Annotated in this window: 438 protein-coding genes, 5 tRNA genes, 8 pseudogenes and 1 riboswitch (2 of these 452 running past the window's edge); of the genes and pseudogenes, 186 read left to right on the top strand and 265 right to left on the bottom strand. The window is 62.6% G+C overall.

From position 1 onward, the window contains the following. On the bottom strand, positions 1–513 hold the start of the coding sequence (hutI, locus tag FJW03_RS05925) for an imidazolonepropionase (protein WP_140762942.1). It extends 714 nt beyond the left edge of the window; 513 of the gene's 1,227 nt are visible here — the first part of the coding sequence; it begins with the start codon at positions 511–513; the stop codon falls past the left edge of the window. Positions 514–609: 96 nt separating this feature from the next. Between hutI and FJW03_RS05920 the strand changes: the two genes are divergently transcribed. Then, a complete protein-coding gene (locus tag FJW03_RS05920; protein WP_140762945.1) occupies positions 610–1,965 on the top strand; it encodes a formimidoylglutamate deiminase in 1,356 nt (451 codons plus the stop codon). 6 nt (positions 1,966–1,971) lie between these two features. Then, positions 1,972–2,718, top strand: coding sequence for a histidine utilization repressor (gene hutC, locus FJW03_RS05915; protein ID WP_181173225.1), 747 nt, complete (start codon positions 1,972–1,974; stop codon positions 2,716–2,718). Between the two features lie 181 nt (positions 2,719–2,899). Here the strand turns inward: hutC and FJW03_RS05910 are convergent, their stop codons facing one another. Then, the gene (locus FJW03_RS05910; RefSeq protein WP_056562755.1) at positions 2,900–3,244 is read right to left on the bottom strand and encodes a RidA family protein; all 345 of its coding nucleotides are present in this window, start codon (positions 3,242–3,244) and stop codon (positions 2,900–2,902) included. A 320-nt stretch (positions 3,245–3,564) separates the two neighbouring features. Between FJW03_RS05910 and FJW03_RS05905 the strand changes: the two genes are divergently transcribed. Continuing rightward, the gene (locus FJW03_RS05905; RefSeq protein ID WP_140609929.1) at positions 3,565–3,903 is read left to right on the top strand and encodes a TIGR01244 family sulfur transferase; all 339 of its coding nucleotides are present in this window, start codon (positions 3,565–3,567) and stop codon (positions 3,901–3,903) included. On the opposite strand, the gene FJW03_RS05900 is transcribed toward FJW03_RS05905, so the two are convergent. Next, entirely contained in the window at positions 3,900–4,367 is a 468-nt protein-coding gene (locus tag FJW03_RS05900; protein WP_140609928.1) for an Lrp/AsnC family transcriptional regulator, read from the bottom strand. The two genes, FJW03_RS05905 and FJW03_RS05900, sit on opposite strands and share 4 nt — an antisense overlap. Positions 4,368–4,508: 141 nt before the next feature. Here FJW03_RS05900 and hppD point away from each other — a divergent pair, with 141 nt between their 5' ends. The 3 genes from hppD to FJW03_RS05885 all read left to right on the top strand — a co-directional run bounded on the left by hppD (position 4,509) and on the right by FJW03_RS05885 (position 6,281). Further along, positions 4,509–5,621 (top strand): 4-hydroxyphenylpyruvate dioxygenase, encoded by a 1,113-nt coding sequence (gene hppD, locus FJW03_RS05895; protein ID WP_140762947.1) that lies wholly within the window; start codon positions 4,509–4,511, stop codon positions 5,619–5,621. A gap of 61 nt (positions 5,622–5,682) precedes the next feature. Beyond that, positions 5,683–5,907, top strand: a complete 225-nt coding sequence (locus tag FJW03_RS05890; protein WP_023813589.1) for a type II toxin-antitoxin system Phd/YefM family antitoxin — start codon at positions 5,683–5,685, stop codon at positions 5,905–5,907. Further along, positions 5,904–6,281, top strand: coding sequence for a type II toxin-antitoxin system VapC family toxin (locus tag FJW03_RS05885; RefSeq protein WP_140609926.1), 378 nt, complete (start codon positions 5,904–5,906; stop codon positions 6,279–6,281). Before FJW03_RS05890 ends, FJW03_RS05885 begins: the two co-directional genes overlap by 4 nt. Before the next feature lie 18 nt (positions 6,282–6,299). Here the strand turns inward: FJW03_RS05885 and FJW03_RS05880 are convergent, their stop codons facing one another. The 4 genes from FJW03_RS05880 to hmgA all read right to left on the bottom strand — a co-directional run bounded on the left by FJW03_RS05880 (position 6,300) and on the right by hmgA (position 10,148). Next, positions 6,300–6,836: a DinB family protein gene (locus tag FJW03_RS05880; RefSeq protein WP_140609925.1), complete on the bottom strand. Its 537-nt coding sequence runs from the start codon at positions 6,834–6,836 to the stop codon at positions 6,300–6,302. 10 nt (positions 6,837–6,846) lie between these two features. Beyond that, positions 6,847–7,878 (bottom strand): fumarylacetoacetate hydrolase family protein, encoded by a 1,032-nt coding sequence (locus FJW03_RS05875; protein ID WP_140609924.1) that lies wholly within the window; start codon positions 7,876–7,878, stop codon positions 6,847–6,849. Between the two features lie 91 nt (positions 7,879–7,969). Next, positions 7,970–8,824 carry an MBL fold metallo-hydrolase gene (locus FJW03_RS05870; RefSeq protein WP_140609923.1) on the bottom strand — a complete coding sequence of 285 codons (855 nt, stop codon included), beginning with the start codon at positions 8,822–8,824 and terminating at the stop codon, positions 7,970–7,972. A gap of 10 nt (positions 8,825–8,834) precedes the next feature. Next, positions 8,835–10,148, bottom strand: a complete 1,314-nt coding sequence (gene hmgA / locus FJW03_RS05865; protein ID WP_140609922.1) for a homogentisate 1,2-dioxygenase — start codon at positions 10,146–10,148, stop codon at positions 8,835–8,837. Positions 10,149–10,238: 90 nt separating this feature from the next. Between hmgA and FJW03_RS05860 the strand changes: the two genes are divergently transcribed. Beyond that, positions 10,239–10,682, top strand: a complete 444-nt coding sequence (locus FJW03_RS05860) for a MarR family winged helix-turn-helix transcriptional regulator (RefSeq protein ID WP_140609921.1) — start codon at positions 10,239–10,241, stop codon at positions 10,680–10,682. Positions 10,683–10,862: 180 nt separating this feature from the next. Here FJW03_RS05860 and tdh read toward each other — a convergent pair whose 3' ends face one another. Beyond that, positions 10,863–11,897: an L-threonine 3-dehydrogenase gene (tdh, locus tag FJW03_RS05855; protein WP_140762950.1), complete on the bottom strand. Its 1,035-nt coding sequence runs from the start codon at positions 11,895–11,897 to the stop codon at positions 10,863–10,865. A gap of 52 nt (positions 11,898–11,949) precedes the next feature. Further along, complete coding sequence (locus FJW03_RS05850; protein WP_140613231.1) at positions 11,950–13,137, bottom strand: glycine C-acetyltransferase; 1,188 nt, start codon at positions 13,135–13,137, stop codon at positions 11,950–11,952. Positions 13,138–13,445: 308 nt separating this feature from the next. On the opposite strand from FJW03_RS05850, the gene FJW03_RS05845 reads away from it, so the two are divergent. Next, the gene (locus FJW03_RS05845) at positions 13,446–15,518 is read left to right on the top strand and encodes a putative bifunctional diguanylate cyclase/phosphodiesterase (protein ID WP_140696088.1); all 2,073 of its coding nucleotides are present in this window, start codon (positions 13,446–13,448) and stop codon (positions 15,516–15,518) included. A 75-nt stretch (positions 15,519–15,593) separates the two neighbouring features. Beyond that, positions 15,594–15,836, top strand: a complete 243-nt coding sequence (locus FJW03_RS05840; protein WP_226890600.1) for a polysaccharide deacetylase family protein — start codon at positions 15,594–15,596, stop codon at positions 15,834–15,836. A 369-nt stretch (positions 15,837–16,205) separates the two neighbouring features. Here the strand turns inward: FJW03_RS05840 and FJW03_RS05830 are convergent, their stop codons facing one another. Further along, the gene (locus FJW03_RS05830; protein WP_140738355.1) at positions 16,206–16,637 is read right to left on the bottom strand and encodes a MarR family winged helix-turn-helix transcriptional regulator; all 432 of its coding nucleotides are present in this window, start codon (positions 16,635–16,637) and stop codon (positions 16,206–16,208) included. Positions 16,638–16,865: 228 nt separating this feature from the next. Between FJW03_RS05830 and FJW03_RS05825 the strand changes: the two genes are divergently transcribed. Then, positions 16,866–17,273, top strand: coding sequence for a hypothetical protein (locus tag FJW03_RS05825; protein WP_140613234.1), 408 nt, complete (start codon positions 16,866–16,868; stop codon positions 17,271–17,273). 281 nt (positions 17,274–17,554) lie between these two features. Here FJW03_RS05825 and FJW03_RS05820 read toward each other — a convergent pair whose 3' ends face one another. After that, on the bottom strand, positions 17,555–19,600 hold the full coding sequence (locus FJW03_RS05820) for an FAD-dependent oxidoreductase (RefSeq protein WP_140762953.1): 2,046 nt from the start codon (positions 19,598–19,600) through the stop codon (positions 17,555–17,557). A 134-nt stretch (positions 19,601–19,734) separates the two neighbouring features. Between FJW03_RS05820 and queF the strand changes: the two genes are divergently transcribed. Then, complete coding sequence (queF, locus tag FJW03_RS05815) at positions 19,735–20,196, top strand: preQ(1) synthase (RefSeq protein WP_140762956.1); 462 nt, start codon at positions 19,735–19,737, stop codon at positions 20,194–20,196. A gap of 8 nt (positions 20,197–20,204) precedes the next feature. Here the strand turns inward: queF and FJW03_RS05810 are convergent, their stop codons facing one another. The 6 genes from FJW03_RS05810 to FJW03_RS05785 all read right to left on the bottom strand — a co-directional run bounded on the left by FJW03_RS05810 (position 20,205) and on the right by FJW03_RS05785 (position 27,923). Further along, the gene (locus FJW03_RS05810) at positions 20,205–20,801 is read right to left on the bottom strand and encodes a hypothetical protein (protein WP_140762959.1); all 597 of its coding nucleotides are present in this window, start codon (positions 20,799–20,801) and stop codon (positions 20,205–20,207) included. Between the two features lie 4 nt (positions 20,802–20,805). After that, positions 20,806–21,282, bottom strand: coding sequence for a DUF3828 domain-containing protein (locus FJW03_RS05805; protein ID WP_140762962.1), 477 nt, complete (start codon positions 21,280–21,282; stop codon positions 20,806–20,808). 125 nt (positions 21,283–21,407) lie between these two features. Next, positions 21,408–22,517, bottom strand: a complete 1,110-nt coding sequence (locus FJW03_RS05800; RefSeq protein ID WP_140762965.1) for a mandelate racemase/muconate lactonizing enzyme family protein — start codon at positions 22,515–22,517, stop codon at positions 21,408–21,410. A 51-nt stretch (positions 22,518–22,568) separates the two neighbouring features. Then, complete coding sequence (locus FJW03_RS05795) at positions 22,569–24,551, bottom strand: FAD-dependent oxidoreductase (RefSeq protein WP_140762968.1); 1,983 nt, start codon at positions 24,549–24,551, stop codon at positions 22,569–22,571. 127 nt (positions 24,552–24,678) lie between these two features. Beyond that, complete coding sequence (locus FJW03_RS05790; RefSeq protein WP_140762971.1) at positions 24,679–26,328, bottom strand: ABC transporter substrate-binding protein; 1,650 nt, start codon at positions 26,326–26,328, stop codon at positions 24,679–24,681. A 44-nt stretch (positions 26,329–26,372) separates the two neighbouring features. Beyond that, positions 26,373–27,923, bottom strand: coding sequence for a trimethylamine methyltransferase family protein (locus tag FJW03_RS05785; RefSeq protein ID WP_140762974.1), 1,551 nt, complete (start codon positions 27,921–27,923; stop codon positions 26,373–26,375). A 92-nt stretch (positions 27,924–28,015) separates the two neighbouring features. Here FJW03_RS05785 and FJW03_RS05780 point away from each other — a divergent pair, with 92 nt between their 5' ends. Beyond that, positions 28,016–28,918 carry a LysR substrate-binding domain-containing protein gene (locus FJW03_RS05780; RefSeq protein WP_140613242.1) on the top strand — a complete coding sequence of 301 codons (903 nt, stop codon included), beginning with the start codon at positions 28,016–28,018 and terminating at the stop codon, positions 28,916–28,918. Positions 28,919–29,029: 111 nt separating this feature from the next. Here FJW03_RS05780 and FJW03_RS05775 read toward each other — a convergent pair whose 3' ends face one another. Beyond that, complete coding sequence (locus FJW03_RS05775) at positions 29,030–29,338, bottom strand: putative quinol monooxygenase (RefSeq protein ID WP_140762977.1); 309 nt, start codon at positions 29,336–29,338, stop codon at positions 29,030–29,032. A gap of 125 nt (positions 29,339–29,463) precedes the next feature. Between FJW03_RS05775 and FJW03_RS05770 the strand changes: the two genes are divergently transcribed. Both FJW03_RS05770 and mutL read left to right on the top strand, forming a co-directional pair. Continuing rightward, positions 29,464–30,414 carry a GlxA family transcriptional regulator gene (locus tag FJW03_RS05770; RefSeq protein WP_319022906.1) on the top strand — a complete coding sequence of 317 codons (951 nt, stop codon included), beginning with the start codon at positions 29,464–29,466 and terminating at the stop codon, positions 30,412–30,414. Positions 30,415–30,474: 60 nt separating this feature from the next. Next, positions 30,475–32,364, top strand: coding sequence for a DNA mismatch repair endonuclease MutL (gene mutL / locus FJW03_RS05765; RefSeq protein ID WP_140763068.1), 1,890 nt, complete (start codon positions 30,475–30,477; stop codon positions 32,362–32,364). A 124-nt stretch (positions 32,365–32,488) separates the two neighbouring features. Here mutL and FJW03_RS05760 read toward each other — a convergent pair whose 3' ends face one another. Continuing rightward, on the bottom strand, positions 32,489–33,382 hold the full coding sequence (locus FJW03_RS05760) for a DMT family transporter (RefSeq protein ID WP_140762983.1): 894 nt from the start codon (positions 33,380–33,382) through the stop codon (positions 32,489–32,491). Between the two features lie 90 nt (positions 33,383–33,472). On the opposite strand from FJW03_RS05760, the gene FJW03_RS05755 reads away from it, so the two are divergent. Further along, the gene (locus FJW03_RS05755) at positions 33,473–34,399 is read left to right on the top strand and encodes a LysR family transcriptional regulator (protein WP_140613505.1); all 927 of its coding nucleotides are present in this window, start codon (positions 33,473–33,475) and stop codon (positions 34,397–34,399) included. A 38-nt stretch (positions 34,400–34,437) separates the two neighbouring features. On the opposite strand, the gene FJW03_RS05750 is transcribed toward FJW03_RS05755, so the two are convergent. Further along, positions 34,438–35,028: a hypothetical protein gene (locus tag FJW03_RS05750; protein ID WP_140762986.1), complete on the bottom strand. Its 591-nt coding sequence runs from the start codon at positions 35,026–35,028 to the stop codon at positions 34,438–34,440. A gap of 124 nt (positions 35,029–35,152) precedes the next feature. Between FJW03_RS05750 and FJW03_RS05745 the strand changes: the two genes are divergently transcribed. Continuing rightward, positions 35,153–35,386: a DUF2093 domain-containing protein gene (locus FJW03_RS05745; RefSeq protein WP_140613504.1), complete on the top strand. Its 234-nt coding sequence runs from the start codon at positions 35,153–35,155 to the stop codon at positions 35,384–35,386. Here FJW03_RS05745 and lpxK read toward each other — a convergent pair. The 6 genes from lpxK to FJW03_RS05715 all read right to left on the bottom strand — a co-directional run bounded on the left by lpxK (position 35,383) and on the right by FJW03_RS05715 (position 40,987). Next, positions 35,383–36,408: a tetraacyldisaccharide 4'-kinase gene (gene lpxK, locus FJW03_RS05740; RefSeq protein ID WP_140762989.1), complete on the bottom strand. Its 1,026-nt coding sequence runs from the start codon at positions 36,406–36,408 to the stop codon at positions 35,383–35,385. The genes FJW03_RS05745 and lpxK overlap by 4 nt on opposite strands. A 1-nt stretch (position 36,409) precedes the next feature. Next, a complete protein-coding gene (gene waaA, locus FJW03_RS05735) occupies positions 36,410–37,726 on the bottom strand; it encodes a lipid IV(A) 3-deoxy-D-manno-octulosonic acid transferase (protein ID WP_140613502.1) in 1,317 nt (438 codons plus the stop codon). Next, complete coding sequence (locus FJW03_RS05730; RefSeq protein ID WP_140613501.1) at positions 37,723–38,514, bottom strand: lysophospholipid acyltransferase family protein; 792 nt, start codon at positions 38,512–38,514, stop codon at positions 37,723–37,725. Before FJW03_RS05730 ends, waaA begins: the two co-directional genes overlap by 4 nt. Positions 38,515–38,519: 5 nt before the next feature. After that, positions 38,520–38,765, bottom strand: coding sequence for a DUF4170 domain-containing protein (locus FJW03_RS05725; protein WP_140696113.1), 246 nt, complete (start codon positions 38,763–38,765; stop codon positions 38,520–38,522). Positions 38,766–38,841: 76 nt separating this feature from the next. Further along, complete coding sequence (locus tag FJW03_RS05720; protein WP_140762993.1) at positions 38,842–39,657, bottom strand: 3'(2'),5'-bisphosphate nucleotidase CysQ; 816 nt, start codon at positions 39,655–39,657, stop codon at positions 38,842–38,844. Then, a complete protein-coding gene (locus FJW03_RS05715) occupies positions 39,644–40,987 on the bottom strand; it encodes a TldD/PmbA family protein (RefSeq protein ID WP_140762996.1) in 1,344 nt (447 codons plus the stop codon). Before FJW03_RS05715 ends, FJW03_RS05720 begins: the two co-directional genes overlap by 14 nt. Positions 40,988–41,155: 168 nt before the next feature. Here FJW03_RS05715 and FJW03_RS05710 point away from each other — a divergent pair, with 168 nt between their 5' ends. Continuing rightward, positions 41,156–41,566: a VOC family protein gene (locus FJW03_RS05710; RefSeq protein WP_140762999.1), complete on the top strand. Its 411-nt coding sequence runs from the start codon at positions 41,156–41,158 to the stop codon at positions 41,564–41,566. On the opposite strand, the gene epmA is transcribed toward FJW03_RS05710, so the two are convergent. After that, the gene (epmA, locus tag FJW03_RS05705; protein WP_226890599.1) at positions 41,526–42,644 is read right to left on the bottom strand and encodes an EF-P lysine aminoacylase EpmA; all 1,119 of its coding nucleotides are present in this window, start codon (positions 42,642–42,644) and stop codon (positions 41,526–41,528) included. The genes FJW03_RS05710 and epmA overlap by 41 nt on opposite strands. A gap of 126 nt (positions 42,645–42,770) precedes the next feature. Between epmA and efp the strand changes: the two genes are divergently transcribed. The 3 genes and pseudogenes from efp to FJW03_RS05685 all read left to right on the top strand — a co-directional run bounded on the left by efp (position 42,771) and on the right by FJW03_RS05685 (position 44,824). Continuing rightward, the gene (efp, locus tag FJW03_RS05700) at positions 42,771–43,337 is read left to right on the top strand and encodes an elongation factor P (RefSeq protein ID WP_181165792.1); all 567 of its coding nucleotides are present in this window, start codon (positions 42,771–42,773) and stop codon (positions 43,335–43,337) included. A 122-nt stretch (positions 43,338–43,459) separates the two neighbouring features. Then, positions 43,460–44,648 (top strand): annotated as a pseudogene (locus FJW03_RS05695) (IS701 family transposase). Further along, positions 44,600–44,824, top strand: coding sequence for a hypothetical protein (locus tag FJW03_RS05685; protein WP_181173230.1), 225 nt, complete (start codon positions 44,600–44,602; stop codon positions 44,822–44,824). Before FJW03_RS05695 ends, FJW03_RS05685 begins: the two are co-directional and overlap by 49 nt. 208 nt (positions 44,825–45,032) lie before the next feature. Here the strand turns inward: FJW03_RS05685 and FJW03_RS05680 are convergent, their stop codons facing one another. The 5 genes from FJW03_RS05680 to FJW03_RS05660 form a co-directional block, all read right to left on the bottom strand. Further along, on the bottom strand, positions 45,033–45,896 hold the full coding sequence (locus tag FJW03_RS05680) for a patatin-like phospholipase family protein (RefSeq protein WP_140611260.1): 864 nt from the start codon (positions 45,894–45,896) through the stop codon (positions 45,033–45,035). Then, positions 45,893–47,254, bottom strand: coding sequence for a M16 family metallopeptidase (locus FJW03_RS05675; protein ID WP_140611262.1), 1,362 nt, complete (start codon positions 47,252–47,254; stop codon positions 45,893–45,895). Before FJW03_RS05675 ends, FJW03_RS05680 begins: the two co-directional genes overlap by 4 nt. 2 nt (positions 47,255–47,256) lie before the next feature. Beyond that, positions 47,257–48,645 (bottom strand): M16 family metallopeptidase, encoded by a 1,389-nt coding sequence (locus FJW03_RS05670; protein WP_140763002.1) that lies wholly within the window; start codon positions 48,643–48,645, stop codon positions 47,257–47,259. A gap of 120 nt (positions 48,646–48,765) precedes the next feature. Further along, positions 48,766–49,320: a 16S rRNA (guanine(966)-N(2))-methyltransferase RsmD gene (gene rsmD / locus FJW03_RS05665; RefSeq protein ID WP_140763005.1), complete on the bottom strand. Its 555-nt coding sequence runs from the start codon at positions 49,318–49,320 to the stop codon at positions 48,766–48,768. Beyond that, entirely contained in the window at positions 49,317–51,302 is a 1,986-nt protein-coding gene (locus FJW03_RS05660) for a pseudouridine synthase (RefSeq protein WP_140763008.1), read from the bottom strand. Before FJW03_RS05660 ends, rsmD begins: the two co-directional genes overlap by 4 nt. A gap of 180 nt (positions 51,303–51,482) precedes the next feature. Here FJW03_RS05660 and FJW03_RS05655 point away from each other — a divergent pair, with 180 nt between their 5' ends. Beyond that, positions 51,483–51,932 (top strand): nucleoside deaminase, encoded by a 450-nt coding sequence (locus FJW03_RS05655; protein WP_140763011.1) that lies wholly within the window; start codon positions 51,483–51,485, stop codon positions 51,930–51,932. Between the two features lie 41 nt (positions 51,933–51,973). On the opposite strand, the gene FJW03_RS05650 is transcribed toward FJW03_RS05655, so the two are convergent. The 3 genes from FJW03_RS05650 to FJW03_RS05640 form a co-directional block, all read right to left on the bottom strand. Further along, on the bottom strand, positions 51,974–52,654 hold the full coding sequence (locus tag FJW03_RS05650) for a hypothetical protein (protein WP_140763014.1): 681 nt from the start codon (positions 52,652–52,654) through the stop codon (positions 51,974–51,976). A 245-nt stretch (positions 52,655–52,899) separates the two neighbouring features. Then, positions 52,900–55,890, bottom strand: coding sequence for an isoleucine--tRNA ligase (ileS, locus tag FJW03_RS05645; RefSeq protein WP_140763017.1), 2,991 nt, complete (start codon positions 55,888–55,890; stop codon positions 52,900–52,902). 284 nt (positions 55,891–56,174) lie between these two features. Further along, a complete protein-coding gene (locus FJW03_RS05640) occupies positions 56,175–56,987 on the bottom strand; it encodes a MipA/OmpV family protein (protein WP_140763020.1) in 813 nt (270 codons plus the stop codon). A gap of 184 nt (positions 56,988–57,171) precedes the next feature. On the opposite strand from FJW03_RS05640, the gene FJW03_RS05635 reads away from it, so the two are divergent. Next, on the top strand, positions 57,172–57,726 hold the full coding sequence (locus tag FJW03_RS05635) for an HdeD family acid-resistance protein (protein ID WP_140696141.1): 555 nt from the start codon (positions 57,172–57,174) through the stop codon (positions 57,724–57,726). Between the two features lie 90 nt (positions 57,727–57,816). Here FJW03_RS05635 and FJW03_RS05630 read toward each other — a convergent pair whose 3' ends face one another. Together FJW03_RS05630 and FJW03_RS05625 are read right to left on the bottom strand one after the other, a co-directional pair. Then, positions 57,817–58,797, bottom strand: coding sequence for a bifunctional riboflavin kinase/FAD synthetase (locus tag FJW03_RS05630; protein ID WP_140763023.1), 981 nt, complete (start codon positions 58,795–58,797; stop codon positions 57,817–57,819). Positions 58,798–58,803: 6 nt separating this feature from the next. Continuing rightward, a complete protein-coding gene (locus FJW03_RS05625) occupies positions 58,804–59,664 on the bottom strand; it encodes a TIGR01459 family HAD-type hydrolase (protein WP_140763026.1) in 861 nt (286 codons plus the stop codon). 418 nt (positions 59,665–60,082) lie between these two features. Here FJW03_RS05625 and FJW03_RS05620 point away from each other — a divergent pair, with 418 nt between their 5' ends. Beyond that, positions 60,083–60,715: a LysE family translocator gene (locus FJW03_RS05620; RefSeq protein ID WP_140763029.1), complete on the top strand. Its 633-nt coding sequence runs from the start codon at positions 60,083–60,085 to the stop codon at positions 60,713–60,715. A 7-nt stretch (positions 60,716–60,722) separates the two neighbouring features. Here the strand turns inward: FJW03_RS05620 and FJW03_RS05615 are convergent, their stop codons facing one another. After that, positions 60,723–61,547 carry a DUF2189 domain-containing protein gene (locus FJW03_RS05615; protein WP_140696153.1) on the bottom strand — a complete coding sequence of 275 codons (825 nt, stop codon included), beginning with the start codon at positions 61,545–61,547 and terminating at the stop codon, positions 60,723–60,725. 191 nt (positions 61,548–61,738) lie between these two features. Here FJW03_RS05615 and FJW03_RS05610 point away from each other — a divergent pair, with 191 nt between their 5' ends. Continuing rightward, a complete protein-coding gene (locus FJW03_RS05610; protein ID WP_140696156.1) occupies positions 61,739–62,251 on the top strand; it encodes a CAP domain-containing protein in 513 nt (170 codons plus the stop codon). A gap of 259 nt (positions 62,252–62,510) precedes the next feature. Here the strand turns inward: FJW03_RS05610 and FJW03_RS05605 are convergent, their stop codons facing one another. From FJW03_RS05605 to FJW03_RS05565, 9 genes are all read right to left on the bottom strand, one after another. After that, positions 62,511–64,043, bottom strand: a complete 1,533-nt coding sequence (locus FJW03_RS05605) for a DHA2 family efflux MFS transporter permease subunit (protein ID WP_140696160.1) — start codon at positions 64,041–64,043, stop codon at positions 62,511–62,513. 306 nt (positions 64,044–64,349) lie between these two features. Beyond that, the gene (locus FJW03_RS05600; RefSeq protein WP_140763032.1) at positions 64,350–65,525 is read right to left on the bottom strand and encodes an HlyD family secretion protein; all 1,176 of its coding nucleotides are present in this window, start codon (positions 65,523–65,525) and stop codon (positions 64,350–64,352) included. After that, a complete protein-coding gene (locus FJW03_RS05595) occupies positions 65,522–66,001 on the bottom strand; it encodes a MarR family winged helix-turn-helix transcriptional regulator (RefSeq protein WP_140763035.1) in 480 nt (159 codons plus the stop codon). Before FJW03_RS05595 ends, FJW03_RS05600 begins: the two co-directional genes overlap by 4 nt. A 158-nt stretch (positions 66,002–66,159) precedes the next feature. Beyond that, positions 66,160–67,209: a FecCD family ABC transporter permease gene (locus FJW03_RS05590; protein ID WP_181173226.1), complete on the bottom strand. Its 1,050-nt coding sequence runs from the start codon at positions 67,207–67,209 to the stop codon at positions 66,160–66,162. Beyond that, positions 67,209–68,156 carry an ABC transporter substrate-binding protein gene (locus FJW03_RS05585; protein ID WP_140763038.1) on the bottom strand — a complete coding sequence of 316 codons (948 nt, stop codon included), beginning with the start codon at positions 68,154–68,156 and terminating at the stop codon, positions 67,209–67,211. The genes FJW03_RS05590 and FJW03_RS05585 overlap by 1 nt, the downstream gene beginning before the upstream one ends. Positions 68,157–68,203: 47 nt before the next feature. After that, positions 68,204–68,989 carry an ABC transporter ATP-binding protein gene (locus FJW03_RS05580; RefSeq protein ID WP_140763041.1) on the bottom strand — a complete coding sequence of 262 codons (786 nt, stop codon included), beginning with the start codon at positions 68,987–68,989 and terminating at the stop codon, positions 68,204–68,206. After that, positions 68,986–69,390: a DUF1636 family protein gene (locus FJW03_RS05575; protein WP_210240590.1), complete on the bottom strand. Its 405-nt coding sequence runs from the start codon at positions 69,388–69,390 to the stop codon at positions 68,986–68,988. Before FJW03_RS05575 ends, FJW03_RS05580 begins: the two co-directional genes overlap by 4 nt. An 85-nt stretch (positions 69,391–69,475) precedes the next feature. Continuing rightward, positions 69,476–69,683, bottom strand: a riboswitch (cobalamin riboswitch). 317 nt (positions 69,684–70,000) lie between these two features. Next, positions 70,001–70,951 (bottom strand): helix-turn-helix domain-containing GNAT family N-acetyltransferase, encoded by a 951-nt coding sequence (locus FJW03_RS05570; protein WP_140763047.1) that lies wholly within the window; start codon positions 70,949–70,951, stop codon positions 70,001–70,003. Positions 70,952–70,995: 44 nt separating this feature from the next. Continuing rightward, entirely contained in the window at positions 70,996–71,175 is a 180-nt protein-coding gene (locus FJW03_RS05565; RefSeq protein WP_226890597.1) for a hypothetical protein, read from the bottom strand. A 485-nt stretch (positions 71,176–71,660) separates the two neighbouring features. Here FJW03_RS05565 and groES point away from each other — a divergent pair, with 485 nt between their 5' ends. From groES to FJW03_RS05550, 3 genes are all read left to right on the top strand, one after another. Further along, positions 71,661–71,957 (top strand): co-chaperone GroES, encoded by a 297-nt coding sequence (gene groES, locus FJW03_RS05560; protein ID WP_010915433.1) that lies wholly within the window; start codon positions 71,661–71,663, stop codon positions 71,955–71,957. A gap of 69 nt (positions 71,958–72,026) precedes the next feature. After that, positions 72,027–73,679 (top strand): chaperonin GroEL, encoded by a 1,653-nt coding sequence (gene groL, locus FJW03_RS05555; protein ID WP_140763050.1) that lies wholly within the window; start codon positions 72,027–72,029, stop codon positions 73,677–73,679. 175 nt (positions 73,680–73,854) lie between these two features. Further along, positions 73,855–75,231, top strand: coding sequence for an IS1182 family transposase (locus FJW03_RS05550; protein WP_140767523.1), 1,377 nt, complete (start codon positions 73,855–73,857; stop codon positions 75,229–75,231). A gap of 187 nt (positions 75,232–75,418) precedes the next feature. Here the strand turns inward: FJW03_RS05550 and FJW03_RS05545 are convergent, their stop codons facing one another. Beyond that, the gene (locus tag FJW03_RS05545) at positions 75,419–76,027 is read right to left on the bottom strand and encodes a TetR/AcrR family transcriptional regulator (protein ID WP_140767406.1); all 609 of its coding nucleotides are present in this window, start codon (positions 76,025–76,027) and stop codon (positions 75,419–75,421) included. A 167-nt stretch (positions 76,028–76,194) separates the two neighbouring features. On the opposite strand from FJW03_RS05545, the gene FJW03_RS05540 reads away from it, so the two are divergent. Then, the gene (locus tag FJW03_RS05540) at positions 76,195–76,581 is read left to right on the top strand and encodes a nuclear transport factor 2 family protein (RefSeq protein ID WP_140611308.1); all 387 of its coding nucleotides are present in this window, start codon (positions 76,195–76,197) and stop codon (positions 76,579–76,581) included. Positions 76,582–76,687: 106 nt separating this feature from the next. Here the strand turns inward: FJW03_RS05540 and FJW03_RS05535 are convergent, their stop codons facing one another. The 8 genes from FJW03_RS05535 to FJW03_RS05500 all read right to left on the bottom strand — a co-directional run bounded on the left by FJW03_RS05535 (position 76,688) and on the right by FJW03_RS05500 (position 81,411). After that, complete coding sequence (locus FJW03_RS05535) at positions 76,688–77,299, bottom strand: LysE family translocator (RefSeq protein WP_140611310.1); 612 nt, start codon at positions 77,297–77,299, stop codon at positions 76,688–76,690. Between the two features lie 74 nt (positions 77,300–77,373). Next, positions 77,374–77,694: a YkgJ family cysteine cluster protein gene (locus tag FJW03_RS05530; RefSeq protein ID WP_226890681.1), complete on the bottom strand. Its 321-nt coding sequence runs from the start codon at positions 77,692–77,694 to the stop codon at positions 77,374–77,376. 34 nt (positions 77,695–77,728) lie between these two features. After that, a complete protein-coding gene (locus FJW03_RS05525) occupies positions 77,729–77,890 on the bottom strand; it encodes a hypothetical protein (protein ID WP_181165684.1) in 162 nt (53 codons plus the stop codon). A gap of 1 nt (position 77,891) precedes the next feature. Continuing rightward, on the bottom strand, positions 77,892–78,296 hold the full coding sequence (locus FJW03_RS05520) for a hypothetical protein (RefSeq protein WP_140611313.1): 405 nt from the start codon (positions 78,294–78,296) through the stop codon (positions 77,892–77,894). A 457-nt stretch (positions 78,297–78,753) separates the two neighbouring features. Then, positions 78,754–79,533 (bottom strand): SRPBCC domain-containing protein, encoded by a 780-nt coding sequence (locus FJW03_RS05515; protein WP_140767414.1) that lies wholly within the window; start codon positions 79,531–79,533, stop codon positions 78,754–78,756. Next, the gene (locus tag FJW03_RS05510; RefSeq protein WP_140767407.1) at positions 79,533–79,853 is read right to left on the bottom strand and encodes an ArsR/SmtB family transcription factor; all 321 of its coding nucleotides are present in this window, start codon (positions 79,851–79,853) and stop codon (positions 79,533–79,535) included. The genes FJW03_RS05515 and FJW03_RS05510 overlap by 1 nt, the downstream gene beginning before the upstream one ends. Before the next feature lie 69 nt (positions 79,854–79,922). Beyond that, the gene (locus tag FJW03_RS05505; protein WP_140767408.1) at positions 79,923–80,675 is read right to left on the bottom strand and encodes an SDR family NAD(P)-dependent oxidoreductase; all 753 of its coding nucleotides are present in this window, start codon (positions 80,673–80,675) and stop codon (positions 79,923–79,925) included. Positions 80,676–80,757: 82 nt separating this feature from the next. Then, a complete protein-coding gene (locus FJW03_RS05500) occupies positions 80,758–81,411 on the bottom strand; it encodes a glutathione S-transferase family protein (RefSeq protein WP_140767409.1) in 654 nt (217 codons plus the stop codon). Between the two features lie 189 nt (positions 81,412–81,600). Here FJW03_RS05500 and FJW03_RS05495 point away from each other — a divergent pair, with 189 nt between their 5' ends. After that, a complete protein-coding gene (locus FJW03_RS05495; RefSeq protein ID WP_181165685.1) occupies positions 81,601–81,789 on the top strand; it encodes a CsbD family protein in 189 nt (62 codons plus the stop codon). 57 nt (positions 81,790–81,846) lie between these two features. Here the strand turns inward: FJW03_RS05495 and FJW03_RS05490 are convergent, their stop codons facing one another. Both FJW03_RS05490 and FJW03_RS05485 read right to left on the bottom strand, forming a co-directional pair. After that, entirely contained in the window at positions 81,847–82,974 is a 1,128-nt protein-coding gene (locus FJW03_RS05490; protein ID WP_140767410.1) for a metallophosphoesterase, read from the bottom strand. 165 nt (positions 82,975–83,139) lie between these two features. Further along, complete coding sequence (locus FJW03_RS05485) at positions 83,140–83,694, bottom strand: TetR/AcrR family transcriptional regulator (protein WP_181173401.1); 555 nt, start codon at positions 83,692–83,694, stop codon at positions 83,140–83,142. A 148-nt stretch (positions 83,695–83,842) separates the two neighbouring features. Between FJW03_RS05485 and FJW03_RS05480 the strand changes: the two genes are divergently transcribed. From FJW03_RS05480 to FJW03_RS05470, 3 genes are all read left to right on the top strand, one after another. After that, positions 83,843–84,679, top strand: coding sequence for an NIPSNAP family protein (locus tag FJW03_RS05480; protein ID WP_140767412.1), 837 nt, complete (start codon positions 83,843–83,845; stop codon positions 84,677–84,679). A gap of 150 nt (positions 84,680–84,829) precedes the next feature. After that, positions 84,830–86,227, top strand: coding sequence for a class II fumarate hydratase (gene fumC, locus FJW03_RS05475; RefSeq protein WP_140611327.1), 1,398 nt, complete (start codon positions 84,830–84,832; stop codon positions 86,225–86,227). 177 nt (positions 86,228–86,404) lie between these two features. Next, the gene (locus tag FJW03_RS05470; protein ID WP_140767413.1) at positions 86,405–86,827 is read left to right on the top strand and encodes a DoxX family protein; all 423 of its coding nucleotides are present in this window, start codon (positions 86,405–86,407) and stop codon (positions 86,825–86,827) included. A 26-nt stretch (positions 86,828–86,853) separates the two neighbouring features. Here the strand turns inward: FJW03_RS05470 and FJW03_RS05465 are convergent, their stop codons facing one another. Both FJW03_RS05465 and FJW03_RS05460 read right to left on the bottom strand, forming a co-directional pair. Continuing rightward, complete coding sequence (locus tag FJW03_RS05465) at positions 86,854–86,991, bottom strand: hypothetical protein (RefSeq protein ID WP_226890596.1); 138 nt, start codon at positions 86,989–86,991, stop codon at positions 86,854–86,856. 6 nt (positions 86,992–86,997) lie between these two features. After that, on the bottom strand, positions 86,998–88,374 hold the full coding sequence (locus tag FJW03_RS05460; RefSeq protein WP_140767523.1) for an IS1182 family transposase: 1,377 nt from the start codon (positions 88,372–88,374) through the stop codon (positions 86,998–87,000). A gap of 183 nt (positions 88,375–88,557) precedes the next feature. Between FJW03_RS05460 and FJW03_RS05455 the strand changes: the two genes are divergently transcribed. Beyond that, positions 88,558–88,962: a DoxX family protein gene (locus FJW03_RS05455; protein WP_140611331.1), complete on the top strand. Its 405-nt coding sequence runs from the start codon at positions 88,558–88,560 to the stop codon at positions 88,960–88,962. A gap of 7 nt (positions 88,963–88,969) precedes the next feature. On the opposite strand, the gene ppx is transcribed toward FJW03_RS05455, so the two are convergent. Then, the gene (ppx, locus tag FJW03_RS05450) at positions 88,970–90,508 is read right to left on the bottom strand and encodes an exopolyphosphatase (RefSeq protein ID WP_140765651.1); all 1,539 of its coding nucleotides are present in this window, start codon (positions 90,506–90,508) and stop codon (positions 88,970–88,972) included. After that, positions 90,508–92,709 carry an RNA degradosome polyphosphate kinase gene (locus FJW03_RS05445; RefSeq protein ID WP_140765649.1) on the bottom strand — a complete coding sequence of 734 codons (2,202 nt, stop codon included), beginning with the start codon at positions 92,707–92,709 and terminating at the stop codon, positions 90,508–90,510. The genes ppx and FJW03_RS05445 overlap by 1 nt, the downstream gene beginning before the upstream one ends. Positions 92,710–92,930: 221 nt before the next feature. Here FJW03_RS05445 and FJW03_RS05440 point away from each other — a divergent pair, with 221 nt between their 5' ends. From FJW03_RS05440 to FJW03_RS05425, 4 genes are all read left to right on the top strand, one after another. Further along, a complete protein-coding gene (locus tag FJW03_RS05440; protein WP_140611337.1) occupies positions 92,931–93,176 on the top strand; it encodes a zinc-finger domain-containing protein in 246 nt (81 codons plus the stop codon). 18 nt (positions 93,177–93,194) lie between these two features. Continuing rightward, the gene (locus FJW03_RS05435; RefSeq protein WP_140765647.1) at positions 93,195–94,436 is read left to right on the top strand and encodes an FAD-dependent monooxygenase; all 1,242 of its coding nucleotides are present in this window, start codon (positions 93,195–93,197) and stop codon (positions 94,434–94,436) included. Between the two features lie 68 nt (positions 94,437–94,504). Beyond that, entirely contained in the window at positions 94,505–94,804 is a 300-nt protein-coding gene (locus FJW03_RS05430; protein WP_140765645.1) for a BrnT family toxin, read from the top strand. Continuing rightward, positions 94,782–95,105, top strand: coding sequence for a BrnA antitoxin family protein (locus FJW03_RS05425; protein WP_140611343.1), 324 nt, complete (start codon positions 94,782–94,784; stop codon positions 95,103–95,105). Before FJW03_RS05430 ends, FJW03_RS05425 begins: the two co-directional genes overlap by 23 nt. Before the next feature lie 17 nt (positions 95,106–95,122). Here the strand turns inward: FJW03_RS05425 and FJW03_RS05420 are convergent, their stop codons facing one another. The 6 genes from FJW03_RS05420 to FJW03_RS05395 all read right to left on the bottom strand — a co-directional run bounded on the left by FJW03_RS05420 (position 95,123) and on the right by FJW03_RS05395 (position 100,791). Further along, complete coding sequence (locus FJW03_RS05420; protein WP_140765643.1) at positions 95,123–95,788, bottom strand: TIGR02117 family protein; 666 nt, start codon at positions 95,786–95,788, stop codon at positions 95,123–95,125. Between the two features lie 115 nt (positions 95,789–95,903). Then, on the bottom strand, positions 95,904–96,653 hold the full coding sequence (locus FJW03_RS05415) for an amino acid ABC transporter ATP-binding protein (RefSeq protein WP_031240865.1): 750 nt from the start codon (positions 96,651–96,653) through the stop codon (positions 95,904–95,906). Between the two features lie 78 nt (positions 96,654–96,731). Then, a complete protein-coding gene (locus FJW03_RS05410) occupies positions 96,732–97,889 on the bottom strand; it encodes an amino acid ABC transporter permease (protein ID WP_140611347.1) in 1,158 nt (385 codons plus the stop codon). Between the two features lie 4 nt (positions 97,890–97,893). Further along, on the bottom strand, positions 97,894–99,081 hold the full coding sequence (locus FJW03_RS05405; RefSeq protein ID WP_140611349.1) for an amino acid ABC transporter permease: 1,188 nt from the start codon (positions 99,079–99,081) through the stop codon (positions 97,894–97,896). Positions 99,082–99,144: 63 nt separating this feature from the next. Then, positions 99,145–100,173 (bottom strand): amino acid ABC transporter substrate-binding protein, encoded by a 1,029-nt coding sequence (locus FJW03_RS05400; protein ID WP_140611351.1) that lies wholly within the window; start codon positions 100,171–100,173, stop codon positions 99,145–99,147. A 369-nt stretch (positions 100,174–100,542) separates the two neighbouring features. Continuing rightward, a complete protein-coding gene (locus tag FJW03_RS05395; protein WP_140765641.1) occupies positions 100,543–100,791 on the bottom strand; it encodes a hypothetical protein in 249 nt (82 codons plus the stop codon). Between the two features lie 89 nt (positions 100,792–100,880). On the opposite strand from FJW03_RS05395, the gene FJW03_RS05390 reads away from it, so the two are divergent. Further along, positions 100,881–102,062 (top strand): cystathionine beta-lyase, encoded by a 1,182-nt coding sequence (locus tag FJW03_RS05390; protein ID WP_140765639.1) that lies wholly within the window; start codon positions 100,881–100,883, stop codon positions 102,060–102,062. A 230-nt stretch (positions 102,063–102,292) separates the two neighbouring features. Continuing rightward, positions 102,293–103,372 (top strand): HPP family protein, encoded by a 1,080-nt coding sequence (locus FJW03_RS05385; RefSeq protein ID WP_140765637.1) that lies wholly within the window; start codon positions 102,293–102,295, stop codon positions 103,370–103,372. Positions 103,373–103,672: 300 nt separating this feature from the next. On the opposite strand, the gene FJW03_RS05380 is transcribed toward FJW03_RS05385, so the two are convergent. The 6 genes from FJW03_RS05380 to FJW03_RS05355 all read right to left on the bottom strand — a co-directional run bounded on the left by FJW03_RS05380 (position 103,673) and on the right by FJW03_RS05355 (position 107,343). Continuing rightward, on the bottom strand, positions 103,673–104,899 hold the full coding sequence (locus FJW03_RS05380) for an anion transporter (protein WP_140765635.1): 1,227 nt from the start codon (positions 104,897–104,899) through the stop codon (positions 103,673–103,675). A gap of 153 nt (positions 104,900–105,052) precedes the next feature. Beyond that, positions 105,053–106,015, bottom strand: coding sequence for a glycosyltransferase family 4 protein (locus FJW03_RS05375; protein ID WP_140765667.1), 963 nt, complete (start codon positions 106,013–106,015; stop codon positions 105,053–105,055). Between the two features lie 42 nt (positions 106,016–106,057). Next, a complete protein-coding gene (locus tag FJW03_RS05370) occupies positions 106,058–106,225 on the bottom strand; it encodes a hypothetical protein (protein WP_226890595.1) in 168 nt (55 codons plus the stop codon). A 180-nt stretch (positions 106,226–106,405) separates the two neighbouring features. Then, on the bottom strand, positions 106,406–106,627 hold the full coding sequence (locus tag FJW03_RS05365) for a hypothetical protein (protein WP_140611363.1): 222 nt from the start codon (positions 106,625–106,627) through the stop codon (positions 106,406–106,408). 279 nt (positions 106,628–106,906) lie between these two features. Continuing rightward, a tRNA-Arg gene (locus FJW03_RS05360) sits at positions 106,907–106,983 on the bottom strand. A gap of 54 nt (positions 106,984–107,037) precedes the next feature. After that, the gene (locus FJW03_RS05355; protein WP_140738129.1) at positions 107,038–107,343 is read right to left on the bottom strand and encodes an ETC complex I subunit; all 306 of its coding nucleotides are present in this window, start codon (positions 107,341–107,343) and stop codon (positions 107,038–107,040) included. 405 nt (positions 107,344–107,748) lie between these two features. On the opposite strand from FJW03_RS05355, the gene FJW03_RS05350 reads away from it, so the two are divergent. Beyond that, on the top strand, positions 107,749–108,420 hold the full coding sequence (locus FJW03_RS05350; protein ID WP_181173288.1) for a methyltransferase domain-containing protein: 672 nt from the start codon (positions 107,749–107,751) through the stop codon (positions 108,418–108,420). On the opposite strand, the gene FJW03_RS05345 is transcribed toward FJW03_RS05350, so the two are convergent. Continuing rightward, entirely contained in the window at positions 108,414–108,731 is a 318-nt protein-coding gene (locus FJW03_RS05345; protein ID WP_140765632.1) for a YMGG-like glycine zipper-containing protein, read from the bottom strand. The genes FJW03_RS05350 and FJW03_RS05345 overlap by 7 nt on opposite strands. Before the next feature lie 273 nt (positions 108,732–109,004). Between FJW03_RS05345 and FJW03_RS05340 the strand changes: the two genes are divergently transcribed. Beyond that, a complete protein-coding gene (locus tag FJW03_RS05340) occupies positions 109,005–110,585 on the top strand; it encodes a recombinase family protein (protein ID WP_140765630.1) in 1,581 nt (526 codons plus the stop codon). Beyond that, complete coding sequence (locus tag FJW03_RS05335; protein WP_140765628.1) at positions 110,582–111,415, top strand: plasmid partitioning protein RepB C-terminal domain-containing protein; 834 nt, start codon at positions 110,582–110,584, stop codon at positions 111,413–111,415. The genes FJW03_RS05340 and FJW03_RS05335 overlap by 4 nt, the downstream gene beginning before the upstream one ends. Before the next feature lie 30 nt (positions 111,416–111,445). Here FJW03_RS05335 and FJW03_RS05330 read toward each other — a convergent pair whose 3' ends face one another. Further along, the gene (locus FJW03_RS05330; protein ID WP_181173287.1) at positions 111,446–111,907 is read right to left on the bottom strand and encodes a hypothetical protein; all 462 of its coding nucleotides are present in this window, start codon (positions 111,905–111,907) and stop codon (positions 111,446–111,448) included. Positions 111,908–112,228: 321 nt separating this feature from the next. Here FJW03_RS05330 and FJW03_RS05325 point away from each other — a divergent pair, with 321 nt between their 5' ends. Genes FJW03_RS05325 through FJW03_RS05310 form a run of 4 tightly spaced genes read left to right on the top strand, consistent with a single transcriptional unit; the run spans position 112,229 to position 113,831 of the window. Further along, positions 112,229–112,519, top strand: a complete 291-nt coding sequence (locus tag FJW03_RS05325) for a hypothetical protein (RefSeq protein WP_140765626.1) — start codon at positions 112,229–112,231, stop codon at positions 112,517–112,519. After that, positions 112,462–112,902, top strand: coding sequence for a hypothetical protein (locus FJW03_RS05320; protein ID WP_140765624.1), 441 nt, complete (start codon positions 112,462–112,464; stop codon positions 112,900–112,902). The genes FJW03_RS05325 and FJW03_RS05320 overlap by 58 nt, the downstream gene beginning before the upstream one ends. Before the next feature lie 10 nt (positions 112,903–112,912). After that, on the top strand, positions 112,913–113,614 hold the full coding sequence (locus tag FJW03_RS05315) for an SOS response-associated peptidase (RefSeq protein ID WP_140765622.1): 702 nt from the start codon (positions 112,913–112,915) through the stop codon (positions 113,612–113,614). Between the two features lie 10 nt (positions 113,615–113,624). Further along, entirely contained in the window at positions 113,625–113,831 is a 207-nt protein-coding gene (locus FJW03_RS05310; RefSeq protein ID WP_181173286.1) for a hypothetical protein, read from the top strand. Between the two features lie 178 nt (positions 113,832–114,009). On the opposite strand, the gene FJW03_RS05305 is transcribed toward FJW03_RS05310, so the two are convergent. Next, entirely contained in the window at positions 114,010–114,249 is a 240-nt protein-coding gene (locus tag FJW03_RS05305) for a hypothetical protein (RefSeq protein WP_226890594.1), read from the bottom strand. A gap of 77 nt (positions 114,250–114,326) precedes the next feature. Between FJW03_RS05305 and FJW03_RS05300 the strand changes: the two genes are divergently transcribed. The 6 genes and pseudogenes from FJW03_RS05300 to FJW03_RS05275 all read left to right on the top strand — a co-directional run bounded on the left by FJW03_RS05300 (position 114,327) and on the right by FJW03_RS05275 (position 117,562). Next, the gene (locus FJW03_RS05300) at positions 114,327–114,719 is read left to right on the top strand and encodes a DUF968 domain-containing protein (RefSeq protein ID WP_140765620.1); all 393 of its coding nucleotides are present in this window, start codon (positions 114,327–114,329) and stop codon (positions 114,717–114,719) included. A 46-nt stretch (positions 114,720–114,765) separates the two neighbouring features. Further along, positions 114,766–115,554, top strand: a complete 789-nt coding sequence (locus FJW03_RS05295; RefSeq protein WP_181173285.1) for a hypothetical protein — start codon at positions 114,766–114,768, stop codon at positions 115,552–115,554. After that, positions 115,514–115,714, top strand: a pseudogene (locus tag FJW03_RS30320) (helix-turn-helix domain-containing protein); the annotation flags it as partial. The gene FJW03_RS05295 and the pseudogene FJW03_RS30320, both read left to right, overlap by 41 nt. A 14-nt stretch (positions 115,715–115,728) precedes the next feature. Next, entirely contained in the window at positions 115,729–116,811 is a 1,083-nt protein-coding gene (locus FJW03_RS05285; RefSeq protein ID WP_140765616.1) for a tyrosine-type recombinase/integrase, read from the top strand. Positions 116,812–116,933: 122 nt separating this feature from the next. Then, a tRNA-Pro gene (locus FJW03_RS05280) sits at positions 116,934–117,010 on the top strand. Positions 117,011–117,208: 198 nt separating this feature from the next. Continuing rightward, complete coding sequence (locus FJW03_RS05275; protein ID WP_226890593.1) at positions 117,209–117,562, top strand: cupin domain-containing protein; 354 nt, start codon at positions 117,209–117,211, stop codon at positions 117,560–117,562. 301 nt (positions 117,563–117,863) lie between these two features. Here the strand turns inward: FJW03_RS05275 and hdaA are convergent, their stop codons facing one another. The 3 genes from hdaA to FJW03_RS05260 are packed head-to-tail and all read right to left on the bottom strand — an operon-like array spanning position 117,864 to position 120,301. Continuing rightward, a complete protein-coding gene (hdaA, locus tag FJW03_RS05270; RefSeq protein WP_140765663.1) occupies positions 117,864–118,568 on the bottom strand; it encodes a DnaA regulatory inactivator HdaA in 705 nt (234 codons plus the stop codon). A gap of 1 nt (position 118,569) precedes the next feature. Next, on the bottom strand, positions 118,570–119,772 hold the full coding sequence (locus FJW03_RS05265) for an AI-2E family transporter (RefSeq protein WP_140611367.1): 1,203 nt from the start codon (positions 119,770–119,772) through the stop codon (positions 118,570–118,572). After that, positions 119,744–120,301 (bottom strand): CDP-alcohol phosphatidyltransferase family protein, encoded by a 558-nt coding sequence (locus tag FJW03_RS05260; protein WP_140765612.1) that lies wholly within the window; start codon positions 120,299–120,301, stop codon positions 119,744–119,746. Before FJW03_RS05260 ends, FJW03_RS05265 begins: the two co-directional genes overlap by 29 nt. Before the next feature lie 210 nt (positions 120,302–120,511). Between FJW03_RS05260 and purM the strand changes: the two genes are divergently transcribed. From purM to FJW03_RS05230, 6 genes are read left to right on the top strand one after another with little or no spacing between them, the layout of a single operon-like run. Beyond that, positions 120,512–121,621 (top strand): phosphoribosylformylglycinamidine cyclo-ligase, encoded by a 1,110-nt coding sequence (purM, locus tag FJW03_RS05255; protein ID WP_140765610.1) that lies wholly within the window; start codon positions 120,512–120,514, stop codon positions 121,619–121,621. Further along, complete coding sequence (purN, locus tag FJW03_RS05250) at positions 121,618–122,331, top strand: phosphoribosylglycinamide formyltransferase (protein WP_140765608.1); 714 nt, start codon at positions 121,618–121,620, stop codon at positions 122,329–122,331. Before purM ends, purN begins: the two co-directional genes overlap by 4 nt. Before the next feature lie 51 nt (positions 122,332–122,382). Then, positions 122,383–122,658 (top strand): type II toxin-antitoxin system ParD family antitoxin, encoded by a 276-nt coding sequence (locus FJW03_RS05245; RefSeq protein WP_140611375.1) that lies wholly within the window; start codon positions 122,383–122,385, stop codon positions 122,656–122,658. A gap of 3 nt (positions 122,659–122,661) precedes the next feature. After that, complete coding sequence (locus FJW03_RS05240) at positions 122,662–122,955, top strand: type II toxin-antitoxin system RelE/ParE family toxin (RefSeq protein ID WP_140765606.1); 294 nt, start codon at positions 122,662–122,664, stop codon at positions 122,953–122,955. A 10-nt stretch (positions 122,956–122,965) separates the two neighbouring features. Continuing rightward, on the top strand, positions 122,966–123,298 hold the full coding sequence (locus FJW03_RS05235) for a hypothetical protein (protein WP_140611379.1): 333 nt from the start codon (positions 122,966–122,968) through the stop codon (positions 123,296–123,298). A gap of 9 nt (positions 123,299–123,307) precedes the next feature. After that, positions 123,308–123,817 (top strand): SixA phosphatase family protein, encoded by a 510-nt coding sequence (locus tag FJW03_RS05230; RefSeq protein ID WP_140611381.1) that lies wholly within the window; start codon positions 123,308–123,310, stop codon positions 123,815–123,817. Between the two features lie 35 nt (positions 123,818–123,852). Here the strand turns inward: FJW03_RS05230 and FJW03_RS05225 are convergent, their stop codons facing one another. Next, positions 123,853–124,095, bottom strand: coding sequence for a DUF680 domain-containing protein (locus FJW03_RS05225; RefSeq protein ID WP_140610793.1), 243 nt, complete (start codon positions 124,093–124,095; stop codon positions 123,853–123,855). Between the two features lie 341 nt (positions 124,096–124,436). Here FJW03_RS05225 and FJW03_RS05220 point away from each other — a divergent pair, with 341 nt between their 5' ends. Both FJW03_RS05220 and FJW03_RS05215 read left to right on the top strand, forming a co-directional pair. Further along, positions 124,437–125,105: a response regulator gene (locus FJW03_RS05220; RefSeq protein WP_140765604.1), complete on the top strand. Its 669-nt coding sequence runs from the start codon at positions 124,437–124,439 to the stop codon at positions 125,103–125,105. A 36-nt stretch (positions 125,106–125,141) separates the two neighbouring features. Continuing rightward, complete coding sequence (locus FJW03_RS05215) at positions 125,142–126,497, top strand: sensor histidine kinase (RefSeq protein WP_140765602.1); 1,356 nt, start codon at positions 125,142–125,144, stop codon at positions 126,495–126,497. A 27-nt stretch (positions 126,498–126,524) separates the two neighbouring features. Here the strand turns inward: FJW03_RS05215 and FJW03_RS05210 are convergent, their stop codons facing one another. The 6 genes and pseudogenes from FJW03_RS05210 to FJW03_RS05185 form a co-directional block, all read right to left on the bottom strand. After that, positions 126,525–127,403, bottom strand: coding sequence for an ABC transporter permease (locus FJW03_RS05210; protein ID WP_140765600.1), 879 nt, complete (start codon positions 127,401–127,403; stop codon positions 126,525–126,527). Positions 127,404–127,414: 11 nt separating this feature from the next. After that, positions 127,415–128,239: an ABC transporter ATP-binding protein gene (locus FJW03_RS05205; protein ID WP_140765598.1), complete on the bottom strand. Its 825-nt coding sequence runs from the start codon at positions 128,237–128,239 to the stop codon at positions 127,415–127,417. A 105-nt stretch (positions 128,240–128,344) separates the two neighbouring features. Continuing rightward, positions 128,345–129,361, bottom strand: a complete 1,017-nt coding sequence (locus tag FJW03_RS05200) for an ABC transporter substrate-binding protein (RefSeq protein WP_140765596.1) — start codon at positions 129,359–129,361, stop codon at positions 128,345–128,347. 157 nt (positions 129,362–129,518) lie between these two features. Beyond that, positions 129,519–129,754: pseudogene (locus FJW03_RS05195) on the bottom strand (dihydrodipicolinate reductase C-terminal domain-containing protein); the annotation flags it as partial. 80 nt (positions 129,755–129,834) lie between these two features. Then, positions 129,835–131,928: an ATP-dependent helicase gene (locus FJW03_RS05190; protein WP_140765594.1), complete on the bottom strand. Its 2,094-nt coding sequence runs from the start codon at positions 131,926–131,928 to the stop codon at positions 129,835–129,837. 58 nt (positions 131,929–131,986) lie between these two features. Next, positions 131,987–132,160 (bottom strand): hypothetical protein, encoded by a 174-nt coding sequence (locus FJW03_RS05185; protein WP_181165651.1) that lies wholly within the window; start codon positions 132,158–132,160, stop codon positions 131,987–131,989. 17 nt (positions 132,161–132,177) lie between these two features. Between FJW03_RS05185 and FJW03_RS05180 the strand changes: the two genes are divergently transcribed. Further along, a complete protein-coding gene (locus tag FJW03_RS05180) occupies positions 132,178–132,432 on the top strand; it encodes a hypothetical protein (RefSeq protein ID WP_140765592.1) in 255 nt (84 codons plus the stop codon). A 36-nt stretch (positions 132,433–132,468) separates the two neighbouring features. Here FJW03_RS05180 and FJW03_RS05175 read toward each other — a convergent pair whose 3' ends face one another. The 4 genes from FJW03_RS05175 to FJW03_RS05160 form a co-directional block, all read right to left on the bottom strand. After that, on the bottom strand, positions 132,469–132,642 hold the full coding sequence (locus FJW03_RS05175; protein ID WP_226890592.1) for a hypothetical protein: 174 nt from the start codon (positions 132,640–132,642) through the stop codon (positions 132,469–132,471). Between the two features lie 323 nt (positions 132,643–132,965). Beyond that, positions 132,966–134,126, bottom strand: a complete 1,161-nt coding sequence (locus tag FJW03_RS05170; RefSeq protein ID WP_140765590.1) for a M20 aminoacylase family protein — start codon at positions 134,124–134,126, stop codon at positions 132,966–132,968. Positions 134,127–134,130: 4 nt separating this feature from the next. After that, positions 134,131–135,363: a Zn-dependent hydrolase gene (locus FJW03_RS05165; protein ID WP_140765588.1), complete on the bottom strand. Its 1,233-nt coding sequence runs from the start codon at positions 135,361–135,363 to the stop codon at positions 134,131–134,133. Then, positions 135,360–136,568, bottom strand: a complete 1,209-nt coding sequence (locus tag FJW03_RS05160; RefSeq protein WP_140765586.1) for a diaminopropionate ammonia-lyase — start codon at positions 136,566–136,568, stop codon at positions 135,360–135,362. Before FJW03_RS05160 ends, FJW03_RS05165 begins: the two co-directional genes overlap by 4 nt. A 94-nt stretch (positions 136,569–136,662) precedes the next feature. On the opposite strand from FJW03_RS05160, the gene FJW03_RS05155 reads away from it, so the two are divergent. Both FJW03_RS05155 and FJW03_RS05150 read left to right on the top strand, forming a co-directional pair. Beyond that, on the top strand, positions 136,663–137,151 hold the full coding sequence (locus FJW03_RS05155) for an Lrp/AsnC family transcriptional regulator (protein WP_140610803.1): 489 nt from the start codon (positions 136,663–136,665) through the stop codon (positions 137,149–137,151). 79 nt (positions 137,152–137,230) lie between these two features. Next, positions 137,231–138,373 (top strand): flavin-containing monooxygenase, encoded by a 1,143-nt coding sequence (locus tag FJW03_RS05150; RefSeq protein WP_140610804.1) that lies wholly within the window; start codon positions 137,231–137,233, stop codon positions 138,371–138,373. 99 nt (positions 138,374–138,472) lie between these two features. Here the strand turns inward: FJW03_RS05150 and FJW03_RS05145 are convergent, their stop codons facing one another. From FJW03_RS05145 to FJW03_RS05120, 6 genes are all read right to left on the bottom strand, one after another. Next, positions 138,473–140,596 (bottom strand): molybdopterin-dependent oxidoreductase, encoded by a 2,124-nt coding sequence (locus tag FJW03_RS05145; RefSeq protein WP_140765584.1) that lies wholly within the window; start codon positions 140,594–140,596, stop codon positions 138,473–138,475. Between the two features lie 90 nt (positions 140,597–140,686). Next, positions 140,687–142,564, bottom strand: coding sequence for an ABC-F family ATP-binding cassette domain-containing protein (locus FJW03_RS05140; RefSeq protein ID WP_140610806.1), 1,878 nt, complete (start codon positions 142,562–142,564; stop codon positions 140,687–140,689). 137 nt (positions 142,565–142,701) lie between these two features. Then, positions 142,702–143,163: a MucR family transcriptional regulator gene (locus FJW03_RS05135; RefSeq protein WP_181165652.1), complete on the bottom strand. Its 462-nt coding sequence runs from the start codon at positions 143,161–143,163 to the stop codon at positions 142,702–142,704. Positions 143,164–143,315: 152 nt separating this feature from the next. After that, a complete protein-coding gene (locus FJW03_RS05130; RefSeq protein WP_140610807.1) occupies positions 143,316–143,519 on the bottom strand; it encodes a hypothetical protein in 204 nt (67 codons plus the stop codon). Further along, the gene (locus tag FJW03_RS05125) at positions 143,512–144,450 is read right to left on the bottom strand and encodes a DMT family transporter (protein WP_226890591.1); all 939 of its coding nucleotides are present in this window, start codon (positions 144,448–144,450) and stop codon (positions 143,512–143,514) included. The genes FJW03_RS05130 and FJW03_RS05125 overlap by 8 nt, the downstream gene beginning before the upstream one ends. Before the next feature lie 59 nt (positions 144,451–144,509). Then, complete coding sequence (locus tag FJW03_RS05120; RefSeq protein WP_181165653.1) at positions 144,510–145,343, bottom strand: hypothetical protein; 834 nt, start codon at positions 145,341–145,343, stop codon at positions 144,510–144,512. A gap of 112 nt (positions 145,344–145,455) precedes the next feature. Between FJW03_RS05120 and FJW03_RS05115 the strand changes: the two genes are divergently transcribed. Further along, the gene (locus tag FJW03_RS05115) at positions 145,456–146,415 is read left to right on the top strand and encodes a LysR substrate-binding domain-containing protein (protein WP_140610809.1); all 960 of its coding nucleotides are present in this window, start codon (positions 145,456–145,458) and stop codon (positions 146,413–146,415) included. 55 nt (positions 146,416–146,470) lie between these two features. Here the strand turns inward: FJW03_RS05115 and FJW03_RS05110 are convergent, their stop codons facing one another. After that, the gene (locus tag FJW03_RS05110) at positions 146,471–146,983 is read right to left on the bottom strand and encodes a DinB family protein (protein WP_140765582.1); all 513 of its coding nucleotides are present in this window, start codon (positions 146,981–146,983) and stop codon (positions 146,471–146,473) included. A gap of 57 nt (positions 146,984–147,040) precedes the next feature. On the opposite strand from FJW03_RS05110, the gene FJW03_RS05105 reads away from it, so the two are divergent. Continuing rightward, the gene (locus FJW03_RS05105; protein WP_140765580.1) at positions 147,041–147,733 is read left to right on the top strand and encodes a glutathione S-transferase family protein; all 693 of its coding nucleotides are present in this window, start codon (positions 147,041–147,043) and stop codon (positions 147,731–147,733) included. A 69-nt stretch (positions 147,734–147,802) separates the two neighbouring features. Here the strand turns inward: FJW03_RS05105 and FJW03_RS05100 are convergent, their stop codons facing one another. Beyond that, positions 147,803–148,057, bottom strand: coding sequence for a DUF2934 domain-containing protein (locus FJW03_RS05100; protein WP_226890590.1), 255 nt, complete (start codon positions 148,055–148,057; stop codon positions 147,803–147,805). A 363-nt stretch (positions 148,058–148,420) separates the two neighbouring features. On the opposite strand from FJW03_RS05100, the gene ndk reads away from it, so the two are divergent. Beyond that, positions 148,421–148,843: a nucleoside-diphosphate kinase gene (ndk, locus tag FJW03_RS05095; protein ID WP_140765576.1), complete on the top strand. Its 423-nt coding sequence runs from the start codon at positions 148,421–148,423 to the stop codon at positions 148,841–148,843. 126 nt (positions 148,844–148,969) lie between these two features. Here the strand turns inward: ndk and FJW03_RS05090 are convergent, their stop codons facing one another. The 6 genes from FJW03_RS05090 to FJW03_RS05065 form a co-directional block, all read right to left on the bottom strand. Next, positions 148,970–149,734, bottom strand: coding sequence for a YbaY family lipoprotein (locus FJW03_RS05090; RefSeq protein ID WP_140765574.1), 765 nt, complete (start codon positions 149,732–149,734; stop codon positions 148,970–148,972). Between the two features lie 113 nt (positions 149,735–149,847). After that, positions 149,848–150,324, bottom strand: a complete 477-nt coding sequence (locus FJW03_RS05085; protein ID WP_140610814.1) for a molybdenum cofactor biosynthesis protein MoaE — start codon at positions 150,322–150,324, stop codon at positions 149,848–149,850. 3 nt (positions 150,325–150,327) lie between these two features. Further along, the gene (gene moaD, locus FJW03_RS05080) at positions 150,328–150,585 is read right to left on the bottom strand and encodes a molybdopterin converting factor subunit 1 (RefSeq protein WP_140610815.1); all 258 of its coding nucleotides are present in this window, start codon (positions 150,583–150,585) and stop codon (positions 150,328–150,330) included. Between the two features lies 1 nt (position 150,586). Further along, a complete protein-coding gene (gene pgsA / locus FJW03_RS05075) occupies positions 150,587–151,183 on the bottom strand; it encodes a CDP-diacylglycerol--glycerol-3-phosphate 3-phosphatidyltransferase (protein WP_027026303.1) in 597 nt (198 codons plus the stop codon). A gap of 204 nt (positions 151,184–151,387) precedes the next feature. Further along, positions 151,388–153,454: an excinuclease ABC subunit UvrC gene (gene uvrC / locus FJW03_RS05070; protein ID WP_140765572.1), complete on the bottom strand. Its 2,067-nt coding sequence runs from the start codon at positions 153,452–153,454 to the stop codon at positions 151,388–151,390. Beyond that, a complete protein-coding gene (locus FJW03_RS05065; protein WP_140765570.1) occupies positions 153,451–154,212 on the bottom strand; it encodes an SDR family oxidoreductase in 762 nt (253 codons plus the stop codon). The genes uvrC and FJW03_RS05065 overlap by 4 nt, the downstream gene beginning before the upstream one ends. Positions 154,213–154,625: 413 nt before the next feature. On the opposite strand from FJW03_RS05065, the gene FJW03_RS05060 reads away from it, so the two are divergent. Continuing rightward, a complete protein-coding gene (locus tag FJW03_RS05060) occupies positions 154,626–155,285 on the top strand; it encodes an outer membrane protein (protein ID WP_140765568.1) in 660 nt (219 codons plus the stop codon). A gap of 63 nt (positions 155,286–155,348) precedes the next feature. Here FJW03_RS05060 and FJW03_RS05055 read toward each other — a convergent pair whose 3' ends face one another. Further along, positions 155,349–155,945 (bottom strand): glutathione S-transferase family protein, encoded by a 597-nt coding sequence (locus FJW03_RS05055; protein WP_140765566.1) that lies wholly within the window; start codon positions 155,943–155,945, stop codon positions 155,349–155,351. 424 nt (positions 155,946–156,369) lie between these two features. After that, positions 156,370–156,849 (bottom strand): histone, encoded by a 480-nt coding sequence (locus FJW03_RS05050; RefSeq protein WP_140765564.1) that lies wholly within the window; start codon positions 156,847–156,849, stop codon positions 156,370–156,372. Positions 156,850–157,395: 546 nt separating this feature from the next. Here FJW03_RS05050 and FJW03_RS05045 point away from each other — a divergent pair. Then, complete coding sequence (locus FJW03_RS05045; protein ID WP_140765562.1) at positions 157,396–157,707, top strand: transcriptional regulator; 312 nt, start codon at positions 157,396–157,398, stop codon at positions 157,705–157,707. Positions 157,708–157,886: 179 nt separating this feature from the next. Here FJW03_RS05045 and FJW03_RS05040 read toward each other — a convergent pair whose 3' ends face one another. From FJW03_RS05040 to FJW03_RS05025, 4 genes are all read right to left on the bottom strand, one after another. After that, positions 157,887–158,342: a hypothetical protein gene (locus FJW03_RS05040; RefSeq protein WP_140765560.1), complete on the bottom strand. Its 456-nt coding sequence runs from the start codon at positions 158,340–158,342 to the stop codon at positions 157,887–157,889. Positions 158,343–158,496: 154 nt separating this feature from the next. Then, entirely contained in the window at positions 158,497–159,351 is an 855-nt protein-coding gene (locus FJW03_RS05035; RefSeq protein WP_140765558.1) for a 23S rRNA (adenine(2030)-N(6))-methyltransferase RlmJ, read from the bottom strand. Then, complete coding sequence (locus FJW03_RS05030; RefSeq protein ID WP_140765556.1) at positions 159,348–159,953, bottom strand: hypothetical protein; 606 nt, start codon at positions 159,951–159,953, stop codon at positions 159,348–159,350. Before FJW03_RS05030 ends, FJW03_RS05035 begins: the two co-directional genes overlap by 4 nt. Positions 159,954–159,969: 16 nt before the next feature. After that, positions 159,970–160,596, bottom strand: coding sequence for a TetR/AcrR family transcriptional regulator (locus FJW03_RS05025; RefSeq protein WP_226890589.1), 627 nt, complete (start codon positions 160,594–160,596; stop codon positions 159,970–159,972). A 135-nt stretch (positions 160,597–160,731) separates the two neighbouring features. Here FJW03_RS05025 and FJW03_RS05020 point away from each other — a divergent pair, with 135 nt between their 5' ends. Beyond that, positions 160,732–161,202, top strand: coding sequence for a carboxymuconolactone decarboxylase family protein (locus tag FJW03_RS05020; RefSeq protein WP_140610825.1), 471 nt, complete (start codon positions 160,732–160,734; stop codon positions 161,200–161,202). Between the two features lie 61 nt (positions 161,203–161,263). Here the strand turns inward: FJW03_RS05020 and FJW03_RS05015 are convergent, their stop codons facing one another. Beyond that, on the bottom strand, positions 161,264–161,713 hold the full coding sequence (locus FJW03_RS05015) for a DNA polymerase III subunit chi (RefSeq protein WP_140765552.1): 450 nt from the start codon (positions 161,711–161,713) through the stop codon (positions 161,264–161,266). Between the two features lie 9 nt (positions 161,714–161,722). After that, positions 161,723–163,234 (bottom strand): leucyl aminopeptidase, encoded by a 1,512-nt coding sequence (locus FJW03_RS05010; RefSeq protein WP_140765659.1) that lies wholly within the window; start codon positions 163,232–163,234, stop codon positions 161,723–161,725. Between the two features lie 364 nt (positions 163,235–163,598). On the opposite strand from FJW03_RS05010, the gene lptF reads away from it, so the two are divergent. The 6 genes and pseudogenes from lptF (at position 163,599) to rsmA (ending at position 171,224) form a co-directional block, all read left to right on the top strand. Continuing rightward, on the top strand, positions 163,599–164,801 hold the full coding sequence (lptF, locus tag FJW03_RS05005) for an LPS export ABC transporter permease LptF (RefSeq protein ID WP_140765550.1): 1,203 nt from the start codon (positions 163,599–163,601) through the stop codon (positions 164,799–164,801). After that, positions 164,798–165,883, top strand: coding sequence for an LPS export ABC transporter permease LptG (gene lptG / locus FJW03_RS05000; RefSeq protein WP_181165658.1), 1,086 nt, complete (start codon positions 164,798–164,800; stop codon positions 165,881–165,883). Before lptF ends, lptG begins: the two co-directional genes overlap by 4 nt. After that, positions 165,883–168,308, top strand: a pseudogene (locus FJW03_RS04995) (LPS-assembly protein LptD). The gene lptG and the pseudogene FJW03_RS04995 overlap by 1 nt, the downstream one beginning before the upstream one ends. A gap of 88 nt (positions 168,309–168,396) precedes the next feature. Next, positions 168,397–169,329 (top strand): peptidylprolyl isomerase, encoded by a 933-nt coding sequence (locus FJW03_RS04990; RefSeq protein ID WP_181173281.1) that lies wholly within the window; start codon positions 168,397–168,399, stop codon positions 169,327–169,329. Between the two features lie 13 nt (positions 169,330–169,342). Beyond that, positions 169,343–170,359: a 4-hydroxythreonine-4-phosphate dehydrogenase PdxA gene (gene pdxA, locus FJW03_RS04985; RefSeq protein WP_181169137.1), complete on the top strand. Its 1,017-nt coding sequence runs from the start codon at positions 169,343–169,345 to the stop codon at positions 170,357–170,359. A 25-nt stretch (positions 170,360–170,384) separates the two neighbouring features. Next, positions 170,385–171,224: a 16S rRNA (adenine(1518)-N(6)/adenine(1519)-N(6))-dimethyltransferase RsmA gene (rsmA, locus tag FJW03_RS04980; protein ID WP_140765544.1), complete on the top strand. Its 840-nt coding sequence runs from the start codon at positions 170,385–170,387 to the stop codon at positions 171,222–171,224. A 38-nt stretch (positions 171,225–171,262) separates the two neighbouring features. Here rsmA and gmk read toward each other — a convergent pair whose 3' ends face one another. The 3 genes from gmk to mltG all read right to left on the bottom strand — a co-directional run bounded on the left by gmk (position 171,263) and on the right by mltG (position 174,095). Beyond that, entirely contained in the window at positions 171,263–171,919 is a 657-nt protein-coding gene (gmk, locus tag FJW03_RS04975; RefSeq protein WP_140765657.1) for a guanylate kinase, read from the bottom strand. Between the two features lie 21 nt (positions 171,920–171,940). Next, positions 171,941–172,831: a YicC/YloC family endoribonuclease gene (locus FJW03_RS04970; protein WP_140696354.1), complete on the bottom strand. Its 891-nt coding sequence runs from the start codon at positions 172,829–172,831 to the stop codon at positions 171,941–171,943. Between the two features lie 157 nt (positions 172,832–172,988). Further along, the gene (gene mltG / locus FJW03_RS04965; RefSeq protein ID WP_226890588.1) at positions 172,989–174,095 is read right to left on the bottom strand and encodes an endolytic transglycosylase MltG; all 1,107 of its coding nucleotides are present in this window, start codon (positions 174,093–174,095) and stop codon (positions 172,989–172,991) included. Between mltG and FJW03_RS04960 the strand changes: the two genes are divergently transcribed. Next, complete coding sequence (locus tag FJW03_RS04960; protein ID WP_226890587.1) at positions 174,082–174,366, top strand: hypothetical protein; 285 nt, start codon at positions 174,082–174,084, stop codon at positions 174,364–174,366. The genes mltG and FJW03_RS04960 overlap by 14 nt on opposite strands. Here the strand turns inward: FJW03_RS04960 and fabF are convergent. The 4 genes from fabF to fabD all read right to left on the bottom strand — a co-directional run bounded on the left by fabF (position 174,354) and on the right by fabD (position 177,872). Further along, on the bottom strand, positions 174,354–175,616 hold the full coding sequence (fabF, locus tag FJW03_RS04955) for a beta-ketoacyl-ACP synthase II (RefSeq protein WP_140610836.1): 1,263 nt from the start codon (positions 175,614–175,616) through the stop codon (positions 174,354–174,356). The genes FJW03_RS04960 and fabF overlap by 13 nt on opposite strands. A gap of 34 nt (positions 175,617–175,650) precedes the next feature. Next, positions 175,651–175,887 (bottom strand): acyl carrier protein, encoded by a 237-nt coding sequence (locus FJW03_RS04950; protein ID WP_006203723.1) that lies wholly within the window; start codon positions 175,885–175,887, stop codon positions 175,651–175,653. A gap of 242 nt (positions 175,888–176,129) precedes the next feature. Continuing rightward, positions 176,130–176,867, bottom strand: coding sequence for a 3-oxoacyl-[acyl-carrier-protein] reductase (gene fabG, locus FJW03_RS04945; protein WP_140696360.1), 738 nt, complete (start codon positions 176,865–176,867; stop codon positions 176,130–176,132). Between the two features lie 57 nt (positions 176,868–176,924). Then, entirely contained in the window at positions 176,925–177,872 is a 948-nt protein-coding gene (fabD, locus tag FJW03_RS04940; RefSeq protein ID WP_140765540.1) for an ACP S-malonyltransferase, read from the bottom strand. A 254-nt stretch (positions 177,873–178,126) separates the two neighbouring features. On the opposite strand from fabD, the gene FJW03_RS04935 reads away from it, so the two are divergent. After that, entirely contained in the window at positions 178,127–180,079 is a 1,953-nt protein-coding gene (locus FJW03_RS04935) for an LTA synthase family protein (RefSeq protein ID WP_140765655.1), read from the top strand. Positions 180,080–180,113: 34 nt separating this feature from the next. Here the strand turns inward: FJW03_RS04935 and FJW03_RS04930 are convergent, their stop codons facing one another. Further along, positions 180,114–182,066 (bottom strand): pilus assembly protein, encoded by a 1,953-nt coding sequence (locus tag FJW03_RS04930; RefSeq protein ID WP_226890585.1) that lies wholly within the window; start codon positions 182,064–182,066, stop codon positions 180,114–180,116. A gap of 220 nt (positions 182,067–182,286) precedes the next feature. On the opposite strand from FJW03_RS04930, the gene rpsF reads away from it, so the two are divergent. The 14 genes from rpsF to FJW03_RS04860 all read left to right on the top strand — a co-directional run bounded on the left by rpsF (position 182,287) and on the right by FJW03_RS04860 (position 194,805). Continuing rightward, positions 182,287–182,787: a 30S ribosomal protein S6 gene (gene rpsF / locus FJW03_RS04925; RefSeq protein WP_140610839.1), complete on the top strand. Its 501-nt coding sequence runs from the start codon at positions 182,287–182,289 to the stop codon at positions 182,785–182,787. Continuing rightward, positions 182,787–183,035, top strand: coding sequence for a 30S ribosomal protein S18 (rpsR, locus tag FJW03_RS04920; RefSeq protein WP_006203718.1), 249 nt, complete (start codon positions 182,787–182,789; stop codon positions 183,033–183,035). The genes rpsF and rpsR overlap by 1 nt, the downstream gene beginning before the upstream one ends. A gap of 226 nt (positions 183,036–183,261) precedes the next feature. After that, on the top strand, positions 183,262–183,846 hold the full coding sequence (gene rplI / locus FJW03_RS04915; RefSeq protein WP_140765538.1) for a 50S ribosomal protein L9: 585 nt from the start codon (positions 183,262–183,264) through the stop codon (positions 183,844–183,846). A 175-nt stretch (positions 183,847–184,021) separates the two neighbouring features. Further along, positions 184,022–185,314, top strand: coding sequence for an SAM-dependent methyltransferase (locus FJW03_RS04910; protein WP_140765536.1), 1,293 nt, complete (start codon positions 184,022–184,024; stop codon positions 185,312–185,314). Between the two features lie 79 nt (positions 185,315–185,393). Next, on the top strand, positions 185,394–185,717 hold the full coding sequence (locus tag FJW03_RS04905) for a YnfA family protein (RefSeq protein WP_140765534.1): 324 nt from the start codon (positions 185,394–185,396) through the stop codon (positions 185,715–185,717). A gap of 1 nt (position 185,718) precedes the next feature. Then, complete coding sequence (locus tag FJW03_RS04900; RefSeq protein ID WP_140765532.1) at positions 185,719–186,696, top strand: small ribosomal subunit Rsm22 family protein; 978 nt, start codon at positions 185,719–185,721, stop codon at positions 186,694–186,696. A gap of 220 nt (positions 186,697–186,916) precedes the next feature. Beyond that, on the top strand, positions 186,917–188,407 hold the full coding sequence (locus tag FJW03_RS04895; protein ID WP_140765530.1) for a replicative DNA helicase: 1,491 nt from the start codon (positions 186,917–186,919) through the stop codon (positions 188,405–188,407). A gap of 231 nt (positions 188,408–188,638) precedes the next feature. Then, a complete protein-coding gene (radA, locus tag FJW03_RS04890) occupies positions 188,639–190,042 on the top strand; it encodes a DNA repair protein RadA (protein WP_140765528.1) in 1,404 nt (467 codons plus the stop codon). Positions 190,043–190,089: 47 nt separating this feature from the next. Further along, the gene (locus tag FJW03_RS04885; protein ID WP_140765526.1) at positions 190,090–190,764 is read left to right on the top strand and encodes a CvpA family protein; all 675 of its coding nucleotides are present in this window, start codon (positions 190,090–190,092) and stop codon (positions 190,762–190,764) included. A 105-nt stretch (positions 190,765–190,869) separates the two neighbouring features. Next, a complete protein-coding gene (purF, locus tag FJW03_RS04880; protein WP_140610846.1) occupies positions 190,870–192,339 on the top strand; it encodes an amidophosphoribosyltransferase in 1,470 nt (489 codons plus the stop codon). Positions 192,340–192,386: 47 nt separating this feature from the next. Then, on the top strand, positions 192,387–193,127 hold the full coding sequence (locus tag FJW03_RS04875; protein ID WP_140765524.1) for an SDR family NAD(P)-dependent oxidoreductase: 741 nt from the start codon (positions 192,387–192,389) through the stop codon (positions 193,125–193,127). A 169-nt stretch (positions 193,128–193,296) separates the two neighbouring features. After that, the gene (locus FJW03_RS04870; protein WP_140610848.1) at positions 193,297–193,515 is read left to right on the top strand and encodes a hypothetical protein; all 219 of its coding nucleotides are present in this window, start codon (positions 193,297–193,299) and stop codon (positions 193,513–193,515) included. A gap of 205 nt (positions 193,516–193,720) precedes the next feature. Continuing rightward, positions 193,721–194,446, top strand: coding sequence for a hypothetical protein (locus FJW03_RS04865; protein WP_226890584.1), 726 nt, complete (start codon positions 193,721–193,723; stop codon positions 194,444–194,446). Then, positions 194,407–194,805 (top strand): transposase, encoded by a 399-nt coding sequence (locus FJW03_RS04860; RefSeq protein WP_226890583.1) that lies wholly within the window; start codon positions 194,407–194,409, stop codon positions 194,803–194,805. Before FJW03_RS04865 ends, FJW03_RS04860 begins: the two co-directional genes overlap by 40 nt. A 202-nt stretch (positions 194,806–195,007) precedes the next feature. Here the strand turns inward: FJW03_RS04860 and FJW03_RS04855 are convergent, their stop codons facing one another. Continuing rightward, positions 195,008–195,514, bottom strand: a complete 507-nt coding sequence (locus tag FJW03_RS04855) for an OsmC family protein (protein ID WP_140610849.1) — start codon at positions 195,512–195,514, stop codon at positions 195,008–195,010. Between the two features lie 180 nt (positions 195,515–195,694). On the opposite strand from FJW03_RS04855, the gene FJW03_RS04850 reads away from it, so the two are divergent. From FJW03_RS04850 to FJW03_RS04835, 4 genes are all read left to right on the top strand, one after another. After that, positions 195,695–197,206, top strand: a complete 1,512-nt coding sequence (locus FJW03_RS04850; protein WP_140767498.1) for a S10 family peptidase — start codon at positions 195,695–195,697, stop codon at positions 197,204–197,206. Between the two features lie 127 nt (positions 197,207–197,333). Beyond that, the gene (locus FJW03_RS04845; RefSeq protein WP_140767497.1) at positions 197,334–198,221 is read left to right on the top strand and encodes a DMT family transporter; all 888 of its coding nucleotides are present in this window, start codon (positions 197,334–197,336) and stop codon (positions 198,219–198,221) included. 60 nt (positions 198,222–198,281) lie between these two features. After that, on the top strand, positions 198,282–199,187 hold the full coding sequence (locus FJW03_RS04840; RefSeq protein WP_140767496.1) for a DMT family transporter: 906 nt from the start codon (positions 198,282–198,284) through the stop codon (positions 199,185–199,187). A 302-nt stretch (positions 199,188–199,489) separates the two neighbouring features. After that, positions 199,490–201,712 (top strand): AMP-binding protein, encoded by a 2,223-nt coding sequence (locus tag FJW03_RS04835; RefSeq protein ID WP_140767405.1) that lies wholly within the window; start codon positions 199,490–199,492, stop codon positions 201,710–201,712. A 27-nt stretch (positions 201,713–201,739) separates the two neighbouring features. Here FJW03_RS04835 and pssA read toward each other — a convergent pair whose 3' ends face one another. From pssA to FJW03_RS04805, 6 genes are all read right to left on the bottom strand, one after another. After that, positions 201,740–202,558 carry a CDP-diacylglycerol--serine O-phosphatidyltransferase gene (gene pssA / locus FJW03_RS04830; RefSeq protein ID WP_140613392.1) on the bottom strand — a complete coding sequence of 273 codons (819 nt, stop codon included), beginning with the start codon at positions 202,556–202,558 and terminating at the stop codon, positions 201,740–201,742. Positions 202,559–202,561: 3 nt separating this feature from the next. Beyond that, entirely contained in the window at positions 202,562–203,260 is a 699-nt protein-coding gene (locus FJW03_RS04825; RefSeq protein WP_140613393.1) for a phosphatidylserine decarboxylase, read from the bottom strand. Positions 203,261–203,521: 261 nt separating this feature from the next. After that, positions 203,522–203,869, bottom strand: coding sequence for an antibiotic biosynthesis monooxygenase (locus FJW03_RS04820; RefSeq protein ID WP_140767404.1), 348 nt, complete (start codon positions 203,867–203,869; stop codon positions 203,522–203,524). A gap of 88 nt (positions 203,870–203,957) precedes the next feature. Next, positions 203,958–205,841, bottom strand: a complete 1,884-nt coding sequence (locus FJW03_RS04815) for an ABCB family ABC transporter ATP-binding protein/permease (protein WP_140767403.1) — start codon at positions 205,839–205,841, stop codon at positions 203,958–203,960. A 24-nt stretch (positions 205,842–205,865) separates the two neighbouring features. Next, positions 205,866–206,210, bottom strand: coding sequence for an ArsR/SmtB family transcription factor (locus FJW03_RS04810; protein WP_140613398.1), 345 nt, complete (start codon positions 206,208–206,210; stop codon positions 205,866–205,868). Between the two features lie 80 nt (positions 206,211–206,290). Then, positions 206,291–207,655: a LysM peptidoglycan-binding domain-containing protein gene (locus tag FJW03_RS04805; RefSeq protein ID WP_140767402.1), complete on the bottom strand. Its 1,365-nt coding sequence runs from the start codon at positions 207,653–207,655 to the stop codon at positions 206,291–206,293. 128 nt (positions 207,656–207,783) lie between these two features. Here FJW03_RS04805 and FJW03_RS04800 point away from each other — a divergent pair, with 128 nt between their 5' ends. Both FJW03_RS04800 and FJW03_RS04795 read left to right on the top strand, forming a co-directional pair. Then, positions 207,784–208,395: a TIGR00730 family Rossman fold protein gene (locus FJW03_RS04800; RefSeq protein ID WP_140613400.1), complete on the top strand. Its 612-nt coding sequence runs from the start codon at positions 207,784–207,786 to the stop codon at positions 208,393–208,395. A gap of 229 nt (positions 208,396–208,624) precedes the next feature. Beyond that, the gene (locus FJW03_RS04795; protein WP_140767401.1) at positions 208,625–209,623 is read left to right on the top strand and encodes a transporter; all 999 of its coding nucleotides are present in this window, start codon (positions 208,625–208,627) and stop codon (positions 209,621–209,623) included. 56 nt (positions 209,624–209,679) lie between these two features. Here the strand turns inward: FJW03_RS04795 and rarD are convergent, their stop codons facing one another. The 8 genes from rarD to cysS form a co-directional block, all read right to left on the bottom strand. Continuing rightward, positions 209,680–210,594, bottom strand: a complete 915-nt coding sequence (gene rarD / locus FJW03_RS04790) for an EamA family transporter RarD (protein WP_140767400.1) — start codon at positions 210,592–210,594, stop codon at positions 209,680–209,682. Positions 210,595–210,677: 83 nt separating this feature from the next. After that, complete coding sequence (gene cimA, locus FJW03_RS04785) at positions 210,678–212,294, bottom strand: citramalate synthase (RefSeq protein ID WP_140767399.1); 1,617 nt, start codon at positions 212,292–212,294, stop codon at positions 210,678–210,680. 211 nt (positions 212,295–212,505) lie between these two features. Further along, on the bottom strand, positions 212,506–213,471 hold the full coding sequence (pip, locus tag FJW03_RS04780) for a prolyl aminopeptidase (protein ID WP_140767510.1): 966 nt from the start codon (positions 213,469–213,471) through the stop codon (positions 212,506–212,508). After that, the gene (locus FJW03_RS04775) at positions 213,468–213,944 is read right to left on the bottom strand and encodes a GFA family protein (protein WP_140767511.1); all 477 of its coding nucleotides are present in this window, start codon (positions 213,942–213,944) and stop codon (positions 213,468–213,470) included. The genes pip and FJW03_RS04775 overlap by 4 nt, the downstream gene beginning before the upstream one ends. Next, on the bottom strand, positions 213,941–214,432 hold the full coding sequence (locus tag FJW03_RS04770) for a GFA family protein (protein ID WP_140698111.1): 492 nt from the start codon (positions 214,430–214,432) through the stop codon (positions 213,941–213,943). The genes FJW03_RS04775 and FJW03_RS04770 overlap by 4 nt, the downstream gene beginning before the upstream one ends. A 6-nt stretch (positions 214,433–214,438) precedes the next feature. Further along, positions 214,439–214,825, bottom strand: coding sequence for a VOC family protein (locus tag FJW03_RS04765; RefSeq protein WP_140767512.1), 387 nt, complete (start codon positions 214,823–214,825; stop codon positions 214,439–214,441). Further along, the gene (locus tag FJW03_RS04760) at positions 214,822–215,226 is read right to left on the bottom strand and encodes an endonuclease domain-containing protein (protein ID WP_140767513.1); all 405 of its coding nucleotides are present in this window, start codon (positions 215,224–215,226) and stop codon (positions 214,822–214,824) included. Before FJW03_RS04760 ends, FJW03_RS04765 begins: the two co-directional genes overlap by 4 nt. A gap of 274 nt (positions 215,227–215,500) precedes the next feature. Further along, complete coding sequence (cysS, locus tag FJW03_RS04755) at positions 215,501–216,949, bottom strand: cysteine--tRNA ligase (protein ID WP_140766953.1); 1,449 nt, start codon at positions 216,947–216,949, stop codon at positions 215,501–215,503. Between the two features lie 166 nt (positions 216,950–217,115). Between cysS and FJW03_RS04750 the strand changes: the two genes are divergently transcribed. Next, positions 217,116–217,256, top strand: a complete 141-nt coding sequence (locus FJW03_RS04750) for a hypothetical protein (RefSeq protein WP_181173354.1) — start codon at positions 217,116–217,118, stop codon at positions 217,254–217,256. 111 nt (positions 217,257–217,367) lie between these two features. Then, on the top strand, positions 217,368–217,523 hold the full coding sequence (locus tag FJW03_RS04745) for a hypothetical protein (RefSeq protein WP_140612825.1): 156 nt from the start codon (positions 217,368–217,370) through the stop codon (positions 217,521–217,523). Between the two features lie 82 nt (positions 217,524–217,605). Here FJW03_RS04745 and FJW03_RS04740 read toward each other — a convergent pair whose 3' ends face one another. Further along, positions 217,606–218,367 (bottom strand): SOS response-associated peptidase, encoded by a 762-nt coding sequence (locus FJW03_RS04740; RefSeq protein WP_140766952.1) that lies wholly within the window; start codon positions 218,365–218,367, stop codon positions 217,606–217,608. Between the two features lie 128 nt (positions 218,368–218,495). On the opposite strand from FJW03_RS04740, the gene FJW03_RS04735 reads away from it, so the two are divergent. The 4 genes from FJW03_RS04735 to FJW03_RS04720 all read left to right on the top strand — a co-directional run bounded on the left by FJW03_RS04735 (position 218,496) and on the right by FJW03_RS04720 (position 220,933). Beyond that, positions 218,496–218,930 (top strand): NUDIX hydrolase, encoded by a 435-nt coding sequence (locus tag FJW03_RS04735; RefSeq protein ID WP_140612823.1) that lies wholly within the window; start codon positions 218,496–218,498, stop codon positions 218,928–218,930. Between the two features lie 62 nt (positions 218,931–218,992). Continuing rightward, on the top strand, positions 218,993–219,370 hold the full coding sequence (locus FJW03_RS04730) for a TIGR02301 family protein (RefSeq protein ID WP_140612822.1): 378 nt from the start codon (positions 218,993–218,995) through the stop codon (positions 219,368–219,370). Positions 219,371–219,820: 450 nt separating this feature from the next. Further along, a complete protein-coding gene (locus FJW03_RS04725; protein WP_015318556.1) occupies positions 219,821–220,078 on the top strand; it encodes a hypothetical protein in 258 nt (85 codons plus the stop codon). A 69-nt stretch (positions 220,079–220,147) separates the two neighbouring features. After that, positions 220,148–220,933, top strand: a complete 786-nt coding sequence (locus FJW03_RS04720; RefSeq protein ID WP_181173353.1) for a hypothetical protein — start codon at positions 220,148–220,150, stop codon at positions 220,931–220,933. Between the two features lie 130 nt (positions 220,934–221,063). On the opposite strand, the pseudogene FJW03_RS30190 reads toward FJW03_RS04720, so the two are convergent. Both FJW03_RS30190 and FJW03_RS04715 read right to left on the bottom strand, forming a co-directional pair. Beyond that, positions 221,064–221,259, bottom strand: a pseudogene (locus FJW03_RS30190) (hypothetical protein). Between the two features lie 84 nt (positions 221,260–221,343). Continuing rightward, positions 221,344–222,675, bottom strand: coding sequence for a dihydroorotase (locus FJW03_RS04715; protein WP_140766951.1), 1,332 nt, complete (start codon positions 222,673–222,675; stop codon positions 221,344–221,346). An 82-nt stretch (positions 222,676–222,757) separates the two neighbouring features. On the opposite strand from FJW03_RS04715, the gene FJW03_RS04710 reads away from it, so the two are divergent. The 3 genes from FJW03_RS04710 to FJW03_RS04700 all read left to right on the top strand — a co-directional run bounded on the left by FJW03_RS04710 (position 222,758) and on the right by FJW03_RS04700 (position 226,460). Next, positions 222,758–223,618, top strand: coding sequence for a YgfZ/GcvT domain-containing protein (locus tag FJW03_RS04710; protein ID WP_140766950.1), 861 nt, complete (start codon positions 222,758–222,760; stop codon positions 223,616–223,618). Continuing rightward, the gene (locus tag FJW03_RS04705) at positions 223,618–224,253 is read left to right on the top strand and encodes a YfbR-like 5'-deoxynucleotidase (RefSeq protein ID WP_140612818.1); all 636 of its coding nucleotides are present in this window, start codon (positions 223,618–223,620) and stop codon (positions 224,251–224,253) included. Before FJW03_RS04710 ends, FJW03_RS04705 begins: the two co-directional genes overlap by 1 nt. Before the next feature lie 65 nt (positions 224,254–224,318). After that, positions 224,319–226,460: a putative bifunctional diguanylate cyclase/phosphodiesterase gene (locus FJW03_RS04700; RefSeq protein ID WP_140766949.1), complete on the top strand. Its 2,142-nt coding sequence runs from the start codon at positions 224,319–224,321 to the stop codon at positions 226,458–226,460. Between the two features lie 16 nt (positions 226,461–226,476). On the opposite strand, the gene FJW03_RS04695 is transcribed toward FJW03_RS04700, so the two are convergent. Continuing rightward, a complete protein-coding gene (locus FJW03_RS04695) occupies positions 226,477–227,367 on the bottom strand; it encodes a fatty acid desaturase family protein (RefSeq protein ID WP_140766948.1) in 891 nt (296 codons plus the stop codon). Positions 227,368–227,480: 113 nt separating this feature from the next. On the opposite strand from FJW03_RS04695, the gene FJW03_RS04690 reads away from it, so the two are divergent. Further along, positions 227,481–228,398: a LysR substrate-binding domain-containing protein gene (locus FJW03_RS04690; RefSeq protein ID WP_140766947.1), complete on the top strand. Its 918-nt coding sequence runs from the start codon at positions 227,481–227,483 to the stop codon at positions 228,396–228,398. Positions 228,399–228,416: 18 nt separating this feature from the next. Here FJW03_RS04690 and FJW03_RS04685 read toward each other — a convergent pair whose 3' ends face one another. The 18 genes from FJW03_RS04685 to rpoZ form a co-directional block, all read right to left on the bottom strand. Further along, positions 228,417–228,689 (bottom strand): DUF3303 domain-containing protein, encoded by a 273-nt coding sequence (locus FJW03_RS04685; RefSeq protein ID WP_140766946.1) that lies wholly within the window; start codon positions 228,687–228,689, stop codon positions 228,417–228,419. A gap of 18 nt (positions 228,690–228,707) precedes the next feature. Continuing rightward, entirely contained in the window at positions 228,708–230,171 is a 1,464-nt protein-coding gene (locus FJW03_RS04680; RefSeq protein WP_140612814.1) for a RimK family protein, read from the bottom strand. Further along, positions 230,168–231,274, bottom strand: coding sequence for a peptidase C39 family protein (locus FJW03_RS04675; protein WP_140612813.1), 1,107 nt, complete (start codon positions 231,272–231,274; stop codon positions 230,168–230,170). Before FJW03_RS04675 ends, FJW03_RS04680 begins: the two co-directional genes overlap by 4 nt. 208 nt (positions 231,275–231,482) lie before the next feature. Beyond that, entirely contained in the window at positions 231,483–232,274 is a 792-nt protein-coding gene (locus FJW03_RS04670) for an anti-sigma factor family protein (RefSeq protein ID WP_140766945.1), read from the bottom strand. After that, the gene (locus tag FJW03_RS04665; RefSeq protein ID WP_140698133.1) at positions 232,271–232,789 is read right to left on the bottom strand and encodes an RNA polymerase sigma factor; all 519 of its coding nucleotides are present in this window, start codon (positions 232,787–232,789) and stop codon (positions 232,271–232,273) included. The genes FJW03_RS04670 and FJW03_RS04665 overlap by 4 nt, the downstream gene beginning before the upstream one ends. Positions 232,790–232,949: 160 nt before the next feature. Continuing rightward, positions 232,950–235,712: a DUF2339 domain-containing protein gene (locus FJW03_RS04660; RefSeq protein WP_140766944.1), complete on the bottom strand. Its 2,763-nt coding sequence runs from the start codon at positions 235,710–235,712 to the stop codon at positions 232,950–232,952. Positions 235,713–235,796: 84 nt separating this feature from the next. Next, positions 235,797–236,315 carry a PaaI family thioesterase gene (locus FJW03_RS04655; protein WP_140766943.1) on the bottom strand — a complete coding sequence of 173 codons (519 nt, stop codon included), beginning with the start codon at positions 236,313–236,315 and terminating at the stop codon, positions 235,797–235,799. Continuing rightward, positions 236,312–237,073, bottom strand: a complete 762-nt coding sequence (gene recO, locus FJW03_RS04650) for a DNA repair protein RecO (protein WP_140766942.1) — start codon at positions 237,071–237,073, stop codon at positions 236,312–236,314. Before recO ends, FJW03_RS04655 begins: the two co-directional genes overlap by 4 nt. A 132-nt stretch (positions 237,074–237,205) precedes the next feature. Further along, positions 237,206–238,363 carry a porin gene (locus FJW03_RS04645; protein ID WP_140698145.1) on the bottom strand — a complete coding sequence of 386 codons (1,158 nt, stop codon included), beginning with the start codon at positions 238,361–238,363 and terminating at the stop codon, positions 237,206–237,208. A 681-nt stretch (positions 238,364–239,044) separates the two neighbouring features. Further along, positions 239,045–239,965, bottom strand: coding sequence for a GTPase Era (gene era, locus FJW03_RS04640; protein ID WP_140766941.1), 921 nt, complete (start codon positions 239,963–239,965; stop codon positions 239,045–239,047). Further along, positions 239,962–240,687 carry a ribonuclease III gene (rnc, locus tag FJW03_RS04635; RefSeq protein ID WP_140766940.1) on the bottom strand — a complete coding sequence of 242 codons (726 nt, stop codon included), beginning with the start codon at positions 240,685–240,687 and terminating at the stop codon, positions 239,962–239,964. The genes era and rnc overlap by 4 nt, the downstream gene beginning before the upstream one ends. Before the next feature lie 4 nt (positions 240,688–240,691). Beyond that, the gene (gene lepB / locus FJW03_RS04630) at positions 240,692–241,441 is read right to left on the bottom strand and encodes a signal peptidase I (protein WP_096456321.1); all 750 of its coding nucleotides are present in this window, start codon (positions 241,439–241,441) and stop codon (positions 240,692–240,694) included. Positions 241,442–241,518: 77 nt separating this feature from the next. Further along, positions 241,519–241,932, bottom strand: coding sequence for a holo-ACP synthase (acpS, locus tag FJW03_RS04625; RefSeq protein WP_140612804.1), 414 nt, complete (start codon positions 241,930–241,932; stop codon positions 241,519–241,521). After that, positions 241,929–242,528, bottom strand: a complete 600-nt coding sequence (locus tag FJW03_RS04620) for a DUF2062 domain-containing protein (RefSeq protein WP_140612803.1) — start codon at positions 242,526–242,528, stop codon at positions 241,929–241,931. Before FJW03_RS04620 ends, acpS begins: the two co-directional genes overlap by 4 nt. A gap of 263 nt (positions 242,529–242,791) precedes the next feature. Further along, on the bottom strand, positions 242,792–243,172 hold the full coding sequence (locus tag FJW03_RS04615; protein ID WP_140766939.1) for a VOC family protein: 381 nt from the start codon (positions 243,170–243,172) through the stop codon (positions 242,792–242,794). 12 nt (positions 243,173–243,184) lie between these two features. Further along, positions 243,185–243,763, bottom strand: a complete 579-nt coding sequence (gene pyrE, locus FJW03_RS04610) for an orotate phosphoribosyltransferase (protein ID WP_140766938.1) — start codon at positions 243,761–243,763, stop codon at positions 243,185–243,187. Between the two features lie 30 nt (positions 243,764–243,793). Then, positions 243,794–246,022 (bottom strand): RelA/SpoT family protein, encoded by a 2,229-nt coding sequence (locus tag FJW03_RS04605; RefSeq protein WP_140766937.1) that lies wholly within the window; start codon positions 246,020–246,022, stop codon positions 243,794–243,796. A gap of 128 nt (positions 246,023–246,150) precedes the next feature. Beyond that, a complete protein-coding gene (gene rpoZ, locus FJW03_RS04600) occupies positions 246,151–246,552 on the bottom strand; it encodes a DNA-directed RNA polymerase subunit omega (protein WP_140612799.1) in 402 nt (133 codons plus the stop codon). A gap of 322 nt (positions 246,553–246,874) precedes the next feature. On the opposite strand from rpoZ, the gene FJW03_RS04595 reads away from it, so the two are divergent. Then, on the top strand, positions 246,875–247,456 hold the full coding sequence (locus FJW03_RS04595; protein ID WP_140612798.1) for an NYN domain-containing protein: 582 nt from the start codon (positions 246,875–246,877) through the stop codon (positions 247,454–247,456). A gap of 11 nt (positions 247,457–247,467) precedes the next feature. Next, entirely contained in the window at positions 247,468–248,124 is a 657-nt protein-coding gene (locus FJW03_RS04590; protein WP_140766936.1) for a uracil-DNA glycosylase, read from the top strand. 133 nt (positions 248,125–248,257) lie between these two features. On the opposite strand, the gene FJW03_RS04585 is transcribed toward FJW03_RS04590, so the two are convergent. From FJW03_RS04585 to dapA, 3 genes are all read right to left on the bottom strand, one after another. Further along, positions 248,258–248,974: a GH25 family lysozyme gene (locus FJW03_RS04585; RefSeq protein WP_140766935.1), complete on the bottom strand. Its 717-nt coding sequence runs from the start codon at positions 248,972–248,974 to the stop codon at positions 248,258–248,260. An 83-nt stretch (positions 248,975–249,057) separates the two neighbouring features. After that, on the bottom strand, positions 249,058–249,537 hold the full coding sequence (smpB, locus tag FJW03_RS04580; protein WP_137932111.1) for an SsrA-binding protein SmpB: 480 nt from the start codon (positions 249,535–249,537) through the stop codon (positions 249,058–249,060). Between the two features lie 25 nt (positions 249,538–249,562). Then, positions 249,563–250,444 carry a 4-hydroxy-tetrahydrodipicolinate synthase gene (dapA, locus tag FJW03_RS04575; RefSeq protein ID WP_140766934.1) on the bottom strand — a complete coding sequence of 294 codons (882 nt, stop codon included), beginning with the start codon at positions 250,442–250,444 and terminating at the stop codon, positions 249,563–249,565. A 346-nt stretch (positions 250,445–250,790) separates the two neighbouring features. Here dapA and FJW03_RS04570 point away from each other — a divergent pair, with 346 nt between their 5' ends. Together FJW03_RS04570 and FJW03_RS04565 are read left to right on the top strand one after the other, a co-directional pair. Continuing rightward, positions 250,791–252,821 (top strand): lytic transglycosylase domain-containing protein, encoded by a 2,031-nt coding sequence (locus FJW03_RS04570; RefSeq protein ID WP_140766933.1) that lies wholly within the window; start codon positions 250,791–250,793, stop codon positions 252,819–252,821. A 130-nt stretch (positions 252,822–252,951) separates the two neighbouring features. Beyond that, positions 252,952–253,842 (top strand): alpha/beta fold hydrolase, encoded by an 891-nt coding sequence (locus tag FJW03_RS04565; protein ID WP_140766932.1) that lies wholly within the window; start codon positions 252,952–252,954, stop codon positions 253,840–253,842. Positions 253,843–253,896: 54 nt separating this feature from the next. Here FJW03_RS04565 and FJW03_RS04560 read toward each other — a convergent pair whose 3' ends face one another. The 3 genes from FJW03_RS04560 to FJW03_RS04550 form a co-directional block, all read right to left on the bottom strand. Then, positions 253,897–254,973, bottom strand: a complete 1,077-nt coding sequence (locus tag FJW03_RS04560; protein WP_181173352.1) for a tyrosine-type recombinase/integrase — start codon at positions 254,971–254,973, stop codon at positions 253,897–253,899. 241 nt (positions 254,974–255,214) lie between these two features. Then, positions 255,215–256,414: a porin gene (locus FJW03_RS04555; protein ID WP_226890581.1), complete on the bottom strand. Its 1,200-nt coding sequence runs from the start codon at positions 256,412–256,414 to the stop codon at positions 255,215–255,217. 139 nt (positions 256,415–256,553) lie between these two features. Then, positions 256,554–256,644: transfer RNA gene (locus FJW03_RS04550), tRNA-Ser, on the bottom strand. A gap of 450 nt (positions 256,645–257,094) precedes the next feature. On the opposite strand from FJW03_RS04550, the gene FJW03_RS04545 reads away from it, so the two are divergent. Further along, positions 257,095–258,282, top strand: coding sequence for a porin (locus tag FJW03_RS04545; RefSeq protein ID WP_140699745.1), 1,188 nt, complete (start codon positions 257,095–257,097; stop codon positions 258,280–258,282). 378 nt (positions 258,283–258,660) lie between these two features. Here FJW03_RS04545 and FJW03_RS04540 read toward each other — a convergent pair. Together FJW03_RS04540 and FJW03_RS04535 are read right to left on the bottom strand one after the other, a co-directional pair. After that, positions 258,661–259,166, bottom strand: a pseudogene (locus FJW03_RS04540) (transposase); the annotation flags it as partial. A gap of 109 nt (positions 259,167–259,275) precedes the next feature. Then, positions 259,276–260,949, bottom strand: a complete 1,674-nt coding sequence (locus FJW03_RS04535) for a tetratricopeptide repeat-containing sulfotransferase family protein (protein ID WP_140761140.1) — start codon at positions 260,947–260,949, stop codon at positions 259,276–259,278. A 278-nt stretch (positions 260,950–261,227) separates the two neighbouring features. Between FJW03_RS04535 and FJW03_RS04530 the strand changes: the two genes are divergently transcribed. The 8 genes from FJW03_RS04530 to FJW03_RS04495 all read left to right on the top strand — a co-directional run bounded on the left by FJW03_RS04530 (position 261,228) and on the right by FJW03_RS04495 (position 269,311). After that, positions 261,228–262,340 carry a pyridoxal phosphate-dependent aminotransferase gene (locus FJW03_RS04530; protein ID WP_140761143.1) on the top strand — a complete coding sequence of 371 codons (1,113 nt, stop codon included), beginning with the start codon at positions 261,228–261,230 and terminating at the stop codon, positions 262,338–262,340. A gap of 192 nt (positions 262,341–262,532) precedes the next feature. Continuing rightward, positions 262,533–262,817, top strand: coding sequence for an acylphosphatase (locus FJW03_RS04525; protein ID WP_140761145.1), 285 nt, complete (start codon positions 262,533–262,535; stop codon positions 262,815–262,817). 67 nt (positions 262,818–262,884) lie between these two features. Next, positions 262,885–263,529: a TetR/AcrR family transcriptional regulator gene (locus FJW03_RS04520; RefSeq protein ID WP_140699757.1), complete on the top strand. Its 645-nt coding sequence runs from the start codon at positions 262,885–262,887 to the stop codon at positions 263,527–263,529. Beyond that, positions 263,498–264,661, top strand: a complete 1,164-nt coding sequence (locus tag FJW03_RS04515; protein WP_140761148.1) for an isovaleryl-CoA dehydrogenase — start codon at positions 263,498–263,500, stop codon at positions 264,659–264,661. The genes FJW03_RS04520 and FJW03_RS04515 overlap by 32 nt, the downstream gene beginning before the upstream one ends. 1 nt (position 264,662) lies before the next feature. After that, complete coding sequence (locus FJW03_RS04510) at positions 264,663–266,270, top strand: carboxyl transferase domain-containing protein (protein WP_140761150.1); 1,608 nt, start codon at positions 264,663–264,665, stop codon at positions 266,268–266,270. A 1-nt stretch (position 266,271) separates the two neighbouring features. Next, positions 266,272–266,802: an O-acetyl-ADP-ribose deacetylase gene (locus tag FJW03_RS04505; RefSeq protein ID WP_140761153.1), complete on the top strand. Its 531-nt coding sequence runs from the start codon at positions 266,272–266,274 to the stop codon at positions 266,800–266,802. Positions 266,803–266,922: 120 nt separating this feature from the next. Further along, positions 266,923–267,297, top strand: coding sequence for a hypothetical protein (locus tag FJW03_RS04500; protein WP_181169207.1), 375 nt, complete (start codon positions 266,923–266,925; stop codon positions 267,295–267,297). Positions 267,298–267,346: 49 nt separating this feature from the next. Then, positions 267,347–269,311 carry an acetyl/propionyl/methylcrotonyl-CoA carboxylase subunit alpha gene (locus tag FJW03_RS04495; RefSeq protein WP_140761156.1) on the top strand — a complete coding sequence of 655 codons (1,965 nt, stop codon included), beginning with the start codon at positions 267,347–267,349 and terminating at the stop codon, positions 269,309–269,311. A gap of 68 nt (positions 269,312–269,379) precedes the next feature. Here FJW03_RS04495 and FJW03_RS04490 read toward each other — a convergent pair whose 3' ends face one another. Together FJW03_RS04490 and FJW03_RS04485 are read right to left on the bottom strand one after the other, a co-directional pair. After that, complete coding sequence (locus FJW03_RS04490) at positions 269,380–270,501, bottom strand: branched-chain amino acid ABC transporter substrate-binding protein (protein ID WP_140611154.1); 1,122 nt, start codon at positions 270,499–270,501, stop codon at positions 269,380–269,382. A gap of 428 nt (positions 270,502–270,929) precedes the next feature. Beyond that, on the bottom strand, positions 270,930–271,196 hold the full coding sequence (locus FJW03_RS04485) for a sel1 repeat family protein (RefSeq protein ID WP_140611157.1): 267 nt from the start codon (positions 271,194–271,196) through the stop codon (positions 270,930–270,932). Positions 271,197–271,635: 439 nt separating this feature from the next. On the opposite strand from FJW03_RS04485, the gene FJW03_RS04480 reads away from it, so the two are divergent. The 4 genes from FJW03_RS04480 to FJW03_RS04465 all read left to right on the top strand — a co-directional run bounded on the left by FJW03_RS04480 (position 271,636) and on the right by FJW03_RS04465 (position 275,307). Next, positions 271,636–271,977 (top strand): DUF2147 domain-containing protein, encoded by a 342-nt coding sequence (locus FJW03_RS04480; protein ID WP_140761159.1) that lies wholly within the window; start codon positions 271,636–271,638, stop codon positions 271,975–271,977. 219 nt (positions 271,978–272,196) lie between these two features. Next, positions 272,197–272,352 (top strand): hypothetical protein, encoded by a 156-nt coding sequence (locus FJW03_RS04475; protein ID WP_181173157.1) that lies wholly within the window; start codon positions 272,197–272,199, stop codon positions 272,350–272,352. A gap of 352 nt (positions 272,353–272,704) precedes the next feature. Beyond that, on the top strand, positions 272,705–274,165 hold the full coding sequence (locus FJW03_RS04470) for an AMP nucleosidase (RefSeq protein WP_226890580.1): 1,461 nt from the start codon (positions 272,705–272,707) through the stop codon (positions 274,163–274,165). Positions 274,166–274,272: 107 nt separating this feature from the next. Further along, a complete protein-coding gene (locus FJW03_RS04465) occupies positions 274,273–275,307 on the top strand; it encodes an endonuclease/exonuclease/phosphatase family protein (protein WP_140761165.1) in 1,035 nt (344 codons plus the stop codon). A 41-nt stretch (positions 275,308–275,348) separates the two neighbouring features. Here the strand turns inward: FJW03_RS04465 and FJW03_RS04460 are convergent, their stop codons facing one another. Both FJW03_RS04460 and FJW03_RS04455 read right to left on the bottom strand, forming a co-directional pair. Next, on the bottom strand, positions 275,349–275,945 hold the full coding sequence (locus FJW03_RS04460) for a DUF922 domain-containing protein (protein WP_140611165.1): 597 nt from the start codon (positions 275,943–275,945) through the stop codon (positions 275,349–275,351). Positions 275,946–276,052: 107 nt separating this feature from the next. Beyond that, positions 276,053–277,732 carry an electron transfer flavoprotein-ubiquinone oxidoreductase gene (locus tag FJW03_RS04455; RefSeq protein ID WP_140761169.1) on the bottom strand — a complete coding sequence of 560 codons (1,680 nt, stop codon included), beginning with the start codon at positions 277,730–277,732 and terminating at the stop codon, positions 276,053–276,055. A gap of 221 nt (positions 277,733–277,953) precedes the next feature. Between FJW03_RS04455 and FJW03_RS04450 the strand changes: the two genes are divergently transcribed. From FJW03_RS04450 to FJW03_RS04440, 3 genes are all read left to right on the top strand, one after another. After that, positions 277,954–278,598: a hypothetical protein gene (locus tag FJW03_RS04450; RefSeq protein WP_140761172.1), complete on the top strand. Its 645-nt coding sequence runs from the start codon at positions 277,954–277,956 to the stop codon at positions 278,596–278,598. 50 nt (positions 278,599–278,648) lie between these two features. Beyond that, on the top strand, positions 278,649–279,569 hold the full coding sequence (locus FJW03_RS04445; RefSeq protein WP_140761174.1) for a uracil-DNA glycosylase: 921 nt from the start codon (positions 278,649–278,651) through the stop codon (positions 279,567–279,569). Between the two features lie 118 nt (positions 279,570–279,687). Further along, on the top strand, positions 279,688–280,500 hold the full coding sequence (locus tag FJW03_RS04440) for a helix-turn-helix domain-containing protein (protein ID WP_140761177.1): 813 nt from the start codon (positions 279,688–279,690) through the stop codon (positions 280,498–280,500). On the opposite strand, the gene FJW03_RS04435 is transcribed toward FJW03_RS04440, so the two are convergent. Continuing rightward, entirely contained in the window at positions 280,501–281,466 is a 966-nt protein-coding gene (locus FJW03_RS04435) for a DMT family transporter (RefSeq protein ID WP_140761179.1), read from the bottom strand. It abuts the gene before it with no gap. A 181-nt stretch (positions 281,467–281,647) separates the two neighbouring features. Between FJW03_RS04435 and pepN the strand changes: the two genes are divergently transcribed. Both pepN and FJW03_RS04425 read left to right on the top strand, forming a co-directional pair. Beyond that, the gene (gene pepN, locus FJW03_RS04430; RefSeq protein WP_140761182.1) at positions 281,648–284,293 is read left to right on the top strand and encodes an aminopeptidase N; all 2,646 of its coding nucleotides are present in this window, start codon (positions 281,648–281,650) and stop codon (positions 284,291–284,293) included. Between the two features lie 207 nt (positions 284,294–284,500). Further along, positions 284,501–286,822, top strand: a complete 2,322-nt coding sequence (locus tag FJW03_RS04425; RefSeq protein WP_140761184.1) for a PAS domain-containing sensor histidine kinase — start codon at positions 284,501–284,503, stop codon at positions 286,820–286,822. 45 nt (positions 286,823–286,867) lie between these two features. Here FJW03_RS04425 and FJW03_RS04420 read toward each other — a convergent pair whose 3' ends face one another. The 19 genes from FJW03_RS04420 to FJW03_RS04330 all read right to left on the bottom strand — a co-directional run bounded on the left by FJW03_RS04420 (position 286,868) and on the right by FJW03_RS04330 (position 307,551). Next, complete coding sequence (locus FJW03_RS04420; RefSeq protein ID WP_140761187.1) at positions 286,868–287,341, bottom strand: hypothetical protein; 474 nt, start codon at positions 287,339–287,341, stop codon at positions 286,868–286,870. Positions 287,342–287,392: 51 nt separating this feature from the next. Further along, positions 287,393–290,353 (bottom strand): bifunctional [glutamine synthetase] adenylyltransferase/[glutamine synthetase]-adenylyl-L-tyrosine phosphorylase, encoded by a 2,961-nt coding sequence (locus FJW03_RS04415; RefSeq protein ID WP_140761190.1) that lies wholly within the window; start codon positions 290,351–290,353, stop codon positions 287,393–287,395. Then, positions 290,353–291,834, bottom strand: a complete 1,482-nt coding sequence (locus FJW03_RS04410; RefSeq protein WP_140761192.1) for a sensor histidine kinase — start codon at positions 291,832–291,834, stop codon at positions 290,353–290,355. The genes FJW03_RS04415 and FJW03_RS04410 overlap by 1 nt, the downstream gene beginning before the upstream one ends. 8 nt (positions 291,835–291,842) lie before the next feature. After that, positions 291,843–292,517 carry a response regulator transcription factor gene (locus tag FJW03_RS04405; RefSeq protein WP_027046649.1) on the bottom strand — a complete coding sequence of 225 codons (675 nt, stop codon included), beginning with the start codon at positions 292,515–292,517 and terminating at the stop codon, positions 291,843–291,845. A gap of 366 nt (positions 292,518–292,883) precedes the next feature. Beyond that, positions 292,884–294,428, bottom strand: a complete 1,545-nt coding sequence (locus FJW03_RS04400; protein ID WP_140761195.1) for a Do family serine endopeptidase — start codon at positions 294,426–294,428, stop codon at positions 292,884–292,886. A gap of 146 nt (positions 294,429–294,574) precedes the next feature. Continuing rightward, positions 294,575–295,042, bottom strand: a complete 468-nt coding sequence (locus FJW03_RS04395; RefSeq protein WP_140761198.1) for a cytochrome c-type biogenesis protein — start codon at positions 295,040–295,042, stop codon at positions 294,575–294,577. Then, positions 295,039–297,024: a heme lyase CcmF/NrfE family subunit gene (locus tag FJW03_RS04390; RefSeq protein ID WP_140761200.1), complete on the bottom strand. Its 1,986-nt coding sequence runs from the start codon at positions 297,022–297,024 to the stop codon at positions 295,039–295,041. Before FJW03_RS04390 ends, FJW03_RS04395 begins: the two co-directional genes overlap by 4 nt. A 32-nt stretch (positions 297,025–297,056) precedes the next feature. Further along, complete coding sequence (gene ccmE / locus FJW03_RS04385) at positions 297,057–297,500, bottom strand: cytochrome c maturation protein CcmE (protein WP_140761203.1); 444 nt, start codon at positions 297,498–297,500, stop codon at positions 297,057–297,059. A gap of 8 nt (positions 297,501–297,508) precedes the next feature. Beyond that, complete coding sequence (gene ccmI / locus FJW03_RS04380) at positions 297,509–298,648, bottom strand: c-type cytochrome biogenesis protein CcmI (protein ID WP_140761206.1); 1,140 nt, start codon at positions 298,646–298,648, stop codon at positions 297,509–297,511. 128 nt (positions 298,649–298,776) lie between these two features. Beyond that, positions 298,777–299,214, bottom strand: a complete 438-nt coding sequence (locus FJW03_RS04375) for a hypothetical protein (RefSeq protein ID WP_140761208.1) — start codon at positions 299,212–299,214, stop codon at positions 298,777–298,779. A 187-nt stretch (positions 299,215–299,401) separates the two neighbouring features. After that, entirely contained in the window at positions 299,402–300,829 is a 1,428-nt protein-coding gene (locus tag FJW03_RS04370; protein ID WP_140761211.1) for an ATP-binding protein, read from the bottom strand. Next, positions 300,813–301,478, bottom strand: a complete 666-nt coding sequence (locus FJW03_RS04365; protein WP_056563567.1) for a response regulator transcription factor — start codon at positions 301,476–301,478, stop codon at positions 300,813–300,815. The genes FJW03_RS04370 and FJW03_RS04365 overlap by 17 nt, the downstream gene beginning before the upstream one ends. 73 nt (positions 301,479–301,551) lie before the next feature. Further along, on the bottom strand, positions 301,552–301,851 hold the full coding sequence (locus tag FJW03_RS04360) for a hypothetical protein (RefSeq protein WP_140693585.1): 300 nt from the start codon (positions 301,849–301,851) through the stop codon (positions 301,552–301,554). A 172-nt stretch (positions 301,852–302,023) separates the two neighbouring features. Then, positions 302,024–302,431, bottom strand: a complete 408-nt coding sequence (locus FJW03_RS04355; protein ID WP_140742293.1) for a DUF3168 domain-containing protein — start codon at positions 302,429–302,431, stop codon at positions 302,024–302,026. A 164-nt stretch (positions 302,432–302,595) separates the two neighbouring features. Continuing rightward, positions 302,596–303,399 carry an ABC transporter permease gene (locus FJW03_RS04350; protein WP_140761214.1) on the bottom strand — a complete coding sequence of 268 codons (804 nt, stop codon included), beginning with the start codon at positions 303,397–303,399 and terminating at the stop codon, positions 302,596–302,598. Between the two features lie 5 nt (positions 303,400–303,404). Further along, positions 303,405–304,238: an ABC transporter permease gene (locus FJW03_RS04345; protein WP_140761217.1), complete on the bottom strand. Its 834-nt coding sequence runs from the start codon at positions 304,236–304,238 to the stop codon at positions 303,405–303,407. A gap of 12 nt (positions 304,239–304,250) precedes the next feature. Beyond that, positions 304,251–305,366, bottom strand: a complete 1,116-nt coding sequence (locus tag FJW03_RS04340) for an ABC transporter substrate-binding protein (RefSeq protein WP_140693579.1) — start codon at positions 305,364–305,366, stop codon at positions 304,251–304,253. Between the two features lie 66 nt (positions 305,367–305,432). After that, entirely contained in the window at positions 305,433–306,527 is a 1,095-nt protein-coding gene (locus FJW03_RS04335; RefSeq protein WP_140693576.1) for an ABC transporter ATP-binding protein, read from the bottom strand. Positions 306,528–306,654: 127 nt separating this feature from the next. Next, positions 306,655–307,551 carry a LysR substrate-binding domain-containing protein gene (locus FJW03_RS04330; RefSeq protein ID WP_140611217.1) on the bottom strand — a complete coding sequence of 299 codons (897 nt, stop codon included), beginning with the start codon at positions 307,549–307,551 and terminating at the stop codon, positions 306,655–306,657. Positions 307,552–307,634: 83 nt separating this feature from the next. Here FJW03_RS04330 and FJW03_RS04325 point away from each other — a divergent pair, with 83 nt between their 5' ends. From FJW03_RS04325 to FJW03_RS04305, 5 genes are all read left to right on the top strand, one after another. Then, complete coding sequence (locus FJW03_RS04325; RefSeq protein ID WP_181173159.1) at positions 307,635–309,224, top strand: amidohydrolase; 1,590 nt, start codon at positions 307,635–307,637, stop codon at positions 309,222–309,224. 36 nt (positions 309,225–309,260) lie between these two features. After that, on the top strand, positions 309,261–310,193 hold the full coding sequence (locus tag FJW03_RS04320; RefSeq protein ID WP_140761223.1) for a dimethylarginine dimethylaminohydrolase family protein: 933 nt from the start codon (positions 309,261–309,263) through the stop codon (positions 310,191–310,193). 225 nt (positions 310,194–310,418) lie between these two features. Continuing rightward, a complete protein-coding gene (locus tag FJW03_RS04315) occupies positions 310,419–312,572 on the top strand; it encodes a transglycosylase domain-containing protein (protein WP_140761226.1) in 2,154 nt (717 codons plus the stop codon). 111 nt (positions 312,573–312,683) lie between these two features. Beyond that, a complete protein-coding gene (locus FJW03_RS04310) occupies positions 312,684–313,268 on the top strand; it encodes a DUF1214 domain-containing protein (protein ID WP_140611225.1) in 585 nt (194 codons plus the stop codon). After that, positions 313,261–313,830, top strand: a complete 570-nt coding sequence (locus tag FJW03_RS04305; protein WP_140761229.1) for a DUF1254 domain-containing protein — start codon at positions 313,261–313,263, stop codon at positions 313,828–313,830. The genes FJW03_RS04310 and FJW03_RS04305 overlap by 8 nt, the downstream gene beginning before the upstream one ends. Before the next feature lie 49 nt (positions 313,831–313,879). Here the strand turns inward: FJW03_RS04305 and FJW03_RS04300 are convergent, their stop codons facing one another. Then, a complete protein-coding gene (locus FJW03_RS04300; RefSeq protein WP_140761232.1) occupies positions 313,880–314,065 on the bottom strand; it encodes a hypothetical protein in 186 nt (61 codons plus the stop codon). A 212-nt stretch (positions 314,066–314,277) separates the two neighbouring features. On the opposite strand from FJW03_RS04300, the gene FJW03_RS04295 reads away from it, so the two are divergent. Continuing rightward, a complete protein-coding gene (locus FJW03_RS04295; RefSeq protein ID WP_140761235.1) occupies positions 314,278–315,306 on the top strand; it encodes a hypothetical protein in 1,029 nt (342 codons plus the stop codon). Here the strand turns inward: FJW03_RS04295 and FJW03_RS04290 are convergent. From FJW03_RS04290 to FJW03_RS04280, 3 genes are all read right to left on the bottom strand, one after another. After that, on the bottom strand, positions 315,284–315,631 hold the full coding sequence (locus FJW03_RS04290; protein WP_140611233.1) for a DUF1491 family protein: 348 nt from the start codon (positions 315,629–315,631) through the stop codon (positions 315,284–315,286). The genes FJW03_RS04295 and FJW03_RS04290 overlap by 23 nt on opposite strands. Positions 315,632–315,716: 85 nt before the next feature. Next, positions 315,717–316,496 carry a peptidoglycan-binding protein gene (locus tag FJW03_RS04285; protein WP_140611234.1) on the bottom strand — a complete coding sequence of 260 codons (780 nt, stop codon included), beginning with the start codon at positions 316,494–316,496 and terminating at the stop codon, positions 315,717–315,719. Continuing rightward, entirely contained in the window at positions 316,471–318,219 is a 1,749-nt protein-coding gene (locus FJW03_RS04280; protein ID WP_140761498.1) for a sensor histidine kinase, read from the bottom strand. The genes FJW03_RS04285 and FJW03_RS04280 overlap by 26 nt, the downstream gene beginning before the upstream one ends. Positions 318,220–318,416: 197 nt before the next feature. Between FJW03_RS04280 and FJW03_RS04275 the strand changes: the two genes are divergently transcribed. The 3 genes from FJW03_RS04275 (at position 318,417) to FJW03_RS04265 (ending at position 319,632) form a co-directional block, all read left to right on the top strand. Further along, the gene (locus FJW03_RS04275; protein WP_140761238.1) at positions 318,417–318,632 is read left to right on the top strand and encodes a hypothetical protein; all 216 of its coding nucleotides are present in this window, start codon (positions 318,417–318,419) and stop codon (positions 318,630–318,632) included. 120 nt (positions 318,633–318,752) lie between these two features. Further along, positions 318,753–319,103 carry a DUF5330 domain-containing protein gene (locus tag FJW03_RS04270; RefSeq protein ID WP_140611240.1) on the top strand — a complete coding sequence of 117 codons (351 nt, stop codon included), beginning with the start codon at positions 318,753–318,755 and terminating at the stop codon, positions 319,101–319,103. Positions 319,104–319,203: 100 nt separating this feature from the next. Then, positions 319,204–319,632 carry a SufE family protein gene (locus FJW03_RS04265; protein ID WP_140611242.1) on the top strand — a complete coding sequence of 143 codons (429 nt, stop codon included), beginning with the start codon at positions 319,204–319,206 and terminating at the stop codon, positions 319,630–319,632. Between the two features lie 85 nt (positions 319,633–319,717). Here FJW03_RS04265 and FJW03_RS04260 read toward each other — a convergent pair whose 3' ends face one another. Continuing rightward, the gene (locus tag FJW03_RS04260) at positions 319,718–320,143 is read right to left on the bottom strand and encodes a MucR family transcriptional regulator (protein WP_010915014.1); all 426 of its coding nucleotides are present in this window, start codon (positions 320,141–320,143) and stop codon (positions 319,718–319,720) included. Between the two features lie 347 nt (positions 320,144–320,490). Next, positions 320,491–320,757 carry a hypothetical protein gene (locus FJW03_RS04255; protein WP_181173162.1) on the bottom strand — a complete coding sequence of 89 codons (267 nt, stop codon included), beginning with the start codon at positions 320,755–320,757 and terminating at the stop codon, positions 320,491–320,493. On the opposite strand from FJW03_RS04255, the gene FJW03_RS04250 reads away from it, so the two are divergent. Next, positions 320,757–322,880 carry a S9 family peptidase gene (locus tag FJW03_RS04250; protein ID WP_140761241.1) on the top strand — a complete coding sequence of 708 codons (2,124 nt, stop codon included), beginning with the start codon at positions 320,757–320,759 and terminating at the stop codon, positions 322,878–322,880. The genes FJW03_RS04255 and FJW03_RS04250 overlap by 1 nt on opposite strands. 216 nt (positions 322,881–323,096) lie before the next feature. Beyond that, positions 323,097–323,498, top strand: a complete 402-nt coding sequence (locus FJW03_RS04245) for an SET domain-containing protein (RefSeq protein WP_140611246.1) — start codon at positions 323,097–323,099, stop codon at positions 323,496–323,498. A 99-nt stretch (positions 323,499–323,597) separates the two neighbouring features. On the opposite strand, the gene FJW03_RS04240 is transcribed toward FJW03_RS04245, so the two are convergent. The 4 genes from FJW03_RS04240 to FJW03_RS04225 all read right to left on the bottom strand — a co-directional run bounded on the left by FJW03_RS04240 (position 323,598) and on the right by FJW03_RS04225 (position 327,012). Next, a complete protein-coding gene (locus tag FJW03_RS04240) occupies positions 323,598–324,548 on the bottom strand; it encodes a cytochrome c (protein ID WP_140761244.1) in 951 nt (316 codons plus the stop codon). A 9-nt stretch (positions 324,549–324,557) separates the two neighbouring features. Next, entirely contained in the window at positions 324,558–324,995 is a 438-nt protein-coding gene (locus tag FJW03_RS04235) for a c-type cytochrome (protein WP_140761247.1), read from the bottom strand. A gap of 248 nt (positions 324,996–325,243) precedes the next feature. After that, a complete protein-coding gene (locus tag FJW03_RS04230) occupies positions 325,244–325,846 on the bottom strand; it encodes a superoxide dismutase (RefSeq protein WP_140761250.1) in 603 nt (200 codons plus the stop codon). A 287-nt stretch (positions 325,847–326,133) separates the two neighbouring features. Then, positions 326,134–327,012, bottom strand: a complete 879-nt coding sequence (locus FJW03_RS04225; protein ID WP_140761252.1) for a branched-chain amino acid aminotransferase — start codon at positions 327,010–327,012, stop codon at positions 326,134–326,136. 155 nt (positions 327,013–327,167) lie between these two features. Here FJW03_RS04225 and FJW03_RS04220 point away from each other — a divergent pair, with 155 nt between their 5' ends. Both FJW03_RS04220 and FJW03_RS04215 read left to right on the top strand, forming a co-directional pair. Then, on the top strand, positions 327,168–327,827 hold the full coding sequence (locus FJW03_RS04220) for a haloacid dehalogenase type II (protein WP_140761255.1): 660 nt from the start codon (positions 327,168–327,170) through the stop codon (positions 327,825–327,827). Positions 327,828–328,001: 174 nt separating this feature from the next. Next, positions 328,002–328,826, top strand: coding sequence for a L,D-transpeptidase (locus FJW03_RS04215; RefSeq protein ID WP_140761258.1), 825 nt, complete (start codon positions 328,002–328,004; stop codon positions 328,824–328,826). A gap of 41 nt (positions 328,827–328,867) precedes the next feature. Here FJW03_RS04215 and FJW03_RS04210 read toward each other — a convergent pair whose 3' ends face one another. Further along, a complete protein-coding gene (locus tag FJW03_RS04210; RefSeq protein WP_140761261.1) occupies positions 328,868–330,409 on the bottom strand; it encodes a helicase HerA-like C-terminal domain-containing protein in 1,542 nt (513 codons plus the stop codon). A 270-nt stretch (positions 330,410–330,679) separates the two neighbouring features. Between FJW03_RS04210 and FJW03_RS04205 the strand changes: the two genes are divergently transcribed. The 4 genes from FJW03_RS04205 (at position 330,680) to FJW03_RS04190 (ending at position 334,920) form a co-directional block, all read left to right on the top strand. Beyond that, complete coding sequence (locus tag FJW03_RS04205; protein WP_140761264.1) at positions 330,680–332,122, top strand: methylmalonyl-CoA mutase subunit beta; 1,443 nt, start codon at positions 330,680–330,682, stop codon at positions 332,120–332,122. Continuing rightward, positions 332,119–334,242 (top strand): methylmalonyl-CoA mutase, encoded by a 2,124-nt coding sequence (gene scpA / locus FJW03_RS04200; protein ID WP_140761267.1) that lies wholly within the window; start codon positions 332,119–332,121, stop codon positions 334,240–334,242. The genes FJW03_RS04205 and scpA overlap by 4 nt, the downstream gene beginning before the upstream one ends. A gap of 70 nt (positions 334,243–334,312) precedes the next feature. Beyond that, positions 334,313–334,534 carry an AbrB/MazE/SpoVT family DNA-binding domain-containing protein gene (locus tag FJW03_RS04195; protein WP_140732770.1) on the top strand — a complete coding sequence of 74 codons (222 nt, stop codon included), beginning with the start codon at positions 334,313–334,315 and terminating at the stop codon, positions 334,532–334,534. After that, complete coding sequence (locus tag FJW03_RS04190; RefSeq protein ID WP_140761270.1) at positions 334,531–334,920, top strand: type II toxin-antitoxin system death-on-curing family toxin; 390 nt, start codon at positions 334,531–334,533, stop codon at positions 334,918–334,920. The genes FJW03_RS04195 and FJW03_RS04190 overlap by 4 nt, the downstream gene beginning before the upstream one ends. Here FJW03_RS04190 and greA read toward each other — a convergent pair. Then, a complete protein-coding gene (greA, locus tag FJW03_RS04185) occupies positions 334,917–335,399 on the bottom strand; it encodes a transcription elongation factor GreA (RefSeq protein WP_140761273.1) in 483 nt (160 codons plus the stop codon). The two genes, FJW03_RS04190 and greA, sit on opposite strands and share 4 nt — an antisense overlap. 116 nt (positions 335,400–335,515) lie before the next feature. On the opposite strand from greA, the gene FJW03_RS04180 reads away from it, so the two are divergent. After that, a complete protein-coding gene (locus FJW03_RS04180) occupies positions 335,516–336,892 on the top strand; it encodes a TIGR03808 family TAT-translocated repetitive protein (RefSeq protein ID WP_140761276.1) in 1,377 nt (458 codons plus the stop codon). Between the two features lie 9 nt (positions 336,893–336,901). On the opposite strand, the gene FJW03_RS04175 is transcribed toward FJW03_RS04180, so the two are convergent. Together FJW03_RS04175 and FJW03_RS04170 are read right to left on the bottom strand one after the other, a co-directional pair. After that, positions 336,902–337,906, bottom strand: coding sequence for an asparaginase (locus FJW03_RS04175; protein WP_140761279.1), 1,005 nt, complete (start codon positions 337,904–337,906; stop codon positions 336,902–336,904). A 28-nt stretch (positions 337,907–337,934) separates the two neighbouring features. Then, complete coding sequence (locus FJW03_RS04170) at positions 337,935–339,101, bottom strand: acetyl-CoA acetyltransferase (RefSeq protein WP_140761282.1); 1,167 nt, start codon at positions 339,099–339,101, stop codon at positions 337,935–337,937. Positions 339,102–339,301: 200 nt separating this feature from the next. Here FJW03_RS04170 and betI point away from each other — a divergent pair, with 200 nt between their 5' ends. The 5 genes from betI (at position 339,302) to betB (ending at position 345,697) form a co-directional block, all read left to right on the top strand. After that, positions 339,302–339,892: a choline-responsive transcriptional repressor BetI gene (gene betI, locus FJW03_RS04165; protein WP_140761501.1), complete on the top strand. Its 591-nt coding sequence runs from the start codon at positions 339,302–339,304 to the stop codon at positions 339,890–339,892. Beyond that, positions 339,889–341,418 (top strand): choline-sulfatase, encoded by a 1,530-nt coding sequence (gene betC / locus FJW03_RS04160; RefSeq protein WP_140761285.1) that lies wholly within the window; start codon positions 339,889–339,891, stop codon positions 341,416–341,418. Before betI ends, betC begins: the two co-directional genes overlap by 4 nt. Beyond that, positions 341,418–342,428 carry a threonine/serine dehydratase gene (locus FJW03_RS04155; RefSeq protein WP_140761504.1) on the top strand — a complete coding sequence of 337 codons (1,011 nt, stop codon included), beginning with the start codon at positions 341,418–341,420 and terminating at the stop codon, positions 342,426–342,428. The genes betC and FJW03_RS04155 overlap by 1 nt, the downstream gene beginning before the upstream one ends. A 3-nt stretch (positions 342,429–342,431) precedes the next feature. After that, positions 342,432–344,084, top strand: a complete 1,653-nt coding sequence (betA, locus tag FJW03_RS04150) for a choline dehydrogenase (protein WP_140610010.1) — start codon at positions 342,432–342,434, stop codon at positions 344,082–344,084. 149 nt (positions 344,085–344,233) lie between these two features. Beyond that, the gene (gene betB / locus FJW03_RS04145; protein ID WP_140610085.1) at positions 344,234–345,697 is read left to right on the top strand and encodes a betaine-aldehyde dehydrogenase; all 1,464 of its coding nucleotides are present in this window, start codon (positions 344,234–344,236) and stop codon (positions 345,695–345,697) included. A 373-nt stretch (positions 345,698–346,070) separates the two neighbouring features. Here betB and FJW03_RS04140 read toward each other — a convergent pair whose 3' ends face one another. From FJW03_RS04140 to FJW03_RS30315, 5 genes are all read right to left on the bottom strand, one after another. Further along, on the bottom strand, positions 346,071–346,520 hold the full coding sequence (locus FJW03_RS04140; RefSeq protein ID WP_140610011.1) for a DUF3237 domain-containing protein: 450 nt from the start codon (positions 346,518–346,520) through the stop codon (positions 346,071–346,073). 186 nt (positions 346,521–346,706) lie between these two features. After that, positions 346,707–347,555: an MBL fold metallo-hydrolase gene (locus tag FJW03_RS04135; protein WP_140761288.1), complete on the bottom strand. Its 849-nt coding sequence runs from the start codon at positions 347,553–347,555 to the stop codon at positions 346,707–346,709. A gap of 33 nt (positions 347,556–347,588) precedes the next feature. Then, a complete protein-coding gene (locus tag FJW03_RS04130; RefSeq protein ID WP_140761291.1) occupies positions 347,589–348,497 on the bottom strand; it encodes an alpha/beta hydrolase in 909 nt (302 codons plus the stop codon). A gap of 137 nt (positions 348,498–348,634) precedes the next feature. Continuing rightward, positions 348,635–349,606: an SDR family NAD(P)-dependent oxidoreductase gene (locus FJW03_RS04125; RefSeq protein WP_226890579.1), complete on the bottom strand. Its 972-nt coding sequence runs from the start codon at positions 349,604–349,606 to the stop codon at positions 348,635–348,637. Continuing rightward, positions 349,587–349,871 (bottom strand): Rieske (2Fe-2S) protein, encoded by a 285-nt coding sequence (locus FJW03_RS30315; protein ID WP_140761294.1) that lies wholly within the window; start codon positions 349,869–349,871, stop codon positions 349,587–349,589. The genes FJW03_RS04125 and FJW03_RS30315 overlap by 20 nt, the downstream gene beginning before the upstream one ends. Positions 349,872–350,076: 205 nt before the next feature. On the opposite strand from FJW03_RS30315, the gene FJW03_RS04115 reads away from it, so the two are divergent. Beyond that, complete coding sequence (locus tag FJW03_RS04115; RefSeq protein ID WP_140761296.1) at positions 350,077–350,340, top strand: hypothetical protein; 264 nt, start codon at positions 350,077–350,079, stop codon at positions 350,338–350,340. Positions 350,341–351,705: 1,365 nt separating this feature from the next. Here FJW03_RS04115 and FJW03_RS04110 read toward each other — a convergent pair. Further along, positions 351,706–351,782 (bottom strand) — tRNA-Pro (locus tag FJW03_RS04110). Positions 351,783–352,197: 415 nt separating this feature from the next. Between FJW03_RS04110 and FJW03_RS04105 the strand changes: the two genes are divergently transcribed. Continuing rightward, positions 352,198–352,413, top strand: coding sequence for a hypothetical protein (locus tag FJW03_RS04105; RefSeq protein ID WP_140693668.1), 216 nt, complete (start codon positions 352,198–352,200; stop codon positions 352,411–352,413). A gap of 4 nt (positions 352,414–352,417) precedes the next feature. Then, positions 352,418–352,858, top strand: coding sequence for a hypothetical protein (locus FJW03_RS04100; RefSeq protein WP_140693507.1), 441 nt, complete (start codon positions 352,418–352,420; stop codon positions 352,856–352,858). A gap of 5 nt (positions 352,859–352,863) precedes the next feature. On the opposite strand, the gene FJW03_RS30310 is transcribed toward FJW03_RS04100, so the two are convergent. The 5 genes from FJW03_RS30310 to FJW03_RS04075 all read right to left on the bottom strand — a co-directional run bounded on the left by FJW03_RS30310 (position 352,864) and on the right by FJW03_RS04075 (position 358,858). Further along, positions 352,864–353,235 carry a hypothetical protein gene (locus tag FJW03_RS30310; RefSeq protein WP_181169056.1) on the bottom strand — a complete coding sequence of 124 codons (372 nt, stop codon included), beginning with the start codon at positions 353,233–353,235 and terminating at the stop codon, positions 352,864–352,866. Positions 353,236–353,423: 188 nt separating this feature from the next. Continuing rightward, positions 353,424–355,043: an ABC transporter ATP-binding protein gene (locus FJW03_RS04090; RefSeq protein WP_140693504.1), complete on the bottom strand. Its 1,620-nt coding sequence runs from the start codon at positions 355,041–355,043 to the stop codon at positions 353,424–353,426. Between the two features lie 16 nt (positions 355,044–355,059). Then, the gene (locus FJW03_RS04085; protein ID WP_140761298.1) at positions 355,060–356,181 is read right to left on the bottom strand and encodes an ABC transporter permease; all 1,122 of its coding nucleotides are present in this window, start codon (positions 356,179–356,181) and stop codon (positions 355,060–355,062) included. After that, entirely contained in the window at positions 356,174–357,097 is a 924-nt protein-coding gene (locus FJW03_RS04080) for an ABC transporter permease subunit (RefSeq protein ID WP_140761301.1), read from the bottom strand. Before FJW03_RS04080 ends, FJW03_RS04085 begins: the two co-directional genes overlap by 8 nt. Before the next feature lie 168 nt (positions 357,098–357,265). Then, on the bottom strand, positions 357,266–358,858 hold the full coding sequence (locus tag FJW03_RS04075; RefSeq protein WP_140610020.1) for a peptide ABC transporter substrate-binding protein: 1,593 nt from the start codon (positions 358,856–358,858) through the stop codon (positions 357,266–357,268). Positions 358,859–359,143: 285 nt separating this feature from the next. Between FJW03_RS04075 and FJW03_RS04070 the strand changes: the two genes are divergently transcribed. Together FJW03_RS04070 and FJW03_RS04065 are read left to right on the top strand one after the other, a co-directional pair. Beyond that, complete coding sequence (locus FJW03_RS04070; RefSeq protein ID WP_140761509.1) at positions 359,144–359,590, top strand: TadE/TadG family type IV pilus assembly protein; 447 nt, start codon at positions 359,144–359,146, stop codon at positions 359,588–359,590. Continuing rightward, entirely contained in the window at positions 359,591–361,348 is a 1,758-nt protein-coding gene (locus FJW03_RS04065) for a TadG family pilus assembly protein (protein ID WP_140761303.1), read from the top strand. Positions 361,349–361,393: 45 nt separating this feature from the next. Here FJW03_RS04065 and FJW03_RS04060 read toward each other — a convergent pair whose 3' ends face one another. The 10 genes from FJW03_RS04060 to FJW03_RS04015 all read right to left on the bottom strand — a co-directional run bounded on the left by FJW03_RS04060 (position 361,394) and on the right by FJW03_RS04015 (position 377,614). Further along, on the bottom strand, positions 361,394–363,028 hold the full coding sequence (locus tag FJW03_RS04060; RefSeq protein ID WP_140761306.1) for an alpha-glucosidase family protein: 1,635 nt from the start codon (positions 363,026–363,028) through the stop codon (positions 361,394–361,396). Further along, positions 363,028–365,028: a glycogen debranching protein GlgX gene (gene glgX, locus FJW03_RS04055; RefSeq protein ID WP_140761309.1), complete on the bottom strand. Its 2,001-nt coding sequence runs from the start codon at positions 365,026–365,028 to the stop codon at positions 363,028–363,030. The genes FJW03_RS04060 and glgX overlap by 1 nt, the downstream gene beginning before the upstream one ends. A gap of 253 nt (positions 365,029–365,281) precedes the next feature. Next, a complete protein-coding gene (locus tag FJW03_RS04050; RefSeq protein ID WP_140761312.1) occupies positions 365,282–366,910 on the bottom strand; it encodes an alpha-D-glucose phosphate-specific phosphoglucomutase in 1,629 nt (542 codons plus the stop codon). 3 nt (positions 366,911–366,913) lie between these two features. Further along, the gene (gene glgA, locus FJW03_RS04045) at positions 366,914–368,359 is read right to left on the bottom strand and encodes a glycogen synthase GlgA (protein WP_140761315.1); all 1,446 of its coding nucleotides are present in this window, start codon (positions 368,357–368,359) and stop codon (positions 366,914–366,916) included. Between the two features lie 100 nt (positions 368,360–368,459). Then, a complete protein-coding gene (glgC, locus tag FJW03_RS04040; protein ID WP_140761318.1) occupies positions 368,460–369,725 on the bottom strand; it encodes a glucose-1-phosphate adenylyltransferase in 1,266 nt (421 codons plus the stop codon). Between the two features lie 34 nt (positions 369,726–369,759). Further along, positions 369,760–371,973 carry a 1,4-alpha-glucan branching protein GlgB gene (glgB, locus tag FJW03_RS04035; RefSeq protein ID WP_140761322.1) on the bottom strand — a complete coding sequence of 738 codons (2,214 nt, stop codon included), beginning with the start codon at positions 371,971–371,973 and terminating at the stop codon, positions 369,760–369,762. 107 nt (positions 371,974–372,080) lie between these two features. After that, entirely contained in the window at positions 372,081–374,543 is a 2,463-nt protein-coding gene (locus FJW03_RS04030; protein ID WP_140761324.1) for a glycogen/starch/alpha-glucan phosphorylase, read from the bottom strand. A gap of 133 nt (positions 374,544–374,676) precedes the next feature. Continuing rightward, positions 374,677–375,462 carry an ATP-binding cassette domain-containing protein gene (locus FJW03_RS04025; RefSeq protein WP_140761327.1) on the bottom strand — a complete coding sequence of 262 codons (786 nt, stop codon included), beginning with the start codon at positions 375,460–375,462 and terminating at the stop codon, positions 374,677–374,679. Continuing rightward, positions 375,459–376,541, bottom strand: coding sequence for an ABC transporter permease (locus tag FJW03_RS04020; protein ID WP_140761329.1), 1,083 nt, complete (start codon positions 376,539–376,541; stop codon positions 375,459–375,461). Before FJW03_RS04020 ends, FJW03_RS04025 begins: the two co-directional genes overlap by 4 nt. Before the next feature lie 95 nt (positions 376,542–376,636). After that, complete coding sequence (locus FJW03_RS04015) at positions 376,637–377,614, bottom strand: sugar ABC transporter substrate-binding protein (RefSeq protein ID WP_181165605.1); 978 nt, start codon at positions 377,612–377,614, stop codon at positions 376,637–376,639. A 269-nt stretch (positions 377,615–377,883) separates the two neighbouring features. On the opposite strand from FJW03_RS04015, the gene FJW03_RS04010 reads away from it, so the two are divergent. From FJW03_RS04010 to FJW03_RS03995, 4 genes are all read left to right on the top strand, one after another. Next, a complete protein-coding gene (locus FJW03_RS04010) occupies positions 377,884–379,110 on the top strand; it encodes an ROK family transcriptional regulator (RefSeq protein WP_140610031.1) in 1,227 nt (408 codons plus the stop codon). Further along, on the top strand, positions 379,111–379,557 hold the full coding sequence (locus FJW03_RS04005; protein WP_140610032.1) for an RbsD/FucU family protein: 447 nt from the start codon (positions 379,111–379,113) through the stop codon (positions 379,555–379,557). After that, positions 379,554–380,477 carry a carbohydrate kinase family protein gene (locus tag FJW03_RS04000; protein ID WP_140761332.1) on the top strand — a complete coding sequence of 308 codons (924 nt, stop codon included), beginning with the start codon at positions 379,554–379,556 and terminating at the stop codon, positions 380,475–380,477. The genes FJW03_RS04005 and FJW03_RS04000 overlap by 4 nt, the downstream gene beginning before the upstream one ends. Before the next feature lie 228 nt (positions 380,478–380,705). Beyond that, on the top strand, positions 380,706–381,848 hold the full coding sequence (locus tag FJW03_RS03995) for a DegT/DnrJ/EryC1/StrS family aminotransferase (protein WP_140761335.1): 1,143 nt from the start codon (positions 380,706–380,708) through the stop codon (positions 381,846–381,848). Between the two features lie 3 nt (positions 381,849–381,851). Here FJW03_RS03995 and cysQ read toward each other — a convergent pair whose 3' ends face one another. The 3 genes from cysQ to cysD are packed head-to-tail and all read right to left on the bottom strand — an operon-like array spanning position 381,852 to position 385,505. After that, positions 381,852–382,649, bottom strand: a complete 798-nt coding sequence (gene cysQ, locus FJW03_RS03990; RefSeq protein WP_181165606.1) for a 3'(2'),5'-bisphosphate nucleotidase CysQ — start codon at positions 382,647–382,649, stop codon at positions 381,852–381,854. A gap of 10 nt (positions 382,650–382,659) precedes the next feature. Continuing rightward, a complete protein-coding gene (gene cysN, locus FJW03_RS03985) occupies positions 382,660–384,597 on the bottom strand; it encodes a sulfate adenylyltransferase subunit CysN (RefSeq protein WP_181173165.1) in 1,938 nt (645 codons plus the stop codon). Between the two features lie 2 nt (positions 384,598–384,599). Beyond that, complete coding sequence (cysD, locus tag FJW03_RS03980; protein ID WP_140610036.1) at positions 384,600–385,505, bottom strand: sulfate adenylyltransferase subunit CysD; 906 nt, start codon at positions 385,503–385,505, stop codon at positions 384,600–384,602. A gap of 481 nt (positions 385,506–385,986) precedes the next feature. On the opposite strand from cysD, the pseudogene FJW03_RS03975 reads away from it, so the two are divergent. Continuing rightward, a pseudogene (locus FJW03_RS03975) lies at positions 385,987–386,190 on the top strand (O-antigen ligase family protein); the annotation flags it as partial. Between the two features lie 155 nt (positions 386,191–386,345). Next, a complete protein-coding gene (locus FJW03_RS03970; protein ID WP_140610037.1) occupies positions 386,346–387,290 on the top strand; it encodes an NAD-dependent epimerase/dehydratase family protein in 945 nt (314 codons plus the stop codon). A gap of 97 nt (positions 387,291–387,387) precedes the next feature. On the opposite strand, the gene FJW03_RS03965 is transcribed toward FJW03_RS03970, so the two are convergent. Further along, positions 387,388–387,927 (bottom strand): sugar transferase, encoded by a 540-nt coding sequence (locus FJW03_RS03965; protein ID WP_140610038.1) that lies wholly within the window; start codon positions 387,925–387,927, stop codon positions 387,388–387,390. A 666-nt stretch (positions 387,928–388,593) separates the two neighbouring features. On the opposite strand from FJW03_RS03965, the gene FJW03_RS03960 reads away from it, so the two are divergent. From FJW03_RS03960 to FJW03_RS03950, 3 genes are read left to right on the top strand one after another with little or no spacing between them, the layout of a single operon-like run. After that, entirely contained in the window at positions 388,594–390,063 is a 1,470-nt protein-coding gene (locus FJW03_RS03960; protein WP_140761340.1) for a phosphomannomutase, read from the top strand. After that, on the top strand, positions 390,060–391,475 hold the full coding sequence (locus FJW03_RS03955) for a mannose-1-phosphate guanylyltransferase/mannose-6-phosphate isomerase (RefSeq protein ID WP_140761343.1): 1,416 nt from the start codon (positions 390,060–390,062) through the stop codon (positions 391,473–391,475). Before FJW03_RS03960 ends, FJW03_RS03955 begins: the two co-directional genes overlap by 4 nt. Before the next feature lie 53 nt (positions 391,476–391,528). After that, entirely contained in the window at positions 391,529–391,876 is a 348-nt protein-coding gene (locus FJW03_RS03950; RefSeq protein WP_226890578.1) for a glycosyltransferase, read from the top strand. 34 nt (positions 391,877–391,910) lie between these two features. On the opposite strand, the gene rfbD is transcribed toward FJW03_RS03950, so the two are convergent. From rfbD to FJW03_RS03925, 5 genes are all read right to left on the bottom strand, one after another. After that, positions 391,911–392,843: a dTDP-4-dehydrorhamnose reductase gene (rfbD, locus tag FJW03_RS03945; protein WP_140761345.1), complete on the bottom strand. Its 933-nt coding sequence runs from the start codon at positions 392,841–392,843 to the stop codon at positions 391,911–391,913. After that, the gene (gene rfbB, locus FJW03_RS03940; RefSeq protein ID WP_140761348.1) at positions 392,840–393,910 is read right to left on the bottom strand and encodes a dTDP-glucose 4,6-dehydratase; all 1,071 of its coding nucleotides are present in this window, start codon (positions 393,908–393,910) and stop codon (positions 392,840–392,842) included. Before rfbB ends, rfbD begins: the two co-directional genes overlap by 4 nt. 70 nt (positions 393,911–393,980) lie before the next feature. Beyond that, on the bottom strand, positions 393,981–394,532 hold the full coding sequence (gene rfbC, locus FJW03_RS03935) for a dTDP-4-dehydrorhamnose 3,5-epimerase (protein WP_140610044.1): 552 nt from the start codon (positions 394,530–394,532) through the stop codon (positions 393,981–393,983). Between the two features lie 3 nt (positions 394,533–394,535). Beyond that, positions 394,536–395,417 (bottom strand): glucose-1-phosphate thymidylyltransferase RfbA, encoded by an 882-nt coding sequence (gene rfbA / locus FJW03_RS03930; RefSeq protein WP_140610091.1) that lies wholly within the window; start codon positions 395,415–395,417, stop codon positions 394,536–394,538. Positions 395,418–395,787: 370 nt separating this feature from the next. After that, entirely contained in the window at positions 395,788–396,378 is a 591-nt protein-coding gene (locus tag FJW03_RS03925; RefSeq protein ID WP_140610045.1) for a biotin transporter BioY, read from the bottom strand. Between the two features lie 116 nt (positions 396,379–396,494). On the opposite strand from FJW03_RS03925, the gene FJW03_RS03920 reads away from it, so the two are divergent. Beyond that, positions 396,495–397,403, top strand: coding sequence for an MBL fold metallo-hydrolase (locus FJW03_RS03920; RefSeq protein WP_140610046.1), 909 nt, complete (start codon positions 396,495–396,497; stop codon positions 397,401–397,403). A gap of 60 nt (positions 397,404–397,463) precedes the next feature. Here the strand turns inward: FJW03_RS03920 and FJW03_RS03915 are convergent, their stop codons facing one another. Both FJW03_RS03915 and FJW03_RS03910 read right to left on the bottom strand, forming a co-directional pair. Then, positions 397,464–398,249 carry a DUF1499 domain-containing protein gene (locus FJW03_RS03915; RefSeq protein ID WP_140610047.1) on the bottom strand — a complete coding sequence of 262 codons (786 nt, stop codon included), beginning with the start codon at positions 398,247–398,249 and terminating at the stop codon, positions 397,464–397,466. A gap of 80 nt (positions 398,250–398,329) precedes the next feature. Then, positions 398,330–399,958 (bottom strand): fatty-acid--CoA ligase, encoded by a 1,629-nt coding sequence (locus tag FJW03_RS03910; protein WP_140761351.1) that lies wholly within the window; start codon positions 399,956–399,958, stop codon positions 398,330–398,332. 321 nt (positions 399,959–400,279) lie between these two features. Here FJW03_RS03910 and FJW03_RS03905 point away from each other — a divergent pair, with 321 nt between their 5' ends. Together FJW03_RS03905 and FJW03_RS03900 are read left to right on the top strand one after the other, a co-directional pair. Next, positions 400,280–400,636: a hypothetical protein gene (locus FJW03_RS03905; RefSeq protein ID WP_140610049.1), complete on the top strand. Its 357-nt coding sequence runs from the start codon at positions 400,280–400,282 to the stop codon at positions 400,634–400,636. A gap of 123 nt (positions 400,637–400,759) precedes the next feature. Next, complete coding sequence (locus tag FJW03_RS03900; protein ID WP_140610050.1) at positions 400,760–401,149, top strand: DUF427 domain-containing protein; 390 nt, start codon at positions 400,760–400,762, stop codon at positions 401,147–401,149. A 53-nt stretch (positions 401,150–401,202) separates the two neighbouring features. On the opposite strand, the gene FJW03_RS03895 is transcribed toward FJW03_RS03900, so the two are convergent. The 3 genes from FJW03_RS03895 to ppdK all read right to left on the bottom strand — a co-directional run bounded on the left by FJW03_RS03895 (position 401,203) and on the right by ppdK (position 405,999). After that, on the bottom strand, positions 401,203–401,943 hold the full coding sequence (locus FJW03_RS03895; RefSeq protein ID WP_140761354.1) for a polysaccharide deacetylase family protein: 741 nt from the start codon (positions 401,941–401,943) through the stop codon (positions 401,203–401,205). A 144-nt stretch (positions 401,944–402,087) separates the two neighbouring features. Further along, positions 402,088–403,191, bottom strand: a complete 1,104-nt coding sequence (locus FJW03_RS03890) for a glycosyltransferase family 9 protein (protein ID WP_140610052.1) — start codon at positions 403,189–403,191, stop codon at positions 402,088–402,090. 129 nt (positions 403,192–403,320) lie between these two features. Next, positions 403,321–405,999: a pyruvate, phosphate dikinase gene (gene ppdK, locus FJW03_RS03885; protein ID WP_140761357.1), complete on the bottom strand. Its 2,679-nt coding sequence runs from the start codon at positions 405,997–405,999 to the stop codon at positions 403,321–403,323. Between the two features lie 223 nt (positions 406,000–406,222). Here ppdK and FJW03_RS03880 point away from each other — a divergent pair, with 223 nt between their 5' ends. The 3 genes from FJW03_RS03880 to FJW03_RS03870 all read left to right on the top strand — a co-directional run bounded on the left by FJW03_RS03880 (position 406,223) and on the right by FJW03_RS03870 (position 409,048). Then, positions 406,223–406,549: a VOC family protein gene (locus FJW03_RS03880; protein WP_140761360.1), complete on the top strand. Its 327-nt coding sequence runs from the start codon at positions 406,223–406,225 to the stop codon at positions 406,547–406,549. 129 nt (positions 406,550–406,678) lie between these two features. Beyond that, positions 406,679–406,753: transfer RNA gene (locus tag FJW03_RS03875), tRNA-Gln, on the top strand. Between the two features lie 204 nt (positions 406,754–406,957). Continuing rightward, positions 406,958–409,048 carry an O-antigen ligase family protein gene (locus FJW03_RS03870; protein ID WP_140761363.1) on the top strand — a complete coding sequence of 697 codons (2,091 nt, stop codon included), beginning with the start codon at positions 406,958–406,960 and terminating at the stop codon, positions 409,046–409,048. 59 nt (positions 409,049–409,107) lie between these two features. Here FJW03_RS03870 and smc read toward each other — a convergent pair whose 3' ends face one another. From smc to FJW03_RS03855, 3 genes are all read right to left on the bottom strand, one after another. Continuing rightward, positions 409,108–412,566, bottom strand: a complete 3,459-nt coding sequence (gene smc, locus FJW03_RS03865) for a chromosome segregation protein SMC (protein WP_140761366.1) — start codon at positions 412,564–412,566, stop codon at positions 409,108–409,110. 60 nt (positions 412,567–412,626) lie between these two features. Next, the gene (locus tag FJW03_RS03860; RefSeq protein ID WP_140693427.1) at positions 412,627–413,370 is read right to left on the bottom strand and encodes a DsbA family protein; all 744 of its coding nucleotides are present in this window, start codon (positions 413,368–413,370) and stop codon (positions 412,627–412,629) included. A 164-nt stretch (positions 413,371–413,534) separates the two neighbouring features. Beyond that, positions 413,535–414,035, bottom strand: a complete 501-nt coding sequence (locus FJW03_RS03855) for a DUF721 domain-containing protein (protein ID WP_140761369.1) — start codon at positions 414,033–414,035, stop codon at positions 413,535–413,537. 54 nt (positions 414,036–414,089) lie between these two features. On the opposite strand from FJW03_RS03855, the gene mutY reads away from it, so the two are divergent. The 3 genes from mutY to FJW03_RS03840 are packed head-to-tail and all read left to right on the top strand — an operon-like array spanning position 414,090 to position 416,228. Further along, positions 414,090–415,229, top strand: a complete 1,140-nt coding sequence (gene mutY / locus FJW03_RS03850) for an A/G-specific adenine glycosylase (protein WP_140761373.1) — start codon at positions 414,090–414,092, stop codon at positions 415,227–415,229. Further along, entirely contained in the window at positions 415,222–415,833 is a 612-nt protein-coding gene (locus FJW03_RS03845) for an HAD family hydrolase (protein WP_140761376.1), read from the top strand. The genes mutY and FJW03_RS03845 overlap by 8 nt, the downstream gene beginning before the upstream one ends. A gap of 11 nt (positions 415,834–415,844) precedes the next feature. Then, positions 415,845–416,228, top strand: coding sequence for a hypothetical protein (locus FJW03_RS03840; protein WP_140761380.1), 384 nt, complete (start codon positions 415,845–415,847; stop codon positions 416,226–416,228). Positions 416,229–416,236: 8 nt separating this feature from the next. Here FJW03_RS03840 and FJW03_RS03835 read toward each other — a convergent pair whose 3' ends face one another. Further along, complete coding sequence (locus tag FJW03_RS03835) at positions 416,237–417,370, bottom strand: site-specific DNA-methyltransferase (RefSeq protein ID WP_140761383.1); 1,134 nt, start codon at positions 417,368–417,370, stop codon at positions 416,237–416,239. 177 nt (positions 417,371–417,547) lie between these two features. On the opposite strand from FJW03_RS03835, the gene FJW03_RS03830 reads away from it, so the two are divergent. Further along, positions 417,548–418,237, top strand: a complete 690-nt coding sequence (locus FJW03_RS03830; RefSeq protein ID WP_140610062.1) for an HAD family hydrolase — start codon at positions 417,548–417,550, stop codon at positions 418,235–418,237. Positions 418,238–418,244: 7 nt separating this feature from the next. Here FJW03_RS03830 and FJW03_RS03825 read toward each other — a convergent pair whose 3' ends face one another. Further along, positions 418,245–418,973: a hypothetical protein gene (locus FJW03_RS03825; RefSeq protein ID WP_140610063.1), complete on the bottom strand. Its 729-nt coding sequence runs from the start codon at positions 418,971–418,973 to the stop codon at positions 418,245–418,247. Positions 418,974–419,101: 128 nt separating this feature from the next. On the opposite strand from FJW03_RS03825, the gene thrC reads away from it, so the two are divergent. From thrC to FJW03_RS03805, 4 genes are read left to right on the top strand one after another with little or no spacing between them, the layout of a single operon-like run. Further along, on the top strand, positions 419,102–420,499 hold the full coding sequence (gene thrC, locus FJW03_RS03820) for a threonine synthase (RefSeq protein WP_140761386.1): 1,398 nt from the start codon (positions 419,102–419,104) through the stop codon (positions 420,497–420,499). Positions 420,500–420,513: 14 nt separating this feature from the next. Beyond that, positions 420,514–421,806, top strand: coding sequence for a M16 family metallopeptidase (locus FJW03_RS03815; RefSeq protein ID WP_140761389.1), 1,293 nt, complete (start codon positions 420,514–420,516; stop codon positions 421,804–421,806). A 15-nt stretch (positions 421,807–421,821) separates the two neighbouring features. Further along, positions 421,822–422,418: a GNAT family N-acetyltransferase gene (locus tag FJW03_RS03810; RefSeq protein WP_140761391.1), complete on the top strand. Its 597-nt coding sequence runs from the start codon at positions 421,822–421,824 to the stop codon at positions 422,416–422,418. 3 nt (positions 422,419–422,421) lie between these two features. Further along, on the top strand, positions 422,422–425,310 hold the full coding sequence (locus tag FJW03_RS03805; RefSeq protein WP_140610067.1) for an EAL domain-containing protein: 2,889 nt from the start codon (positions 422,422–422,424) through the stop codon (positions 425,308–425,310). An 8-nt stretch (positions 425,311–425,318) separates the two neighbouring features. Here FJW03_RS03805 and FJW03_RS03800 read toward each other — a convergent pair whose 3' ends face one another. Then, entirely contained in the window at positions 425,319–425,927 is a 609-nt protein-coding gene (locus FJW03_RS03800) for a YqgE/AlgH family protein (protein ID WP_140610068.1), read from the bottom strand. A 172-nt stretch (positions 425,928–426,099) separates the two neighbouring features. Between FJW03_RS03800 and FJW03_RS03795 the strand changes: the two genes are divergently transcribed. From FJW03_RS03795 to FJW03_RS03785, 3 genes are all read left to right on the top strand, one after another. After that, a complete protein-coding gene (locus FJW03_RS03795) occupies positions 426,100–426,906 on the top strand; it encodes a protein-disulfide reductase DsbD domain-containing protein (protein ID WP_140761394.1) in 807 nt (268 codons plus the stop codon). A 73-nt stretch (positions 426,907–426,979) separates the two neighbouring features. Continuing rightward, positions 426,980–427,462, top strand: coding sequence for a peroxiredoxin (locus tag FJW03_RS03790; RefSeq protein WP_140761397.1), 483 nt, complete (start codon positions 426,980–426,982; stop codon positions 427,460–427,462). A gap of 94 nt (positions 427,463–427,556) precedes the next feature. After that, positions 427,557–428,033: a DUF2938 domain-containing protein gene (locus FJW03_RS03785; protein ID WP_140610071.1), complete on the top strand. Its 477-nt coding sequence runs from the start codon at positions 427,557–427,559 to the stop codon at positions 428,031–428,033. A 164-nt stretch (positions 428,034–428,197) separates the two neighbouring features. Here the strand turns inward: FJW03_RS03785 and rnhA are convergent, their stop codons facing one another. From rnhA to coxB, 12 genes and pseudogenes are all read right to left on the bottom strand, one after another. Then, a complete protein-coding gene (rnhA, locus tag FJW03_RS03780; protein WP_140693398.1) occupies positions 428,198–428,731 on the bottom strand; it encodes a ribonuclease HI in 534 nt (177 codons plus the stop codon). Beyond that, a complete protein-coding gene (locus FJW03_RS03775) occupies positions 428,728–429,690 on the bottom strand; it encodes a homoserine kinase (RefSeq protein ID WP_140761400.1) in 963 nt (320 codons plus the stop codon). Before FJW03_RS03775 ends, rnhA begins: the two co-directional genes overlap by 4 nt. A 5-nt stretch (positions 429,691–429,695) precedes the next feature. Beyond that, positions 429,696–430,706 (bottom strand): 4-hydroxy-3-methylbut-2-enyl diphosphate reductase, encoded by a 1,011-nt coding sequence (gene ispH, locus FJW03_RS03770; protein WP_140693393.1) that lies wholly within the window; start codon positions 430,704–430,706, stop codon positions 429,696–429,698. An 87-nt stretch (positions 430,707–430,793) separates the two neighbouring features. After that, positions 430,794–431,549, bottom strand: a complete 756-nt coding sequence (locus FJW03_RS03765) for an SURF1 family protein (protein WP_181173168.1) — start codon at positions 431,547–431,549, stop codon at positions 430,794–430,796. Next, positions 431,546–431,932: a DUF983 domain-containing protein gene (locus FJW03_RS03760; RefSeq protein WP_140761403.1), complete on the bottom strand. Its 387-nt coding sequence runs from the start codon at positions 431,930–431,932 to the stop codon at positions 431,546–431,548. The genes FJW03_RS03765 and FJW03_RS03760 overlap by 4 nt, the downstream gene beginning before the upstream one ends. 2 nt (positions 431,933–431,934) lie before the next feature. Further along, positions 431,935–432,063, bottom strand: a pseudogene (locus FJW03_RS03755) (L,D-transpeptidase family protein); the annotation flags it as partial. Between the two features lie 74 nt (positions 432,064–432,137). Then, complete coding sequence (locus FJW03_RS03750; RefSeq protein WP_140761406.1) at positions 432,138–433,019, bottom strand: cytochrome c oxidase subunit 3; 882 nt, start codon at positions 433,017–433,019, stop codon at positions 432,138–432,140. A 1-nt stretch (position 433,020) separates the two neighbouring features. After that, entirely contained in the window at positions 433,021–433,653 is a 633-nt protein-coding gene (locus tag FJW03_RS03745; protein WP_140761408.1) for a cytochrome c oxidase assembly protein, read from the bottom strand. Then, on the bottom strand, positions 433,653–433,814 hold the full coding sequence (locus tag FJW03_RS03740; protein ID WP_140761411.1) for a hypothetical protein: 162 nt from the start codon (positions 433,812–433,814) through the stop codon (positions 433,653–433,655). Before FJW03_RS03740 ends, FJW03_RS03745 begins: the two co-directional genes overlap by 1 nt. A 2-nt stretch (positions 433,815–433,816) precedes the next feature. Further along, a complete protein-coding gene (locus FJW03_RS03735; protein ID WP_140761414.1) occupies positions 433,817–434,761 on the bottom strand; it encodes a heme o synthase in 945 nt (314 codons plus the stop codon). Between the two features lie 70 nt (positions 434,762–434,831). Next, positions 434,832–436,484, bottom strand: a complete 1,653-nt coding sequence (gene ctaD, locus FJW03_RS03730) for a cytochrome c oxidase subunit I (RefSeq protein WP_140761418.1) — start codon at positions 436,482–436,484, stop codon at positions 434,832–434,834. Positions 436,485–436,521: 37 nt separating this feature from the next. Then, positions 436,522–437,388, bottom strand: a complete 867-nt coding sequence (gene coxB, locus FJW03_RS03725) for a cytochrome c oxidase subunit II (RefSeq protein WP_140610081.1) — start codon at positions 437,386–437,388, stop codon at positions 436,522–436,524. Positions 437,389–437,764: 376 nt separating this feature from the next. Here coxB and FJW03_RS03720 point away from each other — a divergent pair, with 376 nt between their 5' ends. Both FJW03_RS03720 and tldD read left to right on the top strand, forming a co-directional pair. Beyond that, positions 437,765–438,355, top strand: coding sequence for an invasion associated locus B family protein (locus tag FJW03_RS03720; RefSeq protein WP_140610082.1), 591 nt, complete (start codon positions 437,765–437,767; stop codon positions 438,353–438,355). A 166-nt stretch (positions 438,356–438,521) separates the two neighbouring features. Further along, the gene (gene tldD, locus FJW03_RS03715) at positions 438,522–439,934 is read left to right on the top strand and encodes a metalloprotease TldD (RefSeq protein ID WP_140761420.1); all 1,413 of its coding nucleotides are present in this window, start codon (positions 438,522–438,524) and stop codon (positions 439,932–439,934) included. Between the two features lie 157 nt (positions 439,935–440,091). Here the strand turns inward: tldD and FJW03_RS03710 are convergent, their stop codons facing one another. The 4 genes from FJW03_RS03710 to FJW03_RS03695 all read right to left on the bottom strand — a co-directional run bounded on the left by FJW03_RS03710 (position 440,092) and on the right by FJW03_RS03695 (position 445,369). Further along, positions 440,092–440,238 (bottom strand): hypothetical protein, encoded by a 147-nt coding sequence (locus FJW03_RS03710; RefSeq protein ID WP_226890577.1) that lies wholly within the window; start codon positions 440,236–440,238, stop codon positions 440,092–440,094. A gap of 364 nt (positions 440,239–440,602) precedes the next feature. Continuing rightward, on the bottom strand, positions 440,603–443,173 hold the full coding sequence (locus FJW03_RS03705; RefSeq protein WP_140761423.1) for a caspase family protein: 2,571 nt from the start codon (positions 443,171–443,173) through the stop codon (positions 440,603–440,605). Between the two features lie 193 nt (positions 443,174–443,366). Next, positions 443,367–444,608 (bottom strand): class I SAM-dependent RNA methyltransferase, encoded by a 1,242-nt coding sequence (locus FJW03_RS03700; RefSeq protein WP_140761426.1) that lies wholly within the window; start codon positions 444,606–444,608, stop codon positions 443,367–443,369. Next, positions 444,605–445,369: a TlyA family RNA methyltransferase gene (locus FJW03_RS03695; protein WP_140761429.1), complete on the bottom strand. Its 765-nt coding sequence runs from the start codon at positions 445,367–445,369 to the stop codon at positions 444,605–444,607. Before FJW03_RS03695 ends, FJW03_RS03700 begins: the two co-directional genes overlap by 4 nt. A gap of 152 nt (positions 445,370–445,521) precedes the next feature. Here FJW03_RS03695 and FJW03_RS03690 point away from each other — a divergent pair, with 152 nt between their 5' ends. Next, positions 445,522–445,923: a GFA family protein gene (locus tag FJW03_RS03690; protein WP_140761432.1), complete on the top strand. Its 402-nt coding sequence runs from the start codon at positions 445,522–445,524 to the stop codon at positions 445,921–445,923. 58 nt (positions 445,924–445,981) lie between these two features. Here FJW03_RS03690 and FJW03_RS03685 read toward each other — a convergent pair whose 3' ends face one another. The 4 genes from FJW03_RS03685 to FJW03_RS03670 form a co-directional block, all read right to left on the bottom strand. Further along, a complete protein-coding gene (locus FJW03_RS03685) occupies positions 445,982–446,269 on the bottom strand; it encodes a hypothetical protein (protein ID WP_140611116.1) in 288 nt (95 codons plus the stop codon). A 148-nt stretch (positions 446,270–446,417) separates the two neighbouring features. After that, positions 446,418–448,331: a 1-deoxy-D-xylulose-5-phosphate synthase gene (gene dxs / locus FJW03_RS03680; RefSeq protein WP_140761434.1), complete on the bottom strand. Its 1,914-nt coding sequence runs from the start codon at positions 448,329–448,331 to the stop codon at positions 446,418–446,420. Positions 448,332–448,418: 87 nt separating this feature from the next. After that, positions 448,419–449,339 (bottom strand): pirin family protein, encoded by a 921-nt coding sequence (locus tag FJW03_RS03675; protein ID WP_140761437.1) that lies wholly within the window; start codon positions 449,337–449,339, stop codon positions 448,419–448,421. Positions 449,340–449,378: 39 nt separating this feature from the next. Beyond that, positions 449,379–449,487, bottom strand: partial view of a DUF2277 domain-containing protein gene (locus FJW03_RS03670; protein WP_140761515.1) — the 3' end only. It continues 158 nt past the right edge of the window; the window shows 109 of its 267 coding nt (coding positions 159–267); the start codon falls outside the window, past its right edge — the gene reads right to left on this strand; its stop codon occupies positions 449,379–449,381.

Genomic DNA, 449,487 nt, shown 5'->3' with positions numbered 1-449,487 from the left:
CAGCCGCCGATCGCTCAGTTGGCGGGCCGCCCGCAGCGATTTTTGCTCGTTTTCGAGGTCGAGTCCGTAGCCCGATTTCACTTCCACGGTGGTTACGCCCTCGGCGATCAGCGCGTCGAGGCGTGGCAGGGACTGGGCGACCAGTTCGTTCTCGCTGGCGGCCCGCAAGGATTTGACCGATGACACGATGCCACCGCCGGCCCTGGCGACCTCTTCATAGGTGGCGCCGGCCAGCCGCATCTCGAACTCGTTGGCGCGATTGCCGGCATGGACCAGATGGGTGTGGCAGTCGATCAGGCCGGGCGTGATCCAGCGGCCCTCGCAGTCGACGGTTTCCCCTCCCGTGAACGCCGCCGGCATTTCGGCCTCGCCGCCCGCATAGACGATCAGGCCATCTCGCGCCGCGACCGCGCCCTTCTCGACGATGCCGAGCCCGGCCGCACTCTCGGCCATGGTCGCCAGGCGCGCATTGCGCCAAAGACGAAGTCCTCCTGCCCTGCTCTCTCCAGCCATCATCTTTTCCATTTGAAAGGATGGCGATTATGTATATACATATTAACATGCACTGCAAGTGCTATTGTTATCGGCGAACCGGATTCGGAGACGAGCGTGACGACAATCTTCGCGGAACAGGTGCTCCTGCCGGGAGGCTGGCAGAATAATGTACGGATCGCCACGAGCGGAGGGCTGATTTCCGCGATCGATGCCGGCGTGGCCGCGCATGCCGACGACGAGCGTCATGCCATAGTGCTGCCCGGCATGCCCAATCTGCACAGCCACGCTTTCCAGCGCGGCATGGCCGGGCTCGCCGAACTTCGCGGCCCCTCCGCCGACAGTTTCTGGAGCTGGCGCGAGGTGATGTACCGTTTCGCGCTATCGATGACACCGGATCAGGTCGAGGCGGTTGCCGCGCAACTCTATGTCGAGATGCTGGAAGCCGGCTTTTCCCGCGTCGGCGAATTTCACTATCTGCATCACGACCGCGATGGACAACCCTATGCCAACCTTGCCGAGATGGCGGAACGGATTGCCGCCGCGGCCGGCGAAACGGGCATCGGCCTGACGCTGCTGCCGGTGTTTTATGCGCATTCCTCCTTCGGCGGCGCCGCGCCGAATGAAGGCCAAAGGCGATTCATCAATGATGTGAATCGGTTTTCGCGGCTTGTTGAGAAAAGCCGCGAATCGGTTCGCGTGTTGAATCACGCTGTCGTCGGCGTCGCCCCGCACAGTCTGCGCGCCGCGACGCCGGAGGAACTGACAGAGGTCGCTGCTCTGGCGCCGAATGGGCCGATCCACATCCACGTCGCCGAACAGATGAAGGAAGTCGAGGACTGCCTTGCCTGGGCCGGTGCGCGCCCGGTCGAATTTCTGCTTGGGGCTGCCGATGTCGACCAGCGTTGGTGCCTGATCCACGCCACCCATATGACGGATGCCGAAACCATCGGCATGGCCAAGAGCGGCGCCATCGCCGGCCTCTGCCCGATCACCGAGGCCAATCTTGGCGACGGCACTTTTGCCGCGCCATTGTTCAGGGAGCATGGCGGCCGCTCCGGCATCGGCTCCGATTCCAACGTACTGATCGGCCTGCCCGACGAATTGCGCCAGCTCGAATATTCGCAGCGCCTCGCCCATCGCGCCCGCAATGTGCTCGCCGTGGCCGGCGGCTCGACCGGGCGTGCCTTGTTTGACGCCGCGCTTGACGGCGGCAGCACCGCGCTCGGTGCCGGCGCCTCGCAGATCGCCTTTGGCGCGGCCGCCAACCTCGTCTCGCTCGACGCCGACACCCCCTCGCTGGCCGGCAAGACCGGTGACGCGATCCTCGACGCCTGGATTTTCGCCAATGGCAGCAAGGTCGACTGCGTCTGGGTGCATGGGCGGAAACAGGTGAGCGGCGGCAAGCATCTGAAGCGTGAAGCGGTTGGCGAGCGGTTCCGCAAGGTGATGACGGCGCTTTCAGAAGGCTGATTCCGGATGAACATGGCCGAAACGACGGAGATGGAGGACAGCGAGACAGTCTCGCTGCATCAGCGCATTCTTTCCGATATCCGCGAAAAGATCCTGTCCGGCACCTGGGCGCCCGGCCACCGTATCCCGTTTGAACATGAGCTGACCGCCGAATATAAATGCTCGCGCATGACGGTGAACAAGGCGCTGTCGCAACTCGCCAAAGCCGGTTTGATCGAACGCCGCCGCCGCTCGGGCAGTTTTGTCCGCCGGCCGCAGTCGCAGGCGGCCGTGCTGGAACTCCACGACATCAGGATCGAAGTCGAAGCGCTCGGCCTGCCCTACCGCTACGAGCGGCTGGAGCGCCTGAAGCGGCGCAGCAACGCTGAAGACAGGGCGCTGCTCGGACCGTCCGCCGCAGGGTCGGTGCTATGGCTCGAAGGCCTGCATTTCGCAGGCGAACGGCCGTTCGCGCTCGAGCAGCGCCTGATCAACCTTTCGGCGGTTTCGGAAGCCGGGGACGAAGAGTTTCTGGAAATTGCCGCCGGACCTTGGCTGATCGGCCGCGTACCATGGAGCGAGGCGGAGCATCGGATACGCGCCATGGCGGCGGATGAGCCTATCGCCGATGCGCTCGACATCGATCCCGGCGCGCCTTGCCTTGTGGTCGAGCGCCGCACCTGGAGCGCGGAGCACCCGGTCACCCATGTACGCTTCGTCTATCCGGCGGAAAGCCACACACTGGTAGCGAGGTTCACGCCTTCGCAGGGATGAGGTGATCTGCCCCTGGTGGGGGAGATGGCCGGCCGGCCAGAGGGGGGCGCCGTAGAGCGCGAACTTCGAATGTGCCTGCCGGGAACTTATATGGAAGACGGAAAGGCTGGCGCGACAGCGCCCCCCTCTGCCTTGCCAGGCATCTCCTCCACAAGGGGAGATTGGCGGCTTCATCGTCGGCTTAAATCGCCGCCGTGATAATAATCTCGACCAGATATTCCGGGCCGGCGAGCTTGGCTTCGCCAGTAGCGCGGGCGGGCGTGTGGCCTTGCGGCACCCACTTGTCCCATTCCGAATTCATCTCGGCGAAGGTGCCCATGTCGGCCAGCCAGATGATTGCCTGGACGATCTTGGTCTTGTCGGTGCCGGCCTTGGCCAGCAATTCGTCGATGGTTGCCAGGATGTCGCGGGTCTGCGAGGCGACGTTGCCGCCGGGCTCGCCGACCTGGCCGGCCAGATAGACGGTGTTGCCGTGGATGACGATCTGGCTCATGCGCGGGCCAACATCGATGCGACGAATGCTCATGGGAAGTTCCTTCGTTTTGAGGGTCGCGCCTGTTTAGAGTCGCCATGGGCTTCGGGCAAGGCCGCCGGCGCCAAATCCCCTTGGACCAGAAAGGAAGCTGTTCGAGGCCGCAATTCCACCCGAGTGGCTTGTCGACCGATGTAATGACAACCTCATCGCACCCACTCATGTCGAATCAATCGGTTCCCGACCGGATCGGCTTGAGTTGGATTCTTCGCCGGAAACATCTATCTGCGTTGAACGATTTCTGTCGGCGCGGATTGCCGGCCACGTCGGGGAGTGGCAAGACTCTCCAACAACCAGATTGCGAGGATGCTGCCATGGAATACCGCGAAATCAGCGAGGATTATTCGGTCTCTGGGCAGATCCAGCCCGAAGACGTCGCGGCCATCAAGGCCGCCGGCTTCAGAAGCGTCATCTGCAACCGGCCTGACGATGAGCAGCCCGGCCAGCCTTCGGCGGACACGCTCAGGGCGGCGGTCGAAGGCGCCGGGCTCGCCTTCCGCTACATCCCTGTGATCAGCGGCCAGATCACCGCCGAGAATGTCGAGGATCAGGCCGAGGCGCTGGACGAGTTGGAAGGCCCGGTGTTCGCCTATTGCCGCTCCGGCGCCCGCTGCACCAATCTATACGGGCTGATCCAGCAATCGAAAGGTTAGATCGGCAGCGCGCCGGTTTCTTTAAGCGTCTCCAGCACGATCGCCGTCTTCACGTGCTGCACGGATTCGTGCGGCAGGAGCACGCCGTTGACGAATTCCGACAGCGACTTCAGGTCGGGCGTCACCACTTTCAAGATGTAATCCATCTCGCCGGTCAGCGCGTGCGCCTCCTGCACTTCCGGCAACCGCGCCACCAATTCGCCGAAGCGCCGGGCATTGTCGCGGTTGTGGGTGGCTAAGGTCACCGAAATGACGTTGACCAGCGAGAAGCCTAGCCTGTCGCGGTCGAGCACCGCCCGATAGCCCTTGATATAGCCGTCTTCCTCGAGGCGCTGGCGGCGGCGCGAGCATTGCGATGCCGACAGGTTTACCCGCTCCGATAGATCATTGTTGGTCAGCCGCGCATCGCCCTGCAAGAGCGCCATTATCTTGCGGTCAAACTGATCGATGCGCGCCTCATCCACGATTTTTTCTCCTATCGTGCATATTTCACGCACGACATGACCATTTCAAGCGTTTGAATGCAAGCACCGTGCAGCCTATTTGCATTATCCTCACGCTATGTGTGGTCCAACGCGGCCACCTCACATTTTTGGAGGATAGCCATGGGTCCCTTCCCGCACGACGCCCCGCCCGCAAAAATCAGTAAAGACAACCCCGCAGGCACCGACGGTTTCGAGTTCGTCGAGTTCGCGCATCCAGAACCGCAGAAGCTGGCCGAACTGTTCACCCGGATGGGTTATATGGCGGTGGCCAAGCACCGCACCAAAGACATTACCGTCTGGCGCCAGGGCGACATCAACTATGTCGTCAATGCCGAACCAGGCTCGCATGCGATGAGGTTCGTCGACAAGCATGGCCCCTGCGCCGCCTCGATGGCCTGGCGCGTGGTCGATGCCGGGCATGCTTTCGAGCATGCCGTCTCGAAGGGTGCGACGCCCTACGAAGGCGACGACAAGGCGCTCGACGTGCCCGCCATCGTCGGCATCGGCGGCTCGCTGCTCTATTTCATCGATGCCTATGGCAAGAAGGGCTCGGCTTATGATGCCGAATTCGAATGGCTCGGTGCGCGCGACCCGCGGCCGCAAGGGGTCGGCTTCTATTTCCTCGACCACCTCACCCACAATGTCTATCGCGGCCAGATGGACAAATGGTGGGATTTCTACCGCAATCTGTTCGGCTTCAAGCAGATCCATTTCTTCGACATCGACGGCAGGATCACCGGCCTTGTCAGCCGCGCCATTACCTCGCCCTGTGGCAAGATCCGCATTCCCCTCAACGAATCCAAGGACGAGACCAGCCAGATCGCCGAGTATCTGAAGAAGTACAATGGCGAAGGCATCCAGCACATCGCCGTCGGCACCGACGAAATCTACGAGGCCACCGACAAGCTCGCCGCCAACGGCCTGAAATTCATGCCAGGTCCGCCCGACACCTATTACGAGATGTCGCATGAACGCGTTAACGGCCATGACGAGCCGATCGAGCGCATGAAGAAGCACGGCATCCTGATCGACGGCGAGGGCGTGGTCGATGGCGGCATGACCAAGATCCTGCTGCAGATCTTTTCCAAAACCGTGATCGGGCCGATTTTCTTCGAGTTCATCCAGCGCAAGGGTGACGAGGGCTTTGGCGAAGGCAATTTCCGCGCCCTGTTCGAGTCAATCGAGCAGGACCAGATCAAACGCGGCGTGATCAAAGTGCAGGCCGCGGAATAGATGGGAGTTCTTGCGGCTCGACCGATTATGACCTAAATTCTAGTCATGAAGGGTCGAGCACATGAATGTTTCTATCGCCGAAGCCAAGGCCAAATTGTCCGAACTCGTCAGCCGCGCGGAAGCAGGTGAGGAGATCGTACTCACTCGGCACGGCAAGGTCGCAGCGCGCATTGTACCTCCGGCAGCGGCCGAACCTCTGCCCCGTATCGGCGCATTGAAGGGCAAAATCTGGATTGCGGACGATTTTGACGAACTCGGTCCCGAATGGGACGAGTACGTAAAATGACGGTCGGCCCCTTTCTCGCCGACACACATATCATCCTCTGGTCGATTTCGGACGATCGACGTCTCAGCGAGCATCACCGCGCCATCTTGGCTTCGGAAGCGGTGGTGTTTGCGAGCGCGGCAAGCATCTGGGAAATTGCCATCAAACGATCGATCGGAAAACTCAATGCGCCGGATGATCTGCCGACGTTGCTTCCAAAGATGCGATTTCAGCCGCTCGTTGTGACGTTACAGCATGCGAATGCCATCAGCGGCCTACCCCACCACCATGGCGATCCGTTCGACAGATTGCTGATCGCGCAGGCGCAAGTGGAAAACTTGACCATCCTTACTTCCGACCCGCATCTGGCCCGTTACGATGTCGCTGTAGCGTGATTAGCCAGGCGGTTGGTATCAGAGCCGAAGCCTCTCAACCTCCTCCTGCCTAACCTTGACGTCATAATCGAGCAGGAACTCGTCCAACTGCGGCGGTGCGACCGAGGTGCCGGACAGCATCGCATGGACCTGACCGCGATGATGGATGTCGTGCAGGAGGACATGGGCGAGGATGTCCCCAATCTTTTCCGGAATCATGCCATCCTCGCGCCGGTCGGTGTTGACGCGGCGGTCGAGGTCGAGCTCCGACAACCCATCACAGAAAGCAACGAGCCTGCGATCGAAATCGGCCTGCGCCGCCGCTAGGTCCACGGGGTCGTCGAACGGCACGAAATCGTCATAGACTGCTGCCCCGACGCCGCCCTCTTCCAGAAAATCGAGATAGAGACGGTCCACCGCCAGTATGTGGTTGAGCGTCTCCTTGATCGACGGAAAGAAGCTGGTGCGCTTGGCCTCGAATTCACCCGGCTGGAGCGACAGTACGGCACGATAGAGCCGGTCGTTCGACCAGAGATTGTTGCCGGCCATGCGGCGCATGTGATTCAGAAGGTTCATCAATGAAACCTCAACCTCTCGTAGCCCCTACCCCCTCGTACTTCTCGACCTTCTGCTCGATCGCGCCGAAGATCGAATGCCCGGCCTTGTCCTTCATCTCGATGCGCACCGTGTCGCCAAAGCGCAGGAACGACGTTTTCGGCTCACCGGTCTCGATTGTCTCGATCATGCGCAGTTCGGCAATGCAGGAATAGCCGGCGCCACCAGCCGAGATGGGCTTGCCGGGGCCGCCGTCGAGCTTGTTGGAGACCGTGCCCGAGCCGATGATGGTGCCGGCCACCAGCGGCCTTGTCCTGGCGGCATGCACGATCAGCGCCGGGAAATCGAAGGTCATGTCAACGCCGGCATTGGCGCGGCCGAATGGCTTGCCGTTGAGATCGGCAAGCAGCGGCAGGCTGACCTTGCCGCCGTCCCAGGCGTCGCCCAGCTCATCCGGCGTCACCGCGACCGGCGAAAAGGCCGAGGATGGTTTCGACTGGAAGAAGCCGAAGCCCTTGGCCAGCTCCGGCCCGGTGAGCGCGCGCAGCGTGACATCATTGACAAGCATGACCAACCGGATGGCGGCGCGCGCCTCATCGAGGCTGGCGCTCATCGGCACATCGTCGACGACGACGGCCACTTCCGCCTCCATGTCGATGCCGAAGGCTTCGTCGGCCATGCGGATCGGATCGCGGGGTGGAATGAAGGAATCGGACCCGCCCTGGTAGATCAGCGGGTCGGTCCAGAAGCTCGCCGGCATCTCAACGCCGCGCGCTTTGCGCACCAATTCGACGTGGTTCACATAGGCCGATCCATCAGCCCATTGATAGGCGCGTGGCAGCGGCGAATGCGCGTCGTGCTCGTGAAAGCGGGCAGACGGCATCGCATTGTTCTCCAGCGATTCCGCGATGGTCGCCAGATGCGGGGAAATCCTGCGCCAGTCGTCGAGGGCGGCCTGCAGCGTGCGCGCCAGGAACGAGGCATCGGTGAAGCGCGTCAGGTCGCGCGAGACGACAACGAGTTTTCCGTCGCGCGTCCCGTCCTTCAATGTGGCAAGCTTCATGCGATTTCCCCTCCTTGTGCAGCTTTGCTGCTGCTTTGGTCTTTTGCTTTACGCATGATCCTTTCCGAAAACCGGTTCCCACTTTTCGGGATCATGCGAGTTCCACAACAAGGCCGTCGCGTGCGATCGTCAAGTCGCCGGCCCATGTTTTCCTGACAGCGGCGATCCAATCGGCCTCGTTGATCCCGGGATCGTCGGCGGGAATGAGATGATTGAGCACCAGCCTCTTCACACCGGCATCGCTGGCGATGCGCCCGGCGTCCCCGGCAAAACTGTGGCTGGCGAGCAGATGCTCTTTCAACCGCGCGCCATTGCCGGTTCTGGCAACCACACGCTCGATGCCTTGCTCCAGCATGGCTTCATGGACGAGGATGTCGGCACCTGTGGCAAAATCGACGAGCGGCGGAAAGAAGGCCGTGTCGGCGGAGAACACCACGCATTTGGGGGCGTGCTCGAAGCGCAGGGCAAAGCAGTCCGTCACCGGCGGATGATCGACGCGAAGCGCGGTCACCTTCAGGCCATTCTGCTCGACCACCTGGCCTTCGCCGAATTCCTCAATCGAAACCAGTTCGCGGATGTCCGGCCGACCCTCATCGGCAATTCGGATCTCGATGTCGAATTCCATCGCCTGGCAGAAGCGCTGCCAGTAGTGGCCGGTGCCGGGCGGACCGAACACGGTGACCAGCGTCGCCAGTCCGGCCGTCCAGGCGGTATGGATCAGCGGCCCGAGTTCCAGCACATGGTCGGAATGCAGATGGGTGATGAAGATCAGGTCGAGCGCCTTCAGGCCGATGCCGGCATCGACCAGACCGCGCGTCACGCCAAGCCCGCAATCGACGACGATAGCTCGCCCGCCGATCTCAAGCAGAGATGAACTCGGCCACGGTCCGCCAGGCCTCAGCGCCGGACCGCCCTTGGAGCCCAGCAGCACCAGCCGGTCGCTCATCGGACGAACCTCAAGACCAATCGCCCTCCGGCGTGCCATTGAACCGCTTCTTCAGATCCGCCCAACAGTCGATGTAATTGTCCTGCCGGGTTTCCAGTTCGGCGCCGTAGCGGGTCAGCATCTGCGGAAAACGCGTCTCGAACATGAAGGCCATGGTGTTGTCGAGCTTGACCGGTTTCAGGTCCGCGCGCGAGGCCTTTTCGAAGCCAGGCGCATCCGGGCCATGGGCCAGCATCAGATTGTGCAGGCTGATGCCGCCGGGCACAAACCCTTCTTCCTTGGCATCATACTGGCCGTGGATCAGGCCCATGAACTCGCTCATGATGTTGCGGTGGTACCAGGGCGGCCGGAACGTATCTTCCGCCACCAGCCAGCGCGGCGGGAAAATGACGAAGTCGATATTGGCGGTGCCCTCCTCGCCGCTCGGCGCCGTCAGGACGGTGAAGATCGACGGATCGGGGTGGTCGAACAGGATCGCACCGACGGGCGAAAACGTCGCCAGATCATATTTGTAGGGTGCGTAGTTGCCGTGCCAGGCGACAACGTCGAGCGGTGAATGACCAAGGTCGGTGACGTGGAAATTGCCGCACCATTTCACGGTCAGCCGGCACGGTGTCTCCTTCTCCTCGAACCAGGCGCAAGGCGTCTTGAAGTCGCGCGGATTGGCAAGGCAATTGGCGCCGATCGGGCCACGGTCGGGCAAGGTCAGCTTGGCGCCGTAGTTCTCGCAGACATAGCCGCGTACTTCCTTGTCGACCAATTCGACCTTGAACACGAGGCCGCGCGGCAATACGGCGATCTCGCCTGGCCGCAGTTCGATGACGCCCATCTCGGTGACAAGGCGCAAGGCGCCGACCTGCGGCACGATCAGCAACTCACCGTCGGCGTTGAAGAAATGATCATCGATCATCGATGTGTTGGCGACATAGACATGGGCTGCCATGCCGGTCTGGCCGAGCACGTCGCCGGCCGTGGTGATGGTGCGCATGCCCTGGATGAAATCGGTCTGCTCCTTCGGCATCGGCACCGGGTTCCAGCGATACTGGCCGAGCGCCAGTTCATGATCGCCGACATTGGGGGCTGTCTTCCATAAGGGATAGTTAGCCGGCTTGAATCGGCCAGTGTGTTTTACGCTTGGCCTGATGCGATAAAGCCAGGAGCGCTCATTGGTGCCGCGCGGCGCGGTGAAGGGTGAGCCCGAGAGTTGCTCGGCATAGAGCCCGTAGGCTGGCCGCTGCGGCGAATTCCGCCCCTGCGGCAGCGCGCCGGGCAGCGCCTCGGTTTCGAAGTCGTTGCCGAAACCCGGCATATAGGAAAAGGCCATCGCTTCCTCCCCGATTGACCAAATTGGTTTCATTTGTAACCATTGAAAATGTAACTATCAACGGCGAACGCTGCATCCTCGGTGCGTATCATGGAACCCGAAATCCTAGAACTTGAAAGCTTCCTGCCCTATCGGCTCTACAGGCTTGCCGACGCAGTCAGCCGCGAATTCTCGCGCATCTACAAGGAGCGCCACGGCCTGACCCGGCCGGAATGGCGTACCCTTTCCGGGATCGGCCAGCGCGGCACGATGACGGCCACGGAGCTCGGCGAGCAGTCGGCCATGCACAAGACCAAGGTGTCGCGCGCGGTCGCCGAGCTCGAGCGGCGGCGGTGGTTGACGCGTGTGCCGGACGAGAATGATCGCCGTGTCGAGCATCTGGCGCTGACCAAAGCGGGTCTCGCGGCCTATCGGGAGATGGTGCCGCTGGCAAAGGCGTTTGAAAGGGAGTTGCTGGCGAGGCTGAGTGCGGAGGAACGGGCGGCGATCGTGAGAGGCGTGGCGGCGCTGGAGGTGGCGTTATCTGCAGCGTAGCGAAGAACGCCGCCCTATCCTTCGTCATTCTAGGGTCTGCGGGCGTCGCTTCGCTCCTTGCTCCGCCCTAGAATGACGAAGGATAGGATAGGGTGGCGCTCTTCGCCCACACAGGTCTTTCGGGGAGATGTCCGGCAGGACAGAGGGGGCGAAGGAACTCTACGTCTCTATCAACGCCCCTCACCAATCCATCACCACCTTGCCCGAGCTGCCGCTGCGCATCGCATCGAACCCAGCCTGATAATCGTCGATGCCGATCCGGTGCGTGATCAACCCCGACACATCCAGCGGCCCCTGCACCAGCGCGATCATCTTGTACCAGGTCTCGAACATTTCGCGCCCGTAAATGCCTTTCAGGTGCAGCATCTTGAAGATGACCTTGTTCCAGTCGATCTCGAAGCCGGTCGGCGCGATGCCGAGGATGGCGATCTTGCCGCCATTGTTCATGGTGTCGATCATGTCGCGGAAGGCGGGTGCGGCACCCGACATCTCAAGGCCGACGTCAAACCCCTCCGTCATGCCGAGCGCCGGCATGACGTCGCGCAGCTTTTCCTTGGAGGCATCGACGACGTGCTGGACGCCGAGCTTTTTCGCCAAGGCCAACCGCACCGGGTTGATGTCGGTGATGACGACTTTCCTGGCGCCCACGCATTGCGCCACCAACGCGCCCATGATGCCGATCGGCCCGGCGCCGGTGACCAGCACATCCTCGCCGACCAGATCGAAAGACAATGCGGTGTGGACGGCATTGCCGAGGGGATCAAAAATCGCCGCGACCTCGTCCGGCACGTCATCGGGGATCGGTACCACATTGTGCTGCGGGATCGCCAGATACTCGCCGAAAGCGCCCGGCCGGCTGACGCCAACGCCGAGCGTGTTGCGGCAGAGATGCCCTCGCCCGGCGCGACAGTTGCGGCAATGGCCGCAGACGATGTGCCCCTCGCCCGAAACGCGCTGGCCGACCTTGTATTCGGTGACCGCCGCACCGAAATCAGCGACGGTGCCAACGAATTCATGGCCGGTCACCATCGGTACCGGCACCGTTTTCTGCGCCCACTGGTCCCAATTGTAGATGTGGACGTCGGTGCCGCAGATCGCGGTCTTCTTCACCTTGATCAGCACATCGTTGGGGCCGATCTCCGGCACCGGCACCTCTTCCATCCAGATGCCCGGTTCGGCCTTGGCCTTCACCAGTGCCTTCATCATGTTCGACATGCTTTTGTCCCTTGAATCTCTTGATCCGGAATCGTTTTTCGGTACCGGCCGTTCAGGAAATCACGCCCAGTTCCTTGCCGACCGCGCCAAACGCCGCCACCGCGCGGTCAATATCCGCGGTGGAATGCGCCGCCGACATCTGGGTGCGGATGCGCGCCTGGCCCTTCGGTACCACCGGAAAGGAAAAGCCGATGACATAGATGCCGCGTTTCAGCATGCGTGCCGCCATCTCCTGCGCCAAGTTCGCATCGCCCAGCATCACCGGTATGATCGGATGATCCGCTCCCGCCAACGTGAAGCCGAGCTTGCCCATTTCGGACCTGAATCGCGCCGCATTGGCATATAGGCGCTCGCGCAAGGCATCGCCATGGCGGATCAGGTCGAACACCTTGATCGAGGCGCCGGCGATCGCCGGCATCAACGTGTTGGAAAAGAGATAGGGCCGCGAGCGCTGGCGCAGCCAGTCGACCACCTGGCTTTTGCCCGACGTGTAACCGCCGGACGCGCCGCCGAGCGCCTTGCCCAGCGTGCCGGTGATGATGTCCACCCTGCCCTCGACACCGCAATGTTCGGCCGAGCCACGGCCATTCCTGCCGACGAAGCCGACCGCATGGCTGTCGTCCACCATCACCATCGCATCATATTTGTCGGCGAGATCGCGGACCCCCTTGAGGTTGGCGATGATGCCATCCATCGAAAACACACCGTCGGTGGCAATCAGACGAAAGCGGCAGTCCTTCGCTTCCTTCAGCCGCGCTTCAAGGTCGGCCATGTCGTTGTTGGCGTAGCGAAAGCGCTTAGCCTTCGACAGCCTGACACCGTCGATGATCGAGGCATGGTTCAGCGCATCCGAGATAACAGCGTCTTCCTCACCAAGCAGCGTCTCGAACAGGCCGCCATTGGCGTCGAAGCAGGAGCCATAGAGAATGGTGTCTTCCAGGCCCAGGAAAGATGAAATCGTCGCCTCGAGCTGCTTGTGCTCCTCCTGCGTGCCGCAAATGAAGCGCACCGACGCCATGCCGTAGCCATAACGGTCGAGCGCCTGCTTGGCCGCCGTTCGCAAATCAGCGCTGTCGGCGAGGCCCAAATAATTGTTGGCGCAGAAATTCAGTACTCTCTCGCCGCCGACCTCGATCTGCGCCGACTGCATCGAGGAAATCACCCGCTCGGACTTGTAGAGGCCGGCGGATTTCAGTCCTGCAAGCTCGCTGTCGATATGGGAGAGAAATGCTGCGGTCATGATCAGGCCTCGTTTGACGTGGGCAGACTGTCGTCCCCCCAGCGCAAAAAATCCATCGTAAAAGCGACCGGATCGGGTGGCCGGGCAGCATCGGCTGAGACGCCACGGGTATCGCTCAAATGATCATGCGGGGACGTACGGGACGACGAATGTTCAAATGCGGGCCGACCGCGCAAGAACCCGATAACCATTTCGCGATCTTTACCCCTTTGCCCCTTGCCGGCCGACCGTCGATTTCCAGTCCTGTTAACGTTTACGCTTCAATGGTGCTCACACAGGAATCCGTTGGCGAGAGGCCGCCCCCGAAAATGTCGCAGCAGCCGGTGCAAACCGTTTCAGGCAAGCTCATCCTGCTGATCAAGGCCGGCTATTGGCTGGCGCTGCTGATCATTGCCGCCATGGTGGCGGCCTCCTTCGTCCTGCTGCAGCAGACGATGGCCACGCAGCAGCACAACCACACCTTGCTCGACATCGTCGGCACGCAGAAAACATTGTCGCAGCGCATCGTCTTTCTTGCCAGCGCAACGGGCGCCGCCTCTCGCGACAAGCAGCCGGCGCTGGTCAGCGCTCTGAAGCAGGCTACGGCAGAGTTCGAGACGAACTACGATCTGCTGCTCAAGCAGACGGGGGCGAAGCCGGAATCGCCGGCCAAGCTCAATTCAAAATCGATCGAGAGCGTGCTTTTCGCCAAGCCCTTCCATCTCGACTATTTTTCGGTTGGCCTGATCGCAAATGGCGACCGTCTGGTCTCCGCCTTCGAATCGCAACTCAACCATCCCGACAATGGCGGCTACAAAGGCGGCGCCGAACGCGTCAACCTGGATGCCTCGGTCGCCAATGCCACCCTGTCGGGCTATGCCGCGCTCGGACAGCGTATCAGCGCCGATGCCGACGAGCGCTCCGAAAAGCTGCTCGCCCTCCATCGCACGCTCTTCTTCGCCACCCTCGGCGTCATCCTGCTGGTCGCGCTGTTCATCTTCAGGCCGATGTCCAACGCGATCCTGCGCAAGACGCGTGAACTGGTCGATGCGCGCAATTCGATGGCCTTCATCGCGGTTCACGACGGCCTGACCGGCCTGCACAACCGCACCTTCCTGACCGACCATTTCGACACGCTGATCAAGGGCGCGCATCGCCGGCGCGAACGCTTGGCCGTAGTCCAGCTCGACCTTGACCGCTTCAAGCAGATTAACGATACGCTTGGCCACGCCGCCGGCGACTACGTCCTGGTGGTGACGGCGCAGCGCATGCGCGATTCCTGCCGGGCGTCGGATCTGTGCGCGCGGCTCGGTGGCGACGAATTCGTGATGATCCTCAATGGGGCCGGCAGCACCGAAGATATCAACATGCTGGCACGGCGTATCCTTGCGCACATCAATGAGCCCATCATTTTCCAGGGCACCACCATTCTTCCTGGCGCCAGCGGCGGCATCGCCGTCTATCCGATCGATGCCGACAATGCCCAGGACCTGCTCGTCCATGCCGATCTGGCGCTCTACTCAGCCAAGAAGATGGGCGGCGGCAACTTCTCGTTCTTCTCGGAGGAGCTGCGTCGCGAGCTCGACTACCGCAAGCAGCTCGAGCATGACATCAAGGTCGCCATTTCGGAAAAAGCGTTCCAGGTTTATTTCCAGCCGCAGGTTTCCCTGACAAACGGCACCATCAGCGGCATCGAGGCCCTCGTGCGCTGGAACCATCCCAAGCGCGGCATGATCTCGCCGGGCGAATTCATTCCGGTCGCCGAGAAATGCGGCTTCATGCCGGAGATCGGTCGCATCGTGATCAGCAAGGCGATCAGCGAGGCAGCCGAATGGAACCGTGCCGGGATTGCCTTCGGCCGGCTTGCCGTCAATGTCTCTGGTACCGAGTTGCGCGAGCACGATTTCGATACGTTCCTGTTCGAGACACTGGAGAAGGCCGGATTGCCGCCGCAGAAACTGTCGCTGGAAATCGTCGAGTCCGTCATCCTGGACGATGAGAAGACAGGCATCGCGGCCAAGCTTCGTCACATCAGGGCAGCCGGCGTCCATCTGGAGCTCGATGATTTCGGCACCGGCTATGCCTCGCTGAGCCACGTCAATCCCAACGAGATCGATCGGCTCAAGATCGATCGCCGCTTTGTCCAGAACATCCATGAGAATGGCGACAACTCCAAGATCGTGCGCGCCATCACAGAACTTGCCCGCGGCCTCGGCATCTCGATCGTCGCCGAGGGCGCCGAAACCGAGGCCGAGCTCGACTCGCTGATGGCGATCGGCTGCGATCAGGTGCAGGGCTATTCGATCGCCTTCCCCATGCCGCACGACAAGGCTTTGGAATGGCTGACGGCCCGCATGCCGAAGAAGGCCAGGCTGACAGTGCTGCAAGGCAGCCTGGCGTAGGTAGAACCCGGCCCGTCTTGACAACCAGCCACGAAAAGGGCGGCCTGCCGTGATCGTAAACGGATACGGCGGCTTATGACATTCGTTCGGTTTGTTCTGACGGCCATTTTTATGTCCGCGTTGCCGGCCCATGGGGCGGATCGCATCATTTATCTCACCTTCGACGATGGGCCACTGAACGGCACCAGCAACATCCTCGACGTGCTGGAGGTGGAGCAGGTTCCAGCAACGCTGTTCATGGTCGGCATGCATCCTGAGGCCGGTGCATCCAACAGCGCGCTGGTCCGGCGCGCCAATCGCTGGCTACGATTAAAGTGATGGATTGGCCGCGGGGAGCGGCGGAAGGACCTTCAGCGGATTCAGCATTGGCACCCCCAGAGGTGCAAAATGGCGCTCGTTTTCCGTCAATATCGTCAGCCCACGAACCTCAGCCATCGCGGCGATCGCTATATCCTCGTATCCTGGCCGATGTCCCCTTGCACGATCGAGAATGGCTCCGGCGGCATTTGCCGCGCAAATCAAAGGGAAGAATCCGCGCTCCATAAAGACACTCGATCGCCTGCCACCAGTCGCGGAGCAAAGCGGCTTTCGTGGTCGCTCCTTCGCGCTCGGCCTTTGGCTATTCCGGCTGAGATTTCCGATGCCGTGACAACGGACAGGAATAGATGTTCCGAAACAATGCGGTCGTCACATCCCGCCGACATTGGCACGCAACAACGCCAGCATGTCCGCGAACTCCTTCAGCCGCTCATCGGACAATCCTGCGCGAAGCCGCTTGTCGAAGACGAGCGCTGCTTGCCGCAACGTCTCGAACAGCGCTTCACCCGCCTCTGTCAGTTCGACCAGATGAACCCGACGGTTGACGGGATCGCGGCGGCGGGTCAGCAGGCCCTGTGTCTCCATCGCGTTGAGATGATGGGTCAGTGTCGCCCCCTGAATGCCGATCATGCCGGCGAGTTCGCGCTGGTTGGCCTGCTTGCTCGACTTGACAGACAGCAGCGTCAGCCAGACCGGCAAGGTCCCGCCCGCTTCAACCAAAGCGGCATCGAAGGCTTGTGCAACAAGCTTGGCTGTGCGGCCGAGATTCATGCCGACAGGCGGGCGTTCAAAGGGCGTCATTGCCGGACACTAGAGCATGATGCCAAAAAGTGTGAAGCGGTTTTCGGACGATGTCATGCTCTATCCCTTTGATCTAGAGGCGCATTCAGATTTCAGGTCGATCGACCTGAAATCATCCGGCTCTGGACGGTGTTTTCCATGGATGGAACAGGTTCGCGATTATACATTGACATCTAACAGTTAGATATCTAACTATCAGAGCGCAGCAAGCGAGAGAGGAGAGTCGGCATGCAATATGTCTACATCGTCGTCATCGGTCTTCACGTCATGGCGGGAGTGTTCTGGGCTGGCACCACCATCACGCTTGCCCGCGATCCAGAGATCAAGGCGGAACGCTTCATCCAGCCGCAGATGGGCGCGGCCGGCATGGTCTTCCTGACCGGGGCGCTGCTGTGGTATTTTTTCCACGGCGCCTATTTCGGCTCGATGGAAATGGTGTTGGCGCTCGGCATCCTGGCCGCATTCGCCGCCGCCGGCGTGCTCGGCGCCATGGTCAGAGCGCCCAGCAGGCAGCTTGCCGGCGCCAATGCGGAAATCGCAACTCGATTGCGCGCCAGAATGGCGATGGGCGAACGCATCGCCGCATGGCTGCTGGTGGTCACCGTGCTGTGCATGGCGACCGCCAGGATGATCTGAACATACGCTTACAAAGATCGCACGTTGCCCGGCGATGAGCCAATGACGTGCGGGCGCGCGGCCAGGCCGGCATAGATGGGCTCTCGTATGCAGGCCAGACCGCGCGCCACCAACGCCGACGCATCTCGGCCGTGCTGTATCACGATCTCCGGCAAGATATGCGCACGGCCTGCGTCCACATCATGCGGGCACAGGGCGCGTTGCCGAAATCGGTCGCGCCGGGCGCATCCAGCATCCAGATCATAAGGCCGTTCAACATGCCGATCTAGGCTAGCCGCGGATCAGATCCGCAGGCCGAACCTGATGCCGTCATAGATGGCGGCATGGATGTTGCGCGAGGCGACGGCGTCGCCGATTCGGAACAACACAAAGGTTCCTTGCTGATTGCGCGCGGGAAAGATGTCGCCGCCGTTGACCAGGCGTTCATAGTCGACCGCGCCGCCGTTCTTCGCGAGCGGCTTCAATGAGAGATAGAGGTCGTCGAGCGGCGCCGTGCCGTGCTCGACCACCACCTGGTCGACCCTGCGTTCCCCGCGCCAGCCATCGGCAAAATCCGAAGCGAGTTCCGCGACCAGTTGATTGCCCTCGCGCCGCACTGAACGCAGGCGCGTGTTGATGGTGACTGTGACACCCCTTTCCTGGAAGGCCCTGACATACGGCACGTGGTTCATGCCGCCCATTTCCGGCGCGAAGAAGCGTTCCGGCGAAACCAGTTCCAGCCTCGAGCCGCTGTTGGCGATCAGTTCGGCCGCGCCCATGCCCTGATGGCCGCCATTGTCGTCATAGAGCAGCACATTTTCGGCCGGCTTGACGCTGCCGGCCATGATGTCCCAGCTCGACGTCACGAGACTGTCGCCCGCCGTCAGCGGCGGATTCTGCGGCAGGCCGCCGGTGGCAATGACGATCACATCGGGCGCCAGCGCCAGAACGTCGTCCTTCTCCGCCCAGGTATCGTAGCGGATTTCGACGCCGAGCCGGTCGAGTTCAGCCAGCCGCCAGTCGATGATACCGATCAGCTCCTTGCGGCGCGGATTCTGCGTCGCCAGTCGCACCTGGCCGCCCGCTTGTGACGACGCCTCCAGGACCATGACTTGATGGCCGCGCTCGGCCGCTACGCGCGCCGCCTCCAGTCCGCCGGCACCGGCGCCGACGACAACGACTTTCTTGCTCGGCCCGTCCGTCTTGACGATGATGTGCGGGATATCGGCCTCGCGGCCGGTCGCCGCATTGTGGATGCACAGCGCCTCGCCGCCCTCATAGATGCGGTCGAGACAATAGGTGGCGCCCACACACGGGCGGATCTCATGTTCGCGGCCCTCCATCACCTTCCTGACGATGTGCGGGTCGGCGATATGTGCTCGGGTCATGCCGACCATGTCGAGCTTGCCGGTGGCAATCGCGTGGCGCGCCGTGGCGACATCGGAAATGCGCGCCGCGTGGAAGGTCGGGAACTTTGTCGCCGCTCTCACCTCACCGGCGAAATCGAGATGCGGCGAAGACCGCATGCCGGTCACCGGGATGACCTTCGTCAGGGCGGCATCGGTCTCGATCGAGCCGCGGATGATGTTGAGGAAATCGACCTTACCCGAACCGGCCAGTCGCCTGGCGATCTCGATGCCCTCCTCCTTGGACAGGCCTTTCTCGAAATCCTCGTCGGCGACCATGCGGATGCCGACGACAAATTTGTCGCCCACCGCCGCCCGTACCGCGTCCAGCACCATGTCGGTGAAGCGCAGCCGGTTGTCGAGCGAGCCGCCGAACTCATCGTCGCGATGGTTGGTGGCCGGCGACCAGAAACCATCCATAAGATGGCCGTAGGACTCGAACTCTATGCCGTCGAGGCCCGCGGCCTGGCAGCGCTGGGCGGCGGACGCATAGTCGGCGACGATGCGCTCGATGTCCCAGTCCTCGATGGTCTTGGGGAAGGCACGGTGTGCGGGCTCGCGCACCGGCGAGGCCGAGAGCACCGGCAGCCAGTCGGCCTTGTTCCAGCCGGTGCGGCGGCCGAGATGGGTGATCTGGATCATCACCTTGCAATCATGTTCGTGGCAGGCATCCGCGAGCTCGCTGAGCCACGGCACGATCCGGTCCTCATAGACATGCAGATTGCCAAAGGCGGCAGGGCTGTCGCGCGAGACGATGGCCGAGCCGGCGGTCATGGTCAGCGCCATGCCGCCCTTGGCCTTTTCGGCATGATAGAGCCGGTAGCGTTCTTTCGGCATGCCGTCCTCGGAATAGGCCGGCTCGTGGCTGGTCGACATCACCCGGTTCTTCAACGTCAGATGTTTGAGCTGGTAGGGTTGGAGAAGCGGGTCGTTGCTGGTCATCGTCTTCCTGCCGTTTGAAATTGTGCTAATGAGCGCCCAAATGCGCCGCAGCCAAATGGATGCGGGGCTTGTTCGACCTTTGTTTCGTGTTCGCTGCCGTGGAATTTCCAGCGGCCAACACCAAGGAGCCACTCATGATTGATACCAAAACCCTCACCCAGCTCGGGGCGCATGTCGAGACGCCACAGAGCCCCGAACAGGCGGTCCTGGAGACCGTGCCGTTTACGCGCGGTGACGGACCGCCCGCCATCGTGCGCTTTACCTGCCCGGAATTCACCTCGCTGTGCCCGGTCACCGGGCAGCCGGATTTCGCCCATATCGTCATCGACTACGCACCCGACGCAGCGCTGGTGGAATCGAAGTCGCTGAAGCTGTTCATGACCTCGTTTCGCAACCATGGCGCCTTCCATGAAGACTGCACCGTCATGATCGGCCGGCGCATCGTGGCGGCGACCAAGCCGCTGTGGCTGCGCATCGGCGGCTACTGGTTCCCGCGCGGCGGCATCCCGATCGACGTCTTCTGGCAAACCGGCGCTCCGCCGGAAGGCGCCTGGCTGCCGGACACCGGCGTGGCCCCCTATCGCGGGCGCGGCTAGTTCGACCGTCATTCGCATTGATATTGGCTGAGCGCCCATTCGCCGGTCACCGACAAAAGGTCCGATATCTTCCATTCGCCGCCGACCTTCTTGAGCTTCCATTCGAGGCGGTGCGGATTGCCGGCGACGACGAAGGCGACGATGACCTTGGCCTGATCGCCATTGATCGCCTCGAGTGTCTTCAGGCTCTTGTCGATCTCGTCCTTGTCGTAGTCGGCATTGTCGAGCGCCATGTTGGGGTCGAGGCACTCGCCCTGCCCGGATTTGCGCAACCCATCGCTCTTGTCGAGCACCGTTTTCGCCGGATCCACGAAGTGGCCGCGCTGCGAGGGATCGATCTCCAGGCCGACCTGATCGTAGAACGGCCTCACCACCGCCGTCGGCGACCCTGGCTGGATGGGAGCCGGAGGTCCGCCGGCAGTTGGTGGCGTTGCAGGCTCCACGGCTCCGCCGGGCGCATTCGCCGGCGGCGAACCGCTGTCGCCCGGCACGGTCCCGGCCGGAGCGTTTGCCGGCGGCGCGCCGAGCAACCCCTGGGCAGCGGCGCCGTTCAAACCCGCCAACAGGCACATGGCCGACAGCGCCAGGATCGGACGACGGGCCATCGCATCACTCCTGATCTTGGCCCGTCATGCATTCGAGTTGGCTCAGCGTCCAGTCGCTGGTCTTGGAAGCGATATCCGATACCTTCCACTTGCCATCGACCTTCTTCAGCGACCAGTGCATTTCGCGCGGTGAATCGTCACCTTCCGAAAAAAGGTTGAAGTTCGCCACCACCTGCGCCGTATCGCCATCCACCGTTTCGGACAGTTTCAGGGTCTTGGAAACGGTCTTCTGGTCGAAATCCTGCGCATCCAGACCAGGGTCGAAGTCGATGCAGGCGACCTGGTCCGGATTCTTCTTGGCTGCCTGGTCGTTGAGATCGAACAGTTTCGTCACCGGCTCGGTGAAGCGATCCCGGTATTGTGCGTCGGCTTCGAACTTGACCTGCGGAACATAGAAGAACTTCACGGCGTCGGACGCCGAACCAGCCCAAGCGGCGGCGGGTGCGGCAATCAACAGGATGGCAGCGAGCAGCAGTTTCATGGATTTCCCCGAATGTTTGGCTGCGGACGGCAATCAAATACCACGCATCGTGCATATCGGCTTTTTTGCGGCTCATGAAGCCTTCGGGCGGCTCGTCTGCTTGCACGGATCACATCATTCGATCTTCAGTCTCCGAAAGTCGCGATCGGCGCGTTGAGTTGGGAGCGCTCAGGCTTGACACCGAGCCCTGGCATCTGCGGGACGCGTATATGCCCGTTCTCGATCACGATCGGGTTTACGGGATCGGTATGTCCTTCGATGTACTCCTGCGCGATCCAGGCTCCCTCGAAACGTCTCGGCTCGACGGTAGCGGCAAGATGCACGCATGCCGCAGCGATGATATCCCCGCCCCAGGCGTCGTCGCAGCTGTGCGGAAGCGATCGAATCGCACAGAGGTCGCGAACCGTGACCATCTTGGTGAGACCGCCAAGGCGCGTGACTTTCAGTCCGAAACCATCCGCGATGCCTGAACTAACCGCCCGCAGCACGGCATTCAAATCCTCGGTGTTCTCATCGAGATAGATCGGATGGGTAACGCGTCCTTTGAGACCAGCGACTTCCTCCATGGTATTGCAAGGCTGTTCGAACACGAATGGAATTGCCTGGCAAAGCCGATCGATGTGCAGCGCCGCGGCAGCGGTCAGGCCACGATTGGCGTCGACGGCGATCCGTGCCTTGAAGCCGACCGCCTCCCATACTTTGTGCACCGTGGCGACGTCCTGTTCGAGATCCCGCCCGCTGATCTTGATCTGCAGCCGTGGGTAGCCGGCCTTGACCTTGTCGAGGGCAATACGCGCGGTCTCGTCGGGAGCACCGACAATTGTCGAATAGTAAGACGGCACACGATCGGTGAGAGCACCGCCTAGAAGTGTTGAAACCGGAACGCCCAACCGTTGGCCGGCGAGGTCGAGGAGAGCTATATCCAGGGCCGCCTTGGCATAGTTATGCCCGTTCAGCCGCTCGTCCATTCTTTTGGCGAGGCGGCGCATGGACGCTGTGTCCTCGCCCACGAGGCCAGGCGCCATTTCGGCAATTGCCGCTCTCGCGCCCAGAGCGTGTTGCGGCTGATAAACGGGGCCGATCGGGCAAGTCTCGCCCCAGCCCGATAGTCCGTCCTCGGTGGTCACTTCAACCAGCGTGCTGTCCAAATTCTGCACGGTATCGCTGGCCATCCGGTAGGCACCGCCTTTGACGGGCAGAAGCACCTGATAGACTTTGATTGACTGGATACGCATTCAGACATTAGCCCCGTTCATTCTTGCCTGGTCTGGCGCCTTTCGCGATCGTCAAAGACCAAGCGCCACCTTGCGCCCGTCATGGATGGCAAATGCGGCCTGTCTGGAAGCGGTACAATCGCCGATAGAGGTGTGCGCAATTCCGCGCTTTTCGAGCTCGACGGACAGGCCGTCCTGCGCCATGCTGGTGGCGGCGAAGACCAATGCGTCGGCCTCGACCTCATGCTCGGTCCCGTCGAGCAGCGAAGCGACCCTCGCCACCCTGCCATCCCAGTGCACGATGGCGCTCTCGGTCACAAACTTGACCTTCAGCCCGGCGAGTGCCCGACGCAGCGGCGCATCCGCGGCCATTCGCTGGAGTTCCTTACCGACCAAGGCGTCAGGGGTCACGATCGTCACATTGTGCCCATCCTCGGCGAGTTTCCAGGCGGTGCCACACCCTTTCCAGTTGCCGCCATCGTCCAGGACAACCACATTTTTCCCCGGTCTTGCTTCTCTGGCCATCACAGCTTCGGCAGAAAGGACCGAGCCGCCACCCGGAATCCCGTCCCACTGCGGCAATGCCCGCTGAAAAGCGCCGTCCTGAGGCATGGAGCCGGTCGCGACAATGACGTGATCCGCGCCTTCGCGTTCGATATCCTCGGCTTCGACATACTGACCGTACCGCACGTCCACCTGAAGCTGGCTGAGCTGACGCTGGTACCAGTCGATGAGGTCCAGGATCTGCGCCCGGCGCGGCTGCAGGCCGGCAAGCCGGAATTGGCCGCCCAGGCGATCCGATGCCTCGGCCAGCGTGACCCGGTGACCGCGCTCGGCTGCCACACGCGCCGCTTCGAGGCCGGCCGGGCCGCCGCCGACAACAAACACGCGTTTCGGCCGAACGGCTGCGGTGAAGCGGTCGCCGCCCCATTCCCACTCTCGCCCGGCCGAGGGATTGATCACGCAGCTGATCCAATAGTCGCGGCTGCGTCGACCCCAGCACATCTGGTTGCAGGACAGGCACCCGCGGATGTCCTCGTGCCGTCCGGCGGCAGCTTTTGCAGCAAGATGCGGATCGGCGATCTGCCCGCGCACGATGGAGACAAGGTCAGCGCGGCCTTCACTCAGCACGCTCTCGGCGTTCTCAGGAGTACGGATGTGGCTCTCGGCGGTGATCAACGCATGGCTCACGGTCGATTTGAGCACCGCTGCAAGATCAGCGCCGAGCTTTTCCGGATATAGGAAGGTCGGCATGATCCTGTAGAAATCGAAGTAGGAACCCGTCCCGCAGGTAACATAATCCATCAAGGTGTCACGGTCGTGGAGGTCGATTATCTCGGCCAATGCCTCGCGCTTCAGCGCCACTTCGACTTCCGGTTCGTCATTGATAGCAAGACCGACGATGAAGTCTTCGCCGCATTCCTTGCGAATGCGCGTCATCACCTCGCGGCTCATCCGGGTCCGATTTTGGAGGCTGCCGCCCCATCGGTCGTCCCGGCGGTTCGACCAGGGCGTCCAGAACTGGTCCAGCATCGAATGGTACGCGGCCCAGACCTCGACGCCGTCGAAGCCGGCGTCGCGGCAGCGGCGCGCAGCCTGTACGAAACCGTCGATCGTTTCTTCGATCTGGCGCTCGGACATCCGATGCGAACCGTCGGAGTCGTGATAGCTCGGTAAGCCGGAAGGCGACCAGCCTGCATGGAACGAGTTGTCGGCATCCGCGTGTTGACCGACGTGGTAGAGCTGCTGGATAGCGATGGCGCCATTGCCGCGGATTGCATCCGTCACTTTGCGAAAATGCGGAACGACGCTGTCGTCGGAGGGGCGAAAGTTGCCGCGCGTCAGCACCGCGGCCTGATGTACAGGCATCGGCTCGACCACGATCATACCGGCTCCGCCGATCGCGCGTTCGGCGTAGTAGCCGACATGGCGTTCTGTCGGCAGCCCCTCTTCGGCCATATTGGCGGTATGCGCTCCAAACACGATCCGATTGCGCAGCGTTTTGCCACGCAATTTTGCCGGCTCGAACAGACGCTTGAAGACCCCCTCAGACATACGCTCACTCTCCTGCAACGCGCGACCGCACACTTCCCCTGGTGCCGACGCTCGCGCGCGATGCTCCAGACGGGAAACGCCGGCACCTTGGAGGGTGCCGGCACAGCTTGTGGCCAAGCCTCGGGAATTACGCGTCCAGCCAGACGTTCTGGAGATCCATCTCGAAGGTCTGGTGAACGCCGTAGTTCTTCACTTTCTTGTTCATGTGGCTGTAGAGCTTCTGCCAGAAGGGCTGAATGATGACGCCGGAATCCTGCAGGATCTGCTCGACATCCTTCATCACCTCTTTGCGCTTGGCGACATCGATCACCGAGAGCGCCTGCTTGAGCTTGGCATCGAACTCAGGGTTGGAGTAGGCCGTCTCATTCCAGGCCTCACCGGTGCGATAGCCGAGCGCCAGCACCTGGACGCCGAGCGGACGCATGTACCAGATCGTCATCGAGTACGGGTATTTCGTCCAGTCGTTCCAGAAGGTCGAGCCGGGCAGCACCGTGCGCTTCACCTTGATGCCGGCCTCACGCAATTGGCCGGCGATCGCGTCGCCCGTGGCCTTTTGCCAGTCGTCCTCAACGGTGATCAGTTCATGCTCGAAATCAGCCTGCCCGGCTTCGGCCATCAGCTTCTTGGCGCCGGCGGCGTCGCGGGTCTTCTTGGGCAGCGGATAGTATTCCGGGTGGATCGGGCTGACATGGTGGTTCTCACCGACCGTGCCTCGCCCGTTATAGCCGAGCTCGAGCACGGCATTGTTGTCGACGGCCATCTGCAGCGCGTTGCGCACCTTTTGGTCGTCATACGGCTTGTGCGTGATGTTGGTCCGGGCAACCAGCGTGGTCGCCGTCGCGACCTCCGATTTCACCAGCCCCATCTTGTCGAGGATGTCGATGAAATCGGAGGGCGTCTCGAAATTGAGGTCGATCTCGCCGGAGTCGAAGGCGTTCACCGAAGCGTTAAAGTCGGTGCCGTAGTCGATGAATTCGACACCGTCGAGCGGCGCCTCGCCGCCCCACCACTTGCCATTCTCGCGGCGCTTGACGACCGCCTTCGTGCCAACCGCGTAGGACACCAGCTCAAAAGGTCCAGTGCCGATCGGCTTCTTGATCGGATCGGCCCCGTCGGCATCGAAATTGCGGTGGACCACAAGCGCCGGATAGTCGGTGAAGTTTGGAATGATCGCGATGTCGGGTTCGCTGAGCTTCAGCTTGACGGTGTTGTCGTCGACCTTGGTGATGGCGCCGTCCCTGGCCTTGCCGGTTTTGGCATCGATCAGCGCGCCGACGCGTGCGGCCATGGAATTACCGGCAGCACCCTTCTCGCACCAGCGCGTCAGGTTGAAGACCACGTCATCGGCGTTGAAGGTATCGCCATTGTTCCAGGTGATGCCCTTGCGCAGATGCAGCGTGTATTCGGTGGCGTCGTCATTGATGTCCCAGCTTTCGAGCAGGACCGGTTCGAAGGTGAATTGTCTGGTATAGCGGACAAGCGGTTCCAGCCAGCTGCGGGTGATGTTTGCCATTTCCACCCAGTCGTAAGTGCGGGGATCCTTCTGCGCCTTCACCGACATCGAGACATGCAGCGTTCCGCCGTTCTTCGGTTCCTCGGCCAGAGCCTGCCGGGGCGCCGCAAGGCCGATCATCCCGTAGGCCACGGCCGTCGATGCGCCGAAGGCGCTCGCCAGCGCCAGGAACTCGCGCCGGTCCATACGACCCGCGCGCGTCTCTTCAGCCATCGCCTCGATAGCGGCTGGAACGCGATCACCATTGCTTCTGTAGAGTGTCATTTTTTCTTCTCCCATTGGTTCCGTCGGGTCTTTCGCCCGTTCCGTCAACTAACGCTGTCCGGCAGTTTCTCCTCGCGCCGCGCGATCAAGTCTGCGAGACCCTCGGCGATACCCTCATCGAGCTTCGGCTCCTCGTAGTCGGCCAGCATGTTGCGCGCTTTCTCACGGCCGCGTGCATCGTGGTCTTTTGCCCCTTCGGCATTCCATTGTTCGTACGAATTGAAGTCCATGATGCTGGGCATGAAGAAAGCCCGCTCGAAATGGTCAAGCGTGTGCTGGGTGCCGAGGAAATGACCCTGCGGCCCCACCTCGCGGATCGCCGCCATCGCGTCCTTGAAGTCGTCGAAAGACAGCCCGCCGGCATATTTGTACCAGCCGACGAGTTGCTCGCAGTCTGTGGCGAATTTCGAATAGCCGCAGGCGAGACCAGCCTCGAGCCATCCGGCCGAGTGCCAGATGTAGTTGGCGCCGGCAAGGATGGCGGCATGCATGAGCATGTTCGCCTCGTAGCCCGCCTGGGCATCGTTCAGCTTCGACCCGACATGGAAGCCGGACGTGCGCCACGGCAGCCGGTACTTCCGTGCCAGGGCTCCCATCAGATACATCATCTGCGCCGCCTCCGGCGTGCCGCCCATCGGAGCGCCGGTCTTCATGTCCACCGTCACCATGAACTGCCCATAGATCTGCGGCGAACCCGGACGCAGCAACTGGGTGAAGGCGACACCGGCCAGTGCTTCCGCATTGACCTGCGCCACCGCGCCGACGGCGGAAGCCGAGGTCGAGGCGCCGCAAAGGGCGAAGGGCGCGAGAATCAGCGGCTGGTTGTGACGTGCATAGACCTTCATGGCGTCCAGCATGGTGGCGTCCCACACCAGCGGCGAGTTGCAGTTTGTGATCGATACCAGCACCGGGTTATCGCGGACAAAGTCCTCGCCGAACACGATGCCGGCCATCGCCATCGTGTCTTCGGCGCGATCCTTTGACGTCACGATGCCCATGAAAGGCTTGTCGGAGTGCTTCAGCGCCGAATGGATGATATGAAGGTGGCGCTTCGGCACCGGAATTTCCATCGGCTCGCAGATGATCGAGCTCGAAGAGTGCAGCGCCGGCGCCATGTAGGCGAGCTTGTGGAAGTTGTTAAGGTCGGCCAGCGTGCCGTAGCGCCTGACGTTGTCGAGGTCCCGCACATAGGGCGCGCCGTACATCGGCACGAAGATCGAGTTGTTGCCGCCGACGCGCACCGTGCGCTCCGGATTGCGCGCATTGAGCGTGAACTCCGACGGCACCTTCGAAACGAGTTCCATCAGGAGGGCGCGGTCGATGCGGACGCGCGTCTCGGAAACGTCCGCTCCGGCCGCCTTCCACATTGCGATCGCCTCGTCGTCGCGGAATTCGCATCCCACCTCTTCGAGGATGGAGAGCGACGCTTCGTGGATCAGCTCCACCGCCTCGTCCGGGACCATTTGGTAGACGGGAATCTGCCGCACCAGGGTCGGAAAAGAGGCAATCGGCGCGCTGCGGAGCGCCTTGCGCCCGAGACGGCCGCCGCCACGGCGGTGTGTCGATTCGGTCAATTCAGCAGCCGGCGCGTCCATGGCAACTCCATTCCTCTTTTGGCCGCCAGCCTAATCAGACAAAAAGGGGCTGTGACGCTGGAAAATCCTGATCTCTTGTATAAGCTGCGCTTATGCGAAGCCTGCGCCACCTCTTGCCCTCCGCCGGCAGCCTGATCGTCTTCGAGGCTGCGGGCCGGTTGTCGAGTTTCACCGCCGCCGGGCGCGAGCTCGGCATGACCCAGGCTGCCGTTTCCTATGCCGTGCGCGGCCTGGAGGAACAGCTTGGCGCCCAGCTCTTCCAGCGCCGCCATCGCCAGGTCAGCCTGACCGAGGCAGGCGAGCGCTTTCATGCCGATGTCTCGCTTGGCCTTTCCCACATCCGCAAGTCGGCGGAGGACCTGCGCCTGCAGGCGACTGGCGGCCATGTGACGCTTGCCGCCTCGACGGCCTTCGGTTCGTTCTGGATGATGCCGCGCCTGCAGCGGTTTCGCGACGAATTGCCGGGGATCGACCTTCGCATCCAGACCGGCGACCGCGATCTCGACATCATCGCCGAAGGCATTCCGCTCGCCGTGCGTGGAGGCGTGCCACGCGACTGGCCGGACTATCATTCGCTATCGCTCTCCGACGAAGAGATTTTTCCGGTCGCGGGCCCCAGCTACCTCGCCAAATTCGGCAGGCCTGAGACTGTGGAGCAGTTGGCGACACATCGCCTTATCCATCTGGAGGAGCCCTATCGCGAGGCCCCGAACTGGGACGAATGGTTCCAGTCGGCCGGAGCCAGCCTGCGTAATGCCGAGCGTGGCTTGCGCATCAATGATTACGCGATCGTGATCCAGGCCGTCATGGAAGGACAAGGCATCGCGCTCGGCTGGCGCCACCTTGTCGAGCGGCTGCTGTCGACCGGGCTGCTGGTGCCGGTGACGGACCACGTGATGAAGACGGGCACGGCGTTCTACGTCATCTGGCCGAAGAACCGCGAGCTCAGCGACAATGCGCGCAAGGTAAGGGATTGGCTGTTGGCGCAGGCGTGAGGCGGCCTAATGCTGCAACCTGGCAACCGGATTGCGGTGCTTGAACTCTTTGTTTTTTGGTGCATGTCGCCCAAAAGCCCGGGCCACTGTTGGGCGACATGCCTTAGCAGTTCAGACAGAACCGTCATTCTTCAGGCCAAGGACGTCAATTTTATCAATGGTCGGCGGACCGACGAACAGCGCTTCGGCATTGGCCATCAGCGCCTTGGCGATCTCGCCGGTGAGATGCGCCTGCCGCCCAGTCTCGTCATGGAAGGCATCGAAGACGCCAAAAACCGTTGGCGAGAGCTGCAAGGCAAACCAGATCGGCGTCTTGGCTTCCTGGTTGGCCATCTGCAATCCCGCGCTCAGGAATGCGGCGACGTCCTTCTCCTTGCCGGGCTTGGCCTCAAAACGTGCGAACAAAGCGAGCTTGATCATCTGACTTCTCCAGTTGCTGTTTCGTGCGGCCGAGCTGGCCGTCGACAGCAGCGTCGCAGGAATGCCGCGAAAACCGTATTGGCAAAAATGACTTCTTTGATATCATTCTTGCCATGAATATTTCCGTGCTTGTTCTCGATGGTGCCTTTGATACTGGTCTCGCTACGGTGCTCGACGTTTTCGGCACCGCCAACGAATTGGCCGGGCTGTTGCCGACGCCGCCCGCCCACCTCAGCACGACCATTGTCGGCGTCAGGGACACGGTGTTTACCGGTCAAGGCCTGCAAGTGCCGGTGACCAGGATCGGCTCTGAGCCGGCGCCGGACTGGCTGCTCATTCCAGCACTCGGCCAGAAGATGCCTGAGCCGCTCGGGCTAGCGCTGCTCAGGCCAGATATCGCGGACGCGGTAGCAGCCTTGCGCGGTGCTGCCGAAACCGGCGCTCGCATTGGTGCGGCCTGTATCGGCACCTTTGTGCTGGCGGAGACCGGCCTGCTCGACCGGCGGCCATCAACCACGACATGGTGGCTGGCACCGATGTTCCGGCAGCGCTACCCGCAAGTGCGGCTCGACGCGGCGCGCATGCTGGTCAATGACGGGCAGTTCGTCACCGCCGGGGCAGCACTTGGCCATATCGACCTCGCTCTGATGGTGGTCCGGCAGACGAGCCCGGAACTGGCGGCGCTGACGGCGAAATACCTGATCGTCGACAGCCGGCCGTTGCAATCAGCCTATGCCATCTCAGACCACCTCGCCCATTCGAACCCGCTGGTCGAGCGCTTCGAGCGCTGGGCGCGCGAGCATCTTGCGGGTGGCTTCAGTCTCGATGACGCAGCCGCAGCCCTTGGCGCCAGCAAGCGTACGCTGTCGCGGCGCGTCAACGAGGTGCTCGGCAAGACACCGCTGTCCTATTTCCAGGATCTCCGTGTCGAGCAAGCGGTGCATCTCTTGAAGACGACGTCCGACAGCGTCGACCATATTGCTGCCAAGGTCGGCTACGGCGACGGGGTAACGCTGCGCAATCTGCTCCGGCGACGGCTGCACAAAGGCGTGCGCGAAATCCGCGCCACGAACTGATCCATCGTCCGCAAGATTCTGCCCTCTCGCATGGGTGCCGAATCCGCCTATAATCGCCGCATGCCTATCCGCCAGCTTTCCGAAACAATGATCAACCAGATCGCCGCCGGCGAAGTCATCGAGCGTCCGGCGAGCGTGGTCAAAGAGCTGGTCGAGAATGCGCTCGATGCCGGCGCATCACGCGTCGAGGTCGTCACCGCCGGCGGCGGGCTGAGCCTGATCCGCGTCACCGATGACGGCTCCGGCATCCCCGAACAAGAGCTTTCATTGGCGATCGCGCGTCACTGCACCTCCAAGCTCGCCGAGGACATTCATGACATCCGCTCGCTCGGCTTTCGCGGCGAAGCGCTGCCATCGATCGGCTCAGTGTCGCGGCTGTCGATCCGGTCGCGCACGGCTTTCGGCGACAGCGCCGCGGAAATCGGCATCGAGGGCGGCCGCGTCCTGCCCATCAGGCCGGCGGCCGCCAATCGCGGCACGACGGTCGAGGTGCGCGACCTGTTTTTCGCGACGCCGGCAAGGCTCAAGTTCATGAAGGGCGAGCGTGCCGAAAGTTCGGCAACCAGCGACGTGGTCAAGCGCATCGCCATCGCCTTCCCCGCCGTTCGGTTCACGCTGGCCGGTTCCGACCGCTCGACGCTGGAATTGCCAGTGGCCGACGACAGTCCGGAAGGCAGCCTGCGCCGCGTCGCCCAGGTGATGGGAGCTGACTTTCCCGACAATTCCATTGCCATCGATGCGATGCGCGAAGGCGTGCATCTGACCGGCCATGTCTCGATCCCGTCCTTCACCCGCGCCAACGCGCTGCAGCAATATGCCTATGTCAACGGCAGGCCGGTGCGTGACAAGCTGATTGCCGGTGCCATCCGCGGCGCCTTCGCCGATGTCCTGCCGCGCGACCGCCACGCGGTGACGGTGCTGTTTCTGTCGCTCGATCCGGCCATTGTCGACGTCAATGTGCACCCGGCCAAGGCCGATGTGCGCTTCCGGGATCCGGGCCTGGTGCGCGGGCTGATCGTCGGCGCCATCCGCCAGGCCCTGGCCGAGGCGGGTATCCGCTCAGCCACCACCGGTGCCGCGGGCATGATGGCGGCGTTCCGGCCAGGTGCCGCATCCTATGATCACGGCGGCCCGGCCAACGGCCATTGCAGCTACGAAGCGGCTTACCGAGCCTCCGGTCCGGCCGGCTTCGACCCTTCGCGCTCGCCGCTGCGGCCGCTCGACATGCAACTCGAAGGCTCGGGCTTTGAACGCGCCAGCGCAAGGCACGGCGGCTTTGGTGAACCCGACCAGGCGGCGTTCGATACCGGCACACTTGCAAGCGCCGATACACGCGCAGGGCAGAGTGAAGCGACAGAGACGCTGCTTGGCACGGTGCTCGGTGCGGCACGAGCCCAGGTGCATGAAAACTACATCGTTGCCCAGACAAGGGATTCACTCGTCATCGTCGACCAGCACGCCGCACACGAGCGACTGGTCTATGAAGCGCTGAAGAATGCCCTGCACTCGCGGCCGGTGCCCTCGCAGATCCTGCTTCTGCCGGAGATCATCGACCTGCCGGAGGAGGACGCCGAGCGGCTGGCCATGCACTCCGAAACGCTCGCCCGCTTCGGCTTCGGCATCGAGCGCTTCGGCCCGGGCGCCGTTGCCGTACGTGAGACGCCGTCGATGCTGGGCGAAACCAACGTCCAGCAACTGGTGCGGGATCTCGCCGACGAGATCGCCGACAACGACACGGTCGACACGCTCAAGGAACGGCTGGACAGAATAGCCGCGACCATGGCCTGCCACGGCTCGGTGCGCTCCGGCCGGCTGCTCAAGGCCGAGGAAATGAACGCGCTGCTGCGCCAGATGGAGGCGACGCCGGGTTCCGGCACCTGTAACCATGGCCGTCCGACCTATATCGAGCTCAAGCTGGCCGATATCGAGAGGCTGTTCGGGCGGCGGTGATTTTGCCCAGCGGCGGCCGACGGCTGCCGGCTCAGCATAGCCATCCGGCTGGCGGGTGTCTGCATCAACCAGTGATCGTGGCGGCTTGCGATCTTGAGTCCGCAAACGGCTCCAACTCTTTGTCTTACCTCTTCAAATTTACCACGATGACGCCGCCGAGCGCCAGCGCGGCGCCGAGGATGCCGAGCAGCGTCGGCACTTCGCCCAGCCAGAAGAAGCCGATCAGGGCGGACATCGGCGAGACAAGGTAGAGAAAATTCGAAGCACGCGCCGCCGGCAGACGCGACAGGGCCGTCGCCCAGGCCGCGTAGGCAATCAGGCTTGGCACGATGCCAAGGAAGATGACGGCGCCCAGCCCGGCCGTGTTGGCGACCCTCGCCTGCGAAAGAGCCGTGGGTAGGAAGGGCGACAGGCAGAGCGCGCCGAGCACCATGTTGGAGGCCGAGATGGTCAGCGGATGATGGCGCGCAAAAAGCGGCTTCTGGACGATGGTGTTGACGGACGAGCAGAGCGCGGAGCCGAGTACCAGCAGCGCGCCGACGTTGAAGTGCAGGCCATGGCCGTCGGCCACGGCAATGATGCCAATGCCGGCGAAGGAAATGGCCGTGCCGACCCATGCCATGCCGGAGAAACGCTCACCCAGGAGCGCCATCGCCATGATCGCGGTGAAGATCGGGCTGACATTGATGATGAAGCCGGCCGCACCCGCGGAGACGGTCAGTTCGCCGAAATTGAGCATCGCCGTATAGAGCGCCACGAAGACGGCGCCACCAAAGCCGAAGCGCCACAACTCGCCCATTCGGGGCAGCGCCGGGCGCTTGACGGCAAGGAAGATCGCCGCAGGCACGGCGGCTATGGCAAAGCGCAGCGCGCCAAGCTCCAGCGGCTGGAAGGACGCAAGGCCGGTACGGATAGCCGGAAAGGCGGATGCCCAGCCGACCACGGTCAGCACAACGGCGATGGCTGCGGTGCTGTCCATCCGCTGTGTCGAATTCAACGTGCCTGTCGTCGCACTCATCTCACGATCCCCTGCTCTTCCATTCTGAAAGCCACAAAACGCCTTTTCTCGCTTGTTGACAAACGACCAAATCGAGGATCACCTGTGAGCATGGATCACAGCTCAGAGGCGATGGTGCCGCTCGAAACGCTGCGTGCCTTCGATGCGGCGGCGCGGACCGGCAGTTTTTCGGCAGCCGCCGAAAGGCTCAACATCACCCATGGCGCCGTCAGCCGGCAGATCGCCAAGCTCGAGGGCTGGCTGGGGCTGAAAGTGTTCGATCGCGGCGCGCGCGGCGTGACGCTGACGATCGAAGGCAACCGGCTGCATCTGCGGACATCGGAAGCCTTCGCCCTGATATCGAGCCATTCGGACCGCTGGACCGAGCCGCGCGGAACGGCGGTGGTGCGGCTGACCTCGATCCCCTCGGTCAGCGGGCTGTGGCTGATGCCGCGCATGGCGGCACTGGAAAACAATCCCACCAGGCTGCGCATCGTTCTCGATGTAGACGTCCGCCAGGCCGATCTTGCCGATGAAGGCATCGACCTGTCGATCCGCTGCGGCCGCGGCGGCATCCCAGGCCGCGTCTCGGTAGAACTTTTCGAGGAGCATGTCTTCCCCGTCGCCTCGCCCGAGCTGGCACGAGAGATTGGCAGCGGCGACCCCGCCCGGCTGCTCGGATTTCCGCTGATCAATGATTCCGACGCCTCCGGCTGGCGCGCCTGGTTCGCCGCGCAAGGGATGGACTATCGGCCGCGCCCGCAGGACCGACGTTTCGAGGACTATAATCTTGTGCTCGACGCCGCCGCCTATGGGCTCGGCATCGCGCTGGCGCGTCCGCCGCTGAGCGGGCATCAGCTGATGTCGGGTCGCATCACCGCGGTCGACGAGCGCACCGCGCTCAATCCGGTGTCCTACTGGCTCGACCGGCCGATCGGGCGGCCACGTACCGCAGCGGCGGACCTTGCCCGCCGCATCGCGCAGCAGGCCGGACTGGCGCCAGAAAAGATCGAAGCGTTCATCGAGGCGGAGCGATAGGCTTGGCCGCCTTTCCCGAGCACCCGCCGATTCGCGGTTCAGCGAAGCAGCAGCAGGATGAACCCGACGATCACGGTTCCCAGCAAAGCGGCCATTATCGAAACAAAGCCAATCTTCACCAGCAGCCGGTCAGGGTTCGGCGCCGCTCCATAGGATTGATTGGCAGGCTGTCGCCGGCTTGCCGATGTATCCAGGGCGGCGGCGTTGCGCGGGACGGGACTCTGCGGCGGGATAAACGACAGCAGTGACAAGCTTACAGCTCGGGCCGGAGTGTTGTCGTTGGCCGTTGCCGAAGACGGCGAGAAGCCTCGCTGCTGCGACTCGGCTTCAGGCGCCGCTTTCCTTGCCACGACCGTTGTCAGCGCCGCTTCGTCCCTCGCGTCGAGTTGCGCCATATAGGCTTCGACGATGCCAGCCGAAGCAATCTGCTGCGACTTGGCGGCCGCCGGCGCCGCGGGCATCGCCAACAGCGCCGGTGCCGTCCGCTGCGCGAACAGGGAGGCCACCGGAGGCTGGACCAATTCCCGGACCAATGCCGTCCTGACCGGATCGGCCTTCGCCAAAGGCACGGGTGGCGGCGTCATTGCCTCCTTGAGCAGGGAAGCCAGGCGGGCGGTAGAAATATCCATCGTGCCCCACAAAAGCGCTTTTCCAGCATCTCGTAACGGATCAGCATTGTCCGAGGCTTGTCGGATGCTTGACCTGGACGGCGATTTGTGGCGATGAAATCTGCATGAACCTCGGCACCACCGCATGATGAACCGTTTCGAAGGCCCGGGCGGCAAGGAAGCCCGCATCCGCTACCTCGATGGCGATTTCCAGGTCACCAGTCCCGGCTCGTTCGTGCGCTGCGCCGTGACGGGAGAAAGCATCCCCCTGGACGAGCTGAAATACTGGAGCGTCGCCAGGCAGGAGCCCTACGCCAACGCCGCCGCCTCGCTGCGCCGCGAAATCGAGGTGCACCCAGAGATGCGCAAGCGCGGCTAGGCTCTCAACCTGCGCTGCCGCCAGGCATCGAGCGTTTCCTCGATGATGCGCTCGGGCACATGGTCGAGTTCGAACACCGTGTCGATTTCCAGCACCTCGAGACGCCCGAGAAATTCCTGCGAGGCGCCGTGGCGCAGCCGGGCGGCGTCCTTAGCGGTGGTGATGAGGCCGAGGCCTTCGGCGTGCGCCGTCGCCGCCAGTTCGGCGAGTTCGTCCTCGGCGTAAAAATGATGATCCGGAAATGGCCTGGAGAGAACCACCTCGCCGCCGGCCTGGCGCACCGTGTCGAAGAATTTGTCGGGATGGCCGATGCCGGCGAAGGCGAGGAACCGCTTTCCGCCAAGGCCAGCCTTGCTGCTTGGCTTCGTGTGAGCCTCGAAGATCGGGCGGCCGGCGCGGGCCGCCTGGCGCACCACCATGTCGGCCGCGGTGCCCTCCCCCATCTTCAACAGCCCGCTGGTGTAGACCAGCTGGTCGACGATCTTGGCCCGAAGCGGTCCGCCCGGAATGACGCGGCCATTGCCGATCCCATAGCGGGCATCGACCACGACCAGCGCATAGTCGATGTGGATGCGCGCGCTCTGAAAGCCATCATCCATGATCAGGAAATCGCAGCCATGCCTTTCCAGCAGCAGCCGGGCGCCGGCCGCGCGGTTCGGCGTTACCGCGACGGGGGCGTGTTTGGCCAGGAGCAACGGCTCGTCGCCGACATGCTTGGCGCTGTCGTGACTGGCATCGACGACGTGCGGCTCGGCAAAGGAGCCGCCATGGCCGCGCGACAGGAAACCAGGCTTCAGATGCATGCGCTTGGCCTGTTCGGCGAGCGCGATGGCGACCGGCGTCTTGCCGGTGCCGCCGACGGTGAAATTGCCGATACACAGAACCGGCGCGTCGATCTTCTCGCGCCGGGCCCGCCGCATGCCGCGGCTGGCAACCAGCGCATAGACGGCCGACAGCGGCGACAGTGCCAGGACTTTCCAGTCCGGCTTTTCCCACCAGAATGGCGGTGCTTCGGAGACCACGTTAACGACCGTTCGCGCCCTTCAGGCGCGACTTGATGACCAGCGGCTGGATATAGGGTTCAAGCGATTTCAGCGTGCGCGCCAGCGCGCCGCGCATCTCGTCGACGGTCGCCACTCCAGCGGCCATCATCTCGTGGCGTGCGACTTCATTGGTCAGCAGGAAATTGACGGCCCCGGCCAGCATATCGCGATCGCGCACCAGCTTCGCGCCGCCGCTGTCGATCAGACGCTGGTAGGCTTCGCGAAAATTCTGCACATTGCGCCCAGCGAGAACCGCGGTGTCGAGCATGGCCGGCTCGAGAGGATTCTGGCCGCCCTCGGAGGTCAGCGAGCGGCCGACGAAGGCGATCTCGGTCAATCGGAGATAAAGCCCCATCTCGCCGATCGTATCGCCGAGAAGGATATCGATGTCGGGCCCGATGCGGTCGCCCTTGCTGCGCCGCGCGACCTTCAGGCCCATGCCTGAAATCTGCGCGGCAAGCGTGTCGGCGCGATCGGGATGGCGCGGAACGACGATCGTCAGCAGGCCTTGGTGGCGCTTGTGCAGCGTCGCGTGGACTTCCGCCGCGACCACTTCCTCGCCGTCATGGGTCGAGATCGCCGCCCAGGTCGGGCGGCCGCCGATCTGCCGCTGCAACGAGGCCAGCGCCCGTCCGTCGGCCGGCGGGGGATTGGTGTCGACCTTAAGGTTGCCCGACACCGTAACCGGCCGGGCGCCAAGCGCGCGAAAACGCTCGCCGTCAACATCGGACTGGGCAACGACATGGGCAAGATTCTCGAACAGCGCCTCGGCGATATTGGCCCGCTTCTTCCACGAGATGAACGAGCGGTCGGAAAGCCTGCCATTGACCAGCACCTGCGGAACATGGCGCGCGCCAAGCTCGAGGATGGTCATCGGCCAGATCTCGGATTCGGCGATGATCGCCAGATCCGGCCGCCAGTGATCGAGGAATCGGCTGACCGCCGGCTTCAGATCGAGCGGCACATATTGGTGGATGATGCGGTCGCCGAGCCGCTCGTCGGCAACCTGCGCCGATGTCACGGTGCCGGTCGTCAGCACGATGTTGACGCCATAATCGAGAATGCTTTCGACCAGCGGCACGACGGCTATGGTCTCGCCGACGCTGGCGGCATGGATCCAGATAACGGGCCCTTCGGGGCGCGGGCGGCCGGCGACTCCATAGCGCTCGCGGCGGCGGTTGCGGTCCTCCTTGCCGCGCGAGATGCGCCAGGCGACATAGGGCCCGATCAGCGGATAGGCGGCGGCACCCGCGAAACGGTATGCCGTCAGCATGGCACGCGCCCAGCGGCCGCTCATCGCGGACCGTCCACGAGACGGTAGGCCTCGTCTGTCGCGGCATTGAGGGCGGTGGTGATTTCCTGGCGCTTGCGCTCCATTTCGGCGTCGTCGGCGTCCGCGGCCACAAAGATCGGCGCCCCGATGGTTACCGCGGAACGGCCGAATGGCAGGTTTATGGTGGTCTTGTCCCAGCTCTTCTCCAGCACCTTGCGGCGACTGGTGGCGATGGCGACCGGCAGGAGCGGCCGGCCCGAGAGGCGCGCCAGGAGAACAATACCAAGCCCCGCGTCGCGCGGTGTGCCGTGGGGAATGTCTGCGATCATGGCGACGTTCTTGCCGGCGGTGAGCGACTTTTTGAGGGCGATCAGTGCCTTGGCCCCACCCTTGTCGAGATGCCTGGCGTTGTCACGCCCGCCCGAACCGCGCACCGCCTCGATGCCGAATTTCTCCAGCATTAGTGCATTGAGCTCGGCATCGGCGCTGCGTGACACCATGGCGACCAGTGGTTTGCGCTTGGGATAGTAGGCCGGCGTCAAAAGATGCTGGCCATGCCACAAAGCGATGATGCCGGGTTCGAACTCGGCGTAGGCCCCTCCCGAAAACCGCGCCGACCCGGCGACCAGGGGACTGGTCAGGCGAACCAGCCGCACGAACTGCGCGAGCAGGCTGGCAATGGCATTCTTGACGAATCGCGACTGTGCGAGCGGTTCGCGGATCTTGCGCCAGAAGGCCTTGGTCGTGCGGCTGCGGCCCCTGCTCGCGGACTCGGCCTCGCCGGCTGGCTCTTTCGCCAGATCATGCTCCATCGAAATCAACCGACGACCTTGTTGTCGGGGTCCAGCAGACGGTGCAGATGAACGACGAAATAACGCATATGGGCATTGTCCACGCTGGCTTGCGCCTTGGCTTTCCACGCCGTATGCGCGGATTGATAGTCCGGATAGATGCCGACGATGTCGAGCGCCTCGAGATCGCGGAACTCCGTGCCGCCAAGCTTCTTCAGTTCTCCGCCGAACACCAGATGCAAAAGCTGTTTCTTTCCGTCTTCCGCGGCCATGTCGGTCCTTCACATATCGTGAGTTTGTGACAGGTCTAGACCAAAGCCGTTGACTTTGGAACCTTCGAAAATGCTTTCAGGTATCCAGCCCAGCGATGACATCGACGAGCACCGCCAGCAAATCACCGCTGCCGGCGGCAAGCGCGCCGTGGCGGGTCACCTCGCCGGCGTAGAGCGGGGCGCGGCCATGCGGGTCGAGCAACTGGCCGCCCGCCTCGCGCAGGATAAGATCGGCGGCGGCGATGTCCCAGTCATGCGCGTTCGGCTTGACGAAGGTGGCGTCGAGCGTGCCGTTGGCGATCATCGCCAGACGGTAGGCAAGCGAAGGGCTGTAGGGCGCCCGTATCAACCGCTTCTGCCAGCCGGGCGGCACCAGGTCGATCAACTGCTTCAACCCGGATATCTCGGCCATATCCCCAAGCGTGCGCACCGCAATGCGCTTGCCGTTGCGGAACGCGCCCTGGCCGGGCAACGCCCAATAGATCTCGTTCATCGCCGGGCATTCGAGCACGCCGGCCAGCGTGCGTCCGTTTTCGACGACGGCAACGCTGACGCACCAGGTGCGCTGACCTTCCAGGAAGCCACGCGTACCGTCGATCGGGTCGACGACGAAGGTGCGGCGCGCCGAAAGCCGCACCGGATCGTCGACCGTCTCTTCCGACAGCCAGCCATAGTCCGGCCGCGCCGCCAGCAGCGTACGGCGCAGATAGGCATCCGCCGCATGATCGGCTTCGCTGACCGGCGAAGTGCCGCCCTTCATCCAGACTTGCGGGCTGTTGCCGAAGTAGCGCATGGCGATGAGGCCCGCCTCGCGGGCGGCATCGCGCAGCAGCGGCAGATCCCCGATAGCGCCAGAAGGGGCACCGGCAGTGGTCAGTTCATGCGCCGGCAAGGGTCATGCCTTCGATCAGGAGCGTTGGGGCCGCCGTGCCGAAATTGCGGTCGAGGTCATCAGCCGGCACCATGTTCAGGAACATGGTCTTCAGGTTCGAGGCGATGGTGACTTCGGCAACCGGATAGGCCAGCGCGCCATTCTCGATCCAGAAACCGGAAGCGCCGCGGCTGTATTCGCCGGTGACCATGTCGACGCCCTGCCCGAACACTTCGGTGACATAGAAACCGGTCTTGAGCGACTTGATCAGATCCTCCGGTGACCGCTCCCCCGGCTCGATGGCGAGATTGGTGGAGGATGGCGACACGGAAGAGCCGCTGCGCGATCCGCGCCCATTGGTGACGAGGCCAAGCTCCCGCGCCGCCGAGGTCGACAGGAACCAGTGGTTGAGCACGCCCTTTTCGACCATCAGAAGCTTCTTGCCCTCGACGCCTTCGCCATCGAATGGGCGCGAGGCCTGGCCACGCGGCCTGAGCGGCTCGTCGGTGACCGTGATCGCGGACGCGGCCACTTGCTTGCCCATCATGTCGCGCAGGAACGAGGTCTTGCGCGCAACGGAGGCGCCATTGATGGCGCCGGCAAGGTGGCCGGCAATGCCGCGCGCGACGCGCGGATCGAATACTACATCGACCGGGCCGGTCGCGGCCTTGCGCGCGCCGATGCGGCGCACGGCGCGTTCGCCAGCCTTGCGGCCGATGTCTTCAGGCGCATCGAGATCGGCGAAATGCTGGCGCGAGGAGAATTCATAGTCGCGCTCCATGCCGGTGCCTTCGCCGGCGATGACGCTTGCAGAACGCGAAAACCGCGAGGCGACATAGTGGCCGAGAAAGCCGTGCGACGTGGCCAGCACCAGCCCGCCGAGCCCGGCACTGGCATTGCTGCCTGAGGAATTGGTCACGCCCTTGACCGCAAGGGCCGCCGCTTCTGCGGCAAGGGCGGCCTCCTTCAATTGATCGGCGGAGACTTCGGTGGCATCGAACAGGTCGAGATCGCGCATTTGCTTCGCAAGCAGCGCCGGATCGGCAAGGCCCTGATAAGGATCCTGCGGCGACACTTTCGCCATCGCCACGGCCCGCTCTGCGAGTGAAACCGGATCGGATGCGGCGGTGGCCGAGACGCTTGCCACTCTCTGGCCGACGAAGACGCGCAGCGAGACGTCCTCGGCCTCCGATGATTCGGTGGCCTCGACCTTGCCGAGCCGAACCGACACGCCGGTGGAGCGGCCGCGCACGGCCACCGCGTCGGCGGCATCGGCGCCGGCCTTCTTGGCGGCCTCGACCAGGGCCGCGACGCGGTCGGTCAATTTTGCTGCGTCTGATATGTCGGCCATGACTGTGATCCTGCTGTTGCGGCCAAAGCCTGGCCGCTGCCCACCCATCTATTGTTCCGGTCCGGCTTGTGCAATGGCATGGGCTTCAATCAAAATGCAGGGTTCGCAGTTCCCATCTCGAACCCAGTGACGCAAAATCAGTCCGCCAGCCTGTACGGAGCATCTTCGATGACGCCTTTCCATCTCGCCTTTCCGGTCCGCGATCTCGATGAAACCCGCACTTTCTACGGCGAGGTGCTGGGCTGCGCGATCGGCCGTTCATCGGCGACCTGGATTGATTTCGACCTTTACGGCCACCAGATGTCGGCGCATCTGCGGCCGGCGCAAGCCGCCAGCGACGGCAAGGTCGACGGCATCACCGTGCCGATCCCGCATTTCGGCGCCGTGCTGTTGATGGACGACTGGCAGCGCCTGGCGACCCGGCTGGAAGCGCGCGACGACATCGACTGGCTGGAACGGCCGATGGTCCGCTTCAAGGGCGAGCCGGGCGAACAGGCGACGCTGTTCATCCGCGACCCTTCTGGCAACGCCCTGGAATTCAAGGGCTTTCGCTCGCTGGAGCAGGTTTTCGCACACTAAGGACGAGAGGGCTCGCAGCGGGCGCTGTCGTTCTGGACGCCGTGACCGGCGTCCAGATCACATCCTCGATCTTTTGCGCGCCCGTCGCCAGCATCGCCAGCCGGTCGAAGCCGAGCGCGATGCCGCTGGCCTGCGGCATGATGGCAAGGGCGGCGAGAAAATCCTCGTCCAGCGGATAGCGCTCGCCATAGATGCGCTCTTTCTCGTCCATCTCGATGATGAAGCGACGTCGCTGCTCGGCCGCGTCAGTCAGCTCGCCAAAGCCGTTGGCGAGCTCGACACCGCAGCAGTAGAGCTCGAAGCGCTCGGCGACGCGCGCATCCCTGGGGCTTGGCCGGGCAAGGGCCGCCTCGGCGACAGGGTATTCGCACAGGATGGTCGCCTGGCCGATGCCGAGATGGGGCTCGATTTTTTCCACCATCACGCGGCTGAACAGGTCGGCCCAGCTGTCGTCGGGCGCCGTGCGCATGCCGGCCTTGGTCAAGGCGGTGTACAGCGCGTCGCGGTCGGTGCCGCCATCGGCGGCGACCGTGGCCAGCAGATCGATGCCGGCATGGCGCATGAAGGCATCCGCCACCGTCAGCCGTTCCGGATCGGCAAACGGATCGCAATCGCGGCCACGGAAGGAAAAGAGCGTGGCCCCTGCCCTTGTCGCGGCCAGCGCCAGCAGATCAGCGCAATCACGCATCAGGCTCTCATAGGTCTCGCCCACCCGGTACCATTCGAGCATAGTGAATTCGGGATGGTGCAAAGGGCCGCGCTCGCGGTTGCGATAGACCGCACCCAGGCTGAAAATCCGGAGCTCACCAGCGGCGAGCAGCTTCTTGCAAGCGAATTCCGGCGAGGTATGGAGATAAAGCGGCGAGCGAGCGCCATCCGGCCCGACCGCTTCCGTGGCGAAAGCGGCCAGATGCGCCTCGTTGCCGGGCGAGACCTGCAGGGCCGCCGTTCCTACTTCGACGAAATCGTTGCGGGTGAACCAGTCGCGCAGGGCGGCCGTGAGGCCGTTTCGCAGCATCAGGCGGGGGCGGCGGTCGGCATGGACATGCGGCGTCCACCAGGGCGAAGCGGTGGTCATGGGCGGATTGAACGCATGCCGATTCGCCTGGGGGGCTGGCGGTTCGCGCCAAGATGCGCTAGGGCCCCATCCAGCGCCGCACAAGCCGGCAAACGCCAGTCAACTCTCGCAGGATTTAAAACCGTGGTGAAAGTCATCGCCAGTTCGCTCCGCAAAGGCAATGTCGTCGACAAGGACGGCAAGCTTTATGTGATCCTCTTTGCCGAAAACATCCACCCAGGCAAGGGCACCCCTGTGACGCAGCTCGACATGCGCCGCATCGGCGACGGGGTGAAGGTTTCCGAGCGCTACCGCACCACCGAACAGGTGGAGCGCGCCTATGTCGAGGAGCGCGAGCACACCTTCCTTTACGCCGACGGCGAAGGCTATCACTTCATGAACCCGGAAACCTACGACCAGGTGGCGGTATCGGAAGCCGTGGTCGGCGACGCGGCACCCTACCTGCAGGAAGGCATGCCGGTGCAGGTGTCTCAGTTCAACGGCATCGCGATCGCGCTGGTGCTGCCGCAGCGCGCCACCTTTGAAGTGGTCGAAACCGAGCCGACGACCAAGGGCCAGACGGCATCGTCCTCCTACAAGCCTGCCTTGCTCTCCAATGGTGTGCGCACCACCGTGCCCCCGCACATCGCCCCCGGCACCCGCGTGGTGGTGATGACGGCGGACGGCTCGTATGTGGAGCGGGCGAAGGACTGAGGCCGGTGTTCGATTTAGCCGGCATTCGACGCCGGCCCGAAGCGGTCCTCGCTGCTAGACTAGTACTACAGTTGCGGATCATTTGATTTTCTGATTCACTTCGGCAGGTTATGGAGAGAACCATGTCTGTCGCTTCGTGGTCAGGGTCGTTGTTGGCTTGGGAGCAGGAACTCACAGCGCTGAAGGCACGGGTTGGACGAGTGCTCCCTCGGCGCGAGCTGCGGGAGACCGGCGCAGATTTCCTTGACGGACTTCTTTCCGGCATTGAGCGCAAGACAGGCTGGCTGATGGCTGAGCAGTCCGGAGCGGAGCGGCCTTATCGGATGCAGTCGCTGTTGGGGCGCAGCCACTGGGACGCAGATCGGCTCCGAGACGAGGTTCGCGATTATGCGGTGGAGGCGCTGGGCGATGAGGATGGCGTTCTTATCGTCGACGAGACGGGATTTGTGAAGAAGGGTGATCGTTCCGCCGGTGTGGCGCGTCAGTACTCGGGAACGGCGGGGCGGATCGAGAACAGCCAGGTCGGCGTGTTCTTGGCTTACGCGAGCCGCTACGGCCAAGCGCTGGTCGATCGTCGCCTTTATCTGCCGGAGAGCTGGACAAAGGATCGGGCGCGATGTGCCAGGGCGTCGATCCCGGAGACGATCGAGTTTGCGACCAAACCAAAGATGGCGCGCGCCATGATCGAGGCGGCGCTCGATGCCGGCGTCCCGTGCGCTTACGTTCTGGGCGACGCTGTCTACGGGGCGGACAGTAGCCTTCGCCGGATGTTGGAAGCTCGCGAGCAGCCCTATGTCTTGGCGGTTCGAGGCGCTCACTTCCTGCGTCGGGGAGGGGATCGTCGGTTTGAGGAAACCTCGCCCGAGGACCTGGCCAACGAGCTCGCGCCCGAGGACTGGGTCTGTCATGCGGCAGGTGAAGGCGCCAAAGGGCTCGGGGCTCTACGACTGGGCACGCATCCGCCGCCCTTGGACGTCGAAAGGGGGCTTCGAGCATTGGCTTCTCGTCCGCCGCAAGCGATCTCCATCCGGAGAAAAAGCCTACTACCTGGTCTTCGCGCCGCCCGGATCCTCCTTGGCCGAATTGGCGGCAGTGGCCGGCCTGCGCTGGGCAGTCGAGGAATGCTTTGAGCGCGCCAAGAATGATCTCGGACTTGATCATTGCGAGGTTCGGTCCTGGCACGGATGGCATCGCCACATGAGCCTGTGCATGGCCGCCCTGGCGTTCCTCTCCAAGCTATCGGCTGATCTTCGCCGCAGCGCATGGAGCAAACCGAACGAAACGAGTCCAAAGGAGCCAATCGCCGCCTGATCCGGATGGCGGCCCTCGTCCCGAGCGTCCCCGAGATCCGCTATCTCCTCGCCCGCATCCTCATCTTCCCACCGACACAAAAGCCCTTCATCATCGCCTGGTCGCTATGGCGACGACGACATCAGGCCGCCGCCATGATCTGTCATTATAAACGCCGAGGATATACGCAACTGTAGTACTAGTCTGGCGGATGGTATCGCGGACTTCGGATAAAGCGGCCGAGGATGGATCTAGCCCTTACCGGCCATGATCGACTGACGTTCGCCTTGCGGTCGCCGCAAGAATAACCGGCACAACATGGCGCACATCCGCCCCAATTCGCTCGATTGTCGATCGCATCGAGCGTCGTTTCGCCCGGTAAGTATCGGCCTGAAAACCTGACGATTACCCAGCCACCCGATTCCCGCGCTCGCTCTTGCCAGCCCGCGCGTCCACAACCCTCTCCACCTCCCGCTTCAATCGATCCTTGATTTCGGCCGTTTCGTTCATCAGGGCATCGATCTTCAGGAAGTCGAGCACGCGGTATTTTGACACTGCCGGGCGGACCAATATATCGGGGCGGCACTGTTTCAGCTTGTTGGCGATGATCGACTGCATCATCAGCTGCGTGGCGCCGAACATCAGGTCGACGGAGGTCGGCTGTTTGCGGTCGGCTTCTTCCGGCGCGCCGACCACGTCGACGCCAATGATGATGTCGGCGTCGTCCTCGATCAGGTCGAACGGCACAGGATTGTAGATGCCGCCGTCGATCAGCAGCCTGCCGTCGCGGGTCACCGGCCGAAAGACGGCGGGAATGGCGGCAGAGGCGGCGAGTGCGGAGTGCAGGTCACCGTCGTCGAACACGGCGAGCTTGTGGCCGAAATAGTCCGTCGCCGTCACCTTCAGCGGGATCTTCAGCTCGGCGAAGGTTTCGGGAATGGCCTCGGGCAAAAAGGCCTTCAGAATGCGCTCGACATTGAACTGGCTGACCCGGATGCCGCCTTGCATGGCTTCCGCGATCGTGCCCGGCCGGGCGCGCCACATGCGGCTCGCCACTTCGGCGCGCCGGCCGAGGATCGAGCGGGCATAGTCGTGGATGTCCTTGCCGGTCATGCCCGATGCCATGCCGGCGCCCATAATGGCGCCGATCGACGAGCCGGCGATCGCCACGGGCCGGATGCCAAGCTCGTCCAGCGCCTCGATGACATGGATATGCGCCAGACCGCGCGCCCCGCCGCCGCCGAACGCTATCCCGAAAGTCGGACTCATCCCTTGCCGGCCCCGGCCAGCGGAGGCCCGACCACCATGATGGTCGGCTCGGCCGAGAGCAGCTTCCGCGCCGCCGCCTTGACCTGATCCAGCGTCACCGCATTGATGTAGCCGGCGCGACGCTGCATGTAGTCGATGCCGAGATCGTCCAGCTGCAGCTCGACCAGCGTCGCGGCGATAGAACTGGAAGAGTCCAGATTGTTGATGGCATAGGCGCCAATCAGATATTTCTTGGTCGCCGCAAGTTCGGCCTCGGTCGGGCCCTCCTCCGCCAGTCGCTTGACGACGTCGCGCACGATGCCGAGCGTCTCGGCCGCACGGTCGGAGCGCGTTCCGGTGCTGACGATCAGCGCATTGGCATGGTCCTGATTGACCAAAGAGGAATTGACGCTGTAGGCCAGCCCACGCTTTTCACGCACTTCCTGGAACAGGCGCGAGGTGAAGGTACCGCCGCCGAGGATTTCGTTCATCAGGACGGTGGGGAAGAAATCCGCCGCCTTGCGCTTCACGCCGGGCCAGGCGAGCTGGAGCGAGGTCTGCGGCAGGTCGTAATTGACCTCCACACGCTGCGCCAGCTTGGGTTCGATATCCGCAACAGGGGCGAGCGCCTGGTTCTGCGGCAGGTCGCCGAACACCATGTCCAGCTTCTTCTTCAGCGTTTCGGCATCGATGGCGCCGACGACGGCGACATGCAGACCGCCGCGCGCGAACACCGCCTTGTGCAAGGCTTTGAGATCGTCCTGCGTGATGGCAGCGATGCTCTGCCTCGTGCCCTGGTCGGAGCGCGAATAGGGATGGTCGCCATAGATGGCGCGTGTCCAGCGGTTCTGCGCCACCGTGTCGGGGTCATTCTCGTTGGCGATGATGCCGGACAGGATTTGGGCGCGGATGCGGTCGATCGGTGCCTGATCGAAGCGCGGCTCGTCGACCGCTAGCCGCAACAGGTCGAAGGCCTCGTCTCGCTGTTCAGCCAGCATGCGCATCGAACCATAGACGCCGTCGCGGGTCTCTTCGAAGCTCATCTCGGCGCCGGCATCGTCCAACCTGATCTGGAAGGCTTCCGAGTCGAGAGAGCCGGCGCCTTCGTCGAACAGGCCGGTCATCAGGTTGGCCAGGCCTTCCTTCCCTGGCGGATCCTGCGTCGAACCGCCGCCGAAGACGAAGCGGATGGCGACGACCGGCACGGAATAGTCCTCCACCAGCCAGGCAGTGATACCCTTCGGAGAAGTGACGGACTGGATCTCCATGGCGCGGGCAGCAAGCGCCGGCAAGATCAGGAAGAAGATGGAGAGGAAGAGGGTTGCCAGTGCGGCACGCGCCTTACCTTCGCCGCTTGTAGGATGGTGGTGCTGGCTCATCGTCAATTCCCCGCCTGTTGCTGCGGCAAGAGATAGCCGGTCGTCGAGCGAGCCAGCACCAGATAGCGCGCGGCGACGGCCTTGACTTCGTCCGCCGTGACCTTGCGGATGCGGTCCGGCCATTGCTGGACATCCTGCACGTTGCCGCCGGTAGCCAGGGTCGAGCCATAGATGTTGGCCATGGAATCCTGCTTGTCGCGGGCAAAGATCATCGACCGGACATAGCGGTCCTTGGCCTTTTCGAGCTCATCCGCTGTGACGCCGTCGGTCGCGATGCGCGCCACCTCGGCATCGACCGCGGCCTCGACATCGGCCAGCTTGGCGTCGCCGCGCGGCGCGCCGTAGACGGTGAAATTGGTGTCGTCGAGCATGGTGCCCTGGAAATAGGCGCCAGCGCTGGAAGCGATGCCTTGCTGGACCACCAGCGCCTGGTAGAGCCGGCTGCGGTTGCCGCCGCCGAGGATCTCGGCCAGCAGGTCGAGCGCTTCGCCTTCGCCCGGCTTGGCGGTGTGGTAGGACGGCACCACCCATTGCGTCGAAAAACTCGGTACGCTGACGCGGGCATCGGAGAGTGTGACGGTGCGCTTGGTGTTCTGTTCCGGCTCTACCGGGCGTACGCGCGGCGGCAGGTCCGGCCCGCGGGCCACCTTGCCATAGGTCTTCTCGGCGAGCGCCTTCACGGTGTCGGGTTCGACATCACCGGCCACGATCAGCACGGCGTTGTTGGGCCGGTAGTATTTGTTGTAGAAGGCCACCGCGTCGGTGCGGTTCAACTGCTCCATCTCCTGCATCCAGCCGATGACCGGAATGCGATAGCGTTGATTCTGCCACAGCGTGGCATCGACTTCCTCGTCGAGCACCGCCTGCGGATTGTTGTCGATGCGCGAGCGGCGCTCCTCGAGAATAACATCGCGCTCGGTCTTGATGACGTCATCGGTCAGGACGAGGTTGCGCATGCGGTCGGCTTCGAAGCTCATCATCAACTCGAGCGCCGATGGCGCCACCGTCTCGTGGAAAGCGGTGTAATCGTAGGAGGTGAAAGCGTTGTTGGAGCCGCCAATATCGGAGACGGCGCGGTCAAACTCGCCGGCCGCGTGATTGGTCGTCGCCTTGAACATCAGATGCTCGAAGAAATGAGCGATGCCGGATTTGCCAGGCGGCTCGTCGGCACTGCCGATCTTGTACCACACCATATGGGTGACGATCGGCGCGCGGTGGTCGGGAATGACGACGACTTCCATGCCGTTGTCGAGCAGGAAATCCGTCACCTTGAGCTCGGCCGGCACCGTATTGGGCAATACCGGGCCGTCGGCCAGCACCGGGCCGGTCATGGTAAAGGCCAGCGACGTCGTCAGCAGTGCCATCCGCAGCCATTCGGCCCTTTGTGTCATCAATGGCTCCGGTCTCCTCGGCAAGACGATAGGCAAGCTGTCTGTGACAAGCAAAGTGAATTGTTGGCTATGTTGCCGGCAAAGGCGGCGGCAAAGAGGCCGCCGCTGGGCGCAGGCGTGTCACGCAGCCTCGATGAAGCGGATGACGGTCTCGCCGTAGCCGCGCTCATCAAGCACCGAAAAGCCGGGGCCGGGTTCAAATGGAACCGCCGCCGTCTCCTCAACCACGCACAGTGCACCGGGGCGCAGCCAGCCGCCGGCACTGGCCGACCGCAGGGCACGTTCGCCAAGACCCTTGCCATAGGGCGGATCGGCGAAGACGAGACCGAACGGCGCCAGTGTGCCCGCTTCGCCAAGGGCGGTTGCGTCGCGGCGGAAGATCTTGGTGCGGCCGGTCAGGCCGAAGGCCTCGACATTATCGCGGATCAGGCCACGGCCTTCGGCCGACTCCTCGATGAAGACTCCGTAGGACGCGCCGCGCGACAGAGCCTCCAGACCAAGGGCGCCGGTCCCGGCAAACAGATCGAGCACGCGGGCTCCGTCCAGTTGACCGGCGAAGCGATGCGCCAGCACGTTGAACACAGCCTCGCGGGTGCGGTCGGTCGTCGGACGGATGGCGCTGCTGCGGGGCGTCGCCAACGGACGCCCGCGAAACTCACCGCCAACGATCCTCATCTCGTCCTGGGGCCCTTGGGACCGCCGCGCGGACGCTCACCGCCACCCGCGCCGCCCGGACGCTCGCCACGCGGCTTGCCGAACGGCTTTGCACCGACCGGTTTGCCGCCGGGCTTGCCATAGGCCGGCTTGAACGAGGCCTTGCGCGCCTTGGCCTCGGCGGCCTTGGCCGCTTCGGCCTCAGCCCTGCCCTTGCCGATCGGCCGGGCACCCGGCGCCATCCAGACATTGGCCTTGCGCTGGCCGGGCGGCTCAATCGGCCGCTGCTCGCGCTCGGGTTTCTTACCACCGCCACGAGGCTTGTCACCGAAGCGCGGCTTGTCACCAAAGCTGCCACGCGGCTTATCGCCGAAGCCGCCGCGTTCGGGCCTCGGACCGCGTTCGCCAGGGCTCTTTTCCGATAAACTTCTGTCAGGACTTGTCGACAATTTGCCGAGCGCCTCGTCGCGGCTGCCTTCCCGGCGCTTGCGGTTCTTGATCAACCCGCCCTCGCCGATCGGCCGGCGCTCGCCGTCACGCGTGAATTTCGGCCGCTCGGGCTCGGCTTCACGGGCCTCGGTGCGCCGCACCGGCTTGTTCGAAAATGGTTTTGTTATCTCGGCATCGAAGTTCGCGCCGGATTCCTCCACCAGCCGCTCGCCAAGCTGGTCGCGCAGCACCCGGCCCTTGATCTCCAGCACATGGCCCTCCGGAAGATCCTCGAGCTGGAAGGGTCCGTAGGAAATGCGGATCAGCCGCGTCACGTCGAGGCCGAGCGCGCCGAGGATGTTCTTGACCTCACGGTTCTTGCCCTCGCGCAAGCCGATCGTCAGCCAGGCGTTGGAGCCCTGCTCGCGGTCGAGGCTGGCCTCGATGGCGCCATAGAAGACACCGTCGACGGCAATGCCTTCGCGCAGGCCGGCCAGCGCGCTTTCCTCGACCTTGCCGTGGACGCGCACGCGGTAGCGGCGCAGCCAGCCGGTGGCCGGCAGTTCGAGCGCGCGCGACAGACCGCCATCGTTGGTAAGCAGCAGCAAGCCTTCCGTGTTGATGTCGAGCCGGCCGATGGTCATCAGCCGCGGCAATTCGGCGGGCAGCACGTCGAAGACGGTCTTGCGGCCTTCGGGATCGCGGTTGGTGGTGACGACGCCGGCCGGCTTGTGAAACAGGAACAGACGCGTGCGTTCGATCGGCGGAATTTCCATGCCGTCGAGATGAATAATGTCGTCGGGCATGACATTGAAAGCCGGCGAAGCCAGCACTCGGCCATTGACCTTGACGCGGCCGGCAGCGATCAGGTCCTCGGCATCGCGGCGCGAGGCGAGACCGGCACGCGCCAGCCGCTTGGCGATGCGCTCGCCAGCTTCTTCCGTTGCTTCCGCCGGCCGCGGGCGCGGCTTGAAACCGCCGCCCGATGCACCTTGGGATCGATCACTGAAATCACGCTTGGGTCTGTCGCTCCCGAAGTCGCGCTTGGGACGGTCAGCGAAGTCACGCTTCGGACGATCTGCGAAATCACGCTTGGGACGGTCGAAGCGCTTTTCGTCGCCCTCCGCCGAAGCAGCAACCGGACGATCACCACGTGGGGCGTAGGGCTTACGCGGCCCCTCGCGCTTCTCATACGGCTTGCGCTCGCCTTCGGCCGCCATTGGGCGGTTGCCGCGTGGGGCGTAGGGCTTGCGCGGCCCCTCGCGCTTCTCGTACGGCTTGCGCTCGCCTTCGGGCGCCATCGGACGGTCGCCGCGAGGCGCATAGGGCTTGCGCGGGCCTTCGCGCTTCTCATAAGGCTTGCCCGCGGGGCGTGGCCCCTTGCTGAATGGCTTGTCGCCGCCCTTGAAGTCGCGCTTCGGGCGCTCGCCCTCAGCGGCCATCGGCCGAGCGCCACGCGGCGCATAGGGCTTCTTGGCACCGAACGATGGCTTGCCGCCCCTGTCGCCGCGCGGAGCCGCGGGTTTCTTGCCCGGGCCTTTTTGGCGCGGAGATTTCTTGTCGTTGTCGTCCATGTGGCCTTTGTCCGTTTGCGCTGCTACAGCGTGGCGCATCCTTTCGGGCGCGCAACGAACGCTGTAGCACTTTGATTTGGCGCATGATCATTTCTGAAAATCGAGTCCGATTTTCAGGTTGATGCGCTCAATAACAGGATCACCGCCGGGAGGCGAGGAGATAATGGGAATGGAAACCGCGTGAAGCGGCCGGATTTCATGGCCGTGGCGTTGCAGGAGGCCAAAGCGGCAGCCCTGCGCGGCGAAGTGCCGGTCGGCGCCGTCATTGCGAATGGCAGTACGATTGTGGCCAGCGCCGGCAACCGCACCCGCGAGCTTGCCGATCCAACGGCGCACGCCGAGATGCTGGTCATCCGCGAAGCCTGTGGCAAACTCTCCAGCGAGCGGCTCACAGGCTACGATCTCTATGTGACGCTGGAACCCTGCGCCATGTGCGCCGGCGCCATTTCCTTCGCCAGGTTGCGCCGTCTTTACTTCGGCGCGCCCGACGAGAAGGGCGGCGCCGTGGTCAATGGCGTACGCTTCTTCGCCTCGCCAACCTGCCACCACATACCGGACGTCTATCCCGGAATGGGTGAAACGGAAGCAGCCTTGCTCCTGAAGGGTTTCTTTCGGGACCGTCGCGATTGAGGGGCGCAAACGCCCTTCAGCATTGAAAGAGCTTGCAAGTCTTACAGGGACGGCAGCCAGTCGAACCAGCCACCGCTCTTCTTGCCTTCGGCTTCTTTCCTTAGGCGGCGTTCCTTCTTGTACTCGTCTTCACCAAGCTCGTTTTGCGGCGCGGTATCGGACGCGACGCGATAGGCGACCGGCGGCTCGCTGAGATATTTGCGGGTGTTCGGGTCGCCCTGCTTGCTTTCGGCAAGACGGCGCTGGATTTCGGCAGCGCGGCCCTTGTCGGAATCAGCGGGCGTCCAGCGCGGCGGATGGCTCGAGCCAGAATCTTCCATCGCCTTTTTCACAGATGCGGGATCCGTCTGCACGTCATCAACGATCTGCGACTGGTAAGATGGATCATCCTGATGAGCGGTGGCGTCGGCACGCAGACGTGCACGGCGCTGCTCGGGCGATTCGGGCCATTGAGCATTTGCCGTTTCGATGCTGTCCTGCGGAGCCGGCAGCGCGCCTTTCTGGCCAGGCGCCGGCTTCACCAATGTGGGACGCGGCTTGTAATCGATCTGGTCCTTGTGCTTCGGCGCGATGGAAAAGGCGCTCGATAGATCGCCAGCCAATTGTTCGCCGGCGGTCTTGTCGGTGCCGTAGGTCGGGGAGCCGACGCAGCCGGCCAGAGCAAAGCCCGATGCGACAAGCGGCGCCAGCAGCGCGAGGCGCGCATTGTATCTCACGGTCATGCCAAAAAGTCCCACTCTAGACAGCCTCTCGATCGTCACCGGCCCGGGTCCGGTCCCCATCGTCCACGCACTTGCGACGGAAATCCGGCGACAATTTGTCTTCCGGAGTTTCGCGTGTTTACCTCAACCGCTCGTTAAGGGCAACGCGCGGGCGGATTTGCATCGCCCGGCGTGGCATTTGTGCACCTTTTTGACTGCATGCGTGTCGTTGTCCCAAACCGCTACATACTCTTGGGCGACATGCATCAGAGCCTACCGAGCGCTTTCAGCTCATGCAGCACCGCGGCGTCGCGCGCCGAGACGCCAGGAAAGGCGGGATCCTGCCCGACATCGGCCGTGTAGCGCCAGGAACGCGCGCATTTGACCAGGCCGCGGTCCTCGGCCTTCTCGACGACCACGGCGACGCCCTTGACGTCGTCGAGCGTGAAAGCGCCTTCCGGCGCCTGGCCATGGGCAATCACGAGATCACTGGTGATCGCCATCTCGGCCATATCGATGTCCGATATCGCCGCCTCGAGCCCAGCGTCATTGATCGTCACGACAGGCACGGCCTCAAGCGAGGAGCCGATCACCTTCCGGGCACGCGCGATCTCGAGCGCTCCGGTGACGACGCGGCGCACTTGCCGCACCTTGCGCCATTTCTCCGCCAGCGCCTCATTCTTCCAATCCGCCGGAACCTCCGGGAACTGATCGAGATGCACCGACACCGCATCGGGATGACGGTCGAGCCAGGCCTCTTCCATGGTGAAGGGCAGCATCGGCGCCAGCCATTTCACCAGGCAATCGAAGAGATGACGCACCACCTGCACCGAGGCCTGGCGCTTCACGCTCGACGGCGCCTCGCAGTAGAGCGCGTCCTTGCGGATGTCGAAATAGAAGGCCGACAGCTCGACCACCATGAAATCGAGCAGCGCGCGGGTGATACGCTTGAACTCGAAGGCGTCGTAGCCCTGACGCACCACCTCGTCGAGCTCGGCCAGCCGATGCAGCATCAGCCGTTCCAGCTCCGGCATCTCTTCCAGCGGCACGGTCTCGCCATCGTCATGGGCGAGCGTGCCCAGCATCCAGCGAATGGTGTTGCGCAGCTTGCGGTAGGCGTCGATGTTGGTCTGCAGCACGTTCTTGCCGAGCCGCTGGTCTTCCCAATAATCCGTAGTCACCACCCAGAGCCGCAGGATGTCGGCGCCGGACTGCTTGATGACGTCCTGCGGCACGACGGTGTTGCCGAGCGATTTCGACATCTTGCGGCCGTCCTCGTCCATGGTGAAGCCATGGGTGACGACAGTGTCGTAAGGCGCCCTGCCCCTTGTGCCGCAGCTTTCGAGCAGCGAGGAGTGGAACCAGCCGCGATGCTGGTCGGAGCCTTCGAGATAGACGTCGGCAGGCCATTTGAGATCAGGACGGTCCTCCAGCGTGAAGACGTGCGTCGAGCCCGAATCGAACCAGACGTCGAGGATGTCCATCACCTGCTTCCATTTGGAGGCGTCGTGATTGCCGAGGAAACGCTCCTTGGCGCCGGCGGCGAACCAGGCGTCGGCGCCCTCGTTCTCGAAGGCATCCATGATGCGCTGGTTGACGGCGTCATCCCTGAGCACATTGCCGTCCGCGTCGGCGAAGACGGCGATCGGAACGCCCCAGGCACGCTGGCGCGAGAGCACCCAATCCGGGCGTTCCTCGACCATGGCGCGGATGCGGTTCTGGCCGGCGGGCGGCACGAAGCGGGTGTCGTCGATGGCCTTCAGCGCGCGGCTGCGCAGCGTCGTGCCGTCGCCGAGATCCTTGTCCATGTAGACGAACCATTGCGGCGTGTTGCGGAAGATCACCGGCTTTTTCGAGCGCCAGGAATGCGGATAGCTGTGCTTCAGGCGGCCGCGCGCAAACAGCACGTTGCGCTTGATCAGCTCGTCAATGACCGCCTGGTTGGCGTTGCCCTTCTTGCCATTGTCGTCAATGACGCGCGCGGGTCCGCCCTCGCGGTCGGGGCCGAAGCCCGGCGCATCCTTGGTGAAGAAGCCGGCATCATCGACAGTGAAGGGGATGACCGTGTCGATACCGCGCTGGCGAAGGTCCGGCGCCGCATCCATCCAGGCGTCAAAATCCTCACGTCCGTGGCCGGGCGCCGTGTGCACGAAGCCGGTGCCGGCATCGTCGGTGACATGGTCGCCGGCAACCAGCGGCACCTGGAATTCGTAGCCGCCGCCGAGACCCTTGAAGGGATGCGAAAGCACAAGACTTCCAAGCTGTTCGGCCGAAACGCTGTGAAGGCGATTCAGGGTGATCTTGGCCTTGGCCTGGCTTTCCTCGGCCAGCGCATCGGCAAAGATCAGCTTCTCGCCCGGCTGCGGGCCAAAGGCGTTTTCGGCGGCCGTCACTTCGTAGAGGCCGTAGGCGACGCGCGGCGAATAGCTGACGGCGCGATTGCCCGGGATGGTCCATGGCGTCGTCGTCCAGATGACGACATGAGCATCCAGCAGGTCCAGCGACCGACCGCTCAGGTCGGGATCGAATTCGGCCGGCTGGCCGTCGACGACGCTGGCGACGACAAGATTGGCCACCGGAAATTTCACCCAGATCGTGTCGGACTCATAGTCCTGGTATTCGATCTCCGCCTCGGCGAGTGCCGTGCGCTCGACAACGCTCCACATCACCGGCTTGGAGCCGCGATAGAGCTGGCCCGACATGGCGAATTTCAGCAGCTCGCCGGCGATGCGCGCCTCGGCGTGGAAAGCCATGGTCGTATAGGGGTTCTTGAAATCACCGACGACGCCAAGCCGCTGGAATTCCGCCCCCTGAACATTGATCCAGTGCGCGGCGAAATCCCGGCATTCCTTGCGGAACTCGTTGATCGGCACCTCGTCCTTGTTCTTGCCCTTGGCGCGATACTGCTCCTCGATCTTCCATTCGATCGGCAGGCCGTGGCAGTCCCAGCCCGGCACGTAGTTCGAGTCGTAGCCGCGCATCTGGAACGAGCGGGTGACGACGTCCTTGAGGATCTTGTTCAGCGCGTGGCCGATATGGATGTTGCCGTTGGCGTAGGGCGGGCCGTCATGAAGCACGTACTTCTCGCGGCCGGCAGAGCTGTCGCGCAGCTTGCGGTAGAGGTCCATATCCTGCCAGCGCTTGACCAGCACCGGCTCCTTCTCGGGTAAGCCGGCGCGCATCGGGAAATCCGTCTGCGGCAGGTAAAGCGTTTTGGAATAGTCGATCGTCGCGGTGTCCAGTGTTTCGTCGGTCATTGGTCTGCCATGTGCGTGCCGGGCCATGCGGCCTGCGGCGTTGATTTTACTTCCGCGCCTGTCGTTTTCCCAAAACCGGGGCCACTTTTGGGCGACATGCCTTGATGATCTGGAAAAGCGCGACGGGTCGCGCGCAAGATTCCCGGCGGCTCCGACAGCCTTCAGGCCGCCAGGAACACCGGGCTGGTAATTCGTATCCTCGGCGCGTGAAGGCGCGAAAAGCTCGTCATTGGTCGGCTTTTAGCGGAGATAGGCGCAGGAATAAAGCGTCTCGTTCGATTCGCTTACATCTTGAAGTCGAAGCGATAGGTCGTCGACACGCCGACCATGAACTGGTTGCGGTCGCCGCGCTCCCTGACCAGGCTGGAATCGGCCGCCGGACCTTTCAAGCGCGAATATTCGCCGAACAGGCTGGCCGTCATCGGATCGGTCACCTTCCAGGTCACCGCGCCGCCGAGGCCGACGGATTTAAGGCCGCCGCCAGGATTATATTGGCTCAGGCCCGAGGCCACGGTTTCCTGCGCGTCGACGCCGTAATAGGCGTCGAAATATTTGGCCGAGGCAAAGGACACCCGCGGCCCGCCCGAAATCCTGACCGTTGGCGTCACATCGTAGAAGGCGTCGGCTGCGATATCGGCGACAAAGCCGTTGTGAGCACGGATGCCATGCCGCAATTCGGCGCGCGCGCGCATCCAGTCCGTCGGATAAAATTCGAAGAAGCCGCCGACTTCGCCGCCCCAGCGGACCGGATCGAGGCCTTTGAGCTCGTCGGCATCGCTGTCATCGCGTGAGAACAGGAACTTGCCGGTCAGGCCGGCGCGAACGCCGCCATCATCGATAAGCGCCAGCGAAATGTTGTCGTTACGCGACGTGAAGCGTACCGCGGGACCCGCCTTGCCCAAGGAGATGATGGGCTGGGCGCTGAGCATGTATTTCTTGCCGCCCTCGAAATTCGGCGCGACCAGGCCCGTGGCGCCGACCGTGAGATACCAGTCGCCGGACAGCCAGCCAAAAGCGCCGTCGCCGGCCTCGGCCGCGCCTGACGTCGCCAGCATGATGGTGGCCAAAGCTACCGAAATCTTCCCGACCGGACTCATGACCACTCCACTACACGATACAACTATCCTGCGGCGACAGCTTTGACGAGGCTTTGGTAAAATTTGATTTAAGGGCGAGACATCCGGCCGCATTGCCCTGCACCATCGGCGCCACCGGTTGGCGGTGGACTGGCACCGAAGCTAACTTCGTCGCATACTGGCAGACCTCAACGGAGGTGGCGACATGACTTTGCACGGCGATACACTGAAGAACGCGATCGGCCAGACGCGAGACAAGTGGGGATGGTTTGTCGGTCTGGGCGTGGTGCTGCTGATCCTCGGCGGCATCGCCTTCGGCAATCTGTTCATCGCCACGGTGGCTTCCGTCTATGTCGTGGGATGGCTGATGCTGGTGGCCGGCATCATCGAGATCATGCATGCCTTCGGTGTGAAGACCTGGGGCCGCTTCTTCTACTGGCTGCTCAGCGGACTGCTTTATGCGGTGGCCGGATTTTTCGCTTTCGACAACCCGTTGCTGGCCTCTGCGGTGCTGACCTTCCTGCTGGCCGTTGCGCTTGTCGCTTCCGGCGCGCTGCGCGCCTGGGTCGGCTACAGCCACCGCCCGGAAAGCGGCTGGGGCTGGATCGTCGCGGCCGGTGTCATCAGCGTGCTTGCGGGCCTGATCATCGCCATGGGCTGGCCGGTCAACAGCCTGTGGGTGCTCGGCATGTTCCTGGCGATCGACCTGATCTTCCAGGGCTGGACCTTCATCGCGGTCGGCCTTGCGCTGAAAAAGTAAGGTCTCGTCTGCGCAGTCCTTCAAGCGAAGCCCGATGCCGAAAGACGGTGATCCCGGCCGAAAGCCGGCACCGGGTTTCGGGATCATGCCTTAAAACGCCACTGCCGCGTCCAGACTGGACAGCGGCTTGACGCCGGCAAGCAGCGCGCGAGCCTCGACTTCGTCCCGCCTCATCTGTACGACCAGTGCATCCAGCCCGTCGAACTTGATCTCGCTGCGCAGGAAGCCGAAGAACGACACCTGGCAGGTCTCGCCATAGAGATCGCCGGAAAAATCGAAGACGAAGGTTTCCAGAAGCGGTGCGCCATTATCGTCGACGGTCGGGCGGCGGCCGAAGCTCGCGACACCATCGTGCAGCGTGCCGTCAGCGCGGCGAAAGCGGACGGCATAGATTCCTTCCTTGAGAGTGGCCTCCGTGGCAAGCCTCATATTCGCGGTCGGAAAGCCTAGCGTTCGCCCGAGCTGTTGGCCACCCACGATCTCGCTTTCCACCGTGAAGCGATAGCCGAGCAGACTGGCGGCTTCGGCTACCTCGCCATCGCACAGCAAGCCCCGGATTCGGCTTGACGAAATCACCTCGGCACCCTCGTCTCGAAAGGCGTCGACAAGCGTGACGCCGAAACCATGGCGCTCGCCGGCCGCCATGAGATAGGCCGGCCCGCCCTGCCGGTCCTTGCCGAAATGGAAATCGAAGCCGGTCACGGCATGAGTGATGCCGAGCGTCCTCTCCAAGACATCGGTGATGAAAGCTTCCGCTGACAGCGAAGCGAAATCCCGCGTGAAGGGCTGCTCGACGAGCGCGGCAAAGCCCAGCAACGACAGGAGGCGCGCTTTCATTGGCGGCGGCGTCAGCACGAACAGCGGCATGTCCGGCCTGAAAACCTTTCGGGGATGCGGCTCGAAAGTCAGCACCAAGGCAGGCACGTCACGCCGCGTGGCCTCGGCCAACGCCCGTTCGAGCACCGCCTGATGGCCGCGGTGGACGCCGTCGAAATTGCCGATCGCGACGACACCACCACGCAGATCGGCGGGCAGCGGCGCGGTTGCTGAAAGATGCTGGAAAGCCACCATTGTCACCTACTGCAGTCTGGCTATGACGGACACCGGACGATAGCCGTGCCGTTCCAGGAAGAGCCCGAGTTTTGCTGGATCCGGCCGCAAGGCGTCGCCATAGTCGCGGGCGTGAATGCCGCCAGAGACATAGAGAACGTCGAAGCCATTGTCGGCCGCGCCCTTGACGTCGGTCATGATGCCATCGCCGATGGCCAACACCCGCGAACGCTCGACTGGCCGTCCGAGAACCTCGGCCACCTCCTTCATCGCGACTTCATAGATCGGCGCGTAGGGCTTCCCGGCGATCAACGTGCGACCGCCGAGTTGGGCATAGTCGCGTGCCAGGGCGCCGGCGCACCAGATGATCCGTTCGCCGCGCTCCACCATGATATCGGGGTTGGCGCAGATGAACGGCAGGTTCCTGGCGCGCAATCGCCGCAACAGCTCCGCATAGTCCTCGGGCTTTTCGACCTCGTCGTCGAACAGCCCGGTGCACACGACGCCGGCGGCCTCGAATTCCTCGACCAGCTCGACATCCAGGCCGTCATAGAGGGTCAAATCGCGGTCGGCGCCGATGTGGAAGACTTTGCGTGGGCCATCCGCGATCAGGTCGCGGGTCACGTCGCCCGACGTCACCACACGGTCGTAGGCCGACAGGGGAACGCCGATCACGCTCATCTGAGCCACGACATCGGCGCTGCGGCGGGGCGAGTTGGTGATCAGGACGACCGGAATACCGGCCGCCCTCGCCCTAGCCAACGCGGCGGCGGCTGCCGGAAAATGCCATTCGCCGTTGTGAACGACGCCCCAGACATCGCAGAGAACCGCCGAATAGGCTTTCGACGCATCTTCGAGCGAGCCGACGATCTCAGGCGAATCCGCCATGCCGTTTCCTTCAATGTGATTGTTGCAAGTGCCAAGGCCGACGGTTCGCCGCAGCCGGTCCGAATTATCCGAACCGGCCCATGCTGTCACCAGCTTTCGCCTGGAGATCGACGCGAACCGCCGCCTGTCCGCCCGATCGGCGCCTTCGATTGACGGTAAAATCCGCGACCCGGGCGATGTTTGGTTAACGAGCCTTGAAGGGGAGGCTTGATTCTGGACTCGACCGGTCAACGTTGAACGCGGCCGACAAGGAGGCGATCGATGCGCCGAAGTCCTGCTCGTCGGATTCGCGCTTCTCAGCCACACGGCCTTTTTGGCGCAACGTCTGTCGCCGTCAAGCTCTTGCGTGCGCGTGCCGTGACAGGCACATATCGCTCGGAAAAATCGCGCATCCAGCGCGGCCCGCTGGGGACGAACAATGCCCGAAACCGCCAATCACCTCGCCTTCGCGCTGGTCTGCCTCGGCATGGTGCTGACGCCAGGCCCGAACATGATTTACCTGATCTCGCGCTCGCTGTCGCAAGGGCCAAAAGCAGGGCTGATCTCGCTTGGCGGGGTCGCTGTCGGCTTTCTGTTCTATGTGCTGTCGGCCGCGTTCGGCATCACGGCGCTGCTGCTTGCCGTGCCCTATGCCTACGACGCCCTGCGCTTTGCCGGCGTGCTCTATCTCTTGTGGTTGGCCTGGCAGGCCGTGAAGCCCGGCGGACGCTCGCCATTCCAGGTGCGCGAACTGCCGAAGGACAGGCCACGCAAGCTCTTCGCCATGGGATTGATGACCAATCTGCTCAACCCCAAGGTGGCCGTCCTTTACCTGTCGCTGCTGCCGCAGTTCATCAACCCCGGCAAGGGTCATGTCCTGTCGCAGCTTCTGGTGCTCGGCGCGACGCAGATATCGATCAGCCTCAGCGTCAATGCCATCATCGCGGTCACCGCTGGCTCGATCGCCGCCTTCCTGGCCGGACGGCCATTATGGCTGGTGATTCAGCGCTGGATGATGGGAACCGTGCTGACGGCGCTGGCGCTGAAGATGGCGACCGACGCGCAACGCTGAAGGCGTCCTACATTGGCCGACGGATCGGCCGGATCTGCGCCGGCTCGACCACCTTGCGGTACAGATGCCAGGTAGCATGGCCCAGGATCGGCATGACGACGGCCAGCCCGGCAAACAGCGGGATAGAACCGATCACCAGCAGCACGGCGACCGTCAGGCCCCACAGCGCCATCTGCAGCGGGTTCGCCATCACCGCGCGGGCCGATGTCTCGATTGCCGAGACGGCGCCGACATCACGGTCGAGCAACAGCGGGAAGGCGATCACGGTGGTGGCCAGCACGACCACGGCGAAGACAAACCCCACGGCATTGCCGGCGATGATCAGCGTCCAGCCCTTGCTGGTCGTCAGAACGTCACGCAGGAAGGCGCCGACGGAAGCTGGTGGCTGGTCACCAAACTGGCTGGTGTAGATCGACTGTGCCGTGAACAGCCACAAAAGGAACAGGGCGAACAGCATGATGCCGATGGCGGCGATCGAGGGCAGCGCCGGGGAGCGACGGACATCGAGGGCATGCCGCCAGCTGGTGTTCATGCCGAGCTCGCGGCGGCGGCTGATCTCGTAGAGCCCGATGGCGGCGAACGGGCCGACCAGCGCAAAGCCCGACATCAAGGGATAGACGAGCTGGATGGCATTGGAGCCCGACGACCACCGGGTGAGGATCAGGCCGACGATCGGGTAAATCAGGCACAGGAACACGTAGTGGGATGGTTTTGCCCAGAAATCTTCTGCGCCGAGCCGCAGCGCGTCCCAGAGGTCGGAGGTCGTGATGTGGCGCACCGTGGGCTGCACATGCATTCCGCGCGCGTCCGCCATGACATGAAAGCCGGCCATAACCTTCCTCCGTTTTTCTCGGGGGGCGATCACCGCCTAGGGTGGCCGCCCGTAGCTGCCACTTCAAGAACGCCGGTATCATAGCCGATCTTCCCGGGATTGTCGCCGCATGGACGGCATTTCGCCTCTCCTCACGCGATTTTCATTGCCCAGCCCGGTAAAAGCCATGATCGCGACTATGTCAGGCAAGCATGACCGCTGAAAAAATCGAAATCCGTCAAGCAGGCCTGAACAGGCGCATGTGGCTCAAGGCAGCCGGCCTCGTGGCCTTGGCCGGGCTGGCCGCCTGCGGCACCGTTTCTGTGCCGACCGGTCAAGGTGCGGGGGTCTCCTCCTCCGCTACCGGCACGCTGGCGAGCCTGCGCGCGACCGCGGGACTGGGGCCACTGGTTCCCGATGCACAGCTGGAACAAGCAGCACTCCAGCAGGCCGGCTACATGGCGTCGCGGGAGCGCATGAGCCATACCACAGGTTGGGGCAAGGATTTCGCCTCGCGCATGAAGGACAACGGAGTGCGGGGTGCCGCGGCCGAGAACATCGCCGAGGGCCGCTTCGACCAGCAAAAACTGTTCGACATTTGGATGCATTCGCAGGGCCACCGGCGCAACATGCTCGACCCGGATTTCAGCCGCTTCGGGCTTGCCTATGTCCGGGACGGACGTGATCCTAATCTGCGCTATTGGGCGCTGGTTCTCGGCAGGTAGGCCCCTATTTTGGTCGTCGCCTTGAATTTCCCCATCAGGTAGGGACCGGAGCGCACCGGCTCGTATTTCGGCGCTTCGTGCCTTTGACCACGCCGCGTCGATCACCGCCTGTGGAATTCCGTGGTTGGTTACAGCCAGAACCCAGTGTCGCGGCAGATGCGATCGACTTCGACGGCGAGCGCCTTCTTCTCGTCAGTGCTGGCGTTTCGAACCGCCCGGGATCGAATACCGGAAAGTGTCGGTCCGCCTGCCGCCGGGCCTAGTCCATATGCGCTGCAGGCGCGCCGCCGGCCGGACCGGCCGTCGGCTTGCGCAGCAGGAAGACAAACGGGATGGCGAGCAGCGTCATCACCATCAATATTTTGAAGTCGTTGACGTAGGAGATCATCATGGCCTGGAGATTGACCATGCGGTCCACCTCCGACAGCGCCATTGGATCGCCACCCGCCGCAGCCGGCGAGACTGCCCAGAGATTGGGGTTGAACGGGCTGATGAAGGCGGAAAGTTCGGCGTGATTGACCTGCGTGTTGCGCACCAGCAGCACGGTCACGACCGAGACGCCGATCGACGAGCCAAGATTGCGCACCAGGCTGAACAACGAGGTTGCGTCGGTGCGGTAGCGTGCGTCGAGCGTGGCGAAGGCAACCGTCGACAGCGGCACGAATACCATTCCCATGCCCAGGCCCTGGATCACCCCGGAGCTGATGATCAGCCAGTTGTCCATCTGCGGCGTGAAGCTGGCCATGGTGTAGAGCGACTGGGCGGTCAGGAGAAAACCGATGACGACGAGAATTCTGGCGTCGATCTTGCCCATGATCCGTCCAACGGCGAGCATCGAAATCATCGTGCCGACGCCGCGTGGTCCCATGACGATGCCGATGGTGACGGTCGGATAGCCGAAGATGGTGGACAGCATCGGCGGCAGCAGCGACATGGAAGCTAAAATCAGCACACCCATGACGAAGATGAACGCCAGCCCGGTCACGAAATTGCGGTCGAGGAAAATCTTCGGATCGATGAAGGGATGTTCCGATGTGACCGTGTGAATGATGAACACCCAGAAGCCGGTGATCGAAAGCCCCAGCTCGATCCAGATCTCGACCGAGGAAAACCAGTCGACCTCGCCACCGCGGTCGAGCAGCAGCTGCAGCGCGCCGACGCCGAGCGATATCATGGCAAAGCCGAAGAAATCGAAGCTGCGCACGCGCCGGGCAACGACCGGCAAATAGGCGGCCATGCCAAGGAAGGCGACGATCCCGACCGGCAGGTTGATGAAGAACACCCAGCGCCAGTTGAAGTTCTCGGTCAGCCAGCCGCCCAGCGTCGGGCCCAGGATCGGTCCCAGCATGATGCCGGCGCCCCAGATGGCCATTGCCTGGCCGTGACGCTCCTTTGGGTTGATGTCGAGCAGGAAGGTCTGCGACAGCGGCACGATCGCGGCGCCGAACACCCCTTGCATCAGCCGGAAAAGCACCATGGTTTCCAGGCTCCACGCCAGGCCGCACAGCATGGAGAAGATGGTGAAGCCGACCACGGCCGTCAGGAACAATTCCTTGCGGCCGAAGCGGTCGGCGAGCCAGCCGGTGACCGGCGTCATGATGGCGGCGGCCACGATGTAGGAGGTCAGCACCCAGTTGATATTGTCCGGGGAGGCGCCGAGATCGCCGGTCATGGTCGGCAGCGCGACATTGGCGATGGTCGTGTCGAGCGCCTGCATGATCGTCGCCAGCATGAGCGCGACCGTGATCAGGCCGCGATGCGGCACTTCTTTGAAGGGTTCGGGCGTGCTCATGCGCGCAACTTCCAGCAAGTAACAAAAACGTGTACACAGGGTTCCCGGGCGGCAAGGCCTTCCCTGAGAGACCTTCATCGCGGTGGGACGCGATTATCGATGTGGGGGTTACATCGACCGAAAGTCTCGAGTGAGCGGATGCCTGCCGCCCGGAAACATGAGGACCGACGGGGCGGTCTCGAAGATTTCAGATGTCGGCCAAACCACAACGCGGCTCGAACCAGGCACTGATCCTTCCCGCTCCTCCCATCAGACCAATCCTGCTATTCGCTTCCACCCGCCTGGTCCCCGCGGGCTTCCGCCGACTTACCGCGCGTGCTCGCCAGCCGTTGCGTGACCGAATATGGCCGGAAAACCGCGGGCAACCCCGGTATCGACCGTGACGGAGACGCTCATGCCGGTACGCAGAGCCATCTTGGCGTCGGGATCGGTCAGTTCCAGCCGCACCGGGATGCGCTGCGTGACCTTGACCCAGTTGCCGGTGGCATTTTGCGCGGGCAGCAGCGAGAATTCCGCACCGGTTCCAGCACCGATCGCCTTGACGGTCGCCTCGAAGGTCCTGCCCGGATAGGTGTCGACGACGATCTCGGCCTTCTGGCCCGGCTTCACGTTGGTGAGCTGGGTTTCCTTGAAATTGGCATCGATCCAGGTGTCGCCGGTCTCGACCAGAGAAAACAATGGCGTGCCGGAGCCGACAAACTGGCCGACCTTGAAGGACGAAGCCTGGGAGATGACGCCATCGGCGGGCGCCTTCACCGTGGTCTGCGCCAGGTCGTATGCGGCCTTGTCGCGGGCGGCGAGCGCCGACATCACGGTCGGATGCTTGTCGGTTTCGATGTCGGGGTTGCCGCCGAGGGCGGCCTTGGCGCTGATGATGCCCTGCTGGGCAACGGCAAGCTGCTGCTTTGCCTTGTCGAGATCGTTCCTGGCCTGGTCGAGTGAAGACTTGGCGTTGATGCCCTTCTGGGCAAGATCGGCGGCACGGCCATACTGCGACTGGGCGTAGTCGACCTCGCTGCTGGCGGACTTCTCCTGCGCCATTGCCTGGCTGTAAGCGGCGCGCAGCTGCTCGACATTGAGGCGCGCGGCAGCAACAGCCGCGTCGGCCTGGGCAAGCGCGATCCGGTAAGGCTCGGGATCGATGGCGAACAGGAGATCGCCCTGCTTAACCATCTGATTGTCCGATATGGCGACCTGAACGATGCGTCCCGCAGTGTCCGAGGCGATCGACACCTTGGCCTGCTGCAGGTTGGCGTTCTCCGTCTCCTGATAGCGTCCGCCGGTCACCCAGACATAGCCGCCGCCGATGACCAGGGCCGCCGGCAAGGCGAACATCAGAAAAAAACGGCCCATGCGGCGCTTCTTCGGCGCTGGCACTGGCTGCACGGGAGGAGCGACGGCAACAGGAGCAGCAGCCGGCTGGGCCGGTGCTTCCATCTCCACCTTGGGGGCGCTCTCGTCTATCTTGGCTACCGCGTTCATGCTGCTGCGCCTTCTGTATTCTTGACCTTTTCGTCCGACGATGAATCGCCATCCGCGAGATTCTGCGCCATCGCATCGAGCGACCTGATCAGGACGCGACGGTCCTCCGGCGAAACGCCGACAAGCGATTCCTCATAGACCTCGCCGGCGAGGCTCTTGACCTCGGCATAGGCCGCGCTCGCCTTGGCGGTCGGAAAAATCATCCGCACCCGGCGGTCGGCGGCGTCGGCGCGGCGTTCGATCCAGCCGCCCTCCTCCATCCGGTCGACAAGGCGCGAGACGCTGATGGGCTCGATTTCGAGCAATTCCGCGAGCCGGGCCTGGGAGACCCCCGCCTCCTTGGCGACACGCACCATAAGGCGCCACTGCGCCGACGACAGGCCAAGCCCGCTGGCGCGCATCTCGAAGCGCTTGCGCAGCAGACGCTGTACGTCGTGGATCAAAAATCCCAATCTATCGATGCCATCAGAAACCATGAGCGATACTTATAATAAGCGTGCTTACTATTCAAGGTGCCAAATCGCATGGAAGCCGGCAAATGTGCAGGACAGCCATGCGACACGGTCATGGTTGGCAAGAAGTAAGCGTCGTGAGCTTTTTAGAAGGAACCTGACAAGGGCAGAACCGAACGTTCTCACAGGCGATTTCGAACGACCATCGTGACGACGAAGAACGCGCCGAGCGAACTGGTGATAATGCCGATCGGCAATTCCTGTGGCGGCAGAAGCGTGCGGGCCAGAAGCTCGCTTGCCAGCAAAAGCACCGCCCCAAACAGCGCGCAGCTTGCGATCAGACGCAAATGCAAGGGGCCGGCCAGCGGCCGCGACAAATGCGGGATCATCAATCCGACAAAGCCGATGACGCCGGCGACCGAGACCAGAATTGCCGTCGAGAAGGCGGCGACGAGAAATGTCGCCCTGCGCATCCTTGCCACGGGCACGCCAAGGCTTTCGGCGGCACTTTCACCAGCCAGGAAGGCGTCCAGCCTGCGATGGTTCCACAGCCCGTAAATCGCAATCGTGCCGGCCCCCAACGCGCCCAGCCACACATTGTCCCAGCGCGCCAGCCCAAGCCCGCCCATCGTCCAGAACAGCACCGAATGGGCCGCGCGCTGGTCTCCGGCAAAGACCAGGTAGTTGGTCAACGCAGTGAACATGAAGGAGACGGCAAGCCCGGCAAGGATCAAGCGTTCCGGGCCCTGCCCCCTTACCCGCGCGACCAGCAGCAGCACGATGCCCGCTGCCAGTATGCCGCCGGTGAAAGCCGCGATCGGCAAGGTCCAGATGCCGAAACTGTCACCAAAGACGGTGATGACGGAAACCGCGCCCGCGGCGGCCCCCGAAGACAGGCCGAACAGGAAGGGATCGGCGAGATCGTTACGCGTCACCGTCTGCAGCAACGCGCCGACCATGCCGAGGCCCGCGCCGACACAGACCGCCAGGATCGTGCGCGGCAGCCGCAGATCGACGACGATCTTGCCGACCGGGCCAGACACCTCATGTTCGCTCAACCCGACGGCATGGCCAAGTGCGGCAACGACGTCGCTCAGCGGTATCAGCGTCGAACCATAGGCGATCGACAGCAGCACGAGAGCGGCGGTCGCCACCGCGCCCGCCGCCATGGCCAGCGGGAATGCCTTGTGCCCTGAGAGCGCGCCGGATTTGTGCTTCAGGGCGAGATGCATCAGAACGCTTCCGGATGCATCGCCCTGGCGATCTTGCCGATCGCGTCGATGTTTGCCGGTCCGGGCGTCAGCTCGGCATAACGCAGGGCCACGAAACGCTCGTTCTTGACCGCGTCCGTCTCTTTCATCGCCGGGTGCGCCTTCAGGAAATCAAGGAGTTTCGTGTAACCGCCGCCATCCTGATAGTCGAGCAGGATGAGGAATTGCGGATTGCGCGACGCCACGGTTTCCCAATCCGTGTTGCCCCAGCTCGTCTCCATGTCGGCCATGATGTTTTCGCCGCCGGCCGCCGTGATCATGGCACTCGGGATGGCGAATTTTCCTGCGGTGAACGGCTTGTCCTCGCCGGAATCGTAGAGGAACACCCGTGTTCCCTTGCGATCGCCGACCTTGGCGGTGATGTCAGCGAGTTGCGCCTTCCAACCGGCAACGAGCTTCTCCGCCTCGGCCTCCTTGCCGAAGATCTTGCCCAGTTTTTCGACATCGCCGTAGAGAAGGTCCATCGAGGCGGCGGGCCGGTTCTTGTCGAGATGGACGCAGCTTTCCGTCAGCACCAGCGTCTTGATGCCGTGCGGCGCGAGCGTGTCGGGCGTCACATCGCCGCCCGGCTTCATGCCATAGTACCAGCCGGCGAAGAAGAAATCAGGCTCGACCGCGACGAGGTTTTCGAGTGTCGGGTATTTCGGCGCCAGTTCCGGGATCGAACCCTGCTCGGCCTTGAAATCGGGCCCGACCTTGTACCATCCGGTGATGCCGGTCAGGCCGACGATCGACGGCTGCAGCTTCAGCGCGAAGGCCATCTCTGCCATGTTGAGATCGTGGATGACGGCGCGCTTGGGAGGCGCATCGAAGGTCAGCGGCTTGCCGCAACTGTCGACGGTGACCGGGAAGGCGAAGGCTGCCGACGCCAGCAGCGAGAAGGCGAGCGACAGGGCGAGGCGTTTCACGATTTTTGCTCCTTGGTTGAACTGTGTCGGATGAAAGTCGGTTTCGGTCAGGAAGGCGCCGCACGGTTCGGAACATCGAACACGGTCAGTTCGCGGTCCTCGGTGGGATGGCGCAGGCGAAACACGTCGACGCCGAAAATCTCGCGGATCAGTTGTTGCGTCAGCGCTTCGCGCGGCGCCGCCAGCGCATGGAGCCGGGCTTCGTTCATCACCGCTACCCTTGTGGCGAACGGCGCCACCAGGGCCAGATCGTGCAGCACCGCGATCACCGTCATGCCGAAGCCAGCCACGAGTTCGAGCAGTTCCGCGCGGGCGCGGGGATCGAGATGGTTGGTCGGTTCGTCGAGGAACAATACTTTAGGTTCCTGCGCGATGGCGCGCGCAAGCTGGGCGCGTTGGCGTTCCCCGCCCGACAGTGAGCCAATGGTGCGGCCAAGCAGGGGCAGCAAACCGGTCCGGCGCAGCGCGTCCACGACAATGTCGCGTTCCTCGCTCCTGCGTTTCAAGCCGGCATGCGGGACGCGGCCAAGCTCGACATAGTCGATCACCGCCAGCCGCGGATCCGGCTGGTCGGTCTGCCCGACGACGGCGATGTGCAGGGCCCGCTCGGCCGGCGAAATCCTGTCGAGGCGGCGCCCGCCGAGTTTCACCTCTCCGGAACTTGGCTTGAGCATGCCGGACAACATGCGCAGCAGCGTGGTCTTGCCGGCGCCGTTGGGGCCGATAATGGCGAGGCGATCGCCGATGGCCATGGACAGGCTGACCGCGTGGACCAGATTCCGCCCATTCGCCACCGCGCCGAGATCGCGCGCCTCGAGAAGCGGCACCGTCATCGGCTGTCTCCTGCCGGCTCGCCCGCTACCGGGATGCGGGCCAGCGTCTTGCCGGCCAGTCGCGGCGGACGTTGTCCGGCATTGCACCAGCCGTCGGGGAGCGAGGCGTAGAGCCTGGCAAACCGCACGAGATCGCCGGCGTCGGCCTCGGCATCGATGGAGCCGAAGAGATAGGCGGCCTTGTCCGGGGCCTGGAACGCCACCGCCAGCGGCCGCGCACAGCCTGCCATGCACGCCACCCCCTCGACCGTGAAGCCCTGCGCCACCGCGAGTTCGGCGTGGGTCGACAACCGCGAGCGCAAATCGGTGCACAAAGCTTCGCCCGACCTGGTCCCTGTCGGGATGTCGCGGCAAAGCGTGCACACGATGATACGGTGAATGCGATCTATGGCGGCGCCCAACTTTCCGTCTTTCTCGATTGGCGACGGAAGGATGTTGGCGGTCGGTCGTCAGACCGACGTCCACGTCTCCTCCCGGCACACCCCGTCCGGTCAACTCCGTGATGGCAGGTCTCCTGGCTCGCGGGTCTCGGCGCAATCCTGCCTTCCCAGCCTCGCCGGCCAGTGGCATTTCGGATCTCGCTCACCGCTTACAGTTGCGGGGGCAGCCACGGCCTCGATCCCAGGCGGATCTCACCGTGTTCCCTTTTCACCCCTCGCCTTTCGACTCGGGGACCATCACCATTCCACCCTAGTTTTCCCCGGATTGCATCGCAACGGATTTCTCAGTCGCGACGATCGGAGCCGAAGCCGCGCGCGACCACGCATCTTTATGTAATAACATAACGCAATAACGCATGAGGCGCGGCGCTGTCAAGCGAGGGGCTGTCAGCCATCTGTCGAGCGAATTGCGCGGAGTGCGCAATTTCGATCAAATTGGCCAAACGCGGAAAGCCGGATGATTTCAGGTCGAATCGACCTGAAATCTGAATCCGCTTCTAATCAAAGAGATAGGGCATGACGTCGTCTGAAAACCGCTTCACACTTTTCGGCATCATGCTCTGGCGGAAGATCACAAATCAAGATTCCAGTTCTGACCAACCAGATCCTTGCCGAAGGAATGATGAGGTTCTTCCTCGATCAGTTTGAAGCCGGCGGCCTGATAGATATGCCGGGCAGCGGCGAGAATGTCGTTTGTCCACAAGGTCAGGGTCTTGTATCCCCTGGCGCGGGCAAAGCCGATGACTTCCTCCACCAGTCGCTTGCCGATGCCGAGGCCACGCGCCGAAGGCTCGACATAGAGCAAACGCAGCTTCGCCACCTGATCCGACTTGCGTACGACGAAGACCGAGCCGACGACCTCGCCTTCCCGCTCGGCGATCCAGCTGCGCTCCCATTTCGGATCGTAGGATTTCACGAACGCCGCGAGGATTTCGGCGACCAGCGCCTCGTAGGTTTCGTCCCAGCCAAAGTCCTGGGCATAGAGCAGCCCTTGCCGGTGGGTGATCCAGCCGATGTCGCCGATCTGCAGCGGCCTCAACAGATAGGGGATCGTTGGCTCGGCATTTTCGGCGAGCAGACGCTGCACCGTCTGCATGGATTTGACCAGCCGGTCTTGTTCCGATGCCGGCAGCCGATCGAGCAGGGCCCGGACCTGATCGTGCGATTCCTTGTTCAGCGGTGCGAAGGCATTCCTGCCCGCCTGTGTCAACGCAATCGACGATTGCCTTGCGTCCGAAACCAGCGTCGCTCTGGAGATGAGGTGAAGGCGTTCGAACTTTTTCAGCAAACGGCTGATATAGCCAGCGTCGAGACCGAGATCGCGTCCGAGGTCGGTCGCAGTCAGGCCATCGCGATGCGCCAACTCGTAGAGCACACGCGCCTCGGTCAGGGAAAAGGCGCTTTTCAGCAACCCTTCGTCGAGCAGCCCGATCTGGCGGGTGTAGAAGCGGTTGAATGCCCGCACGGCATCGATCCGCTCCTTGTTGGGCGCATCATTGCGGGGCTGGTGGTGAACCGTCATGGACATCTCCTGTCTTTACAGGATCAATCATTTACTTGACTGAGTCAAGTATCTTGAGCATCCGACGTGTTCACATCGTCGGCAACACCGGCCAACGATCCGCAAATCCTGCCGCCGGATAGCACCGCGATCGACCCGAACTGCTGCAGCACGGCCGCGCTCTGTGTCGGCCGCAGGAACGCGTAATCGCCTGGCCTGATGACTGTATAGACAGGCAGGCCCATGAATTGCTGCAACCCACGTCAACAGGCGGGAGCGGCGTGAGGGCGATCCTGGCCGGTCGCTGGTCTATCTCGCCCGACGAATGAGGCCTTCAAAGCCGTCGGCCAGATCGGAGGCGCCGGCCGTGAATATCTTCACGAGGTTCTGGGGACGGCCGGGAGTTTTGTTGGCATCAAGGAGGATGGCCCTGCCCTCATGCAGGACGAAATCGAATTTTCCGTAGTCAAAGCCGAGTTCACGTCGCCGCGGCGGAACGTTGCCCGCTTCTGGTCCTCGGTTCGGCCAAGCTTCGGTAAGTTCACCATCATGATGGAAAGAGGCACTCGGCGCGCCTTGACTCTGGCAGGCCAGCAGCCTATCTCATCGCCACGTTAGCACTCGCCATTGGTGAGTGCTAACTACAGGTCCGGCGCCGCCGGACTTTGTTGTTGTCCGGCTTCGCCGGATGGAGGAACTGTTTCTCACCGTTCTCATCGAGGAAGAAAAAATGGCAAAGTCGAAGTTCCGCCCGCTTCATGACCGCGTGGTCGTTCGCCGGGTCGAATCCGAATCCAAGACCGCCGGCGGGATCATCATCCCGGATACGGCGAAGGAAAAGCCGCAGGAAGGCGAGATCATCGCCGTCGGCTCCGGCGCCCGCGACGAAAGCGGCAAGCTCGTTCCGCTGGACGTCAAGGCTGGCGATCGCATCCTGTTCGGCAAGTGGTCGGGCACGGAAGTCAAGCTCAATGGCGAAGACCTTCTGATCATGAAGGAATCCGACATCATGGGCATCATCGGCTGATTATCGGCCTTTCCGTCAACTGAATCTTGAATCTTCGGGCTCGCTGCGAGCCCCTGCCAGGAGTTAAACATGGCTGCCAAAGACGTAAAATTCTCCCGTGACGCCCGCGAGCGCATGCTGCGCGGTGTCAACATCCTCGCCGACGCGGTGAAGGTCACGCTCGGCCCCAAGGGCCGCAACGTCGTCATCGACAAGTCGTTCGGCGCCCCGCGCATCACCAAGGACGGCGTCACCGTCGCCAAGGAAATCGAGCTTGAGGACAAGTTCGAGAACATGGGCGCGCAGATGGTCCGCGAAGTTGCTTCGAAGACCAACGACATCGCCGGCGACGGCACCACGACCGCGACCGTTCTGGCTCAGTCGATCGTCCAGGAAGGCCACAAGGCGGTTGCCGCCGGCATGAACCCGATGGATCTGAAGCGCGGCATCGATCTCGCCGTGGCCGACGTGGTCGGCACGCTGATCAAGAACGCCAAGAAGATCAAGACCTCGGAAGAGGTTGCCCAGGTCGGCACCATCGCCGGCAATGGCGACTCCTCGGTCGGCTCGATGATCGCGGAAGCGATGCAGAAGGTCGGCAATGAAGGCGTCATCACGGTCGAGGAAGCCAAGACCGCCGATACCGAACTGGAAGTCGTCGAAGGCATGCAGTTCGACCGCGGCTATCTCTCGCCTTACTTCGTCACCAACGCCGACAAGATGGTCGCCGATCTGGAAGACGCCTACATCCTGCTGCATGAGAAGAAGCTCTCCAACCTGCAGGCCATGCTGCCGGTGCTCGAGGCTGTGGTGCAGACCTCCAAGCCGCTGCTCATCATCTCGGAAGACGTCGAAGGCGAGGCTCTGGCCACGCTGGTCGTCAACAAGCTGCGTGGCGGCCTGAAGATCGCCGCCGTCAAGGCGCCGGGCTTCGGCGACCGCCGCAAGGCCATGCTGGAAGACATCGCCATCCTGACCGGTGGCCAGGTCATCTCGGAAGACCTCGGCATCAAGCTCGAGAATGTCGGCCTCAACATGCTCGGCCGCGCCAAGAAGGTGTCGATCTCCAAGGAGAACACCACCATCGTCGACGGCGCCGGCAAGAAGCCGGAGATCCAGGGCCGCGTCGCGCAGATCAAGCAGCAGATCGAGGAGACCACCTCGGACTACGACAAGGAGAAGCTGCAGGAACGCCTGGCCAAGCTCGCCGGCGGCGTTGCGGTGATCCGCGTCGGCGGTGCGACCGAAGTGGAAGTCAAGGAAAAGAAGGACCGCGTCGATGATGCCCTCAACGCGACCCGCGCGGCCGTGGAAGAAGGCATCGTTCCCGGCGGCGGCGTCGCGCTGCTGCGCGCCTCGCTCAACATCAAGGCGATCGGCGCCAACTCCGACCAGACCGCCGGCATCAACATCGTGCGTCGCGCGCTGCAGGCTCCGGCCCGCCAGATCGCGGCCAACGCCGGTGCGGAAGCCTCGATCGTCGCCGGCAAGATCCTTGAGAACAAGGGCGCGACCTTCGGCTACAACGCCCAGACCGGCGAGTATGGCGACATGATCGCCATGGGTATCGTCGACCCGGTCAAGGTCGTGCGCACGGCTCTGCAGGACGCGGCCTCGGTCGCCGGCCTGCTGGTCACCACCGAAGCCATGATCGCCGAGGCTCCGAAGAAGGAGTCGGCTGGCGGTATGCCGGGCGGCATGCCTGGCGGCGGCATGGGCGGCATGGGCGGCATGGACTTCTAAGAAGTCCATAAGTACGCCCATCAACTCACTTTGCTCAAGCCCGCAAGCGGGCTTGAGTGGCGGCATGGACTTCTAATCCAGCCAATCAGCTATTTTGCAAAGGGCGGCAGCGATGCCGCCCTCAGACTGCTGACAAACCCCTGGCATTTGCCGGGGGTTTTTGATTCACTGGGTCATGTTGAAGCGACCCGCCCCTGAACAGACCGCGCTCGAGATGGTGACGTTGGATCAGCTGGTTCCGGCTGACCACCTGTTGCGCAAGATCGATCGCGCGATCGACTTTTTCTTCATCCACGATCTGACAGCGCCGCTCTACTGCGCCGACAATGGCCGACCGCCGCTCGATCCGACCTTGATGTTCAAGGCGCTGTTCATCGGCTACCTGTTCGGCGTGCGCTCGGAGCGGCAGCTGGTGCGCGAGATCGAGGTCAATGTCGCCTACCGCTGGTTTTTGCGGCTGAAGCTGACGGACAAGGTGTTCGACGCCTCGACGCTGTCGCAGAACCGGCGCCGGCGCTACCAGGACGAGACGATCGCGCAGGCGATCTTCGACCGCATCGTCGAGCAGGCGATCCGGGCGGGGCTGGTGGACGGGACGGTGCTCTACACCGACAGCACGCATCTGAAGGCCAACGCCAACAAGGGCAAATACGACCTTGCCCTGGTCGCCAAGTCGCGGGCCGACTACTGGAGCGAACTCGACCGCGCCATCGAGGTGGAGCGGGCGCTGCATGGCCAAAAGCCGCTGAAGCAGAAGCAGAAGCAGCGCAAGCCGCCCGAGAAGCAGACCAAGGTCAGCCGTGCCGATCCGGAGGCCGGCTACATGGTGCGCGAGGGCAAGCCGAAGGGCTTCTTCTATCTCGATCACCGCACGGTGGATGGCCGTTGCGGCATCATCACCGACACGTTCGCCACGCCGGCCAACGTGCATGACTCGATCGTCTATCTCGGCCGGCTCGACCGCCAGGTGGAGCGCTTCGGCTTCAATGTGGCGGCTGCGGGGCTGGATGCCGGCTACGCCACGCCGGGCATCGCCAAGGGGCTGGAGGACAGGACGATCAGGGGCGTCACCGGCTATCGCAACCCGACCCCGCCCAAGCCCGGCATGATGAGGAAGAGCGCCTTCGTCTATGAGCCGGATGCGGACGGCTATCGTTGCCCGCAGGGCCAGTTGCTTGCCTATGCCACAACCGACCGCAGCGGCTACCGGCATTACAGGAGCGATCCGGCGATCTGCCGCGACTGTCCGCTGTTGGCCTCCTGCACCTCAAACGCCAAGGCCGAACGCACCATCACGCGCCATGTCTGGCAGGACGCCCGCGAGCGGGTCGACGCCAATCGCTCGACCGCATGGGGCAAGGCCATCTACCGGCGCCGCAAGGAGACGGTCGAGCGGTCTTTCGCCGACGCCAAGCAGCTCTTCGGCCACCGCTATGCCCGCTTCCGAGGGCGAACCCGCGTCGCCTGCCAGTGCCTGATCGCCGCCGCCGCCCAGAACATGAAAAAGATCGCAATCAGCCTCTGGCCAAGCCCAAAACCAGCACCCGCCTGAGGCCAGATGCGCAGCGCCAGCCTCCTGACATCTTCTCCTGACACCAATTTACAAAGCTCAATCAACGCGCAAAACAAAACCCCGCCGAAAATCGACGGGGTTCGTCAGCAGTCTGAGGGCGGCAGCGATGCCGCCCTTTTTCTTTGGAACCAGCAGTTGCCGGCAGCCGATCAAATGAAGAGCAGCGTCACACGGCAGCGTCGGCGCGTTGGGCAACTTTACCTGCAAGCACCGCCTGCTCGATTAGCGCAGCCACCTCATCGGCTACCGTAATGACCGGCGTGCGGTCGCGAGTGGCGCGGGCAATCACCATCAGGCCTTCCAGCGACGACTCGACCAGCAGCGCCAGCACCTGCGCGCGGCGCTCGGCCACCCCTGCCCGCAGGAACGCCTCCCGCAGCAGCCCAATCCACTGCTCGAAGGCGGAGCGGCAGATTTCCGCCAGGTCCGGCACGTCGTTGGGCGCGTCGAGCACGATCGGCGCGATCGGACAGCCGAGCGAAAACTCATTCTCCTCCAGCATGCGGGCCACAGACTGGTAGATGTGGTGGACGGCAACCGCCGGATCTTTTTCCGCCGCCAAGGCCGCGCCCAGCCGCTCGGTCACCTCGGCCACACTGGCCCGCGTCACCTCGATAACCAGTTGATCCTTCCCGCCCGGAAAATAGAAGTAGAGCGAGCCGCGCGGCGCGGCACTGGCACTCAAAATGTCGTTCAGCGAGGTCCCGTGATAGCCACGCCGCCGCAAAAGCAGGGCCGTCGCCTCGATCATCCGGGTGCGTGTGTCAGTCGCCATGTCAACCTCTGTCAGGAGAGCGCATTATAGGTCTTGCCTCAAATATGACAATCGGTCTACATGATATGTAAATCGGTCTACATATTTCGGAGACGATAATGCGGAGCTATCGGCTGGAGGCACAGGGCGACGCATCGACGGGTTGCTGAACGGAAGGAGCAGATCAAATGACTACTGAAAACATCATCGACACTGCCGCTGCCTCGCGCTCTGATGCGACGACGGAAATCATGCGGCGCTTCAACGACGTCTTCCAGCGTCATGACCCATCGGCGCTGAGCGAGCTGGTCGACGAAGGCTGCGTGATCGAGAACACCACGCCGGCGCCGGACGGCGCCCGCCGCGACGGCAAGGCCGCCTGCGTCGAGCTGTGGTCGGCGATCGCCACCGGACCCGGCACACGCTTCGATCTCGAGGAGACGTTCGTGGCCGGCGACCGCGCGACGATCCGCTGGCGCTACTGGATGGCCGACGGCAACTCGCTGCGCGGCGTCAACCTGATGCGTGTCGCAAACGGGCGGATCGTCGAGGCGATGGGCTACGTGAAGGGATAGCGTCTCGCGCAATTCCCGGCAAAGTCCATGGCGATTTTCGTCCGGAGTTGCGCAAGAGCCAGTGCATGGAGGGGATCTACGAAGCGGAACCGCTTCCCGTGTGGCGCTAGCGGTCCGCCAGCGCCAGCTTGGCGCCGAGCATCACAAAGGCACCGGCGAAGGTGCGACGCATCCAGGTCAGCACCATCGGTCGCGACACGACATGGCTGCGGATCGAAGCGGCAAAGATGCCGTAGCCGACAAAAACCACGAAGGTCAAAAGCATGAAGACAAAGCTGAGTTCCAGCATCTTCGACAGCGCACTGGGTTCTGTAGCGCTGACGAATTGCGGCAGGAAGGCAAAGAAGAAGATCGACAGTTTCGGGTTGAGCACGTTGACGAGGATACCGGTGGCAATCACCTTGCCGGCCGAGCGCGGCGCGACATTCTCATCGACGCTGAGGCCTCCCTTCTCCTTCAGCGTGTTCCAGGCCATGTAGAGCAGATAGGCGACGCCGAGATATTTCAGCGTCTCGAAGGCGATCGCGCTGGTGTGCAGCAGCGCTGCAAGACCGGTGATGGCGGCGGCCATGTGCGGGATGATGCCGAGCGTGCAGCCGAAGGCGGCAATGACCGAGGCCCGCGCGCCGCGCGAAAGCCCGGCGCTCAGCGTGTAGAGAACGCCGGTACCGGGCGAAGCCACGACGATCAGCGACGTCAACAGGAATTCGATGCTCACGATTGATCCTCCGCAGCCCTGCTCCGATGCAGCCTAGCCAGCAAGGTAGATCAGCACAAGCCGCCGGAACGCGGCTACGACGTCGTCGGCAATCCGTGCGCCCGGCGCGCCATCAGGCAGTCGTCGTCGCCCGGCATGCAGGCGCGACAGACATCCGGGCGGACGTCGTAAATGCCGCAAGCCGTCGCCTTGCCCACCTCGCCGGTCAGGGCCGAGCAGCGCACGCCCTCGCAACGCATGCCGGATTCGTTGGTCGCGACATATTTTGCCGGGATACGGTCGAGCTGCGCGTCATCTTCGGTGGAAAAGCGCGGCCATTCGGCCGAGTAGGAACAGCAAGCGCCACAGCTCTGGCAGTCGAAGGCGGGCGCCGCGAGGCCGCGCGGCGCAAGCACGACAAGGCTGCGATCGGCGTCCTGCGGCAAGGCGTTATTTTTTCCTGCCCGCCTTGCGCGGTGGCGTCTCGACCGGTGACTTGAACAGGTCGGTCGCTGCCTCAACGGGCGCGGCCTTCGGCGCCGCGGCCGGCTTCGCCGGCTTTGCAACGGCCGACGCTGCCGGCTGGTCCTTGGCGGAGAATTTTATGGCCATGTCAGTCCTCGTTGCCGGAGCGCGATGGCGCGCGCGGATTGCGCAAGCGGCCGATCAGCGCCGAAACCGCCGTGATGTTCATTTCCTCCGGCGACCAGATCGCCGTTGCCTCGATGTGATGCGGCCCAAGTTCGCGATGCGTGCTGCCGCTGTAGGCGGCGTCCTGATAGGTGACCAGCTGCCGTGTCTTGGGATCTTCGCGGACATATTCGATCAGGTAGTTCGGGCACTCGGCACGGCCACGCACGCCAATCCGCACCTGCGCATCGCCATGGGCCCGCTTGCAGCGCTCGAGCTTTTCCAGCACACGCCGGACATATTCGACCGGCTTGTCCAGCCCTTCGACCATATCGGCGATGGTCGCATTGGCAGCGATCGGCGTTGGCGGCACGCGTTTGGTGGCCATCAGCGTGCGTCCGTGTGGTTCGGCAAGGCTGGCTTGCGCGGTTTGTGCAAAGTGGCGGTCAAAATCTTCTCCTGTCCGGAGCGCCGAAAATGGCGAGGCCGGTCTTTCGGCCATGGCTGCGTACAAAGCAATACGGCGTCTGGTTCAAATTTGTCGGGTGCTGCCTCGCCGCCATGGCTGCCCACAAATACGCATAGCACACCCTGACGGCCAGCGGCCTGGAATTCGATCGCCCTGCACGGGAAAGATGATGCCCGCCCTGCTGCGCCGCAACGCTCTGGCCACTTGCCACGGCCGCTTGAAGAAAAACTTGTGTTCGTAGGGAACCGATGTTCCGATCGGGCGTTTTGGATATGCCGTCAGCAATTCATGAGAGCAATCGAAGAAGGTTGACGGCAAAAGAACGCCTCCCGCGCAATAAAACGCACGAGGGGCGTTCTTGTATGGCGCGCGTGGCCTACATCACGGCGGTCATCATCGGCAGGATTTCATAGCGAAAACCCAACCCGGAACGAACCGCCGGATCCGCCTCGGTCAGTTCCCGCACGGCGGCCTCATCATCGGCGCGCACGATGCCGAGTCCCCAGGGGCCGACAGGATCGGCGACCGGTCCGAACAGGATGACACCGCCCTCGCCCAGCTTGCCGCGCAGATAATCCGAATGCTGTTTCATCAGCGCCTTTTCCGCATCGGTCAGGGTGAAGGCAAAGTCGGGCCGTGGCGGGATCAGCCGGCAGTGGAACACGCCCTGCGGTTTGCCGCCGGCCCCATCCGTGAGGAAGGCGGCCAGCCAACCCAGCACGCGTTCCCAGCCGAGGCCGTGATCGCGGCAAGCACCCTCGCGAGTGCCGAACCCCTCATGACGCAAAATCAGCCGCGTTCCGGTGTCGATCGCTTCGAGCATGTAGGTCACGGTGGTGACGTTGTCGCCGTCCCACGGGGCCTTCCATGTCATGACCAGAAGGTGCGGCGGCTCGACCTTGAGATATTCGCCCTGGACATGAAATTTCTGGCCATCGGCGCCCTTGCCTTCCGATCGCCACGTGCCGCCCGGCCGCACGTCTGCCGTATGTCTCGTTGTCCGGTAGAGCTCGTCCGATCCCCACCAGAGCGGAATCTGATCATCCGCCGTCAGGGCGCGAAACACCCTCTCGGGAGGCGCGGCTATCGTCACGGTGGCGAGAATTGTGCCCGCCGACACATCGGCGATGGCGCGAGGTCCGTCGTGGCTGGCCATCATTCATTCTCCAGATAAGACTTCAGATTGCCGAGGCTTGCCTGCCAGAAATCGCGATAGGGCAAGATCCAGTCGGCCACGTCCTTCAGTTCAGCCGGTTCCAACCGGTAGAGCCGCTCGCGGCCGTGCTTCTGCTCGGAGACGACGCGCAGCTCGCGCAGAACCCTCAGATGCTTGGAAATCGCTGGCCGGCTCTGCGAAAAGGTCGAGGCGAGTTCGTTGACCGGCGCCGGCCCATGCCGCAACCGGTCGAGAATGGCACGGCGCGTCGGGTCGGCAATGGCCCGAAAGACGGAACGGTCAGGATCAGTCTGCAGCATAATGCGTATCCATTTGGTTACGTATTATGCTGATTGGAGACTTCCGTTAATCTTGCTCCAAAAGACTGCTCAGCGCTCCTGGTCGGTCGGCCTGATGACGATCTCGTTGACGTTGACGCGTGCCGGTTGAGTGACCGCATAGAGGATGGCGGCGGCGACATCCTCGGCGGTCAGCGCTTCCATCGTGGCGAGGCGCTGGTCCAGTCCCGCCTTCGAGGCGGCGTTGGTGATGTGGTCGCCGAGTTCGGTGCGCACCAGTCCGGGCTCGATGACGGTAACGCGGACCTTGTCGGCGTAGACCTCACGCCGCAACGATTCCGAAAAACCGACGACGCCGAATTTGGTCGCCGCATAGCCGCTGGCGCCGGGATTGGCGACGCGGCCGGCGACCGACGAGACATTGACGATATGACCTTTGGCAGCCCGGAGATGCGGGAGCGCTGCCTTGGTCACGCTCATCAGGGCCAGCAGGTTGAGTTCCACCATCTGGCGCCAGTCCTCGAGCGTCGCCTCCGCGGCCGGCGAGAGCAGCATCACCCCGGCATTGTTGACGAGGATATCGAGCCGGCCCCATTCGGCCACCACCTTTCCGACCATAGCAGTGATGTCATCGTTGCGGGTGACATCAGCCTCGATGCGCAACGCCGCTCCGCCGGCCTTTTCGATGCGCGCGGCCAGCGCTTCGAGCCGATCGGCACGGCGGGCGGCGACCGCCACCTTTGCCCCAGCGGCGGCCAGCGCCGTGGCTGTTGCCTCACCAATAACCGATGAGGCGCCGGTGACGAGAGCGACCTTGTCGGCGAGCATGGAAGAAACGGTCATTGCAACATCTCCAAAAAGCCCCTGCCCAACGCTCCTAGATAGGCTGGCCCGATCCTTCTGAAAGGCCGCTTCCAGACAGACGCTATTCGTCAGGCCCGGGCTCGGGCCAAGGTTCCCTCGCCGCCTCCGCGTACCATTGCCGCATCGCCGGCGTCGCGAGCACGGCATCGACGTAGGCCCTGGTGTCAGGCGCCAGCATGCCGCCATAAGTGTCGAAGCGTGTGACAACGGGCGCATACATGGCGTCGGCCGCGGTGAATTGGCCGAACAGGAAGGGACCACCCTTGCCGTGTTTCTCGCGGCACTCGCGCCATAGCGCCTCGATGCGCGCTCGCTGCGTTTCGCCTTCGGCGTCGAGCGGCTTGTGCGCTTTCAGCCGCCGCAGATTCATCGGCCAGCCATAACGGACCTCGCGAAAACCGGAATGCATCTCGGTCGCCGCCGAGCGCGCCAGCGCGCGAGCGCCGATATCGGCAGGCCAGAGGTTCTTGTCCGGAAAAAGGTCGGCAAGATATTCAAGGATGGCAAGGGTTTCCCAGACGACCCTGCCCTCGTGATTCAGCACCGGCACCTGACCGGTCGGCGACACTTTGGCGAGGTTGGCGGCAGTTTCGGGCGTGCGCAGCCGCACAAGACCTTCCTCGAACGGGATCTCCAGATGCTTCATCGCCAGCCATGGCCGCAGAGACCACGATGAGAAGCACTTGTTGCCGATGTAGAGCGTGAAGTTCGCCATTTCTCTCCCCATGCGCACGACCGTCCTGGAAACCTTTGGCGCGTGCGTCTCGGCAACCTACCCGGTCAGCTTTGCCGCCGGAAGCGGCTGCTCGCACTCATTTGCTTGCGGGACAATGCTTGGAACTTAACAGACACTGGCCCGTTTGTTCCGCGCGGACGAATTCCTCCGAATTCGCACTTCCAGGAGATGCGGAAAATGGTGAACAAGGATCAGGTCGCGGGCATGGCCAAGCAGATCAAGGGCTCGGTCAAACAGGCTGCCGGCAAGGCGACCGGCAACAGGCGGACCCAAGCCGAGGGCATGGCGGACAAGGCCGCGGGCAAGGTGCAGAAGACCTATGGCGACTTGAAGGACAAGGTTAGGAAGGCCCTCTGACCCCCAGCCAGACCTGATTCTGTTCATCAGGAAAGGCGGCTGCCAAAGCCGCGTTTTTTATGTGCTCCAGCCCTTGCTGAAAGCACTGGTGAAGGCGACCTCGCCATGATCATCGCGCGCCTCAACCAATACCAGGTCCATGCCGTCGCTGGTCACCCTGGCCAGCGCGAAGCCGCCCATAAAGGCAGCCTTCGGCTTGAACAGGTCGAGCCCGTCACGATGGTAGACCAGCGACGTTTCGTGCTGATGGCCATGGAAGATTCCAACGACATTGTACCCCTTCAGCATCGCCACCAGCGCCTGCCTGTCGGCATCGCCCCACCAGTGCGGCGCACCGGCGCCGTCATCGTCGTAGGTCCGCTTGGCAGGATCCCAACGCTCCGTCGAGAAAGTATCCCAGCCATAGTGCTGGAACAGGATGACGGGGCGGCCATCGGCCGCGTAGGTCGCCAGATCCTGCTTGAGCCATGGCAGGCTGCTGTCAGCACCGTGGCCGGTATCGCCGGCGAAACGATGCGTCTGGACGAGATGCAGACCGCCCCAATCCCATGAATAGCAGTCGGTCTCGACATCGTAGCTCGTGGCCGGCACGGGCGGCTTGAAAAACACTCCGGCGCGGTGGTTGACCTCGACATAGTCGCGCATTTCGCGCCGGTACCAATCGACATGGTTCGGCGGGCCGTTCTGGTCGAGATCATGGTTGCCGAGCCCGGCATAGACCGGCATGTGGACGCGGTCCAGGCCGACGCCTTGCTGGTAACGCTGGCTGAACTGGAGAAGCTGCGTGCCCTCGCTCGGCTGGGTGATCTGGCCACCGCCATCGTCGGTCATGTCGCCGCCGACGACGAGGCCGAGCGGCATGCCGATCCGGTTGCCTGCCGAACGCAAGCCGGTGGCGACACCGTTGATCTCAGCCGGCCAATCCTTGTCAGCGATGGCGTTCAGTGCCGCGACATTGCGCAGCAGTGCGGCGTCGGTCTTGCCTTCCTGCAGGCAGTTGGGGCTCAAGCCGTTCGCCATGCGGCAGGCATGGACATCGGCGATGAACAGGAACGTGGCGTCGATGGGCTGGATGCGCTGCCCGGTCTGGCTGAACGCCGGACGTGAAACCGCCACGGCAAAACCCGCGGCCTGCGCCAGAAAGCTGCGTCGTGAAAACAACGTTGGCTGCCGGTGATTCATCATCGGCGGAATTTCAGCACAAACGGCGTCTGTCCGTCCAGTTTTACGACTTCCCTGGCCATCGCCATCGCGACGAACGGCTATGAGACGATCAAGCCGCTGGCCGAGTAGCAATACCGTTGCGGAATCAGCCTTCCCAATGCCGGATTCCGGCTTCGAAGCCAGGTTCTAGGCTTTATCCAGGGCCGCCAGACAGTCGCGCAGCACGGCGGTGTCCTGCATCGCCTTGGCCATCGACATGGCGCCGGAATAGGTGGCCACGGCCAGTGCCGCAAAACGCTGAGGATCGGTGCCTTGCTCCCTGCCCTCCTGCTGGTCGGCCCTGATCTTATCGGCGAGCGCCTGACGCCACGCGGCAAAGATGCCGGCAAGGGCAGCGCGGAAATCGGGATCGGCGAGCGACAGTTCATGCGCGAGATTGTTGAGCGGACAGCCGCGCACGAAACCCTGCCGCTCCAGTTCCGCCGCCACGGCCTCGAACACAGCCCGCACGCCATCGCGGGCCGAAGCCGCCGCCCGCACCGGCGCGATCCATGTCTCCTCGACCGCCGCCGCGACGCGCTCATCGATTACCGCCAGCGCCAGCGCCTTCTTGGTCGGGAAATGATGATGCAGAGCCCCGCCACTGACACCCGCCGCCGCCATCAGGTCGGCCAGGCTGGAAGCGTGATAGCCGCGCACCTGAAATGATTCCTCGGCCACGTCGAGCATTTTCCTGCGCATGCCCTCGGGGTCGTTGACGCGTTTTCGCGGCCGGGGCGCTGATCGACTGGTCGTCTCTGCTGACATTGGCCAACAATAGCATGTTGACAAAACAGGACAACCGGTCTGTTTATAAACAGGACGATCAATCTGTTTAGGAGACTGCCCGATGAACCTGCCTCTGAACATTACGCCGGAGGCGGCGTTCGCCTCGCCCGTCGTCGAGCTCAGGCAGTACACATTGAAGCCCGGGCAGCGTGAAACCCTGATTGCCCTTTTCGACCGGCAGTTCGTCGAGAGCCAGGAGGCGAGCGGGATGACCGTCATCGGCCAATTCCGCGATCTGGACCGGCCGGACATGTTCGTCTGGCTGCGCGGTTTCGACAGCATGGACGCACGCAAGGATGCGCTGACCGCGTTCTACGGCGGACCGATCTGGGCTGCGCACCGTGATGCAGCCAATGCGACAATGATCGATTCCGACGATGTGCTGCTACTGAAGCCGGCTTGGGCAGGCGCTGGCCTTGACCTCTCGGGCGCGGAGCGGGCCGGCTTGGGCGCTGGCGAAAAACCGATACCAAACAAGCCACTCGCTGGCATTGTTGTCATCCGGATTCATCATTTGCGACCCGAGGCGGAGGCCAGTTTCACCAGCCGGTTCGTGGCCGAGGCGGCGCAGCTCATCACAGCGTCCAATGCACGCTTGCTCGCTGCTTTTGTTACCGAACAATCCGAAAACAGCTTTCCGCGCCTCCCCGTACGGGCAAGTGAAAACGTTTTTGTCAGCGTCATGAGCTTTGAGAACGTGGACGCGCACGCACGTCACGAGGCCGTGCTTTCAGCCTCGTCGGGTTGGCAGGCCTTCTGGCAAGCCGTCCGGCAGGATCTGAGGCGCCCAACGGAGACATTGCGTCTGGCGCCGACCTCGCGCTCGCTGCTTGGCTATCCCGTTGACGTGGCGGGGGGCAAGGGGCTGGCAACTGGCGAAGTTCATACCGTGGGATAGCCTAGCGCCTAACCACGGTTCGGCTGCCTGCGAAGCGTATTACCGGAGCACCTTCTTCAACCGATTTGCATCCTCAACGCGCACAATCTCTGCTTGAAGCCATTTGGGCAACGCGATACGCCGTTGCCGACTTCGAGAAGGAGAAACCTTGTGAGCACGCCAAAGACCAGAACCGAAACCGATACGTTCGGGCCTATCGAAGTCGCCGCCGACCGTTATTGGGGTGCGCAGGCGCAGCGTTCCCTGGGCAATTTCAAGATCGGTTGGGAAAAGCAGCCGGCTTCGATCGTGCGCGCGCTCGGCATCGTCAAGCGGGCCGCGGCGGAAGCCAACATGGACCTGAAGCGGCTCGATCCCACGATCGGCAAGGTGATCGTCGAGGCCGCGCAAGAGGTCATCGACGGCAAGCTCAACGAACATTTCCCGCTGGTGGTCTGGCAGACCGGCTCAGGCACGCAGTCCAACATGAACGCCAATGAAGTGATCTCCAACCGGGCGATCGAAATGCTGGGCGGCGCCATGGGCTCGAAGAAGCCGGTGCATCCCAACGACCATGTCAATATGAGCCAGTCGTCGAACGACACCTATCCGACGGCCATGCACATTGCCTGTGCCGAGCAGATCGTGCATCACCTGATCCCCGCGTTGCACCACCTGCACAAGGCGCTCGCCGCCAAGAGCCGGGACTTCAATCATATCATTAAGATCGGCCGCACGCACACGCAGGATGCCACCCCCCTCACCCTCGGCCAGGAGTTTTCCGGCTATGCGGCACAGGTCGCCTCCTCGATCAAGCGCATCGAGATGACGTTGCCCGGCCTGCAGGAACTGGCGCAGGGCGGCACCGCCGTCGGCACCGGCCTCAACGCGCCGGTCGGCTTCGCCGAAAGGGTTGCGGACCGGATCGCCGCCATCACCGGCATCGCCTTCGTCACCGCGCCGAACAAATTCGAGGCGCTGGCGGCCCACGATTCCATGGTGTTCTCGCACGGCGCCATCAATGCGGCCGCCGCGGCACTCTTCAAGATCGCCAATGACATCCGCTTCCTCGGTTCGGGCCCGCGCTCGGGCCTTGGCGAGCTGTCGCTGCCGGAGAACGAGCCCGGCTCCTCCATCATGCCGGGCAAGGTCAATCCGACGCAGTGCGAAGCGATGACGCAGGTCTGCGTGCAGGTGTTCGGCAACAATGCAGCGCTGACCTTCGCCGGCAGCCAAGGCCATTTCGAGCTCAATGTCTACAACCCGCTGATGGCCTACAACTTCCTGCAGTCGGTGCAGTTGCTCGCCGACGCTTCGGTTTCCTTCACCGACAATTGCGTGGTCGGCATCGAGGCGCGGGAAGACAACATCAAGGCGGCGCTCGACCGCTCGCTGATGCTGGTGACGGCGCTGGCGCCCACCATCGGCTACGACAACGCCGCCAAGATCGCCAAGACCGCGCACAAGAACGGCACCACGCTGCGCGAGGAAGCGCTGGCCACCGGCCTGGTCAGCGAAGCCGATTATGACCGGCTGGTGCGACCGGAGGACATGACGCATCCGGGGTAAGGTATTTTTCGGCGGGAGAATTTTACCCCGTCGTCGCACAGCCCGGCACGAATTTTGCGCGTCTTGCCGGGCCGCGAGAATGTACAACCTGTGAACAATGTGTCGCCACACAGGCGTCTTTGGTGAACAGTTGGCATGGTCTATTTGATTGGCATTCAACCCATTCGGAGAGCCACCATGTCCACCAACACTTCTGTCGCCGGCACCGGCACCACATCCAACGCCTCGGGCGCGATCCTCGCTGGCCGCATCCTTCTCTCAATCCTGTTCATCCTTTCGGGCTTCGCCAAGCTGACCGCGATTTCCGCCACCGCGCAATGGTTCGGCGGTATCGGCATGCCGCTGCCGACGGTCGCCGCGATCGGTTCGGGCCTGCTGGAATTCTTCGGCGGCCTCGCCATTCTGGTCGGCTTCCAGACCCGCATTGTGGCGATCGTGCTCGCCATCTTCACGCTCGCCGCCACCGCCATCGCGCATCTCAACTTCTCGGACCAGATCCAGATGCTGATGCTGGAGAAGAATCTTGGCCTTACCGGCGGCTTCATCCTGCTTGCGGTGATGGGCGCCGGCGCCTACTCGATCGACGCCAAGCGCGGCTGAAATTCCATCCTCCCAACGATCTGAATTCAGGCGGCGCGGAATTTTCCGCGCCGCTCAGACTGCTGACGAACCCCGTCGATTTTCGGCGGGGTTTTGTTTTGCGCGTTGATTGAGCTTTGTAAATTGGTGTCAGGAGAAGATGTCAGGAGGCTGGCGCTGCGCATCTGGCCTCAGGCGGGTGCTGGTTTTGGGCTTGGCCAGAGGCTGATTGCGATCTTTTTCATGTTCTGGGCGGCGGCGGCGATCAGGCACTGGCAGGCGACGCGGGTTCGCCCTCGGAAGCGGGCATAGCGGTGGCCGAAGAGCTGCTTGGCGTCGGCGAAAGACCGCTCGACCGTCTCCTTGCGGCGCCGGTAGATGGCCTTGCCCCATGCGGTCGAGCGATTGGCGTCGACCCGCTCGCGGGCGTCCTGCCAGACATGGCGCGTGATGGTGCGTTCGGCCTTGGCGTTTGAGGTGCAGGAGGCCAACAGCGGACAGTCGCGGCAGATCGCCGGATCGCTCCTGTAATGCCGGTAGCCGCTGCGGTCGGTTGTGGCATAGGCAAGCAACTGGCCCTGCGGGCAACGATAGCCGTCCGCATCCGGCTCATAGACGAAGGCGCTCTTCCTCATCATGCCGGGCTTGGGCGGGGTCGGGTTGCGATAGCCGGTGACGCCCCTGATCGTCCTGTCCTCCAGCCCCTTGGCGATGCCCGGCGTGGCGTAGCCGGCATCCAGCCCCGCAGCCGCCACATTGAAGCCGAAGCGCTCCACCTGGCGGTCGAGCCGGCCGAGATAGACGATCGAGTCATGCACGTTGGCCGGCGTGGCGAACGTGTCGGTGATGATGCCGCAACGGCCATCCACCGTGCGGTGATCGAGATAGAAGAAGCCCTTCGGCTTGCCCTCGCGCACCATGTAGCCGGCCTCCGGATCGGCACGGCTGACCTTGGTCTGCTTCTCGGGCGGCTTGCGCTGCTTCTGCTTCTGCTTCAGCGGCTTTTGGCCATGCAGCGCCCGCTCCACCTCGATGGCGCGGTCGAGTTCGCTCCAGTAGTCGGCCCGCGACTTGGCGACCAGGGCAAGGTCGTATTTGCCCTTGTTGGCGTTGGCCTTCAGATGCGTGCTGTCGGTGTAGAGCACCGTCCCGTCCACCAGCCCCGCCCGGATCGCCTGCTCGACGATGCGGTCGAAGATCGCCTGCGCGATCGTCTCGTCCTGGTAGCGCCGGCGCCGGTTCTGCGACAGCGTCGAGGCGTCGAACACCTTGTCCGTCAGCTTCAGCCGCAAAAACCAGCGGTAGGCGACATTGACCTCGATCTCGCGCACCAGCTGCCGCTCCGAGCGCACGCCGAACAGGTAGCCGATGAACAGCGCCTTGAACATCAAGGTCGGATCGAGCGGCGGTCGGCCATTGTCGGCGCAGTAGAGCGGCGCTGTCAGATCGTGGATGAAGAAAAAGTCGATCGCGCGATCGATCTTGCGCAACAGGTGGTCAGCCGGAACCAGCTGATCCAACGTCACCATCTCGAGCGCGGTCTGTTCAGGGGCGGGTCGCTTCAACATGACCCAGTGAATCAAAAACCCCCGGCAAATGCCAGGGGTTTGTCAGCAGTCTGGGCGGCGCGGAATTTTCCGCGCCGCTTTTTCGTTGTCCAAGCGCCGCGGTGGTTTCGGCCGCAGTCCCGCAGGCGTAAGGTGGACGATAGCCGGCGTGGGCCTGACCGGGGCGCCGGCAAGGGAGTAGCCATGAACCGCAATGCATTGCTCCTGGTTTCGCGGCTGCTGTTTGCCGTGCTGTTCGTGCCGTCTGGCTTCCAGGCACTCAGCAGCATCGCCGGCACAATCAATTATTTCGCCGGCCTCGGCCTGCCGCTGCCAACGCTCGCCGCCTGGGGCACGGGCCTGTTCGAGTTGATCGCCGGATTGCTGATCCTCATCGGGTTCCAGACCCGTATCGTGGCACTGCTGCTGGCGGCCTTCTGCGTCGCGGCCGGGTTCATCGGCCATTACGGCCAAGGCGCCGGCGATGCGACGCTCGCCTTCCTGCACCAGCAGATGCTGATGAAGGACATTGCTATTGCGGGCGGTTTCCTGGCGCTGGCCATGGCCGGTGCGGGAGCATGGTCGGCTGACGGACGCGGGTCCGTCTGAGGCCTGCCTACTTCATCGTCATGCTCGGGCCGCCTTCGACCGACAGCACCAGCCGGCGGTTGGTGATCTTGGCCAGCTGCGCCAGGCGCCCGGCCGGCCGCTCGCCGTAGAGATCGGCAAGCGAGGACGGCAATACCAGCGCCAGGGTGCCATTGGCACGGCTTTCCCATTCCAGTCTCGGCATGATGCCAGGCATCGCGGCGGTCAGCAGATAGACGACACGCATCATCGCCGCCAGCACGCGGGCGCGCTCCAACAGGCGCGGTGGCGCTAGTGCCTTGATCTCTGGCGCGATGCCATCATTGAAGATGCCATCATGGCGATAGGCGCTGGCGAGCGCGAGATAGGCGCGGCCAGGATGGTCGACACCGATGAAAGAAGCATGCGCGATGATGTTCAGCGACTGCCTGCCGCGATATTCGGGATGCGCACGCCAGCCGATATCGGCAAGCAGGCAGGCGGCGTGCCGATAGCGCGCCTCGTCCTCCGTTTCGTCGATGCCGAAAGCCTTGAAGGCCTTGCCGGTCCATTCGACGAGATCATGCGCGTGATGGACCGAACGCGAGCGCAGCAGAGCCAGTTCCTCAGCGGCCGAGATGAGCGGATCGGCGTTCTGCTCCTCCTCATCGAGCAGCGAATAGAGAAAGCCCTCGCGTACGCCCTGCGCCGAGACGACGATCTTCGACGGCTGCATCGCCGACATGATCTCCTGCAGCACGACGGCACCGTAGGGCAGCAGCGAGCGGCGGTTCTTGGAGACGCCCTCGATGCCCTTGACTTTCTCGACCTCGCCCTTGGCCACCTGCTTCAGGAAGTTCTGGGCTGCACCGTCGGCCGAAATCTCGTAGTGATGCATGACGCCGAGCGGGTAGTTGGTCATCTCCATGTGCAGGCGGGCGAGGTTTCGCCAGGTGCCGCCGACTGCGTAGAAGGCCCTGCCCTGTCCGCCCTTGAGTAGTTTCGCCCGCGCCAGTTCCTGGCGCGCGATTTTCTGCGCCTGAACGAGCGAATTCTTCGCCATGTCCTGCAGACGCAGGCCGCCGAGCGGCAGCGTTATGCCTTCGCCCATCGCCTCGCCCTTGATGTCGATCAATTCCAGGCTGCCACCGCCCAGATCGCCGACGATACCGTTGGCGGGGTGAAAGCCGGAGATAACGCCGAGCGCCGAGTAGTAGGCCTCCTGGCGGCCGGAAAGCACCCGGATTTCGGTCTTCAGCACTTCCTCGGCGCGATGGATGAAATCCGGGCCGTTGACCGCCTCGCGGGCGGCGGCGGTCGCCAGCACATACATATGCTCGGCGCCGGCTTGATCGGAGAGTGCCCGAAAACGGCGGAATTCCTCCATCGAGCGCGTCACCGCATCCGGGTCGAGCTTTCCCGTCGATACGATGCCACGGCCGAGACCCGCCAGCATCTTTTCGTTGAACAGCATGGTCGGCGAACGCGCCAATCCCTCATAGACGACGAGACGGATCGAGTTCGAGCCGATGTCGATGATGGACAGCGGACGGCGGTCCTGCAGCCGGCCCTGGGAAATCGACAACATCAGTTGGACGCTGCGGCGTTCTTCTTGCGGCGCTTGAACTGGGCGATCCGCTGGGGCGCATGCGACTTCAGCGCGTCACCCCGTCCCGACAGGCTCGGATTGGTCATGAAATATTCCTGCGCGTTGAACGGTTCCTCGCCCTCCTCCAGCACGACACGCCGGGAAGTTCCATCAGCCAATACGTCGAAACTTTGCTGATTGTCCATGATGTTGCCCAGCATGATCTGACCCAGAACCTGTTCATGCACAGTTGGATTGGTGATCGGCACCATGGTCTCGACGCGGCGGTCGAGATTGCGCGGCATGAGGTCGGCGGAGGAGATGTAGACGATCGCCTCGTCCGCCGGCAGGCCGTGGCCATTGCCGAAGCAGTAGATGCGGCTGTGTTCGAGGAAGCGGCCGACGATCGACTTGACCCTTATGTTCTCCGACAGGCCCGGCACTTGCGGCCTGAGGCAGCATATGCCGCGCACGACGAGGTCGATTTCCACCCCGGCACGGCTGGCATCATAGAGCGCATCGATGATGATCGGGTCGACAAGCGAGTTCATCTTCATCCAGATGCGCGCCGGCCTGCCCTCCAGCGCGTGGGCGACTTCGTCCGATATGTGTTGGAGAATGCGGTTTCTGAGCGTGAACGGCGAGATCGCGATACGCATCTCGGCGGTCGGCTCGGCATAGCCGGTGATGAAGTTGAACAGCTGGGCGACATCGCGCGCGATCGTCGCATCGGTGGTGAAGAAGGACAGGTCGGTGTAGATGCGCGCTGTGACCGGGTGGTAGTTGCCGGTGCCGAGATGCACGTAGTTGCGCAGCTTGCCGTCCTCGCGCCGCACCACCAGGGACATCTTGGCGTGGGTCTTGAGTTCGAGGAAACCGAACACAACCTGCACGCCGGCGCGTTCGAGATCGCGGGCCCAGCGGATGTTGGCTTCCTCGTCGAAACGGGCCTTGAGCTCGACCAGCGCCGTCACCGATTTGCCGGCCTCGGCCGCGTCGACCAGCGCACGCACGATAGGGCTGTCGTTGGAGGTGCGGTAGAGCGTCTGCTTGATCGCCACCACCTCGGGGTCGGCCATCGCCTGGCGCAGGAACTGCACCACCACATCGAAGGATTCGTAGGGATGGTGGACAATGATGTCCTTCTCGCGGATGGCGGCGAAACAGTCGCCGCCATGCTCGCGGATACGTTCGGGGAAGCGGGGATTGTAAGGCGTGAATTTCAGGTCGTCGCGGGCCACGGCGACAATTTCGGAGATCTGGCTGAGCGCCAGCGGGCCGGTGAGCACGCTGATACGGCTCGACGAAACACCGAGCTCGCCGGCGACGAAATCGCGCAGTTCGGCCGGCATCAGCCTGTCGAACTCGATGCGGATCACCGAACCGCGGCGGCGGCGCTTCAGCGCCGTCTCGAACAGTCGCACGAGATCTTCCGATTCCTCCTCGACCTCGATATCGCTGTCGCGGATGATCCGGAAGGTGCCGGAGCCCTTGACCTCATATCCCGGGAACAGCTTGCCGATATAGAGGCCGACCGCCTCCTCCAGCGGGATGAAGCGGACATGATTCCTGCGGTCCGGCAGGCGGATGAAGCGCTTCAGCGCCACCGGCAGGCGCAGCAGCGCGCTCATCTCCTCGCCATTCTTGCGATGGCGAAGCTGCAGCGCCATCGAGAAGCCGAGATTGGGAATGAACGGGAACGGATGCGCCGGGTCGATCGACAGTGGGGTAAGCACCGGAAACACCTGGTCCTGGAAATGCTCTTCCAGCCAGACCTTCTCGTCCTTGGTCAGGGCGTCGCGGGTGATGCTCTCGATGCCTTCCTTGTTGAGCAGTATCGTCAGCGCCGAAAGGCTCTTCTGCTGATCTTCCTGCAGCCGCTCGACCTCGCGCAGCAGCTGTTCGAGCTGCTGTTCGGGCGTGCGGCCGTCAGGGCTCTTCAGCACGATGCCCTCGCGGACCTGACCGGCGAGGCCGGCGACGCGCACCATGAAGAACTCGTCGAGGTTGGCGGCCGAGATCGACAGGAAGCGCACGCGTTCGAGGAGCGGGTGGTGCTCGTTCAGCGATTCTTCGAGAACGCGGCGATTGAACTGCAGCCAGGAAAACTCCCGATTGACGAAACGGTCCGGATTGCCGCCCTGCGGGCTCGCCGCCTCGACATTGATGAATTCGCTCTGCACCGGCTTCAGTTCGTTCATGATTCCTGCTCTTCCCAGCCGCTGTCGTCCGAACGCCGCGCCCGCGAGGGTCGTCCGACGAATCGACACATACCCTCCCGTAACCGATTCCGGTTGCGGGGGTCAGGCATGACCGAGCTTAACTTATCCTCTGACAGGCTTTTGCAACAGTTTGATTTCATCGATCTTGCAAAGAGACGGGTTATGATCCAGATGCAATTGCAAGAGATCAGGAGACGACGATGGCAGGCGGTTCCATTCCCCATTTCCAGAACGATGCGGGCTACCCGGCGATCGACATCGGGGTCAAGGAATTCATGTGCACGGGCGCCAACCCGCCTTTCGACCACCCGCATGTGTTTCTCGATATGGGCGACGACAATGAGAAGGTCTGCCCCTATTGCTCGACGCTCTACCGCTATTCGCCAAAGCTGAAGGCGACGGAAACGGTGCCGGCCGGCTGTCTCTACATCGACCGGGCCGCCTGATTTCCAGCGGCTGAAATCATGCCCGATGCACAGCCCCGGCAGATCGTGATCGCCGGAGCTGGCGTCGCCGGGCTGACCGCGGCCCTGGCTTTCGGCGAACGCGGCTACCCCGCACAGCTGTTCGAACAGGCGGAGCGGCTGGACGCGGTGGGCGCCGGCATCCAGCTTTCTCCAAACGCGACACATATCCTACGCCAGCTCGGCGTGCTCGACCGGCTGCTGCCGGCAGCGGTGCGTCCGGAAGCAGTGGTGCTGAAGGACGCCGCGACGTTGCGCGAACTGGCGCGCGTGCCGCTGGGGCAAGCCGCCGAAAAACGTTGGGGGGCGCCTTATCTCGTCGCTCACCGGGCCGATCTGCAGAGCGCACTGACCGAACGCGTCGCCGAAAACCCGAATATTGCGCTCGTCACAGGCGCGCGCTTGAGCGATGTTGTCACAGGTGGCGATGGTGTGACGGCCACAGTCGAGAAGGACGGCAAGACCGTCCAGTCACAGGGCTTCCTTTTGGTCGGGGCCGATGGCGTATGGTCGTCGGTGCGCGCGGTTGTCGATCGGGCCCGGGGAGCGGCATCGCCGAGAAGCCGTTTTTCCGGCGAACTGGCCTGGCGCACCACTGTCGCTGCCGGCAGCGCCGCCGGACAAGCATTTGCCGCGATCGGCGCTACCGACAGCGTCACGACCTTCCTGCATCCGGGATTCCACATGGTCGCCTACCCCGTCAGCAAGAGTGACGCTTTCAACCTTGTCGCCTTCACCAGAGGCGAGCGCATTGCCGAGGGCTGGTCCGGGCATGCCGATCCCGGCATCCTCGCCGGCGCCATGCGCGGCACGGCCGCGGGCCTTGCAAGGCTGGTAGAAATGGCTGGCCCTTGGCTGACTTGGCCGCTCCATACAGTCGAACAGAAGCAGCCCTGGACGACGCCAGCCGGCATCGCTCTGATCGGTGACGCCGCACATGCGATGACCCCGTTCGCTGCACAAGGCGCGGCAATGGCCATCGAAGACGCGGCAACGCTTGCCAGCCTGGTGGCTGACTTCCCTGCCGATCTGCGTCAGAGCCTCACCATCTGGGAAAATCTCCGGCGGCCGCGCATCGTCAAGGTCATCCGGCGCGGTGCGCTTAACCGCCTCGCCTGGCATGCCTCGGGTCCGGTGGCATTCGCCCGCAACCTGGTTCTGGCGAAGCGGCCACCGGAAAAGCTCGTTGCGGATCTGGACTGGCTCTACGGATGGAGGCAGCGGAGGATCATCAGGCGTTAGCCCGCCAGGAAGTCCCATCTGTCTTGACGCAATGGTGAATTGTAGTTACATTTTTGTGGTTACTGCGCATGAACGAATTGCGGTTTGAATGGGATCCAGAAAAGGCAGCATCAAATCTGCGCAAGCATGGCGTGAGTTTCGAGACTGCCGTTCGTGTTTTCTCCGACCCTTCCGCGCTGGCGGTACAGGACAGAGTCGAAAACGGCGAATACCGTTGGCAGACCATCGGTAGGATTGACGGCACGCTCGTATTGCTTATTGCCCATGCCGATCGAGAAGAAGATGGAACCGAGGTTATACGGATCATTTCAGCGCGCAGAGCCACGACGAAAGAAAGAAGATATTATGCGCAAAATCGTTCGATTTGAATTCGACCCGACAAATCCCTCTCCGTTGACAGAAGCACAGAAGGCGGAAATCGCAGCGTTGAAAGCGCGCTCGCAAGATGACGTCGATACGAGCGACACTCCCGAATTGGCCGAAGAATTCTGGCAAAATGCTGCTCGAAATCCGCATTTCAGACCTATAAAGCAGCAACTGACCCTTCGCCTCGATTCCGACCTTGTCGCCTGGTTCAAGAGACGCACCCCCGATGGTCGGGGCTATCAGAGCGCGATCAACAAGGCACTACGCGACTATATGATGAGGCAGGATCGCAAAACGGGCTGACCGCTGCTGTCCAAATTTCAATTGTAAAGCCGCAGCGACAGCCCAAGCGAAGCCGGGAGCGGATTCCACCAGCCAGTGCGAAGCCCGGCCGTGCGCAGTGCCGCCGCCGTCCAGGTGTTGCAGCCGATCAGCGCGTTGAAACGGCCATTCGCCTCGTAGAAGCGGTCGAAGTTGGAGTAGCCCGCATTCTCGATCACGACCGGGCCGTTCTGCCCCTGCTGGAAGCTGGCCGCGATATAATCGAGCAACGCCGCGAACCGATCCTCGCCAATGTCGAAGCCAGCGACGTCAGGATGCGGCTCGGCGATCGCGCCGGCGACATCGACATGCATCACAGAGGCATCGAGCGTCATCGCCTTGACCACTGGCACCGCCTTTAGTTGCGACCATGTTGGCGTTTCAAGATAGAAGGCGCGACCACCCCAGCCGAAGACGATGTAGCGCACCTCGGGTGCGTCGGCCGGAAGGCCGGCCTCGGTCAGGAAATGAAAACGCCTGCGAACCGCGTCGTCCACCGGGATGGCGATGTCGGTGTGGATCGGGTTCTTCAGCACCAATATGCGCCGCGTGCTCTCGCCAGCGGCGGCCGCCGGCCAGAGCGGGCGTGGCACCAGCGTGCCGAGGACGGCGGCAAGCATGAACATGGCTGCCAACATGGCCAGGAAACGCAGGGGCTTTTTCATCGGCGTCCGGTTTGGGGGCTCCCTCTCCTCGACGGCAGCGACCATGGCCGATCGCCATATGCAAAAAGCCCGGCCGTGGTGCCGCCGGGCTTGTTTTGAACCGGTGCCGGAGCGCTCAGTGCAAGATCTGCGACAGGAACAGTTTCGTACGCTCGTGGCGCGGATGATCGAAGAATTCGGCCGGTGTGTTCTGCTCGACGATCTGGCCCTGATCCATGAAGATCACCCGGTTGGCGACCTTGCGGGCAAAGCCCATTTCGTGCGTGACGCACAGCATGGTCATGCCTTCCTCGGCAAGGCCGACCATGGTCTCCAGCACTTCCTTGATCATTTCCGGGTCGAGCGCCGAGGTCGGCTCGTCGAACAGCATGATGCGCGGGTTCATGCACAGCGAACGGGCGATCGCCACGCGCTGCTGCTGGCCGCCGGAGAGCTGGCCCGGATACTTGTTGGCCTGCTCCGGAATCTTGACGCGCTTGAGGAAATGCATGGCGATTTCCTCGGCCTGCTTCTTCGGCGTCTTGCGCACCCAAATCGGCGCCAACGTGCAGTTCTCCAGGATGGTCAGGTGCGGGAACAGATTGAAGTGCTGGAACACCATGCCGACCTCGCGGCGCACTTCGTCGATCTTCTTCAGATCATTGGTCAGTTCCTTGCCGTCGACGATGATCTTGCCCTTCTGGTGCTCTTCCAGGCGGTTGATGCAGCGGATCATCGTCGACTTGCCGGAGCCGGACGGGCCGCAGATGACGATGCGCTCGCCGCGCATAACCTTGAGGTTGATGTCCTTCAGCACATGAAACTCGCCGTACCATTTGTGCATGGCGATGATGTCGATGGCGACATCGGTGGTCGAGATGTGCATCTTGGCGGCATTGACCTTGAGCTCTTCCGCGCTGACGGCGTTTTCGGTGGCCATGACAGGATCCCCTTATTCTTTTGTTTAGCGTCTGTAGCCGGTGTCGAGTCGGCGTTCGGTGTACATCGAATAGCGCGACATGCCGAAGCAGAACAGCCAGAACACGAAGGCGGCGAAGACCAGACCGGATTTCGCGGTCTGTGGCGTCGCCCAATTGGCATCCGAGAAATTCTGTTTGACGACGCCGAGCAGGTCGAACATCGAGATGATGAGAACCAGACTGGTGTCCTTGAACATGCCGATGAAGGTGTTGACGATGCCGGGGATGACCAGCTTCAGCGCCTGCGGCAGCACGATCAGCCCCATCTTCTGCCAGTAGCCGAGGCCAAGCGAATCGGCGCCTTCATACTGGCCCTTCGGGATCGCCTGCAGGCCGCCGCGCACGACTTCGGCCATATAGGCCGCCGCAAACAGCGACACGCCGATCAATGCCCTGAGAAACTTGTCGAAGGTGACCCCAGCCGGCAGGAACAGCGGCAGCATGACGCTGACGAAGAACAGAACGGTGATCAGCGGGATGCCGCGCACCGTCTCGATGAAGACCACACAAAGCGTCTTGACGATCGGCATCTTCGAACGCCGGCCGAGCGCCAGCACAGTGCCCAGCGGTAGCGACACGGCAATGCCGACGAAGGACAGGCTGAGCGTTACCAGCAGGCCGCCCCACCGCGAGGTCTCGACATGCGGCAGGCCGAACATGCCGCCGATCAGCAGAACGAACGAAACGATCGGCAACACCAGGAAGAGCAGGATCGCGTTCAGTCCCTTGCGCGGCACGCGCGGGATCAGCATCGGCACCAGCAGCGCCACGAACAGGATGGCGACCAGAATCGGGCGCCAGCGCTCCTCGATCGGATAGGTGCCGAACATGAACTGGCCGAACTTGGCATTGACGAAGGCCCAGCACGCGCCGCTCCAGCCGTCCGGCTGAATGCCGCCTTGCGCAACGGTGGCGCAGACAGTGCGATTCGGCCCTGTCCACTGGGCATTGATGAACGCCCAGTTGATGATCTGCGGCAGGATCATGACGACCAGCGCGATGCCTATGATGGTCAGGATCGTGTCACCGACCGAACCGACCAGGTTCTTGCGCACCCAGGCCGTTGGGCCGCGCACGCTTGCTGGCGCAGGCTGCGCCAGCACCATCTCGGCACGCACCCAGGACATGTCGTGTTCCTGCATGGCTCTACCTTTCCACCAGCGCCATCTTGGCGTTGACCACGTTCATGACGGCCGAGGTCACAAGGCTGAGTATGAGGTAGGCGACCATCATGATCAGCACGCCTTCGACCGCCTGTCCGGTCTGGTTGAGCACGGTGCCGGCGGTCGCCGTCAGGTCCGGATAGCCGATGGCGATCGCCAGCGACGAGTTCTTGGTCAGGTTGAGATACTGGCTGGTCAGCGGCGGGATCACGATGCGCATGGCCTGCGGCACCACGACGAGCCGCAAAATCGGCCCCGAGCGCAAGCCCAGGGCGCCGGCCGCCTCGGTCTGGCCTTTGCTGACCCCCCTGATGCCGGCGCGCACGATCTCGGCGATGAAGGCTGCCGTGTAGCAGGACAGAGCCAGATAGAGCGACAGGAACTCCGGCTTGACCTGGAAGCCGCCGGTCAGGTTGAAGGTCGACTGTTTCGGCAGATCAAAGGTGAGCGGCATTCCGCTGAGCAGGAAAGCGAGCAGCGGCAGGCCAACGATCAGCGCGAAGGAGGTCCAGAACACCGGGAATTGCTGGCCGGTCGCCATCTGGCGCTGGCGCGCCCTGCGGGCGACGAACCATGCCATGGCAACAGCCACGACGAGCGCCACCAGGATCAGCCAGGAACCCTCGCCCCAGATGGTGCGCGGAAAATAGAAGCCGCGCTGGTTGAGGAAGGAACCAAACGGCAGATGGATACTGTCACGTGGCGCCGGCAGCACGGCAAGCACGCCGGAATACCAGAAGAAGATGACCAGCAGCGGCGGGATGTTGCGAAAGATCTCAACATAGACCGTGCAGATCTTCTGGATCAGCCAGTTCTGCGACAGGCGGCCGATGCCGATGACGAAGCCGATGATGGTGGCGGTGATGATGCCGGCGACGGCGACGATGATCGTGTTGATCAGGCCGACGACGATGGCGCGGCCGTAAGTATCGTCAGACGTGTAGGCGATCGGCGTGTCCGAGATATCGAACCCGGCACGTCCCTTGAGGAAGCCGAAGCCGGAGGCGATGTGCAGGCGCTGCAGATTGTCGATGACGTTCTGCACGATCCACCACACAGAGCCGAACAGAACGATGACGACAAGCGTCTGGAAGAAGAGACTGCGGACTTTCGGATCATTGACGAAGGAAGCCCGGCTGGACTCCTCGCGAAGAACTTCCTGCGATGCCATTCGACCGTCCCCTGGAAAGAGAAACCGGGAGGCAGATGATATGCCTCCCGGATCACATTTCAATCAGCGGATCGGCGGAGCATATTGCAGGCCGCCCTTGGTCCACAGCGCGTTGATGCCGCGAGCGATCTTGAGCGGGCTGCCCGAGCCGACATTGCGATCGAACATTTCGCCGTAATTGCCGACGGCCTTGACGATGTTGACGACCCAGTCATTGGAGACGCCGAGATCGGTGCCGATCTTGGTGTCGGCTTCCTGGCCGAGCACGCGCTTGATCTCGGGGCTTGTCGAGTTCTTCATCTCATCGACATTGGCCTTGGTGATGCCAAGTTCCTCGGCGTCGAGCAGCGCGAAATAGGTCCACTTGACGATATGGTACCACTGGTCGTCGCCCTGGCGCACCGCCGGTCCGAGCGGCTCCTTGGAGATGATCTCGGGCAGCACGACGTGATCGGCTGGCGAGCCGAGAGTGAGGCGGATGCCGTAGAGACCCGACTGGTCGGTGGTGTAGACATCGCAGCGGCCGGCATCGTAGGCGGCATTGACCTCTTCGAGCTTCTCGAAGACGACCGGATTGTACTCCATCTTGTTCGCCTTGAAGTAGTCGGCGAGATTGAGCTCGGTGGTGGTGCCGCTCTGCACGCAGACGGCGGCGCCCGAAAGCTGGAGCGCCGAATTGACGCCCGGCAGTTTCTTGGCGTTGATCATGAAACCCTGGCCGTCATAGTAGGTCGTGCCGACGAAATTCAGGCCAAGTGCTGTGTCGCGGTTGATGGTCCAGGTGGTGTTGCGCGACAGAACGTCGACCTCGCCGGACTGCAGGGCGGTGAAGCGCTCCTTGGCGCTGAGCGGCGTGAACTTGACCTTGGTGCCGTCACCGAAGACAGCGGCTGCAACGGCGCGGCAGAAATCCGCGTCGATGCCTTGCCAGTCACCCTTGTCATCCGGCGCCGAGAAGCCGGCCAAACCTGTCGAGACGCCACACTGGATGAAGCCCTTCGCCTTGACGGTGTCGAGCGTGCTCGCCGAAGCGGCCGACGCCATAATCCCCAGCGTGGCGGCGCCAAGAATGCCGAAAGCAATATGTTTCATGACCCACAGACCCTTTTCTCTGTTTTCAGGCAAACCCTGATCTTTTTTCCCGTGTGAACGCAGTTCCCATCCCGGCCCATTCCCGGAACCCCGCATCGCAACCGACGCGCTGCCTCCCATTCACGGACGGCATCGAAGGCGATAATTCCCGTGAGGTCAAGGGAAATGACCGAATCCCAACGTGTTTGAAAATCGATTGCCCTGTTTGCCTGAATTGCAGACAAACGCACCCGCAATTTGATCAGTGTGCAAATAAAGCCGGCAAAGCGCATTCAACACAATGCGGGGCCGCGGTAACGAAATCCATCTTCGCAATAGCTTTGGCGCTACTGATCTGGACGCGCCACGAATTGGCCCTTCCGAAGACTGTCACCAGGGCTGCGGCCTTGGAACGCGCGAGATGGGAGCCTCGTTCCGGCCGCCGCCATCAACGCGCCGGAAATGCGCGGGATCAACTGGGCCGTGACTGCCTTTTCCCGGGGAAACGAGGACGGCGATGGCGGCGACCCCCACCATGTTCATGACGCCGACAACGAACAGCAGGGCGATCAGCACCACGCACTTGGCAGCGAGGTCGGCGCCTGGCCGCGACGCCGATCCGCTGGAGAATTGGCACATTCGAAGTCCATTCCTGGCGGGTGCTGGGCTGTTGCACGGCCCATGACGCCGCACTATGGCTAGCGCCCTATCAAACAAGGCGAAGAAGAATGGCGAAAGACGGCAGCGCGCAGGGTTACGGCAAGGTGGGCATCAACACGCGGCTTGCCCATTCGGGCAACAACCCGCATGACTATTTCGGCTTCGTCAATCCGCCGGTTGTGCATGCCTCCACCGTGCTGTTCCGCAATGCCGAAGCAATGGTGGGACGCAGCCAGAAATACACTTACGGTACGCGCGGCACGCCGACGACGGATGCCCTTGCCCACGCCATCGACGCGCTGGAGGGATCCGCCGGCACCATCGTGGTGCCGTCTGGCCTGGCAGCGGTGACCGTTCCGCTGCTCGCCTTCCTATCGGCCGGCGATCATCTCCTGATCGTCGATTCCGTCTACCATCCGACCCGCAATTTCGCCGACACGATGCTGAAGCGGCTCGGCGTCGAGGTGGAGTATTATGATCCCCGCATCGGCGCTGGCATTGCCGCCTTGATCAAGCCCAACACCAGGGTCGTGTTCACGGAATCGCCGGCTTCCAACACCTTCGAGGTGCAGGATATCCCGGCGATCGCCAAGGCGGCGCGTGCGGCCGGCGCCATCGTGATGATGGACAATACCTGGGCGACGCCGCTCTATTTCCGGCCGCTCGACCATGGCGTCGACATCTCCATCCATGCAGCAACCAAATATCCGGCCGGCCATTCCGACGTGCTGCTTGGCACGGTCTCGGCCAATGAGAGCTGCTGGAAGCAACTTTATGAGAGCTTTTGCACGCTTGGTTGCTGCGCGGGCCCCGACGATGTCTACCAGGTGCTGCGCGGCCTGCGGACCATGGGCGTGCGCCTGGAGCATCACCAGCGCAGCGCATTCGCCATCGCGTCGTGGCTCGAAGGCGAGAAGGGCGTGGCGCGCGTGCTTCACCCCGCCCTTCCCAGCCATCCTGACTACAACCTATGGAAGCGCGACTTCACCGGTTCGAGCGGCATCTTTTCGATCGTGCTTGCCGGAGGCGGCCAGAGACAGCAGCACGCCTTCCTCGACGCGCTGCGGATATTTGGGCTCGGCTATTCCTGGGGTGGGTATGAGAGCCTTGCGGTGCCGGTCTGGCTCATCGACCGCGTTGTTGCAACGGCCCCTTATGAAGGTCCGTTGATCCGCCTGCAGATCGGCCTTGAGGATGTCGACGACCTGAAAACCGACATCATGCGCGGCCTGGCCGCAGCCGCCGCCTGACCGTCGCAAACGAGGCCGACTGCCGGACGGAACGGCAAGAACGACCACAACATCTTTGACGCTGATGACAAAGCGCGAGCCTCTCGCAGCAGTCCGGCGAGGCGCGGCGCGCAATATTATTCTCCCGGGTCGCGACTTTCCGGATTTGTTTGACTTTCAAATCCGCGGGTTCGGCTGCATTGCGTGGCGCACCGGAATCCGCGCTCAACCCACTCGTCATAGGCTTGCCCATGGCCTTTCGTCTTTTTGTCCCCATCCTCGCCGGCGCGACGCTGCGTGAACGCATGCTGGCGTGTATCGGCGCCACGCTCGGCATCGCGCTGACCGGCGTGATCAGCGGGCTGGCCATGGGCGGCGGCCCGCACGTAGCCCTGCTGGTGGCGCCGATGGGCGCATCCGCCGTGCTTCTCTTCGCCGTACCGGCGAGCCCGCTGGCGCAGCCCTGGTCGATCATCGGCGGCAATTCGATATCGGCGCTGGTGGGGGTTACCGTGGCGCATTTCGTCCATGATCCGGTCATTGCGTCGGGCCTGGCTGTAGCGCTCGCCATCGCGGCGATGTCGTTCACACGCTGCCTGCATCCGCCAGGCGGCGCGGCGGCGCTGACGGGGGTGCTCGGTGGGCCGGCCGTCATCAGCGCGGGCTTCCTGTTTCCGTTCGTGCCGGTGGCCTTGAATTCGACCATTCTGGTCACGCTCGGCTTCCTCTTCCACAAACTCGCGCGGCGCAACTATCCGCATGTCGCCGCCCCCGCCGCCAACAGCCACGGCACCGCCGATCCGCCGGCGCAGCAGCGCGTCGGCTTCCGGCCCGAGGATATCGACGCGGCGCTGACCACGCTCGACGAGACGTTCGACATCGACCGCGACGACCTCGAACGGCTGCTGAGACAAGTCGAGTTGCAGGCCATGGTGCGCTCGCACCGGACGCTGCTGTGCAAGGACATTATGTCCCGCGACGTCGTTTCAGTGCCCGAGCAGGCCACGATCGACGAGGCGCGCCAGCAACTGCTCGATCATAATATCCGCACCTTGCCGGTGGTCGACGCCGAAGCAAGGCTGGTTGGCGCCGTCGGCTTGCGCGAACTGACGAAAGCCACCGACACCGTGAAGAGCGTGATGTCGAAAGCCGGCACCGCCGCGCCCGAGGCGCCGGCGATGAGCCTGCTGCCGGTGCTGACCGACGGGCGCAGCCATGCCGTGGTCATCGTCGACGGCGAGCGGCGGATTCTCGGCCTGATCACCCAGACCGACCTTCTGGCGGCGGCCGCGCGCGTGCAAACGGCAGGCAAGGGATTGGCGGCGGCTTGAAATAGCGGTGCCGCCACGGTGGGAGCGGTCGATGTTTTTCCGCTTCCAACTCAAGATGAAAGGCCATGTCGACGTATCGCCCTGACCCGCGGGCCCGCTCGAGGTACAGGGAACCGCACCCGGCCTCGTCGCGGCGGGCGGCATGCATCCACGAGTCATCATGGCGCGGCCTGCGCCGCTCGATCCTGGCGTCGGGGGCGCAGATCCTTGGTCCGGTCATGCGGAAAATCGTGCTGCTGATCGACGGTAGCTTTTCGATCATGCTGATCCATCGCTATCGCGGATTCCAGGCAGCCGGGTCTAGAATCCGAACGCCAGCCACGCGGTCCCGACGACGAGCGTCACCAGCGTCAGCGGCAGGCCGACCTTGAAGAAAGCGCCGAACGATAGCTGCGTGCCCGCGCTGCGCGCCTGTTCGGCGACGATCAGGTTGGCGACCGAGCCGAGCAACGTGAAATTGCCGGCCAGCGTCGAGCTCATGGCGACGACCAGCCAGGCGCGCTCCGGATTCTCCAGGCCGGGTATGAACGGCCGCAGCGCCAGCACGGCCGGAACATTGCTCATGATGTTGGAGAGTACCGCCGTGAAGCCGGACAGGCGCCAGACGTCGTCCAGGCCGAGATTCCTGGCCGAGGCAATGATGTCGGGCGTCAGCAGCGTCCTTTCGGCGCCCGCCACCACCACGAACAGACCGGCGAACATGAACAACAGCGGGCCATCGATCTCACGGTAGATGCGTTCCGGCTTGATGGCGCGGGTGAGCAGGAGAATGGCGCCGCCGATCAAGGCTGCCTTGGCAACGGGAACGCCGGCGAAGAAGGCAATGGCCAACCCGATGCAGACAATCACGGCCTTCAGCACTTGCCCGCGATGCATGCGGCCGCGCGAGAGATGCGGCGTCAATTGGGCGGTGCGGGTGAATTCGGCCCGGTAGACGATGCGCACGATGACGATGACCGCGACAAGGCCGAACAAGGCGACCGGCGCCAGCGCCGCCGAAAAGGCCGGATAGGAAATGCCCGACAGCGCCCCGATGACCATATTCTGCGGATTGCCGGTAATGGTGGCGACACTGCCGCAGTTCGACGCCGTGGCGGTGGCGATCAGATAGGGAACCGGGTTGCGGTTGATGACGCGGGTGACGTGGACGACGATCGGCGCCATGACCAGACAGATGGCGTCATTGACCAGGAAGGCCGAGAGCACGCCGGTCAGCAGCGTCACCATCACCAGGAGCATGAAGGGCGCATGCGCATGCTCGATGGCGATGGCGCCAAGGCCGCGGAAGGCGCCCGACACCTTCAGATGCGCCACCACGATCATCATGCCGAGGAGAAGCGTGATGGTGTCGAAATTGATGGCGCGGTAGGCATCCTCCATGCTGACCGTGCCGATGGCGATCATCGCCGCGCCGCCAAGCAGCGCAATGCCTGCCCGGTCAAGGCGCAGGCCAGGTATACGGCCGATGGCGACGCCGGCATAGGTGAGGACCAGGATCAGCAGTGCCGTCGCGCCCATCAGTGTCATCGATAGAAGCCCTGCTCGATCTGTTTGCGCACCGATGCCGGCCGCCCCGCGATTCGCCTGATGAAAGCCTTAGCGCGATGTGGAGATCGATGCCAAACGAGCTGGTTGGATCGTTGGCCGAGAGTGTCTGGAAGACCAGGCCGCGTGGCACCGCTAACTGCGATAAAAGTCCAGCCGCTGCCGCAATGCCTGTGGCGAAAACAGTTCCTCGACGGTCTGCCGCGCCTTGCGGCCCACTCTCGCCCGCAGCGCCGGGTCGGTTTTGAGTTCGGCCAGAATCGCTGCCGCCTGTTGCGTCGTTTCGAACAGGTAGCCGTTTTCGCCGTGCCTGATATGGTCGGCGTAGCCGCCATGCGAATGGCTGACCACGGGCAAACCGCAGGCCATCGCCTCGAATACCACGCGGCCGAATGTCTCCACATGGGAACCGGTGCGATAGTAGAACACGTCGAGCTTCGGCAAGAACTGTTCGGCGGCCAGTTGGCCCTGAGGCAGGAGTTCGAGTTGGGGGTGCGGCGCGAGCTTGTCCCTGAGCGGCATCCCGCCCTGAATCCGTACCGCAGCGCCATCGGCCAGCAAGGCCTCGTAGAGCGCCACATCGTCGCCATGATGCTTGTCCGCCGTATCCCGGCTCAGCCGCCCCACGGTAAACGGACCATCCGGCCTTGCCACCCGTGGTGAGAAACGGTCGATATCGATCGGCGACGGATGCACGACGCCTTCGACATGCAGCATGCGCTTTTGAAAATCGGAGATCAGCACCAATTCAGCTTCCGGCCAGCCCAGCAGGCGCGGCATGCGTGTCGTCAGCGCAATGATCTTCGGATGGAAGGTGTTGAAGACATAGATCAGCCGGCGCGGCCGCCGGATCAGGTAGGGCCACAGCTTGTTGCGCCAGTGCGCGCCGACGAAAACATAGGTGGCGCCATCGGGCACGTTGCGCGTGGCCGGCGAGATACGGCGAATCGGAAACTGCCGCATCAACTCGTCGGACACGCGCGAGGAGGTTGCCCAAAGACGTACTGCCGAGTCGGCGCTCAACAGCCGATACAGTTCCAGGGTTTCGCGTTCGCTGCCGCCAAACGGGTTTTGAAAGCCGTTGAACAAATGGATCATGATCGCTGTGCTTATCTGGCCTTGCCGGGGCTGTCTCGCCATTCATTCGCCGGCACCGAAAACGCCCCGGCCGTGCCGTCGGCCGGGACGGTCGAGGAGCTCAAGAAGGCTGGAACGTACGAAGAACGCCACAGCAATGAAGAATGCCGTGCCGGCGGCCGTGACAGCGATCACCCTGCCCCAGCTGGTCGGCGACAGGTCAAGCTTCATCCTGTTCCACTCCGTTAGCCGTCCCTGCCATGACGTGCCAACGCAAACAGATAAGACTTTCCTTCAATTCGAGATCAGATGACCCGGAGCCGGGCACGCTCGCTAATGGACGATCGTGCTCCGGCGATGAAAGCAAAGCTCATTCACCGAATTCAAGCGGATGCAGGGAAATCCTGAACGTCAGCGGTTGGGCATCGATTCGCCCGCCTCGACAACGAAAGATGCCGCGATCAGGTCGTCGGCATCCAGTTGTAGGGAGCCGTCGCCTGCCCCCATGATGGCGGCGACCTTGTGAAAGGTCTTCATCTCATAATCGGAAATTTCGGCATCCCGCATTCTGGCCTTCAGTTCGGCGATACGCCGCCCCAAGGCAGGGGACGTTCCAATTTCACGTTTCGACATGGCTTGGCTTCTCCTCCCCCAACCCGCGCTTGCTTTGCCTCGCCCATTCGCCAGCCCGCACATTGCCCTTTATGAGGCTCCGCGAATACAAGGCCCCGAACGCGCAGTGCGCGCTAAGGTTCCAGCCTTGGCAGATCACGAAATAATTTCACGGTCGCCGCGCGGACGGGCCTGAAATTCCCGCCCAGCTTCCGTTACACAGCGCCGCAGCCTTGGCAGCGATCGGCGGGAAGATTCGGCGGCTTCGGCAAGATCAAACGGATAACCCGTTGAAATTGTTGGCGATCCCGACAGGATTCGAACCTGTGACCATCGGCTTAGAAGGCCGGTGCTCTATCCAGCTGAGCTACGGGACCGCTGGCCGGCTCAGGGCCGGTAGTGTTCGCTCTGGAGCCCATTTGGGCCTGCGTTCAATGCGTCCAGGGCGTCCTGCGGTCATAGCGGAAATTCTCCGCATAGGAAATCTGGCGACGCTTGGGCTCTTTCGGCTCCTCGACGCGGAATGCAAGCCCTTCCTTTTCCGCGTAGGCCACCGCCTCTTCCCGCGTGTCGAAGGTGAGCCTGATCTGGCTTTTCATGTCCCCCGACGTGGTATAGCCCATCAGAGGATCGATTTTCTTGCGCATCTCGGGGTCGAATTCCAGCACCCAGTGGCCGGTCTTGGCCTTGCCGGATTGCATCGCGGTTTTGGCTGGGCTGAAAATGCGCGCGGACATGGCCACCTCGTTACTGTGCAAGGCAGCATCGCCGCCCTTTCGCCCGTCATTACTGCGCAATGGGGACCGCGGCAAGGTTTTTGCACTTGCCATGTAGCACCGAAATGAATAGGCAACAGACCGTTCGGAGTGTAGCGCAGGCTGGTAGCGCATCTGGTTTGGGAAAAGTGGCGCTTGGCGCGAATTCCCCCGCTCCTTCAAATAGTTCAAACGCATCAATGAATCGCCCGTGGTACTTTGCGTGGGACTTTCCGCGCGAGCGCCGCTTTTCGTTCGGATAGGAGATAGAGATGGCTGACTGGCAGCCGATTGAAACCGGGCTAAGAGGACGGAACTAGAGCTCTGGTCAAGTGGCGTCGGTGTGCGGCGGGGCCAAGGGCTTTGTCATCTTTTGCGCACTTCGCGATGATAGAAACTCCGACACGGCGGGTTTTGGAGGAGGTCGATGTGACGACGAGCCTTGCCGGCACCCTGAAAACCCGCGGCAAACAGGTGGCCAAACGCCTGCTTGGCTACGATTCCCGCAACTGGCTGCGCATACGCCAGATCGAGGCGTTCACGCTCTTCCTTGAAGCGGCCAACCGCAAGGCCTCCGACGTCATCGAGATCTCGCCCGGCTGGAACCGCTATTGGCGGGCGATGTGTCCGAACTACCGGTCGGTCGATTTCCCTGATTTCGATATCTGCAAGGACCATACAGAGGAACAATATTCCATCGTCATCGCCGACCAGGTGCTGGAACATGTGCGGCGGCCGCTGGCGGCAGCCCAAAACATCCATGCCATGACCAGGCCTGGCGGCTGGGCGATGGTGGCGACACCCTTCTTGTTCCGGGTGCACGCCAGGCCGCACGACTACAGCAGATGGACCCCCGCCGGCCTCAAGCAACTGATGGTCGAAGGCGGCTTCCCCGAAGCCAACGTCAAGGTCGATGGCTGGGGCAACAAGGCTTGCGCCAGGGCCCATATAGGCGGCCCCGTACGCGCCTACGGCCTGTGGCGCGATCTCAGCAACGACGAGGAATACCCGCTGATGGTCTGGGCCTTCGCAAAGAAGGCGTCAGCGGAGCCTCAATAATTGCCGTTGTAATACCGGTCGTCGCAAGGCGCGGTGTAGATGCGGCCGTAGCGGTCCTGGTAGCGGCAGAGCTGCTGGCCGCGGGGCTGCGGGGTGGTGGCCGAGCCGACGACGGCGCCGAGCAGCGCGCCGCCGGCCGCGCCGATGACCGTGCTCTTGGTGTTGCCGCCGATGGCCTGGCCGACCAGCGCGCCGCCGGCGCCGCCGAGCAGGGCGCCCGTGGTGGCACGCTGCTGGCCTTCAGTCTGTGTCTCGCAGCCGGCAAGGGCGGCGGTCATGAGGACGGCGAAAATCGCTTTCTTGATGGTCATCTGAAGAACCTCCTTTTGAGGCCACGCACACGGGCCGATTGCGCCCAAGTGCGGTCGCATTGCGGCGGAACGGCGGCGCGCTTTGTCACGAAGTGAGACATGGTTTCCTGGCAGTTGAAGTGCGTGGTTTCCAAAGAGGAAAACCCGCCCGTCGCTTATCGGGCGGGTGCGCCAAGCGATGCACTCTCTTTGACATAAATTGGAGTAGAATTGCTAACCAAGCCGCAGGCCCCCGATCGCTAGACTGGAACTACGATAAGACGGCGCAAGGCGATGGAAAAAGTTGCAGCGGCCCAAAACGCTCCATCAGGAAGGCGACGCGCGCGCGCGGCCCAATATCTGCGAATGTCCACGGACCAGCAGGTCCACTCCATCGAGAACCAGAAAGACGCGATCCGCAGTTATGCCGACGTCATGGGTTATGACATTGTTGCCACCTATCAGGACCCCGGCCGAAGTGGGCTGAATATTGAGGGCCGCCCTGGCATGCAGCAACTATTATCCGACGTCGAGGGCGGAACGGCCGATTTCGAAACCATAATCGTCTACGATGTGAGCCGCTGGGGACGCTTCCAAAACATCAATGAAAGCGCCTCATATGAGTATCGATGCCAGATGGCGGGGGTGCGGATAGAGTTCTGCGCCGAGCAATTCGCCAATGACGGCAGCGTCGGATCAGATGTCCTGAAGGTCATCAAACGCAGTATGGCCGCCGAGGCCAGCCGAATGCTGTCGGAGAAGGTCTTTATCGGCCAAAGCCGGGTCGTCAGGTTGGGATTCAGGGGTGGCGGATACGCCGGCTACGGTTTCCGGCGCTTGCTCATAGATGGTTCGGGGCGACCAAAGACTATCCTCAAAGTTGGGGAATGGAAGAGCTTGGTAACGGACCGGGTCATCCTAGTGCCAGGGCCTGCAGACGAAATCGAAATCGTCCGCTGGGTTTTCAATCAGTTTGTGAAAAAGGGCAAAAAAGCGTTCCAGATCGCGAAGGCGCTGAATGAGCGCGGGGTGCCCTCAGAATTGAATACGTCATGGACGACTAGTTCGGTGCAGTCGATCCTTACCAATGAAAAATATATAGGGAACAACGTCTGGAACAAGACGAACACCAAGCTCCATAGCAAGCGGACCGCCAATCCACCAAGCGCCTGGGTCCGCGCCGAAAACGTGAATGAGCCACTTGTCAGCCTCGCAGTGTTCCAGCGGGCGCAAGCGTTTGTGGCCGCGGAGAAGTTTGGCGCTTTGCGTATCAGCAACGAGCAATTGCTGATCGATCTCGCCAAGATTCTCGAGAAGAAAGGCTGGTTATCTGGCTCGATCATCAATGCGGCGCATGGCCGCTGCACGAAGAGCATGTACATTCACCGCTTCGGAACCCTCCAGGCGGCTTATAAGCTGGTCGGGTTCGATTCCTCGTTGAACTACAGATATTTCGACCAAAACACCCGACTTCACCAACGACGGCTCGAGATCATCGATGACCTTGTGGCGGCAATCGAAAAAGTCGGCGGAGAGGCCCGTTACGATAGGAAGGCCGCGCTTGTTCGCGTTAACAAGGAGTTCACGGTCGCGCTATGGACCGCACGCTGCCGCGTCACGAGCTGTGGCTATCCCCGCTGGCCGGTCAGGCGGCGACGCCAGGCCGTGTCCGACATCACGATATTGGTCAGAGTGATGCCCGATAATGTCAAGGTCCGCGATTTCCTGATAGCGCCGACAGACGTCTTTAGAGCATTGCCGGCTATGATGAGGGCAAATAGCGGCATGGACTTCGATCCCTATCTCTTCCAGTCGTTCGCGCCGGTGGTGGCGATGGCAAGACGCACGCAGATCGAGCCAGGCTTACAGACATGACCAGAACCGCGGCCCAGCGCATCCTGGAAAGCAGCCGCCATGCAACGCGTCTGACCGGCGTCTTGCAGGAGCCACAAAAGCCTCTTCATCCCTATTTGCTGCGTAGAACTTACAAGCGTCATTGCGAGCGCATGAGGCGCTTCATTCGCGAGACGCAGGCGATGCGCGAGCGCGTGGAAATGATCGTGCAGGTTCTTCGCCAACTGATGGTGGTCGAGACATTCAATGCGGTGCTGAAGGCGGAAGGCCTGGCAACGATGCCGGCAGAGGTCGCGGAAAGGCTCTCGGCCAGCCAGGGTTTCAGCCCACGTGGAAGGCTTGACCAAACAGTGATGCCCAGTGAACCGCTGATCGCAGGAATTTGCCCTGAGGCAGTCGAGATTCTGGAGGATTTTGGGGTCCATCCGAAGATCTTTGGTTTGCTGAAGAAGGGTACGCCGAGCCGACAGGTAGAAGCGGCGAAACTGATGGTGGCGTTGGACAGGGTGACGTTCATCAGCGCCAGGGTCATCATCGCGCTCACGCCGCAGTCGAAGCTGGCGGATCCTTCAATTCCCAGACAACATTTCTTCGGCATTGACACCGATACGTTGGCGGCGATGGAAATCGAGTTTGGTGCATTGAGCCACGAGTTCCTGGATGCCAATGCATGCCGCGGCGTCTGGAGTCTGGAGCTTGTAGCGACCAGCGCGTATTTCAACCGGCTGATGAATAATCTCAACGTGGTGCGTTATCTGGCGCACAGTTTTCCGAAGCAGTTCGCCGAGTTCCATGGCCTGGCTGATCCAGGCATCTACGACAGCCTCGCTGATACGCAAGGCGAATCGTAAAGCGATCGATCATTGGAATTGTCGGATCGCTCAGTTTCGCGGCATGCTGTGGACCTCGAGCCTAACCGGCCCGCCTCGATCGCAGTTCGTGCAGAAAAGCGCTCGCTCGACCGAGCTGAACAAGGCATCCCTGCCATATCGCCTGATCAGCCCTTCCGGCTTTACCACAGCGTGATGCGAGCATTTTGTACACCAGGCCCGCAACGTGTGCCATGAGCGCAGATCGCCAAGCGCGACATCTAGCCCGGCGTGAATGCTGCCGTCGATAATCGTTTGCGGTGGGATTTTCACTTCGCCAGGCGTGATGATCTTTTCCATGACGTGGCGGCTGTTGTAGTGGATCAGCAGCATGCCGGGCCGGCGCCGAATTGAGGCCTGCCAGGCGGCCTGACTGACGCTCGAATCCGGCGAGCGATTGATCGTCTCGGCAAGCGCCGTCTCCTCGCGGTCCCAAACCTCGATGCGGAAATTGTCCTCGGCCGTCTTTGCCATTCAGCTTCGTTCTCTATGCCAGCCACGCGAAAAACCGTTGGAACCGCAGCGCGCGACAGCGCCAGCTCGCGTTCCAGTTCCGCGTTCCTGGCGAGAACCCGCAGCAATGCAGTGACCGCCAGCCGCTTCGATTACATCCGCGCCAGCTCGTTCCAGATCGGAGATGGATCCACCAGTCGGCGCGCCTCGGCGCTTTTCCATAACCCTTCCCTGCTCATATGCATGCAGAAATAAGGAACATATTCCTGCCTCGTCAAGCCGCTCTTGACTCTCACGTTCTCATTTTGTTCACTACGGGAAGGATAGCCACAGGAGGCAGTCATGCAGCTTCGCTTGAACATAGAGGGCGCGTCGTCCGATGAGATCGCGCAAGGCATTGCCGCTGCAGAGGCGGTTTTCGCGCGCGCAGGTATCAGCGCCGAAGCCGCTGCGGACGGCATGTTCGCCCTTGAAGGCTGGGATATCCAAAGCTTCCCAGATGATGAGCAGATCACCGAGGGAGAAGACGAGGCCGCGTCAGTCTGGATGGAAGCCAACAAGGCGGCCATCGACGCATGCTGCGCCAGCTGGCTGGAAAAGCCTGGCAATTATCTGATGCTGGAACTGGTCTAGGCTTGGTCAAGCGCAATCGCGTCAAGCCGTCCCCAACGGTCATCGATCGGCAATGGCCGCACCAGGTCGCGCTACCGGACGATATCTGCACCGAGCGGAACTTCACTATGATCGCGAGGTTCTGCGAAAAGATGGGCGCAGCGCCTCAGATTCGGCACGTGCAGGCGGTCTGGCCGGATGGCAAATATGAAGAATGGCGGCTGCACTGCTTCGCAAATCAGGCCGATGCCAAGGCGTTCCTTGACCGCTTCGGCGGCATCATGTTCGATCCCGCCAAGGATCGCGAGAACGGCAGGGCAATGGGCGTCTGGCGCCGAACCGGTGAATACCAGCGCATTCTGGAACTCGGGCCGCTGAGCGTCCCCGAGATCCTGCGATACTAGGGGCAACGACATGTGCAATCTCTACAATGTCACCACCAGCCAGGAGGCGATCCGCCAGTTCACGCGAACGCTGCGCGACATCGCCGGCAACCTTCAGCCGTCTCTCGACGTCTACCCCAACCAGCCCGGCCCTGTGGTGCGCAACGCGCAGGATGGCCAGCGCGAGCTTGCCAACCTCCTATGGGGCTTGCCGACGCCGCCGGAGCGTGTGAAGGGAAAGGCTGACTACGGCACCACCAACATCCGCAATCCGCAGTACGGTCACTGGCAGCAATATGTCGGGGTTGAGCATCGATGCGTCGTGCCCGTCACCAGTTTCGCCGAGCCCTCCCCTACACCGGGCGACAAGGATCCGGAAACGGGCATTCAGCGCAATGTCTGGTTCGCCCGCGGTGAAGACAAGCCACTGTTCTTCTTTGCTGGCCTGTGGACACGGTGGCAAGGCATGCGCAAGGTCAAGGACGGTCCCGGTGATTTCGAGCTGTATGGTTTCATGACAACGCAGCCGAACGCTCTCATCGCTCCGATCCACGAGAAGGCGATGCCGGTCATGCTGACCACGCAGGAAGAAATCGAGACCTGGCTTACCGCGCCGTGGTCGGAAGCGAAGAAGCTGCAGCGCACCGCCCCAGACGACGCACTGGTCATCGTCGAGAAGCCGGCGACCCAGATCAAGTTCCCGCAGCAGCCGGCGCAAGGATCTCTGCTCTAGGAGGCATGCAATGGACCACATTGTCAGGCTCGACAGTCGGCAAGAGGCAGCACTACAGGCGGCGGCCGACAAGTTCGTTGCCCTTCACAACGGCGACGTCATGAAAGCGCTAAAGGAGATGATGGTGCTGAACGGTCATTTGCAGCAGAAGCTTGACGAACTAGGTGCAACAGCCCGCAGGCATATCGATGAGCGACGAACCAATCAGACTTGCTGAAGGCATGACACCGGTGCCGCGTGAGCGCCATCGTATAGAGAACCACGTTTGCTAGAACCCAGGCTGCGGCAAACGAGCGCCTTTCGGATTTGCCCGACCAAGGCAATCCTCGCATTGGTTTTGCCTCGAACATCGCGCCGACGGCGATCGATACCTCTAGCCGTTAGTGTGCCACGACCTACTGTTTGTCCCTGAAATCGAGCAGCTTCGCATGGCGAAGCTTTTCTTCGCCTTTTAGGAACCTAACACGACCGACGAGACCGGGCTTCAGCCATTCGGCCTTGTCTGTCTTAAGCCCCTTCGGGACAGGGCCGCCGGCTTTCCCTTGCACGCGATCCCACAGCGCTTGCCGCTTGCCAGCCTTGAACGTGACGAAGGCGCCACCGGCATAGCGGCCTTTATCGGCCATGAGGACCATCGCAGGCTTGCCGGCCTCACGTTGCACGGCGTGGATGTGGATCTTCAGGTGATCCCTCATGACCAGGCGGTGCGCTGATGGCCGGCTTTGCGATCAAGCGTCCGCCGACGGCGTTCTCAACCTCACCAGCGAAAGGCCGCCGCCGGCCGCGCCAGGAGGACGACGCACACCTGAAATGGATACGCACCCTTCCCTGTATTGTCACCGGTGGCCGGCCCGTCGAAGCCGCACATATCCGGTACGCGGATCCTGCCTACGGAAAGCGGGAAGTCGGCGGCGCGGAGAAGCCTGACGACCGTTGGACGGTCCCGCTGAGTTCAGCCCTCCACCATGAACAGCACAGCCAGGCAGAGCGCGCCTTTTGGGAAGGTCACGCCATCGACCCCTGCCGGGTTGCCTTGGCCCTCTATGCGGTCACTGGCGACGATGAGGCCGCCGAAATCATCATTCGTTCAGCGAGGAAGCCATGACAGAGACAGTAAGGCATACGCCGGGGCTGGATCGGGTGACCATCTGATGCTGATCGATCCGCTCATCAGCTTCGACGCCATCAGCTTGCACGAGTTAAATTCGTGCCTGGATATTTGGGGGCATCGCATGGGGCCGATCAATCGGCCTACCCCGACATCAGCGCACGGCTTGCGGCACAGTGGCCGGCTAGTCGCAGTCACTGCGACGGACCATCTTATGGCGGCCGCCGTCAAGGGTCTGACGCGGGCGGATGCTATCGAGCTATCACGGGTATGCGCAGAGCGCCCCGATCTCTGCCGTGTTGCTGTCCGTTTATGGCGGGAATTCATCTTCCCGGCTATGAAAAAGCCCTGGGCTATTAGCTATCAGGACGCCGTAATTCACGGTGGCAACCTTTACCGGTTCGACGGATGGGTTCGCATTGGTTTTTCACATAGCGGCAAGGACACGCGAAGCGGCCGGCCAGGTCGAGACAAGTACGTGTGGGCCTGGAATGCCGACCCGGCTATTCGCGCGTCCACGGTTGAGCCCATCCAGAAAGGCTGCAGCATGACCGAGAACACCGCCCCTCTGAAGCCGAGACAAGGGCTGACCCAGGAGTTTATCGAGCAGTTGGCAGAAGATGCCGGCGGCGAAGAATACGGCCCGCGCACCTGGAACATGGCTTTCAAGCGTGACGCGCTCCACCGCTTCGCAGACTCCATTGCACGATTTTGCCAATCCGCCCTCACCATACAGGAGCCGGCATCGGAGCCGGTGGCGACAGGGCTACGGTTGAGCGCCGATCGCTTGGATGCCAGTTTCCCCAACCGGACCGGTACAGACAATGGGTAACCGGGCGCTCCTGTCCCCGACCGAAGCGGCGCGGGAACTGTGCATATCCGAGAAGCAGTTGCGCGCGCTGACTTGCGCCGGCCGGATTCGCTACGTCAATATCGGCCTGGGCGAGAAGCGAGAAACCCGGCGGTACGACCCGACCGACCTTGAAGAATTTCGAGAGGCCCGCAAATGTCAGTTTTCAAGCGCCCCGGCCAATCGGAATACTCGTACGACTTCCGTTATAGACGCCAGCGATTTTCAGGCCCGACTGGATGCACGTCAAAGCGCGAAGCTGAAAAGGTTGAAGAGGCCGAACGAACGCGCCTGAAGGGGCTGCAATTCGATGCCAGCAAGCCCCTCGCCTTCAAGGCTGCAGCTGCTCAATATTGGAACGAGGTCGGGCAGTTCCATCGCAACCACGTCGACACGCTGCGCTCCTTGGAATGGCTTCAGGAGCAGATCGGCGCATTGACCATGATATCCGCCATAAATGATGCCACGGTGGCCAAGGCGGTGGCCAAGAGACGTGGCGAAGGTGTTTCTGCTGCAACCGTCAACCGAAGCGTCTGTGAAGTCCTGCGGGCTTTGCTGAGGCGTGCGCGGCGCACATGGAAGCAGACCGTTTCCGACATCGAGTGGAAGGATCATTTCCTCAAGGAGCCGCAGGAGCGGGTAAGGGAAGCGACTGCCGACGAAGAGGCCAAGTTCATGGCGGCGATCCGCGGCGACTACGCCCCGGCGCTGCGCTTCGCAATCCTGTCCGGTTGCCGTCGAGCTGAGATTGTCGGGCTCGAGTGGAAGGATGTCGATTTCTTCAATCGGGAATTCCGCGTGACCGGCAAGGGGGACAAGACCCGCACGATACCGATGACGGAAGCGATGTTCGCTCTCCTGTGGGGCCTGAAGGATCACCACAAGACGGCGGTCTTCTCCTATGTCGTCAAGCGGCCGCGCCCCGGTGTCGTCAAGGGAAGCCGCGAGCCGATCACCATGGAAGGCTTCAAGACCGAGTGGCGCCGCACGAAGGGCCGGGCCGGCGTCGAGGATTACCGGTTTCATGACAACCGCCACACCGCCGCCACGCGCCTGGTGCGCGCCACGGGCAACCTGAAGATGGCTCAAAAGCTTCTCGGGCACACCGAGCTTGCCACCACGTCGCGCTATTCCCACGTGACGAAAGACGATCTTCGGGCAGGCATGGAAGCCAGCGAAGCGGCGCGCATCCCTAACGAGACCGAAGTGCCAGCCGCGACGGCGGAGAACAAGAAATGAACATCCGTGGCACTTTTGGTGGGACTTTTGGCGCCATTCGTGGGACTTGTATGCCGTTCGTTCCGTTTTTGTGTTTTCAGGGGTTGCCACGGAAAGCCCGAAACCCTATAGCCCGCAACGTTCGGAGTGTAGCGCAGGCTGGTAGCGCATCTGGTTTGGGACCAGAGGGTCGGGAGTTCGAATCTCTCCACTCCGACCATCCTTCTCGAAACGCAGTATCGATAGCCTCGGCGTGACCGTCTGGCCACCTTGCGCCGCTTCCGGTCGTGGGCTTGCCGCGACAGTTTTCTGGTGCAAGTCTGAAGACGGCAATGGGGGCTTCGAAATGGCGGCAAACAACAGGCCAGTGATTACCCGGAAGGGCCAAGAGAGCAACAAGACCAGCCAGTCCGGGGGCATGGCGCTGGTGACCGGTGTCGGGCCGCAACACACCTCGGCGACAAGACTGTGGTTCGGCAAGGCCAGCAACGCGCCTGGCTTCCGTTCGCTGCCACACCACCATGGCGAAGCTGAAACCGGCGCATACCTGCTGTCGGGCAATGCCCGTATCTATTTCGGCGAGAACTATCAGGAATTCGTCGAGTTATCGGCGGGCGATTTCATGTTCGTGCCGCCGTTCCTTCCGCATCTCGAGGCCAATATGAGCACGACGGAAGAACTGTGGTGGCTGGCCTGCGGGACCCCTGAGAACATCGTGATCAATTTGCCTGACGTCGACGACGCCCAACTTGCCGGCTACCGCCGCGGTTGAGCACGTTCCGCCGTCTGAGCATCGGCAATCGCCCCAATGCATTTGAAAGCAAGCTCGCCGGGCGAGAACCCCAACCGCCTCGTGCCCGGCGAGCCCGCACCTGATTTGGAGCGCAATCAGGACCGGGATCAGCCGGCAAGCTTGCGTTGCAAGATGGATGCCAGTTGCTGTTTCCCGAAATGGGACGGCAGTTGGGGACAACGAACCGCCATTTGCAGGCCGGATGAATATCGAGGCCGGCCTAACTCTTGTTTTGACGCAATTCCGGACAGAACCGTTTCACACCTTTCCTGGAACTGCTCTAGATCTCGAACTCGCCCTGCCCCTCATCCATGGCGCTGACCGTTTCGGCCGCCAACGCTCTGGTGATCGGCATCTTGCGCTCGAGCGCGGTGCGGTCGAGCCGCTCCACCAGGCGCATTGCTGTCGCCAGCGAGCGTTCGATGCGCCGCACCAGATACTGCACCACATGCGGTTCGACCTCGACCTGGCGGTCGGCGAACAGCTTGGTGATGACGCCGGCGAGCAGGAGATCATCAGGCTCATGGATCTCGACCGTCGCCGCCGCCTTCAGCCGTGACGCAAGGTCCGGCAGCGAAACACCCCAGGCCAGGGGAAAGCGGCGCGCCGTCAACAACAGCGTCGAGCCGGCGCCACGCACCGCATTGATAAGATGGAACAGGCCTTGTTCGTCGATTGCCCCTGCATCGACATCGTCGATCAGCGCAGGGCGAGCGCCGAGATTGGCGATGCTGTCACCAATGCGCCTGGCATCCACAGCCAGCGCGTTGGCATGCGCACGCCAGATTGAGGAAAGATGCGTCTTGCCGGAACCGGCGGGACCGGCCAGCACCACCACCGGCGACGGCCAGTCCGGCCAACGGTCGACCAGCGCCGCCGCCTGGTGGTTGGTGCCGGAGACAACGAGTTCGTCCCGGGAATAGCCGGTGCCATGGCCGAGATCGAGCGGCAGTTGGCGCGGCGGATCGGTTCGCTGGGCGGTCACTTCAGCCACGCGACTGCGTGCGGTGGCCCCCGCCGCGATCGGCCGGCAGCGGCGGCAAAGGCTGTGTCGAATGGCCCTTGTAGAGCGGCGATTCGAGATAGCGGGCTATGGCAAAGCGCACCAGCACGGCGACGGCGGCGGATGCCGGCACCGCAATCAGCAAGCCGACGAAGCCGAACAGCGCACCGAAGGCAAACAGCGCGAACATCAGCCACACCGGGTGCAGGCCGACACTTTTGCCGACCAGCCTGGGCTGCAGGATGTTGCCTTCGATGAACTGGCCGATGAAGAAGACCACCGCCACCGCGACGATCATGGTCCAATCCGGCCAGAACTGCACGAAAGCGACGCCAACGGCCAGCACCAGTCCGGTCAGAGAGCCGACATAAGGGATGAAAGAGATCAGTCCGGCGAACAAACCGATGAGAATGCCGAAATTCAGGCCGGTCAGCGTCAGGCCGGTGGCATACATGGCGCCCAGGACAAGGCAGAGCGTACCCTGGCCGCGGACGAAGCCGGCGGTCGCGGTGTTGACGTCGCGCGCGATGGCGCGCACGGTCGCGACATTGTCGCGCGGCACCCAGCTGTCGATGACCGCCACCATGCGATCCCAGTCGAGCAGCATGTAGAAGGCGACGACCGGCGTCACCACGAACAGGCTGACCACCGAAACCAGCGCCACGCCGGAACTCCAGATCGAAGTGAAGACCGTGGTGAGCAGGCCGAAGCCCGAGGTCAGCAAGGAGTTCAGCCCGTCGCGCAAACCATTGGCGTTGACGCCGAATTTCTGTTCCAGCCACTTCGGATCGAAGGATGTGATCAGGCTCTGCAGCCGGGTCAGATACTCCGGCAGCTTGCCGGCGAAATCGGCCATCTGGGTGGCCAGAACCGGAATGAGGATGACGAAAGCCAGCACCAGTACGATGAGGAAGGTGATGAGGATGACCACCGTCGCCATGAAGCGCGACAGGCCGAGCCGCTGCAGCCGGTCGGCGACGGGATCGAGGAAATAGGCGAGCACCATGCCGGCGACGAAAGGCAGCAGGATGGCGCTGAAGACATAGAGGAAAAGCGCCAGGATCGCCGCGCCGGCGAGCCAGAAGAAGATCTGCCGGCGGAACGCGGAGGACGCGGCAAGATCGGCAGCCGCAGCTTCGATCACTGCCGCTTCTTTCTCAGATGTCCGGAGTGGAGCTTTCGCCATAGCCGCTCATATGCCTCAGCCAAGTCACGAGATAGGCCGTGGCCGAAGCCACGGTCAAGACCCCGGACAGCAATATGAGGGCAGGCCGCAGAGGGTCGAGGTGCGTGGCAAAGGCGAGCTCTCCCAGCACAGTCGCCGCCAGCACGATCTGGATGGCGGTATTGGCCTTCGACACCAGAAGCGGCTTCATCTCGACCGGATGGGCCATGACGGTAGACAGCAATACGGCGCAAACGATCAGCGCGTCGCGCGACACCATGGTGATGACAAGCCACAGCGGCAGTTCGCCTGCGAGGCCCATGACGACGAACGCCGACACCAGCAGCAGCTTGTCGGCCATCGGATCGAGATAGGCGCCGAGCCTGGACCGTTGGTTGAAACGGCGGGCGATGAAGCCGTCGACGCCGTCCGAGACGCCGGCGATGACGAACCCGGCAAAGGCCCAGTCCCAGCGCGCCTGCAGCATCGCCAGCACCACGGCGGGCACCAGGACAAGACGCAGGATGGTGATCATGTTGGGGATGGTCAACACATTGTCCCGCCGTATTTTTGCCTTGAGATAGATGAGGCAGATGGAGAGCCGAGGCAAGCAAGAAGCAGATTGGCTAGCCGCAAACGCCGCGTGCGATGCCCCGGCTATCCACGCTTTTGTCGGGCCAAATGGCGCCCGCTTCCGCCCTTATCCTTGCGGACAGAAACCGTTCATGCGAAGAGCCCGCAAACGAGCAGGAAAATTGCGATGAGCAAGCGCGAAACTGGCCAGCACAAAACGGGCCAGCAAAAAACGGGCAAGCGCAGGAACGGGCTCACCTACGCCGAGGCCGGCGTCGACATCGATGCCGGCAATCTGATGGTCGAGAAGATCAAGCCGCTGGTGCGCGCCACGCGCCGGCCGGGCGCGGACGGCGAGATCGGCGGTTTCGGCGGCCTGTTCGACCTCAAGGCTGCCGGTTTCACCGATCCGGTTCTGGTGGCCGCCAATGACGGCGTAGGCACCAAGCTCAAGATCGCCATCGATGCCGGCAAGCACGACACGATCGGCATCGATCTCGTCGCCATGTGCGTCAACGACATCGTCGTGCAGGGCGCGGAGCCGCTGTTCTTCCTCGATTATTTCGCCACCGGCAAGCTCGATCCCGACCAGGGCGCAGCGATCGTCGGCGGCATCGCCCAAGGATGCCGGCAGGCCGGCTGCGCGCTGATCGGCGGCGAGACCGCGGAAATGCCCGGCATGTATCATGGCAAGGATTATGACCTTGCCGGCTTTGCCGTGGGTGCGGCTGAACGCGGCCAGCTTTTGCCCACCGACGACATCGTCGAGGGCGACGTGCTTTTGGGCCTCGCCTCCTCCGGCCTGCACTCCAACGGCTTTTCCCTGGTGCGCCGCATCGTTGCCGCCAGCGGCCTTGCCTGGGGCGATCCGGCGCCGTTCAACGACGAGGCCACACTGGCCGAGGCGCTGCTCGAACCGACGCGTATCTACGTCAAGTCAATCCTGAAGGCGATCCGCAACACGCACGGCATCAAGGCGCTGGCGCACATCACCGGCGGCGGCTTCCCGGAAAACATTCCACGCGTGCTGCCCAAGGATTTCTCGGCCGAGCTCGATCTCGAGGCGATCGACGTGCCTCCGGTCTTCTCCTGGCTGGCCAAGACCGGCGGCGTGGCGCCGGAGGAGATGATGCGTACCTTCAATTGCGGCATCGGCATGATCCTGGCGGTGGCGTCCGGCCAGGCGGCGCAGGTCGCCGCGGTGTTGCAGGAAGCCGGCGAGACGGTGACGCCGATCGGCCGCATCGTGCCGCGCCGCGACGCCGGAGTGATCTATCGGGGCTCGATCGGCCTATGAGCACGCGGAGGAAACGCACCGTCGTTCTGATATCGGGACGTGGCTCCAACATGACGGCGCTGATCGCGGCGGCGAGTGACCTGGCCTTCCCGGCCGAGATCGTCGGCGTCATTTCCGACAAGGCGGATGCCGCTGGGCTCGCCATCGCCAAGGCCCGCGGCATCGCCACGCAGGTCATTTCCCGTGCCGACCATGGCAGCAAGCAGGCGCATGATGCCGCGATCGACGCGGCACTCAAGGCATTCAATGCCGAGATCGTGGCGCTGGCCGGCTATATGCGTATGCTCACCACCGGCTTTGTCGAGAAATGGCAGGGCCGCATGATCAATATCCACCCCGCCCTGCTGCCCGCGTTCAAGGGCCTCGACACCCATGCAAGGGCGCTCGCAGCCGGCCTTCGCATCCACGGCTGCACCGTCCATTTCGTCACAGCCGAAATGGACGACGGCCCGATCATCGCCCAGGCTGCCGTGCCGGTGATGGTCGGCGACAATGCGGATATGCTGGCTGCCCGGGTGCTGAAAGCCGAGCACAGGCTCTATCCTCTGGCCCTGGGATTGGTCGCCGAGGGAAAGGCGCGCATGGAGGCCGGCCGAACCGTGCTTGCCCATTTTGCCGACGATGCCGACAACGGCACTTCGGTGGTGATGGCACCCGACCCGCTGCGCGAGGAAGCCGACCTTGAGCATCTGGCACGGATTACGCCCTGACCTTGAGGCTGGTAGCAAATATTGCTACCTTCTGACCAAGGAGACAGTTCGATGACGACAGTCGAAAAAGTGAGCGTGGCGCTTTCCCCGGAACTCCTGGAGATGGTCAAGGACGCCGTCGGCAGCGGACGCTATGGATCGGCAAGTGAAGTGATCCGCGAGGCGCTGCGCGAGTGGCGCTTGCGTCAGCCGCTCCGCGAAGCCGAAGTTGAGCGATTGCGCAAGGCTTGGGCGGAGGGGCTGGAGAGCGGCCCGTTTGCTGATTTCGACATCGAGGACATCAAGCGAAAAGCCCGCAGCCGGCTCATCGACGCTTCCAAGAAATAGGCCATGGGAAGCATACAGATCATTCGCAGCCCAGCGGCGGAAAATGATCTTGTCGATATCTGGCTTGCCATCGCCGGGGACAGCCCACGTGCCGCCGACCATTTTCTAGATGCCATCGCCGAGCGCATCCTGCACCTTGCTGACTTTCCCGAATCAGGACCGCGCAGACCCGACATCGCCGCTGACGCCAGAGCGCTGACCATAGGCAACTATCTAACTCTCTATCGCCTGGCCGGAAGACGGATCGAGATCGTGCGCATCGTGCATGGCGCGCGTGATGTGTCGACGCTGTTTTAGGATCGAAGTCTTGGACATCTTCGACAGTTCAATGCGAAGAAAAGGCGACCTCGCCGGTGTCTTCGAGTACGATGAGGCCGATGGACCACAAAACGCTACGGCCTATTTTTATCTGAGCGAAATCGAGGGCCAGGCGGTTGGACCGATCATTGGCGTGATTCACATTCGCTCAGGCGCGTGGGCGATCACCGAGGCAGATGTCGCCGTCAGGTGGGATCGGGACGAGCAACGTGTGGGCCTGTTTGTCTTCGGCGTCCTGACAGCCGCCTTTGATGCTGCCACAGGCGCGAAGTACGGTGGCGGACATGGCAAGGATTTCAATGCCTCGATTCCCTGGTCCTGACAAATGCCGATGAAACAACTTCTCTTGCTTCGCCATGCCAAATCGAGCTGGGACGACCCTGATCTCGATGATTTCGACCGGCCCGTGGCCGATCGCGGGTTGAAGGCCGCCCGATTGATGGGCCGCGAGCTTGCGGCGCGCGACTGGCTGCCGCAATTGGCGCTGGTATCGCCGGCGCTGCGCACCCGCGACACCTGGCGGCTGGTGGCGGCAGAGTTGCCCGTGCACCCGCGGGTGGCGTTCGCCGAAGCGCTCTACGAAGCTTCAGCAGCCGATATTCTGGGCCAGATTCGTCAAGCCGACCCGTCGAGCGGTTGTCTGGTGGTGGTTGGCCACAATCCAGGCCTGGAGAACCTGGCGAAACAGCTTGCCGCGCCAACGTCGGAGATCAAGGCGCGCAAGAGGCTGGAGGAAAAGTTCCCGACAGCGGCGCTTGCGCGCTTCGTCTTCGAGGGCGACTGGTCTGGCCTGTCGTCGGCGCGGTTGACACATTGCCTGCGCCCGAAGGATCTGAGCTAGACTCCGTCAAGCCTGCTGCACACCGTCTCAAGACGTCAGTTCCCCCAGATGCCCTGGCCCGGTTCCGGCCAGTCGGTGGTGGTCTTCATCTTGGTATCGGCTGCTGCCTTGTGCCCGGCCATGTCCGCAGTCTTGACCGCGCCGGTGACGGCATGATCGACGCCGGCTACCGCAGCAAGCGGCTGGTTGGCAGTGTCCGAACCATAATGGTCACTGCCGGCAAAGGCGGCGCCGGCAGCAACGAGGATGGCGGCGATAGCCAGAGCGATCTTGTTCATTTCAATCTCCTGTTTCATTCGTTAGGCGGCGTCTTGGGAGGACGGTTCCGCTGAGGACAAGACCCGAGGCCGTCCGGTTTTATTCCTCGAAGTGGAAGCTTTTTGGTGCCGAGCGCGAAGACCGGCGCTCAAGACGATACCGGCCGGGACTGCCCTCTTGCGCAGAAGCAAGAGCGGCGGGCCAAGCCCACCACACGGTTCTTCGATCTCCCGCATTTGCCTTGCGACGGGATCGATATTATCGCTTGCGGACGCCCATCAATGGGACGCGATCCGGCTGTGCCGGTCAAAGAAGAGGACGGAATTCAGCATGAAGTGCTGCCCGGGACAGAGTTAGAGAAATGCGGCTGCTGCTTGTCGAGGACAATCGCGAACTGGCGGATTGGCTGGGCAAGACCTTGCGTCAGGCAAACTATGTGGTCGACATCGTCCATGACGGCGAGGATGTCGAGCATGCGCTTGTGGCCGGCGACCATGCGCTGGTCATCCTCGACCTTGCGCTGCCGCGCATGAGCGGGCTGGAGGTGCTGCGCATGCTGCGGGCACGCGGCAACCGGGTGCCGGTGATCGTGCTGACCGCCAACGCCAGCCTCGACGGACGGGTCAAGGGTCTCAACGAAGGCGCCGACGACTATCTGGCCAAACCCTTCCAGATCGAGGAACTCGAAGCGCGCATCCGCGTGCAGTTGCGGCGCGCCAACGACCGGACCGCGCCTGTCGTTGCCTGTGGCGATCTCGTCTTCGACACCAACACGAGGCTGTTTTCGCTCGCTGGCGAGACACTGTCACTGACGCCGCGCGAACACGCGGTGCTTGAACAATTGATGGTCAAGGCCGGGCGAACCGTGAGCAAGGCCGCCCTGTCGGCGGCGATCTATGATTTCGAGACCGACGCCGACCCCAGCGCCATCGAGATCTATGTGCACCGTGTGCGCAAGAAGCTCGAAGGGTCGCGGGTCCAGATCGCCACCTTGCGCGGCCTCGGCTATCTTTTGCGCCATGAGGATTAAGCGCAATGAAGATTGGGCGTCATGACGATTGGTGCCATGAGGATTAACAGTCTTCGCCTGCAGCTTCTGGCCTGGGTGGTGCTGCCGCTCGCCGGGCTTGCCACCGTCAATCTGTGGACCAGTCACCGCAGCGCCCAGGCGACCGCCGATCTGATCACGGATCGGATGTTGGTCGGGTCGGCACGGATGATCGCCGAGCAGGTGGCCATGACCGACGGGGTACTCAACGCCACGGTGCCGCCGGCAGCGCTTGAAATGTTCGACACTGGCGACCGCGACAGGGTCTACTACCGTGTCGAGACCGCGGGCGGACGGCTGCTGACAGGCTATCCCGGGCTGCCCCAGGCGCCGGGACACCCCAGCATGGAAGCTACCTACCGCGGCCAGGCGCTGCGGCTGCTTACATTCACGCATGCGGTGGTCGGCGCCGGTGCCGATTCGCCGATAACGGTCTCCGTCGGCGTCACGCTTGCCGGCCATGACGCGATGGTGCGGCATCTCTGGTTCAGTGCCTTCGCCCAGCAACTGGCGCTGGTGGCGATTGCCGGCGTCTTCGTGCTGCTCGGCCTGCGGCGCGGACTGGCGCCGCTGATCAGGCTGCGCGACGCCGTGCGTTCGTCGAAACGCAGCGAGCTCGACCCGATCGAAGTTGCCGGCGCGCAGAACGAGATCCGGCCGCTGGTCGAAGCTCTCAACGCCTATATGGAGCGGGTGCGGGCACAGATGGCGGCGCAACGCCGCTTCATCGCCAATGCCGCGCACCAGTTGCGCACGCCGCTGGCGCTGTTGTCGACGCAGGCGAGCTACGCGCTGCGCGAAAACGCCGTCGATGCGCGCCGGGAAGCGCTTGTCGCCCTGCAGGCAAGTGCCGGCCGGCTGGCGCGGCTGGCCGAACAGCTCTTGACCCTGTCGCGCGCCGAGCCGGGCAGCCGGCGGCCACGCGCCGACCGCATCGACCTGACCGAAGCCGCGCGCCAAGTGCTGGAAACGCACGCGCCAAGGGCCATCGATCGCAACATTGATCTGGGTCTCGACGAAACTGGCGCCGTGCCGGTCATCGGCGACGGCACCATGCTGCGCGAGATGATCGTCAACCTCGTCGACAATGCGCTGCGCTACACACCGGCGGGCGGCACCGTCACCGTCAAGCTCCTCGCCGATGGCGAGGCCGTGCTGACGGTCAGCGACAACGGGCCAGGCATACCCGCCGACGAACGCGACCATGTGTTCGAGCGCTTCTACCGCATCGCCGGGTCGACCGAGGAAGGCAGTGGGCTGGGCCTCGCCATCGTGCGCGAGGTGGTCGAGAATGCCGGCGGCCGCGTCACCCTTGCGGATGGCGCGGCCGGCGGCCTGATGGTCGAGGTGCGGCTGCCGCTGGCAGGCGGCTAAAGCGAACCCTGCCCGGTTTGGATCCGCTTACTGCGTTTCGTGCAACGGCTGCGGACGCCATTTCGCCAGCCGGTTCTCAACCATCGTCATCAGATATTCCGCACCCAGCGCCACCACCATGATGATGACGATCGCGGCATACATGCCGGCGGCATCGAACGAACCCTTGGCGATGTTGATCAAGAGCCCGATGCCATAGCGCGACCCGACAAATTCGCCGACGATGGCGCCGATGATGGCGAAGCCGAAGCTGACATGCAGGCTGGCGAAGATCCAGCTCATCGCCGACGGCACGATCACCGAGCGGGTCAGTTGCCAGTCGGAGGCGCCGAGGATGCGAGCATTGGCGATCATCGCGCGATCGGCCTCGCGCACGCCCTGGAAGGCGTTGTGGAAGACGACGAAGAACACCATCACGAAGGCCAGCGCCACCTTCGAGGCAAGGCCGAGACCGAGGATCATGATGAAGATCGGTGCCAGCACGACGCGGGGAATGGAGTTGATCACCTTGATGTAGATGGAAAAGATGTCGGCGGCCATGCGGTTGCGGCCGAGGGCCACGCCGATCAGGATGCCGGCGACGGAGCCGGTCACGAAGCCGAGGACGGACTCCTCCATGGTGACATAGAGATGGTACCAGAGCGGCCCTTCGGACGTGCCTTCCGTCGTCCATTCATAGAGCCTCTGTGCGATCGCGCTCGGCGTGGCATAGAAGAACGGGTCGATCCAGGCCTTGCGCCCGGCGATTTCCCAGGCGGCGAGGAAGGCGATGAGGATGGCAAAGCGCCAAAAGATCACCGTGCGGCGGCGATGCTGCGCGGCCCTGGCGGCGGCGGCTTCGATTTCGGCGTCGGAAGTTCCCGGCCGGAAGCTTCCTGCCCTGATGTCGATGGCGGCATCGGTCATGGTGTCCTCCTTCACGCGGCGGCGCGGGCATAGCTGGTCTCGACCTCTTCCTTGAGATCGGCCCAGATGGTGCGCGAATAGTCGATGAAGCTTTGCTGGTAGCGGATGTCGGCGACGATGCGGGGACGCGGCAGGTCGATCGTATAGACCGACTTCACCGTCGCCGGCCCGGCGGTCAGCACATAGACCTTGTCGGCCAGTGCGATCGCTTCCTCAAGATCGTGGGTGACGAAGACCACCGATGCCTTGGCGTCGGACCATAGACGCAGCAGTTCCTCGTGCATGAGGACACGCGTCTGCACATCAAGCGCGGAAAACGGTTCGTCCATCAGGAAGATCTCGGGGCCGTTGATGAAGGTCTGCGCCAGCGCCACGCGCTTGCGCATGCCACCGGAAAGCTGGTGCGGATAGTGGTGCTCGAAGCGCGCCAGACCGACACGTGCCAGCCAGTCGCGCGCGGCCGCCTGGGCCTGCGGTCTTGGCTTGCCGCGAAACAGTGGTCCGGCCATGACATTGTCAATCACCGTGCGCCAGGGAAACAGCGCGTCGGTCTGGAATACGAAGCCGATGCGCGGGTCTATGCCCTTGACGGGCGCGCCCATGACGCGGACCTCGCCAGCGCTTGGAGTCGCCAATCCGGTGATCAGGTTGAGCGTGGTGGATTTTCCGCAACCGGTCGGACCAACGACGGCGACGAACTCGCCGCGCCGGACGCTCATGGTGAAATCCCGCAGCGCCGTGAGCGACTTGCCCGTGGGCGAAAGGAAGCGGCGGCTGACATTGATCAGTTCAATCGCCGGGGTGGTCTGGTCTTGTTCGTTTTCTTGAGGGGCCATCGTGGAGCTCCTGGTTCGAGCAAACGCCACCGCCGGCCATGGCCGCCGGACGCGAAAATTGAGGACAGCCGGCGCGATGCCCTGGCATCACGCCGGCACGGTCCATTACTTGGCGTTTTTGACGAATTCCGTCGTGTAGGTCTTGGATAGGTCGATCTGCTTGCCTTGCAGTTCCTTCTTGAACGCCGAAAGAACGGTCAACACCGTCTCCGGGCCGCCTTCGGGCATGATCCCGTCGGGGGTGAACATCCCCTTGCCGGCATCCAGGGCCTTCACGTAGGCTTCCTTGTCGCCGACGTAGTAGTCCTTCGGCATCTTGTCGGCGATTTCAGCGCCGCTGTGGGTGTTGATGAACTTCTGCGTCTTGACGAAGGCATTCGCCAGCTTCTGTACCACATCCTTGTGGGCATCGACCCACTCGGTCTGCATGTAGAGAGATGCGGCCGGGTATGTGCCGCCGAGCGCGGCTTTGGTGCCTTCCATCGTACGCATATCGATAAGGACGCGGGCTTCGCCCGTCTTGAGGAGCCGGGTGATGGTGGGTTCGGTCGTCATGCCGGCCTGGATCTTGTCCTGTTGCATGGCAGCGATGAATGTGTCGCCGGCGCCGACGGGGATCGAGGTGAACTCACCAAGCTTCAAGCCGTTCTTCACCGCCAGATATTCGGTCAGGAAGTTCGTCGACGAGCCGAGGCCGGTGACACCGAGGTTCATGCCCTTGAAATCGGCGGGAGACTTGATTTCGGGATGCTTCGCCGAAACGAGTTCGACCTCGCCCGGGGCCTGGCTGAACTGGACAATGGACTCGACGAACTTTCCCTTTGCCTGCAGGTCGATGCAGTGATCGTAGAAGCCGACAACCCCTTGCACGGCGCCGGCCAGCATTTCGTTTTCGGCATCGACACCTGCCGGTTCATTCAGCAGTTCGACCTCGAGACCCTCGTCCTTGAAGTAGCCGAGGGCTTCGGTGAGCTTGGCGGGCAGATAAATCTGCTTTTCATAGCCACCCACCATGATGGAGATCTTTTCGTCGGCCGCCGATGCCACTGTGGCGCCCGTGGCGGTGATGGCAAGCGTCAAGGCGGCTGTGCGCAAGGCGCACTTCGAGATGAAACCGGTCACAAAACTTCCTCCATTTGGGCGACGCGCTGTGAAGCCGCGCCGCATTCCTCCCTCGCCGACCGTCGTGGGCCGGACATGCGGTGACACCGCAAAAACTGTCATGACATGCCCAAGCTTTCAGCTGGCTTTCAGCCACGAGGCAAAAATATTCGCAATTTCATGTCCGGGCGCTCAGCCCCAGCACATCGCGCATGTCGTACTCGCCCGGTGAACGTCCCGCCACCCAGAGTGCAGCGGCAATGGCGCCTCGGGCGAACATGACGCGGTCGCCGGCCGCATGCGACAGGGTAAAAAGCTCACCTTCGGCACAGAAGCCGACGCTGTGTTCGCCGACAATGCTGCCGCCACGCGTCACCGCAAACCGATCTCGCCGGCGGGACGCGCGCCGGTGACGCTTCTGCCATCCGGCGGCCCATGCGAGCCAGCGCGCCGGCGATGGCAATCCTGACCGGCGGTTGCGCCATGGCCTTCGCCTATTTCCACATGCCGCGCATGCGCGCGCCGATGTCGACGCGCACCTCCGGCCGGGGTGCCCTGCCCTGCGCCGCTTGCACGCCTGGCCACGACATTTGCTGGAACGCACCCAGGATCGAAGCCGGGATGAAGCGGGTGCGCGAGGCGTAGAGATGGCGGTCTCCCCGCGCCGCCTGGCCGTGCGGAAAGAAGCGCTGCGGCATGACCAGGCTGAGATTGTCCTTGGCCCGCGTCATCGCCACGTAGAGCAACCGGCGCTCTTCCTCGATGTCCTCCTTGGTGCCGACGCCGAGATCGGCCGGGATACAGCCGTCGACCGTGTTGAGCACAAAGACGTTCTTCCACTCCTGGCCCTTGGCCGAATGGATGGTCGACAGGATCAGATAGTCCTCGTCGCGATGCGGCGGTCCGGCCTGATCGCTGGTCGCGTCCGGCGGATCGAGCGTCAGTTCGGTCAGGAAACGCTCGCGCGAGACGTAACCCGACCCGATCTGCTCGAGCTGCAACAGGTCGGCCCGCCGCGTGATCGCATCCTCGTGGATACGCTCCAGATGCGGCTCGTACCAGAGCCTGACCTGTTCGAGATCGGCCGGCCATTTGGCGCCGGCCCGCAGGCCGGAATAGAGATCGACGAAGCCCGGCCAGTCGTCCGCCGCGCGTTGCGGAGGACGCCATCCCGCCAGCCCCATCGCCTCGTCCAGTGCCGTTGTCATGGTCTCGACGATTTGCCCGGCGGCCGAAGGGCCAATGCCAGGCATGAGCTGCAGCACCCGAAAGCCGGCGACGCGGTCGCGCGGATTTTCGGCGAAGCGCAGCACCGCCAGCATATCCTTGACGTGCGCGGCATCGAGGAACTTCAGGCCTCCGAACTTGACGAAGGGGATGTTGCGCCGCGTCAACTCGATTTCGAGCGGCCCACTGTGGTGCGAGGCGCGAAACAGCACCGCCTGCGATTTCAGCGCCGTGCCGGCCTCGCGCTCGGCCAGGATTGTGTCACAGACGAAATTGGCCTGCTCGACCTCGTCACGCACGCTCACCAGTCTCGGCTTGTCGGCGGATTTACGCTCCGACCACAGGTTCTTGGTGAAGCGTTCCGGGGCCTCGCCAATCACCGCATTGGCGGCTGCGAGAATCGTCTCCGTCGAGCGGTAATTGCGCTCCAGCATGACCACGTCGGCGGCCTGCGCGAACTGGCGGGGGAAATCGAGAATATTGCGCACCTCGGCAGCACGGAACGAATAGATCGACTGCGCGTCGTCGCCGACCACCGTCAGCCCGGCGCCGTCGGGCTTCAGCGCCATCAGAATAGAAGCCTGCAGCCGGTTGGTGTCCTGGTATTCATCGACAAGCACATGGTCGAAGCGTCCGCCCAGATGCGCCGCGATTTCCGGCTCTGCCGTCATCTGCGCCCAGTAGAGCAGCAGGTCGTCGTAGTCGAGCACGTTTTGCGCCTGTTTGGCCTCGACATAGCCGGAGAACAATTGCTTCAGCTGCTCCGCCCAACCGGCGCACCAGGGAAAGGCGGACCCCAGCACCTCGCCGAGCGGCGTCTGCGCGTTGACGGCGCGCGAGTAGATGGCAAGGCAGGTGCCCTTGGTCGGGAAACGCGCTTCGGTCTTCGAGAAGCCGAGTTCATGGCGCACGAGATTCATCAGATCGGCGGAATCCTCGCGATCATGGATGGTGAAGGCCGGATCAAGTCCGATCTCCAGCGCATAGTCGCGCAACAGCCGCGCGCCGATGCCGTGAAAGGTGCCGGCCCAGGCCAGCGCATCGGTGATCACCGCGGCGTCGCGGCCAAGCACCTCGCCGGCGATGCGCTCGACGCGCCTGGCCATTTCCGATGCGGCGCGCCGCGAAAAGGTCATCAGCAGGATGCGGCGCGGGTCGGCGCCCTTGACGATCAGATGAGCGACACGATGCGCCAGCGTGTTGGTCTTTCCGGAGCCGGCGCCGGCAATGACCAAAAGCGGCCCGGCGATCTTGCCGTCACCATGCTCGACGGCCTGGCGCTGTGCATCGTTCAGCCGGGCGAGATAGGCGGGCTGGGCGGTCGATTCCAAGAGAGTCGAATCACGGGCGGCGAGGTTCATCGCCCATCAAGCATCGTTTCCGCTTTGTTCGCAACACAGAAGCGGGCGTGACGACGGGCTACCGTCTCGGATCGACACCCATCGCCGCCGATTGGCGGCGCAGTGCCTCGCGATCACTTTTTGGCGCCGGCAGCAGCAGCGGATCGACGTTATCGGGCACCTCATCGATTATCTTGCGAGCGAGGCGATAGGCGAGAAAGGCAAAGGTGCCTGCCAGAAGCAAACGAAACATGCGGCGGTTCTCCTTTGATGGAGATCAACCGCAGATATGACGTTTTGTTCCCGACGCGAAATTCGCAACCAAACCGGCACCGCATCGTTGTGAGGCTGGAGGCGATAGCGATGAAAAAGCCAAGATTGGGCCTCGTTCTGGTGGCTTTGATCGGTTTGGCGACTGTCTCGGCCTGCGACAACAAACTGCCGCCGACGAAGGCCCCGGATGCCGGACAGAGCTCTTACGTCGCCGGCAATTCCGTTACGAAAACAGGCAGTGCCGGCAATTGAGATGGCGTTCCGTACAACAGGATTTGGGCCGGAGCATCAAGGCATCGCCGCGATGCACTCCTCGAGGCGCTCAAGGCGGAACTTCGCATTGCGCAATTCATGCCCTGCTTCATGCCGTTGCTGACGGCCTTGGGCTGGGGATGCTGCCGTCAGGTCTTTTTCGAGCTCGGCGATGCGCGCACGAACCTGGAGGGCCTCCTCCTGACGCAACGCCTTTATCCAGCTCCGCCCGCGCATCTGTGTCCTGCAAGCATCCCCGAAAGTCCGTCGCTTCCATGCCAGCAAAACCCTAACTTCCTGCAATGGCGAACATTCTAAATTTAAGGATTGCTAATTTAGCAAGACAAGAGACGCCAGGAAGAAGGCCGGCGCCGCTTGGGAGGTAATCTGATAGCGCCGGCCAGGCGGATATCAGGTCCGCCGCGACACAGAGGCTAGCTGAGTCTTGCCCCTGCGTCATTCGACATCGCGGATTTCCGGCTTTCCCGGGCGTTTTTCCCCGGCAAAAGCGCGCCGAATGTATCCATCACCGTTCAAATCCCAAGCCGTTGCCTGGCGATGGCGACATGGAAATTGGCGCCGAACAACAGCCCCTCATCGTTGAAGTCATAGGTCGGATTGTGCAAAGGCGCCGAGGCCTCGCCATTGCCGAGGAAGACGAAGCAGCCGGGCACGTGATCGAGGAAGCGGGCGAAATCCTCCGACGCCGTCATTGGCTCGCGGGCGACCGCGATACTGCCCGGCTTGAAGACGTTCTTGGCGGCGGCGAAGGCCGCGTCGACCAGTTCGGCATCGTTGCGCAGCGCAACGAACTCTCTGGTATAGTTGACCACGGCGGTGACATTGTAAGCGGCAGCGGTGCCTTCGGCGATGACGCGCATCTGGCGTTCGATCTCGGCGCTGACCTCGGGGCGGAAACTGCGCGCGTCGCCAAGGATGCGGGCAAGACCGGGCAGTGCATTGCGGGTGCCGTCGGTAACCAGTTCGGTCACCGAAACCACGGATATGTCGGCAGGGCTCAGGCGACGCGCGACGATGGTCTGCAGATTGACGACCAGCGCACAGGCGGCGACCAGCGTTTCCTTACCCGAATGCGGCCGCGCAGCGTGGCCGCCCAACCCCCTGAGCACGATCTCGAAGTTGTCTTCGGCCGACATGACCGGGCCGGCACGGGTCTCGAAATGCCCGACCGGTAGGCCGGGCGTATTGTGCAAGCCGAAGATCTCGTCGAAGGGAAACCGCTCCATCAGGCCATCGTCGAGCATGGCCAGCGCGCCCCTGCCCCACTCCTCGGCTGGCTGGAAGATGAAGCGTACGGTGCCGTCGAAACCACCCGCCTCGGCCAGCAGTTTTGCCGCGCCAAGAAGCATCGTTGTGTGGCCATCATGGCCGCAGGCGTGCATGATTCCGGGATTGCCGGAGCGATATGGCGCGGTGGATTGCTCGGCGATGCGCAGCGCGTCCATGTCGGCCCTCAGCGCGATGGCGCGGTTGCCGCTGCCGCGTTTCAACGTGCCGACGACACCGGTGCCGCCGATCCCCTCGACGACATCGTCCAGGCCGAATTCGCGAAGCTTGGCCGCGACGAAGGCAGCCGTGCGTTTCTCCTCGAAACCGAATTCGGGATGCGCGTGCAGGTCACGCCGCCATCCCGTCATCTCGCGCTTCAGTGTTTCGGGATCAAGTCCAGCCATTTCCTCACCCCTCGAACTCGGCAAGTTCGGTGACCACATCAAGCAGGATATTGGCGCCGGCAACAAGCTCGGCATCGTCGGTGTGCTCGCGCGGATTGTGGCTGATGCCTCCGGCGCTCGGCACGAAGATCATCGCCGCCGGCGCGATGCGCGCGATCATCTGGGCGTCATGGCCCGCGCCCGAGGTCATGCGCCTCGAGACAAGCCCGCGCTTCCTCGCGGCGACCTCGATCAGTTCGACGACTTGCCTGTCGAAGACAACGGGCTCGAAGCGCGCCAGCTTTTCGACCGTCACGGTGATGCCGTCGGCGGCGAGTTGTTCCAGAAAGGCCGCCAGCGCCGCCTCCTCCGCCTGCAGGCGCTGCTCGTCGGGATCGCGCAGATCGACGGTGAAGACAGCGCGTGATGGAATGACATTGATGGCGTTCGGCTCGAAGCGCATCGTGCCGACTGTGGCAACCGTTGGCGAGTTGGAGGCCGCGGCCCGGTCATGCAGGAAGGTGACCACGCGTGCCGCGGCGTATCCGGCATCGCGGCGCATCGACATCGGCGTGGTGCCGGCATGGTTGGCGACACCATCGATGGTGATGCGCTGCCAGGAGATTCCCTGCACGCTTTCCACTGCGCCGATCGGAATGCCTTCGCGCTCCAGGACCGGCCCCTGTTCGATATGCAGTTCGATATAGATATGCGGCTTGAGAAAGCCCGGTTCGCGATCGCCGGCATAGCCGATGCGGGCCAGTTCCTGCCCCAGCGTGCTGCCATCGGTGCCGACAGCGGCGAGTGCCGCTTCGACATCGATGCCGCCAGCATAGACCAGCGAGCCCATCATATCGGGAGAGAAGCGCACGCCCTCCTCATTGGTGAAGGCGGCGACGGCGAGCGGGCGCGACGGCGGAAGACCCGATGCCTTCAGCGTCTCGATCACCTCCAGCCCGGCAAGCACGCCATAGCAACCGTCATAAATGCCGGCATCGATGACGGTGTCGATATGCGAGCCGATGAGCAGTGGTGCCTTGCCTGCATTGTCGGCACTTTGCCAGATGCCGAAGATGTTGCCGATGCGGTCGATGGCGACATCAAGCCCGGCCTGGCGCAGCCAGCCGACGAAGAGGTCACGGCCCAGCCTGTCCGTGTCGGAGGCGGCCAACCGGATCAGCCTGCCCTCGCCGTCGCGACCAACAGCGCCCAATTCACGGATGCGACCAAGCAGGCGCGGTGCATCGATCGCGATCATGGCGTTGCCTCGGCAGCCAGCTTGCCGGCCAGCACGTTGGCCGGGCTCGTGCCGACCAGTTCGGCATAACGTTGCGGGTCGGTGGCGCCTTCGGTGTTGATCACCAGGACGCGGGCCTTGCCGTCGAGCCCGAGAACCATCTTGTTTTCGGCCGCAGCCCGCATCAGTCCGGCGAGGCCGACGCCACCGCTTTCACCGGCGACGATCGCCGGATCCCTGCCGGCCGGCCGCGCCAGCCGGCGCATCACCGCGATGGCGTCATCCTCATCCACGGTCATGAAGGCGTCGGCGGTGCGTGCCAGCACGCGCCAGGCGACTTGCGAGGCTTCATAGCATTCAAGCATGGCCATCACCGTCGGCCGGTCGTGCGCCACCTTGACCACGCGCCCTGCCTGGGCAGCCGCGACAACGCAAGCGGCGCACGCCGGCTCGACCACGGTGAAAATCGGCCTGGCGTCACCGAGAACGATGGCCAGATGGCCGGCCACCGCGGCGGCAATGCCGCCGACACCCGCCTGGACGAAAACGTGGGTTGGCGGTTCCCGGAGTTGGCGCAGCGCTTCGCGCACGATCGCGGTATAGCCTTGCATCACCAGGCCGGGGATGCGCTCATAGCCCGGCCACGACGTATCCGACACCACGGTCCAGCCTCTGTCGGCCGCGACCTTCGCGGCTTGCCTGACCGAATCGTCATAATTTCCATCGACACGGACCATCTCCGCACCGTAGCGGGCTATTGCCGCAATCCGCTCCTGGCTGACACCGGAATGGACAAAGATCACGGCCTTGGCACCGGCAAGCTCAGCACCTTGCGCGACGGAGCGGCCGTGATTGCCGTCTGTGGCACAGGCAACCGTCATCGTCGCGGCGACAGCGCGAACATCGGGTCGATCGAGATCACCGACATCGACAGGGCGGCCAAGCCGCTTCTCCGCCTCCTCCAGCACAAGGCGGAAGACGGCATAGGCACCACCCAGCGCCTTGAAGCTGCCAAGGCCGAGACGAAAGCCCTCGTCCTTGACATGCAAGGCACCGAGGCCGAGTTCGGCAGCCAACGCCGGCAGCCCGTGCAGCGGGGTTATCAGGTGATTGTCGCGATGAGCAAGAAAATGCTCGACGATGTCCGCCCCGGCGACCCCAAGCGTTTCGGCATCGGCGGCGGTGAGTGGCTGGCGGTGCAAGGCATTGCGGTTGAGCAGGAACACTGGCGCTCTCCTTTGGGTCGCTGAGAATATATTGCAGGATCGGCGCAAAAAGCGCTGTAATTGACCCTCCGGAATGCAAGTTTGTTTCGCCAGGATGTCTCCATTGTCTCCATCGCTCCTCTCACTCGACAGCTTCGATCTCGCCATCCTTGCCATCCTGCAGCGGGACAACACCACGCCGCAGCGGCTGATCGGCGAAGCGGTCAACCTGTCGGCACCGGCGGTGCAGCGCCGCATCAAGCGCATGGAGCAGACCGGGGTCATTGCAAGCAATGTCGCGGTGGTCGATCCGGCGGCCGTCGGCCAGCCGATCACCATCTTCGTCGAAGTGGAGCTCGAGAGCGAACGCACCGAGCTGATCGACGCGGCCAAGCGGCAGTTCTCGGCGGCGGCCGAAGTGCAGCAATGCTACTATGTGACGGGTGAGGCCGATTTCATCCTCGTCATCACCGTGGCAGACATGGGCGCCTATGAGGCGCTGACGCGAAAGCTGTTCTTCGGCAGCAACAATGTCCGCAAGTTCCGCACCTTCGTGGCCATGGATCGCGTCAAGGTGGGGCTGACGGTGCCGTTGCCGGATTGAACCTTGCCTGACGCAGCTGAAGCCAGCTCTGCCATGCTTTTGACATGCTCCGGACGCGAATTGAGCAGTGGAGGCGCGATTGGACGATACCACCCCAGTTGCCATCATCGGTGCGGGCCCGGCGGGCCTTGCCGTTGCCGCATGCCTGCGGCAGGCTGGGGTTGACTTCATCCTTCTCGAAAAAGAGCAGCAGGCCGCGCCCGCCTGGCGGTGCCATTACGAGCGCGTCCATCTGCATACGACCAAGCGCTATTCGTCGCTGCCCTTCGTGCCCTTTCCCAAGCACTATCCACGTTACGTGCCGTGCGATCTCTTCGTCGAGTATCTCGATGCCTATGCGAAGCGGTTCGACGTCAAGCCCCGCTTTGGAGAAACGGTGAAGGCGATCACCCGAGAGGGTCGCGGCTGGCGCGTGGACACGATATCCGGCTCGCTGCGCGCCAGACATGTGGTGATCGCCTCGGGCTACAATGCCGAGCCGTTGCGGCCCGGATTTGCTGGCATCGACACATTCAAGGGCCTGACGCTGCACAGCGCCGAGTACCGCAATGCCAAGCCTTTCGCCGGCCAGTCGGTGCTGGTCATCGGCATGGGCAACACCGGCGCGGAGATCGCGCTCGATCTGGCGGAAGGCGGCGCAAGACCGACGATTTCCGTACGCGGCGGCGTTCATATCGTGCCGCGCGAACTGTTCGGCGTGCCTATCCAAATGGTCGGCATGGCGGCGCGCCTGGGGCCGCAACGCCTCAATGATGTTCTTTTGCCCATCATCCTCGACCTGGTGATGGGCAGGCTAGAGAAATATGGGCTCAAACGGCCGAGACGGGGACTGCTGGAACAGATTGCGATTGAATCGCGCATACCGGTGATCGATGTCGGCACCATCGGCAAGATCCGGGAAGGCGCGATCAAGGTTGCGCCCGGTATCGGCGAGATCTCGCAACGCGGCGCCCGTTTTGCCGATGGCAAGCACAGCGAATTCGACACGATCATCTTCGCCACCGGTTTCCGGCCTGGCTATGCCAAATTCCTGGAGCCCAGTGTCCAGCCAGACCGCAGTGGCGTTACCGCGCAAGCTTCGGATCTCGGCCTCTACCTTGTTGGTTTCCACAATGCCGTCACCGGATTGCTGCGCGAAATCGCGATCGAAGCGCAGGCGATCGCCGACGACATCCGGCTCCGGCTGAACAGGAAAAAGACCGCCGAAACCCTGCCGGTGTGATTTGGCGCAGTGCGGCCGCACTTTGCCTTCTCAATCCGCGAAGCGCCCTGTCTTCAGCTTCATGCCGACGATCTTCGACAGCAAAAGCATTTGACGGTTTCAGCCGGCGCCGAGTTCTTGCGCCTTGCGCAGCCAGACCTTGTTGTCGTGGAAGGCGGCACCACCATAGGGCGCCGGCGCGTCGGCGCCGGTCAGCACGTTGATGCCCTCGCCGCGCTCATGCGCGCTGTTTGGCCAGATGCCTTCGGCGATCACGACACCGCGCTTGATGCCGTCGAACAATCTGGCGTGCAGCACCACCTCACCACGCTGGTTGCCGATCTCGACACGGTCGCCCACCGTCAGCCCGTGCGCGGCGGCATCGTCGGGGTAGAGGAGCAGTTCCGGACGGCCTTCCTTGGCTTTCGATACCGGCGTCTCCGAGAATGTCGAGTTGAGGAAATTGCGCGCCGGTGAGGTCGTCAGCCGGAACGGATGCGCCTCGTCCGCCACCTCGATCAGGTCGACATGGTCGGGAAATTCAGGCAGGCGTTCCACGGGGCCAAACAGTCCCATGCTCCTCGGAGGCCGGTTGGGTGCCGGCTGGCCGGTCCAATCGGCGCGGAAGCGGAATTTTCCGTCGGGATGGCCAAAGCCCCTGATGTAGTGGGCGGTCTCGAAGTCCGGCTGCAGATCGACCCACTTCCGTTCCTTCAAGCTGTCGAAGCTGCCCAGCCCGCGCTTGCCGAGAATGAGGTCTATATGCTGCTGCTCGGTAAGACCAAAGCCCGGGCGGTCGGCGACGCCCAGGCGCTCGGCCAGCTGTTCGATGACGAAATGATTGGTTCGCGGTCCTTCCGGCGGCTCGATCAGTTTGGGGCCGAGCGTGATGTGCTGGTTGCCGCCACCCTTGTAGAGATCGTCGTGCTCGAGGAACATCGTCGCCGGCAGCACGACATCGGCAAGCTTGGCCGTATCGGTCATGAATTGCTCATGCACGCAAGAGAACAGGTCCTCGCGCAGGAAGCCCTGTTTCACCAGCCGCTGCTCGGGCGCGACATTCGCCGGATTCGTGTTCTGGATCAGCATCGCCGTTACCGGCGGGCCGCCATAAAGCGCATCGCTGGCGCCGGTCAGCACCGGGCCTATGCGCGAATGGTCGAGATAGCGGATCGAGGGATCGCGCATGCGCGTGCCCTCCAGCACATCCTGGTTGAGCTTGAAGATGCCGGAGTTGGAATGGAAGGCGCCGCCGCCCTCATATTGCCAGCTGCCGGTGACAGCGGCGATGCAAGACGCGGCATGCATGTTGACGGCGCCATTACGCTGGCGGGCAAAGCCGTAGCCAAGGCGGAAATAGGTCCTTTTCGTCCTGCCAACGAGACAGGCGAAGGCCTCGATCTCGGCCACCGAAAGCCCGGTGATCTCAGCCGCCCACTCCGGTGTCCTGCGTTTGAGATGTGCTTCCAGCCCGGCAGGGTCATCGGTGTATTTTTCGAGATAGGCGCGGTCTGCCAGACCGTCCCTGAACAGCACGTGCATGACCGCGCAAGCCAGCGCGCCGTCGGTGCCGGGCTTCAGGACCAGGCCCATATCGGCCTGCTTCATGGTCGCGTTTTCATAGACATCGATGACGATGATTTTGGCGCCGCGTTCCTTGCGGGCCTTGATGACGTGGGTCATCACGTTGACCTGCGTGACCACCGCATTGGTGCCCCAGATCACCACGCAGTCGGATTTCGCCATCTCGCGTGGGTCCGGGCCACGCAAAGCGCCTGCCCCCATCATCCAGCCAGTCCAGGCGAGATTGGTGCAGATCGACGCGAAGAAGCCTGAATATTTCTTGGCGTGGCGCAGCCGCTCGATGCCGTCCCGTTGAACCAGCCCCATCGTGCCGGCGTAGAAATAGGGCCAGACCGTCTCCGAGCCGTATTTCTCCTCGGCCGCAACGAACTTTTCGGCGACCAGATCGAGGGCGGCCTCCCAACTTGCTTCCTTCCAGACCCCGTCGCCCTTGGCCCCGGCCCGCACCAGAGGCTTCAGCAGGCGGTCGGGGTGATGGACGCGGTCGGCATAGCGCGCGACCTTGGCGCAGACGACGCCGGATGTATAAGTGTTGGCCTTCGCGCCATGGACACGGCCGATACGGTTACCATCGAGCAGTTCGACCTCGAGCGCGCAGGTCGACGGGCAATCATGCGGGCAGGCCGAATGGCCGATCCTGAGCTTGGCGTGCTGGTTCATGGCGTTTGTCTAGCGGGTTTCGGGCTCGGCGTGTAGAGCCAGATGGCGCGTTCCCTTCTCCCCTTGTTTGTGGAGAAGGAAGAGGCTCCCCTACTCCGCCGTGCCTTCCTCGTACTCGGCCGACATGGTGAGCCACTTCTCCTCATGACCGGTCAAGGTCTGGGCAAGCTGCGAGCGCTCCTTGGCCAATCGCGTCGCGGTCGACGGATCCTTTTCGTAGATCGCCGGGTTGGCCAATTCGTCCTCGATGCCGTCGATGCGTTTGCGGATGCGATCCATCAACGCTTCGGTGGCGCGGATTTCCTTGGCCAGTGGCTCGAAGGCGGCGCGGCGCTGGGCCGCCTCGCGGCGGCGGTCGGCCTTTGACGCCTTGTCGGCCTCGCGCCGCTCGCGGCGATCGCCAGACACGCCGGTGACCAACGTCTTGTAATCTTCCAGGTCGCCATCATACGGGTTGACCGCGCCGTCCTTGACCAGCCAGAGCCGGTCGGCGGTCGCCTCGAGCAGATGGCGATCGTGCGAGATCAGGATCACGGCGCCGGGAAATTCGTTGAGCGCATGGATCAGCGATTCGCGGCTGTCGATGTCGAGATGGTTGGTCGGCTCGTCGAGGATGAACAGGTTCGGGCCCTCGAAGGCCGACAGCCCCATCAGGAGCCGCGCCTTCTCGCCGCCCGAGAGATCCTTGGCGGGTGTGTTCATCTTCTCGGTCGACAGACCGAACTGGGCGACACGGCCGCGCACCTTCGATTCCGGCGCCTCCGGCATCAGCCGTCGGACATGGTCATAGGCATTTTCCTCCGGACGAAGGTCATCGAGTTGATGCTGGGCAAAGATCGCCACTTTCAGCCCGGGCGCCACTGTCATGGTGCCGGTCTCCTGCTTGAGCCGGCCGGACAGCAGCTTGGCGAAGGTCGACTTGCCGTTGCCGTTGGCGCCAAGCAGCGCGATGCGGTCGTCGGCATCGATGCGCAGCGTCATCTTCTTTAGGATCGGCTGGCCCTCCGTATAGCCGACATTGACATTGTTCAGCGCAATGATCGGCGAGGCCACCGTCTTGACCGGCTCGGGGAAAGAGAACGGCCGCACCGAATCGTTCACGATGGCCGCGATCGGCTTCATCTTCTCCAGCGCCTTGATGCGCGACTGCGCCTGCCTCGCCTTGGAAGCCTTGGCGCGGAATCGTTCGACGAAAGACTCCATATGCTTGCGGGCGGCTTCCTGTTTGACGCGGCCCTTCTCCTGCAGTTCCTTCTGCTCAGTATACTGGCGCTCGAACTGATCGTAGCCACCGCGCCAGAAAGTCAGCTTCTTCTGGTCGAGATGAACGATGGAGTTGACGGCACGATTGAGCAGGTCACGGTCGTGCGAAATCAAAAGCACGGTGTGCGGATACTTCGACACATAGTTTTCCAGCCACAACGTGCCTTCGAGGTCGAGATAGTTGGTTGGCTCGTCGAGCAGCAGAAGATCGGGCTCGGAAAACAGCACAGCGGCCAGCGCCACGCGCATGCGCCAGCCGCCGGAGAAGGACGAAGCCGGGCGGCGCTGTGCCGCATCATCGAAGCCGAGGCCGGCCAGGATGGTGGCCGCGCGAGACTCGGCCGAATGCGCATCGATGTCGGCCAGCCGCATATGGATATCGGCAATCCGGTGCGGATCGGTCGCCGTCTTTTCCTCTTCGAGCAGCGCCGTGCGCTCGACATCGGCCTTGAGCACGATTTCGATCAGCGGCTCCTCGGTGCCGGGTGCCTCCTGCGCCACCTGACCGATGCGCGTGTTCTTCGGCAGGCTGATCGAGCCGGTCTCGGAGGGAAAATCGCCGGTGATCGCCTTGAACAGCGTCGTCTTGCCGGTGCCGTTGCGGCCGACAAGGCCGGCTTTGGTGCCGGCCGGCAACGTCAGCGAGGCGTGGTCGAGAAGCAGGCGCCCCGCCATGCGGAGTGAAAGGTCGTTGATGATCAGCATGGCGGCGCTTTTGCACCGGACATCAACGCTTCGCAAGACCCAGCGGGCCAGTTGAACGCACAAGGCCCGAAAACGGCGCGCGCAATTGCGCCGTCAGGGCAGCTGCTCAGTGGCCTGCCATACCGGCCAGCAGAACCTCAGGCGGTCGCCTTGCCACGCTTCGTCGCCTTGGCCACGTTGGCCGGCGCCGCGGCCGGCTTGCGGCCAAGTCCCGTCGACTTCGCGAGCGCGGACCTGGTGGCCGAATAGTTCGGCGCGACCATTGGATAGTCCGGCGGCAGACCCCATTTGGCCCGATAGTCATCCGGGCTCAGGCCATAGTCTGTCCTGAGGTGTCGCTTGAGCGACTTGAACTTCTTGCCGTCCTCCAGGCAGACAATGTAGTCGGGAAACACCGACTTTTTAGGGTTTACAGCCGGAACCAGGCTTGGGCTTTCCGCGACAGCCGCGCCAGCCAGTTTTCGAACCGAGGCGCTGACACTGGCGATCAGGTCAGGCAGGCCGGAGACCGGAAGCGGATTGTTGCCGACATAGGCCGAGACAATATCGGCCGTAAGCTCGATAACGGTCTTATCCTCGATATTTGACAATTCTTTCATCCCATTTGCGACAAAGTCATCCACCCCACAGAAGACTTTTGTCGATGTATCGCCCGAACCGCGTCCCCCAACGGACCGCCTAGCCCCAAAACGAATCAAGACTTGACGTCAACTATTTCTATGGGAAATCGACATTGGGCAAATTAGAAAATCTAATACTTCAAGGCAGCAGACTTGGTTGTCCGGCCGTCAGCCAATATCTCAAGAATACGCCTCCAACGGGCACAACGCCCGAAATCCTTCTGCTCAATCGCCTTTTCAGCCTTCATCGCCGCGTAAAGTGGCGCCTCGGCGCCAAATTCCTTGATCAGCCAGTGCGCTTCCCTGCGGGCCAGACGTTCGTTGTCGTCAAACATGATTTTCGGCCTCCGAATGCTCCACACCGACGGCAATACAACTGCCAATGACGAGGACGGCGCCGGCGACGGCTGTCATCGTCAGCCGTTCGCCGGAGAAGATCAGAAGCAGTGTCGAAGCGATCGGGGTGAGATAGGCGACAACCGCGACCTTGCCGTGGCCTTCAAGCTTCAAGGCCCGCGACCAGAAATAATAGCCCAAGCCCATCGGGCCAGCACCAAGATAGAGCCCAAGCGCAAGGTCGGCAGCAGCGGGCAAGGTTGCGCCGTCATGGACGCACCACAGCAATGTCACGGCCACGCCGATCAATGAGGATGGCAGCAAAAGACGGTCCGCTGACATGGCGAGCCGCCCCACCAGGATCGAATAGAAGGCCATGCACAGCGCCGATCCGAAGGCGGCGAGATAGCCGACAAGGTTGCCCTGAAACCAGGAATGGTCGCGCCCGCCCGAGATGACAAGCACGACGCCGGCAAATCCAAGGGCCGCGGCAAGGCCCAGCACCGTGGGTCGTTGCGGGCTCTCGAACGCGATCACCGCCGCCGCGACCATCAGAGGCCAGGTGTAGGCGACGAGGTTCGCCTCGATCACCGACATCGAGGCGAAGGCCACATATTGCAGGATCATGGTGCCGACGAGACCGACGAAGCCGACCACGAATGGCGCCAGTACCGCGACGAGACCCGCATGGCGCGGCATGGCGGGTTGCCGCGCGGCGCCGATCAGGCGGATCAAGGCGAAGACCATGGTCGCGCCGCAGAACTGCAGGCATTGCACCAGCGACACCGGATGACTTGCCAACAGCGCCTTGCCGACCAATGCGTTGGTCGCCCAAAGTGCGACCGCGCCAGCGGCAAAGGCCAGCGCCAGCCTGGAGCCAGGCTGGTTCTGCGCAGCCCGAGACAGGCTCCCTTCCTGTCTTTCAACCACGACTGACCCCCGGCTCATCGAGGCAAAGGGCGGCTGCGGCCGGACGGAGCCATGGCTGGTCACCACGATTCCCTTGCACCGCCGGGGACCGGCGCCTCGGGCGGCACCGGCACGGGGCGCTCTGCCTCGAAGCGGCGGTAGGCGGGCAACTGGTTGGTCCAGACGTCTTCGGCCAGCTCGTTGACCCACTCGCGGTCGTGATCGTTGTCCGCGGCAAGATAGAACATTCTGTTGTCGTCGACATAGGGCTTGGCGACCGAGCGTTGATTGAGCACTAGGGTGACACGCTCGCCGAACTGGATCGGCGCCGTGCGGTGCAGGACGCCAAGGAACTGCCCGAGTGTCGCGAAGTGCATCTTGTGGTCGATGCGCATGATGCGGTTGCGCGGGATCTCGCGGCCGGATTCAAGGATGGCGCGACCGGTTTCGGAGTCGTCGCAATAAATTTCGAGATGCCCGCCGACCAGCGGATCGCTGATCGACAGCGGAATGAGTTCGGTGACCGGAACGCCGTCGCAATGCCATTCGACGGCGCCGTCCCTGGGATTCATGAAGGTGACGGTCGAGCCGACGATCGACAGCGGATAGGGCTCCAGCTTCGTGCCCATCATGTCGGACAGGCGTTCCAGGCGTAGCTTGTCGTGCAGCAACTCCCTGATTTCGGGGATGAAACGGTCGGCGCCGGTGATGAAAGTCAGATCGAGGTGCTTGTGCACGGCATGGCTGGCCTTGAGCTTCAGCGCAGCCTCCTCGATTGCCGCAAGCAGCGCCGGGTCATAGCCATGCCGATACTGCGCGACGCCGAAACTCGACACTTTCCAGGCGGTTTCGTGGCCGATGATGGCCTCGCGGCTCATCGCATAACGCAGCTCGGGGATGGTATGTGCGTTCATTGTACTTCTCCAATAAGGGGGCAAACACTTGGTAAACAGTCGATTAAATTAGCCCCCCCTGTAAAATTAGGAATGCTAGTGCTAGTGTAAGCCCAGCTTAAGGTCGAAAACCGTGCGTCTGCTCAGTCAGGTCAACCTCAATTCGCTGAAAATCGTGGAAAGTGCTGCACGGCACGGGAATTTCACGCGTGCTGGCGAGGAGCAGTTCATCACCGCTTCGGCGGTCAGCCAGCGCGTCAAGAGCCTGGAGGACCAGCTGCGCTTCAAGATATTCCAACGCGGTGGCAATGCCGTGTCGTTGACGCCGGAGGGCGAAACCTATGTCTCGCGCGTTCGCGAGGCTCTGGAGCGGATCGTCGCTGCCAGCATGGAAGCAACCGGGCAATCGCAGGAACATGTGCTGAAGATATCCGTGCTACCGACCTTTGCCGCGCGCTGGCTGTTTCCGCGTCTGCCGCTTTTCCAGCGGCAACATCCCGATATCGTGATGCGGGTCTCGACCTCCTACGCGACGCATGAGTTCACGACCTCGGATTTCGATCTCGAAATCCGCTATGGCGACGGCCATTTCAACGGGCTGCCGTCTGATCTGCTGTTTCGGGAAGACCTGACACCGGTGTGCAGTCGCAAGCTGTTCCTTGAGGTTCTCGGCGACAGGCCGCTGTCAAAGGTGACACCGGACGACCTCAAGCACTTCACGCTGCTGCACTCCGACACCTGCACCCAGAACTGGCAATCCTGGCTTGGTTTCGCCGGCGCCAGCTTCGTGCTCAGCGAGACCAAAAGCATCTATTTCGACTCGTGCATGATGTCCTACGAGGCGGCCAACGCCGGAATGGGTTTTGCCGTCGCCAACCGCGCCTACATGGCCAGCGACATCCGTGCCGCGAGGTTGGTGGCTCCCTTCGCCGTCCATCATCCGAACACGGCCGGTTGGTATTTTGTTTCCCCCCACAAGAGCCTTGCCGCACGCAAGGTGCTGCTCTTCAAACAATGGGTCATGGCGGAGGCGGCTCTGACGCAATCCCAATTAGATAGCGAAATCAGCGATTTGGCTTTGGAGATTGCCTGAAAGTCAAATTGCGCTGCAAGACTTTACAAATCCGCGAAGGATTCACTGACCGAAATCAGGCAAAGGCCCTTCCCTCTTCAGTGCGCTGGAAATGCGCCAGATCAAGCGGGACGGAAGGGCGGCCGAGAACCGTCAGGATCGTATGCGCCTGGCCGCGATGATGGGTCTGGTGGTTGAAGACATGAGCCAGCGCTGGCGCTAGGCGTTGCGAGACGGTGCGCATGTCCGATACGGTCATATAGGTGAAGCGGCCCGAGAGCGCCTTGTCGCCCAAGCCGCCGAGCCAGTCGATGATCCGCCGGTCCTCTGCCTCGCGCGCCAACCGCAGCTTCGGCAAGGCGCGGTGCAGTATTGCGTCCAGCGCGGTCGGCGCATCGCCTTCGCCGGTGAAGCGCTTCATCCATATGCGATCGGCGGCGAGCAGATGGTTGAGCGTGCCCATCAGCGAGCCGAAGAAAGCGCCGACATGGCGATTGAATTCTTCTTCATCGAGATCGGCGGCGGCATCATAGATGCGGCCATTGGCCCATTGATTGTACGCCGCAAACATCATGAAATGCTGTTTCATCTCTTCTCCCGCCGCCGCGTTTCTGGCGATACCTAGACCGCAAAGGGGCCGACGCCAATGACCATTCTGCTTTATGATCTCGTCGGGCGCGACGAGAACCGTCCGTTCAGTCCGCATTGCTGGAAGGCTGCGATGGCGCTGGCCCATAAGGGGCTCGATATCGCGACCGCGCCGACGCGTTTTCTCGAGGTGCCCGCCGTCGAAGGCGGCGTTTCGAAAACCCTTCCGGTGATCCGCGACGGCGACAAGGTCGTCATCGATTCCTTCGCTATCGCGCTCTATCTCGAGGAGGCCTATCCGGATCGTCCCACGCTTTTTGGCGGCGATGGCGGCAAGGCGATGGCGCGGTTCATCGAACGCTGGTCGCAATCGACCATCCACCCCTATGTGACCACTGCGGCGATCGTGGATCTGCATGCCATGCAGGACGAGACGAATGGCGCGTATTTCCGGCAAAGCCGGGAACAGCGCCTGGGCAAGAAACTGGAAGAGGTGAAGGCTGCGCGCGAAACCGGGCTCGGCACTTTCAGGGCTTCGCTGGAGCCGTTGCGCTCGATGCTGAGCTACCAGCCATTCATCGGCGGTGCCTCGCCGCTGTTTGCCGACTATATCGTCTTCGGCGCGCTGCAATGGGCGCGCATCGCGACGTCCTATCAGCTGCTCGACGACGGCGACGTGGTGGCACAATGGTTCGACCGCTGCCTCGACCTGCATGGCGGGCTCGGGCGAAAGGTCGCCGCAGCGGCCTGACGCCCGACCTGCCGCAAGGCAAGCGCGGTCACTCTGCCGTCAAAGAGCCGGCAGCGGAGACGGCCAGGCCTACTTGGCTGCCTTTTTTGGCTTGCTGGTCTTCTTGGCGGCCTTCGCCTCCTTGGGCTCGGCTTTTGCCTTGACAGCGCCCGTTGCCTTCTTGGCGGGCTTTTTGGCTGCCGACGACGTTCCCGTAGCATCTTCCCGGTCGATGTCGGCTGTCGCCTGATGCCAGTGGCGTTCGTGCTGGCCGGCCGGTTGCCCCTCTTCCTGCCAGATCTTATGGGCTCGGTTGCGAATGCGCTCCTGACGATCGTCTGCCATGGTCATACTGTCTCCATTCGGGCCGACTTCAGCGCGGCGCCGAGACGCGACTATAGCAAGCAAAGCCTGATATTGCAGCCATTTGGTCTCAACTTGCCTTGCAGCTCGTCGGCATCGATCTGAACTTCAACCCGCCGCATGGCGTGCCCTGCGCTGTCGCTCCCTGCCCTCGGGCGTTCAGGGTCCTTCGAAAGGTCCACCGGACCTTTCAATCACCATTCGTCATTCGGAAAGCCAGGCAATCGCCTTCCCGTCCGTTTCGTGGACCATTCCTCATCCTTTGGCCTCACCCCTTGGCAATGGGCCGGGCGGCTTGTATAGAGCCCGCCACTCTCCATTCCATTCTCCAGACAAGGACGACCCATGGCGCTCGAACGCACCTTCTCGATGATCAAGCCGGACGCAACGCGGCGCAACCTCACCGGCGCCATCACCAAGATGCTCGAAGACGCCGGTCTGCGCGTCATCGCTTCGCGCCGGGTGTGGATGAGCCGCCGTGAGGCTGAGGGTTTTTATTCCGTCCACAAGGACCGCCCGTTCTTCGGCGAACTGGTCGAGTTCATGTCGTCGGCACCGACGATCGTCCAGGTGCTGGAAGGCGAGAATGCCATTGCCAAGAACCGCGAAGTGATGGGCGCCACCAACCCGGCCAACGCTGCCGAAGGCACCATCCGCAAGGTGCATGCGCTGTCGATCGGCGAGAATTCGGTGCACGGCTCCGACGCGCCGGAAACCGCCGCGCAGGAGATCAAGTACTGGTTCTCGGACACCGAAATCGTCGGCTGAGCCGGTAGCCCATATCGCAAATCATGCTGAAAGGCCGGCGAAATGCTGGCCTTTTTTCGTATAGGGATATCGTCTGAAGCTCCCCGGCGCATCTTTTATGAGTTCGTACTGGCAAAAAGTGAGAACTCAGCTTGCAGCGCTGAAGCGCAGGATTTCGCGTCCGTCCTTGTCGGCGATGGCGAGCTTTCCGGCATCGACCTTGTATGACGCCGCCTTGGCCAACGCATCGAACAACGCCTTTTCCTCGGCCATCACATCGGGCGCGCAGGCCTTGTAGGTCGACCCGATGCCGCTGATCGCGATTGCCTGGCCATCGACCTTCGCTGTGGCGAAATAGCTGTTGCATGGGCCGCTGCCGCCGGCCTTGCCGGCCTCGCTGACCTTGAACGTCACCTGCGGCCCGGTGATGGCGCCGACGCCGTCGACATAGTCGACCACCCAAAGCTGATCAAAGACGGAAGCCGCCGGCTCGCCACTCGGCGCGACCATCTTGAGCATGATGGTCTGGGGCACGTCGGTCAGCGGATCGAGCTGGTGGCGCACATCGGAAATGAACATCAGCCTGCCGTCAACGGTGATGCGGGCCCGCAGGGCGTAGGTCATCTGTGGCCGGATGGTAGAAGGGTCGAATTTGATCTCGAAGCTGATCGGCACCTGACCGGCAGGTTTGATCTTCTGTTCGCCGATGATCCTGGCCGGCGCGTCGGCCAGCGAGACATCGGCAAGCTGGACGGAGAGCACGGCACTGGGCGGCAAGGCGATGCGCTCGCGATAGATCACCTCGCCCCGCACCGCCTTTTCGGCGGCCAAGGAGAGTTCAGGCACCGCCAGGATGCCGACGACCAGCGGCACAAAGCCGAAGACGAAGAACTCCGCGAGCCTGTCCAGCATGACCATCTCCCTTGCCACGGGCTGCCAATGCTCCGGGCTGCCGATGCCCGGGCCGACCAACGGTCGTTGAATTGGCCAAAGGATTGCGGTCAATGCATGGCTGCGGCGGGATTTTATTCTGGTGATTTCCAGCGCTGCGCGGCCTTGACGTCGGTTTGCTTGGCCTCGACCCAGCCACCCTCCGAACCGTCAACACGATGCTCCTTCTTCCAGAAGGGAGCACGCGATTTCAGATAGTCCATCAGGAAGTTCGCCGCTTCGAATGCGGCCTGGCGGTGCGCCGAGGCGGCAACCACCAGCACGATATTCTCACCCGGCGCGATCTTGCCATGGCGGTGGATGACCGTGAGGCCCTGCAGCGGCCAGCGCTGAACCGCCTCGGTGGCGATGCGGCCGATCTCGGCCTCCGCCATGCCGGGATAGTGCTCCAGTTCAAGCGCCGCTAGCGCGCCCTGCTCGTCCCGGCAGAGGCCGGAAAAGGTGACCACGGCACCAATGTCGGCGCGGCCTTGCGTGAGCCCGGCGATCTCGGCGGCGACGTCGAAATCCTGGCGCTGGATGCGCACGGTCGGCGCCAGAACGGCCGACATGAGTCAGCCTCCCGTCATTGGCGGAAACAGGGCGATCTCGCGCGCGCCGGATATCTTCTCGTGGTGGTCGACATGTTCCTGGTTGATGGCAACACGGATCACGTCGGGATATTGCAGCGCATGCTCATAGCCCTCGCCGCGCGATTGCAGCCAGCGCAGGAGGTCGGCGACCGTCTCAATGCCGACGGGCAATTCGACATCTTCCTCCGATGTGCCGATCCGCTCGCGAACCCAGGCGAAATAGATGAGGCGGGTCGTCATCTTACTCGTCCATGATGTGCTTGAGGCCGGCGCGGAAATAATCGTACCCGGTGTAGAGCGTAACGAGTGCCGCGATCCACAGGAGCACAAGGCCGGTCTGCGTGGTCAGGGGAAAGATCTTGTCGCCGGCCGGGCCGGCCAGCAGGAAGGCGATAGCGACCATCTGGATGGTGGTCTTCCATTTGGCAAGCTGCGTCACCGGCACCGAGACCTTGAGCGCCGCCAGATATTCGCGCAGGCCAGAAACCAGGATCTCGCGGCATAGGATGATGATTGCCGCCCAGAGCGACCAGCCGGCGATGCCGGCATGACGATCGGTATCCGCCGCCAGCAGCAAAAGGCACGTGGCGACCAGTAGTTTGTCGGCGATCGGATCGAGCATCTTGCCGATGTTGGAGGTCTGCTGCCAGGCGCGCGCAAAATAGCCGTCGAAATAATCGGTGACCGATGCCAGCAGGAAAATGATCAGTGCCGACCAGCGGGCGAAGTCGCTGGATTTCAGATGACCTTCGAGGAAAAAACACAGCACGACCAACGGCACCGCGATAATGCGGGCGTAGGTGAGTATGTTAGGCAGGTTGAATGCGCGCTGGGCCATGTCTTCAAGGACTCTTTCTGCCTGCGTACTCAAATCAGATGCGAATGTGGGGGGTCAACAGGCCAAAATCGATTGGCCAGCCGAAAATAACGGGAAACCTCACACGCTGTCCTAAAACCGCACTCCATTTCGGAAAGACGTGCGTTCTTCCCCTTCATACATGTCGCTGTGCCAAAACAACCATGCACATTCGGGTGACATGCATCAGCTCTCATGGAAGTGATTATAGACCAGCCTCGCCACCTGCTCGGAAATGCCGTCGACCTTCCTCAGATCCTCGATCGCGGCGCGGCTGACCGCCTTTGCGGTGCCGAAATGCAGCAGGAGGGCGCGCTTGCGGCCGGGGCCGATACCGGAGATCTCGTCGAGCGGACTCTTGACCATTTCCTTTTTGCGGCGGGCCCGGTGCGAGCCGATGGCGAAACGGTGAACCTCGTCGCGCAGCCGCTGGACGAAATAGAGCACGGGGTCGCGAACCGGCAGCGAGAACGAATCCCTGCCCTTGACGAAGAAGCGCTCGCGGCCGGCGTCGCGGTCCTGTCCCTTGGCGATGCCGATGGCCATGACGCGGTCTTCTATGCCGAGATCCGAGAGGATCTTGCGCACCGCCGTCATCTGGCCCTGACCGCCGTCGATCAGGATGACGTCGGGCCAGGCCGGGAAGCTGCCGGAGATGTCCTCCTCAATGTCGTCGCCCGCTTCGTCGGCGGCAGCGTTGTCGGCCACGGCATCACCATGTTCCTTGAGCAGCCGCGAAAAGCGCCGCTCCATCACCTCGCGCATCATGCCGAAATCGTCGCCGGGCGTGATCTCGGTCGAGCGGATGTTGAATTTCCGGTACTGGTTTTTCACAAAACCTTCCGGCCCGGCGACGACCATGGCGCCAACGGCGTTGGTGCCCATGATGTGCGAATTGTCATAGACTTCGATGCGCACGGGCGGCTTGGCCAGGCCGAACGTCTCGGCGAAACCGGCAAGCAGCCGGCCTTGCGTCGAGGTTTCGGCCAGCCGCCTGCCAAGCGCCTCACGCGCATTCTGCAAGGCATTGTCGGTCAGGTCCTTTTTCTCGCCGCGCTGCGGCACCGAGATGGCCACCTTGCGGCCGGCGCGGGTGGAAAGCGCCTCGGCCAGCAATTCCTGGTCCTCGACCCCGTGCGACAGCAGAATGGCGCGTGGCGTCGGCTTGTCGTCGTAAAACTGCGCCAGGAACGAGCCCAACACTTCTGATCCCTCCAGCGCGGGATCGGCCTTGGGGAAATAGGCGCGGTTGCCCCAGTTCTGTCCGGTGCGGAAGAAGAACACCTGGATACAGGTCTGCCCCCCTTCCTGATGGATGGCGAAGACATCGGCCTCATCGACGGTCGCTGGGTTGATGCCCTGATGGCTCTGCACATGTGACAGTGCGGCCAGCCGGTCGCGATAGATTGCGGCGCGCTCGAAATCGAGGTCTTGCGATGCCTGCTGCATGGCGGCCGAAATCTCGGTCTTCACCTTCTGGCTGCGGCCCGAGAGAAAGTCCTTCGCTTCGGCGACGAGCTCAGCATAGCCCTCATGCGAGATTTCGCCCGTGCAGGGGCCGGCGCAACGCTTGATCTGATAGAGCAGGCAAGGTCGCGTGCGGTTCTCGTAGAACGAGTTGGTGCAGCTGCGCAGCAGGAAGGCGCGCTGCAGCGAATTGATGGTGCGGCCGACGGCACCGGCCGAAGCAAACGGACCGAAATAGTCGCCTTTTCGCGATCGCGCCCCGCGATGCTTGTAGATTCCGGGCGACACATGATCACCGGTCAGAAGAATATAGGGGAACGACTTGTCGTCCCGCATCAGCACATTGAATCGCGGCCGCAACCGCTTGATAAGATTGGCTTCAAGCAGCAGCGCTTCGATCTCGGTGCGGGTAACGACGAACTCCATCGTCGCGGTCTCGCGCACCATGCGGCCGATCCGGGCGGTGTGGAAGCGCCCTTGCGCGTAGTTGGTGACGCGTTTCTTCAGGCTGCGCGCCTTGCCGACATAGAGAACGTCGCCGGTGGCATTCATCATGCGATAGACACCGGGCGCATTTGGCAGCCGCTTGACCAGGGTCTGGATGACCTCGGCGCCGACCTGGCCCTCGGTATCGCCGGCATGCGGTGTCCAGTCGATGGCGGTGAAGGCAACATCGGGGCCCGCCGTTTCGACGATCTCCTCGAGTGCCTCATCCTCGATGTCGATTTCGGGAGGAAGGTCATCGGCGCCAGCGCGCGCCTTGTTCTTGGTATCCAAGGGACTCATTCCGTCATGCCTGTCACATCGGGCGTCTGCCATGCAAGATGCTGGCCGCCATCGAGCGCGATCATCTGGCCGGTAACTGAGCGCGCCTCCCAGAGATAGCGAATGGTGGCGCCGAATTCCGGCAATTCCGGGCCGCGCTTCAGAATCAGGCCAGCGACCTGTACGTCAAAATCAGAATCATTCTGACGCTGATTCTTAAGCGTCGGGCCTGGACCGATCGCATTAACACGGATTCGCGGACCGAGCGCCTGGGCCAACATCTCGGTCTGCGTCCACAGCGCCGATTTCGAAAGCGCATAAGAGAAATAGCGCGGTGTCGGCCGCCAGACGCGCTGGTCGATGATGTTGACGATCAGCCCTTCCTGTCCATCCGGCAAGGACCGGACGAAGCTCTGCGCCAACAGCGCCGGCGCTTTGACATGGATGGCGAAATGGCGGTCCCAGGACTGCCAGTCAAAATCCTCGACCGAGTCATCGACGAAGAGGGAAGCATTGTTGACCAAAAGCGAGATCGGCCCGAGCGCTGCCCGAGCCCGGCCGATCAGGCCGGCCACATCGGCCATGTCGGTTAGATCGGCGCCGACCGCCACGGCCCTGCCGCCTGCCTTGTTGATCCGCGCCGCCAATGCATCCGCCTCGTCATGCGAGCGATTGGAATGGATGGCGACCGCAAAGCCATGGCCAGCGAGATCTTCAACGATCGCCTTGCCGATCCGTTTCGCCCCGCCGGTCACCAGTGCCGCGGTGGCATTGCTCATCGTGTGTCAATCCTCGGTTTCGGCACGAAAAGACGGTGCCGGCAAAATATGGCCTGTCATCTGTTAAATGGCGTTCGCACCTGGGGCAGCATTGTGGCGAAACGGCTGGACGGGCTCTCGACTCGCTTCTCGACGAAAGTCCGCCACCGCCCAATATAGGATGCCGGACTCCTTGTACCAAGCCGTGTGCAGCGTAACGCCCTCCGATTGCTGACATTTCGCTGTTGCGAAGATGCAACGTCAAGTTTCTGCCTCATTCGTGCCGGGTAATGACCCAAGTTCAGGTTCGGTTCAGCCGCATTTTGACACGACATTTGGAACCGACGAACGCCAGATCCGTTTCACCCCCCGGGCGGGTCGATGGCGATCGTGAGAAACAAGCCTGTGTCCTGTGGCTTAAGGAGTAAAGAAGAATGCAAGCCAATCTTAAATTCGCACGGCCGCTGGCTGTTGCGCTCGGGCTCTTTGCCCTCGGTGGTACCGCCTATGCCGCGGACGTCGTCCGGGAAGAGCCGCCGGCACCCGCCCCGGTTGCTGAACTTCCTGTCGCTTCGTGGGCCGGCCCCTATGCCGGTATCAATGTTGGCTATGGCTTCAGCGGCCGTACCAAGGAGAAGGATTTCGGCGTTTCGACCGATACCAAGGGTTTCGTCGGCAGCGTCTTCGGCGGCTATCAGTGGCAGCAGGAGAACTTCGTCTACGGCGGTGAAGCCGAGCTCGGCTACAACGGCGTCAAGGGCGACGACAACGGCATCCACTCGAAGGGCGGCTTCGAAGGCTCGCTGCGTGCTCGTCTCGGCTACGCGGTGACCCCGGAAATCCTGCTCTACGGCACCGGCGGTCTCGCCGGCAGAAGCCTGAAGGTAGAGGACTCCGTCATTCCCGCCAGCGACACCGCCACCATGATCGGCTGGACCGCGGGTCTCGGCACCGATATCAAGCTGACCGACAATGTGTTCGGCCGCGTCGAGTATCGCTACACCGATTTCGGCAGCAAGGACTTCGGTGGTGGTATCGGCAAGGTCAAGGCGACCGACAACCGCGTCACCTTCGGCGTCGGTATGAAGTTCTAAGTCGTCCAAGCCACGACACGAAAAAGCCGGGCCTCGCGCCCGGCTTTTTTTATGGCGGCGGCCTCACGCCGGATTGAGGGGCTTCAGTTCCGGAAATTTCTCGTCGAAACGCGCCGCCCAACGCGTCAGTCGGCCACGGCCCTTTTCCCATTTACCGGCGAAGCGCAGCGCGAGGTAGCCAAGGCAGGCGCGCAACGCGATCTGGCCGGCGGTGATCTTCTTCGGCAGTTTAGGCGGATTGGCATTGAGCAGATCGAGTGCGGCGCTGATCTTCGCCCATTGGCGGTCGAGCCAGGGCTGATAGACCATTTCTTCAGGCCGGGTGCGGCGCTCATAGACCATCGACAGCGCGCAATCGCAGATGCCATCGGCCAGCGCCTCCAGTACTTCCGCCTCCAGCCGCTTGTCGGGATTGCGCGGAAACAGCGCGTTCTTCGAAATCCGGTTGAGGTGCTGGGTGATGGCACGACTGTCATGAACCGAGCGGCCGTCGTCGAGCACCAGCACCGGGATCTTGCCGAGTGGATTGGCACCGATCAATTCGGCTGGCCTGTCCTCGGTCTTGACCGGCACGTGCTCGATGGCGATTCCGGCATAGGCCGCGGCCATCCTTACCTTGGAGCTGTAGGGAGAGGAGGAGGCGTAGAGCAGCTTCGGCATGATCGGTTTCCTGTTTGCAGGCGTCCAGTGTTGACTGGACGGGCACTCGTGATCAACCGGCAGAGCGCAAAAAACAGCTGCCAGAAACCGATTGCGGCTTCCGACCAGACATCACGACAAGCCTACAGACCGGTACGCTGGAGACACGAGCAAGTGACGACGAGCAGGCTGACAGGATTTTGAACCTGCATTTCACGCTTCACGGATTCAGGCATTGCCCCCAGGGGGAATCTCCGCCGACCGCTGCAACCAGACAATTGAATCGGGCGAGCGAGGCAGCCAAACGGCGCCTCGCTTTGCTTGCCCCTCGGTCCCTTCCGACGTTCAGCCCAAGAGCTGAACCAACTGCCGAATATGCTTCGATCCAGAGCGTCAGAGCGTCCTTGCCGTGTCCGAAGGACGCGCGACGCCCCAACGGCTCGGTCTACTTCCTAGCCGGAGCTTTCGCCTTCGCAGGCGCTGCCTTGGCCTTCGGCGCGGCCGCTTTCTTCACCGCCGGCTTGGTCGCGGCGGCGGCGGCTTTCGCAGCCGGCTTTGCCGCGGCCTTCGCGACCGGCTTTGCCGCCGCCTTGGCGGGTGCCGCCTTCTTGGCTGCGGGCTTTGCCGCCGCCTTCGCCGCTGCCGGTTTCTTCGCTGGAGCTGCTTTTGCCGCCGGCTTTGCCGCGGCCTTCGCTGCCGGCTTTGCCGCTGCCTTCGCTGGCGCTGCTTTCTTCGGCGCCGGCTTCACAGCAGCCTTCGCCGCGGCTGCGGGTTTCTTTGCCGGAGCCTTGGCCGCGGCTGCCTTCGGCTTGGCGGCGGGCGCTGCTTTCTTCACTGCCGTTGCGGCCTTCGCCGCGACTGCTTTTGCGGGTGCTTTCTTTGCCGGTGTCTTGGATGCCGGCGCTTTAGATGACTGCTTAGCCATGTCATGCCCCTTCACGTTATGCCGATGGCCGTGAATGACCCCGGCGCGCAATGCATATCTGACTCGCGGCTCGCTAGCCAGCGAAGCAATGATATGATTCTCTCAGCTTAAATTTTGGTTGCGATCGGCACACGATCGCACTCATCATCGCAAAAACGCGGCGTCATCTTTGGATATCGCCAGCGATTTGACACCGACACTCTCGATGCGCTGCGGGACCAAGCCCGCCGTGAACCTTCGAAGATTAGCGAATAGTTTCGCGCATTGATCTTCGGTCGCGAGCACCATGAGCTGCAGCCTCATCGAGGCGATCTTCTTTTGCAGCTGGACGATCGATGCAGCTCACGAGCGCAATGCGACGACCTATCTGGAGATCACCTTGTCAAGCGTCGTTTCATTGCCAATTGGAAATCTACAGATAACTCTGTATAATAGAGTATTCTGTTGAAAATTAAGCGTGCTTCGATGTCGTTCCACAACCGCTGCTGCCCGAGATCGCCGAGCCAAGAGGGAAAGCTCAAAGCCTTGCTGTATTGGAGCCCATAGATGAGCGCCGACGACATCATCCACCAGAGTACACGACTCAGGATCATGGCTGTCCTGAATAGGCTGGAAAGGCGCGAGGCGCTGGAATTCACGCGGCTGAAGGCGATGATCGAAACCACCGACGGGAATCTCGGCGCGCACCTCGATACGCTGGCGAGGGCAGGCTATGTCGAAATTGAAAAGCTCTTCGTCGGGCGGCGTCCGCAGACCCGGGTCAAGGCAACGACGATTGGGCGGCGGGCCTTTCGCGGTCACATAGCCTTTCTTCGCAAGATCATCGATCAGGCCCAGGCGACGCAACGCAGGAAATAGCTCTACGGCCGAGCGGACGCTCCCATCGTGCAACGACCACGGCAACGCCGGCGCCGATCATGACCTGCCGAGCGATTGACCCGGCGCGTGCGATCGCACCTTCAGTCAACGCAGGACGCAAAAACGCCTGCGACCCCTTCAGGTCGCAGGCGCGAAAAGCATCGGAGGAAGAGACGCGTTCAGCGCAGAACGCGGCAGCGGCCGTTGTAGACCATCCAGCGGTCAAAGCCCGAGACGCAGAATTCGACGTTGTCGCCGATCGAGGCAAAGCCCTGGCCTTCCTCGATCAGATAGAAGATCGACCGGTCACGGCCGTCCGACAGACTGACGGTTGCCCGGCAATAGTGACGGCCGATCGGCCATTGCTCGCTCGCCAGCTGATATCGGTGCTGGTGAATGTTGTGAAAATCGGTGATCGCGACGTCGGGCAGATGCGGCACGTGATGCACCTGATAGGAGAACCGGTCAGTGATCTTGCTCAGCACCCATGACTCACCACAGACGCTGCCGTCGTCTTCGGAATAGATGCGAACAAGATCGGCGGCGTGAACGGCCTGCGTTACGCCGAGAGGCGCGGTAAAGGGGGTGCAGAGCGAAATCAGGGCAGCAAGTGCGGGTTTGGCGAAGCGAGTCATGGCACCCTCTCAAGGTCGACTGTCTGTACTGTGCGGATTCGCTTGGCGCCGGTCAAGCGGTTGCCGAAACAATGGTTTCCAGAAATCGGCGCTTGGAATTGCCAACAATAGCGAAGTTCACCAGGACAACGCACCGCAAAACGGCCGTTCCAAATCAAGTCTGCTCGCCGACCAGCCATTCCAGCGACCAGTGCGCCGGCTTTTCCGCGGCGAGTAATCCGTGCAATGCCGGCAGCACGGTTCGCAATTCGCCTTCCAGTGTGAAGGGCGGATTGACCACCACCATGCCGCTGCCGTCGAGGCTGGGCTCCGACGAAGCCGGCCTGATCTCGAATTCTATGTCAAGAATTTTCGGGATGCCGGATTGCTTCAGCGCTTTCCTGAAGGCGATGATCGCCTTACGGTCCTTGATCGGATACCACAGCGCATAGATGCCGCCAGGCCAGCGCCTGTACGCCTTGACCAGCCCGTCGACGAGGCGGCCGAACTCGCCCTCCTCCTCGAAGGGCGGATCGACGAGCACCAGCCCGCGCTTCTCCTTCGGCGGCAAATGCGCGCCCAGCGCCAGCCAGCCATCAAGTTCTATCACCCGTGTCTGGAAATCGTCGGCGAATTCCGCCTTCAGCTTCACCGCGTCTTTTGGGTGCAACTCGATCGCCGACAATCGATCCTGCTTGCGCAGGAGATTGCGTGCGAGCAGCGGCGAACCCGGATACTTCTTCACACCGCCCTCGGGATTGAGCGACCGCACCGTGCCGAGATAAGGCGCCAACAGCGCCGCCACCTTGGCATCGAACGAGGCGTCGATCAGCCGGCCGATGCCGCCCTGCCACTCGCCTGTCTTTTGCGCTTCGGGTGATGACAGGTCGTAGCGGCCGATGCCGGCATGGGTGTCGATGACGCGAAACGCCTTGTCCTTCTGCTTCAGATATTCGAGCAGACGCGTCAGCACGACATGCTTGACGACGTCAGCGAAATTGCCGGCGTGATAGGCGTGGCGGTAGTTCATGAAGCTCCCCTGCCCCAGCGCGGCGGCGGTTGCGAGTTTGGATCTTTCGGCCGGCCGCAATCGAAACGCAAGGACGGCAGGAAACCGATCAAGCCAAGCGCCGTCAGGGATAAACCGATCGGCCGCGCGCTGTCGGCTTCGCCCGCACCGGAGCGCAAGACAAGATCGACAGCCCGCATCGGTATATCGTCGACATCGCCCGGCCCGACGGTGAAGACGTAGGGACCGGGGCCGACGGTCGAAATCAGGCCAGCCTCGTCGCGAAAGATCTTGTCGGGCAATTGCGGGCTGGCCTGGCGCGGATTGTCCACGTGGTTGAATTGCGGCGTCGAGGCGAGCACCGTGCGGCCATTGGCGGCGGCGGTCAGCGTCAACGCCGTGCGCTGCTGCGAAACGATACGTTCGGCTCTCGCGCTCAGGTCGACCAGCACCCGCACCGGCGCGTCGCTGCCCGAGAGCTGCACGGTCAACGGTTTGAAGCGGCCTTGCTCATAGACCCTCCAGGCGCCGATCTCGCGGCCGGAAAAATTGGTTATCGCCCAGGGATAGATGAGGCCGATGCCTTTGCCGGCCAGCAGGACCAAGACAAACAGAAAGCGCATTCAGACAGTCACCTAGTCAGATCTTGCCGGACAACCGGCTTACCTTGGCGCCATCGCGCAAGCGTTCCATTTCATCCAGCAGCATATCGAGCCCAAGCTCGAACGTCTTGTCGAACTCCGCCTTGCCAAAGTAACGGCCGGCAGCGGCGACATTGGGAAAATTACGCCCAAGCTCCTCGTTGCTGACGGGGGTGGCGGCCGATGGGCCCTTGGCGTACCCGGCTGTTTCGTCGAGCACCGCGCCGGTCAGATAATAGCCAACCGCGCGGAACAGCCTCGCCGTCGCCTCCTGGTCGAAGCCGCCGTCCTTGAACAGCCCGATGACGCCGTCAAGATAGGCAAGGCAAGTGGGCGAATTCATGCGGTAGGTCAGGAAATACGTCGCGAAGGCCGGATGCTCGCGACCGATCCGGCGATAATCCAATATGGCCATGCGCATCCGTTGACGCCACGGCAAGCCAGGATCCGGCATCTCCAGCGGGCCGACCAGCCTGTCGACCATCGCCTCGAACAGATGCGCCATGGACGGAAAGTGATGATAGATGCTCATCGCCTCGCAGCCGAGCGCCGCCGCCAGTTTGCGCGTCGAAAAGCCGGCGAACCCCTCCCGCTCGATCACCTCGAAGGCGGCGTCCTCAATCATCTCGCGGGACAACCGACCGCGGGTTCGCTTTTTTTTGATCTCTGAGTCCATGGCGTCGCTTGACAACTTACACTGTAAGGCTCATCTTCCGCGCACCTTACATCGTAAGGCTAGAAAAGACCAGAGGAGAAAACCATGTCGAACCGTCGCATCGCCGAATCCGTGCAATCTTCCATCCGCCGTGCGTTCCTTTTCACCACCGCGGCCTGCGTCCTGTCGCTCGGAGCAGCGCCGGCCCATGCCGATGAATATGATGCAACCATCAAGGACATCCAATCGACCATGGGCGGTGTGCCAAGCTTTGTGAAACAGTTTCCCAAAGCCGGTCTGCCCGGTGCCTGGGCCGAGGTCAAGGCCATCGAACTTAGCGACAAGACGGCACTGCCGCCAAAGGTCAAGTCGCTGATTTCGCTGGCGGTGGCGGCGCAGATTCCGTGTAACTATTGCATCTGGTCGGACACGCAGGATGCCAAGCGCGCCGGCGCCACCGATGAGGAAATCCAGGAAGCCGTGGCGATGGCGGCGCTGACCCGCCACTGGAGCACCATCTTCAATGGCATGCAGATCGATTTCGACACATTCAAGAAGGAAATGGCTGGGCAGTAAGTCCACCGGCAACATGCAGAGGCCGGCCATCGGCGGGCCTCTGCATCATCACGTGACGTGCCTAGGCCTTGCGCTCCCAGCGGCGATCGGGCGTCTGCTGCCAGTAGGTCACGGCATGGCCGGCGTCCTTCATCGCCTTCCAGTGCCCCCGGGCCGCCTCGACCTGGGCGGCATCATGGCCGTCGAACAGGAACACGGCGCGCTCGTAGCCGCCGAGATCCGGCGGCGTGGCCCCGTCGACCAGGAAACGTATCTGCGCCGCGTTCGGGTTGGCTTCGCCGGTGGTCAACAGGATCGGCTGCTCAGCGGGATAGGCTTCGCGATCGCTGGCATGGGCGAGGAAGGAATCATCGCGAAATGTCCACAGATGCTGGTCTAGCGCGTCGCGCCGTTCCTCGGTGCCGGTCTGCACCACGGCGTGCCAGCCACGATCGATGCTGCGCTCCAGCAGACCTGGCAGCGCATCCTCCAGCGTCGATTCTGTCAGATGATAGAACAGCACCTCGGCCATGGATCGAGGTCAGCTCTCGTAATGGTCACGCACCAGCCGATCGAGCAGCCGCACGCCGAAGCCTGACCCCCAGGACTGGTTGATCTCGTTCGACGGCGAGCCCATCGCCGTGCCGGCGATGTCGAGATGCGCCCAGGCCGTGTCCTTGACGAAGCGCTGCAGGAACTGCGCGGCGATGATGGCACCGCCGTAGCGGCCGCCGATGTTCTTCATGTCGGCGTTCTTGGAATCGATCAGCTTGTCGTATTCGGCGCCAAGCGGCATGCGCCACAGGCGCTCCTGCGTCGACTGTCCCGCTGCCACCAGCCTCTCCGACAGTTCGTCATTGTTGGAGAACAGGCCGGCATAATTCTGACCGAGCGCGACCATGATGGCACCGGTCAGCGTCGCCAGATTGACCATGAACTTCGGCTGGAAGCGGTCGTTGCAGTACCAGAGCGCATCGGCCAGCACGAGGCGCCCTTCGGCGTCGGTGTTGAGCACCTCGATGGTCTGTCCCGACATCGAGGTGACGATGTCGCCAGGACGCTGCGCGTGGCCGTCGACGGCATTTTCCACCAGCCCGATAATGCCGACGACATTGGCCTTTGCCTTGCGCGCGGCCAAGGCATGCATCAGCCCTGTTACGGCCGCGGCGCCACCCATGTCGCCCTTCATGTCCTCCATGCCCGACGCCGGTTTCATCGAATTGCCGCCGGTGTCGAAGGTGACGCCCTTGCCGACGAAGGCGACGGGGTTGTCCTTGGGTTTGCCGCCGTTCCACTGCATGACGGCCATTCGGGCGCCGCGGGGGGAGCCCTGCGCGACACCGAGCAGCGAGCCCATGCCGAGCTTCTTCATCTCCTTCTCGGTCAGGATCTCGACCTTGACGCCGATCGCCTCGAGTTCCTTGGCGCGGGCGGCGAACTCGACGGGCCCCAGCGCGTTGGCCGGTTCGTTGACAAGGTCGCGCGCCAGAAGCACGCCATCGATCACGGCCTCGGCATCTGTGAACGCCTTCCTGGCGCCCGCCGGGTCGGCGGTGTGGATTGTGACCTTGATCGGCTTCTTCGGATCGGACTTTGCGTCGTCCTTGTCCTTTCTGGTCTTGTACTTGTCGAAGGAATAGCTGCGCAGGAGAATACCCGCCGCGAGGGCGGCGGCGTCCTTGCCATTGGGCGAGGCCCCGACGAGGTCCAGCACCACCGCCACATCGGTTGCCTTGCGCAGCGACGCCGCAATGGTGCCGCCGAGCTTCAACCATGCATATTCGTCAAGCCCCGACGTCTTGCCGGCGCCGATCGCGACTAGCCTGTCGAGCGATGTTCCTTCCGGCGCCAGCATTTCGACGACGCCGGCGAACTTCCCGTTAAACTCGGCGACCGGGAAAGCGCGTTCCAGCGTCTTGCCGGGATCGTAAGCCTTGGCCGCATCACTCAGGCCACCGTCATCCGCCGACAGCACGAAGACCGTGCCCTTCCTGTTCGCCGCCGCCTGAGGCGCGGCGAATTTTGCAAAGGCGATCGACGGTCTCGGGTTCATCATGTCCTGCTTTCGGGGGATTGCGTGAAATTGCACGAAGCGGTTTGAAGCGATCCGCGACATTTGGTCGTTTTCCGGCATTTGGCAAGACTTTGCCAAAATGGCTACCCATATGACACACGGAATCGATGGCGATTCGTCGCGGCACGGCCCGCTTTATGCCGCAACTTGTTGTTAACCATCGATGTTCGCCCTTTCTTATCCATTCCCGCCGACACTCCGGTCCACTGCGGCAAGCGACGTGGGACGGGAACCGGATCGCCTGCCCGATGCAGCCCAACGGAGCCAGTTGTGCGGGCGTCGCCGGACAGCTACCCTTAGCGTGGTGGCATGATGCCGTTCGAGAAAATCGAGTAAAGCCTTCATGAAGGTCATTGAACGCTACATCATGCGCCGCGCTTTCGTGGTCTTCTTGGCGGCGCTGGTCTGGACGCTGGCCATCGTGTGGACGACGCAGGTGCTGGCCAAGATCGATCTGGTCACCGACAGCGGCCAGTCGTCACTGACCTTCTTCGAGGTCGCGGCCCTCATCCTTCCCTCGATCATCCCGATCGTCGTGCCTTTCGCGCTCGTGGTGGCGGTCGCCCAGACACTCAGCGTCATGAATTCGGATTCCGAGCTCGCCGTCGTCAACGCCGCAGGCGCCTCACGCTGGACGATCGTGCGGCCAATCATGCTTCTCGCCCTTGCGGCCAGCGTTTTTTCCTTTGCGGTCGACAATGGCATAGACCCCTATGCACGGCAGAAAAATCGCGCCCTGGTGGCGGAGTCGCGCGCGGATCTGTTGTCGCTGATCATACAGGAAGGCACGTTCCGGAAGATCGAGGACGGGCTCTTCCTGCAGATCGGCGAGCGGCTTCCCGACAATCGGCTGGGCGGAATCTTCGTCGCCGATTCGCGTGAGGAAGGCGTCAATCTCGTCTATTACGCCAAGACCGGCAGCATCGTCGAACGCGGCGGCGAAAAGGTGCTGATGATGAATGACGGCGTCATCCACCGCAAAACGCTGACCGGGGACCTGTCGGTCATCCGGTTCACGTCCTATGCCTTCGACATGTCGGCCTTCATGTCGGCGGCCGGCCAGGTGACGCTCCTGCCGAAGGACCAGACCACCCAGTACCTGCTCAATCCAAGCCCCAACGACAAGAATTTTCAACAAATCCCCAACGAATACCGTGCCGAAATCAACCAGCGGTTTTCGGAATGGACCTATTCGATGGTCTTTGCCCTGATCGCGCTCGCGGTCGCGGGGGACGCGCGCTCACATCGCGAGGCGCGCGTCAATCCGTTGATCACGGCCATCGCGATATCCCTGTTCGTACGCTGGCTTGGCTTCTTTGCCGCCAGCAAGGCCGACGAGATTCCGCAATATGCCTATATGGTCTATGGCGTGCCCATCGTGGCTTCCGCCGTGGCGATCTGGTTCATCGTGTCCAACCGGACCATGGAACTGCCGGTGGCCTGGGCCGATTGGATGACGAACCTGGCCAGCCGTCTCGGTGATGGCTGGAACGCCCTCAAATTGCGTTGGTCCAGGCGCGACACTTCAGGTCAAGGGGTCGGCTGATGGGCTGGACGCTTGGCCGTTATTTCTTCTTCCGCTACGTGGCGATCACGATCTGGTTCTTCATCGGCCTGCTGGCGCTGGTGTTCCTGATTGACTTCACCGAGCTGTCCGGTCGCACCACCGGTCTGCCCGGCTTCACCTATGGGACGGCGATGGCCATTTCGGGCCTTCGGATGCCGATGATCATGCTGCAGACGGTACCGTTTGTCGGCCTGTTCTCGGCCATGGCGACGCTGGTTTCGCTCAACCGGCGCTACGAGCTGGTCATCGCGCGGTCCGCCGGCGTTTCCGCCTGGCAGTTTCTTTTGCCATGCTGCATCGGGGCTTTACTGTTCGGCTTCGTGTCGGTGGGGCTCATCAACCCGCTGGCCGCGCATGCCTTCTCCTGGTCCGAGCAGATCGAGACCCAGCTGCGCTCCGGCAAATCAAATACGGTTTCGGCCGATGCCGCCCCCTGGATCCGCCAGAAAACCAGTTCCGGTGACACCATCATCGGCGCGCGGGCCATCCTCAACCAAGGCCTGGAGATGGCCGACGCCGTCTTTTTCATCCTCGACCCGCAAGGCAATATCGTCGAGCGCAAGGACGCCGCGCGTGCTTACCTGCGCGACGGCTATTGGGATTTGCAGGATGTGAAGACCTTCAGGAACGGCACCATCCAGCCCACGGCGAGCGATCGTGTGCCGACCAATCTGAAACCAGAATTCGTACAGGAACGGCTGGCGCGCCCGGAAACCATTCCCTTCTACGACCTGCCCGGAAAAATCGAGGTTGCCCGTTCCTTCGGCCTCAAGGCAAATGCCTTTGCCATGCAGTTTGATTCGCTGGTGGCGTTGCCGTTCCTCCTCGTCGCCATGACGCTGATTGCGGCAACAGTTTCAATGAGATTTGCGAGGATGGGGCAATCGGCGACGATGATTCTGGGTGGCGTCGTTGCCGGGTTTCTGCTTTATGTCGTTTCGGTGCTGGTGAAGGCATTCGGCGTGGCGGGGTTCGTGCCGACCGCGATAGCCGCCTGGGTGCCGGTCGTAGTAGCTATGTTCTTCGGGGTGACTTTCCTGCTATACAAGGAAGACGGCTAGTGAGGGAGGCGTTTTTGCCCAGCAACAGGCAGGCCAATTTGGCGCGCCTCTATGCGGCGAGCGCCTTGGCGTGCCTGCTTGCCTGTGGCGTGCCGTTGCCTTCGTTCGCGCAGGATGTCGGCAACATGGCGACCAAGGTTCCGTCCGGCTCGCAGATGCTGCTGGCGGCCGACACGCTGGAGTACAACAACGACAACCAGACCGTGACCGCTATCGGCGGCGTGCAGATCGACTATGGCGGCAACCGCCTCGTCGCCCAGAAGGTGGTCTACAACCGCAACACCAAGCGGATGGTTGCCAGCGGTAATGTTGAAATCGTCAACAGCGACGGCACCAAGATCAATTCACAGCATATCGACATTACTGACGATTTCGCCGACGGTTTCGTCAACGCGCTTCGCGTTGAAACCGTCGACAAGGCCTATTTCGCCGCCGAGAGCGCCGAGCGCATGGGTGGCGTGCTGACCACCTTCCACAATGGCGTCTACACCGCCTGCGAACCGTGCGAGGACAAGCCCGACAAGGCGCCGACCTGGCGCGTGAAGGCCAGGAAGATCATCTGGAACGGCGAGAAGAAGACGGTTCGCTTCGAGAACGCGAATTTCGAATTCTTCGGCTTTCCGCTCGCCTACCTGCCGGCGTTCGAGATCGCCGACCCGACGGTGAAGCGCAAGAGCGGCTTCCTGATCCCGAGCGTCAACTACAACAGCCACTTGGGGTATAGCGTCAAGATCCCCTATTATTTCGCCCTTTCGCCGACTTATGACCTGACGGTGACGGGAAGCGGCTACACCAAGCAGGGCTTCCTTGGAGAGGCCGAGTGGCGGCAGCGCTTCAACAATGGCGAATACAGTTTGAAGATCGCCGGCATTCAGCAGCGGAATCCCGACGCCTTCATCGACAGCGCCGGCCGCAATGTCAGTTCGGGTGCAGCTGGCGATCCGAACAAGTTTCGCGGCATGATGGGCACGCAGGGGCAATTCGCGATCAACGAGCGCTGGGATTTCGGCTGGGATGTGCTGCTGCAGACCGACAAGAACTTCGCCAGCACCTACAATATCGGCAAATACAACGCCGCCGTTCACCAGTCGTCGGTTTACCTGACGGGCCTCAATGGCCGCAACTATTTCGACGTGCGCGCCATGCATTTCGACGTCCAGGAAAATACTCTAAACAGCAATCCCGCTGCGCGCAGCGGCCAGCAGCCTTGGGTGCTGCCGTCGCTCGACTATGCCTACATTCCCGATGTTTCGGTCGCCGGTGGCCAGTTGTCGTTCAATGTCAACACGCGGGTCATCCGCCGCGACGATCTCGATCAGGCATTCAACGTACCATACAACTCCGCTACGCCTGTACAGCGTGTGCGCGGCATCGAAGGCGAGTCCGGGCGCCTGACCGCCGAAACCGAGTGGAAGCGGTCATTCGTCACTGAGGGGGGGCTGGTGCTGACCCCGTTGCTGGCGCTGCAGGGCGACGTCGATTATCTCAACGCCTCATCGGGCTCGCTTGCCGCGATACAAGAAATGGCGGCCAACCCTGACATAAACTCTAAGGAGGATATGCGCTCGTCCTTTGCCCGCTTCATGGCGACCGCCGGGCTTGAAATGCGTTGGCCGGTGCTGTTTTCCATGGCCAGCGGATCCAGCCATGTCTTCGAGCCGATGGCGCAGGTCTTCATGCGGCCGAACGAACAATATGTCGGCGGCCTCTCCGTCCCGAACGAAGACGCCCAGAGCATGGTGTTCGACGCGACCACCCTGTTCGAACGCGACAAGTTCTCTGGTTACGACCGTGTGGAAGGCGGTTCGCGCGCCAATGTCGGCCTGCGCTATTCCGGCTCCTACATCAATGGCTGGGGCACCAACGCCATTTTCGGCCAATCCTATCAGCTTGGCGGCGAGAACTCCTTCGCCGCTCCCGATCTGGTCAATGTCGGCGCCTATTCGGGCCTTCAGAATACCACGTCCGACTATGTCGGCCTCTTTGGCATCAACAGCCCGAACGGCTTCGCGGCCTCGGTCAGCGGCCGCTTCGACGAACAGTCCTTCGAGATTCGCCGCGCCGAGTTCAAGGCTGCCTATTCGGGCCTGCCGGTGTCATTGAGCGCCAAATATGCCTTCATCCAGGCCCAGCCGCTCTATGGCTTCACCACCGACCGTCACGAGGTCACACTCGGAGCGTCGACACATCTCGCCCAGAACTGGCGTGTGTTCGGCACGGGAACCTACGACCTGCAGGAAGGCCCTGGGTCAAGGACGGGGTCGGTTTCGCCTACAACGATTCCTGCTTCACCTACCTGATGACGTACTCGCAGTCGCGCGACCTCAACACCAGGGAGGTGACGCAGAGCATCGGCTTCAATCTGTCGTTCCGCACCCTCGGCGATTTCGGCTCGTCGACCAACGCAGTCAACACCATCCAGTAGTCGGCGACATCGTTTTGCCGCATAGGGCTGGCACGGATTCGCGCACCCGGAAGAGGACGAAATTGGGCGGGACCGGGATAGAATTGGGATGCTAACGATGAGGAAATACCTCTTTTCAGCAGGGTTCGCGCTGCTTGTGGCGGCGACATCCGTGTCAATGACCGTCATGACGCCGCCAGCTTTCGCCAGCGAGATCAAATACGTCGTCAACGACATACCCGTCACCAGCGGCGATATCGCGCATCGTGCCGCGTTCCTGAAGCTGCAGCACAAGAAGGGCGACGCTGCCCAGGAAATGATCGACCAGACGCTGCGCTTGGCCGAGGCCAGGCGGCTTGGTATCCGCATCAGCGACGCCCAGGTGCAGGCTGCCTATCAGCGCTTCGCCACCAACAACAAGATGCAACTCGGCCAGCTTGACGGCGTCATGGAAAAGTCCGGTGTCGGCAAGGACCATTTCAAGGAATTCATCCGTGCCCAGATGGCCTGGAGCCAGGCCTTGAGCGCGCGTTACCGTTCCGGCGAAGGCGGCAGCGTGACCGAGCAAGATGCGGTCAGGCGCATGCTCGACAAGGGCGGAGCCAAGCCAAGCGCCACCGAGTACATGCTGCAGCAAGTCATCTTCGTCGTGCCGCCCGCCGAACGCAGCGCGACGCTGGCCAAGCGCAAGCGCGAGGCCGACGCCATGCGTGCCCGCTTCAATGGCTGCAACACGACGCGCGAGTTTGCCAAGGGCCTGATCGACGTCACCGTTCGCGACCTGGGCCGGGTGCTGGCACCGCAGCTGCCGGCCGACTGGGCCGAGCAGATCAAGGCGACGAAGGTCGGCGGCGCCACCACCACGCGAGAGACCGAACGCGGCGTCGAGTTCATTGGCATTTGCTCCTCGCGCGAAGTGTCCGACGACAAGGCTGCCCAGATGGTGTTCCAGAGCGAAGGCTCCAACGACAAGGCCGCCGAGGATCTCAGCAAGAAGTATGTCGACGAGCTGAAGGCGAAAGCCCGCATCGTCAAGCGCTGACGTGAGCAGCGCGATGACCGCGCTGGCGTTGAGCGTCGGCGATCCATCCGGCATCGGCCCTGAAATCGCCGTCGCGGCCTTCCTGGCGCGCGAGGCTGTTGCCTTGCCGGCCTTTTATCTGCTGGCCGATCCGGCGCTGATCGCCTCGCGGGCAAGTCATCTCGGCGTGTCGGTGCCGATCGTCGAGACAACTCCCGCGCAAGCGGCGCAGATCTTCGCCCATGCCTTGCCGATCGTTCCACTGGCGGCCCACTTTATCGACAGCCCCGGCCTGCCGGATCCGGCCAACGCAGCCGGCACCATCGAGGCTATCGACCGCGCTGTCGCTGCCTGCCTTGCCGGCGAGGCCGCGGCTGTGGTCACCTGCCCTATCGCCAAGAAGCCGCTCTACGATGCCGGGTTCCGCTTCCCCGGCCACACCGAATATCTGGCCTATCTGGCGGTCGGGCACAGCGGCGTCGAGGTGATGCCGGTGATGATGCTGGCTGGCCCCGACCTGCGCACGGTTCCTGTCACCATACACATCGCTCTGGCCGAGGTGCCGAAGGTTTTGACCAGCGAGTTGATCGTCGCGACCGCGCGCATCACCGCCGCTGACCTCGCCAGCCGCTTCGGCATCGCCAAGCCGAGGCTCGCCATTGCCGGCCTCAACCCGCATGCGGGTGAAGGCGGCTCCATGGGGTTGGAGGATGAGCGTATCGTGCGCCCGGCGGTCGATATCCTGCGCGCCGAAGGCATCGATGCTTTCGGCCCCCTGCCGGCGGACACGCTGTTCCATATCCGGGCGCGAGCAGGTTACGACGCGGCGCTGTGCATGTATCACGATCAGGCATTGATCCCCGCCAAGGCGCTGGCCTTCGACGAGGCGGTCAACGTGACGCTCGGCCTGCCTTTCATCCGCACATCGCCCGACCACGGCACCGCCTTCGACATCGCCGGCAAGGGCATTGCACGGCCCGACAGCCTGATTGCGGCGCTGAAGCTTGCCAGAAGGCTCGCCGACACCGACAAAGAGGCTGCGGCCGTATGAGCGCTCCAGCTTCGGATCTTCGGGCATGAGCATCGACGGGCTGCCGCCCCTGCGCGACGTCATCGAGCGCCACGGGCTGCAGGCAAAAAAGGCGCTCGGCCAGAACTTCCTGCTCGACCTCAACTTGACCGGCAAGATCGCGCGCAGCGCCGGCGATCTGACAAATGCCACGGTGATCGAAGTTGGGCCGGGACCTGGAGGACTGACAAGAGCGCTGCTTTCCAACGGCGCCCGCAGGGTCGTCGCCATCGAGCGCGACGAACGCTGCCTGGCCGCCCTTGCGGAAGTCTCCGCCCATTATCCCGGCCGGCTGGAGGTGATCTCCGGCGACGCGTTGAAGACTGACTTCGCCGCGCTTGCTTCCGCGACCGACGGACATGGCGGCCCGGTGCGGATCGTGGCCAACCTGCCCTACAATATCGGCACGGAACTGCTGATCCGATGGTTGACGGTCCCGGACTGGCCGCCCTTCTACGCCTCGATGACGCTGATGTTCCAGCGCGAGGTGGCCCAGCGCATCGTCGCCGCGCCTGGCAGCGATGCCTATGGCAGGCTTGGCGTGCTGGCCGGCTGGCGCACGCAGGCCAGGATCGCTTTCGATGTGCCGCCCCAGGCATTCACGCCGCCACCCAAGGTCACCTCTTCGGTGGTGCATCTGGAGCCACGCGCGACACCCCTGCCCGCCAATGTGAAAAAACTTGGCCGCGTCACCGAAGCCGCCTTCGGCCAACGCCGCAAGATGCTGCGGCAGAGCGTGAAAAGCCTCGGCGGCGAGGCCCTGCTGAAACGCGCCGGCATCGATCCGACCCGACGCGCCGAAACACTCAGCGTGGAGGAATTCGTGCGGCTGACCAATGCTGCGTAGCTTCCCTCTGCCCGTTTACGGGGAGAAGGAGGAGGCGTTCACGCCGTCTTCTCGTCCAGCAGGCCGGAGACGAAATCGAACAGACCGGGCCGGCGGTCCCGCCGCAGCCGCTCGGCAACAACGATGCCGCGCACTTCGGCGAAGGCACGGTCGAGATCGTCATTGACGATGACGAAATCATATTCCTTCCAGTGCTCGATCTCCGTACGGCCGTTCTTCAGCCGTGTCTCGATCACCGCTTCCTGGTCCTCGGCGCGGCGTTTCAGCCGCGACTTCAACTCCTTCATCGATGGCGGCAGGATGAAGATCGAGACGATATCGGCGCGCATCTTTTCCTTGAGTTGCTGGGCGCCTTGCCAGTCGATGTCGAACAGCATGTCGCGTCCCTGCGCCAGCGCCAGTTCGGCCGGCTCACGCGGCGTCGCATAGCAATTGCCGTGCACTTCGGCCCATTCGAGCAGCGCGTCGGAATCGCGCAGCCGCTCGAACTCGCGCATCGTCCGGAAATGGTAATGAACGCCCTCGATCTCGCTGCCGCGGCGCGGCCTTGTGGTGACCGAGACCGACAGTTCGAGGCTGGAATCGCTTTCCAGAAGATTGCGCGCGATTGTCGACTTGCCGGCACCTGACGGCGACGACAGGACGAGCATCAGCCCCCGGCGGCGAATGCGGGACCCCAAATCCCTGGGAACCATCGGTTCCTTGGCAACCATCGGCTACTCCAGATTCTGGACCTGTTCACGAAACTGGTCGACCACGGCCTTCAGTTCCAGCCCGATCGCGGTGACGGCGGCGGCGTTCGACTTCGAGCACAGCGTATTCGATTCACGGTTAAATTCCTGTGCCAGAAAATCGAGCTTGCGACCGACCGCGCCGCCTCCCGTGAGCAGCGCTCGGCCAGACGCGACATGCGTTTTCAACCGGTCGATCTCTTCGCGAATATCGGCCTTGGTGGCGAGGAATGCCGCCTCCATGTGCAGCCGGCTGGCGTCCAGATTGGCGGACGCGTCCATCAACAGCCTGACCTGTTCGCCGATGCGTTCGCGGATCGCCGCCGGATCGCGCGACGAGTCCGCTTCCGCGCGCAGCGTCAATACCTCGATGACGTCAATATGGCCGGACAGCAGCAGAGCCAGTGCAGCGCCCTCACCGTGCCGTGCCTGTTCCAGGCCCTTCAGCGCCACGTCGAGCGCAGCCATGATGGCGGTGTCAAGCGCGGTGCGCGCCTCTTCAGTCTCGACGGTTTCAGGAATGTCGAGCACGCCACGGAGCGACAGCAACCCGTCGGCGGTCGCGGGGGCAACGCCGAACTGCTCCTGCAATCGCTTGGCAAGACCCGCAAGGTCTTTCAGAAACGCTTCGTTGACGACGGGTTGTGCCTGCGCGCCGGCAGCGCGGCCGATGGTCAGCGTCGCCTGGAAATTGCCGCGGGCGAAACGCTTCTGCAGTGTTTGCCTGACCGCCGGCTCCAGCCGTTCGAAACCTTGCGGCAGCCGCAGCCGCACCTCGACGCTCTTGCCGTTGACGGACTTGACCTCCCAAGCGATGGAGGTGCCGTCATGCTCGGCGACGGCGCGGGCAAATCCGGTCATGCTCTGCAAATTCATGTCGCCTGCATATCCTTGGCGCATCACCCCGAAACCGGTTTTCCGGACAAGGGCAAGTGCTGCGTAAAAACGATCACGCCCGCGTGCATCGAAATCCGACGCTTGGCGTTCCTTCAAATGTCAGGCCGTCGCCTTGCGGGCAACGCCTTTCTTCCTCTTACTGGGCAGCGCCCGCATCGCCGCCGGCGTCGCCATTGTCGCCACCGCTGGTGTCGCTTCCGCTGCCGTCGGCAGGCTTGTCCGCATTGTTGCCGCTGGTACCAGCGGCCGAGGCGGCCTTGGCCGCCTCATCGGCCTGCTTCTTCTGCAACGCGCGATAGCGGGCAACGTTCTCATTGTGCTCATCAAGCGTCGCGGCAAAAACGTGACCGCCTGTGCCGTCGGCGACGAAATAGAGATCGTCGGTCTTGGATGGATTGGCAACGGCCTCAAGTGCCGCACGGCCCGGATTGGCGATCGGTGTCGGCGGCAGGCCGCTGATCGCATAAGTATTGTAGGGCGTCAGCTTCTGGATGTCGGACTGGTAGATCGGGCGGTCGGCGGGCTTTCCCTTGCCGCCAAACAGACCATAGATGATGGTCGGATCGGATTGCAGGCGCATCCCCTTGGCCAGCCGGTTCAGGAAGACGGCAGCAACGCGCGAACGCTCGTCACCCCTGCCGGTTTCCTTCTCGACGATCGAGGCCAGGGTGACGAATTCCTGGACATTGGCCAGCGGCAGGTCCGGCGCACGCCGCTGCCATACCTCATCGACCAGTTTCTTCTGATCGGCCAGCAGCTTGTCGATCATCTGCTGGCGCGTCGCGCCACGCGTGAAGCGCAGCGTGTCGGTGGCAAGGCTGCCCTCCGGCGGCATGGCCGCGGGCATGACGCCGCTCAAGGCGGGTTCGTCGGCGATGCGCTCCAGTGCCTGCTCGACGGTCAGCCCCTCCGGAATGGTCAGCGAATACATCACCGACTTGCCGCTCTTCAGCAACTCCATGATGTCGCGCATGGATGCCCGGGGCTTGATCGCATATTCGCCGGCCTTGAGTGCGGAATCATTGCCAAAGGCGCGCACACCAAGACGGAATACGCGGGCGTCAGTGATCAGGCCGCGGCGCTCAAGCTGGTCGGCGATGTCCTGGACGCCCGTGTTCGGCTTGACGAGGAAGGTGTCGCTATTGGCCGAGGGGCCGGGCTCGGTGAATTCCTGTTTGCCGAAATAGAGCGCCGCGCCTGCCGCCAGAACCGTCAGGATCACCAAAGAGATGACGAAGTTCATGAACACGACGACCTGGCTGCGCGAAGCACGCGAGCGCTTCGGCGGCGGCGTTCCAGCTTCCGGTCGCAAGGCCTCGCTGGCCGTCTTCGGTACGATCGGCCCGGTGTTAGCGGGCCGCTGCCCCGATTCTCCGTTGCCCGCCGGATTTGTGTTCATTTCGCCCTACCGTTTGATCTCTCAACGAATCCCCTGCGGCAGAGTAGAGGCGAATATGGCAAAATTGACGGCACGCCAAAGCGGCGTCCGGCAGCCGGACGATCAGCCATTGTAGCGCTGGAACACGAGCGAAGCGTTTGTGCCGCCGAAGCCGAAGGAGTTGGACAATGCTACGTCGATCTGGCGGGAGCGAGGCTTGTTGGGCACCAGGTCGATCGCCGTTTCGCGCTCAGGGTTGTCGAGATTGATGGTCGCCGGCGCGATATTGTCCCTGATAGCGAGGATCGAAAATATCGCCTCAGCGGCACCCGCCGCCCCCAGGAGATGGCCGATCGACGACTTGGTCGACGACATCGAAATCTTTGAGGCGGCATTACCGGCCAGCCGCTCGACAGCGCCGAGTTCGATCGTGTCGGCCATGGTCGAAGTGCCATGCGCGTTGATGTAGTCGACATCGGCGGGCGTAAGCTTGGCCCTGTTCAACGCCGCGGCCATGCAACGGAAAGCGCCGTCGCCGTCCTCGGCCGGTGCGGTGATATGATAGGCATCGCCAGTGAGACCGTAGCCGGTCACCTCAGCGTAAATCTTGGCGCCGCGGGCCTTGGCGTGCTCGAGATCTTCCAGCACGACAACACCGGCACCCTCGCCCATGACGAAGCCGTCGCGGTCACGATCGTACGGGCGCGACGCCGTCTGCGGGGCATCATTGCGCTCGGTCGACAGTGCCCGGCATGCGGCGAAGCCGGCGATCGACAGCCGCGTCACCGGCGCTTCGGCGCCGCCCGCGACCATGATGTCGGCATCGCCCCACATGATCAGCCGGGCCGCATCGCCAATGGCGTGCGCGCCGGTCGAACAGGCCGTGACGACGGAATGGTTCGGGCCCTTCAGCCCGTGCCGGATCGAAACCTGGCCGGAGACGAGATTGATGATCTGACCCGGGATGAAGAACGGGCTGATGCGGCGCGGACCGCGCTCCTTCAGGATTATCGCATTCTCGGCGATACCCTCGATGCCGCCGATGCCCGAGCCGATCAGGACGCCGGTGGCGCACTGTTCGGCATGGGTTTTCGGTTGCCAGCCGGAATCCTTCAGCGCCTCGTCGGCGGCGGCAATCCCGTACAGGATGAAGTCGCCGATCTTGCGCAGTTCCTTCGGCTCGAGCACGGCCTCGGGATTGAAGGTGGCATTGCTGCCGTCACCACGCGGAATGACGTGAGCGATCTTGCAGGCAAGATCTTCCACCTCGAACTCGGTGATGCGCCTGGCGGCGCTGCGGCCGGTCAGAAGTTCCTTCCAGCTGTGCTCGAAGCCCATGCCAAAAGGCGACAACAATCCAAGGCCCGTGACGACGACACGCCTCATCGCAGGTCCTCCCCGGTGATGACTGCAGAATGCGTCAGGCCGAAGCCTTGTCGATATACTTGACAGCGTCGCCAACGGTCAGAATGGTCTCGGCTGCGTCGTCGGGAATCTCGACGCCGAATTCTTCTTCGAACGCCATGACGAGTTCAACCGTGTCGAGGCTGTCAGCGCCCAGATCATCGATGAAGCTCGCCTGCTCCGTCACTTTGTCGGCATCGACGCCAAGGTGCTCGATGACGATCTTCTTGACGCGCTCTGCGGTGTCACTCATTTGGGCATCCTCGTCTTTTGTTTGTCTGTCTTCGTTAGCGGGCAGAATGCCGCTAATCAAGTTGAAAGATGGTCCTGCCGGAAACGCAACGGCTACGGACCGGTTTTTGCCCGAACCGCCGGGTTGCGGGCCGCATTACACGAAAAATGGGCAAGGTCCAAGCCGAAATGGTCTGTTTTCACAGCGTGCTGGCCTTGCCTGTCATTGCCCCAAAACCGCTGCGCGCTTCTGGATGGCATTCGTCAGATCATCGCCATGCCGCCATTCACGTGAATGGTCTGGCCGGTGACGTAAGCGGCTTCGTTGGAAGCGAGATAGACCACAGCGGAGGCCACTTCGGCGCTGGTGCCCATACGGCGCGTCGGGATCGCCGCCATGATCGCTTCCTTCTGCTTGTCGTTGAGCTTGTCGGTCATCGCCGATTCGATGAAGCCCGGAGCGACGCAGTTGACGGTGATGTTGCGGGTGGCGATCTCCTGCGCCAGCGATTTGGAGAAGCCGATCATGCCGGCCTTGGAGGCACAGTAATTGGTCTGACCGGGATTGCCGGTGACGCCGACGACAGAAGTGATGTTGATGATGCGGCCGTGGCGGCGGCGCATCATCGGGTGGGTGAGTTCGCGGGTAAGCCTGAACACGGCCGTCAGGTTGACTTCGAGCACCGTGTCCCAGTCGGCGTCCGACATGCGCACGAACAGCCCATCCTTGGTGATGCCGGCATTGTTGACCAGGATATCGACGCCTTCGAGATCGGCTTCCGCTTTCTGGCCAAGCGCCTTGACCTCGTCGCGGTTGGACAGGTTGGCCGGAAACAGCTTGACCCGGTCACCGAGTTCGGCGGCCAGCGCCTCCAGCCTCTCGACGCGCGTGCCGTGCAGGCCGACGATGGCGCCTTGTGCGTGAAGCACCCTGGCGATCGCCTCGCCGATCCCCCCCGAAGCACCGGTGACGAGCGCCTTGCGGCCGGTCAATTCGAACATTTTTGTCTCCAGGTTGAGAAGAGCACAGCCTCTATAGGGATGGGATCAAATGGCGCTTTATGCAAGCGCGGCCAATGCTGCCTCGACTTCAGCCGCCGAACCGACCGATGCGGTGGCGATGTCGCGGTTGATACGCCGCGCCAGGCCCGAAAGCACCTTGCCGGCACCAATTTCGTAGAGCGTGGCGACACCGTTGGCGCCAAGCCAATCCACCGTCTCGCGCCAGCGAACGCGACCGGTCACCTGCTCGACCAGGCGCCGCGCGATCTCGTCCGGATCGCTCGACGGTGTCACCGACACATTGGAGACGACAGGAACCAAAGGTGCATTCTTCGTCACTCCGGCCAGCGCGTCTCGCATGATCTCTGCCGCCGGCGCCATCAGCGCCGAATGGAAGGGAGCCGAGACCTGCAGCATCAGCGCCCGCTTGGCTCCCTTTTCGGTGCAAAGTTTCGCCGCCAGTTCGACCGCCGCCTTGGCACCGGAAATCACCAACTGGCCGCCGCCATTGTCATTGGCGATCTGGCAGACCTTGCCGGACCCTTGCGCGGCCTCGGTGCAGGCGGCTTCGACATCGGCCTGCTCCAGCCCAATGATCGCCGCCATGGCGCCCTCGCCGGCTGGAACTGCCGCCTGCATGGCATTGCCGCGGATACGCAGCAGCCGGGCGGCATCGGCGACGGAAACGAAGCCGGCGGCGGCAAGCGCCGAATATTCGCCCAGCGAATGGCCGGCGACATAGGCGACCTTGTCTTTCAACGAGAAACCGCGCGATTCCAGTGCCCTGATCGCAGCCAGCGATACCGCCATCAAAGCCGGCTGCGCGTTGGCCGTCAGCGTCAAGGTCTCCTCCGGACCTTCCCAGATCAGCTTCGACAGGTTTTCGCCAAGCGCGTCATCGACCTCCTGGAATATCCTGCGCGCCTCGGGAAAGGCATCAGCGATATCCTTGCCCATGCCGACAGCCTGGCTGCCTTGTCCCGGAAAGGTGAATGCAACGGCCATGCGAGGGCTCCCGAAGACTTGTTCTGCTTGCCTGATAACACGTATTTTCCTTGCCTGTGACGCAAGGCAGCCGGTCAAGTCAAGCCCGCTTCAAACAAGCCTCAGGTCGGAACCTTCTGCCGAGTGCCTGTTCCAAAAGGGCTTTTCGCGATCACTCCTGATGAAAACTGCTCACGATTCGTTTGCTGGCTCTTCTTATTTCCGATACAGGCGCTAGCTTGGCGTGACAGTTTCATGACAGTCGAGTGACGCGTTTGTCGCTGGGTGGGGAAGCTAAGGTGGCCAAGAATTCGAAACGCGCCGGCGAGGCCGCGCCGCAGTTCCTGGAAGACGATCCGTCCACCGGTTATTTGCCGGGCCGGAGATGGCCGGTCGTCCGTTACGGATTGGTCAGCCTGCTGATCTCCGCCGTCCTGGTGTTCGCCATCGAGCTGATCGTGCGTGGCGATGTTGCCGGCACTGTTTCCTTCTTTCTTCAACCGCTCAAGCCGGGCTGGACGACCATCGTCGTGTTCGCCCTGATCCTGATCGGCCTCGACGCCTTGCTCGGCCGCAGTCACCAGAGCCTGATGATTGTCGCACCGTTGACCCTGGGGCTGGCCTTTGTGGGTCATCAGAAATCGCACTATCTTGGCGATCCGCTCTATCCGACAGATTTCCTCTACGCTCGCCAGATTTTCGCCCTGCTGCCGCTCCTGGTGCGCGAACGGCCGATGACCGCGCTGGCCATGGTCGTGGGCATCGTCGTCGGACTGTCGCTGCTCGTCCACGGTTGGCGGCTGTGGCACCGCAAGGTTCCGGCCCTCAGCCGCAAAGGCCGCCTTGCGCGGCTGACGCTGGCAGTGCCTCTGCTCGCCTTCTTCGTCTCGATCATGGACTACGCCACCTTCTCGTGGACCCGGGACCGGCTGCAGATCATCCCGATCATGTGGGACCAGAAGGAAAACTATGCCTCCAACGGCTTTGCGCTCGCCTTCGCGCTTAACGTGCCGATGGCCCATGTCTCGGCCCCCTCAGGCTATTCCGACAAGGCAATCGCGGCGATCGACCGGCCGCGGACGACAGCATCGGTGCCCGATGACAAGCCCGACATCATCGTCGTCATGAGCGAATCCTTCTGGGACCCAACCAAGCTGCCTGGCGTCGCCATCACGCCGGATCCCACTCCCACAGTGCGGGGATTGCGTTCGGGTTCGATGTTCTCGCCTGAATTCGGCGGCATGACCGCCAACATCGAATTCGAGGCGCTGACCGGCTTTTCCAATGCTTTCCTGCCGGCCGGCAGTATCCCCTACCAGCAATATGTGCGCACGCCGACGCCTTCGATGGCGACCTTCCTGAAGAGTGAAGGCTACAGGGCGCGTGCCATCCATCCAGGCACCAACTGGTTCTGGAACCGTGGCGCGGTGTATGCCGATTTCGGTTTCAACGATTTCAAGTCGGAAGAGACGTTGCCGCCCATGGAAAAGCGCGGACCGCTGGCATCGGATGCGGCAATGACGGATGAGATCATCCGCGAAGCCGACGCCAGCGACGATCCGGTGTTCTTCTTCGCCGTCAGCCTGCAGAACCACGGCCCCTATGAGCCGAACCGCTATAACAACCCGACCCACTCGGTACAGGCGCCGATCAGCCAGTGGGCGCGCGATTCGCTGCTGAGCTATGCGGAGGGTTCGGCCGATGCGGACCGCGGCCTTGACCGACTGATCGAATGGGCCAAGAAGCGCGAGCGGCCAACGATCATCGCCTTTTTCGGCGACCATCTGCCGCCGTTGGGGCCGGTCTATGTCGAGACCGGGTTCCTCAAGGACAACGTCGCGCCACGCAAGGAGCCGACGCCGGAAGCGGCCCTTGAACATCACGAGACACCGCTGGTCGTCTGGTCGAACCGCTCCGGTCCAATCAAGGACCTCGGCACGGTGAGCCCGGCATTCCTGCCCTATCATATCCTGACGGCCGCGGGCATCACCCATCCCTACTACACCGGTTTCCTGGGCGAGATGCGGGAGCGCTACCGCGTGGTCGACCGCAACCTGCTGCTGACACCGACTGGCCAAGCCACGCCCGATTGGTCGCGTCAGAAGGAGATCGACCCGGCGATCCGCGATTTCCAGCTGATCCAGTACGATATGATGTTCGGCAAGCGCCACGCGGCGCCGGATTTCTTCCCCGAGACGGTCAACAAGGTCGTCGCCCATACGAGCTGAGCCGGCGCCATCGTTCAGCAACGAGATCGAGCGTTCAATTGGTCAGTTGCAGCTTCGAGAACTTGCTGGCGATCTGCTCGAAAACGTTTGGCAGTTTGTTCGGATCATTGACTGCGTAGTAGTCGCTGGGATCCGAGGCGCAGGCACTGTAAAGCGTGCGGTTGGCCGCGGTGTCGGACTGCAGCACCATGGTGTAGATCTCTGCGCCCTGATTTTTCAACTGCGTGCAGACGCTCTTGGTCCATCCGTCCACATTGCGCGCGGCGGTCGTCTGATTGTCCGATCCAAGCCGACCGGCAGTTCCATAGCCTGAACCCGCGAGATAACCATAAGAGGTATAGTCCGACTTGGTCGTCTCTTTGCTGGCGCCATAAACCACGTTCTCACCGTCGGTGAGCAGCATGACGATTTTGCTTACCCCAGGCGTCTTCCACGGCGTTCCCTCAGTGTATGGCGCCGACGGCGACAACACCCGCTGGCCCCAAGCGAGGCCCTCGGCAACATTGGTGCCCGACCCGGCCCAGGCAAGCATCTTGGCGGCCTCCTTGCGGAGCTTCGTAAAATCTTCCGTCAACGGAACGACCGGCGAGGGACAGGACCGGTTTGGCCCCACCGTCAATTGCAAGGCATTCGGATCGGTGGTGGCAGCGGTGGCGATGGCGGTGTTCTGCGGTGCGACATACTTGGCGATTGTTTCGAGATCCTTCTTCGACGGGCTGGCGTCGCTTCCAAGCAAGCCGCTCAGATCTATTCCAAGAATGTTCAATCCCCCATTCTGAGCAAGCTTGGTCTGGTCGGGGACGTCGTCGACAAAAGAGTTGTTGTAGTAATTGGCGTCGTTTGAATAGCTGCCGGAAGGCTTCGTGCCGTTCCCTGGACTGTCCGGCGCGAAGTACGGCACGAACAGAGTGTCGGGGTAAGACGGGTCAGGCGACGTATCGGAAATGTTAAAGGAGCCGGGCCGCGCCTCGACGCAGCCTTTCCAACCCGTGTCGATCCCTTTGTCATCCTTCCATCCGGTCAACCTGGCGGCCGAGGCCGGGTCTTTCATCAATTGTCTGAACAGCGCCATATGATTGGGACGCTTGCCATTGATGACGGGAAAATTGATCCCATTGGTGGATGATTTGCCGTCCATGTCGATCCAGGATGGGTCGAAGCCGTCGCCATTGACATTGACGGCCGTGACGAACGGAACCAGTGCCGCGCGGACCTTGCGTGTTGGTGATTGTGCCGTTTCCAGATATCTGAGCAGATTGTCCGTCGCTGTCTTCAGGGCAGCAATTTTGGCGCCGGCCATCGAGCCGGTATTGTCCAGCACCAGCACAACCTCGAGCTGGTTGTTCGATTCGACGGCCGAGGCATCGACCACGATGTGCTTGTTCCGGCCAAACAGGAAAGCGAAGTTCAGATTGACGTCCGCCGAGGCGACAGCCTTTGTCTTGATGAAATTGACGCCTCTGTCGACGGTCAGCGTCGCCTGTGCGTTGGTGAGTTCGTCATGTCCGGCAATATTGGCCTGGAAGTAACGGTCGAAGGCGTCGGTCCGGGTAATGTCCAGATCGCCCAGATGCGAGGACGCAAGATTTGCCGCGTCGAGCGCATTCTGCAGGTTGCTTTTTGCCCGCATGATGGTGGACACGTCGACCGCGAAGGCCACGGCTGACAAGATGGCCGGCAGGCCCAGGGCGAGCAATAGCGTGAAATTGCCGCTCGTGGAGCGCCAGAACCTGTTGAGAAGCATTCTTACCCCCGGAAATGCTTGCCGCTTGTTATGCGGGTTGTCCGAGTTTTTGCCCCTTCCATGATGAACCGACCGTTGACGGAGAGGCTCAACCCTGCACAACCTGACATTGTGGTTAAGGGCTGGTTGCTGGAAAATCGCCGGGCCATACCGACGCCGCCGCTTGGTTTTCCAGCGCCCTGCGACATCGGGGATGCCGCTTGCCCTTGCTTTATCAGTGGATTGCTGTATAGACGCCGCCAATCTGCCGGTCCCAGCTGGGGGCTGAACGGAGGGGCGGAGGTTTTATCAAAAGCCTTCGTGTGAAGCCAGAAGCGCTTCCGCCTCCCGTGTCTCCGCTCTCGACCGTCTCGTCATGCTCCTTTCTTCCCCGCGCCTTGTTGGGCTCCACGGGTCAGAGAAGTTGCAGAGGCTTTTGCCGCCGGGAACCGGGAGAGAAACGAAGAAAGGCACGAAAGACATAATGGCTCTTTACGAACATGTGTTTCTTGCCCGGCAAGACCTCTCGCAGCAGCAGGTCGATGCGCTTGTCGAACAGTACAAGGGCGTCATCGCAGCGAATGGCGGGTCTGTCGGCCGGGTCGAGAACTGGGGACTGAAGTCCCTCACCTACCGGGTCAACAAGAACCGGAAGGCCTACTACACACTCATGGATTTGAACTGCCCGCCGGCCGCGCTCAACGAGATGGAGCGCCAGATGGGTCTGTCCGAGGACGTCCTGCGTTTCCTGACCATCAAGGTCGAGGCGCATGAGGAAGGTCCCTCGGCCATGATGCAGAAGCGCGAAGAGCGCTCCGAGCGCGGCAGCTTCGGCGACCGCGACCGTGGCGATCGTGGCCCACGTTCGTTCGGCGACCGCGATCGCGGCGACCGTGGCGATCGTCCGCCGCGCAGCTTCGGTGATGCCGGTGGCGAGCGTGGTCCGCGCCGTCCGCGCGAAGGCTTTGAAGGGGGTGCAGAATAATGGTCGACATCAATCAGATCCCGACCCGGCGCCCGTTCCACCGTCGCCGCAAGACCTGCCCGTTCTCCGGTGCCAACGCGCCCAAGATCGACTACAAGGACGTGCGTCTCCTGCAGCGCTACATCTCCGAGCGCGGCAAGATCGTGCCGTCGCGCATCACCGCCGTCAGCCAGAAGAAGCAGCGCGAGCTCGCCAAGGCGATCAAGCGCGCCCGTTTCCTTGGCCTGCTGCCCTACGTGGTCCGTTAAATACGATCCAAGCGGGCGGTTTTACCGCCCGCTTTTCCTGCCGATCGCGACGGGCGCGACCGGTTCCGAACCAAAAATCCCGAGTTGGATTTCGAAAGATATCCTAACTGCCTGAACAGGCAGGACAGCGACACCGGCGCCACGTCGTGCCCAGAGCTTCCTGACCTGTTCCACAGACATTCGGCGTCGATCCCGGGGATTGGCGTCCAACCAAAGGAACAAAACCATGGAAGTCATTCTTCTCGAACGCGTTTCCCGCCTCGGCCAGATGGGCGATACCGTCAAGGTCAAGGACGGCTTTGCCCGTAATTTCCTGTTGCCGCAGGGCAAGGCGCTGCGCGCCAACGAAGCCAACAAGAAGAAGTTCGAAGGCCAGCGCGCCCAGCTCGAAGCCCGCAATCTCGAGCGCAAGTCGGAAGCCAGCCAGGTTGCTGAAAAGCTCGACGGCAAGAGCTTCATCGCGGTCCGTTCGGCTGGCGAGACCGGTCAGCTCTACGGTTCGGTGTCGACGCGCGACATCGCCGATCTGCTGACGGCGGAAGGCTTCACGGTCAACCGCAACCAGATCCAACTCAACCAGCCGATCAAGACAATCGGTCTCACCAATGTGGCGATCGCGCTGCATCCGGAAGTCGAAGTCACGATCACGCTCAACATCGCCCGCACGGCCGACGAGGCCGAGCGCCAAGCCAAGGGCGAGACGCTGACCACCGCCGAAGCCATCTATGGCGACGACATCAACGACAATGCGCGACCGGAAAACTTCTTCGATCCGAACGCCGAGTTCGAAGGCGGCGAAGACAACGCCTGACGGGACAGTCTGGGCGCCGGACCGGCACTCAGACCACCCTGCCGCTTTCCAGTCAATTCTGGACTAATGCCCGGGCCTCTCGCCCGGGCATTTTTGTGCCAAAAGGAACTTTTCGAAACCCTACATATTGATGCAGAATAGGACAGCCTGTCTGACCGTGAGGGGACATCTGACCATGAACATTCTGTTGAAGCGCATTCTCGACCGCCTGGTGCGCTCGGGCAATCTCAAGGTAACCGGGCCCAAAGGCGCGACGTTCACCTTCGGCGACGGCAGCGGCGAGCCGGTGCACATGCACATCAAGACCAGGCATGCCGAACGCGCCATCACTTTCGATCCGATGCTGGCGGTGCCTGAATCCTACATGGACGGCGAGCTCGACATTCTCGAGGGCGGTGTACTTGGATTGATGCGCATTGCCTTCCAGAACATGGGCAGCGGCGGCATCGACGCGACCTGGTCGAAAGCCATCGAGGGCCTGCGCCACGCCTTTCGCCGGCTGCAGCAGATCAACACCACCTCGCGCTCGCGCCGCAACGTGCAGCGCCACTACGATCTTTCGGGCGAGCTCTATCGGCTCTTCCTCGACGAGGACATGCAGTATTCCTGCGCCTATTTCGAGCAGCCGGACATGACGCTGGACGAGGCCCAGGCGGCCAAGAAGCGCCATATCGCCGCAAAGCTCAGGCTGAAGGCCGGCCAGACCGTGCTCGACATCGGCTCCGGCTGGGGCGGGCTCGGCCTCTATCTCGCCAAGGCGTTCGACGTCGACGTGCAGGGCGTGACGCTGTCGACGGAACAGCATGGCGTCGCCACCGACCGTGCGCACGCGCAAGGCCTGGAAAACCACGTCCATTTCGAGCTGAAGGATTATCGCGAGCTCAACGAACGCTTCGACCGCATCGTTTCGGTCGGCATGTTCGAGCATGTCGGCGTCAACCACTTCCGGACCTTCTTCGACAAGGCGGCAACCTTGCTGAAGCCCGATGGCGTGATGCTTCTGCACACGATTGGCCGCTCCGGCGTGCCATGGGCGACCAGCGCCTTCATCCGCAAGTATATTTTCCCGGGCGGCTACATACCGGCAATGTCGGAAGTGCTCCCGGCGATCGAGAGGTCCGGCCTCGTGGTCACGGACGTCGAGATCCTGCGGCTCCACTATGCCGATACGCTGAAGCACTGGGGCGAGCGCTTCGCCGCCAACCGCGACAAGGCCAGGGCGATCTATGACGAACGCTTCTGCCGCATGTGGGAATTTTATCTCGCCGCCTCGGAAGCCGCGTTCCGCTGGCAGGACCTGGTCATTTTCCAGTTCCAGATCGCCAAGAAGAACGACACGCTGCCGATGACCCGCGACTACATGGCCAAATGCGAAAAGGCGCTGGAAATGCGTGACATGGGCCACCGCGAGGCGGCTCCTGTCGAAAAGCCCGCCAAGCCCGCCCGTCGCCGCAAGGTGGCGGAGTAGGCACGCCGTTCGCCATTGGCGCTTGCCATTCCCGGCCCATGCCCTGAAAAAGGCCTCGTGATCGTCGCGAGGCCTTTTCATGACCTATCTCATCTATGCCGCCGCAGCACTGGCCGAGATCGCCGGCTGCTTTTCGGTATGGGCCTGGTGGCGGCTGGAAAGGTCGCCGCTGTGGCTGGCGCCAGGCTTCGCCTCGCTGCTTCTGTTTGCCTGGCTTCTGGCGCTGGTCGACACCAATGCCGCGGGCCGCGCCTATGCCGCTTATGGCGGAATCTATATCATTGCCTCGTTGGCCTGGCTGTGGCTGGTGGAAGACGTACGGCCCGACCGCTGGGATTTTGCCGGTGCCGCGCTTTGCATCGTCGGAGCTTCGGTTATCCTGCTCGCACCGCGAGGGGCATAGCGTGGAATTGCCAGCATCTCTTCGACAAGCTGTCGATCGTATCCTGGAAAGGGTTCCGCTGCCGGAGCTGAAACAGGCGGCGAAAACCCTGTCGGACCGCTACCGGGCCGAACTTCGCGACGACCGTCTGCACATGGCTCAGGACATGGCGGTCAAGGCTTATCTGGCGGCGCGGCTGCCGGCGACTTATGCCGCGGTCCGCGCCAGCCTTGGCGCTTTGAATGAGGCCCGGCCGGATTTCATGCCGAAAACCTTGCTCGATGTTGGCGCTGGCCCTGGTACGGTGCTTTGGGCCACCAGCGATCTCTGGCCTGATCTCGAACAGGCCGTGCTGTTGGAAGCAAGTGCCGCGGTGCGCAAGGTCGGCGAGATGCTCGCCGCCGATGCGATTGCCGCCCGAACCGTCTGGCAGGCCGGTGACGTCACGGTCGACCTTGGTGACGTTGAGTCGGCAGACCTCGTCACATGCGCCTATGTGCTGGACGAGATCGTGCCGGCATCCCTGCCCAAAATGGTCGACCGGCTATGGCAGCTCACGAAAGACACATTGCTGATCGTCGAACCGGGCACGCCGGCGGGCTGGCAGCGAATTCTGACAGTGCGCACGCAATTGATCGCGGACGGCGCGCATCTGCTGGCGCCTTGTCCGCACCAGGCACCCTGCCCGCTCAGCCCGCCCGACTGGTGCCACTTTTCCCGCCGCGTCGCCCGCTCGCGCCTGCACCGGCTGGCCAAGGACGCCGAGGTGCCGTGGGAAGACGAGAAATTCATTTTTGTCGCCGCGTCGCGTCAGCCGGTCGCCTATCGAGTGGCGCGTGTGATTGCGCCGCCGAAATCCGGCTCCGGCAAGGTGTCGCTGAAACTTTGCGAGCCGGACGGAGGCGCGGGCGAAAAGCTGTTTACGAAGCGGGATGGGGACGTGTTCAGGCTGGCCAGGCGCCTGGACTGGGGCGATGCCATGGAACCCGGCACCACTTAAGTGGCCGATTGTTCTTGCTTCGTTCCATGGCCTCGCATAAGAATCGAAGCCCGCCGAGTCAACCGGAATCGGGGCACAGGAACACTGTCCTGTGGACGGTTTGCCGTCCCTGTGAACAAACGGGGCATCGGGGCCGTTTGGTCGTACGGTGATGCAGAAAGGTCAGCATGGTTTCGCCTCGTTCTGATATCGAAAGGCCGGGATCGAAATCGGGGGTATCATGGCAGAGGCAGCGCGAAAATTCGGCGTGGCGGAGCAACCGCTTTATCGCGAGGCGCCGAACAACATTGAGGCGGAGCAGGCGCTGCTCGGCGCGATTCTCGTCAATAACGATGCCTTCTACCGTGTCTCCGACTTCCTGAAACCGAGCCATTTCTACGAGCCCCTGCATCGCAGGATCTTTGAAGTCGCGGCTGAGCTCATCCGCATGGGCAAGGTGGCGACGCCGATCACCTTGAAGACCTTTCTGCCGGCCGACGAGAAAGTCGGTGACATGACGGTGGCGCAATATGTCGTGCGGCTGGCGGTGGAAGCCGTCACCGTCGTCAACGCCACCGACTACGGCCGCGCCATCTATGATCTGGCGACGCGCCGCGCGCTGATCACCGTCGGCGAGGACATGGTCAACATCGCGTATGACGCGCCGGTCGACATGTCGCCTTCCGAGCAGATCGAGGACGCCGAACGGCGCCTGTTCGAACTGGCCGAAACCGGACGCTATGATGGCGGTTTCGAGAGCTTCACCGACGCGGTCAAGACCGCCGTCGACATGGCGAACGCCGCCTATATGCGCGACGGCGGTCTCTCGGGCCTAGCCACCGGCATGCGCGACCTCGACCGCCGCATGGGCGGCCTGCAACCCTCCGACCTGATCGTCCTTGCCGGCCGTCCGGGCATGGGCAAGACGTCGCTCGCCACCAACATCGCCTTCAATGTCGCCGAGGCCTATGTGCCGGCACAACAGGCCGACGGCTCGTTTAAGGCGGCCAATGGCGGCGTCGTCGGGTTCTTCTCGCTCGAAATGTCGTCCGAACAGCTCGCAACCCGTATCATTTCCGAACAGACGGAAATCTCTTCGTCGAAGATCCGCCGCGGCGAAATCAGTGAAATGGACTTCGAAAAGCTGGTCGCCTGTTCGCAGACCATGCAGAAGATTCCCCTTTTCATCGACCAGACCGGCGGCATCTCGATCGCGCAATTGTCTGCCCGCGCGCGCCGCCTGAAGCGCCAGCGCGGCCTCGACCTCATCGTCATCGACTATATCCAGCTGATGCAAGGGTCCAGCGCCAAGGCATCGCAGAACCGCGTCCAGGAAATCACCGAGATCACCACGGGCCTGAAGGCGTTGGCAAAAGAGCTGACCGTGCCGATCATCGCGCTCTCACAGCTGTCGCGTCAGGTCGAAAGCCGCGACGACAAGCGCCCGCAGCTCTCGGACTTGCGCGAATCCGGTTCGATCGAGCAGGACGCCGACGTCGTGATCTTCGTGTACCGCGAAGAATACTATCTCAAGAACCGCGAGCCGAAGCTTGGCACCGAGGAATACGTCAAGTGGGAAAACGACATGAACGAGATGCGCGGCAAGGCCGAGGTCATCGTCGCCAAGCAGCGCCACGGGCCGACGGGCACGGTCACGCTGGCCTTCCACGGTGAATTCACACGCTTCTCCGACCTCGCCGAGGAGCATCATATTGCGGAGAGGTTCGAGTAGCTTCTTGAGAAAGGTCTCATTCCTTCGCGCCCCCCTCTGTCCTGCCGGACATCTCCCCCTCAAGGGGGGAGATCGGCAATTTCGATTCTGTCGCTCATCTTGCAACGATGACGATGAGCGAAAGCCGTCGCGACATCCAATCTCCCCCCTCGAGGGGAAGATTGCCGGCAGGCCAGAGGGGAGCGCTGTCCCGCCAAGCTATCCAGCGATGTTCGAATCGGACCGCGCCTGATGGCCAAATCCCGCGTTCAATTCATCTGCCAGAATTGCGGATCGGTGCATCAGCGCTGGGCCGGCAAATGCGATGCCTGCGGCGAGTGGAACACGCTGGTCGAGGAAGGCACGTCCGGCGGTATCGGCTCGGGGCCGGCCAACACACGCAATGCCCGCAAGGGCCGCGCGGTGGTGCTGACGACGCTTTCCGGCGATATAGAGGATGCGCCGCGCATCGTCTCGGGCATTGGCGAACTCGACCGCGCCACCGGTGGCGGTTTCGTGCGCGGCTCGGCGCTGCTGGTCGGCGGTGATCCCGGCATCGGCAAGTCGACGCTGCTCACCCAGGCTGCCGCCGCTCTTGCCTCGAGAGGCCACCGCATCGTCTATGTCTCGGGCGAAGAAGCCGTCGCGCAGATCAGGCTACGCGCGCAGCGCCTCGGCGTCGCGTCCATGCCGGTCGAGCTGGCGGCCGAAACCAATGTCGAGGATATCCTCGCCACCATCGCCGACGGCAAGCGGCCGGACCTAGTCATTCTCGATTCGATCCAGACGCTTTGGACCGATCTTGCCGATTCGGCGCCAGGCACCGTTACGCAGGTGCGTGCCGCCGCCCAGGCGATGATCCGTTACGCCAAATCCACGGGTGCGGCGATCGTTCTCGTCGGCCATGTCACCAAGGAAGGCCAGATCGCGGGCCCGCGCGTGGTCGAGCACATGGTCGACGGCGTGCTCTATTTCGAGGGCGAAGGCGGCCACCACTACCGCATCCTGCGCACGGTGAAGAACCGCTTCGGGCCGACCGACGAGATCGGCGTCTTCGAAATGTCGGACAAGGGCTTGCGCGAAGTCTCCAACCCATCGGAGCTGTTCCTTGGCGAGCGGCATGCGAAATCGCCCGGTGCGGCCGTTTTCGCCGGCATGGAGGGCACAAGGCCCGTTCTGGTCGAGATCCAGGCGCTGGTCGCGCCGTCCTCGCTCGGCACGCCGCGCCGGGCGGTGGTCGGCTGGGACGGGGCGCGGCTGTCGATGGTGCTGGCGGTGCTGGAGGCTCATTGCGGCGTTCGCTTCGGCCAGCACGACGTCTATCTCAATGTCGCCGGCGGCTACCGCATCAGCGAGCCGGCGGCCGATCTCGCGGTCGCCGCAGCACTGGTTTCCTCGCTCACCGGTCTTGCCCTTCCCGCCGATTGCGTCTATTTCGGCGAAATCAGCCTATCGGGCGCGGTGAGGCCGGTTGCGCATGCGCAACAGCGTCTCAAGGAAGCCGAAAAGCTGGGTTTTGGTAGCGCGGTTCTGCCCTTGGGCAGCGAGGAACTTGCTGGAGGGATCGGGGCCGGCGCTTTCCAGCCCACCGAGCTTACCGACCTCGTGGCGCGCATAGCCGGCTCGCGGCGCAGCCGCGCCGACGATGAAGAGTGACACGGCTCGTCGAGCCGTGAAAAAGAGATCGGAGTGGGGCGAAAGACATGCCGATTACGCTGCTTGACGGAATTCTCGTCGGCTTCACCCTGGTCTCGGCGATGCTCGCCATGGTTCGCGGCTTCTCGCGCGAGGTCCTGTCGGTCGTCTCGTGGGCGGCGGCAGCGGCGGCGGCTTTCTTCTTCTACAAACCGGTCCTGCCCTATCTGAAGCCCTACATCGAAAATGAGAAGATCGCGATGGCGGCCTCCGCCGGCGTCGTCTTCATCATCGCGCTGATCGTCGTCTCGGTCATCACCATGAAGCTCGCCGACTGGATCATCGATTCCCGGATCGGCGCGCTCGACCGGACACTTGGCTTCCTCTATGGCGCCGCGCGCGGCATCCTGGTGGTGGCGGTGGCACTTTTGTTCTTCAACTGGCTGGCCGGCGCCAAAGCTCCAGCCTGGGTCACGGATGCCAAATCGCGGCCCTTGCTGGAATCGATAGGCGCCAAGATCGAGAACCTGCTGCCAGCCGACACCGAAAACGCAATCCTCAAGAAGTTCAGCCCGAAAGCAGGCGCCGAGACCCCGGCTGCGCCCGATGCACCGGCGGCGGATGCGCCAGCGGCGGATGCGCCGACAACAGGTGACGATGCCAATGCGCCGGCTCCTGACGACAATGACGCCGGCCCGGCGGACAATACGGCCAAGCCGGCGCCGGCAGCGCCGGCGAACTGACGCCCCAAACGGGGCGCCAGAACGCGCGACCATGTGAAGGGCTGCAGGCAGTGCGTTGCTTTCGACGCGCGAGCGCCTTATATGGCGATTTTAGCGGAGCTTAAGATGGCAGACGCAGACGACGTGCTTTCCGCCGAGGCCGACGACCATTTCCATGACGAATGCGGCGTGTTCGGCATTTTTGGTCGGCAAGACGCGGCGGCCATCGTCACGCTAGGCCTGCACGCGCTGCAGCATCGCGGCCAGGAGGCGGCCGGTATCGTTTCCTATGACGGCACGCAGTTCCATGTCGAACGCCATGTTGGCCTGATCGGCGACACATTCACCAAACAACGGGTCATCGACAGCCTGCAGGGCAACCGGGCCATTGGTCACACACGCTACGCCACGACCGGCGGCGCCGGCATGCGCAACATTCAGCCCTTCTTCGCCGAACTCGCCGATGGCGGCTTTGCCGTCGCCCATAACGGCAATTTGACCAATGCCATGACAGTGCAGCGCGCATTGCAGAAGCAAGGCGCGATCTTCTCTTCCACTTCCGACACTGAGACGCTCCTGCATCTGGTGGCGACCAGCAAGGAACGGGATCTCAACTCGCGCTTCATCGATGCGGTACGGCAGGTCGAGGGCGCTTTTTCGCTGGTGGCGATGACAGCCAAGAAGATGATCGGCTGCCGCGATCCACTCGGTATCCGCCCGTTGGTGCTGGGCGATCTCGACGGCGCCTGGATTCTTGCCTCCGAAACCTGCGCTCTCGACATTATCGGCGCGCGTTTCGTGCGCGACCTGAAACCCGGCGAGATGGTCGTCATCACCTCCAAGGGCATTGAAAGCCTGTTTCCGTTCGAGCCGCAGAAGACCCGCTTCTGCATCTTCGAATATGTCTATTTCGCCCGGCCGGACTCTTCGGTCGAGGGCCGCAACGTTTACGAGGTGCGCAAGCGCATCGGTGCCGAACTGGCGCAGGAAAACCCTGTCGAGGCCGACATTGTCGTGCCGGTGCCGGATTCCGGCACACCGGCGGCAATCGGCTTCAGCCAGGCGGCGGGCATACCCTTCGAACTCGGCATCATCCGCAATCATTATGTCGGCCGCACCTTCATCCAGCCCGGCGATTCGATCCGCCACATGGGCGTCAAGCTGAAGCATAATGCCAACCGCCGCATGATCGAGGGCAAGCGCGTGGTTCTGGTCGACGATTCGATCGTGCGCGGCACCACCAGCCAGAAGATCGTGCAGATGGTTCGTGACGCCGGCGCCAAGGAGGTGCATATGCGCATCGCCTCGCCGCCGACCAGCGCCTCCTGCTTCTACGGCGTCGACACGCCGGAGAAGTCGAAGCTTCTGGCTTCGCGCATGTCCGTGCAGGAAATGGCTGAATTCATCCGCGTCGATTCACTCGGCTTCCTGTCGATCGACGGCCTCTACCGCGCCGTCGGCGAGGCCGGCCGCGACAGTGAGCAGCCGCAATTCTGCGATGCCTGCTTCACCGGCCAGTATCCGACCCGCCTGCTCGACTTCGAAGGCCACGACAATGTGCGCACCCTGTCACTGCTGGCGACGAGCGGGTCGTAGGATTGCCGGACCATCATCAGCCCAGCCAGACTTCCGGAATCCATCGCATGACCCTCGACCTTACCGGCCGCGTCGCGGTCGTCACCGGCGCCTCGCGCGGCATAGGCTATTTCATCGCCAGGGAACTGGCGGCCGCCGGTGCCCATGTGATTGCGGTTGCGCGCACCGTTGGCGGACTGGAAGAGCTCGACGATCAGATCAAGGCAGGCGGCGGCCAGGCAACGCTGGTGCCGCTCGACCTCGCCGACATGGCCGGCATCGACCGGCTGGGCGGCGCCATCCACGAGCGCTGGGGCAAGCTCGACATCCTCGTCGCCAATGCCGGCGTGCTCGGCGTCATCTCGCCGATCGGCCATGTCGAGGCCAAGACCTTCGAAAAAGTGATAACCATCAACGTGACCTCGACCTGGCGGCTGATCCGCTCGGTCGACCCTCTGCTGCGGCTCTCGGATGCCGGCAGGGCCATCATTCTTTCTTCCAATACCGCGCATTCGGCGCGCGCCTTCTGGGCGCCTTACGCAGCGTCGAAGGCGGCGGTCGAAACCATGATGCGCTCCTGGGCGCATGAGACGCAAAGCCTGCCGTTGCGAGTCAACGCCGCCGATCCAGGCGCCACCCGCACCGCGATGCGAGCCCAGGCCGTCCCCGGTGAGGATCCGGAGACGCTGCCGCATCCTTCAGAGATCGCCAAGCGCATCGTGCCGCTGGCCAGCCCCGACTTGAAGGAAACCGGGCTGATCTTCCAAGCCAAGCACAACCGCTTCGTCGCTTATAAGCAGCCGGAATAACCAAGGGCTGCAAGACGCTGGTTTCAGAAATCCGCCGGATCATCACGCGGCTGTGATTTAAGGTGGAAAGGCCGCGCCGCGGTCATGCTTTCGTCATTTCCGCGGAGTTGGTAGAATCGTAGCGACTCCCACAACAAGCGCCCGAGCTGGGCAGAACAAGGAAATTCCCATGGCTTCGACCGCAGCGTTGGTCTGGTATCTGGTAATCGCCGGCCCGCAGGGTGGCATGGTGGTGCTGCCCAGCACCTTCGACAAGCGTGAACAATGCACCGCCGCCATCACCGAATATCAGAAGCAGCCGACACCGACCGGCTGGTCTATCCAATGCGTGCCGAGTGCCTCGCCCTTCACCGACGAGGGCGATGCCGAACAGCCGTCAGCCCAGTAAAGCTTAATCTCCCCCTTGAGGTGGAGACGGCCGGCAGGCAGAGGAGGTCGCCGCGCATGAAGCGCCGGCCTCCTTTATTCATCAGGAAGTCGCGTCCGGTCGAACCGACCCCCTCTGGCCGCTTCGCGGCCATCTCCCCCCGCAAGGGCATAAGCGCTAAGATAGGGTATTGCGGCGCGGAATCGGTTGTGATTCTACGCTGGGGATGACACACGAATCGCTTGTTGATGACGGCTGGGCCGAGACGATTGAGCTTCTCGGCGGCGAAGAGTTGATCGCAGGAAGTGCGCGCGAGACGAAGGCGTTCCTGCGACCGCGCGGCATCAGGTCGGCGAGCGATCTGTTGCGCCTGACACTGGCTTACTGCCTTGGCAAGGTGGGCATGCGGGGCATCGTGGCCTGGGCGGCGGCGAGCGGGATCGCCGACATCTCGGACGTGGCGTTGCTCGGCCGGTTGCGCAATGCAGGGCCGTGGCTGCAGCATTTGATCGGGCATCTTTTGAAGCGCGAGGAGGCAGGTTTGGCCAAAGGCCGGCTGATCCGCATCCTCGATGCGACGGCGGTTGCCAAGGCCGGTGTGCATGAGAAGAAGAACAATGGCCTTTGGCGTATGCACTGCGCCTTCGAGCTTGAGCGCGAGCAGTTCGATTTCATCGAGATCACCGACCAGAGCGAGGCCGAGCTGATCGACCGCGTGCCGGTGATAGCGGGCGAGATCCGCATCGGCGACCGCGCCTATCTGCAGGCCGACCGGATCGCAAAGGTCATGGCGCAAGGCGGCGACGTTTGTCGTGCGCGCGCGCGTGGAAGAATGTGCGATGGCTCGACGCCAACGGCGAGGCGTTCGATCTCATCGGCCACCTGGAGAGCTGCCGCGAGGAGGTCTTCGAAATGCCTGTCCGGCTGGGCCTCAAAAAGGGTGAGCCTGTGAAGATGCGCCTGATCGCCTTGCGCAAATCCGAAGCCGCGGCGCAAGAAGCGCGGCGCAAAATCAACAAGGAAGCCAAGGCCAAGGGCAATCAGGTTCGACCGGAGACGCTGATTGCTGCTGGCTTCGTGATCCTTGTGACCTCGCTTGGCCAGGAGGAGTTCCCCGCCGGCACGGTTCTCAAGCTCTATCGTATGCGCTGGCGTATCGAGCTCGCCTTCAAGCGCCTGAAGAGCTTGATCGGGCTGCGCGCGCCCCCCGCCAAAGACCCAAGGATCGCAAAGCCCTGGATTCTTGCCCACTTCCTCATCGCGCTTGTGACCGAACCCCTCTCGCAGGAGTTTGGTGTCTCTCCCCCTTGAGCGACGGGCGCCCCGCTACTGTGGCGCGCCACCCGCCAGATCGTCGCCTCCCTGATCGCAGCGATTTTTACACAACCGCCCTTGGCAATCCTGCGCCAGAATCTCCATGCCTTGCGATATCGTTGGCGCGAGCCACCACGAAAACGTAAGTTTCAAGCCATGCCAAAGCTATCTTAGCGCATATGCCCTCGAGGGGGGTTCATCAGCGCTGGGCCGTCACCATCAGTTCCGGCTTCTGATTGATGGTTTGGAACACCACGCAATAGCGCTCGGTCAGTTTCAGCAGTGAGTCGATACGCTCCTGCGTTTCATTCGTGTCGAGATTGAAATTGAGCCGGATGGCACGAAAACCGACCGGTGCGTCCTTGGCGACACCGAGCGTGCCGCGAAAATCAAGATCCCCTTCGGCTTCCACCGTGGCGGTGCCGAGCTTGAACTCGAGCGCCGTCGCCACCGCCTTCAGCGTTACCCCGGCGCAGGCCACCAGGGCTTCGAGCAGCATGTCGCCGGAGCAGAGCTCAAGCCCTGAGCCTCCCGTTGCCGGATGCAGGCCGGCGATTGCCAGCGCCCTGCCCGTCTCCACCTTGCAGGCGATCGACTGGTCGTCGAGGCTGCCCCGGGCCTTCAGCGTGATCAACGCACGCGAAGCATCGTCGCGGTAGACCTCCTTGAGCGGTGCCTGCATGGCCTTGAGTGCGGTGGCGTCCATTTTCCATTCCTTTCGGGGTCTTTTCGCGTTGATAGCATTGTCTTGCGAGGCATGTGCAAATCCTGGGACATGCTGGCGAAGGAACGCGGCGGTAATTGTGCCGAACCACTGACTCGACGTTTCCTTTGACTTCGACCGCCCCAGACATACCTATGCGGCAGTCGTTCTCGCGGAGGCACCATGCCGCTCAAACTGAAACTGGTCCCTCTCATCGTTTTGATGCTTGCCGCCTTTGCGCAGCCCGTGCTTGCCGAGACCACCGAGCGGCCGGTACCCACAGGCGGGGTGCTGTCGCTGCTGCCGCAGCCGCAGACTACCAATCATTCGATCACGCTAGCCGGACGCAAGCTCGACTATCAGGCAAAGGCCGGCACGCTGTCGCTGCGTTCCGGCAAGGGCGACGTCACGGCGGAGATGTTCTATGTCGCCTATGTGCTGCAGCCGCCGGCGAGCCCGGTGAAGGAGCCAAGACGCCCCATCACTTTCGTGTTCAATGGCGGCCCGGGAGCAGCTTCCGCTTATCTGCATATCGGCGCGCTCGGCCCGCGCATAATCGCAACCGGCGCCGGTGGCGAATTCCTGCCCCCGCCGCAAAAGCTGATCGACAATCCGGACAGTTGGCTCGACATGACCGACCTCGTCTTCGTCGATCCGGTCGGAACCGGCTACAGCCGTGAAGCACCGGGCCAGGACACGCATGATTTCTGGGGTGTCAATCAGGATGCCAGTTCGATGGGCGCTTTCATCCGGCTGTATCTCGCGCAGAACGGCCGCACGGGATCGCCGCTGTTCCTCGCCGGGGAAAGTTATGGCGGGTTCCGGGCGGCACTGCTGGCACGGACCCTGCAGGAAGACATCGGTGTCGGCCCGAGCGGCATCGTGCTGATCTCGCCGGCGCTGGAATTCATGCTGGTGCTACCCGACCAGTTCGAGCCGCTGCATTGGGCGCTCGAACTGCCTTCGCTGGCGGCGGCACGGCTGAGTGCCGACGGCGTTGCCGGCGAGGCGCTGCGGGCCAAGCTCGCCGAGATCGAGCGATATGCATTGGGCGACTATCTCACCGCGATTGCGAGCGGACTGGAGGAAGGCGGGCGAGTTGCGAGCAAGCGTGTGGCGGAAATCACCGGGCTGCCGCTCGATGTCGTGCAGCGGAATTTTGCGCGCATCCCGACCGACCTGTTCGCAAGGGAGTTTGCCCGCGCCAGAGGTAAAGTGCTCAGTCCCTATGACGCCATGATCGGCACGGCCGACATCGCGCCCGAGAATGCTCGCATTGCTGGCCCCGATCCGGTGCTCGACCGCAGCGTGCCGGCGCTGACTTCGGCTTTCGTCGGCTATGTCCGCGACGAGCTGAATTTCCGCACCGACGTCAGCTATCGGCTGCTCAACGGGGAGATCACCCGCAGTTGGGATTACGGCACCTCGCGGCAGGGTTATGCCGGTGTGATGACCGATCTGCAGCGAGCGCGGGCGCTCAACCCATCGCTGGGCGTCGTGATCGTCAACGGCTATACCGACCTGGTCACACCCTATCTGGCCTCACGCTATCTGGTAAGCCAGCTGCCCTCACTTGCCGATACCAAGCCCATTCGCCTCGATGTTGTCGAAGGTGGGCACATGATGTACTTGCGCCCGGACGGCCGGCGGGCGCTGAAGGATGCGGCCTCGGAACTCTATCAAGCCACGCAGTGAGCGCGTTGGCGCTGCCCCAACGCATGCCTGGCGCTGGAATAGCGCCGCGCAGGCTTTCGCCCGTATAGCTGATGGCAGCGGAGCCGACGGGGCAGGAACCGCCATCACGCAAGCAGTCCGACGCCGCATGGCCGATATCGCTATTCTCGAAACACGCGAAAGGGTTCTCGGCGGAATCCTTTTGACCGGCGCCGCCTACTTGCTGTTTTCGACGCAGGACGCCTCGATCAAGCTGCTGGTCACCGGCCTGACGGTCTGGCAGATCATGTTCTTCCGCAGCATCACCGTTCTCGGCGCTTGCGCGGTGATCGGCGGGCGGGCGCTGTTTGTCGACACGGTGCGCTCGCCGATCGTACGGCCAATGCTGGTGCGCAGTGCCTTCACGCTCGCCGCCTGGCTTTGTTATTATAATGCCGCCCGCAGCCTGCAGCTCGCCGAACTGACCACTGTCTACTACGCGGCCCCGATCATCGTCACCGTGCTTTCGGTGTTCTTGCTCGGCGAAACGGTGCCGTTGTTGCGCTGGCTGGCGGTATTGATCGGCTTTGCCGGCGTCTTCGTCGCTTGCGACCCCACCCATCTCGGTCTGTCCGTTCCGGTGCTGCTGGTACTGGCGGCGGCTCTCCTATGGGCCATCGCCATCGTACTCCTGCGCAAGACGGCGCTTGCCGAACGCTCGATGGTCCAGCTCCTTCTCAACAATTTCTATTTCCTGGTGTTTTCGGCGGCGCCGGCTCTGTTGTGGTGGCATGCGCCGGATCTGCCTCAGTTGCTGCTTCTTGCCAGCGTCGGCGCGCTCGGCGGCCTGGCGCAATATCTTCTCTTCGAAGGCATGAAACGCACGCCGGCATCGATCCTCGCCCCACTCGAATATAGTTCGCTATTGTGGGCGTTCGCGCTCGGCTTCGCGATCTGGGGCGACGTGCCGCGCCGCGAGGTTTTCCTGGGCGCCGCCCTTATCGTCGCCGCCGGCCTGCTGATCGTGGGCGGCGAGCATTTCCGCAAGCGGTTGTGATGTGGATGGCCTTCACTGCTGACATGACGATGGCAGGACATGGCGAGATAGGCTGGCGGCATGACTGACATGGCGGCTACGACCGAGACCACCGAACGCACGCTTGGCATCATATTGGTGTCGTCATCGGCTGCCGTGTTCGGTCTGACCGGTGTGCTGACCAAGTCGATCCATGCCGATCCGCTGACGATCACCTGCTGGCGCGGCTTTGTCGGCTCGATCCTGATCAGCCTCTATGTGCTGTGGCGCCGCAACCGCTCGGGCAGCCGTGAAACACTGCGGCTTGGCTGGCGCGGCTGGCTGCTGGCGGTGGAAGGCGCGCTCGCCAGCATCGCCTTCATTTCCGCCTTCAAGTTCACTTTCGTCGCCAATGTCGCGGTCATCTATGCGACGTCGCCCTTCATTGCCGCCCTGCTGGCCTGGGTGCTGGTACGCGAACCTTTCCGCCTGCAGACGATGGTCGCGGCCGCCGTCTCGTTATGCGGCGTGGCTATCATGGTCTGGTCGGGGTTCGGCACCGGGAAGCTGTTCGGCGACGGGCTGGCGCTGCTGATGACGATCGGCAGCGCGCTCTACATGATCATGGTGCGCGCCTTCCGCGACACGCCCGTGGTGTGGGCCGGCGCGGTTTCGGCCTTCCTGTTGTTCATGCTCGGCTGGTTTGTCACCGATCCCCTGGCCGTCTCTGCAAGGGACGCCGTTCTGCTTGTAACGTTCGGCGCTTCCTTCGCATTGGCTTCCATCCTGTGGACGGAGGGCGCACGGCTTATCCCGGCGCCTGAATCCGGCCTGCTCGGCTCGGCGGAAGTGCCGTTCGCGATCCTGTTTGCCTTCCTGTTCCTGGCCGAGATCCCACCGATGGCCAGCATGATCGGCGGTGCCATCGTGCTCTGCGCGGTGTTCGCCCATGCTGGCCGCGACTGGCTGGCCGCCCGCTCCCAACAGGTCGCGTCAAATATTTCTTAAAAAAGTGACACGGTCACGGAACCATTACCGGACTCGGACATTATTGGTGCGACGGGCCACCCCCCCAAGTCCCCCCAAACCCCTCGGCCCGTCCTACTCCCAGCCGACCGCAAGGTCGGCTTTTTCTTTGCCAAGAGGTGGCGGAGAGTTCAGCCTGGTCGGCATGGAGCCCGGGTAGCGGGCGCTTGAAGGCAGCATGACGTCTTCTTCCCACATTGACCTTCCTCCCACATCGTCTAGGTTCTGCCTCGACGCAGCCGCAAAAGAGCCGCTATAATAAAAATCGTTGGGAGAGAAGCTGTATGATCCTGACACTGGCGCTGCTTGCGGGCCTTGTTCTGGCCTGGTTGCTGATCGGCGTGGTAGAGAAATTCCGCCTCGGCCTGCGCTTCAGCCAGGCGCTGCTTTATGTCCCATTCAAGCTCGCCTACCGGATCGCCGACAACCGCATCAGGATCGCCCGCAAGGCGCAGGTTCCGGTCATCTATGTGATCTCGCATCAATCGCGCTTCGAGCCCGCGCTGATGCTGTCGCTGTTGCCGGATGACACGCTGCACATACTCGACGAGATCTCTGCGCGCTCGCCTTGGCTTGAGCCATGGCGCGAGCTTGGCCGCACCATCGCCTTCAATGCCGAGCATGTCTTCGTCAGCCGGCGGCTGGTGCGGGTACTGAAGGGCAAGGGACGTCTTGCCGTCTACCTGCCGGATGCGGTCGAGCCTGACGTCAAGACGTTTCGGCTGTTTCGTGCCGTCACCCGAATCGCCATGCAGGCCGACGCCCGCATCGTGCCGATCTTTGTCTCCGGTACGCGCAGCCTGCCTGTGTCGCTGACGCCGGCCAGCAAGGCGCCGCGGCACTGGTTCCCACGGCTCTCAATCAGCACGCTGGAGCCGATGACCATCGCCGAGCTGGTGGCGCGCAACCCCGACCAGGCTTCGAACACCAACGCGCTGTTCGACCGCGTCGCCGAGGCGCGGCTTTTCGGCACGGACCTCGATCGTGGCCTGTTCCTGGCCATGCGCGGTGCCGCGACCCGCGTCGGCGCCTCGCATCCGATCATCGAGGATGTCATCTCCGGCGCGTTGAGCTACCGCCGGATGTTCATCGGTGTGCGCGTGCTGGGCAGACGCTTCGAGGCGGTGACGGCGCCAGGCGAGGCGGTGGGCGTGATGCTGCCCAACGCCAATGGCGTCGTGCTGTCGTTGGTCGGCCTTCTCTCGGCCGGCAGGGTGGCGGCGATGATCAACTACACCGCCGGGCCGGCGAGCGTCACGGCTGCCGTGCGCACAGCCGTCATCCGTACCGTTATCTCTTCACGCGCCTTCGTCGAGAAGGCGGATCTTGCCGATATTGTCGCTGCGGTCGAAAAGGGCGGCGCCAGGCTGCTGTGGCTGGAAGATCTGCGCGGCAGCGTTAGCACGCTCGACAAGCTCGCCGCCGCCTTGTTTTGGCGCGTGCCGCTGCAGCGGCAGGATGCGGCCAAGCCGGGGGTAATCCTGTTCACCTCGGGTTCTGAAGGTACGCCCAAGGCGGTGGTTCTGTCGCAAAGGAACCTGCTCGCCAACGCCATGCAGGCCGAGGCGCGCGTTACCATTTCGCCGGCGGACATCCTGCTCAACGTACTGCCGGTGTTCCATTCCTTCGGCCTGACGGGCGGCACCATCCTGCCGCTGGTCACCGGCGTAAAGCTGTTCCTCTACCCCTCGCCTCTGCACTACAAGATCATCCCCGAGATCGCGCGCAAGGTGAAGCCGACGATCATGTTCGGCACCGACACGTTCCTCGCCAACTATGCACGCACGGCCAAGGACGGCGATTTCTCCAGCCTGCGCTTCGTCGTCGCCGGCGCCGAGGCGGTCAAGCCGGAAACCCGCCGTGTCTATCGCGAGCGGTTCCAGGCCGAGATCATCGAAGGCTTCGGGCTGACCGAGGCAGCACCGGTGGTTGCCGTCAACACGGCGATCCACAGCCGAGACGGCACGGTCGGGCGGCTCTTGCCGGCCATGCGCATGAAGCTGGAGCCGGTCGAGGGCATCTCGGATGCCGGCCAGTTATGGCTCGACGGACCCAATCTGATGATGGGCTACATGACCGCGGACCGCCCCGGCGAGTTGCAGCAGCTGACTGGCTGGCACGACACCGGTGACATCGTCGCCGTCGACCGTGAAGGGTTCATCACCATTCGAGGCCGTGCCAAGCGCTTCGCCAAGATCGCCGGAGAGATGGTGTCGCTGGGCGCCGTCGAGATGCTGGTGCAGTCGCTGTGGCCGGAGCAGCGCCATGCGGCGGTGGCGGTGCCGGACAAGAGGCGCGGCGAGCGCATCGTGCTGGTCACCACCGCCGACGATGCCAATCCGGAAGAGCTGCGTCAGTTCGGCAAGAAGGCCGGGGCAGCCGAATTGATGGTGCCGAACGATATCATCAAAGTGGAAGAAATCCCGGTGCTCGGTTCCGGCAAGACCGACTATGTATCGACCAGAAAGCTGGCGATTGACAGGCTGGGGCTCGGGATCGCGGCCTGAATCAGATCAACAACTTCGGCGTAGCCCTTAACCTATGTCCGAAGGCGGAACCTTCTCGCCCTCGAGCTTGGCACGCTTGGAATAGGCGCGCACGGAAAACGGCAGGAAGATCAGATAGCCCGCGACCGAGGCTGTCAGCGTGTACCAGGGATAGGTCATCAGCAAGAGAATGTAGAGCACGACGGCCAGGATCACCGGCAGCACGCGGTCGCCGGGAATCTTGACGCTTTTGCCGGAATAGACGGGCAAACGGCTGACCAGAAGAAAGGCGACCAGAATGGTGAACGCTGTGGCGATGAAGGCGGCCGGGCGGCTGGGCTCCAGCCCGAGTCGCAGGAAATAGAGATAGAGCGGCAGCATCACCAACACGGCGCCCGCCGGCGCCGGCACGCCGACGAAATACTCGGACTGCCATAGAGGACGCTCGGCCTTCTCGTCGTCGAGCACATTGAAGCGGGCAAGCCTGAGCCCGCAGGCGATGGCGAACAAAAGCGCCGCGATCCAGCCCGGCGAGCCGGCGCGGTCGAGCAGGAAGGCATAAAGCACCAGGGCCGGCGCAACACCGAAATTGACGATGTCGGCCAGCGAGTCCATCTGCGCGCCGAACTTGGACGTCGCCTTCAGCATGCGCGCCAGTCGCCCATCGATGCCGTCGAGGAAGGCGGCCAGCAGCACCATGACCACCGCGGTTTCAAAACGGTTTTCGAAGGCGAAACGGATGCCGGACAAGCCCGCGCAGATAGCAAGCACGGTGACCAGATTGGGCAGCACCATACGCATCGGGATCTCGCGGATGCGCGGGCCGCCGCTGGCATGGGCCTCGAATTTCTTGAACGGCGCGCCCACCGCTTACGAAATCCTGACCAAAGGCGTGCCGGTGACACCGCCGAATTCGGCCAGCACGGTTTCGCCACCGACCGCCGTCTGGCCAACGGCAACGCGCGGCGTGGCGGTCAAGGGCAGGAACACATCGACGCGCGAGCCGAAGCGGATCAGGCCGAAACGCTCGCCGATGGCGATCGAGCCACCGGCCTCGGCCCAGCAGACGATGCGCCGCGCCACAAGGCCCGCGATCTGGACAGCGGCCACCGTGCCGTTGGGGCTCTCGATGACAAGACCGTTGCGCTCGTTCTCGGTGCTGGCCTTATCCAGTTCGGCGTTGAGGAATTTTCCGGGCCGATGTTCGATCTTGGCAATGCGGCCGCGCACGGGGGCACGGTTCACATGGCAGGAAAAGACGTTCATGAAGACCGAGATGCGGGTCATCTCGACATTGCCGAGGCCAAGCTCGCGTGGCGGCACGGCCGGGCCGACCGCGGAGACGATGCCATCGGCGGGGCTCACCACCAGGCGATCGTCAACCGGTGTGACGCGCTCAGGATCACGGAAGAAGTAGACACACCAGGCGGTCAGGATCAGGCCGATCCAAAACAGGATCGACGAGAAATAGCCGAGGAAAAGGGTCGCCGCGCCGAAGGCCGCGATGAAGGGATAGCCTTCGCGATGGATCGGTACGAACGCGTTCTTGACCGTGTCGACAAGGCTCATGGGGTGGGGGCGGTCCCTGTTTCAGGTCCGGCCTCAATAGCGGAAAGCCCCCCTGCCCGCAACGCAACAATGGCGGGAGGATGGGACGGGCCGGATGTGGTGACGAATATGCCGGGCGCGAACCAGATGACTTAGCCCGCCGCAACGTCGAGACAATACCAGCAGTCGTCGGAGACAAAAGCCCTTTGGCTCATCTTCTATCATTGGATGGGGAGGCCCGCGCTACACAGCCACCGGGCGCCGACTGTGTTGGACGGCCTCTTACACCTGCGGCACGCGCTGATAATTGCCGATGTCGGCTCGCACTCCGAGCCGGGCGATCGTCTCCTGCGGATTGAAGGCGATGCGCTCATGCGCGGCCTTGACAATCGGCACGACATTGTCGACGGCCGCCTGGCTTTCCCATTCGACGATCGTCACCAGGTTGAATTCGCCCGGCCCCGAAAATTGCTCGAGCACGAAATCCTGCACGAAACCCTGCTGCTGGCGCAGCAATTCGTGGGTTGTCCTGACCTTGACGAGTATCTCCTCGCGGGCGGCGGCGGGGACGACGAACTTGTCGACCCTGAACACGGTGCCGCCGTTTACATTCTGATTTATGTCGTTCATTTCAATTCTTCCGTTCTTGAACCGTGGTGTTTGCGGGCTCCAGGAACGGCGTACAATCTCAACTTAAGTTGAGGTCAAGCGCAAAAAATCAATTTACCTCCGATGTCCGCCGGCGAACGATGACGCCGAACTCGTCGCCTTCGCGGGCGCGGCGCAGCCGCTCTTCGGCTTCGGTCGCCTCGCGCTGGCGGTCCCACATCGAGGCGTAGAGGCCGTGCTTTCGCATCAGTTCGATATGGGTGCCGCGCTCGGCGATCTGGCCGTCCTTCAGCACGATGATCTCGTCGGCGGAAATCACCGTCGACAGCCGGTGAGCGATCACGATGGTGGTGCGCCCCTTGCTGACGAGGTCGAGCGCGGCCTGGATCTCCTGCTCGGTGTGGCTGTCCAATGCCGAGGTCGCTTCGTCGAGCATCAGGATCGGCGGCGCCTTCAGGATGGTGCGGGCAATCGCGACGCGCTGCTTCTCGCCACCGGAGAGCTTCAGCCCGCGCTCGCCGACCATCGACTTGTAGCCGTCCGGCAGCTTCTCGATAAACGGCCCGATCTGGGCGAGTTCGGCGGCCTTGCGCACTTCCTCCTCGCTGGCACCAACGCGGCCATAGCGGATGTTGTAGGCGATGGTGTCATTGAACAGCACCGTGTCCTGCGGCACCATGCCGAGCACCGCGCGCAGGCTATCCTGCGTCACATCCCGGATGTCCTGGCCGTCGATCAGCACCTGGCCACCCTGCACGTCGTAGAATCGGAACAGCAGCCGCGAGATGGTCGATTTTCCGGCGCCCGACGGTCCGACAATGGCGACCGTCTTGCCTGCTGGAACTTCGAAGCTGACGCCCTTCAGGATCTTGCGGTTCGGATCGTAGGAGAAATGCACGTCGCGGAACTCGACCTTGCCAGCACCGACGGCCAGCGGCTTGGCATCGGGCTTGTCGACAATCTCCTGCGGCACGTCGAGCAGGTCGAACATGTGCTCGATATCGGTAAGGCCCTGGCGGATCTCGCGGTAGATGAAGCCGATGAAGTTGAGCGGCACCGAAAGCTGCACCAGCATGGCGTTGATGAAGACGAAATCACCCACGGTCTGGGTGTGGGCCTGCACCTCCAGCGCCGACATGCACATGACGACCACCGTGCCGAGGCCGAAGATGAAGCCCTGGCCGAAGTTCAGCCAGCCGAGCGAGGTCCAGGTCTTGGTGGCGGCGATCTCATAGCGCGCCATGGAGCGATCGAAGCGCTCGGCCTCCATTCGCTCGTTGGTGAAGTACTTCACCGTCTCGAAATTGAGCAGCGAGTCGATCGCCTTGGTATTGGCGTCGGTGTCGCTGTCGTTCATGTCGCGGCGGATCGAGATGCGCCAGTCGCTCGCCTTCACCGTGAACCAGACATAGACCCAGACGGTCACCGCCACCACGGCCACATATTTCCAGCCATAGGTGAAACCGAATATGCCGGCGGTCAGCGCGAATTCGAGGATGGTCGGGGCGGTGTTGAGCATGATGAAACGCACGATTGTTTCGATGCCCTTGGTGCCGCGCTCGATGATGCGCGACAGACCGCCAGTGCGGCGCTCCAAGTGGAAGCGAAGCGACAGCTGATGCATGTGGACGAAGGTACGAAAGGCAAGCTGACGCACCGCATGCTGGCCGACCCGGGCAAACAGCGCATCGCGCAACTGGTTGAAGCCGAGTTGAACCAGCCTCAGCACGTTGTAGGCGATGACCAGCATCACCGGGGCGAGCAGGAACGACGGCAGCGGCGGTGGCGTTTTGAAGCCGCCCGCCAGCGCATCGGTTGCCCATTTGAAGAAATAGGGGCCGGCGACCAATGTCACCTTGGCAACGACAAGCAGCAGCGTCGCCCAAGTCACCCGTGCCCTGAGATCGGCACGGTCGGCCGGCCACATATAGGGCCAGAGGTTACGTAGCGTCGTGAGAGTTGAGGTGTCGGCGGAGACGGTTTTTTCGGCCACTTTTCTTGCCCTTGGGTGAGAGGATCAGCGGCCGGAGCAGCAGGAATTGACGAGTGCGCTCAGCGATGCCGAAACATCGGCAAGCGCTGCTTGGTCGACCTTATAGCGGGAGCGCTGACGATCCGGCTCGAACCGGACCAGGCCGGCCTCGACCAGTATCTTGAGATGCTGGGACACGGTCGACTGCGCCAGATCGAAACGGTCAACGACCTCGCGGCAGCAGCAGGAATTGCTGGCCGAGAGGTGCTTCAGTATCTCGATACGCGCCGGATGCGACAGTGCAGCGAACCGCGCCGCGACAGCCCTGCTATCGGGGATGCAGTTGGGCAGAGCGCCTGCGCGGTCTGGTTCAAGGACGGATTCTGTCATCGTTCATCGGCGATAGACGATGAACGATGACAGGGCAAGCTAGACCGATGGGTAGATCGCCTGAATTGCCGACCTTTTTCCTACTGCTTCTTCGCCGGCGCCGTCGTCGCCTGCTCACCTATCGCCTTGAGGTCGGCGGCTTCGCCTTCCTTGGACTTTCCCGGGACCTTGAACACCTGACCGGGCCAGATGCGGTCAGGATTCCTGATCTGATCCTGGTTGGCGAGGTAGATGGTGGAGTAGCGCATGCCATAGCCGTAGACGCGCCGCGAAATCCGCCACAATGTGTCATGGCGGCGAATAATGACGGCGCCGCCGGCATGTTCGAGTTTGGGCGCCACGGTTTCGGGCACGTCGCTTGGCGGCGTTGCGGCCGCGACAACGGCCGGAGCTTCAGTGGCAGGTGCGGCCGGCTTTGCTTCGGCCGGTTTTGCCTCCGCGGGCTTGGTATCCGGGGCCACGGCGGCGACCGCCTCGCCCGGCTCTCGCTCGAACGGCACGGCGGCACGGGCCACGACCTTCACCCCGTCGGCATCGAGGCCGTCGACATGGATGGTATAGCTGCCGACCGGAACGTCCCGTGTAGCTTCGACAAGGAAATGCCCGTCGGGCGATGTCTGTGCATCACCGAGCAGGATGTCGTTGGCATAGGCGCGGACCTTGCGGCCCGGATCGGCAAGGCCGGCGACAAAGATCTTGTTGCCGTCGATCTCGACCGCCTCGACGACGATCTTGGGTTCACCCACGGATACGGCGGCCTGAGCTGCCGGTGCCGGCGCAGTTGCAGCCGGCGATTCGGTGGCTGGGGCGGCCGCTCCTGCGACAGCCTGGTTGCCGGCAGTCTGTGCTTCCGGTTTCTTTTCGGGCGCGGGAACTGTGAGCAGTTCGGCCGGCTTGCCCGGCTCCTCGACCATGGCCAGAACCTGGCCGGAGGCAGTCGCGGGAACCGAGACGACAGCGGTTTGCGCCGAGGTCGTCACGATACTGCCGGTCGTCGAACGCAGTGCAATTGTATAGTCGCCGGGCTTCAACGGATCGTCGAGCACGATGACAAAAGCGCCATCGGGACCCGCCACCGCCGAACCGAGCACCGGCGCGCCGTTGAGGATCTCGACCTTCGAGCTGGGCGCCGCATTGCCGGCGACGACGATCGAGCCATTGGCCTCGACACGCACGACATCGAAAGTCGGCGTGACCGGACCGGCCGTTGCGGGCGCTGCCGCACCGGTTGTGGGGGCGGCCGGAGCGGTCGTTGCCTGCGCCGGCAGGCGCGCTTCCGTGCCCGCGTCCGTAGGTTTCGGTGCCGCTGGCGGTGTCAATGCCGCGACTTCCGGCGGTTTACGATGAAGATAAGGGTCGAGTGCGCCCGACACATAGGCTGTTCCCACGGCCGCGACGGTCCCACCCGCCGCGAACAAGAACGCCTTTAATGGATTGATTGCCATGTATTTCGCTACCCCTTAGCCACCTAATGCCGGTCTAGCGTGTTTTGCCACGACCGACAAGAAAAAGCCCGCCCTTGTTGGCCCTTGGGGCTTGACCGCGCTTTCAGACCCAATCACCAATCATCGGTATGAACACGATTCGATCCGTCTGCGTCTATTGCGGCTCGTCTCCGGGCCGCGATGAAACTTACGCCAAGGCCGGCCACCTGCTCGGGCGCTCGCTCGCGCGCTCCGGCCTCAGGCTGATCTATGGCGGCGGCACCAAGGGTATCATGGGCGCCGTCGCCGAAGGCGCGCTCAAGGCCGGCGGCAAGGTGACGGGCATTATTCCCCGCTTCCTGATCAACAGGGAAGCAACCGAAACCGCGCTCGACCGGCTCGACGAACTGTTGATCACCGACAACATGCACGAGCGCAAACATAGAATGTTCGAGAAATCCGACGCCTTTGTGGCGTTGCCAGGCGGCATCGGCACGGTCGAGGAGATCGTCGAGATCATGACCTGGGCGCAACTCGGCCACCACCGCAAACCGATCGTGTTCGGCAATGTCGGCGGTTTCTGGGATCCGATGCTGACACTGCTTGATCACATGACCGCAGAGGGTTTCATCCACACCGCGCAACGGGTCAAGCCGCTGGTCGTCAACGACCCCGAGGCCATCGTCGCCGCCATCATGGTGGCCGGCTCCTCCGTCGACGCACCAACCGAGGGCGTACAGTCGGTGATCGACAAAATGTGAGGCTAGGGAATAGGCAGTAAGGCAGTAGGGAATGACGGCCCCTACTGCCCTACTGCCCTACTGCCCTACTGCCCTACTGCCCTACTGCCACCGCATTGCTGCTCGTCGACACACTGTGATCGGCTGTCAAGAAACCGTCACACGGAAACGGGTCCGCGCGTGCTAGAAAACGCGGTAAGGTAGCCGCCACGCGGCGCTACGTCCGAAACTTGCATCTGGCACTATGCTCATGGATACCGCCCTCGCTCCGGAAGGCACCGACCTGTCGCCTTACCTGCCCGACGAGCACGGGCTGTTCTTCCTCTATCATTTCACCGCTGATGGCTCCCGCACGAAGGACCCCGTGCAGGCGCACTGGACCTGCCGCAGCTACCAGATCACCGATCTGCATGCACGCCAGGAGATCGGCGCGGAGAAGGCCCTGCCGGCCCCGGCGCGCGATGCTTTCCTGGCGCCAAGTCATGGCTGTCACATCGACTATGAGGATGGCTGGCTCTATGGCGATTTGCCGGACCTCAAGCACGACTTTTCGGAGGCACGCGGGCTCGTCCATTTCCGCTTTGCCTTTAACGACACGATGTTGATAGGCGCTCGCAAGCAGCCGCTGGAGTCAGTCGACGCGGTTCGCAAGGCGGTGGAAAATGGATCACGCAAATTCCGCTCGCCGTCGGACCTGATCGAGGCCGTCATGGGCCAGTCGCTCGACGGCATGGCGAGCGAACTCGGCAAGCTCGGCGATACGCTGGACGGCATTGAGGACCGCGTCGTGCGCGATGCATGGCACAATGAGCGGCAAGCGCTGGTCGAGGCGCGCCGGCAGTTGGTGGTCATCCACCGGCAGATGGCGACGCTCACCAATCTGTTCAGGCATCTCGACCATGCGCATCGCGACGAGCTGCCCGACCCCATAAACGACATGGCCGCAAGGCTCTCGCACCGGGCGCAGACCCTCTTCCACGACGGCGAGCAGCTGCAGGCGCGCACGAGGCTGCTGCAGGACGAACTGATGGCGAAACTGACGATGCAGTCGAACCAGCTGCTCTACGTTCTTTCAGTGCTGACGGCGGTGCTGCTGCCGATGACCATCATCTCGGGCCTCTTCGGCATGAATGTCGGCGGGCTGCCGCTGGTCGATACGCCAATGGGCTTCTGGATTGTGACGGCAGTGTCGGTGGCCATCGCGGCGGCCACCTATCTTTTTGTCAGGCGCCTTGGCCGGGGACTGTAGCGGCAGCTTGGCAACTTCTGGCGCCGAAGCGCGAAGGTCCTCCGCATTGAAACTTTCTATCGAGCCGCCCTGCGCGCGCTGGTCAACATCGACCAGGAATAGATCGCGAGTGCCGTCCAGATCAGGACAAAGGCGACGGCCTGCGTGGTGCCGAACGGCTCGTTGAAGACCAGCACGGCGATCAGGAACACCATGGTCGGCGCGATATACTGCATGATGCCGATGGTGGAGAGCCGCAAAAGCTTGGCGCCGAACGCAAACAAAAGCAGCGGCACCGATGTGATCGGGCCGCAGCCGATCAGCAACGCCGTATCGGTGCCAGTGCTGGATATGATGTGATCCTGTCCGGTCGCAATCAAGTAGACGATATAGCTGAGAGCCGGCACGGACAGCAGAAGCACTTCGAGCAGAAAGCCCTGGCTTGGCCCGATCGGCAGCGTCTTGCGGAAGAAGCCGTAGGCGGCGAAGGAAAACGCCAATGCCAGCGACACCCAGGGCAACTTGCCGCCTTCGATTGTCAGCACCGCGACCGCAACCGCCGCAAGCACCACCGCAGCGATCTGCAAACGGTCGAGCCGCTCGCCCAGCAGCAGCGCGCCGACGACGACGCTGACCAGCGGATTGATGTAATAGCCGAGCGCGGTCTCGACGGTACGGTCGACGGCGATCGCCCAGACATAGATGCCCCAGTTGACCGAGATCAGCGCCGCCGTCAGCGCCGCCATGGCGATGGTGCGGGGCGAACGAATTGCCACCTTGAAGTCCGCCGTGCGGCCGGCCCAGACCAGAACCGCCGCAGCGATCGGCACGGACCAGACGACGCGATGCGCGATCACCTCGGCAAGCGGCAGATGCGCCACCGCCTTCATGTAGAAAGGCAGCAATCCCCAGAGCAGATAGGCACCCAGCGCCAGCAGGAAGCCGCGGCGGGCTTTTGAATCTGCGTCCAGAGCAATCGTTTCAGTCGCCATGGGCCAACGCTATGGCCCAGTAACCCTGGCAAGACCATCGCAAAGTTCTGATGGATCAATGGACTTTCGCTGATGGTTCAAACTTACTCGGCCGCAACAAGTCCCGCCATCTCGCGATTCTTCATCAGCTTGTAGACGATCGAATCCATCAGCGCCTGGAAGGAGGCGTCGATGATGTTTTCCGACACGCCGACCGTCCACCAGCGGGCGCCGGAGGAATCATGCGATTCGACGAGCACCCGGGTGATGGCCTCGGTGCCGCCATTGAGGATACGCACCTTGAAGTCGGCAAGCTCGAGATCGACGATCTCGTTCTGGTACTTGCCGAGATCCTTGCGCAGCGCGATGTCGAGCGCGTTGACCGGGCCATGTCCCTCGGCCACCGACATTTTCTCCTCGCCGTCGACCAGCACTTTCACGATCGCCTCGGACACCGTCTTCAACTGGCCATTGGCGTCGAAGCGACGCTCGACCATGCAGCGAAACGAGGTGACGTTGAAGAATTCGGGCAGGCCGTGCAGCATCTTGCGCGCCAGGAGCTCGAAGGACGCATCGGCGCCTTCATAGGCATAGCCTTCGGCCTCGCGCTCCTTGACGACCGCGATCAGCGCGTCGAGCCGGTGGTCGTCCCGGGGCACTTCGATGCCGCGCCGCTTCAGCTCGGCCAGGAAATTGGCCTTGCCGCCCTGGTCCGAGACCATGACGCGGCGGCGGTTGCCGACGGCTTGCGGCTCTACATGCTCATAGGTCGCCGGCTCCTTGGCCAGCGCGGAAGCATGGATGCCGGCCTTGGTGGCGAAGGCCGAGGCGCCAACATAGGGCGCCTGCGCTTCCGGCGCGCGGTTCAGCAATTCGTCGAAGGCGCGGGAAAGCCTCGAAATGCCGCTCAGAGCCTCGGCCGAAATGCCGGTCTCGAAGCGGTCGGCGAAAGCCGGCTTGAGCGCCAGCGTTGGCACGATGGAGATCAGATTGGCATTGCCGCAGCGCTCGCCGATGCCGTTCAGCGTGCCCTGGATCTGGCGCGCGCCCGCTTCGACCGCGGCGAGCGAATTCGCCACCGCCTGGCCGGTGTCGTCATGGGCGTGGATGCCGAGACGGTCGCCCGGAATGCCGGAGGCGATGACTTTCCCGACGATGCCGCGCACTTCCGAGGGCTGCGTGCCGCCATTGGTGTCGCACAATACCACCCAGCGTGCGCCGGCGTCATACGCCGTCCTTGCGCAGGCCAGCGCATAGTCCGGATTGGCCTTGAAGCCGTCGAAGAAATGCTCGCAGTCGACCATCGCTTCCTTGCCCGAAGCGACAGCGGCATCGACCGAAGCCTTGATGGCGTCGAGATTCTCCTCGTTCGTACAGCCAAGCGCGACGCGAACGTGATAATCCCAACTCTTGGCAACGAAGCAGATGGCGTCCGATTTCGACTGGACAAGCGCGGCAAGGCCCGGGTCGTTGGACGCCGACACCCCTGCCCGCTTGGTCATGCCGAAGGCGACGAATTTGGCCGTCGCCGTGCGCTTCTGCTGAAAGAATGCGGTGTCGGTCGGATTGGCGCCGGGATAACCGCCCTCGACATAGTCCATGCCGAATTCGTCAAGCAGTTTTGCGATCGCGATCTTGTCCTCGACCGAAAAGTCGATGCCCGGCGTCTGCTGGCCATCGCGCAGTGTGGTATCGAAAAGGAACAATCTTTGCTTTTTCATGGCAGTAGCTCGAAAGGTCGCGATCCTTCGCGCCCCCCTCTGTCCTGCCGGACATCTCCCCCACAAGGGGGGAGATCAGCAGCTTCGGCCCTGCCGCTTCTCCTGCAACGCTGGAGATTGGCGAAAGTCGAAGTGCAGTCTGATCTCCCCCCAAGTGGGGGAGATGTCCGGCAGGACAGAGGGGGGCGCCATAGGACATGAACCTGCACGGTTATTTCCCCGCAAACCGATCCGTAGCCCGGATCAACTGGTCGAGTATCCCCGGCTCCGAATAGGCGTGGCCGGCGCCCTCGATCAGGTGGAAATCCGCCTTGGGCCAGGCCTTGTGCAGCGCCCAGGCGTAGCGAGCCGGGCACGGCATGTCGTAGCGGCCATGGACGATGGTGCCTGGGATGTCCTTGAGCTTGTACGCGTCGCGCAGGAGCTGCCCCTCTTCCAGCCAGCCGGCGTGGACGAAATAGTGATTCTCGATGCGGGCGAAGGCGACGGCATAGTCGTCCTGCCCAAACGGACCGCTGGTTTCGGGCTCCGGCAGCAGCGTGATCGTCTCGCCTTCCCACAGGCTCCAGGCGCGAGCGGCCTCTATCTGTGCCTTGCGGTCCGAACCGACCAGCCTTTTGCGGTAGGCCGCCATCATGTCGCCGCGCTCGGCCTCGGGGATCGGTGCCAGGAAACGCTCCCACTTGTCGGGAAACATCTCGGAGACGCCGAACTGATAGTACCATTCGAGTTCTGCCCGGGTCAGCGTGTAGATGCCGCGCACCACCAGCTCGCTGACCCGATCGGGGTGGGTCTCGGCATAGGCGAGCGCCAGAGTCGAGCCCCAGGAGCCACCGAACACCAGCCATCTGTCGAAGCCGGCCATTTGGCGCAGGCGTTCGATGTCGGCGACGAGATGCCAGGTGGTGTTGGCTTCAAGCGAGGCGTTCGGCGTCGATTTTCCGCAGCCGCGCTGGTCGAACAGGATGACGTCGTAGAGCTTTGGATCGAACAGCCGCCGATGTTTCGGCGAGATAGTGCCGCCCGGGCCGCCATGCAGGAATACGGCCGGCTTTGCGCCCCTGGTGCCGGATCGCTCCCAATAGATGGTGTGGCCGTCGCCGACATCGAGCATGCCTGACTCGAATGGCTCGATCTCGGGATAGAGCGTGCGCAGAGAACCGGTGGCAATTGTCATAGTTTCAGGCCCTGCTGCGGCCAGTTGGCCGTCTCGTGGTCGGGATGCTGGAAGGAGATGATCTGCTCCTGCCGTGCGTAATAGTCGGGGTCGTCGTGGACCGGAGCCTCGAAGATTTTTTCCACCCAGGGAAGCCGGGCCGCATAGTTGACCTGAATCTGCGGCGCCAGATCCGATCGATCGTCGAAAGCGCCGATGGCAATCTCGAGCCCGCCGGGCTGGCGGTAGGTCAGCGGCGTGCCGCAGCGGGCGCAGAATCCTCGGTCGATATTGACCGAGGACTGGAAATAATGCGGCTCCTCATGGGTCCATTCGACGCCGTCCTTCGGCACGGTCACCAGCGCGCCGAAGATATTGCCGAACTGTTTCTGGCACATACGGCAATGGCAGATGGACGGGCGTCCGAGCCTGCCGTGGATGCGGAAGCGCACGGCCCCGCATTGGCAACCACCAGTTCGAACAGTCTCGGTCATGGTCTTTCCTCCGGCGGCCATTGGTCGGTGTCGTGGTCGGGATGCTGGTAGGAGACGAGCTCGGCGAGATAGGGGGCCGACCCCACGTCAGCCATCGTGTCCTCGCCCGGCAATTGCGGAATAGAATCCACATAAGGCAACTTTGCCTCCGTGCCCCATTGGATGATCGGCGCGATATCAGCCGGATCGTCGAAGGCGGCGATGGCGAGCGCCATGCCGTCGGGCGCCTCGAAGGTCAGCGGCGTGCCGCATTCGCCGCAGAAGCCGCGCCAGACGGCGTTGGAGGAGCGGAAGCGCTTGGGCTCACCGCGTGTCCAGTCGACCTTGGCGCCGCGCACCGAGACCAGCGGCAGGTAGAAATTGCCGCTCGCCTTCTGGCACATGCGGCAGTGGCAAATCGAGGCGTCGCCAAGCGCGCCCTCGACGCGGAAGCGCACCGCACCGCACTGGCAGCCGCCCGTATAGACCGGCCGGTTGTCGAGGCTCATCGCATCTCACTCCGGATCATGGCAGACCGCCTCGACATTGTTGCCGTCAGGATCGAAGACGAAGGCGCCATAATAATTGGGATGATAGTGCGAACGCGGGCCCGGCGCGCCATTGTCCTTGCCGCCGGCGGCAACCGCCGCGGCATGAAAGGCGTCGACTTCGGCACGGCTGCGCGCGGTGAAGGCGACGTGCTGGGCGGACTTTGGCTTTTCCGTTCCGGCACTCCGCCAGAACACCGGCCGGTCGCGGCCATAGCCGCCGACCTTTGCGCCACCGGTGTATTCCAACGGCACCATATAGAGCAGAGAGGCGCCAAGCGGCGCCATTGCCTTGTCGTAGAAAGCCTTCGAAGCGTCGAAATCGGCAACGGTGATGCCGAGATGATCGATCATGGAAATGCCTCCTCCCTTGCTGGTGCCGGCGCTTCGGCGTTGCCCAGGCCGGTTTCGATCATGATATGCTGGCAGACATTGTCGATATCGCGGATAACGTCGTCGTTCCAGAAACGCAGGATGGTCCAGCCGCTGCGCTTCAGATAGGCGGACCGCGCCTCATCGCGTTCCGCCCGGTCGACATTTGCATGCTGGCTGCCATCGACCTCGACGATCAAGCACTTTGCTGAACAAGCGAAATCAACAATGTAAGGCCCGATGGGCACCTGCCGACGAAAGCTCAATCCCATCAGCCGATGAACGCGCAACTCGTTCCAAAGCTTCAGCTCGGCGTCGGTCATGACGTGACGCATGGATTTTGCGTTCTTGCGCTGACGTGACGGAACAAGGTCGTGTCCCATCAATCACCCCTACACTGGCGATTGGCGAAAGCCGAAGTTACAGCCGATCTCCCCCCTTGCGGGGGAGATGCCCGGCAGGGCAGAGGGGGGTGCTGCCCCGCTATCCTGTCAACTGGAGGACGGCTTGCTTCCAGCGAATAGTCATCACCAAAGTGGGCAAACCGAAGCGTCGGTGATCCTTCCCACCCCCCTCTGTCCTGCCGGACATCTCCCCCGCAAGGGGGGAGATTGGCTGGCATCGGCGCTTTCGCCAACTGCCTGGGCATCGCCACCCTCACCGCTTGACCTCCCATGTCGTCAAGCGTTCGCCGGTGGCGGGATCCTTGCCATCCTTCAGCTGGACACCTTGCGCCAAAAGGTCGTCGCGGATGCGGTCGGCTTCGGCCCAGTTCTTGGCGGCAATCAATTCCAGGCGCCTGGCGATCGCCTTGTTGACTGCAGCCTCGTCGACCTTGGCTGCGCCGACGTCGAAGCCGAGGAAGAGAAGGGCTGCCTTCAGCGAAGCAGCGGCGGGGTTCTCACCCTTGCCGTCGAATTCGGCGGCCTCGTTCGCAAGCAGGGTCAAATGCTGGAAGGCGGCATAGGTGGCCAGATCATCCGAGAGTGCTTCCACGACCTTTGTCGGCAAATCGCCGGCCGCCGGGGCCAGGTCTGCCGCACGTTTCCATTTACGCAAAGTATTCTCCGCCTCCTCCAGCTTGCGCACGGAGAAATCGATCGGCTCGCGGTAATGCGTCATCAGCATCGCCAGCCGCAGAACCTCGCCCGGCCACGAGCGACCGCCAAAGGTCTCGGTCTCAAGCAAATCATGAATCGAGTAGAAATTGCCGAGGCTCTTCGACATCTTCTGCCCTTCCACCTGCAGGAAGCCATTGTGCATCCAGATGTTGGCCATGACATCGGTGCCGTGGGCGCAGCGCGACTGGGCGATCTCGTTCTCATGATGGGGGAAGATCAGATCGAGGCCACCACCATGGATGTCGAACACCTCGCCGAGATAGGCGGCCGACATTGCCGAGCATTCGATGTGCCAGCCCGGTCGCCCCCTGCCCCACGGGCTTTCCCAGCCCGGCTCTTCCTGGCTCGACAGTTTCCAAAGCACGAAATCGCCGGGGTTCTTCTTGTGCGCGTCGACGGCGATGCGGGCGCCGGCCTGCTGCTCGTCGAGATTGCGCTTCGACAATTGTCCGTAGTCCGGCATCGACGCCGTGTCGAACAGCACTTCGCCTGCCGCAACATAGGCATGGGCGCGTTTGATCAGGCTTTGAATCAAGGTGATCATGTCTGCCTTGCCATCGGCGCGGGGCTCGACGAATTCGGTGGCGCGCGGTTCGACCGTCGGCTCCAGGCAGCCGAGCGTGGCGACATCCCTGTGGAACTGGTCGGCGGTCTTTTCGGTCACGCGCCGGATGGCTTCGTTGAGCGACAATTTTCCGGCTGCAATCTCGCCGCCAAAATCGCGCAGCGCACGCGCGTTGATCTTGTCGTCGACGTCGGTGATGTTGCGCACATAGGTGACATGCGCCTGCCCGTAGACATGGCGCAGCAGACGGAACAGCACGTCGAAGACGATGACTGGCCTGGCATTACCGATATGGGCGAAATCGTAGACGGTCGGGCCGCAAACATACATGCGCACGTTCAGCGCATCGATCGGAACGAAGTCCGTCTTCGTGCGCGTCAGCGTGTTGTAGAGGCGCAGGCCCTTAAATGCGTCCGACATTCCATGCTTTCCCGGTTCAGAACTTCTTGTCTGGATGGAGCCAGCCCCGCGCCAAGGCGCAAATCAGGCTCCAGCCTGCTGGCCGGGGCGTTTGTCCAATCTAGGGAAAGATGAGGCGAAAACGTCCGGACCAGCACGAGGCTAGCCAATAATGCAAATGCCACAAATGGCGAAAGACGTTTTCATGGGCGGCTTTATCGCCTTGACCAGTGTTGCCGTCAAGCCGCTGATGCCAGCAAAAACGTCGCCAAGACTGACTATCGCGTCGCTCGATCACGCGGAATCAGGCAGTGAAACATTTTATTAAACATGTCGGCACAGTCATGAAACATTCCCCGGCTAGATCACAAAGCGTCACGATTTGGTCGGATTTCAACGGTCAAACGCAAACACGAAAACGTTACCTGGGAAGAGAAACATGCCTCGAAGCAAGCAAGACGCCAACCGCGCCAAGCAACCAGCACTTGCCAATCACTATCGCGCAATCGGTCCGGCCGCGATCGTCGCCGCCCTTCTTCACACCGCGAAGAAGAAGAAGCCCGCACAGAAGATCGTATCGCCTCGCGCTGCCTGAAGCAGTGCGCGGCCAGCGCAAAAGGCGCCTGGGAATTGGCGCCGAAATAAGGGTGCCAGGGCTGAGCTTCAAGCAGCTTGGGCTAAAATAGCGTCATCTGACTGTCATCAGCGCCGGGCTTCTGGCGCCTAGCCTTCTCGGGCACCGGCCCGATCTCGCCCCTCACCTGAATCTCCGGTCCGGTGTTGGCGACCTTGTTGACGAGGTCGGAGACGGGAATTGCCTCGAAGAAATCTGGCTGAACCGGCCGCAAGAGATCGGTAACGTCGCGCGGCTCCTGCGTGCGACAATCCAGCCAGCGGGCAAAGTCAGAGATATCGATCACCACCGGCATCCGGTCATGGATATGGGCGATGTCGGCGTTGGCGTTGACGGTCAGGATCGCGCCGGTGTCCATCTCCGAACCACCGGGCTCGGCATAGGTTTCGATCAAACCGGCAAAGGCGACCAACCCGCCATGCCGGGGCCGTATCCAGTAAGGCTGCCCCTTCTTGCCGTCTGTTTGCCGCCACTCGTAGAAGCCGGACGCCGGCACCAGAGCGCGGCGGTGGCGCATGGCGGCCTTGAACGAGGCCTTCTCGATTGCCCCTTCCGAGCGCGCGTTGAACAGCAGCGGAAACTCCCTGGTGTCCTTGACCCAAGCGGGAATGAGCCCCCAGCGCACCAGCATCGGGCGGCGATCCGGCAAGTTGGAGCCCGGCGCCCTCGGCGCGCCGGCGGTCGCCATCAGGACCGGCTGAGTCGGCGCGATGTTGTAGCGCACCGGAAAATCCTCGAGCTCCGTCATGCCCAGAAAGGCAGCGGTCTGGTCCGGCGTCGCAGTCAAGGCAAAACGTCCGCACATGATCGATAGCTCCTGCCTTGGAACGGTTCAGCCAGAAAGTGGCGATGGAATAGCCGCACTGCAACCGCTAAAGCTGTCTCATGGCGGCCGTCCACAGCGGGCTGCGGGCAATCGAACGGTCAGGGGCCATGAACGATACACGAAAGACGCTGCCGGCAGTCTCGGTCGCCGTGGTGCGCAACGACACCGTGCTGCTGGTGAAGCGGGCAAGGCAGCCTTCCCAGGGGCTGTATGCCTTTCCGGGCGGCAAGGTCGAGGCTGGCGAGACACTGGAGGATGCGGCTCGGCGCGAACTCATGGAGGAGACTGGTTTGCATGCCGCTGGTTTTCGCCCGCTTCGGGAAATCCATATCGACGGCAGAGACGACAGGCACCCGGTCGACTATCGCCTCACCGTCTTCGGCGCCGCCTATGCCGGCGGCGAGGCGGTGGCTAGTGACGATGCCGAGACAGCCGCCTTCTACACCCTCCGCGAGATGGCGGCGCTGCCGCTCGCCGGTTCGGTGCTTATGGTCGCGCAGGAGTTGCTCGGCCGTTCCGACAGCTCCTCTGAAAGTCGCTGAAAACCTCAAGAGTTGTTCTGGAAACGCCTTGCAGGCGACAAATTGTTTGGTCACATAGATTTATGAGCCGCTCTCCATTTCTCGTCGCTTTGTGCCTCGCCGTCGGCATGACACTGGCGGCGCGGCCTGCGTCGAGTGCCGAGGCGCCGTTCGAGCCCGGATTGATGCGGCTGGCCGAAATCCTGGGATCACTGCATTTCCTGCGCAATTTGTGCGGCGAGAAGGGCGACCAATGGCGTGTCGAGATGCAGAAGCTGATCGATTCGGAGAACCCGGATGCCGAGCGGCGCGCCCGCTTCATCGCCAGCTTCAACCGCGGCTATCGCTCCTTCGGGGGCACTTATACACGGTGTACAACGTCAGCCACGGAAGCCATCAGCCGCTACATGAAAGAAGGCGAGACGCTGTCGCGCGACATCGCCTCGCGCTATGGCAACTAGTGACACCGGCAGGAAGACCTGGAACGCATTCAATCTGGAATTGCGTGAAGCAAAGGTATCGGTTCTGCGGCTGCTGCTTGAGTCGATAAGGCAGTCTGGACGTCCATCAACAGATATTCTCGCCGCTGCGGGCGACGACAGCCATATCCGTCTTGTGCCATCAATGTCTTGGTGCAATCCTGATGTTGCACTTGTGCAACAGCGTTAATTAAACGTTACCGCACGGATGCGGAATTAACTCAAACTGAAGGTTTTCGCCCCGCAGGCCGGCCTAATCGGCTAAGTTTGATACGGGTTGAAACGCAGCTTCGCCAGACACAGTTGGCCCCTGTCAAAGACGATCAAAAAAATGTCGTATTTACAGAGACTTATTCGAGGCCGCGTGTGAACAGAACAGATCAAGCCTGATCCACACTGATGGGTTGCCGCTTGAAAGGGTGGACATCGCTTATGGAACATGCTGCCAATGACATCGACGCGCTGGTCAGGGAAGAAAAGCGCCTGACGGCGGTTGAGAGCCACAGCGAAGCCTGGGCGGAAGGCCTTTCGGCCGGCATCGAGCCCGAGATCATTGCCGAGGCGGCGCTTGAGACCGCATTCGGTGAGATGCTGCGCGCCAACGGCGAGACATCGGCGCTTGCCCTGCTCGACCGCATGCGTGAAAAGGTCATTGCTGGCGCCTTCGAACCCGAGCGGCTGCGGCACTGAACCGACGTCCGGTTCTTTGACGATGGAGTTCCGTTCGGGCACCATGCCCGTGAGCAGGAGATGCGGGCAGTGAATTTTCCGGTGTCAGGCAGGCCGAAGGGCTTGGTCCTCCACATCCGCTTTGCTGCTTGCTGCGCCGCCATCCCCCTGTTGATGTGCCTCGCAAGCAGCCCTGCCCATGCATTGAGCGAAATCCAGCACGAGGAGCTCCCCTCGCCGGTCATACCATCGGCGGACGACAATGTCTCACCGCCCGGCAGCGCCATTCCAATGCCCGACCCGGTGGGAACGCCTTCGACCAGGCAGCCGGCCGAACCGGACGCGGCAGAGCCCGACAGCCCTGCCGATAGCGGCTCCAACAGGCCGCGTGTCGATCCCGAGGCGCCCCCGCCGGAGGTGGTCTACGACCTCGGCAAGCTGCCCGAGCCGGTACGGCGCATGCATGACTTGATCATCGAAGCCTGCAAGAGCGGCGACATCGAGATGCTGAGGCCCATGATCGGCAAGGGCGACAGCATGACCCAGCTGTCGCTGACCGACATCGATGGCGATGCCGTCGCCTTCCTGAAAGGGCTCTCGGGCGACCCGGATGGCCAGGAGATCCTGGCCATTCTGGAGGAAGTGCTCAGTGCCGGTTATGTCCATGTCGACGCCGGGACACCGCAGGAACTCTATGTCTGGCCCTACTTCTTCGCGCTGCCGCTGGACAAGCTCGACGCCAAGCAACGGGTCGAGCTGTTCAAGATCGTCACCGCCGGTGATTTCGACGACATGAAGCAGTTCGGCGCCTATATCTTCTACCGCGTCGGCATCACGCCCGCCGGACAATGGTCCTTCTTCGTCGCCGGCGACTGAGCTTGTAGTCCGTCTGTTTGTGGGAAGACTGTGCGAAGCTCAGGAGCCAGTTCGCTCATACAGATCGTGGGCGCTATTGTTTGAGCGGGCCGGCAGGTTCTTTCGGTGATGGCGGAATCCTAGCCGGCAGTTAAAAAAGGATGCCGTGACCGAATTCGTTGGCGAGATTCTGGATAAGCAGCTTTCGCGCGCCGTAAGCCGGGTTTGATCGCCAAAGCGCCAATTGCGCTCGTACAACGCAAATGCTTCCTCGGCAGGATCGGGCGTGCAGGATCACGGCTCCACAAGAGCGCTTGCAGCTCTGGGAACGCGGCCGGGTCAATCATGGCGTGATATGTGCGATCACAATGTCCCTGATATAGTGCAGAACGCTTAAAAATCAAAGACGTGACGCAGCGCCGATGATTGACCTAACCCGGCAGCGCCTCGGAAAACTCCACCGCCCTGCCCTGGCCGGGCGCAGCGATTTCGCCTTCCCACATGACGCGTCGACCACGAATGATGGTGCCGACCGGCCAGCCGGTGACTTGCTTGCCCTCATAAGGCGTCCAGCCAGCCTTCGAACCGGCCTGCGCATTGGTGATGGTCTCGCGCCGCTTCATGTCGACGATGGTGAAGTCGGCATCGTAGCCCGCAGCGATGCGCCCCTTTCTGGCCATGCCGAAGATTCGCTGCGGACCATGGCTCGAGAGGTCGACGAAGCGCTGCAGGGTCAGGCGCCCAGCATTGACGTGGTCGAGCATGATCGGCACCAGGGTCTGCACGCCGGTCATCCCCGAGGGCGAGGCCGGATAGGGTTTTGCCTTCTCGGCAAGCTTATGCGGGGCGTGGTCGGAGCCAAGCACGTCGACAATGCCTTGTGCGATGCCATGCCAGACGCCGTCGCGGTGGCGCGCGGCACGCACCGGCGGGTTCATCTGGATCAGCGTGCCGAGCCGGGCATAGTCGTCGGCACTCAGCGTCAAATGGTGCGGCGTCGCCTCGCAGGTCGCGACGTCCTTGTGCTGCTCAAGGAACAATATTTCCTCCGCGGTCGAGATATGCAGGACGTGGATGCGGGCGCGAACGTTGCGCGCGATGTGCACCAGGCGTTCCGTGCAGCGCAAGGCCGCGATCTCGTCACGCCAGACCGGATGCGAAGACGGGTCGCCCTCGATGCGTAAGCCCAGACGCTCGCGCAGCCGGAACTCGTCCTCGGAATGGAAAGCGGCCCGGCGGCGAGTATTCCTCAGGATCGAGGCGACACCTTCGTCGTCCTCGACCAGCAGATCGCCGGTGGACGACCCCATGAAGACCTTTATTCCGGCCGCGCCCGGCAACCGCTCGAGCTCGCCGACATCCCTGGCGTTGTCGCGGGTGCCGCCGACCCAAAACGCAAAATCGCAATGCATGCGGCCACTGCCGCGCCGGACCTTGTCGGCAAGCGTTGTATCGCTGGTGGTCAACGGGTTGGTGTTGGGCATTTCGAACACGGCAGTGACACCGCCAAGCACCGCCGCGCGTGAGCCCGTTTCCAGGTCCTCCTTGTGCTCCAGTCCGGGTTCACGAAAATGCACCTGGCTGTCGATGACGCCCGGCAGGATGTGCAGGCCCCGGCAGTCGATGGTCTCGCCCGCCGAAGCCTGGTGGAGATCGCCGATGGCGGCGATGCGCCCATTCTTCACGCCAATGTCGCGCGCCCCCTCGCCGTCATGGTTGACCACGATGCCGCCTGTCAGGATGAGGTCGTAGGTGTTGGCCATGCTGATCGATCTCTTGCGGGGGGAGTGCCAGCGGCTTACGTAATGGCCAACCGTTTTGCAAGATCAGGCTTTTATCCGCCCCATGCCCTTTGCCCAGCTGAAAGATCGCGCGCTCATCTCCGTCTCCGGCCCGGATGCCGAACACTTTCTGCAAAATATCCTGACCACCGATCTCGACACGCTTGGCGACGGCGAAGCTAAGCCCGGCGCGCTTCTGGCGCCGCAAGGCAAGATCCTGTTCGACTTCCTGATCTCGCGCGCCGGCGAAAACGCCTTCCGGCTCGAATGCCGTGCCGCCATTTCAGATGATTTCGTTCGCCGGCTGATACTCTACAAGCTCCGCGCCAAGGTCGAAATTGCCAAGCTGGAACAGGCGCTTGTCACTCTTGTCTGGGGAATGGAGTCAATCGCTTCACAAAATGATTCAACAGCAGTTGCCGACAGGCGCTTTCGCGATGAACCCGTCACGCGCTCCTATGCCGACGCTGCGGAAACCGGCGACATCGCCGCATGGCAAGCCTTTCGCACCGCCCACGGCATTGCCGAAAGCGGCGCCGATTATGTGTTGGGCGAGGCCTTCCCGCATGACGTGCTGCTCGACGAACTGGGCGGCGTCGGCTTCAAGAAGGGCTGCTATATAGGCCAGGAAGTCGTCTCGCGCATGCAACATCGCGGCACGGCCAGGCGGCGTGTGCTGATTGTCGAGGGCAGGCTTCCGCTGCCAGTTGCGGGCACCGAACTGACCGTCGAAGGACGGCCCGTCGGCACGCTCGGCTCGAGTGCCGGCACAACGGGGCTTGCCATCGCCCGCATCGACAGGGTCAAGGCAGCGATGGATGTTGGCCAGCCGATCCTGGCGGATGATGTCCCAGTGACGCTGACCATCCCCGGCTGGGCCAACTTCACCTTCCCGCAGGAAGCCGTCAGCGCGGAGGAAGCCTGATGGCGGCAGACCGCACCGGCGCGCCGCCACGCGCCTGGCAGCGCATGCTGTCCGGCCGCCGGCTTGACCTGCTAGACCCCTCGCCGCTCGACATAGAGATTTCGGATATTGCCCACGGGCTCGCCCGTGTCGCCCGATGGAATGGCCAGACCAGGGGGGAGCATGCCTTTTCGGTCGCCCAGCATTCGCTGTTGGTCGAGGCCCTGTTCAACGAACTGGTACCCCAGGCTTCGGCCGCCGACCGGCTGGCGGCGCTGCTGCACGATGCGCCTGAATATGTCATCGGTGACATGATCTCACCGTTCAAATCGGTGATGGGCGGCAGCTACAAGGACTGCGAATTGCGTCTGCAGCGCGCCATCCATCTGCGCTTCTCGCTGCCTCCTGAACCGGCGGCGGCGCTGCGCAAGGAGATCAAGCGCGCGGACCAGATCGCCGCCTATTTCGAGGCGACACTGCTCGCTGGTTTCTCATCCGCCGAGGCGGCCGAATTCTTCGGTCGCCCGCGCGGTTTTTCCGCCGAGCGCTTCGATTTCACCCCACGCTCGGTGACCTCGGCGCAGAATGCCTTCCTGAAGCGGTTTTCGGCGCTCGATAGATCGCGGCACCAGGTTCCGACGTCAGCGGTAGGGTAGAAAACGCTAAATTAACCGGAACGGATAACAGTGCGGTGTTCGGTCACGCACCGCAGGCGCGCCACATGCCCGTCGTGGATGTCAAGGATGGTTCGGTCGTCCCGGAGCGGGCAGCCGAAGGCGTGGAGCGCTCGCGCCGCATGGAAGACGAACTGCGCGAACAGAACGAACGTTTTTCAGCCGCGGTCGAGAACATGTCGCATGGCCTGTGCATGTTCGATGCCGATGAGCGCATGATCATCTGCAACGGCAACTACATCAACATCTTCCGTCTCGACGCCAAGGTGATGCGGCCAGGAATCCGTTTCATCGACATCCTGCAGCACAGCGTCGACATCGGCGTCGCCTCGCAAAGTGCCGATGAACTCTACGCCATCCGCAAGCCCTATATCGACCAGGCAAAACCCTCGACCTACGAAGAGACGCTGTCGGATGGCCGCATCATCAGCATCTCGCACCGCCCGCTGGCCCCGGGCGGCTGGGTCTCGATCTACGAGGACATCACCGAACAGCGGCGCGCAGAGCAGGATCTCAAGGAGCAGCATCGCCGTTTCGACGCCGCACTCGCCAACATGTCGCAGGGCCTGATGATGTACGACGCCGCCGGCAAGCTGATCGTGCGTAACGGGCGTTTCCTGGAACTCTACAACGTCACCGCGGCGGATTTCCCACTTGGAACGACGCATCGCGACGCGCTGGAACGCTTGCTGGAACTCGGCATCTACAGGAAGATCGACGTCGACAGCGAGGTCGCCAAGACCGAAGCCTGCCGGCGGGCGGGGAAAAAGCATTCGGCCTATCGGCATCTTACCGACGGCAGGACGATTCTGGTCACACGCCAGCCGATGAGCGGCGGCGGGTGGGTGGCGACCTTCGACGACGTTACCGAACGCCGCCGTACCGAAGAGCGCATGACCCATCTTGCGCATCACGACACGCTGACCGGACTGCCCAACCGCTCGATGTTTCGCGAACGGCTCGACCTGGCGCTCGAGGACGTGACGGCCACGCCGCTGGCGATCTTCTCGCTCGATCTCGACCGCTTCAAGGCGGTCAACGATACATGGGGACATCCCGCCGGCGACTGGCTGCTGAAAAGCGTCGCCGAGAGGCTGCAGGGTTGCCTGCGCAATGAAACAGACATCGTCGCCCGCTTCGGCGGCGACGAGTTCGTCATCATGCAGTTCCACTTCAAGAGCATCGGCGATGCTGAAAAGCTGGCGAAGCGCATCGTCGAGGCAATCGCAAAACCGTTTCGCGACAAGAGCCGTGACATGCATGTCGGGATCAGCCTGGGCATCGCCGTTTTCCCCGACGACGGCAGGGACGCCGATACGCTGCTGAAAAACGCCGATACGGCGCTCTATCGGGCGAAGAGCGAGGGGCGCAACCTTTATCGCTTCTTCGAACCCGGAATGGACGCCATGGTGCAAGCCCGCCGGGCGCTTGAAGTCGACCTCGAGACCGCGCTGCCACGCCAGGAATTCGATCTCGACTTTCAGCCTATCATGAACATCGCCTCCGGCGACATCATCGGCGCGGAGGCGTTGATGCGCTGGCATTCGCCGGCGCGCGGCACTGTCGCTCCGGATCAATTCATCCCGGTCGCCGAAGAAACCGGACTGATCGTGCCGCTTGGCGAGTGGGCCTTGAGGACGGCCTGTGCGGCTGCGGCAAGCTGGCCTCCCGGCTTGCGCATTGCCGTCAATGTCTCGGCCGTGCAGCTCAAAAGCGGCAGGTTTGCCCGCGGCGTCATCTCGGCCCTGGCCTTTTCCGAGGTGCCGGCCAGCCAGTTGGAACTGGAAATCACCGAAACCGTGCTGATGGATGAGAGCAAAGCCGTGCTGAAGACGCTACGGCAGTTGCGCGAACTCGGCATCCGCATCGCGCTCGATGATTTCGGCACCGGCTATTCCTCGCTCGGCTACCTCAGGCGTTTCCCGGTCGACAAGATCAAGATCGACCGCTCTTTCATTCGCGACATGGGCAATCGCGATACGGCGGCGATCGTTCGCACCATCATCGCGCTCGGCACCGAGCTTGGCATTGTTGTCACGGCAGAGGGCGTCGAGACCGAGGTGCAACTCGACATGCTGCGCGAGAATGGCTGCGTCGAAGCGCAGGGATATCTGATCGGCGTGCCGGCAAAGGCGGCGGCCATCCGTCGTCTGCTGAAATCGCGTGCGCTACACAGCCAAACCGGCTGATCGCATCCGTGCAAGGTCAACTCAGTGTTTCCAGGTATTTCTCGTGGAAGCTGACATAGCCGGGCTCGACGACCTTGAGGTGCCGCTCGATCAGAGCATGGAACCGCGGCAGTTGATGAAACGGCACACCGGGATAGGCATGATGCTCGGCGTGAAAGGGCATGTTCCAGGCCAGCTTGCGCACTGCCCAGTTGGTCAGCGTCGTCCTGGTGTTTTCCAGCATGTTGGCAACGAACGGACAGCGGCCGTGCTCGGCCAAGAGATAGAGCCGAAGGAATGGCTGACCGAGCAAAGCGGGGATGATCCAGACATGGAGAAGCGCGGTGAGCCGGAAATACACGGCGAGCAGAATGACCACGGCGTAGAAGGCAATCATGGCGCGCGCCTCGGCTCGCACCTTGGGCCGGCCTTTCGGCGGCACGTACCTATCCCGGCATTTACCCATCGCATTGGCATGGAGGGTCTTGAGATGGCCCCGCCACACCGGGATGCCGGAAACATGCACGAGGTACTGCCGCAGCGTTTCCGGTTTGGGAAAGGCCAGTTCCGGATCATTTTCCGGATCCTGGGTGAAGCGGTGATGGGCGAAATGGAAGTAGCGGAACCAATCGGCCGGCAGCGCGAGCGCCAGGCTGCACAGCCGGGCCACGGCATCGTTCAGCCACTGCGTCTCGAAGGCCGTGCGATGAACCGTCTCGTGTAGCAGCGTAAACAGGAACACGATGAGGATGCCTTGCGGCAGCATCAGCAGCGGCCAGAATGGTACCTTGGCCGCAATCAGCAACCCAATGACCACAATCGCGCCCCAGTGAGCGCCGAGCTGGACGAGACCCGCGACGTCCGACTTGGCCGTCAGGCGATTGCGCTCTTCCGGGGTCAAGGATCCAATTATGTCACGGTGGTCCATTGGCCTCGATCTAGGCTGGAGATTTGATGAGGCCCACTCTAATTGCTAAAAAACCTTTCCAAAAACAACGATTTCTGCAATTTTGATAAGCTTAACTTATCTATCTGCCGGTCATGGTCGCACTTCCATCCCTAAAAGGACTTCAGGCTTTCGAGGCCGCGGCGCGTACCGGCAGCTTCGCCGCGGCGGCGGAAGAGCTTTCCGTCTCGGCCGCCGCCATCAGCCAGCTTATCCGCACCGTCGAGGAGCAGATGGGCCGCAAGCTGTTTCATCGGGTCAACCGTAGAGTTGTCCTCAGCGAGGCAGGCGTCGAAATGCTGCCACGGCTGACCATGGCCTTCCAGGAAATCGGCAGTGTCTCGCGCGAACTGAGCGGCGATGCCTTCCGCCCGCGCTTGGTGGTCTCGGTGCCGCCGTCCATGGCGATGGGCTGGCTTTCGCAGCGTCTCGCGGGCTTCGTCGCAAGCCATGGCGCCGCCGATATATCGCTTCGCGGCGATGACGACCCGGTGCCGTTCGACCGTGAGCTGATCGACATCCGGCTCTCCTACGGTCCGCATTACCGCGAGCACCCGACCGAGGAGATCGTCCGGGACGCCGTCTATCCCGTCTGCGCGCCACAGCTTCCCGGCATGATCAAGGCGGATGGCGATGCGCTCGCCGGGCTGCCGCTGATCCACACCGACTGGGGACCGACGGGCGCGTCATTTCCGTCCTGGCGCAACTGGTTCGAGGCGGCTGGTGTCGAACCAGGCCGGGCGGCGCAGCGCGGCTTGTCGGCCAACTCGTCGCGCGCAGCTCTCGACCTCGCCATTTCGGGGCTGGGCGTGGCACTGGCGCAAGGGGTCTACTGCGCCGAGGCGGTGGAGGACGGCAGGTTGATGCGGCCCGCCGAAAGGGCGATTGCATTGCGCCAATCCTATTGCCTGACGATCCCGGAGCGGAGCGCAAGGCGCGATGTCGTGGTGGCGTTTCGCGATTGGCTGATCAATGAATGCCGGCGTGCAGTGGGCTCGCCGACGCTCTGTTGACCCGACATACAGCGATGGTCAAAGGTGCCCGCTCAGCGCCGCCACCATGTCCTTGCTGGTGGCCACCGGGACGATCTCGAACTCGACGAGGTCCGCCCATTCGATGACCCAGCGCTGCAGCAGCGTGACGTCGTCGGGCTCCACCAGCAGGAAGCAGCGGCTCATATCCGCGGCGATCCAGCTGTGGTGCACGACAAGCTCCTCCGGCTTCAGACGGCCCCGGTCGCGGAAGCGACGGTAGATGTCCCTGCGGTCGCGACCGGTGAAATCCTCGATCACGATGAACTGCATGTTCCCCCCCCCGGTGAACTATCGTCCCGGCCGATCGAGCCGCTCCAGGAACCATTGCGTCAGCCGGACCCAGACCTCGTCCTTCTCGCCCGAATCCTCCCAGCCATGGTCGAGGTTGGGATTGTCGTTGACCTCGATGACGAAGACGCCGTCCTTGGTCTCCTTGAGGTCGACGCCGTAGAGGCCGTCGCCGATGCAGCGCGCTGCCTTCACCGCCGTCTCGACGACATGGGCCGGCGTCTCCTTCAGCGTGAAGGTCTTGATGCCGCCCTGGTCCGGCTTGCCATTGGCCTTGTGGTTGACGATCTGCCAGTGCTTCTTGGCCATCAGATAGTGCACGGCAAACAATGGCTGACCGCCGAGCACGCCAACGCGCCAGTCATATTCGGTCGGGATGAATTTCTGCGCGATGAGGAGGTCGGAATCCTCCAGCCATTCGGTTGCAAGCGTCTTCAGCTCCTCGAAGCTGGCGCATTTCTTGACGCCACGCGAGAAGGACGAATCCGGGATCTTCAGCACCAGCGGGAACCCCAACGTCTGCGCCGCAAGCTCGAGATCCGAAGCGCCGGCGATCATCACCGTCGGCGGCACCGGCACCTTGTTGTAGGACATCAACTCGTTGAGGTAGACCTTGTTGGTGCAGCGGATCATCGACAGCGGATCATCGATGACCGGCATGCCTTCCTGCTGGGCGCGTCGGGCGAAACGATAGGTATGGTTGGAGATCGAGGTGGTCTCGCGGATGAACAGCGCGTCATAATTCGCGAGCTTGGCGAGATCCTTCCTGGTGATGGGCTCGATTTCGACCCCCATCTTCTCGGCTATCTTGGCCCAGTAGCGCAGAGACGAGATTTCCGACGGGGGCAATTCCTCATGCGGATCGACCAGCGTGGCGAAGGTGTAGCGCGCCGGTGTGCGGCCCTTGGTGTCGCGCCACTCGCGGTTGGTGTAGGTCTCCAGGCACTGGATGAAGTGCGCCTCTTCCTCCTCGGTCATCCGCGCCAGCGGATGGAAGCCGATCTTGCGGATCGAGGCCCATTCGGCGCTGTCCTTGATATGGACTTCGAGCGCCGGCGCCCTGAACCAGTCGAACAACAGCTTGGCGAAACGGTCCCACACCTTGGAGGGTCCGATGCCGAAGAAGATGCACACCTTCGCCGGAAAGGCACCGCCGAGATCCTTGCGGCATTTGTTGAGCGCCAGCTCCAGTTCCGGCAGCGCATGCTCATAGAGCTTGCGCTCCGACAGGTCGATCATCGTCTCGACGGTCGGGATGACCTTGTGACCCCGCGAGCTCGCCAGCAGCGAGGCATAATAGCCGCGGCTCTGGTAGCCGTAGTTGTTCGACAGGTTGATGACCTTCGGCCGCTGGCCCCGGAACAGCGCCGGATGTGCAAGATAGTCGCGGTTGGTGATGATCTTGTGCGGTGTCGCCACCTGGTCGAGGTCGCTCTGCCTGCCGGTAAGGATGACCCAGGTCATTGTGTGTCGCGCTTCCCCAGAGTGATGGCGGCGCGCAGTCCGTCGCGGCCGAACTGCGCCATGTTCATGAAGATGCCGTAGGGCACGGGAATGTTGGCGGCATCAAGGATGGTTTCCTGCCTTTCGTCCTCGACCCAGGGATCGTGGATGAGAATATGATCGCCGTCATCGCCGATGGCCAGCACCCAGTGCGGCACCTTCTTGCCGAACATCAGGAAGCCGCTGATCAGCACCAGCACCAGCTTTCCCGCGGCGATCGCGGTTCTGATGTCATCGATGGTGAACGAGCGGTAATTCACCGGGATGCCGTAAAGTTCCGCGCGGCGGCGAAAGTCGACCTGCGCCAGTTCCATTACCCGGCGCTTTTCCTCGCTGCGCACCGACTGCAGGAACAGCGCGCCGTAGAAGGAAACGAAGATTTCCGCGGCGAGCCCGCTTTCGTACCCCGAGACAGCCAGGCCGAACGGTTCGCAGCCGCCCGGCCCAGACATCATGAAGACAGTCGTCGCCTCGCGCCAGAGGCGGATTTCCATCACCGGATCGGGCACGAAACCGCGGTCGAAATTGGCCATGGCCATCATCAGGCAACAGGGGCCGCAGGTGAATTCGCAGGTCTGTTGGTAGAATGGCACCCGGGTGGCGACCGCAAGGTCGCCGCGCAAGGTCTTTTCATAGCGAAGCGCGGTGGCGCCGTCCTCGTAGTAGCCAGGTTCCCGGCCAATCTTGCGGTAGCCGGCAAGCTCGTAGATGCGGATGGCACGGCCGTTATCCTCGCGCACTTCGAGACGCAGCATCATACGATCGTGCTCGAAGGCCGCCTCCTCCGCCGACGACAACAGCTGGCGCCCGATGCCGAGCGCGCCGAAAAACGGGCCGACAGCTATGGAATAGAGCCGCGCCACGCCACTGCCCTTGCGAAACAGCACGATCGCATAGCCGGCGACGCGGCCGTCGACTTCGGCGACCAGAGTCTCGGCGGTCTCACGCTCGATGAACAGACGAAAAGAGCGTCGCGAAATGCGATCGCTCGAGAAAACGGCTTTCTCGATGGCGGCGAGATCATCGACGTCAGACGCGCGGGCCGTGCGGATATCGGCAGGCATGCGACTTTGAGAAACCCTCGATTGGGTTGCGGAACCGGCCCCGGTCAAAGGCGTCGCAAACACCGGCCGAAGCGCCGGTATTCATGAAGCGCTATCGCTCCCTGATTAGGGCCGAATTGTGACAGTTTCCTCGACGGCATGGAAGCGGCCTGGCTTTGAACAGGATCGCTGTCTCGAGGCTCCGCCGGCTGCGAAAATAGCCGCCAACTCAGCTTGTGAGACCTGCCAGAAGCTGGCCATAAGCGCTCTTTGCCACCACTGCCAATTGGTCACGCGGCAGCGAGCCAACGACGGCGCAGCCATAGCCCTTGTCCAGCCAGTAGATGGCCTGCGGACCCGCCTGCGCCGAAGCATAGGTGCCCGTGGCATTTTCCGCCGATTCCGCCGTCACGAAGAGGGATATGCGCTCTCCCTTGTCGTCCTCGTAGAGCAGCATCGCGGCCTTGCTTTCGCCGGCCGGCAGCAGCCGGCCGCCGATCAGTTGAAAACCGTTCGCGGTCAGGTCCGGTGCCACCAGCTTCAGGCCGACCCGGTTTGACAGCCAGGTCTGCAAATGATCCTTGTCGCTGGCCGGCACTTCCACCGCGTGCCGCTTCTCGGCCGCGTAGATGACGTGGGCGGCAATCGCCTGTTCGGCGAGCCGGTCTTCCGCCTGATCCTCCTGCCCGATGCCGCCAATGCCGGCGACGTAGCCGCCAAATCCACCCGCAGCCAGAAGCACGGCCGCGGCCGCGCCAAGCCACCAGCGTGAACGTGGCACCTCTGCCTTGACCGGCGTTTCGCCGAGCACGACCTTGCGCAATCGCACTGGCACGGCTTCATCCAGCACGCCGGCAAGGGCGGCGCGCAATGCCTCCCGGTCGGCGGTGAAGCGGGCGCTCCTGGCCTTCATCTCGGGATTGGCCTCGAGCCAGGCTTCATAGGTGACACGCTCATCGGCTGGCAGTTCGCCGTCGAGCGCCATGTGGATGTCACGTTCGGAAAAATCGCGGCGGATCATTTCTCGACGATCCTTATCGCGCGGCGGCGCGCCGTGTCGTCCAGCAACCCACGCAGTTCCTCGCGCCCGCGCGCAATACGTGACATCAGCGTACCGGCGGGCACGCCCAGAATGTTGGCGGCTTCGGCGTAGGAGAAGCCTTCAATTGCAACCATGACAAGGGCCGCGCGGCGATCGGGGCTGATCGCCTGCAATGCGTCGATGATCTCGCGTGAGGCGATGCCGTCCAATTGCTCGGCCGGTTGGGCTACCGTCTCGCCCGCCTCCAGCGGCAGCATCGCCGCTTCGCCGCGGCGGTTCACCTTGCGCATCTGGTCGATGAACAAATGATGCATGATCGTAAACAGCCACCTCCTGGGGCTTTCTCCTGTCTGCCAGTTGTCGAGCCGCACCAATGCCCGCTCGAGGCAGTCCTGAACGAGATCGTCGGCGGCATCGCGGTCGCGCAAAAGCGAGCGTGCATAGCGGCGCAGGCGCGGTATTTCGCCAAGGATTGCTGCCTTCTTTTCGTCCATGACCGCTGGTTCTGAGCTCGCCCTTATTGATCTCGATTGAACGCGCCTTCCCGGCGTGGCGCAAGCGGCCAGCGCGAAGCGGTCCGCCGCCCCGGTCACCCAAGCAATGAGATAACGCTGGCGGGTGCCGGTTTATTCCGGCTGGATTGAATTTCCCCCATCATTGCTCGCCTGCAGATACCGTCTCCCTCGCCGCCCGCGTCAGAAGCCGCTGGTAGAACAGGCCGATGCCGATCAGCACGGCGCCCAGGCCGATGAAGGACAGCGCCCTGAGCACGCCTTCCAGTTCCGACATGTCGAACAGGAAGACCTTCAGCACGGCGACCGCGATCAGCACGGCGGAGGCAACGCGCAGCACCTGCGACCTCAGCCAGACGCCGCCGGTGAGCAACGCTACGCCGATGACCAGCCACAACGCCGAATAGGTGTAGGTCTCCAGCTGACCGAGTCCGCTCCACAGGCCGATGAACTCGCCCTTGAACAGGCGTCTTACCGACAGCGTGGCATAGGCGAAGGCAAGAAGAGCCGCGACCAGCGCCAGCATCGCCGAATACCATTTCGGCCGCTTGCCTCGGGCATAGAGCGCCAACCCACCGGCGGCGACGGCCGGCAAGAGATAGGCCAGGAACACCAGGTTGAAGACCGGAATCCGGCCGGTGGATTCGTCCGTAAACAGCGGATCGAGCACCAGGAAGTGCTGGACGATGACGAAAGCGGCTGAAACCACGCCGGCGGCCATCGAGCCGTAACGCAGCACCGAGCTTGGCGAGCGCCGGTCTATGGCGACCAGGATGGCGCCGGCGCCGATGGCGATCAGCGTGTAGATCGCCTGCTCGGCAAGCGTTGGCGCATCGCTGTTGATGATGCCGCCATGCATCGCATGACGCACCAACATGGCAATGGTGAGCAGCGCAAACAGCGCCGCTGCCGCTTCCATGGCGAGGCGGGGGCGGCCATTGGTGGTGCGGGCGAGCTGCCAGGCGGTGAAGCCGAAAGCGAGCGCGGGTATGCCGTAGCCAAGCAGCAGCCAGTTGAACACCGGCGTCCTGGAAAGGAATTCCGCGCCGCCGATGGTCGGATCGAAGGCGACGCGGCCAAGCACAGCAATCACCGCGCCGACCGCAATCCAGCCGAGCACGGGATAAGAGCGCCAGCGGGTCGCCAGTGCAGGCACAATTGTCGCCGCACCCAGCAGGACAGTGGTCCAGCCGGAATCGCAAGCCGTGTGCAGCATCAGCAGGCCGGCGACCGCCGCGCCACCGAAGTCAAACGATACCGCCATGCCACCCTTGAGCGGTGGCTCCTCGGCCCGCGCGACCCACTCGCCGCCAGCGGCGAAAACCACAACCAGAAGAGCTGCGACGGCGGCATAGGCGAAGTCTCGGTCGAGATCGCCAAAGGTGAGCCACAGCGCCAGCAGGATGACCAGCGGCACGACAACGCCCCATGCCGCCCATGAGGCGGCGCGTATCTGTGTTGCGGCGGCAAATCTTCGCGCCGCCCAGAGCCCGGCGCCAATGAAGACGAGGCCCAGTGCCGGGCCAATGCGCAATGTCAGCGTATTGGCGATGGCCAAAGGCGAGCCATCAACGCCCAAGACGCCATTCGAAAAGTCGGAAGTGATCGAGGTCGGCGGGATGATGCCGAGATATATCAGCACCGTCGCCAGCCCCGCGGCGTAGAGCAGCGGCAGGGCCAGCGGACGGTAGAGCGCGACGGCCACCATCGCGGCAAGCAACCCCGCGCCCGGCAAGGCATAGCCGGCGGCGGCAAAGACCGGGTCGACCGACAGGCCCAGCGCAGAGAATGCGATGAACAAGCCAGGCACGATGGATGGCCAGTCGAATGCGTTGGCCGGTTCGGTTTCGCCGCCACGGCGGCCGAGCCAGGCAAAGGCGAGTATGGCGAGCGTGACGGCGTCGATGAACAGGATGGCGGAGAGGTTCGCGCCTGGCGCATCCATCATGTAAAGGACGGTCCAGATGCCCGTGCCGGCAAAAGCGGCCGCCATCAGCAATTTCCAGTCGCGCATGCGAGCGATAACGCCTGTGGCGGCCAGCACGATGGCGAGATAGCCGAACAGCGCCCAGGGATTGGGCGCCTGCGAGGCAACCAGCATTGGGGTTACAATGGCGCCGACGAGGCCGATGCCGGCCAGCGCTTGGCCGTGAACGAGAGCGGCGGCGATGGTGGCGATGCCGATGGCACCGAGCAACGTGAAGGCAAGTGCCGGCCCGATGAAGCCGTAGATGCCGTGAGCGGCATAGACAGCCCCGAACAGGATGAAGGCGCCGGCCGCCGTCAGGATCGCCGGAATGTAGGCGCCAGCCGCACCTTGCACCGGCACCCTGAAGCCGGTGCGGCGAATGAACTCGCCAGCGGCCACCAGCACCAGCCCAAGCACCGCCGCCATGGTGAGCCGCACGCCGGGACCGAAAATGCCGGCCTCGATGGTGTAGCGAATCAGGAACAGCCCGCCCAGCGCCAGCGCGATGCCACCGACCCAGACGGCCCAGCGGGTGCCGAGCGCCGTTTCGACGTCGGACCGGCGAGCGGCTTTCGCAGCGGCTGCTGGCGCGGCAGGTTCCGTTGCCTTCTGTGCCGCCTCGCCTGCGCTCCACGGGCCAGCCAGGACCTCGCCGGCCAGAGCTTCCACTTCCGTGGCCGGCCCCTGCGCGGTGATCGGCTCGCCCGCCGCCGGCGAGGCGGTATCGGCGGCCGCCACTGCCACCGGCGCCTCGTCCAACTTGCCATCGGCCGCCGCCTGTTCGGTCGGCTTGGCCACGGGCGGCGCAGCGCCTGAGAGCACAAGGCTACGCAGGGCGCCAAGTTCGCGCTCGATCAGACCGATGCGGTTCTGCTGGCGCGACATGATGACAAACAGGGCGATGATGGCGACAAGGCCGATCAGGTTCTCAAACATGGCGGTTCCCCCAAACCAGGCCAGTTTTCACTGACGTTTCATTTCACTGACATTCAAATTGCGGCGGCCAGGCGGCTGGAAAACTCAACGCGCCGCCAGATTGGCGGCCGGAAATATCGAACATGTCTCGGTGCCGAAAGCCAGAAGCTTGCCGCTGGCATCCTTCAGCGTCGCTTCCGAAACGGCAAGCGTGCGGCCCTTGTGGACCACTTTGCCCTCGCAGACCACCTCGCCGGTCCTGGGCGTGATCGGCCGCGTGAGGTTCACCTTGAATTCCGCAGTCGTGTAAGCCTCGCCCTTTTCGAGCAGCGTCTGCACGGCGCAGGCCAGCGCCGAATCAAGCAGCGTTGCCGCCCAGCCGCCGTGTACGCCACCCAACGGGTTGAGGTGGCGCTCATTCGGCACGCCGCGGAACACGGCGCGGCCTTTCTCTACTTCAGTTAACGCGAAGCTGAGTTGGTAGGAGATCGGCGGTGCCGGATATTTGCCGTCGATAATGCGCTGCAGCAGTTCGAGGCCGGTATATTTCGTTATGTCGGCGTGCGGGATTGTGCCGAGGCCGAGCGGCGAGACCCGGCCCGGATAGAGTTCGACTTCGCTCATGCCGCGTTCTCTCCGGCGATGGCCTTGCCACGCGCGTGGTGCTTGCGAAGTGCGGCAAGAAAACCGGTGCGGGCGTCGGGCTCGTTGATACCGCGCGGCTCATAGACGTGGCGGGTGAAGAAGAAGCCGGTCAGCCGGAAGGCGTCCTCGATCGCCACCGGATCCCCACGCAGGCCGGAGCCGCGCTGCAGGAAAGCCGGCAGCGCCAGCATCTTGTCGTGCCACGGCGCGCCGGCTTCACGCGATACCGCGCGGCCGGAGTTCGGAGAGACATAGGCAAGATCCTGCCGCGTGCCGGTGGCGGCGCATTGGCTGAGATCAAGGCCGAAGCCGAGTTCATCGAGGATCAGAAGTTCGAAGCGCGCCACCAGTTCGCCGGCGGCGTCGGCGTCTTCGAGATGAGTGATCATCACGGCAAGCGCCTCGTAGATGCCGCCATGGGCATCGCGCTCCGGCAGCAGACGAAGATGCGCGGCCATGGTCTGCAGCCCGTAGACAGCGACGGCGCTGTCCATCAGCCGGGCGGCGTTCATCTCGATCGCCTCGGCCTGGAACGTGCCGAGATGCTCGTCAAGGCGCGCCCGCCATAAGAGATCTACGCGGTTGCCGGGCTGGAGAACGGGCTGCTGCTTGCGCGAGCGGCCGCCGCGAACGAGACCGAGATGGCGGCCATGCGCGCGGGTCATCACCTCGAGAATGGCGCTGGTTTCGCCATGCTTGCGGGTGCCAAGAATGATTCCCTCGTCGCGCCACTCCATGCATGAGCCTTCCACCGGTTGAATGGCGAAATCAAGATGCGGCTCAGGTGACTGGCGAATCAGCGCTCGACCTGCAGAAAAAAACCGCCCGCAGCAGTATGCTGCGGGCGGCCTGGTAGGGTATTCGATGCTTTAGAACGAGCGCTGGAAGCGGAGGATACCGCCGAGATTGCTCTTCTTGGTCGCGCCGGCCCATACGGAATTGGCCGGGGTGTCATCGCCGACGTTCTGGTAGTCGACTTCAGCCGTGACCGTAAAGCCGGGCACAACGGTATAGGCAATGTTGGCGGCGACGCCGAGGTTCTTCCAGTCGTCATAGGAGACCTGGGCGTTGAACGACGTCTTGGCGTTGAACTTGTAGGTGCCGCCGCCCCAGACTGCCCAGTTGCCGCCCCACTGCTTGTAGAAGCCACGGCCATGTGCGTCGATGACGTTGTTGGCGTCGTCCGTGAGGTTGTCGTCGGTGCCATAGCCGCCCATGACGAACAGCGACAGTTCCTTGGTGACGTTGACGTCCAAACGGACCTTGCCGGCCACTTCCTCGTAGTTGCTGTCATAGGCGACAACGCCGGTGATCGCACCCCAGTCGGCCTTGTACTTCAAGCCGCCGACGACATGCGGAACATAGCTGTCGATGGTCCCGACGGTGCCGGCGCCTTCTTCGAGCGAGACCATCGCCGAGATGCCGTTGCCTGCGTCGAAGTAGTATTGAACGACGTTGCTCTCCTGGCCGCCATAGGGAACGATCGTGTCCTGGATGACGTTGCCCGCATAGCCGATGAAGGTATCGAAAGCCGTATCGTCCTTACCGACGCGCAGACCGCCGAGCTGGATGTAGGCGAAACGCAGCGACAACGACTTGTTACGGCCCTGCCAGTCGGTGCTTCCGTTGACATAGTCGCCGCTGCTGTTGCCATAGTTGAAGCGGGTCTCGGTGTAGGTCTTCAAGGTGCCGAGCTCGGTCTCCTGACCGGTCCAGGTCTTCAGCGTGAAGCGGGTGTTCTTGTAATAGGTCGAATGAGTGGTGCCGGCGTCCTGATGATCCGGGACGTGGTTGACACCATCGAACGTGCCGGCATCGCCGACGCCGATGTCATAGCGGACATAGCCGCCGATGCGCAGGCAGGTCTCGGTGCCCGGGATGTAGAAGTAGCCGGCGCCGTAGACGTCGCAGATCTTGACGTATTCGGCCGGTTCCGGTTCGGCGACGACGACGGCGTCCGCGGCACGTGCGCCGGAGACCGCGATCAGTGCCGCGGCTGAGCCGAGAAGGAGGCTCTTGATGTTCATTTTCTGACCTCTCCAGTCAAGTTAAAAAAATTAGCTTCGGATTTGTGGAAGACGGATCAATTTCGCCTCACCCCCACAGCGAAAACGGCCCGCACCGCGACCCCTTTTCGATCGCGAACATACCCATCGATCTTCAGCCTTCAATGACAATTCCATAAATAGGCCGGATTCCTGCCACAGATTAAATCCGTGTTGCACAAATAACACTAATTCATGCGCCTTCATTTTCAATGCAGCACAAATGGCACACCGTCACATTTGTGTAATAATCCCGGTTTCTTTCGCGTCTAACTTTATTTTATTGACGTTTACCTTATATGTTTCAATTGGTGATTATACGCCACCTAAGTACATTAGGAAGTATTTGCTTCCCACTCTTGATTGGTGAGAACGGGAGTCAACTCCATCTGCTGCGACGGAAGAAATCGCGCCGCCCCGGACGCCAGCTCACTGACCGCGTCGACGCGCTCCAAGGCAATCAGGAACGCGGCCAAGTGCCCCGCGAATCGGGGAAGCTAGCGATATGCTCGTGCCGTGACGTTTCGCCTTCGATTCAACGATGGACGGACCAATGCGAGGCATGCCCCTTCCCCCGGCACAACTATCGGCGGTGACACAGAAATGGGCAGCTGCAAAGGCGGCGCGCCAGTCTCGTCCGTCAGCGACGCGCCTTTTCATGCCCTAATGCGGAAACTCCAGCCCCATCTCGCGGTAGCGCTCGGGATCGTCGCCCCAGTTCTCGCGTACTTTCACGAACAGGAACAGGTGCACCTTCTGCTCGAGGATGCCCGAAATCTCCATGCGCGCCGCCTGGCCGATGGCGCGGATGGTCTCGCCCTTGTGGCCGAGCACGATCTTTTTCTGGCTGTTCCGCTCGACATAGATGACCTGCTCGATGCGCACAGAGCCATCCTTTTTCTCTTCCCATTTCTCGGTCTCGATGTGCGAGGAATAGGGCAACTCTTGATGCAGCCTGAGATAGAGTTTTTCACGGGTGATCTCGGCCGCCAGCTGGCGCATCGGCAGGTCCGAAATCTGGTCTTCCGGATAGTACCAGGGGCCGGCCGGCAGCGCCTGTGCCAGATAATCGAGCAGATCCTTGCAGCCGGAGCCGGTCAACGCCGAGACCATGAAGGTGCGCTGGAACGGCACCTTCTCGTTGGCTGCCGCGGACAGCGCGAGAAGCGCCTCTGGCTTGACCCGATCGACCTTGTTGAGGATCAGCGCCATCGGCTGGCGCACGTCCTTCAGCCGTTCGAGGATGGCTTCGGCATCGCCCCGGATGCCACGCTCGGCATCGATCAGCAACAGTACGATATCGGCATCCTTGGCACCGCCCCAGGCAGTCGTCACCATCGCCGTATCGAGGCGCCGCCTGGGCTTGAAGATGCCAGGCGTATCGACGAAGACGATCTGTGCATTGTCATGCGTAGCGATGCCGCGCACGATGGCGCGTGTCGTCTGCACCTTATGGGTGACGATCGACACCTTGGCGCCGACCAACTGGTTGACCAGCGTCGACTTGCCCGCATTCGGTGCGCCGATCAGCGCGACGAAGCCGGAGCGCGTGGCGGGAGCAGCTGCGTTGTCTTCGGCGGTCATGCCGCGCTCCCTTCATTGACCCAGACACCCTCACGAACCAGAAGAGCCGCGGCAGCGGCCTGCTCGGCCTCGCGCTTGGATCGGCCGGTGCCGGTTGCAGGCAGAAATGCGCCAACCCTGACGCTGATGGTGAACAGCGGATCGTGGTCCGGCCCCTCGCGGCTGTCGATCTGATAGGCAGGAACCGCGCTCGCCGCCTGGTGCGCCCATTCCTGCAATTCGGTCTTGGCGTCGCGGCGTGCCGCACCCGAGGCCTGTGAACGGGGCTGCCAGTATTTGTGGATGAAAGCACGCGCCGCCTCCAGCCCACCGTCCAGGTAGAGCACGGCGATCAGCGATTCCAGGGCGTCGGCCCGCAGATTGACGCGCTTGCGCCCTTCGAGGCCGCGCACATCCGATCCGGCACGGATCAGGTCCGGCAGCCCTATATCCTCCGCGATCTCGGAAAGCGCCTCGGCATTGACCAGCGCATTGAGGCGCAGCGACAGTTCGCCTTCCGCCGCGTCGGGAAACGCGGCCAGCAACATGTCGGCAACGACAAGGCCGAGAACCCGGTCACCGAGAAATTCGAAACGCTCATAATCGGAGCCGGCATTGGCGCCGCGTGCACTGGCATGGGTGAGCGCGCGCTGCAGACGCTGGGGGTCTGCAAAGGCATGGCCCGTACGTTCCACAAGCGCTTCGGCGAGCGCATCGGCGGTCAACCGCTTCGTTACCGCCATGACCCTAGTTGACAAAATGGAACAGGCGCGAAACGCGCATCAGCGACGGCCATTTCCAGATTTCGAGCGGGCTTGCCTTGCCGGCGATCGAGAAGAAGACAAGATTGGCGCGGCCAACCAGGTTCTCGGCGGGAACATAGCCGACGGTGAACCGGCTGTCGGCGGAATTATCCCTGTTGTCGCCCATCATGAAATAGTGGCCGGGCGGCACGTCGAATTCGCGGGTGTTGTCGCCGATCGAGTTCGGCGACAGATCGAGCGTGTCGTAGCTGACGCCGTTGGGCAATGTCTCGCGGTAGACGTCGATCGGATAATCCTTTTCCGTGATGTCGGGATTGTCGATCTGGCCGGTCTTCACGCGTGGCACGCCGACGCCGTTGATGAACAGCTGGCCATCCTTCATCTGGATCTTGTCGCCAGGCAAGCCGACCACGCGCTTGATGTAGTCAACGGACGGGTCCGGCGGGAACTTGAACACCACCACGTCGCCACGCTTGGGCTCGGAGCCCCAGATACGGCCCGAAAAGATGTCGGGCCCGAAAGGCAGCGAATAGCGCGAATAGCCGTAGGACCATTTGGTGACGAACAGATAGTCGCCTTCCAGAAGCGTCGGCCGCATCGATCCCGACGGGATCGAAAAGGGCTGGAACAAGAGCGTGCGGATAACGAGCGCGAGCAAGAGCGCCTGGACGATGACGCTGACGGTTTCGCCAAGCCCGCCGGATTTCTTCTGGGATTTTTCAGCCACGCTCATGTCGTCCTCGATTGTGCGTTGGATGTATAGAGTCTCGGCGTGCGCTGGGCAACGTCAATGCCGGTCGTCAAATGCAATCAATGTGGCGCTTGTTCGACGGGCAACGCCTCGATGATCACAAAGGCTTGAGCAAGCGGGAAATCGTCCGTGATCGTGAGGTGGATCGCTGCCCGATGCCCTCGGGGAAGGATTTTTTCCAGTCGCGCCAAGGCTCCGCCGGTCAGTGCCATCGTCGGCGCGCCGCTGGGCAGATTGACGACGCCCATGTCACGCCAGAAGACACCTTGCGCCAGACCAGTACCCAGCGCCTTGGCGCAAGCCTCCTTGGCGGCGAAGCGCTTGGCGTATGAGGCGGCGCGAGCACGCCGATTCTCCGAACGCGCCTGCTCGAGTTCGGTATAGATTCTCTGGATGAAACGCTGGCCGTGACGCTCCAGCGACTTCTCAATGCGCGTGATGTCGATCAGGTCACTGCCGATGCCAATGATCATCGCGCGGCGGAGCCGATGCTTTCCGTAGGATGGGACGACTGCTCACGGCGGCTTGCGCGCTCGGCCAGCCGCTTGCGCCTTTGCGCACGGAAGACCTTCATGCCCCAGCGGGTGATACCGTAGAACACGAGACCGAACACCAGCCCGAGCGGCACCGCGCCGATCAGCATCGGCTCGAGCACCGGATGCCATAGTTTCGCGAAGGAAAGCGTGTGCAGCATCTCGCCCAGATGCGCCGGTGGACCATGTGTCGGCAGGCGATCATGCAGGATGAGTTTGCCGGTTTCCCAGGACGCACCCCAGAGCAGCGGAAAGGTCAGCGGATTGCCGAAGAAAACGGCACCGAGCGCCGCCGCCACCAAATTGCCGGCGATCACCCAACACAGAACGGCGGCAATGATGAAATGGAAGCCCACGGGAAAGAACGAAGCGAAGACACCAGCCGCGACGCCGGCCGCCACCGCGTGCGGCGTGGCCTTCAGCCTCAGGATGCGCTTGGAGAAATACTGCAGTGAACGCGAAAACGAACGGCGCGGCCATAGATAGGTGCGCACCCGCTCGAGAAGGCCATCAGGCTTGCGGCGACGAAAAAGCACTCTTTCCTGTTCCCGATAAACCAACAACTCGTGTGCCGGCTGCTGTCAGCCGGGCTTCGATCGCCACATCTTGCGCCTTGCGGTCGCCGAAAGGCAATCGCGACTTTGATATAGCCATCCGCAACCCCGACAACAACCGAAGGCCACCTGCACAACGGCCGCACCGCCATAATTTTTGGTAAGGTTCATCTCTCCAACACCGGACAATCACGGCGAATTGAGAAGAAGCGTCGGCTTATTGTCGCAGCCGAGTGCTTGCGAAACTACCGAAGGTACTGGCTGACTTCGACAAGGTTGCCATCCGGATCGCGGAAATAGACCGACATCATCGGGCCCCGCGCTCCGATCCGTTCGACCGGCCCAAGCTCCATCACCACACCTCTAGCCTCCAGGCTGGCGAGGAATTCGCGGAGCGGCCGATCGGTGACCAGGCAGAAATCGCCGGATCCAGGCGTCGGCAGCTTCGCCTTGGGTTCGAAGGTGCGGCCGGCCTCGTGGACATTGATTTTCTGACAGCCAAAAGCCAGCGCCGTCGGCCGGCCCGGCGTATCAACGCGCTCAAAGCCCAGCACGCGCTGGTAGAAGGCACACGTCGCTTCGAGCGACGCCACCGTCAGCACGAAATGATCGATGCCGACGATCATTCGACCTCCCAGTCAGATGTTGCGGCTGCCGGGCTTGATTGCCGGTATGGCGGCAAGCTCCGGCGGCAGTCGGTCCGGCGGATAGGCCGGAACTTCATACTCGGCAAGCGCGATCAGCGGCACCCCGACATGGGTCTTGCCGGCCGAACGGTCGATGATGCAGGCGGCGGCCACCACCTCGGCGCCAAGTTCGCGCAGGCAATCGATGGTTTCGCGGATCGACAGGCCGGTGGTGACGATATCCTCGACTATGACGACACGCGCACCGCTCGCGATCTCGAAGCGCCGCAGGCGGAACTCGCCCCCTTCCCGCTCGACCCAGATCGCCGGCACGCCGAGATGGCGTGAGGTCTCGTAAGCCGGGATCAGGCCGCCGATCGCCGGACCCACGACATAGTCGATCTTGCCTGGCACCGCGGCGCGGATCTTCTCGGCCAGCGCCTTGCACAAGCGCTCGGTCTTGTCGGCGTGCATGAACACGCGTGCTTTCTGCAGGAAGACCGGACTGCGCAGGCCAGACGTCAGGATGAAATGCCCCTCCAGAACAGCGCCCGCCTCGCGGAAAATGCCCAGCACTTCTTCGGTATTCATCTGCGCCTATCCCCTCATAGATCAGCCGCGTCAGCCATTCACGCGCCGTGCATCGCTGACGCTCGAATTGTCCTTGAGCTGCGACAGCAGCCGGTTGAGATGCTTCAGATCCCAGACTTCGAGATCGATCAGCATTTCGGTAAAATCGGGCGCCGTGCGCACCATCGACAGCGTATGGATGTTGGCGTCATTGGAGGCGACGACCTGAGCGATGTCGGCAAGAGACCCTGGCGCATTGATGGCTGTGACCGAGACACGCGCGGGAAAGCGCTCCTTGGTGCGTTCGTCGATGTCCCAGCGCACGTCGATCCAGCGCTCCGGCTGGTCATCGAAGGCCTGCAGGGCCGGCGACTGGATCGGATAAATGGTGATGCCGGTGCCCGGCTGGACGATACCGACGATACGATCCCCAGGCACCGCCCCTTCCGGCGCGAACCGAACCGGCAGGTCGCCGCGCACGCCGCGGATCGGCACGGCGCCATCGCGCGGCTGGTCCTTGTCCTTGCGCGCGGCGCGGCCGGGAATCTGGAACAGCATGCCGGCGGCGTTGCGGATCTTCGACCAGCCTTCCTCGCGCTGCTTGGGCGCCGCCGGCGTGACGCGCTCGTCCTTGTAGTCGGGGAAAACCGCCTTCATGACGTCGGTGGAGGCCAACTCGCCACGCCCCACCGAGGCCAGCACATCCTCGATGTCCTTGCGCGCCAGCCGGTGCAGCACCGGCTTCAGGCTTTCCTTGGTGAAGCTCTTGCCGGCCCGTTCGAAGGCGCGCTCCAGAATGCGCGCGCCGAGGCCTGAATACTGCTTGCGGATGGCATTCTTGGTGGCGCGGCGGATGGCGGCGCGCGCCTTGCCGGTGACGACGACGGATTCCCATGCGGCCGGCGGCACCTGCGCCTTGGAGCGGATGATCTCGACCTCGTCGCCATTCTTCAGTTCCGTCATCAGCGGCATGATGCGGCCATTGACCTTGGCGCCGACGCAGGTGTCGCCGACGTCCGTATGCACCGCATAGGCGAAGTCGATGGGTGTGGCGCCACGCGGCAGCGCGATCAGCATGCCTTTCGGCGTGAAACAGAACACCTGGTCCTGGAACAGCTCGAGCTTGGTGTTTTCGAGGAAATCCTCGGGGTTGTCGCCTTCGGCGAGTTGTTCGATGGTGCGGCGCAACCAGGCGTAGGCGTTCGTTTCTTTCGAGATTGCATGGCCGGCCCCGTTCGTCTTGCCGCCGGTATCCTTGTAGATCGAATGGGCGGCGACGCCGTATTCGGCGATCTTGTTCATCTCGCGCGTGCGGATCTGCAGCTCGACGCGCTGGCGCGAGGGGCCGACGATGGTGGTGTGGATCGAACGGTAGTCGTTCTGCTTCGGTGTCGAGATGTAGTCCTTGAAGCGGCCAGGCACCATCGACCATGTGGTGTGGATGGCGCCGAGAGCGCGATAGCAGTCCTCGACCGTATCGACGACGACACGGAAGCCGAAAATGTCGGACAGCTGCTCGAAGGACAGGGCCTTGGCCTCCATCTTGCGGAATACCGACCAGGGCTTCTTCTGGCGGCTTTTGACGCCGGCCTTGATCGCGTGTTTTTCGAACAGACCCGAAAGCGCCTTCTCGATCTCGGACAGCACATCCTTGTTGCGCTCGAATATTTCGGCCAGCCGGGCGGTGACGGCACGATGGGCTTCCGGATTGATATAGCGGAAGGCGATCTCTTCCAGCTCTTCACGCATGCCTTGCATGCCCATGCGGCCGGCAAGCGGCGCATAGATCTCCATCGTCTCCTCGGCAATGCGCAGGCGCTTGGCCTCCGGCATATGGTCGAGAGTGCGCATGTTGTGCAGACGGTCGGCGAGCTTGACCAGAAGCACGCGGACATCTTCCGAAATCGCCAGCAGAAGCTTGCGCAGGTTTTCCGCTTGCTCCGCCTTCTTCGACACGAGGTCGAGCTTCTTCAGCTTGGTCAGGCCCTCGACCAGCTTGCCCATTTCGGGGCCGAACAGCTCGTCGATCTCAGCCCGGGTCGCCGTGGTGTCCTCGATGGTGTCGTGCAGTAGGGCGACCGCGATCGTCGCCTCGTCCATGTGCATTTCGGTGAGGATGGCGGCGACTTCGAGCGGATGCGAAAAATAGGGGTCGCCCGAAGCACGCTTCTGGTGGCCATGCTTTTGCATGGCATAGACATAAGCCTTGTTCAGCAATGCCTCGTTGACGTCAGGCTTGTAGCGCTGCACGCGCTCGACAAGCTCATACTGACGCATCATGGGCACAATCTCTCGGCGATGAAATGAATCATGCGCCGCACTGATGTACGGCGCATGTCATAGATAGCCACGAAACTGACGAGACGGAAGTGCCGGACGATTGTTCCAGCCGCTTCTGGAGAACTCTCTTAGTAGTCGTCGCTCTTTTCCGGCGGTACCAGACCTTCGATGCCGGCCAGCAGGTCTTCCTCGGTCATGCGATCGAAGGTGACGTTGTCCTCGGCGTCGTCGGTCTCGGCAGCCGCAACAGCGCCGCCGGTCTGATCGGCGATTGCCTCGCCATCGGCTTCGGGTTCGTCGACCTCGACATGCTTCTGCAGCGAATGGATCAGGTCTTCCTTGAGATCGTCGGGCGACAGCGTCTCGTCGGCGATCTCGCGCAGCGCGATGACCGGGTTCTTGTCGTTGTCACGAGGAACGGTGATCTGCGCGCCCTGGCTGATCTGACGAGCGCGGTGGCCGGCAAGGAGCACCAGCTCGAAGCGGTTGTCGACCTTGTCGATGCAGTCTTCAACAGTTACGCGGGCCATGGATTGCCCCTTTCATGCCTGGATTTGATGGAAAACAGACGCGGTCCATAACCTGAACGCCGCCAAAATACAAGCATCATGGCATTGGCGGGACCATTGGGCGCTCAATCCTGTGTCCAGACACCGAATTTGGCGAAACCGGGCCGCTTCCATGTCCGGCTTCGCGATCACAATTGCTTGCAGTACGGCGACACGCCCTTGGATTGCCACCAAACTGGCGTTATTTCGGATGGTCAAGGTCAGCCGGTTTATTATGAGCCTGACCGACCGTCGCTACCGCATTTCGTTTAGACGGCCGCATTTTCGAAAAGGAATATTTTCCATGTTCGACCCCCGTGAAAAGATCGCCCTGTTCATCGACGGCGCCAATCTCTACGCCACATCGCGGGCGCTCGGCTTCGACATCGACTATCGCAAGCTGCTGTCGAGTTTCCAGAAGCGCGGCTACCTGCTGCGCGCCTATTATTACACCGCGCTGGTCGAGGATCAGGAATACTCATCGATCCGCCCCCTGATCGACTGGCTCGACTACAACGGCTTCAAGGTGGTGACCAAGCCGGCCAAGGAATTCACCGACTCCACCGGCCGCCGCAAGATCAAGGGCAATATGGACATCGAGCTCACCGTCGATGCGCTGGAACTTGCCGACGTCGTCGACCACTATGTCATCTTCTCCGGCGACGGCGACTTCCGCACGCTGGTCGAGGCGCTGCAGCGGCGTGGCCGCAAGGTGTCGATCGTCTCGACCATGGCCTCGCAACCGCCGATGATCTCTGATGATCTGCGCCGCCAAGCCGACCACTTCATCGACCTGACGACGCTGAAGAACGAAGTTGGCCGCGATCCGTCCGAACGGCCTGTAAGGCGGCCCGAACCGGCCGAAGTCGAAGAGGAAGACTATTGAGGCCGGTCGACTTGACCGCCCCTCCCATTTCCGAACCGAACCGCGACTGCCCGCTCTGCCCGCGGCTGCATGACTTCATTGCCGAATGGCGGCAGCTCGAACCGTCCTGGTTCAACGCGCCGGTGCCGACCTTCCTGCCGTCGGAAGGCGAGGATACCGTTCAACTTCTGATCGTCGGGCTGGCGCCCGGCCTGCGCGGTGCTAACAGAACCGGACGCCCCTTCACCGGCGACTATGCCGGCGACCTGCTCTATTCGACGCTGATCGCGCACGGTTTCGCCCGCGGCGAATTCAAGGCGAGGCCCGATGACGGGCTGGCGCTCGTCGGCACCGCGATCACCAATGCCGTGCGCTGTGTGCCACCGGAGAACAAGCCGGTCGGCGCCGAGATCGCCACCTGCAGGACATTCCTGGTGCCGACGATCGCTCGCTTTCCCAACCTGCGGGCCGTTCTGGCACTGGGTTCGATCGCGCACCAGTCGACGGTGCGCGCGCTGGGCGGGCGTGTCGCCGCCTATCCTTTCAAGCATGGCGGGCAGCTGGCGGCCGGCGGCGTTGCGCTGTTTTCGAGCTATCATTGCTCACGCTACAACACCAATACCGGTGTCTTGACCGAAGACATGTTTGTCAGGGTCTTCAGCGAGATCGAGGCATTCCTGAAGAATTGAGATCACCGCATCCCCGACATCGGCTCACACCGGCAGCAAGGCGTCCGGTTTCACGTCGCCGATCGAGCCATAGGTATGTGTCTCCTTCACTGCTTCGACCGATCCGGATCGGATCCGTCTCGCCCGGCACGGCTCAATGCGCCGCCGCAAGCAGCGCCGCCAACTTCTCCTGCCCGCCTTGAAGAACGTTCAGGTCAACGTCACCCTCAATACCATCCACCCGCCCCCTGTTGTGATACTGCCAATAGACCCAGTCGTCACGATCCGGCTTCACAAGCAGCGAGCGAAGCCAGAGCGGGCGAGCGGCGATCTGCCCGGCATAGGCGGCCTCCGCCTCATCCGTCAGATAGACGATCGCCGGTTTGCCGAACGCCGCCTCGACAGGTTCGAGGAAGGCCTGGAGTTCGGCATTCAACTGTCCGGCCGACGGACGCTGCGGACAGTTGCCGCCGAACTCGATGTCGACGACCGGCGGCAGCATGGGCTGATCGTGCGGCACGACCGAGATGAAATTCTTCGCCTGGTCGGCGCCGGGCCGGCAGAAGGTGAAGAAGTGATAGGCACCCACGGCAAGCCCGGCGGCGCGGGCCTCCCGCAGATTGGCGGCAAAGGCTTTGTCGACATGATCGCCGCCCTCGGTCGCCTTGATAATGGCGAAGGCGACATCATCGGCGGCAACGCGCCGCCAGTCGATCTGGCCCTGATGATGGGAAACGTCGATGCCTCTGACTGGATATTTGCCGCGGTCCGGGGAAAACGTGCGGAAGTTCAGGACGCCGACGATAATGACGAGGCCAGCAAGGGCCAGACTTGCCGCACCCCAGCGGATGATCCGGTTTTTCGAGGCCATTCCCTTGTAATTCCGCGCACTCCTGCGGTTCGACGCTTGCAAGCCAGACTCCCGGCTCTCTTCAAGCTATCGCCCGACGTTTCTCACCCACGTTCCTTGAGAAGCCTTCCCTTCTCACGCGACCAGTCGCGTTGCTTTTCGGTCTCGCGTTTGTCGTGCAGTTTCTTGCCGCGGCCGACGGCGAGCAGGAGCTTGGCGCGGCCCTGGTCGTTGAAATAAATCTTCAGCGGCACCAGGGTCATGCCTTCGCGGTCGACGCTCTGCGAGAGCTTGGCCATCTCACGCTTGTTGAGCAGGAGCTTGCGGCGACGGCGCGGCTCGTGGTTGAAACGGTTGGCCTGCAAATATTCCGGCAGATAGGAATTGATCAGCCAGATCTCGCCGCCCTCGACCGAAGCGTAACTTTCCTGGATGTTGGCCTGGCCCTGGCGCAGCGACTTGACCTCGGTGCCGGTCAGCACCAAGCCTGCCTCGATCGTATCGAGCACCTCATAGGAAAACCGCGCCTTGCGGTTTTCGGCAACAGTCTTGTTGTTGGGGTCGGCTTTTTTGACTTGATTCATAATGCGGAGAGGTGGCGCCCCATTCCTAATTAATCAAGCCGGCGTGCTTCATGGCCGCATCGATCTTCTCGGCCGTCGATGGCTCGACCGTCACCAGCGGCGAACGCAGCACATTCTCGACCTTGCCCAGCTTCGACAGCGCGTATTTCGCGCCGGAAACGCCGGGTTCAATGAAGATCGCCTTGTGCAGAGGCAAGAGGCGATCCTGCAACTCCAGCGCCTTCGCACTGTCGCCGGACAGCGTTGCCTCCTGGAATTCGGCGCACAGCCGCGGCGCGACATTCGAGGTCACCGAGATGCAGCCGACACCGCCATGCGCGTTGAAGCCGAGGGCCGAAGCATCCTCGCCGGAAAGCTGGATGAAATCCTTGCCGCAGGTCAAACGCTGCTCGGACACGCGCTCGACCTTGCCGGTCGCATCCTTGACACCGACGATGTTCTTGAAGTCGTGCGCCAGCCGGCCCATGGTCTCCGGCGTCATGTCGATCACCGAGCGCGGCGGGATATTGTAGATGATGATCGGCAGCTTGGTTGCCCTGGCGACGGCGGCGAAATGCTCGTAGAGGCCGCGCTGCGTCGGCTTGTTGTAGTAGGGCGTGACGACCAGGGCGGCATCGGCGCCGGCCTTTTCGGCATATTGGACGAGCCCAACCGCTTCCTCGGTGTTGTTGGAGCCAGCGCCGGCAACCACCGGCGCGCGGCCCTTGGCCGCCTCGATGCAGACCTTGACGACATGGCGATGCTCGTCGTGCGACAGCGTCGGCGACTCGCCGGTGGTGCCAACGGGAACCAGGCCCCTGGTGCCCTCATCGAGCTGCCAGGCAACGAACGCACGAAAGGCTTTCTCGTCGAAACGACCGCTCTTTTCGAACGGTGTCACGAGCGCGGTAAGCGAGCCTCTCAGCATGTCGTCCAACTCCTTGGGACTGTTGTCTATGCATGTCGTTGTCCCAAAACCGGTATCCACTTTTGGGCGACATGCTTTTTGTTTATGCATGTCGTTGTCCCAAAACCGGTATTCCACTTTCGGGCGACATGCGTCGGTGTTTTGTCGTGCGCGCCTTCTAACCGAAAGCGAAGCCGCGCACCATAGTCTCGACATGGTTGCGCGGCAAGCATTGCCATGGTGCCAGCAAGCGCAATTCGAACGGCCTTGATAACCTTTTGTTTACGGGCTCTTCACGACCTAAGTTTAGGCTTCGAGACATCTCGGCCTGCTGTTACAATGCCAGGATTAGGAAAGACGTAAGACCATGCCGGCCAATCGGCCTCACCTCTTCGCGCTGCTTGGCGCCATCGCCGTGCTGGTGCCCGGCGTGGCGATCAGCGGTAGCGTCGATGTGCGGGTCACTTCGGCGATCCCCATGCCAAGCCCGCAAGGCAAGACGCAACAGGATTCCTCCCCCAGCGTCGCCATGTTGAAGAACGGGCTGGACGCACTGGCGGCAGGCGATATTTCCGGCGCTCGCGGTGTGCGTGATGCGCTTCCCACGCAATCGCTCGACCAGCACATACTGGCCTGGGCGATCGCGCTTTACGGCGGCGACAAGGTTCCGAGCGGCGATATCGCCGCGGCCGCGAAAATGCTGCCCAACTGGCCAGGTACCGTCGCCTTGCGTAAGAATAGCGAGCGCGCGCTCTACCGCGAGAACCCCGCTCCCAACATTGTCATTGCGGCGTTCGATGGCAGCCAGCCGCAGACATTCGAAGGCGTGATGGTTCTCGCCCGCGCCTATGTGGCAACGGGCAACGCCAAGGCTGCGCGCTCGGTGCTGTCGCCGTTCTGGCGCACCGCGATCCTGGAGGCCAAGGACGAGACGGCGCTGATCAAGGAATTCGGCGGTCTGATCCCTGCCGCCGATCATCGTTTTCGCATGGAGCGCATGTTCTATGCCGACCGGGTGAATTCCGCCCTGGGTATCGCCGGCCCCGCTGACGCCCGGCAGCTTGCCGACGCCTGGGCGGCGGCCGACAGAGGCGACAAGAATGCGCTGAAACTGCTGAACGCAGTGCCGGCGGCGCAGCGTTCGGCCGGCTATTTCTTCGCGCAGGCTGAATATTTGCGCAAGCAGGAGGATTTTGCCGGCGCAGCCGCCGTTGTGATGAAGGCGCCGACGGACCGCGAGGCTCTTGTTGATCCGGACGCCTGGTGGGTCGAGCGCCGGGTGCTGTCGCGCGAACTGGTCGACCAGGGCGACATGAAGACGGCTTACCGGATCGTCACCACGCATGCCGCCGAAAGTGCCGCCAATGCGGCGGAAGCCGAATTCCATGCCGGCTGGTACGCGCTACGCGGCCTGAACGATCCCAAGCTTGCCGCAACGCATTTCGCGCGCATCGCCGATCTTGCGCAAGGGCCGATGACACTGTCGCGCGCCTATTACTGGCTCGGCCGCGCGGCGGAAGTGGGCGGGCCCGGCAATGCCAAGGATTATTTCGGGCGTGCGGCTGCATATGGCACCACTTTTTACGGCCAGCTGGCCGCTGAACGGGTCGGCCGGCAGGCGCTCGACATAGTCTATCCCCAACCAAGCGCTGCCGACCGGCAGAACTTTGCCGGCCGCGAGGCCGTCAGCGCCATCAAACGGCTGCAGGAGGCGGGCTATGACCGCTATGCCGAAACGCTCTATCGCGACCTCGCCGGGCAGCTGACGAGCCCCGGCGAACTGGCGCTGCTCGCCGTCCTCGCGGAGAAGCAGGGCAACCATTTCATGGCCCTGAAGGTCGGCAAGATCGCCGGCGCGCGCGGCATCGATGTCGGCGCCCTGTCGCATCCCCTCGGCGTCATCCCTGATTCGGCCAATATTTCTGGCTCCGGCAAGGCGCTGGCCTATGCGATCGCCCGGCAAGAGAGCGAATTCAACGTCGGCGCCGTATCGAGTGCCGGCGCGCGCGGGCTGCTGCAGCTGATGCCGGGAACCGCCAAACAATTGGCGAAGAAGGCCGGATTGCAGTTCTCGCAGGCACGGCTGACCACCGACGCCGGCTACAATGCGACGCTTGGCTCGGCCTTCCTGGGCGAGCAGCTCGACCGTTTCAACGGTTCCTATGTGCTGACCTTCGCCGGCTACAATGCCGGCCCCAACAGGGCCAGCCAATGGATGGCAAAGTACGGTGATCCGCGCGGCAGGGACATCGATGCGGTAGTGGACTGGATCGAGCGAATTCCCTACACGGAAACAAGAAGTTACGTGCAGCGCGTGATGGAGAACTACGAAGTCTACAAGATGCGTATTTCCGGCAAATACGATATCGTCGGCGACCTCGTGAACGGACGAAGCTGACCGATACCAAGAATAAGAGTTTTGCTGACGATCTTCCCTGATGACCGGTAGCCAGGTCTCCCGTTTGACCGCATCCACCCTCCCCTATAGCAATCGGAACTAATCTTGCTGCAGGAAAGTGCGTGCCCAGATGTCGAATCTCAAAGGCTTCTCCGACTTCTTCTACGCCGCGTCTGATGGGCTGAGACTTCATGCCCGCGTCTATGGCGAAGCGAATTCCGGACACTGGCCGGTCGTCTGCCTGCCTGGCCTGACCCGCAACGCCCGGGATTTTCACGAGCTGGCGCTGCGCCTTTCGGCGGGATCCAATCCGCGCAGGGTGGTCGCCTTCGACTATCGCGGACGCGGGCAGTCAGCCTACGATCCCGACGTCAGTCACTATAATGTCGGCGTCGAGGCCGGCGACATTCTTGGCGGGCTGGCGGCACTCGGCATCGAGGCGGCGGCCTTCATCGGCACTTCGCGCGGCGGACTGATCATCCATGTGCTCGGCGCAGCGCGGCCGGGCGTGCTGAAAGCCATTGTTCTCAACGACATCGGGCCGGTGATCGAGCCCGCCGGCCTGGCCCACATCCAGTTCTACCTCGAACGCGCGCCGAAGCCGAAAACTTTTACGGAGGCCATGGAGGCCCAGCGCAGCGTTCACGGCAAGGATTTCCCCATTCTCACCGACGCCGACTGGACGCGGATGGTGAGGGCGCTCTATCGGGCGACGGATCAAGGCCTGTTGCCGGATTTCGACCCGAAGCTCGTCGACACGGTTGCCGGTCTCGACCTGTCGCAGCCACTGCCGGCCCTGTGGCCGCAATTCGACGCGTTGGCGGCCATTCCCTTGCTCGCCATACGGGGTGCCAATTCGAGATTGCTGTCCGCGGACGCGCTGCAACAGATGCAAGAGCGCCATCCGGCGATGGAAACGATTACGGTCGAGGGCCAGGGGCACGCCCCTTTCCTTGAAACCGGCAGCCTGCCCGAGACTATAGCGGCGTTTCTCGATCGCGCGGAAAGACAGGGGACCTGATGCAAAAAGCCCGGGACCAATCCTGGTCCCAGGCTTTCTGTCCATTGGGCCGGTTTACCGGGATTTCGAACTTCTTTGTGCCGCCTTGGGTGTGGATTTCTCTTCCCCCGGCTCGTTCTTTTTGTTCTGCTTAGGTGCCTTGTCAGGTGTCTTGGCGGGAGCTGCCGGGACTACCAAATCGCTATCGGCTCCGCTGCTCCGAGGCGTTTCGAGCACGGTGACGCACCCATCGAGATCATTGGTGGCCAGGTGCGCGTAGCGCATGGTCATCGACAGCGTCTGGTGGCCGAGCCACATCTGGACGCGCCTGATGTCTATGCCGCCCTGGACAAGACGCGAGGCGCAAGTGTGGCGCAAGATATGCGGCACGACCTGGTCGTCGGCACCAAGGCCGACTTCGGCTTTCGCGTCGTTCCAGATGGCACGGTACTGGGCCTGGCTCAATTTGGTGAACGGGCCTTTGGGCCGGCGCCCCTCGGTCGGGGCCAGCTTGATGACTTCCTTGACCCGCTCGGTCATCGGAATGGTGCGGCTACGGCCGGACTTGGTGATCCAGAAACTGACCCGATGTTCCTGGATGTCGTTCCAGATCAGCCCGAGCGCCTCGCCAAGACGGCATCCGGTGTCGACCAGGAAAACGGAAAGCCGGTAAGCGTCTTCGCTTCGGCTCCTGATGGCAGCAAACAGCCTCGCCTCTTCGTCTCTTTCAAGGAAGCGAATCCGTCCCGCCCGCTCCTTCTGGCGGCGGAACTCGGGCAGGCTGTGGATGTCTCCCATCTTGTACGCCTTGCGCAGCAGTTTGCTAAGGGCAGCCATCTTTCGATTGATGGTTGCGTTGCTGTTGCCGCGCTGGCGCAAGGTTCCGATAAGGTTATCCAAGGTACTCTGGTCGAAGGCGCTGAAACGCTCCCCGAGGAGAATCTCATCTATCTCGCCGATGAAAGAGCTGACATTGTATTTATGCCGCCCGTCATCCCACAATATATCTCGATACGCCGAAAAAAGCTCTCCGACCCGATACGACTTTACTTCTCTGATCTTGTTATAGGTGTATTTGATCTTAGAATTTTGAGAAGAGAACGCCATAAGATAGTCAGAGGGCACACCCTCTTGAATCGCTTCGTTGGTCATTATTGTCCACACCCCCGAGTGGATAGATCAGCCCTATCCGCTTGGAAGCGTCCTTTCAAGAGATTAAATCACGCGGTCGTGATCTCATCCGCCCATCTGCGGATCCCACGAAATCGTCCCACGGATCTGTTCAGCTATCGATTCCCCCTGTTCCTTGCGTTTGCGTTGACCCAGTCACGAAAACAAAACAGCCCGGGCGTTTATGCGCCCGGGCTGGATTTCACCTGTAAGGAACCAGCCCTTAGAACGAGCGCTGGAAGCGGAGCATGCCGCCGACGCTGTTCTTCTTGTCGGCGCCGGTCCAGTTGACGTTGGTGAAGCTGGCCGGATCGTCGAAGCGACCATAGTGGTCGTAGTCAACTTCGGCCGTGACCGTGAAGCCTTTAACGATGTCGTAGGTAACGTTCGCCGCAACGCCGTAGTTCTTGTCGTCGTCACCCGACACCTGGAGGTTGAACGCGGTCTTCTCGTTGAACTTGTACGTGCCGCCGGCCCACCAGGCCCAGTTGCCGCCCCACTGCTTGTAGAAGCCGCGGCCATGCGCCGAAATCACGTTGGCCGGGTCATTGAGGTTGTTGTCCGAGCCGTAGCCGAACATGGCGAACAGCGAGATCGCGTCATTGACGTTCACGTCCAGGCGGACCTTGCCGGCGGCTTCTTCGTAGTTGCTGTCATAAGCAACGACGCCGCTGATCGCACCCCAGCCTTGCGTCCACTTCACACCGCCGACGACATGCGGAACATAGCTGTCGATGGTGCCCACCGTGCCGGAGCCTTCTTCGAGCGAGACCACGGCCGAGAAGCCGTTGCCGGCGTCGAAGTAGTACTGGACGACGTTGGTGTCGAAGTCGCCATAGGGGACGATCGTGTCGTTGATGACGTTGCCGGCATAGCCGATGAACGTATTGAAGGCCGATTCGTCCTTACCGACACGGAGACCGCCGAGCTGGATCCAGGCGAAGTTCAGCGAAACGCCGCTGAAGCCGGCCGGATTGTCGTTAACCACGGCGGGAACAAAAGTAGTCCCGGCACCGCTAGCCGGAGTGAAGGAGGCGCCGCGGTTGTGGTTGCCGAAGTTGAAGCGGGTCTCGGTGTAGGTCTTCAACGTGCCGAGCTCGGTTTCCTGGCCGGTCCAGGTCTTCAGCGTGAAGCGCGCATGCTTGAACCAGGTGTTGTGGATGTCGCCATCCTGGTGGTCGACTGACCTCGCGCCGTCGAACGAGCCGACGTCGCCAAGGCCGATATCGTAACGGACGTAGCCGCCGATGCGCAGGCAGGTTTCGGTGCCGGGGATGTAGAAGTAGCCAGCGCCGTAGACGTCGCAGATCTTGACGTATTCAGCGGGTTCCGGCTCGGCGACGACGACGGCGTCGGCGGCGCGCGCACCGGAAACTGCGATCAGGGCCGCAGCGGAGCCGAGAAGAAGGCTCTTGATGTTCATTTTCTGACCTCCAGTCAGAATCGAACGAAACAGCGGCCCGAAAGGCGTCGGGCGAAGCTGTTGGAACGGCTTCGTTTCTGCATATCCCTTTGTTATTGCAGGAAAATCGCGGAGGCTGCACGAGTGCTGCGAAGCAGGATGGCGGAGAGGATGGGATTCGAACCCACGAGAAGCTTTTGACCTCTACTCCCTTAGCAGGGGAGCGCCTTCGACCACTCGGCCACCTCTCCGTTGCGCCGCTGGATAAAGAAAAGCGCCGGCACAATCAACAAGCCCGCGCCATTATGTGGAAAAATAACAACGCGCCGGACCGCGATTCTGCGCGATGCGGCGGTTTTGCGGCAATTCCCTGGCTGGCGACTCGGGACACCGCCATGATTCCGTCGGCCGATCGCCGGATTTGGCGGGAAATCGCCGGTTGCGGCGGGCCTGATGGTTAACGAGAGCTTTCTGAGTGAGGCCAAATCGTGTCATTTGTGCAACAACGCCAGGGGATAGCAGCCGAACAGCCCTTTCGCCGGTACGATCGTTGTTGAACGCCGCCGCCTCATGGGTAATGTCGTGTTCGAAGGAGCGGCGCGGTGCGCATCTTTTTCGGTAGTGGGGATGGGGCAGGGAACGCTGTCCTTCAGCAAAGAATACCCAGACCCGTTTTTTAACTTTTGACTGGAGGTCAGAAAATGAACATCAAGAGCCTTCTTCTCGGCTCCGCTGCGGCCCTGATCGCAGTTTCCGGTGCGCGCGCCGCCGACGCCGTCGTCGTCGCCGAGCCGGAACCCGCTGAATACGTCAAGATCTGCGACGTCTACGGCGCTGGCTACTTCTACATCCCCGGCACCGAAACCTGCCTGCGCATCGGCGGCTACGTCCGTTACGATATCGGCCTTGGCGACGTCGGCTCGTTCGACGGCGCGAGGTCAGTCGACCACCAGGATGGCGACATCCACAACACCTGGTTCAAGCATACGCGCTTCACGCTGAAGACCTGGACCGGCCAGGAAACCGAGCTTGGCACGTTGAAGACCTACACCGAGACCCGCTTCAACTTCGGCAACCACAACCGCGGCGCCTCCTTCACTCCGGCTACTACTTTGGCTCCCGCCGTGGTTAACGACAATCCGGCCGGCAACAGCGGCATTTCGCTGAACTTCGCCTGGATCCAACTCGGCGGTCTGCGCGTCGGTAAGGACGAATCGGCCTTCGATACGTTCATCGGCTATGCCGGCAACGTCATCAACGACACGATCGTCCCCTATGGCGACTTCGACACCAACGTCGTCCAGTACTACTTCGACGCCGGCAACGGCTTCTCGGCCGTGGTCTCGCTCGAAGAAGGCTCCGGCACGGTGGGCACCATCGACAGCTATGTTCCGCATGTCGTCGGCGGTGTGAAGTGGACGCAAGGCTGGGGTGCGATCAGCGGCGTCGTTGCTTATGACAGCAACTACGAAGAAGCCGCCGGCAAGGTCCGCCTGGACGTGAACGTCAATGACGCGATCTCGCTGTTCGCCATGTTCGGCTACGGCTCGGACAACAACCTCAATGACCCGGCCAACGTGATTTCGGCGCGTGGCCGCGGCTTCTACAAGCAATGGGGCGGCAACTGGGCCTGGTGGGCCGGCGGCACGTACAAGTTCAACGAGAAGACCGCGTTCAACCTCCAGGTGTCGGGTGACGACGACAAGAACTACGGCGTTGCGGCGAACGTTACCTACGACATCGTTAAAGGCTTCACGGTCACGGCCGAAGTTGACTACGACCACTATGGTCGCTTCGACGATCCGGCCAGCTTCACCAACGTCAACTGGACCGGCGCCGACAAGAAGAACAGCGTCGGCGGCATGCTCCGCTTCCAGCGCTCGTTCTAATCAGCAGCGTCTGACTGAAATCGAACCCGGCGGGCAACCGCCGGGTTTTTCTTTCATATTAGGTGACGCGATTATCTGATCGAGGTCGCGCGAGGAACAGTCCAGGGCTTCGTCATCCTAGCGCGGAGCGGTAGCGACGCGACCGCGCAGACCCGAGAGTTCATGCCGTGACCCGCGAGTGCAGCCGCGGCACGGGATATTGCGCGGCGCCCGAGGGACAGCCCCTCTGGCCTGCCCGCCCTCCGCAGCGGCGGCGCGCTGCTGCGAAGGGGTGAGAAGGAACTCGACGCAGGGTACCCGGTTCTGGACCGCTCGGCCGTTCGGCAAAGTCACAGGATCCAGGGTCTGCGCTCCGCTTCGCTTGGGGTCCGGACTCGGCAGGGTAGCGACGGAGCAAAGGCCCGAAAAGAAGTTTTGCGCGAGCTTGTCGTATCGCGTGGCGATGCGACGCCAATCTTGAGCCTGCAGAAACAGCGCTCGACGGCGTTCCGGTTCTTGTAAGCCATCATGCAATCAGCAGTGTTGCCGGGCGTGAGGATGAGCGCCCAAGGGCGGCAGGATTCGTCGACTATCGCGTGAATCTTGCTGTTTGGCCGCCTTCTGTGAGGTCGATCACCTGAAAATCGGCTCCCTTTTCCGCCGTGAGCGCAGCGGTGAACCTTTACACGGCTGGAATCCAAGGCCGCCTGTTCAGGCGGATCGTCAGGCGTGGCGACGCTGTCGAATATCTTTTTGCCAAACGCCCCTCTCTCCACCGCGCAAAGCGGTTGTAGACCGTCTTGTGCGGACCAGTCCTTCGGGGAATCCTGCCAGCGGCAGCCGATCGTCATGACGTTTGTCGGCAAATGCGAGACAATCTTCGCCCGCTGCTCATCGTTGACCAAAACAAGCTCGCATCCACCGCCTTGATCCCCAACTTTCGATCAAGCCATTGAATCAGATGAACCTTGTTTGGGTCTAGACCCTAGGATGATGAAGCGATGCAAATATTTGTTAAACCTCAGCCAAATCTCCCAAAGCGTCGATCAACGGCTGAATCTCGCTTTCGTAATTCTTCCATCGCTTGATGGAGGACTTGTATATCGGCTGGCGAACCTGCCAGCGGCTGTAGGTATTTACCGAGCTGTCCCTATCAAAGAAGCGCAGGCAGGCGTTGTCCCATGGCAAGCCAAGATAATCTATGAGACGACGCGACTGCTCCTCTTGGTTTTCAATCAACGTCTCATAGCGATTTTCAAAGATGCGACCCGGAAGAACCTTTGTCCAATGCCGCATCAGACGATCATACTCGCGATAGTAAAGACCTAGCGTCTGAAGGTCGGCGCTGTAGCTGTGCGCTGTACTGAATTGCAGAACAAAGCAGGAGACACAATTGTCGATGGCATCGCGACGACAATGAATGATGCGTGCATTGGTAAAAAGAATGCCGATCAGGCCGATCAGCTCGAAATTGTGGGGCATCTTGTCTACGATTCGAAGCGCGTCAGGCGCTCGCTGACGTAGGTAGGCAAGATGTTCTGCTGCCAGCATCTTGGTCAGTTCGGGAGTAATCGTCGTGACCGATTTGCCGGGGTCTGTCTCGGAGCTGAGGCCGATCCCATTGGCCATCCGTCTGAGCTTGCTGAGCTCGCCGGCGCCATGAACATTGGGATGGCTGGCACAGATCTGTTCGGTCAGTGTCGTTCCCGAGCGAGGCATGCCGACAACGAATACAGGCACCTCCGACGGGCTGCCATGAGCCGCCATTGAGGCCACCATTTCCGGAGTGAAAGTTTCGATCATGGCATCCACCCACCAGCGGTAGTTTTCCAGATCGAATTTTTGGCCTCCGGCTTGATTTCCTTTCTTGAAGTGCTCCATCGCCTCCTTGTAGTGACGGAGGTCGTTGAGCAACTTTCCAGCCGCGTGATGGAGCGCGGCCGCTCCTTGCGCTCCATGGGCCGGATCTCGAAGTTCCGTCAGGATTGCCGTGAGTTCCGGCGGCTCTTCGGTGAATTTGCGCGTGTGTACAAGTGCGTTGTACGCGTTTGGCACGGCAATGCGCCTTTCTACTGCCTCTTTCAGATGAACCGCGGCTTCGTCCATACGACCGAGACTTGCGAGCGCGTGGGGCAGCCCCATCCGGGCGAGAGGATGATCTCGATTGATCTTGAGCGCCTTCTCGAAGAGCGGCAGCGCCATTTCTCCTTTGTCAAACGCATTGTAAGCATTACCCAAGGCACAAAGCGCTTCCACCAGATCCGGCTTCAATGCCAAGGCCTGCTGAATGTGCTTAATCGCCGGCGTAAATTCGCTGAGCTTCAAATAAATTTCGCCGAGGCTAAGGTGGTAGTAAGGGTTTCCAGGCTCTTCGCCGACCGCCCTGGCGAAATATCGCAAAGCTTTCTCGTCGTCGTAGCCGAGGCCGAGCGTTCCCAGGATATAGAGAGCCAACGGATGGTTCGGCGTGCGCGCCAACACGTGCTGGCAGAGTTCCTCTGCCTCAGCCAATCGTTCAGCTTTCTGGAGTTCTAGCGCCTGCCGCAGTGCCATATCGTCGGAATGGCCGCGAGCTGAACCGGCTTTTGGCTGCCTTTGCGGTGGTGCAGTTTTCGGCGATACGACCTTGCGCGATGTAGACTGGGTTTTGAGGTGCTTTGCCCAAGCGGGCGGCAATCGATTGCTCATTGTATTTCGCTAGCAAAAGCGGCAGGAGGAATCCAGTCGGAGCATGCAGTTTGTGTCGCGGACGAGACATCGCCCATGGCGAAAAACGGTATCGTCAGGTAGGCTGGGCAGCCACGTCTTGGGTTCCGTTCATCGAGACACGCCTAGCCGGCATTGGCCAAGCGCATCGACAAGCGGTGTAGCCCCCGTCAACTATGTCCATTTCCGCTTCTTATGCAACTTGCACCCACCTTTCACTCACGCTAGCAAGAAGCTCCCTTTCCACGCGAGCTTTCGTCATGCACTTGCGCCCTCCCCTCTCGCCGGTCATCGCCGCGCTTCCCTCGACCGTGCCGTTCGTGGGCCCGGAAGCACAGGAGCGTGAGCGCGGGCGGGCTTTCCGCGCCCGTATCGGCGCCAATGAGAGCAGTTTTGGCCCTTCGCAGCGTGTGATCGCTCGCATGGAGAGGGTCGCGCGTGATCAGTGGATGTATTGTGACCCCGACAATTACGATCTCAAGATAGCGGCCGCGGCGCATCACGACGTGGCAGTCGAGAATGTCGTTGTCGGTGAAGGCATAGACGGGCTGCTCAGCCTGGTGGCGCGCATGTATGTGGCGCCAGGCGATGCCGTGGTCACCTCGCTCGGCGCCTATCCAACCTTCAACTTCCATGTTGCCGGCGTCGGCGGGCGGCTGGTCACGGTCCCTTATGAGGACGACAGGGAAAGCCTGGATGGCCTGCTGGCGGCGGTCGTCAAGCAGAAGGCGCCGCTGGTCTATCTGTCCAATCCCGACAATCCGATGGGCAGTTGGTGGGAAGCCGATGAGATCATCCGCTTCATCGAGGCGCTGCCGGAAACCACGATGCTGGTGCTCGACGAGGCCTATGGCGAATTGGGGCCGGCCTCGGCCTTGCCGCCGATCGATGTCTCGCGCCCGAACGTCATCCGCATGCGCACCTTTTCAAAGGCATATGGGCTTGCCGGCATACGCTGCGGCTACGCCGTGGCGGAAGCCGAGGTCATCCGCGACTTCGAGAAGATCCGCAACCATTACGGCGTCAGCCGCATGGCGCAGATCGCCGGTGTCGAGGCGCTTGCCGATCAGGCCTATCTCGAGACGGTGGTGGCGCGGGTGGCTGCCGGGCGCCGCCGCATCGCGGCGATCGCCGACCAGAACGGCTTGAAGCCGCTTGCCTCGGCCACCAATTTCGTCACCATCGACTGCGGCCATGACGGCGCCTTCGCGCTGAAAGTGCTGCAGGGGCTGCTGTCGCGAGACGTGTTCATCCGCAAGCCGATGGCGCCAAGGCTCGACCGCTGCATCCGAGTCAGTGTCGGCCTCGACCACGAACTGGACATTTTCGCCGAGGAACTGCCCGGCGCGCTGGCGGCGGCGCGCGGAAACTAGCGCGTTTCCAAGCGCTCGGAAGCCATCGTTATGCCGAGCAGATGGCCGGTATATGCGATAATTCCGCGGCTTCCCTGATGGCCGGCCGGGCGGCCCGCCCGCGTCCCGTGGCTGATCAATTTGATGGCCATAATCCCTTCAGCAGTTGCCTTCGTTCGATCCTGCGCCAGACTCTAGGCAAGGGAGTGAGCAATGGATGACCGGACAAGAGCAGTGCAGGCGCGCGTCTACGGCAAGGTGCAAGGTGTCGGCTACAGGATCTGGGCGCGAGGCGAAGCGACCGGACTTGGGCTGTTAGGCTGGGTTCGCAACGAAAGAGACGGCTCGGTGACGGCGTGGCTTTCCGGGGCTGACGCGGCGATTTCAGGTATGGTCGAACGGCTTTGGCAAGGCCCGGCGGGCTCAGCGGTCTCAAGGGTGGATGTGGAGGAACTCGAGAGTTGGACCACGCCTGGAGATTTCAGGATCGTCGCATAGGCAGTCTTAAGTTATCCTTGAATTAATTGAACGTTCGTTTTATTATTGCCGCCCTGACGAGGCAACCATGGCGCGCACCACAGGATCGGACGGCGAACGAACCGAGGCGGCAGTCCGCGAGGCGGCGGTCAATCTGATCGCACGCTACGGCTATGAGGCGATGTCGATGCGCCAGCTGGCCGCCGAGGTCGGCGTGCAGGCCGCCGCGCTCTACCGCTATTTCCCGACCAAGGAAGACCTGCTGTTCACGCTGATGCGCGAGCATATGGAAGGGCTTCGCCAGGCTTGGGAAAACGCCAGGCCAGACCATGCCGATCCGATCGCGCAGCTTGCTGCTTATGTGCGCAATCACATCACTTTCCATATCGAGCGCCGGCACGCCACGCATGTGTCGAACATGGAGTTGCGCAGCTTGTCGCCCGACAGGCTGACGCAGATCCTGCGCCTGCGCACAGCCTACGAAAAGGAGCTGCGCGCCATCCTGCGCGACGGCGCCGAGGCGGGCACCTTCAATGTCGAGGACACCGGGCTGACGGCCATGGCGCTGATCCAGATGATGACCGGCGTCATCGTCTGGTTTCGCCCGGGCGAGCGGCTATCGATCACTGAAGTGACGGCGACATATCTTTCGATGACAATGCGCCTGGTCGGCGTCAGGATCGGTGATGCGGAGGAACGGCATGTATACGAGCACGCTCGGCTTCGGGCATGACGAGGAGATCGAAGCGCTGCGCGACATGGTGCGGCGCTTTGCCCAGGACAGGATCGCGCCTGTTGCCGCCGACATCGACCGGTCGAATGAATTCCCGGCGCATCTATGGCGCGAACTCGGCTCACTCGGCCTGCTCGGCATCACCGCCGACCCCGATTTCGGCGGCAGCGGCATGGGCTATCTCGCCCATGTGATCGCGGTCGAGGAGATTTCGCGGGCCTCGGCATCGGTCGGCCTCTCCTACGGCGCTCACTCAAATCTCTGCGTCAACCAGATCAACCGCTGGGCAACGCCGGCGCAGAAGGAAAAATTCCTGCCGGCGCTGTGTTCGGGCGAACATGTCGGCGCGCTGGCCATGTCGGAATCCGGCGCCGGCTCCGACGTCGTCTCGCTCAAGCTGCGCGCCGAGAAGCGCAATGACCGCTATGTGCTCAACGGCACCAAGATGTGGATCACCAACGGCCCGGACGCCGAAACGCTGGTCGTCTACGCCAAGACCGATCCGGAACGCAAATCGCGCGGCATCACCGCCTTCATCGTCGAGAAGGCGATGGCCGGATTTTCCGTGGCGCAGAAACTCGACAAGCTCGGCATGCGCGGCTCCAACACCGGTGAACTCGTGTTCGAGAATGTCGAGGTTCCCTTCGACAATGTGCTGCACGAGGAAGGGCGCGGCGTCGAGGTGCTGATGTCGGGGCTCGATTATGAGCGCACCGTGCTCGCCGGCGGCCCGATCGGCCTGATGGCCGCGTGCCTGGACGTGGCTATCCCCTATGTGCATGAGCGCAAGCAGTTCGGCCAGCCGATCGGCGAGTTCCAGCTGGTGCAAGGCAAGCTTGCCGACATGTACACGGTTATGAACGCCGCGCGCGCCTATGTCTATGCCGTGGCCGCGGCCTGCGACCGGGGCCAGACAACCCGCAAGGATGCCGCTGGCTGCGTGCTGTTCGCCGCCGAGAGGGCAACGCAGATGGCGCTCGATGCCATCCAGCTGCTCGGCGGCAATGGCTATATCAACGACTATCCGACCGGCCGCCTGCTGCGCGACGCCAAGCTCTACGAGATCGGTGCCGGCACCAGCGAAATTCGCCGCTGGCTGATCGGCCGCGAGATCATGGCGGAAGGGGTGTGATATGGCCGTCCTTCAAACCCAGATTTCACCCTCTTCCGAAACCTTTCGCGCCAATGCCGAACGCATGCGCGAACTGGTCGCCGACATCGCCGAGAATGCCGCCGCCGTCGAGCGCGGCGGCTCGGACGAGGCGCGCGAGCGGCACATTTCCCGCGGCAAGCTGTTGCCTCGGGAACGTCTCGCGCAATTGCTCGATACCGGATCGCCCTTCCTCGAGGTCGGGCAGTTCGCCGCGTGGTCGATGTATGGCGAGGAGATTTCCTCGGCCGGCATCATCGCCGGCATCGGCCGTGTCGAAGGCACCGAGGTGATGGTCGTCGTCAACGATGCCACGGTGAAGGGCGGCACCTATTATCCGCTGACGGTGAAAAAGCATCTGCGCGCGCAGGAGATTGCGCTGCAGAACAATTTGCCCTGCATCTATCTGGTGGACAGCGGCGGCGCCAATCTGCCCAACCAGGACGAGGTGTTTCCCGACCGCGAGCATTTCGGCCGCATCTTCTACAACCAGGCCAATATGTCGGCGGCCGGCATCCCGCAGATCGCCTGCGTCATGGGTTCCTGCACGGCCGGGGGCGCCTATGTGCCGGCGATGTCGGACGAGACGATCATGGTGCGCAACCAGGCAACCATCTTCCTCGGCGGCCCGCCGCTGGTGAAGGCGGCCACCGGCGAGGATGTCAGCGCCGAGGATCTGGGCGGTGCGGACGTGCACACACGGCTTTCCGGCGTCGCCGACCATTATGCGATGGACGACGAACATGCCCTCGCCATCTGCCGTCGCATCGTCAAGAACCTGAATCGGAACAAGGCCATAAGCCTGAACTTACACAAACCGATTCCGCCACTTCATCCGACGGACGAGCTCTATGGCGTGGTGCCGACCGATCTGCGCCAGCCTTACGATGTGCGCGAGGTCATTGCCCGTCTTGTCGACGGCTCCGAGTTCGATGAGTTCAAGCAGAACTACGGCACAACTCTGATCACCGGTTTTGCCCATCTCCATGGCATGCCGGTCGGGATCATCGCCAACAACGGCGTGCTGTTTTCCGAAAGCGCGCTGAAGGGCGCGCACTTCATTGAACTGTGCTGCCAGCGCAAGATTCCACTTGTCTTCCTGCAGAACATCACCGGCTTCATGGTCGGCCGGAAATACGAGGCAGGCGGCATTGCCAAGGACGGCGCCAAGCTGGTCATGGCCGTTGCCACCGCCAAGGTGCCGAAGGTGACCGTCATCATCGGCGGTTCGTTCGGGGCCGGCAATTACGGCATGTGCGGCCGCGCCTACTCGCCGCGTTTCCTGTGGATGTGGCCGAACGCCCGCATCTCGGTGATGGGCGGTGAGCAAGCAGCAACCGTGCTCGCCATGGTCAAGCGCGAAGGCATCGAGCGCAAGGGCGGCGCATGGAGCGCGGAGGAAGAGACGAAGTTCAAAAAGCCGATCCTGATGAAATACGAGCATGAGGGCCATCCGCTCTACTCATCCGCCCGCCTCTGGGACGACGGCATCATCGACCCGGCGAAGACGCGCGAAGTGCTGGCACTGAGCCTTTCCGCGGCACTCAACGCCGAAATCGAGGAGACGCGCTTCGGCGTGTTCAGGATGTGAGATGAGGCAGGCGCTGGACAGGATCCGCATCCGCACCGGCGACATCACGAAGCTGGATGTCGACGCCATCGTCAATGCCGCCAACACCTCGCTTCTCGGTGGCGGTGGGGTCGATGGCGCCATTCACCGCGCGGCGGGCCGCGAGCTCGAATTCGAGTGCCGGATGCTGAACGGCTGCAACGTTGGCGAGGCCAAGATCACCAAGGGCTATAAACTGCCGGCTCGGCATATCATCCACACGGTCGGGCCAGTCTGGCAAGGCGGCGGCAAGGGCGAAGCCGAACTGCTGACCTCCTGCTACCGGCATTCGCTCGAAATAGCCGTCGCCAATGACTGCCGCTCAGTGGCATTTCCAGCAATCTCGACGGGTGTCTACCGCTATCCGAAAGAGGCTGCGGCCGGAATCGCCGTCGATGCGGTCAGTGACTTCATCGAACGGAGCGCGGTTCCCGAAATCGTTATTTTCTGCTGCTTCGACGAACCAATGGCGGAAATATACCGGCGGGCCCTTGCTGCATTGGGTGACAATTGAACTTTACAAACCAGACTTTTCGTCCACTCACGACATTGCGAGCCATCCCTGCAGAGCTGGTGGCATCGGAAAAAGTTCGCTATTGCTCATCCTGCACTTTGCAGCGGGGATGGGGCAAAAATGAAACTGAAATATTTTCGGAGGGTGTCCACCTCAATACTTTCGGCATTGCTTCTATTCGCGGCATCTGGCGCGAGCACGGCCGGATCGCTAGCGGGACGCGTGGGAGACAAGCACTTCCCGCCGACTTTGTCGGGAGATCCGAAATCGCCATGCACAAAGGCCTACAAAGCCTATGTGGCGGCCAGTGGCCATTCCGCCTACGCCACCACGCCATATTCAAGGGTGGTTTCACTGTACATCCTGTGCGGCGCGCGCCTGAATGCGCCATCGCGAAAGGTGGCGGAAGAGCTTGCCATGAAATCCTGCGTGGCCACGCGCGCGCATTACAAAGTAACGAATGGCGGCGCCTGCGAGATCGCCGCCTCGAAATAGGCGTGCGCCCACCAACATGGCGCCGCCCGACGCAAATCCGGGAGGCTCCATGTTCAGCAAAATCCTGATCGCCAACCGGGGCGAGATCGCTTGCCGTGTCATTCGCACGGCCCGGAAGCTGGGCGTGCACACCGTCGCTATCTATTCGGATGCCGACGCCAAGGCCCTGCATGTCGAGATGGCGGATGAGGCGGTTCATATCGGCCCCTCGCCCGTCGGCGAGAGCTACCTGCGCGGCGACAGGATTGTCGCGGCCGCCCTGGCGACGGGCGCGCAGGCGATCCATCCCGGCTACGGCTTCCTGTCGGAAAACCCTGATTTCGTCGACCAGGTGGTTGCGGCAGGCCTCACCTTCATCGGTCCGTCGGCGGCCTCGATCCGCGCCATGGGGCTGAAGGACGCCGCCAAGCGGCTGATGGAGAAAGCCGGCGTTCCGGTCGTGCCGGGCTATCATGGCGAGGCGCAGGAAATCGTGCTGCTCGCCTCCAAGGCACGCGAGATCGGCTATCCCGTGCTGATCAAGGCGCGCGCGGGCGGCGGCGGCAAGGGCATGCGGCGCGTCGAGCATCCCGATGATTTCTCCGAGGCGCTGTCCAGCGCTCGGCGCGAGGCAAAGGCCGCTTTCGGCGACGACCGCGTTCTGGTCGAGAAGTATGTCGACAAGCCGCGGCACATCGAAGTGCAGGTTTTCGGCGACAACTTCGGCAATGCCGTGCATCTCTACGAACGTGACTGCTCGGCGCAGCGCCGGCACCAGAAGGTGATCGAGGAAGCGCCTGCCCCTGGCATGACGTCGGCTTTGCGCAAGGCGATGACGGAAGCGGCGGTGAAAGCCGCCAAGGCGATCAATTATTCCGGCGCCGGCACCATCGAGTTCATTGTCGACGCCTCGCAAGGCCTGAAGGCCGACCGCTTCTGGTTCATGGAAATGAACACACGCCTGCAGGTCGAGCACCCCGTAACCGAGATGGTGACGGGCACCGATCTGGTCGAGTGGCAGTTGCGGATCGCCAGCGGCGAAAGACTGCCGAAGACACAGAGCGAGATTGCGCTTGCCGGCCATGCCTTCGAAGCGCGCATCTATGCGGAGGATGCGGCACGAGGGTTCCTGCCCGCGACGGGCACGCTGCGTCATCTGAAGTTTCCCCAGACAGCACCCGAGGCGGCCACGATGCGCATCGAGACCGGCGTGCGGGCCGGCGATGCGATCTCACCCTATTACGATCCAATGATCGCGAAGCTGATCGTCCATGCAGAGGACAGGCAAGCGGCGCTGGAAGCCCTCGGCGTGGCGCTGTCGCAAACCGAAATTGCCGGTTCCACCGTCAACACCGCCTTTCTTGCCGCCCTTGCCGCCGATCCGGATTTTTGTGCGGGCGACGTCGACACTGGCCTGATCGGCAGGCATCATGATGCATTGACCGAGATCGCACCGCCAACCGGCGCAATCACCTCGGCAGCCGCCCTTGCCGCCTCCGGTGCCGTGGCATTGCCGCCATCGAACGACCCTTGGTCGTCGCTTTCCGGCTACGCACATTTCCACGGCGTGGCGCGGCGCACGCGGCTGAAATTCGGCGAGGACGATATTCTGGCCAAGGTTTCGGTGCGGGCGGACGGGCGCTTCCAGGTGGCGCTCGATGCACCCTATGACAGCGCCAATTCGCACGACCTGCGGGCCCTTCCTCGCCTCGCCCGCTGGCCTGGCCACGTCACCGTATTCGAAGGCGCTGTCGGCTATACCTTCGCGGTGCCGGACCCCTTGGCCAAAAGCGATGACGCGGCAGCCGCCTCCGGCAGCCTGCGCGCGCCGATGCCGGGTCTGGTCAAGCTGGTGCGCGCGTCAAAGGGCGATACCGTGATCAAGGGGCAACCGCTGCTGATCCTCGAGGCCATGAAGATGGAGCACACCATCGCCGCGCCGCATGACGGAGTGATCGCCGAGATCGCCACGGAAGGTGCACAGGTCACCGACGGAACGGTACTTGTCCGCTTTGTTGAGGATCAGAACGCGTAGAGCGCATTGCCGGCACAAAAGAAATGGCCGGGATGACCCGGCCATTTCGTTGGATTCATTACTCGAGATTACTGCGCGATCGGCGCGTACTTGCCGTTATGCCACTGATTGATGTCGTAGCTGGCATTCTTAAGGTCGCCCTTCTCGTCGAAGGTGACTTCACCGACAACGGTGCTGATCGGCTGACCATTCTTCAACGCTTCGGCAACCTTGCCCGGATCGTCGCTGCCGGCGCGCTTGATGCCTTCGGCGAAAGCCTGGATCACGGCGTAGGAGAACAGCGTGAAGCCTTCCGGCACAAAGCCGCCTGCCTTGATCTTCTCGATGGCGGCCTTGGCTTCCGGCTTTGCCTGCGGATCCGACGGGAACACGAACATGGTCCCTTCGCCGGCCGGGCCGGCAACCTGCCAGAACTCCGGCGAAGCGATGGAGTCGGGCATGATCAGCTGGAACTTCAGGTTCTGCTCAGCCGACTGACGCAGGATCAGGCCGGCTTCAGGGTGATAGCCGCCGAAATAGACGACATCGGCCTTGAGGTCCTTCAGCTTGGTGACGAGGGCCGAATAGTCCTTCTCGCCGGGGTTGATGGCGTCGTAGTACACTTCCTTGAGGCCGCCGGCATTCATGGTTGACTTGACGGCATCCGCCACGCCCTGGCCGTAAGCACTCTTGTCGTGCAGAATGACGACGTTCTTGCCGGCATATTTCTTGGCGATCCACGGACCGATGAAGGCGCCCTGCGCGTCGTCGCGTGTGTACAGGCGCATGATTGTCGACCAACCCTTTTTAGCGGCGTCGTCCGTAAGCACGGGGTTCGAGGACGCCGGGCTCATCATCAGCGCGCCCGCTTCGGCATAGACGGCGGACGCCGGAATGCTCGAACCCGAGCAGGCGTGGCCGTCGATGAACTTGACGCCGTTGGCGACGATGCGGTTGGCGACCGACACGGCCTGTTTCGGATCACACTGGTCGTCCTCGATGTCGAGCTTGATCATCGAACCGTTGACGCCGCCCGCGGCATTGATGGCGTCGGCGGCGGCCTGCGCGCCCTGCTTGAACTGATCGCCGATGGTGGCGAGCTGTCCGGTCATCGGACCGACCACGGCGAAAGTGATGTCGTCGGCGAGCGCAACCGGCGCACTCATCATCAGCCCGAAAATGGCCGCGCCCAAAATACTCATTCTTTTCATGACAATAGAACTCCTCCACTCGCGCGCGGCCGCCCCGGCCACGCTTCTTCCAGAGAGGCCGGACAATTTCATCCTTCATCGAACCTGTCTAGGCGCATTGACGTCACTCGATTGGGCCTGCATGGCCTCGTCCACGCAAAAAAGCCACGCCAGCCTTGTTCCGGCTGGTCGTGGCTTTTTTGCCTGTCGGCTGCTTCCCCAACGCCCCCGCGCCGTGAACCCCACCTTGGCCATCCCTGTCTTCTATCGGCCCTGATCTTGTCCGAAAGCCGGAGTCCGCTTTTGGCGATCATGGTCCGTCGCGCGGCTGGGCCTGTCGCGCCTGCCGCATTCTTGTTCTTGTCGTTCGACTGTCTGCGCAGCCTTTCCCTGTTGCGGCCCGGCCATCTTGCGCGGCCTTGGCCAATATCTCCCCGTCTGGCGGAAACTCAGTGCATGGTCATCCATTCGCGGGCTTCGCGCAGCGCCCTGGCGATCTCGACCTTCGACATGGCCGCAGACAGTTCCGAGCGCAGTTCCGCGGCGCGGGCCGAACCCTTGATGGCGGCGATGTTGAACCATTTGTGGGCGGCAACGACATCGGTCTCGCAATCGCGGCCAGTCGCATACATCATGCCCAGTTCGAAAAGAATGTCGGCCTGGGCAGTTGCCCCCATGGCGCCGAAGCCTGTTTCCAGCATTTCAAAACGTGCCATTTTAGTCCCCTGTCTGGCTCCCGAGAGCTGCCTCCGTTTGTCTTGTCCGGGCTGCTCTTTCGATGCTTTCGAGAATGCCGCGCAGGCTTGAATCCGTCGTTAAATGGCGTGCTTAATTTGAGGAAAACAAAGCTAAAACAATAGGTAAACGCGAAAATTCGTTAAGGATACGAAGCCAGCAGTTCAGCCGGTTTGCGCCAAATTTGACGAAAATTTGCGGGAGCGGAATCAACACTCCGCTAACCACGGGAAACAAACACGAAGCGCCGACCGTTTTTCATTTCCTCTCCGACGAGCCGAATTCAGGCGTTTTCAGAATCCCAAAGTCTTCCGTTGCGGCACCGCTTTTGTTTTGGCGGGAGCTGGATTAGCTTACGTTTGCGTAAGCGGCAGACCGGCGAGGCGGAGCATGCGGCCGGCTATCCATAGGGAGAAGAACATGTCTCGAAAAATAAGCGTGGTCCTTGCAGCCACATTGATCATGGCGGGGACGGCGTGGGCCGATCCGATCGAGGGTAACTGGAAGACGCAAGCCGGCGACACCGCGGCCATTTCAGGCGGCGGCTCATTCTCCATCACGCTCAAGTCCGGCAAATATGCCGGCAAGACCATCGGCTCGCTCAATGCGGCCGGCGACAACAAATATGCCGGCAGCATCACCGATCCGGCAAACGACAAGACCTATTCGGGCAAGGCGACATTGTCGGGCACCTCGCTCAAGATGAGCGGTTGCGTGCTCGGCGGACTGATCTGCAAGAGCCAGACCTGGCACAAGCTCTGATCGACCATTCCCTTCTGACCTCAAAGCGGGGCCTGGCAGGCCCCGCTTTCGTTTGATCGATGCGCTGGAGCTGGCGCTTTATGTGCGGTCTGCCGCCGTCCGAAGGCGGCGGCCAGACGAGATCCCTTCAATCAATTTGAACCGCAGATGAACGCCGGCATCAGAGCCGGTTCAGAGGCATCAGGGCATTCTCCCGCGCATTGAAGGAGACACCACCCCATGCTCGCCCGCCGCTTCACCATCGTCTGCCTGCTGATGAGCCTGTTTGGAATGTTCTTCGCCATCCTCGTCGCCGAAGTGGGCCGTCCGGTGCGTTCCTGGGACAAAGCCACCAGACTCTGCCGCCTCGCCTGCCCGACCAACCTTCGCCATTGAAACCAGAGTATCCGGACCTCGAAAAGAAAAGCTCGGACATCACGGACCGTACCGCCGCCAACGCCCTCAAGACCCTTCGGCTTCTGCCGTGAGCGGCGCTCATCCTGATACTTCTGGCCGCCCCGGTCCTGGCCGTGCCGATGATGCGCGCCGATACCGGGTCGACGATCGAGGCGCCGGCGCTGAAGAAGTCCGGCATGGGGTTGGTTCTGCTGGTCAGCCTGCAGCGGGGATGAAGAAAAATGCTGCTTTGAGCGGCTTCGGTGGCAAGCCCCCTCCCAACCGCTCGTCCAAGTCTCTATATTGAGCCATGGAAAAGCGAATCTACCCCCAAGCCATCGAATCTGTCGTCATGCCGGAGCCTTTTGGCCGGCAAAGCTTTCACAGCGCCGAAAAAGCGGTCGCAGCACTGCAGATGCTCTACGACCGCAACACCAAATTCCTGCGCGATTCCTTCGCCGCGCTCGCCGCCGGCGGCGACAGCAGCAAGCGCTACCGCGCCTTCTATCCCGAGATCGGCGTCACCACGAGTTCGTTCACCCAGGTGGACTCGCGCCAGGCCTACGGCCATATGCCGACGCCCGGTCATTTCGCCACCACGATTACCCAGCCGCGGCTGTTCGAGAATTACCTCGTCGAGCAGCTTCGCCTGATCATGCGCAATCACGGTGTGGCGGTGACGGTCTCGGAATCGACCACGCCGATCCCCCTGCATTTCGCCTTCCTGGAGGGCGCCTATGTCGACGGCGCGGCGGCCGAACGCATCAAGCGGCCGATCCGCGACCTGTTCGACGTGCCGGACCTCGACGGCACCGACGATCAGATCGCCAACGGCACGTTCGAGGTCGCCTTCGGCGAGCCTCGGCCACTGGCGCCATTCACCGCGCAGCGCATCGATTATTCGTTGCACCGCATGACGCACTATACGGCCACCAGCCCGCAGCATTTCCAGAATTTCGTGCTGTTCACCAATTATCAGTTCTACATCGACGAGTTCGTCGCCCGCGCGCGCGACCTGATGGAGAATGGCGGCGGCGGCTATGTGGAATTCGTCGAGCCGGGCAATGTCGTGACCCGGGCCGACGCCGGCGCGGCAAGCGAGGGCACCCCACCCGCCCGCCTGCCGCAGATGCCTGCCTACCACCTGAAGAAGCCGAACCATGGCGGCATCACCATGGTCAATATCGGGGTTGGGCCTTCCAACGCCAAGACGATCACCGACCACATCGCGGTGCTGAGGCCGCATGCCTGGGTGATGCTTGGCCACTGTGCCGGGCTGCGCAACACCCAGGCGCTGGGCGACTATGTGCTGGCGCACGCCTATGTGCGCGAGGACCATGTGCTCGACGACGATCTTCCGGTGTGGGTGCCGATCCCGCCACTGGCCGAAATCCAGGTCGCGCTCCAGGAAGCGGTTGCCGAGGTCACCGGCCTGTCCGGCTACGATTTGAAGCGCATCATGCGCACCGGCACGGTCGCCACCATCGACAATCGCAACTGGGAACTGCGCGACCAGCGCGGACCGGTGCAGCGCCTGTCGCAGTCGCGCGCCATCGCGCTCGACATGGAATCGGCGACGATCGCCGCCAATGGTTTCCGCTTCCGCGTCCCCTACGGCACGCTGCTGTGCGTTTCCGACAAGCCGCTGCACGGCGAGCTGAAGCTGCCCGGCATGGCGACCGAGTTCTATAAGCGCCAAGTGGCGCAACACCTGACAATCGGCATCAGGGCAATGGAGAAGCTGGCCGAGATGCCGATGGAGCGATTGCATTCACGCAAGCTCCGGAGCTTTTCCGAGACGGCATTCCAGTAGGCGATCGTGAAGCCGCGGCGAGGCAATTCGTCGTCTTGCCCGGGCCGCGATTTGGCCCATAAGCAGATCGAACGATCGTCAGGCGGCATTCGGCAGATATGACCCCAATGACAACAGGCGCGCGCTCGAACATGACTGCTGGGTTGGCATTCCTGGCGATGATGGCCTTGTCGGCGGCCCTGTTGGCCGGTTTCTTCGGCTCGCTGCACCCCGCTTTCGATTCCTTCTCGCATTTCCGCATGCACCTCGGCGTGCTTGTCGCGTTGCTTGCCCTGCCGCTGCTGGCCAGTTCGTTTCGGCTGCAGGCCGCGGCGGCCCTACTCTTTGCCGTCGCCAGCCTCGCGACGACGGCAAGTGCGCTGCCCAGATTCTGGCCGCAGCAGGCCGTCGCCAAACCGGCGGATAAAATGACTTACAGCCTGTTGCAGATGAATCTGCGCTTCAACAACCCGACACCGAAGAAAGTGCTTTCCCTGATCGGCCGCACCAATCCGGACGTGATCACCCTCGACGAAGTCTCGGCGATGTGGGCGACCGAGTTCAGCTATATCGCCAGCGCCTACCCCTACCGCATTCTTTGCGACTATCCCAACGGCATGTTCGGCGTAGCGCTGCTGTCGCGCCGGCCATTCGTCGCCGGCACCGCGCCGCGTTGCGAGCCGCGGGGCGCGATGGCGACCGCCACCATTGATTTCGGCGGGATCGGTGTCGACGTCGCCGCGATCCATTTGAGCTGGCCCTGGCCGAAGGAGCAATACTGGCAGATCGGCGAACTGGCGGAACCACTGGTCGCGCTCGGCGAGACCGCGATCCTGGCCGGCGATTGCAACGCCGTGCCGTGGAGCGCGGCTGTGCGGCGGGTCGCGGCTCTCGGCGGGCTGACACTTATGCCTTCGGCCGGCCCGACCTGGATCCACCGGACGCTGCCCGACGTCCTGCGCCGCTATGCGGGCCTGCCTATCGACCAGGTGTTCAGCAAGGGCGCATTGACGATCCTGTCGTCGACGCGAATGGAGGATACCGGCTCCGACCATCTGCCGGTCCTGGTCCAGTTCACGCTGCGGCCCGACGACAAGCAGCCTCATGACGAACATGAGAGCGCGTTGGCCTCGAACAATCCGATTCCCACGCCGCGCGGCTGAGCGCGCCTTCGTCCTCTCCAGGATGACGACTGGATCGGCCTTCAGGGCTTCCCCACCAAAGCGTCGACAAGGTGCTCGACATGGCCGCCGTTGCGGTGCTCGCGCGCGTCGAAAGCGTTCTGCTTGGCTTCGTATTCGGCATAGATGGCGTTGATGCGCCGTCTCGCCTCAAAGTGTGTGCCCGTGCAGAACCAGTTGTCCGGGCGTTCCAGGCCGGCAAGCGCGGTCTCGGTCGCGCGCATCATCGCCTTGGCGATGCTGCCGTGCGTGTGCTCGTGCTTGCGGACGCCAGCCATGAACCGGTCCCAACGCTTGCGCAGGCCTGGGCTTGCCGGCGAGAACCGCGGGAAAGTGTAGGTCAGATCAAGGGTGCCGTTGGCCTGCCGCAAATGACAAATCCCATCCTGGCGGCTGATATCGAGTTCCCAGTGGACGGTGTAGCCGGTTTCGGCGATGGCACGTGTCATATAGCCGTGCTTGGGTCCCTGCCGGTCCATCGCCTCGACAAGCTCGGCCCCGGTCTCTCCGGCAACATCATAGGTACGGACGCGGACGATGAGCTTAGTGGCCGCCGATGCGGCTGACACGCAGGACAGCGCACAGGCCGCGGCAAGCATTGTCAGGCTGGTCAGGCGCATGTCCGCCTCCTTTGTGGGTAGCCAAGCAGACCACACTCGGCGAGGCGCTTCAACGGGCTTGCGCGAAGCCGCCAGTCTCGCGATGGCGGCAGCAGATCGGCCGCCACTCACATATTCTGGTAGACCGGGCCTTCTCCGCCCTGCGGCGGCACCCAGTTGATGTTCTGGTTCGGGTCCTTGATATCGCAAGTCTTGCAGTGGACGCAGTTCTGCGCGTTGATGACGAAGCGCACGTCCTTGGCCGAGGGATCGGCGGCTGCGTTGCCGTCCTTGTCGACCCATTCGTAGACACCGGCCGGGCAATAGCGTGTGGAAGGCCCGGCGAAGACATCGTGCTCGGAGCGCTGCTGCAGCGCCATGTCGCCGACGATGAGGTGCACCGGCTCGTTTTCCTCGTGATTGGTGTTGGACAGGAACACCGAGGACAGGCGGTCGAATGTCAGCACGCCATCCGGCTTCGGATAGGCGATCTTCTTGTGCTGGGCGGCGGGTTCGAGTGTGGCATAGTCGGCCTTGCCATGCTTCAGCGTACCGAAGGGCGAGAAACCGAACAGCGTGTTCAGCCACATGTCGAGGCCACCGAGGCTGACGCCGACGATGGTGCCGAAGCGCGACCAGAGCGGCTTGACGTTGCGCACCTTCTTCAGATCCTTGCCGATGTCGGTCGCGCGCCACGCCGCCTCGTAGGAGGAAAGCTCGTCATTGGCACGGCCGGCGCCGATCGCCTCGGCGACATGCTCGGCCGCCAGCATTCCCGACAGCACCGCATTGTGGGAGCCCTTGATGCGCGGCACGTTGACGAAGCCCGCCGCGCAGCCCATCAGCACGCCGCCAGGGAAGGACAGTTTCGGCACCGATTGCCAACCGCCTTCCGTGATGGCGCGCGCGCCGTAGCCGAGCCGCTTTGCGCCTTCGAACGTCCCCGCGACCGCCGGATGGGTCTTGAAGCGCTGAAATTCCTCGAAGGGCGACAGATATGGGTTTTTGTAGTTGAGGTGGACGACGAAGCCGACCGCCACCTGGTTGTCCTCCAGATGGTAAAGGAACGAGCCGCCGCCAGTCTTCATGTCAAGCGGCCAGCCAAAGGAATGCTGCACCAGGCCCGGCCGGTGGTTCTCCGGCTTGACCTGCCAGAGTTCCTTCAGACCGATGCCATACTTGCCGGGCTCGCGGCCGTCGGAAAGCTTGTATCTGGCGATCAGCTGCTTGGCGAGCGAGCCGCGCGCGCCTTCGCCGATCAGCACATATTTGCCCATCAGTGCCATGCCCGGCGCGAAGCCCGGGCCATGCGTGCCGTCCTTCTCGACGCCCATGTCGCCGGTGACGACGCCGGTGACGGCGCCTTCTCCATTATAGAGCAGCCCGGCGGCGGCAAAGCCCGGATAGATCTCGACGCCAAGCGCCTCGGCCTTGGTCGCCAGCCAGCGGCAGACATTACCGAGCGAGACGATGTAATTGCCGTGGTTGTTCATCAGCGGCGGCATCAGGAAATTGGGCAGGCGGAACGAGCCGGCCGGGCCGAGCACCAGGAAATGATCCGCGGTGACGGGCGTCTTGAAAGGGTGGCCTTCCTCTTCGCGCCAGCCAGGCAGCAGCCGGTCGATGCCGATCGGATCGACGACGGCGCCCGAGAGGATATGGGCGCCGACCTCGCCGCCCTTTTCCAGCACGACGACGGAAAGCTCGGGATTGACCTGCTTGAGGCGGATGGCCGCGGCAAGGCCGGCCGGTCCTGCACCGACGATGACCACGTCGAATTCCATGCTTTCGCGTTCGATATCGCTCATCAACCCCTCCGCACTGGCTTGCCGCTGGTCGCGCATCTTGCTGGCTCCTGCGCTGCATAGCGCATCAATTGACGACAGGAAACCGGCGCATGCGTGACAATGCGGATTTGGCCAAAAAGTCGCGCATCTTGCGGCATCGTAGCCGTTTCTGCACAGCGCGGCCCGCCAACCCAGCGTTTTTTAATTGTTCGACGGCTTGCTTATCGGCCATACTTCCCGCCATGCGCATTCCCGGGCCAGCCGGCTTTTCTTCGACGCGCTTTCCATCGACGCCCGGCCGGGCCAGCCGGGCGATTCTTCTTGCTCTTCTAACGTTGGCACCAGGTCACGCCGCCCCGAACGAGGTGAAGGTCTGGGCAACAGGCGCCTACTCCTTCTCCGACGAGCTTGGCGGCTTCCGCATCACCGGAGCCTCAGGCATCGGAACGAGGGACGATCCGCTGGTCATCACTGAAGAGCTGAATTCAGCGACACCGGTGACGCTGACCATCCGCACGACAAAGCCGATCCAGCCATTCGGCAAGGCGGGTGAGTTCGCCAATGGTATCATGTATATGCGCATCGACGTGCTCAACAACAGCGGCCAGGCCTGGATCGAGTTCCAGTTCGAGCTTCAGGAAATACTGGATCAGCCAAGCGTGTTTGGAGACGGACTTTCGTTCGACCAGCGCAACAAGACGCCCGACAATATCTGGTCGAGCAACTTCGCCGATTTCGACCGCGACTTCGAACCCTATGACCGACTGCTGTTCAGGAATGGCAAGGTCGACCCGCTGAAGACCGCCAGCTTCGAATTCCTGATGACCGACTACACGCCGCGATGGACCTTCTACCTGGTGCAGGACCCACGCATACCGACGGGATAGCGCGGTCTGAACAACTTGCAAATCGTGGTCGCGCGGACGATGGTGGCGCCATGACTGCCACCGCCCCCAACACCCCAGCCGAAATCGCCGAGCTGCTCGCCTTCTATGCCAGCACGGGCGTCGACGAGGCGTTGGAGGACATACCCATCAACCGGTTCGCCGAAGCTTCTCGTCCGAAGCAATCCGAGCGCGCGCCTGCACCGGTCGCGCCCGCCCACGAAAACAGACCCCAGGAGCGGCCCTCATTGGCCCTCCGCGGCGACCAAAGCAGAGCTGCGGGTCAGCAAACGGCATCGCCCGGGTTGGATGCAAGCAAGGTGCCGGATGCGCCGGCGCGTACCGTGGCCGCCGCCGTGCCCGACGAGGCGCAGGCCGCCCTCGCCCGGCAAATCGCGGCGCGCGCTTCCACCCTCGAAGAGCTGCGCCAGCACATGGCGACGTTCGACGGCTGCAATCTCAAGGCCACCGCCAAGAACCTGGTGTTCGCCGACGGCAATCCGGAGGCCGCGGTCATGCTGGTGGGCGAAGCGCCGGGCCGTGACGAGGACATCGAGGGGCTACCCTTCGTCGGCCGTTCCGGCCAGTTGCTCGACCGCATGCTGGCCGCGATCGGGCTCGACCGCACGTCCGTCTACATTGCCAACGTCATTCCCTGGCGGCCGCCGGGCAACCGCACGCCGACGCCGCATGAGACCGAGATCTGCCGGCCCTTCATCGAGCGGCAGATCGAGTTGGTCAATCCCAAGGTGTTGGTCAATCTCGGCGGCCCGTCGGCCAAGACCTTGCTCAACACCTCCGAAGGCATCCTCAGGCTGCGCGGCAATTGGCGCGTCCACACAACGGCCTCCGGCATCGCCATTCCGGCCATGCCGACACTGCACCCGGCCTATCTCCTGCGGACGCCCGCGCATAAGAAACTGGCGTGGCGGGATTTTCTCGAAGTGAAGGCGAAGCTGCGGGCGCTCCCGTAGACTCTTTGTTTTTACGCAATTCCGGACGGAAAACCGCTACGCACTTTTCCTGGAATTGCTCCAGCGATAACCTTGCAGGTAATTGAAATGTGCCCGGCGTCGACCTAATCATCCCTCCATGACAACAGCCCAGCCCTCCGCCGGCAGTCTGATCCGGGAATGGCGTACGCGCCGCCGCATGAGCCAACTCGACCTCGCCACGGAGGCCGAGATTTCGCAGCGGCATCTGAGCTTCGTCGAGAGCGGACGCGCCGCGCCCTCGCGCGACATGGTGCTGCATCTAGCCGAGCAGCTCTCGATACCACTTCGGCAACGCAACCACTTGCTGCTGGCGGCGGGCTTCGCGCCGAGCTTCAGCGAACGGCCGCTGACCGATACGACACTGGCGCCGGCGATGGCGGCAGTCGAGATCGTGCTGAAGGGTCATGAGCCGTTCCCGGCGCTGGCCGTGGACCGGCACTGGAACCTGGTTTCGGCCAATGCCGCGATCGCGCCCTTCCTCGCCGGTGTCAGCGAGACTGCGCTGCTGACGCCCCCGGTCAATGTGCTTCGCCTCAGCCTTCACCCCGGCGGCATCGCGCCGCGCATCGTCAACCTCCAGGAATGGCGCACGCATCTGCTCCAGCGCCTGAAGCACCAGAACGATGCCACCGGCGACCCGGTTTTGATCGAGTTGGAGCGCGAATTGCGTGGCTATCCCTCCGGCCTCAAGGGCAGCCGGCCGGCACCCGTCGAGCCGAATGCCATCGCGCATCCGCTCAGGCTTGCCCATGGCGATCAGGTGCTGTCGTTCATCAGCACCATAACGGTGTTCGGCACACCGCTCGACGTGACCTTGTCGGAGCTGGCGATCGAATCCTTTTTCCCGGCGGACGAACAGACACGAGCGGTGCTGGTGCGGCTGGCGAAGGAACGGGCCGAACGGTCGTGATCAGCCCTGCGGCAAGGCCGCCTTTCGCGTCCTCGTGCGTTCCAGGCCCAATTGCCTCTCACGCCAGATGATGAAGATACCGGCGGCCACCACGATCACACCACCGACCAGGGTGCTGAGCGAGGTCACATCGCCGAAAACGAAATAACCGACGACGACGCCGAGGATCATCGAGGTGTATTCGAAGGGCGCCACGACCGACGCTTCGGCATGCCGGTAAGCCGCCGTCATCAGGATCTGACCGAGGCCGCCGCAAAACCCGGCCAGGACGAGGAGCGCGGCTTGCATTTGCGTCAGCGATTGCCAGCCGAAAGGCAGCGTCAGCAGCGAGAGCACGCTAGCCGTCGAGGAGAACCATAGCACAATGGTCGCCGTCTTCTCGGTCTGCACGAGATTGCGCACGAGCAGCATGGCGACAGCCGAGATGGCCGCGGCCACCAGCACGGCCACCACGCCCAGGACCTCCTGATCGTCGAGCCCCTCGCCCGAGTTGAGCAGGGTCAGTTCCGGCCACGAAATGATGAGCACGCCAATAAGACCAACGGCAACGGCGCTCCAGCGATAGACGCGGATCGTCTCGCCGAGGAAGATCGAGGAGAACACCACGACCAGCAGCGGCTGCGCATAGTTCAAGGTGATCGCCTCCGGGAGCGGCAGCCTGGTCAGCGCGAAGAAGCCAAGTCCCATGGCGCCAACGCCAACGATGCCGCGCGCGACATGGTTGAAGGGCCGTTTGGTGACGAATGCCGTGGCCAGCTGTCTCTTGAATGCCAGGAAAGCAATGATCGGGAAGATGGCGAACAAGGAACGGAAGAAAACGATCTGGCCCGCGGGCACGTCGCCAGCCGCCTTGATGCAGGTTTGCATGCCGACGAAAACCGCCACGGAGACGATCTTCAGCGCGATGCCCGTCAGCGTATCGTGCCCGCCGGTGGTCTCTGCTTGCGCCCTCACTCCTGATGTCACGCTATCGATGCGTCCTTGATCATTGCTCAGATCCGTCCCCGCGTTGTTGGGAAGGAGCGCCTGGAAATCGGCCTTCTCACAGTTTTGTCGAAGGACTGTTTCGTGTAAAGAGCGCGGGCTTCGAATTTTTTGGACCAGTCAGACCATGTCTGGTCCCCGGAAAGACAGGAAAAGCCAGGGAATGCGCACTGACACAGGCCAGGTCTTCAAACTGGAAGACTATCGCCCCAGCGACTACCTCATTCCGGAAACGAACCTTGAATTCCGTCTTTCGCCCCAGGCCACGATCGTCACCGCAATATTGACGATCGAGCGTCGGGCGGGCGTTGCCGCGTCGGCGCCGCTGGTGCTCGACGGCGACGGGCTGACGCTCAAACGCATCGAGATCGACGGCAAGAAAGCGAAGCCGGCGGATCTGTTGATCGGCCCCGACCAGTTGACCATTCTCAAGCCACCGGCAGCGGGCCGCTTCCGGTTGCTGATCGCAACAGAAGTGGCGCCGGCCGGCAATGAAGCCCTGATGGGTCTCTACCGCTCGAACAACGTCTATTGCACGCAATGCGAGGCCGAGGGCTTTCGCCGCATCACCTATTTCCTCGATCGCCCCGATATCCTGTCCGTCTACACCGTGCGGATCGAAGCGCTGCGCGACGAGGCGCCGCTACTTCTGTCCAACGGCAACCCGGTCGACAAGGGCGACCTCGGCGACGGCCGGCACTATGCCATCTGGCACGACCCCTTCCCCAAGCCGTCCTACCTGTTCGCACTGGTGGCCGGTAATCTCGGCAAGGTCGCCGACAGTTTCGTCACGATGTCGGGCCGCAAGGTCGAACTCGGCATCTATGTCGAGCCCGGCAAGGAGAACCTTGCCGGCTATGCGATGGACGCGCTGAAGCGGTCGATGCAATGGGACGAAGAGGCGTTTGGACGGGAATACGACCTCGACGTCTTCAACATCGTCGCCGTGTCCGATTTCAATATGGGCGCAATGGAGAACAAGGGCCTCAACATCTTTAACGACAAATATGTGCTGGCCGACCAGGAGACCGCGACGGATGCCGATTTCGCCAATATCGAGGCGATCATCGCGCATGAGTATTTTCACAATTGGACAGGCAACAGAATCACTTGCCGCGACTGGTTCCAGCTTTGCCTGAAGGAAGGGCTGACGGTCTTCCGCGACCATGAGTTCTCCGCCGACCAGCGCTCGCGCGCGGTCAAGCGCATCGCCGAAGTGCGCACGCTGCGTGCGCACCAGTTTCCCGAGGATCAGGGCCCGCTGGCGCATCCGGTGCGGCCGCGCCGCTACCGCGAGATCAACAATTTCTACACGGCGACCGTCTACGAAAAGGGCTCCGAAGTGGTGCGCATGATCCGCACCATTTTCGGTGCCGAGGCCTTTCGCGCCGGCATGGACCTCTATTTCGAACGGTATGACGGCGAAGCCGCGACAATCGAGGATTTCATCAAGGTGTTCGAAGGGGCGTCGGGCCGCGACCTGTCGCAGTTCGCGCTCTGGTACCATCAGGCGGGCACGCCAAACCTTACGGTCAGTTCGACGCACAATCCGGCGGCGCAGGAATTCACGCTCGAGATCGAGCAGTCGGTGCCGCCAACACCTTCGGAAAGCCGCAAGCGGCTGATGCATATCCCTCTCGCCTTCGGCCTGATTGGCGCCGGCGGCGAGCCTGTCACGTATAGCGGCGTCGAGGGCGCCAGCGTTGAGGACGGCGTCATCCATGTCCGCAAGCGCCGACATCTGGTGCGCTTCTCAGGCGTTGCCGAACGCCCGGCGGTGTCGCTCAACCGCGGCTTTTCGGCGCCGGTGACGCTCGCGGTCGAGCAGAAGGCCGATGACCAGTTCTTCCTCGCCCGCCATGATAGTGACGCCTTCTCGCGCTGGCAGGCGTTCAACACGCTACTCACCGACGCGCTGATCGTGGCCTTCCGCGAAACCCTCGGCGGCAAGCAGCCTGACTTCGCGCCACGGCTGACCGAACTTGCCGGCAGCATCGCCAGCGACGAGACGCTGGAACCCGCCTACCGGGCCTTGGCGCTGACCCTGCCCGCCGATGCCGACATTGCCCGCGACATCGGCAAGAACATTGATCCAGACGCCATCCACGCGGCTCGACAGGCCCTCGCGCTCGCCATCGCCACGGCCAACCGGGAACCCTTCGCCCAGCTGTATGACCGCCTTGCGGACAAGGCCGCATTTAGTCCGGATGCGACAAGTGCTGGACGGCGCGCCCTGCGCAACATCCTTTTGGACTATCTCTCACTACTGCCAGGCGGCGCGGCCCTTGCCGTCGTGCATTTCCAGTCCGCGACCAACATGACCGACCGCGCGGCCGCATTGACGGTCCTTGCGCATCGTCACCACGCTTCGCCGGAGGCTAATACAGCGCTGGCGGCCTTCGAAAAGAAGTATGCCGCTGACCCGCTGGTCATGGACAAATGGTTCCAGATCCAGGCCAGCGTGCCGGGGCCCCAGGCGGTGGACACGGTTCGCGTCCTGACCGCTCATCCGGCCTTCTCGATGAGCAATCCGAACCGGGTCCGCTCGTTGATCGGTACATTCTCAGGCGCCAATCAGACCGGCTTCCACCGCCCTGACGGCGAAGGCTACCGGTTCTTCGTACAAACGGTGCTCGAGGTCGAAAAGCGCAACCCGCAAGTGGCGGCAAGGCTGGCGACGGCACTGAGATCGTGGCGTTCACTCGAGCCGGGCCGGCAGGCCAAGGCGAGAGAGGCACTGCTTGCTATCGCGAGAGCCGAAAACCTGTCAGCCGATCTGAGGGATATCGTCGAGCGCACGCTGGCGTAGCCACTCCCCAGCCTTCTCCCATGGGAGAAGGCGGAGGTGCCGTACGTCCAGAAGCCCAATATTTCAATCAAATTTTAATCTTTTTTCGCCGGGCCACTGGACAAGGCGAATCACCTTTGATTCTTTAATGGCGATTCGGAAGTGCGGTGTTTGCCGGATCACCAGCTCATAGAAATGCGGGCATACTGAAATCGGGGAGTGCCATTTATGGCGAAGGCGGACGCGTGGGGCGCGCCCGGAGGGATGGCTTTTGCGCGGCGCGAAACGCGAAGCGACGGCCTTGCCGGGAATACGCGGCTCATCGCCGAACCGACCTACAAGCGGCTTCTGGCCGCCGAGCCGTTGCTGCGCCGCTCGATACCGGCCCTCATCATCATCTTCCTGGTCGTCATCGCGGCGCTACGTGTCCTGTCGCTGATGAACGAGCGAGACGATGTCGAGCGTGACGCCAAGGCGGTCCTCACGCTGGCGGCGGCACAGCTCGCCAGTTCCCTCGCCGCCACCTCTGATACCGTACCCGGCGCCATCCAGGACTTGCTGGAGACCACCAGCCGTCAGGGCGCCATGGGCCGCAGCCATGTGCTTGTCATCACCGACAGCGCCTTCAAGATCACCGCGGTGACGCCGCGCTCGATACCCTGGCAAGGCCATTCACTCGACGGCCTGGCCCAGGGCGGGCAGCCTCTGTTCATGTTCGGCGACCGTGCCGGCGTCATGGAAGTCAACATCGGCGGGCAGGACTGGTATGCCGCGGTCAGCCTCGCCAAGGACAGGAAGGGCGCTGCTGCGGCTCTCGTGCCGCAGGAAGCGGTTTTCGACACATGGCGCAAGACCGTCTCGCTGAACGTCACCCTGTTCGTGCTGACGGCAGGCGTGCTGATCGTCATCCTCTATGCCTATTTCGGACAGGCTGCGCGCGCGCAGACAGCCGACCGTATTTATCTCGAAGCGCATCAGCGCATCGACATGGCGCTGGTTCGCGGCCGCTGCGGCCTGTGGGACTGGGACATGGTGCGCGGCAAGATGTACTGGTCACGCTCGATGTACGACATGCTGGGCTACGAGCCCTGCGAGACGATGCTGTCCTTCGGCGAGGTCGACGAGATCATCCACCCCGAGGATGGTGACCTGTTCGAGCTTGCCAACAGGATTGTCGCCCGCGAGATCGACCATATCGACCAGGTGTTCCGGATGCGGCACGCCGATGGCCAATGGGTGTGGATGCGCGCTCGGGCGCAAGTCATGGACCCCGAAGCTCCGGAGATCCAGCTGATCGGCATCGCCGTCGACGTCACAGAACAGCGTCACCTGGCGCTGCGTTCGGAAGCGGCCGACCTTCGCCTCAGGACCGCCATCGAGAACATCAATGAATCCTTCGTGCTGTGGGATTCGGCCCAGCGCCTGATCATGTGCAACTCCAAATACCAGCAGGATAACGGGCTCTCGGATCGCGACGTGATGCCTGGGGTGACGCGCGTATCCCTGGAAGAGCGAATGCTGGCTTTTGCTTCCGAGCGCCGGCTTGCCAACACCAATGGCCCGCAAGGCGGCGCGACTTTCGAGCGGCAGCTGTCCGACGGCCGCTGGCTGCAGGTCAACGAGCTCAGGACCCGCGATGGCGGCACCGTCTCGGTCGGGTCCGACATCACCCAGATCAAGCTGCATCAGGAGAAGCTGGTCGACAGCGAGCGCCGGCTGATGGCGACGATCCATGATCTGAGCCTCGCCCGTCGGGCCGAAGAGGAACGGTCGCGCGAACTGGTCGACCTCAACCGAAAATACATGAAGGAAACCGAGCGCGCCGAAGCGGCGAACCGGGCCAAATCCGAATTCCTGGCCAACATGTCACACGAATTGCGCACGCCTCTCAACGCCATCATCGGCTTCTCCGAACTGATGGAACAGGGCCTATTCGGCCCGCTGGGCTCGGAGCGCTATGAGGAGTACGCCACCGACATCAACAGCAGCGGCAAATATCTGCTCGGCGTCATCAACGACATCCTCGATATGTCGAAGATCGAGGCCGGCCAGTTCTCGCTGGACCAGGAACAGATCGATCTCGGGCCGTTGATCAGCGAGACGGTGCGCGTCGTCTCGCTGCAAGCCGCGCAAAAGGCAATCACCGTGGAGACACGCATCGCCGACGCGTTGACTTTGTTCGCCGATCGCCGCGCGATCAAGCAGATCGTCATCAACCTCTTGTCCAATGCGGTGAAATTCACCGGCCAGGGCGGTCACATATCGGTCAGGGCCCGCAACACATCAGGCGCGCTGGTGCTGACCATCGAGGATAATGGCTGCGGCATCCCGAAGGAGGCGCTCGGCAAGCTTGGACGACCCTTCGAACAGGTGCAGAACCAGTTCTCCAAGAACCACGCCGGATCGGGGCTCGGCCTCGCCATCTCGCGCTCGCTGGCCGAACTCCAGGGCGGCGCGCTGAAAATCCGTTCGACCGAAGGTGTCGGCACGATCGTTTCGGTGCGCATCCCAGTGAAGAAGGCACCGTCAACGGTCAAGGCAGCGGCCTGAACGACAGGCTCCGGATGATACTACCGGAGCCTGCGCCAGACAGTTTCACTGCATGCCGTCGTTGCCTTGGTCATCCCATTGGTGGTGACGGCCGAAGCGGCCGCCCTTCGGCAGTTCGCTCTTATCGATCTTGCCATCATTGTTCTTGTCAAGCAGGGCGAACACCTTCTTCTGGCGACCGGCGATGTCATCGGCGGTCAGAGTACCATCGCCCTTGGTGTCATAGCGGGCGATGATGCGCTTGGCCAGCTCGAAACGCGCCTTCTCCAGCGCGTCCGCGAGCTGAGCGACGGTCAGCTTCCCGCCATTATCGGCAACGAGCTTCTTCAGTCGCGCGTCCATCACGTTGGAAAACTGGTCGAAGGTGATGGCGCCGCCTGAATCACTCATTGCCTTGTCGAGGCGCGCCATCATGCCTTCGCGCATTTTTGCGCTGGCGTTGTTTTCCGCGTAGGCCGTGGTGGCGACGGCTCCGGCCAGAGCTACGAAGGCAAGGGCAAGCTTGGTTGACTTTTTCATGGTCTTCTCCTGTTGCATCGTCACCCCCGATGCGGCCCGGAAAACCTCTCGTCACGGTCGTCCGGCACGAAGCAAAAGGTCAAAGTCCTTTCTGACCTTTTGCGACGTCTCTTTGAGGTGTGCTTCCAGCACACCGAAATCCGGCAGGTCGGTGACCGCCAGAAGCAGATCCGACAGCCCCGGCGGAACGTCGTCCCGCTCGAAGGCCCCAGTGAGGCACAGCCGCGTCATCTGGGTCAGCGCCAGATAGAGGCTGTACGCATCGCCGAGTTCTTGCCTGACCCCGGCATCGGCGAAGCGAGGTGCCAACCGGGCCAGTATCTCGGCTGTGCCGGTCGCACGCGGTCCGGCCTCGACCTGCCCGGTGATGACAGCCACCTGGGCGATGAATTCGAGATCGATCAGTCCTCCGGGGATCAGCTTGATGTCCCAGAGGTCGCGCGGCGGCTTCTCCGTCTCGATCATGGCCCGCATATCCCAGGCCTCGGCCTTCACCTTTTCCGCGTCGCGCTGCTGGCCAAGCACCGCGGCAACTTCCGCTTCGAGCTCGGCGCACAGGCCGACATCGCCGGCAATGGCGCGCGCCCGCGACAGCGCCATGTGCTCCCAGGTCCAGGCTTCCTGGCGCTGGTATTTCTTGAAGGAATCGATATGGGTGGCCACGGGCCCCTTGTTGCCCGACGGCCGCAGCCGCAGGTCGAGTTCGTAGAGCACCCCTTCGGCCGTCGGCGCTGAAACGGCGGAAATGAGCCTCTGCGTCATTCGGGTGTAGTAGTGTGAGGGGGCCAGCGGCCTTTCCCCGTCCGATTCGTCAGCATCTGCATCGTGGTCGTAAAACAGGATGAGGTCGACATCCGACCCCGCGGTCAATTCGCGGCTGCCGAGCTTGCCCATGCCGAGCAGCGCAACCACGCCGCCGGCGATCGTGCCGTGGTGCACCGCGAATTCGGCGATGACCGCCCGCAGTGCTGCCTCGATGGTGAGATCCGCGAGATCGGAAAAGGCGCGGCCGGCCCGGGCCGGATCGATCGAGCCGGCAAGTAGCCGCACACCGATCAGGAACTTTTGCTCCGAGGCAAAGATGCGCAGCCGGTCGAGCACCTCCTCATAGGCCCTGTCGCCTTCGAGGAAGGCGGACAGCCGCGCCGAAAGATAGGCACGGTCGGGGAGCTCGGTCAGGAGGGCGGGGTCGAGGAGGCCGTCGAAGACGTGAGGGCGGCGCGTGATGATCGCCGCCAGCCGGGGCGCGGCACCCATGATCGTCGCCATCAGCTTGAGCAAGGCCGGATTGGACTGCAGCAGAGAGAACAGCTGGATACCGGCTGGCAGGCCAGCAAGGAACTCGTCGAAGCGGACCAATGCCTCGTCCGCGCGACGCGTCTGGCCGAAGGCCTTGAGCAAGGCCGGCGTCAGTTCCGTCAGCCGCTCACGCGCCTCGGCCGACTGGGTGACGCGATAGCGCCCGAAATGCCAGCCACGGATGACACGGCAGATGTCGCTCGGACGCTGGAAGCCGAGGCCGTGCAAAGTCCGCAGCGTGTCGGGATCGTCGACATCACCGGTGAAGACCAGATTGCCGATGCCCGCCGAAAGCTCCGGCGCGGTCTCGAACAGCGCCGCATAGTGGCGTTCGACCTGCTGCAGCGAGGCTCGGAGCGCCCCGGCAATCCCGGCCGCATCGGCAAAGCCCAGCATGCGGGCGATCCGCTCCAGCCCTTCCTCGTCTTCGGGCAGCGTGTGCGTCTGCTCGTCCGCCACCATCTGGACGGCGTGCTCGACGCGGCGCAGGAACCAGTACTGGCGGGCAAGCGCGTCACGCGCATCGGCGGTGATCCAGCCGCGCGCGGCAAGCTGGCCGAGCATCGGCACGGTCTCACGGCCACGCAGTTCCGGGAACCGGCCGCCCGCAATGAGCTGCTGGGTCTGGACGAAGAACTCGATCTCGCGGATGCCACCGCGGCCGAGCTTGACGTTGTGACCCTTCACGGCGATCTCGCCATGGCCCTTGTGGGCGTGGATCTGGCGCTTGATCGAATGGACGTCGGCAATCGCGGCATAGTCCATGTATTTGCGCCAGATGTAGGGCTGCAACTCCTTGAGAAAGGCAGCGCCCGCGGCCAGATCGCCGGCCACCGGACGCGCCTTGATCATCGCCGCACGCTCCCAGTTCTGGCCGCGCGCTTCGTAGTAGCGCAGTGCCGCCTCGACCGGAATCGCGAGCGGCGTCGAACCTGGATCCGGACGCAACCTGAGATCGGTGCGGAAAACATAGCCGTGCTCTGTGCGGTCCTGCAGAATGCGCACCAGCCGTCGCGTCAGGCGCGAAAACAGCTCCGTGGCGTCGAGCGGATCGACCACGGCGGCCGCTTCAGGATCGAAGAAAACGACGAGATCGATGTCGGAGGAGAAATTCAGCTCATGCGCGCCGAGCTTGCCCATGCCGAGCAGGATCCAGCCGGACTGCTGCGACGGGTTGCCGAGGTCCGGCAGCTTGAGCTTGCCCTGGGCATGCACGTCCCGCAGCAGGAAGTCCACCGCCGCACGGGTGCAAGCTTCGGCAAGATCGCTCAGCCGCCGCACCGTCAGCGACGTTTCGGCTTCACCTGAGAGATCGGCGAGCGCGATCAGGAAATGCGCCTCAGCCTTGCATTGGCGCAGCGCCATCATCAGGCTGGATTCGGAAACCGCCTCGGCCAGCGGCGCCTGATCGATCGCCGTGGTGATCGCTTTCAGGCGAGCCTCGATCGGCTGGTCGAACAGACCGTCCAGGATCCGCGGCCGGCGTCGCGCCGTATCGCGCAGGAATGGCGAGAGGTCGAAGACAGCGGCCAGGAAAGCCTGGCCCTCCCCGATGCCGCCCAGGAACCCGGCCAGCCGCGCCAGCCCTTCTTCGCGTGCCACGGCGGCAATTTCGGCCAGTTCCTGTCGGGCCCGGCCTTCGTCGAGAGGGGCAAGCCCAATCGCCGGCTTCAGCAGCCAGTCCGTGACCGTCCGTTTCGCAACCGCAGCCATCAGTGGTCCTCCCGTGCGGGGAAACTCATGACCACGGATAGTCCGGGATTTCCAGACAGAAGATCAAGCCTTCCAGAGTGGAATGTCATGACCGCCTTGGCTAGGCTGAGGCCGAGGCCGGAGCCGGGCTGCGAGCGGCTCTTCTCCAGCCGCACGAAACGTTCGGTGACCCGGGCTCGATCGGCGTCATCCGGAATGCCCTGGCCGTTGTCGGCGACACAAAGCCTGATTTCGCCATGCGTGCGCTCGAGCGTCACACGGACCGCCGGCTTGGATGTCGAATCGGCCGAATATTTGATCGCGTTGTCGACGACGTTGGACAGCGCCTGGCCGATCAGTTCGCGATTGCCGTTGACGACAAAGGCGCCGTTCACCTCGGCTTCGAGGGAAACGCCAGCCTCCTCCGCCACCGGTTCGTAGAGTTCGACGACATCGCGCACCGCCGCCGCCAGATCGACGCGGTTGGTGTGCTCCGAGGAATATCCCGCTTCAAGCCTGGAGATCATCAGGATGGCATTGAAGGTCTTTATGAGTTGGTCGGACTCGGTGATGGTGCCTTCCAGCGCCTGGCGATAATCGGCAGGCTTGTTCTTGCTGGAAAGTGTTGCTTCGGCCCTGTTGCGCAGCCGGGTCAGCGGCGTCTTCAAATCATGCGCGATATTATCGGATACCTGCTTCAGGCCCTCGTTGAGCGTGGCGATCCTGGCCAGCATGGCGTTGAGGTTTTCCGAAAGCCTGTCGAACTCGTCGCCGGCCCCGGTCACCGGCAGCCGGCCGGAGAGATCACCGCCCATGATGCGGCGGCTGGCCTCCGAAACGCCGTCGATGCGCTTCAGCGCGGTGCGGCCGACAAAGAACCAGATCAAGATGCCGCCCAGGCCCATCATGCCGAGCGCCAGCGTCAGCGCGCGGCGGATGACGGCGCGAAAGCGCTCCGGTTCGCCAAGATCGCGGCCAACCAGCATGATCATCTGATTGGGCAGCCGTAGCACCAGCGCGATGGCGTTATGACCTTTCTCGCCTTCGGTCTGTGGCGCCGCGTTCTCGCCGGTTGAAGGAGACGTCGTCTGATCGGACGTTCCGCTGCGCAGGCGGTCGAGCTCGCCTTCGCCGAAGCGCTTGTAGGAGAAGGGCTGGGTTGTCCAGCCTTCGGTGTCGATCACCCCCGGTTCCAGGCTCTGCACATTGCCGGTCAGTATCTGGCCATTGGCGTCGGCGATCAGATAGAGGTTGGCGCCGGGCTGTCGGGAGCGTGCCTCGACCACGCGCACCAGTACCGGCAGACCACCGCGCTGATACGCGCGAGCGAGGCCAAGCACTTCGTCGTTGATGGTCTCCTGCGTCTGCGTCGTCAGCATGCGTGCCGACAGTGAGGTCATGTAGAAGACGAGCAGCACGGCGCAAAGCGCGAACAGCAGAAGATAGAGCGCCGAAAGCCGCGCAGCCGTCGTCTTCATGATGGCGGGCACGGAAAGGGCCATGCTGCCGCCTAGCCGCCCTTCAGCATGTAGCCTGCGCCGCGAACCGTATGCAGGATGGGCTTGTCGAAGCCTTTTTCAATCTTGCCCCGTAGCCGCGACACATGAACGTCGATGACATTGGTCTGCGGATCGAAATGGTAATCCCAGACATTTTCGAGCAGCATGGTGCGCGTCACCACCTGGCCGGCATGGCGCATCAGATATTCGAGCAGGCGGAATTCGCGCGGCTGCAGCGTGATCTCGCGCGCCGCCCGGCGGACCGAATGCGACAGCCGGTCGAGTTCAAGGTCGCCCACCCGGTAGACGGTTTCGGCCTCCTTGGCGCTGGCGCGGCGGTTCAGCACCTCGACGCGGGCCAGAAGTTCGGAGAATGCATAGGGCTTGGTCAGATAATCGTCGCCGCCGGCGCGCAAGCCGGTGACCCTGTCATCGACCTCTCCCAGCGCTGACAGGATCAGCACCGGCGTGGTGTTGCCCCTTGAGCGCAGCCCGGCGATGACCGAAAGGCCGTCACGACGCGGCATCATTCGGTCGATGACCATCACGTCATAATCGCCGGCGTCGGCAAGCGCGAAGCCGGTCTCGCCGTCACCCGCGACATGCGCGGTATGACCAGCTTCGGTAAAGGCTTTCTGCAGATAATCCGCAGCCTCCCGATCATCTTCTATGACGAGAATCTTCATAGGATCGTTATACGCGATTTCGCTGGAAGGTTGAGTAGCCGGCATGTGCATTCAGCCTTTGCCTAAGCGCATCGAGATCAAGATGACCCAGGGGCGCGCAATGAAATCCTTGTTCTCCGGCGTCGTTACGCCGGACATGCCAAGTCCCCGATATGCCAAATCCCGGACGTCTTGCTCCAAAGTCACGCGCTAGCGGATCGGGCGTGGCGGCACGCTTCCGAAAAGCTGACAATGGCCGCGGCAGCGGGCGATGGGGAGCCCGCTGCCGCTGGAGGAGAGCACGATGACTGACTAACGTACCCGGCTCCATGCTTTCCCATGCGGTGGCTCGGGGGTGTTGAAACCGCCGCATTGGAAAAGTCGTTTTCAGCCCTTGGCGACCGGCAGCGCGACGAAGCGGTTGTTGTCGTCACGGGTGATCTGCATCAGCACCGCCTTGCGTCCGGACTTCACCGCTTCGGTCATCGCCTTGCTGACGTCCTCGGTACCGTTCACTTCGGTCGAGTTGACCGCGGTGATGACGTCGCCCGGCTGGATGCCGCGATCAGCGGCATCGCTGTTGGGATCGACATCGGTCACCACCAATCCCTTGCCGTTTTCCGACTTGGTGACGGTCAGGCCGAGATCGGCCAGCGTGTCGGGCTTTGCCGGAGCGGTGGGCTGCTGCTGCTGGTCGTTCGAGGCTTGCTTGTCGGTGGCCGGCAGCTTGCCGAGATCGACCTTGACTGTCTGGCTCTTGCCGTCGCGCCACACCGTGACATCGACAGACTTGCCCGGCGAATAGGCACCGATCAGGCGGGCCAGTTCCTTCGGCGACGCAACGTCCTTGCCGTCGACCTGGGTGATGACGTCACCAGCGGCGATGCCGGCCTTCTTGCCGGGGCCATTGTCCTGAGCGCTGGACACCAAGGCGCCATTGTTGGATTTCAGGCCGAGCGATTCGGCGATGTCCGACGTGACCGGCTGGATCTCGACGCCAAGCCAGCCGCGTTGCACGGTGCCGCTCTTCATCAGATCGTCGACGACCTGCTTGGCGGTCGAGGCGGGAATGTCGAAGGCGATGCCGACGCTGCCGCCGGAGGGCGAGAAGATAGCCGTGTTGATGCCGACCACCTGGCCGTTGAGATTGAAGGTCGGACCACCCGAATTGCCGCGATTGACCGAGGCATCGATCTGGAGGAAATCGTCATAGGGGCCGGCGCCGATGTCACGGCCGCGCGCCGACACGATGCCGGCGGTGACGGTGCCACCGAGACCGAACGGATTGCCGACGGCCACGACCCAGTCGCCGACGCGAACCTTGGCATCGTCGGCGAAGTCGACATAGGTGAACTTGCCGCCGCCTTCGACCTTGAGCACTGCGAGATCGGTGCGCGGATCGGTGCCGATCAGCTTGGCGTCGAGTTCCTTGCCGTCATTGGTCACCACGGTGAAAGCGGTGCCCTCTTCGACGACGTGGTTGTTGGTGACGAGATAGCCGTCCTCGGAGATGAAGAAGCCGGAACCCTGAGCCACCGGACGCGGTTGGTCATTGTTGCGGTGCCCGAAGCGGCGGTGCCCTTCGTCGTTCTGACCACCCTGGTCGCCAAAGCCGCGGAACTCCTTGAAGAAGCGGCGCAGTTGCGGATTGTTGGGAAGATTGTCGAAACCGTCCTGACCGTCGGAGCCGTCGTCCGCGGTCGACTGCACCTTCGCCTTGACCTTGACGCTGACCACGGCGGGCGAAACGCGCTCCACGACATCGGCGAAGCTCGGAACCTGTGGGGCCTCGACGCGCACCGCGTCGGCCAGAACGGGGCTCGTTCCGCTGGTCAGCGCGCCAACGCCGATCGCGCCGGCAACCGCAACGGACGCGACGGCAGCCAGAAGACGCTTGCGGGTGCGGGAATATGAATTGGGGGCAATATTCATGGGTCTTTATCCTCTTTCAAAGGGACGCGCCTTGATCGGCATCCTCAAGAAGGAGAATTAGAGCGGCGCACATTACAACGCCATTTCCGACGCATGAAACTTTGGTAATGTTGGCGGGCTGCCTGGCGGCCAGACGACCTTGCCTGTCAGTCGCGGCGCAGGATCGCGTCCAGCGCCGCCTGTTCGTCGGCCGAGAGGGATTTTGTCGCCAGCTTCCGACGCGAGCGGGCGTTCAGGGCGATAAACATGCCGCCCACCAGGAGCAAAAGAACAGGCGTGCCCCAAAGCAGCGCGTTGCGCAGGTCGAAGCGCGGCTTCAGCAGCACGAACTCGCCGTAGCGCGAGACCACATAATCCATCACCTGCTGGTCGCTATCGCCGGCGACGAGGCGCTGGCGCACCAGGATGCGCAGGTCGCGGGCAAGGTCTGCATCGGATTCATCGATCGACTGGTTCTGGCAGACCATGCAGCGCAGGCCTTCCGACAGAGCCCGGGCCCTCGCCTCGAGCGCCGGATCGGCCAGCATCTCGTCGGGCTTCACCGCGTGCGCGGCACCGGCGAAGAGCAGTGCCAGCAGCAGGACAATCGAGGTCAGGGAAAGCCTGGGCTTCACGGCAGGCCCGCCGGCGCCACCGCCTGCTTGCGACGCCGCGAGGGCGCGCCGACGCGCAGGCGTCTGTCCATCAGCGACATGCCCGCACCCGCCATCATCATCAGGCCGCCGCCCCAGATCAGCGTCACCAGCGGTTTCCACCACAGGCGCACCACGACCGAACCGTCCTTGCCTTCGTCGCCGAGCGAGATGTAGAGCTGGGAAAGACCGAGCGTCTTGATGCCGGACTCCGTCGTCGTCGTCTGCCGGACCGGGTAGAAACGCTTGGCGGAACTGATTTCGCCGACAGCGCTGCCACTGATGCCGATCAGTTCGAAACGGCCGCGATCCTCGCCGTAGTTTGGCCCCTGCGCCGGACAAAGCCCGACGAAACGCAGCGTATGGCCTGACAATTCCACGGTCTCGCCGGCGCGCATCGGCAGGATCTTCTCGGTACCGAAGGAGAGCGTGGCGACGATGCCGAGCAAAGTCAGGCCGAGGCCGAAATGGGCCAATGCCGTGCCGAACACCGAGCGCGGCAGGCCGGCGAGGCGCCTGACCATAACGGCCGGGGCAACCGATCCAACGCCCGACTTGACGGCAAGGTCGGTGAGCGCGCCGGCGACCAGCCAGACGGCAAGACCGATGCCGAGTGCGGCGAATACCGACGCCCCGTCGATGAACAGACCGGTGACCAGCATCGCCGCCAGCGCCAGGGCGAAGGCGGCCATCAGACGCTGCGACGCGGCGATGACGTCGCCGCGCTTCCAGGCCAGCAGCGGCCCGAGCGGCACGAGGACCAGAAGCGGCAGCATCAATGGGCCGAAAGTCAGATCGAAGAACGGCGCGCCGACCGAGATCTTGTCGCCTGTGAGTGCCTCCAATGCCAGCGGATAGAGCGTGCCGACCAGCACGGTGGCGGTCGCCGTGGTCAGAAAGAGATTGTTGAGCACGAGCGCGCCTTCGCGCGAGATCGGGTGGAACAGGCCGCCGGCCGTCAACCTCGAGGCACGCAGCGCAAACAGCGCCAGCGAGCCGCCGATGAACAGCGTCAGGATACACAGAATGAAGACGCCGCGCGTCGGATCGGTGGCAAAGGCATGCACTGAAGTGAGCACGCCCGAACGTACCAGGAACGTGCCGAGCAGCGACAGTGAGAAGGTGAGGATGGCGAGCAGCAGCGTCCAGATCTTCAAGGCCGAGCGCTTTTCCATGACGATGGCCGAATGCAAAAGCGCGGTGCCCGCCAGCCACGGCATGAAAGAGGCGTTCTCGACCGGATCCCAGAACCAGAAGCCGCCCCAGCCGAGTTCGTAATAGGCCCAGTATGATCCCATGGCGATGCCGCCGGTCAGGAACATCCAGGCGACCAGCGTCCACGGCCGCACCCAGCGCGCCCAGGAGGCGTCGATGCGGCCCTCGATGAGGGCAGCGACCGAGAAGGAAAAGCAGATCGAGAAGCCAACATAGCCGAGATAGAGCAGCGGCGGATGGATGGCGAGGCCGAGATCCTGCAGGACCGGGTTGAGGTCGCGACCCTCGATCGGCGCTGGATTGAGCCGGATGAAAGGATTGGACGTGGCCAGGATGAAGAGGAAGAAGGCGGCACCGATCGCGCCCTGAACGGCAAGCACGTTGGCGCGCAGCGTGGCTGGCAGATTCGAGCCGAAAGCTGCGACAAGCGCGCCGAAGAAGGTCAGGATCAGCACCCAGAGCAGCATCGAGCCTTCATGATTGCCCCAGGTTCCGGTGATCTTGTAGATCAGCGGCTGCAGCGAATGCGAGTTTTCCCAGACGTTCGCCACCGAGAAATCGGAGTTCGCGTAGGCACTCGCAAGTGCTGCGAAGGACAGCGCCGTCAGCGCAAAGCCGGTCACCGCGACGGGGCCGCCGACGGCCATCAGGCGCTGGTTGTTCAGGTTCGCGCCAAAGAGCGGCACGATCGTCTGCACCATGGAAAGCGCAAACGCCAGGACCAGGGCGAAATGTCCGATTTCAACCATGCGCGCAGTTCACTCTTGCTCTCCTGCCAGAGCTACTCACTCTTGCTCTCCTGCCACACACCTTTGGCCTTGAGGCCGTCGGCCACTTCCTTGGGCATGTAACGCTCATCATGCTTGGCCAGAACGCTATCGGCAACGAATATGCCATCCGGACCGAAGGTGCCCTCGGTGATGACGCCCTGCTGTTCACGGAAGAGGTCGGGCAGGATGCCGGTATAGGTGACCTTGACCGATTTATGCGTGTCGGTGACTGAAAAGGCGATGGTCGCGCCCTGGCCGCGCTGGATCGTGCCTTTTTCGACCAACCCTCCCAGCCTGATGCGCTGGCCGGGCTGGACGCTGGCGGTGGTGAGATCGGCCGGCATGTAGAAATAGGAGGCCTTCTGGCCAAGCGCGTAGAAGGTCAGTCCCGTGGCGGCGGCCAGGAAAGCTAATCCTCCCAAGATGACCGACAATCGTTTCTGCTTGCGTGTCATGACACGTTCTACTCCGTCGCCGTCAGGCCGAGCGACGCGGCAAAGGCGGTGAATTTCTTGGCCTCGTCACTGCCGGCGCCAAAGACGGCGATGGCGCGCCCCAGAGCATCGCGCGCCTGATCGGCCTTGCCCAGCACAACGTAGGAACGAACGAGGCGCATCCATCCTTCCGCGTCACGCGGATTTTGACGCAATTTCTCGTCGAGGCTTGCGACCATCGTGTTGATCATCGCTTCCCGATCCTGCGGCGACATGGAGGACGCGGCGTCGATCTCCGCGGCATCAGGGCCTTTCGCGGCGGCGCTGGAAGCAACTTCAGGCGTGCCGGATTTGGCCAGTGCCTGTTCGACCGCGCCGCGCCATGGCGAATCCGGTGGCAACGTGCCCAGCATCGCCTGCCAGGCCGTGATCGCCTCCTTGTTGCGCCCCTCCTGCGCCAAAGCCATGGCGAGATAGAAGCGGGCCTTCGCATTGGCCGGATCGAGCTTCAGCGCCGCCTCGAAGGCATCCTGGGCATCGGCGGAAACAACGCCACCGGCTGCACCGGCGACTGCCTCGCCAAGGCCGGCCTGGCGGTCGGCGCTGACGCCGTCGAGGCGGATGGCGTTGCGGTAGGCGGCCACCGCGTCGGAAAAGCGCTGCATGCGCAGATAGACCGGGGCCAGAACCTCCCATCCCCTGCCATCGGAAGGGTTGGCGGCAAGGTGGGCTTCGGCCCGTGCCACCAATTCGTCAACCGAACTGTCGGCCGGATTCTTGGCCAGCCGCTCGCTGAGCGGCTGCGATGGCAGGTCGGGCGAACCGATCTGGCTGTAAAGACCCCAGCTGACCAGCGGCACCGCCAGCACGGCCATGGTCGCGATCAGCCTTGCCGTGACGGACGTCTGCCTGTCTGATGTCTTGCCGGCTCGATCCGCACTGTCGAGGCGAAGGATGCGGCGCGCGATCTCGGCGCGCGCTTCGGCCGCTTCCGCCGGCTGGATCAAGCCACGCGCGGCGTCGCGGTCAAGCTCGGACAATTGATCGCGATAGACTTCCAGATCGTGGTCGCCGCTCGATGACGCGCCCCTGGACCCGCCGGCCAGCGGCAGCAGCACCGCCAGGCTCGCACCCAGCGTCAGTATTGCGGCTATGACCCAGAACAGCATGGTTCTTCCAATAACGGCAGAGCCGTGCCCTGCCAACACAGACATCCTGCGACGCTTTGACGGCAAGCGCGCCGAATGTCCTTGATCGACATCAACCGGCCGGCTTCCCACCGGGGCCGGTCGGGATATCAGGTCAGCGGTGTCCAGCTGCCGTCGGCATTGCGGCATGCTGTTCCGTGGGCCGTGACGCCCGCTCCGCCGGTGAAGACGGTCTGCGTGTACTGGCGGCAGTCCTGCGAGCCGACCCGATAGGGTTGGGCTGGAACCACCTCCCCATAATGCGAAGCCTGATCACCCTTCCACGTCACCTTCTGACCGCTCGTCGTGTATTCGAGCGCCTTGTATTCTGCCTCCAGCGCGCTGCGCTTCTCCGCGTCGCTGAGGCCATTGCCGATCGACCCGCCGACGAGGCCGCCGCCCATCGCCGAAATGATCGACTTGGTGACCTTGCCGGCCGACGGAGGCGTCGAGGCTGGCGTCGGCGCGACAGTGGGACCCTTGCCGCTCAAGGTGGTGCAGCCGGATACGGCCAGCAGTGCGGAAACAAGCGCGACGCGAATCTTCATGCCAACAACCGGTTCTCTTGAGTTGGAGCCTGCCATGGATGCGCCGGGGGCCGCGTCATCGGAGAAGTGGGCGTGGCCATAGTGTTGAGATTTGTCGGAAATTTGGCCACTGCCGGCCACTCCGGGATCAATCGATACGCCGCCATACCATGCGCCGCCCATCGGTGTCGATTGGCCATGGAAAGCATCACCGAAGGCTCCGCAATCGCACCGCCGCCTTCAATCCGCCCATGCCGGACCGTTCCAGCGCCAGGACGCCGCCATACTCGTTGACGAGGTCGGCGACAATGGCGAGGCCCAGACCTGTCCCGGGCTTTGTCTCATCGAGGCGGCGTCCCCGCTTCAGGGCTTCGCGCGCCTTGTCCTCGGGAATGCCCGGTCCGTCATCCTCGATGCTGATCTCGAACAGGCTCTCATCCTTGCTGACCAAGGGCACGACCGAGACCGCGACGGCACTCTTCGCCCATTTCATCGCATTTTCGAGAAGATTGCCGAGCAGTTCCTCGAGGTCCTCGCGCTCGCCGGCAAAGACGATCTCGGTGGCCGGCAGCGACAGCGACAGGCTGGTCCGCGGGTTGAGCTTCTGCAGAACCCGCACCATGCGCTGCACCAGCGGCGCCACCGGCGTGCGGTAGACGACGCTGTCGCGTTGCGCCGCGACGCGGGCGCGCTGCAGGTAATGGTCGACCTGCATCTGCATGGAAGCGGCCTGCTCGGTGATCAATTGTCCCTTGGCGCCGCCAAGCGCGCGGCCTTCGTTGAGCAGCACCGCGAGCGGCGTCTTCAGCGAGTGGGCGAGATTGCCGACCTGGGTTCGCGAACGCTCGACAATGCGTTTGTTGTTTTCGATCAAGGCATTGGTTTCGTTGGCTAATGGTTCGATCTCGGCCGGGAAGCGGCCGTCAAGCCTCTGCGCGGTGCCCTCTCGCACCATGGCAAGGGCGTTGCGGACCCTGCGCAGCGGCTGCAGGCCGAGCAGGATGGCGATTGCGTTGATGGCGATCATGCCGATGCCGAACAGGCTGAGATAGGTCAGCAAACGGCGCTGGAAGGTGCTTATCTCCTGCTCCAGTTCGGTCTTGTTGCCCATGACGCGGAAGCGCGCGGCGCGGTTCTTCGCATCGAGGACGAACTCGCTCTCGAACACCACCAGTTGCTCGCCGGCGATGCCTTCGGCCGCATAGCTGCGCTGGAAGCTGGCATTGAACGGCACTTCAGCAACGCTTGGCGACGGGATCGATGTGGTCATCGACGACGAATGGAGGTCGCCATGCACACCTTCCGAAGCGGGCTCGACCGACCAGTACCAGCCCGAATTCGGCTCCGAAAACCTGAGGTCGCCGAGGTCGGGAGCGCCGGTGAGAGCGCCGGTGTCGGAAACGCCGACGGAGCCGATCAGGTTGAACAGATGCGCCGAAAGCAGGCTGTCAAAACCGCGTTCGCTGGCCTGGCGATAGAGCGTGGTGATCAGGGTGAAGATGACGACAAGGGTCAGGATCGCCCACACGGTGGAAAAGGCGATCACGCGGAACGTCAGCGAACGCGGCCACAAACGCAGCGAAAGCGGCGTCCTTGCGGTTGGTTTGAGCGGTTCCGAGTTACGCCTCCGGCTCACGCATGCGGTAGCCCATGCCGCGTACGGTTTCGATCATGTCGATGCCCATCTTCTTGCGCAGCCGCCCGACAAAGACTTCGATGGTGTTGGAATCGCGGTCGAAATCCTGATCATAGAGATGTTCGACCAGTTCGGTCCGCGACACGACTTCGCCCATATGGTGCATCAGATAGGCGAGCAGGCGGAATTCATGCGAGGTCAGCTTAAGCGGCACGCCGTCGACATCGGCCTTCGAGGCCTTTGTGTCGAGGCGCAGCGGCCCGCATGTCAGTTCGGACGAAGCGTGGCCCGCGGCGCGGCGGATCAACGCCCTGACCCTCGCCAGCACCTCCTCAATGTGGAACGGCTTGGTGACATAATCGTCGGCGCCGGCGTCGATGCCCGAGACCTTGTCGCTCCAGCGATCGCGCGCGGTCAGGATCAGCACCGGCATCTTACGGCCGCCGCGACGCCAGCGCTCGACGACGCTGATGCCGTCCATCTGCGGCAGGCCGATATCGAGTACGACGGCGTCATAGGGTTCGGTATCGCCCAGGAAATGGCCTTCCTCGCCGTCGAAGGCCCGGTCGACGACATAGCCGGCGTCGACCAGCGCGTCCGCTATCTGCCGGTTGAGATCCTTGTCATCCTCGACGACCAGTACGCGCATGCGGAGATCGATACCTGTTGAAGTATTCGGCTCAGATATAGGACGATTCCCGCGGCCTGGGAAACGGCAGGGGTCAGTTCTGCGGAACGACAATCTCGGAACGGCGCGGTCGCTGCCCGTCCTTGCCAGGCACCAGCACGACGATGACGCAGACCGGTTGGCCACCACGTGTCGACTGCGAGGCCTTGGCCAGCGTTCCGCCATTCTGCGAGGCCACCTGCAGGCCGATCGCGTAGCAATCCGACGCTGCCAGGACGATCGGGGTGGCCTGGTCGGGCGCGATGGCCGGCACCGCCATCGCCTGCGACGCAAACATCCCGGCGGCACAAAGCGCCAGGGTCGCGGTTCGGAAATGGGAGCGGAGCGTTTTCATGACCGGCGTTGTAACGCTTCGGTGCTGAACGTGAAATGAACGGTGATCGATACAAAAACCATGTCCGCTACACCCCTGAAACGCGCGACGACCGATCGCGATTTGGACGCCCAACCCGACAAAATCACGGAAACGCCAGTCTAGACTCCGTTTCAGTCATATTGAAAGCGCCTCAGGCATTTTCCTGCGTCAGCGCCCGAAACCGCAGCAGCCCGTGATGCACAAGGAGCTCCTCGTCATAGCGGGCTTCGGTGAACTCAAGCGACAGCCGTGTCTGGCCGCGAGGGCCTATCACCAGCACCGCGTCGGCAAGGCGTGCCTTGATGGCGTCCATGATGGCAAGCGTTTCGGCATCGCCATGAGCTTTCGACCAGACATGCAACGTGATCAACTGATCGTCGTTGTTTTCGACCCCCGTATCCCAGTCGAAGGCACTGGTCTGGCCACAGGTCACATACGGGAAAGCGGCGTTGTCGGTCGGCCGTTCGAGCAGACCGGCACCGCCCAGCAATGCCGACAGGGACGCATCGCTTTTCAGTCTCAGAAACAGGGCCTGCTGCAAATCGCCTGGCGCGGTCATCGTCGTTTTTCCTCAACTCGTCGCCATGGACATGCTTTTCCAAGCCCGCCCATGCCTTGCATGCCTGCCACATATAGCGGTTCGCCACGCGAAGACGATGGCGATTCGTCACCAGGATGATGGATGCCGATGATCTCGAAAATACGACTGCACCAGAACGCCGATCAGACAGCGCGCAGCCTGACAATGAAGCTGCGCACCGCCAGCACCAGCACGGTGATGATGATCAGAATTACGGACAATGCAGCGATTGCCGGATCGATGTTGTCGCGCAAACCCATCCACATCAGACGCGGCAAGGTGATGGCGTTGACCGAAGTGATGAACAAGGTGACGCCGATCTCTTCCCAGGAGAGCACGAAGGACAGCAACGCCGCGGTGATGATGCCGAACTTGATATTGGGCATGATGACGCGGGTGGCGCGCTCCCACACGGTGGCACCGAGGCCCCGAGCGGCTAAGTCGATGCGCCTGTCCAGTTGACTGAGCGACACCAGCATCAGCACGGTGGCGAAAGGCACCGTCATCACCGAGTGCGCCATGGCGACGCCAAGCCAGGTATCATAGCCGAAGAACGAGCTGAAACCGGAGATCGAGGTCAACAGGAAGTAGAGCGTGATCGCCGAGACCACTGGCGGCACCACCATGGGCAGCAGCACGAAGCCGACGAGCGCTGCCGTGAAGCGCGGCTGGAACATCCAGACGCCGAGACTGAAGCATAGCGCCAACACGGTGGAGAAAGCGCTGCTGACCACGCCGATCCGGATAGAGAGCAGGATCGAGTCGATCCAGCGCGGATCCTCGATCAGCGAGCGGTAGTGACGCAGCGACAGTTCACCCGTCGGCATCGCCAGCATGCGGCTTGGCGTCAGCGACACCGGGATGACGGCCAGCAGCGGCATCAGCAGGAACAGCCCCACGAAGGCGGCGATGACGAGCGAGACGGGTCCGGGACGATAGGTCGGCATCTCGGCTACACCAATTGCTTCGGCCTGATATAGCGGAACAGCAGCGCCATCAGCGCGCCGACGAACAGCACCAGCACGACGCTGATCGCCGCACCCAGCCCCCAATCCGGACTCTGGAATATCCTGAGATAGATGAGTTCGGCCACCATCACACTGCGGCCGCCGCCGAGAATCGCTGGCGTGACGAAGAAGCCCAGCGAAAAGACGAAAACGATGAGAGCCGAGCCGATGATTCCGGAGCGGGTCATCGGCACGAAGACCGACCAGAAGGTGCGCATGCGACTGGAGCCGAGGCCGCGCGCCGCCAACAGCACGCGGTCGTCAAGGCTGCGCATGGCCGATGCCAGTGGAAAGACGGCGAAGGGGATGAGGAAATGCGTCATGCCGACGATGACGCCGAATTCATTGCGCACCAGGGTCAGCGGTTCGGAGATGAAGCCGATCGCCTGCAGCCAGGTGTTGATCAGGCCGCGATTGGAAAGCAGCGCCACCCAGCCGAAGGCGCGCGTCAGCACGGAAATCCAGAAGGGAACGAGAATGCAGAACTCGGCGATAAGGCGCTGCGCCGGCGTGCCGCGCACCCAGATAAGGGTGATGGCATAGGCGGCGGCCACCGAGGCGACCGTGACGATTGCCGCGATGCGCAGCGTCCTGACGAACACCGATTGCACCAGATCGTCGGTGAGCAGCGCGTCATATTGCCCAAGCCCCGGCGTCGGCAGCGTGAAGCTCCATTTGACGACGCCGAGGAAAGGCCAGGCATAGGCCAGCACAAGGAACAGGAGCAGCGGCGCCATCAACAGCGCCGCGCCCGTCCTGTCGGAAAGATAGGACCGCATCCTTGCCCTGGATCAGGCGGAGATGATCTTGGTGTATTCGTCGAGGGCCGCCCCGTAATTCTTGGCGTACCAGTCCATGTCGAGCGGAATCTGCTTCTTCATGTTTTCCGGGTCGACAGGGTTGATGCGCTTCTTGTCGGCGGGGATCAGCGCGTCGGTGGCCGGATTAGCCGGACCCTGGCCCAGCTTGTCGAACATGATCAGCTGCTTTTGCGGATCCTGGGCGCTGGCGATGAACTTCATGGCCGCATCCTTGCCGCCCGGATTGCCCTTGAGGACGGCAAGCGCGCCGGGCGAGATCAAGCCCTGGTCCCAGATGAACTTGATCTTGCCGCCGGAGTCCTGCTCGATCAGCGAGGCGCGTGTCGACCAAACGATAGCCATCGAGGCCTCGCCGTTGAGCAGCACGCTCTGGCTCTCGGCGCCACCGCCCCAATAGGCGACGACGTTTTCCTTGAAAGCGGCGATCTTGTCATGCGCGCGCTTGAGGTCGAGCGGATAGAGCGAGGCCGGCGCGATGCCGTCGGCGAGAAGGGCAGCCTCCCAGCTCGAAACACCCCATTTGTAGAGCGAGCGCTTGCCGGGGAACTTCTTCACGTCGAAGAAATCGGCCATGCCGGTCGGCGCGTCCTTGCCGTATTTCTCGGAATCATAGGCGATGATGTAGGAGAAGAAGTAGGTCGAGGCGGCATAGTCCCAGCCGAAACCCGGCCGCATCTTCTTCTTGTCGACGACGGTGTAGTCGATCGGCTCGAGCATGCCCTGGCCGCCGAGCGTGATGGCCGAGAACGGATCGACATCGACGAGATCCCAGGTCGGCGCGCCGCTCTTGAACTGCGCCGCGATAGCGCCCTCGGTCGGGCCCGAGCCGTCCATCTTGACGACGATGCCGGTTTCCTTGGTAAAGGCCTGGCCATAGGCGGCGTCATAGGCGGTGATGGCGTCGCCGCCCCAGTTCACCAGCACTAGTTCCTTCGCGGCGGCGAAGGCACCGGTCGAGCGCAAGAGCATCGGCGTGCCGGCCAGAACAAGTGCTGCAAACTGCGTGAACTGCCGGCGCGAGATCTCGCCACGGCCTGCCCTGGCGGACAGGCTCGCGATGGCTTGTTTCTTGGTGTCGTTGGTCATGTCAGTTCCCCTTATTGTCGTTGATAGTACCGGAAGTGGTGTGCGAACGTCTCGCCGCACCGGTCGTCATTGCCCTCCGTCCGGAAGGAGGAAACCCTTTTCCGCCGGCCAGGTCAGCCATACGGAATTGCCTTTGCTGAGCGCGGCGGCGGCGACTTCATTGGGCACCGACACCGTGACCTTGGCGCCTTGCCTTGTCGTCAGATCGAGCCGCGTCGCGGCGCCGAGATAGGTCGAGTTGGTTGCTGTCGCGGCGACGCCGTTCTCACCGGCCGAAGCCTCGCCGGCGATGGACATGTATTCAGGCCGGATCGCCAGTATGGCGTTCCCACCGACGGAACCGGGGTTGCCGCGCAGGCTGACGGCGCGGTCCTCGCACAGGCCGGTGGCGCCGTTGTCGGCTCGGCGCACGCCTTTCAGCGGCAACATGTTGATCTCGCCGAGGAATTCGGCGACGAAGCGGTTGGCCGGCCGGTCATAGACCTCGTCCGGCGCGCCGACCTGCAGCAATTTACCGTGGTTGAAGATGGCGACGCGCGACGACAGCGCCAGCGCCTCGCTCTGGTCGTGGGTGACGAAAACGAAGGTGGTGCCGGTTTCCTGATGCAGGCGCTTCATCTCGGCCTGCATCTGGCCGCGCAAGCTCTTGTCCAGGGCGGAAAACGGCTCGTCGAGCAGGAGCACGCCCGGCTCGAACACCAGTGCGCGGGCAAGCGCCACGCGCTGCTGTTGGCCGCCGGAGAGCTGCGCGGGCAATTTCTTCTCGTGACCGACCAGACCGACGCGCTCGATCATCTCCCCGACGCGCTTCTTGATCTCGGCGGCTGATTTCTTGCGAACCTTGAGAGGGAAAGCGATGTTCTGCTCCACGCTCATGTGCGGGAACAGCGCGTAGCCCTGGAACACCATGCCGGCAGCGCGCTGTTCGGCCGGACGATCGGTGATGTCGGTGCCGTCGCTGAAAAGCCTGCCCTCGGTCGGCTGCACGAAGCCGGCCAGGATCATCAGGAAGGTGGTCTTGCCCGAGCCGGAGGGGCCGAGCAACGTCAGGAACTCGCCGCGACCGATATCGAGCGTCAAATTGTCCAGCGCCCGGAACGAGCCGAAGCTCTTGCCGATCCCGTTCGCCTTGATTTCCGCCGCCCGGCCGGGTTGCTGCATCCTGCCTCTTCCTCAGTCCCGGATGAAATCGTAGGCAGGCGCGCGGCTCACCGCAACCGAATAGTTTTCGCCTGATCGGCAAATTTGATTCACGTCTGGTGGCGGTCGGCGGTTTCAACGCCCCGCCTCAATATTTCGCCAGTCTGTTTTCCGACAGCTTCGCCCTGAGCCAGTCGCTGAAGGCATTGAGCACCGGATGGCCGGCCTTGGCGTGCTCGAAGACCAGATAGTAGGACCGCGGCGAGGGGACCGACGCCTCGAACGGCTTGACCAGCCGGCCTTCGCTCAGTGCCCGGCGGCCGGTCAGTTCGTCACCCATGGCAATACCCTGGCCGGCAACCGCCGCCGAGAACACGAGGTTCATGTCGGAAAAGAAGATGCCGCCTTCGGTGTCGGGGTTTTCCACCTTGGACAACGCCAACCAGCGCGCCCAGTCCTCGGTGTCGCCGAGATGGAGCAGGTTGGCGCGCAGCACGTCGGCGGGTTTGGAAAAGCCGCCGACCTTGTTGAGCAGCGTCGGGCTGCAGAGCGGCGTGAAGAAGACTTCGCACAGCAGCTCCACCGATCGGTTCGGCCAGTTGCCGACGCCGAAGGCGATGAAGGCATCCGCTTCCGCATTGCTGACGTCGTCGAGCCGCCGCGGCGTCAGCACCGAGAGCGCAACGTCGGGATACATCTGCTGGAACTCGCCGATATGGGAGCACAGGAACATCGAGGCGAAGCCCGGCGGGCAGGAGATGGCGAAGGAGCCGCCGACGCCTGCGCCGCTGTTTTGCGTGCCCGCGTCGCCGAGCACTGTCAGCGCCTTGCGCACGTCGGCGGCGTAGCGCTGGCCGCGCGGCGTCAACGCCACGCCCTTGCCGATGCGCTGCAGCAGATCGAAGCCGAGGTCGCGTTCCAGCAGCCGAAGCTGATGCGAGACGGCGCTGCGGGTCAAACAGAGTTCGTCGGCGGCGCGCCACATGCTGCCGTGACGGGCGAAGCTGTCCAAGGCGCGTAGCGCCTGCGTCGAAGGTATTCGCAAAGGGACCTCAGGTGAACCGAATTTGCACGAGCCGGGAAAACATATCACTTTTTGATAAGCCGCTTCACTGCTTTCTTGGGCCTATGGAGAAATCCGTGACGACGTCAGCACAAGAAACCGCGCACGCTTGCATAGACAGCATCCAGCCGCTGCTGTCGGCCTGGACGCGCACGATCTTCGATTTCGGCGAAACCGCCTGGCGCGAATACCAGTCGGCCGCCTGGTATGTGGCGCGGCTGAAGCATGAGGGCTTTTCCGTCGAGGAAGGCTCGGGCGGCATGCCGACCGCGTTCTGCGCCCACTGGACGAACGGCGCCGGACCGACGATCGGCATGTATGCCGAATATGACGCTGTGCCCGGCAACTGCCAGGATGCGATGACGGTCAAGCAGCCCCGGCCCGGCCTTGGCGTCGAGGCCGGCGGGCACACCGACCCGCATTCAGGGCTCGGCATGGCAAGCCTCGGTGGCCTGCTTGCCACCAAGGCCGCCATGCAGCGACACGGCATTCCAGGCACGCTGCGCTTCACCGGCGAGCCGGCCGAGAAAGTGCGAGGGTCGAAGCCGGTCCACGCAGCCAGGGGCTACTATGATGGCCTTGCCGGCATGATATCCTTCCATCCCTTCTACATGCTGCCGCTCTGCAACACGGCCCGCTGGGACACGCATTGCGGCGCGGCCTACGCCATGATCTACCGTTTCATCTGCGACGAGCCTCAGAACTGGGCACGCGCCGCAGGCGACGGCGCACCGATCCCGCAGGCGCATTCGGCGGTCCGCGCCCCCGGCGCCAACGACGCGCTGATGACGATGTACATGGCCTCCAAGGCACTGCGCGACTCCATGCTGCCGCACCAGGGTGGCTGGTCGATCAGCGAGGCGATCCTGACCGCGGGCCAGGCCACCGCCGACAATCTGCCGGCGGGGCTGGCCGAGATCCAGTACATGATCCGCGTGCCGACCATCGGCATGGCCGAACAGGTCACCGCCGTGCTCGACCGCAATGCGCAGGCCGCGGCCGCGATCAGCGGCTGCCGCTACGAGCGGCATTGGGTGTCGAAGTCGCGCCCCGGGCTGGCTAATCACGCCATGGCCGAGATCGCCTATGATGCGTTGTCGACGGTCGGTCCGCCACGCTGGGACGAGGCCGCCAGGGCGATCGCGCGCGAGATCCAGGTCAATGCCGGCGGCACCGCGACCGAGAATCCGTTCATCGATGAGCTGGAGCGCTTGATCGACCCCAGGCAAGCCGAGGCAATCCTGCGCCGCGACTTGCCGCCCTCGCAGGTCAATTCGACGTCCGACGATTACACGGACATGAGCTGGCATGCGCCGACAGCGCGGTTCTACGTCGCCCGACCGGCCCTGCGTTCGGCAGATGGCCACCCCTATCCGGCCTGGGTGATGAATGCGCTGGGCGGCATCTCCGCGACCATTGATCCAATGGTCACCTGCGCCGCCAAGACAATCGCGCTGGCGGCGCTCCGCCTGCTCGAGGACAAAGCCGCCCGCGACAAGGCGATGAACGAATTTACCACCCGCACCGGCGGCGGTGTTGGTGGCGCGAACTGGATCGCGCCGCTCTGCGACTACGAACCGCCGATCAATTTCCGCTGGCCGGAATATGTCACCACGGCGCGCGGTCGCGACTGGTGGATCCCAAGCAATGCATGACCCGATCCACTTGAGAACAAGCACGAGGAGAACCCCATGACCGTTCATGACCGCATCGTCGCCGAACCGTTTTCGCTGCAGCGCCGCAATCCCGCCGGCGGCACCAAGCCGCTGACCGTCTGGGGCTTCGCCAACGAAACCGATGTGCTGACCGACGTGCTGCTCGGCTCGCCCAATTTCCTGCGTCATCTATCGACCAGTTCGCTGTCCAGAAAGCATCTGCGCGAAGCGCCCTGCAACGTCCAGATCGCGCAGGCCCAGCACAAGGATCTGGTTGCCGCCTATGAGCATTTCGGCGTCAACATCCACTGGCACGAGCCGACGCCGGAGCTGCCGATGCAGGTCTATTCCCGCGATTCCAGCGTCATGACGCCCTATGGCGCGATCATCACAGCCATGGCCAATTGGTGGCGGCGCGGCGAGAACTACGCCGCCATCCGCACCTATGAAAAGCTCGGCATCCCGATCTACGACATGGTCACCGCCGGCACCTTCGAGGGCGGCGACTTCAACGTCATCGAGGACGGCGTGGTGCTGATCGGCTGCGGCGGCGCCCGCACGCAAGAAGAAGGCGCGCGCCAGGTGCAGGCCTGGTTCCAGAAGGAAGGCTGGGAGACGCGCATCGCCTTCATCGACGAATATTACGTCCATATCGACCTGATGGTGGTGCCGATCGCCGAAAAGCTCACCGCAGTGTGCCTGGCCTGCACCGAGCCCGGCATTGTCGACTGGCTGAAGGGCAAGGGCCACGAGATCATCGACGTTCCCTTCCAGGACACGATGGCCCTCGGCTGCAACTTCATGTCACTCGGCAAGGACCGCGTGATCGCGCCGACCTCCAGCAAGACGCTGATCGGCCAGCTCAAGGCGCGTGGCTTCGAGGTCGCGGCCGTCGACATGAGCGAAATCTCCAAGACCGGCGGCGGCATCCATTGCATGGCACAGGCGCTGAAGCGCGAAGCGGCCTGACAGCCCGGCAACGGCAGAACCACGCCCGCCCGCCGGATCGAGAATCTGGCGGGCGGGCGCTCCGCTTGGCAGCTGCCCTGCCCTTTCCATCGATAAACCTTGCAGCTGTGTCCTCGCCGCCCTTGTGAGCGTGCGCAAAATGGACGAATAGTCGGGACAGGGCGCCGCCCTGAAATTGCCCGCTTGCGGTTTTCAGGTCGCGTCACAGCCGAGCCGGGTTTTTGAATGGTCCGTCCTGAACCGCGCAAGAGAAGAGGTCCGATCGCCTCCCGCCTTCTGGCGCTGGACGCATGGCTCGATTCCTCGCTCTATGAGATCGGCTTCAAGGCGCGCCAGTTCTGGGAAGCAGCGACGATCTTCTCGCGGCGCTTCCGGCTGAAGGGCTGGCGCCGCGGCATCATCGAACTTTTGAGCGAGGGCTTCACGCTTGGCGCCGGCGGCATGGTGGTGATGCTGGCGCTGGCCATTCCGGCTTTCCAGGATACGGCCGGCGACTGGCGCGCCCAGGGCGACTTCGCCGTCACCTTTCTCGACCGTTACGGCAACGAGATCGGCCAGCGCGGCATCATCCAGCGCGATTCCGTACCGGTCGACGAGATGCCCGATCATGTCATCAAGGCGGTGCTTGCCACCGAGGATCGTCGATTCTTCGACCATTACGGCATCGACGTGCTCGGCCTGTCGCGCGCGATCTTCGAGAACGTGCGGGCGAACTCTGTCGTCCAGGGCGGTTCCAGCATTACCCAGCAATTGGCCAAGAACCTGTTCCTGACCAATGAGCGCACGTTCGAGCGCAAGATCAAGGAAGCCTTCCTGTCGCTGTGGCTCGAGGCCAATCTGTCGAAGAAGGAAATCCTGCAGCTCTACCTCGACCGCGCCTATATGGGCGGCGGCACATTCGGCATCGAGGCGGCGGCGGACTTCTATTTCGGCAAGAGCGTCAAGGACCTGAATCTCGCCGAGGCGGCGATGCTGGCCGGCCTGTTCAAGGCGCCGACCAAATACGCGCCGCACATCAATCTGCCGGCAGCGCGCGCCCGCGCCAATGTGGTTCTGTCCAACCTCGTCGATTCCGGCTTCATGACCGAGGGCCAGGTGCTGCAGGCAAGGCTGCATCCGGCCGACGTCGTCGACCGCGGCGAACAGAAGAGCCCCGACTATTTTCTCGACTGGGCCTTCGACGAGGTCAAGAAGATCGCCAAGCCCGGCCAGCACTCGCTGGTGGCGCACACCACCTTCGACGCCAACATCCAGAAGGCGGCGGAAGAGTCCGTCGAGTTCCACCTGCGCCAGTTCGGCAAGGAGTATAACGTCACCGAGGGCGCCGTGGTGGTCATCGAGACCAATGGAGCGGTCCGCGCCATCGTGGGTGGCCGCGACTACGGCGCCAGCCAGTTCAACCGGGCCACCAAGGCGCTGCGCCAGACCGGCTCGTCGTTCAAGCCCTATGTCTACGCCACCGCGATGGAACACGGCTTCACGCCGAACTCGGTCATCTCGGGCGGCCCGATCAGCTGGGGCAACTGGTCGCCGCACAATTACAGCGGCGAGTCGGCGGGCAACATCACGCTGCTGATGGCGATGGCCAAGTCGATCAACACGGTGCCGGTGCGGCTGGCCAAGGACCATCTCGGCATCGCTCCGATCAAGGCGATGGCCGAGGCCATGGGGGTAGAGTCCCCTCTCGAGGGGCACAAGACGATGGTGCTCGGCACCTCGGGCATGACCGTGATGGACCAGGCGACAGGCTACAGCGTGTTCGCCCAGAACGGCTTCGTCGGTTCCCGGCACGGCATCACCCAGCTCGTCACCCGCACCGGCGAAGTGGTGTATGACTGGACCAAGGACGCGCCACCGCCGCACCGGGTGCTCTCGGAGCAGGCGCTGAAATCCATGAATACCATGCTGGCGGCCGTGCCGGTGATGGGCACGGCGCGGCGCGCGCAAATTCCCAACATCGTCGTCGCCGGCAAGACCGGCACCACGCAATCCTATCGCGACGCCTGGTTTGTCGGCTTCACCGGCAATTACACGGCGGCGGTGTGGCTGGGCAACGACGATTTCACCCCGACCAAGAACATGACCGGCGGCTCGCTGCCGGCGATGGTGTGGCAGCGCCTGATGGTCTACGCGCACCAGAACATCGACCTGAAGCCGATACCCGGCATCGACAAACCATTCGTCGACGAGGAGACCGCGGCCAAGGCGGCAGAAGCGCAGAAGAAGAGCGAGGACCAGGCCGCGGCCGACGCCGCCGCCGAGAGGCCGCCAGTGCTGTCCAGCCGGACCACGCAGACGCTGAGGGACATGACGCAGCTGTTCCAGGCGGCACCCAAACTCGACGCACCCCCCGCGCCCGAAACGCTTTCGGCGCTGTGACATCGGCTCGAGCGCCGGCGAGGCGAACTGGCAAATCCATCACGCCCGCTTGCCACGAGGCCCCGCGTCGCGATATCCCCGAACGGCAATCCTTCATGCACCCGGCTCTTCATGCTCAAGAACGCCTTCCTGATGCTGCTTTCGCTTGCCATAGCCATTGGCGGCGGGGGCGCCAGCGTCTGGTATGCGCTGAAGGTCCAGGACGGCGTCGGCGCGATCAGGATCGGCCAATGGACCGCCTTCCCCGACATCGGCACCCCGGCCGCCGATCCCTACTCCAAGGCGCGCGTGGCGCGCGAGGGCGTGCTTGCGCTCGGCCGCGCCGAGGGCCTGTCCTTCGTCGCGGAGGATGATGCCGCCGGCAACCAGCTCAAGCGGGAATGCGCCTACAAGATCGAGGGCGGATTTCCGACCGCCCGGTTCTGGACACTCTATGCCGCCGATCAATCGCTCGGCGTCGTCGAGACCGGCAAACCGAGACTTGCCGCGCTTCAGTCCTATGAGGTGCTGCGCAAGCCCGACAATTCGGTGATCATTTCGGTCGGCCATCACCCGATGCCCGGCAACTGGCTTTTGACCAACGGTTCCGGAAGGATGTATTTCGTCCTGACCTTCTACGACACACCGATCGCCAGCAGCACCGGCTTGTCGGACGTTTCGCTGCCCAGGATCGTGAAGGCCGGCTGCGATGCGTAATTTCCGGGCCGCACTACGCCGTCTTTTCCATGCCGTCCTGCTCGGCCTCGTCGGCGCCGGCATCGTGCACATCGTCGTGCTGCTTCTGGTGCCCGAGTTTTCCGAACGCGACGCCTGGTCGCGACTGTCGATGGCCTCGGACCTCTACAGGATGAACCGGCTCGATGCGGAGGCGGGCGGCGCGCCGGTGGTGAAATCGGTCGATCCGCTGTTTTATGCCACGGCCTGCCGTTTCGACCTCGAGGAAGGCATGGTCCGGATCAAGGCGCCGGGAAACGTGCCCTTCTGGTCGGTGTCGGTCTATGACCGCAATGGCCACAATGTCTATTCCTTCAACGACCATACGGCGACGGGCGGCAAGCTGGATGCCGTCGTGCTGACGCCGGCGCAGATGATCGACGTGCGCAGGGACCTGCCCGAAAATCTGCAGGGTGCGATCTTCGTCGAAGCGCCCATAGACGAAGGCATCTTCGTCATCCGCAGCTTCGTGCCGGACGCCAGCTGGAAGCCGATCGTGTCGCGCTTTCTCGATCAGAGTTCCTGCGAGCTGCAGGATTTCTAGGCCACGATCGTGGCCAGCGTGACAGCCAAGGCCGAGGCTTTCGCAAAGCTCAGTGATGCGGCACCGGCGTCCTTGGCGTCCCCGACTTGTCGGGCCCGGCTGGCCGCGCTTCCCCGGCATTGGACCGTTCATAACGGATGCCGGGAAAGATGATCACCGCCGCCGGTATTTCGGTGGTTTGCTTGGCTCGATTGGTTGGTGCCGCACGCGGCACGAAAGACACTACCATGCCCATGATTCGCGCATTCCTCTCGGTTTCCCCGGAGCACAACGCAACGCCTCCAAATATCATTAAGGCCGGCAGAGGGTTAACGGAGCGCTAACGGATCGCCGCTAACTTGATCTTTGTTCCCAGGCCAGAAAGTTCTGACCGAGGCAATCGCTAAACCGACGCGTTCCCGGTTGAGCATGATCAAGACTGTGTATCTGTTATCAGGCGTATCCTTCGTGTCATCTTCGGACTTCAGGCAAATCGCGATACGAACGGAATCGGGAAAGGCCGAGAGGCTGTTCCGCGCCGCGGTGTCGGCGTTCTGCTCGCTTACCCGTCCGTCGCGCCGCGAGATCGGCCAGCTCGAGGATTTGACGCTGCCTTTGTTCGACGAGGTGTCGGTCGAATCGCGACGCTATGTGGCAGCCGCCCTCTCCGAATGCGAATATGCGCCGGTCGCGCTGGTGCGTCGCCTGTGCCAGGAGCCGGTCGACATCGCCGCGCCGTTGCTCATCCGCTCGCGTGCCGTCAGCGATATCGACCTGATCGCGCTGATCGGCCGGCATGGGCTGCCGCACGCCCGGGCCATCGCGCGCCGCAGGGACCTAAACCCGACCATCGCCGATCTGATCAGGGCGCTCGAAAGGCCGACATTGGTGCGGGTGCGGGATCCGGAGGCGCATATCCCTACGCCGCCAACCGTCGCAGCCGTGAATGCGGAAGCGGCCGAACACCACGCGAAACAGTCCCCCGGCATTGCCGCAGAGAATGCGCGGCGCAGGCTGCGCTCCATGATGCGCACCGGCGACGAAGCATTGGCGGCGAAGGTCGATGCGTTTCCCGGCTCGGATACCTATGTCAAGCTGCGCGAAACCGCGCTGACGGGAAACGCCGCGTTCTTCCAGACGGCGCTCGCCGATGCCCTCGATATGGATTTCTCGACCGCGCGATCGCTGACTGCCAACCAGAACTATGCCCCGCTGCTTGAGGCGCTGCGCTCGCTCGATCTGAGCGAAGACCGGGCATTTCTGATCACGGTCGCCGTCTATCCCAGCCTGTTCCCGCATCCGCAGGCCATCCGCACCTATCTCGACCGCTACCGTCTGCTGCATCGTGACGTGGCTCTGGACAGGGTGCGGGCATGGAAAGCCGAAGCGGTGTCCAAGATGGTGCGCGAAGGCGCGCCGGCAAACAGCGACCGCCGCAAGGCCTCGAACAGCGACAAAGCCGAGGCTCCCGGCCTCAGGGCGTCTTCACGGAAATAAGCTCCTCGACGGGAACAGTGCCGGCCTCGATCTCGACCACCCAGATGTCGGGATCGAATTTCTTTTCCCTTTCAAGACGGGTATCGAGCACGGCTGGATCATCACCCGCGGCAAGGAGGCTGAAGAAGCGGTCGTCCGGCTTGGCCGAATCGTAACTTGTCTGTGGCGCCGGCCCGTAGAGGGCCATTTCACCCAGCCGGCCCCGCGCCAGCACGAAAACAGCGCCGGCCTCGGTCGCGCCGCGATTGACCACGGCCGCAAATCCGCCGGCGCCGAAAACCCGGCGCAACAGGGCCGAGACCCACAGATCCGATGTGACGCGCATGAGAACTCCGCAAAGCGTGGCGGAGTTATCTATCTATATTTCCCTCGCTGGGCGAGCGGTCGTTTCGGGCCTTGTCGGTCGGAGCTCAATTGGTGAGGCCGATCTCGCGCATCTTGACGTAGACGATCTCGTCGGGCTCGCCGGTCTGCGGCAGCCCGAACAGCGACTGGAACTCCTTGATCGCCGCCTTGGTGCGGGCGCCGACCTTGCCGTCGAGTTGCATGTCGTCATTGCCGAAGGCTTTCAGACCCGCCTGGATCTTGACGATGCGGGGATCAGGCCCCTGCAATGCGGCGTTGGTCTGTTCGCCGCCCGTCTGCAAGGATACCGGAACGGCGGCCGGTGGCATGTCGGGACGCGGCTGCGGTTTGGGCACGGAAGCGGTCTTCGGCGTTGCGCCCAGTTGATCCAGCAGCAACGCGTCGATCTCGCCGGAAGCGTTGAGACCGACCTTCTGCTGATAGGCCTGTATGGCCTTGCGCGTGTTGGGGCCGGAAATCCCGTCGACCGTGCCGGGATAGAAGTCGAGGTCCTTCAATATGCCTTGCACCTGCTCGACCACCGGATCGCCCTTCATCGGTGCGGGCGCCGAATTTGGCCGAACGATATTGATCGTGGTCTCCGGCTCGTCGGCGGTATGCGGAAAACCCTGGAAGTTGCGGGTGGCGAAGAATGCCCCGGCATGCGGGAAGGGCTGATACCACAGCGCGTTCGCCGAGACATAAAACAGCGTCACCAGGAATGCCGTCGATCCGCCCACCAGGACAGGATTGCGCGAAATCATCCCGCCAATGGCAATGGCGCCGTCCTGAAAGGCGTTGCTGCGGCGTTTGACCGCTTTAGCCTGTTTTGCGGAGCGAGCCATTTCCGTCCCCTTTCGCCCTCGTCACCGGCATCGTCAGCACCCCTGCCTGGTTCACCGGGCGCCCCTTCGGCCCATTGACCGGCAGGCTGATGGTCACCGTGGTGCCCTCGCCCGGCATGCTTTCGATCGACATCGTGCCTTCGTGCAGCGCCACCAGCCCCTTCACCAGCGACAGGCCAAGGCCGGTCCCCTCGAACCGGCGCGTATAGTCGTTCTGGATCTGCATGAAGGGCTTGCCGAGATTGGCGAAATCCTCCTCCGCAATGCCGATGCCGGTGTCCCTGACCCAGAAATGCAGACGCGAGCCGATCCGCTTGGCGCCGACGACGACATCGCCGCTATCGGGCGTGAACTTGATCGCATTGGAGACGAGGTTGATAAGGATCTGCTGCACGGCGCGGCGATCGGCATTGATGTCGCCCGCGTCGGGTGCGATCTGCGTCTGCAGGTGGATGTTCTTGGCTTGCGCCTGCAGCCGCATCATGGACTGGCACATTTCGACGGCCTCCATGAACCGGAAGGGCTCCGGCTCCGTCGCGTAGGCCCCCGATTCGATCCTCGATACGTCGAGAATGGAGGTCACGACGGCCAGCAGATGCTGGCCCGAATCCCGCACAAGTCCGACATATTCCTTCTGGCGCGGATCCTTGAAGGCGCCGAACATCTCATGCAGCAGCATGTCGGAGAAGCCGATGATGGCATTCAGCGGCGTGCGCAGTTCGTGGCTGACCACCGCCAGGAACCGCCCCTTGGCCACCTCGGCGGCGGCGGCGGCCTCATTGGCTTGCGCGAGGTCTTCGCGCAGCCGGGCGGTCTCGTCGTTCTCGCGCAGGACAAGCGTGAAGACGTCGCTCTGTTCCTCGCCGCGCACCAGCTCGAGCAAGAACGGCCGATAGTTGTCGGCCGTCAGGCGGTTGTCATTTTGGCCGTTGCCGTTCTGGGGCAGCCTGACGCGCAGTTCGACGCGGCGCGACAGGGCGCCATCACGCATGTCGGCTAGGGCGCTGAGATAGGAGACCCGATCCGACAGATGGACGCGGTCGAAGAAGCCGGTTCCCGAAAGCAGTTCAGGCGGCAGTTTCAAAAGGGTGCGCGCCTTGGCGGACGCATCCAGGACCTCGCCGTGGCGGGCGACGCGCAGGACCACCGCATCGATAATGTCTTCCAGCCGATCGCCGCTATCCACCGCATCGGCCGCACCGACGCTATCAGGAAAAGCCGACATGCGCGGGACAAGCGTCAGCGCCCAGGCCAGCGGGACCAGCCAATGCCAGGCGGCGATCTGCGCGCCCGCGAATGGCAAGAAGGCCGCGGCCAGAGGCTGAAGGGCAATGGCTGCGATGGCCGCCACAGCCCCAAAAAGTGCCGCACGCCGCGTGGCGCCGATCCACCAGGCCTCGAATGGCAGCGCCACGGCAAGCATGGCGACAGGTGAGCTCAAACCGCCGGCGGCGGCGATGAGACCGCCAAGTGCAACAGACGCCATCACCAGCGCGATCCGTGCTGCCGCGACCATCCTTCCGGTCGCCGCCACCAGCAAGGCGACGAACCAGCACAGACCGAAGGCCGCGAAGATGGCGGCGATGGTCACGGCGGCGCCCATGCTTGATGTAACCAGCGTGACCGCGGCACCGGCGGCGAAGAACGGCGCGGCCAGCATGACGCCAATGAACCGGCGCTGGCGCTCGCGGTCGCTTTGTTCGAGAAGGGAGGGATGGACCATACGTTCGCAACCGGCGGCAATCGCGCCGGGCAATTCAGCGTATCTGGCCTTGATCGGCATCAACTCAACGCACTCGCACTCGTCGTGAACAGCTCTGCTTTTGCAGATTATCTTGGTTGGCTCTGAAACTCGCATCCAGCGTTTAAGGAATGGATAAGGCAGGGGCGACCAAAGCCTGGCCCGCGGCAAATATCGGGATGGCGACGGTCGAAAACCCGGGCAAATGCCGCCATAGTAAATGGAGAGTTATCCGGGAACGCCTGGCGGCAGCGGACCATTGGCGGGAAGAGAACCGCCTGAATTCAACAAAACCACAATGGAAACAATCCGATAAATGGTTATCAGAGGGTAACGAAAATCGACCCGATGTGAAACAAATCCACGGCAAAACGCTTCGTTTCGAATTTGCCTAAAATTTGAGGAAAATTTTCGTCTAACCTGCAAGCCGTCCTTTGTGGCCGTATGCCAAGATCCTGCCCATAAAAGAGGTCATGCCATGTGACGCATGATCCGGTCACGACAAGAGGCAAGGCATGTTCTTTCTGATAAGAATGGCTTTCTGGTTTTCATTGGTGCTGCTGGCGCTGCCGCTGAGCGTCGGTTCCGACGAGCCGGGGCAGGAAAGCGTCGGGCCGATCCAGGCCTTGTTTGCGGCACGTGACGCGGTGGGCGACATCGCCGGCATCTGCGAGCGCAAGCCCGATGTCTGCGAAACCGGCAAGTCGGCCATGCACACCATCACGGCACGCGCCAAGGAGACCGCCAAGATCGCCGCCGCCATGCTGGACGACAAGCCCGCCGGTCCCGATACCTCGACGACGACCGGCAGCGTGGCGGACGAAATCGTCCTGCCGGAGACCGTCAACCTGCCAGTAAGGAATTAAGCCGCCTCGACGGCGCATCGCGGACCGTCTGCCCTCTCGACGCCCGCGGTGTCCCTGTTTTTTCCGTGACGCGACGCCGCCGCGTGACTATATCCGGGTGATGACGACCACGATCCAGACGATCCGAGACGACTTTTCCTTCCTTGACGAGTGGGAGGACCGCTATCGTTACGTGATCGAGCTCGGCGAAGCGCTGCCTCCATTTCCCGACGAGGAGCGCAATGCCGCCAACAAGGTGCCAGGTTGCGTCAGTCAGGTCTGGCTGACCACCGAGCGGGGACCGGGCAGTGATCCAGTCATCACCTTCACGGGCGATTCGGACGCCCATATCGTGCGCGGGCTGGTCGCGATCATGCTGGCGCTGTTTTCCGGAAGGTCCGCCAGCGAAATCCAGAAAACCGATGCGGAAGCGACGCTGAAGGCGCTTGGGCTGGACGAGCACCTGTCGCCCCAGCGCGCCAATGGTCTTCGCTCTATGGTCAAGCGCATCAAGCGCGATGCCGAGATGGCACTCGAACGGACAGCCTGACAAGCTTGATCCTGTACCATGCGGCCGTCCCGCAAAGTCAAACGGCGCCCGAAGGCGCCGTTGATGTCAGTCTGCGAGGAGCGGGTTACCGCGCCTTGCGCTTGCGGCCAAGGCCCATCTTCTTGGCGAGCTGCGAGCGGGCCGCCGCGTAATTCGGGGCAACCATCGGGTAGCTCGGGTCAAGGTTCCACTTTTCGCGGTACTGGTCCGGCGTCAGATCATAATGGGTCATCAGGTGACGCTTCAGCGACTTGAACTTCTTACCGTCTTCAAGACAGACAATGTAGTCGTCGTGAACCGAGCGCTTCGGGTTTACGGCCGGCTTCTGCTTGTCGGCAGGAGGCTGTTCGGCGGTTCCACCCACACGCCCGAGAGCGGCATGCACATCCGATATAAGGTTCGGCAGTTCGCCGACCGGCACGGGATTGTTGCTGACATAGGCGGCCACCACATCGGCGGTCAGCTCGATCAGCGCATCATTGTTTCTGGAAGGTGTTTCGACAATATCCATGGTCTTCAGGCCCCAACAAGAGTTACGTCGGTCTACGCCCTTTTTTACAGGTAGGGCATCGCGCGAATTTGGTGCAGGTAGAGCTTCTGCGATTCGTGTCGCGAGCATATCAATGCGACCATGGACCAAGTAAGTCAATTCGCTCTTTGCATTATATTCAGGGATGTTGATCAACTATTCCCGGATCAGCTTCAATCTTTCGTGCATCGCGTAATTTTTCGATATTTCGCCCGCCAGATCGGCAAGGGCTGACGTGGCGTCAGTGCACCGTTACATTCGCGATAACTCACAGATCGGGCATTCAATGCTCCGGTTTGCTTGGCTATCGCGCCGACAAACTTGGTTGTTCATATCTTTTCACGAAACCGCAGGTTGCCATCGATTTTTCTTGCGGAAGCAAACTTACGATGTCTGTCCGCCGCCTGCCTCAGGGCCAACCGATGCCGGTCGATCAACACGGGGCGCTTGCCATAGGGCCGGACGGTGACGAAGTTGCCTTTCCTGACCGGATCGTGCCAGACCTCACGCCAGCGATAACGAACCGCCTGCTGCCCAATGCTGGTTGGTTGGCGATATCGAACAGGTTTCAAGAATACTTCCAGAGCGAGACGCAATGACCAAGCTCCCCCGATTTCCGATCGTCACCCCGCCAACACCCGAGAAAAGGCCGGTTTTCGACACGCATCACGGCATCACGCGAACCGATGAATATGCCTGGCTGAGGGCCGACAACTGGCAGGAGATGTTCAGGGATCCTTCCTTGCTCGATGGCGCGATCCGTGTCGAACTCGAAGCCGAGAACGCCTACCAGTCGAAGCTGATGGCAGACACGGTCGACCTGCAAAAGCAGCTTTTCAAGGAGATGAAAGGCCGCATCAAGGAAGACGATTCCTCCGTGCCGATGAAGGACGGACCTTATGCCTATGGTTCTTCCTTCAAGCTCGGCGGCGAGCAGCCGCGCTATTTCCGCATGCCGCGCGACGGCGGCGCAGAACAGATCCTGCTTGACGGTGACGCAGAAGCCGAGGGCAAGGCCTATTTCCGGCTTGGCGGCGTCGACCATTCGGCCGATCACCGCAAGCTCTTGTGGGCGTTCGACGACAAGGGCTCTGAATTCTACACACTGCGCGTGCGCGATCTTGCCGATGGCAAGGACCTGGCGGACCAGATTGCCGCCACCGGCGGTTCGGGTGTGTGGGACGCGGGCAATGACGGTTTCTTCTACACGCGTCTCGACTCCAACCACCGGCCGTCGAAGGTGCTGTTCCATGCATTGGGGCAGGCCCCTGAAAACGACCGCCTGATCTATGAGGAAAGCGATCCCGGCTTCTTTATGAATGTCGACGGCACCCGTAACAACCAATGGATCATGATCGGTATCAACGATCACGAGACCTCGGAATATCGCCTGTTGAGCGCCAGCGATCCGTTTGCCGAACCCAAGCTGGTTTCGGCGCGCGAGACCGGTCTTCAGTACGAGTTGGAAGAAGGCGGCGACATCTTCTTCATCCTGACCAATGCCGATGGCGCGAAGGACTTCAAGATCATGACGGCGCCGGCAAACGATCCGGTGCGCGCCAACTGGCAGGAGTTGGTGCCGCATGAGCCGGGCCGGCTGATCCTGTCGGTGATCGGCTTCACGGATCATATGGTCCGGCTCGAGCGCAAGGAGGGCCTGCCGCGCATCGTCGTGCGCGAGCGCGCGACTGGCGAGGAGCACCTGATCTCCTTCGATGAGGAAGCCTTCTCGCTCGGCCTTTCGGGTTCCTATGAATACGACACCGAAATCATGCGCTTTTCCTATTCGTCGATGACGACGCCGTCGCAGGTGTTCGACTACAACATGCGCACCCGTGAACGTATGCTGCTCAAGACGCAGGACGTGCCGTCCGGCCACGACCCGGACCACTACGTCACAAGGCGGCTGATGGCACCCGCCGCCGACGGCGAACTGGTGCCGATCTCCCTTCTGCATCACCGCGACACACCGCTGGATGGATCGGCACCTTGCCTGCTCTATGGTTACGGCTCCTACGGCGTCACCGTGCCGGCGGCCTTCAACACCAACTGGTTCTCGCTGGTCGACCGCGGCCTGGTCTTTGCCATTGCCCATGTCCGCGGCGGCAAGGACAAGGGTTACAGCTGGTACGATGACGGCAAGCGGGCGCACAAGATGAACACCTTCACCGATTTCATCGCCTGTGCGCGCCACCTCGTTGCCGAGCGCTATACGGCGCACGACCGCATCGTCGCGCAAGGCGGCTCGGCCGGCGGCATGCTGATGGGCGCCATCGCCAACATGGCGCCGGACTGCTTTGGCGGCATCGTCGCCGAAGTTCCCTTCGTCGACGTTCTCACCACCATGCTCGACGCGACGCTACCGCTGACGCCGCCGGAATGGCCGGAATGGGGCAATCCGATCGCGTCAGCCGACGACTACCGGACGATCGCCGCCTACTCGCCTTACGACAATGTCGCCGCGCTCGACTATCCGCCGATCCTGGCGCTCGCCGGCCTCACCGATCCCCGCGTTACCTATTGGGAGCCGGCCAAATGGGTGGCGCGGCTGCGCGACCGCAAGAGCGGCGACAATCCGGTGCTGTTCAAGATCAATATGGATTCCGGCCATGCCGGTGCGTCGGGCCGCTTTTCCCGCCTGGAGGAGATCGCCTATACCTATTCCTTCACGCTGAAGGTGACCGGGAAGGCGCAGCTTGCCGAGCAAACGCTTCGATGACCGATCCGTCCGCATTGACAGCTTACATCGTCCTTTTGCTCGGCTTTGTCCTTATTCCGAGTCCAGCCACGCTGCTGACGATCGCACGCGCAACGATGGCGATCATGGCTTTTTGAATTCCGCATTGCTCATTTCCGCTCGCAATCGCGGCGGCCTCGCGCTACCCAAGGCACGTTTTCTCCGGGCCAAGACGCCCGCCTCGCACAAGGGTCCATTATGCTGCTCGTCGACGTGTATCTCGACAAATCGCCCATCCAGGGCATCGGCGTTTTTGCCAAGAACCCTATTGCCCGCGGCACGTTGATCTGGAAACTGGATCCAAGGTTCGACCGGATCATTGCGGTCGAGACCTATGAAGGCGAAAGCGGGCCGGTGAAGAGCTATCTCGACCGCTACGCCTATCCAGACCGGCGCGATCCGAACTACATCGTCTTCGAAGCCGACGACGCTCGCTACATGAACCATGCCGACGAGCCGAACTGCGACGTCTCCTCGCCCGAGGAGAGTTTTGCCCTGCGCGACATCGCGGCCGGCGAAGAACTGACCTGCAACTACAACCATTTCTTCGAGGCGGGCTTCGATTTCCTGGGCGACCGCCATCCGTCATCCGACAACTAGCTAAAGCAATCCCAGGAAAGGTGTGAAGCGGTTTTCTGTCCGGAATTGCGTCAAAAGAGAGATCGAGCGGGTCGGCGTTCCTTGAAACGATGAACCGCTTTAGTTCGTGGCTTTCTTGCGCGCCGGGTAGCCATTTGGATGCGGCGGTATCGCCTTGAGGTAGGCCGCGATCGCCGCACGATCCCCCGCTGTCAGCTCGGCCATGTTGCGTTGTACCTCGACCATCGCGCCGCCTACGGAATCAAAACTGGGCGTGAAACCGGTTTCGAGGTAGTTGGCAATGTCGGCCTCCGACCACTTGTCGATACCGCCCTCGCCCGATGTGATGTTCGGGACGACGCCGCTGCCTTCGGCGGCCACGGCACCGGCCAGCCATTCACTTTTCCTGGCGCCGCCCGCGAAGTCGCGCGGCGTGTGGCATTCACCGCAATGGCCCGGCCCTTCGACCAGGTAACGGCCGGCCACCACCGGGTCAGGCGCACCATCGGGCAAGGCAATGACCGGCTGGTCGCTGAGATAGAGCCGTTTCCACAGGCCGATGCCGCGACGGATGTTGAAGGGGAAAGCGAGCGAATTGCCCGGCGCCTTGCCGGCGACCGCAGGCAGTGTCTTCAGGAAAACATAGAGATCGGCAATGTCCGATGGCTTCATGCGTGCGTAGGACGCATAGGGAAAGGCCGGATAAAAATGCTCGCCAGACGGCGACACGCCCTTCAGCATGGCGTTGGCGAGATCTTCGACCGACCAGGCACCGATGCCGTCCTTGGCGTCTTGCGAGATGTTGGGGGGCACGAAAATGCCGAACGCCGTCTTCAGTTCAAGACCGCCCACGAGCTGAAGCCGCGCATCGCCCTGTGAACCCGGCTTTGCATGGCAGGAGGTGCAGCCGCCGGCATAGAAGATGCGCTTGCCCCTGGCCGCATCGCCAGGCCCGAGCTTGGCCAGGGTCTGCGTGTCCAAGGTCACGGGCGCTGAGAGGACCCATCCGGCAACCGCGCCGACGCCGCCCAGGGCAATGAGCGCGCCGACGAGTTTTTTGAGGAAGGGCATTGCCCGCTATCAGCCTTTTTTCACCCGATAGCTCTGGTGGCAGGCGCCGCAATTGGACGCGATGGCGCCGAATTTCGTCTTCAATGTATCGATATCGGCGGGCGTGGCGGCGGTTGCCGCCTTGACGTCGGCCAGATACTTGTCTTCCGCGGCCTTGAAGCCTGCCATGTCTTCCCAGATTTTCGGCGCCGCCGTGGTATCGCCCGCGTCGCTGCCCGCCGGAAACAGGGCACCGACATCGAACTTTTCCGCATTCGCCTGCAGGGTCTGCAGTTGCGTCAGTACGGCAGCGGCATCAAAAGGCTCCTCACCCTTGACCACTTTCGACAGGCCGCCGACGATCTTTCCGCGTTCCTTCATCAGAGCTTGCCGATCGAGGATCGGGTCCGCAAATGCGGCCGAGCCGGCAACTGCGAGCATGGAAATGGCGACGATAAGCTTTCTCATTCAATTGGCTCCGTGATGAAGGCATTTGGGGACACGACGTAAACGGATGTGGCGAACGGAATATTCCCTTTGCCTCCTGATGAGTTTTCCAGACCCTGCTGGCGCGGATCTCGAGGCAGAAAAAGAAAAGCCCCGGGGCTGCCGGGGCTTTTCCGAAGATCGATCAGGCTATTGCAGCACCGCGCGCCCTTGGCGCGCCAAGGATGCTGCGCATGGTTCTTTCCGAAAATCGTGTCCGATTTTCGGCGTCATGCGCGGGCCTTTTCGTAGAGCTCGAGAACGTGATCCCAGTTGATCAGGCTATCGACGAAGGCCTCAAGATATTTCGGCCGCGCGTTGCGATAGTCGATGTAGTAGGAGTGTTCCCAGACATCGACTCCGAGGATCGGCGAGGCGCCATGAACGAGCGGGTTCTCGCCGTTCGGCGTCTTCGAGATCGCCAGCTTGCCATCCTTGACCGAAACCCAGGCCCAGCCCGAACCGAACTGCGTCGTGCCGGCCGCGATGAAATCAGCCTTGAATTTGTCGTAGCCGCCGAGGTCGCTGTCGACCGCCTTCTGCAGAGCCCCAGGCAGCTTGTTGCCGCCGCCGCCTTTCTTCATCCACTTCCAGAAATGGATATGGTTGTAGTGCTGCGCGGCATTGTTGAAGAGGCCGGCGTTCTTGCCGAACGATTGCTTCACCACCTCTTCGACCGACAGGTCGCCCATGCCCGCTTCCGCGGCCAGTTTGTTGCCGTTGTCGACATAGGCCTTGTGGTGCTTGTCGTGGTGATATTCCAATGTCTCTTTCGACATGTAGGGCTGCAGGGCCTCGTAGTCGTAAGGCAGAGCGGGCAATTCAAAAGCCATGGACGGTACTCCCTCGATGAAAATCCGGTATGGATACCGGATCAAGATAGGTCTGGATCGGGCTCGGACAACTCCGAAATGAAGCGCCGGACGCTCTTTCTAGAGCATGATGCCGAAAAGTGTGAAGCGGTTTTCGGACGACATCATGCTCTAACTTTTTGATTTAGAGACGGATTCAGATTTCAGGTCGACTCGACCCTGAAATCATCCGGCTCTAGGCGGGTTCCGGCGAACTGTCACACGGTTTCCAGAGACGAAACCGCGTTGCGACAAAACGCCGGACGGGATCAGCTGGCCGGCGTTGAATGCGCCCAATCCCAATAGAGTTCGCGCGCTTTCTTGGCTACCGGCCCGGGTTGCAGGTTGCGATCCTCGATGCGCGTTACCGGCACCACCTTGGAATGGTTGCCGGTCGAAAAGATCTCGTCGGCTTCGAGGAAATCGCGCACCGCCAGCGTCTTTTCGGTGGTCCTGAAGCCATAGTCGCCGAGCAACGTCATCGTCCGCGAGCGGGTGATGCCGGACAGGAAGGTGCCGTTCGGCGCCGGCGTCAGCACGTGGCCATCCTTGACCAGGAAGATGTTGGAGCTGCCGGTCTCGGCGACGTTGCCCAGCATGTCCAGCACCAGCGCATTGTCGAAGCCGCGCATCTTGGCTTCGAGGATGGCACGGCCATTGTTGGGATAGAGGCAACCAGCCTTGGCGTTGGTCGGCATCGTTTCGATGGTCGGACGCCGGAACGGCGACACCGTCACGGAAAAGCCGGTCGGCGCGATCATCGGCGATTCGTAGAGGCAAAGGCAGAAGCGGGTCGATGCGGGATCGGCCGGCACGCCCATGTAGCCGCCATGCTCGGCCCAATACATCGGCCTGATATAAACCGCCGTCTTGCCATCGAACTTCTTCAATCCGTCCCAGGTCAGCCCGACGATCTGTTCGGGCGTCATGTTCGGCTTGAGGCCGAGAGCGATCGCCGAAGCGTTCACCCTCCTGGCGTGGAGGTCGAGGTCGGGCGCCACACCTTCGAACCAGCGAGCGCCGTCGAACACGCTGGTGCCCAGCCACATGGCATGGCTGCGCGGTCCAAGAATGGCGACATTGCCTTCGTGCCAGTCGCCATCAACGAAAGTCCATGTCGCGGATTGCGCTGCTGCCGCCAGTGTCATCGCGTTGTCCCGTTCCGATCAATCTCGTGTGACAGCCATTGGAAGATGCTTTGGCCGGCGTCGTCAACCAGCATCAAGGAGTTTTGTTGAGGCCAGCGACGGCGCGATGCAATCAAGGCTTGCGCCTTGCCGCGCCGCGTCTCAAAACTGTTGACATGCAATATGCCGCCTATGTTTTCGACGCCTATGGCACGCTGTTCGACGTGCATGCCGCCGTGCGCCGCCATGCCGATCAAATCGGTCCGGACGGTCAACTCCTGTCCGAAATCTGGCGCGCCAAGCAGCTCGAATATTCCTGGGTGCGCACGCTGATGGGCGCCTATGCCGATTTCTGGCAGTTGACCGAACAGTCGCTCGACTTCGCCTTGCGCAAGGTCCCTTCGGCCGATCCAAGCCTCAAGGCCAGGCTGCTGGAAGCCTATTGGCGGCTGGACTGCTACCCGGAAGTGCCGGCCGTGCTGAAAGCGCTCAAGGCTTCGGGTGCTAGGCTGGCGATCCTCTCCAACGGCTCGCCCGAAATGCTGGAAGCGGCGGTCAAGTCCGCCGCGCTCGACCAGGTTCTGGACGAGATCTATTCCGTCGATGCGGTGCGGCGCTTCAAGACCGACCCCGCGGTCTATGACATGATCGCCACCGGCTGGCGGCTCTATCCCGGCGCGGTTTCCTTCCAGTCCTCCAATCGCTGGGATATTGCCGGCGCCACCAAATTCGGCTTCCGCACGGTGTGGATCAACCGTTCCAACCAGCCCGAGGAGTACCAAGACTTTCCGCCAGCCCTGATCCTGCCGTCTCTTGAAGCGCTGGTCACCGCCTAGGATCACCATCTGTGACCCTTGGGCCACAGTGGCGTCGCGGTCACAGCTTCGCCTTTGTTTGTCCACGTTCGGGCCAGAATTGGAACCGCCTATCGCCTCAGGTGTTGTCAGGCACCCGCGTAGCGGCAAGCGTATTCACGCTTTGTTGCAATTTGAGTCCTAAAGAAGGCAGCCATGTCCATAACCGAAATCGAATCCTATCGCCTGAGCCGTCGCGGCTTCCTCAACGCCGCAGCACTGGGCGCAGCCTCGATCGCGGTTTCCGCATGCGCCACCACCGGACCTGGGCCGGTTCAGCCTCCCCCGCCAGCCTATGTCGAGCCGCCTCTGGCCGACTATGCGTCGATGTACGCGGCCGTCAGCGATGGCGGCTTCAATCTTCCGGCCATCCCCGTCGACAGGATCGATCCGCAGTTCCTGCGCCAAATCGTGCCCGACCCAACCGGGCAGAAGCCGGGGACTATCGTCGTCGATACGACGGGCCATTTCCTCTATCTGGTTCGTCCGGGCGGGCAAGCCATCCGCTATGGCGTCGGCCTTGGCCGCGCCGGCTTCGAATGGTCGGGAGATGCCGTCGTCCAGTGGAAGCAGAAATGGCCGAAGTGGACGCCGCCGGATGAAATGATCGCCCGGCAGCCGGAATTGAAGCAGTACAGCGCCGACAATGGCGGCATGCCCAGCGGTCTGAAGAACCCGCTCGGTGCGCGTGCGCTCTATCTCTTCCAGGGCAATGTCGACACGCTTTATCGCCTGCACGGCTCGCCGGAATGGCGCTCGATCGGCAAATCGGTGTCGTCGGGCTGCGTGCGCCTGATGAACCAGGACATCATCGACCTCTACGACCGCGTGCCCCAGAAGACCCCGGTCATCGTGACCAGCGACGCCCGCCAGCCGATGGTGGCGACTGCTAACCGCAAGGCCATCCCGATCGACGCCGGCGTGCCGGACGGATCGGTATTGCTTGGACCTGTGAAAGCGGTAACCGACGCGATTTTCTAATCCGGTCGCATCTACGCCAGCTTTGCTGACTGGTGCGGGGCTCAGCGGCCTCTTGAAAGACTGCCCAGAATCCCACGCACGATGGCGCGTCCAACCGACGAGCCGACCGAGCGCACCACCGACTTGATCGCGGCCTCCGCCACCGTCTGACGGTTGGAGGGACGCGGCGCCGGCACGCGCCTGCCGCCGGACCGCGGCGCGGAATCATCATCGCCGAAGCCTGGAATGGTCCAGCGCGAGCCGCCGCTGTCGGCCTGCCGCGCCTCGGCGTCCGCAGCGTCCTTGGCCTTTTTCTGCAGCATCTCGAAGGCCGATTCGCGGTCAATGGTCTGGTCGTACTGGCCGGCGACCGGGCTTTCCTGGATCAGCTTCTGCCGCTCGGCGGGCGTTATCGGCCCAAGCCGCGACGATGGCGGGCGGATCAGCGTGCGCTGGACCATCGACGGAACGCCCTTGGCTTCCAGCGCTGAAACCAGCGCCTCGCCGGTGGCGAGCTGGGTGATGGCGGTGGCGCAGTCGAAATCGGGATTGGGACGGAACGTTTCGGCCGCCGTCCTCACCGCCTGCTGCTCACGCGGTGTATAGGCGCGCAGTGCGTGCTGGACACGGTTGCCGAGCTGGGCCAGCACCTTCTCGGGGATATCCAGGGGGTTCTGCGTGACGAAATAGACGCCGACGCCCTTCGAACGGATCAAACGCACCACCTGTTCCACGCGGTCGATCAGCACCTTTGGCGCCTCGTCGAACAGCAGATGCGCCTCGTCGAAGAAGAAAACCAGCTTCGGCTTGTCGGGGTCGCCGACTTCCGGCAGTTCCTCGAACAGCTCCGACATCAGCCAGAGCAGGAAGGTCGCGTAGAGGCGCGGGTTCATCATCAGCTTGTCGGCGGCCAGCACGCTAATGGCGCCGCGGCCGTCACGCGTGGTGCGCATGATGTCGGAAATCCGCAACGCCGGCTCGCCGAAGAAGTTCGCAGCACCCTGCTGCTTCAGCACCAGCAGCGTGCGCTGAATGGCCCCCACCGACGGCTTGGTGACATTGCCGTAGCGGGCGCTGATCTCGTCGGCGCGCTCCGCGATGTTGGCGAGGAGCGCCTGCAGGTCCTTGAGGTCGAGCAGCAGCAGGCCGTCTTCATCGGCAATGCGGAAGGCAATGTTCATAATGCCTTCCTGCGCATCGCTCAGGTTCATCAGCCGTGACAGGAGCAGCGGTCCCATTTCCGAAATGGTCGCGCGGATGGGGTGACCCTGCTCACCGAACAGGTCCCAGAAGATGACGGGGAACTCCTGGAAATCGTAGGGGTCGAGGTTGACCTGCGCGGCGCGCTTGACCAGGAAATCCTGTGCCGTGCCCATCATGGCGATGCCGGACAGGTCGCCCTTGATGTCGGCGCAGAACACCGGCACGCCGGCATTCGAAAATCCTTCGGCCAGGATCTGCAAAGTGACGGTCTTGCCTGTGCCGGTGGCGCCGGTCACCAGGCCGTGACGATTCCCGTATTGCAGCAGCAGATTTTCGGCACGCTGATAGCTGTCGTCGGGCTTGCGGCTGGCGCCGATGAAAATACTGGTGTCGTCAGCCATATACCGGTCTCCGCAAACTGATGTGTCTAAAGCCCGCCTTTGCCCGAAGGTATAGTGAGGCCGTTGCGGAGCGACAATGCCAATCGTCGCGATCGGTTTTTTCGTGCTTGCGGATTTTGCTGGTGTTTGGCAATCGTTCATGGTTCGTCCACACAAGCCGACCTATATCCGATGGATCGAATTCAGACCTTGGTCGTGCATTGCGATAACCGACCGGTGACCGTAGACTGAATTGCTCCGGCTGGTGCGGCCACATAAAGAGGAAGATGGATGGGCGCTGGAGCCTTGACCAGGGATGTTGAAGCGGCGGATGCCGAACGCCAGCGATGGCTGGCTTTGGCAGAAAAGGCGTTGGCCGGGGCGTCCTTCGAGGAAAAGCTGGTTTCGCACACTGACGACAACATCCGCATCGAGCCGCTCCACGAGCGTGCGACCGGAGCTGAACCGATCGTGCGCGCGAATCCCCGAGCGCCCTGGATCGTCAGCCAGCGCGTCGACGACCCGGATGTCGATCGGGCCAAGGCCCAGGTCCTGGACGATGTCGCGCAGGGCGCGACCGGATTGTCGCTCGTCTTCGAAGGCGCCCCGAACGCGTTCGGCTACGGCCTGCCGAGGACTGCGCAGGCGCTTGAAACGGTGCTGGAGGGCGTGCCCCTCAACCGGGTCCAGATCCGCATCGACACCCATCCGTGGAGCCGCCCCATGGCCGACTGGCTGGTGGCGTTCCTGAGCAAGCGCCGCTCCGATCCGGCAAAACTCAACCTCTCTTTCGGCATCGATCCGGCGGCGATCCTTGCCGGGACCGGCAGGTTGCGCATGTCGATCGAGGCATTGCAGGAATCGATGCCGCAATCGCTGGCGCATTTCTTCTCGATGGACGTTCCCGGTGTGCTTCTGGAAGCGGACGGGCGCGTCTTCCACAATGCCGGTGCCACGGAAGCGCAGGAACTCGGCATCATGCTGGCTTCGGCGGTCTCTTATCTGAGAATGTTCGAAAAAGCCCGGCAGCCGCTCATCTATGCGGCACCTCATATCGGTTTCGCGCTGAGTGTCGACCAGGACCAGTTCCTGTCGATGGCCAAGGTGCGGGCCTTGCGCAGGCTTTGGGCACGGGTGCAGGAAGCCTGCTCGATTCCCAATTCCACCGCCAATATCCATGCCGAGACATCATTCCGTATGATGACGGCGTTGGACCCGGAGACCAACATCCTGCGCACGACGATCGGCTGCTTCGCGGCGGCGGCGGGGGGAGCCGATTCGATTTCCATCCTGCCGCATACGATCGCGCACGGCCTGCCGGCGCCTTTTGCCCGCCGCGTCGCACGCAACGCGCAGCTGATCATGGCCAATGAAAGCCATGTCGATCATGTCGCCGATCCTGCCTATGGTTCCGGGGCGGTGGAAGCGCTGACATCAGATCTTTGCGCTGCGGCATGGGTGGAATTGCAGGCGATCGAGGCCGAGGGGGGGGTGCTGTCCAGTCTTCAGCAAGGACACATCCAGCAACGCGTCCGCACGGCGGCCGCTCGGCGCGAAGCCGCCTTCAAGGCGGGCGGGCGGGCGATCATCGGCACCACGCTCTATCCGCTGAAAAGCGAGCGTCCAGTCGAGACGCTCGACGCCGAACGGCGCCCTGCCTTCACTGAAGGCGTCGTGCTTTGCGAACCGCTGTTTCCGGTCCGCATCGACCAATCCATCGGGGCCGCATCTTGATTCCGGATTTCAGTCAGATCGGCTGGGCGCCGCCGCGCCGCGCATCGGAAGAGGTCAAGGGCCAGCGGATGACGCCCGAAGGTCTTGTCGTCAAACATCTGTACAGCCAGGGCGACCTCAAGGGCCTGCCGCATCTCGATACCTATCCGGGCCTGCCGCCCTTCGTGCGCGGGCCTTACCCGACCATGTATGTCCAGCACCCCTGGACCATCCGGCAATATGCCGGCTTTTCGACGGCGGAGGAGTCCAACGCCTTTTACCGGCGCAATCTTGCCGCCGGCCAGAAGGGCCTGTCGGTTGCCTTCGATCTCGCCACGCATCGGGGCTATGACAGCGACCATCCGCGCGTCGCAAGCGACGTCGGCATGGCGGGCGTCGCCATCGATTCCATCCTCGACATGCGGCAATTGTTCGACGGCATTCCGCTCGGCGACATGACCGTGTCGATGACGATGAACGGCGCGGTACTGCCGATCATGGCGCTTTATATCGTCGCGGCGGAAGAACAGGGCGTTGCACAGAAGGATCTGGCCGGGACCATTCAGAACGACATTCTGAAGGAGTTCATGGTCCGCAACACCTACATCTATCCGCCGAAACCGTCGATGCGGATCGTTTCGGACATCTTCTCCTACACGTCAAAGAACATGCCGAAGTTCAATTCGATATCGATCTCCGGCTACCACATGCAAGAGGCCGGCGCGACCGCCGACCTGGAGCTTGCCTATACGATCGCCGATGGTATCGAATATGCCCGCGCCGGCGTGGCGGCAGGCCTCGATATCGATCGCTTCGCGCCACGCCTGTCCTTCTTCTGGGCGATCGGCATGAATTTCTTCATGGAAGTGGCCAAGCTCAGGGCCGCGCGCCTGCTGTGGGCGACCTTGATGGAGAAGAATTTCGCGCCGAAGGACGAGCGCTCGCTGTCGCTGCGCACCCATTGCCAGACATCCGGCTGGTCACTGACGGCGCAGGATCCCTACAACAACATCATCCGCACCATGATCGAGGCGATGGCGGCAACGCAGGGTCACACGCAGTCGCTGCACACCAACTCCTTCGACGAGGCGATGGCGCTGCCGACCGACCATTCGGCCCGCATCGCCCGCAACACGCAGCTCATCCTGCAGAAGGAATCCGGCACCACGCGCATCATCGATCCGTGGGGCGGATCGGCCTATCTCGAACGGCTCACTCATGACCTGGCGGCGCGCGCGATGACCCATATCGAGGAGGTCGAGGCGCTTGGCGGCATGGCCGCCGCGACCGAACAAGGTATTCCCAAGCTGCGCATCGAGGAAGCGGCCGCGCGCACGCAGGCGCGCATCGATTCCGGCGAGCAGATGCTGGTCGGGGTCAACGCGCATCGCCCGGAGACCGACATCGAGGTCGATGTACTGAAGATCGACAATGCCGAGGTGAGAGCCCGGCAATTGTCGAAGCTGCAGCATCTGAAGGGCACACGCGATGTCGCCGCCGTGGAAAGCGCGCTCGATGCGCTGACCCGTGCCGCGCAAGGCAACGAGAACCTCCTGGAATTCGCCATCCGCGCCGCGCGCGCCAATGCCACGGTCGGCGAAATCTCGTACGCGCTGGAAAGAGCCTTTAGCCGGCACGTCGCCACCGTACAGACCATTTCCGGTGTCTATCGCAAGGCGCTTGGCGACAATCCAGTGGTCGATGGGCTGCAGGACAAGCTTGGCGCTTTCGAGAAAAGGACCGGCGGCAAGCCGCGCATTCTCGTTGCCAAGATGGGACAGGACGGCCACGATCGCGGCCAGAAGGTGATCGCCACCGCCTTCGCCGACCTCGGCTTCGACGTCACCGTCGGCGCGATGTTCCAGACGCCGGAGGAGATCGCCAAACTGGCGGTCGAGCATGAAGTCCATATCATCGGCGCCTCGTCGCTGGCGGCAGGGCACCTGACGCTGATCCCCGAATTGCGCGACGCGCTGAAAAAGCTCGGCCACGGCGACATGCTGATCGTGGCCGGGGGCGTCATCCCGCCACAGGACTACGATGCGGTGCTGCAAGCTGGTGCAGCGGAAATCTTTCCGCCGGGAACTGTTATTCCGGAGGCGGCGGATCGGTTGATGGACAGGTTGTTGGCGGAAGGCTGACCAGTTATAATTTCCGTTGTAACGAGTAACGCGAGACGTTATAATCACCGTTGCAACGGAATACTCCGCCATGAACACGACCATCCGCAAGATCGGTAATTCCGAAGGTGTAATCCTGCCGAAGGAGCTTCTCGACCGCCTGAACATGAAGACAGGTGATCAGCTCCAGATTGTCGAAACGGATAAGGGCATTGCCCTTGAGCCGGTGGATGACAGTTTCGAGCGGCAGATGGAAGCTGCTCGTAAGGTCATGGACAAGTACAAGGTCGCGCTCCAGAAGCTCGCGGAATGAGCTGGGAGTTTCTGGCCCGCCGCGCGGTCGAAGCGATGCACGCCGAGCAATTGCGCAGACACGGCGGAGCACAAGGTTTAAGAGATGAAAACGCTCTTGAATCGGCGCTTGCCCGCGCCGAAAACAAGGCAAGCTACGGAGAGCCTTCCGTTGAGTATCTTGCAGCCGCCTATGTCTTCGGTATTGCGAGGAACCATGCCTTTGTGGACGGCAATAAACGTACCGCCATCGTAGCAGCCGGCGCATTTTTGATCGTGAACGGCCATGTCCTGACAACCGATGAGGGCACGCTCTACGAGTTCGTCATGGCCGTTGCCGCAGGCGAAATCGATGAGGCCGGAGCCGCCGCGTTCTTCCGCGACCATGTCGTCAAGCTCGAAGGCTAGTTCTCGGCCTTGTCCGAGAGCTTGACGATCTCCCATTCCTTGCCGTTTACAGCAGCCACATCGCCGAGCTTCTTGCCAAACAGCGCGACCGCCATCGGCGAAACATGCGAAATGCTGCCCTTCGACGGATCAGCTTCGTCCTCGCCGACAATCTTCCAATGCACCTTCTTGCCGTCGTCGCCTTCCAGCGTGACACCCATGCCGAAGCGGACGACGTCGCTACCGGGCTCCGGTGTGGAAAGCTCGGCGCTCTCCCGCCGCGCGGTCCAGTAGCGGAGGTCGCGCGACACCACGGCGATGCGCTCGCGGTCGGCTTTCCGTTCAGCTTTCGCCAGAACATCGCGCAACTCGGCCAGATTGTCCTCTATCTGCGCCAGACCGCGCTCGGTCACCAGATTGCGGTGCGGGCTGATCGGCCGCTCGCCGACGCCGGCGATGGCATTTTCGCTGTCTTCTTCGCGGGTGAAAGCTCTGCTCATTTCCTGAACTTAGGCGCCGAATGGCCGTGCGACAAGCCATTGCTGCTGAGAACAGGCACCTGGGCGTCTGGCACGATTCCTGCGGTGTCAGGATTGAACACTGGGATTCTGTGCCGATGTTGAACAGACGAACGCTGCTGACGCGGACCGCCGGCTTTGCCGTCATCGGCCTCTCGCTCGGCAAGGCCGCAGCCGCGAGCCTTACCGGCATCGAAAAGGCCTCGATGCGCGGTTCCATCAATGCCACCGAACTGGGCGTACAACCCGGCACCTTCGATGATCAGAGCAAGGCCTTTGCCAAGCTACTGCGTGACGCGAACAGCCGCGACATGCCGGTGTTCCTACCGCCCGGCAGCTATGTTGTTTCCAACCTGTCGCTGCCCGACCGCGTGCGTCTTTCCGGCGTGCCGGGTGCCACGCGGATCGTCTATGGCGGCGACGGCCACCTCTTCATGGCCGAACAGGCCGACCATATCGAACTGAGCGGGCTGGTCTTTGACGGTTCCAACCGCACGATGGGCGATTACGCGCAAGGGCTGCTCGATCTGCGCCGGGTCGGCCATCTCGTCGTCGACAATTGCCAGATAACGGGCAGCGGCAAGAACGGACTGGCGCTGGAACATGCGGCGGGCCGCATCGAACGCTCGGACATATCGGGCGCAGCCGATGCCGGCATCTATTCGGTCGAGGCCGGTGGGCTGGCGATCACGGGCAACACCGTCGCCGACTGCGCCAATGGCGGCATTCTCGTTCATCGCTGGCAGGCGGCGGAAGACGGCACCATGGTCACCGGCAACCGCGTGGAACGCATCGGCGCGCGCAGCGGCGGGACCGGCCAGAACGGAAACGGCATCAACGCCTTTCGCGCCGGCAATGTCGTCATCTCGGGCAATGTGGTCTCGGATTGCGCCTTTTCGGCGATCAGGGCCAACAGCTCGAGCAACCTGCAGATATCGGACAACACCTGCTCGCGCTCGGGCGAGACCGCGGTCTATTCCGAATTCTCATTCGAGGGCGCCGTCATCAGCAACAATATCGTCGACGGCGCGGCCAACGGCATCTCGATCGTCAACTTCAACGAAGGCGGCCGCATGGGCGTCTGCTCGGGCAACATCGTGCGCAATCTGTCGACCACCGGCCCCTACCCGGCCGATCCGCCCGGCTTCGGCGTCGGTATAGCCGTCGAGGCCGACACTGTCGCTTCCAACAACGTCATCGAGAACGCACCGCTCTATGGCATGTCGATCGGCTGGGGCCCATACCTGCGCAATGTCGTGGCCACCGGCAACATCATCCGCAAGACAGGCACCGGCATTGCCGTGAGCGTGGCCGAAGGTGCGGGCACGGCCGTCATCTCCGACAACGTCATTGACGGCACGTTGAACGGCGCCGTCGTCGGGCAGCGCTGGGCGGAACCGGTGACGGCCGACCTCACCCAGTTGAGCAACAGCGGCTTCGCGCATCTGACAGTCGAGCGCAACCGGGTCAGTTGATCGCTGCTTTCAATTCAAGGCTTGTGTCGGCCGCAGTGCCCCGACCTTGGCCCCGACCCGACTTTCGATAGGCGCGTTTGCCATTCCGTCTAGCTTTGCCGCCAAGGCCTCGTCCGTATGCAACAATCGGGCAAGGACGGCGGCAGCCATGGCTTCGCCGGCGCGGCCGGCACCATCATCGCATTTGATCGCTATGCCGAGGCCAAGTTCAGGTAGCGCGCTGCAGTGGACGCCTTCGGCGCCGCCTTTCGCAAAAATCCGGCCAGGTGCGGCTTCCATGAGCGCCAGATCCGCGCGGCCAGTGCCTGCAACGAAGAAGGGCTCCGCCATGCAGGCGCCCAGCAGCCGCTTTGCCGCCTTGGCCCGCTCGGGACCAAAACCATTTGTGGTGGCCATGCGGGCAAAGCCGAGCGCGAAACTCCTAAGCGGTACGGCATAGGTCGGGATCGAGCAGCCGTCGGTCGCCCGCTCATCCGGGCCGTGCACTGCCCCGGTGACCGATTGCATCGCGTCGCGCACCATCTCCTGCAAGGCGTGCCCCGCCTTGACGTAGCCGCGGTGGGCGATGCCGGAATGGACGCAGGCGCAGAGGAAGCCGGAATGCTTGCCCGAACAGTTGTTGTGCAGCGCATTCGGCAAATCGCCGGCGCGGGCGAGCGCGATCTCCGCGTCATGATTCGACGGCCAATGCGCGCCGCATTCGAGCGCTGACTTGTCCAGTCCGGCCTTGGCCAGCATGGCTCGCGCCAGTTCGACATGCGCCGGCTCGCCCGAATGCGAGGCGCAGGCCAGCGCCAGTTCGCGGTTGCCGAAGCCAAAAGCGTCGGCAGCACCGGTTTCGACCAGCGGCAAGGCCTGGATGGCTTTGACCGCCGAGCGTGGAAACACCGGCCTTGAGGTGTCGCCGATTTCCCAGACCGACTTGCCGTCGGCATCGAAGACCGCAACGGCACCGCGATGGGCGCTCTCGACGATCGAACCGCGCAGAACCTCGATCACAACCGGATTTGCCAATGTCACCTCCCGCGAATGCAGGGGCGGTTTACCTGATCCGGTCGAGAATGGAAACGTAGTTGGCCACCGCCGCGCCACCCATGTTGAAGATGCCGCCAAGCTTTGCGCCCGGCACTTGGATGCCGCCGGCTTCGCCGACAAGCTGCATGGCGGTCAAGACATGCATGGACACACCGGTTGCGCCGATCGGATGACCCTTGGCCTTCAGTCCGCCGGAGGGATTGACCGGCAAGCGGCCGTCCTTTGCCGTCGTGCCGTCAAGCGCCAGTTTGGCGCCCTCACCGGGTTTCGCCAGACCCATCGCCTCATATTCGATTAGTTCGGCGATCGTGAAACAGTCATGCGTCTCGACAAAGGACAGATCGTCAAGCGTAACGCCGGCGTTCTTCAGCGCACGGGTCCAGGCCTGTTCACAGCCTTCGAAGGCCAGGATGTCGCGCTTCGACATCGGCAGGAAATCCTGCACATGTTCGTTGGCGCGGAAGGCAACCGCACGGCGCATCTTCAAAGCCGTTGCCGTGTCGGCCAGGACAAGGGCGGCGGCGCCGTCGGAAACCAGCGAGCAGTCCGTGCGCTTCAGCGGGCCGGCGACGAAGGGGTTTTTCTCGCTTTCCTGCCGGCAGAAATCATAGCCGAAATCCTTGCGCATCTGGGCATAGGGGTTGTCGACGCCATTCTTGTGGTTCTTGGCGGCAATCATGGCGAGCGCGTCCGACTGGTCGCCATAGCGCTGGAAATACGCCTGCGCGATCTTGCCGAAGACGCCGGCGAACCCTGCCGGCGTGTCGCCGTCCTCGGGTAGATAGGAGGCCTTCAGCAGGTTCTTGCCGATTTCCGGCCCGGGCGTCGTCGTCATCTGCTCGGCGCCGACTACCAGCACGATGCGGGCCGCGTTGGCATCGATGGCACGAATACCTTGCCGGACCGCCGCCGATCCCGTCGCACAGGCATTCTCGACGCGCGTCGCCGGCTTGAAGCGCAGCCGGTCATCGGCCTGCAGCACCAGGCTTGCGGTGAAATCCTGCGCCGAAAAGCCGGCGTTGAAATGGCCAAGCACGATCTCGTCGACATCGTCCGGGCCGATTCCGGCATGGTCGAGCGCGTCCGTCGCGACCTTGACGATGAGGTTTTCGAGCGTTTCGCCCTCGAGCTTGCCGAAACGCGAATGCGCCCAGCCGACGATGCATGCGGTCATGGCGGTCTCCATCCTTCGCGCCAGCCTAGCATGTGGGCCTATGGCGCACTTCGCCTTTATTGTTCAAATATAAACATTCCTGCGTTCGCCGTGAAGGGCCGGAACCAGACAATCGCTTGGTGCAGGTCGAGCCTGCGACGATTTTTTTGTTGATTGATCCGTCAATAAAAAATAATCCTGCTTCAGAGGAACCTAGCGAGATGCCGAAAGTCGGGATGGAGCCACTGCGCCGCAAGGCGCTCATCGATGCGACGATCTCGGCGATCGGCGAGCGCGGCTCGCTTGATGTGACCATGTCCGAGATTGCCGGGCGCGCTGGCGTGTCCTCGGCCCTTGCCCATCACTATTTCGGCGCCAAGGACGAGCTGCTGTTCGCGACGATGCGGCACATCCTGGCCGAACTGACCATCGATATGCGCCGCGCGCTGCAATCCGCAGCGTCCCCGCGCGAACGCGTCTCGGCCGTGGTCGCCGTCAACTTCTCCGACATCCAATTCCAGCCGGAAACCATCGCCGCATGGCTCGCCTTCTACGTCGAGGCACAGAAATCGTCCTCGCTGCGGCGGTTGCTCAGGGTCTATGCGCGACGGCTGCATTCGAACCTCATGAGCGGGCTAACCGGCATCCTGCCCAGGGCCGAGGCCGACCGTGCCGCCGAAGCGACAGCGGCGATGATCGACGGGCTGTACATCAGGCGTGCGCTGAAGGACGGCGTGCCCGACGCCCCAACCGCGATCGCGCTCGTCGAGGATTATCTCGAAACCAAACTCGGCGAGCGGCAAAAACAGTGACAGCGAAACGACCCAATTTCCTGATCGTCATGGTCGATCAACTCAACGGAACGCTATTCCCCGATGGACCGGCGGCCTTCCTGCATGCACCGCATCTGAAGGCGTTGGCCGCACGCTCGGCGCGCTTTGCGAATAACTACACGGCCTCGCCGCTCTGTGCGCCGGGCCGGGCCTCGTTCATGAGCGGCCAGTTGCCGTCGCGCACCGAGGTCTATGACAATGCTGCCGAATTCGCCTCGTCCATCCCGACCTTCGCGCATCATCTGCGTTCCGACGGCTATCACACGGTGCTGTCGGGCAAGATGCATTTTGTCGGGCCCGACCAATTGCACGGCTTCGAGGAGCGGCTGACGACCGATATCTATCCGGCTGACTTCGGCTGGACGCCGGACTATCGCAAGCCCGGCGAGCGCATCGATTGGTGGTACCACAATCTGGGCTCGGTGACCGGTGCCGGCGTCGCCGAGATCTCGAACCAGATGGAGTATGACGACGAGGTCGCTTTCCACGCTGTGCAGAAGCTCTATGATTTCGCCCGCGTCTCCGACGGCGCCGCGCACCGGCCCTGGTGCCTGACGGTTTCCTTCACGCATCCGCACGATCCCTATGTAGCGCGGCGGCAATATTGGGATCTTTACGAGGATTGCGCGGCGCTCGAGCCCGAAGTGGCCTTCATTCCCTATGACAGCCAGGACCCGCATTCGAAGCGGCTGTACAAGGCCTGCGACTACGACAGTTTCGACATCACTGCCGAGCAGATCCGCCGCTCCCGTCGCGGCTATTTCGCCAACATCTCCTATCTCGACGACAAGGTCGGCGAGTTGCTGTCGGTGCTGGAGCGCACGCGCATGCTCGACGACACAATCATCCTGTTCTGCTCGGACCACGGCGATATGCTTGGGGAGCGCGGGCTTTGGTTCAAGATGTGCTTCTTCGAGGGCTCGGCGCGGGTGCCGCTGATGATCGCTGGCAAGGGCGTGCCGGCCGGCCGGATCGACACGCCGGTCTCCAATCTCGATGTGACGCCGACGCTCTGCGACCTCGCTGGCATCGACATGAGCGCAATCGCGCCATGGACCGATGGCCAGTCGCTGCTGCCGCTGCTGGATGGCAAGCAGCGCACCGCACCAGTGCTGATGGAATACGCCGCCGAAGGCTCCAACGCGCCGTTGGTGGCGATCCGCGATGGCCGTTACAAGTTCGTCCATTGCGAGATCGATCCGCCTCAACTCTATGATATCGAATCCGACCCCCATGAATTGGCTAATCTCGCCGCCGATCCGGCGCATGCCGGGCTGGTGGCGACGTTCATGGAAAAAGTCCGCGCGCGCTGGGACATGGCGGCGTTCGATGCCGCCGTGCGCGCCAGCCAGGCGCGGCGCTGGGTGGTCTATCCGGCGCTGCGCAACGGCATGCACTACCCCTGGGAATTCCAGCCGCTGCAAAAGGCGTCGGAACGTTACATGCGCAACCACATGGATCTCAACGTGCTCGAAGAGCAGAAGCGGTTCCCGCGAGGCGAATGATGACCCAGATCCTTGTCCCTACCCTCGACCATCTCAAGCAGGCCTATGCCGTCACGTCCCGGGCGACGCAGATCACGCCGCTGCTGGAATCGGTGGCACTGGCGCGCGAGACAGGTGCGGCCCGTGTCTTCGTCAAACCGGAATCGCTGCAATGGGCCGGATCCTTCAAGATACGCGGCGCCTATTGGCGGCTGAAGCGGCTTTCGGCCGACGAGGCGAAGAGGGGCGTCGTCGCCTATTCTTCCGGCAATTTCGCGCAGGGGCTGGCCGCCGCTGGCCAGGCGCTCGGCATTCCCGTCACCATCGTCATGCCGATCGACGCGCCGGCCGCCAAGCGTGACGCCACGGCGGGTTACGGCGCGCGAGTCGTGCTCACCGACCATGGCGAGCGCGCCCGTGAGGAGGTCGCCGCCGCCAAGGCGCGCGAAATCGCCGAGACCGAAGGCGTGGCTCTCCTGCATCCGTTCGACGATCCCGAGATCGTCGCCGGCCAGGCGGGCGCTGGCCTCGAGGCGCTCGACCAGCTTGCCGCCAAGGATGCCAGCGCCGATCTGTTGTTCTGCTCGGTCGGCGGTGGCGGGCTGATCGGCGGCGTTTCGCTTGCCTTCCACTATTTGTCGCCGGCTACCGAGATCATCGGCGTCGAGCCGGAAGGATTCAACGGCATGGGTGCCTCCCTGGCGCATGGCAGCATCGAGACGATGCCGATCGGGCCGAAATCGATCTGCGACGGGCTTATGTCGCGACGCCCAGGCGATGCGCCCTTCGCGGCGGTCAAGACCGCGGGCGTGCGGGGCATCATCACGGTGGACGATCAATCGGTGCGGCAGGCAATGCGGATTGCCTTCGAGCGGATGAAGCTGGTGCTGGAGCCGTCAGGCGCGGCATCGCTGGCCGCACTGCTCGGCGGCAAGGTGGATGTGAAGGGCAAGACCGTTCTTGTGGTCGCAACCGGCGGCAACGTCTCGCTCGCCGATTTCATCACGCATATGAATAATGGGCTGACATGAACCATGCTTGAAGCGGATTTCGTCATCATCGGCTCCGGCTCCGCCGGCTCGGCCATGGCCTATCGCCTGTCGGAAGACGGCAAGCATTCGGTCATCGTCATCGAATTCGGCGGCAGCGATATCGGGCCGCTGATCCAGATGCCGTCGGCGCTGTCGATCCCGCTCAACATGAGCCTCTATGACTGGGGCTTCGCCAGCGAACCTGAATCCCATCTCGGCGGCCGTGTGCTGGCGACGCCGCGCGGCAAGGTGATCGGCGGTTCGTCCTCTATCAACGGAATGGTCTATGTGCGCGGCCATGCCCGCGACTTCGATCATTGGGCCGAACAGGGGGCGGCCGGCTGGGGCTTTGCCGACGTGCTTCCCTATTTCAAGCGCATGGAAGATTCCGACGGAGGCGAGGACGGCTGGCGCGGACATGGTGGGCCGCTGCATGTGCAGCGCGGCTCGCGGCGCAATCCGCTCTATGGTGCCTTCGTCGAGGCGGGCCGTCAGGCCGGGTTCGAACTGACCGACGACTATAATGGTGCCAAGCAGGAAGGCTTCGGCGCGATGGAGCAGACCATTCTGGGCGGTCGGCGCTGGTCGGCGGCATCAGCCTATCTGAAGCCGGCGCTCAGGCGTAAAAACGTGAGTCTGGTCAAAGGTTTTGCCCGGCGGGTGATCATCGAGAATCAACGCGCCATCGGCGTCGAGATCGAGGCTCACAAGCAGATTCAGGTCGTTAAGGCGCGACGTGAGGTGATCGTCGCCGCCTCGTCGATCAACTCGCCCAAGATCCTGATGCTGTCCGGCATCGGCCCGGCCGAGCATCTACGCGAAAACGGCATTGCCGTCGTGGCCGACCGGCCCGGCGTCGGCCGCAACCTGCAGGATCATCTGGAGCTCTACATCCAGCAGGAATCGACCAAGCCGATCACGCTGAATTCGGTGCTCAACCCGTTCTCCAAGGCGATGATCGGGGCGCAGTGGCTGTTCTTCAAATCAGGCCTCGGCGCCACCAACCATTTCGAGGCGGCGGCATTCGTGCGCTCGCGCGCCGGCGTCGACTACCCCGATATCCAGTACCACTTCATCCCGGCGGCGGTTCGTTACGACGGCAAGGCGGCGGCGAAGTCGCATGGCTTCCAGGCCCATGTCGGACCAATGCGGTCGAAATCACGCGGCTCGGTGACGCTGCGCTCGCCGGATCCAAAATCGAAGCCGGTGATCCACTTCAACTACATGTCGCACCCGGACGACTGGGCGGAGTTCCGTCACTGCATCCGGCTGACGCGACAGATCTTCGGCCAGTCGGCGTTCGACGCCTATCGCGGTGAGGAAATCTCGCCGGGCAGCCATGTGCAGTCGGACGACGAACTCGATGTCTTCATCCGCGACCATGCCGAGAGCGCCTATCACCCGTGCGGCACCTGCAAGATGGGGCGAGCCGACGACGCAATGAGTGTCGTCGATCCGGAATGCCGGGTCATCGGTGTCGAGGGCTTGCGCGTCGCCGATTCCTCGATCTTCCCGCGTGTCACCAACGGCAACCTCAACGCGCCGTCGATCATGACCGGCGAGAAGGCCTCCGACCACATTCTCGGCCGCACGCCGCTGGCGCCCTCCAACCAGGAGCCATGGATCAATCCGCGCTGGCAGGTGTCGGACAGATAGAGCATGATCCCGGGACATTCCTCCGGCGCATGATCCCGAAATCGGATTCGATTTCTGGAAAGTTCATGCGCAGAAATAAGGTGCTGCAGCGTCCTTTGCGCGTCCAGGAGGACGCGCGGCGCTGCGGCGAAGACAATGTGGAGACTCCCATGCGCGCCCAGCCCACGGCATCGCACTATGTCAACGGACGCTATATCGACGACGAGCAGGGCGCGCCGTTGCCGGTCATCTATCCGGCAACGGGCGAGACCATCGCGATGCTGCGTTCGGCGACGCCGAACGTGCTGGAACTCGCGATCGAGGCCGCACGGGCCGCACAGCCGGCCTGGGCGCGGCTGAAGCCGGTCGAGCGCGGCCGCATCCTGCGCCGCGCCGCCGACATTTTGCGCGCCCGCAACGCAGATCTCGCCCGCATCGAAACGTTGGACACCGGGAAGGCGATCCAGGAGACGCTTGTGGCGGACGCGCCTTCGGCGGCGGACTGCCTTGAATATTTCGGCGGCGCGGTCGCCGCCTATAATGGTGAGGCCGTCGATCTTGGCGGTCCCTTTGCCTATACGCGGCGCGAGGCGCTCGGCGTCTGCGTCGGCATCGGCGCCTGGAACTACCCGATCCAGATCGCCGGCTGGAAATCGGCGCCGGCGCTGGCCATGGGCAACGCCATGGTGTTCAAGCCGTCGGAGAACACCCCTCTTTCGGCGTTGGCGCTGGCCGAGATCTACAGCGAGGCCGGCCTGCCCGATGGGCTGTTCAATGTGGTGCAGGGCTATGGCGACGTCGGCGCCGGGCTCGTCGGCCACGATATCGTCGCCAAGGTCTCGGTGACGGGCTCGGTGCCGACCGGCCGAAAGGTGTTGTCATCAGCCGGTTCGAAGATGAAGCACGCGACGATGGAGCTTGGGGGGAAGTCGCCGCTGATCGTCTTCGACGACGCCGACATCGAGAACGCCATCGGCGGCGCCATGCTCGGCAATTTCTATTCGACCGGCCAGATCTGCTCCAACGGCACGCGAGTCTTCGTGCAAAGCGGCATTCATGACCGCTTCGTCGAACGATTGGTCGAGCGGACGAAGAAGATTCGTATCGGCGATCCGCTCGACCCCGAGACCCAGATGGGTCCGCTGGTATCCAGGGCGCAGCATGAGAAGGTGGTCGGCTATATCGAGGCCGGCAAGCAGGACGGCGCAACACTCGCCTGCGGCGGCAACGTGCCTTCCTTGCAAGGCTTCCAGGGCGGCTTCTTTGTCGAGCCGACGGTATTTACGGGTGTCACCGACACGATGCGCATCGCGCGCGAGGAAATCTTCGGGCCTGTGATGAGCGTGCTGAAATTCGATGGCGAGGACGAGGTGATCGACCGTGCCAACGACACCGAATTCGGCCTCGCCGCGGGCGTGTTCACGCGCGACCTGCCGCGCGCCCATCGCGTCATCGCCGAGCTTCAGGCCGGCACCTGCTGGATCAATGCCTACAATCTGACGCCGGTGGAAATTCCTTTCGGCGGCTTCAAGCAGTCCGGCATCGGCCGCGAGAACTCGCTGGCGGCACTGGCGCTTTATTCGCAGCTGAAGGCTGTCTATGTCGAAATGGGAGATGTGGCGAGCCCGTATTGAGCGGTGCTACGCCGCCTTTGTCCTTCTCGCAAAAGCCGAGGCGACTTTGGGTGGCATGCCGCGCAGGTGATGAAGAACAGCAGGCCAGCCGATGTTAGCGGCGAAGCAAGACCTCTTAGCCCTTGTTTTCACCAAGGAAATAAGGTGGGCGCCACCTTTGCGGTCGAAGCTGGAGGTCCCACTCGAAGAATCGCGGCTTGCAGTTCGGCCTAGTTACCGCAGAGCCCCAAGGTGTGATCTTTCAGTTCACGTTGCCAGCGAGTGCGATCGGCGTAGCGTAAGCTTTTACTCAAAGCGGCGCTACTACAAGGCATATTCGACAGCAGCCCCGGACCGGGGGATCACGGCAGACATTGGCGAGATGCACCACAAACTAGGCCACGCGATAGATCTTGTACTCAAGGGCACCAGCACTCAACCGCCCCTCTGCTACGAAAAGGCTCTGATTGAGCCACGCGTATCGCGGATCGCCCGTTTCAAATCGCGGTGTGCTTCGCAGATAATGGTCGCCGTATTCGGTACTGCCGCCTGTCGCCAGTGCCCGAGTGACCGTCTCGTTAAGTTCGATCAAACCGGGGTAATACAAATAGATGAAAGCGCCGTCGTTGGTGACCAACTGAGTGCGCACGTCGAGACGGAAGAACCCGTCTGGGCCAATTAGAGCCCAATCTCCACCGCCAGGTAAAATCTTCCCATTTAGCTTCTTGCCCACAATGGTGCCGTCACTGATCTCGAAGTATCTTCGCATTCCGAACGGACCAGGACCAATGTCTATCGGAGCGTTAAGCGGGACAGAGAGCGTAAACTCAAATTCAAAGTTCATAGCCGCCTCCTGGGATAAAATCGGTCGCCGGAGCTGATGCTGTGCGGCGGCCGGCTCTCGGAGTTGTTCGCGCCGCATGCGTAGCCGTGTCGAGCCTCAATGGCCCTGACCGGGTTTTCAAAAGCCCTTCGACATGTTTGTCGATGGTGTTGAGAACGAAACCAAGCAACGGTTTTTCATTGCCCTTCAATTGCTCCGGGGTTTGGCCGCGTTGGCGCTCCCCCAAAGTGATCCTGGATTGATGCGGTCCGGGTACAGCGCGAGCATGCGGTCGTAGAGTTCGCGTGCCGTTGCAGTCTCGTCGTCAAGCCGAATGAAGTCTTGGATATAGCGGCGCGTTTGTTGAATGTGCCGCGGCGAGCTATCTGGATCGAGTGGACCGTGGCCGACGACGACAGCCTGCGGATTCAGCGATTCGACCTTGTCGATGGCTGCGAGCCAATCAGCAAGGCCTTGTCCGTCGGACTCGACTAGATAGGGATGCGTTTCGTTGTATATAGCGTCACCGGCGACCACAAGGCTGATCGATGGCACATAAAGGCAAGTCGTGTGATCAGTATCCGTGTGCCCTATGTCGACCGCGATGATCTCGTTCCCTTCGAGGGTGAAAGTGCCACCTTCGAGTGGCTCGGCGGCCACAAGGCTGGCGGGGACCTGTCCCGGGAATCGGGTCCGCCAGTTTTCGACTGAGTCGGCTGTGAGCGTCTTGTGCATAGTTTCCACCACTTGCGGCAACGCGATTGCCCGCGCCTCCGGAAACCGATCGCGTAGAAGTTTCAGACCGAAGAAATGATCTGGATGAGCATGAGTGATGTAAATGGCAGATAAGTGCCTGCCAATGGCGTTGATCGAGTCGGCCAACTCAGCCGTCTGGGCATCGGACAGAAACGTATCGACCAGCAAGGCCTCTCGCTCGCCAAAGATCAACGTGGTCGTATTAGCCACCCACTTGAGGTTATCCTTGCCGGGCGGGACACCTTGGGTTGCGCTCGCGCGCTTCTGAATGAACAGCTTCCATTGGAGAGGTTTCGACACTGGTTTGCCCTTTCAGTTTAGAGGCGGCACTATTCATGATTTGGCAGGGGCCAGATGCTGACTGAACCACGCTAGGGCGGCGGCGCAGGCATTTGGGAACTGCTCCAGGTAAGGATCAAAGTGCCCACCTTGAACGGTCACGAGCTTCTTGGGCTCCAGCGCGTGCTCATAGGCACGCAACTGAATGTCTGTCAGGGTAATGTTGTCAGCCAGAGCGACTATCATCAGTAATGGTGTCGGCGAGACGCAGGCGATCCAATGCCCGGGTTCGTACATTCTCGCGAGGCGGCCTGATCTGACGGTGACCTCGTTCTCCCAGGCGCCCGGCGGCAACGGCTGGAGATAGAATGCGATCGCGTCGCCGGCCCGATAGGATGCCGGAATCGACGGGTCTGCATTGACCACTTGCTGGCGCCGCGGCTGCTCGCCGCGAAGCTGTGCACGCTCGTCTTCGTCAAACAGGCGCTCCAACGCGGCAACCATATCTGGCGCTACACGGCGCAGCCCTTGTTCATAGCCGCTGATGGTTGGCACCTGGGAGACAATAGCCCGAACGCGCCGGTCGGTCGCTCCTAGCACCAGCACATGGCCACCGGCGTAGCTGGTGCCCCAAATCCCGATCCTCGCCGCATCGACTTCCGGCAAGGATTCCAGAAAAGAGATCGCGCGCCGCCAGTCGGCAATCTGGCGCCAGGGATCGATGTCGTGACGAATGGCACCATCGCTCGCCCCGAAATTACGGTGGTCATGGACAAGTACGACGAAGCCTGCCTCTGCGAAGGCCTGGGCGAACCGCGCAAGCCCATGCTCCTTGATCCCCGCATAGCCGTGAGCCATGGAGATCGCGGGCAATGGCCCCGCTCCCTTTGGCGGCAAGAAGAGCCAGCCACGTAGGAAGTCCGCGCCTTCTACCGGAAATCTAATGTCACGCTGCTCAACCATGATGTTCCTTTGTCCAGGCGGTGTGGACGAATTTCACGAGGATCGGGTTATCCTGTTTCGTCTTCATGTCTGACGTCGCTCAGGCGAGTAATTTGCGTGTCCGGCCGATTCTTGCGCTGGGAAATGATAGCCAACGCCTACGAATGCTCCGGTTCGCGCTGCTTGAACTCAGGGGCGTGGAGCGTCACGAAGTCACGCATATTCGTCGGTGCTTCGCCGGTGAGTTTGCGCAGAGTGTCCGTCATGCGGTCATAACGCCCCTGCTTGGTCAACTCGGCCATGGCGGAGAGATGGCGGACTACGTGCTCTGGATACTTCGCCTGCCGAAGGCCCTCGCTCCACGCCGGGAGTGGGACGTCCCGATATGCGATCGGCCTGCCGAGCGCTTCGGAGAACACGCGCGCATAGTGGTCCAGATCGGCCGATTCCGACCCTGTCAGATCATAGATCTGTCCGATATGCGGTGCGGGTTCGTCGAGGATCGCCGCGACCGCACGCGCTACGTCGACTGCTGAAATCGGTGAGGTCTTGCCGCTCCCCAGGGGCAGCGCCAACGCGTCGGAGGCTTTCACGCCGGGGGCAACGAGTTGAAGAAAGAAGCCCTCGAGGAAGACCGTCGGCCGTACGGTGACGACCGGCAGCCCAGACCAGGACAGGGCCTGCTCCGACAGCCAGTGCAGCTTGTGCTGCGGGCTGTCAGTGGTCTCGTTGATGCCCATCTGCGAGACCGTCATTTGTGACATGTTCACAAAGGCCTCGACGCCGTGGTGGCGCGCCACTGCGGCGGTGTTGACCGTGGCTTCCAGGTACGCCGCCGAGGTAGACATTCCAAAATAGATGCGCTGGCAACCTTCGATGGCGCGGTGCATCGAGGCAAGGTCCGTCAGATCGCCTTGTACGACCTCGGCGCCAAGCCGCCGAAGCGCTTCGGCGCGCTTGTCCTCACGCCGAACCAAGGCGCGCACCTTGTGCCTTCTCGCGAGCAGGAGTTCGGTGAGGTTGCGGCCGATGCCGCCAACAGCGCCGGCTGCTCCGGTCACGAGGATCGGAGTGTCATGTGTATGTTTCGTCATCTGGCTTACCTCAGGTTCAAAGAAAAATCGGCTCATTGTTCGACCGCAACAGCGGTCGTGCTGGTCTTGTGGCGACGATCCTCATTGACTGGTGAATTTGAATGCCGCCTTCGACTTCCCGCACGTCATAAACATTTAGCGGCCTGGTCGCCGGGCCGTGGATGACGGCTCCAGTCGTGATGTCAAACCGGGACCCGTGGCACTGGCACATGATCGCCAGCCCCGGCCAAGTGACCCACCCGAGAGCGGGCATGCATTCGTGGGCGCATGTGCAAAGGTCGTCGAACGTGGAGGCGGTCATCGACACGCGCGATTGAGATTCGTCGCTTTCGGTCGTCCAGGTAATAGGGGGCGAAGAAAATGTTCGGGATCGTAGCGCCCGATCCCACTGCACCGAGCTGACTGATACCCGAGTGTGGCTGAATCCTGATTACCACCCGACACGCGTCGCGGGTGCTCGGCTCAAGAGAACCCGGCTCACGACAAGAACCCATGCGAAAAGGAGGATGGGAGAAACGTACCGCGAATATGCGCCGTCGGGAGCCCAGATTCCGTCGCTCAACCAGGTGGTGCCGCCCAGTAACCCGAGCACGACAGCTGCTACACCGGTTGCAAAGAGCGCATTGGAAATCAGCCTGGCCCGCCAAAGGCCGAACGCACCAGACATGATCAACATCGCGCGTGGGAATGAAGTCAGCACGCCGAGAGCCCAAGAGAATCCGTTCAGTCCGGATACGAGTGCTCGATCTGGCGAACCGGCGATCGAGTAAGCGAGTGATGCACCCACCGTTACCTGGAGCAGCAACAGTGCTCCGAGCGTTTGCGCTGGCGGCGGTTGCTGCTGCGCCCCAGCCATCTTGTCCCGCATCCGCCAAGGTATTCCTCAACGCTGCCGCGAACCATAGAAGATTGAGTACGGCCAAGCCCGAGAAGATCGCAGCGATCAGGATCCATGTGCGATCCCCATCGTAGAATGAGACGAGTGTATCGGTCGACGCGGCGACCTGCGGCTGGTGCCCATAGATCGCATAAGCGATGATGAAGAGGCCGACGGACTGAATGCCGCTCGTGCGCCACATGCGCTCCCAGAACGCGGAGGTAACGTAGACGCTGGCGGACGAAGTCATCGGTGTTGCGGACGTGCTCATAAGTATCCTCCTAGCGTTTGGTTCATTCTGCTGATGAATTGGCTTATCCGGCGCCCTGCGGCGGCATCGGTTGAGTTGATTTGGATTCCGCAATCTCGCCAATAGTTCGATCGAAGTTCATAGCTAGCCCACTGCCCCGCAAAGCCTGATCCTGTCGGGCTGTGGCCGGCCGCGATGCGCTCCGGAAGTGAGGCGGTCGCTCAGGTCGAGAGCGGCTTTCCGGCCTTGATTGACCTGAACACCCTTCCGCGTTCACTACATGCTTGGCCACAAACATCAGCCGGTCGCTTCATCAAATCTATTGCACGATGGTGTTGGCGATACCTTAGTGTTGCAGGAGAGCAGCTCGGAAGGAGGCCGTCAGATTTTGGCTCCTATGCCGGTGATGCTGAGAGCCGTCCGCACGTTTGAGATCAGCGAGCTTGCCGGTGTAGCTCCCATCGAAGACGATTTTCTAAGTCGATCGAGATCGATGATGTGTCGTAGCAACGCCCACGGCACCTCCGCTCCAACTCTACCCCGCGCCTATAGGCAAGGGGCGCAGAGCCGCCCACCGCATCATAAGCGGATTGGCGGGCTACAGTTTCACCCGGGGCGGAAGCGGAGCGATGGGGCGGCGCGGGGCCCGTCGACGACTAAAGTATGTGCCAATTGCCTTTGAGGCTTCTCCGATACTCAGCGCTTCGCCAGGATTGGATTTCTTGGACGATCACCTCATAGTCATGGTTGGCATGCGCCTATACATCATCATTTAGCGAAATCGGAATAAACGTTCTCGCAGCCGTAGCGGCGCTGAAGAAGCAGGCACCGTCTGCCGTTGATGTGGCTTAATGGAGGTTCCGAAGAAGCCCACCTATAGGCTAGCAAGCCACTTCAACAATTGTGCGCTTGCCAGGCTGCATCAAGCGGCCTAGATGCCTTTCCGTTTTTTCTGTGAGGGTATCTATGGGGTAGGCAGTCTCGGGATGCCTAAGTGCTTGTTCTTTCTGGTCGGAGTGGCAGGATTTGAACCTGCGACCCCCTCGTCCCGAACGAGGTGCGCTACCAGACTGCGCTACACTCCGTGACCAGACCGCGGGCTTATAGCCGCCACACTTCATTCCTGCAAGCGGCAATGGCAGCGCTTCTGTCGCATTTCGCCAGCTTTCGTCGCCCTCGGGTGCGGAGCTGTGCCTGGACGGTCAGCCGAGGACTATGCCAATCACCATGGCGGTGATGGCCATTGCGAAGACCGGTGCGAGCAACCAACGCGCCAACACTTTTCTGGTCAGCTTCCTCCGACGATTCTGCAGCGGACAACGAGGGCAACCGGTGGCTGTTCCGGGCGGTGCGCCTGACGGGGCCATAGGGTTTTGCGGTCAGACTTAGGTCCTGCTACCAACCGACCGAAGCCCAGCCCCGGGAACATTTGCACTCCGTCCCAGTTCGTTGGTGGGCGCGGACACGATCACACGATCAGAAGAGCGGAATTGGATGAACATGTCGAACCGTGAGACTGCAAGATCCCATGCCTTGGGAATGCGCGTGGCCGGGCTCAGAAACAGGATGCGGGAGGCCCGGATTACCGAAGGTGAAATGAGGACCTTCCAGAAGGTCGCAGCCGTGATCGAGGACGGCCACGGCCGGATCGATGGCGACGATCTGATCGCGGCTTCTTTCGTTACCGACACGCTGGCCGACAAGGGAACGCCCTGAGACCATGCGGACAATCAGCAGGCTTTTTGATTCCCATGCCGAAGCGGCACGGGTCGCCGGCGATCTGGTGGCGGCGGGCATTCCTTGCGTACGCATTGCCATTATCGGCCCCTACCACGACGAGATCGGGATCCTAAGGACGCCGGCCGTCATCCTTGGCGCTGTCGCCGGGGTGCTGGCTTGCCTGAGTGCTGTCGCCGTCTACGGCGTCAGTTCGCTTCCGGCCGGATTATCTGCAACTGCAATGATTGGCGCGCTCTGCGGCGGTGGCGCTGGCGCGCTGCTTGGAGCATTCGTCCCGACTGCCAAAAAACCGGATGATCGGAGCGCAGCCGAGGGGATTGTTTTGGTGACGGCGCATGTCGATGAAACCGAGACCGACATCGCCCAGGCCGTGCTCGGCGGTTGCGCGCCCTTGGACAGCTTCGTCGCCGAGGCGGCATAAAAATCTCAAAAGATTGATGCACTGGCCAGCCGCCGTGGGCGGGTCGACGGTTCACGCATCACGGACCGGAGCAGGCGGCGACCATGCCCGGCGGGGCGCAAGGCTTTGACGAAATGGGCATCGGCCCTAGGTAGTTCGATGGATATGAGGGGCCGGTAAGACGGCGAGCCGGATGCGGACATGAACTTGGCTTCAACGGCAGCATCGGCACCGACTGTTTTGGTTGCGGTGCTTCTTGCTACTGGCTGCTCGTCGATCGGCGGGACCGGCAACCCAGCGAAATACGACAGCATGAGCTGCACCGAACTCAACAGCGCGCTGGGAAGCACCGCCAGCGCGATCTCGCAAACCGCGATCACGCGCGGCAAGGTCGCCAACAGCAGTGTCCCACGCTGGCTTTTGGGTGGCTCGCGCGTGAAGACGGCGATCGCTAACCGCGAGACGGCCAGGATCGAACGGCTGAAGCAGCAACATGATGCCATTGTCGCTGCGCGGGCGCGCAGGTGCCATAGGTCAGCTGGCTGAGCGCACAGCCGTGATGATTGCCTTTACCTGGCGCGAAGTCTCACGCACTCAACCGGAACCGTGTGACATCAATCGCGGCGTTCATCAGCGTCTGCGTGTAGGGCGCTTGCGGATTGCCGAAGATCGCCTCGGTCGGCCCTTCTTCGACGATCTTGCCTTGCTTCATGACGATGATGTAGTCGGCCATGGCGCGCACCACGGCGAGATCGTGGCTGATGAACAGGTAGGACAGTTCATGGTCCGCCTGCAGCTTGCGCAATAGTTCGACGATCTGTTTCTGCACCGAGCGATCGAGCGCCGAGGTCGGTTCATCCAGTACGACCATTTTGGGCTTCAGGATCATGGCGCGGGCAATGGCGATGCGTTGCCGCTGCCCGCCAGAGAATTCATGCGGGTAGCGGTTGCGGGCGTTCGGATCGAGGCCGACCTCGCGCAAGGCCTCGACCGCGCGCTGGTCGCGCTGTTTGCCCGAAAGGTTCGGCTCATGCACCAGCAGGCCTTCGGTAATGACCTGGCCGACTGTCATGCGCGGCGATAGCGAGCCGAATGGATCCTGGAAAACGAGTTGCATCTGACGCCGCAGCGGCCGCATCGCCTGCCGGTCGGCGGTGGAAATGTCGCGATCGCCAAAACGGATCAAACCATCGCTCGGCAGCAGCCGCAGCAAGGCGCGGCCGAGCGTCGACTTGCCCGAGCCGGATTCTCCGACGATGCCGATGGTCTGGTTGCGCTGCAGCCGGATCGAAATGTGATCGACCGCACGCAGCATCAGCGGTTCACCAGCCAGAAACCCGCCGCCGATCTTGAATGTGACTTCGACATTCCTGCCTTCAAGGACCACCGGCGCATTGGCGGGCGGAGGCGCCTTGGTGCCTGTCGGTTCGGCCGCCAGCAGCATCTTGGTATAGGCATGCTGCGGGTTGACGAAGATCGCCTCCGCCTCGCCTTCCTCGACAACCTCGCCCTGGCGCATGACATAGACCCGGTCGGCGAAGCGCCGGACGATGCCAAGGTCATGGGTGATGAAGACGATCGCCATGCCAAGCTTGCGCTGCAACTCGGCCAGAAGCATCAGTATCTGTGCCTGGATGGTCACGTCGAGGGCCGTCGTCGGCTCGTCGGCGATCAATATGTCGGGGTCGTTGGCGAGCGCCATGGCGATCATCACGCGCTGGCGCTGACCACCGGACATTTCGTGCGGATAGGATTTCATCCGCCGCTCGGGATCCGGAATATGCACCAGCCGCAGCAGCTTCAGCGCCTCCTCATGCGCCTCGGCGGCATTCAGGCCCCGATGCCGCCGGATCGGCTCGATCAACTGGTTGCCGATCGAATAGAGCGGATCGAGCGAGGTCATCGGCTCCTGGAAGATCATGCTGATCTTGCGGCCCCTGACCTTATTCAGCTCGGATTTGCTCAGTGTCAGCAGGTTGCGGCCGCGATAGTCGACACTGCCTGACGCCTCGCCATTGGAGGCCAGCAAGCTCATCGCCGCCATCATGGTCTGGCTTTTCCCGGAGCCGGATTCGCCGACCACGGCAACGGTCTCACCCGCGTTGACATGAATGTTGATGCCCTTCACCGCCTCGACGGCGCCATCCAGCGTGCGAAAGCGGACGCGCAGGTCCTTGACGCTGAGGATCGTTTCAGGAGCGGTCATCTCAGCGATCCCCATCTTATCGATCCCTTGGGTCGAGCGCATCGCGCAGGCCGTCGCCGACGAAATTCAGGGCGAACAGCGTCGAGACGAGGAAGAAGGCGGGGAACAGGAGCAGCCAGTTGGCGGTGCCGATGTTCTTGGCACCGACCGAGATCAGCACGCCCCAGCTGGTCATCGGCTCCTGGATGCCAAGGCCGAGGAATGACAGGAAGCTTTCCAGGATAATGACCTGTGGCACCAGCAGCGTCATGTAGATCACCACCGGACCAAGCAGATTGGGGATGACATGGCGTAGCAGGATGCCGCGGTGGCCGACGCCCATCGCCTCCGCCGCCTGGACATATTCCTGACGTCGGATCGACAATGCCTGGCCACGCACGATGCGTGCCATGTCGAGCCACAGCACCGCACCGACCGCCAGGAACATCAGCACGAAATTGCGGCCGAAGAACACCACCAGCATGATGACGAAGAAAATGAACGGCAAGGAATAGAGCACGTCGACGATGCGCATCATGACCTCGTCGACCTTGCCCCCTGCAAAGCCGGCCGTGGCGCCGTAGACCACCCCGATCACCACCGCCACGACACCAGCAAGCAGGCCGATGGCCAGCGATATGCGGCCGGCCATCAGTGTGCGCGAGAGAAGATCGCGGCCGGTATTGTCGGTGCCGAACAGAAAATATTGCTGCTTCACCGACGTGCTCATCACCACTTCGAGGCCGTCGGGCGACTTGCTCTCGACTTTGGTGTCGTCGAAGGCATCGGAGCGGTCGAGGTAGCGGATGTTGCGATCATCGATCGGTTTGGTGGAGGTGACGGTGACCGTGACGCGCTCCCCATCCTGCTTCCATTCCTTGATGTCGACCCGCATGCGCTTGATCGCGTCGTTGAGGGCCGTCTCGATCATATCGGCCTTCGGGTAGGCCGTAAGACTCGGCGGCGTGCGCACATAGTCGGCATAGATGGTCGTATACTGGTGCGGCACAAACCAAGGGCCGAACACGCTGATGGCGGCGATAAAAACGAGGTAGTAGAGGCTGAACATGGCGGCGCGATTGGCCTTCAGGCGCGCCCAGGCATCGCCCCAGAGCGAGCGGCCGACCACGACGGGAGCTGTGGCTGCGATGTCAGTCATAGCGCACCCTTGGGTCGACGACCGCGTACATGACATCGACGATCAGGTTGAAGACGATGGTGAAGATGGCGATCACCACCACCGTCCCCATCACCAGCGTGTAGTCGCGGTTGAGCGCGGCATCGACGAAATAACGGCCGACGCCGGGAATGGAGAAGATGGTCTCGACAATGACCGAGCCGGTCAGCAGCGCTGCCGCCGCCGGACCGGTGAAGGAGACGATCGGCAGGATGGCACCGCGCAGCGCGTGCTTGACCACCACCGACAAGTCGGAAAGGCCGAGCGCGCGGGCGGTTCGGATATGGTGGGACCGCAGCGATTCAATCATCGAACCCCGCATGAGGCGGGCAACGATGGCAATCTGCGGCAAGGCAAGCGTCAGCACCGGGCCGACCTTGTTGATGAAGGCGCCATCGCCCCAACCGCCGATCGGCAACAGCTTCCAGGTCAGCCCGAACAGGAGCTGGATCACCGGCGCGATGACGAAGGTCGGAATGGTGCTGCCGGCTGTCGCCAACGCAATCACCGCATAGTCGCCAAGCTTGTTCTGGTTGAGCGCGGCAATGGTGCCGAGCAGGCTGCCGAGCAGCAGCGCCAGGATCAGCGCCGAGGCACCGAGCTGGACGGAAATGGGCAGGCCCTTGGCAAACAATTCGGTGACGGTGAAGTCCGGCATGTTGTAGCTCGGGCCGAAATTACCGCGCAGCAGATTGCCGAGATAATGCGCATATTGCAGCCAGAGCGGGTCGTTGAGACCATACTGGGCTTCAAGGTTAGCCCTGATCTCGGGGCTCAGTCCCCGCTCCTGGTTGAATGGCCCGCCCGGCGCAACCCGCATCAGAAAGAACGCCATCGTCACGATAACGAACAGCGTCGGAATGGCGGTCAAGAGCCGCCGGAATACATATCGCAGCATCGGTGCCCCGCTTGATCCGGAACACATCCGTCCAACGGGACGATTGTACTCCGGCTTTCAAATCTACGCACCGAACTTTCCGAAAAGCGATTCCGGTTCCCGGGCCGATGCGATGGCAAACCAGCACCGCCGCGCCACTCAAGGGCGCGGCGGGTTTGGCCTGGGAGGTCAGTCCTTGCTGATGAAGCGGGACGGGTGAACGTCCATCACATTGTCGACAAAGCCGTGCAGCTTCGTGGAAACGATGTCGTGGTAGCTATAGTAGAGCAGCGGAATCTGGCCGACGTCGTCGACCAGGATGCGCTCGGCTTCAGCGAGATCCTTCATGCGCTCTTCAGGCTTGCCGCCGGCAGCGGCTGCCTTGTCCATGGCAGCCTCGTATTGCGGGCTGTTGTAGCTCGAATAGTTGTTGCCGCTCGCCTTGCGCGAAATGCCGAGGAAGGTTTCCGGATCCTTGTAGTCGGCGATCCAGGCGGCGCGCGCCACGTCATAGTCGCCCTTCTGCTCCAGGAAGGAATAGTGGGTCTTGGTGTCGGTGTTGAGCAAGGTGACGTCGACGCCGAGGGGCTTCAACTGCTCCTGAATGGCAACGGCAGTGTTCTTGTGGTTCTCCGAGGTGTTGTAGCGGATCTCCATCTTCAGCGGATGTTCGGGCGTATAGCCGAGCTTCTCGAGGATTTTCTTGGCCGCGTCCTCACGATCGATCTGCGGCATGTCGGCATATTTGGCCATTGCCGGCGTGTAGCCCTCAATGCCGGGAGGCACCATCGAATAGCCGGGCAGCATCGAATTCTGCCAGACCTTTTCGGCGATGAAGTCACGGTCGATCGCCATCGAGATGGCGTTGCGCAGCTCGGGGTTGTTCCACGGCGCCTTGTCGGTCTTGATCGCATAATAGTAGGTGCCGAGATACGGCCCGACATGGATCTGGTCGCCGAACTTGGTTTTCAGGTCGGCGAGCTGTTCGGTCGGCAGATCGTCGTAGCTGTCGAGTTCGCCAGCCTCGAAGCGCTTCATCGCCGAAGAACGGTCTTCGGTCGGAATGTAGTTGACGACGTCGATCTTGACGCTGCCCGCATCCCAGAATTTCGGATTCTTGACCAGCTTCATGTGGTCGTTAGGGACCCATTCCGCCAGCGTGTAGGCGCCGTTCGACACCAGCTTGCCCGGCTTGATCCAGTCGGCGCCGAGCTTTTCGATGGAGGCCTTGCTGACCGGATAGGTCGCCTGGTGGGTCAGCATCTCCAGGAAGTAGGGCGTCGGCGCCTTCAGCGTCACTTCCAGCGTATTTGCGTCAATCGCCTTGGCGCCCATATCCTCAGGCTTGCCCTTCTTGGTGTTGACCTCCTCGGCATTCTTGATGGGATAGAGCATGGAAGCATATTCGGCGCCGGTGGCCGGATCCTCCAGCCTGCGGAAGGCATAGACGAAGTCCTCGGCCGTCACCGGGCTGCCATCCGACCACATGCCGTCCTTGCGCAGCTTGAAGGTGTAGACGGTGCCGTCATCCGATACCGTCCAGCTCTCGGCGGCGCCTGGGATGACATTGGCCTTCTCATCCTGCATGACGAGGCCCTGGAACAGGTCGCGCAAGACATTGGCTTCGTAGACCGTCGAGGTCTTGTGCGGGTCGACGGATTCGGATTCGGCAGCGGTGCCTCGGTTGTAGACAATTTCGGCGAATGCCGGCGTGTAGAACGTGCCGGCGGTCACTGCCATGGTCGTGGCGAAAACTGTCGCCTTCAGCATGTTTTTCAGCATGAAGTTCTCCCTATCGGCGCTGCCGTCGCGCGCCTTTTCGTGTGTTGACGCCCCGGACCGATGCCTGGCTCCTTTGAGCGTGCCGCCGGTTCCCTCCGGCAGCTGGTGGCAGGAGACTAGACAGGAGGTAAGCTCTTTTCAACCGAGTACTGATTGACCCTAAGTCAATCCCCGCAATCACAGAAGCAACCGCTAAATTAGAAATGGCTTTTTCAATCGTGCGCAGCCGCCGGTTGTACCCTGAGTTTTCGCTTTCTGCATGCGAAATTTGGCATGCTCGGCACCATGGTTGAGAAGCTTGTTTCCAAGGTCAGATGGCGCGAGTTCCGAACAGATGCTTCGGAGACCTCGGCAGTCGAGTTCGCTGTGCTATCACCGCTCTTCATCCTTCTCCTGCTCGGGATGGTTGCATATGGCATCTATTTTGGGGCCGCCAACTCAATCCAGCAGATCGCGGCAGACGCCGCCCGGACGGCCATCGCCGGGTTGAACCAGACCGAGCGGCAGACGCTCGTGGCCAGCTTCCTGACAAACAACGCCGGCGGCTATCCCTTCGTCGATGCCAGCAAGCTGACCTACCAGGCCAATGACAGCACCGCCGACGGGAGCCAGTTCGTGGTGTCCATCCAGTACGATGCACGCAACCTGCCGATCTGGAATCTTTTCCCGGGCATAGCCATGCCGGGGACCACGATCACGCGCCAGTCAACGATCAGAGTTGGGGGTATCTGAATGCCGTTGCGTCGGCGCACGAAGGTGGTGCGGCTTTCCCAGCGTATGCTTGCCGACAAGAAGGCGAACTTCGCCGTCATGACGGCATTGAGCGCACCGGTCGCGCTGGCGCTGGCCGCGGTGGCCATCGATGAGGCCTCAATCTACACCGAGCGCCGGCAAGCCCAGGCGATGGTCGACCTGGCGGCGATCACCGCCGCCTCGAACATCAACAATATCAACACGGCGGTCGTCACCACGCTCACCGACAACGGCATGCTAGGTATCGTCGTTCAAGCTTCGGGCCAGACCATTCCCCCGGCTGTCGATAAGACAGTGGTGACGGTCACGCAAGGCCGATATGCCTCGTCAACCGCCAATGTCGGCCAGCGCTTCCAGGCCGGCGTGACACCCTATAATGCAGTGCGCGTCACGTTGACGAAAATCCCCGCCCGCTACTTCGCCAGCTCGCTTTTGCCCACTCCGGTCATCGGCACCCAAGCCACCGCCAGCATGACGCCGCAGGCGACATTCTCGGTCGGATCCCGACTGCTCAGCGTCAACGGCGGCATCCTCAACGCTCTTTTGAGCGGACTTCTCGGCGGCAACATCTCGCTCAGCGTCATGGACTATAATGGGCTGATTTCGGCCGATGTCAGCGTGCTTTCCTTCGTCAGTGCGCTCGCCACACAACTGAACATCACGGCCGGCACCTACTCCGACGTCCTGGCCTCGAAAGCGACCGTCGGCCAGATCGCCACCGCCATGGCCAATGTTCCTGGCCTCGGCAATACCGCCAAGGTCGCGTTGCAGATCATCGCCTCCAAATCGACCGGTACCGTCAAGATCCCGCTCAGCAGCCTTGTCGACCTTGGTTCCGTCGGCAGCCTCGGCCTCGGGCAACAGCCGTCCGGCCTTGGGATCGACGCAAGCGCCATGGGAATGCTGACCGCCGCGGCCGTACTCGCGAACGGCACCAACCAGGCCGCGGTCGATCTCGGCGCCACCATACCGGGGCTGCTCTCCACCAAGCTCAGCATTGCCATTGGAGAGCCGGCGCAATCCTCGCCCTGGCTCGCGGTCGGCGGCATCGGCACTATCGTGCGGACCGCCCAGACGCGCATCAAACTCACGGCCTCCGTCGGTATCGGCACGCCCGGCCTCGCCGGCGGCATCAACCTGGTCGCCGTCAATCTGCCGCTCAATGTGGAAGTCGCCTATGCCGAAGCCAAGCTGACCGATATCACCTGTCCGACAGGGCCTTCCAGCATCAACGTCTCCATCGCCGCACACCCTGGCATTGCCCAGTTGAACCTGGCCAACAGCAACAACCCCTCTGGTTTTGCCGACTTCAGCCATCCGCAGACCTTCACGGATGCGGACATCGCCGATGTGAAGCTGCTGTTGATACCGCCGATCCAGGTGATGGGGTCGGCCGCGACCGCGATCACCAACAACAGCCCGCAAACCCTGACCTTCAACGCGACCGACATCGCCAACAAGACAGTCAGGACTGTTTCGACGCGCAACATCTCGCAGTCGCTCACCACGTCACTGGTCAACAACCTGTCGCTTTCGGCCAATCTGCTTGGTCTCGGGATCGATGCGACCGCCCTGCTCGGAACGGTCAAGCCGGCGGTGGCGGCTTTGCTTAACACCGTGACAGCGCCCGTCGACGACTTGCTTTACAATGTGCTTTCGGCACTGGGTGTCGGTGTCGGCCAGGCCGACGTGCGCGTCACCGGAGCGACCTGCGGGCGGGCGGTGCTCGTTCAGTAGAGCTTTTCGGCCAAGCGGGTCGCTTGAAAGACGGTCGAACCGCGATCAGTCAAGCCGACCGAGGAAACAGCCGAGCGCCGGCAGCGCGAGCGCGTTGTGCTCAACGTTTGTGGCGCCGCCCAAGACAGCCGTAACAGTTCCGATATCCGACGGCACCGGCCAATTCGCCGGCTCCCCGGCGAAATTGAAGACACAGAGCAATCTCTCCTCGCCGCCTTCGCGGATGAAGGCGAGCACGTCGCCCTCTGCGTCAAGAAAACGGATCGAACCGCCGACCAGCGCCGGATGCCGTTTGCGCAAAGCGAGCGCTGACCGGTAGGCGGACAGCACCGATTGCTCCTCGCGGTTCTGCACATCGACCGCACGGGCACGATGGCTTGCCGGCACCGGCAACCAGGGCTTGCCAGTGGAGAAACCAGCATTGTCGGCGCCAGCCTCCCAGACCATCGGCGTGCGACAACCATCCCTGCCCTTGACACCGGGCCAGAAGCGGATGCCAACGGGATCGCGCAGATCCTCATAGGCAAGCTCCGCCTCATCGAGCCCGAGTTCCTCTCCCTGGTAGAGGCAGATCGAACCGCGCAGGCTGCACAGCAACAGGATCGAGAACCTGGCCACCATGTCGGGATCGCCGCCCGGCCGTGTCCAGCGGCTCACATGGCGCACCACATCATGATTGGAGAACGCCCAGCAGACCCAGCCATCGGCAACCGCGCTTTCAAAAGCCTCGACACAGCCGCGCACATGCGCGGCCGAAAACTGCGGACCGAGCAGGTCGAAAGTGTAGCACATCTGCAGCTTGTCGCCGCCGGATGTGTAGGCGGCGAGCGTCTGCAGCGAGCGTCCTTCATCGCCGATTTCACCGACAGCGGCGCGGCCCTGATACTCGTCGAGCAGCGCCCTGAAGCGCCTGAGGAAGGCAAGGTTTTCCGGCTGCGACTTGTCGAACAGATGCTCCTGATAGAGATAGGTGTTGGTCTCGCCATTGGTGCCGGCGACGCTCGACGCCAGAGGCGGGTTGCTGCGCAGCCAGCGGTCATGGACATAGTAGTTGACCGTATCCAGCCGGAAGCCGTCGACGCCACGCTCCAGCCAGAAGCGCACCGTGTCCAAAAGCGCATCCTGGACATCCGGATTGTGGAAATTCAGGTCGGGCTGCGAGGCGAGGAAATTGTGCATGTAATATTGCCGGCGGGTCGAATCCCACTCCCAGGCCGGCCCGCCGAAGACGGACAGCCAGTTGTTGGGCGCGTTGCCATCGGGTTTCGTATCGGCCCAGACGTACCAGTCTGCCTTGGGATTGTCGCGGCTGGCTCGGCTTTCGACAAACCATTCGTGCCTGTCGGATGAGTGCGACAGCACCTGATCGATGATGATCTTCAGGCCCAGACGGTGCGCTTCGGCGACCAACCCGTCAAAATCCTCCAGCGTGCCGAACATCGGATCGACGTCGCGATAGTCCGATACGTCATAGCCCATGTCGGCCATCGGCGACTTGAAGAAGGGTGATAGCCAGACGGCATCGACACCGAGCGAGGCGATATGGGCAAGCCTCGCCGTGATGCCCCTGAGATCGCCGCTGCCGTCACCGGTCGTGTCCTGGAAGGAGCGCGGATAAACCTGATAGATGACGCAGCCCCGCCACCATTCGGCCCCCTGCCCGGCATTGTTGTCGGCCATCACGAACCCTTCCCGGCGCGGCCCATTACGTTCCGACGCTCAATCATGAAACCGACACCGCGGCCCGGCAGCGGCCGCGCGAGGTCGATCGTCTGCGTTTCCATCGCCGGCAGCCATTGGAACCCGTCGCGCGCAGGCAAGGTGAAGACGCATTGGCGACGATCGCCGTTGATCATGACGGCAAAGCGGCCGCCCTCAGGATCGCCCAGCAGCATGACGAGGCGATGCCGGGCGGGATCGCTCCAATCCGCCTCGGCAAGCGCCACGCCGGTTTCGGTCAGCCAGGCGACGTCGGGAACGCCTGGAGCACCGGCCGGCTCTCCTGTCAGGAAATGCGTGTCCGACAACGCCGGGACAGTTCGGCGCAGCGCTGCGAGCGCCGAGGTGTATTGCTCCAGCGCCTGGTCGCGGCCTGCCCAGTCGAGCCAGGTGATGGCGTTGTCCTGCGCGTAGGCGTTGTTGTTGCCCTTCTGGGTGCGGCCGAATTCGTCGCCGGCGGTGAGCATGATGGTGCCGCGCGAGGCAAAAAGCGTGGCAAGCAGCGCGCACTGATCGTCGAAGCGCGCCCTGGTGATCGCCGTATTGTCGGTCTCGCCTTCGGCGCCATTGTTCCAGGACAGGTTGTCGTTGTGGCCGTCGCGGTTCTGCTCGCCATTGGCTGCGTTGTGCTTGCGCTCATAGGCGACGATGTCGGCCAGTGTCATGCCGTCATGGGCGGCGATGAAATTGACCGCGCGGCCGGTTGGCTGGCCGGTCCTGCCAAAAATATCGGACGAGCCGGCAAGCCGCGTCGCCAGCGGTCCAACCGCGCCGGCATCGCCACGCCAGAAGCGCCTGACATCGTCGCGATAGCGATCGTTCCATTCCAGATAGCGCGCCGGAAAATTGCCGAGCTGGTAGCCGTCGGGACCGATGTCCCAGGGTTCGGCGACCAGCACGCGATCGGCCAGGACGGGATCTCCGGCGATCGCCCCGAGCAACGGCGATGCGGGATCGAACGCGCCGTCGACGCGCCCCAGCACCGGCGCCAGGTCGAAGCGAAAACCATCGACGCCGGCGTGGCGGACAAAATGGCGAAGCGTGTCGAGCACCATCTGCCGCACGACCGGACGGTCGCACGCAACCGTGTTGCCGGTGCCGGTGTCGTTGACCAGCCTGCCATCCGGCTGGTGCCGGTAATAGGCCTGATTGTCGAGCCCGCGCAGCGACAGCGTCGGACCCAGCCGGTCGCTTTCACCCGTATGGTTGAAGACAAGATCGAGAATGGTGCCGATGCCGGCCTGACGCAGCGCCGCGACGGTCCCGCGCAATTCCGCCAGGCCGCCGGGCGCTAGGCGCGGGTCGAGCGCCATGAAGGTCACGGGGTTGTAGCCCCAGGCGTTGTTGAGGCCCAGCGGCGGCAGATGCCGCTCATCGATCGACGCCGTCACCGGCATCAGTTCGACAGCTGAGACGCCAAGCCTTTGCAGATGTTCGATGACAGCCGGGTGGGCGAGCGCCGCGACGGTGCCGCGCTGCGCCTCCGGCACCTCAGGGTGCAGCTTGGTGAAGGCGCGCACCGGCACTTCGTAGATCAGGCCACCCGGACGAAACAGCGGCGGCAGGATGGGCATAGCCGTGGGCAAGGCCTTCGCCACGGTCTTGGGCATCAGCGGCGCGGTGTCGGCGCCCTCATTGCGCCGCGCGGCAAGCCGCCAGTGATAGGCATAAGGCCGGTCGATTTCGAGAGCGTAGGGATCGGTCAGCAGCTTGTCAGGGTCGAACCAAAGCCCCCGCTCTGGCGCATAGTCGCCATCGGCACGGAAGCCGTAGCGCGTGCCCGCGGCAACGCCAGAGACAAAGAGCGCATGGAACCCCTCGTCTTCCGGCTTCAGTTCCAGCCGGTCGAGTTCACGGTTTCCCCGGTCGTCAAAGATCGAAACCCAGAGGCGGCGGGCCGATGAAGACCATGCGGCGAAGCGGATGCCGTCGCGGGTGACGCTGGCGCCAAGTTGGGTCACTGGAAAATATAGCTCAGGTTAGCGCGAGACACCCCCCTCTGCCCTGCCGGGCATCTCCCCCTCAAGGGGGGAGATCGCACTGCCGTACTGATTTCAGCGACGGCAAACGCAGCATGAGGAACGAGACGCTGAACCTGCCAATCTCCCCCCTTGAGGGGGAGATGGCCGGCAGGCCAGAGGGGGGTATAGCGCCCTACGCCCGTCATTGTCTCACCTGGCGCCTTGCGAGAGCTATGAGCGCGCGCCGCCACCCTCAAGTAATCACGCTCGGCTTGTTGCGGCCGGTGTGGCTCTTGATCCCGGCGATGTCGTCGGCCGCGGCGATGAGGTCGGCGAGCGCTTCCTGCGTGTCGAGATCGTGCCTGGCCCTGTCCGGCTCGTAGCGCTCGATATAAACCCGGATCGTCGCGCCCGAGGTACCGGTTCCGGAAAGCCGGAACACGACGCGGGAGCCGCCTTCGAACAGCACCCTGATGCCCTGGTGCTCGCTGGTCGAGCCATCGACCGGGTCGTGATAGGCGAAGTCGTCGGCATTGGCGATCTTCAGGCCACGCACGCTGGTGCCGGGCAGCGAAGCGAGCTTGGCGCGCAGTTCGTCGACCAGCGCGTTGGCCCGGTCGCTCTCGACCTCCTCATAATCGTGGCGCGAATAGTAGTTGCGCCCATAGGTCGCCCAGTGCTCGGTGACGATCTGCTTGCAGCCCTCGCCGCGCGCGGCAAGGATGTTGAGCCACAGAAGCACCGCCCATAGGCCGTCCTTTTCACGGACATGGTTGGAGCCGGTCCCGGCACTCTCCTCGCCGCAGATCGTCGCCATGCCGGCATCGAGCAGATTGCCAAAGAACTTCCAACCGGTCGGCGTCTCATAGATGCCGATGCCGAGCTTGTGGGCGACGCGATCGGCCGCGCCACTGGTCGGCATCGAACGGGCGATGCCCTTCAGCCCGTCCTTATAGCCCGGCGCCAGGCGGGCGTTGGCGGCCAGCATCGCCACCGAATCGGACGGGGTGACGAAAATGCCCTTACCGATGATCAGGTTACGGTCGCCGTCGCCATCGGAAGCGGCGCCGAAATCGGGCGCGTCCGGTCCCATCATCTCATCATAGAGATGCTTGGCATGGACGAGGTTCGGGTCCGGGTGGTGGCCTCCGAAAGCCGGAAGCGGCTTGAAGTTGCGGCAGGTGCCGTTGGGCGCGCCGAGCCTGTGTTCGAGGATCTCCTTGGCATAGGGGCCGGTCACCGCATGCATGGCGTCGAAGCGCATGCGAAAGCCCGACTTGAACAGTTTGCGCAGCGCGTCGAAGTCGAAGAGGCTTTCCATCAACTCGGCATAGTCGGCGACGGGATCGATGATCTCGACCGTCATACCGGCGGCCGTGACCGTGCCGATCGTGTCGATATCGATCAACTCGATGTCGGATATCTTGAAGCTCGATATCGCCTTGGTCTTTTCGAAGATGGCGTCGGTCAGCTTTTCCGGCGCCGGGCCGCCGTTGCCGGCATTGTACTTGATGCCGAAATCCTCATGCGGGCCGCCAGGATTGTGGCTGGCCGACAGGATGATGCCGCCGAAGGTCTTGTATTTGCGGATGACATGCGAGGCGGCCGGCGTCGACAATATGCCGCCCTGCCCGACCATCACCTTGCCGAAGCCGTTGGCGGCGGCCATGGCGATGGCCTTCTGGATGACCTCGCGGTTGTAGTAGCGGCCATCGCCGCCGATCACCAGGGTCTTGCCCTTGAAGCCGTCGAGCGCGTCGAAGATCGACTGGATGAAGTTCTCGGCATAGTGCTCCTGCTGGAAGACAGGCACCTTCTTGCGCAGGCCCGACGTGCCGGGTTTCTGGTCGGAATAGGGTTTGGTGGGGACGGTCCGTATCATGCTTCAAGCAACCCTTTTCGAAAGCAGAAGGCGATAGAGTTCAACGTATTTTTCCGCGCTTCGATCCCACGAGACATCGCTCTTCATGCCCTGGCGCTGGATGGTTTCGAACGCCGCGGGATTGGCGTGGGCGTCCGCCAGGCGGCGGATGGCGTGCAGCATAGCGCCGCCATTGTTGGGAGCAAACTGGAACCCGGTCGCCACGCCGGCCGCCATCGCTGCCTCATTGGCATCGATGATGGTGTCGGCGAGGCCGCCGGTGCGGGCGACCACGGGCACACAGCCATAGCGCAGACCGTAGAGCTGCGTTAGTCCGCAGGGCTCGAAGCGTGATGGAATGATGATGGCATCGCAGCCGCCCTGCATGATGTGCGACAGCCCCTCGTCATAGCCGACGACCACGCCGATGCGGCCGCGGTGGCGCGCCGCGGCGGCGAGCAGCGCACCTTCAAGGCCGGCATCGCCGGAGCCCAGTACGGCCAACCGCGCGCCGGTCGCGACGATGCCGTCGACCACCGTCGCCAATATGTCCATGCCCTTCTGCCAGGTCAGGCGGCTGACGACGCAGACGATCGGGCTGTCATCGCGATCAAGGCCAAACCGCTCCTCGACGGCCGCCCTGTTGGGCGCCCGCGCCTCGAGCGTTCCAGCCGTATAATCCGATACCAGATGCTTGTCGGTTTCCGGGTTCCAGATCGCGGTGTCGATGCCGTTGACGATGCCGTAGAGATCGCTGGAGCGCATGTTGATCAGGCCATCAAGGCCCATGCCGAACTCCGGCGAGCGGATCTCCTGCGCATAGGTCGGGCTCACCGTGGTGATCGCCCAAGCGGCCTGCAGGCCGGCCTTGAGGAAGCCGACGCCGCCATAATATTCGACGCCGTCAAGCGCCATCGCCGCTGCCGGCAGGCCAAGTTCCCCGAAAATGCCGGCGCCGAACTGCCCCTGGAAGGCGAGATTGTGCACGGTCATCATCGACGGCGTGCCGACCGCCTTGCCGTAGCGCATATAGGCAAGCGTCATCGCCGACTGCCAGTCATGGGCATGGACGATGTCGGGCAGGTAGCCGGAGATGGCGCCGCCAGCGATATCGGCGCCGGCCTGGCTCAGCGCCGCGAAGCGCCGCCAATTGTCCGGCCAGTCCGCACCCGAGGCGTTGCCGTAAGGACCGCCGGGACGGTCGAACAGGTGCGGCGCGTCGAGCACGAAAAGATCGAGCCCAGCGAGTTGGACGGCATGGACCGAAGCCTTGCCGCCCTGCAGCAGCGGATACTGGTAAACGGCCTTACGTTTCTTGAAGGCTTCCATCACCGCAGGAAAGCCTGGAATGAGCGTGCGCATGGTCACGCCCTTGGCCGCCAGCGCGATGGGCAGCGCGCCGGTCACGTCGGCAAGCCCGCCGGTCTTGATCAGCGGAAATATCTCGGGCGTGACCGACAGAACCTGCATGCGTCTTTCCGATCCTGTCCAACTCTTCGTTTCCAAGCAAATTCCGGGTTTCCAAGCAATTCCGGGCGGAAAACCGTTTCACACTTTTCCTGGAATTGCTCTAGAGCCCCAGTTTGTTGATCATGTCCTGCGTGATCAGGCAGATGCCCTTTTCCGAGACGCGGAAGCGCTTGGCGTCGAGCACGGGATCCTCGCCGACCACCAGCCCCTCCGGTATTCTTACACCGTGGTCGATGACGACGCGCTTCAACTTTGCGTTCCGGCCGACATGAACGTCGGGCAGCATGACGACCTCTTCCAACGTCGAATAGGAGTTGATGCGCGCGCCGGTGAAGATCAGGCTTTTCTTCAGCGACGCGCCGGAGACGATGCAATCGCCCGAGACCAGCGACGACACGGCCGAACCGCGCCTGCCATCCTCGTCATGGACGAATTTTGCTGGCGGCTTCAACTCGGCATAGGTCCAGATCGGCCAGTCGCGATCGTAGAGGTCCAGTTCCGGCGTCACGTCGGTCAGGTCGATATTGGCTTCCCAATAGGCGTCGACCGTTCCCACATCGCGCCAATAAGCTTCGTTTTCGGCGGTCGAACGCACGCAGGACTTGGTGAAGCGGTGCGCGATCGCCTTACCGTGCTCAACGATATAGGGGATGATGTCCTTGCCGAAATCGCGGCTCGAACCCGGCTCGGCGGCGTCGCGGCGCAGCTGTTCCATCAGGAACTTGGTCTTGAACACGTAGATGCCCATCGAGGCCAGCGCATAGTCCGGCTTGTCGGGAATGCCCGGCGGATCGGCCGGCTTCTCGATGAAGGAGATGATCGTGTCCTTGGCGTCGACATGCATGACCCCGAAACCGGTCGCTTCCATACGCGGCACTTCGAGGCAGCCGACGGTGACGTCGGCATTGGCGTCGACGTGCTGGCGCAGCATCATCTCATAGTCCATCTTGTAGATGTGGTCGCCGGCGAGAATGACCATGTATTCCGGCCCGTAGGCCTCGATGATGTCGATGTTCTGGTAGACGGCGTCAGCCGTGCCTTCATACCATTGCGTTTCCGACACGCGCTGGCTCGCCGGCAGGATGTCGAAACTCTCGTTTCGTTCGGGCCGCAGGAAGTTCCAGCCCCGCTGCAGGTGGCGGATCAGCGAATGGGCCTTGTACTGCGTGGCCACGCCGAGGCGGCGAATGCCGGAGTTGAGCGCGTTGGAGAGCGCGAAGTCGATGATGCGCGTCTTGCCGCCGAAATAGACCGCCGGCTTGGCGCGCCGGTCGGTCAGTTCCTTGAGACGGCTGCCGCGTCCGCCAGCCAGTACATAGGCCATGGCATCGCGCGCCAGCGGCTGGGTCCGTTTCAAGTCTGCCATTCTACCCTCCCAAGTTACTCAGTCTCGCCGTGGCTCAGTCGGCAGCGAATTCAAACATGATCGTCGACAACGGCGGCAGAAGCATCGTTGCCGAGATGCCCGTGCCCTCCTCCCTCGCCTCGACCATGCCGCCATTGCCCATGCCGGAGCCGCCATATTCGGAAGCGTCGGTGTTGATGATCTCGCGCCATTTGCCGGCCTTCGGCAGCGGCACGCGATAATTGTCACGCGGCACCGGCGTGAAGTTGGAGATGACAGCCACCGGGTTGCCGTCAGGCGCGTTGCGTGCCCAGGCAAAAACCGAATTCTGGCTGTCGTCGACGATCAGCCAGGAAAAGCCCTCCGGCTCGCAGTCCCGGCCATGCAGTGCCGGCCGTGAACGGTAGAGATAGTTGAGATCGCGCACCGTCTGCCAGACGCCGCGATGCGGGCGGAAATCCAGCAGGTTCCAGTCGAGCGCGCGCGCCTCGCTCCATTCGCGGCGCTGCGCGAATTCCTGACCCATGAACAAGAGCTTCTTGCCGGGATAGCCCCACATGAAACCATAGTAGGCGCGCAAGGTCGCGAATTTCTGCCAGTCGTCACCGGCCATCTTGCCCAAGAGCGTGCCTTTGCCATGCACGACCTCGTCATGCGAGAGCGGCAGCACGAAGTTTTCCGAGAAGGCATAGACCAGGCCGAAGGTCAGGTCGTTGTGGTGGTGCTTGCGGAAAATCGGCTCCTTGGAAAAATACTCCAGCGTGTCGTGCATGAAGCCCATGTTCCACTTGAAACCGAAGCCCAGCCCGCCCTCATGGACCGGAGACGAGACCTTCGGCCATGAGGTCGATTCCTCGGCGATGGTCATGACGCCGGGATGGTGGCCGTAGAGCTCCTTGTTCATCTTCTGCAGGAAGCTGACTGCCTCGAGGTTCTCGCGACCGCCCTTCTCGTTGGGGATCCATTCGCCCTGCTTGCGCGAATAGTCGAGGTAGAGCATCGAGGCGACCGCATCGACGCGCAGACCGTCGACATGGTATTTTTCAGCCCAGAACAGCGCGTTGTTGACCAGGAACGACATCACCTCGCGGCGGCCGAAATTGTAGATCGCGGTGTTCCAGTCGGGATGAAAGCCCTTGCGCGGATCGGCATGCTCATAGAGGGCGGTGCCGTCGAAATGGACCAGGCCGTGCTCGTCGACGGGGAAATGCGCCGGCACCCAATCGAGGATCACGCCGACGCCGGCGCGGTGGGCGCCATCGACGAAGCGGGCAAAGCCGTCCGGATCGCCAAAACGCGCCGACGGCGCGTAGAGACCAGTCGTCTGATAGCCCCAGGAGGGATCATAGGGATGTTCGGAGATCGGCATGAACTCGATATGGGTGAAGCCGGTCTCGACCACATAGGGGATCAGCCGGTCGGCCAACTCATCCCATGACAGGAACGTCCCGTCGTCGCGACGCTGCCAGGAGCCGGCATGGACTTCATAGATCGAGATGGCCTCGCGTCGGGGATCGGCATTGCGCCAGAACGTGCGATGCGCCTCGTCACCCCATGAATGCGACGGCGGCACCGCGGTCACCGACGCCGTCGCCGGGCGCAGTTCGGACTTGAAGGCAAACGGGTCGGCCTTGAGCGGCAGCCTGACCCCATCGGGGCCGATAATCTCGTATTTGTAGGGCCGACCGGCACCGATATCGGGAATGAACACCTCCCAGATGCCGGTGTCGCGACGGTCGCGCATCGAATGCCGGCGGCCGTCCCAGTCGTTGAAATCGCCGACCACCGACACGCGCCGAGCGTTTGGAGCCCAGACGGCGAAGTGCACGCCGGTGGCGCCCTCGTGCTCGATGATATGCGCGCCAAGCTTGTCGAACAGCCTGAGATGCGACCCCTCGGCGATATAATAGTCGTCCATCGGCCCCAGCACCGGGCCGAACGAATAGGGATCGGTCAGCCACCAGTCGCCGCCGGCGTTCCTGGCGTGATAGCGCAGCGGCTGCCGCTTCTTGATCGACAGCTTGCCCTCGAAGAAACCGGCATCGTCTCGCCTGGACAATTCGCCTGCCTTGACGCCGGTCAGCGTGTAGGCGGTGACGAGTTCTGCATGCGGGACGAAGCAGCGGGCAAACAGGCCCTTGCCGATCTCATGGACACCAAGGACCGCAAACGGATCTCCGTGCGTGCCGGCGACAATTGCCGCAACATCGCTGGCTGGCGCCAGTCCGTCCGGCCCGCTTGTCGCCGCGGTCGCGCTCGGCTTCCTCATCAGGCAGTGTCCCTCCCAGGGCACCATGTTTTTGTCTTTCGGTGACGTGAGTCTGGCACTCAACTCACATCCCGGGACCACATTGTTCGCGGTCTCATGCAATCACATCAGACAGGCACGTTCCAGATTTCTTTCGCGTATTGGCGGATGGTGCGATCGGACGAGAACCAGCCGACGCGCGCGACGTTGCGGATTGCCCGGGCGTTCCAATCGGGGCTGTTGCGCCAGACCGCATCGACGTCGCGCTGGCAAGCGGCATAGGCATCGAAATCCGCCGCGACCATGAACCAGTCGCTGTCGTAGAGACCGTTGATGAGATCGCGGTAGCGATTGGGATCATCGGGCGAGAAGACGCCCGACGAGACGGCCGCGACCGCCTGCGCCAGTTCGGAGGAAGCCTCGATGATGCGGCGCGGGTTGTAGCCATTGTTACGCCGCTCGGCGACCTCTGCCGTGGTGAGGCCGAAGATGAAGATGTTGTCGTCGCCGACGCACTCCTTGATCTCGACATTGGCGCCATCGAGCGTACCGATGGTCAGCGCGCCGTTGAGCGCGAACTTCATGTTGCCAGTGCCCGACGCTTCCATGCCCGCGGTCGAAATCTGCTCGGACAGGTCGGCCGCCGGCATCATGATCTCGGCCAGGCTGACATTGTAGTTCGGCACGAACACCACCTTCAGCAAACCCCGAACCGCCGGATCGCGATTGATGACCCTGGCGACGTCGTTGGCGAGTTTGATGATCAGCTTGGCGTTGTGATAGCTGGGCGCGGCCTTGCCGCCGAAGAATTTCACGCGCGGCATCCAGTCGCGCTCGGGATGCGAGCGGATCTGGTCGAAGAGCGCGATCGCCTCGAGGATGTTCAGAAGCTGGCGCTTGTATTCGTGGATGCGCTTGACCTGGATGTCGAACAGTGCCGAGGGATCGACCTTGATGCCGAGCCGGTCGGCGACGAGATTGGCCAGCCGCACCTTGTTCTGCCGCTTGACGGCGGCGAATTTGTCGCGAAACGCGCTGTCGTCACCAAAGGCCTCGAGCCCTTTGATGGCGTCTATGTCGTCGAGAAAACGGTCACCGATCGTCTCGCGGGCGAGCGATGTCAGCCCGGGATTGCACTGGATCAACCAGCGCCGCGGCGTGATGCCGTTGGTCTTGTTGTTGATGCGATCAGGGTAGAGCCTGTGGAGATCGGCGAAGACCGTTTCCTTCATCAACTCGGTATGCAGCGCCGAGACGCCGTTGATCGAGTGCGAGCCGACAAAGGCCAGGTTGCCCATGCGCACGCGGCGGTCGCCATTCTCCTGGATCAGCGAGATGCGGCTGATCTGCTCGCCCGAAAATTGGTTGGTCGCGCGAGCTTCGAGCAACACCTCGGCGTTGATGGCATAAACGATCTGCATGTGGCGCGGCAAAAGCCGCTCGAACAGCGGCACCGGCCAGCTCTCCAGCGCCTCCGGCAGCAGCGTGTGGTTGGTGTAGCCGAAGGTGCGCTTGGTGATGTCCCAGGCAAGGTCGAAGTCCATGCCGTGAACATCCATCAGGAGCCGCATCAGCTCAGGCACCGCGATCGCCGGGTGGGTGTCGTTGAGGTGGATCGCCGCCTTGTCGGGCAGTGATTTCAGGTCGCCATACTGGCTGAGGTGCCGCTGCACGATGTCCTGCAGCGAGGCGGTCGAGAAGAAATACTCCTGCCGCAGCCTGAGCTCCTGCCCGGCCATATGGGAATCGGCGGGATAGAGCACGCGCGACAAAGCGTCGGCCTTGTTGCTTTCGGCAAGCGCGCCGATGTGATCGCCGGCGTTGAACTTGTCGAGCAGGATCGGATCGACCGGCATGCCCGACCACAGCCGCAGCGTGTTGACGCGGTTTCCCCGCCAGCCGACCACGGGCGTGTCGTAGGCGACGGCGAGCACGTGCTCGGTCGGCTTCCAGACATGGCGTTCGAGCCGGCCGTCCTTGGTGGTGATGGATTCGACGGAACCGCCGAAGCCGACCTCGAAGGAGCGTTCGCGCCGCTCGAATTCCCAGGGGTTGCCGTGGTCGAGCCAGGTCTCGGGCAGCTCGACCTGCCAGCCATCGTGAATCTCCTGGCGGAACATGCCGTTGGCGTAGCGGATGCCGTATCCATGCGCGGGAATGTCGACGGTCGCCATGCTTTCCATGAAGCAGGCGGCGAGCCGGCCAAGGCCGCCATTGCCGAGCGCCGCATCCGGCTCCAACGCCGCAATAACGTCGAGGTCGACGCCGAGCGAGGTCAGTGCCTCGCGCATGTTCTCCATCAGTCCGAGATTGGAAAAGGCGTCGCGCATCAGGCGGCCGATAAGGAACTCCAGCGACAGGTAGTAGACGCGCTTTTCCCGCTGGTCGTAGGCCTCTTTCGTCGCCTGCATCCAGTGGTCGACGATGCGGTCGCGCACGACCTTGATCGAGGCGGTCAGCCAGTCGTACTGGGTCGCGACTGTGGTGTCCTTGCCGACCCTGTATTTGAGGGACATCAAGACTTCTTCGGCGAGCGTTCTGGGATCGGGATTGTCGAAAGCGGGGGCTTCGATCGTCATGGCGGATGTCATATCGCCTCTCGTTCAGTTGGCCTGATCATACCGGCTTTCACAGTTTCTCCCAGCCTATCTTAGTGCATTGCAGCATGTCTTCAATCGATTTAAACCATTGCCGGGTTAAATGCCCCTGCGGCAATTGGCAAGATCAGGCCGCCAGGACCTCCGGCGGTGCCTTGGCCCCGGTCATGAAGGCTACCGCATCGGACATCGTGTATTGTTTGGGGTCGATGACGGCCAGGCGACGGCCCAGCCGATGGATGTGGATACGGTCGGCGACCTCGAAGACATGCGGCATATTGTGTGAAATGAGCACAATCGGAAGGCCGCGTTTCTTGACGTCGAGGATCAGTTCGAGCACGCGGCGGCTCTCCTTGACACCGAGCGCCGCGGTCGGCTCGTCCATGATGACCATCTTCGAGCCGAAGGCGGCGGCGCGTGCCACGGCAACGCCCTGACGTTGGCCGCCAGACAGCGTCTCCACCGCCTGGCTGATGTTCTGGATCGTCATCAGACCGAGTTCGGTCAGTTTGTCGCGCGCGCGCTTTTCCATCACCGGACGGTCGAGCATGCGAAGCCATCGACCAAGGAAACCCGGCTTGCGGATTTCGCGGCCAAGAAACATGTTGTCGGCTATGGACAGTGCCGGCGACAGAGCCAGGTTCTGGTAGACGGTTTCGATACCCGCTTCGCGGGCTTCCATCGGGGACTTGAAGGCAATCGGTTTGCCCTCGAGCCGGATCTCTCCCTCATCCGGCGTCACCGCGCCGGAAATGGCCTTGATGAGAGATGACTTGCCGGCACCGTTGTCGCCGATCACGGCGAGGATTTCTCCGGGGTAGAGATCGAAGTCGGCGCTGTCGAGGGCAGTGACGCGACCGTAACGCTTGATCAGGCCGCGCGCGGTGAGGATGGGTTCCTGAGCCTGGGTCATGCCGAGATCTTCCTGATCCATTGGTCGATGCCGACCGCGACGATGATAAGGGCGCCGACCGACAATTGCGTCCATTGGGGATCCGTTCCCCACAACCGCAATCCCAGTGCGAACACGCCGACGATCAGAGCACCGAAGATGGTGCCGAGGATGGAGCCTCGTCCGCCAAACAGCGAGGTACCGCCGATCACCACGGCCGTGATCGAATTGATGTTCTCGAACTGGCCGGCCTGAGGCGAGACCGAACCGATGCGCCCGATCAGCGCCCAGCCGGCAATGGCGCAAATGATGCCCGTCAGCGTGTAGACCACGAGCAGCATCCGGTCGACACGGACACCCGACAGTTCGGCTGCCTCCGGGTCGTCACCCACCGCGTAGACATGCCGGCCCCAGGCAGTCTGGTTGAGCACGTACCAGGCGATCGCCGCCATGATCAGCATCAGAAGCACGCCGTAGGTGAAGACGGCGCCGCCGACCTTGAACGAGTTGCCGAAGAATTGCAGCAATGGCGCCGTTGCCTCGAGGTCCTGGCTGCGGATGGTCTCGTTGCCCGAATAGATGAAGTTGATGGCAGCGTAGATCGACCAGGTGCCGAGCGTCACGATGAAGGGCGGCAGTTTCACCCTGGCAATGAGGACGCCATTGACCAGGCCGCAAAGCGCGCCGACAAGCAGCCCGACGGCGACGGCCACGGGTGCCGGGGCACCGTAGTGCATGGCAAACTGGCCCATGACGACAGAACTCAGGACCATGATGGCACCAACCGACAGGTCGATGCCGGCGGTCAGCACCACCAGCGTCTGGGCGATGCCGACCATACCGGTTATCGCCACCTGCTGCAGGATCAGCGTCAGCGTGAAGGGGGAGAAGAAGCGGCCACCGACAACGACGCCGAACAGGATCACCGAAAGCACGAGGATGATCAGGGGCACCATTGCCGGGCTTTTGTGGAGCCTGTGCTGGATGCTTTCCAGCGGGGTGCGCGAATGCGTGTCGAAGGAAGCGACGCTGACGTCGCTCGCGGCCAACGCCTTTTCGAACTCCTGTGGTCCGCTGACTTTGGTTGTCTCGATGCTCAACTCGGCCTCCCCGCCTTATGTGTGGAGCGGCAGGAGCCGCCCCACACTATTTTTTCTTATGGTCTTTTCGAAAATGAGCCGATCAGGCGATCAAATCAACCCCAGCACTTGGCGAGACCTGCCTTGGTGTCGATGGAATCGACGCCGGCAGCGGGCTTGTCAGTGATCAGCGTCACACCGGTATTGTAGAAGTTCAAGCCGGGCGACGGTTCAGGCTTCTTGCCGGTGTCGGCGAAAGCCTTGATCGCCTCGATGCCAAGCGAGGCCATCAGCAAGGGATATTGCTGGGAGGTGGCGCCGATAATACCTTCCGCCACATTCTTGACGCCCGGGCAGCCGCCGTCGATCGAAACGATCAACACGTCCTTCTCCTTGCCAACCGCCTTCAACGCCTGGTAGGCGCCCGCGGCGGCGGGTTCATTGATGGTATAGACGACGTTGATGTTCGGGTCTTTCTGCAGGCAGTTCTCCATGGCGGTATGGCCGCCATCCTCATTGCCGCCCGATAGATCGTGGCAGACATTGCGCGGATCCTTTTCGTCACCGATCTTCTTGGGATCGTTGACGTCGATTCCGAAGCCCTTCATGAAGCCCTGGTCACGCTGCACGTCGACCGATGGCTGGCTGGCTATCAGATCCATGTAGGCAATGTGGGCATCCTTGGCCTTGTCGCCCAAAGTCGCTTTTGCCCATGAGCCGATGAGTTCGCCGGCTTTGAAATTGTCGGTTGCAAATGTCGCATCCGCGGCATCGGCGGGCTCAAGCTGCGTGTCCAGCGCGATCACGAGAAGTCCGGCGTCTCGCGCCTTCTTGACCGCCGGCACGATAGCGGCCGTGTCGGTGGCGGTGATCAGAATACCCTTGGCGCCATCGGCGATGCAGGATTCGATCGCCGCGACCTGGCCTTCATTGTCGCCTTCGGCCTTGCCGGCATAGGCTTTGAGATCGACGCCGATTTCCTTGGCCTTCGCCGTGGCGCCTTCCTTCATCTTGACAAAGAAGGGATTGGTGTCGGTCTTGGTGATCAGGCAAGCGCTGACATTGGCAGCGAACGCGGCCGGTGCAAACGCCATCACGCCGAGCGCGGCGGCGGCAAAAACTGTTGCTTTCAATACTCTTTTGTCGGTCACGATTGTCCTCCCAGTGGAACCATTTCGGGTGCCGGCCAACCGGCATCCATACAAGCATCCAAACAAACCATCCCAGCGTGGATGCCGGCTTTAGCAGACACCAGACCGCGCTGGCTGTCAATAATTAAATCACTCTTATTTATTATTGACACACTTGCCTTGACCGCTCATTCTGGCCCAAAGCCCCGAGGGGAATTAACGGGAGGACCAGGGTGGAGACCGGCAGTGCGAGGCACGGTTCGCCCGAGGCAGCCGAGAGTCGGCTTCACCGAGGCACCAATCAGAGCGGGATGCGGGACCACAATGAGCGGCTCGTGCTTTCGCTGGTGCGCCAGCATGGCAGCCTCGCCAAATCCGACATCGCCCGTATGACCGGACTTTCGGCTCAGACCGTTTCAGTCATCATGCGGGAACTTGAAGACGACAATCTTCTCGTGCGTCAGGCGCCGTTGCGCGGCAAGATCGGCCAACCGTCCATTCCGATGGCGCTCAATCCGGAAGGTGCGTATTTCATAGGCCTGAAGATCGGCCGGCGCAGCGCCGAACTCGTGCTGATTGATTTCCTCGGCAATGTCCGTTCGATGTTGCAGCACTCCTACCGCTACCCGGCGCCGCGCGAGACAGTGGAATTCGTCACCTCGGGCATGGAAAAGATGCGCGCAGAACTCAGCCCGGCTCAGAACAAGCGCATTGCCGGGCTCGGCATCGCCATGCCGTTCGAATTGTGGAACTGGGCCGATAGGGCCAACGCGCCCCGGGACGTGATGGATGAATGGCGCCACCGCGACATCAGGGCCGAGATCCAGTTGCAGTGCGAATTTCCCGTCTACCTTCAAAACGACGCCACCTCGGCTTGTGGCGCCGAACTCGTCTTCGGCCAGGCAGGAGCCGCCCGCGACTTCGTCTATTTCTATATCGGCGCCTTTGCCGGCGGCGGCATCGTGCTGAATGGACGCCTCTATGGTGGCCCTACCGGCAATGCCGGCGCGCTGGGCTCCATGCCGGTGCCAGGCCCCGAGGGCAAGCCAACCCAGTTGATCGACATCGCATCGATCACCATGCTGGAAAAGGCGCTCAACGCCCGCGGTGTCGAAGCTTCACATCTGTGGACGTCTCCGGAAGACTGGGGCGAGATCGGCGTCGAGCTCGACGATTGGATCGCCAGCGCCTCGCGGGCGCTGGCCTACGCCATCGTGGCGGCCTCTTCCGTCATCGATTTCGAGGCGGCGGTGATCGACGGCTGGATGCCGCTCACCGTACGGCGGCGGCTGGTCGATGCCGTCATCGAAGCCATCGGCACTGTTGACGGCGAAGGATTGAGGCTTCCAGCCGTCCGCGAGGGAACAGTCGGCATCCACGCTCGGGCCCTTGGTGGTGCCAGCCTGCCGCTTTCGGAGCGTTTCCTCGTCGGTTCGACCACGATTTCCAGGAGCGCCTGAATGCTGATCGGAATACCGGCGCTACTCGGTCCGGAACTCCTGGCGACCCTGCGCGCCATGGGGCATGGCGACGAGATCGCCCTGGTCGATGGAAACTATCCGGCCGAGGAGCAGGCAAGACGCCTCGTCCGGGCCGACGGTCATCCCCTCATTCCGATGCTCGACGCGATCCTGAGCATCCTGCCGGTCGACGACGTCGTCCCGGAGGCGTTGTTTCGCGCCTCGGTGAAGGGCGATCCGTCACTCGCCGACCCCGTCCATCATGAGATGGAGGCGATCTGTGCCAAACGCGTGCCGGGCCGCAAGGTGGTTGCGCTGGCCGGCGCCGACTTCTATGCACGGGTCAAATCGGCGCACGCTATCGTCGCGACAAGCGAGCCGCGACTTTACGCCAACATCATCATCCGTAAGGGCGTGATCTATCCGCCGGAGACCAAGAAGCCATGATCCTCTGCTGCGGCGAAGCCCTGATCGACATGCTGCCGCGCACCACGACGGAAGGGGAGCCGGCCTTTGCTCCCTATGTCGGCGGTGCGGTGTTCAACACTGCGATCGCGCTTGGCCGGCTCGGTGCGCCGGCCGGCTTCTTCTCTGGCCTGTCATCGGATCTTTTCGGCGGCCAATTCCGGGACGCGCTGGGAGCGAGCAAGGTCAGTTCCACCTATGCCCACACGTCGCCGAGACCGACGACGCTGGCCTTCGTAAAACTGAACAATGGCCAGGCGACCTACACCTTCTATGACGAGAACACCGCCGGGCGCATGCTGACCATCGACGACCTGCCGCAGCTCGGGTCCGAGATCGAGGCGATGCTGTTCGGCGCCATCAGCCTGATCTCGGAGCCTGCTGGATCCGCCTATGAGGAATTCATGAAGCGCGAGCATGGCCATCGCGTCATGATGCTCGATCCCAACATCCGGCCTAATTTCATCCCGGACAAGGCCAAGCACCTCAGACGTATCCGCGCCATGATGGCGATGGCCGACATCGTAAAGCTCTCGGACGAAGACCTCCATTGGTTCGGCGAAGCCGGTTCGCGTGAAGACGTCGTGCGCAACTGGCTCGATCGCGGACCGAAGCTCATCGTCGTCACGCATGGCAGCGAAGGCGCCGTCGGCTACACCAAGGATCATGCCGTCACCGTGATGCCGGAGAAGGTCACGGTGGTCGATACGGTCGGCGCCGGCGACACGTTCAACGCAGGCATCCTTGCCTCCCTGCATGAACAAGGCCTGCTGACGAAGGCGGCCATAGGCGAGCTTACACAGGAGACCATCCGCAAGGCACTGTCGCTCGGCGCCAAGGCGGCGGCGGTGACGGTGTCGCGCGCCGGCGCCAATCCACCCTGGCGGCACGAGATCGGCTGATACGCGCCCCAGCCGATCACTTTATGTTTCCATGGGCTGGAAAAGCGCGACAGAGAACGCCCCAAATGCGCCCTGAAGGCCGGATTTCCGGCTTTTGGGCGCTATGCGCCGGCAAAAGGCGGTAACGAGCTGCGACACTGGCGCAATTCGCCCTGCCCTCGGCCGGCTTTTTCAGCCGCGCCAAGTCTGTTACCAGCAGGCCGGTTTATTGGCAGCTTTGAGGCCGACATGCAGTTCATCGATCTTGGCGCGCAACGCGAACGAATCCGCGACCGGCTGAAAGCCGCGATCGACCATGTCGTCGAGGACGGCCGCTACATTCTCGGCCCCCAGGTCGCGGAATTCGAGAAGAAGCTTGCCGCCTATGTTGGCACCAAGCATGTCGTGGCCTGCGCCAACGGCACCGACGCGCTGCTGCTGCCGCTGTTTGCCGCTGGCATCGGTCCGGGCGATGCCGTATTCGTGCCGAGCTTCACTTTCGCCGCCACGGCTGAAGTGGTGGCGCTGGCCAAGGCGGAGCCTGTGTTCGTCGACGTTGACGCCAAGACCTACAACATCGACATCGCCAGCCTCGAAGCCGCGATCGCGATGATCAAGAAGGAAGGCCGGCTGAAACCGAAGGCGATCATCCCGGTTGACCTGTTCGGCCTAGCCGCCGACTACGAAGCCATAATGGCCATCGCCAACCGCGAAGGCTTGATGGTGATCGAGGACGCCGCCCAGTCGATGGGCGGGTCGCTTGACGGCAAGATGTGCGGTGCCTTCGGACATGTCGGCTCGACCAGCTTCTATCCAGCCAAGCCGCTTGGCTGCTATGGCGACGGCGGCGCGATGTTCACCAACGACGACGCACTGGCCGACAAGCTGCGTTCCTTTGCCTTCCACGGCAAGGGCGAGACGCAATATGACAACGTCCGTGTCGGTATCAATTCTCGCCTCGACACGCTGCAGGCGGCGATCCTTATCGAGAAGCTGGCCATTCTGGAAGATGAAATGGTCGCGCGCCAAATTGTGGCAAATCGCTATGCCGAAGGCCTCGGCGACATTGTCACCGCCGCCCGCAATCTCGACGGCAGCCGCTCGGCGTGGGCGCAGTACGCCATCGAAACCCCGAAGCGCGACGGGCTGAAGGCGCATCTGAGCGAAAAGGGCATCCCGTCGGTCATCTACTACGTCAAGCCGCTGCATGAGCAGGTCGCCTATCGCGACTATCCGCGCACGCCGACGCGTCTTGCCGTTTCGGAGGAATTGCCGAAGCGTATCCTGTGCCTGCCGATGCACCCCTATTTGAGCGAAGCCGACCAGGACCGAATCATAGAGACGATCCGCAACTATATCGGTTCGAACTCGGCGCAGGCCGCGGCCGAGTAACCGTTAGTCACAGGCGGGGCTGGTCCCTGCCCTGCCGCTGGCGATGAAATGCGGATTGGCGAAATCCTCGTCGTCGACCTGATCGCGTTTGCCATAGGCCAGAGGCTTGCCGTCCAGTGTGCACGTCGTGCCGCCCGCCGCGCGAAGCACGGCGTCGCCTGCAGCGGTGTCCCATTCCATGGTGCGGCCGAAACGCGGATAGACATCCGCCTCGGCACTGGCGAGAAGGCAGAATTTCAAGGAAGATCCGACCGAAACGATCTCGGCGGCACCGAGGTCGCGAATATAGGCTTCGGTTTCCGGCGTGTTGTGGGAGCGGCTGGCCACCACCGCCAGCGGGGCCGCGGCCGTTCTCACCGAAATCGGCCGGCGAGCGACGATCTGGAAGTCGCCATCGATTTCGAGAGCTTCCGCCCTGCCCGGCCGGCCGGAAAAGAAACGGCCGCTGCAGGGGGCGAAGACGACGCCGACTTCCGGCACGCCACGACGGACAAGCGCGATGTTGACGGTGAAGTCGGTGCGGCGATTGACGAATTCCTTGGTGCCGTCGAGCGGATCGATGAGGAAGAAGGCCTTGCCAAGATCGGCAGGCATGACGCCGGCGGCCGCTTCCTCTTCAGCCACGCACGGAATGTCGGGGAATGCGGCGCGCAGGCCGGCGAGAATGATCTTCTCGCTTTCGCGATCGGCCTCGGTCACCGGCGAGGAGTCCGATTTCCGGTCCACCGCGCAACCGGCGTGAAACACACGCATGACCTCGCGTCCAGCCGCCAGCGCCAGATGCTCGAAGATTTCGAGCATCGACCTGTCGTCAGATGCCGCCGCCGTTGTCGTATTGATCTTCGGCAATGTCACGCTCATTCAGCCAGTGTTCCAGGGCATCTACCATCTCTTCCGCCGATTTGCCGAGCGTCTTCAGATGGATTTCCGGTTTTTCCGGCGCCTCGTATGGCGAATCGACACCGGTGAAATTCTTGATCTCGCCATTCAGCGCACGGGCGTAGAGGCCCTTTGGATCCCGCCTGGCGCATTCCTCGAAGGGTGTGTCGACAAACACTTCGATGAACTCGCCATCGGCCATCAGCTCGCGCGCCATTCGCCGCTCGGCGCTGAACGGCGAAATGAAGGAGACAATGACGATCAATCCGGCATCAGCCATCAGCCTGGCCACTTCGGCGACGCGGCGGATGTTCTCGACGCGGTCGGCATCGGTAAAGCCGAGATCGCGGTTGAGACCGTGACGGACATTGTCGCCATCCAGGATATAGGTGTGCCGGCCGGTGGCGAACAGCTTCTTCTCGAACAGGTTGGCGATGGTCGATTTGCCGGAGCCCGAAAGCCCGGTGAACCAGAACACAGCAGGCCGCTGGTTCTTCATGTCGGCACGCACGCGCTTGCCGACATCGAGCGATTGCCAGTGGATGTTTTCAGCACGGCGCAGCGAGTGCACGATCATGCCGGCACCGACGGTGGCGTTGCTGATGCGATCGATCAGGATGAAGGCGCCGGTGGTGCGGTTCTCGGCGAAAGGATCGAAGGCAATCGGCGCCCGCGTCGAGATGTTGCAGATGCCGACTTCATTCATCTCAAGCGACTTGGCCGCCTCATGGGCGAAGTCGTTGACGTTGATGCGGTATTTCAGGTCGGTGACAGTGGCGCTGGTCTGGTCGGTTTCGGTGCGCAGGATGTAGGAGCGGCCCGGCAGCAGCGCATGCTCGTCAAACCAGACGATGTTGGCGGCGAACTGATCGGCGACCTGCGGCCTGGCTGCCGGCGAAACCAGCATGTTGCCTCTGGAAATCTCGACCTCGTCCTCAAGAACAAGCGTGATGGCTTGACCGGCGACCGCCTGTTTGAGATCGCCGCCATGAGCGACGATGCGCTTGACATGCGAGGATTTGCCGGATTTGGCGACGACGATCTCATCGCCCTGCGAGACCGAACCTGAAGCAATCGTGCCGGCAAAACCACGGAAGTCGAGATTGGGGCGATTGACGTACTGGACCGGGAAACGGAACGGCAGCTCGACGGTCGCCTCCTCGACCGAGACGGCCTCGAGGTGCTCGACCAGCGTCGGGCCGGAATACCATTTCATGTTTTCAGAGCGGCTGCTGACATTGTCCCCGTAGCGAGCCGACATCGGGATCGGCACGATGGTCTGGAAGCCGAGATCGCGTGAGAACTGCCGGTAGTCTTCGACGATCCGGTCGAAGATCAACTGGTCGAAATCGACGAGATCGATCTTGTTGACGGCAAGCACGATGTGGCGGATGCCGAGCAACGAGGCGATGATCGAATGGCGCCTGGTTTGGCGCAACACCCCTTGTCGCGCATCGATCAGCACGATCGCCAGGTCGGCGGTCGAAGCGCCTGTCGCCATGTTGCGCGTATATTGTTCGTGGCCGGGCGTGTCTGCGACGATGAACTTGCGCCTGGGCGTGGCAAAGAAACGATAGGCGACGTCGATGGTGATGCCTTGCTCGCGTTCAGCCTCGAGACCATCGACCAGCAGTGCGAAGTCGATGTCGTCGCCGGTGGTGCCATGCTTGCGCGAATCGCGCTCGAGCGCGGCGAGCTGATCCTCGAAAATCTGCTTGGTATCAGACAAAAGGCGACCGATCAGCGTCGACTTGCCGTCATCGACCGAACCGCAGGTGAGGAAGCGCAGCAGCGACTTCTTTTCTTGCGCCGCAAGGTAATCGCGAACGCTGTCGGTGGGGGCGAGGCTCTTGGCCATGATGTGGCGCATGGTCAGAAATACCCCTCGCGCTTCTTCTTTTCCATGGAACCCGCCTCATCACGGTCGATCAGGCGACCCTGGCGTTCGGAAGTGCGTGCGGTCAGCATCTCACCAACGATGGCTTCGAGCGTGTCGGCATCGGATTCGATGGCGCCGGTCAACGGATAGCAGCCCAAAGTGCGGAAACGCACGAGCCGGTCCTCCACGATCTCGCCGGGACGCAGTTTCATGCGCTCGTCGTCCTTGAGGATCAGCATGCCGTCGCGTTCCACCACCGGCCGTTGCTTGGCGAAATAGAGCGGCACGATCGGGATGTTCTCCTGCAGGATGTACTGCCAGATATCGAGCTCGGTCCAGTTCGACAGCGGAAAGACGCGGATCGATTCACCCGAGGCGATGCGGGTGTTGAATATCTTCCACATTTCGGGCCGCTGGTTCTTCGGATCCCAGACATGCTGGGCATTGCGGAACGAGAAGATGCGCTCCTTGGCGCGCGACTTTTCCTCGTCGCGGCGGGCACCGCCGAAGGCGGCATCGAAACCGTATTTGTCGAGCGCCTGGCGCAGCGCCACGGTCTTCATGACATGGGTATGGGTGTTCGAACCGTGATCGAACGGATTTATGTTGTCGCGCACGCCGTCTTCGTTGACATGGACCAGCAGGTCGAAGCCCAGCTTCTGCGCCATCTGATCGCGAAAGGCGATCATCTCGCGGAATTTCCAGGTGGTATCGACGTGAAGAAAGGGGAATGGTGGCTTGGCGGGATAAAACGCCTTCATCGCTAGATGCATCAGCACGGATGAATCCTTGCCGACCGAATAAAGCATGACCGGCTTGGCGAAGGCGGCCGCAACTTCGCGGAATATATGGATGGACTCAGCTTCAAGCCGCTGCAGATGCGTAAGCGCTATTGTCATAGACTGTGAGCGTTCTCTCATGCCTTGCGACAGAAGACCTCAAACCATCGAGCCTTTTCGCGCCCGGTTCAAGCTTCGCTTCTGGACAAAGTGTTTCGTGCGGGCGTTCTAGCAGATCGGCGCGCCCCAGAACAATGCAAGACGAGCCCGGCAGCGGCCAGTTCGGGAATGAATTTTCCATGCTTTCGCCAGAACCCGGAAATTTCCGTTCGCAATGCCTCCGGTCGGCAAGATGCGGGAAAAATATTGCTCGGGAGAACGCGACGGCAGCGCTCCTTGAGCCCTCCCTGATCTGCCGGCCCGGCCGTCAATTTTCAGTGGCAATCAATCCGACGCACTATCGAAAAGCGAGCCCAGCCGCTATACCAGCCGGAGGCGGGCAACATGCGTCGTGAGGCGTGGACAATTTCGAGGCGAGCACATTCGGGTCCACTAAAAAGATGTGCCGCATAAAGCTTCTCGAGAATAGCGAGCCCGCAACTTGAACCAGCTTTTGTCTATAAGGCAGCGACTGACGCCTTCACGGGTCAATATCTACTTCTCCATTATTTGCTTCTTTTTTCCACCGGTTCTGGGATCGGTGGTGAGCTTCGTGTTCAATGGCGGCGGCCTGTGGTCCGTCCTGTTGATCGCCTTCAAGAAAAGACGCTTCAATATCGATCGAGCGATGATGGCGCTGATGGTCTTCCTGTTGTCGGGAACCTACCTTGCGTGCGGACGCCAGGCCCCATTGGCGGAAGAGCAGACACGCCCGCCCCTGACTGAAAAACAAATCCCTCCGCCGGCGATGGAAGAGCAGGCGCCTCCATCCGCCGCCCAATGGCCGTTCCGGGCAAGTCGATGAAAGTCCTGGTCACGGGCGCGACAGGCTTCATCGGCCGCCAGGTGGTCCATCGGCTTCGTGAGGCCGGCGTCGAGCTTCGCCTCGCCTCGCGCCAACCGGAGGGACTTGATCCAGGGTCCGGCGCGATGCTGATGCCGGGTTTCGATGCGCCGGCCGCGGCCTTCCTGGCGTTGACCCGGGATGTTACGGATGTCGTCCACTGCGCGGGCCTGAACAATGATGAAGGCAGTACCACCGAGGCCGATTTCAAGGCAGCCAATGCGGAATTGAGCGCACGGTTGGCCTATGCCGCCGCCACGCAGGCAAGCGGACGCTTCATCCTTCTCTCCTCGATCCGGGCCGTGATTGGCGCACGTGTCAGCGCAACGATCAATGAGAATACGATGCCCGACCCGCAATGCGCCTATGGGCGCTCGAAGCGCGAAGCGGAGATCAGGATACTGGACGCCTATGCCTCGCACGGCCGTTCCGATGCCACCGTGTTGCGGTTGCCTCCGGTCTATGGAGCCGGCATGAGAGGAAATCTGGCGACGCTGATGCGCCTGGCCGATACGGCCCTGCCGCTGCCGACAGGCGCGCTGACCGGGAAACGCTCGCTGCTGTCATCGCTGTCGGCGGCAGGAGCCGTATGGCATCTGCTGAACCGTCCGGAGCCGCTTCGCCCGATCTACATCGCCAGCGATGTGCCCCCGGTTTCGGTCGCGGCCATCGTCGGCGCCTTTCGCAGCGGCTTCGGAAGGCCGACGCGCCTGATGGCCGTGCAGGCCGGACCGCTCCGGGCAGCCGCGATCCTCGCACGCAAGCGCCCGTTATGGGATAGCATGACCGCGACGCAGATATGCGACCCTTCCCTGCTCGTATCAGAAGGCTGGCTGCCGGAAACCCACACGCTGGAGCGGTTGGCCGCAATAGCGCGGTTGGAAAAATCCCGACTTCTTTAACCCCTGATCCAAACCGGCGCCCAATTTTGGAAGCGTTTTTTTGTCTGACCACGATCTTTCCAAAAACCGGCGTCCACTTTTTGGGATCGTGGTCTGTTCAACCGCGATAGAGCGTTCCAAGCAGGATTCGCAGATCGAGCCAGAGCGACGCCGTCCGGAGATAGGTTGCGTCGGTTTCGGCAAGGAGCTGCGGGGTGGACATGTCGATGCCCCTGATCTGTGCCAGACCGGTTATGCCTGGACGTGCCGCAAGAACGCCCAAGCGCCGGCGGCACTCGATCAATTCCGTTTGGGTCGGCAGGCAGGGACGCGGCCCGACCAGGCTCATCTCGCCCTTCAGAACGTTCCAGAACTGCGGCAACTCATCGAGCTTGAACTTCCGAAGGACCTTTCCGACCGATGTTACGGCGCTCACAGGCGCCTCATGCGAAGGCAAGGACAGCGTGCCGAGATACATGGTCCTCAACTTGTGACAGCGAAAAGGCGCACCGTCGCGGCCTACCCGCGTTTGGGAAAAAATCACCGGCCCCGGTGACGATGCCCGAACGGCAACGACAGCAAGCAATAGAACAGGAGATGTGGCCACCAGCAGCAACGCCGCACCGGCAAGATCGAAGATTTTCTTGGCTGTCTTCATGAACGACCGATCATGCTCCCTGACAAAGCTCCGTCCGACAACACCGCGGACGAAGCCTGTCAATTCGGCCGACGTAGCACGGGCTCGCTTCTCGACCAAGCGCGCCGTGAACTGTTGGATGTTCAGATGCGCCCCAGGACGAAAGCGGAATAGAGCCGGCAACCTCACCCTTGAGCAGGCGGCCAAGCCGCGAGACCCTGGCCTGCCACGATGCGTCGGCGCCGACCAGATTTTCAAACACTCACTATCCGCAATGGGTTAAGTCTCATGCCCAGCCGCTTTCGGAATAACGTGCGCGAAGACTTTGACACTAAAGCGGAGCTAGATCGAATACCATCCGTCATCAGCCACCTGTTCTTAGCCAAGTCTTCGGCCCCCGCCGCCCCATCGCATAGCGTGGACTTGAGGTCATCGCCAGAGATTTTTTTATAGGTCATTCGATTGGACCCGGTTCGCCGATCAAGACGTCGTTCAACCAAGGTAATTCTGCAGACTGGCCGCAAGACTGGAGGCCACCATCGCCATAGGCAATTGTGGCTTGTCTATGCACATTCGTTCGGCTTAATGCAGCCTCCAGCCAATATTCGAACCGTTGCGGATGCACTATTTTGAAGGTGCCCAGAAACCACTACGCGCTTTTTGGTTGACAGAGGAGCCTACTGCAATATGACGGCCTTCCCTCTCACCAGCCAAAGCGAAGTGATGAAATTTGGATCGAGTGGCCTTCGAGGCTTGGCTTCGGAACTGGTCGGCAAACCGAGCGGACTTTATACCGAGGCTTTCGCATGGCGCTTGGCCGCCGGCGGAATACAGCCGAAGGCCAGGGTGCTGGTAGGTCGCGACCTGCGCGACAGCAGCCCCACTATCGCCACCAACTGCATGGCGGCCCTGGCGGCAAGCGGACTGCAACCCATCGATTGCGGCGCCATTCCAACACCAGCTTTGGCACTGTGTGGCCGGCAACATGGGCTGGCGGCGTTGATGGTGACGGGTTCGCACATTCCAGCGGATCGCAACGGCATCAAATTCTACAGTCCGCATGGCGAGATCAGCAAGGCCGACGAGGCCGCCATGGCACATTATGCTGCTGAACGGTCGGATTCCTATTGCCCGCCGCCTCCAATGGGAACGGCTTTTCCGGCACACCACGATCAGGCGATGGCCGCCTATCGCAGGCGCGCCGAAGACATATTGGAGCCTGGCTCCCTTTCAGGCATGAGGGTCGGCGTTTATCAGCACAGTTCGGTCGCGGCGGATCTGCTGGTCGAGATTCTCCAATCCCTGGGCGCCAGTGTGACGCCCGTCGGGAAATCCGATACGTTCGTTCCCGTCGATACCGAAGCCGTGAGCGCCGCCACACTGGCAAAATTCAAAGGCTGGGCTCGAGAATTCAAACTCGACGCCATCGTTTCGACGGATGCCGATGCCGATCGTCCGCTCATCACCGACGAGAACGGCGATCTCTTTCGCGGCGACCTGATCGGCCTCGCCACTGCTTTGTTCTTGCGGGCAGACATTGTCGTGACGCCGGTGACCTCCAATTCGGGCATTTCGAACGCCTTCGGTTTCGAGGTCGTGAGAACAAGGGTCGGGTCCCCCTTCGTCATTGAAGCCATGGAAGCGTCATACCGTGCCGGCCGTATCGTCATCGGCTTCGAGGCCAATGGCGGCGTTCTCCTGGGGTCGGATTGTATCCTGCATGGAAAAATTTTGACGGCGTTGCCGACACGCGATTCGTTGCTCCCTATCCTCGCCGTCCTTGGCCTGGTCGCATCGACAGGAAATACGCTGTCGCATCAGCGCGAGTTCTGGAAGCTTCCGGCATGCGCCAGCGAACGCCTCGAGAACTTCCCGGTGGACAGTTCGCGCGGCTTGATGCTTCAGCTCGCCGATCGGGATCAACTACAGCGATTTCTCGCGCCCTTCGGGACTGTTGCCGAGGTCGACAAGACTGACGGCCTCAGAGCACGAATGCAGACCGGCGAGATCATCCATCTGCGGCCGTCCGGCAACGCGCCGGAGTTCCGCTGCTACTCGGAGGCTGAAAATCATGAAAGGGCAACAGCGATCGTGGCGCTGACGCTTGAGAGGGCGCGGGCAATCACATCGACAAACGAAACAGAGGCCGTGTCATGAAAGTGGTTCCCGTCATCATCAGTGGTGGAGCCGGATCGCGGCTATGGCCCGCATCGAGGCAATCGCACCCCAAGCCTTTCCTCAAAGTGGCAGACGGGCATTCTCTTATTCAGCACACCGTGTTGCGAGCCGCTTCGATGAAAGGTGTCGTGGAACTCGTTGTGGTCACGTCCGGGGAACACCTCTTTCTGACGAAGGACGGTTTCGACGAACTGGATGCGGTGATACTGCCACGCACGTTTCTGCTTGAGCCCGAAGGCCGGGATACGGCCGCCGCCGTGGCGGCCGCTGTCATCCATGCGAAGGCAACGCACGGTCCCGATGCGATTCTATGCATCTTCCCGGCGGATCACATGATCGGCAACCTGCCTGCCTTTCTGAGCGTCATGGGCCGGGCCATCGAACATGCAAAACTCGGGCGGATCGCGACATTGGGCATCAGCCCGACCAGACCGGACACGGCATTCGGCTACATCGAGGCGGATGGCGAGAAAGTCGTCCGTTTCGTTGAAAAACCGGATCTCGAGACGGCCAAGGCCTATGTCGCATCCAAACGCTTCTTCTGGAATGGCGGCATCTTCTGCTTCAGCGCGCAGACCATGCTCGACGAAATGACTTTGCATTGCCCCGCCGTGATCCAGGCTGTTTCCGACAGCTATGAGAACGGCCGCTTCAGCGAAGGCGAAGGCTTTGCCAAAATCGAACTCGCGCCGGAGTATTTTGGCTCCGCCCCGCAGATCTCGATCGATCGCGCGGTCATGGAGAAAACGAGCAATCTTGCCATGATTCCCTGCGACATGGATTGGAACGACATCGGATCCTGGAACGCAATGGCCGATTTGATCGCTCCCGACGAAAGCGGGAACAGGATACGCGGCGACGTCCACATGGTCGACACGACCGGCAGCTATGTGAGTTCGGACAAGCGCGTCATCGGCACGGTCGGCGTCAGCGATCTGGTGATCGTGGATTCCCCGGACGCGCTGCTTGTGGCGTCCCGCGACCGCGTCCAGGACGTCAAGAAGCTGTTCGAGGGCCTCAAGGCTTCTGGTCACCAAGCGCATTTGCTTCACAGCACGGTTCACCGCCCGTGGGGTACCTATACGGTTCTGGAGGAAGGCGAGCGCTTCAAGATCAAGCGGATCGAGGTGAAGCCTGGCCGGCGTCTGAGCCTGCAGATGCACTATCATCGCTCGGAGCACTGGGTGGTGGTCAGCGGCTCCGCGAAAATAGTCAACGGCGATCAGGAATTGTTCCTGGCCACCAACGAGTCGACCTACATTCCCTCCGGTCACAAACATCGGCTGGAAAATCCGGGCAGAATTGACCTGGTGATCATTGAGGTGCAAAGCGGCGACTATCTCGGCGAGGACGATATCGTCAGGTTCGACGACGCTTACGGACGGATGTAGTTTTTCCTGCATCACGAGAACGCGAATGTGTGGCTGGCTGACCACCAGCAGGAATGGCGCTCCTCCACAACTGCCTTGGATTCATTTTTCCTTCAAACCAGAGGTCGGAAGCCTACGGCCTATCGCTGGCCGAGGCAGCCATGTGCGGCAAGCCGATGATTTCGTGCGAAGTCGGGACGGGAACAAGTTATGTGAACAAGGCTGGCGAGACCGGGCTGGTCGTTCCGCCTTTCCGATCCAGAACGACTGACGAAGCGATGGAGCGGTTCGTCGATTCGCCGGCTGAAGCAGCGAAATGGGGGCGAGCCGCCCGAGATCGCTATATCAGCCTTTTTACGGCGGACAGGATGGGAAGGGCGTATGCCGATCTCTATCATCAACTCGACAGCCGTCGACGCTGAATGTCACGATAAAGCTCGGCTTCGAATTGTGGGCTCAGCGGATGTGGGCGGTACTCAAAGGCGCCCGGTCATCCGGCCGGGCCTTCCCGCTTAGGAGCTGACCGACCACGGCTTCCGTCGACTGTCGCCAGTCAGGTGCGTTCCACCCGAAGGTGGAAGCGAACTTCGCGCTCGACAGCCGTGAATTGGCGGGGCGGCGTGCCTTGGTCGGATAGTCCTTGGCGGCAATGTCGCGCACCCGTGCATAGGGTCCACCAAGCTTTCGGCTTGTGTCCAGGATATGACGGGCAAAACCGCTCCAGCTGATCTCGCCCGAGCCGGCCAGATGATAGATGCCGAACGCGGTGAAGCTCTTGTCGCGCCGCAGCGTGGCCGCCGCATGCAGGATCGCGTCGGCGATATCGAACGCGCAGGTGGGATTTCCCCATTGATCGGCCACCACGGAAATCTCGTCGCGGTCGGCGGCCAGCCGCAGCATGGTTTTCACGAAATTCCTGCCGAACGGGCTGTAGACCCAGGCGGTGCGCAGGATCACATGGCGCGGACCGGCGGCGGCCACCGCCTGCTCGCCGGCGAGCTTGGAAGCACCATAGACACCGAGCGGCGCCGTCGCGTCGGCCTCGACATAGGCGTCGGGAGCACTGCCGTCGAAGACATAATCGGTCGAAAGATGGATGACGGGAACGCCGAGCCGCGCTGCCGCTTCAGCCACCTTACCGGCACCGGTCGCGTTGACCGCAAAGGCCAGATCTGGCTCGTCCTCGGCCTGATCCACGGCCGTGTACGCAGCGGCCGACACGACGATATCCGGCTTCGCAACCGCGATGGCGTCGATGACGGTGTGGGGTCTTGTCAGGTCGAGTTCGGGACGGCCGATGGCGACGACCTCAACGCCGGCATTTCCATGGCCGGCCTCCAGAAAGCTTGCCGCGACCTGGCCGTCGCGTCCGGTGACAACGAGCCTCACGCGCCCACCTTGCGGGCTTCGCCCAATCTTTCGCCGGCATAGCGCTGCTCGCGGATCGGTCCCCACCACCATTTGTTGTCGAGGAACCAGTCCACGGTTCGAGCCAGGCCGCTGTCGAAGTTTTCCCTAGGCGCCCAGCCGAGCTCGCGGCCGATCTTGGAGGCATCGATGGCGTAGCGGCGGTCATGGCCAGGACGGTCGGTGACGAAGGAGATCAGCTCGCGATAGCGCCGGCCCCCGGCCCTGGGACGCCTGATGTCGAGCAGATCGCAGATCGTCTGGACGACGGAGAGGTTCGTGCGTTCCGAATTGCCGCCGACATTGTAGCTCTCGCCGGCAAGCCCTTTCGTAGCGATGAGTTCCAGGGCCCGCGCGTGATCCTCGACGAACAGCCAGTCGCGCACATTGGCTCCGGCGCCATAGACCGGCAGCGGCTTCTCGTCGAGCCCGTTGAGGATGACGAGCGGAATAAGCTTCTCGGGAAAATGGTAGGGGCCGTAATTGTTAGAACAGTTGGAGAGCACGACTGGCAGGCCGTAGGTCTCGTGCCATGCCCGCACCAGATGGTCGGAGGCCGCCTTCGAGGCGGAATAGGGCGAGGACGGCGCATAAGGTGTCTCCTCGACGAACATGCCGCCATCGAAAGGCAGGTCGCCGAACACCTCGTCGGTCGAGACATGATGGAAGCGGAAGCGGCTTTTCCTGTCGTCGGAAAGGCCGCGCCAGTATTCGAGCGCGGCATTGAGCATCTTGTAGGTACCGACGATATTGGTCTCGATGAAGGCGCCAGGCCCGTCGATCGAGCGGTCGACATGGCTTTCGGCCGCCAGGTTCATGACGATATCGACGTCATCACGGCGCATTATGTCGAGCACCGCCCTCTCGTCGCAGATATCGGCATAAGCGAAGCTGTAATTATGGGCATTCTCGATCGGCCGCAGCGAGGCCAGATTGCCGGCGTAGGTCAGCTTGTCGAGATTGGTCACCCGGTAGACCGGATTGGCGCACAGATGCCGGCATACCGCCGAGCCGATGAAACCGGCGCCGCCTGTCACCAGAAAGTTCATACAACTATCCCCATGCAGCACCCTCTTTGGGCCACACTCTTCCTGGCTGCATTCTCTTTGGCAACGCTCATCAATCAAACACCTCCGCCGCGGCCAGCGGCGGCGCCTTGAGGTCCTTGTCCGACAGCTGGAAACCGCCAGGTAACGAGGGCCATTCGATGCCGATGGCGGGATCGTCGAAACGGATCGACCGGTCATGCTCCGGCGAGTAGGTGTCGGTCACCTTATACAGAACCTCGGTGTCGGGCACGAGCGTCACAAAGCCATGCGCGAAGCCCTTGGGCACCAGGATCTGGTTGCCCCTTTCGGCCGACACTTCCAGGGAGATCCATTCGCCAAAGGTCTTCGAACTTCGGCGAATGTCGACACAAATGTCCAGAATCCGACCGCGTATGACACGCAGCAACTTATCCTGGGTCCGGGGCGCGAGCTGATAATGGAGCCCGCGCAAGACGCCCGCCGCGGCGGAGTAGGAATGGTTGTCCTGCACGAAATGCAGTTTTAGTCCAGCCTGCGCAAATCGGTCGGCATTATAGGTTTCCATAAAGAAACCGCGCGCATCGCCATGCCGCTTTGGAATGATCTCCAGCACGCCTTCGATGCCGAGGGAGCTGATCTCCAACGCTCAGCCCTCCGACAGTTCGACGACACGCCGGCGCAGATAGGCGGCATATTCATTCTTTCCCAACCGGGTGGCGCGTTGCAGCACCTGCTCGGCCGTCAGCCAGCCCTGCTCGAAGGCGATCTCCTCCGGGCATGCGACCTTGATGCCTTGGCGATGCTCGATCGTGCGTACGAAGGAAGAAGCGTCGTTCAGACTGTCATGGGTCCCGGTGTCGAGCCAGGCATAGCCGCGCCCCAGTCGATGCACATGCAGCAAGCCGCGATCGAGATAGGCGTTGTTGACCGCCGTGATCTCAAGCTCGCCGCGGGCCGAAGGCCGAATGGCCGAAGCGATGTCGACGACAGTGTTGTCGTAAAAATAAAGCCCGGTGACGGCCCAGTTGGATTTCGGCTTTTGCGGCTTTTCCTCGATCGTGCGCGCCGTTCCGGTGGCCTTGTCGAAGGAGACGACACCATACCGTTCAGGATCATCCACACGGTAGGCGAACACCGAAGCGCCCGTGTCGCGAGAAGCGGCGGCGCGGCAAAGCTGCGACAGCCCGTCGCCAAAATAGATGTTGTCGCCCAGGATCATCGACACACTGTCCTTGCCGATGAACTCGCGGCCAATGATGAACGCTTCCGCTAGTCCATTGGGATGCGGCTGCTCAGCATAGGAGATATCCAGGCCAAACTCCGATCCGTCACCGAGTAAATCTCGGAAAACGGGCAAATCCCGCGGCGTCGAGATGACCAGAATTTCACGAATTTCCGCGAGCATCAGCACGCTCAGCGGATAATAGATCATCGGCTTGTCGTATACTGGAAGGATTTGTTTCGAGACAGCTAACGTCAGCGGATAAAGGCGTGTTCCACTGCCTCCCGCAAGGATAATTCCTTTCAAGAAGCCCTCCTTGACATGCCAAGATCCCCCGGCAGCGACGGTAGCCATACGAACCCTGAAAAGCAGCTGCCAGTGCTCGCATATATCGTAGAGTCGTTACCAAAATACGCCTGGTGCCACTCCTGGATGCTCCTCGTGAACTGGAACGGCACCATGTCGGGACGCCCCAAGAGCCATACGCGGTGAAGAAACCGGATCGTAGCAAGGTTGATGCTGTCGGCCGACAGCCTCGTCGCCGAGTTCCAGGAGCAGCCTGGCGACGTGATAGCCTATGAAGCCCGCAACCCTGTGACCAGAACCTTCTTCCGAACCGCCCGTCCTCGGGACTTGACCCCCTGACGTCTATGCAACCCCAAGCTTCTTGCTAAACTCAGGAGCGCTTGAGCAGCGACCAGGCGGCCGGCACCAGGCTTGCCGCAAGCGCAACCTTGATCAGGTCGCCGACGATGAACGGCACGACGCCGAACTGCCAGGATTTTTCCGGACCGATGAGCAGCGCCAGCCAGGCAAAGCCCATCGCCATCATCACCACCTCGGCAACCAGCATCGCGTTGAAAAGTTTGATCGGGTGACGGTCCCAGCCGCGATCGGCGGCCCAGCCGACAATCGCCGCCATGACCACGAAGCCAGCGAGATAGCCGCCGGTGGAGCCGAGCATGTAGGCAATGCCGATGCCTTTCTCCGGCGTGCTCTGGAAGACCGGGAAGCCCATCGCGCCTTCCGCCATGTAGAGCAGGAGAGTGGCGACGCCTAGGCGCATGCCGAAGGCGGCGGCGATCAGGAAGACGGCGAGTGTCTGCATCGACATATCGACAGGCCCCAGCATGACCTTGGTCTTGGCCGACAGGGTCAGCAGCAGCGTTCCGGCGATCGCCAGGAAAAACTGCGTTGCCAGCCGCGCCGCGCCTTCCTGCGGCAAGGCCAGAGAAACAAGCGGGCGCATCGTCGTTGCAGTTGCCATGGTCACTTCCCCAATCCGATTTGCCGCGATCCAACAATCGCGCTCTTGCGTTTTCCTATATTGGCTTGCGTGCTATGCGGCAATCGCTTTTGCCATTCCAGGAACAATGTGGCGACATGGCCCTCAAATTCGATACCAGCTTCGATCCCAACTACGGCCAGGGCGCGAACGTGGCGCCTGACGTGCAGCGCGTCACGGCCCGAAACCCGAGCCCCTTCACCTTTTATGGCACCAACAGCTATATCGTGGGGCGCGAGACGCTGGGGGTGATCGATCCGGGTCCCGATGACGATGCGCATCTTCAGACCCTGCTCGACGTGATCGCCGGCAGGCCGGTCAGCCATATCTTCGTCAGCCACACGCATCGCGACCATTCTCCGCTGGCGGCCCGGCTGAAAGAGCGCACCGGCGCCACGGTGCTCGCTGAGGGACCGCACCGGCCAGCAAGGCCGTTGCACATTGGCGAGACCAATGCGCTCGATGCCAGCGCCGACATGGCCTTCCTTCCCGACATCCCGCTGCCGGACGATGCGATCGTCGCCGGCGACGGCTGGGCGATCCGGACGGTTCTCACCCCCGGCCACACCGCCAATCACGCGGCGTTCTCGCTGGAAGGAACCGGAATCCTGTTTTCGGCCGATCATGTCATGGGATGGGCGACGTCCATCGTCGCGCCACCGGACGGGGCAATGGCAGACTACATGGCATCGCTGGACAAGCTAATCAGGCGCGACGACCACCTGCTGCTGCCCGGCCATGGCGGGCCGGTGACGGCGCCGCGCAGTTTCATGCGCGGACTGAAGACGCATCGCAAGATGCGCGAGCGGGCCATACTGGAGCGGGTCAGGGCCGGCGACCGGACGGTTCCCGACATGGTCAAGGCGATCTACCGGGACACCGATCCCCGGCTGCACGGTGCGGCCGGCCTGTCCGTGCTTGCCCATCTCGAGGATCTGGTGGCGCGCGGCATGATCTCGACAGACGCCGCCCCCGCCATCGACGGCATTTTCACGCCAGCTCGATAGGTGCACCTGGCCCGGCCTCTCCTCACCGGTTTCTCGCTGGCCAGTTCAGCTGGGAAATGACTATTCGGCTGGCGCCGCCCCGACCTGTCCGGCGACTTCCTGGTCCAGTTCCGCCAGGAACTCGGTGATGCGCGCGGCATTGTCGCCAAGGTCATGGCGGCCGTAGCGCGAAGCCGACCGCATGTCGACGATGATCATATCGCCGTTATCGGTCACGCGGATCGCCACATCAGCCGGGAGGCCGAGCGCGAAGCTCGAGGCGACGGCGGTAATGGTCACTTCTCTCTGCCCAGCGAGGTCGGGATAGGGTTGCGAAAGGTCCCAGCCGCGCCGGTCGAGCACGGTTTCGACGGCATTGACGACGGTCTCGAACGGAAGGTCATAGCTGCGTGCGCTGACCAGTGGATAGCTGTCGGTCTGCAACGTCTGCTCGCCCGGCGTGGACGGAGACAGCACATTCATGTCCTTCGTGCGGTCAGTGACATCGAGCGCGGGCGGATCGTCGAAATCGGTCGAGATGTCCCTCAGCGGCGGATAGATCGTCGCCCAGTAGGCAGCGACGCCATACGGGGTAAGCACCAGCAGGGCCAGCAAGGCGCCAACGGTCAGATCGCGGCCGCCACGGTCGCCGAAATTCCATAGCCTGGAAAAGGCCAGCCCGGCAAAAAGCAGCGCCAGCGCCGCCAGCAGCGCGACAATGCCCAGCACCCACAGGAATACGGGCGTCTCGACGAGACCGAAGCGATGGCCGACGAAGTCGGTCAGCAAAAGCACCGCTGAAAATGCGCCCGTGCGCCGCGACCAGCCGGCAGCCTTCGACGTTTGCCGTTCCAGAATGCTAACCATTGTTCTCTGCGCTGTCCCTACCCGGACGGAGGTTTAGTGCCTTTTTGCGACGGCTTGAAGCCGAAACACGCAACATCCCCTCAATCCGTCGGCAAGCGGTAATCCCTGAACTGCTGGCGCAAGGTGATCTTCTGGATCTTGCCGGTGGCGGTATGCGGTATTTCGCCGACGAAAGCGACATCATCGGGCATCCACCATTTGGCCAGCTTGCCATCCATGAAGCCGAGAATGTCAGCCTTGGTCGGTTCCTTGCCCGGCTTGGCGACGACGACCAGCAGGGGCCGCTCGCCCCATTTCGAATGATGAACACCGATGGCCGCCGCTTCCGCCACGTCCGGATGGCCGACGGCCAGATTCTCGAGTTCGATGGTCGAGATCCATTCGCCGCCGGACTTGATGACGTCCTTGGCGCGATCGGTGATCTGCATATAGCCGCCGGCATCGATATGAGCGACATCTCCCGTATCGAACCAGCCGTCCTCGTCGAATTGCTCCGTGCCCGCGCCGCCATAATAGGCGCGGGCAACAGCCGGACCGCGCACCTTCAACCGACCAAAGGTCTTGCCATCCCAGGGTAGCGGGTTGTTCTCGTCGTCGGTCACCTTCATTTCGACGCCAAAGGGCGGATAGCCCTGCTTGCCCTGGATGTCGAGCCGCGCTTCTCCCTCGAGGCCGACATATTCGGGCTTCAAGGTGCACAGCGTGCCGAGCGGCGACATCTCGGTCATGCCCCAGGCATGGATGACCTGGACACCGAAATTGTCCTGGAATTTCGTCATGATCGCGCGCGGGCAGGACGAGCCGCCGATGACGACCTTGTTCAGATGAGGCAGCTTCCTGCCGGTTTCTTCCAGACATTGCAGCAGCATCATCCAGACCGTCGGCACGGCAGCGCTGAAGGTCACTTTCTCGGTGTCGAGCAATTCGTAGATCGAGGCGCCGTCCATCTTGCAGCCAGGCATGACCAGCTTGGCGCCGATCATCGGCCCGCTCTGGCCGAGACCCCAGGCATTGGCGTGGAACATCGGCACCACCGGCAGAATCGTATCGCGTGCCGACAGGCCCATCGCATCGGGCATGGCCGCGATCATGGCGTGCAGCACGTTCGAACGGTGACTATAGACAACGCCCTTGGGATCGCCTGTCGTGCCAGATGTGTAGCACATGCCCGCGGCAGTACCTTCGTCGAAGGTTTTCCAGGCGAAATCGCCATCGACCTCGTTGAGCCACTCCTCGTAAGCGACGACATTGGGCAACGCGGTTTTCGGCAGGTGCGCATTATCGGTGAGCACGATCACCTTTTTCAGCGATTTGATGGCGCCGACGATCTTCTCGAGCAACGGTATGAAGGTGAGGTCGACGAAGACAGCCTTGTCCTCGGCATGGTTCATGATCCAGACGATCTGCTCGGGAAACAGGCGCGGATTGAGCGTGTGATAGATCGCGCCGATGCCCATGATGCCGTACCAGGCCTCGATATGGCGAGCGGTGTTCCAGGCCAGCGTGGCGATGCGGTCGCCCAACCGATAACCGTCGCGTTCCAGCCGCTGGGCCACCTTAAGAGAACGACGATGGATGTCGGCATAGGTGGTGCGCACGATCGGCCCCTCGATCGAACGCGACACGATCTCGCGCACGCCATGCTGCCGTTCAGCATTATCGATCAGCTTGTGGCACAGCAGTGGCCATTCCTGCATCAGCCCCAGCATCTCGTTCCTCCCCTAGGTTTTTTGCATTGTAGCTTTGGTTCATTGTGAAGCGAACCGGAGGATTGTCCAGTCACTCGCTTGCATGGCGGACGACTTTCTGAGCCCGTGCAAAATCGGCAACCGGTTGAATTTTGACGGGTTTTGGGCCTTCGGCTCCTGAATGCTCATGCCGACGAGATGGCAGGAGGGTCAAAATCGTCGTGTTGGAAACGGCGTCGTATTGGACGAAATCACGAGTAAATCCGCCACAATCCGGCCATCGTCCGCGTTAAGTTTCGTTAACGGGCAAAGGGGTGCGATTGGCGGCTGAAAGAGGTTCGCATGGACGCGCAGCTTGACGACAAGGCCCTGGAGAGCACACTTGCGGAAAGCCTGGCCGATTTGGTGCCAGACGAAAAGACTGTTTCCGAAGAAGAATTTGTTGAAGTTGTCGGCGGCGCGCTCGAAGCGGTCGGCGGCACGCTGCTGTTCAAGATGTGCGTCCAGAACGAAGGGGAAGGCCAGCACGTGGCGGCGGCATCCGTCGGCGACGGCGGCAATCGCCAGTTCCTGCTGCTCACCTTGCCGACCGGCGGCGGCTCGCTGAAAGTCGAGACCGTTTCGAGAAGCAGCAATCCAGTGGCGGGCATCGCGGCCGCCTATGCCGGCCTGCTGGATGCCTTCAAAACCGCCGCCTGAGCCTTAGCGGACAGCGCTGGTGTGCCGCGCCTAGGCTGCTGGCGGCTGCCATGTTCGATGCCAAGGGGCCTTGCGCAACAGCTGTGTCCGCCACACCTTAAGGCCAGGCAAGGAGGAACCAGCATGGACAAGATCGCCAACCCGGCACCCGGCTTCCAGCGCAATCCCGACAAGATCATCACCATCGAGCCCTATGTCGGCACTGTCACGGTGCGCGTCGGCGATACGGTTATCGCTTCATCATCGAAGGCCAAGGTGCTGACCGAGGCGCCTTATCCGGCCGCCTTCTACATTCCGTTCGCCGACATCGATTTCGACAAATTGGGCGGCACGGAACACTCGACCCATTGCCCCTACAAGGGCGATGCCAGCTATTGGAGCGTGCTGCCGGCTGGCGAGGCGGGCAAGGACGCGATGTGGGCCTATCGGAAACCTTTCGACGAAATGACCGATATCCGCGACCACGGCGCGTTCTACGCCAGCAAGGTCAGCATCGAAGCCAAGCCGGGCTGAGTACTTCGCATCAGCCATTTGCAGGCCGGCATCACCTTAATATCAACGCGCAATCAGTCGGTGGTGCCGTGATCGCCTGTGCCATCGGCATCGTCGAGGCGCACGAAGATCATGCCCCTGTCCTTGAGGGCCAGGAGGCCCTGCACCACGCCCTCGCCGGCGGCGTGGGTCGGCTGGTTGATGTGGGCGATGATGACGTCGCCGTCCTTGGCCGCGGCGATGCGCTTGGCGGCTTCCTTGGCGCCGAGCAGCGAGCCGCCATCGCCATTGATCGAGAAGCCGGCAATCTTGAAGCCGAGCTTGCGGATCATCGCGATGGCCGAGGGGCTGTATTCGGCGGTTGCGCCACGGAACCATTTCGGCGCCGGCTCACCCGTCCTGACAAGAGCAGCGGCACCCGATTCGACCTCGGCGAGCACCGCGTCAGGGCTGCCGGCGCTGCGTATGCCATAGATTTTCTGCGGCGTGTCGACCGCCGGAATATGGCGCCCGCCGTGATTTTCCAATTCGAAAAGGTCCGGATGTGCCCGCATGATGGCGACGGCCGCAGCGTTGCGCTTCAGCCAGATACCGGTGACAAAAATGGTGGCTGGTATCTTGTTTTCCACCAGCGCCGAGAGAATCCGCGTGTCGGTCTGTCCGCCGCAGGCATCGAGCGTGAGCGCGACGTGGCCCGCTCCGCTAACCGCGGGCTTGATGTGCAGCGTGGGCTCGACCAGCGGCGTTGCATGGCCGCTGGATATGACCGCCAACGACATGGCGATCGTGCAGAGATGTCCTTGCAGCTGACGCATCACACCGAATTCCTGACTGGCGATTTCAAGCCGGTATCCCAAGACCCGCATGAAGGCGGAAATCGGGACGATGGGTAGCAGAAAAATGCCTGGCGCGGCAATTTGACCGCCAGCCTGGTGAACGAACCTACCGAAAACAGCCGCTCAGACAGCGCCTTCGCGCTTCATCTCGGTGCGCGCGAGAACCTCGCGGGCCGCTTCGACGACAGGCTTGACCTCCAGGCGCCAGACACAACACGCTTTGCTGGGGTCGGTCCGGCGGCACAAGTCCTTGGCCACGCAGTCGCATGGCATCGGCGGCCGAAGCGCTATGCTGGGCACACCGACAGGTCCCCAGCGCGAAGGATGCGTCAGGCCGAACAGCCCGACAACCGGCGTGCCCGCGGCAGCAGCCATATGCATCGGGCCGCTCTCATTGCCGAGAAACAGCCGGGCCTGTTTCAGGACCGCCATCAGGCTCTCGAGCGACAATGTGCCGACAAGATCGACGACCGGCGTCGCTGTCTTGGCCAGGACCTGCGCGGCGGTCTCGCGTTCATCCGGCCCTCCCACCAGGACGACGCCCAATCCGGTGTCGGTTGCAATTTCGTCGATCGCCTCGGCAAACCGTTCCGGCTGCCATTGCCGGCCCTTGAAACTGGCGCCGGCATGGACGGCGACAAAGGCGTTCGGGTGAAGATGATGCTTGCCCAGAAGCGTCAGGGCTTTCACGGTCTCGAACGGCAGCGGCTGGATGCTTGGCACGGTCACGCGCAGATCGACCCCAAGTGCTTCAAGCGGCGAAAGATAGCGATAGACAAAATGCTGGCCGCCAAACCCGTACGGTTTGGCAAGCACATTGGCAGGCTGCCTCTCCAGCAGCCGCAGCGGCCTTTCGGATGGATTATAGCCGACGCGCGTCTTTGCGGTGACGAGCCCACTGATGATGCGTGAGGTTTTTGAATCGGTCAGGTCGATCGTCAGGTCGAAGCGGAAGCCACGCAGCGCCCGCACCGTGGCGTAAAGCTCCTTTACGCGCTCCAGAGTGGTGCCGCGCATGCGGGACCGCCTGAATGCGACCACCTCGGAGGCGATGCCATGCGCAACCACGAAGTTCTCGAATTGCGCTTCACAGAGGAAGACGATCCTTGCATCCGGGAATTCGAGTTGCAGGTTCCTTGCCAGCGCCGAGGCAAGAACGATGTCACCTATGAACTTCGTTTGAATGATCAGGATCGAGCGGAACGGCACGGGCGAGATCTGCAACATCTGATTCCGAAGACAATTGGCGGGCCGCCTGCAAATTGGGCAGGAACAATGTCGAGATTACGCGATGCCGTCAGCACGTTCGCGTGAGTTTTCATACAAAACCGTAAGCTTTGATAGAGCCTGACCGGCTTAGCCACGCCCCTTCTTCGCCACCTGCACCGCAGCCTGCGCGGCCGCCAGCCTGGCGATCGGCACGCGATAGGGCGAGCACGACACGTAGTCGAGCCCAACCTCCTCGCAGAAACGGATCGACGCTGGATCGCCGCCATGTTCGCCGCAGATGCCGAGCTTGATCTGAGGCCGGGTCGCCCTGCCCTTTTGCGCGGCCATGCGCACCAGTTCGCCGACGCCGTCGATATCGAGCGAGACGAACGGATCCTGCTCGATAATGCCCTTCTGGCGGTAGGTCTCCAGGAATGAAGCCGCATCGTCGCGCGAGATGCCGAAGGTGGTCTGGGTGAGGTCGTTGGTGCCGAAGGAGAAGAACTCGGCCGATTCGGCGATGACATGCGCACGGATCGCGGCGCGCGGCAGTTCGATCATCGTGCCCGTGAGATAATCGATCTTGACGCCGCTCTCGTCCATGACGCTTTTGGCGACCGCATCGATGCGCGCCTTCACGTAATCGAGTTCCTTCACAAGGCCGACCAGCGGCACCATGATCTCAGGCACCACCAGCGCGCCGGCCTTCTTGCCGGCCTCGACGGCCGCCTCGAAAATGGCGCGCGCCTGCATCTCGGCGATCTCAGGATAGGAGACGGCCAGCCGGCAGCCGCGATGGCCGAGCATCGGGTTGAATTCGTGCAGGGCCTCGGTGCGCTGCCGGAGCTTGTCTGGCGATACGTTCATGACGGACGCGACCTCGGCGATTTCGGCCTCGGTCTTGGGCAGGAATTCGTGCAGCGGCGGGTCAAGCAAGCGGATCGTCACCGGCAGGCCGGCCATGATCTCGAACAACTCCAGGAAATCCGAGCGCTGCATGGGCAGAAGCTTGGCAAGGGCCGCGCGCCGGTCCTTCTCGGTGTCGGCGAGGATCATCTCGCGCATGGCCACGATGCGGGCGCCGTCGAAGAACATGTGTTCGGTGCGGCAAAGCCCGATGCCCTCGGCGCCGAAGGAGCGGGCCATGCGGGCATCGAGCGGCGTTTCGGCGTTGGTGCGCACCTTCATGCGCCGTGCCGCGTCCGCCCATTCCATGATGGCGGCGAAATCACCGGACAATTCCGGCTGAAGCATCGCCACGGCGCCCTTGAGCACCTGGCCGTTGCCGCCGTCGATGGTGATGACATCGCCCTTGCGGAAGGTCTGCCCCATCGAGAGCAGCGTGCCGGCCTTGTAGTCGACGCGGAGCGAGCCGGCTCCGGAGACGCAGGGCTTGCCCATGCCGCGCGCCACGACCGCCGCATGGCTGGTCATGCCGCCACGCGTGGTCAGGATGCCCTCGGCGGCATGCATGCCGTGGATATCTTCGGGACTGGTCTCGATGCGCACCAGGATCGCCTTGCGCCCTTGTGTCTTGAGGTCCTCGGCATCGCCGGAGGAAAAGACGATCTCGCCGGTGGCGGCTCCGGGCGACGCCGGCAGGCCAACGCCGATCACATCGCGCGCGGCCTTCGGGTCAATGGTCGGGTGCAGCAACTGGTCGAGCGAGGCAGGATCGATGCGCGCGACGGCCTCCTCCTTCGTGATCAGACCGTCCCTCGCCATCTCGACAGCGATCCGGAGCGCGGCCTTGGCGGTACGCTTGCCGGAGCGGGTCTGCAGCATCCACAACTTGCCGCGCTCGATGGTGAATTCGAGGTCCTGCATGTCGCGGTAGTGCTTTTCCAGACTGTCGGAGATGGTGACGAAGGACTGGAAGGCGTCCGGCATCAGCTTCTGCAGCGACGGCTTGTCGGAGCCTGCGGCAATGCGGGCCGCCTCGGTGATATTCTGCGGCGTGCGGATGCCGGCGACGACATCCTCGCCCTGCGCGTTCACCAGGAACTCGCCATAGAGCTGCTTCTCGCCGGTCGAGGGATTGCGGGTGAAGGCGACACCGGTGGCGGAGGCTTCGCCCATATTGCCGAACACCATGGCCTGGACGTTGACCGCCGTACCCCAGCTTTCGGGGATGTCGTGCAGGCGCCGGTAGGTGATGGCGCGGTTGTTCATCCAGCTTGAAAACACAGCACCAATGGCGCCCCAGAGCTGTTCGTGCGGGTTCTGCGGGAACGGCCTGCCGAGTTCTTCCTCGACCTTGGCCTTGTAGAGCGCGATCACGCCTTGCCATTCGATCGCCGTCAGTTCGGTGTCGAGCTCGTGGCCGAGGCTAGCCTTCTGGTCTTCCAGTATCTCCTCGAACACCTCGTGATCGAGGCCCATGACGACATCGGAATACATCTGGATGAAGCGGCGGTAGCTGTCATAGGCGAAGCGCGCATCGCCGGAATCGGTGGCCAACGCCTCGACCGTCTCGTCGTTCAGGCCGAGATTGAGCACGGTGTCCATCATGCCCGGCATCGAGGCGCGGGCCCCGGAGCGCACCGACACCAGCAACAGCTTCGACGGATCGCCGAAGCGGCGGCCGGTCAGCCAGCCGATATGATCGAGCGCGACCGCGACATCGGCTTCCAATCCCGCGGGATAGGTGCGGCCGTTCGCATAATAAGCGTTGCAGACCTCGGTGGTAATGGTGAAGCCCGGCGGCACCGGCAGGCCCAGGCTGCACATCTCGGCCAGATTGGCGCCCTTGCCGCCCAGCAAGTTCTTGTCGCCGGCACGGCCTTCCGCCGCACCATCGCCAAAGGTGAAAACCCATTTGGTCATGCTTTGCTCTCCGGTTGCAGGAGATTGGAAAGATTGGCGAAACGGAAAGTTCCGCCCGTGTCCGACTTTGGAGCGATATGATGCTGCAGTGCGAAAGGCAAGCGCCGGAAAAGCCGGCTGGCCGCTACAATCGATTAAGAAAAGCCCTTCCGAGGCATGCGGCAAAAAGACTTGCCACCTTACGGTTCGATGTCTAGAACATAAAGGGAACGAGAGGTACCTCATGAAACAGAATGGAAAACTCGACTATCTGGAAATGCCGGCGACCAGCGGCACGCTGGACCGGGTGAAGGCTTTCTACAGTGCCGCCTTTGCCTGGTCGTTCACCGACTACGGGCCGACCTACTCAGCCTTTGCCGAAGGCCTCGACGGCGGTTTTCAGGCCGATGCCGCGGAAGCATCGGTAAAGCCGCTGCCCGTGCTCTACAGCGAGAATTTGGAGGAAAGCGCTGGCGGCACGATCATCAAGCCGATCTTCCCGTTTCCGGGTGGCCGACGTTTTCATTTCGTCGATCCGGCCGGCAATGAGTTGGCCGTGTGGTCCGAATAGTCCGTTTTGTGGATCACCTACCGCCAACCGCGCTGCTGGTCGATTGAGTGTTCCCGCGACTGCTCATAAGCATTGTGCTTTTCGGCTGCTCTGCTAATAACGCGCCGCACAAGCGACTCTGATGGCTATTGGGGCGTCGCCAAGTGGTAAGGCATCGGTTTTTGGTACCGACATTCCCAGGTTCGAATCCTGGCGCCCCAGCCAGACGATCAAGATCCGTTCCGGACGCAGGGGGAACCAGAGCATCTTCACGATCTTCCCTTGAGCTGATTGGCTAACAATTCCACGACGCCATAAATCCAGTAGAACCAACGCAATCGCGGCAAATCGGGCGCTACTTTGCACATGGTCTGAGCAGTATCGCCTTGAACATCTCCCTCTTTCCATATAAGATCGGCCGAAATTTTAATGAACCTTCCTATCTTCGCCATCAACCTCGGTCGCGAGACCGGCCGCTGGCGCGAATTGCTCGCCAGCGCCGAAACGTCCGGCCTGACCTTGCAGCGCATTGCCGCCGTCGACGGCCGCGTCCTGGCTGAAAAGGATTGGACGGAGATCGATCTTCCAACCGCGCGCAAACTGAGCGGACGTGACATCCTGCCCGGCGAGTATGGCTGTTACCGCAGCCATATCCATGCGCTGGAAGCGCTCCTGGCAAGCGGCAGTGCCTACGGCCTGATCATCGAGGACGACGTGCTCTTCGGCGAAGACACCAGACGACGCATCGAGGCCGTCATCGCCGCGGTGCCGGATTTCGACGTCATCAAGCTGACTAACCATCGTATGAGCCTGTTCATGCGCACCGTAGTGACGACGGAAGGCGATGAGATCGGCCGGGCACTGCATGGCCCGCAAGGTTCGGCCGCCGCCTATCTGGTGACCCGGGAGGGTGCCCAGGGCCTGTTGTCGGCGCTAGCGGTGATGAAAGTGCCGTGGGACGTCGCACTCGAACGGTTTTGGGATACTGGCCTGAAAGTCTATTCGGTCCGCCAAAACGTGCTTGGCTTCGGCGCCAGCAGCGCTATCTCAGGCATAGCCGGCCCTTCCGGCAGCTACAAATTCGCGCGGTTTCCCTGGCCGCACCGCTGGGGCGCCGCGGTGTTCCGGGCCAAGGACCAGCTGTGCCGCCTGCATCACACGCTGCTGCGACCGCCCCTGCCGCGCGAGATCCCGGACTACGCCAGGGACGACTGGCCGCGCAACAACCTCATTCTGGTACTTGCGGCACTCGCCATTCTCGCCTTGGTCTCCTCGGCCTGGCGCGAGGCCGATACCTATCGTTATGCAGGGCTGGCGCTCGTCGCTGTTGCAGCCGCCCGTTGGCTCAGGATGGACCTGTGGACCTACAGCAAACCGCTGATCGGATGGGTCGGCTGTCTATGCCTGGGCTGGTCGGCCTATGTCTTCATCCGGATGGCGATCGTCTATTTCGGCACCGGCCAGTTGGGCAGCGCCGAAGGCATCTACCTGTTTCCGGCGTTTTATGCGACGACCGGCTTCTCTCTCTTGCTGTTCGTCAGGCAGCCAGCGCGGCTCGTCCTCTGGTTCATGATCCTCAGTCTCGTCTCCCTGGCGGCGGGTACCGGCTATTCGGAGATCCTTCACGGCATCAGACCGGAACCGCGGCTTTTCAACAATTCCATTCACGCGTCTGTGGCGGCCGGTTTCCTCTTCCTCTGCACGCTGCAGTTCATGGCATACACGGCGCAAAGAACGGATCTGACCACCACTGCCAGGAGCCTGCACTGGGCGCTGTCGGCGGCTGTCCTGGTATTTGCCCTGGCCAACATCATTGCGTTGCGGTCGAAGGGCGTCTGGCTTGCGCTCGCGCCCGTCCTGCTCCTGCTGGCGCTTATGACCCTGGCACGAGGCCATCGCCGCGAGCTGATGATAGCGGGCGGAGTGCTGGCGATCGTGGCCGCCGGCGTTGTCGCCACATACGACATCTTCTGGTCCACCGCCGGCGATACCATGGTCTTCATCAGGACCCTGGTATCTGATGTTTTGAGCCATGGCATGCTATCGGCCTTCGACCACGCCATCGCGAGCGATACGGTGCCGGCCGCGGCCAAGGAACGGCTGATGCTGTGGGCCGACGCGATCGAGATCTTGAAACGCCACCCGATCTTCGGAGCCAGTTCCAGCTGGCTCACCGAATGGCAAAACAGGACCTATCATCCCGATATCTTCAACGTCTTCCACAACGGCTATCTGGAGATAGCGGTGCGCTATGGGTTGGTCGGGCTGGCGTTCTATGCCTTTCTCTACATGTGGTCGTCCAGGCAGGTCCTGCTGGCCATGCGGGCCAAGCTCATCGCTCCTGCCGCATGGTCGTGCTACATCTCGACGCTGGTCTTCTTCGCCATCACCATCCTCAGCAATTCGAACAATCGGCTGGCCATGGGCGAGGCCTTCATGTGGTTCGCCGCGGCATTCGGCTTCTATTGTTTCTACCTTCGCCAGATGAAGAATCTTGTCGAGCCGAAGACCTATGTCTGAACCAAGCCGCGCCCCCGACCGGCCAGCCGGCACGTCGCGCAAGACCTATGGCCGGCGGCTCAGCTTGCCTCGCGCATGGCTTCAGCGGCCTGCAGGTCCACCGAAACGAGCTGGCTGACACCCTGCTCGGCCATGGTCACACCAAACAGCCGGTCCATGCGTGCCATGGTGATCGGATTGTGGGTGATGATGACGAAGCGAGTCTCGGTGGTCTTGGCCATCTCATCCATGAGATTGCAGAAGCGTTCGACATTGTGGTCGTCGAGCGGCGCGTCGACTTCGTCGAGCACGCAGATCGGCGCCGGGTTGGTCAGGAACACGGCGAAGATCAGCGACATCGCCGTCAGCGCCTGCTCGCCGCCCGACAGCAGCGTCATGGTCTGCGGCTTCTTGCCGGGCGGGCGGGCAAGGATTTCCAGCCCCGCCTCTAGCGGATCCTCGGATTCGATCAGCTGCAATTCCGCCGTGCCGCCGCCGAACAAATGCGAGAACAGCCGCTGGAAGTGGCTGTTGACCACATCGAAAGCGGCGAGAAGCCGCTCGCGGCCCTCGCGGTTGAGGCTCTGGATCGCTTGTCTGAGCTTGCGGATCGCCTCAATGATGTCCTCGCGCTCCGAAACTATGGTCTCCAGCCGGTCGGAAAGCTCCTTCTGCTCTTCCTCGGCGCGCAAATTGACGGCGCCGAGCCGTTCGCGCTCGATCTTCAACCGATCGAGCTGGCGTTCAATCTCGGCCATTTCAGGCATTGGATCGTCGACTTCCAGCCCGGTGTGGCGAATGACGAGATGTGGGGGCGTGTTCAGCGTTTCCTGAATGCGCGCCTCGATCTCCAGCCGGCGCTCGTCGGCCGCCGTCAGCCGTTCCTCGGCGCGGGCGCGGGTCTCGCGTGCCTCGGCCAATGACTGGATGGCCCCTGTGGCCGCCTTGTCCAACTCGGCCTGCCTGTTTTCCGCTTCCTGCAGCCGGTCGGCGGCCGCCTTGCGCAAGGTCTCGGCCTCGGTGAGTTGCGACAGCAAGGCGCGCCGCTTGGCATCGATCTCGTCTGGCGCATCGGCCAGCCGCTCGCGCTCAGCCTCGGCCTCGGCCTTGCGTTCGCCGAGTGAGGCGATCTGCGTCGATGCGTTTTCGGCGCGCACCAGCCAGTTGCTGCGTTCGGCGCCGATGGCGTCCAGCCGACGCGTGCGTGCCTCGGCTTCGCGCCGCAAGCCTTCATGGACGGCACGCGCGTCGGCAAGCGTGGCGCGGTCGCGGGAGACATTGGCCGAGGACTGTTCGAGCTGCAATTGCAGGTCGCCGAGATCGGGTGCATCCTGCAGCAGCATTTCGGCCTCGACGAACGCCGCCGAGGTCTCCTCATGGCTGTCGACGATGCGGGCACGCGCCTCGTCCAAAGCCGCGCGCCGGCTCGACAGCTCGCCGCCGGCTTTCTCGGCTTGGGCCAGCGCATTGCGGGCGGCGTCCAGTCGGTGCTGGGCGTCACGCCCGGCCTGACGCGTGTTGCGCTCGGCCTCGCTTGCCTGGCGAAGCGCCTGTTCAGCCTGCACCAGCACCTCCTCGGCCTGACGCAGGGTGAGCGTCGCCTGCACCGCCTCGGCATCGAGTTCGGCAAGCCGGTTCTTCTGCGCCAGCCGCTGAGCCGCGGCCGTCGGCGCATCGGCACTGGCGGTAAGGCCGTCCCAGCGCCAGAGCGCGCCTTCGCGGCTGACCAGTCTCTGGCCGGGCGCGAGCAGCGCCTGCAGCCGACGGCCATCGGCGGCTTCGACGATGCCGATCTGCGCCAGGCGGCGGGCAAGCTGCGCCGGGGCGCGAACCACGCTGGCGAGGCTTCTGGTCCCTTCCGGCAGGGCAGCGTCGCCAGGCTGGATCTGGCTTTCGCCCCAATGCGCCGGCGCGCTGCGGTCGAGCGGCACGTCCAGGTCTTCGCCAAGGGCCGCACCCAGCGCCGTCTCGAAGCCGCGCTCGACGCTGATCTGCTCCAGCACCGAAGGAAAGAGATCGCCGCTGGCCGCGTTCAGGATCTTGGCCAGCGTCCGGGCTTCGGTCTCGATCCGCGCCAGTTCGGCCCGGGCGTCCTGCAACGGTGGGCGAGCGGCACTTTCGGCGGCACGGGCATCGATGACCGACTGCTCGGCCTGCGCCACCGCGGCCTCGGCTTCTTCCAGCAGCGCGACGGCCTGTTCGACCAATATCCGCTTCTCGGCAGGATCCGGCAGGCCGGCTACCTTCGAGAGGATATCCGACAATTCGCGGTCGACCTCGGCGAGTTGGCGGGCAAAGCGGTCGCGGCGCTCGGCGGTTTCGCGCAGCGTCCGTTCGATCTGATGGCGCGAAGCGGCGGCCTCGGCCCGTTCGGCGGTCAGCGCGGCAAGCGTGGCTTCGCTTCGTGCAAGCGTCGATGCGGCCTGTTCGAATGCCGCGCGGGTGTTGGCCTCGCGCTCGGCGGCGCCGGCGTTTTCGGAATTCAGCGTGGCTTCTTCGGTGCGCAGGCGTTCGAGAACATCGGCATTGTCGCGCACCATCCGCTCCTCGCGGGCGATGTCGCCGTCGAGCTGCTGCAACCGGCGCTCGATCTCCGTCTGGCGAGCACGGATGCGGCCGGCTTCCTCCTCGATCTGCGACCTGGCGATCGACAAGCGCTGGAAGGCGGCGGCAGCGGCGGCTTCCGCGTCGCGCAGCTCAGGCAGACGATGTGCGCTGATGCCTTGTTCCTTGGCGGCGTTCATCTGCGCGGCGGCGCGGTCGCCGACAAGTGCCGTGGCGTTCGCCAGCGCCGAGCGCGCCTCGCCTTCCTGAGTCTTGGCCAATGTCCAGCGCAGATGCAGCAGCGTCGCTTCGGCCTTGCGGATATCGGCCGACAGGTTCTTGAAGCGGGAAGCCTGGCGCGCCTGGCGTTTCAGGCTTTCGATCTGGCTTTCCAGTTCACCGACGACATCGTCCAGGCGTTCGAGATTCTGTTCCGCAGCCTTCAGCCGCAATTCCGCCTCGTGGCGGCGGGTATGCAGGCCGGAAATGCCGGCGGCCTCTTCGAGAAGTGCGCGGCGCGCCTGTGGCTTGGCCTGGATCAATTCGCCGATACGGCCCTGCCCGACCATTGACGGCGAGCGCGCGCCGGTCGACTGGTCGGCAAACAGAAGCTGCACGTCCTTGGCGCGCGCTTCCTTGCCGTTGATCCGGTAAAGCGAGCCTGCCTCGCGTTCGATGCGGCGTGACACCTGCAACTCGTCGGCATCGTTGAAGGCGGCCGGCGCCGAGCGATCGCTGTTGTCGAGGAACAGCGTGACTTCGGCGGTGTTGCGTGCGGGCCGCGTGCCCGAACCGGAAAAGATCACGTCGTCCATGCCGGACGCGCGCATGTTCTTGTAGGAGCTTTCGCCCATCACCCAGCGCAACGCCTCGACGAGGTTCGACTTGCCGCAACCGTTCGGCCCGACAATACCCGTCAGGCCGCGTTCGATCACGAACTCGCCGGGTTCGACGAAGGACTTGAAACCGAGCAGGCGAAGGCGCGAAAACTTCATTCACGCGCCTCATAAAGGCGGGCCGCGCCGAAACGCCGCCGCCTCAGCGCTGAGCCGATGTCAGAGCAGAGGGTCGATGATGGCCGACATTTCCTCAATCGACATCGCCCCCTTGTAGGTCTTACCGTTGATGAAGAAGGTCGGTGTCGAGTCGACCTTGAATTCATTGGCGCCACGCTTCTGGACCGATCTCACATCGTCCAGAAGTTTCTGGTCCGTCAAGCAGGCCTCGAAGGACTCCTGTGTAAAACCGGCAAGCTTCGAGATTTGCAGCAGCGCATCCTTTGTGTTCGACACGCCAACCCAGTTGGCCTGCTGCTTGAACAGCACGTCGACCATCGGGAAATAGTTGTCCTTGGCGCAGCGCGCCAGCATGAAACCGGCTTCCGCGCTCGGATCGAAGGGGAATTCGCGCAGGATATAGCGGGCCTTGCCGGTGTCGATATACTTCGTCTTCAGCTCCGGGAAGGTCGTTTCGGCGAAATGCGCGCAATGCGGGCAGGTCATCGAAGCGTATTCGACGATGGTGACCTTCGCATCGTCCTTGCCAAGCTGCTTGTCGGGCAGTGCGCCTGGCTTCAGCAATTCGGCCATGTCGACGGTGCCCTGTGCTTCCGGCACCTGAACCGCCGCCGGCGTGGCAGGCTTCGCGGGAGTGGCCGGATCGGCGGGCTTTACATCCGCGGCCTTGGCTTGTTCGCCGGAGTCGCTGCAGGCGGCGAGCAGGGCGACCGCCGGAATGGCGGCCAGCGAAGACAGGACGTTTCTGCGAGACAAGCTTGGGCCAAACGAGGAACGGCTCATACGAATCACCTGACAAGGGTTGGATTTTGCAATGCAAAAGCACGAAAAAGCGAGAGTTGGCGCGAATTAAGGCATCCCTGTCCCCAATCCAATCGCGAAACCTGACAAGGGTGATCACGAATGCGCGAGATTAACGACAAACCTGTGACTCTTTCCAGTGGGAACTAGACTTTCCTCCCGGCAAGAATTGTCGCACCCAGCCTTTCCAGGGAGGCGCGCAGCCCGTCATCTTCAATCAGCCCGACAGTATCGGACAGTTTCATTTTTTCGGCCTCGGTCAGCGGCCTGAGGGCAGGCTTTGACCGGACTTTGCCTGATATTACAGGCTTCTGCACGATCCTGATGCGGCCAATGGCATTGAAGCCGAGAAAAGCGTTGACCCTGTTGATGATCTCACCCGTCTCATGCTGCAGGTGGAGCGCCGCCATGCCCTCGCAGGCGATGACCAGCACGGCCGGCTCGAAGGGATCATCTTCATGCAGGCGGCGCGGCCACTGGATTTTCTCGGGCCGCGAGCGGCTGGCAAGGCGCGGGCCGGCGATCTCTTCCCAGGACTGGACGAGACCAATCGAGATGCCTGCCCGCTTGCGCAGCACCGGATCGAGGATCTCGGTGGCAAGATCGCTCACCGGAACGGGATTGCCGAAGGGCCTTTTCCCTGCCATGTGCGTTCTCCAGCCACGACCTCACCCGATATCGGCCAGGCCAACACAAGATCAATGGCACCAGCAGACCAGACCCGCAAGGCCCAGACCGATGGGGCAACGCCAGGCGATACCGCGTCGCGCCTGCTCGCCTGGTACGACGTGCATCATCGCGAGCTGCCCTGGCGGGTTTCGCCGCGCGACCATGCCCGAGGCGTGCGGCCCGACCCCTACCGCATCTGGCTGTCCGAAGTCATGCTGCAGCAGACCACCGTCGAGGCGGTGAAATCCTATTTCCGCGCCTTTGTCGAGAAATGGCCTGATGTCGAGGCGTTGGCCGCCGCGCCAGCCGAGGACGTGATGAAAGCCTGGGCGGGGCTCGGCTACTATTCCCGCGCGCGCAACCTCAAGGCCTGCGCCGATCTGGTGGCGGCGCGTGGCGGCCGGTTTCCCAACACCGAGGCCGCTTTGAGAGACCTGCCCGGCATCGGCGCCTACACCTCGGCGGCCATCACGGCAATCGCCTTCGACCGCCCCGCGGCTGTCGTGGACGGCAATATCGAGCGTGTCATCTCCCGGCTGTTTTCGATCACAATGCCGCTCAGCGAGGCCAAGGCCGAGATACGCGCCCATGTCGAGCGGATGGTGCCGCCAGCAAGGCCGGGCGACTTCGCCCAGGCGATGATGGATCTCGGCGCCACGATCTGCACGCCGCGCCGGCCGCGCTGCATGCTGTGCCCACTGCGCGAGGATTGCACCGCGATCCTGTCGGGCGACCCTGAACATTTCCCGGTTCGCCTGCCGAAGGCAGACAAGCCGTTGCGGCGCGGCGCCGCTTTCGTCGCCGTGCGCGAGGACGGCGCCATTCTCCTGCGCAAACGGCCGGAGAAAGGTTTGCTCGGCGGCATGACCGAGGTGCCGACCACCGCCTGGACGGCACGGCTGGATGGAGCCACCACGCCGGCGGCGGCGCCCTTTCCCGGCGAATGGCGGCGGGCCGGAACAATTACACATGTCTTCACCCATTTCGCTCTCGAACTCGACGTCTTTCATGCCCACATCAAAGGTGATGCCCCGGAAGGGCATTTCTGGTCGCCTGGCCGAGAGATTTCCGGCGAGGCCCTGCCGACTGTCATGAAAAAGGCAATCGAAGCTGCGATACCCGGCGCGACGAAAAAGCCGTCACCATTGAGTGCAACGAGGCCCCATGACTGAAGTCCGCCACATCGTTTTCGACATCGGCAAAGTGTTGCTCCATTACGATCCCAGCATTCCGTTCAGCCGGCTGATTCCCGACGAGACGGAGCGGAAATGGTTCTTCGACAATGTCTGCACGCATGACTGGAACATCGAGCAGGATCGCGGCCGGACCTGGGAAGAAGCCGAGGCGCTGCTGATCGCCGAGCATCCCGATCACGCGGAAAACATTCGCAATTTTCGAAGGCATTGGCACGACATGGTGCCGCATGCTTATGACGACAGCGTCGCCATCATGCTCGGCCTGATCGAGCGCGGCCATGATGTGACCATGCTGACCAACTTCGCCGCCGATACCTTGGCCGAAGCCCGCAAACGCTTCGACTTCCTCGATCGTCCACGTGGTGTGACCATCTCCGGCGAGATCGGCAAGATCAAGCCGGATCGTGACATTTACGACCATCACGTGGCTGCGTTCGGCCTCGAACCGTCCGCGACGCTGTTCATCGACGACAGCCAGAAGAATGTCGACGGTGCCAGGGCCGCCGGCTGGCAAGCCGTGCTGTTCACCGATGCCAAGACGCTTCAAGCAGATCTTGAACGCCTCGGCGTCGTGACCTAACCTCGTCCGATATGGGCAGGCTTGTTTTGAGGTTTAATTCGGAGTGGTCGACACTCGACGCCAATATCGAGCGCGGCCACTTCCACGGACATGGCGACGCATATTTTCCGACCAACGAAGTCGGCGAATTCATCGCATCGCTGCAGGCATATCCGATCCAGCGCTCAGACCTGGCACTGAAGTCACCCGGCTTGATTAACATTTCGGTCTTTCCGGCAGATGGCGTCGGCCACTTGTTCGTAAGGATCGAGGTCGCTGAAGACATCGATGATCGTGATTTTGCGCGCGTTCGGCTGCGAACCGACTATGCGCGCCTGTCCCGCTTCGCCAACCAGCTATCGCTGATGGCCAAAGGCGAGATCACCGAAATCATCCTTGAGGAAGACAAGGCCTGATCGAGCAATCAGCCCCCTGCCCGCTCCATGCCAAGACGGGCGATGCGGCGCAGTTCGTCGATCGGGGTGAGACCGCCGCTGCGCTCGTAGTGCCAGAAGGTCCAGCCGTTGCAGGCATCCAGGCCCTGCACTTCGGCGCCGATCTTGTGTATCGAGCCGGCGCTGTCGCCGATCGCCACCGTGCCGTCGGCGCGCACCTTTGCCGCCCAGCGCTTCTTGGCATCGTAGAGTGTTACGCCTGGCGTCATCAGCCCGGTGTCGATCAGGCTCACGAAGGCCACGCGCGGCTCGGCGCGCTTGCCGCTGAGAACCGTGAGATCGGCTCCCTCCAGCGGCCGCACCGCGTCGATGCGTTCGTTGGCGGCATCGATATAGGCCTGCTCGCGCTCGATGCCGACGAAATGACGGCCGAGGCGCTTGGCCACGGCACCTGTCGTGCCGGAGCCGAAGAAGGGATCGAGCACGATGTCGCCGGGTTTGGTCGAGGCCATCATGACGCGGGCGAGCAGCGCTTCCGGCTTCTGCGTCGGATGCAGCTTGTCGCCATTGTCGTTCTTCAGGCGCTCGCCGCCGGTGCAGATCGGGAACAGCCAGTCGGAGCGCATCTGGACATCGTCGTTGGATGCCTTCAGCGCCTCGTAGTTGAAGGTATAGCCCTTGCCCTTCTGGTCGCGCGAGGCCCAGATCATGGTCTCATGCGCGTTCTGGAAGCGGCGGCCACGGAAATTCGGCATCGGGTTGGTCTTGCGCCAGACCACGTCGTTGAGGATCCAGAAGCCCAGATCCTGCATCTTGGCGCCGACCCGGAAAATGTTGTGATAGGAGCCGATGACCCAGATGGTGCCGTTGGGCTTCAGCACGCGGCGCGCGGCCAACAGCCAGGCGCGGGTGAACGCGTCGTAGGCCTCGAAGCTCTCGAACTGGTCCCAGGCGTCGTCGACCGCGTCGACCTTGGATTGGTCGGGCCGGTGCAGGTCGCCGTCGAGCTGCAGATTGTAGGGCGGATCGGCGAAAATGACATCGACGGATTTTTCCGGCAGCCGGTCGAGCGCTGCGACGCAGTCGCCCTTGAGGATCGTGTCCAGCCATTCGGACTGCTGGGGAGCATGGGAAAGCTCGTCGAGAAGACGCACGGCAGACATTTTTACACCCAAGGCACGTGTTACTGTTTACTCCCCGTTATGGTTACCGATCAGCGTAAATATTCGGTGAAGGCCCGCCGGATGGCCGGTCAGGTTTGCGAAGGCCGGCCCATTGGTGTATGCCGCGCCGCTTGAGCCCTGAGCGGCCATTCCTCCTCCTCCTTGTTCCGGATCACCATGCCCCAGCCAGACCTTGTCATCTTCGATTGCGACGGCGTTCTCGTCGATTCCGAAATCATCGCCGCACGGGTCGAGGCTGAGCTGATAACCCTGGCCGGATACGAAATCTCGGCGGAAGAGATTGCCGAGACCTATGCGGGCCTGACGTTCAAGGACATCCTTATCCGGATAGAGGAGAAGTCCAAGATCCCGTTCCAGGTGTCGCTGATCGATCGTGCAGAGGACCTGGTCGACAGGAAACTGCGCAGCGACGTGCGTGCCATTGAAGGCGTGCGCGAAGCGGTCGCCTCCGTCACGGCGCAACGCTGCATCTGCTCCAACTCCCGCTCGGAGCGGATCGATTTCATGCTGGAGAAAGTGCATCTGCTGCCGTTTTTCGCCGGCCGTATCTTCTCGGCGCTGGAAACGCCCACCGGCAAAACCAAGCCGGCTCCGGACGTGTTCCTGTTCGCCGCTGAAAAACTCAACGCCAAGCCGGCCAACACCTTCGTCATCGAGGACTCCGTGCACGGCGTCACCGGTGCCAGGACGGCCGGCATGCGGGTGATCGGCTTCACCGGCGCCAGCCACACCTATCCCGGCCATGCCGACGCGCTGACGGAGGCCGGCGCCGAGACGGTCATCCGCCGCTGGGCGGAACTGAAAAGCGTGATCGCGGCGCTGTCGGAATGGTCGGCCGACGCTTGAGCAACGTCTAGTTTATCGCCGCGGCCTTCTTCCTGTGGGTCTTCTTCGGCTTGTCCGTCGTCGCCTTCGGCGCGGTTTCGTCGTAGCCGGCATAGGCCTGATAGTCCGGCGCCGTCGGTGCGGGCACCACGATATTGGAATCGGTAAAGACGAACTGGGTGGCGACCGAGGGATCGGTCACCTGGACCTGATACTGATGAATCTGCGAATAAAGCACGTCGGTGCCGTGCATCACGGCGGTGCGGATCGGCATGGTGATGGTGCCGGGCGCGAATTTCGGTCCTGGAACGACCTTGCCGGCGACCGCGATCTTCATAGTCAGTTGCCCGTCGGCACGGCTGCAATCGCGGGTCACGTCGCTGATCGACGCCTGGTAAATGATCCTCGCCGAATCGTCGGGCGGTGTGGCGGCTGCTGCGTCAGCCGCGGCTTGGGCCGCGGCATCCTGCGCGGCATCACCGGTCTTCTTGAGCCTCGGCTTGGGCTTCTGCACATCCTTGACGTAGGTGTTGAAGAAGGCCGTTCCGTCACGCAGCGTGACCTTCGGGCAATAGGCGTTCAATTGGCTGGTCAGGATTTTGGGATCCTGCGGCGGCGGTGGCGCTGTCGGATCCTTCTTGCCGAAGCCAAGGTTCAGGATGCCGTTGTCGCTTGATTGGCAACCGGCGGCGGCGAGCATAAAGCCGGTGAACGCAAGACCCGCCACAAAGCGACCGCCGAATGTATGAAACGCCATGAAACTGCTCTTCCCTCTCGCAAAGCTGGTGACGTATATCAACCGCGCGGCAAAAATGCGACTGAGCCAGCACAGAAATTAACCACCTTGTGGTGAACGGAAAAGCCAAGCGGCAACGGATCTGTGACATGCAATATGTGAGTACCCGCGGGGAAGCGCCCGCGCTTGGATTTTCTGACGCGGTGCTGGCGGGACTGGCGCGCGATGGCGGGCTTTACGTACCGCGCGAGTGGCCCCAGTTTTCGCCATCCGAGATCCGCGCCATGCGCGGCCTTGCCTATCCAGACCTCGCCATCCGCGTGCTGTCGCCCTTCCTTGGCGGCGACATCCCGGCGCCGGTCTTCGAACGCCTGGTCCGCGAAGCCTACGCCACCTTCCGCCACGAGGCTGTCTGTCCGTTGGTCCAGACCGGGCCCAACACGTTTGTCCTCGAACTCTTCCATGGACCGACGCTGGCGTTCAAGGACGTGGCGATGCAGCTGCTCGCCCGGCTGATGGACCACATGCTTGCCGAACGCGGCCGGCATGCCACCATCGTCGGCGCCACTTCGGGCGATACCGGCGGCGCGGCAATCGACGCCTTTGCCGGACGCAGCCGCACTGACATCTTCATCCTTTTCCCGCATGGCCGGGTTTCGCCCGTGCAGCAGCGGCAGATGACGACGTCCAAGGCTGAAAACGTCCACGCGCTGGCAATCGAGGGCAATTTCGACGATTGCCAGGGCCTGCTCAAGGACATGTTCAACGATCACCCCTTCCGGGATCGGGTGGCGCTTTCGGGGGTCAATTCGATCAACTGGGCGCGCATCATGGCCCAGATCGTCTATTATTTCTCCTCGGCGCTGTCTCTCGGCGCACCGGATAGGCCGATATCGTTCACGGTGCCGACCGGCAATTTCGGCGACATCTTCGCCGGCTACGCCGCCAAGAAGATGGGCCTGCCGATCGAACGGCTGGTCATCGCCACCAACGACAACGACATACTCGCCCGCACCTTCGCGACCGGCGAATACCGCACCAAAGGCGTCTTCGCCACCACCTCGCCGTCGATGGACATCCAGGTATCGTCGAATTTCGAACGCCTGTTGTTCGAGGCCTCCAACCGCGACGCGGCGACCGTGCGGCGCTATATGGCAGGCCTCAAGCAATCGGGCGCCTTCACCATCGAAGCGGCGGAAATCGCCAGGATGCGGTCCGAATTCGACGCCGGCCGCGCTGAAATGGACGAGGTCGCCGCCACTATCCGCTCGACGCTGGCGGGCAGCGACTATCTGCTTGATCCGCACACGGCGGCAGCGGTGCATGTGGCGTCGGGCAAGGCTGCAGGTGCCACGCCAATGGTGGTGCTGGGCACCGCTCACCCGGCAAAGTTCCCTGCCGCCGTCGAGGCCGCCAGCGGGGTCTCGCCCGCCCTGCCCGCTTGGCTTGGCGGATTGATGACATTTGAGGAAAAATACACGGTACTTCCATCCGACTTGAAAATGGTGGAAGATTACGTCGGCCGCCGTGCGCGAGCGGCGCGTTAGGGAGTAAGAGCCATATGGGTGTTGAGGTAAGCCGTCTGTCGAACGGCCTGACAGTCGCCACCGAAACCCTTCCAAGTATCGAATCGGTTGCCCTTGGTGCCTGGGTCAAGTCCGGCGCCCGCAATGAGCGTGACGAAGAGCATGGCATGGCCCATCTGCTCGAGCACATGGCGTTCAAGGGGACAAAACGGCGAAGCGCCTTCGAAATCGCCTCGGAAATCGAGGACGTCGGCGGTGAGATCAACGCCGCCACCAGCGTCGAGACCACCTCCTACTACGCAAGGGTGCTGTCCGACGATGTGCCGCTGGCCGTCGACATCCTTGCCGACATCCTGCAGGAATCCGAATTCGACCCGCAGGAGCTCGAACGCGAGCAGCATGTCATCCTGCAGGAGATCGGCGCCGCACACGATACGCCCGACGATATCGTCTTCGACCGTTTCACCGAGACGGCCTTTCGCCACCAGACCATCGGCCGGTCGATCCTGGGCACGCCGGAAACGGTGAAATCCTTCACCTCCAAGCAGTTGCACGATTTCATCGAGCGCCAATATGGCGCCGAGCGGATGGTGATCGTGGCTGCCGGCGACATCAAGCACGACAAATTCGTGCGCGAGGTCGAAAAGCAGCTCGGCGGCTTCCGCAGCAAGGCCGACAGCACCATCCCGCAATACGCGCAGTATGTCGGCGGCGACTTCCGCGAGGACCGCGACCTGATGGACGCACAGATCGTGCTGGGCTTCGAGGGCCGCGCCTATCATGTGCGCGACTTCTACGCCTCGCAGGTGCTGTCGATGATCCTCGGCGGCGGCATGTCATCGCGCCTGTTCCAGGAGGTTCGCGAGAAGCGCGGCCTGTGTTACTCCGTCTATGCCTTCCACTGGGGCTTTTCCGACACAGGCATTTTCGGCGTCCATGCCGCGACAGGCCAGAGCGACATCGCCGAACTCGTGCCTGTCGTCATCGATGAACTGCAGAAGGCCGGCGAAAGCATCCTGCAGGAAGAACTCGACCGGGCGCGCGCGCAATATCGCGCCGGACTGATCATGTCCGCCGAAAGCCCGGCCAGCCGCGCCTCGCAGATCGCGCGCCAACTGCTTTTGTTCGGCCGCCCGATCGCCAAGGAAGAACTGATGGAGCGGCTGTCTGCACTGACGGTCGAAAGGTTGACCGACCTGTCGGCGCGCATGTTCTCGACCAAGCCGACGCTTACCGCTGTCGGGCCCGTGGGTACGCTGGCACCATACGAGGCGATCCTCGATTCGCTTCCTGGCACGCAGACCACGGCCCGCAGGCTCGCCGTCTAAGTCCGCACAAGCGCCGTGTTCGCGCTCCCTTTCTTTCGCCGTGACCTGCCGGCACTGAAGGGCAATCTCGTCACATTGCGCGTGCCATTCACCAATGACTACCGTGAATGGTCGACGCTGCGCGGCGAAAGCCGTACCTTCCTGGAGCCGTGGGAGCCACGCTGGACGCCTGACGAGCTCGACCGTACGGCGTGGCGCCTGCGCATCAGCCGCTACCGCGAAGACTATGCGCAGGGCACCGCGATCGCCTTCTTCATCTTCGAGAAGTCGAGCGGCAAGCTGGCGGGCGGCATCACGCTCGGCAACATACGCCATGGCGTCTCGCAAAGCGGCCATGTCGGCTACTGGATCGGCGAGCGTTTCGGCGGCCGCGGCCTGATGACCGACGCGGTCAAGGTGGTGGCCCGCTTCGCCTTCGATACGCTGAGGTTGCACCGGATCGAAGCCGCCTGTATTCCCGACAATATCAGGTCGATCCGCGTGCTTGAAAAAGCCGGATTCCGGCGCGAAGGACTTCTGCGATCCTATCTCAGGATCAATGGCACCTGGCAGGACCACTACCTCTACGCCCGGATCACCGACGATCCGCCGGGCGCTGGAACGAAGGACTGATTTTTGACGAATTTCCTGCGAAACGGGCCGCTCTTCGCCTTTGTCCTCGCGGCAATCCTGACGCTGTGCGCGGCTTCGTCGGCCTTTGCCGTCGAACCGATCAAGATTGCCCGCGACGATGTCGCGCTCGACCTCTCAGGCGCTGTCGAGATCTACCGCAACCAGGGTGAGAACTTCCAGGTGTCGACCGCGCCCGGGCCGGATGGCATCGTGCGGCGCATCGAGGTCGAGGCCAACGATGCCCGTTCGACCGGCGACTGGGCGGTCTTCGCGCTCGCCAACACCACCGACCAGCAGCTTGACCGGCTGATCGTCGCTCCGCATTTCCGGCTGGTGAATTCCGGCATCTTCTGGCCTGATCTCGGCTCAACACGCATCGCCGCCATCACGCCCAGCGAAGGCTTCGCGCTAGACCGCCAGACCAGCCCCGACGCCGACGTGTTCCGGGTGACGCTGAATCCCGGCACGGTGATCACCTTCATCGCCGAACTCGCCTCGCCGAAGCTGCCCCAAGTCTATCTCTGGGACCCGGAATCCTACAAGGACTCGGTCAATTCCTACACGCTGTTTCGCGGCATCGTCATCGGCATCGCCGGCCTTCTGGCGCTGTTCCTGACTATCCTGTTCGTGGTCAAGGGCACCTCGATGTTCCCGGCGACGGCGGCGCTCGCCTGGGCAGTGCTTGCCTATATCTGCGTCGATTTCGGTTTCCTCAACAAGATCATCGAAATCTCGCCTGGCAATGAGCAGATGTGGCGAGCGGGAACGGAGGTGGCGCTGGCGGGCACTTTCGTGGTGTTCCTGTTCGCCTATCTCAATCTCAACCGATGGCACGGCCACTTCAGCTATGGCGCGCTGGTCTGGATACTGGGGCTGCTGCTGATCGCCGGCGTCGCCATTGTCGACCCGGCGGTAGCCGCCGGTATCGCCAGATTGTCCTTCGCGGCCACCGCGCTGACCGGGCTCGGCCTGATCATCTTCCTCGGCATACGCGGCTATGACCGCGCCATCATGCTGGTGCCCAGTTGGGTCATGGTGCTGTTGTGGCTATGCGGGTCTTGGATGGCGATCACCGGCATGCTCGACAATGACATCGCCCAGCCGGCGCTCGGCGGTGGCTTGATCCTCATCATCCTGTTGATTGGCTTCACCGTCATGCAGCACGCCTTTGCCGGCGGCGCGCTGCACCAAGGGCTGTTCTCCGACCTCGAACGCCAGGCGCTGGCGGTCGCGGGATCAGGCGACACAGTGTGGGATTGGGACGTGCTGCGCGATCGCGTCGTCACCAAACCTGATGTTAGCATCCAGCTCGGGCTGGCGCCCAACAGCCTGGGAGGTGCGGCGCGCAACTGGCTGCCGGTGCTGCATGCCGATGACCGCGACACGTTCCGCACGACGCTCGACGTGGTGCTGGAGCACCGCCGTGGCCGGGTGGCACAGAATTTCCGCCTGCGCGGCGCCGACGGGCACTATCACTGGTTCGCCTTGCGGGCGCGCCCGGTGATCGGGTCGGACGGCGAGGTCATCCGCTGCGTCGGCACCATGGTCGATGTCACCGAGCAGAAGAAGTCCGAGGAGCGGCTGCTGCACGACGCCGTGCACGACAATCTGACCGGCCTGCCGAATCGTGAATTGTTCATGAACCGGCTGGAGGCGATCATCTCGATCGCCCGCACCGAAGAGAAGGTGCGTCCGACCGTGTTCGTCATCGATATCGACCGCTTCAAGCAGGTCAATGACGGGCTCGGCATCTCGGCCGGCGACACCATCCTGCTCACCATAGCACGCCGGTTGCACCGGCTGCTGAAGCCGAAGGATTCGCTGTCGCGCTTCGCCGGCGACCAGTTCGCGCTGATGCTGCTGTCCGAACAGGACCCTGCCCGCATCGCCGGCGTGGCGGATGCCATCAAGCATGCGATCAACAACCCGATCACCTTTGCCAAGCGCGAGATCGTGCTGACTGCCTCGATCGGCCTGATCACCTGGACATCGGCCCAGAGCTCGGCCGAGGACATGGTCAAGGACGCCGAGCTTGCCATGCACCAGGCCAAGCGCTTCGGCGGCGACAGGATCGAGCCGTTCCGCCCGGCTTTCCGCACCGTCGGCACCGACCGGCTGCAGTTTGAATCCGATTTAAGGCGCGCCATCGAACGGCGCGAGTTCACGCTTGCCTACCAGCCGATCGTGCGCCTGGAAGACGGCAGCGTTGCCGGTTTCGAAGCGTTGCTGCGCTGGGATCATCCGCGCCGCGGCATGATCCCGCCTGCCGATTTCATTCCGGTCGCCGAAAGCTGCGGGCTGATCGTGCAGCTTGGGCTGTTCGCCATGCAGCAGGCGGCCGAGGATCTGGCGGGATGGCAAAAGCAGATCGGCGATGCGCCGCTGTCGGTTTCGGTCAACCTGTCCAGCCGCCAGCTCATCCGCCGCGACCTGGTCAGCGATGTCCGCTCCGTCATCGCGCGGGCCAATCTGAAGCCGCGCTGCTTCCGGCTCGAGCTCACCGAATCCCTGGTAATGGACAATCCCGAGCAGACCGCCCACGTGCTGACCAAGCTGAAGCAGCTCGGCATCGGCCTGTCGCTGGACGATTTCGGCACCGGCTATTCCTCGCTCGCCTACCTCACGCGTTTCCCTTTCGATACGATCAAGATCGACAAGAGTTTTGTCGACGACAACACGCCCAAGCGCGCCGTGCTGCTCAAGTCCATGGTCAACATGGCGCATGAGCTCGGTCTTTCGGTGGTTGCCGAGGGTATCGCCGACGAGCGCGATGCGCTGGAACTGCGCCAGATGGGCTGCGAATATGTGCAGAGCTTCATGTTCGGCGCGCCGATGCCCGGCGACCAGGTGCTGAGGACGCTGAAAGAGCAGTATCCGTTGACGCAGGCGTGAGAAGAAGCTCAGGCGTGTCCGGCAGCGAGGCTGAGATGGGCGAGATCGATGCCGATCGAGGCGAGTATCCGATCGTATTTGCGCTCGATGTCGGCGTCGAACAGCAGCTCGGGACTGGCCGGGCAGGTCAGCCAGCCATTCTCGGCGATCTCGGTTTCCAGCTGGCCGGCGCCCCAGCCCGAATAACCCAGCGCCATCAGCGCGTGACGGGGCCCGCGGCCGGACGAGATGGCGCGCAATATGTCGACCGTCGCGGTCAGGCAGATGTCGTCGGAAACGGTCAGCGACGATTCCACGCGATAGTCGCCGGAATGCAGCACGAAGCCCCGGCTGCGATCGACAGGGCCGCCATTGCGGACGACGAAATCGCGCGCTTGCGCCGGCAGGCGGATCGCCTCCTGCTCGTTCATGATGCCGAGTTGCACCAGAAGGTCCGGGAACAGCATCTGCTGGGTCTGGTTGATGATCAGGCCCATCGCGCCTTCATCGCTGTGCGCGCAGATGTAGATGACAGAGCGCGTGAAACGATCGTCCTTCATGCCGGGCATGGCAATCAGGAATTGATCATCGAGAAAACCGCGGCCAGCGGTTGTCTTCTTGTGGCGTAACAAATCCATGACAAGGAGGGTAACGTGTTTCCCGGGCGCCGAAAAGATGCGCAGCGCCGGATTCGACCAAAGCTCATGTTGCCAAGCCAGCAGTTGCTTGCCCGCGAAGGTCACGCAAATATGATATCGGCAGGGCCATGAAATCATTGCGCGGCCACGAACGGACGATCAAATCATTGCCATGCAAAGCTTGAAAATCCTGCTGCTCGGCGCCGCCATCGGTTCGGCGACCGTCGTCCCCGCCTCCGCCTCCTCGTCCGCCTGGTACAACAGCGAGGGCGGCAAGGTGCGGCTGGTGACGAGCGGCAAGCCGGACGATGCCGGCCGTATCCAGGGCGTTCTCGACATAGCGCTCAAGCCCGGCTGGAAGACATACTGGCGCGACCCGGGCGACGCCGGCGTGCCACCGCAGCTCGATATCTCGGCCAGCACCAACATTGCCGATGCCACACTTGCGTTTCCGGCACCCCAACGCCACGACGACGGTTATGGCAAATGGGCCGGCTACAACTATCCGGTCTCACTGCCTGTCACATTCACGCTGGCGACGCCGAGCCAACCGGCCGTCATCGACGCCGACATTTTTCTCGGCATTTGTGAAACGATCTGTATCCCGGTGCAGACAAAGCTGACCGTCGACCCGGCTTCCGATCCGGACAATGCGGACGACGCGGCATTGGTGAAGGCGAGTTTCGCGGCTTTGCCGGCGCCGGCAAAGCCTGAGTTCGGCATCAATGTGCTGCCGGGCGATCACGAGACGCTGGTTGTCGAGGCGAGCTTTCCCGGTGACCCCGCGGCGGCGGATTTCTTCGTCGCCGGCGAGCGGAATTACATGTTCGGCGCTCCTTCCCGCCGGGAAAAGGACGGCAAGCTGATCTTCACCGTTCCGATCCTCGACCGCCCGTCGACGACGCCGACGGATGGCGGCCTGCACTATACGCTGACGAGTTCCGCGGGGGCCGTCGAAGGACTGCTACCTTTCCCTTGATGCTGCGGTTGCAGGAAGCCGCTGAGTTCGCTACGCAAGCACGCATCCCTTCCCATCCCCAAGCGAGGAACTCATGACCATTTCCGTCGGCGACATGCTGCCCGAAGCGACCTTCAAGACGATGACCACCGACGGCGCCAAGGCGATCACGTCGGCCGAGATTTTCCCGGGGAAAAAGGTGGTTCTGTTCGGCGTTCCCGGTGCCTTCACGCCGACCTGCAGCAACAACCATGTGCCCGGCTATCTCGAAAACCATGACGCCATCCTGGCGCGTGGCGTCGACACCATCGCCGTCGTTTCGGTCAACGACGTCCATGTCATGGGCGCCTGGGCGCGCTTCACCGGCGGTGAGGGCAAGATCCTGTTCCTCGCCGACGGCAATGGCGATTTCGCCAAGGCGGTCGGCCTCGACAATGACCTTTCGGCGGGCGGCATGGGGCTGCGCTCGAAGCGGTTTTCAATGATCATCGACGACGGCAAGGTCACCGCGCTCAATGTCGAGACCAAGCCGGGCGTCGACGAATCCGGCGCCGCTCATATTCTCGGACAGCTCTGAGCTTCAACGGTCGCATCGGGCGAGACCGCAATGGCCGCTGCTCGCCCGACAACCACTTGCGCTCCAGAACTGCCGGCTTTCGGGGATCCCAACGATGCTTGACATCTTCTGGCGCGCCATCGCGATCGGCATCGGCGCCACCGTGCTGATGGATATCTGGGCGCTCTTCCTCCACAAGGCATTTGGCCAGCCACGGCCGAACTGGGGACCGGTTGGCCGCTGGGTCCGGCACCTCGGCGACAAGGTCTTTCACGACGATATCGGCGATGCGGCGCCCTATGCACATGAAGTGGCGCTGGGCTGGGCCTTTCATTACTTCGTCGGCATTGTCTACGGCATCATCCTGGTCGTCGTGGCTGGAGCAGGCTGGCTTACCGCGCCGACCTTTCTGCCAGCCTTCATTCTTGGCATCGTCACCGTCGGCGCCGGCTGGTTCCTGCTGGCGCCCGGCATGGGCGCCGGATGGGCAGCATCGAAGCGGCCCAACCCGATGCAGATCCGGGCGCTCAACCTGGTCTCGCACACGGTGTTCGCTCTTGGACTTTGGGGCACCGCGCTGCTGATCCGCTGAGGACCTAGAACTGCTCCAACCTGTCGATCGGCCACCATCCGTGGAGAACGCGAGGCGTGGCGATATCGAAGGCGAAGTGGTTGCCGCCGCCAGGCGGCTGATCCCTGTCGCGGCTTATCTGCTTGCCGCTCAGCGCAAGCAGCAAGGGTCGGCAAGGCTGGAACTCAGTAACTCTGCGTCGAGCGACGTGCCTTCGTCGTCGGCGGCTGTTTTGCCTGGACATCCGGCTTTGGCGCTGAAACCGCTGGCTTGAAGGAGCCCTTCTTGAACGGCGCCATGCCTTCCCTTGCCAATTCGTCGGCGCGCTCGTTCTCGGCGTGGCCGGCATGGCCCCTGACCCAGTTCCAGGTGACCTTATGGCGTCTGTTGGCTTCGTCCAGCGCCTGCCACAACTCGCCGTTCTTGACCGGCTTCTTGTCGGCGGTCCTCCAGCCGTTCTTCTTCCAGCCATGGATCCACTTGGAGATGCCGTCCATGACATATTTGCTGTCGGTATGAAGCTCGACGGTGCAAGGCTCCTTGAGAGCGTTCAGGGCAGAGATGGCCGCCAGCAATTCCATGCGGTTGTTGGTCGTCTCGGCCTCGCCGCCGGAGAGCTCCTTGGTGGTGCCGTTGAAGCGCAGGATGGCGCCCCAGCCGCCAGGGCCCGGGTTGCCCGAGCAGGCGCCGTCAGTGAAGATCTCAACCTGTTTGCTCATGCCAATCCATATTCCGAAGGAGATTTGATCGCCCGATGGAACCGCATCCTACGGATATATTCCGTCGGATCGCGCTTCATCACCAGCCCGCCGTCGGGAACGGTCAGCCAGTCATAGAGGCGGGTCAGCATGAAGCGCAGCGCCGAACCGCGCGCCAGCATCGGCAGCGCCGCCTTCTCCTCGGCGCTCAGGGGCCGCACGCTCTGGTAGCTCTCGAGCAGTGCCTTACCCTTGGTGAGATTGAAGGAAAAGTCCTTCTCGAAGCACCAGGCGTTGAGGCAGGTGGCGACGTCATAGGCGTAGAGGTCGTCGCAAGCGAAATAGAAGTCGATCAGGCCGGAGAGCTTTTCGCCGAGGAAGAAGACATTGTCGGGGAAAAGATCGGCATGGATGATGCCCTTAGGGAGGTCTTTCGGCCAGTTGCGCTCGAAATCGGCGAAGTCGGCATCCACCTCGGCCGCCAGTCCCGGCTCGACTTCGTCGGCCCGGTCGCGGGACGCGTCCCAAAGCTTGCGCCAGCCGTCTATGGCAAGAGCGTTGGGGCGGGTCATCGGAAAATCAGCACCGGCAAGGTGCAGGGCGGCCAGCGCCTTGCCGACTTCGGCGCAGTGCGTTGCCATCGGCCGGCGCAGCGAAAGCCCTTCCAGGAACGTGATGATGACGGCCGGACGGCCGGCCAGCGTGCCGATGACGCTGCCGTCATGCGCGGTCACCGGCAGCGGACAGGACACGCCCTTCTTGGCAAGATGGCCCATCAGCCCTAGGAAGAACGGCAGATCCGCCTTCTCGACGCGTTTCTCGTAGAGCGTCAGGATGTAGGAACCGCTGGAGGTGTGCAGCAGGAAGTTCGAGTTTTCCGTGCCCTCTGCGATGCCCTTGTAGGACAGGAGATCGCCGACCGGGTAGTGCTTCAGGAAAGCGCCGAGTTCGCCCTCCGCAACGTCGGTATAGACCGCCATGTGCCTTACGCGGCTCCGTTGACGAAGGCCATGTCAGCCGGCGTCAGTTCGACATCGCGCAATACCCGCATGACCGGAAAATCCTCTGTTTCTGTGGCCGTGATGGCCAGATCGATGGTGACATCGAAACGCTGGCGGAACGCGTCGATGATCTCGTCGACGATGATCTCCGGCGCCGATGCCCCTGCCGACAGGCCGAGCGTCGAAATGTTGCCGATGTCATTCCACGGAATTTCGGCGGCGCGCTGCACGAGAAGCGACATCGAAGCGCCGGCACGCTCCGCCACTTCGACAAGGCGACGCGAATTGGAGGAATTGGGGGCGCCGACGATCAGATAGAGATCGGCGCCGGCCGCTGTTTCCTTCACCGCCTCCTGGCGGTTGGTGGTGGCATAGCAGATCGATTCCGCCGCCGGCGCCTGCAGGTCTGGAAAACGGTCCTGCAGGGCGCGGATGATGCCGGCGGTGTCCTCGACCGACAGGGTGGTCTGGGTGACGAAGCCGAGCGCGTGCGGATCGGCGGGCTCAAGCCCGGCGGCATCGGCCTCGGTCTCGATCAGCGTTACCGCGCCCTCCGGCAACTGTCCCATGGTGCCGATCACCTCGGGATGTCCGGCATGGCCGATCAACAGCACGTGGCGGCCAAGCCGCTGATGACGCATCGCCTGCTTGTGCACTTTCGAGACCAGCGGACAGGTGGCGTCGAGATAGAACAGATTGCGCGCCTGGGCATCCGCCGGCACCGATTTCGGCACGCCATGCGCGGAGAAGACGACCGGCGACTGCCGGTGTTCGGCCGGGATCTCGGAAAGCTCCTCGATGAAGACGGCGCCAAGGCTCTGCAGCCCCTCGACGACATAGCGGTTGTGCACGATCTCGTGGCGGACATAGACCGGCGCGCCATATTTCTTCAGCGCCAGCACGACAATCTGGATGGCGCGGTCAACGCCGGCGCAGAAACCGCGCGGCTGGCAGAGCCGGATCGTCAGAGGAGGTTTGGCGATTGTCTGAAGCATAAAATCCTGACCGGTTCGTCAGCGCCGAAATGAGGTGCCTACCCCTGCCCTGTCAAGAGCATCGGCAGAAAGGGGCGTCGCTCGCGTTCAGTCCTCTTTCGCGGGTCGGCGAAGCCGCAGGACGAGCACGACGGCGAGCGCGGCAGCAAGCCCATACCAGGTGACAGCATATTGCAGATGGCTGTTCGGCAGATCGATGATGGTAACGCCGCCGATCGGCAGGCCGCCGGGATTCGGCGTCTTGTCGGCATCGATGAAGATCGGCACCAGCTTGAACCCGGCCGGCAGACCGGCGCTCGCCGCCATCACGTCCCGATCCTTCCAGTAAAAAATGTTCTTCGCCACGTCATTGTCGGGAAGCATCATCGAGGGCTTTCCCGGCAGCGGATTGCGGGCGAGCCCGGTGACCGTAACCTTGCCCGTCACCTGCCCCTGGACGCGCTTGGCAGCCTCCTTGAGGTCGTAGGGTATGAAGCCGCGGTTGACCAGGACGAAGCGGCCATCGTCCAGGGCGAGCGGCGTGTAGACGTTGAAGCCGGCGTCGCCTTCCCAGGTCGAGTAGAAATGCCGTTCGCCGGAATGCAGGAAAGTGCCGGAAACCGTCACCGGCGTGTAGTCGACGTCGCCGGTCGAGGCGAATTCCTTCTCGACATCGGCCAGCGGCAGCGGCGCGGAGCGGGTGCGCTGGTCAATGGTCTGCAGAAGGCCTTCCTTCCAGTGCAGGCGCTGCACCTGCCAGGTGCCGAGCGCCAGCAGGATGAGCAGCAGCGCAAGGCCAAGGCCGAGCAGCAATGCCGATCGCGGCCGCGAACGGCCACCGACTTTGACGGATGCCTCGCTCATTCGCCGCGGTCCAACCGGCCTTCTGCCGCCTTGTTGGCATATTGCAGGGTGAGCAGGACGCCCTTGATCAACCGGAGGGCGGTCAGGCACAGCACCAAGGCCAGCGGGATCCAGACAAGCAGGTGCAGCCAGAGCGGCGGGCTCAGTGTCACTTCGACCCAAAGCGCCAGGCCGACGATGATGAAGCCGATGATCAGGATGACGAAGACCGCGGGTCCGTCGCCGGCGTCAGCATAGGAATAGTCGAGGCCGCAATTGGCGCACCTTTTGGCGACGGTGAGAAAGCCCGAAAACAGCCGCCCTTCGCCGCAGCGGGGACAGCGGCCGTGCAGGCCGGCCGAAATCGGATCGATCGGAGGCCAGATCGCCTTATCGTCACCCATGGTTACTTCTCGATCTCGATTGGTGTCCCATCGGCCACCATCGCCCAGATTTCGTCCATGTCGGAATCCCTAACGGCAATGCAGCCGTCGGTCCAGTCGACCAATTGAAGCAGCCACTCCCACCAGCCGAAACATTGCGCCGAAAAGGAGAAGGCGGCCACGTCGCCGCGTCCGCCTTCCCGAAATCTAAATCCTCAGGCCTAGATCAGTGGCCTTCGATCACCGCGCCGACCGATCCCCAGACGTAGATCGAGGCGAACAGGAACAGCCAGACCACGTCGACGAAGTGCCAGTACCAGGCGGCCGCTTCGAAGCCGAAATGCTGCTTGGGGGTGAAGTCGCCCCTCATTGCCCGGATCAGGCAGACCAGCAGGAAAATGGTGCCGATGATGACATGGAACCCATGGAAGCCGGTCGCCATGAAGAAGGTGGCGCCGTAGATGGAATCCTTGAAGCCGAACGGAGCGTGCATGTACTCATAGGCCTGCACCATGGTGAAGAGCATGCCGAGAGCGACGGTCAGAACCAGGCCGTTGATCAACCCCTTGCGGTCGCCGTGAAGCAGCGAATGGTGCGCCCAGGTGACCGTTGTGCCCGACAGGAGCAGGATGACGGTGTTGTAGAGCGGCAGATGGAAGGGATCGAGAACTTCCATGCCCTTCGGCGGCCAGACGCCACCGGTGAAGGTGTGGCGCGCGTAGTTCTGCGCCTCACCGGCAAAAAGGCTGGCATCGAAATAGGCCCAGAACCAGGCGACGAAGAACATCACCTCCGAGGCGATGAACATGATCATGCCATAGCGCAGGTGCAGCGACACGACCCGCGTGTGATGTCCCTCATGCGCTTCCTTGATCGTGTCCGACCACCAGGCGAACATGGTGTAGAGCACTATCACGATGCCGATGAAGAACAGCCAGGGATTGGCGATGTTGGCGCCGAAGATCGGGAAGGAGCCGCCCTTCAGGTACTCCATGAGGCAGACACCGCCGAAAGCGGTGACCAGCGCCCCAACAGATCCCAGGAAAGGCCACGGGCTCGGGTCGACGAGATGGTAGTCGTGGTTTGGTTTTGCGTGCGCGTCTGCCATATCAACCCCCGAGATTTCCTTCGGTATTTGAAATTGTCTTGCTATTTCCCTTGACCGGCTCCGAGGAGGCGACCGGCTTGTTCTTCTCGACCGGGAACATCGTGTAGGACAGAGTGATCGTCTTAATGTCCTTCAGTTCCGGCACATTCACGATATCAGGGTCCACGTAGAACACGACCGGCATGTCAAGCGTCTCGCCTGGCTTCAGTGACGTATCGGTGAAGCAGAAGCACTCGACCTTGTTGAAATAGGGGCCCGCCAGTTCCGGCTGCACGTTGAAGGTGGCGCGGCCGGTGACGGGGCGATCGAACTTGTTGGTCGCTTGATAATGCGCCTGGACCGTCTCGCCGATCTTCATCGTCATTGAGCGCTGGACCGGCTGGAACTCCCAAGGCACGCCGGCAATATTGGCGTCGAAGCGGACTGTGATCTCGCGGTCGAGTACACGGCCGGCATACTGTTTCTCGACCCGTTGCGTCGTGCCGCCATAACCGGTCGCCTGGCAGAACATCTTGTAGAGGGGCACGGCCGCATAGGCCATGCCGATCATGCCGGTGAAGAAGGCGAGGCAGACAGCCGCGACAATGCGGTTGCTGTTTTTCCCGGCCGTCTTTTTGGGCAACTCGATGCTCATCACATCGTGCCCGACAAATTGTGACCGAACTTCACGATCGTCGCGATGTAGAAAATGATGACCAGCGCCGCGAGCGCCACGCCGATGGCGATGGAACGGCTGCGCTGAGCCTTTTTCTGACTCTCGGTCAAGGTGACCGTTTCGAGCTTGTCTTCGGCCATGCTCATGCTCCACCAGCCGCGAGTAGACGCCCGATGACGCTGTCGGCGAGATAGACGGCGAAAATGGCGAAGAGATAGAGCAGCGAGTAGGCGAACAACGCCTTGGCCGGCTTCATCGCGCGATCGCTGTCGGGCATGCCAAGCACTTTCCAGGCATACCAGACAAAGCCTGCGCCCAGCAGCAGCGCGGCCACGCCATAGATCGGTGTTGTATAGCCGAGCAGCCAGGGCAGCACGCCGACCGGGGCCAGCACCACTGCGTAGGCGAAAATCTGACGACGGGTCGACGCATGACCGGCGACGTTCGGCATCATCGGGATGCCGGCGCGCCCATAGTCCTCGGACTTGAACAGCGCGAGCGCCCAGAAATGCGGCGGCGTCCACAGGAAGATGATCAGGAACAGGATGATGCTTTCGAGGCTGACCGACCCGGTCACGGCGGCCCAGCCGATGACCGGCGGGATCGCACCGGCCGCGCCGCCGATGACGATATTCTGCGGCGTCCAGCGCTTCAGCCACATTGTGTAGACGACGGCATAGAAGAAGATGGTGAAGGCCAGCAGCGCCGCCGACAGCCAGTTGACCAGCACGCCGAGCGTCATCACAGAGAGCACCGACAGCACCAGGCCGAAGCTCAGCGCCTCATGCGGCTGGATGCGGCCGGACGGCACCGGACGGCTGGCCGTCCTGGTCATCACCGCGTCGATGTCGGCGTCGTACCACATGTTGAGCGCGCCGGACGCGCCTGCGCCGATGGCGATCGACAGGATGGCGATCACCGCAAGCAGCGGGTTGATGGTCACGGGCGCCGCGACCAACCCGACAAAGGCGGTGAACACCACCAGCGACATGACGCGCGGCTTCAGCAGGGCGAAGAAATCGCCCGCCGTGGCTTCCGACATGCGGAAGCCTGCTTCGTCAATGCTGGTTTCGTCGACTAGGGCCATGCGTACTCAATTCCATCCGTTTGGCCAAAACCGCCGGCGAACCGGCGGTTTCGATTCCGGGGCTGCCGCTTTACTTGATCTTCGGCAGCTGCTCCCACTGGTGGAACGGCGGCGGCGAAGGCAGCTGCCATTCGAGCGTGGTGGCACCCTCACCCCATGGGTTGGCACCGGCGATCCGCTTCTTCTGGAAGGCTTCGAACACGCCATAGAGGAAGATCGCGACACCGACGGCCGAAATGTACGAACCGTAGGACGACACCATGTTCCAGCCCGCAAACGCGTCCGGATAGTCGATGGTGCGGCGCGGCATGCCGGCCAGGCCAAGGAAGTGTTGCGGGAAGAAGACCAGGTTCACGCCCACGAACATCACCCAGAAATGGGTGTTGGCGATGACAGGCGAGTACATATAGCCGGTCATCTTCGGGAACCAGTAATACCAGCCGGCGAAGATGGCGAACACCGCGCCCAGCGACAGCACATAGTGGAAGTGGGCGATGACGAAATAGGTGTCATGCAGCGAGCGGTCGAGGCCGGCATTGGCCAGCTGCACGCCGGTGACGCCACCGATGGTGAACAGGAAGATGAAGCCCAGCGCCCACAGCATCGGCGGCTTGAACGAGATCGACCCACCCCACATCGTCGCGATCCAGGAGAAGATCTTCACGCCCGTCGGCACCGCGATGACCATGGTGGCGAAGACGAAGTAGCGCTGCGTGTCGAGCGACAGACCGGTCGTGTACATGTGGTGCGCCCAGACGATGAAGCCGACGGCGCCGATCGCGACCATGGCGTAAGCCATGCCGAGATAACCGAACACCGGCTTTCTCGAGAAGGTCGACACGATATGGCTGATGATGCCGAAGCCCGGCAGGATCAGGATGTACACTTCCGGATGACCGAAGAACCAGAACAGGTGCTGGAACAGGATCGGATCGCCCCCACCATCGGGAGCGAAGAAGGTGGTGCCGAAATTGCGGTCGGTGAGCAGCATGGTGATGCCGCCGGCCAGAACCGGCAGGGACAGCAGGAGCAGGAAGGCAGTGACCAGCACCGACCACGCAAACAGCGGCATCTTGTGCAACGTCATGCCGGGAGCGCGCATATTGAAGATGGTGGTGATGAAGTTGATGGCACCGAGAATCGAGGACGCGCCGGCGATGTGGATCGACAGGATCGCCAGATCCATCGCCGGTCCAGGCTGGCCCGAGGTCGAAAGCGGCGGATAGAGCGTCCAGCCGCCGCCGACGCCGTAGGCGCCCGGCGCGCTCGGCATGAACATCGAGGTGAGCAGCAGGATGAAGGCAGGCGGCAGCAGCCAGAAAGAGATGTTGTTCATGCGCGGGAACGCCATGTCGGGAGCACCGATCATGATCGGCACCATCCAGTTGGCGAAACCGCCGATCAGCGCCGGCATGACCATGAAGAAGATCATGATCAGCGCATGCGCGGTGGCAAAGGCATTGTACATGCTCTTGCCGCCATCGATCGCCGCATCACCGTTCATGCCGTAGACCATCTGCGCAAGACCGCTGAAGATCTGGATGCCCGGCTCCTGCAGTTCCATGCGGATAGCAACCGACAGTGCGCCACCGATGATGCCGGCTATGATCGCGAAGATCAGGTAGAGCGTACCAATGTCCTTGTGGTTGGTCGAATAAACCCAGCGCACCCAACCGTGATAAGGCTTGTGGTCGTGCCCGTCGTGAGCTGCAGCGTCTGCCATGTTCCGCTCCGTTCCCTGATCTTTCCTGGCCGCGGCATCAATTGCCGGCGGCCGCTACCTTGTTCTGGCCATCGACCTCGGCCATCAGCGTCTTGTTGGCGCCGGGCAGATCGGTCTTGGCCGCAGCCAGCCAGGTCTTGAACTGCGCGTCCGAGACGACACGAATGGCGATCGGCATGAAGGCGTGATCCTTGCCGCAGAGCTGCGAGCACTGGCCATAATAGAGGCCTTCCTTCTCCGCCTTGAACCAGGTCTCGTTGGTGCGACCGGGAATGGCGTCGATCTTGATGCCGAAGGAAGGCATGGCAAAGGAATGGATCACGTCGGTCGCGGTGACGAGCACGCGGGTCATCGTGTTGACCGGCACCACCAGTTCATTGTCGACGGCGAGCAGACGCGGATAAACCGTGCGGTCTTCCTTGCCGGCTTTGGCGCGGTCGCCGTCCTGGAGGATGGCCGAATTGAAGGCGAGCGTGTTGTCGGTCTGATATTCGTAGTCCCAGTTCCACTGGTTGCCGGTCGCCTTCACGGTCAGCTTGGCCTCCTCCGGCGGCGTATACTGCGCGGTCAGAAGCTGAAACGAGGGAATGGCGAGACAAAGCAGGACCACGACGGGGCCGACGGTCCAGATGACCTCGATCAGCGTGTTATGGCTGGTCTTGGACGGAATCGGGTTCACGCTCGCGCGGAATTTCACGATGCAATAGATAAGGAGGAACAGCACCAGGACGGTGATCGGGATGATGAACCACATCGTGTAGTTTCCAAACCACTCGATCTGCCGCATCATGTCGGTCGCAGGCGCCTGGAAGCCCGTCTCCCACGCCTTGGGCTGGTCCGCATGAGCGGATCCGCAGGCGAGGAACGTGGCAGCAGCACCGGTGCTTGCTAGGAATTTTCTCATCGCCCTCTTCGTCTCCCAGTCTCTCACGGCTGTGCCCGCAAGAATAACGAACAATGCCGGGACGGGAATCCCGGACAGTCTCAAGGTGGTTCAAACCATACTCTTTTTCCCTCCGCAAGAAAGGAGCGGAGGAAACTGTGCGGCATTTTTGCGCGCAAGCCGGCACGGCTCTTCCGGGGCGGCGGCAATGGCGGCGAATCGCGTATGTCCGGCAGGCCGCTGCCTCATGCCGGCCGGGCGCGCGAAGCGTCGTAATTCAGGCGAATTTGGCAGGAAAAAGCGCTCTATTGCCTGTATCGGGACAGTTCGGCCGCGGTCTCGTCCTTTACTTGGCATTGGCGCGGCTTAAAGTGCCGTGATTCGCAATGGAGCCGTCATGAACTCTTGGCTTTCAAGACTTGGGCACCCAAGACTGGGGCACACAAGACTGGGGCATACGAGACCGGGGCTTTCGAGCCCTTTGGTCAAGGCCATGCTTGTTGCCGCCCTGTCCGCGGCCGGTCTGTTCGTGGCCGGTCAGGCCAATGCCGCCCAGCCGAGCGGCACGGTGCGCTCGACGCATGGCGCCTGGTCGATCATCTGCGACACGCCCGCCGGCGCCACCTCGGAACAATGCGTGATGATGCAGAACGTCGTTGCCGAGGACCGTCCGGAGATGGGGCTGTCGGTCGTCGTGCTGCGCACCGCCGACAACAAGGCCGAGATTCTGCGCGTGCTGGCGCCGCTCGGCGTGCTGTTGCCCAACGGGCTCGGCCTCAATGTCGACGGCAAGGACATTGGCCGCGCCTATTTCGTGCGCTGTTTCCAGGATGGATGCTATGCCGAGGTCATCCTCGAAAAGCCGCTGCTCGACACGCTGAAGACCGGCACGTCGGCAACGTTCATCGTCTTCCAGACGCCAGAAGAAGGCATCGGCATTCCCGTCGACCTGAAGGGTTTTGCCGAAGGCTTCGCGGCGCTGCCCTGATTCCGCCCCTGGCGCAAAGCCCGGTCCTGACGCGATTTTGCCGCAACGAAGCCGGACTTGTGTCGGCTGGCCGCTGCCATTCGTCGAGCCCGATCTTCATTGCAGATTGTGCAGGCGCATCTTCGCGCCTACATCGTGGAAACAATTCTTTCCACGGATGGACGCCATGAACAGCCTGATCGGCCAATTTGACATTTCAGATGATCGCATCAAGCAGATCGTCGCCGACACCATCAATGGCGCCGACGACGGCGAGCTTTTCCTCGAATACAGCGAAAGCGAAGCGCTGATGTTCGACAATGGCCGGCTCAAGACCGCCAACTTCAATACGGATCAGGGGTTTGGTCTTCGCGCCGTCGCCGGCGAAGCCAGCGGCTATGCCCATTCGAGCGATCTGTCCGAGGCCTCGCTGCTGCGCGCGGCCGATGCCGTCTCGACCGTCAAGGGTGGCTACTCCGGGACACTTGCCGCCGCGCCCGCCCGCACCAATCGCCATCTCTACGGCGACGAGAACCCGATCCCCTCACCCTCCTTCGAGGCCAAGGCAAAGCTGCTGCAGGAAATCGACGCCTGGCTGCGCGCGGAGGATCCGCGCGTGCGCCAGGTGACCGCCTCGCTCGCCGCGTCCTGGCAGCATGTCGAGATCGTGCGCGCCGACGGCCAGATGGTTCGCGATATCAGGCCTCTGGTCCGTATCAACGTCTCCGTCGTGGTCGGAGATGGCGACCGCCAGGAAAGCGGCTCCTACGGCATGGGTGGGCGCAAGGCCTTTGGCGATTTCCTGATCGAGGACAGTTGGAAGCATGCCGCCAGGGAGGCGCTCCGGCAGGCTCTGGTCAATCTCGCGGCGGTTCCTGCCCCGGCCGGCACGTTCGACATCGTGCTGTCCAGCGGCTGGCCGGGCGTCATGCTGCATGAGGCTGTCGGGCACGGGCTGGAAGGCGATTTCAATCGCAAGAAAACCTCGGCCTTCGCCGGCCTGATGGGACAGCAGGTCGCCGCCAAGGGCGTCACCGTGGTCGACGACGGCACCATCCCCGAGCGGCGCGGTTCGCTCACCGTCGACGACGAAGGCACGCCGTCGGCCCGCAACGTGCTGATCGAGGACGGCAAGCTGGTCGGCTACATGCAGGACCGGCAGAACGCACGGCTGATGGGCATGAAGGCCACCGGCAACGGCCGGCGCGAAGGCTATGCGCACCAGCCGATGCCGCGCATGACCAACACCTACATGACGGCAGGCGACATGGAGCCGGACGAGATCATCGCATCGGTCAAGAACGGCATCTACGCGGTCTCCTTCGGCGGCGGTCAGGTCGACATCACTTCAGGCAAGTTCGTGTTCGGCTGCACCGAGGCCTACATGATCGAGAACGGCAAGGTGACGCAGCCGATCAAGGGCGCGATGCTGATCGGCAACGGGCCCGATGCCATGCATCGCGTTTCGATGGTCGGCAACGACATGCAGCTCGACAATGGCATCGGCATGTGCGGCAAGGCTGGCCAGGGGGTTCCGGTCGGCGTCGGTCAGCCGCATCTGCGCATGAACCAGATGACGGTGGGCGGCACCCGGGTTTGAGGCCCGGCTTGTTCCGGTACTATCGCCTCTTCTGCGGCTTTTGAAGTGGTTCAGGTTTGAAGTGGTCCAGGACAGAGAACCGCTTCACCTCCAGAATTGCTGCCAGCCTCTCCAAGCAGGGCAGCTGGCAGCATAACACGCCGCGGACAGCCGAAGATCAGCTGGCTTTGCCGCCGTTCTTCTTGCAGTCGGCCCGGAACTTCGCGCGCACCTTTCCGTGCAGCTTCTTGGTATCCGCAAGCGCGGAACATTGCTTCGAAATCGCCGTTTGCTGCGGCGTCATGGCAGGCGCAGCCTTCTTCATGGGCGCCGTCGTAGTGGTGGCCGGCGCCGTCGTGGTCGCCGCTTTCGTCGCCGCCGCGGCGGCTCCCGTCGCAATGAACCCTGCCAGGGCGACAGACGTCAGAACGCTTGCAATCCTCATTATGCTCACTCCTTTTTTGACCCCCTGCACTGATTGGGTAACAGCGAGCCGGGGCACTGCGCAATCTTGGCAGCGGCCTACCACGCAGATGTGATCTGTTCGCGGGTTGCCGCCGTGGCCTCGCCATGTTTGCTGCCAGCCCGGCACAGCCCGTGTCATCTCACACAACGCGACCAGCGAGGCGTTTCGAGCCTTGTCTTATGCCTGTCGCGATCCAAGCCGGGCCCCCTCTGGACGATATGCACTATTGCTTGCAAGCAGGCTCATTAGGGTGCCCGCAAGACGGCTTCTTGACAGCTGGCGGCTGCTGCGGCCTTGGCTGCGCTTGCGGCTGCCGGTGCACCTCTTGCATCTGCTGCTTCGGCGGCCTTGGCTGCGCTTGCGGCTGCCGGCGCATCTCTTGCATCTGCTGCTTCGGCGGCCTTGGCTGCGCTTGCGGCTGCCGGCGCATCTCTTGCATCTGCTGCTTCGGCTGGGCGTGGAACTCCGGCCTCTGCGGCTTGGGCTGACCCTGCACCTTCAGCTGCGGATTGCCATTGTTAACCTTGAATTTCTGCTGGACGTCGCCACCACCGCTTCCATTGGCGGGCAGCCTGTGGAATTTGGGACCGCTGCCATCGACCTGGGCCCCATTGGCCTGGCCATTCGTCTGGCCACCGCCCTGATTGTGAAGCTTCCTGAACTTGCCGTTGGGCGAGGTCTGGCCTGAATTCTGGCCCTTGAGCGCCGAGGGGTTGTTCGTCCCATTCGCCACAGGCGTGCCATTGGCACCCGGGGCCCTGCGGAACTTGCCATTCTTGCCTGTTTCGTTCTGGCCAGTACTGTTCTGGCCCTGCCCATTGGCCCGGTTTTGCCCATTAACCGCAGGGTTGCCGGCTACGGCGTTTCCACCCGCCGTGCCCTGCTTGTTCAAGAGCTTCCTGGACTTGCTGTTGGGCAGGTTCGGGTTGTTGGGCAGGTTCTGTCCATTCACCACAGCGTTGCCGGTCACGGCGTTTCCACCTGCCGTGCCCTGCTTGTTCAAGAGCTTCCTGGATTTGCTGTTTGGCAGGTTCGGGTTGGGCAGATTCTGTCCATTCAGCACCGGCTTGCCATTGACGAGCGGGAGCGTCTTGCCGTCGGCGCCGGGCAAGGCATGACCTGTCAGCCTGTCGGCAGGCAAGGTCTTCGACAGCGGCGTGGAACGGCCCGGCTGCCGGCTGCCCCGCCCTGGCTTCACAGGCAGGCCGCCGGGGTTCTGCTTGGCGAGCGTGGCTTCCTTCTTCTGCAGGACAGCCGGCAGCGCCACCTTGGTCGCCAGCGCGGCCGCACCCAGCCCCACGGCGCCGGCGGTCAGCTTCTGGCCGGTGGTGAGGCCGCGGCCCTGATTGTTGTTCTCGTTGATCGTCGTGTTGTTGACGATCGTGGTGTTGTGGATGTTGTTGAAGATGACGTCGTTCGGCGGCGGGTAGATGTCCCTCGGTGGGTTCACCCAGGCCGGCACGGGCACGAAGGCCGGCGTCGGCAGGACGAAGATGCCGATGGGGGGCGGCGGCGGCGGCAGCACGACGAAATCCGGCGGTGGCGGGGGCAGGAAGATCACGGCGACCGGCGGCGGCGGATCGAAATCGAAATCGGGGTCGTCGAAATAGAGTACGGGACGGTCGACGTAGACGATTTCCTCCTCCGGCGGCGGCGGCACGTCATAGGCGTAGACGGTGAACTCCTCCGGCGGCTCCAGGGCCGCCTCGAAATGCTCGAGCCGGCGGCGGGCGTCCCAGGCATGCGGGCCATGCGGGTAGCGCCGGAGATAGGACCAGTAGGCTTCCGGCGTGTCCCGCAGCCAGGTTTCGCGCCAAGTAATCGCCTCGCGCCGCGCCGCGATGATGGCGCGCACGCGCTTGGCCATCGGATCGTGTGGATAGGCGCCGACGAAATCCTCATAACCGCGCAGGGTGTCGCGATCGAGCGCCGCCACGTAAGCGTCGTGGGCATCGAAGTCGCGGATTTGCCTGGTCCGGTTGGCCTGGGATTCGGCCTCGGAAACCTTCGGCGCGGGCGCATCCGGGGCACGATTGAAGAAGACGAAGGGCGCGCTGATCTTCGAGGCGTTCCACGGCACTTCGGCCCCTTGCGTTACTTCGTTGACGCGCAGGCGCGTGCGGTCGAACACGTCGCTGAGCGGCAGGCCGCCCTCGCGCATCATCTCGGCCAGCGCCTGGGCATAGGCGCCGTACGGGCCCTTGCCTTCCGGCGCGACGGTTCCCGGCGCGGCGTTGAAGGCGATCAGCATGTTCGGGTCGGGATCGACCAGCGCGAGACCGCCGGCCAGCGGCTGGTTCATCTGCGGGAATGCATTCGGTCGCGCCGCGTCGAGCACAACGATGTTGACCTTCGTTGGCAGTCCAGCCAGCGACTTGGTGACGTCGGAGAGCCGCATCGCCTGGAGCGGGACGTCGGCTGGATTGGCGATCTGGGCATCGACCGGCAAGAAGTAGTTCTCGCCTTCGAACTGCACACCTTGGCCGGCGAGGTAGACGAAGACGACCGCGTCGGCTCCGGCGGCGGAGACCTTGCCAAGGAAGTCGCGCAGCGCGCCGCGCAGCGATTCCTGATCCACATCACGCGCGCCGACCACGTCGAAACCGGCAGCCTGCAAGGTCTGCGCGATCAGTCCGGCGTCGTTGGCGGGTGTCACCAGTGCGCCGGACGGATAGGCGGCATTGCCGATGACGAAAGCGAGGCGTTTTTGCTGTTGCGCGAGCGCGCCCGTCGCCGAGGCGGCGACGACAAGCAAGAGGACGAATGAACTGAGGAATTTCTGGAGCATCCGCATTTCAGGCCACCATGGGTAAGAGCAACCGAAGCTGTCGAGGCCCTTCCCCTCCTCCAGCGAATCTGGACTAAATGGGGGCAAAGAGGCGGCTTTGCGGCGCGATCCCGGCAGGTTGGGATCGAGCGCAGCCTAACTGGTGATTTCAAGGAAAAGTGATCGCGTTCTGTCCGCGCGACAGCGAACCGAGACCCGCCTACCGGCGCTTCCTGGGTTTTTCCAGCAGCGCGACAGCCTCGACATGGGATGACCACAGGAATTGATCGATCGGCGTTACGCTTTTCAGCGTGTAGCCGCCGTCGATAAGGATGCGCAGGTCGCGAGCCAGCGTCACCGGATTGCAGGAAACCGCGGCAACGAACGGAACATCCGAGCGGGCGATCTGCTTCGACTGATCCTCGGCACCGGCCCGGGGCGGGTCGAAGACAAGACCGTCGAAGGCATTCAACTCCTTGAACGTCAGCGGGCGCCGGAAGAGATCGCGGCGTTCGCCCGTCACCCGCTTGATGCCAGTCGCGAAGCGTGATGCCCGGTCGAGCGCCGAGAGTGCGGCCGCATCGCCTTCCACCGCGTGCACCTCCGACTTCGCCGCCAACCGCAAGGCAAAGCTGCCGCAACCGGCGAAGAGATCGGCGACCTTCTTGGCACGCTTCAGATGTCCGCCGACGATCTCGGCCATGGTCCGTTCGGCTGCCTCGGTCGCCTGCAAGAAGGCGCCTGGCGGCAGGGCGACGGCGACACCGCCGAACATGACGACAGGCTTCCTTGGTTCGATGATGATCTCGTCATCGACGGACAATCTGGCGAAGCCTTGTGCGATGACAAAATTGGAGGCGATACGGCGCTGGTGTTCGCCGAGCTTGCCGGATTCGTGTGCCGTGACATCGAGGCCCGAAGCCGTCACGGTAACCGCCATCCGGAACGATTTCGTGGTGGCGCATATCAATTCCGCCAGCGCCCTCAACTGTCCGAGCGCCGCGACGATCCCGGGCAGCGAGATCGGGCATTCCGATATGGGGATGATTTCCGGCGACAGGTGACGATTGAAGCCGAGCAGCATGCCTGTTTCGGCGCGCCGGGCGGCAAGCACAACGCGGCGGCGCGTGTGCGGCGCGCAGGCGACCAGTTCGCCTATGCCGCACTCGATGCCCTTGCCTTTCAGGGCGTGCACTACCTTCTCGCGTTTCCACTGGCGATAGGCCTCGGCCTCGAAATGCTGGAGGGCGCAGCCGCCGCATTCGGTGAAATGGCGGCAGGCGGGGTCGATGCGCAACGGCGAGGCTTCCAGCACCGCCATCACCGAGGCGCGGTCTCTTTCACGCGCGGCGGTGACGATCTCGCCGGGCAGCGTGAACGGGATGAAGAGATCGCCGCTTTCGGTCTCGGCGATGCCGTCGCCCTGGGCGCCCAGTTTCCTGATTGTGAAGCGCGCGCTCATCGATCCTTGATCCCACCGAGCAGGAATTCGCGATTGCCGTCGCCACCTTCGATCGGCGACGGACGCAGGCCGAGCGAGCGCCAACCTGGAATGGAGTCGAGCCAATCCTGTAACAGGCCGGCGACACGGGCGGCATCGAAGGGGTCTTTCAACAGGCCGCCCTTGCCGATCGCCTCGCGACCCGCCTCGAATTGCGGCTTGACCAGAAGGATCGCGGCGGCACCGGACTTCGCAATGGCAAGCGCCGGCGGCAGCGCCAGTTTCAGCGAGATGAAACTAACGTCTGAAACAATGAAATCCGGAACACGGCCAGCAAGATCCGCGACTGTCAGGTCGCGGGCGTTCAGCCCCTCGATCACCGTCACGCGCGGATCCCCGGCGATGTCGGGATGCATCTGGCCGTGACCGACATCGATTGCCGTGACATGGGACGCGCCGCGTTCGAGCAGCACCTGGGTGAAACCGCCGGTCGCGGCGCCAATGTCGAGCGCCTCCCGGCTGGCCGGGTCGAGGCCGAAATGGTCGAGCCCGGCGATCAACTTCAGCGCCGCCCGTGAGACATAGCCCTGGGCCGGATCATCGACCGATATGACGCATTGCGGCTGAACGGCCTGGCCAGGCTTGCGGGCAATGGCACCGTCAACCGTCACCGTGCCCCGCTCGACCGCGTCGCGGGCGCGAGAGCGGCTGGCAAACAGGCCGCGCTGGACGAGCAGGTCGTCGAGCCGCTGGCGTGTGCTGGCTGGCAAAGGCGAATTCATCGGCCTTCTCTGACGAAAGCCGGTCGCGAAGGCAAGGACATTGGGCACGACAACGAAAGAGCGGCGACCGAATCGAGCCTCGCGGCTTGCGTGCACCGCGTGAGGTCCGGCAAAATGACGGTCGATGGTGATGCCGAACGGCGGGAGGAAAAATGCTGATCGGAACCTGCCACTGTGGCGCAACCCGCTGGACGCTGGAAGGCGATCCCGGCCCGGTGACAGCCTGCAACTGCACGCTTTGCCGCCGCTATGGCACGCTTTGGGCCTATGACTATGTCAACGAACGCATTCGCGTTGCGGGACCGATGGCCAGCTATACGCGGGCGGGAAAAGACACGCCGTCGCTTGAAATCCTGTTCTGCCCGACCTGCGCCTGTGTGCTTGCGTGGCGCGGCTTGCGCGCCGATGCCTCGGGCCGAACACGCATTGCCGTCAACGTCCGGCTGGCGCCGCCGGAAACTGTCGCCGAGTTGCCGATCGACCATTTCGATGGCCTCGACACTTACGAAGACCTGCCGCGTGACGGCCGTTGTGTTCGCGACATGTGGTTCTAGGCTTTGTCTTGACGCAATTCCGGATGGAAAACCGCTTCACACTTTTCCTGGAATTGCTCTAGAAAATGGTGCGCGAAACCTGGCGCTCGACGGCTGGAGACAAACCGTCGTCCTGTTTCCCCGAAGCCTGCTCACGAGCATGCCCGGTCGCAACGGCGATTGCAGGCTCCGGCAGCACCACAAGCTGCGGCACCTGCTTGTAGGAGAAGCCGCCGCGGATATCGCCCATCTTGCCGGCGACAATGCCCAGCGCCGCTTTTTCCAGATTACGGTCATAGCGCGTCTCGGCGACGGCCGGCGCGACCACGATGCCCAGAAGGGCCGTGCCACACAGAAGCGTCTTCATTCCAACTATCTCCCTGCCTGACGTCGATCTAGCAGGGCGCCGTTGAAAAACGGCCAAGGGACACGGTAAGCAAAACGCCAAACGGCAGTGTTAACAAGGCGTTACGAAACCGAGCCGGCAAACCGATTCAAGCGCTTGAGATTTTGATTCAGGCGCGCTGGGCGTGCACCGTATGCCCGAGCGCCGTGAATACGGTGCGCACGATGCCGGCAGCGTCAAGGCCGGCATCGGCATACATCTTTTCCGGTTTGGCATGGTCGGTGAACGCGTCGGGCAGCACCAGCGGGCGCACCTTCAGGCCGCTTTCCAACAGCCCTTCATGGGCGAGGAACTGCAGCACGTGGCTGGCGAAACCGCCGATGGCGCCCTCCTCCACCGTCACCAGAACCTCATGCGAGCGGGCCAGCCGCCGGATCAGATCCTCATCGAGCGGCTTGGCGAAGCGGGCATCGGCAACGGTGGTGGAAAGCCCGGCCGCGCCGAGCTCCTCGGCAGCGGCAAGGCAATCCTGCAAGCGCGTGCCGAACGACAGCAGCGCCACCTTGGTGCCTTCCCTGACGATGCGGCCTTTGCCAAGTTCGAGAACCGAGCCGCGTTCCGGCATGTCGACGCCGACGCCGTTGCCGCGCGGATAGCGGAAGGCGATCGGGCCATCATCGTAGCTGGAAGCGGTGCGCACCATGTGGCGCAACTCCGCTTCGTCGGCGGCGGCCATCACGACAAAGCCCGGCAGGCTTGCCAGGAAGGTGGTGTCGAAAGCGCCGCAATGGGTGGCGCCATCGGCGCCGACGAAGCCGGCACGGTCGATCGGGAACCGCACCGGCAGTTTCTGGATCGCGACGTCGTGGACCACCTGATCATAGGCGCGCTGCAGGAAGGTCGAATAGATCGCCGCGAACGGCTTGTAGCCTTCGGTTGCGAGACCGGCCGCGAAGGTCACTGCATGCTGCTCTGCGATGCCGACATCGAACGTCCTGGACGGGAACACTTCGCCGAACAGGTCAAGCCCGGTGCCGGTCGGCATGGCGGCGGTGACGGCGACGATGCGGTCATCCTCGCGCGCCTCCTGAATCAGGCTTTCGGCGAACACTTTGGTGTAGGCAGGTGCGTTGGCCGGCGCCTTGGCCTGCGCGCCGGTGATGACGTCGAACTTGTTGACGCCATGATACTTATCGGCGGCGGCTTCCGCGGGTGCGTAGCCCTTGCCCTTCTGGGTCACGACATGGATCAGCACCGGGCCTTCGCCATTGTCGCGGACGTTCTTCAGCACCGGGATCAGATGCTCGAGATTGTGACCGTCGATCGGGCCGATGTGATAGAAGCCGAGTTCCTCGAACAGCGTGCCGCCGGTGACATAGCCGCGCGCATGCTCGACCGCCCTGGTGATGGCGCGATCGACGCGCTTGCCCAGATAAGAGGTCAGCTTCTTGCCGAAATCGCGCAGGCCGACATAGGCCTTGCCCGAGGCGAGCCGCGCCAGATAGGCACTCATGGCGCCGGTCGGCGGCGCGATCGACATGTCGTTGTCGTTGAGGATGACGATAAGGCGGGCATCGAGCGCGCCGGCATTGTTCATCGCCTCATAGGCCATGCCGGCCGACATGGCGCCGTCGCCAATGACGGCGATGACGTTGTTGCGGCCACCGGCGAGGTCGCGGGCGGCGGCCATGCCGAGGCCGGCCGAGATCGATGTCGAGGAATGGGCGGCGCCGAAGGGATCGTATTCGCTTTCGGCGCGTCGGGTGAAGCCGGACAGGCCGCCTTCCTGGCGCAGGGTGCGGATGCGGTCGCGGCGGCCGGTCAGAATCTTGTGCGGGTAGGCCTGGTGGCCGACATCCCAGATCAGCCGGTCATCCGGCGTGTTGAAGACATAATGCAGCGCCACGGTCAGTTCGACCACCCCAAGGCCGGCGCCGAGATGGCCGCCGGTGTGGGATACGGCATCGACAAGTTCGGCGCGAAGCTCGGACGCCAGTTGCGGCAGATCGCTCTCGTCCAGCGCGCGCAAATCCGCCGGGATGCGGACCTTGTCAAGAAGCGGCGTATGCGGCGTTGCGTTCACGGGTGCTCAGGCTTTCTGTTCATCGGCGGGATAGGCTGCCAGCCGGCGAAAGTAAATGCGTGTCGGTGACGCGGAGCAATCCGCCCGTCAGCTCTCGGGCAGCGGGATGAATTCCTTGTCATCTCCTGGAACGATATCGAAGCGGCCTGTCTTCCATTCCTGCTTGGCCTGTTCGATGCGCTCCTTGGACGAGGAGACGAAATTCCACCAGATGTAGCGCTTCGAGCCAAGCGAAGCGCCGCCGAAAAGCATGAAATGCGCACCGGTTTGCGACGATACGATGATCTCGTCACCAGGCCGGAACACCAGCAGCCGCTCCGCCGGAAACACATCGCCCGAAATCGAAACCTCGCCTTCCAGCGTATAGATGGCGCGTTCTTCCGCGTCGGGCGGGATTTTCACGCTGGCGCCCCGCGCCAGGCGCAGGTCGGCGTAGAGCGTTTCGGAATCGGCCCTAACAGGGGAGCGCAGGCCCTGGAAATCACCGATGACAACGCGGCCGCTGACGCCTTCGGCATCGATCTCGGGAAGGCGCAAGACAGCCGTGTTCTCGAACACCGGCGCCACTTCCTCCTTGTCGTCTGGCAAGGCAAGCCATGTCTGCAGGCCCGAAATCGACATTGGCGCGCCGCGCAATTCCTCCGGCGTGCGCTCGGAATGCACGATGCCGCGGCCGGCGGTCATCAGGTTCACATCGCCGGGCTGGATGACCATTTCGGTGCCCAACGAATCGCGATGCCGGATCTTGCCGTCAAACAGATAGGTGACCGTCGACAGGCCGATATGGGGATGGGGACGGACATCGAGCGCCTGGCCGGCGCGCAGGATCGCCGGCCCCATGCGGTCGAAGAAGATGAATGGGCCGACCAGACGCCTCTTGGCGGTTGGCAAGGCTCGGCGCACCTCGAAGCCGCCAATATCCTTGGCGTTCGGGATGACCATCAGTTCGATCTGATCGCTGGCAAAGGCATCGCCGGCTTCAGGGTCCTTCCCCGGGAAGAAGCTCATGAACTCTCCTTGTCAGCGGTCCAGACCGCCTTGGCCGCATCAGGCAAAACGGAGCGCCGCCTTTGCCCGAAGTCTGGCCGCCACCTCTTCGCGGTTACGCGGATGCTGGTTTGTTTCGAGGGAATCGAGCAGTTCCCGCGCCGATGCC

It is taken from the genome of Mesorhizobium sp. B4-1-4 (genome assembly GCF_006439395.2).
Classification (GTDB): Bacteria; Pseudomonadota; Alphaproteobacteria; order Rhizobiales; family Rhizobiaceae; genus Mesorhizobium.
This window is presented reverse-complemented; position numbering and strand designations above follow the sequence as displayed.

What these genes read in the sequence shown, in the direction of transcription:
- hutC (WP_181173225.1), top strand. Translation starts at nt 1,972, where the DNA reads ATGAACATGGCCGAAACGACGGAGATGGAGGACAGCGAGACAGTCTCG.
- FJW03_RS05910 (WP_056562755.1), bottom strand. Translation starts at nt 3,244, where the DNA reads ATGAGCATTCGTCGCATCGATGTTGGCCCGCGCATGAGCCAGATCGTC.
- FJW03_RS05905 (WP_140609929.1), top strand. Translation starts at nt 3,565, where the DNA reads ATGGAATACCGCGAAATCAGCGAGGATTATTCGGTCTCTGGGCAGATC.
- hppD (WP_140762947.1), top strand. Translation starts at nt 4,509, where the DNA reads ATGGGTCCCTTCCCGCACGACGCCCCGCCCGCAAAAATCAGTAAAGAC.
- FJW03_RS05890 (WP_023813589.1), top strand. Translation starts at nt 5,683, where the DNA reads ATGAATGTTTCTATCGCCGAAGCCAAGGCCAAATTGTCCGAACTCGTC.
- FJW03_RS05885 (WP_140609926.1), top strand. Translation starts at nt 5,904, where the DNA reads ATGACGGTCGGCCCCTTTCTCGCCGACACACATATCATCCTCTGGTCG.
- FJW03_RS05880 (WP_140609925.1), bottom strand. Translation starts at nt 6,836, where the DNA reads ATGAACCTTCTGAATCACATGCGCCGCATGGCCGGCAACAATCTCTGG.
- FJW03_RS05875 (WP_140609924.1), bottom strand. Translation starts at nt 7,878, where the DNA reads ATGAAGCTTGCCACATTGAAGGACGGGACGCGCGACGGAAAACTCGTT.
- FJW03_RS05870 (WP_140609923.1), bottom strand. Translation starts at nt 8,824, where the DNA reads ATGAGCGACCGGCTGGTGCTGCTGGGCTCCAAGGGCGGTCCGGCGCTG.
- hmgA (WP_140609922.1), bottom strand. Translation starts at nt 10,148, where the DNA reads ATGGCCTTTTCCTATATGCCGGGTTTCGGCAACGACTTCGAAACCGAG.
- FJW03_RS05860 (WP_140609921.1), top strand. Translation starts at nt 10,239, where the DNA reads ATGGAACCCGAAATCCTAGAACTTGAAAGCTTCCTGCCCTATCGGCTC.
- tdh (WP_140762950.1), bottom strand. Translation starts at nt 11,897, where the DNA reads ATGTCGAACATGATGAAGGCACTGGTGAAGGCCAAGGCCGAACCGGGC.
- FJW03_RS05850 (WP_140613231.1), bottom strand. Translation starts at nt 13,137, where the DNA reads ATGACCGCAGCATTTCTCTCCCATATCGACAGCGAGCTTGCAGGACTG.
- FJW03_RS05845 (WP_140696088.1), top strand. Translation starts at nt 13,446, where the DNA reads ATGTCGCAGCAGCCGGTGCAAACCGTTTCAGGCAAGCTCATCCTGCTG.
- FJW03_RS05840 (WP_226890600.1), top strand. Translation starts at nt 15,594, where the DNA reads ATGACATTCGTTCGGTTTGTTCTGACGGCCATTTTTATGTCCGCGTTG.
- FJW03_RS05830 (WP_140738355.1), bottom strand. Translation starts at nt 16,637, where the DNA reads ATGACGCCCTTTGAACGCCCGCCTGTCGGCATGAATCTCGGCCGCACA.
- FJW03_RS05825 (WP_140613234.1), top strand. Translation starts at nt 16,866, where the DNA reads ATGCAATATGTCTACATCGTCGTCATCGGTCTTCACGTCATGGCGGGA.
- FJW03_RS05820 (WP_140762953.1), bottom strand. Translation starts at nt 19,600, where the DNA reads ATGACCAGCAACGACCCGCTTCTCCAACCCTACCAGCTCAAACATCTG.
- queF (WP_140762956.1), top strand. Translation starts at nt 19,735, where the DNA reads ATGATTGATACCAAAACCCTCACCCAGCTCGGGGCGCATGTCGAGACG.
- FJW03_RS05810 (WP_140762959.1), bottom strand. Translation starts at nt 20,801, where the DNA reads ATGGCCCGTCGTCCGATCCTGGCGCTGTCGGCCATGTGCCTGTTGGCG.
- FJW03_RS05805 (WP_140762962.1), bottom strand. Translation starts at nt 21,282, where the DNA reads ATGAAACTGCTGCTCGCTGCCATCCTGTTGATTGCCGCACCCGCCGCC.
- FJW03_RS05800 (WP_140762965.1), bottom strand. Translation starts at nt 22,517, where the DNA reads ATGCGTATCCAGTCAATCAAAGTCTATCAGGTGCTTCTGCCCGTCAAA.
- FJW03_RS05795 (WP_140762968.1), bottom strand. Translation starts at nt 24,551, where the DNA reads ATGTCTGAGGGGGTCTTCAAGCGTCTGTTCGAGCCGGCAAAATTGCGT.
- FJW03_RS05790 (WP_140762971.1), bottom strand. Translation starts at nt 26,328, where the DNA reads ATGACACTCTACAGAAGCAATGGTGATCGCGTTCCAGCCGCTATCGAG.
- FJW03_RS05785 (WP_140762974.1), bottom strand. Translation starts at nt 27,923, where the DNA reads ATGGACGCGCCGGCTGCTGAATTGACCGAATCGACACACCGCCGTGGC.
- FJW03_RS05780 (WP_140613242.1), top strand. Translation starts at nt 28,016, where the DNA reads ATGCGAAGCCTGCGCCACCTCTTGCCCTCCGCCGGCAGCCTGATCGTC.
- FJW03_RS05775 (WP_140762977.1), bottom strand. Translation starts at nt 29,338, where the DNA reads ATGATCAAGCTCGCTTTGTTCGCACGTTTTGAGGCCAAGCCCGGCAAG.
- mutL (WP_140763068.1), top strand. Translation starts at nt 30,475, where the DNA reads ATGCCTATCCGCCAGCTTTCCGAAACAATGATCAACCAGATCGCCGCC.
- FJW03_RS05760 (WP_140762983.1), bottom strand. Translation starts at nt 33,382, where the DNA reads ATGAGTGCGACGACAGGCACGTTGAATTCGACACAGCGGATGGACAGC.
- FJW03_RS05755 (WP_140613505.1), top strand. Translation starts at nt 33,473, where the DNA reads ATGGATCACAGCTCAGAGGCGATGGTGCCGCTCGAAACGCTGCGTGCC.
- FJW03_RS05750 (WP_140762986.1), bottom strand. Translation starts at nt 35,028, where the DNA reads ATGGATATTTCTACCGCCCGCCTGGCTTCCCTGCTCAAGGAGGCAATG.
- FJW03_RS05745 (WP_140613504.1), top strand. Translation starts at nt 35,153, where the DNA reads ATGATGAACCGTTTCGAAGGCCCGGGCGGCAAGGAAGCCCGCATCCGC.
- waaA (WP_140613502.1), bottom strand. Translation starts at nt 37,726, where the DNA reads ATGAGCGGCCGCTGGGCGCGTGCCATGCTGACGGCATACCGTTTCGCG.
- FJW03_RS05730 (WP_140613501.1), bottom strand. Translation starts at nt 38,514, where the DNA reads ATGGAGCATGATCTGGCGAAAGAGCCAGCCGGCGAGGCCGAGTCCGCG.
- FJW03_RS05725 (WP_140696113.1), bottom strand. Translation starts at nt 38,765, where the DNA reads ATGGCCGCGGAAGACGGAAAGAAACAGCTTTTGCATCTGGTGTTCGGC.
- FJW03_RS05715 (WP_140762996.1), bottom strand. Translation starts at nt 40,987, where the DNA reads ATGGCCGACATATCAGACGCAGCAAAATTGACCGACCGCGTCGCGGCC.
- FJW03_RS05710 (WP_140762999.1), top strand. Translation starts at nt 41,156, where the DNA reads ATGACGCCTTTCCATCTCGCCTTTCCGGTCCGCGATCTCGATGAAACC.
- epmA (WP_226890599.1), bottom strand. Translation starts at nt 42,644, where the DNA reads ATGACCACCGCTTCGCCCTGGTGGACGCCGCATGTCCATGCCGACCGC.
- FJW03_RS05685 (WP_181173230.1), top strand. Translation starts at nt 44,600, where the DNA reads ATGGAGCAAACCGAACGAAACGAGTCCAAAGGAGCCAATCGCCGCCTG.
- FJW03_RS05680 (WP_140611260.1), bottom strand. Translation starts at nt 45,896, where the DNA reads ATGAGTCCGACTTTCGGGATAGCGTTCGGCGGCGGCGGGGCGCGCGGT.
- FJW03_RS05675 (WP_140611262.1), bottom strand. Translation starts at nt 47,254, where the DNA reads ATGAGCCAGCACCACCATCCTACAAGCGGCGAAGGTAAGGCGCGTGCC.
- FJW03_RS05670 (WP_140763002.1), bottom strand. Translation starts at nt 48,645, where the DNA reads ATGACACAAAGGGCCGAATGGCTGCGGATGGCACTGCTGACGACGTCG.
- rsmD (WP_140763005.1), bottom strand. Translation starts at nt 49,320, where the DNA reads ATGAGGATCGTTGGCGGTGAGTTTCGCGGGCGTCCGTTGGCGACGCCC.
- FJW03_RS05660 (WP_140763008.1), bottom strand. Translation starts at nt 51,302, where the DNA reads ATGGACGACAACGACAAGAAATCTCCGCGCCAAAAAGGCCCGGGCAAG.
- FJW03_RS05650 (WP_140763014.1), bottom strand. Translation starts at nt 52,654, where the DNA reads ATGACCGTGAGATACAATGCGCGCCTCGCGCTGCTGGCGCCGCTTGTC.
- ileS (WP_140763017.1), bottom strand. Translation starts at nt 55,890, where the DNA reads ATGACCGACGAAACACTGGACACCGCGACGATCGACTATTCCAAAACG.
- FJW03_RS05640 (WP_140763020.1), bottom strand. Translation starts at nt 56,987, where the DNA reads ATGAGTCCGGTCGGGAAGATTTCGGTAGCTTTGGCCACCATCATGCTG.
- FJW03_RS05635 (WP_140696141.1), top strand. Translation starts at nt 57,172, where the DNA reads ATGACTTTGCACGGCGATACACTGAAGAACGCGATCGGCCAGACGCGA.
- FJW03_RS05630 (WP_140763023.1), bottom strand. Translation starts at nt 58,797, where the DNA reads ATGGTGGCTTTCCAGCATCTTTCAGCAACCGCGCCGCTGCCCGCCGAT.
- FJW03_RS05625 (WP_140763026.1), bottom strand. Translation starts at nt 59,664, where the DNA reads ATGGCGGATTCGCCTGAGATCGTCGGCTCGCTCGAAGATGCGTCGAAA.
- FJW03_RS05620 (WP_140763029.1), top strand. Translation starts at nt 60,083, where the DNA reads ATGCCCGAAACCGCCAATCACCTCGCCTTCGCGCTGGTCTGCCTCGGC.
- FJW03_RS05615 (WP_140696153.1), bottom strand. Translation starts at nt 61,547, where the DNA reads ATGGCCGGCTTTCATGTCATGGCGGACGCGCGCGGAATGCATGTGCAG.
- FJW03_RS05610 (WP_140696156.1), top strand. Translation starts at nt 61,739, where the DNA reads ATGACCGCTGAAAAAATCGAAATCCGTCAAGCAGGCCTGAACAGGCGC.
- FJW03_RS05605 (WP_140696160.1), bottom strand. Translation starts at nt 64,043, where the DNA reads ATGAGCACGCCCGAACCCTTCAAAGAAGTGCCGCATCGCGGCCTGATC.
- FJW03_RS05600 (WP_140763032.1), bottom strand. Translation starts at nt 65,525, where the DNA reads ATGAACGCGGTAGCCAAGATAGACGAGAGCGCCCCCAAGGTGGAGATG.
- FJW03_RS05595 (WP_140763035.1), bottom strand. Translation starts at nt 66,001, where the DNA reads ATGGTTTCTGATGGCATCGATAGATTGGGATTTTTGATCCACGACGTA.
- FJW03_RS05590 (WP_181173226.1), bottom strand. Translation starts at nt 67,209, where the DNA reads ATGCATCTCGCCCTGAAGCACAAATCCGGCGCGCTCTCAGGGCACAAG.
- FJW03_RS05580 (WP_140763041.1), bottom strand. Translation starts at nt 68,989, where the DNA reads ATGACGGTGCCGCTTCTCGAGGCGCGCGATCTCGGCGCGGTGGCGAAT.
- FJW03_RS05570 (WP_140763047.1), bottom strand. Translation starts at nt 70,951, where the DNA reads ATGACGGTTCACCACCAGCCCCGCAATGATGCGCCCAACAAGGAGCGG.
- FJW03_RS05565 (WP_226890597.1), bottom strand. Translation starts at nt 71,175, where the DNA reads ATGGGCCTGCCTGTCTATACAGTCATCAGGCCAGGCGATTACGCGTTC.
- groES (WP_010915433.1), top strand. Translation starts at nt 71,661, where the DNA reads ATGGCAAAGTCGAAGTTCCGCCCGCTTCATGACCGCGTGGTCGTTCGC.
- groL (WP_140763050.1), top strand. Translation starts at nt 72,027, where the DNA reads ATGGCTGCCAAAGACGTAAAATTCTCCCGTGACGCCCGCGAGCGCATG.
- FJW03_RS05550 (WP_140767523.1), top strand. Translation starts at nt 73,855, where the DNA reads ATGTTGAAGCGACCCGCCCCTGAACAGACCGCGCTCGAGATGGTGACG.
- FJW03_RS05545 (WP_140767406.1), bottom strand. Translation starts at nt 76,027, where the DNA reads ATGGCGACTGACACACGCACCCGGATGATCGAGGCGACGGCCCTGCTT.
- FJW03_RS05540 (WP_140611308.1), top strand. Translation starts at nt 76,195, where the DNA reads ATGACTACTGAAAACATCATCGACACTGCCGCTGCCTCGCGCTCTGAT.
- FJW03_RS05525 (WP_181165684.1), bottom strand. Translation starts at nt 77,890, where the DNA reads ATGGCCATAAAATTCTCCGCCAAGGACCAGCCGGCAGCGTCGGCCGTT.
- FJW03_RS05520 (WP_140611313.1), bottom strand. Translation starts at nt 78,296, where the DNA reads ATGGCCACCAAACGCGTGCCGCCAACGCCGATCGCTGCCAATGCGACC.
- FJW03_RS05515 (WP_140767414.1), bottom strand. Translation starts at nt 79,533, where the DNA reads ATGGCCAGCCACGACGGACCTCGCGCCATCGCCGATGTGTCGGCGGGC.
- FJW03_RS05510 (WP_140767407.1), bottom strand. Translation starts at nt 79,853, where the DNA reads ATGCTGCAGACTGATCCTGACCGTTCCGTCTTTCGGGCCATTGCCGAC.
- FJW03_RS05505 (WP_140767408.1), bottom strand. Translation starts at nt 80,675, where the DNA reads ATGACCGTTTCTTCCATGCTCGCCGACAAGGTCGCTCTCGTCACCGGC.
- FJW03_RS05500 (WP_140767409.1), bottom strand. Translation starts at nt 81,411, where the DNA reads ATGGCGAACTTCACGCTCTACATCGGCAACAAGTGCTTCTCATCGTGG.
- FJW03_RS05495 (WP_181165685.1), top strand. Translation starts at nt 81,601, where the DNA reads ATGCGGAAAATGGTGAACAAGGATCAGGTCGCGGGCATGGCCAAGCAG.
- FJW03_RS05490 (WP_140767410.1), bottom strand. Translation starts at nt 82,974, where the DNA reads ATGATGAATCACCGGCAGCCAACGTTGTTTTCACGACGCAGCTTTCTG.
- FJW03_RS05485 (WP_181173401.1), bottom strand. Translation starts at nt 83,694, where the DNA reads ATGCGCAGGAAAATGCTCGACGTGGCCGAGGAATCATTTCAGGTGCGC.
- FJW03_RS05480 (WP_140767412.1), top strand. Translation starts at nt 83,843, where the DNA reads ATGAACCTGCCTCTGAACATTACGCCGGAGGCGGCGTTCGCCTCGCCC.
- FJW03_RS05470 (WP_140767413.1), top strand. Translation starts at nt 86,405, where the DNA reads ATGTCCACCAACACTTCTGTCGCCGGCACCGGCACCACATCCAACGCC.
- FJW03_RS05465 (WP_226890596.1), bottom strand. Translation starts at nt 86,991, where the DNA reads ATGCGCAGCGCCAGCCTCCTGACATCTTCTCCTGACACCAATTTACAA.
- FJW03_RS05460 (WP_140767523.1), bottom strand. Translation starts at nt 88,374, where the DNA reads ATGTTGAAGCGACCCGCCCCTGAACAGACCGCGCTCGAGATGGTGACG.
- FJW03_RS05455 (WP_140611331.1), top strand. Translation starts at nt 88,558, where the DNA reads ATGAACCGCAATGCATTGCTCCTGGTTTCGCGGCTGCTGTTTGCCGTG.
- ppx (WP_140765651.1), bottom strand. Translation starts at nt 90,508, where the DNA reads ATGTTGTCGATTTCCCAGGGCCGGCTGCAGGACCGCCGTCCGCTGTCC.
- FJW03_RS05445 (WP_140765649.1), bottom strand. Translation starts at nt 92,709, where the DNA reads ATGAACGAACTGAAGCCGGTGCAGAGCGAATTCATCAATGTCGAGGCG.
- FJW03_RS05440 (WP_140611337.1), top strand. Translation starts at nt 92,931, where the DNA reads ATGGCAGGCGGTTCCATTCCCCATTTCCAGAACGATGCGGGCTACCCG.
- FJW03_RS05435 (WP_140765647.1), top strand. Translation starts at nt 93,195, where the DNA reads ATGCCCGATGCACAGCCCCGGCAGATCGTGATCGCCGGAGCTGGCGTC.
- FJW03_RS05430 (WP_140765645.1), top strand. Translation starts at nt 94,505, where the DNA reads ATGAACGAATTGCGGTTTGAATGGGATCCAGAAAAGGCAGCATCAAAT.
- FJW03_RS05425 (WP_140611343.1), top strand. Translation starts at nt 94,782, where the DNA reads ATGCGCAAAATCGTTCGATTTGAATTCGACCCGACAAATCCCTCTCCG.
- FJW03_RS05420 (WP_140765643.1), bottom strand. Translation starts at nt 95,788, where the DNA reads ATGAAAAAGCCCCTGCGTTTCCTGGCCATGTTGGCAGCCATGTTCATG.
- FJW03_RS05415 (WP_031240865.1), bottom strand. Translation starts at nt 96,653, where the DNA reads ATGCACATCTCGACCACCGATGTCGCCATCGACATCATCGCCATGCAC.
- FJW03_RS05410 (WP_140611347.1), bottom strand. Translation starts at nt 97,889, where the DNA reads ATGCAGGAACACGACATGTCCTGGGTGCGTGCCGAGATGGTGCTGGCG.
- FJW03_RS05405 (WP_140611349.1), bottom strand. Translation starts at nt 99,081, where the DNA reads ATGGCATCGCAGGAAGTTCTTCGCGAGGAGTCCAGCCGGGCTTCCTTC.
- FJW03_RS05400 (WP_140611351.1), bottom strand. Translation starts at nt 100,173, where the DNA reads ATGAAACATATTGCTTTCGGCATTCTTGGCGCCGCCACGCTGGGGATT.
- FJW03_RS05395 (WP_140765641.1), bottom strand. Translation starts at nt 100,791, where the DNA reads ATGTGCCAATTCTCCAGCGGATCGGCGTCGCGGCCAGGCGCCGACCTC.
- FJW03_RS05390 (WP_140765639.1), top strand. Translation starts at nt 100,881, where the DNA reads ATGGCGAAAGACGGCAGCGCGCAGGGTTACGGCAAGGTGGGCATCAAC.
- FJW03_RS05385 (WP_140765637.1), top strand. Translation starts at nt 102,293, where the DNA reads ATGGCCTTTCGTCTTTTTGTCCCCATCCTCGCCGGCGCGACGCTGCGT.
- FJW03_RS05380 (WP_140765635.1), bottom strand. Translation starts at nt 104,899, where the DNA reads ATGACACTGATGGGCGCGACGGCACTGCTGATCCTGGTCCTCACCTAT.
- FJW03_RS05375 (WP_140765667.1), bottom strand. Translation starts at nt 106,015, where the DNA reads ATGATCCATTTGTTCAACGGCTTTCAAAACCCGTTTGGCGGCAGCGAA.
- FJW03_RS05370 (WP_226890595.1), bottom strand. Translation starts at nt 106,225, where the DNA reads ATGAAGCTTGACCTGTCGCCGACCAGCTGGGGCAGGGTGATCGCTGTC.
- FJW03_RS05365 (WP_140611363.1), bottom strand. Translation starts at nt 106,627, where the DNA reads ATGTCGAAACGTGAAATTGGAACGTCCCCTGCCTTGGGGCGGCGTATC.
- FJW03_RS05355 (WP_140738129.1), bottom strand. Translation starts at nt 107,343, where the DNA reads ATGTCCGCGCGCATTTTCAGCCCAGCCAAAACCGCGATGCAATCCGGC.
- FJW03_RS05350 (WP_181173288.1), top strand. Translation starts at nt 107,749, where the DNA reads ATGATAGAAACTCCGACACGGCGGGTTTTGGAGGAGGTCGATGTGACG.
- FJW03_RS05345 (WP_140765632.1), bottom strand. Translation starts at nt 108,731, where the DNA reads ATGACCATCAAGAAAGCGATTTTCGCCGTCCTCATGACCGCCGCCCTT.
- FJW03_RS05340 (WP_140765630.1), top strand. Translation starts at nt 109,005, where the DNA reads ATGGAAAAAGTTGCAGCGGCCCAAAACGCTCCATCAGGAAGGCGACGC.
- FJW03_RS05335 (WP_140765628.1), top strand. Translation starts at nt 110,582, where the DNA reads ATGACCAGAACCGCGGCCCAGCGCATCCTGGAAAGCAGCCGCCATGCA.
- FJW03_RS05330 (WP_181173287.1), bottom strand. Translation starts at nt 111,907, where the DNA reads ATGGCAAAGACGGCCGAGGACAATTTCCGCATCGAGGTTTGGGACCGC.
- FJW03_RS05325 (WP_140765626.1), top strand. Translation starts at nt 112,229, where the DNA reads ATGCAGCTTCGCTTGAACATAGAGGGCGCGTCGTCCGATGAGATCGCG.
- FJW03_RS05320 (WP_140765624.1), top strand. Translation starts at nt 112,462, where the DNA reads ATGCTGCGCCAGCTGGCTGGAAAAGCCTGGCAATTATCTGATGCTGGA.
- FJW03_RS05315 (WP_140765622.1), top strand. Translation starts at nt 112,913, where the DNA reads ATGTGCAATCTCTACAATGTCACCACCAGCCAGGAGGCGATCCGCCAG.
- FJW03_RS05310 (WP_181173286.1), top strand. Translation starts at nt 113,625, where the DNA reads ATGGACCACATTGTCAGGCTCGACAGTCGGCAAGAGGCAGCACTACAG.
- FJW03_RS05305 (WP_226890594.1), bottom strand. Translation starts at nt 114,249, where the DNA reads ATGGTCCTCATGGCCGATAAAGGCCGCTATGCCGGTGGCGCCTTCGTC.
- FJW03_RS05300 (WP_140765620.1), top strand. Translation starts at nt 114,327, where the DNA reads ATGGCCGGCTTTGCGATCAAGCGTCCGCCGACGGCGTTCTCAACCTCA.
- FJW03_RS05295 (WP_181173285.1), top strand. Translation starts at nt 114,766, where the DNA reads ATGCTGATCGATCCGCTCATCAGCTTCGACGCCATCAGCTTGCACGAG.
- FJW03_RS05285 (WP_140765616.1), top strand. Translation starts at nt 115,729, where the DNA reads ATGTCAGTTTTCAAGCGCCCCGGCCAATCGGAATACTCGTACGACTTC.
- FJW03_RS05275 (WP_226890593.1), top strand. Translation starts at nt 117,209, where the DNA reads ATGGCGCTGGTGACCGGTGTCGGGCCGCAACACACCTCGGCGACAAGA.
- FJW03_RS05265 (WP_140611367.1), bottom strand. Translation starts at nt 119,772, where the DNA reads ATGGCGAAAGCTCCACTCCGGACATCTGAGAAAGAAGCGGCAGTGATC.
- purM (WP_140765610.1), top strand. Translation starts at nt 120,512, where the DNA reads ATGAGCAAGCGCGAAACTGGCCAGCACAAAACGGGCCAGCAAAAAACG.
- purN (WP_140765608.1), top strand. Translation starts at nt 121,618, where the DNA reads ATGAGCACGCGGAGGAAACGCACCGTCGTTCTGATATCGGGACGTGGC.
- FJW03_RS05245 (WP_140611375.1), top strand. Translation starts at nt 122,383, where the DNA reads ATGACGACAGTCGAAAAAGTGAGCGTGGCGCTTTCCCCGGAACTCCTG.
- FJW03_RS05240 (WP_140765606.1), top strand. Translation starts at nt 122,662, where the DNA reads ATGGGAAGCATACAGATCATTCGCAGCCCAGCGGCGGAAAATGATCTT.
- FJW03_RS05230 (WP_140611381.1), top strand. Translation starts at nt 123,308, where the DNA reads ATGAAACAACTTCTCTTGCTTCGCCATGCCAAATCGAGCTGGGACGAC.
- FJW03_RS05225 (WP_140610793.1), bottom strand. Translation starts at nt 124,095, where the DNA reads ATGAACAAGATCGCTCTGGCTATCGCCGCCATCCTCGTTGCTGCCGGC.
- FJW03_RS05220 (WP_140765604.1), top strand. Translation starts at nt 124,437, where the DNA reads ATGCGGCTGCTGCTTGTCGAGGACAATCGCGAACTGGCGGATTGGCTG.
- FJW03_RS05215 (WP_140765602.1), top strand. Translation starts at nt 125,142, where the DNA reads ATGAGGATTAACAGTCTTCGCCTGCAGCTTCTGGCCTGGGTGGTGCTG.
- FJW03_RS05210 (WP_140765600.1), bottom strand. Translation starts at nt 127,403, where the DNA reads ATGACCGATGCCGCCATCGACATCAGGGCAGGAAGCTTCCGGCCGGGA.
- FJW03_RS05205 (WP_140765598.1), bottom strand. Translation starts at nt 128,239, where the DNA reads ATGGCCCCTCAAGAAAACGAACAAGACCAGACCACCCCGGCGATTGAA.
- FJW03_RS05190 (WP_140765594.1), bottom strand. Translation starts at nt 131,928, where the DNA reads ATGAACCTCGCCGCCCGTGATTCGACTCTCTTGGAATCGACCGCCCAG.
- FJW03_RS05185 (WP_181165651.1), bottom strand. Translation starts at nt 132,160, where the DNA reads ATGTTTCGTTTGCTTCTGGCAGGCACCTTTGCCTTTCTCGCCTATCGC.
- FJW03_RS05180 (WP_140765592.1), top strand. Translation starts at nt 132,178, where the DNA reads ATGGAGATCAACCGCAGATATGACGTTTTGTTCCCGACGCGAAATTCG.
- FJW03_RS05170 (WP_140765590.1), bottom strand. Translation starts at nt 134,126, where the DNA reads ATGGCTGGACTTGATCCCGAAACACTGAAGCGCGAGATGACGGGATGG.
- FJW03_RS05165 (WP_140765588.1), bottom strand. Translation starts at nt 135,363, where the DNA reads ATGATCGCGATCGATGCACCGCGCCTGCTTGGTCGCATCCGTGAATTG.
- FJW03_RS05155 (WP_140610803.1), top strand. Translation starts at nt 136,663, where the DNA reads ATGTCTCCATTGTCTCCATCGCTCCTCTCACTCGACAGCTTCGATCTC.
- FJW03_RS05145 (WP_140765584.1), bottom strand. Translation starts at nt 140,596, where the DNA reads ATGAACCAGCACGCCAAGCTCAGGATCGGCCATTCGGCCTGCCCGCAT.
- FJW03_RS05140 (WP_140610806.1), bottom strand. Translation starts at nt 142,564, where the DNA reads ATGCTGATCATCAACGACCTTTCACTCCGCATGGCGGGGCGCCTGCTT.
- FJW03_RS05135 (WP_181165652.1), bottom strand. Translation starts at nt 143,163, where the DNA reads ATGAAAGAATTGTCAAATATCGAGGATAAGACCGTTATCGAGCTTACG.
- FJW03_RS05130 (WP_140610807.1), bottom strand. Translation starts at nt 143,519, where the DNA reads ATGTTTGACGACAACGAACGTCTGGCCCGCAGGGAAGCGCACTGGCTG.
- FJW03_RS05120 (WP_181165653.1), bottom strand. Translation starts at nt 145,343, where the DNA reads ATGAACGCACATACCATCCCCGAGCTGCGTTATGCGATGAGCCGCGAG.
- FJW03_RS05110 (WP_140765582.1), bottom strand. Translation starts at nt 146,983, where the DNA reads ATGAAACAGCATTTCATGATGTTTGCGGCGTACAATCAATGGGCCAAT.
- FJW03_RS05105 (WP_140765580.1), top strand. Translation starts at nt 147,041, where the DNA reads ATGACCATTCTGCTTTATGATCTCGTCGGGCGCGACGAGAACCGTCCG.
- FJW03_RS05100 (WP_226890590.1), bottom strand. Translation starts at nt 148,057, where the DNA reads ATGGCAGACGATCGTCAGGAGCGCATTCGCAACCGAGCCCATAAGATC.
- ndk (WP_140765576.1), top strand. Translation starts at nt 148,421, where the DNA reads ATGGCGCTCGAACGCACCTTCTCGATGATCAAGCCGGACGCAACGCGG.
- FJW03_RS05090 (WP_140765574.1), bottom strand. Translation starts at nt 149,734, where the DNA reads ATGCTGGACAGGCTCGCGGAGTTCTTCGTCTTCGGCTTTGTGCCGCTG.
- FJW03_RS05085 (WP_140610814.1), bottom strand. Translation starts at nt 150,324, where the DNA reads ATGTCGGCCGTTCTGGCGCCGACCGTGCGCATCCAGCGCCAGGATTTC.
- moaD (WP_140610815.1), bottom strand. Translation starts at nt 150,585, where the DNA reads ATGACGACCCGCCTCATCTATTTCGCCTGGGTTCGCGAGCGGATCGGC.
- pgsA (WP_027026303.1), bottom strand. Translation starts at nt 151,183, where the DNA reads ATGGCCCAGCGCGCATTCAACCTGCCTAACATACTCACCTACGCCCGC.
- uvrC (WP_140765572.1), bottom strand. Translation starts at nt 153,454, where the DNA reads ATGAGTCCCTTGGATACCAAGAACAAGGCGCGCGCTGGCGCCGATGAC.
- FJW03_RS05065 (WP_140765570.1), bottom strand. Translation starts at nt 154,212, where the DNA reads ATGAGCAATGCCACCGCGGCACTGGTGACCGGCGGGGCGAAACGGATC.
- FJW03_RS05060 (WP_140765568.1), top strand. Translation starts at nt 154,626, where the DNA reads ATGCAAGCCAATCTTAAATTCGCACGGCCGCTGGCTGTTGCGCTCGGG.
- FJW03_RS05055 (WP_140765566.1), bottom strand. Translation starts at nt 155,945, where the DNA reads ATGCCGAAGCTGCTCTACGCCTCCTCCTCTCCCTACAGCTCCAAGGTA.
- FJW03_RS05050 (WP_140765564.1), bottom strand. Translation starts at nt 156,849, where the DNA reads ATGGCTAAGCAGTCATCTAAAGCGCCGGCATCCAAGACACCGGCAAAG.
- FJW03_RS05045 (WP_140765562.1), top strand. Translation starts at nt 157,396, where the DNA reads ATGAGCGCCGACGACATCATCCACCAGAGTACACGACTCAGGATCATG.
- FJW03_RS05040 (WP_140765560.1), bottom strand. Translation starts at nt 158,342, where the DNA reads ATGACTCGCTTCGCCAAACCCGCACTTGCTGCCCTGATTTCGCTCTGC.
- FJW03_RS05035 (WP_140765558.1), bottom strand. Translation starts at nt 159,351, where the DNA reads ATGAACTACCGCCACGCCTATCACGCCGGCAATTTCGCTGACGTCGTC.
- FJW03_RS05030 (WP_140765556.1), bottom strand. Translation starts at nt 159,953, where the DNA reads ATGCGCTTTCTGTTTGTCTTGGTCCTGCTGGCCGGCAAAGGCATCGGC.
- FJW03_RS05025 (WP_226890589.1), bottom strand. Translation starts at nt 160,596, where the DNA reads ATGATTGAGGACGCCGCCTTCGAGGTGATCGAGCGGGAGGGGTTCGCC.
- FJW03_RS05020 (WP_140610825.1), top strand. Translation starts at nt 160,732, where the DNA reads ATGTCGAACCGTCGCATCGCCGAATCCGTGCAATCTTCCATCCGCCGT.
- FJW03_RS05015 (WP_140765552.1), bottom strand. Translation starts at nt 161,713, where the DNA reads ATGGCCGAGGTGCTGTTCTATCATCTGACAGAATCGACGCTGGAGGAT.
- FJW03_RS05010 (WP_140765659.1), bottom strand. Translation starts at nt 163,234, where the DNA reads ATGAACCCGAGACCGTCGATCGCCTTTGCAAAATTCGCCGCGCCTCAG.
- lptF (WP_140765550.1), top strand. Translation starts at nt 163,599, where the DNA reads ATGAAGGTCATTGAACGCTACATCATGCGCCGCGCTTTCGTGGTCTTC.
- FJW03_RS04990 (WP_181173281.1), top strand. Translation starts at nt 168,397, where the DNA reads ATGCTAACGATGAGGAAATACCTCTTTTCAGCAGGGTTCGCGCTGCTT.
- pdxA (WP_181169137.1), top strand. Translation starts at nt 169,343, where the DNA reads ATGACCGCGCTGGCGTTGAGCGTCGGCGATCCATCCGGCATCGGCCCT.
- rsmA (WP_140765544.1), top strand. Translation starts at nt 170,385, where the DNA reads ATGAGCATCGACGGGCTGCCGCCCCTGCGCGACGTCATCGAGCGCCAC.
- gmk (WP_140765657.1), bottom strand. Translation starts at nt 171,919, where the DNA reads ATGGTTCCCAGGGATTTGGGGTCCCGCATTCGCCGCCGGGGGCTGATG.
- FJW03_RS04970 (WP_140696354.1), bottom strand. Translation starts at nt 172,831, where the DNA reads ATGAATTTGCAGAGCATGACCGGATTTGCCCGCGCCGTCGCCGAGCAT.
- FJW03_RS04960 (WP_226890587.1), top strand. Translation starts at nt 174,082, where the DNA reads ATGACGAAGTTCATGAACACGACGACCTGGCTGCGCGAAGCACGCGAG.
- mltG (WP_226890588.1), bottom strand. Translation starts at nt 174,095, where the DNA reads ATGAACTTCGTCATCTCTTTGGTGATCCTGACGGTTCTGGCGGCAGGC.
- fabF (WP_140610836.1), bottom strand. Translation starts at nt 175,616, where the DNA reads ATGAGGCGTGTCGTCGTCACGGGCCTTGGATTGTTGTCGCCTTTTGGC.
- FJW03_RS04950 (WP_006203723.1), bottom strand. Translation starts at nt 175,887, where the DNA reads ATGAGTGACACCGCAGAGCGCGTCAAGAAGATCGTCATCGAGCACCTT.
- fabG (WP_140696360.1), bottom strand. Translation starts at nt 176,867, where the DNA reads ATGTTCGAATTGACCGGCCGCAAGGCGCTCGTCACCGGTGCTTCGGGG.
- fabD (WP_140765540.1), bottom strand. Translation starts at nt 177,872, where the DNA reads ATGGCCGTTGCATTCACCTTTCCGGGACAAGGCAGCCAGGCTGTCGGC.
- rpsF (WP_140610839.1), top strand. Translation starts at nt 182,287, where the DNA reads ATGGCTCTTTACGAACATGTGTTTCTTGCCCGGCAAGACCTCTCGCAG.
- rpsR (WP_006203718.1), top strand. Translation starts at nt 182,787, where the DNA reads ATGGTCGACATCAATCAGATCCCGACCCGGCGCCCGTTCCACCGTCGC.
- rplI (WP_140765538.1), top strand. Translation starts at nt 183,262, where the DNA reads ATGGAAGTCATTCTTCTCGAACGCGTTTCCCGCCTCGGCCAGATGGGC.
- FJW03_RS04910 (WP_140765536.1), top strand. Translation starts at nt 184,022, where the DNA reads ATGAACATTCTGTTGAAGCGCATTCTCGACCGCCTGGTGCGCTCGGGC.
- FJW03_RS04905 (WP_140765534.1), top strand. Translation starts at nt 185,394, where the DNA reads ATGACCTATCTCATCTATGCCGCCGCAGCACTGGCCGAGATCGCCGGC.
- FJW03_RS04895 (WP_140765530.1), top strand. Translation starts at nt 186,917, where the DNA reads ATGGCAGAGGCAGCGCGAAAATTCGGCGTGGCGGAGCAACCGCTTTAT.
- radA (WP_140765528.1), top strand. Translation starts at nt 188,639, where the DNA reads ATGGCCAAATCCCGCGTTCAATTCATCTGCCAGAATTGCGGATCGGTG.
- FJW03_RS04885 (WP_140765526.1), top strand. Translation starts at nt 190,090, where the DNA reads ATGCCGATTACGCTGCTTGACGGAATTCTCGTCGGCTTCACCCTGGTC.
- purF (WP_140610846.1), top strand. Translation starts at nt 190,870, where the DNA reads ATGGCAGACGCAGACGACGTGCTTTCCGCCGAGGCCGACGACCATTTC.
- FJW03_RS04875 (WP_140765524.1), top strand. Translation starts at nt 192,387, where the DNA reads ATGACCCTCGACCTTACCGGCCGCGTCGCGGTCGTCACCGGCGCCTCG.
- FJW03_RS04870 (WP_140610848.1), top strand. Translation starts at nt 193,297, where the DNA reads ATGGCTTCGACCGCAGCGTTGGTCTGGTATCTGGTAATCGCCGGCCCG.
- FJW03_RS04865 (WP_226890584.1), top strand. Translation starts at nt 193,721, where the DNA reads ATGACACACGAATCGCTTGTTGATGACGGCTGGGCCGAGACGATTGAG.
- FJW03_RS04860 (WP_226890583.1), top strand. Translation starts at nt 194,407, where the DNA reads ATGCCTGTCCGGCTGGGCCTCAAAAAGGGTGAGCCTGTGAAGATGCGC.
- FJW03_RS04855 (WP_140610849.1), bottom strand. Translation starts at nt 195,514, where the DNA reads ATGGACGCCACCGCACTCAAGGCCATGCAGGCACCGCTCAAGGAGGTC.
- FJW03_RS04850 (WP_140767498.1), top strand. Translation starts at nt 195,695, where the DNA reads ATGCCGCTCAAACTGAAACTGGTCCCTCTCATCGTTTTGATGCTTGCC.
- FJW03_RS04845 (WP_140767497.1), top strand. Translation starts at nt 197,334, where the DNA reads ATGGCCGATATCGCTATTCTCGAAACACGCGAAAGGGTTCTCGGCGGA.
- FJW03_RS04840 (WP_140767496.1), top strand. Translation starts at nt 198,282, where the DNA reads ATGACTGACATGGCGGCTACGACCGAGACCACCGAACGCACGCTTGGC.
- FJW03_RS04835 (WP_140767405.1), top strand. Translation starts at nt 199,490, where the DNA reads ATGATCCTGACACTGGCGCTGCTTGCGGGCCTTGTTCTGGCCTGGTTG.
- FJW03_RS04825 (WP_140613393.1), bottom strand. Translation starts at nt 203,260, where the DNA reads ATGAGCCTTGTCGACACGGTCAAGAACGCGTTCGTACCGATCCATCGC.
- FJW03_RS04820 (WP_140767404.1), bottom strand. Translation starts at nt 203,869, where the DNA reads ATGAACGACATAAATCAGAATGTAAACGGCGGCACCGTGTTCAGGGTC.
- FJW03_RS04810 (WP_140613398.1), bottom strand. Translation starts at nt 206,210, where the DNA reads ATGACAGAATCCGTCCTTGAACCAGACCGCGCAGGCGCTCTGCCCAAC.
- FJW03_RS04805 (WP_140767402.1), bottom strand. Translation starts at nt 207,655, where the DNA reads ATGGCAATCAATCCATTAAAGGCGTTCTTGTTCGCGGCGGGTGGGACC.
- FJW03_RS04800 (WP_140613400.1), top strand. Translation starts at nt 207,784, where the DNA reads ATGAACACGATTCGATCCGTCTGCGTCTATTGCGGCTCGTCTCCGGGC.
- FJW03_RS04795 (WP_140767401.1), top strand. Translation starts at nt 208,625, where the DNA reads ATGGATACCGCCCTCGCTCCGGAAGGCACCGACCTGTCGCCTTACCTG.
- rarD (WP_140767400.1), bottom strand. Translation starts at nt 210,594, where the DNA reads ATGGCGACTGAAACGATTGCTCTGGACGCAGATTCAAAAGCCCGCCGC.
- cimA (WP_140767399.1), bottom strand. Translation starts at nt 212,294, where the DNA reads ATGAAAAAGCAAAGATTGTTCCTTTTCGATACCACACTGCGCGATGGC.
- pip (WP_140767510.1), bottom strand. Translation starts at nt 213,471, where the DNA reads ATGACAATTGCCACCGGTTCTCTGCGCACGCTCTATCCCGAGATCGAG.
- FJW03_RS04775 (WP_140767511.1), bottom strand. Translation starts at nt 213,944, where the DNA reads ATGACCGAGACTGTTCGAACTGGTGGTTGCCAATGCGGGGCCGTGCGC.
- FJW03_RS04770 (WP_140698111.1), bottom strand. Translation starts at nt 214,432, where the DNA reads ATGAGCCTCGACAACCGGCCGGTCTATACGGGCGGCTGCCAGTGCGGT.
- FJW03_RS04765 (WP_140767512.1), bottom strand. Translation starts at nt 214,825, where the DNA reads ATGATCGATCATCTCGGCATCACCGTTGCCGATTTCGACGCTTCGAAG.
- FJW03_RS04760 (WP_140767513.1), bottom strand. Translation starts at nt 215,226, where the DNA reads ATGGGACACGACCTTGTTCCGTCACGTCAGCGCAAGAACGCAAAATCC.
- cysS (WP_140766953.1), bottom strand. Translation starts at nt 216,949, where the DNA reads ATGTCGGACGCATTTAAGGGCCTGCGCCTCTACAACACGCTGACGCGC.
- FJW03_RS04750 (WP_181173354.1), top strand. Translation starts at nt 217,116, where the DNA reads ATGGCGAAAGACGTTTTCATGGGCGGCTTTATCGCCTTGACCAGTGTT.
- FJW03_RS04745 (WP_140612825.1), top strand. Translation starts at nt 217,368, where the DNA reads ATGCCTCGAAGCAAGCAAGACGCCAACCGCGCCAAGCAACCAGCACTT.
- FJW03_RS04740 (WP_140766952.1), bottom strand. Translation starts at nt 218,367, where the DNA reads ATGTGCGGACGTTTTGCCTTGACTGCGACGCCGGACCAGACCGCTGCC.
- FJW03_RS04735 (WP_140612823.1), top strand. Translation starts at nt 218,496, where the DNA reads ATGAACGATACACGAAAGACGCTGCCGGCAGTCTCGGTCGCCGTGGTG.
- FJW03_RS04730 (WP_140612822.1), top strand. Translation starts at nt 218,993, where the DNA reads ATGAGCCGCTCTCCATTTCTCGTCGCTTTGTGCCTCGCCGTCGGCATG.
- FJW03_RS04725 (WP_015318556.1), top strand. Translation starts at nt 219,821, where the DNA reads ATGGAACATGCTGCCAATGACATCGACGCGCTGGTCAGGGAAGAAAAG.
- FJW03_RS04715 (WP_140766951.1), bottom strand. Translation starts at nt 222,675, where the DNA reads ATGGCCAACACCTACGACCTCATCCTGACAGGCGGCATCGTGGTCAAC.
- FJW03_RS04710 (WP_140766950.1), top strand. Translation starts at nt 222,758, where the DNA reads ATGCCCTTTGCCCAGCTGAAAGATCGCGCGCTCATCTCCGTCTCCGGC.
- FJW03_RS04705 (WP_140612818.1), top strand. Translation starts at nt 223,618, where the DNA reads ATGGCGGCAGACCGCACCGGCGCGCCGCCACGCGCCTGGCAGCGCATG.
- FJW03_RS04700 (WP_140766949.1), top strand. Translation starts at nt 224,319, where the DNA reads ATGCCCGTCGTGGATGTCAAGGATGGTTCGGTCGTCCCGGAGCGGGCA.
- FJW03_RS04695 (WP_140766948.1), bottom strand. Translation starts at nt 227,367, where the DNA reads ATGGACCACCGTGACATAATTGGATCCTTGACCCCGGAAGAGCGCAAT.
- FJW03_RS04690 (WP_140766947.1), top strand. Translation starts at nt 227,481, where the DNA reads ATGGTCGCACTTCCATCCCTAAAAGGACTTCAGGCTTTCGAGGCCGCG.
- FJW03_RS04685 (WP_140766946.1), bottom strand. Translation starts at nt 228,689, where the DNA reads ATGCAGTTCATCGTGATCGAGGATTTCACCGGTCGCGACCGCAGGGAC.
- FJW03_RS04680 (WP_140612814.1), bottom strand. Translation starts at nt 230,171, where the DNA reads ATGACCTGGGTCATCCTTACCGGCAGGCAGAGCGACCTCGACCAGGTG.
- FJW03_RS04675 (WP_140612813.1), bottom strand. Translation starts at nt 231,274, where the DNA reads ATGCCTGCCGATATCCGCACGGCCCGCGCGTCTGACGTCGATGATCTC.
- FJW03_RS04670 (WP_140766945.1), bottom strand. Translation starts at nt 232,274, where the DNA reads ATGATCCGCCGCGATTTTTCCGAACGTGACATCCACATGGCGCTCGAC.
- FJW03_RS04665 (WP_140698133.1), bottom strand. Translation starts at nt 232,789, where the DNA reads ATGGACGAAAAGAAGGCAGCAATCCTTGGCGAAATACCGCGCCTGCGC.
- FJW03_RS04660 (WP_140766944.1), bottom strand. Translation starts at nt 235,712, where the DNA reads ATGTTTGAGAACCTGATCGGCCTTGTCGCCATCATCGCCCTGTTTGTC.
- FJW03_RS04655 (WP_140766943.1), bottom strand. Translation starts at nt 236,315, where the DNA reads ATGAGCGAAGTCGAACTCTATCCGGGCCGGGTCTCGCCGCTCGGCCTC.
- recO (WP_140766942.1), bottom strand. Translation starts at nt 237,073, where the DNA reads ATGGAGTGGCGCGACGAGGGAATCATTCTTGGCACCCGCAAGCATGGC.
- FJW03_RS04645 (WP_140698145.1), bottom strand. Translation starts at nt 238,363, where the DNA reads ATGAACATCAAGAGCCTCCTTCTCGGCTCAGCCGCGGCACTGATCGCG.
- era (WP_140766941.1), bottom strand. Translation starts at nt 239,965, where the DNA reads ATGACCGCCGAAGACAACGCAGCTGCTCCCGCCACGCGCTCCGGCTTC.
- rnc (WP_140766940.1), bottom strand. Translation starts at nt 240,687, where the DNA reads ATGGCGGTAACGAAGCGGTTGACCGCCGATGCGCTCGCCGAAGCGCTT.
- lepB (WP_096456321.1), bottom strand. Translation starts at nt 241,441, where the DNA reads ATGAGCGTGGCTGAAAAATCCCAGAAGAAATCCGGCGGGCTTGGCGAA.
- acpS (WP_140612804.1), bottom strand. Translation starts at nt 241,932, where the DNA reads ATGATCATTGGCATCGGCAGTGACCTGATCGACATCACGCGCATTGAG.
- FJW03_RS04615 (WP_140766939.1), bottom strand. Translation starts at nt 243,172, where the DNA reads ATGATCGTCGGCATCGATCATTTCGTGCTGACGGTGGCGTCGCTCGAA.
- pyrE (WP_140766938.1), bottom strand. Translation starts at nt 243,763, where the DNA reads ATGAATACCGAAGAAGTGCTGGGCATTTTCCGCGAGGCGGGCGCTGTT.
- FJW03_RS04605 (WP_140766937.1), bottom strand. Translation starts at nt 246,022, where the DNA reads ATGATGCGTCAGTATGAGCTTGTCGAGCGCGTGCAGCGCTACAAGCCT.
- rpoZ (WP_140612799.1), bottom strand. Translation starts at nt 246,552, where the DNA reads ATGGCCCGCGTAACTGTTGAAGACTGCATCGACAAGGTCGACAACCGC.
- FJW03_RS04595 (WP_140612798.1), top strand. Translation starts at nt 246,875, where the DNA reads ATGTTCGACCCCCGTGAAAAGATCGCCCTGTTCATCGACGGCGCCAAT.
- FJW03_RS04585 (WP_140766935.1), bottom strand. Translation starts at nt 248,974, where the DNA reads ATGGCCTCGAAAAACCGGATCATCCGCTGGGGTGCGGCAAGTCTGGCC.
- smpB (WP_137932111.1), bottom strand. Translation starts at nt 249,537, where the DNA reads ATGAATCAAGTCAAAAAAGCCGACCCCAACAACAAGACTGTTGCCGAA.
- dapA (WP_140766934.1), bottom strand. Translation starts at nt 250,444, where the DNA reads ATGCTGAGAGGCTCGCTTACCGCGCTCGTGACACCGTTCGAAAAGAGC.
- FJW03_RS04570 (WP_140766933.1), top strand. Translation starts at nt 250,791, where the DNA reads ATGCCGGCCAATCGGCCTCACCTCTTCGCGCTGCTTGGCGCCATCGCC.
- FJW03_RS04565 (WP_140766932.1), top strand. Translation starts at nt 252,952, where the DNA reads ATGTCGAATCTCAAAGGCTTCTCCGACTTCTTCTACGCCGCGTCTGAT.
- FJW03_RS04560 (WP_181173352.1), bottom strand. Translation starts at nt 254,973, where the DNA reads ATGACCAACGAAGCGATTCAAGAGGGTGTGCCCTCTGACTATCTTATG.
- FJW03_RS04555 (WP_226890581.1), bottom strand. Translation starts at nt 256,414, where the DNA reads ATGAACATCAAGAGCCTTCTTCTCGGCTCCGCTGCGGCCCTGATCGCA.
- FJW03_RS04545 (WP_140699745.1), top strand. Translation starts at nt 257,095, where the DNA reads ATGAACATCAAGAGCCTTCTTCTCGGCTCCGCTGCGGCCCTGATCGCA.
- FJW03_RS04535 (WP_140761140.1), bottom strand. Translation starts at nt 260,949, where the DNA reads ATGAGCAATCGATTGCCGCCCGCTTGGGCAAAGCACCTCAAAACCCAG.
- FJW03_RS04530 (WP_140761143.1), top strand. Translation starts at nt 261,228, where the DNA reads ATGCACTTGCGCCCTCCCCTCTCGCCGGTCATCGCCGCGCTTCCCTCG.
- FJW03_RS04525 (WP_140761145.1), top strand. Translation starts at nt 262,533, where the DNA reads ATGGATGACCGGACAAGAGCAGTGCAGGCGCGCGTCTACGGCAAGGTG.
- FJW03_RS04520 (WP_140699757.1), top strand. Translation starts at nt 262,885, where the DNA reads ATGGCGCGCACCACAGGATCGGACGGCGAACGAACCGAGGCGGCAGTC.
- FJW03_RS04515 (WP_140761148.1), top strand. Translation starts at nt 263,498, where the DNA reads ATGTATACGAGCACGCTCGGCTTCGGGCATGACGAGGAGATCGAAGCG.
- FJW03_RS04510 (WP_140761150.1), top strand. Translation starts at nt 264,663, where the DNA reads ATGGCCGTCCTTCAAACCCAGATTTCACCCTCTTCCGAAACCTTTCGC.
- FJW03_RS04505 (WP_140761153.1), top strand. Translation starts at nt 266,272, where the DNA reads ATGAGGCAGGCGCTGGACAGGATCCGCATCCGCACCGGCGACATCACG.
- FJW03_RS04500 (WP_181169207.1), top strand. Translation starts at nt 266,923, where the DNA reads ATGAAACTGAAATATTTTCGGAGGGTGTCCACCTCAATACTTTCGGCA.
- FJW03_RS04495 (WP_140761156.1), top strand. Translation starts at nt 267,347, where the DNA reads ATGTTCAGCAAAATCCTGATCGCCAACCGGGGCGAGATCGCTTGCCGT.
- FJW03_RS04490 (WP_140611154.1), bottom strand. Translation starts at nt 270,501, where the DNA reads ATGAAAAGAATGAGTATTTTGGGCGCGGCCATTTTCGGGCTGATGATG.
- FJW03_RS04485 (WP_140611157.1), bottom strand. Translation starts at nt 271,196, where the DNA reads ATGGCACGTTTTGAAATGCTGGAAACAGGCTTCGGCGCCATGGGGGCA.
- FJW03_RS04480 (WP_140761159.1), top strand. Translation starts at nt 271,636, where the DNA reads ATGTCTCGAAAAATAAGCGTGGTCCTTGCAGCCACATTGATCATGGCG.
- FJW03_RS04475 (WP_181173157.1), top strand. Translation starts at nt 272,197, where the DNA reads ATGCTCGCCCGCCGCTTCACCATCGTCTGCCTGCTGATGAGCCTGTTT.
- FJW03_RS04470 (WP_226890580.1), top strand. Translation starts at nt 272,705, where the DNA reads ATGCCGGAGCCTTTTGGCCGGCAAAGCTTTCACAGCGCCGAAAAAGCG.
- FJW03_RS04465 (WP_140761165.1), top strand. Translation starts at nt 274,273, where the DNA reads ATGACAACAGGCGCGCGCTCGAACATGACTGCTGGGTTGGCATTCCTG.
- FJW03_RS04460 (WP_140611165.1), bottom strand. Translation starts at nt 275,945, where the DNA reads ATGCGCCTGACCAGCCTGACAATGCTTGCCGCGGCCTGTGCGCTGTCC.
- FJW03_RS04455 (WP_140761169.1), bottom strand. Translation starts at nt 277,732, where the DNA reads ATGAGCGATATCGAACGCGAAAGCATGGAATTCGACGTGGTCATCGTC.
- FJW03_RS04450 (WP_140761172.1), top strand. Translation starts at nt 277,954, where the DNA reads ATGCGCATTCCCGGGCCAGCCGGCTTTTCTTCGACGCGCTTTCCATCG.
- FJW03_RS04445 (WP_140761174.1), top strand. Translation starts at nt 278,649, where the DNA reads ATGACTGCCACCGCCCCCAACACCCCAGCCGAAATCGCCGAGCTGCTC.
- FJW03_RS04440 (WP_140761177.1), top strand. Translation starts at nt 279,688, where the DNA reads ATGACAACAGCCCAGCCCTCCGCCGGCAGTCTGATCCGGGAATGGCGT.
- pepN (WP_140761182.1), top strand. Translation starts at nt 281,648, where the DNA reads ATGCGCACTGACACAGGCCAGGTCTTCAAACTGGAAGACTATCGCCCC.
- FJW03_RS04425 (WP_140761184.1), top strand. Translation starts at nt 284,501, where the DNA reads ATGGCGAAGGCGGACGCGTGGGGCGCGCCCGGAGGGATGGCTTTTGCG.
- FJW03_RS04420 (WP_140761187.1), bottom strand. Translation starts at nt 287,341, where the DNA reads ATGAAAAAGTCAACCAAGCTTGCCCTTGCCTTCGTAGCTCTGGCCGGA.
- FJW03_RS04415 (WP_140761190.1), bottom strand. Translation starts at nt 290,353, where the DNA reads ATGGCTGCGGTTGCGAAACGGACGGTCACGGACTGGCTGCTGAAGCCG.
- FJW03_RS04410 (WP_140761192.1), bottom strand. Translation starts at nt 291,834, where the DNA reads ATGGCCCTTTCCGTGCCCGCCATCATGAAGACGACGGCTGCGCGGCTT.
- FJW03_RS04405 (WP_027046649.1), bottom strand. Translation starts at nt 292,517, where the DNA reads ATGAAGATTCTCGTCATAGAAGATGATCGGGAGGCTGCGGATTATCTG.
- FJW03_RS04400 (WP_140761195.1), bottom strand. Translation starts at nt 294,428, where the DNA reads ATGAATATTGCCCCCAATTCATATTCCCGCACCCGCAAGCGTCTTCTG.
- FJW03_RS04390 (WP_140761200.1), bottom strand. Translation starts at nt 297,024, where the DNA reads ATGGTTGAAATCGGACATTTCGCCCTGGTCCTGGCGTTTGCGCTTTCC.
- ccmE (WP_140761203.1), bottom strand. Translation starts at nt 297,500, where the DNA reads ATGACACGCAAGCAGAAACGATTGTCGGTCATCTTGGGAGGATTAGCT.
- ccmI (WP_140761206.1), bottom strand. Translation starts at nt 298,648, where the DNA reads ATGCTGTTCTGGGTCATAGCCGCAATACTGACGCTGGGTGCGAGCCTG.
- FJW03_RS04375 (WP_140761208.1), bottom strand. Translation starts at nt 299,214, where the DNA reads ATGAAGATTCGCGTCGCGCTTGTTTCCGCACTGCTGGCCGTATCCGGC.
- FJW03_RS04365 (WP_056563567.1), bottom strand. Translation starts at nt 301,478, where the DNA reads ATGCGCGTACTGGTCGTCGAGGATGACAAGGATCTCAACCGGCAGATA.
- FJW03_RS04360 (WP_140693585.1), bottom strand. Translation starts at nt 301,851, where the DNA reads ATGAAAACGCTCCGCTCCCATTTCCGAACCGCGACCCTGGCGCTTTGT.
- FJW03_RS04355 (WP_140742293.1), bottom strand. Translation starts at nt 302,431, where the DNA reads ATGACCGCGCCAGGCGATTTGCAGCAGGCCCTGTTTCTGAGACTGAAA.
- FJW03_RS04350 (WP_140761214.1), bottom strand. Translation starts at nt 303,399, where the DNA reads ATGCCGACCTATCGTCCCGGACCCGTCTCGCTCGTCATCGCCGCCTTC.
- FJW03_RS04345 (WP_140761217.1), bottom strand. Translation starts at nt 304,238, where the DNA reads ATGCGGTCCTATCTTTCCGACAGGACGGGCGCGGCGCTGTTGATGGCG.
- FJW03_RS04340 (WP_140693579.1), bottom strand. Translation starts at nt 305,366, where the DNA reads ATGACCAACGACACCAAGAAACAAGCCATCGCGAGCCTGTCCGCCAGG.
- FJW03_RS04335 (WP_140693576.1), bottom strand. Translation starts at nt 306,527, where the DNA reads ATGCAGCAACCCGGCCGGGCGGCGGAAATCAAGGCGAACGGGATCGGC.
- FJW03_RS04325 (WP_181173159.1), top strand. Translation starts at nt 307,635, where the DNA reads ATGGAGAAATCCGTGACGACGTCAGCACAAGAAACCGCGCACGCTTGC.
- FJW03_RS04320 (WP_140761223.1), top strand. Translation starts at nt 309,261, where the DNA reads ATGACCGTTCATGACCGCATCGTCGCCGAACCGTTTTCGCTGCAGCGC.
- FJW03_RS04315 (WP_140761226.1), top strand. Translation starts at nt 310,419, where the DNA reads ATGGTCCGTCCTGAACCGCGCAAGAGAAGAGGTCCGATCGCCTCCCGC.
- FJW03_RS04310 (WP_140611225.1), top strand. Translation starts at nt 312,684, where the DNA reads ATGCTCAAGAACGCCTTCCTGATGCTGCTTTCGCTTGCCATAGCCATT.
- FJW03_RS04305 (WP_140761229.1), top strand. Translation starts at nt 313,261, where the DNA reads ATGCGTAATTTCCGGGCCGCACTACGCCGTCTTTTCCATGCCGTCCTG.
- FJW03_RS04300 (WP_140761232.1), bottom strand. Translation starts at nt 314,065, where the DNA reads ATGGGCATGGTAGTGTCTTTCGTGCCGCGTGCGGCACCAACCAATCGA.
- FJW03_RS04290 (WP_140611233.1), bottom strand. Translation starts at nt 315,631, where the DNA reads ATGCGCGTCACATCGGATCTGTGGGTCTCGGCCCTGTTGCGCCGGGTT.
- FJW03_RS04285 (WP_140611234.1), bottom strand. Translation starts at nt 316,496, where the DNA reads ATGGCTCGCTCCGCAAAACAGGCTAAAGCGGTCAAACGCCGCAGCAAC.
- FJW03_RS04280 (WP_140761498.1), bottom strand. Translation starts at nt 318,219, where the DNA reads ATGGTCCATCCCTCCCTTCTCGAACAAAGCGACCGCGAGCGCCAGCGC.
- FJW03_RS04275 (WP_140761238.1), top strand. Translation starts at nt 318,417, where the DNA reads ATGGCGACGGTCGAAAACCCGGGCAAATGCCGCCATAGTAAATGGAGA.
- FJW03_RS04270 (WP_140611240.1), top strand. Translation starts at nt 318,753, where the DNA reads ATGTTCTTTCTGATAAGAATGGCTTTCTGGTTTTCATTGGTGCTGCTG.
- FJW03_RS04265 (WP_140611242.1), top strand. Translation starts at nt 319,204, where the DNA reads ATGACGACCACGATCCAGACGATCCGAGACGACTTTTCCTTCCTTGAC.
- FJW03_RS04260 (WP_010915014.1), bottom strand. Translation starts at nt 320,143, where the DNA reads ATGGATATTGTCGAAACACCTTCCAGAAACAATGATGCGCTGATCGAG.
- FJW03_RS04250 (WP_140761241.1), top strand. Translation starts at nt 320,757, where the DNA reads ATGACCAAGCTCCCCCGATTTCCGATCGTCACCCCGCCAACACCCGAG.
- FJW03_RS04245 (WP_140611246.1), top strand. Translation starts at nt 323,097, where the DNA reads ATGCTGCTCGTCGACGTGTATCTCGACAAATCGCCCATCCAGGGCATC.
- FJW03_RS04240 (WP_140761244.1), bottom strand. Translation starts at nt 324,548, where the DNA reads ATGCCCTTCCTCAAAAAACTCGTCGGCGCGCTCATTGCCCTGGGCGGC.
- FJW03_RS04235 (WP_140761247.1), bottom strand. Translation starts at nt 324,995, where the DNA reads ATGAGAAAGCTTATCGTCGCCATTTCCATGCTCGCAGTTGCCGGCTCG.
- FJW03_RS04230 (WP_140761250.1), bottom strand. Translation starts at nt 325,846, where the DNA reads ATGGCTTTTGAATTGCCCGCTCTGCCTTACGACTACGAGGCCCTGCAG.
- FJW03_RS04225 (WP_140761252.1), bottom strand. Translation starts at nt 327,012, where the DNA reads ATGACACTGGCGGCAGCAGCGCAATCCGCGACATGGACTTTCGTTGAT.
- FJW03_RS04220 (WP_140761255.1), top strand. Translation starts at nt 327,168, where the DNA reads ATGCAATATGCCGCCTATGTTTTCGACGCCTATGGCACGCTGTTCGAC.
- FJW03_RS04215 (WP_140761258.1), top strand. Translation starts at nt 328,002, where the DNA reads ATGTCCATAACCGAAATCGAATCCTATCGCCTGAGCCGTCGCGGCTTC.
- FJW03_RS04210 (WP_140761261.1), bottom strand. Translation starts at nt 330,409, where the DNA reads ATGGCTGACGACACCAGTATTTTCATCGGCGCCAGCCGCAAGCCCGAC.
- FJW03_RS04205 (WP_140761264.1), top strand. Translation starts at nt 330,680, where the DNA reads ATGGGCGCTGGAGCCTTGACCAGGGATGTTGAAGCGGCGGATGCCGAA.
- FJW03_RS04195 (WP_140732770.1), top strand. Translation starts at nt 334,313, where the DNA reads ATGAACACGACCATCCGCAAGATCGGTAATTCCGAAGGTGTAATCCTG.
- FJW03_RS04190 (WP_140761270.1), top strand. Translation starts at nt 334,531, where the DNA reads ATGAGCTGGGAGTTTCTGGCCCGCCGCGCGGTCGAAGCGATGCACGCC.
- greA (WP_140761273.1), bottom strand. Translation starts at nt 335,399, where the DNA reads ATGAGCAGAGCTTTCACCCGCGAAGAAGACAGCGAAAATGCCATCGCC.
- FJW03_RS04180 (WP_140761276.1), top strand. Translation starts at nt 335,516, where the DNA reads ATGTTGAACAGACGAACGCTGCTGACGCGGACCGCCGGCTTTGCCGTC.
- FJW03_RS04170 (WP_140761282.1), bottom strand. Translation starts at nt 339,101, where the DNA reads ATGACCGCATGCATCGTCGGCTGGGCGCATTCGCGTTTCGGCAAGCTC.
- betI (WP_140761501.1), top strand. Translation starts at nt 339,302, where the DNA reads ATGCCGAAAGTCGGGATGGAGCCACTGCGCCGCAAGGCGCTCATCGAT.
- FJW03_RS04155 (WP_140761504.1), top strand. Translation starts at nt 341,418, where the DNA reads ATGACCCAGATCCTTGTCCCTACCCTCGACCATCTCAAGCAGGCCTAT.
- betA (WP_140610010.1), top strand. Translation starts at nt 342,432, where the DNA reads ATGCTTGAAGCGGATTTCGTCATCATCGGCTCCGGCTCCGCCGGCTCG.
- betB (WP_140610085.1), top strand. Translation starts at nt 344,234, where the DNA reads ATGCGCGCCCAGCCCACGGCATCGCACTATGTCAACGGACGCTATATC.
- FJW03_RS04140 (WP_140610011.1), bottom strand. Translation starts at nt 346,520, where the DNA reads ATGAACTTTGAATTTGAGTTTACGCTCTCTGTCCCGCTTAACGCTCCG.
- FJW03_RS04130 (WP_140761291.1), bottom strand. Translation starts at nt 348,497, where the DNA reads ATGGTTGAGCAGCGTGACATTAGATTTCCGGTAGAAGGCGCGGACTTC.
- FJW03_RS04125 (WP_226890579.1), bottom strand. Translation starts at nt 349,606, where the DNA reads ATGAGCCGATTTTTCTTTGAACCTGAGGTAAGCCAGATGACGAAACAT.
- FJW03_RS30315 (WP_140761294.1), bottom strand. Translation starts at nt 349,871, where the DNA reads ATGACCGCCTCCACGTTCGACGACCTTTGCACATGCGCCCACGAATGC.
- FJW03_RS04115 (WP_140761296.1), top strand. Translation starts at nt 350,077, where the DNA reads ATGGGAGAAACGTACCGCGAATATGCGCCGTCGGGAGCCCAGATTCCG.
- FJW03_RS04105 (WP_140693668.1), top strand. Translation starts at nt 352,198, where the DNA reads ATGTCGAACCGTGAGACTGCAAGATCCCATGCCTTGGGAATGCGCGTG.
- FJW03_RS04100 (WP_140693507.1), top strand. Translation starts at nt 352,418, where the DNA reads ATGCGGACAATCAGCAGGCTTTTTGATTCCCATGCCGAAGCGGCACGG.
- FJW03_RS04090 (WP_140693504.1), bottom strand. Translation starts at nt 355,043, where the DNA reads ATGACCGCTCCTGAAACGATCCTCAGCGTCAAGGACCTGCGCGTCCGC.
- FJW03_RS04085 (WP_140761298.1), bottom strand. Translation starts at nt 356,181, where the DNA reads ATGACTGACATCGCAGCCACAGCTCCCGTCGTGGTCGGCCGCTCGCTC.
- FJW03_RS04080 (WP_140761301.1), bottom strand. Translation starts at nt 357,097, where the DNA reads ATGCTGCGATATGTATTCCGGCGGCTCTTGACCGCCATTCCGACGCTG.
- FJW03_RS04075 (WP_140610020.1), bottom strand. Translation starts at nt 358,858, where the DNA reads ATGCTGAAAAACATGCTGAAGGCGACAGTTTTCGCCACGACCATGGCA.
- FJW03_RS04070 (WP_140761509.1), top strand. Translation starts at nt 359,144, where the DNA reads ATGGTTGAGAAGCTTGTTTCCAAGGTCAGATGGCGCGAGTTCCGAACA.
- FJW03_RS04065 (WP_140761303.1), top strand. Translation starts at nt 359,591, where the DNA reads ATGCCGTTGCGTCGGCGCACGAAGGTGGTGCGGCTTTCCCAGCGTATG.
- FJW03_RS04060 (WP_140761306.1), bottom strand. Translation starts at nt 363,028, where the DNA reads ATGGCCGACAACAATGCCGGGCAGGGGGCCGAATGGTGGCGGGGCTGC.
- FJW03_RS04050 (WP_140761312.1), bottom strand. Translation starts at nt 366,910, where the DNA reads ATGATACGGACCGTCCCCACCAAACCCTATTCCGACCAGAAACCCGGC.
- glgA (WP_140761315.1), bottom strand. Translation starts at nt 368,359, where the DNA reads ATGCAGGTTCTGTCGGTCACGCCCGAGATATTTCCGCTGATCAAGACC.
- glgC (WP_140761318.1), bottom strand. Translation starts at nt 369,725, where the DNA reads ATGGCAGACTTGAAACGGACCCAGCCGCTGGCGCGCGATGCCATGGCC.
- glgB (WP_140761322.1), bottom strand. Translation starts at nt 371,973, where the DNA reads ATGAGGAAGCCGAGCGCGACCGCGGCGACAAGCGGGCCGGACGGACTG.
- FJW03_RS04030 (WP_140761324.1), bottom strand. Translation starts at nt 374,543, where the DNA reads ATGACATCCGCCATGACGATCGAAGCCCCCGCTTTCGACAATCCCGAT.
- FJW03_RS04025 (WP_140761327.1), bottom strand. Translation starts at nt 375,462, where the DNA reads ATGACCCAGGCTCAGGAACCCATCCTCACCGCGCGCGGCCTGATCAAG.
- FJW03_RS04015 (WP_181165605.1), bottom strand. Translation starts at nt 377,614, where the DNA reads ATGGCGTTTGCACCGGCCGCGTTCGCTGCCAATGTCAGCGCTTGCCTG.
- FJW03_RS04005 (WP_140610032.1), top strand. Translation starts at nt 379,111, where the DNA reads ATGCTGATCGGAATACCGGCGCTACTCGGTCCGGAACTCCTGGCGACC.
- FJW03_RS04000 (WP_140761332.1), top strand. Translation starts at nt 379,554, where the DNA reads ATGATCCTCTGCTGCGGCGAAGCCCTGATCGACATGCTGCCGCGCACC.
- FJW03_RS03995 (WP_140761335.1), top strand. Translation starts at nt 380,706, where the DNA reads ATGCAGTTCATCGATCTTGGCGCGCAACGCGAACGAATCCGCGACCGG.
- cysQ (WP_181165606.1), bottom strand. Translation starts at nt 382,649, where the DNA reads ATGCTCGAAATCTTCGAGCATCTGGCGCTGGCGGCTGGACGCGAGGTC.
- cysN (WP_181173165.1), bottom strand. Translation starts at nt 384,597, where the DNA reads ATGCGCCACATCATGGCCAAGAGCCTCGCCCCCACCGACAGCGTTCGC.
- cysD (WP_140610036.1), bottom strand. Translation starts at nt 385,505, where the DNA reads ATGACAATAGCGCTTACGCATCTGCAGCGGCTTGAAGCTGAGTCCATC.
- FJW03_RS03970 (WP_140610037.1), top strand. Translation starts at nt 386,346, where the DNA reads ATGAAAGTCCTGGTCACGGGCGCGACAGGCTTCATCGGCCGCCAGGTG.
- FJW03_RS03965 (WP_140610038.1), bottom strand. Translation starts at nt 387,927, where the DNA reads ATGAAGACAGCCAAGAAAATCTTCGATCTTGCCGGTGCGGCGTTGCTG.
- FJW03_RS03960 (WP_140761340.1), top strand. Translation starts at nt 388,594, where the DNA reads ATGACGGCCTTCCCTCTCACCAGCCAAAGCGAAGTGATGAAATTTGGA.
- FJW03_RS03955 (WP_140761343.1), top strand. Translation starts at nt 390,060, where the DNA reads ATGAAAGTGGTTCCCGTCATCATCAGTGGTGGAGCCGGATCGCGGCTA.
- FJW03_RS03950 (WP_226890578.1), top strand. Translation starts at nt 391,529, where the DNA reads ATGGCGCTCCTCCACAACTGCCTTGGATTCATTTTTCCTTCAAACCAG.
- rfbB (WP_140761348.1), bottom strand. Translation starts at nt 393,910, where the DNA reads ATGAACTTTCTGGTGACAGGCGGCGCCGGTTTCATCGGCTCGGCGGTA.
- FJW03_RS03925 (WP_140610045.1), bottom strand. Translation starts at nt 396,378, where the DNA reads ATGGCAACTGCAACGACGATGCGCCCGCTTGTTTCTCTGGCCTTGCCG.
- FJW03_RS03920 (WP_140610046.1), top strand. Translation starts at nt 396,495, where the DNA reads ATGGCCCTCAAATTCGATACCAGCTTCGATCCCAACTACGGCCAGGGC.
- FJW03_RS03915 (WP_140610047.1), bottom strand. Translation starts at nt 398,249, where the DNA reads ATGGTTAGCATTCTGGAACGGCAAACGTCGAAGGCTGCCGGCTGGTCG.
- FJW03_RS03910 (WP_140761351.1), bottom strand. Translation starts at nt 399,958, where the DNA reads ATGCTGGGGCTGATGCAGGAATGGCCACTGCTGTGCCACAAGCTGATC.
- FJW03_RS03905 (WP_140610049.1), top strand. Translation starts at nt 400,280, where the DNA reads ATGGACGCGCAGCTTGACGACAAGGCCCTGGAGAGCACACTTGCGGAA.
- FJW03_RS03900 (WP_140610050.1), top strand. Translation starts at nt 400,760, where the DNA reads ATGGACAAGATCGCCAACCCGGCACCCGGCTTCCAGCGCAATCCCGAC.
- FJW03_RS03895 (WP_140761354.1), bottom strand. Translation starts at nt 401,943, where the DNA reads ATGCGTCAGCTGCAAGGACATCTCTGCACGATCGCCATGTCGTTGGCG.
- FJW03_RS03890 (WP_140610052.1), bottom strand. Translation starts at nt 403,191, where the DNA reads ATGTTGCAGATCTCGCCCGTGCCGTTCCGCTCGATCCTGATCATTCAA.
- ppdK (WP_140761357.1), bottom strand. Translation starts at nt 405,999, where the DNA reads ATGACCAAATGGGTTTTCACCTTTGGCGATGGTGCGGCGGAAGGCCGT.
- FJW03_RS03880 (WP_140761360.1), top strand. Translation starts at nt 406,223, where the DNA reads ATGAAACAGAATGGAAAACTCGACTATCTGGAAATGCCGGCGACCAGC.
- FJW03_RS03870 (WP_140761363.1), top strand. Translation starts at nt 406,958, where the DNA reads ATGAACCTTCCTATCTTCGCCATCAACCTCGGTCGCGAGACCGGCCGC.
- smc (WP_140761366.1), bottom strand. Translation starts at nt 412,566, where the DNA reads ATGAAGTTTTCGCGCCTTCGCCTGCTCGGTTTCAAGTCCTTCGTCGAA.
- FJW03_RS03860 (WP_140693427.1), bottom strand. Translation starts at nt 413,370, where the DNA reads ATGAGCCGTTCCTCGTTTGGCCCAAGCTTGTCTCGCAGAAACGTCCTG.
- FJW03_RS03855 (WP_140761369.1), bottom strand. Translation starts at nt 414,035, where the DNA reads ATGGCAGGGAAAAGGCCCTTCGGCAATCCCGTTCCGGTGAGCGATCTT.
- mutY (WP_140761373.1), top strand. Translation starts at nt 414,090, where the DNA reads ATGGCACCAGCAGACCAGACCCGCAAGGCCCAGACCGATGGGGCAACG.
- FJW03_RS03845 (WP_140761376.1), top strand. Translation starts at nt 415,222, where the DNA reads ATGACTGAAGTCCGCCACATCGTTTTCGACATCGGCAAAGTGTTGCTC.
- FJW03_RS03840 (WP_140761380.1), top strand. Translation starts at nt 415,845, where the DNA reads ATGGGCAGGCTTGTTTTGAGGTTTAATTCGGAGTGGTCGACACTCGAC.
- FJW03_RS03835 (WP_140761383.1), bottom strand. Translation starts at nt 417,370, where the DNA reads ATGTCTGCCGTGCGTCTTCTCGACGAGCTTTCCCATGCTCCCCAGCAG.
- FJW03_RS03830 (WP_140610062.1), top strand. Translation starts at nt 417,548, where the DNA reads ATGCCCCAGCCAGACCTTGTCATCTTCGATTGCGACGGCGTTCTCGTC.
- FJW03_RS03825 (WP_140610063.1), bottom strand. Translation starts at nt 418,973, where the DNA reads ATGGCGTTTCATACATTCGGCGGTCGCTTTGTGGCGGGTCTTGCGTTC.
- thrC (WP_140761386.1), top strand. Translation starts at nt 419,102, where the DNA reads ATGCAATATGTGAGTACCCGCGGGGAAGCGCCCGCGCTTGGATTTTCT.
- FJW03_RS03815 (WP_140761389.1), top strand. Translation starts at nt 420,514, where the DNA reads ATGGGTGTTGAGGTAAGCCGTCTGTCGAACGGCCTGACAGTCGCCACC.
- FJW03_RS03800 (WP_140610068.1), bottom strand. Translation starts at nt 425,927, where the DNA reads ATGGATTTGTTACGCCACAAGAAGACAACCGCTGGCCGCGGTTTTCTC.
- FJW03_RS03795 (WP_140761394.1), top strand. Translation starts at nt 426,100, where the DNA reads ATGCAAAGCTTGAAAATCCTGCTGCTCGGCGCCGCCATCGGTTCGGCG.
- FJW03_RS03790 (WP_140761397.1), top strand. Translation starts at nt 426,980, where the DNA reads ATGACCATTTCCGTCGGCGACATGCTGCCCGAAGCGACCTTCAAGACG.
- FJW03_RS03785 (WP_140610071.1), top strand. Translation starts at nt 427,557, where the DNA reads ATGCTTGACATCTTCTGGCGCGCCATCGCGATCGGCATCGGCGCCACC.
- rnhA (WP_140693398.1), bottom strand. Translation starts at nt 428,731, where the DNA reads ATGAGCAAACAGGTTGAGATCTTCACTGACGGCGCCTGCTCGGGCAAC.
- FJW03_RS03775 (WP_140761400.1), bottom strand. Translation starts at nt 429,690, where the DNA reads ATGGCGGTCTATACCGACGTTGCGGAGGGCGAACTCGGCGCTTTCCTG.
- ispH (WP_140693393.1), bottom strand. Translation starts at nt 430,706, where the DNA reads ATGCTTCAGACAATCGCCAAACCTCCTCTGACGATCCGGCTCTGCCAG.
- FJW03_RS03765 (WP_181173168.1), bottom strand. Translation starts at nt 431,549, where the DNA reads ATGAGCGAGGCATCCGTCAAAGTCGGTGGCCGTTCGCGGCCGCGATCG.
- FJW03_RS03760 (WP_140761403.1), bottom strand. Translation starts at nt 431,932, where the DNA reads ATGGGTGACGATAAGGCGATCTGGCCTCCGATCGATCCGATTTCGGCC.
- FJW03_RS03750 (WP_140761406.1), bottom strand. Translation starts at nt 433,019, where the DNA reads ATGGCAGACGCGCACGCAAAACCAAACCACGACTACCATCTCGTCGAC.
- FJW03_RS03745 (WP_140761408.1), bottom strand. Translation starts at nt 433,653, where the DNA reads ATGAGCATCGAGTTGCCCAAAAAGACGGCCGGGAAAAACAGCAACCGC.
- FJW03_RS03740 (WP_140761411.1), bottom strand. Translation starts at nt 433,814, where the DNA reads ATGGCCGAAGACAAGCTCGAAACGGTCACCTTGACCGAGAGTCAGAAA.
- FJW03_RS03735 (WP_140761414.1), bottom strand. Translation starts at nt 434,761, where the DNA reads ATGGCCCTAGTCGACGAAACCAGCATTGACGAAGCAGGCTTCCGCATG.
- ctaD (WP_140761418.1), bottom strand. Translation starts at nt 436,484, where the DNA reads ATGGCAGACGCTGCAGCTCACGACGGGCACGACCACAAGCCTTATCAC.
- coxB (WP_140610081.1), bottom strand. Translation starts at nt 437,388, where the DNA reads ATGAGAAAATTCCTAGCAAGCACCGGTGCTGCTGCCACGTTCCTCGCC.
- FJW03_RS03720 (WP_140610082.1), top strand. Translation starts at nt 437,765, where the DNA reads ATGAACTCTTGGCTTTCAAGACTTGGGCACCCAAGACTGGGGCACACA.
- tldD (WP_140761420.1), top strand. Translation starts at nt 438,522, where the DNA reads ATGAACAGCCTGATCGGCCAATTTGACATTTCAGATGATCGCATCAAG.
- FJW03_RS03710 (WP_226890577.1), bottom strand. Translation starts at nt 440,238, where the DNA reads ATGAAGAAGGCTGCGCCTGCCATGACGCCGCAGCAAACGGCGATTTCG.
- FJW03_RS03705 (WP_140761423.1), bottom strand. Translation starts at nt 443,173, where the DNA reads ATGCGGATGCTCCAGAAATTCCTCAGTTCATTCGTCCTCTTGCTTGTC.
- FJW03_RS03700 (WP_140761426.1), bottom strand. Translation starts at nt 444,608, where the DNA reads ATGAGCGCGCGCTTCACAATCAGGAAACTGGGCGCCCAGGGCGACGGC.
- FJW03_RS03695 (WP_140761429.1), bottom strand. Translation starts at nt 445,369, where the DNA reads ATGAATTCGCCTTTGCCAGCCAGCACACGCCAGCGGCTCGACGACCTG.
- FJW03_RS03690 (WP_140761432.1), top strand. Translation starts at nt 445,522, where the DNA reads ATGCTGATCGGAACCTGCCACTGTGGCGCAACCCGCTGGACGCTGGAA.
- FJW03_RS03685 (WP_140611116.1), bottom strand. Translation starts at nt 446,269, where the DNA reads ATGAAGACGCTTCTGTGTGGCACGGCCCTTCTGGGCATCGTGGTCGCG.
- FJW03_RS03675 (WP_140761437.1), bottom strand. Translation starts at nt 449,339, where the DNA reads ATGAGCTTCTTCCCGGGGAAGGACCCTGAAGCCGGCGATGCCTTTGCC.